Raw genomic sequence first — 458899 nt, forward strand, 5'->3', positions numbered from 1 at the left:
CCGCACGCCGATCGGCCGTTTCGGCGGTTCCCTGTCGTCGGTTCGCGCCGACGACCTTGGGGCCGTTCCGCTCAAGGCGCTGATGGAGCGTAACGCTTCCGTCGACTGGGCCGCCATCGATGATGTCGTCTTTGGCTGCGCCAACCAAGCCGGCGAGGACAATCGCAACGTCGCCCGCATGTCGCTGCTGCTGGCCGGCTTGCCGCAGGAGGTGTCGGGCACGACGATCAATCGGCTCTGCGGTTCGGGCATGGACGCGCTGATTGCCGCTGCCCGCGCCATCAAGGCCGGCGAAGCCGAGTTGATGATTGCTGGCGGCGTCGAGAGCATGAGCCGCGCGCCCTTCGTCATGCCCAAGGCCGACAGCGCCTTCTCGCGCCATGCCGAGATCCACGACACCACCATTGGTTGGCGCTTCGTCAATCCGCTGATGAAGAAGCAGTACGGCGTCGATTCGATGCCCGAGACCGGCGAGAACGTGGCCGAGGATTTTGCGATCTCCCGCGCCGATCAGGATGCTTTTGCGGTGCGCAGCCAGAACAAGGCGGTTGCGGCCCAGGAGAGTGGCCGTCTCGGCAAGGAGATCACGCCGGTGACCATTGCGCAGCGCAAGGGCGATGCCATCGTCGTTTCAAAGGACGAGCATCCGCGTGCCGGCACCACCATCGAGACACTTGCCAAGCTGCCGACGCCATTTCGCCAAGGTGGCACGGTCACGGCCGGCAACGCTTCGGGCGTCAATGACGGTGCCGCGGCCCTTATCGTCGCCTCGGAAGCGGCGGTGAGGAAGTATGGCCTGACGCCGATCGCGCGGGTACTTGGCGGTGCGGCTGCCGGTGTTGCACCGCGCATCATGGGCATCGGACCGGCACCGGCGACGAAGAAGCTGTGCGCCCGTCTCGGCATTCAGCCTTCCGATTTCGACGTCATCGAACTCAACGAGGCATTCGCCTCCCAGGGCATTGCCGTGCTGCGCGAACTCGGCATCGCCGAGGATGCGGCGCATGTGAACCCGAATGGCGGGGCCATTGCACTGGGCCATCCGCTTGGCATGTCGGGCGCCCGCATCGCCGGCACCGCGGCGCTGGAGATCGGCCTGCGCGGCGGCAAGCTCGCGCTTGCCACCATGTGCATCGGCGTCGGGCAAGGCATCGCGGTCGCGCTCGAGCGCGCCTGAACTTCAGCCCTCGCAGCCAAAGTGAAAACGCCCGGCATCGCCGGGGCGTCAGATTGATTACAAACCCCTCGTTTCTTGGCAGCAGTCAAAATCGAGGGGTTTTGATTCTGGTTTGTTCACGATCTGAATCTGTGACGTTCCGTGAATCTTGGGTGCTTTAGGTGTGCCAGGGGTTTGTCAGCAGTCTGACGCCCGGCATTGCCGGGCGTTTTGTTGCGGTCAGCCGATCAGGCTGTACAGGAAGCGCAGGCTGATCAGCAGCAGGAAGATGCCAAAAGCGACCTCGAGCTTGCGCTTGGAAAGCGCGTGCGCCAGCCGCGCGCCCAAAGGCGCGGTCATCACGCTGGTCGGCACGAACAGGATCAGGCCGACGAGCGAGACATAGCCGAGCGACAGCGGAAATTGCAGCGCGGCGACATCGGGATATTCGGCGGCACGCGGCCAACCGGCGTAGATGTAGCCCAGCGCGCCGGGAATCGAGATCAGCACGCCGAGGCCGGAAGACGTCGCCACCGCCTGGTGGATCGGCCGGCCGTAGAACGTCATGAACAGGTTGGAGAGCTGGCCGCCGCCGATGCCCATCAGGCTCGACAGCACGCCGATGACCCAGCCATAGATGTTCATGATCAGCTTGCCCGGCATGTCGAGGCCGAGGCGCCACGAATCCTTGCCGAACAGAAGCCGGATCGCCGAAATGCCGGCGACGACCACGAACACGGCCTTGAACAGGTCGGCGGGCGCATAACGCGCAATCACGCTGCCCATGGCGACACCGATGATGACGGGGATCGCCCATTGTTTGAGGATCGCCATGTCGACGGCGCCTTTTGCGCGATGCGCATTGAACGAGCGGATCGAGGTCGGGATGATGATCGCAAGCGAGGTGCCGACGCAGAGCGGCATGCGCACCTCCTCCGGCACGCCGACGGCCTGGAACAGTTCGTACAGCACCGGCACGATGACGGTGCCGCCGCCGACACCGAAGACGCCGGCGAGCAGGCCGGTGACGGCGCCTGCGCCGAGAAGGGCTACGGCGAGCCAGATGATTTCAAACGTCGATATGCCGGCCATGTCGGGGAAACTCTTGCAACGGTGGTGGCGCAAGCGAGCCCTCGGGCGGGACCACTGCCCGGCTCTCGCTTACGATTGACGCGGCGACATATGACACGAAGCACCAGCCCAGTCTCCCCCTGAAGGCAGGGCCAGGGGCGGATCCGATTTTCAACCAAAACAACGCAACTGTTTCGCGCAAAACCACCTGGATGGGTAGTTGCCTGGTGAGTGTTGTATCCGTATGAATATAACGAATCCCTGGCCCGCGATGGGCTGGACCAGATGGTGGAGGAAATTCAGATGTTCACGCGTAGGACCTTTGGGGTGCGGCTTACCGCGATGGCTGGTGGTCTTGCCGCGGTGCTCGCGCTCGGCCTGCCGGCAGCACGCGCCGATGGCGACGTCGTGGTGTTTGCGGCGGCCAGCCTCAAGAACGCGCTCGATGCCGTCGACACCGCCTGGAAGGCCGAGGGCGGCAAGTCCGCGACCGCCTCCTACGCGGCAAGCTCGGCGCTGGCCAAACAGATCGAACAGGGCGCCCCGGCCGATGTGTTCATTTCCGCTGACCTGGAATGGATGAAATATCTCGCCGACAAGAAGCTCATCAAGGATGGCTCCGAGGTGAAGCTGCTCGGCAACCGCATCGTGCTGGTGGCGCCGAAGGATTCGGCGGCCAAGGCCGATATCGCGGCGAATTTTGACCTCGCCGGGCTGCTTGGCGAAGGCCGCCTCGCCATGGGCGACGTCAAGGCTGTACCCGCCGGCAAGTATGGCAAGGCAGCGCTTGAGAAGCTCGGCGTTTGGGGCTCGGTCGAGGGCAAGATCGCCCAAGCCGAAAACGTGCGCGCCGCCCTCAAATTGGTGTCGACCGGTGAAGCGCCGCTCGGCATCGTCTACCAGACCGACGCGACCGCCGAGCCGGGCGTCAAGATCGTCGGCATTTTCCCGGAAGACTCGCATCCCTCCATCGTCTATCCGGTTGGCGTGACGGCGGGCTCGAAGAGCGCAGACGCGGAAGCGTATGTGAAATATCTTCAGTCCGCCAAGGCCAGGGAGCTTTTCGAAGCGCAGGGTTTCACTATGCTGACGCCCGTCGCTTCCAACTAAAGGCATTCAGACTGACGCATGACATGGCTGGACCTCACTCCTGACGAATGGAATGCGGTCCACCTGTCGATCAAGGTCGGACTGTGGGCGATGGTTGCCAGCCTGCCTTTCGGCATCGCCATCGCCCTGTTGCTGGCGCGCGGCAATTTCTGGGGCAAGTCGCTGCTCAACGGCGTCGTCCACTTGCCGCTCGTGCTGCCTCCCGTCGTCACCGGCTACCTGCTGCTTTTGAGCTTCGGCCGGCGCGGCCCCATTGGCTCATTCCTCGACGAGTATTTCGGTATTGTCTTTTCGTTTCGCTGGACCGGTGCGGCACTTGCCTGCGCGATCATGGGCTTCCCGTTGATGGTGCGGGCGATCCGTCTGTCCATCGAGGCCGTCGACCGTCGTCTCGAGTCGGCGGCCGGTACGCTTGGCGCGAGCCCGCTCTGGGTGTTTGCGACCGTGACGCTGCCGCTGATCCTGCCCGGTGTCGTTGCCGGCATGATCCTGTCGTTTGCCAAGGCGATGGGGGAGTTCGGTGCCACCATCACCTTCGTTTCCAACATTCCCGGCGAGACCCAGACGCTGCCGTCGGCGATCTACACCTTCACGCAAGTCCCCGGCGGCGACGCAGGGGCTATGCGGTTGACGCTGATCTCGATCGCCATTTCGATGATCGCGCTCGTCGTCTCCGAAATCTTCGCCCGCCGCATCGGTCAACGCCTGGATGCTGGATGATGCTCTCGATTGATGTCCGCCATCGCCTCGGCGCCTTGAACCTCGAAGCCAGATTCCAAAGTGCCGGCCGTCTGACCGCCTTGTTTGGGCCGTCAGGGTCGGGCAAGACCTCGCTCATCAACATCGTTGCCGGTCTGATCCGCCCCGACAGCGGACGCATCGACATTGACGGGCGGACGCTGGTCGACACCGCACAGCACAGCTTCGTGCCCGCCCACAAGCGCCGTGTCGGCTTCGTCTTCCAGGATGCGCGGCTGTTTCCGCACCTCAACGTGCGTTCGAACCTGCTCTACGGCCGCTGGTTCACGCCGCAGGCCGAGCGTTATGCCGAGTTCGACCGGGTCGTCGAAATGCTTGGCATCGGTCATCTGCTGGCGCGGCGTCCAGCATTGCTGTCGGGTGGTGAAAAGCAGCGTGTCGCCATCGGCCGGGCACTGCTGGCCAGTCCGAAATTGTTGCTGATGGATGAGCCGCTGGCCTCGCTCGACGATGCCCGTAAGTCTGAGATCATGCCCTATCTCGAACGTTTGCGCGATGAGACCAGGATTCCGATCGTCTATGTCAGTCATTCCATTGCTGAGGTCGCGCGGCTTGCCACCGACATCGTCGTTATGGCGGAAGGCAAGGTCGTGGCGTCAGGGCCGACGATCGGGATCATGCAGCGTCTCGACCTGTTGCCGCCGGAAGAGGTGGGCGAGGGCGGTGCGGTGCTCGACATGACGGTCCTGCACCATGACGAAAGCTTCGGCATGACGGTGCTTGGCACCGCGGCAGGCGAAATGCGCGTGCCCCGCATCGCAAGGCCCGAGGGTGCAGCGGTGCGTGTCCGCATCCGCGCCCGCGACGTGATGATCGCGACCGAGCGGCCGAAGGGTCTCAGCGCGCTCAACATTTTGCCGGGGCGTATCGCCGAGATCAGCAAGGTCGACGGCACCCAGGTCGATCTCAAGCTCGACTGCCATGGCGACCTGCTGGTTTCGCGCATCACCCGCCAGTCCTTCGAGGCGCTGCATCTTGCTGTCGGGCGCGAGGTGTTTGCCGTCATCAAGACCGTTGCTTTCGACAGCGCCAATCTTTCTCCGGGGGCGCCGCTCGTGCTAACCAGCGACTGACTGGAGCGAGCCGATGCCATCTCTGACCTTGCGACTGTATCTCGACCCTAAGGGCCGTCTCGGTCCAGGCAAAGTCGAACTGCTCGAGCAGATCGCCGCCACCGGCTCGATCTCGGCTGCGGCGCGCGCCATGGAGATGTCCTACAAGCGTGCCTGGGACCTTGTCGAAGAGATGAAGGATATGTTCGGCAAGCCGCTCGTGGCGGCCAAGACGGGCGGCAAGCATGGCGGCGGTGCGGAGCTTACGCCTGTCGGCGAAGAGGTCGTGCGCCGGTTCCGCGACATGGAGCGCGCGGTCCACGAGGCGGCAGCGCCTTACGTCAAGGCGCTGCAGGACGAAGCCGACGCGAGGTGACTATTTGCCGAGTTCGATCGAGCGCAGCCGGGCCGCTTCAACGGCTTCGGTGAGCAGGTTCTTGAGGCGGTCCTCACCCATCAGCACGCTCAGCGCAGCCGCCGTCGTGCCGTTCGGGCTCGTCACCTGGCGGCGCAATACACCTGGGTCTTCTCGGCTTTCGGCTGCCAGGCTCGCTGCGCCATAGACCGTCTGCATGGCAAGAAGGGCTGCCGTCTTCGGTGGCAGGCCGGCGTTTTCGGCTGCTGCCGTCAGGCACTCGATGAAATGGAAGATGTAGGCTGGGCCTGACCCGGAAACGGCTGTCACCGCATCCATCAATCCTTCGTCGGCGATGGTGGCGACTTCGCCGCTTGCCGACAGGAGGTCGCCGACGGTCTCTTTGGCTTCTTCCGTGACGTATTCGTTGGTATAGAGCACCATCATGCCCTTGCCGATGGCCGCCGGTGTATTGGGCATGCAGCGCGCGATCGGCGTATGGCTGCCGAGGATGTCGGCGAAGGTCGCGACAGGCGTGCCAGCGGCGACGGAGACGAAAGTTGCCTTGCCGTTGCCGAAACGGCGATAGCCAGATGTGACCTCGCGGATAACCTGCGGCTTGACGGCAATGACCACGATCCCGGGATCCGCATCGGCGGGAATGCCACCGACTTCCGAAGCGACGCGGCTGCCGAGATCTGCGGCGCGGGCGCGAAGCTCCGCATTGGGCTCGACGACGAACGTCTCCTCTGGCGCGAGCTTGCCCGAATTGAGCCAGCCCGTGAGCATGGCGTAGCCCATGTTGCCGCAGCCGGCGAGGATCAGTCTGATGGTCATGCAAAGCCTCCGAACACAACTGACATAGACCGTCTTGGAGGCTTGCGGAAGGGCCAAGCGCTTGGGCGAGCAAGCGCGTTTGTCAGCCGGTGTTCTTGTGGATAACCATGCGCGAAACCATCCTCAGCCCCAGGACGCCGAGGACGAAGAACATCCAGACCGGGTCGATGCGGCGGAAGAAGAAGCTTTCGAGAAAGGCGTTGAGCGCGGTAAACAGCACCACCATCATGAAGAAATCGCCGAGGAAGACGTTTTCCTTGTAGAGCGGGATGCGCAGGTAGTCGCGCAGCGGCGCGATCAGGAAGACATAGACGGCGACGGCAAGTGCGGGCAGGCCCATCGTCACCGCGATGTCGATGTAGCCGTTGTGGCCATGCACGATGAAACGGATGTCCCAGCCCTGGTCGAAGGCGTGGCCGATGCCTGTCACCAGCGGCGTGCGCCAGAAGCTTTCGTAACCGTATCCGAACCAGGGCTTCTGCGCGATCATTTCGCCGGCAAAGGCCCAGACGGTCGTGCGCCCGGTATAGGTGAGCTCGGGGAAATAGTGCGCGGCCAGTAGTTTCAGCGGCTCGATGAAGACGATGCCCAGCGTCGCCAATGCCGTGCCGATGACGGCCAGCGCAAACAGCACCGGTGTGCCAAGCCGCATGCCGACCACTCCGGGCAGCAGCACCAGCATGATCGACAATGGCACCAGCCCGGCCGTTGTCTTCGACCCGGTATGGATCATGAAGAACATCGACATGGCCAGCAGGATGTAGCCCGACCAGCGCCAGTGCCTTCGGATCAGATAGATGCCGGCGAAGCTGAAGCAGGCCATGACGGGCGCTGCGATGTTCTTGTGGCTGAAGGCGCCGCGCCACAGGCCGGAATGCTCGGGTTCGAAGCCATCGGCCCCGTGGATCGCCACGCTGGGGTAGAGGATGACACCGGCATAGCTCAGCCCGACGACCAAGAAGCCGGCGACGACCAGCACCGTCGAGAACGAATCGCCATCGCGCGGCAATGCGAGAACGGTTGCCATGGCGATGATGCCGATGAGCGTGAAGCTTGCCGCCCGGAATGCGGCACTTGGGTCGGCCGCTTCACCGACGGAGATCAGGAAAAAGCACAGCAGCACGATCCAGGGCAGCCCGGCTATGGCGCGAAGCCGGCCCGGATTGGCCATGGTCGCCAGCGAAAAGATGGCGAAGGCGCCAAGCGAACCGAAGCCGAGCTGGTTGACGATGTCGCCGCCCTCGACCGCGCCGGCGCCTGCCGGCTGGAACGGCCTGAACGAGACGATGACGATGGTCAGCACCATCGTCGCGATCGCCGTGACGATGCCCGATGTGGTGAACGCCGCCGTCAGCGGCGCTGCGTCAGTTCTTCTCAGGCTGGCGATATTGCTCATTGGCATAACCAAACTCGGCCATCACACGGCCAAGTGCCACATGGATCGGGTAGACGGCGACCGACGGCGAGCCTGTCTCGACGAGGCGCTTCAGCGCACGCAATGGCGAGGTGCCAAGCAGCGCCAGGCTTTTCAGCAAGACGCGGGTGTTGGCGAACGGCGTACCGGCATGTTTTTTCTTGGCGACGAGCGTCGAGATGACGCCGTTGCGCAAGCCGCGCGCACGAATCCAGTCGGCCTCGGTGCGCCGGGCCGGAACCGTCTCGAACAGTTTCGCTTCCGCGCACCAGCCGAGCTTGAAGCCCTTCTGTGCAGAGCGGCTCAGGAAATCCGAATCGCCGCCGCCCATAAAATTGAAGCGCAGGTCGAGGAAGGGCGGGCCCATGGCCAGAAGAACGTTGCGGCTGACCAGCAGGTTGCCGGAGGAATACAGCGCGCCAACCTGGCCGGTGGCGGAGTAGGGTGGTGCGAACACCGGATGCGTCGCCCAGACCTGATGGGCGGGATCGGCAAAAACAGGCACCTGCGGCCCACCGACGATGTCGACGCCAAGGCGTTCGGCAGCCAGGCATATGGTTTCCAACCAGAAGGGATCGGCCAGTTCGTCGTCGTCGATGACCAGAAGCCGGGTGAAATTCGGAAAGCGCAGCAGGGCGGTGTGCCAGCCGGCATTGTAGGCGCTGCAGTTGCCGCGTTCATGCGCGACGATGACCAGCCCGGTCATCGCACCGCTTTCAAACAGCGGCAGGGCGGCGTGTTTGCCTTCATTGCCTTCGTCGTCATTCTCCATGACGATGACAGCGAATCTGCGCGCGGTTTTTTGCCTTGCCAACGAATCAAGCGTTGCGAGCAATTGCTGAGGTCGGCGAAAGGTCGGCAGCGTCACCACCACCTCGACGTCGTCCACCGACAGTGCGGGCGAGCTGCCGGCAATGGTCACGGACTTGAGCGGAGGTAGAGCATTCATGAAAAGCCGCCGGTTATCGATGCCTCTTCGCTATCATGGGCGCCATAACGGTCAGTTAAACAAGCGATGAGCGAACGGCCGATTGGCGGACAGGTTCCACAAGCGGCTGAAATTGCTTAATGAAGACTTCACCGCGCTTTGTTAGGGCATAGGCAGGAACTTGTTGTGATGCATCTGCTGTTTGCCACATCCATCGTGCCTGACGGAGCACTGTCTTCGGGCTACGAGATCGCCAATCAGGCGATCATCGATGCGCTGCGCCGCGCCGGCGTTCGCGTGACCGTGCTTGGCTTCGGTTGGCCCGGCAAGCCGCCGTCCGATCCCGAAAACACCATTCTGCTCGGTTCGCTCGACGTGCGCACCGATGCGGCACCCTTGCCGCGTAAGCTTGCCTGGCTGGCAAGTGCGGTCGCGTCCGGGCTGACATTCGCCTCGGCCAAGCTGCGTATCGTCTCGGATGAAACGGTACGCCAGGCGATCGAGGCGGCGGGGCCGTTCGACGGCTACATCCTCAATTCGGTGCAGATGGCCGCTGCGTTCGAAAGCATCTTTCGGGACCGGCCCTCGATCTTCGTTGCGCATAATGTCGAGTTTCGCTCGGCCACCGAGAACTCACGCGCCGCCAATGGCGCTTTCCAGCGCCTGCTGTTTCGCCGCGAGGCCAAACTGCTCGAAGTCATCGAAAAGCGTCTGTGCCGCAATGCGAGCTTTGTCTTCACCCTGGCCGAAGAGGACCGCGCCGAGTTGGGCGTTGCTTCTGATACGCGTTCGGTGGCGCTGCCGCTGGTCACCCGCTCGGTGCTTTCAGCCAGCCACGGCAAGCGCACCATCGACTGCGACGCGGCGCTGATCGGTACCTGGACCTGGGAGCCGAACCGCATCGGCCTCGACTGGTTCCTCGGCAAGGTCGTACCGCACCTGCGCAACGATTTCCGCATCCATATCGCGGGCAGTGTTCCAACTGGCGTGTCATCGCCTCATCCTGGCGTCAGCTTTGTCGGCCGCGTGCCCGATGCCCAGGCCTTCGTGCGTGGTGCCGCCGTCATCCCGCTTGTCAGCACGTCGGGCAGCGGCGTCCAGCTCAAGACCATCGAGACGTTCGAACAGGGCCTGCCGTCGGTGGCAACCGCGCATTCGCTGCGCGGCATCGCCTACAAGCCAGCCAATTGCACCATGACCGACGATCCCGTAGCCTTCGCCAGGGCGCTTGAACGAACCGTCGATCAGAAGACCGCTGATGTCGACGGTTCGGACTTCCATCGCCGGCAGATCGGCGCTCTCGACCAGGCGGTGGCACTCGGCCTCGCCAGGCTTGGTGCGAGCGCACACGAGGTGGCGGCGTGAGCATGACGATTTCAAAAGCAGCCCCACCCTACCGCAGCATTCTCGGCATCCCGGTCGCCAGCTTGCGGCGCGACGAGGCGATCTCGCTGCTGTCGCGGATGATCAGGGACAGGACCTTCACCAAGGTCAGCTTCCTAAATGCCCACAACGCCAACATCGCTTGTTCCGACAAGGATTTTGCCGCGGTCCTCAACGATTTCCTGGTGCTGGCCGACGGCATCGGCGTCGATATCGCCGCACGCTGGCTCTATGGCGCGCCCTTTCCCGACAATCTCAATGGCACCGATTTCGTGCCCGACCTGTTGAAGGCCAGCGACAAGCCGCTGACCGTGGCCCTGCTCGGCGCCAAACGCGCCAATGCCGAGCGGGCGGCCGCGCGCCTGAGTCAGATTGCCCCTCAGCACAAGATCGTGGTGGTTCACGACGGGTTCTTCACGGCCAAGGAGGAGCCTGGGATCGTCGCTGCCATCGGCAGCCTGCGCCCCGACATCCTGCTGGTCGCGATGGGCGTGCCGCGCCAGGAGATGTGGATCGCGCGGCACATGCGCCCTGAACATTGCACGCTGCCGATCGCCGTCGGCGCGCTGCTCGATTTCCTCAGCGGATCGGTCCCGCGCGCGCCGGCGTGGATGCGCCGGCTGCGCCTTGAGTGGCTGTTCCGCCTGCTTATCGAGCCGGGCCGGCTGTGGCGGCGCTATGTCGTCGGCAATCCGCTGTTCCTGTTTCGCGTGCTGCGCCAGAAGCTCGGCGGGGGAGAGCGCTCTTGAACGCCAAGGCCATGTCTTCGGCTCCCGATGCGGCGCTGATCACGGCGAGTTACGCCGCCGATTTCGAACGCTGCCGCCTGCTGTGCGAGACCGTCGACCGCCATGTCGCCGGTGCCTCGCATCATTACCTGCTGGTCGAGCACCGCGACGTGGCGCTGTTTCGGCAACTCGAAGGCAAGCGCCGCACCGTCATCGACGAGCGGGAACTGCTGCCGTCCTGGCTGCGCGACATTCCCGACCCGACGAGCCTGTTCAAGCGCCGCGTCTGGCTGAGCCTCAAGGCGCCGCCTTTGCGCGGCTGGCACGTACAGCAATTGCGACGCATGGCCATCGCCGAAAGGATCGAGCAGGAAACGCTTGTTTATGTCGATTCCGACGTGGCTTTCCTCAGGTCTTTCGATTGCGCCCGGTTTTGGCGGGACGGCGAGCTCAGGCTGTTCCGGCGTGATGGCGCCTTGCTGAAATCAGGCCACGACAACCATCGTACCTGGTCGGCCAACGCGGCGGCCGTGCTCGGCATCGCCGCGCCCGAAATTTCGCCGCACGACTACATCTCGACGCTGATCGCCTGGCGCCGGTCGTCGGTGCGCGACATGCTCGCCCGCATCGAACAGGTGAGCGGGCGGCATTGGGTCGAGGCGGTGTGCGCGCGGCGCAAGTTTTCCGAATGCATGATCTATGGCCGCTTCGTCGACGAGGTCGCCAATGGTGCCGGACACTATGTCGGCTCGGAAGAGTTCTGCCGCGTCCACTGGACCGGCACGCCACTCACCGACGCGCAGTTCGAGGCCTTCGTCGCCGCCATGTCACCCGAGCAGGTGGCGATCGGCATGCAGTCGTTCATTGGCACCGATCTCGGTCGCATCCGCCGGCTTGTCGCCGCCTGAGGCCTAAAAGCAATTCCAGGAAAGGTGCGCAGCGGTTTTCCCTAGGAATTGCGTAAAACCAAGAGAAAGAGAGACACCGCAATTCGGAGGAGCGCGGTATGTCTCTAGATTGCCCTGGCCGGCCGTCGCAGCGCCGAATAGGTGACGATGGCCGAGGCCAGATAGAGCAGCGTGAACATTCCATTCAGCATCCACACCAGCGTTGCGGTGTCGGCGACGCGCATCAAAAGCAGCGACAGCAGCGCTGCCTTGAGACCTGCCAGCATGGCGAGATTGGCGGCTCGGATCAACGTCTGGCCGCGCGCGAACAACAGCTCGGCGTGATACTCGACGAGATTGCGCAGCGCCGGCACGAACAAGGCGAGCCCGACCAGCGGAGCAGCTTCCGAAACATTGCGGCCGAGGAAATTGGGATAGAAATACAGCACCACGGCGAGGAACAGCAGGGCCGATGTCGAGATCACAAGTATCCCGGCCTCGATGCCGACCTTGACCTTCAGCCTGGCCAGCATCTCGGGCATCCGCATCATGCGCTGGACCAGCATCATCGAGAAGGTGCGGATCGGAATGGCCGTCAGGTCGACCAGACGCATGACGATGGCGTAGATGCCGGCGAGATGCGGCCCGCCGATGGCCAGTACCAGCAGCTTGTCGAACTCCATTTGCAGATAAAACAGCACTTCGGCGCCAGCTACATAGAGCGAGTCCGAGAGCCGCCGCCAGTATAGATGAGGTGTCAGCCGGAGCCGTTGGCGTGGGTAGAAAAATCCGAAGGCCAGGGCCAGGGAAACGAGATTCGAAGCGATGTAGAAACCGGCCCAGGCTTCGACCGTGTGGCTCGGCCAGAAGATGAACAGGGCGGCGGCGGCGGCCTTGATCGCAGCTGTCAGGATCGCCAGCACCGCGGCGCGGCCGAAGCGGCCGAGGCCATTGTTGACGATCATCGCCACTTCGACCGGCCGCCACAACAGCGCCTCGGCGAAGATGACCGCGGCAAAGATTGCGGCGGGCATGGCGGTCGAAAAAAACAGGAACCAGGTCAGCGCCGAGGCGGCAATGAGCACTGGAAGCGACAGCGCGGCAAGCATCAGGAAGCCTGCGGTGTAACTGCCGATCAGCCGTGGCCGGATCGTTGCCGTGCGGTAGAGCGCCGAGATGAAACCGAAGGCCAGCGTGCGCGACAGCATGACGCCGGCGGCGGAGGCGGTGGCGAACAGGCCGAAATCGGCAATCGAGAGCGTATTGGCGAGCGCGATGAAATAGATCAGCGAAAAGACCAGCCGCCCCATGGAGCCACTGATCGCTGAAATGTAGTCGCGAAGGATCGTTTGCCGCTGCGCGACGAAACTGCCGATCCGGTGGCGCAACGGCGTGCGCGGTATGTCGTTCGCCTTGGTCATGATCCAGTTGAACGATAAAACTCAAAGCTTAATGTGCCGTTCTGCGACGGAGCTCTATATACTGCCGTAAAGCAGGAATTAACGTTTTGTTACCCATGTCTGTTTAGCGTGGGTTAACGACCGGACAGGTGATCCGGACTAGACTTTTGGAAGTTGCCGAACCATGGCCGAATCTGGAAACCGCGAGGACTGGAGGCGCAAGCGCTCGTTGCTTGCGCTGGACCGGGACGAGGCTGTTCCGAAGCCGCGAGGCTCATCGCTGCTGTCGATGTCGACGGAAGAGGATGGCGACCAGGAGGATTTCCAGGATCCCGCGACGCGCCATCGCATGGCGCGCTTCCGGCGCGAGGCCGAACGTGCGGCGCGCGAGCAACTGGCCGAAAAGCCATCCGAACCAGAGGCAAGGCCGGTTGACGAACGGCCGGCGCAAGCTGCGCCAGATGTACAGGACGCCCGACCGGCACCACCTCCGTCTTCGATGATCGGCAAATGGCGCGACAGGACGCGCAGCTCATCCGCCCAGGCGGAGCCGGTTGTTGCCGTGGCTCAGACTGCCGCACAGACCGCACCCCCGGCGCCTTTAGACGAGCCGGATGACCACGACGACGTCCGCTGGAAGCCGCTGATCGATCCGATGGCGGTCATCGGCGGCATTACCCGTTCGAAGCTTCTGATCGCCTCGACGACTCTCGCCGGCGCGCTGCTTGGCGTCGCCCTCGCGCTTTCGACGCCCAAGAAGTACGAAGCCTGGACCGAGATGATCGTCGATCCGCGCAATCTGAGGCTTTCGGACAAGGAACTGACCGTCGGCGACCTGCCGTCGGACGCGACGCTGGCCGTGGTCGAAACCCAGGTGCGCGTGCTGACCTCCGGCTCGGTGCTGGTCAAGGTGGTCGACAAGCTCAATCTGGCTGAAGATCCGGAATTCAACGGAACAGCCGGCGGCGGCTTCAGCGTCGGTGGTTTCATTCGTTCGTTGATCTCCGCCAACAACAACGCCGCGAGCGATGACCCCGGCCGGCGCCATTCGCTGGCAGCGGAGCACCTCTATGAGGCGTTGACCATCCAAAGGGACGTCAACACCTTCGTCATCTCGATCGGGGCGAAGACGGAGGATCCCGAAAAATCTGCGCTCATCGCCAACACGATGACCCAGGTCTTCATGCAGACCTTCGGCGAGCTGCAGGCCGGCACGGCCGGACGCGCAACTGATGAGCTTACTGGCCGCCTCGACGAATTACGCAAGTCGGTCGAAACAGCCGAGCGCAAGGTCGAGGCCTTCAAGTCGGAAAACGAACTGATCAACCCGCAAGGCAGGCTGATCACCGACGACGAGATCCAGCGCGTCAACGACCAGCTGACGGCGGCGCGGGCACGCACGCTCGAACTCAACGCGCGCGCCGCCTCGACCCGCGACCTCGGTGTCGATTCGGTGCTGGCCGGCGCCTTGCCCGAAGCGGTCGGCTCGCCGGCAATCACTGAACTCCGCGCTCAGTATGCGGCCCTGACCCAGGAAGCAGACCGGGCTGCGGTCAGGCTTGGCCCACGCCATCCCGAGCGGCTTGCCGTCGAAGCACAGCTCGGTGGCGCACGCGAACGGATCGCCAACGAACTGCGCCGGGTGGCCGGTTCCATCCAGGTCGAACTCAAGCGTGCCGTGCAGACGGAGCAGGAGCTTGCGGCGCGCCTTGCCCAGCTCAAGGTTCGCCAGGCCGATGTCGGCGGCGAAATGGTCACGCTGCGCGAACTCGAACGCGACGTGACCGCCAAGCGTGCCGTCTATGAATCGTTCCTGCTCCGGGCGCGTGAGACTGGCGAGCAGAAGGACATCAATTCGGGCAATGTGACCATCATCTCGCCGGCATCGCCGCCGCTGCAGTCGACAGGTCCGTCGCGGGCGATGATTTCGCTGGGTGGCATGCTGCTCGGCTTTGCCTCGGGCGTCGGCATCGGCGCCTTGCGCGGGGCACTTCAAAGCCTGCGCGAAACGGCCAGGCGGCGCAGCCGCTCGAAGTCAGGCACACGTCGCGAGCAGGCACCGGCGAACAACCGGCCGGACATGCGCGCCGAAACGCCCGCTGCAAGGACCAACGAAGCCTCGGTGATGCCATCTGTCGCCGCCGTCGACCCGATCATGAATGCCCAGCAGCCGCCGCAGTCCTGGCAGGCGCAGCCGATGCAGCAGCAACCTGGTTACCAGGTGCCGCAAAGCGGCTTCGAACCATCTTATGCGCCTCAGCCGCAGTCCGGCTATGCCGCGCCGCAACCGGACCACGCAGCGCCTTATCCGTATCGCCCTGCCTATCGGCAGCGCCCGCCGGACTACTACGCAACGCCGCCGGCGCCACCCCAGGCCGAGTCGCCTGCGCCGCAGAGCCAGATCGACGAGATCAGTGAAAGCCTGCGCGAGGTTCGCAAGGAGTTGAACCAGCTCAGGGAGCGGCGCTCGCGCCGCTACTTCTGAAATTCTTCCAGGCGGTTTCGAGTTTACGGCACCGGACGCCGCAATGGCGAGGTTGCGGGTCGAAAATTTGATGACAATGCCGCCCGAAGCATGCCGCAGACGGAGTAAGCCATGGCTGAGATCATTGACGGAAAGAGTGTCGCAGCCGAGGTCGTCGAAGGCGTCAAGAAATCCGCGGCCACGCTTGCCGCGCATGGCGTGAAGCCGGGACTGGCGGTGGTCATCGTCGGCGAGGATCCGGCGAGCCAGGTCTATGTCGCCAACAAGTCGCGCACCGCCAAGGAGTGCGGTTTCCATTCGGTCCAACACACGCTTGCCGCCGAGACCTCCGAGGTCGAACTGGTCGCGTTGGTCAAAGCGCTCAATGCCGATGCCGCGATCCACGGCATTCTCGTCCAGCTGCCGCTGCCGGGCCATATCGATGCCGGCAAGATCATCCAGACGATCGCGCCCGACAAGGATGTCGACGGCTTCCACTTCATCAATGTCGGTAAGCTTGCCACCGGCGAGCTCGACACAGCACTGGTGCCTTGCACGCCGTTCGGCTCGATGCTCCTGATCGAACGCAAGCACGGCAAGGACCTGTCGGGTCTCAGTGCCGTCGTCGTCGGCCGTTCGAACATCGTTGGCAAGCCGATGGCCAACCTGTTGCTCGCCGCCAACGCCACGGTCACTATCGCCCACAGCCGCACCAGGGATTTGCCGGCACTGTGCCGGACCGCCGACATTCTGGTCGCAGCGGTCGGGCGGCCGGAAATGGTGAAGGGCGACTGGGTCAAGCCAGGTGCGACCGTCATCGACGTCGGCATCAACCGCATCCCGGCACCTGAAAAGGGCGACGGCAAGTCCAGGCTGGTCGGCGATGTCGACTTCGCCTCGGCCGCGACAAATGCCGGTGCCATCACGCCGGTTCCTGGTGGCGTCGGGCCGATGACAATCGCCATGCTGATGGCCAACACACTGGTGTCGGCCTATCGCCACGCCGGCCTCGAACAGCCAGGCTTTTGAATGACCGCGGCGTTGTTGAAACCGGCGCCGCTTCCTTGCTCATATCGGCCCGTTCTGTAGATTTGGTCGCGATGTCAGAGCCCCACCCCGAAGGCCGCCAGTTCGCTTTCCTGCTGGTCGACAAGTTCTCGATGTTCTCGCTGGTTGCCGCTATCGACACGTGTCGGTCGGCCAACCGCCTGCTCGGCCGCGATGTCTATGGCTGGACGACGGTATCGGCCGATGGCGAGGCGGTCATCGCCTCCAATGGGCTGCCGCTCAAGGTCGACTATTCGGTTGCCGACGTGCCGGCTGTCGACATCATGTTCGTCTGCGTCGGCGTCGCCACCGAATTTCCCGGCAAGAGCAAGGTGCTCGGCGCGCTCCGCTCCTGGGGACGGCGAGGGGCGGCCCTGGGTGCGCTTTCGGTCGGCTCCTATCTGTTGGCCGAAGCCGGCCAGCTCGACGGCTATCGCTGCACGATCCACTGGGAGAACCGTGCCGGCTTCATGGAGAAATTTCCCGATATCGAGTGCACTAACAACGTCTTCGAGATCGACCGCAAGCGCTACACCTGTGCCGGCGTCACCACCTCGATCGACCTGATGCTCGAGATCATCAAGCGCGACTTCGGCGCCAACCTCGCCAATGAGGTTGCCAACCAGTTCCAGCATGAGCGCATCCGTTCGGCCGGCGACCGCCAGCGTGTTGGGCCCGAGCGCGATCTCACCGGCAAGTCGGACAAGCTCAAGCGCATTGTCGAACTGATGGCCGACCATCTCGACGAACCCTTGTCGGCGGTGCAACTGGCCAAGACCGCCGGGCTGTCCGTCCGCCAGGTCGAGCGGCTGTTCCTGCGCCACCTCAACGTCACGCCGGGGCGCTACTACATGCGGCTCAGGCTTGAGCGTGCCCGTGAACTGCTGCGCCAGACCAATATGCCGATCCTCGACGTGGCGATCGCCACCGGCTTCACCTCGCACTCTTATTTCGCCCAGAGCTACCGGTTGCAGTTCGGCCGCCCGCCGAGCGAAGAACGCCGCACCACCTATTGATCGGCCTCAGGGTTGTCAGCCCAAGGGGCGTTGTTTAGCTTCGCTGCAATCAAACCTGAATCGGCGAGGGGTAGCATGAAGGCGATTACACGAGGCATCCTGGCGTCCGTCCTCATGCTTTCAGGATTGGCATCGGCTCATGCCGCCGACCGCGCCATCATCGTGCTCGATGCGTCCGGCTCGATGTGGGGCCAGATCGACGGCAAGCCCAAGCTGGAGATCGCCCGCGAAGCGCTGCGCTCGGTGCTGACCACCATTTCAGCCGACACCGAACTCGGGCTGATGGCCTATGGCCATCGCGAAAAGGGCAGTTGTTCGGATATCGAGCTGGTGGTGCCGCCGGCGTCCGGCTCGGCATCTGCCATCACCGCTGCCGCCGACAGCATGAAGTTCCTCGGCAAGACGCCATTGTCCGCCGCAGTCAAGCAGGCCGCCGAAGATCTCAAATACACCGAGGACAAGGCGACAGTCATTCTCATCACCGACGGGCTCGAGACCTGCAACGCCGATCCTTGCGCGCTGGGCAAGGAACTCGAACAGTCGGGCGTCGATTTCACCGCCCATGTCGTCGGTTTCGGGCTCACTGCCGAAGAAGGCAAGCAGGTCGCCTGCCTGGCCGAAAACACCGGCGGCAAGTACATCCAGGCGACCGACGCCAAGGGCCTGGAAGATGCCCTTGTGCAGACGGTTGCAGCGCCCGCACCCGCGCCGGCGCCCGAACCAGCACCCGTGCCGGAACCGGCCAAGTCCGAGTTCAACTTCATCCCCGAACTGACGCTGGCCGAAGGCGGAGCCCCGCTGAAGGACGCCGGCAACGCCTGGGAAATCTACAAGGCCAATGCCGACGGCTCCAAGGGCGAGCGCCTTACCACAGAATACAACAACTACAAGGGATCGCTGGAAGCCGGCGCCTACGTCATCCGCGCGACTCTCGGCGAAGCGGCCGTCGAACAGCCGCTCAAGGTCGAGGCGGGCCAGGCCTACACGCCGCTTTTCGTCCTCAATGCCGGCACGCTTGTCATCAGGCCGCGCCCCAGCGAAGGCGCCGACATCGTCGATGGCGCCGCTGTCGTGATCGATTTCCCAGGTAGCGATCACCCCGCGACCTACTACGGCCAGACCAAGGTCGTTCTTCCCGCAGGCGAGCAGAAGGTAAAGGTCACCATCGGCCAGGGCGAGGCCAATGAGACGATCCAGCTTGCCGCTGGCCAGACCGTCGAGAAGGACGTCATCGTCGGTGTCGGTCATGCGGTGGTCAACGCGCTATACGCGGCAGGCGGCGAAAAGGTCGATGCGTCCGGGCTCGACGTGAGGGTCTTCAAGGCTAAAAAGAAGATCGACGGCAGCCGCGAACAGGTGACCCACGCCTTCGGACCCGATTCCAAATTCGACCTTCCAGCCGGCGATTACGTCGCTGTCGTCAAGATGGACCAGGTCGAGGCCGAGCAACCCTTCAATGTCAGGGTCGGCGAGCGTGGCGACGTGACTGCGATCCTCGACGCTGGCGTTTTGGCCATTAGCGCACCGGGCGCCAAGACGATCAGGGTGTTTGCCGCCAAGAAGGATATCCAGGGTAACCGCAAGGAATTCGGTTACGAATACAAGGATACCCACCAGACGACCTTGCCCGCTGGCGACTATGTCGTCGAGGCTGATCGCGAGGACAATGGCGGCAAGAAGGAAGGGGCTGCGACCGTCAAGGCCGGCGAGCGCAGCGAGCTAACGATCCAATAGGCTGGAGCGCAGCGAGCTAACGATCCAATAGGCTGGAGCGCAGCGAGCTAACGATCCAATAGGCTGGAGCGCAGCGAGCTAACGATCCAATAGGCTGGAGCGCAGCGAACTTACGATCCAGTAGGCTGGAGCGCAGCGAACTTACGATCCAGTAGGCTTGCAAGCTGCGGCAGGCGCGGCTATCTAAGGCGCGCAACTCGAACGACAAAGGAGGGCTGCGTGTACACGTTTTTTCGTCACCACCGTCAGCGCGGCCCTGTCCACGCCCTGCAAATGCGTTTGCAGGGCTGACCTCGGACGAAGCGCCAACCGCATCGGCCCAAAAATCGGCTTCGATTTTGGAACCTACGATGCGGGATCAATCCAGCGTATCTCTCTCCCGGTCTGCCCTTGGTGGTGATGCGGTGCCGAGCCTTGGGCTCGCCCGCATCTGGACAACTCACCGGACCTGGTTCCCCACGGCATCTCGCAACAGCGGATGCGGGCGAAGGTCCGGCCAGACCAGAGAACTGACATGGCTTTGATCAATCTGAGGTCGCTCGGCGTAACGCTCGGGGCTTCGCTCTTTTCCAATCTCAACCTTTCCATCGAACCGGGCGACAGGCTCGGCATCGTCGCCGCCAATGGCCGCGGCAAGTCCACGCTGCTGCGCTCGATCACGGGTGCCTTCGAGCCGACGACGGGCGACATCACCCGGGCACGTGGCTTGCGCGTCGGCCATGTTGAGCAGGACGTACCAGTCAGCCTGGTCGACATGGCATTCCATGACGCGGTTCTCGCCGCACTTCCGGCGGATCAGGCCGAAAGCGAAAGCTGGCGCGTCGACATTGTGCTCGACGAGCTCGATGTGCCAGAAGAGATGCGCCAGCGGCCATTGTCGAAGCTGAGCGGCGGTTGGCAGCGGCTGGCAATGCTCGCCCGCGTCTGGGTGACCGAGCCCGACATGCTGTTGCTCGACGAACCGACCAACCATCTCGACCTTGCGCGCATAGCCCAGCTCGAAAACTGGCTGAACGCGCTGCCGCGCGACGTGCCGGTGGTGATTTGCAGCCACGATCGCGCTTTCCTCGATGCGGTGACCAACCGGACGCTTTTCCTCAGACCTGAGAACTCGCAGGTCTTTTCTCTGCCTTACTCCAGCGCGCGGGCAGCACTCGATGAGATCGATGCCTCGGAAGCGCGTCGCTTCGAAAAGGACATGAAGACGGCGCAGCAATTGCGGCGACAGGCGGCCAAGCTCAACAACATCGGCATCAATTCAGGCAGCGACTTGCTGGTGGTGAAGACCAAGCAGCTGAAAGAGCGAGCCGAGCGGCTGGAGGATGCGGCGCGGCCTGCCCATCAGGAACGTTCAGCCGGCGCCATCAGGCTCGGCAACCGCGGCACGCACGCCAAGGTGCTGGTCACCTTCGACGATGCCGATGTCACCACGCCTGATGGAACGCTGCTGTTCCGCACCGGCAAACAATGGCTCCGCCAGGGCGATCGCATCGTCCTGCTCGGCCGCAATGGCACTGGCAAGACGCGGCTGGTCAACATGGTCAGGCAGGCCATCGGCGCGCCGGAAAACGCCAGGGACGTGGTCAAGGCGACGCCCTCGCTTGTGCTGGGCTATGGCGACCAGGGCCTGTCCGATCTCAAGGACAGCGACGCGCCGCTGTCGATGCTGACGCGCCGCTTCGCGCTTGGCGAGCAGCGCGCCCGCACCTTGCTTGCCGGGGCCGGCCTGACTGTCGAGATGCAGGGCAATCCGATCGGCCGCCTCTCGAGTGGCCAGAAGGCACGGCTTGGCATGCTGGTATTGCGGCTGACCAACCCCAACTTCTACCTGCTCGACGAGCCGACCAACCATCTCGACATCGACGGGCAGGAGGCATTGGAGGACGAACTGCTGAAGCACGAGGCGAGCTGCCTGCTCGTCTCGCACGACCGCAGCTTCGTCCGTGGCGTCGGCAACCGCTTCTGGCTGATCGACAAGAAGCGCCTGGTCGAGGTGGAAAGCCCGGAAGGCTTCTTCACTGATGTGGCGAAGAACGGCGCTTAGCCCCAAGGCACTAGACGGGGCCTGCCAGAGCTTCGGCTTCGGCAGGCCTGATCGACCGTGCTATCGTTTGCATGACGATAATTCAGGAGACTGTCATGCGCTTGAGCCTCACTGCAATCGGCCTCGCTGCCGCGACCACTGCGGCAATGGCTTCGACCGTGACGCTGGAGCTGCCGGGCGATGCAAAGGTCGAGCACAACTTGATCGCCTACAAGTGCGTCGATCAGGCCGTGAAGGCCGAATACATCAACGCTGGCGACAATTCGCTCGCCGTGCTCACGATCGGCGATCAGACGGTCGTGGCCGTAACCGTTCTTAGCGCCAGCGGCGCCAGATATGCCGGTCAGCAGTTTATTTGGTGGACCAAGGGCGACAACGCCGATCTCTACGACCTGACCAAGGGCGAGGACGCGCCGGCGACGTTGTCATGCGAGGCGGTGAAGTAGCGAGAGGCTCGACCTCGGGGTAGAGCCTCAGAGCTTCGAGCGGGCTAGGCCGTGCCGAATGCACTTGCGCCGTGGTCGGCGCGACCGGCCATCTGGCGGAAGCCGGCGAACAGTTCGCGGCCCATGCCGTGCTCGTTGCCGGACAGGTCGCAGACCGGCTCAGGACGCAGTGCCAGATCGCCGGCGGGAACCAGAACCTCCAGCGTGCCGGCCTCGGCGTCGAGCCTGACGATGTCGCCGTCATGGACGCGACCGATCGGCCCGCCTTCGAGCGCTTCGGGGGTGACGTGGATCGCCGCCGGCACCTTGCCCGAGGCGCCCGACATGCGGCCGTCGGTGACGAGCGCCACCTTGTGGCCGCGGTCCTGCAGGATGCCGAGCACGGTGGTCAGCTTGTGCAGTTCTGGCATGCCATTAGCCTTGGGGCCCTGGAAGCGGATGACGGCGATGAAATCGCGGTCGAGCAGGCCGGCCTTGAAGGCGTCGTTGAGGCCCTGCTGGCTATCGAACACCAAAGCCGGCGCCTCGATGATGCGGCGCTCGGGCTTGACCGCCGAGGTCTTGATGATGGCATGGCCGAGATTGCCGCCGAGAACCTTCAGACCACCGCTTGGCTGGAACGCCTTTGCAGCAGGTGCCAGCACCTTCTCGTCGCCGCTGACCTTGGGTGCGGCTTCGCGCACCACCGAGCCGTCGGCGCCGAGCTTGGCTTCGACAGCATAAGGCCGCAGGCCTTCGCCCCACACGGTCTGCACGTCTTCATGCAGCAGGCCTTCGTCGAGCAGTTCGCGGATCAGGAAGCCCATGCCGCCCGCAGCCTGGAAGTGGTTCACGTCGGAAAGTCCGTTCGGATAGACGCGGGCGAGCAGCGGCACGACGTCTGACAGGTCGGAGATGTCCTGCCAGGTCAGGCGGATGCCGGCGGCTGCCGCCATGGCGATCAGGTGGATGGTGTGGTTGGTCGACCCACCGGTCGCGTGCAGGCCGACGACGCCATTGACCACCGAGCGTTCGTCGATCATGCGGCCGACCGGTGTGTAGGCGTTGCCGAGATGGGTGATCGCCAGCGCCCGCCTGGTCGCCTCGCGGGTCAGCGCGTCGCGCAGCGGGGTGCCCGGATTGACGAAAGATGCGCCCGGCGTGTGCAGGCCCATGATCTCCATCAGCATCTGGTTCGAGTTGGCGGTGCCGTAGAAGGTGCAGGTGCCCGGGCCATGGTAGGACTTGGACTCGGCCTCCAGCAACTCGGCGCGACCGACCTTGCCCTCGGCATAGAGTTGGCGGATCTTTGCCTTCTCGTCATTGGGTAGGCCCGAGGTCATCGGGCCGGCCGGCACGAACACCGCCGGCAGGTGGCCAAAGGTCAGCGCCGCGATCACCAGGCCCGGCACGATCTTGTCGCAGACGCCGAGATAAACGGCGGCGTCGAACATGTTGTGGCTGAGCCCGATGGCAGCCGACATGGCAATCACGTCGCGCGAAAACAGCGACAGCTCCATGCCCGGCTGCCCTTGCGTGACACCGTCGCACATCGCCGGCACGCCGCCCGCCACCTGGGCGATGCCGCCGGCTTCGCGCGCCGCATCCTTGATCAGTTGCGGATAGGTTTCGAACGGCTGATGCGCCGACAGCATGTCGTTGTAGGAGGTGATGATGCCGAGATTGGCGACCTTGTCGCCGCCGAGCGCCACCTTTTCCGACGGGCTGCACACGGCAAAGCCATGGGCGAGGTTGCCGCAGGACAGCACGCCGCGGTTGGCGGTCTTGCCGGCAGCGCCGGCCACGCGGCCGAGATAGATCTCGCGGCTGACCTTCGAGCGTTCGCGAATGCGCTCGGTGATGGCTTGGATGTCGTTCCTGGCTGTCATGGCCTCAGTCCTTTCAACGCGGTGCCCGAACCGGGAGGAGCTTCGGGCTGGCATGGACCGGCAGACGGCGCGATTGCGCCGGACCATGCACGATTTCGGCATTCGCGGCGCCGCAGCCCCTCAGGGGGGGGCACGGCGCGGCCGGGCTCCGATCAGGGCGCCCAGTAGATCTCGGCAGCGCGCGGCGCCCGGTCGATCACGGTGCGGATCGGCAGCGGCTCTTCGGCTGCCAGTGCCGCCTCGATGACGTTGCGCTTCTCAGCACCTTCGATGTGGATGACGACAAGCCCGGCATTGACCAGCGCAGGAAGCGTCAGCGTCAGCCTCGGCTCGCCGGCGGTCTGTGCATGCACCGGCATGACGATCCGGGTCGAAGCCGGGTCGAGCAGGACGTCGAGGCTCTGCGCATCGGGGAAGAACGAAGCGGTGTGGCCATCGCCACCCATGCCGAGGATCGCCGCATCGAGCGGCCAGGGCAGGGTCTTCAGCGCGGAGTCCGCAAGGTGTGCGCCGTCCTCGACAGTCGTTGCCTCATGGAACAGTGGCGCGAAACGGGCGGCGGACGCTGCGTTCTGCAGCAAGTTGGCCTTGGCAAGCGATGCGTTGGAACGCGACGAGGTCTCGGGAACGAAACGCTCGTCGACCAGTGTCACCGTGACTTTGCCCCAGTCGAGCTCTTCGCGCGACAAGGCTGCGAAGAACCGGCCGGGCGTCGAGCCACCGGAAACGGCCAGGAACGCTTCGCCGCGCCGCGAGATCGCCGTGCGCAGGACTTCGGCGACAACATCCGCCAGCGAAGCCGCCAACGCGTCGCGCGTCTCAAACTCGTTCCAGTGGGGCGCAATGCCAGCCATGGCGCTCAATTGCTCTCGTGCCAGGTGCGGCCGTCACGCTCGATCAGCGCGATCGAGGCGGAAGGTCCCCAGGTGCCGGCGGTGTAGCCCTGGGCTTCCTGGCGGCTGCCTTCCCAGGCATGCTGGATCGGGTCGATCCACTTCCATGCCGCCTCGACCTCGTCGCGGCGCATGAACAGCGTCTGGTTGCCACGCACGACATCCATGATCAGCCGTTCATAGGCATCTGGGGCGCGTCCGTCGAAGGACTGCGCAAAGCTCATGTCGAGCGGGATCTGGCGTAGGCGCATGCCGCCCGGACCCGGATCCTTGATCATGATGAACTGCTTGACGCCCTCGTCGGGCTGCAGGCGGATGACCAGCTGGTTGTTGAAGATCGGCCCGGCGCTTTCGCCGAAGATCGAGTGCGGGATCGGCTTGAACTCGATGACGATTTCGGAAACGCGCGATGCCAGCCGCTTGCCGGTGCGCAGGTAGAACGGCACGCCGGCCCAGCGCCAGTTGGCGATTTCGGCCTTGATGGCGACGAAGGTTTCGGTGTTGCTCTCGGCGCCTAGCTCCTCGACGTAGCCCTTGACCGGCCCGCCGGCCGATGCACCGGCGCGATACTGGCCGCGCACCGTCTGCTTGGGCGCCTCATTGCCGTTGACGCGCTTAAGCGCGTTGAGAACCTTGAGCTTTTCGTCGCGCACCGCATTGGCCTCCATCGAGGCCGGGGCCTCCATGGCGACGAGGCAAAGCAGCTGCAGCATGTGGTTCTGCACCATGTCGCGCAGCGCACCCGCCTTGTCGTAATAGGTGACGCGGTCTTCCAGGCCGACTGTTTCGGCCACCGTGATCTGCACGTGGTCGATATGCGCCGAGTTCCACAGCGGCTCGTAGAGCGCGTTGGCGAAGCGCAGCGCCATCAGGTTCTGCACCGTCTCCTTGCCGAGATAGTGGTCGATGCGGAAGATCTGGTGCTCGCCGAAATCGTCGCCGATGATGTCGTTCAGCGCCCGGGCCGACTCAAGGTCACGGCCGATCGGCTTTTCCACCACGATGCGCGAATCCGGGGTGACCAGCTTGTTTGCCTTGAGGTGGTCGGAGATGTCGCCGAACAGGCTGGGCGCCACCGCGAGATAGAAGACGCGGATGCGCTTGCTGTCGGCAAGCGACTTCTTGAGTTCGGCGAAACCGTCGCCAGACTTGGCATCGACCGTGACGTAGCTCAGCCTGTCGAGGAAGGTCGCAAGTTCCTTTTCCTCGATGTACTCAGGCTTCACGTGATCCGAGATCGCCTTCTTGGCGAAGGCCCGGAATTCCTTGTCGTCCATCTTGGTGCGCGATGCGCCGATGATGCGGGTCGGCTCGGAAAACTGGTGGTCGCGCTGGCGGTGATAGAGTGCTGGCAGCAGCTTGCGCTCCGACAGATCGCCGGTGCCCCCGAAAATGATGAAGTCGAAGGGTTCGACGGGGATGATCTGGCTGGTCATGTTCTATCCGTTTTCAAGACGGTCGCGATGTCGACGCCTGATATAATCTAATCGATTTAAAAGTTCTAGCCCAAAAGCCAGCGCCACGGTGTCACAGCTACAACACGCTGTTACAGGTACAAGTTGACAGTGGGCCAGCTGAGAGGGCTTGTCGATAGTGTCGGGCGCAGAGTCAGGGAGGCCGGAGTGCAAGGGTCGCAAGTACTGGAAGTATCTTACGGCCAGATCAGCGTATTCGACGCGGCGACGTCGACACCATTCAGCCTGTGGGAAGATCGACATGTCCATCAGGGGTTCACCTGGCGCGAAGGCGCCGTGGGTTTCAGAACCATGGCTGAGAATGGCCCCTTTCACGTGACGCTGACGGAGGGTTCAACCGGCGTGTCCGAAAGCAGCGTGCTGCTTGTCGATGTTCCGTTTCTCAGTCGGAGCGGCAAGGTGGTGGTCGCAAGCGTTGCCGATGAGTTCGAGGTACGAATTGCCGCTGGTTCCTATCAACTGCGATACGGCTGCAGCGCCGACCACCGGATCGTTCTCGACTGGACGCAGTGTATCAAGCCTGTGTTCAGGGTGACCAGATCTGATCGGCCGATCCCGAACGACAGCGACTTGTTGCTCGTGGCGCACCCCGCTTTGTAATGCACCGGCACTACCCCAAAGCTCTACCTGCCAGCTCTACCTGATAGGCTCCAGCAGGGCGTCGATCGTGTCGTTGCGGTCGGCAAGCGCCGGCCCGGCCGAGAGACTTTCCGGTCCGCCTGCCACGATGGCAGGAGGCGCGGGGCAAACCGGCGGGACGGGAATCGTGCCGTCGTTGAACGGTGCCTCGCGGGCGGTGACCGTCGCGCACATGCGTTCGATGCCGGCCTGCAGTTGCAGCGAGTAGTCGAGCGGCCGCGCGAGCACCGCCGTTTGCGTGCCGAAGTAGCGTGACTCACCGTCGAACACACCGCCGGCGAAGACGTCGCGAAAATACTCCAGCAGTCGGCGTTGGTAATCGATCGGCGTTGCCGGTTGCCGTGGCAGGTTGCCGAAATCGTCGCTGCGCGGATATTGCGCCGAACCGTGGCAGGACACGCACGAGCTGATCTGGTTGTCGGCCGGCCCGTTGACGCGCCCGCCCCAGCCAAGCTCCTTGCGCGCCGCCCAGCCGTAGATCTTGCCTTCGAGCGTTTCGTTGAGCACGTTCTGGCGCAATTGCCCCGGCGGCGGCACGAAGCGGTCGTTGCCCCAGCTCAAGCCGACCGGCACCAGCTTTTTCCATGGGTCGGTGCCGGGTTCGGTGCCCTGATAGACGAAGGTGCCGAACACCCATCCGGTCTGCAGCGAGCGCGGATCGCGCACGGCTATGTCGATCTGGTAGAGGCGCAGCTTGCCGATGCGGTTGGGAGCTCTGCCGATGTCGCCGTCCCATTCGGGCGCGCCGGCGACATAGGCGATGTCGGCTGCCGTGGCGGTGGTGAACAGCAGTTTGAACGACGTCGTGCCGACGGGAAAGTAGATGTCGTCGATCCTGGGGCTGCACGGATCGCTCCACACTTTGGCGAAGGTCGTGGCCCCGAGCGCGTTGTAGAAGCCGACTGCCCAGGTGTCGAAAGACTTGGTCACACCTTCGGCCAGCTGTTCCGGATCGGTCGCGCGCTCCTTGGTCAGACCGTGCAGGAACTCCCGTCCCGAATTGCCCGGATGCATCCACAGCGCATGGTACCAGTTGCGCACATTGTTGTTGGCGACGTTAAAGTCGACGGCGATATTACCTTCGAGCGAATAGTCGAGCACCGCCTGGATGTAGGCGCGCCAATCCTGGGTGAAGTCGATCGACAGGAAGGCCGGAGGCAGCTCGCTGGTGCTTGCGGGGAAGTCGAAACGGCCCTTGAAGCCTTGCGCCTCGGCGAATCCAGGCGGTATTCCGCGCTTCTGGTTGTAGCTCGGCACGACGCAGGCAGCATGCGCTGCTTGCTGGAAGCTGAAGATCAAACCTGCGTTTATTGAAAACAATGCAAATAAGAAACGAAGTTTCATGTTTGCGTCCCCCACCCAGAGGCAGGCAATTACTTTAGGATTATTTCAAGAATGCCGCAAGTCGGGCGCCTGCCAGACCTCGCTTGTCTGTTGCTGGCGGACGCGTTTATCCTTTTCGATAAGGGGCTGGTGACAGGATTCGATTCGAAGGGACGTAACGTGGCGGACAGGCTGAAGGACAAGGTCGCGATCATCACCGGCGGTGCTGCCGGTTTCGGCGAGGGCATGGCCAGGCGTTTTGCCGAAGAGGGCGCCAAGATCGTCGTCGCCGATCTGAATGCCAGGGAAGCCGAGCGGGTTGCATCCGAGATCGGCAACGGCGCAATCGCAGTCACCACCGACGTGTCGCAACGCGTCGAATTCGACGAGCTGGTCTATGCCGCCAAGAGCGCTTTTGGCCGCATCGACATCATGGTCAACAATGCCGGCTACACCCATCGCAACGGCGACCTCGTCGATGTCGAGGAAGATGTCTTCGACCTGATCACCGCCGTCAACATGAAGGCGATCTACCACGCCGCCCGCGCCGTGGTGCCGATCATGGAGCGCCAAGGCGGCGGTTCGATCCTGACCACCGCTTCCACCGCTGGCCTTAGGCCGCGTCCTGGGCTGACCTGGTACAACGCCTCCAAGGGCTGGGCGATCACCGCCACCAAGTCGATGGCGGTGGAACTGGCGCCGAAGAACATCCGCGTCAACTGCCTGTGCCCGGTCGCCGGTGAGACCGGGATGCTGGAAAAGTTCATGGGCAAGGACACGCCGGAAATCCGCGAGAAGTTCAAGGCTTCGATCCCGCTCGGCCGCTTCTCAACACCCCTCGACATCGCCAACGCCGCTCTGTTCCTCGTCTCTGACGAAGCCTCGCTGATCACCGGCGTTGCCATGGAAGTCGACGGCGGGCGCTGCATTTGAGCGCTTCTGCCGCGAGGTAACCGCGCGTTCGACCTGAAATTGTGGTCGCAAAGCTTGACCGACGCTGCCTGAACCCTATTCCAATGGCTCAAAACCAACGGGAAACGCCATGCACAGGGTTGCGATCAGCGGTACCGGCATCTTCACGCCGGAGGAAATCATCACCAACGCCGAGTTGGTGGCCTCCTACAACGAGTATGCCCACCGCCAGAACAAGCTGCACGCCGACGCCATCGAAGCCGGCGAGCGCGAGCCGATGGCGATGTCGTCGGAAGAGTTCATCGTCAAGGCATCCGGCATCGAGCGCCGCCATGTCGTCTCGAAGTTCGGCATTCTCGATCCGGGCATCATGCACCCTGTGCTGCCCGAGCGCACTGAGGACGAACTGTCGCTGATGGCAGAGATCTCGGTCAAGGCGGCCGATGAGGCGCTGAAGAAGGCAGGCCTGACTGCCGCCGACATCGACGCCGTCATCTGTGCTGCCTCCAACCACGAGCGCGCCTATCCGGCGGTTGCCATAGAGGTGCAGCAGGCGCTCGGCATCAAGGGATTTGCCTTCGACATGAACGTCGCCTGTTCCTCGGCGACCTTCGGCATCCAGCTTGCCGCTGACATGATCCGCACCGGCTCGGCCCGCGCCATCCTGATGGTCAATCCCGAGATCACCTCCGGCCACCAGGAATGGCGCGACCGCGACTGCCACTTCATCTTTGGTGATGTCTGCACCGCCGTCGTGCTGCAGCGCGCCGACGAGGTGAAGGCGGACAACGCCTACGAGGTGCTGGCGACGCGTTGCCTGACCGAGTTCTCCAACAACATCCGCAACAACAACGGCTTCCTGCGCCGCACCCGCGAGGGCCACATGGCTGATCGGCGCGACATGCAGTTCCACCAGGAGGGTCGCAAGGTCTTCAAGCAGGTGGTGCCGATGGTTGCAGAACTGATGCTCTCCCATCTCGCCGAACAAGGCATCGCGCCGGCGGATCTGTCGCGGCTGTGGCTGCACCAGGCCAACAAGGGCATGAACGACCTGATCGGCTCGCGCGTGCTTGGCCGCGAGCCGACCCGCGAAGAGCAGCCCAACGTGCTGCAGGACTACGCCAACACCTCGTCGGCTGGCTCGATCATCGCGTTCTCGAAATTCTCCAACGACCTGCCATCAGGCTGCCTCGGCGTGATCTGCTCTTTCGGTGCCGGTTACTCCGCCGGCAGCGTCATCGTCAGGAAGCTCTAGGCTTCTCCACAAAGCCTCTCGACCACCCGGTTGGCCATGCGTTCGCAGCGCCAGCCGTTGAACGGAAACTGTCTTTTCGATGGCGGTTCGCATCAGCCGGCGCGCCCTGAACAGCGACGTCTCGCTGTCTCGGGCTTGAGCCCGGAAATCGTCGTGTCGCGCAACGCGCCGCGTCTCGCCTTTTCGTCCTGCAATGTAGATGCAATCTTGGCAGCGTAGCTGCCCAGGAACATCATTCACAACCTGGGATCAGACATGTCTCTCAGCACTGCACGCCGCGTTGTCGGCACACTCGCTGTCGCCGCCGCCATCTTCCTGGCCGGCTGCCAGTCGGACGTCATGAAGGGCTATATCGGCCAGCCGCTGGAGTCGGTCATCATCGACTACGGCCCGCCCACGTCGGTGATCGAACTTGGCCGCGGCCAGCGCGCCTATCAGTGGAGCAAGATTTCGACAAACGCCGTTGCCGGCACGACGAGCGGCGAGTACCGCGACACCAGGCGCGGCACGCGTTATGAGGAGATGACGACTCCGGGCTATGTCGAGGAGCAGGAATGCTTCTACACGTTCTACGCCACCCGGTCCGAAGGTCGCTGGTACATCACCAATTTCCGCAAGCCGAAGCTGGAATGCGAGTAGCGGCATAAAGGTCCTGCCGTCCCGGTGGCTGGCCATGCCGCCACCGGTTTCGGCCCTGGCCTGAGGTCTGATCGAGGGAATACGTGCATGCGCATTTTGCTGCTCGAGGACGAGCCGGAGATGGCTTCGGTGCTGAAGTCGGCGCTGGCACGTCGCAATGTCATCGTCGATCACGTCGCCACGCTCGCTGATGCCGAAGCGGCGGCCGAGTTCGGGCCTTACGATGCCATCGTTCTCGATCGCCGCGTGCCGGATGGCGAAGGCCTCGACCTGATCCCCAAGCTGAGGGCGCTGCGTGTCGACGCGCCCGTCCTGATGTTGACCGCGCTCAGTGGTCTCAATGACCGTGTCGCCGGTCTCGATGCCGGCGCCGACGACTATCTGGTCAAGCCGTTTGCCGTTGAAGAGCTGATGGCGCGCCTGCGCGCGCTGCACCGCCGCCCGGTTGCGCTACGGTCCGAGCAGACAGTGATTGGCCGTCTCACCTACGATTTCCACCATCGTGAGGCGAGCGTCGGCGACAAGCCGCTGGAACTGCTGCGGCGCGAGCAGCTGGCGCTGGAAGCACTGCTCCGCCGGCCCGGCCGCACGGTCCTGCGCGCCACGCTCGAAGAATCTGTCTACGCCATGGACGACGAGATCGGTTCCAACGCGCTCGATTCCCATGTCTCGCGCCTGCGTCGCAAACTCGACGATGTCGCTGCAGGGGTCGAGATCAGGGCGATCCGCAATCTCGGCTATCTCTTGCGCGCCGTGGCATGAAGAAGTTGCGTCCCACTTCGCTGCAATGGCAGCTCGTGCGCAGGCTGATCCTGCTGCAAGCCGCGACCTTGTTCACCTTCGTCGGTCTCATCTGGCTGGTGCTGTTCCTGCTCGAGCCGCGCCTGCTCAGCGACAACGAAACCGCCGTGGAGGCTGTATCCGGCGCCGTTGCCAGGGATGCCAGTGGCAACCTCTCCTTGCGCGACACCAAGGAGATGCACGAGGCGCGGAAGAATTATCCCAATCTCTGGTTGGTCGTTCGTGACGAGGCGGGCAAGACCTTGCGACTGGGTGAGGTCCCGGACGCCTATGCCGGGGAAGACCTTAGAATTCCGTGGGGCGTCGAGTACGCATTCCTGCGTTTCCCGGTTTATGACGTTCGGCCTGATTCTATCCTGGCCAATCGGCAAACCGCCGCGGGAGCGGTACAAATCCTTACGTCGACAATTCTGTCCCGCACGGAGACGAACGGCGTCGACGTCACATTCCAGGTCAGTCTCGACGGAACCCGTAACGCCGATGGACAGATCGAGTGGATGAAGATCGGTCCCACGGTTGCGCTGATCATCGTGGCGTTTCTCGCGCCTTTCTTCATCGTCATGGGGGGCACGACCCTCGTCGCCACGCCGACGGTGGTCCGCCGCTCGCTTGCCGGTCTTGTCGCGACCGCCACGCAGGCCGGCCGGATCGACATCGACAATCGTGGCGTGCAACTGCCGACCGCCAACGTGCCGGGCGAGGTCGCGCCGCTGGTCCAGGCCTTCAACAACGCGCTTTCCCGTCTCGGCCAGGGCTACGACCAGCGCAATCGGTTTCTGACCGATGCCGCCCACGAATTGCGCACGCCGATCGCAATCCTGCGCACCCGCGCCGAACTTTTGCGCGAGGACCCCGAAAGCGCGCGCTTGCTAAAGGACATCGAGCGCTTGTCGCATCTGGCGCAGCAACTGCTCGACCGTCAGGTGCTCGACCAGTCGGCAGGCGCGCGCGAAATCGTCGACCTTGTCGAATTTGCACGCCATCTCGCCGCCGACTTCGCGCCGCTGGCGCTGTCTGCCGGCTACGACTTTTCCTTCGAGCCGGCGGCTTCGATCGTGCTGGTCAACATCCAGCCGTCGCAGATCCAGCAGGCCGTCACCAATCTGCTGCGCAACGCCATCGACCACGGCGGCGGCGAGGGCATCATTTCGGTCGTGGTGGACGCCAAGGGCGGGCTGGAAATCCACGACGAAGGCCCTGGTATTCCCGACGACGAACATGAGCGTGTCTTCCAGCCGTTTTATCGCTTGCGCCCGCGCAACAGCGGTGCCGGTCTCGGGCTCAACCTTGCTCGCGAGATCGCCCGGCTGCATGGCGGCAGCATCGAAATCCTGGTTGGTCAGTGGCGCGGTGCCCGCATCAGGCTGCAACTGCCGCTGCTGCAAGGGCAAGCGGGGTTTCTCGGCGCGAAATCCGATCTGGCAAGGCAAGGCAGTTGAGCACGTCGACGAGCCGCCCAAGACGGCGACACGGCTCAGATTGGGCTTTGCCTTGACCTCGGCGGTCGGCTTGTCTTGCGCCTCGCTCCATCACAGGTCGCTGGTGGCGCATTCTTCGAACAAGCGCTGGCGCTATATCCTGTCCCTCAGCGCAAACCAGTTGAGGGCGAGGAACAAAAGCGGCGTGCGGAAGCGCCGGCCGCCGGGGAAGGGCGGGATCTTCAACTCTTCGATCAACTTGAGACGGTCGCGGTTGCCGGCCACCGTCTCGGCATAGAGCTTGCCGAAGAAATTCGACAGCATGACGCCGTGGCCGGAATAGCCGCCCATCGAAATGACGTTGGGCATCACCTCGCGTACGAACGGCTTGCGCGGCACGGTGATGCCGACATAGCCGCCCCAGCCATGGGTGATCTCGACATCCCTCAGCGCGGGGTAGATCTCGGTGATCTGCTTGCGGATGTGGATGTGGATGTCCTTGGGATCGTTGACGCCATAGATCTCGCGCCCGCCGAACAAAAGCCGTCCGTCCCTCGACTTGCGGAAGTAGCGCACGACGAAGCGGGAGTCGTCGACCGACTCGCCGCCGGGGATGACGTTCGAATCCGCGCCCAGCGGCACGGTGGCGCCGATGAACGAGCCGATCGGCATGATGTGGGAAGCACTCACCGGCTCCAGCTTGCCGCCATAGGCGTTGACCGCGATCAGGCATTTCTGCGCGGTGATGGTGCCGCGCGGCGTCGTCACCACGACCTTGCCGCCCTGCGAGGTGATGCCGGTTGATTGCGTGTTTTCGAAGATGTAGGCGCCGGCGGCGGCCGCCACGCGCGCGGTGCCGATCACCAGCTTGAGCGGATGGATATGGCCGGTACCGGTGTCGCGCGTGCCGCCGTAATAATGCGTCGAGCCGAGACGCTCTGCTGTCTCTTGCGCGTCCATGAAGCTGACATGCGGATAGTTGAAGCGGCTGGCCATGATTTCGGCATGGGCCTTGTAGTCGTCGACATAACGCGGCTTGTGCGCCACCGACATCTGGCCCGGCATGTAGTCGATGTCGATGCCATTGGCGGCGGTGAACTCGAGCAGGTGTGCCTTGGCGTCCTCGGCCAGGTCGAACAGCGCCTTGGCACGGGTGAAGCCAAGCTCGCCTTCAAGCTCTTCGGCCCAGGCGCGCTGGCCGGTGCCGAGTTGGCCGCCATTGCGCCCCGAGGCACCGTCGCCGAAGCGATGCGCCTCGATCAACACGACATTGGTGCCGGCTTTGGCGAGATGCGTCGCCGCCGACAGCCCGGTGAAGCCGCCGCCGATGATGACGACGTCGGTCTGCCTGTCACCGTCAAGGGCCGGATAGTCCGGGCGGGTGCCGGCAGTGTCTTCGTACCAGGAAAGGCCGGGAGAGATAGGGGAGAGGTAGGGCATGATGCGGAGAGGTCTCCGGTAATCTTCGAGCAGCTGGCGGCGAATGGTGAGCAGTGAGCAGTGAGAAGCGCGAGGCCTCTCTATTCGCTACTCACTATTCCCTATTCGCCCGTTTAAACGTTGAGCAGCAAATACTCCCGCTCCCACGGACTGATCACTTCCATGAAGGTCTCGAACTCCGCCCGCTTGATCGCCGCGTAGGTGGTCGCAAACGATTGCCCCAGCAGCGACGTCAGCTCTTTGTCGCCCTCAAACAGGTCGACTGCTTCGAGCAGGCCGCGCGGCAGGTCGATCTCGTCCTCGTTGGCGGTCGTCAGCACAGGCGCTTCCGCCGGCAGCTTGTTTTTGAGGCCGATCAGTCCGCAGGCAAGCGATGCCGCCAGTGCCAGATAAGGATTGGCATCCGACGAGGGGATGCGGTTTTCGACACGGCGGCCGCCCGGATCGGAACGCGGTACACGGAAGGCCGTGGTGCGGTTGTCGTAGCCCCATTTGTTGTTGACCGGAGCCGAGGCTGCCTGCGTCAGCCGGCGATACGAGTTCACATATGGTGCAAACATCACCAGCGCGTTCGGCACGTGCTTTTGCATGCCGCCGATGAAGTGGAAGAACGCATCGGTTTCCGAGCCGTCCGCGGCCGCAAAGATGTTGTGGCCGGTCTTCTTGTCGATGATCGACTGGTGGATATGCATCGCCGAACCCGGCTGGCCCTGGATCGGCTTGGCCATGAAGGTGGCGTAGATGTCGTGTTTCAGCGCTGCCTCGCGGATGGTGCGTTTAAACAGGAACACTTGGTCGGCGAGTTCGATCGGGTCGCCGTGGCGCAGGTTGATCTCGAGCTGGCCGGCACCTTCCTCGTGGATCAGTGTGTCGATCTCCAGGCCCTGCGCCTCGGAGAAGTGGTAGATGTCGTCGATGAGTTCATCGAACTCGTTGACGCCGGCGATCGAATAGCCGGCACCGCCGCCGATGGGACGGCCCGAGCGGCCGACTGGCGGGGTCAGCGGATAATCCGGGTCGGGGTTCTTGCGCACGAGGTAGAATTCGATTTCGGGCGCGACAACGGGCTTGAGGCCGAGCTTGTCGTAGGCCGCCACCACGCGCTTCAGCACGTTGCGCGGGGTGAACTCGACATTGCGCCCGTCCTGGTGGACGAGGTCGCAGATCACTTGAGCGGTTGGATCGTCCTCCCAGGGCACCACCGACAGCGTCGACAGATCAGGCACCAGCTTCAGGTCGCCGTCGTCCTCGGGATATTCGAAGCCATTACCGTCTTCGGGATAGCCGCCGGAGATCGTCATCATGAACGGTGCCGACGGCAGCGCCAGCGCGGTGTTGGAGGTGAACTTGCTCGACGGCATCATCTTGCCGCGGGCGACACCGGCCTGGTCAGGCGTGATGCACTCTATGTCTTCGATGCCCCGCCATTCCAGCCATTCGGAGGCTTCCTTCCAGTTCTTCACCCCACGCTTGTTCTTCACGAATGCAGGCGTGCGGGCGCGAGCCCCCCGAGTGGTCGGACGGACTTCCTTCTTGGCAGGCGGCATCATTCACCAGATTGTCGTTGCAGATTGTTGAGTATAGCCGTGCCCCTCGAAGGAAGAAAAGGGGGGGCTGACAAGCGATTCTGATGGCTTGCGGGCGTCAAATTGCTGGTTTTGGCCCAGTTTCTGAACTAGACGAGCGCAATGACCTCCATCTCGACCCACCTTTCCACCATCGGATTCGATGCCGACGACACGCTGTGGCAGAACGAACAGTTCTTCCGCCTGACGGAAAAGCATTTCGCCGAATTGCTTGCCGATCATGGCGAGGAACAGCAGCTGATGTCGCGCCTGCTCGAGGCCGAAAAGCGCAACCTCGGCACCTACGGTTTCGGCATCAAGGGTTTTACCCTGTCGATGATCGAGACCGCGATCGAGGTGACGGATGGCCGGGTGCCAGCTTCGGTGATCGAAAAGATCCTGGCGGCCGGCCGCGAGATGCTAAGCCATCCGATCGAGACCCTGCCGCATGTCCACGGCACGCTCGAAGCGCTCGCTGGCCGCTATCGCCTGGTGCTGATCACCAAGGGCGACCTGTTCGACCAGGAGCGCAAGCTGGCGCAGTCGGGCCTCGGCGATTTCTTCAATGCCGTCGAGATCGTCAGCGACAAGTCGCGGCCGACCTACGAGCGCATCTTCGCCCGCCATGGCGACGGGCCGGCGCGCAGCATGATGATCGGCAATTCGCTCAAGTCCGACGTCGTGCCGGCGATCGAAGCCGGCAGCTGGGGCGTCTACATCCCCCACGACCTGACCTGGGCCTACGAGCATGTCGACGAACCGACCTCAGCCGAGCGCTTCCGCAAGCTCCAGCATCTCGGCGAGCTGTCGGAGCTGCTGAAGGCCCTCGGCTGACGCTCAGCAGCGGCCCAGCAATTTTTCGACGACGGGCTGCAGCCGCTCCGGTGTGATCGGCTTGGCGACGACGATGTCGACCGCGCTCGACAGCGACAGGCTCTCGGGCGTGCCGGCGCGGTTGGACAAAAGGATCACCGACGGCAGGTTGCTGCCAGAGGCCAGTCGCAGCGACAGGATCGACTGCATCAGCCCATCGCAATCCTTGTTGTCGCTGCCGCCATCGAGGATGATCGTGCCTGGCGCCATAATACGCAGCATCGCCATTGCGGTGTCGGGCGCTTCCGAGATCGTCTTGAGCCCGGAGCGTTCGACGATCTTGGCCACGACGACCCTGTTGATCGGCGAGCGGCCGACGACAAGCACTCGAGTAAGATCCGCGACGTGGCGATCGGGAGTGCGCGCACTCTCATCCGGACCGCCGTCCGAATCTGGGTCTTTCCATTTCATTGGCTTAGCCGACAGCTGAGGGGCGTCTGTTCAATGCGTGGTTGCGTTCGGTTCCTTACGTTCGCGTCAACTGCCGGAAGTGTCAAGTAATACGCTGGAAACGGCATTCGACTTTAGTCGTAGACGATAGAATTTCGACAGTTGAACGTAGCCTTGAGCAGTGCCGCAAAAAACAAACCCCGCCCGCAGCAGGGGCTGCGGACGGGGTCCGTGGGGGCAGAGGGAATGCTTGTCAGCCGTGCGGCTGCTGGGTCACGATGACCGGGATCAGCAGGTCGCCCCAGTTGCCGTCACCGCCATGGTGGCGGGCCGAGCGGACCAGTTCCACCGACACGCCGGCCTCGACTGCCTTCATGACCGACTGGTTGAGGCGGTGCAGGTCGTTGGCGACGATACGGATCACGGCCTGCTGGTCGGCGCTCATGGTCGTCGCCTGTTCTTCGGCTCGTTCCTTGACACGGGTACGCGGTGCCATTGTGGTTCTCCTCGGTGGTTGCCTTTGCCCTTGCGGGCGTTGCCTCTGGCGGTGCCCGGAGGCCTTGTGCCTCCGGGGTAGCTTGAGCCAGGCCTATTCGGCGGCCGGGCGGAACTGTTCGTGTTCGGTCGATTCGTGCATCGCGGTCGTCGACGACTTGCCGCCTGATATCGCCATCGACACGGCATCGAAGTAGCCGGTGCCAACTTCGCGCTGGTGCTTGGTCGCGGTGTAGCCGTTCACTTCGGCTGCGAATTCCGCTTCCTGCAGCTCCGAATATGCCGCCATCTGGCGATCCTTGTAGCCGCGGGCCAGCTCGAACATGCCGAAGTTGAGCTGGTGGAAGCCAGCCAGCGTGATGAACTGGAACTTGTAGCCCATCGCGCCCAGCTCGCGCTGGAACTTGGCGATCGTCGCGTCGTCGAGGTTCTTCTTCCAGTTGAACGACGGCGAGCAGTTGTAGGCCAGCTTCTTACCCGGGTGCGCCTTGTGCACGGCCTCGGCGAACTTCTTCGCCTGGGCGAGGTCAGGCTTGCCGGTTTCCATCCAGATCAGGTCGCAGAACGGTGCGTAGGCGATGGCGCGGGCAATGCAGGGCTCGATGCCGTTGCGCACCTGGTAGAAGCCTTCCACGGTCCGGCCGGCGTCATAGTCGACGAAAGGCTGGTCGCGCTCATCGATGTCGGACGTCAAGAGCTTGGCGGCTTCAGCGTCGGTACGGGCGACGATCAGCGTCGAGGTGCCCATCACGTCGGCGGCGAGACGCGCGGCGTTCAGGTTGCGGATATGCGCCGCGGTCGGGATCAGCACCTTGCCACCGAGATGGCCGCACTTCTTTTCCGAGGCGAGCTGGTCCTCGAAGTGGACGCCGGCGGCACCTGCCTCGATGAAGGCCTTCATGATTTCGAAGGCGTTAAGCGGGCCGCCGAAGCCGGCTTCGGCGTCAGCCACGATCGGGGCGAACCAGGTGTCGACCGACAGGCCCTTGCCTTCCGAGGTCTCGATCTGGTCGGCGCGCTGCAGCGTGCGGTTGATGCGCTTGACCAGCTCAGGTGCGGCATTGGCCGGGTAGAGCGACTGGTCGGGATACATCGCCGAGGCAGTGTTGGCGTCGGCCGCAACCTGCCAGCCCGAGAGGTAGATCGCCTTCAGGCCGGCGCGGACCTGCTGCATCGCCTGGTTGCCGGACATGGCGCCGAGCGCGTTGACGAAGTTCTCCTCGTGGATGAGCTTCCACAGGCGGTTGGCTCCCATTTCGGCCAGGGTCTGCTTGATCTGGACGGAGCCGCGGAGCCGCTTCACGTCCTCCGGGGAATAGGGGCGCTCGATGTTATCGAAGCGGCCTTCCGGGGCTGAAGGGACGAGGTTGTAAAAATCAGTCATTGTCGACTCCGTCTGGTCACTTGGTTCTGGGGGCGGTCGCCGCGTCTTGGGTTTGTTGCGGCAATTTCTATGTGACTTGTTTGACATTGCAGCGCCGAAGCAGCCAGAAAATTCAACAAATTGCGGCTCATATTAGGGAAAACCTGTATTGTGTTTGACAGATGGCGGCTGTAAAATTGTAAAAAATGTAAAAGGTCGGGTAGGGCAAAACCCCTACTTTCGTTGTAAAAATGGTGTAAAAGCCGATGGCCGAGCAGAAAATCTTCGCCGGGCCGCGCATCAGGCGCATCCGCAACCAGAAGGGCCTGACCCAGACGGCGATGGCCGAGGGGCTCGGCATTTCGCCGTCTTATCTCAACCTCATCGAGCGCAACCAGCGCCCGCTCACGGTGCAACTCATCCTCAAGCTGGCCTCGGTCTACAAGGTCGACCCGGACGAGCTGCAGGGCGAGGCGAGGGGCTCGATCGCAGCCCTTCGCGAGGTCTTCGCCGATCCGCTGCTGTCAGGCGAATTGCCGGGCGATCAGGAACTGGTTGAGATCGCCGAAGCCGCACCCAATGCCGCCTCGGCGGTGATCAAGCTGTTCCGCGCCTACCGCGAGCAAGCAGAACGCCTGTCCGATCTGACCGAACTGCTGGCCCGGGAAGGCCACACCACCGCCCTGTCGGGCGCGCGCCTGCCGATCGACGAGGTGCACGAGGTGTTCGAGCGCCGGCCCAACCATTTTACGTCGCTGGAGGAAGAGGCTGAGGCGTTCACCACATTGCTCGATCCCGGCGACGATCTGTTCGGCGCGCTGAAAGGCTGGCTCAGGCGTGAGCATGGCATCGTCGTCAAGGTGCTGCCGGTCGCCACCATGCCTAACTGGCGCCGCCGCTACGACCGCCATTCGCAGCGGCTGTTCCTGTCCGAACGCCTGTCGCCGTTCGACCAACTGCGCGAAGTGGCGATGGAGGCGAGCCTGATCCGCATGCAGGTCGCGGTCGCGGCCGAGATCCAGGCGCTGAAGCTGACCTCGGACGAAGCGCGTCGGCTCGCCCGCTTCGAGCTCGGCCGCTACGCCGCGCACGCACTGATGATGCCTTACCAGGCGTTCCATTCGGCTGCCCAGCGCGCCCGCTACGATGTCGATGTGCTGCGTTCGCGTTTCGGCGTGTCGTTCGAACAGGCGGCGAACCGGCTGACCATGCTGCAGCGCCAGGGCACCTCGGCGGTGCCGTTTTTCATGCTTGAGGTCGACAACGCCGGCAACCGCTTCCGCAAGGCCGGCGCGCAAGGCTTCCCACAAAGCCGCTTCGGCGGTGGTTGCCCCAAGCTGCCGGTGCATGCTGCTTTCACCCAGCCAGGCCAGATCTTCGTCGAAGCTGTTGAGATGCCCGATGGCGCCGAGTTCCTGTGCGTCGCGCGTACACTTGAAGGACCACAAGGCGCATTCAGCGAGCGTCCCAGGCGAACTGCGATCCTGCTCGGCTGCGACATCGCCTTTCGCGACGAAATCGTCTACGGCGCAGCCCTTCCGGCCCTCGCCGTCGGCGCCAAGCCAGGCACAGTGACCGCCACGCCGGTCGGCCCGGCCTGCCGGCTGTGCGAGCGCTCGGGCTGCCTGTCGCGTGCCGAACCACCGATCACCAGGCCGCTTGGGCTCGACGAGATGGTGACCGGCCTGTCAGCCTTCGATTTTCAGTAAGCGGATCAGGCGCTCAGCTTGCCAAGCGCTCCCTCGTCGTCTTGCCAGGCGCCTGTCTGGGCGAGGGCATGCGCGGTGGATGAGTCCACCGGGCGACCATAGAGGAAGCCCTGCGCTTCGTCGCAGCGCCGGTCCTTGAGGAAGGCTGCCTGGAAATCGGTTTCGACGCCTTCGGCCAGCACCGGGATCGACAGCTTGTGGCCGAGTTCGATCACCGTTTCGATGACGCTGGTCGCCTGCGCCTGCCGGCCCAGCGCATTGAGGAAGCTGCGATCGACCTTGATCTTGTCGAAGGGGAAAGAAAACAGCGTCGACAGCGACGAATAGCCGGTACCGAAATCGTCCATGGCAACGCGGACACCCAGCGCCTTGATCTTGCGCAGCACGAGCAGCGCCTGGCCGGGATTGTCGATCAGCATGGTCTCGGTGATCTCGATCTCAAGCCGTGTCGGCTCAAGGCCCGTCTCATCAAGGATTTCGGTCAGCCGTTCGGCGAAATTGGGCCGCATCAGCTGTACTGGCGAGACGTTGACGGCAACGCCTATGGGTGCCGGCCATTGCGTTGCCTCTTGGCAGGCCTGAATCAACACCCAGTCGCCGATCTCGACGATGATGCCGGTCTGCTCGGCGACGGGAATGAACTCGGCTGGCGAAACCTCGCCAAGTGCGCTGCTGTTCCAGCGCAGCAGCGCCTCAAAACCGAGCAGTTCGCGCTGCTTCATCGAAATCTGCGGCTGGAACACCAGGCGCAGCGCACCGTCGGCAATGGCGCTGCGCAGGCTGATGGCGATCTGGCCGCGGCGGCGGCCGTCCTCGTCGGCGTCGGCGTCATACCAGCACCAACTGCCGTCCTGCAGCTTCTTGGATCGGTACATGGCAAGGTCGGCGCGCGTCGTCAGTTCGTCGACGCTGTCGCCATCCTTCGGATAGACCGAAATGCCGATGCTGGCGCTGGTCGAAAAGCGCCCCTTGCCCAGTTCGTTGGGACGCGAGAAGGCGTCGCTGATGCGGGCCGCGAACTCCTCGACCTCGTTCTCGCGGGTGAACGGCTTGACGGCAATGAACTCGTCGCCGCCGATGCGGGCAAAGAACTCGCCGTCGATCAACGCGGTCCGCAGGCGCGCGGTCGTCTGGATCAGCACGGCATCGCCCGCCGCATGGCCGTAAACGTCGTTGATTTCCTTGAAGCGGTTGAGGTCGATGGCAATGATTGCCAGCGACGTTCCACCCGCCTGCTTCAACCGCAGCGGAAGTTCGTCGCGGACCGCGGCGCGGTTGGGCAGGCCGGTCAGCGGATCGTGCATGGCAAGGTGCTTGAAATGCGCGACGGCATCCTGCTGGCCTTGCTCTTCGGCAAGGTGGGTGACGGCGCCGAGCACCACCACAAGCACGGTAACCACAGTCACGAGGATTGCCAGCACGCTGTCGGACATGAGCTGGCCGGGGACGAACACCCGCGGGTCAGGCGTGATCTGCACCGCACCCATGGCGGTGAAGTGCATCATGCCGATCCCCAGGATGAGGGCGGCCATGCCGGCATGCTGGCTGTGGCGGGTCGTCCCCCGCGCCACGCGGTTGGTCGCGAGCATGCCGAGTGCCGCGCCGGCGAGGATCGAAAAGGCAACGAAGGCCGGGTCGTAGGTAATCGTTCCGGCAACCACGAAGCCGCGCATGCCGGTAAAATGCATCAGTGCGATGCCGGCGCCGATGATGGCGCCGCCGGCTTCGATCATCCAGCCGCGCTCGCGGCTCGCGGCGATCAGGAAGCCGGCCATCGATGTGGTGATCGCAAAGGCTAGCGACAGTACGGTGAAGTTCGGTTCGAAACCGTGTTCGACATTGGGGAGAAAGCCGAGCATCGCCAGGAAATGTGTCGTCCAGATCGTCATGCCGCCGGCGACGCCGGCCATGAATATGAACGCCGCGTGCTTGGCGCGCCTGACATTGCGAGCGCGGGCAAACAGACGCATCGATACCACGCAGCCCAGCGCGCAGATGGTCAAGGCTGCTGCGACAAAGCGGTAGTCATGTTCGGTGACGAGGCAGTTGAGTACGGTCAGCATGATCGGTTCCTTGCGCGTCGGCCGAAAATTGGGTCGTGTTCGGAATGTCGACGCGCAGATTCAAGATTTTGAACTGGCCTTATCAGGGGCAAACCTTGCCGATCCGTTTCCTTACGTCGGGGCAGAGAGCGCTGGTTGATGTGCCAGGTAATTGAACGTCGCGCGCTTCGCCACCATGTGCTCTCCCGAACTGGGACATGACCCAGTATTTGGAGAGGTGGCGATGAGTAGTTCTGGTGGTGGGCATAAGTGGAGGCGATGGCTGAAACGCGGAACGATCGCGATCGCGGCATTGATGATCGTCGTTGTTTTGCCACTGACTTTCATTCTGTATCCGGTGTTCAAGCCATATCCGGAGGTAACCCCACCCACTGGCGATTCCCTGGCTGAGAAGAACGCGCAGGATTTGGCACATCTTCGCAATATGCATCTGATCGAGCGAAGCTTTGACGCTCAAACCAGCAAGACGTTTGTCCACGCGGTCGACGAACTTGCCGCCCGCGCCTCCGACCTTGATCGGCCCGCACTGGCGATGGCCGCAGCCAAGGCGGTCGCCCTTGCCCGAAACGGCCACACCAATGTTCTCGGCCTTGCCGGCGGACTAGGCTTCAACGCTGTCCCGCTGCGCTTCGGCTGGTTTGCCGACGGTCTTTTCGTTGTCCGCACGACGTCAGAGCATCGTGATCTTCTGGGCGCGCAAATCCTGACCTTGAATGGCCGGTCGCCCGAAGAACTGGTCGCAGCGTTGCGCCCATATGTCGGCGGCACCGACACATACGCCCGGGAACTGTCGCCGAATTTCATGATTTCGCCGGAACTGCTTCATGCGGCCAAGCTGGCGGGCAAGCCGGATGAAAGCGAGTTCCGTTTTCGCAAGGCTGATGGCTCCGAAGTCGAGCGCACGCTTGGCGTATTGCCAGGCAAAGGCGAGCCTACGACCAGAACCGTGTGGCCAAGGCGGGACCTCAGCCCGATTGCTCCCGACAAGAGCGACGCCGCGTGGGCCCATGTCCTCGACGGTGTCGAGACACCACCTTACCTGTCGCGCCCCGACCAGAATTTCTGGCATGCCTACCTCGAAGCTGACGATATCCTCTACGTGCAGCTCAATCGGTTCCGCGATCAGGAGCCGGTTCTGATGTCCGACTATCTCTCGGAATTGCTTGCCGAAGCCGGCAAGCGCAAAGTCAGGCACGCTGTCGTCGATCTCAGGTTCAGCCCAGGCGGCAACTACATGCTTGGCACCGACTTTTCACGTATGCTGCCGGACGTTGTGCCCAGCGGCCGCATCTTCATCCTGACCAGCGGCAATACGTTTTCGGCGGCGATCAGCATTGCGTCGCGGCTGAAGTACTACGCCGGTGAGCGTGCCGTGCTGGTCGGTGAGGAAATGGGCGACGCCGGCCAGATGTGGGGCGAGGGCGGCACGACTGTCATGCCCAACTCCAGGATCGCGTTCCGATACACCACCGCTTATCACGACTGGGAAAACGGCTGCCGGCTGTCGCAGGTAACCACCTGCTTTCTGCCGAACTATTTCTATGGCACTGCGGCGGGCTCCCTGCTGCCCACGGTTCCAGTCGCCCAGACCTTCGCCAGTTACGCCGCCGGCGATGATGTCGTTCTGTCGCAAGTGCTGAAGCTGGCGAAACAGCACAAGTAGGAGCAAAGGCAGGCCTCTGCTAGCCGCGAAAGTCCGCCTTTTTTGTCCTGTCGGTCCTTGCGGGCAGGACTGCCACCGCACCGCCAAGAACCGCGATGCAGCCCACGACAAGTCCGGTGTAGAGGTATGTGTTGGCAAAGCCGAATGCCGCGATCATCGGCTGGCTGACGAAGGGCGAGATGAAGTGGCCAGCGAAAATGCTGGCCGTCATGCCGCCGGCAACGCGTCCGCGCATGTCGGGCGCGGCGGCTGCCATTGCGGCTGCTGCGATGTTGGGCATGATCATTCCGAGGCCCAGGCCGACCACCCCGGCGGCAAACAGGACGGTGACCAGAGAATTCGCCAGCCCGAGCAGGATGTAGCCTGTCGCCATCAGGCCGAAGGCGAGCCCGAACACGCCGATCACGCCAAGCCTGGCGCGCAGGCTGGCGTATGCCAGGGCGGCAATGGCTCCGATCAGGTTGCCGAGCCCGATGGCGAGGCCCGCCAATGTCGGCGACCCGATGCCCATGGCGTTGAGATGGAACGGCAGCTGGGTAGGCAGCAGGTAGAATGCGACGCTGTTGAACACGGCCGCGATGTAAACGGCAAAGACGGCAAGCCACGCTGTGCGGGCCGAGGCCTGCGAGGCCACGCTCATTGTCGACAGGCGGCTGCGCACCGGCTCGTCGATGAACGCAATGATCGCCGGGATCAGCAGCAGGGACAGCCCGTAGACGGCGAAGGGCGCGCGCCAATGCAATTCGGCGAGCATGCCGCCGCCAGTCAGGAAGATCAGTCCCCCAAAGCCGACGAATGCCGACTGGTAGCCCATGAAGCGGTCGCGCGCGGGACCGCTGAAATAGTCGCCGACAAGCGCTGTCGCCGTCGTCATGACGCCGGCGACAGCAACGCCGAGCAGCGCGCGCCCGACGAGCAGCCCGGGCAGGCTGTCGGCCAGCAGTCCCGACATGCCGCCCAGCCCGTAGAGCAGGGCGGCAACGATCAGCAGCGGCCGGCGACCGAAGCGGTCGGCAAGCCCGCCGGCGAACGGTGCACAAATGACGATGGACAGCGCCGGCAGCGTCAGCACGAGCCGTGTCAGGATCTCGACGTTAGGACTGCCGGCGAAATGGCTCTCGATCGCCGGCAGCGACGGCGAGATGGTCGCGCCCGCCATGATCGTCAGTGTGCTGATCAGAAGCAGCGTCGTGTTGCGGCCGGCATGCCGGTCGGGCGTGGCCAATACTTCCGCGGCCTGAACCTGTTGCAGCGCGCTCATGCCGCCACCTCGAGGTAAGGCGTGTTGGTTCGTGCCTCGCGCAGGTTGAGCGCCCACCATTGCAGCCTTGCGAGCAGCGCCGACATCGCCTTGCGCGAGTCGCGCGGGTCCATCAGCGTGCCGTTGCGGTCGAACTTGCTCCAGGCGCTGGCAAAACTCACCGTGTCGCGGATCGCCACGACATGCAGCTCGGCGAACACCAGGCGCAACTGCTCTATGGCCCGCAACCCGCCAGAAATACCGCCATACGACACGAAGGCCATCGGCTTGGCCTGCCATTGGATGTTGTGGGCGTCGATCAGCGCCTTGAGGTCGGCGGTGTAGCCGTGATTGTACTCGGGCGTCACCACCAGGAAGGCATCGGCATCATCGAGGCGGCGGGCGACGTCGGTGCGGTTCCTGGCAAGGTCGCGTGGGTCGACGAAGTCGATGGCAAACTGCTGATGCCCCGTCACCTCGGCCGCGACCCAATTGACGACGGTATCGCAGAAACGGCCCTCGCGGGCACTGCCATAGATGATGGCGAGCTTGATTCTCTGGGGCATTTCGGGTGGCTCCAAGTTGTTTTTCGTGTTGGAGCCGCTTCTGTAGAACCTCAACTAATATTGAGGTCAAGCGGAAAATCGCGCGTGGTGAAATTGTCTGCGTCGACACAGCCGCCAGTGATCGTCTGCAGCGGGCGCGGTTTGCCACAACGATCGCCATGGGCTGGACCTCGCCGGATCTGGCCCGATGAGGTAGCGAATTGGACCGTTTCAAGTCGTTTTGAGCATATCCAGCCACCCCCAAGGTCATCGATACTGAGGCCATGACAGACCCGGCAGTCCCGCTAGCCAATGCCATCGCTCCGCAGGTTTCGCGGCGGGACGAGCGTTTCGGCATAGCATTGGTGTTCCTGTCGGCGCTGATGTGGAGCCTGGGCGGCGCCATCGGGCGCTTCATCGAGATCGACGACATCTGGACGGTGGTGTTCTGGCGCTCGTTCTGGGCGGCCGCCTTCCTTCTGTCCTTCATGGCCTGGCGCGATGGCTGGCGCGGAACGCTGCAATTGTTCCGCGGCATGGGACTGCCCGGGTTGCTGGTGGCGATCTGCTTCGCCACGGCTTCGACATCGTTCGTCGTTGCCCTTGCCTACACCACCGTCGCCAATGTGCTGTTGATGCAGGCCGGCGTGCCTTTGCTGGCGGCGCTGTTTGCCTGGGTGCTGTTTCGCGAGCGGGTGGCGCTGTCGACATGGGCGGCGATCGTGGCGGTGATCGTGGGCGTGGCGATCATGGTCTCCGAGTCGCTGACCGGTCAGGTGTCGCCGATCGGCGACGGCCTCGCCTTGCTGATTGCGGTGGTCTTTTCGGTCGCCACCGTCATCACCCGGCGCTTCTCGCATGTGCGCATGACGCCGGCCACCTGCCTCGGCACGATGATTGCGGCCGCTTTTGCCGCCTCCCAGGCCTCGGCTTTTGCGGTCTCGCCGCGCGACATGGGGTTCCTGTTTGCGTTCGGCGTCGTCAATCTCGGGCTTGGCCTCGCCTTCTTTGCAACCGGGGCAAGATTGATCCCCGCAGCCGTTGCCGCCCTGATCGGTACGTTCGAGCCGATGCTGGGACCGATCTGGGTGTGGCTGGTGCATGCCGAAGTGCCGTCGGTCCGCACCATCGCTGGAGGTGCTGTCATTTTTGCAGCTTTGCTTGTGCATTTGGCACTCGAATTCAGGCGTCAGGCGCAACCGCAAAGACCGGGTGTCACCGGCATGCCGATGCCGGATTGAGCAATCGATTGTTTACCATTGACAATACTACCGTCCGGCGGGCAGGCTGAGCCCGAGGGTAACAACAATACAGGCGTATCTTGCCAGGTTCCACTGCCGGGGCTTCGGTGTCCGCAGATGTAAATCGCCGTACCGTTTGCGCCGAGCCGCGAGCCGGCGGGAGCGCGCTACCTTCATCACTCGATTTTTGTACAGGACCAGGATGTGCCGGGACGGGCGCGTCCGCAAAAGGAGACTGCCATGAACCGTAGAGCGCTCTGGCTGACCGCCGCGTCAGCCCTAATCGCCGTGTTTACGATCCCCGCCAGCGCCCAGGAGCGCGTCGTCAACGTCTACAACTGGTCTGACTACATCGACTCCACGATCATCGAAGACTTCACCAAGGAGACCGGCATCAAGGTCGTCTACGACGTCTACGATTCCAACGAAATCCTCGAAACCAAGCTGCTCGCCGGCGGTAGCGGCTATGATGTCGTGGTGCCGACGGCCAGCCCGTTCCTGGCGCGCCAGATCCAGGCCGGCGTCTACCAGAAGCTCGACAAGTCCAAGCTGCCCAATTTGGCAAACGTCTGGGACGTGGTGAGTTCGCGTACCGCCGCCTACGATCCGGGCAATGAATACTCGGTCAATTACATGTGGGGCACGGTCGGCATCGGCTACAATCAAAAGAAGATCAAGGAAGCGCTCGGCATCGACAGGATCGACAGCTGGGACGTGGTCTTCAAGCCGGAACAGCTGGCCAAGCTTGCTGATTGCGGCGTCTACCTGCTCGATTCTCCAACCGACATTCTGCCGACCACGCTGAACTATCTCGGTCTCAAGCCGCAGTCGACCGAACTGGGCGATCTCTCCAAGGCGGAAGAGGCATTGCTCGCGGTTCGGCCGTCGATCCGCAAGTTCCATTCGTCGGAATATATCAACGCGCTCGCCAATGGTGACATCTGCCTGGCCGTCGGCTGGTCGGGCGACATCTTCCAGGCGCGCGACCGTGCCGCCGAGGCGGACCAGGGCGTCGTCGTCGACTACGTCATCCCCAAGGAAGGTGCGGAGATGTGGTTCGACCAGATGGCGATCCCGGCCGATGCCCAGCACGTTGCCGAGGCGCATGAGTTCATCAACTACATGATGAAGCCGGAAGTGACGGCCAAAGCCTCGAACTACATTTTCTACGCCAACGGCAACAAGGCGTCGCAGCAGTTCATCGACAAGGAGATCTCGGGCGATCCGGCGATCTATCCGGATGAAGCAACGCTCGCCAAGCTCTTCACCGTGCCGCCCTATGATCCCAAGACCCAGCGCATCGTCACCCGCAGCTGGACCAAGATCGTCACGGGACAATAACTTCAGGCAGACGAGCCCGGCGCCATCGGCGCCGGGTTTCGCATCAGGGGCAGGTGGGAGTGGGACATGAAATCGCTCGGCAATATCCGCAGGGAGTTTGCGCCCTGGAACAAGCCAGACGCCAAGCCCTACATTCAATTCAAGGACGTCACCAAACGGTTCGGTGACTTCACCGCCGTCAACAATCTGTCGCTGTCGATCTACGAGCGCGAATTCTTCGCGCTGCTCGGCGCCTCGGGCTGCGGAAAGTCGACGCTGCTGCGCATGCTCGCCGGCTTCGAGGAGCCGACTTCCGGCCAGATCCTGCTCGACGGCCAGGACCTGCGCGGCATCCCGCCCTACCGGCGGCCGGTCAACATGATGTTCCAGTCCTACGCGCTGTTCCCGCACATGACGGTCGAGCAGAACATTGCCTTCGGCCTCAAGCAGGACGGCATGCCCAAGGCCGAGATCGATCAGCGCGTCGCCGACATGCTCAAGCTGGTCAAGCTTGGCCAGTTCGCCAAGCGCAAGCCACACCAGCTGTCGGGCGGCCAACGCCAGCGCGTCGCACTCGCACGGGCGGTCGCCAAGCGACCCAAGGTCTTGCTGCTCGACGAGCCGCTCGGCGCGCTCGACAAGAAGCTGCGCGAGGAAACCCAGTTCGAACTGATGGACCTGCAGCAGACGCTCGGCCTGACCTTCGTGGTGGTGACCCACGACCAGGAAGAGGCCATGACCATGGCCGACCGCATCGCCATTCTCGACAAGGGCGAAGTGATGCAGGTGGCAACACCTGCCGAGGTCTATGAGGCGCCGGGCTCGCGCTTCGTTGCCGACTTCGTTGGCAATATCAACATGTTCGAAGGCAAGGTCGCCGACCGCGACGGCACGGGCGCTACCATCGCCAGTGCCAATGGCGTCACCATCCGCACCGCCAATGCCGGCGACGCTGCAGCCGGCAGCGAGGTCGCCTTCGCCATCCGGCCCGAGAAGATCAAGGTCTCGTCGAAGAAGCCGGAAAGCGGCGACAATGTCATGGAAGGCGAGATCTACGACATCGCCTATCTCGGCGACATGACCATTTTCCACGTCCAGCTCGGCAACGGCCAGGTGGTCAAGGCGAGCTCGCTCAATGCGACGCGCGCCACCGAAGATCCGTTGAGCTGGGACGACAAGGCCTGGATCTCCTTCCGGAACGACGCCGGCGTCGTTCTGACGCGATAGGTGGGGAGATGAAACACCCGCTCTCAGCCATCACCGACCGCCTCGTCATCGCCGTTCCTTATCTCTGGCTGCTGGTTTTCTTCCTCATCCCGTTCTTCATCGTCTTCAAGATATCGCTGTCGACGACGGCGATCGCAATGCCGCCCTACACGCCGACACTTGGCCTTGCCGACGGCTTTTCAGGGCTGTTGTCGCAAATCAGCGAGCTCAGCTTCGACAACTATCTCTGGCTGACGCAGGACGCGCTCTACTTCAACGCTTATGTCTCGAGCGCCATCATTGCCGGCATCTCGACGTTTCTGGCGCTGCTTGTCGGTTACCCCATCGCCTACGGCATGGCGCGGGCGCCGGCGACGATCCGGCCAACGCTTCTGATGCTGGTGATCCTGCCGTTCTGGACCAGCTTCCTGATCCGCGTCTACGCCTGGATCGGCATCCTCAAGCCCGAAGGGCTGCTCAACCAGCTGCTGCTGGCCACCGGCATCATCGACCAGCCGCTGGTGATCCTCAACACGCATTCGGCGATCTTCATCGGCATCGTCTATTCCTACCTGCCATTCATGATCCTGCCGCTCTATTCGGCGCTGGAGAAGATGGACTATTCGCTGATCGAGGCAGCACAGGATCTCGGTTGCCCGCCGGCCTCCGCGTTCTGGAAGATCACCTTCCCGCTGTCGCTGCCTGGCGTCATCGCCGGCTGCCTGCTGGTGTTCATCCCGGCCGTCGGCGAGTTCGTCATCCCCGACCTGCTCGGCGGCTCGCAGACGCTGATGATCGGCAAGACGTTGTGGAACGAGTTCTTCGCCAATCGCGACTGGCCGGTCTCGTCGGCGGTGGCGGTCATCCTGCTTCTGCTGCTCGTCGTGCCGATCATGTTCTTTCAGCAGGCGCAGGCACGCGCCCAGGAACAGGGGCGCTGAGATGAACTCGAGCTGGAGCCGCTTCAACATCACGGCCATCGTTCTGGGCTTTGCCTTCCTCTATCTGCCCATCGTCTTGCTGGTCATCTTCTCCTTCAACGAATCGAAGCTCGTCACCGTCTGGGGCGGCTTCTCGACCAAATGGTACGTCTCGCTGTTCAACAATCAGGGCCTGATGGACGCGGCGTGGGTGACGATCCGCGTCGGCCTGATCTCGGCGACGATGGCGACCGTGCTCGGCACGCTCGCGGCACTGGCGCTGACCCGCTACACCCGGTTCCGGGGCAGGGTACTGTTTTCCGGCATGGTGTTTGCGCCGCTGGTCATGCCGGAGGTCATCACCGGCCTGTCGCTGCTTTTGCTGTTCGTCGCCGTAGGCCTCGACCGCGGCTTCTTCACCCTGACGCTTGCGCACATCACCTTTTCGATGTGCTTTGTTGCCGTCGTGGTGCAATCGCGTCTGGTCACCTTCGACCGTTCGCTTGAGGAAGCGGCGATGGATTTGGGGGCGCCACCGGTGAAGACCTTCTTCCAGATCACGCTGCCGGTCATCCTGCCGGCGATCATTTCCGGCTGGATGCTGGCTTTCACACTCTCCATCGACGACCTGGTGATTTCGAGCTTCACCTCGGGCCCGGGTGCAACCACCTTGCCGATGAAGATCTACAGCCAGGTCCGTCTCGGCGTGACACCCGAGATCAATGCCGCCTGTACAATCCTGATCGCCATCGTGGCTGTCGGTGTCATCGCCGCCTCGCTGGTCAACAAGCGCCGCGAGGTCCAGCGTCTGCGTGACGAGCAGGCAGCACAGCGGGGGTGATCTGGCGCGTCGGGTCCGTCGCCAGCAACGGCGCCGACAAGTGGCGCGGATGGAGATGAAAAGGTCCTGGAGCGGCCGAAAAGGCCAGAGTTTCCAAGGATATGCCACTAGATAAGCAAAAGTCGCCATGATAGCGTCGTGGCGATTGTTTCAAGGAGTAGGGTTGATGACGCGTTTTCTGGCTACAGCTGCAGCTTTGTCTTTCGTCGCATTGGCCGCTACGGCCTGTAACACCCCACAGGAACGCGCCGTTGGCGGCGGTGCAGTAGGTGCCGTAGGCGGCGCCCTCGTCGGCCAGGCCATCGGTGGCAACACCGGCGCGACCGTTGCAGGTGCCGTCATCGGCGGCCTTGCCGGCGCGATGATCGGCGCAGGCACCGCACCTGGCGAATGCCGCTACCACCAGTACGACAACCGTGGTCGGCCGATGTACGACCGCTACGGCAAGCCGGTGACCTATCTGGCTCCCTGCCAGTAAGCACCTCCGCCTTCGCGGCCAATTTCGTCCCTCGGGACAGCAAAACGGCGCGCTTCTGATGAAGCGCGCCGTTTTGCGTCTTCGGTGTAGCCGCTTGGCCGAGTTCCGTCTGCGCCGCCTAGCGGTGGTCCAGTTCGCGCAGATAGTCCGCAATGGCCTTGGCCGTTGCCTCCGCCGCTGGCCGAGACACCTGCGATAGCCCCATGTGGTCGCTGGCAATCAGCAGCAGATAGTCGGTTGCCTTCTTCACCGGCCAGCCATCCCGAAGCCCTGACGCGGCTTCGATCAGGTAGCTATCGTATTCATCGGCGAAAGGCTCGTTGCGCCAGTCCGCACCGAGGGTGAGCAGGCCGATAGGGTCCCAGGCCGACCAGCCGATGTCACGCAGCCTTGAAAGGGCCAGGGCTTTCCAATCGGGCATGACGGCCACCTGCGTTCGCGACCGATGTCAGCCGCAGAACGCGCGGACGATCTTGCCGGTCGCAGGGTCGGTTTCAACAGTGACACGCTCCTGTCGGAAATCCATCGTCGCGGGATCGCCCGGCTTGTGCTGTCGCACAATGGTCGCGCCGGTAAGGCGCTTCACCTCGTCGTCGGCGATCCGGTCCTTGCCGGCTATTGATTCTGCGGCAGTGCCATCGCAGATTCCTGATGTCGGTTGGCCCACGGCAGGCTCGTTCTGGCATCCAGCGAGGACGATCATCGTCGTGGCAACGCCGGCAGCAAGGCGCAGGTCGATCATGGGTAGGCCTTTGATTCGCAACTTTGGCAGACGATCAGGCCGGAATGCGGCTGCAGTATGCGCAAGGCCATGCTGCCTGTGATCGATGCTTGATGCTGTCTTGGGGGGAAGGAATGGTACGGTTGGGTGGGCTCGAACCACCGACCTCCGGATCCACAATCCGGCGCTCTAACCAACTGAGCTACAACCGCGTACCTGTTGGTGCGGCGTCAATACGGACTCTTCGGACGCATTTCAAGAGCTTTGCGCATATTCCACTGCGGCGATTTGCGCGGCCTGTGGGAACTCGTTGAAATCCGGCGCTTCGGCATCGCAAAAAAAGAAAAAGGCCGGCGGGAGGAGGTGCCGGCCTTTTCCTTTATGTGACCAGCGGGAGGAGGTGCTGGCCGCTTCGCCCGGCAGGCAGAGGGAGGAGGAACCACCCGCCGGGTATCTTGTTCACTTTTGATTGGTGTAGGATCCTTTCCGAAAATCGAAGTCGATTTTCGGGGTCATGCACTAAGCGGCCTTGAGGTCTTTCAGCGCCTTTTCGAAAGCGGTCTTGACCGGCTTCGAAACGTCTTCGGCGGCCTTCGAGGCAACGGCCTGGAATTCCTTGGCCTGCTCGACGGTCTGCTCGACGCGGCTGCGCAGGTAGGAGGTCTGCAGCTCAACGATCTCGGAGAGCGTCTTGGCGCCGGCGAGAGCTTCGAGGTGCGAGAAACCGGCCTCGGCATTGGTGCGGAGCGCGGCGATCGCCTTGAGCGACAGCTCGTTGGTCACGCTGCGGGCGGTCTCGTAGCTGGTCTCGATGGTCTTCTGGGCTTCTTCGGCACCGGTCTTGAGCTTGGTGTAAGCTTCCTTGGACTGCTCGACGCCCTTTTCGGCGAAGACGCGGAACTGGTCGGTGGCCTTGGAAACGTCGAAGCTCGGCATTTCAATGTTGTCTGCGAATTCTGCGGTCTTGGTCTTGGACATTGTCTCACCCTGTGGACTGGACGGGGTGGTGTCACCCGTCTCGTTTATTCGCATGTCTCATATAGGCCATTCGATTGTGCATTGCAATATCTATGTTGCAGTGCACCATTTCCAGGCTGGTGCGGGTTAACCACGTGACGAGAATAATCTCGCTCTATGACACCTGTTTGCTAGACCTTGGCGATGACGGCTTTTATTAACAAAGCGTTAATTGTGAGAATGCGTGCCTTGCGGGACATGTGAATGCCGTCAGCAGCTTATTCCTTTATCGACGTCGCGGTCGTCGATCGTGTCCGCCAGCGTTTCGCTGCCGGCGACGCTATCGTCGTGCTGTCCGTCGATCTCGAGGACGTGTTCTGGGCCAATGGCCCCGGCGCTGCCGTACTCGGCTATGACGACATCGATGCGGTGATCGGCGCGCCGTCGCGCCTGGGGCCGATTGCCCGGCGCCAGATCGAAGCGACATCGGGTTTTCCCGGAATCGGCCGCGACCGCTCCATCATGGTGCGCGTGGCATCGGGCCTGACCAGCAGCGCCGTTGCTTTTGTCGCCAGTTCGGTGCGGATGCCGGATGGCGCGCCCGCGGTCATGCTCGCTGTGCCTGCTGCATCGCGCGGAGCCAGAGACATCGCTGCCAACGCCATCAGCGGCTTCACCGAGCTGGGGCATTTCCTGGCTTTCCTCGACGCCCATGGCGAGGTCGAGGCGGCAACTGACGGCTTTGACGCGCTCGGCATCGCGCCTTCGACGCTGGCCGGACTGGTTTCAGCGGTCGGGCGCGAGCGCGACCGCATCATCAAACGGGCAATCCCCGCGACGGGCGGCTATCTGCCGGCCGGAGTGGCGCGGCTGACCGATGAACCGGCACGGCACCTGCTTGTCGTCGTCGACGAACGCCTCGAGGTCATGGAAGACGCCGCGGCCGGCGAGGACCTGCCCGACGCAAGCGCCTTGCGCGCGGATGTTTTGCATGGCGAGCCGAAAGGCAGCCAGGTGCCGGCGCCAGCTATGGCGCTGCCGCAGGACCATGCCGAGCACGACCACTGGTATTTCAGCCCCGAGGAACGCGAAAGCCAGGCCGGCGCCACCGTTCGCGCCATGGCCGAAAGGGCGGCTGCGGCGCAGGTCGAAGCCGAAAGCACCGAAACTGACTTCATCGAAGCATCTGTCGCCGACGAACCGGCTTCCCAGCCGGAGCCGGTCGACGAATCGGCTGACGTTTCGCAGCCCTTGGGCGAGCCCGTCGCTGCCGTCGAAGCGCCAGTGGCCGCTCATCCCGCGCCATCGCAGCCGGCGCCACCCAAATCCGCGCCTGACCGTTCGGCAGCACCGGTCCGCTTTGTCTGGCGCACTGACGCAGAAGGCCGCTTCAGCGCCATCTCGCCGGAATTCGCGGCCGTGGTCGGCGACCATGCGGCTGATGTCGTCGGCCGCCGCTTCCAGGATGTTTCCACCACATTCGAACTCGACCCCTCGGGCGAGATCGCAGGTCTTCTGCAGCGCCGCGACACCTGGTCCGGCCGCTCTGTGCTCTGGCCCGTCGCCGGCACCGACAGGCGCATCCCGGTCGACCTCGCTGCATTGCCGGTCTATGGCCGCGACCGCAGCTTCGAGGGTTTTCGCGGCTTTGGCGTGGCCCGCCCCGGCGAGGCGGTCATCGACCACGAGCGCATCGGACTGGCACTGGTTCCCAACGACAAACATCCCGAACACGTCGAACCGCAGGCTGGCGCAGGCGAAGGGCCGGCTGCCGCCGAACCCGCCGCCATCGAACCAGTTGCCGCCGATCCGGTAGCAGTCGAGCCCGTCGTGACATCGCCCGAAGCCGGCAAGGCGCAGGTCAGCCAGAAGGAGGTCGCAGAGCCTCGTCCTGTTGATCCTGCGCTGGCTTCTGACTTGAAGAGCGCTGACGACCCCTTCGCGGGCGAAGTGCCGGCCCTGGAGATCGACCGCAGGCATGATCGGCGCTATTCCGACAAGGTGATCCGCCTGGCCGAACATCGGCTGGCAACGCCGGAAGAGGCCGCTAACGGCAAGGGCCTTTCCTCCACCGAGCGCAGCGCCTTCCGCGAGATCGGCGAGAAGCTGAAGCGGGCACACGAGATCGTAGCGGCAAGGCAGCAGGCAGCTGCTGCAGAGGCCGACGAGACGCCGGAAGCGGAGAAGTCCGCTGCGGATAAGCCCGTTGCGGAGACGAATGGCGAGGCGGCGTCGGCGGAGATTGCCGGCTATTCGGAAGCCGCGGCCGCGGAAACCGCCGAGCACGAGCCGGTGGCTGCAGACGCCTCTGAGCATGCGCCTGTGGCTGCAGAGCCGGACGCGCATCGGTCAACGGACGCCCCAGAGGCGGCGGCGATTGACGTGGCCCTGCCGGCGCCCGTCGAGCAGCCTCCGGTCGAGAGCGCCGAAATCGTGTCGCTGTCGTCAGTGCGACCGGTCGAACCGATTGTCGAACAGGTTGAAATCGAACGCGACCAGCCGGAAAAGCCACCTTTGCGCGCCGAAGACGTCATTCCGTCCTTCGCCGCCGGGCGCGACACGCCTGTCGATGCACCTATCCTGGAGCAGTTGCCGGTGCCGGTGCTGATCCATGCCGGCGATGTGCTGCATTACGCCAATGCCGAGTTCCTCGTCCTGACCGGCTACGGCTCGGTCGGCGAATTGGCGCGGGCAGGCGGCCTCGATGCCTTGTTCGCCGAGAGCTATGGCGACGAGCCCGGTTCGGACCACGACCTGAAACTGAAGACCCGCGATGGCGAGGAGTTTCCCATCGAGGCGGTGCTGCGCTCGGTGCCGTGGCAGGACGGCAAGGCGCTGATGCTGGTCGTCCGCCGCATCAGTGCCGACGACGATGTCGAGAGCGCCGTCGAACAGGTGGCCGAACTCGAAGAGCGTCTCGCCGAGATGCGCACGATCATCGACACTGCCACCGACGGCGTGGTGCTGATCGATCGCGATGGCGCCATCCGGTCGATCAGCCGTCCGGCCGAGGCGCTGTTCGGCTTCGACAGCGACGAGGTCACCGGCAAGCCGTTCTATTCGCTGTTCGCGATCGAGAGCCAGCGTGCCGCGCGTGACTATCTGGTCGGGCTTTCCGAACATGGCGTGGCCAGCGTGCTCAACGATGGCCGCGAGGTCATCGGCCGCGAGTCGCAGGGCCGCTTCATTCCGCTGTTCATGACCATCGGCCGCCTGCCCAACGACAGCGGCTTCTGCGCCGTGGTCCGCGACATCACCCAGTGGAAGCGTGCCGAGGAGGAGTTGACCCAGGCACGCACCTTGGCCGAGCGGTCGTCGTCGCAGAAGACCGACTTTCTCGCCCGTATCAGCCACGAGATCCGCACGCCGCTCAACGCCATCATTGGTTTTTCCGAGCTTATGGTCGACGAGAAGTTCGGCCCGGTCGCCAATGACCGCTACCGCGACTATCTGCGCGATATCAACCGCTCCGGCAATCACGTGCTGTCGCTGGTCAACGACCTGCTCGACATCTCCAAGATCGAGGCCGGACAGCAGGAGATGGACTACGAGGCGGTGTCGCTCAACGACACGCTGGCCGAGACCGTCGCGATGATGCAGCCGCAGGCCAATCGCGAGCGCGTCATCATCCGCTCGAGCTTTGCCTCGCGCCTGCCCGAGATCGTCGCCGACAGGCGCAGCATCCGCCAGATAGCGCTCAACGTCCTGTCCAATGCCGTGCGCTACACCCAGGCCGGCGGTCAGGTGATCGTCTCGACCTCCTACGAGACCTCGGGCGACATCGTCATGCGGGTGCGCGACACCGGCATTGGCATGAGCCAGGCCGAGATCGAGCAGGCGCTCAAGCCTTTCAAGCAGATCAACTCGCTGAAGCGCTCGCGTGGCGATGGCACCGGTCTTGGACTGCCGCTGACCAAGGCCATGGTCGAGGCCAATCGCGCCCGTTTTGCCATCGCATCGACGCCCGGCGAGGGTACGCTTGTCGAGGTCACTTTCCCCTCGACACGGGTCCTTGCCGAGTAGTTGGTTGTTAGCAAGGTGCGACATTTCCGCACATTTTCGTGAACAATCCATGCGACTGTTAGAAATTGTCGAACAAGCCATTGAATCCGGTACGAAATACTCCAGTTTAGAAATATTCTAAACTATTGATATGACTGGCCTTTAAACTTGACCGTATGAGTCACGATGACCATAGGGGAGACAGCCTCGAAATCGAGGCTGCCATATGTTCCTCGAGGGAATTTGCCCCCTTTGGCCAGGAGAGAAAAATGAAGTTTGGAAACGCCAGGTCGGCTCTCGCCGGCGGTGCCCTTGCGATTGCGGCGCTGTTCACCACGTCGGCGCTCGCCGACGGTGTCGTCAACATCTACACCTATCGCCAGCCGGATCTGATCAAGCCCGTTCTCGATGCCTTCACCGCCGAGACCGGCGTCAAGACCGAGGTTCTGTTCCTCGACAAGGGTCTTGAGGAGCGCATTCTGGCCGAAGGCGCCAATTCGCCTGCCGACGTCATCATGACCGTCGACATCGCCCGCCTGACCTCCGCCCAGTCCAAGGGCGTGACCCAGCCGGTGGTCGACGAGGAGGTCAACAAGCTGCTGCCGGCCGAATACCGCGATCCGGAAGGCAACTGGTTCGGCGTCACCAAGCGCGCCCGCGTAATCTATGCCTCGAAGGATCGGGTCAAGGACACCGCCATCACCTATGCCGACCTCGCCGATCCCAAGTGGAAGGGCAAGATCTGCATGCGTTCGGGCCAGCACGACTACAACCTCGCGCTGTTCTCGGCTGCGATCGCCCATTGGGGCTCGGAAAAGACCGAAGAGTGGATGAAGGGCCTCAAGGCCAATCTCGCCAAGAAGCCTGATGGCGGCGACCGTCCGCAGGCTGGCGCGATTGCTGCCGGCGAATGCGACATCGCCATCGGCAACACCTACTATGTCGGCCTGATGCGCAACAACGAGAAGGATCCGAAGGAAAAGGAATGGGGCAACGCCATCAACGTGCTGTTCCCGACCTTCGAGAACGGCCTGACCCACGTCAACATCTCGGGTGCCGCGCTCGCCAAGAACGCGCCGAACCGTGACAACGCCGTCAAGCTGATCCGCTTCCTGGCCAGCCACAAGGCGCAGCAGGTCTACGCCGAGAAGAACTACGAATATCCAGTCGAGCCGGGCCTGGAGCCGTCCGAGACGGTCAAGGCATTCGGCGAGCTGAAGGCGGACACGCTGCCGCTGGTCGACATCGCCAAGGGCCGCAAGGCCGCGTCAGAGATGGTCGACCGCGTCGGTCTCGACGACGGCCCGAGCAGCTGATAATCGGGTACATGAACTGAGGAAGAGCCGGGCCGGGCGATCGGTCCGGCTTTTCTGCATTGGCGCATCGGCCCGAGTATCGGCATCGATCTTCGGACAGCATGATGCGTAGGCACAAAGGACGGGAAGTGCCCTTGCCGACGACAGGCGGAGCAGGTTCGGGGGTTGCAGACGTGGCGTCAGCCGCGAACGCCCGCGCCTTGCCGGTCAAGCGCCTGCGCCATCCGCTTATCGGCACGTTGGCGCTAGCCGTCGGCGTCATCGTCATCCTGCCGGTGCTGTCTCTTGCTTTCGTTGCTCTTTCCGGCACTGGCGAGGACTGGCCGCATCTGATCGCCAACGTGCTGCCGGGCGCTGTCAGCACGACCCTGGCGCTGCTGGCCATGGTCGCGGCACTCACCTCGGTTGCCGGCGTCGCCTGCGCCTGGGCCGTTGTCGCCTATGATTTCCCATTCCGCCGCATCCTGTCCTGGGCGCTGGTGTTGCCGCTGGCCGTGCCGCCCTATCTCGCGGCCTATGCTTTCGGCGAGTTCTTCCATTACCAGGGGCCGGTGCAGGGTCTGGTGCGGGAGATTTTCGGCTTTCAGACGATCCGCGACTACTGGTTTCCCGACATTCGCTCGACCTGGGGAACGGCCTTCGTGCTGGCCTCAGTGCTCTACCCTTATGTCTATCTCACCACCCGCATCGTCTTCCTGATGCAGGGCCGCAACATTGCCGACGTCGCGCGCACGCTCGGCGCCTCGCCGGCGCGCGTGTTCTGGCGCGTGCTTCTGCCTGTGGCGCGGCCAGCCATTGTTGCCGGCGTTGCCCTGGTATTGATGGAGACGATCAACGACATTGGTGCGGCCGAGTATTTTGGCGTCCGCACGCTGACGGTTGCCGTCTACACCACCTGGCTCAACCGCGGCAGCCTGGAGGGCGGCGCCCAGATCGCGCTCCTGATGCTGGTGCTCGTCCTGCTTCTGCTCGTCGCCGAGCAATGGGCGCGCCGGCGCCAGCGCTTCCATTCCGGGCGCGGCACCCATCTGAAGGTCCACCCGCCGCGCACAGCGCTCAAGGGCTGGAGGCGCGTCGCCTTGCCAGCTGCCGTGTCGCTGCCGATACTCAGCGGCTTTGGCGTGCCGATCACCATCTTTGGCCAGTATGCCTCGCGCCGGCTCGAGCAGTTCGTCTCGCCCGATGTCGCCAGCGCATTCCTCAACAGCCTGATGACCGCGTCGCTGACGGCGACGCTGACCGTCGTCATCGCGCTGTTCCTGCTCAATGCCCAACGCCTGTCCAAGGGCCGTGTTATGGCAGCCACCGTGCGGCTTGCCTCGGTCGGTTACGCCCTTCCCGGTGGCATTCTCGGCCTCGGGCTATTGTTCGTGCTGGCGCGCTTCGACAATTCGCTCGATGCTTTCGCCCGCGCCTGGCTCGGCTTTTCGACCGGGCTTTTGCTCACCGGCTCGGCCGCGGCGGTAATCATCGCCTGTACCATCCGTTTCGTTGCCCTGGCCGAGGGTGCTGTCCGCTCCGGGATGGAAAAGCTGCCCGGCAGCCTCGACGAGGCGGCCCGCAGCCTGGGCAAGACGCCGGCGCAAAGCGCCACCAGCGTATTGCTGCCATTGCTCAAGCCAGCGATCCTGACAGCCGCGGTCCTGGTCTTCGTCGACACCGTCAAGGAACTGTCGGCGACCATCCTGCTCAGGCCCTTTGGCTTCAGCACGCTCGCGACCCATGTCTACGAAAATGCCTCGCGCGGTGTGCCGGAAGAGGGCGCGGTGGCGGCAATTGTCATCATCGTCACGGCGATGGTGCCGGTGGTGCTGCTTTCCGGCGCGCTGGTGCGGGATGCCGAGGCGTCGCTCTAAGTTCTTTTTAGAACAAGCTAAAGAAAAAGGCGCCGCTGGGGCGCCTTGAAGGTAGATGCTGTTTCAACGGGGACTTGAGCTGAACTGGCGATCCTCAGCGACGAGGAAAGGGATTTCTCCCTCAAGTTGATAATGACTATCGGGGTCGAAACTTAACAACACCTTACCCAGGTGGTGAAAAATTTACGAAAGTGTACCACTCCTGAAGTCTAGGTAAATTTGGTGGTTACCCTTCGTTAAGCATACCCGGTTTCAGCTCCTGAGTTGCTCGATGTCGCTATAGAGTTCGAGCGCCTCCGGGTTGGCGAGCGCTTCCTTGTTCTTGACCGGACGGCCATGGACGATGTCGCGCACGGCAAGCTCGGTGATCTTGCCCGACTTGGTGCGCGGAATGTCGGTCACAGCAACGATCTTGGCCGGCACGTGGCGCGGACTGGCGCCGGTGCGGATCTTTGTCCGGATGCGCTTTTCCAGGCTCTCGTCGAGGGTGACGTCGGGCGCGAGGCGGACGAACAGAACGACGCGCACGTCGTCGTCCCAGTCCTGGCCGATGCAGATCGCCTCGGCGATCTCGGGCATCTGCTCGACCTGGTTGTAGATCTCGGCGGTGCCGATGCGCACGCCGCCGGGGTTCAACGTCGCGTCCGAGCGGCCATGGATGATCATGCCGCCATGGGCTGTCCATTCGGCGAAGTCACCATGGCACCAGATATTGTCGAAACGCTCGAAATAGGCGGCGTGGTACTTCTTGCCGTCGGGATCGTTCCAGAAGCCGATCGGCATCGCCGGGAAGGCCTTGGCGCAGACGAGCTCGCCCTTCTCCTGGCGTACCGGCTTGCCGTCATCGTTCCAGACATCGACGGCGAGGCCGAGGCCCGCGCCCTGGATCTCACCGGTCCAGACGGGTTCGGTCGGCACGCCGAGCACGAAGCACGAGACGATGTCGGTGCCACCCGAGATCGAGGCCAGGTGGATATCCTTCTTGATGCCGTCATAGACGAAGGCAAAACCTTCCGGCGACAGCGGCGAGCCGGTTGACGAGATGGTACGGACCGCAGACAGGTCGTGGCTGTCGATGGGCCGCAGGCCGGCCTTGCGCACCGAATCGATGAACTTCGCCGAAGTGCCGAAATAGGTCATCTTCTCGGCATCGGCGAAGTCGAACAGCACGTTGCCGTTAGGATGGAACGGTGAGCCGTCATAGAGCAGGAGTGTCGCCTCCGAGGCGAGGCCCGAGACCAGCCAGTTCCACATCATCCAGCCGCAGGTGGTGAAGTAGAAGAAGCGGTCGCCCGGCTCGAGACCGGCATGCAGGCGCTGCTCCTTGAGATGCTGGATCAGCGTGCCGCCGGCGGAATGCACGATGCACTTGGGAATTCCGGTCGTGCCCGACGAAAACAGGATGTAGAGCGGATGCGAAAAGGGCAGGGCCTCGAACGTCACCGCCTTGGCCGAAAACGGCGCAAGCGCGTCATCGAGCGCCTCGGCCTTGCCGATAGTCGCGGCAACGTCTTGCGCGGTGCCGAGATAGTCGACGACCAGCACTTTGGCCACGCTGCCAAGCTTGTCGGCAACGGCTGATATCTTCTGCCCGACCTCGATGTGCTTGCCGCCATACCAGTAGCCGTCGGGAGCGATGAACAGCTTCGGCTCGATCTGGCCGAAGCGGTCGAGCACGCCCTGTTCGCCGAAATCGGGCGAGCATGACGACCATACGGCACCGATCGAAGCTGTCGCCAGCATCGCTGCAACCGTCTCCGGCATGTTCGGCATCATCGCAGCGATCCGGTCGCCCTGTTTGACGCCAAGCGAAACGAACAGCTGCTGCAGCTGCGATACCAGTGCAGCAAGCTCGTCCCAAGTAACCCGGCGCTCGACCTTGTCCTCACCACGGAAGACGATGGCCTCGCCGCTGCCCGAGCCGCGCAACAGGTTCTGCGCGAAGTTCAGCCTGGCATCGGGGAAAAATTGCGCGCCCGGCATCTTGTCGCCGTCGATGAGCCCGCGTCCGCCCTTGTCGCCGATGACGCCGCAGAAATCCCAGACCAGGTCCCAGAACGCCTCGCGCTCGGCGATCGACCAGCCGTGCAACTCGGCATAGCTCGAAAACGACCGCCCCGCGCGCTCGCCAGCCGCAGCCATGAACGCCGTGAGAGGCGCTTGCGCCACCTGCGTTGACGAGGGCATCCAAAGCGGCTTTTCGACAGTCATTGGCATCTCTCCCAGAACGCGCATGGTTATGCATGTCGCACTGCAGCAGATCAAGGAAATGTCGATTAGCGCCATTGCGCTGTGCGCAAACGTCATCGCATGGCCACAAAGACTTGAAATGCCGCGTTACTCGGTTACACCCGATAGCCACAACGGCGCAGCACGGGCGGCACAAGGGCAACATGCCATCACCACTGTTCAGGCGCAGCATCTGGGCGATCACAGGACTCATCGTCCTGATCGCCGTTACGGTTGCCGCAGTGCCGTTCATTGCTTCCACCCAGATCGTCAAGGATCGCATCGCCTTCGAGATGAGCGCGTGGAGCGGCTTCCGCGTATCAATCGAGGGCACGCCCGACATCGAGATCTGGCCGGTGTTCCGCGCTACCCTGACTGAGGTGACGCTGACCGATTGGGATGACGAGCAGGGTTCGCCTGTCATCGAGGCGGAACGTGTCGAGATCGAACTGTCCGCGCTCTCGGCGCTCAGCGGCAATGTCGATTTCTCTGACGCGCATTTCATCCGGCCGACGCTGCGCCTGAAGCGCCTTGCCGATGGCGGCGTGGAGATGCCGCATTCGAGCGGCGGGCGTCTCAGCCGCGCCATCGAGCGCGCCCGTGCCACGGTGGCGTCGAACCCTGCCGAGCCCGACCTCAGCGCACTGCCCACCGACGAGTTCGGTGCCGTCGAATTCATCGACGGTCGGGTCGTTGCAGTCTCCGACGAGGGCGAGGACGAGATTCTGACCGATCTCACCGGCAAGGCCAGCCTGCCGGCACTGAACAAGGCCGGCACGCTGACCGCCACCGGTGTCTGGCATGGCGAGCAGGTGGCGCTTGAACTGTCGTCGCCGCGGCCGATGATGCTGTTTGCAGGCGGCACGGCACCGGTCGTCGCTTCGCTGAAATCGGCGCCTGTCGAGGCCTCGTTCGACGGCAGCATCGACATGGGCTCTGACGCGCATATCGATGGCCAAGCCAAGATCGTGTCGCCGTCTTTCCGCCGCATGCTGGAATGGTCCAGGCCGGGCATCCTGCCGGGCAGCCCGGTCGGCTCGATTTCGCTCGCCTCCAAGGTCAGCGGCAACCTGTCCCGCCTGAAGATCGAGAACGCGCAGGTCACGCTCGACGGCAATCCCGGCATGGGCATTCTCGACCTGTCGCTGGATGGCATGGTGCCGTCGATTTCGGGCACGCTCGCTTTCGACACGCTCGACCTGATGACGTTCGCGTCGTCCTTCGCGCCGATGGCGCCAACAAACAATGTGGCCACGACCGAGATCGACACCAGCTTTTCCGACCGTATCAATCTCGACCTCCGGCTGTCGGCGACCAAGGCGACGGCCGGTTCGATCGCGCTCGCCGAGGTCGCAGCGACGGCTCAGGTCAAGGGCGGCCTGGCGGCGTTCGACATCTCCGACGCCGAGGCCTTCGGCGGTAACGTTCAGGCCAGCATCCGCTTCGACCGCAAGCCCGGCGGCACACAGGCCGAGATGAGGCTCCTGGCGTCTGACATCGACGGCGGCGCCTTTGGCGCAGCGGCAGGCATGAGCCACATCGTGCCGATCGGTCGTGGCACCGTTTCGGTGATCCTCCAGGGGCCCGGCCTGAACTGGAATACGCTGCTGGAGAATGCCAACGGGTCGATCGCCGCCACGTTCGGCGTCGGCGCCATTGCCGGGCTCGACCTGCAGGCCTTCATGAAACGGGCCACCGAGCGCGGTTTCTTCTCGCTCGACGAAGTCTCGGGTGGCACGCTGCCGGTCGACGGCGTCGAGTTCAAGGCGACGATCTCCAACGGTGTCGCCAAGATCGACAAGGCGGAGGCGCGTACGCCGACAAGCCGCATCTGGCTGACCGGCATCGTGCCTTATGTCGGGCGTGGGCTTGCTCTTTCGGGCGCGATCGAAGCCAAGGAGATCACCGCCTCCACCTCAACGACGACATCGCCGGTAGCTCCGGCAGTGCCGCCGACGGCGTTCTTCGTTGGAGGCTCGTGGAGCGCACCGTTCATTTCGCCGCTGGTGGCGCCGTTCATCTCGTCGCCCACGGGCGACTGAACCCCAATTCACCTAGAACAGGCTGCCCTGATTGCCGGGTTCCTTGACCTTGGCTACGGGCTTGGCCACAGGCTTCGGCCTGGGCTCGCCAGTTGCGGCGATCATGTTGTCGTCGGTGGCGATCGCATTCGTCATGCCGTCGGCGAACTCGATCGACAGCGCGGCACCCTTGGCCACTTCGGCGGCTCGCTTGAGCACAGTGCCGTCGGCGTCGCGGACAAGCGCGAAACCGCGCGCCAGAACCGCCTTGTGCGACAGCGTCGCCATCAACCGGTCGGCTTGCGAGAGGCTCGTCCTCGCTCGCTCAAGCCTACGTCCGACCGCAAGCGTAGCGCGGCGCTCCAATGCCGTGAGCTGTTGGCCATAGGCATCCTGGCGGCGGACAAGCGGTTCCGGCGACAGCCGTCCCTTGGTGCGGTCGAAACGGAGGCGTTTTTCACGCACCATCGCCCGCAGGGCGGCGTCGGCACGCAACATGTCGCGGTCGAGGTGGCGCCGCGTCTCGCCGATCCGCCGCGACAGCGTTGCCGGCGACAGACGCACGGCCGACAGCCGGGCGCGCTTGCGCTCGGTGGCAACGGTCAATGCCCGGCCGAGCCGGGTCGTCGCATCGTCGAAACGCCGGCGCGGCAGCGCCAGCAACTGGTCCGGGGTGGGCAGGGCGCGCGCCGCTGCCCGCACCGCCTGGCTGCGCCTGTCGATCAACCGCGATACCGCGCCGCGCAGACGCGCGCCAAGATTGGCAAGCACGGCTTCAAGCTCGGCTTTGACAGGCACGGCGAGCTCGGCGGCACCCGTCGGCGTCGGCGCGCGCCGGTCGGCGGCAAGGTCGATCAGCGTCCAGTCGGTTTCGTGGCCGACGGCTGAAATGACCGGAATATGCGATGCCGCGACCGCGCGGATCAGAGCCTCGTCATTGAAGCCCCAGAGGTCCTCAAGGCTGCCGCCCCCACGCGCCACGATCAGAAGGTCGGGGCGGCGAATTGGGCCGAGCTCAGGCAGTTCGTTGAAACCGTTGACCGCCGCGGCAACTTCCGACCCCGACGTCTCGCCCTGGACGCGCACCGGCCAGACCAGCACGTGCAGTGGGAAGCGGTCCTTGATGCGGTGGATGATGTCGCGGATGACCGCACCGGTCGGCGAAGTCACCACGCCAATCACCAGCGGCATGAACGGCAGCAATTGTTTGCGGCTGTCGTCGAACAGGCCCTCGGCGGCGAGCCTGCGCTTACGCTCCTCGAGCAGCGCCATCAACGCGCCGGCGCCGGCGGGCTCCAGGCTGTCGATGACGATCTGGTACTTCGACGAGCCGGGATAGGTGGTCAGCTTGCCGGTGGCGATGACCTCCATCCCTTCTTCGGGACGGAATTTCAGCCGGCTCATCGTGCCTTTCCACACCACCGCTTCAATGCGGGCGCGGTCGTCCTTCAGCGAGAAATAGGCATGGCCGGACGAATGCGGCCCGCGATAGCCCGAGATTTCGCCGCGCACGCGCACATTGCCGAACACGTCCTCGACGGTGCGCTTCAGCGCGCCGGAGATTTCACTGACGGTGTATTCGGCAGCGTTGGTACGTGATTCGGTGGCAAGTTCGTTCATGGCGCGATTGAGGGCCGCATGGCCCTCCTCGTCAAGCTTTGCCGCTCAGTCGCAGCCTACCATCCCGGCATGATGTGGCTCGGCTTGAGCCGCCGGCCGCGTGCTGCCGCAAGGGCTGCGAAATCGAACGTCCCGCTCTCTTCGGACAGCGGCACCGAGATGTTGTCGAGGCTCTCCGAGATATGCCGCGCCAGCGCATCGACGATCTCCGGTCGGCTGGAATGGCCACGCAAGATGCCTATCTTGCAGTCAGGCAGGGCGCTGAAGCCGTCGGCGTCGCCAAGCACGCGCATGCCCGGCCGAAGCGCGCATTCGGGCAACACCGAAACGGCGAGGCCGGCCAGAACGGCGGCGGTGATGACGTTGGCCGACCAACTGGTGAACAGCACGCGGTACTCGCGGCCGCTGGCGTCGAGCAGTTCAGTCGCCATCTGCCGCCACTGGCAGGTCGGGCGGCCGAAGGCCATCGGCAGGATCGTTTCCTCATGCACCATGTGGCTGGCCGACGACACCCAAAGCAGGGGTTCGTTGCGCACGATCTCGCTCGGCCGGGTATCCTCGCACTGGGTCACCAGCGCGATGTCGAGATTGCCGCGACGGATCTGGTCGGCGAGATTGACGGTGGGTTCGCACAGCACCGAGAGCTCGACGCGCGGGTTGGAGCGCGAGAACCGCGCCATGATCTCGGGCAGGAAGCGGTCGGCATAATCGTCAGGCACGCCGATGCGGACAGTGCCCTCCAGCGCCTTGTCGTCGAAGGCGGCCAGCGTCTCGCGGTTGAGGTGCAGCAGGCGCCGGGCGTAGGTCAAAAGACGCTCGCCTTCCTCGGTCAGCTTGTTCATCCGCCCTTCCTTTTCGAAGAGCGCCTTGCCGATGCGGTCCTCGAGACGGCGCATCTGCATCGACACCGCCGACTGCGTGCGGTGCACCTCGTCGGCGGCGCGGGTGAAGCTGCCGGTGTCGACGATGGAGATGAAGGTATGGAGCTGGTCAAGATCGAGCGGAGCGGCCATCGACGTTTCCATCATGAACATTGATGGTAAAGATTAGAAACATTCGTTGGATTAATCAATACGCCAATGGCAATCTCGCATTGTCCACATGAGGCATGTGAATCGGAACCGGTGCGGCGGCTAAAGGAGCGTCGACCGGAACGGGACCCGTTTGTCCCCGATCTGAGAGGAGATCGTCATGACCACGCTCGACCATTGCACTGAGACGACGCATTCCGCGGCTCGGCCGGTGAATGCGATGCGTATCGTCAACTATACCGCCGATCTCTTCCGTGCCTGGAAAAATCGCCGCGCCTTCTACCGCCTTGGCGAATTGACCGACACCGAGCTCGCCGACGTAGGTCTCACCCGTGGCGACCTGTGCGTCGCAGTCGACCTGCCGTTCGCCACCGACCCGACCGCGCGCCTTCGCTCGATCAGGCAAATGCGCAGCGAAAATGTCGAGGCCATGGCTCGCCGCGTCGCCTAGCGAAATCTGCTTTTGCAGGCTCCCCACTCCCAGCCGGTCCCCGCCGGCCTCGCCTGCACGCTGCCCGGTCCTCCCAAGGACCGGGCTTTTTCGTATCAGGGAGATGCTCACGCGCATCCGATGCGCCGAGATGCCATTCTTAGGCTGTCGCGGCGAGGATGAGACCGCCAACGACGGCGAAGTTGATGATAAATGCCGACCGCAATCCTTGTCTCTCCGCACCTGAGTAACGCCAGAAGTTGAGCGCCGTCAGTGTTGCGGCGATGGTGAACAGGATCAGGGCTATCGCCGCGTAAGCACGCATCACGCCAACCGCCAGGCACAGGCCGGCGATGATTTCGACGATCGAGCCCAAGCCAAGCAGAACTGGCGCGGCGGGAAACCCCTTTTCTGTCAAATGGCCAGTGACTGATCGGAAATTCCAGAAATGCTCGACCCCAGCCCAGACGAACACGCCGCCGAGCAGGATGAAGCCAAGGCTTTCGGCTATCGTTGCCATCTCAGTTCGCCGACCACACCGCCAGTTCGTAGCCGTCAGGATCTTCGAAGTGGAAACGCCGCCCGCCTGGAAACGCGAACACTGGCTTGACGATGCTTGCGCCCGCGGCCTCCAGGCGGCTTTGTGTGGCGGCGAGATCGTCGGCATAAAGGATCACCAGCGGTCCGCCGGTTTTCACCGCGCCGCCGGTCGTAAGTCCTCCGGTCATGCGGCCGTCGGTGAACTCGCAATAGGTCGGACCGAAGTCGGTGAAGCTCCATCCGAAGGCCTTGCCGTAGAATTCACGCGAACGCGTGATGTCGCTGACGTTGAATTCGATATTGTCGATCCGTCGGTCGTTGCCGCTTGTACCCATGGCTAATCTCCTGCGTTTCGTGGGACAGCCCGCCGATACCGACTGGAGCGGTGGAATTCTTGAACGAAACGGCCATTCAGCCATTGATCTGGCGCACGACGCTTCCTGCGGTCATACCGCAAAGCGTCTGGATTTCGCGACCGAGATGGGCCTGGTCGGCATAGCCGGCCTCGTAAGCCAAGCCTGCCATGCGCCGCTCGCCCTGCGAGCGCACCAGGGAAAGAAAACTCTGGAAACGCAGGATGCGGTCCAGCGTCTTTGGTCCATATCCGAAATAGTCGTGGCTGCGGCGCCTCAGCGTGCGCTCGCTGATTTCAAGGCGATCCACCAGTGACGAAATCCTGCCGCCGACTTCGTCCGCCCCTGATGCCATCGCGGCAAAGATTTCACTGGCGTCTCGCGCCGGACGTTCCAGTTCCGGAAGCTGCGTGAGGAGCTGTTGCTGCAGCACGGCAGCCTGTCGTTCGATGGTTTGGGCCTCGCCGACCCGTTCACACAGTTCGTCGGCAACAGTCTGCCCCCAGAGGTCGGCGAGATCAACCGACTGGCCGACGATCGCGCTCATGGGAGCACGGAGCCAGCGGAGTGCCGCGCCCGGCCGAAAGCGCATGCCGAGCACTGTCGTTCCGCCACGCAACACGGGACTGGCGGCAACGATGTCAGGTCCGACGACGACCAACCGCTCGTCCTTCCACAACAGGTCGACGCAGCCGTCCGGCACCACCGCGACCGGCCCGACATGATCGCTGGGGATCGCATTGGTCCACACGCATTGGAAATGCGCGTCGAGGCCCTGCGTCGGCGCATATTCGTCGTAGTGCCCGAGGCAATTGGCCAGGACCGGCACCGTCGATCTGTTGCTGCCAGCCGCTGAAGTCTCAGGCGAGGTTCGCATCAACCGTCAGGCCTTGTTGCAGGTCAGCGATACCTGTCCATGCCTTTGCTGAACTGTTCGAAGATCGACTCGACGCCCTTCTGGTAGTCGTCGCGCTGTTGGCTGCCGGTCTCGAACATCTTGCCGAACAGGTCGTCATAGGGATTCTTCGGCCGGCCGCTCGGGTTGGCTTGTGGTTGCGGCTGGCGCGCTTGTGGCTGCGGTACCGGCTGGGCGCGACCGCCGCCAAGCATCTCTTCGAAGATCTTGCCGAGCGGGTTGTCGCCATAGGGGTTTTGCTGCGGCGCCTGCTGGCGCGGCGATGGTTGCGGCTGCGCCTGGCCGCCGCCAAACATGTCCTTGAGCACCTTGCCGAAAGGGTTGTCGAAAGGATCGGGCGCCTGGGTCTGCTGCGGCGCCTGCCGGGGCTGCTGGCCGCCGCCCATCATCCCACCACCTTGCCGCATCATCTGCTCGATGATCTCGCCGAGTGGGTTATTGCTGCCGCCCATGCCGCTCGCCGCCTGCATCTGCCCGGTCGACTGCTTGAACAGCCCGCCCATGATCATCGAGGCGATCACCGGCAGCATCTGCTTGAGCACGTCCTGGCCGATGCCGGTGGCTTGCGCCGCCTGGCCGGCAACCGCCCGCGACAGGTCCTTCGAGCCGAACAGGTGGCCGAGGATACCGTTGCCTTCGTCGACGCCCTGGGGCGAGAAGGCGCGGCTGGCGTCCTCGAAATACTTGGCGTGCTGGCCGCTCGCCATCGCCTGCAGAAAGGAGCCGACGCCATAGGGGTCGGAGGCATTGCGCTTCAGCCCTTGGCTGAACGCCGGCATCAGTGCTTCGATCGCCGATTGTGTCTGCTGCTGACTCAGCCCGAACTGGCGCGACAGCGCTTCCATGCCGTTGCCGTTCTGGGCATTGGCCAGCATCTCGAACAGTGGCAGCATTTTTTCCTCCTGCCTGTGTGATCTAGATCAGAAACGTCCGGACTGTGTCCCTTAGGTCATCGCTAAACGTCCAAAGAGCAGCAGCTAGCAGTATGATTATCGTGGTGGTCGTAGCGGTCAGGGCAATGGCCGCCACGCCTTGCACGATTACACTAAGGTCTTTGAATCGGAATTCAAACCTATTCATTAAGCTCTCCCTCGATAGCAGCACGAAGATTCGGGCTGGTTGGTTCAAGATGAGGGTGATTAACGAGCGTCAATTGCCAGCGTCCCCCTGACAATGTCAGGGGGACGACTATAGGACTGATATAATTGAGGTATTTATGCGTGGCTACCTGATGCCGAGAATCGGCTGCACGGATAATCGCGCGTCAATTGCCAAAAAATGCGGTTTCGCCGCCTAGTAGGCGTATTCCAGGAACGCCGGTTCGATCGAACCACCCCAGCGCGTGTTGTAGGCGTTGAGCATTTCCTCGGCACTCGTCGTGCCGCGCGCGATGACCTCGTCGAGCGTGTTGAGGAAGCCGGCCTCGTCGAACCCTTCGCGGTTCTTGCGGCCACGGTTGACCAGTCCCTGGCGGGAGATGGTCAACACTTCGCGGCCGATCTCGCGCAGCGTGGTGTTACGGAACGATGCCGCAATGCCTTGTTCTGGCACGGCGTCGCGCATTGCCAGCACTTCGGCGTAGGTCCAGTCCCGGGTGAACTCTTCGGCGGCGTCGAGGGCTGCCGGATCATAGAGCAGTCCGACCCAGAAGGCCGGCAGGGCGCAGATGCGGCGCCATGGTCCACCGTCGGCGCCGCGCATTTCGAGGAAACGCTTGAGGCGCACGTCCGGGAACAGCGTCGACAGGTGGTTGGCCCAGTCGCCCATCGTCGGCATGCCTTGGGGAATCTCGTTGCGCGCAGCACCTGCCATGAACTGACGGAAGGTGATGTGCGTCATATCGCGGTACTGCTCGTCACGGATGACGAAATACATCGGCACGTCGAGCGCCCATTCGACATAGTCGGCAAAGCCGAATTGCGGCGAGAAACAGAATTCGAGCAGGCCCGAACGTTGGTTGTCGGTATCGCGCCAGATGTCGCCACGCCAACTCTGCATGCCGTTGGGGCGGCCGTCGGTAAAGGGCGAATTGGCGAACAGCGCCGTGGACAGCGGCTGCAGCTTGAGCGAGACCTGCATCTTGCGGCGCATATCGGCTTCACTCTCGAAGTCGAGATTAACCTGGATGGTGCAGGTCCGGTACATCATGTCGAGGCCCTTAGTGCCGACCTTGGGCATGTAGGCGGTCATGATGTCGTAGCGCGACTTCGGCATGCGCGGCGTCTCGGGAAGCGTCCACTTCGGGCTGCCTCCCAGGCCGAGGAAGCGGATGCCAAGCGGTTCGGCGATCTCGCGCAGCTGTGCCAGATGCGCATTGCCCTCGCGACAGGTCTGGTGGATCGTTTCGAGCGGCGCGCCGGAAAGCTCGAACTGCCCCCCGGGCTCGAGCGAGATCGCACCCTGGCCGGTCGGCTCGACCAGCCCGATGATACGTCCGGCATCGATGATCGGATCCCAGCCAAGCGTCTTCTGCATGCCTTCGAGCAGCGCGCGGATGCCGCGATCGCCGCCATAGGGAACCGGTGCGTTGCCATCGACATAGAACGGGAATTTCTCGTGCTCGGTGCCGATCCGCCACTTGTCGCGCGGCTTGTTGCCGGCTGCGAGATAGTCGACGAGTTCGTCCATCCCTTCGATAGGCCGGAAATCGGTGGTGTCGCGCGCCATATATGCTTCTCCTGAAGGCGGAAGGACCGCGGGCGCTTGATGGACGATCCAGCGCTCGCCGATCAAGCGAAAAATCCTGAGCCTTCGTCAACAGGAATTGATCGTTTCGGGTGCCGATAGTGAAATGTTGATGCTTGGAATTGTCCCGTTGCGGACTGCACGTCCCAAATCCAAGGTTTTTGCGACCGGTTTACGCTAGCGCCGCTTTCACCAGCGTCGCTGCAGCTTCGCCGGCCGTTTCCATATAGGAGGGGTCGCGGTTGAGCAGCACGACGGCGAAACAGCCGTCCAGCAACAGAATGATCTGACGTGCCAAAAGCTCCGGCGAGCGGACGCCCTCGGCGGCGAAGGCGCTGGCTAGCCAAGCCTCGACCCGCTTCTTGTGCGCGATGCCGGTCTTGATCGCCGGGTGTCCGGGCATGGTGGCCAGTTCGGCTGCCGTGCGCAGATAGCCGCAGCCCTTCCATCTGGGATGCCGTGCGGATTTGGCCAGTTGCCAGAAGATCATCCGAATTTTCTGATCTATCCCGCCCTCGGCCTCGTCGAACCAGCGCTGGAACAGCCCCAGGTTGGGCTGGTCGCGGCCGTCGAGATAGGCTGCTATCAGCTCGTCCTTGCTCTGGAAGTGATAATAGAGCGTGCGCTTGGTAAGCCCCGCCTTTTCGGCCACGGCATCGACGCTGACAGCGCGGATGCCCTCGCCATAGAACAGCTTCGAGGCCGCATCGATGATGCGCTCGCGGGTCGGCTTCCCTGAGGTTTTCATTGCCGAAGTATACTGACTAGTGAGTGTAATTGGAAAGCCGAATTGGCTAGCGCTCGAGGCGGAAAGCGAGTGTGCACCATGTCGATTGCAGTTTTGGTGAGTGAGCCCAGAGCCATCGAGGTCGTGTGTGCCGATGGCGTTGTGCTGCGCGGCCACATCTGGCCGCATGCGCGTGGCGAAAAGACCGGGACCGTCATCGTCAATCCGGCCACTGGCGTGCTTGCCAGCTACTATCATCGCTATGCCATGTTTCTCGCCGGTCGCGGCTTCGACGTCGTCACCTATGATTATCGCGGTATCGGCGCTTCGCGGACGGTTCGCCTGCGCGGTTGTGGCCATCGCTGGCGCGACTGGGGCGAACGCGATTTCGAGGCGGTGCTGCGTCTGGCCAGACGCCTCGATCCGGCCGCGCCCTTGATGGTGGTGGGGCACAGCATCGGCGGCGTCTTGCCCGGCCTGGCGGAGTCCGCCACCGGCATCGCCCGCATGCTCACCGTTGGCGCGCAGTTTGCCTATTGGCGCGATTATGCCGCCGCCCGCCGCCCGAGGCTGCTTCTCAAATGGCATGTGGCGATGCCCGTCATCACCGCCCTCTGTGGCTACTTTCCTGGAAAGCGGCTCGGCTGGCTGGAGGATTTGCCCAAGGGGGTCGCCAACGAGTGGAGCTTTCGTGGCGCGCGCATCGAGTTGAGCCACCCCGAGGCGGAACGGGGCGATGTCCTGCGTCGCTTTGCTGCGGTTACGGCGCCCATCCTGGCCGTCGGCGTTGCCGATGACGAAATCGGCACGCCACAGGCCGTTCGCCGTGCGCTCGGCTACTACACCGGTTCGAACACGACACAGCTATTGCTCTCGCCTGGAGATTTCGACCGGCCGGCGATCGGCCATTTCGGCCTGTTCCACAGCCGACACGCGCCCGACTTCTGGCTCGATACGCTGTTGTGGCTGCGCGACGGCATCAACCCGTGGCCAGGCAAGGTGCTCAGCTGATTACCAGTCGCCGATGACAGCCTGGATGACGGCAAGGGCCGCCACTGCCGCCGTGTCGGCGCGCAGGATGCGTGGCCCCAGCGGAATGGCGGTCACGTAAGGCAGGGCGCGCAGCATGCGACGTTCGTCGTCGGAGAAACCGCCCTCAGGCCCGACCAGCAGGGCGAGCTTGCGCTCCTTGATGCCCTGCAAGGCTGCCATCGGATTGTTGGTCGAGGCGTCCTCGTCGCAGAAGATCAGCCGCCGTTCCTTGTCCCAGCCGGCGAGAAGGTGCTCCAGCTTCACTGTCTCGCGCACCTCGGGAATGGCCAGGATGCCGCATTGCTCGGCGGCTTCCACGGCGTTCCCCCGCAGCCGGTCGATCCCAGGCTTCATCTGCGTGTGCTGGGTGATGACGGGCACCAAAGTTCCTGCGCCCATCTCGACGGCCTTCTGCACGAGGTAGTCGAGCCGTCCGACCTTGAGCGGTGCAAAGCAATAGACGAGGTCGGGATGAATGGGCTGCGGCCGTTGCAGGTCGACAACCTCGAGCCGCACCGCCTTCTTGGTCTTGCCCGCGATCCTTGCGGACCACTCGCCGTCGCGGCCATTGAACAGCAGGACTTCCGCGCCTTCGCCGAGGCGAAGCACATGGGCGAGATAGTGGCTCTGCTGCGGATCGGCATCGAAGGTCGCGCCGGAAGCGAGGTCATCAGGCACGAACAGCCGTTGCATCTTGTAGTTTGCGCGCATGGCCGAGCAATGCGGCAGGCCGCGCCAGCGGTCAAGGGACAGCTTCGGCCGAAAGCCGCTCGGCGCTTGGATGCCATTCCGGCGCATAGCCCTGGTGCAGCACTGCAAGTGTCGTCGCCGGCGTGACAATGCACATGTCGGTGTCGGCAATGTCGTCGAAGCCGAGTGCCGCATCGTAGCCCGCGAAGCTCCAGCGCAGTGCCTTGCCGCTGCGCACGGCATAGTCGGAAGCACCATCCGAAAACATCGCCCCATCAGGCAGCAGGTGCAGTCCGTGCCGGTCCAGTTCGACCGGCTGGCCGCCCGAAGCCAGCCGCTCCCGGTGCAGCCGGGCGTCGATCTCGTCGACATTCGTATGCTCCTTGCCGAAGGCGCCGGCATAGGCCGCCGCAAAAGCCTTGGCGCGATGGCGCCGGCAATAGAAGCAGGGGCGGTGCCCGGCGGCCAGTGCCGTCACTTCGTCCAGGAAGAACAATTCGGTCCAGCCGGTCTTGTTTCCGGGACGGTTGCGCCCCATCGGCACGCGGCGCACGCCCTTGAATTCGAGCGCGCAGGTGATCCACGCCTTGGTCGCCCAGCGCCGGTTGAGCAAGGTCCGGGTCTCAGGGTCGTGGATGATGCCGCGATTGCCGGTGAAGCTGCCGCGCTCCGATGTGGCGTGAATTTCGCCGAAAGGGTCGACCCGGTTCTGCAGTGGCATAGCCGATCCTTCTTGGCTGCGGTGCAAGCCGCATGATAGGGCTCGCCGCAACTTTGTCACCGCCGGAAAGGCCGAGATGCGCGTCCTCGTTGTCCAGAATTATGAAGGCACCGGCCTTGGTCAGCTCGGCAATGCCCTTGCCGAAGTCGAGGCGGTGATCGACCAGTGCAATGCCCATCTCGGCGATGCCTTGCCGGCAAACGCCGATAGCCATGACGCGATGATCATGCTTGGCGGCGGCCAGAGTGCCCGCGACGATGCGCATTCGCCCTACTTTCCCGAATTGCTGGAGTTGGCGCGCGACTTCGTCGAACGGGACAAGGCGGTGCTCGGCATCTGCCTCGGCGGCCAGCTCCTGGCGCGCGCCTTCGGTGGCCACAACCGCGTTGGCGGCTCGACCGAATTTGGTTGGCACGGCATTACCTTGACCGATGAGGCCCAGGACGATCTCGTCTTCAGCGACCTGCCCCAGCGCTTTCCGATCTTCCAGTGGCATGACGACACCTTCACCTTGCCCGAGGATGCGGTGAGGCTGGCCGGCAGTTCGGTCACCGGCAACCAGGCGTTCCGCGTCGGTCGCGCCGGCTATGGCATCCAATTCCATTTCGAGGCCGACCGGAGGCTGGTGCGCCAGTGGAACGAGGCCTTTGCCGAGACGATCTCAAGGCGCCATCCCGACTGGCCTGAACGGCATGAAGTCGAAGCCGCCCGCGACGGCCCCGAAGCCGATGCGGTGGGCCTGACGCTGGCCCGTGCCTGGGTAGCCGCCATCTGACGGCGACAGCCGCTGTTCAGTGACATTTTTGGCACGTCGAAAATAATCCGCTGTGCATAGTCATCTGCCGGCTGGATTGTGCCGGCAAGCCTTTCTAAAGACAGCCTTGCGCTAGCTGGCGATGGTATCGCGAATGAACCATCTCTGAGTGCAGTGCGACACAAGCCCGATACAGAACCACCCTAGAAGCACGGCCGTGATGCCGCGCGACCGCGGTGCAGCTTAAACTTTTCGGAAACTTATTCGTAACTCCGTTCGTGCAGGATGCAGGAAGCTCAACCTGAGATGACTCCCTTGAAAGCAGCGCTTCTGTCCTTCGCCATGCTGTCGGCCATCGTGCTCGGCGGCTTCGGGATTTATGCCGCGGATGCCGCGGCCGACCATCATGCGGTCGACGGCTACGGCGTCACCGCAGCCGCCCGCTAATTCCAGGAATTCTTACCGACATCAGCCGTTTTTCCGCGCCGTCGATGACGAGCGCGGTCAATTCGCCTGAATGGAACACGCCGGTGTCGACATTGACACGGTTGGCCAGCACCTCGGGCTCCGCCTGCGGTGTGTGCCCGTGCACGACGACCTTCGGGTGCAGCCCGGGATAACGCAGGAATTCGTTGCGGATCCAGATCAGATCCTCCGGATCCTGCCGTTCGAGGGCAACGCCTGGACGAATGCCGGCGTGACAGAAGAAGAAATCGCCGAACGACGCCGAGCGGGGCAGGGCGCGCAGGAAGCTCAGATGGCTGTCCGGCACGGCCGCCGCTAGCTCGCAATGGCTGTGTCTCAGGCTGTCGGCATCCTCCATCCTCAGATCGATACCGTAGGAAAGTGCAGTCTCGCGCCCACCATGCCGCGCAAACAGGCTGTCGGGGTCGGGCTGGGCGAGAAAATCGAGAAAGCCGACGTCGTGATTTCCCGCCAGCACGATGTTGCGCCGATCGCGCGCCACGGCAGCGATCAGGAGCGCGATCACGCCCGCACTGTCGGGGCCTCTGTCGACGAGGTCGCCGAGGTGAACGATGCGCCAGTCTGCGGGCTTGTCGCGCGCAATTTCTTCGGCGATGCGCGCATGCATGTCGCGCAGCAGGTCGAGATGGCCGTGAATGTCACCAATGGCATAGATACGGATGCCCTCGGGACCCCGGGCGTCGAGATAGTGCATTCCAGTCACGGCTTCCGGCCCGTTTCAGCGCTGTCGGTACGCTGCCTGAGCCTGAGGCGTGAGATGCGCTGCCAGTCGCCGCTGCGTTCCGCCTCGGCCATGGCACGCTCCAGATAGGTGATGTGGTCCATCGCCGCCTTGCGCGCCGCGGTGGGATCTCCCGCCACGACCGCGCGATGGATGGCCTTGTGCTGCTCGAGCAGCACGTCGCGCGTGCCGCTGACGGTGAACACCACCAGCCGGTTGGTGAACACGCCGTCCGACAGAAGCTTGTAGCACGAGCGCAGCGTGTGCAGCAGGATGATGTTGTGGGCGCATTCGCCGACCGCATGATGGAACTCGACGTCGATCGCCGCTTCTTCCGTGGGGTCGGCGCGGGCATGCGCCGCCTCCATCCGCGTCACGATGCCGTCGAGCAAGGCGAGGTCTTCAGTCGTCGCCCGCTGCGCCGCATATTCCGCCGCCAGCCCCTCGATCTCGCGGCGGTATTCGAGATAGTCGGCTGCCGCCTTGCGGTGGTTGACGATCAGCTCCATCACCGGCTTGGAAAACACCTCGCCGATCACGTCCGCCACATGGGTCCCGCCGCCATGGCGCGTCACCATCAGTCCGCGCGCTTCCAGCGTCTTCAGCGCATCGCGCAGGATCGGCCGGGACACGTCGAACTGCTTGGCCATCTCGCGTTCGCCTGGCAGCCTGTCGCCGGCGCGCAGCACGCCTTCGAGGATCAGGCTCTCGATCTGCTGCACCACCTCATCCGCGGTGCGCGAATGCTCGATCCTGGAAAATATGTCGCTCAAGGGTGCTGTCCGGAACCTCTGTCCTGGCCACAAGGATAGGAGCGCGGCCCCCGACTGGTCAAATTATTTATCCAGTCCGGCAGTATCCGCGACAGCCGTTTGTGAGGCACACTATCAGCCCCCGCTAAAGTTGGCGTTTGCCTGTTGCGGCAAACTTACCTAGAGGCAGCAAGGTCTGGCATCGAGGGACCCTACGTGACAGCCGAGCCGTCCTCATTGGAATTTCTGCCGCGTTCGACCGGCAGCGTCATGGGCTTTCCGGCCCATGAGGGACGTCCCGGTGCGCTTGGCGAGGTGCATTCGCGGCCCCATCCGCTCGTCGACAGCCCGCGCGTGCTGGTCCAGCTTTCCTTCATGACCGAGGGCGGATCGGCCGTCGACCAGGCCGTGCTCTCCGAACTTTCACGCCGCCTCGGCATCGCCGCGCCCGATCGCCAGGCCCGCCATCACGCCATGAAGTGGGGGCAGGGCTCGCTGAGCTGGGAGCGCCACACCGAGTTTTCGACCTATCTGTGGGAAGGTCCGCTCAGCGAAAGCAGTCGTTCGCAGGAGGCCTCGCCCTTCGGCAACGGCTTCAGCCCGCCCGGCACTGTCATTTCGGGAATCAGGCTCGAAATCCGCAAGTGGACGCCGGCGAACGAGAAGCTGATCGCCGGCTTCGACCCGACCAGCCTGTGCTACTCGATCGTCGAAAATGGCGCTGCCGCCATCGTCACCGACTTCCGGCAGGACGGTGATGGGCTGACGCGCATCCTCGTCCTCGATCGCGGCCTGACGCCGGCGCGGACCGGCGCTTTGTCGCAGCGGTTGATCGACATCGAGACCTATCGCACGCTCGCCATGCTCGGCCTGCCCATGGCACTGTCGCTGTCCAGCCGTGTCCGCCGCATCGAGGACCGGCTCGCCCAGGCGACGCGCGAAATGAAGGCGACGGAGACCCGAGACAGCCAGGCGCTGCTTGCCGACCTCACCGAGCTTGCCGCCGAACTTGAGGCCGACGCCGCCTCCAGCCTCTACCGCTTCGGCGCCAGCAAGGCTTATGACGGCATCGTCCGCGAACGCCTCGAAGCGCTCGAAGAGGAGGTTGTCGCCGGCTACGACACCTGGGCCGGTTTCCTCAAGCGCCGCGTCGCGCCCGCCATGCGCACCTGTCGTTCGGTCGAGGAGCGCCAGGCCAACCTGTCGCGTAAACTCACCCGCGCCACCACGCTGCTCCGCACCTGGGTAGACGTCGAGGTCGAAAAGCAGAACCGCGACCTGCTGGCCTCGATGAACAACCGGGCCCGGCTGCAGCTGCGCCTACAGCAGACCGTCGAAGGGCTGTCGGTTGCAGCCGTGTCCTATTATGTCGTCGGCCTGATCGGCTATGTCGCCAAGGGCGCCTCGACGGTGGATCATTTCTTCGCCCCCGAGGTCGTCACCGCGGCCTCGGTGCCGCTGGCGATCCTGCTTGTGTGGTGGGGCGTGCGCCGCGTACGGCGCGCCCACGAAGAGCCGAAGGCCTTGGCTGGCGAGTAGCCGGCGCACCTTCCAGCGTCTGGAAAGCAGCGGCAGATTGACGCTGCCGAAGCCGTGCGCCGCCCCGCTGCGGCGATCGACCTTCGTTCGGTTTGCAAGCGTTGGCGCCAACTGGTAAAAGCTTTTTACCACTTGTCGACCGAAGGTGACCGATGTCCGGCATATCGATGCCCAAGCCCGATGCGGCAACGCTTGCCCGCCGCGCCGAGATCGTCGCCGACATGCGCATCATCGTGCCGGGCGAAGGCGTGGTCGATACGGTCAACGAGATGCGGGCCTTCGAAAGCGACGGCCTCACCGCCTACCGCCAACTGCCGCTGGTCGTGGTGTTGCCCGAGACGGTCGCCCAGGTCTCGCGCCTGCTCAAATACTGCAACGACCGCAACATCCGCGTCGTGCCGCGCGGTTCGGGAACGTCGCTCTCCGGCGGCGCGTTGCCGCTTGAGGATGCCGTTCTGGTCGTCATGAGCCGCTTCAACCGCATCATCGAAATCGACTATCCCAACCGCACCGTCACCGCCCAGCCCGGTGTCACCAATCTCGGTATCACCCATGCGGTCGAGCAGGACGGCTTCTATTACGCGCCCGATCCCTCGTCGCAGATCGCCTGCTCGATCGGCGGCAATGTCGCCGAGAATTCCGGCGGCGTGCATTGCCTGAAATACGGCCTGACGGCCAACAATGTGCTCGGCATCGAAATGGTGCTGATGAATGGCGAGGTCGTGCGCCTCGGTGGCAAGCATCTCGACGCCGAGGGCTACGACCTGCTCGGCGTCATGATCGGCTCGGAAGGGCTGCTCGGCGTCGTCACCGAGGTCACCGTCCGCATCCTCAAGAAGCCGGAAACGGCGCGCGCGCTGCTGATCGGCTTCCCGACCAGCGAGCAGGGCGGCCAGTGCGTCGCCGATATCATCGGCACCGGCATCATTCCCGGCGGCATGGAGATGATGGACCGCCCGGCGATCCACGCCGCCGAGGATTTTGTCCATGCCGGCTACCCCCTGGAATGCGAGGCGCTGCTGATCGTCGAGCTGGATGGTCCCGCCGTCGAGGTCGATCACCTGATCGGGCTTGTCGAGGCGATCGCCAACCGCAACGGCGCGACCACCTGCCGCGTCTCGCAGTCCGAGCAGGAGCGGCTGACCTTCTGGGCCGGGCGCAAGGCGGCATTCCCCGCTGTCGGCCGCATCTCGCCCGACTATTACTGCATGGACGGCACCATCCCGCGCAAGGAGCTGCCGCGCGTGCTGTCAGGCATGCGCGCGCTGTCGGAGCAGTATGGCCTCGGCGTTGCCAACGTCTTCCACGCCGGCGACGGCAATCTCCACCCGCTGATCCTCTACGATGCCAACAAGCCGGGCGAACTCGAAAAGGCCGAGGCTTTCGGCGCCGACATCTTGCGTCTTTGCGTCAAGGTCGGCGGTGTGTTGACCGGCGAGCACGGCGTCGGCGTCGAAAAGCGGGACCTGATGCCGGAGATGTTCAACGACATCGACCTCGACCAGCAGATGCGGGTCAAATGCGCCTTCGATCCCAACCACCTGCTCAACCCCGGCAAGGTGTTCCCGCAGCTGCGCCGCTGCGCCGAACTTGGCCGCATGCATGTCCACCGCGGCCAAGTGGCCTTCCCCGACATTCCGAGGTTCTGATGCTGCTGAAGCAGGCTACCCTCGACGGTATCAAACGTGGCGACATCACGCTCGCCTTCCGCCGCTGGCAGCGGCCGACGGTCAAGGCGGGCACCGGGCTGCGCACGGCCATCGGCGTGGTCCGGGTTGGTGCGGTCGAGGTGGTCGACGAAGCCAAGCTCTCCGAGATTGACGCCCACGCCGCCGGCTACGCTGACCATGCAGCACTGGTCGCCGACCTTCGTGCCGGCGCCGACCGCACGCTCTATCGCATCAGCTTCGGCGGCGTCGAGATTGACGCGCGACTGACGCTGCGCGAGGCCGAACTCAGCGATGCCGACTGGCATGCGCTCGCCGCCCGCTTCGCCAAATGGGACAGCACTTCGCCCGGCTATTTCCCCTCCATTCTGCGTTTGATCGGGCAGAACCCCGAGGTGGCGGCAACAACGCTTGCCGAACGCCTCGGCGTCGAGAAGCTGAAGTTCAAGCAGGACGTACGCAAGCTCAAGGAACTCGGCCTGACCGAAAGCCTCGACATTGGCTACCGCCTGTCGCCCCGCGGCGCTGTTGCCCTCGAAAAGCTTCGGGAGCACCGGCTTTGAGCACCGTCACCCCCACCACGTCAGACGAAGTCCTTGCCGCTGTCCAATGGGCACTGGCCGAGGAAGCGCCGCTGGAAATCGTCGGCCATGGCTCCAAGCGCGGCATCGGCCGGCCACTACAGGCCGAGCACACGATCGACTTGTCGAAGCTGACAGGCGTCACGCTCTACGAACCGGCCGAACTGGTGCTGTCGGCCAGGTCGGGCACGCCGCTGGCCGAAATCGAAAAGCTGCTCGCCGACAATGACCAGCGGCTTGATTTCGAGCCGATGGACTACGGCCCGCTGCTCGGCGAGGCGCCGGGGCGCGGCACCATCGGTGGCACGCTCGCCGCCAATCTTGCCGGTCCGCGCCGGCTCAAGGCGGGTGCCGCACGCGACCACATCCTCGGCATCCATGCCGTGTCGGGGCGCGGCGAGGCCTTCAAGTCGGGCGGGCGCGTGGTCAAGAATGTCACCGGCTACGACCTGTCCAAGGTCATGGCGGGTTCCTGGGGTACGCTGGCCGTGACGACCGATGTCACCTTCAAGGTGCTGCCGGCGGCCGAGACGGAGACGACGCTGATCATTCGCGGCCTGCTCGACGACAACGCGACCGCGGCGATGTCGATTGCCATGGGCTCCAGCGCCGAGGTGTCGTCTGCGGCACACCTGCCCGAGCGTATGGCCGGCCGCGTGCTCGACGGCAAGCTCGGCGGCGACCCCGCCACCTTGCTGCGTGTCGAAGGTTTTGGTCCGTCGGTCGCCTACCGCCTCGGCCAGCTCAGGCAGATGCTTGGCAATGCCGGCCCTCTCGAGGAGGTCGCCGAGGAAGCGTCGCGCACGTTGTGGCGTGACGTGCGCGATGTCAGACCGTTTTCTGACGGCAGCGACAAGCCGGTCTGGCGCATTTCCATGCCGCCGGCCAACGCGCACCACATGGTGCTGGCGCTGCGCATGCAGGCGGCCGCCGACGCCTTCTACGACTGGCAGGGCGGCCTGGTCTGGCTGCGCATGGAAGGCGAGCCGGAAGCCGAGTTGCTGCGTGCCCTGATCCGCAAGTTCGGCGGCGGTCATGCCACGCTGGTCCGTGCCGCGCCCGCCTGGCGTGCTGCAGTCCCGGTCTTCGAGCCTCAGCCGACTGCACTGGCAGCACTTTCGGCCCGTATCAAGGCCGAGTTCGACCCCAAGGCCATCCTCAATCCCGGCCGGATGGTGCATTCGCCGGACTCTGCTACCTTGGCAAGTGCAGCAGAGGGAGCCATGTCATGAGCGAAACACCGCCGAATTTCACCCCGCGTCAGACCGACCGCTGGCTCGATCCGGGCCCGACCAACGTCCAGGTGATCTACATCCTCTATCTCGCCGGCCTGGTCATCGGCATCAGCGGCATCGTCGGCATTATCCTGGCCTACATGAACCGCGGCAAGGCGGGTGGTTTCGTCGAGACCCACTACACCTGGCTCATCCGCACCTTCTGGATCGGCCTGCTCTACGCGCTGGCGTCCTTCGTGCTGATGCTGGTGTTCATCGGCTTCATCCTGATGTTTGCGGTCGCCGTCTGGTTCATCGTCCGTTGCATCATCGGCCTGCAGGCGCTGGGACGCGGCGAGCCGATCAAGAACCCCGAGAGCTGGCTGATCTAGCCACCGAAAGAGTGTCGTAACGCCGTGCAGACCAATTTTACCATCGCCCAGCTCGCCGATCCGCATGTCGCGGAATCCGAGAAGATCCTGCGCAAATGCGTGCATTGCGGCTTCTGCACGGCGACATGCCCGACCTATGTGACGCTCGGCAACGAGCTGGATTCGCCGCGCGGCCGCATCTACCTGATCAAGGACATGCTGGAGAACGGCCGCCCGGCCGACAAGGAGATCGTCACCCACATCGACCGCTGCCTGTCCTGCCTTGCCTGCATGACGACGTGCCCGTCGGGCGTGAACTACATGCATCTCGTCGACCACGCCCGCGCCCATATCGAAAAGACCTACAAGCGCCCGCTGATGAACCGCCTGACACGCGGCGTGCTGGCTGCCGTGCTGCCATATCCCGCGCGGTTCCGCGCGGCGCTGAAACTGGCCCGCCTTGGCCGGCCTTTCGCCAATGCCTTCGATGCCGTGCCTGCACTGAAGCCATTTGCAGCAATGCTCAGGCTGGCGCCGGCAACTGTTCCCGCCGCATCGGCGACGGCTTCGCCTGGCACCCATGTTGCGAAGGGCAAGAAAAATGGCCGTGTCGCCATCCTCACCGGCTGCGCCCAGCCGGTGCTCGAACCCGGCATCAACGAAGCGACGGTGTCACTGCTCAACCGGCTCGGCATCGAGGTGGTGGTGCCCAAAGGCGAGGGCTGCTGCGGTGCGTTGGTCCATCACATGGGCCGCGAGGATGCAGCCCTTGATCAGGCGCGGCAGAACGTTGACGCCTGGACGCGCGAGATCGAGCAAGGCGGGCTCGACGCCATCGTCATCACCGCATCGGGTTGCGGCACCACTATCAAGGACTACGGCTTCATGTTGCGGCTCGATCCTGCTTACGCGGATAAAGCCGCGCGGGTCTCGGCACTGGCCAAGGACATCACCGAGTATCTGGTTACACTCGATCTGCCCGAACCGCAGCGCAAACCCGGACTGACGGTCGCATATCACTCGGCCTGCTCGATGCAGCATGGCCAGAAGATCACCCGCCAGCCCAAGGATTTGCTGGCCCGTGCCGGCTTTATCGTTAGGGAACCGCGCGAAGGCCATCTCTGCTGCGGCTCGGCCGGCACCTACAACATCATGCAGCCGGAGATTTCGGCGCGCCTGCGCGAGCGCAAAGTCAAGAACATCGAGGCCACGGGTGCCGCGCTCGTCGCCACCGGCAATATAGGCTGCATCACCCAGATCGCCTCGGCGGCAAACATTCCGGTGATCCATACGATCAAGCTGCTCGACTGGGCCTATGGCGGCGAAAAACCGGCCGGGCTGCCCGCCGCGCCGCTGCTTGCGGCCGAGTGAGCGCAGGCCAGTTCGCCGGCAGTAAATCGAAGCTATTACCTCTGAGGTCATTGAAGCTGCGCGCGGCTCTGGCATTTTCCAGCTCATGCAGTCGGCGCCTTGCCGGACAAATGCAGAGGAAAATGGCAATGAGCGTCACCTACGTCATCGGCTTCACCGTCCGTCCGGAACAGCGCACGCGCTTTCTCACGCTGCTCAACGGCGTGCTGGACGCAATGCGCCATGAGCCGATGTTCGTCAGCGCGACGCTGCATGGCGACCCCGCCGATACCAACCATTTCCTGCTGCACGAAACCTGGGCCGATCACCAGGACGTGCTCGACGTGCAGCTCAAGCGGCCCTATCGCGAGGAATGGCACGCCGCGCTCGACGAGCTGCTGGCCGCCCCGCGCGATATCTCGATGTGGCAACCGATGCGCAGCGACTACAACCAGAGTTGACCATGGCCTCGACCGTTCGGGATTGAACTTGGCGGGTGGAACGTGCGAAGGCTTCGTGCGTTGCAGCAATTCGAAGAACGCAGTGGAAGCCTTTATGTCGACATTCACCCGCCGCAGGTTGCTGGCCCTGGCCGCAACTGGCGCAGCATCGGCCGTCCTGTCCGCATGCTCGACGACGCGCAGCGAACGGGTGGCTTATGAACCGGCGTTTCCCGCTGCACCCCCGCCGCCGACCATGCGCAACGACCCGTCATTCGCCGACCCGCAAATGATGTATGCCCCGGTCAACGACAACGGCTATGACATTCCGGGTGTGCCGTTCAAGAAGATCGATCCGCAATATTACCGCCAGGTCGTGACCGATCCGACCGGCGAGGCACCAGGCACGGTGGTCATCGATACGGCAGGCCATTTTCTCTATGTCGTCGCCGACAATGGCGAGGCAATCCGCTATGGCGTAGGCCTTGGCCGGGCCGGCTTCGAATGGGCCGGTCGCGGCGTCATCGAGTGGAAGCAGACCTGGCCGCGCTGGTTCCCGCCTAACGAGATGATCGACCGCCAGCCCGAGCTGGAAAAGTACCGTGCCCGCCAGATCCCCGGCAAGAACGAATGGGAAGGCGGCATGCAGCCCGGCGTGCAGAACCCGCTTGGCGCGCGCGCCCTCTACATCTTCCAGGACGGCAAGGACACGCTGTTCCGCCTGCACGGCTCGCCCGAATGGGCATCGATCGGCAAGTCGGTGTCATCGGGCTGTGTCCGCCTGATCAACCAGGACGTCATCGACCTCTACGAGCGCGTGCCTGACGGTTCTCCGATCGTCGTTACCAACGGGCTGCAGATGATCGCCAATCCGGTAACGCCCCAGGTGCAGCAAGGCACCTGGCGGCTCTAGCAATCGGCAGGGCAGGGTGCCGGTGCGAACCGGCGCAGGCCCTATTCGGCAGCCAGCGTCGCTTCGGCCGTTCCGAACGTCGCGCGATAGACCGCGCGCTGGCGGTTGAGCGCCACCATGGTGTTGCGCAACAGGATCGCCACCGTCACCGGGCCGACCCCGCCCGGCACCGGCGTGATCCACGACGCCACTTCCTTGACGCTTTCGGTGTCGACGTCGCCGACGATGCGGCTCGAACCGTCCGGCAGGGTCTCGGCATTGATGCCGATGTCGATCACCGCGGCCCCCGGCTTGACCATGTCGGCCTTGATCAGCCTCGGCTTGCCGACAGCGACGAACAGCGCGTCGGCGCGGCGTGCATGCGCTGCCAGCGAGCGTGTCATGTGGTGGCACACGGTCACCGTCGCGCCCTCGCTCATCAGCAGGAAGGCGATCGGCTTGCCGACGATCTCCGAGTGCCCGACCACCACCACCTCGAGGCCTTTGAGGTCGAGCCCGGTGGCCCTCAGCAGTTCGACCGAGGCGGCAGCTGTGCATGGCGCGAGGTCGAGTTGGTTGTAGACGATGTTGCCGATCGAGGCCGGATGCATGCCTTCGACGTCCTTGAGCGGATGTACCGCTGCCTGGATCGCCTTGATCGGGATGTGCGCCGGTACCGGCCGCTGGATGATGATGCCGGTGATGCGCGGGTCAGCGTTCATGCCGTGGATCGCCGCTTCCAGTTCACCGGCCGTCAGCTCCGCCGGAAAACGCCGTTCCTCGAAGTCGATGCCGGCCAGCTCCGCCTTGGCGCGCTGGTTGCGGACGTAGACGTCCACGGCAGCGACGTCCCCGACGGTGATCGAAACGAGCTTGGGGCGAAATCCTTCGTCGGTCGCCTGCTGCGCGGCGGCGCGGACTTCAGCGATGATGCGGGCGGCCACGGGGCCGCCTTTGAGATAGCGGTTGTCGTCGAGCGGCGGCATTGGTCTTCCTTCGCAGGTCATCGGCTTGGGATCACCCCGGATACTGCGGCAAGCCGGCGATGAAAAGGCCCGATCGGATCAATTTTCATCCATGTTAAACATTTTTTCCTGAAATGTTGCCGCGGAGTGAGACTTTTGGTCGGCCTGCCGCACGACGCGAAAAGGGCAGCACGGTCTTCCGCCGTGCTGCCCTTTTGCTTGGGAGCCTGGTCTTGCGACCGGCTCCGCCCCCGTATCAGGTGTTATCTGACCACGACGTTAGTGCCGACAGCGACCCGCTCGTAAAGGTCCATGACGTCTTCATTGCGCATGCGGATGCAGCCCGACGACACCGCCCCGCCAATGGTCCAGGGCTGGTTGGTGCCGTGGATGCGGTACAGCGTCGAGCCGAGATAAAGCGCGCGCGCGCCGAGCGGGTTTTCCGGGCCGCCGGTCATCATTGCCGGCAGCACGCGGCCCTTGGCGCGTTCGCGCGCGATCATCTCAGCCGGCGGGCGCCACTCCGGCCATTCGCGCTTCGACGTCACCTTGTGCGTTCCCGACCACTCGAAGCCCGGCTTGCCGGTGCCAACGCCGTAGCGCCGTGCCTGGCCGTTGGCCTCAACGAGGTAGAGGAAGTTCTCGGTCGTATCGATGACGATGGTGCCTGCCTTCTCGCCGCCATCATAGGCGACCGTCTGCGGCAGGTAGATCGGGTTGATCTGCGGTTTGACCGAGCGCTTCTCCGGCGCGCGCAGCGCGGCCGTCTGCACTCCGTCGGGCCGGACCTTCTGGCGCTGGGCGGTGCGTGGTGCGCTACGTGGCGCCGTCGGCCTGGCCTGCGCCTGGGCCGGTTGCTGGCGCCGCTGCTGCCTGGGCATCACTTGGCCCGGGTTGCGGCCAAGCTGCAGCACCCACGGAGCGGAAAGGTCGGGGCTCACCACGACAGGCGGACGCTCGGCGTAACGGTCATAGGCGAAGGCCGGTGCGGCCAACTCGGCCAGCATGGCAACGGATGCCAGAAGGATCAGAGGTGTTTTCATGGACGTACTCTCAACTCGATCGTCGCCACGGGGCAGAAGACAATTCGTGCCCCGGTTCGGGATCATGTTGTCCAGGCGTTCCCACCGAAACGTGAATCGGGTTGCTTAAAATGCGAGATTGTCAGGAAACCTTTTGGTGTGGTTACCGGCCGGTTCAGGAGTCTGGTAAAGCACAGGTAAATCAGCGCCATTACAGCGCCGCGCGTCCTCTTGGACACGCAAAGGACGCTGTAACGCTTTCGGGTCGGTGCATGATCCTTTTCCGAAAATCGGCCTTCGATTTTCGCGGTCATGCACTGGACTGTTAACGAACGGGTTCGACATGGAAGAAAAAAAGACGGGTTTGATGGTCGGCGCGGATGGGGCGGCGCGCTGCTTCTGGCCGGGGGCGTTGCCGGATTATCTGCATTACCACGACAATGAATGGGGACGACCGGTCGCCAACGACACCAGGCTGTTCGAAAAGATCTGCCTTGAAGGCTTCCAGTCCGGTCTGTCGTGGCTGACGATCCTGCGCAAGCGCGACAATTTCCGCGAGGCCTTTTCGGGCTTCGATTTCGACAAGGTCGCCGAATATGGCGAGGCCGACATCGAACGCCTGCTCGGCAATCCCGGCATCGTCCGCCATCGTGGCAAGATCGTCTCGACCATCAACAACGCCAAGCGTGCCCGCGAACTCGCCGACGAGGCCGGTTCGCTTGCGGCGTGGTTCTGGAAGTTCGAGCCCGGCGCTGACGAGCGGCCTAAGGTGGTCGACTACCCGACATTGATCGCCAACCCGACGACGCCAACCTCGACGCGGATCTCCAAGGAGCTGAAGAAGCGCGGCTGGAGCTTCGTCGGCCCGACCACCGTCTATGCCTTCATGCAGGCGATGGGGCTGGTCAACGACCACATCGAAGGCTGCATGTGCCGCGGCAAGATCGAGGCCGAGCGCAAGGCGTTCAAGCGGCCGGGGTGAGTGCGCTTGCTTTCTTCCGCAAGGGCGAAAGGAATTTAGCGCTCATACCGTCCCTTATGTCCGCTGCCGGCGATGTCCCAGACCAGCGACCGACCTGACACCGTCAGCAGCAGCCCGCCGAAACCGCGGTCGTCGGGCGTGTGGCGCCGCGACGCTGAGCTGCGGCCGGCCGGAATGACCTCCACCGTCGCGCCGCGCTTGACCCAGCAGCCCTTGCCGTACTGGTCGTTGGCGCCATAGGCGAGCATGAATTCGAAGCTGCCGTTCGGCTTCAGCAGCAACTCGGACCCAACTTCCATGACACCGTTGAGATAATAGTGCCCGGCGAGCTTGGCATCGCCGGGCGAACATGCCTGGGCCGTGGCAAGTCCGGCCGCGAGCGACAGCGCACTGAGCGCTGCGGTTGAAACGATCCGTGGCATGGCAGTGCCCTTTCGTGGCCGACTGAGGCCCTATGCGGAAAACATCAGGCCGGCTGCGATCGCACCGACGGCGGCGAGCGCCGGATAGAGCACCAATGCCACCGCAAGCAGCGTATCCCCGAACGGTGACGCCAGTCTTTGGGCGGCATCTTCCGGCCGCGCCTGGGGTGTCTGGGCTGTGGTCTCGTCGAGTTCTGCTGCGATCGTCGGCATCGTGTTCGTCCTGGCATTCAATGCTGCGCCTTGTCGCTTCAAGCTGTATCGGCACGATGTCGGTCAAATTGTGGAAATGTTTCGGCTTCCTCGTGCTGTGCCAAACGCTTGCCGCTCCATCCCATTTCGGTTACGACACGCCGCGCCGTGATCGCGGCCAAAATTTCTGGAAAACAGCGGAATTCTCGCCATGGCCGACAAATCGGAAAAGATGAAAGCGCGACTGCCGCGCGGCTTCGTCGACCGCAGCGCGGACGACATCCGGATCGTCGAGAAGATGATGGCGAAAATCCGCGAGGTCTACGAGCTCTATGGCTTCGAGCCTGTCGACCAGCCACTGATCGAATACACCGACGCGCTCGGCAAATTCCTGCCCGATCAGGACCGCCCCAACGAAGGCGTCTTCTCCTTCCAGGACGACGACGAGCAGTGGCTGTCGCTGCGCTACGACCTGACCGCGCCGATGGCGCGCTTTGTCGCCGAAAACTATGAGAAGCTGCCCAAGCCCTACCGCAGCTATCGCTCCGGCTGGGTGTTCCGCAATGAGAAGCCCGGTCCCGGCCGCTTCCGCCAGTTCATGCAGTTCGACGCCGATACCGTCGGCACGCCAGGCGTCGCAGCCGATGCCGAGATGACCATGATGATGGCCGATGTGATGGAAGCGCTCGGCATCAAGCGCGGCGACTACGTCATCCGCGTCAACAACCGCAAGGTGCTCGACGGCGTGCTCGAGGCCATCGGCCTCGGCGGCGACGACAACGGCAATCGCCGGCTGACCGTCTTGCGCGCCATCGACAAGCTCGACAAGTTCGGCCCCGAAGGTGTGCGCCTGCTGCTCGGCAAGGGCCGCTGGGACGGTGGTGCGGAAGGCGAGGGCGACTTCACCAAGGGTGCTGGCCTGGACGAAGCCGCCATCGCCACCGTCATTGCCTTTACCGAGGCAGGCGCGGCCGATGCTGCAACCACTGCCGAGAACCTGCGCGCCATCGTCGCCGGCAATGCCAGGGGCACCGAAGGCGTCGAAGAGCTCGCCCAGATCGGCGCGCTTGCTGCCGCCGCGGGCTATGACGACGGCCGCGTCAAGGTCGACCCCTCCGTTGTCCGTGGCCTGGAATATTACACCGGTCCGGTCTTCGAGGCCGAGCTCTTGGCCGAGATCCCCAATGACGACGGCCAGGTCGTGCGTTTCGGTTCGGTCGGCGGTGGCGGACGCTATGACGGTCTCGTCTCGCGCTTCCGCGGCGAGCCGGTGCCGGCAACCGGCTTCTCCATCGGCGTATCGCGCCTGATGACCGCGCTCAAGAATCTCGGCAAGCTCGATACATCAGACGTTGTCGCGCCTGTTGTCGTGCTGGTCATGGACAAGGACACCGAAAGCCTCGGCCGCTACCAGAAGATGGTTGCCGAACTGCGTCGCGCCGGCGTGCGCGCCGAAATGTATCTCGGCGGCGCCGGCATGAAGGCTCAGATCAAATATGCCGACCGCAGGGGCTCGGGAGTCGTCATCATCCAGGGCGGCGATGAACGTGCCAAGGGCGAAATTCAGATCAAGGACCTGATCGAAGGCGCGCGCATGTCGGCTGGCATCACCGACAATGCCGAGTGGCGCGCCGCGCGTCCGGCCCAGATCACCGTGCCGGAAGCCGACCTCGTGACCGAAGCGAAGAAGATCCTGGCCGCGCAGGCGGAAGAGCGGGCGAAACAGTAGTTCGATGAACACGCGCTACCCGGCCATCGCGTCCGATATCCTCAAGCTCTTCGCCGCGCGCGGGGCAGATGCTGTCGACGTGCCGGTGCTGCAGCCGGCCGATCCGTTCCTGGATATGGCCGGCGAGGACCTGCGCCGGCGCATCTTCCTGACCGAAAGCGAAACCGGCGCTTCGCTGTGCCTGCGGCCCGAATTCACCATTCCGGTCTGCCTCGACCACATCCACACCCAGTCCGGCACGCCACGCCGCTATTCCTATCTCGGCGAGGTCTTCCGCCAGCGCCGCGAGGGCGGCAACGAGTTCTTCCAGGCCGGCGTCGAGGATCTCGGCGATACCAATACGGCCGCCGCCGACGCGCGCTCGGTGGCCGATGCCCATGCGCTGCTGTCGCTGTGCCTGCCTGGCCGCGAACTGACCGTCACCGTCGGTGATCAGGCGATCTTCGAGGCGGTGCTGGCAGCGCTTGGCCTACCGCGCGGCTGGCGTATGCGCCTTGCCCGCGCTTTCGGCTCGGCTGAGCTCCTGGCCGCCGCCCTCGGCGATCTCGCCGCACCGACGCGCAGCTCGGCTCTTGCCGAGCCCGCCGCGTCGCTCGTCGCCAATGGCGATCACGACGCGCTTGCCGCCCACATTGCCACTGGCATGGAACAGGCCGGTCTTTCGCCTTCTGCCGGCCGTACGCCCAACGACATCGCCCGCCGCCTGATCGAAAAGGCCGAGCTGCGCAGCGTTCGTTTGTCCAGCGATGCCTTCGAGGCGCTCGAGCGCTTTTTGGCCATCGACGTCGTGCTCGACGAGGCACCGGCCGCGCTGAAGGAGTTTGCCGCCGGCGCCGGGCTCACGCTGGGTGCAGCTCTCGACAATTTCGCCGCCCGCGCCAAAGCCATATCAGACCACGGGCTCACAGCCGCTTCCGTCCGCTACGACGCCGCTTTCGGTCGCCCGCTCGACTATTACACCGGCCTGGTGTTCGAGATTTCCGGCCCCGACGCCGACCGGCCACTCGCCGGCGGTGGCCGCTATGACCGCCTGCTGACACTGCTCGGCGCCGCCAAGCCCATCCCCGGCGTCGGCTTCTCCGTCTGGCTCGACCGCATCGAAGCCTTGAGGGAGGCGCGCTGATGGCCATCTCGATTGCACTTCCCTCCAAGGGTCGGCTCAAGGAGCAGGCGCTCGAGGTGCTGGCCAAGGCCGGCTTTACCGTCAATCTGCCCGACGATGACCGCCGCTATCGCGCCTCGATCGAGGGCAGGGCGGACATCGAAATCGCCTTCCTGTCTGCTTCCGAGATCTCAGGCGAGATAGGCCAGGGCAATGTCGACCTCGGTATAACAGGCGAAGACCTGATCCGCGAAAACCTCGCCGACTGGGAGCGCAAGGCCGCGATATCAGCCCGCCTCGGCTTCGGCCATGCCGACGTCGTCGTTGCCGTGCCCGACATCTGGCTCGACGTCGACACCATGGCCGATCTCGACGATGTCGCCGCCGATTTCCGGCAGCGCCACGGCCGCCGCCTGCGCATCGCCACCAAATACTGGCGCCTTACCCAGCAGTTCTTCTCCCAGATGCACGGCATCCAGGTCTACCGCATCGTCGAAAGCCTCGGTGCCACCGAAGGCGCGCCTGCTGCGGGTTCGGCCGATGTGATCGTCGACATCACCTCGACCGGCTCGACGCTGCGCGCCAACCACCTGAAGATCCTGTCCGATGGCGTCATCCTGCGCTCGCAGGCCTGCCTGGTGCAGTCGCTGAAAGTTCGCGATGCCGCCGATGAGGCAACACTGGCCGAGTTCAATGCCGCAATAGCGGCTGCAGTCCACGGATAATCCGCGCCAGCTCCAGGCACTCATTGTGCCGGGGGCTGTTGCGGCGCCAGGCCAGGCAGATGCGGCGCTCCGGAACCGGTTCGGCAAACGGCACGACCTTGAGGTCGCGCTGGTCGCGGGCCGGTCCCGCCGCCATCTCCGGTATCAGCGTCACGCCCAGCCCATGTGCCACCATCTGCAACAGCGTGGTCAGGCTGGTCGCGCCGTAATTGGCCATCGCCACCGGCTTGACGCTGCCACACACGGCGAGCGCCTGTTCGCGCAGGCAATGGCCTTCCTCCAGCAGCATCAGCCGTTCCAGCGCCGGGCTTTCCGGCGGCACCGGCGGTGAGATGAAGTCGGGGTCGTTGGCGGGCACCGCCAGATAGAAGCGGTCGGAAAACAGCTCCTCAGCGGTCAGGCCGGGATAGTCGAGCGGCAGGGCGGCGACGAAGGCATCGATCCGGCCATTGATCGCGTCTTCGACAAGCGCACCGGTGATTGCCTCGCGCAGCTCCAGCCTGAGCATGGGATATTCGCGCTTCAGCGCCGGCAGCACGTGCGGCAGCAGGTAAGGCGCAACTGTCGGGATGATGCCGAGCCGCAGGCGTCCCTCCATTGCCAGCCTGCCGCGGCGGGCCATCGTCTCGACCTCGTGGATTTCAGCCAGGATGCTTTCGATGCGCGGCTGTATCGTCAGCGCATCCTCGGTCAGCCGCACCGCTTTGCCGCCGCGCTCGAACAGGGCGCAGCCGAGCCTTTGCTCCATTTCCGCGATCTGGGCCGACAGTGCCGGCTGGCTCACGCCCGCGAACTCGGCGGCGCGCCCGAAATGCAGTGTCTGCGCCAGCGCCGAGAAATATTCCATCTGTCGGATCGTGAGGCGTATCATAACCGTAGGCTATCAAAGTTCTTAGAAAAGGCAATTTGGCTTTATCGGAACTGCGTCCTACACTGGAATTATTCCAATCAGTTGGTATACAGTATTCCATCTGTTGCCTAAAACAGTCTAGCCAGTTCTGTCCATGAGGGAGGCGCAAGCCATGACAAAGCCGACGATCATCACGAGCCTTGGTGCGCTGGCGCCAGACCCCAACGATACGATCGGAGCCGTCGCGCGCGGCTCGGTCCTGGCATAGCAGCGCCGTCAAAGGCTGGCCGACAGGCCGCAAGCAAAAATCACAGAAAGACGTTCGGAGAGATCGAGATGGATACCAAGACTGAGACGAGCGCGGGCAAGTGCCCTGTCGCGCACAAGCCCACCGGTACCGGTAATCGCGACTGGTGGCCGAACCAGCTGGACCTCGGCGTCCTGCATCAGCATTCCAGCCTGTCCGATCCGATGGGCGAGGCGTTCGACTATGCCAAGGAATTCGAGAGCCTCGACCTCGACGCTGTCATCGCCGACCTCAAGGTGCTGATGACGGATTCACAGGACTGGTGGCCAGCCGACTTCGGCCATTATGGCCCGCTCTTCATCCGCATGGCTTGGCACAGCGCCGGCACCTACCGTATCGGCGACGGCCGCGGTGGCGCCGGAGCCGGCCAGCAGCGTTTCGCCCCGCTCAACAGCTGGCCGGACAACGTCAACCTCGACAAGGCCCGCCGCCTGCTATGGCCGATCAAGCAGAAATACGGCCGCAGGATCTCCTGGGCCGACCTGATGATTTTGACTGGCAACGTCGCGCTCGAAACGATGGGCTTCAAGACCTTTGGCTTTGCCGGCGGCCGTGCCGACGTCTGGGAACCCGAGCAGGACATCTACTGGGGCAAGGAAGGCAAGTGGCTGGCCGACGAGCGCTACAGCGGCGACCGCGAACTCGAAGGACCGCTGGCGGCCGTCCAGATGGGCCTGATCTACGTCAATCCGGAAGGCCCGAACGGCAATCCCGACCCGCTCGCGGCAGCCCGCGACATCCGCGACACCTTCGCCCGCATGGCGATGAACGACGAGGAAACCGTGGCGCTGATCGCCGGCGGCCATACCTTCGGCAAGACCCATGGCGCGGCTGACGCTGCGAATGTCGGCGCCGAGCCGGAGGCGGCCGACCTCGAACTGCAGGGCCTCGGCTGGCACAACAGCTATGGCACCGGCAAGGGCGGCGACGCCATCGGTTCGGGTCTGGAAGTGACCTGGACCACGACGCCGACCAAGTGGGGCAACAACTTCTTCTGGAACCTGTTCGGCTACGACTGGGAGCTGACCAAGAGCCCGGCCGGCGCGCATCAGTGGACGCCCAAGCACGGCATGGGCGCCGGCACCGTGCCGGATGCGCATGACGCCTCCAAGCGCCACGCGCCGGCCATGCTGACCACCGATCTCGCGCTGCGCTTTGACCCGGCCTATGAGAAGGTCTCGCGCCGCTTCTTCGAGAACCCGGACCAGTTCGCCGACGCCTTCGCCCGCGCCTGGTTCAAGCTGACCCATCGCGACATGGGTCCGCTCGCCCGCTATCGTGGCCCGCTGGTGCCGAAAGAAGAGCTGATCTGGCAGGATCCGATCCCCGCCGTCGACCACATTCTGGTCGAGGAACAGGACATCGCGGCCCTCAAGGCCAAAATTCTCGGCTCGGGCCTGACCGTGTCGCAGCTGGTCTCGACCGCCTGGGCCTCGGCCTCGACGTTCCGTGGCTCGGATATGCGCGGCGGTGCCAATGGCGCGCGCATCCGCCTTGCCCCGCAGAAGAACTGGGCCGTCAACCAGCCGGCACAGCTGGCCTCGGTGCTGGAAAAGCTCGAAGCGATCCAAAAGGAGTTCAACGCTTCGCAGACGGGCAACAAGAAGGTGTCGCTCGCCGACATCATCGTGCTCGGCGGCGCTGCCGCGATCGAAAAGGCAGCCCAGGACGCCGGCAACGACGTCAAGGTGCCCTTCGAGCCCGGTCGCATGGACGCCTCGCAGGAACAGACCGATGTCGACTCATTTGCCCCGCTCGAGCCGACCGCCGACGGTTTCCGCAATTATATCGGCGGCAGGCAGCGCCTGAGCGCGGAGGAGAACCTGATCGACCGGGCGCAGCTTCTGAAGCTGACGGCGCCGGAACTGACGGTGCTCGTCGGTGGCCTGCGTGTGCTCGGCGCCAATGCCGGCGATGCAACTCATGGCGTCTTCACCGGCCGTCCTGGCACGCTCTCCAACGACTTCTTCGTCAACCTGCTCGACATGGGCACGGAGTGGAAGGCGACTTCGGAGGCCAAGGAGGTGTTCGAAGGCCGCGACCGCAAGACCGGTGAGGTCAAGTGGACTGCAACCCGCGTCGACCTGCTCTTCGGCTCGCACTCGCAACTGCGCGCGTTGGCCGAGGTCTATGGCTCGTCCGATGCCGGACCGAAGTTCGCCGGGGCCTTCGTGGCGGCATGGAACAAGGTGATGAACGCCGACCGCTTCGCGTAAACAGGCGAAACCGATCGAGTAAGGCAGGTGCGGAGCGATCCGCGCCTGTTTCATTTTGTGCCGCGTCTGTTTGAGGGAAGTTTTTGCCCTGGCAAGGCCGCCGGGCGCTTGTGCATTCCGCCGCTGCTGTTTAGCTAGACCTGATACGGGTCAACCGAAAGCGGATCACCGAACATGCGACTTGGCGGAAGACTGGCTGCGGCCATTGAAGTTCTCGACGATATCGATAGGCGGCACAGGCCCGCTGCGGATGCACTGAAGGATTGGGGACTGTCCCACCGTTTTGCAGGCGCCGGCGACCGCGCCGCGATCGGCAACATCGTTTACGACGCGCTACGCCGCAAGCGTTCCGCCGGCTGGCTTGTCGGCGACGAGACCTCGCGCGCGCTCGGCTTCGGCGCTTTGCTGCTCGAATGGGATCAGTCCGCTGAAGCCCTCAACCGGACGCTTGACGGTGACAAGTTCGCGCCCGAGCCGCTGAGCGCTGCCGAACTGGCGACGATCGCCAGCCACAAGCTCGACGAGGCGCCCAATGCCGTTCGCGCCGATTGCCCCGACTGGTGCGCGCCGCTGCTCGAGCGCGCCTTTGGCGAGGAGTGGGTGGCGGAGGGTGCCGCCCTTGCCGCCCGTCCGCCGCTCGACATCCGCGCCAACACGCTGAAGGCCGACCGCGCCCGCGTCATCGGCGAACTCGAAGGCACCCAGGCGGCGCCAACCGCTCTTGCTCCGCACGGCGTTCGCATTCCTCCCATCGATGGCAGCGGCCGCCACCCCAACGTTCAGGCCGAGCCGGCATTTCAGAAGGGCTGGTTCGAGATCCAGGACGAGGGCTCGCAGCTCGCGGCCGAACTGGCGGGCGCGTTGCCCGGCATGCAGGTTCTCGACTATTGCGCCGGTGCTGGCGGCAAGACACTGGCGCTGTCGGCGGCGATGGAAAATCGCGGCCAGATATTCGCCCACGATTCGGAAAAGTCGCGGCTCGCGCCGATGTTCGACCGCCTGCGCCGCTCCGACAACCGCAACGTCCAGGTGGTGTCAAAGCCGTCCGAGCTCTCCGGGCTTGCCGGCCATATGGATCTCGTGCTGATCGACGCGCCCTGCACCGGCAGCGGCACCTGGCGCCGCCGGCCCGACGCCAAGTGGCGGCTGACACAGCGCCAGCTCGATGTCCGCAAGGCCGAGCAGTCGGCCATTCTTGACGCCGCCAGCACTTATGTGAAGCCGGGCGGGCTCGTGGTCTACATCACCTGTTCGGTGTTCGACGAAGAGAATGCCGACCAGGTCGCAGCGTTCGTCGAGCGCGACGGGCGTTTCGCGACCGTCGACCACCAGGCACTTTGGACAAGGCATTTTCCGGGCCGCGCCGATGCGGTGCGTTTCGGCGCTGAGGGCCTGTCGCTGACCCCGGCGCGCAGCGGCACCGACGGCTTCTACTTCGCCGCCATGCGCCGCGCCTGATCTGGGTAACACACGTCGCTTCGTCCTGTGGCGGAGCGAAATGTGCAACCAGTTCGATGCTCTAGCGTTCTGCGCCTCGGGTGCGCAGTGCTGGAGGTCGGATGAACAGATATGTCGCCTTGCTTGGTTTCATCGTCGTCGTGCTCGGCGGGGGCTCGCTCATCGGCTATCTGACGTTGCCGGGCGAATGGTATGCCGGGCTCGCCAAGCCGTTCTTCAATCCGCCAAACTGGGTTTTCGGCCCCGTCTGGTCGGTGCTTTACATTCTGGTCGCGGTTGCCGGCTGGCGCATCTGGTTGCGCGATCAGCACGGAATTGCCATGCGGCTATGGATTGCCCAGCTGGTGTTCAATTTCCTGTGGTCGCCGACTTTCTTCGGTCTGCAGCAGATCGGCCTTGCCCTGTTGGTCATCGTGGCATTGCTTGCCGCCATCTTCGGCTTCATGGCAACGGCCGCGAAATCGGATCGCGTCGCTGCCTGGCTGTTTGCGCCCTATGCCGCCTGGGTTGCCTTTGCCAGCTTGCTCAACGCCTCGCTCTGGTGGCTCAACTGATTTCGTTTTGCAGTGCAGCATTTCCGATTGCCAGCTTTTGCCGGCTTTGCGATAAGCAAGGCCAAGAGGACATCCGATATGGCAGCCAAGATCGTACCTGCGGCCGACTATGACGAGCGCGTCAGGTCGTCCTTCGCACGCCAGAGCGCAATGCGCACCATCGGCGCCGAACTGACCCTGGTCACCCCCGGCATCGTCGAGATCGAGATGCCCTATTCAGGCGAGCTCACCCAGCAGCATGGCTTCCTGCATGCCGGTGTTATTTCGACGGCGCTCGATTCGGCCTGCGGCTATGCAGCCTTTTCGTTGATGCCCGAAAATTCCAGCGTGCTGACCATCGAGTTCAAGGTCAATCTGCTGGCACCCGGCAAGGGCGAACGCTTCCTGTTTCGCGGCTCGGTCACCAAGCCCGGCCGCACCATCGTCGTTGCCGACGGCCAGGCCTATGCCATTGCTGCCGACGGCGAGGCCAAGCTGATCGCCACCATGACCGGAACGATGATGGCCGTTGCCGGTCGCGATGGCATCGAGGGCTGAACCATGCCGATTACCCAGTTCGCCGGTCGCAACGTGCTGTTCGTCATGGCCGTCGATGCCGAATACGGCCCGCACCTGCAAAAGCTGTTCGTGCCGCTGATGACCGGCGTCGGCCCTGTCGAATCCGGCATCAGGGTCGGTGCCGAACTGGCGCAGCGCGCCGCCGGCAACGCGCTACCCGACCTTGTCGTCTGCCTCGGCTCGGCCGGCAGCCGCAGGCTCGAGCAGGCCGAGGTCTACCAGGCCGTGTCGGTTGCCTACCGCGACATGGACGCTTCGGCGCTTGGCTTCGAGAAGGGCACCACGCCGTTTCTCGATTTGCCGGCGACCGTGCCGCTGCCGCTGCGCATACCGGGGGTGAAGCAGGCAAGCCTGTCGACCGGCGGCACCATCATTTCGGGTGCTGCCTACGATGCCATCCCGGAAGACATGGTCGACATGGAGACCTTCGCCGTGCTCCGCGCCTGCCAGATGTTCTCAGTGCCGCTCATCGGTCTGCGCGGTATCTCCGATGGCGCCAGCGACATTCATCACGTCGACGACTGGACCGAATATCTCCATCTCGTCGACGAAAAACTGGCCCATGCCGTGCACCTGCTGGGCCAGGCGATCCAGGGCGGCGAACTGAAACTCTAGTTCGCCGCGCGCGGCAGGCCCTTGGCGTTGCCGAACAGGACGCCGAGCAGCTTCACCTTCACGTCGCGATCCAAGTTGATGTAGGTCACGGCTCCCGCCTCGTGGTCGAGCGCCCAGCGGCCTGTCACGCCATTCTCCCAGTCGACGACATAGCCGCCATCGGCGAGCTTCCACACGCCTCTTCTGCTTTCGCCGTCTTCGAGCAGCATGTGCGCCACGTCGCCGGTCTCGAAATAGACATAGGCCTCCTTGCCATTGCGATCGAGCACATGCGTCGTACCAGGCACCAGCACCGACAGGGCCGATTGATCGAGAATTGCCATTGTCGTCTCCGTTGGTTATCAAGATAGTCAAGTAACTTGACGTTATGCGCGAATGGAAAAATGGTCAAGCAGCTTGACGAAAATATCGATCCCGCGTTGCCCGACCATGTCGGCTGGCGCCTTTGGCAGGCAAGCCGTGCCTGGCAGGCCGAGTTCGCCGAGGCGATGCGTGCCGCCGGTCACGGCTGGTTCAGCGAAAGCCGCGCCGGCCTGCTCGGCCACATCCCGCGCCGTGGCATTCGCCAGGCGACATTGATCGAGCGCGTGGGCATCTCCAAGCAGGCGATACAGCAGCTGCTCGATGGGCTTGAAACCGAAGGTGTCATCGCACGCTTGCCTGACCCGGAGGACAAGCGCGGCAAGCTTGTGCACTACACCCAGCGCGGCCTCACCGCACTTGGCGACGGCGACCGCATCAAGCTCGAGATCGAGCGCGGCTACCGCGACCGGCTGGGGCAGGGACCGTTCGAGACCCTGATGGCGGCATTGCGTGGCCTCGCCGAACGGCAGGCCAGGTGACACGGTGGCCGGCTGGCGCCGCATTGCATCCCGTACTTGTCACCCATGCAATCGAGACCATTGCACAGAACCGATTCTTTCATTAAACGCCCGCCATGAAGAACGCTGAACATCCCGACACCGTCCTCATCATCGACTTCGGCAGCCAGGTGACGCAGTTGATTGCGCGTCGCGTCCGCGAAGCCGGCGTCTATTCCGAGATCGTGCCTTTCCAGTTGGCGGCTGACGCCTTCAAGCGGATCAACCCGAAAGCGGTGATCCTCTCCGGCAGCCCGCATTCGACTGTCGACATCGGCAGCCCGCGCGCCCCTGACGCGATCTTTGAAGCTGGCATCCCGGTGCTTGGCATCTGCTATGGCGAGCAGACCATGTGCGCCCAACTCGGCGGCAAGGTCGAGGCCGGTCACCACCGCGAATTCGGCCGCGCCTATCTCGAGATCGAAGACGACAGCGCGCTGTTCGACGGCGTCTGGGCCAAGGGCACCCGCCATCAGGTGTGGATGAGCCATGGCGACCGCGTCACTGCCATTCCCGCAGGCTTCCGCGTCATCGGCACCTCGACGGGCGCCCCCTACGCTGCCATCGCCGATGAGAGCCGCAACTTCTACGCCGTGCAGTTCCACCCCGAGGTCGTGCACACGCCCGACGGCGCCAAGCTGCTGCGCAACTTCGTTCACAAGATCGCCGGCATCGAGAGCGACTGGACCATGCGCGCCTATCGCGAGCATGCCGTCGAGGCGATCCGTAAGCAGGTCGGCGACAAGAAGGTCATCTGCGCCCTTTCGGGCGGCGTCGACTCCTCGGTCGCGGCCCTCTTGATTCATGAGGCCGTCGGCGACCAGCTAACCTGCATCCTGGTCGACCACGGCCTGATGCGGAAGAACGAGGCGGCCGACGTCGTCGCCATGTTCCGCGAGCACTACAACCTGCCGCTGATCCTCGTCGACGCCGCCGATCGCTTCATCGGCGCGCTCGAAGGCGAGGCCGACCCGGAAACCAAGCGCAAGACCATCGGGCGCCTGTTCATCGAAGTGTTCGAGGAAGAAGCGAAAAAGCTCGGCGGCGCCGACTTCCTCGCCCAGGGCACGCTCTATCCCGATGTCATCGAGAGCGTCTCCTTCACCGGCGGCCCTTCTGTTACCATCAAGTCGCACCACAATGTCGGCGGTCTGCCCGACCGTATGAACATGAAGCTCGTCGAGCCGCTGCGCGAGCTGTTCAAGGACGAGGTCCGCGTGCTTGGCAAGGAGCTCGGCCTGCCCGACAGCTTCATCGGCCGCCATCCGTTCCCCGGACCGGGCCTCGCCATCCGCTGCCCGGGCGGCGTCACCCGCGAAAAGCTCGACATCCTGCGCCAGGCCGACGCGATCTATCTCGACGAGATCCGCAAGGCCGGCCTCTACGACGCCATCTGGCAGGCCTTTGCCGTGCTGTTGCCGGTCCAGACCGTCGGCGTCATGGGCGACGGCCGAACCTACGAATTCGTCTGCGCGCTCCGCGCCGTGACCTCGGTCGACGGCATGACCGCCGACTTCTACCACTACGACATGAACTTCCTCGGCCAGGCCGCCACCCGCATCATCAACGAAGTCCGCGGCATCAACCGCGTCGTCTACGACGTCACCTCGAAGCCGCCAGGCACCATCGAGTGGGAGTGAGGGGACGACGGCAATAGCGTAGTTTCGACGGCGAATTCCGCCGTCGCGCAATGTCTTTACATCGCTCATTCCGTTGACCTGGCGTTCTCCAGCTCTGCCTGGCTAGTTCGATCTGTCTCCATCTTCGAGATGATGTAAAGTCGCCTTAAGAGGCGGGAGTGCTCTTGCGTAGAACAGCGTGCACAAAGGCGGGTCTGCTTTGCGTCTTATCTCGGTCGATTAGGCCGCCTTCGCGATGTCCTGCAAGCTGCGATCACCTTGTTGCAGGTTTCGACCCCGGCGTGGTTGGTTGATCTTGTGGGCATCGAAACGCACCAGTAGGGCGGCCTCCGCCTGTCGTGTTCTTGGTCGGGCTGGCGCGACGGCCAAGTTCCAACTGGCTGGGAATCTGAATGATCGCAGCCGACAAATGGCGCGCCTCACAGCTTATGGACTGTCCGCACCCACCGATTTCGCATGTGTCTTGGGACCTGGACCTCGCATGTAGTACAGTTCCGGCCTATATCGGTCTTGCCGAATGCCGATTGCCTCAAGCGCTTGGGAGAGCTTCTTCCGTGGACCAGTCCTTCCATTCTTGAGCGACGTGCGACGTGCTGGCGCCATGCTGGTGTTTCCCTTCGTATCAGACGGCCCGGGTTCATCGACATCACTGTCACCACCGAGCCTCAGTCCGCTCGCAGGGTCGAAAAAGTGCAGTCTCGAATAGTCCGGCGCAATGCGCACTGTCTCACCGGGCACTGTCGTCAGTCTTTCGCGGGCCAGCAAGGTCATCCGTGTACCACCCGCGTCGAGCAGAACGGTTGTCTCGGAGCCTGTTTGTTCCACGACCAGTACGGTTGCCTCGATTCCTGAGGTATCTATGCTCAGATGCTCTGGTCGAACGCCGAGAATAACCGCGCCATCCCCAGCCATAGGACTTATGTCAGTGTCATGGCCGAGAAGACCGTTGCCGCTGACGAACCGACGCTTTTTGATGGTTCCGCCAATGAAGTTCATGGATGGCGAGCCAATGAAACCGGCAACAAACATGTTGCGCGGCCGGTCGTACAATTCGAGCGGGCTCCCTTGCTGCTCGACCAGCCCATCGCGCATGACGACGATCTTGTCGGCCATTGTCATCGCCTCAACCTGGTCGTGCGTAACATACACCGTGGTCGTTTTGAGCCGCTGATGCAGTGCCTTGATCTCGGCGCGCATGCTGACGCGCAGCTTGGCATCGAGGTTGGAAAGCGGCTCGTCGAACAGGAACACCTGTGGATCCCGTACGATGGCGCGGCCCATGGCGACGCGTTGCCGCTGACCGCCTGACAATTGTTTAGGCAAGCGGTCGAGTAAAGGCCTAAGATCGAGGATTTCAGCCGCTCGGCTAACACGCTGCGCAATCTCATCGGCAGGCAAGCCGGCCAATTTCAGGGAGAACCCCATGTTCTTGGCAACCGTCATATGCGGATACAGCGCATAGCTCTGGAACACCATGGCGACATCCCGCTGCTTTGGCGGGACATTGTTGACCACGCGCCCGCCAATGCCGATTTCGCCCGAGGAAATGCCTTCCAGCCCGGCAATCATGCGCAGCAAGGTCGACTTTCCGCAACCTGACGGGCCCACCAGCGCCACAAATTCGGAATTTTCCACCTGCACGTCGACGCCGCGCAAAACCTCAACCGCGCCATAGGACTTGCGTACGTTCTCGATCGTTACCCCGGCCATCAACCTGTTTCCTTCGTATTTGGCGCAACCGGCTGGGTCGCCGCGTCGCAGATACTAATTTCAATCTGAAACGTGGCCGTTTCGCCGGGTTTCAGCGTGCAGGTGGTTTCGTTAGAACCGTCAGCGGCCTTGGCCGCATTGCAAGGTTCGATCGACAGGACGCCACATCGCGGTCGCAGGTCGCGCCAGAGCTGAAGATAGGGCAGCGTCTTGGCGTCGAATCTGAAAGAAATGCACCGTGTGCCGTCTGCTACCGGTGTCTCGACGACGCATTCGGACGTTGTCATGGCCGACACCTTGCGGATCGTGGCCGGTGCAGGTTCCGAGCCATCCGGCATGGTCAATCTGTCGAGCACTGTTGCGCTATCATGCATCACGGTGGAGCCGTCCACGATGCCCGGATAACCAAGATTGAAATGGTAGAGGATCACGAGGTTCTGCGGCGTCGGCCCGATGTTATCGACGCTGTCGATGAGGCGCATCACACCTCCGCCGATGGGCGCCTCGATGCGGCGGCGCAGGCGGAATGTTTCAGCACCATACCGCCACTGCATAATCTCGCCCTCGCAAAACAGCACGGGTTCCTTGGCGTCCCAATTCTCGCCGTAGTTCAGCAGGCGCGCCGGCGTGTGCGGCAGGTGGCCATGCAGCGGCAGGCCGTTGACGGGCTGCCGGATGTGATCAAGCCCACAGGTAACCAGGAACCCGCCAAAGCTGCGGTTGAAGCCAAAGCCTGCGTCGCCCTCGGGCGCATGCAGGCTCGCTGCGCGGAACCCGGCCGGGCTTTGCCAGCTGAGCTGCTCGCCCTTCCAGTGCAGCGTCCCGATGTCGAGCGACCTGTCGGCGATCACCCAGAAATCGAGGCCGCCGCCGGTTGAGAACGCCAGTGCCCGCACGCCGCGCTCCGGCCCGTCGTCCAGTGTAATGCGCCGCACGCTGGCGAGTTGGCGAAGGTCGCCGACGAGTGGACGCAGTTCGGCGGCGTTCTTCATGTCGCTGCTGCGGCCGGATGTCTGGGCTCATCAAGCCCAAGCCGGATGAAGGATTCTTCCGGTGCGCCGTTGGCGGCCATCAATTTCGCCATCATGTCAGTCAACTCCCGCTCCTTGTCGGCATCGGACAACGGGTGTTCCTGGCCGGGATCGACCGAGAGATCGTAGAGGCGCGTCTCGGATTCCAGCAGGGCTCCGGGACCGTAATTATTGTACATCGGCGAGCGTTCGATCACCGGCACCTTGAGCAGGTTCGCACCCTTGGTGAAGTCGAGCGGCGGCGACAGTTGCGCACCGGCCAGTTCCTCGGGCGAAAACGGCGAGAAGATGTGGGTGGGCATCAGCGTGTATTGAAAGAGGTCCTGGCCAGCCAGATTTTCGGGGAACCGGTGGTAGGTGTAGCGGCCGTCGGCGACATTCACAGCGCCGCCGAAATAACCGAACAGCGCGCCCTCGCGTCTTGCTGTGCCGTCAGCCATCTGGCACAGCGAGAAGCCCTCGTTTTCCGTTGGCGGGGTAGCGCCGAACAGATCAAGAAAGGTCGCGGCGAGGTCGATCGATTGGGTCAAGGCCTCAGACCTCGCCCCGGCCAAGTCCGGGCTGCGAGGATCGTGCAGGAAGAGCGGGATGTGTGCGACTTCCTCGTAGAGGTTCATCCGGTTCTTGGCCCAGAAATCGTGCTCGCCGAGCAGGAAACCATGATCGGTCGTGACCACCAGCGCGGTGTCTGTCCACAGCTCGTGCCGGTCGAAGTAATCGAGCAGTTCGCCCAGGAGATGGTCGCACATGGCCACGACCGCATAATAGTTAGCCCGGAGCTCCTCGCATTCTTCTGGCAGCTCCTCGACCCGACCATAGCGGGGCCAGTCGCGGATCGGCCCTTTCCAGCCGGTGTCGAACTTTTCCTTGAAACGCGCCGGCGCGGTGAACGGCTCGTGCGGGTCAAAGGTCTCGATCTGCAACAGCCAGTTGTCGGCGTCGCGGTTGCGGTCGAGGAAATCGAACCCTTCGGCGAAGCAACGTACGGAAGGAAAGTCGTTTTCCTCCTTTATGAACTCGCGGTTGATTATGTTCTGGCCGAAATAGGAGCGACGTCCCTCGCTGAACTGGCGCGCATGGTACATCTCGCGCAGCCGCTCCCAGTGCGGCTGCACCATCGCCTTCCAGCGGTCGCCTTCCTGTCCGCGGACAAATTCGTAGCTGTCGTAACGGTTGTGATATGTCGCGCCGCCGTCTTCCCAATAATGGAAATGATCGGTCACCAGATGGCTGTAGGTGCCGGTTTGCTGGTGCAGGATTTCCGGAAACGCGTTGTCGAAAGGTTCCAGCGGCCCCCAACTGCGGTGCAGGAAAGTGAGCCGTCCGGTCAGCATGTCGCGCCGTGCCGGCATGCAAGGCAGGCTGCCGACGTAATGCTTGTCGAAGGTCACGCTCCGCGCCGCCAGCCGGTCGAAATTCGGCGTCGGGATGCGCGTGCCGCCATAGGCGCCCAGCATGCCGCGGTTTAGAGAGTCGAAGAGGACAAAAACGGCTTTCATGATCGGGTTCGCCTATTTCACCGCGCCCTGGGTCAGGCCCTTGACGATGTAGCGTTGGGCAACCAACAGCACGATCAGCGCCGGCAGCATGGCGAGAGCAGCGCTGGCCGCCATCTGGGTGTACTGAATCTCGAAATCCTGAGCGAACTTGGCGATCGCCACTGGCACGGTGGCGGTTTGTTTCATGGTCAGCGTCAGCGCCACCGCGAACTCGTTCCAGGAGAAGATGAACGTCAGGATCGAGGTCGCTGCGACACCTGGCGTGATCAGTGGAAGGATGACGTGCCACAGCACGCGCGGCGTGCTGGCACCGTCCATGATGGCGGCTTCCTCAAGTTCCTTTGGCACCTCGCGCACGAACACGGCCATCAGCCAGATCGCCATTGGCAGGTTGAGCGTCGCGTGTGCCAGGATCAAGCCGGTGAATGTGTTTTCGAGGCCGACCGTGCGCGCCATGGAAAACCAGGCGCTGGCCAGCGCAACCGGCGGGATCATGTGGAAGATCATCGTCCATGCCAGGAAGATGTGCGCCACCCATGAGGGCCAGCGCAGGCGGTTGAGCGAGAAGGCGCAGAGCGTCGCGACGACTACGCACAGGATGGTGCTGAGCACTCCGACGATGATGGAATTGCGATAGTTGAGCAGGAAATCTGAGGTCTTGGACCACAGCACTTCCGAAAAATTGCTCCAGACCGGAGTGAACAAGACCTCGCCCATCAGTAGCGAAATCTGGGTGCGGAACCCGGCAGCGACCGTCCAAACGATCGGCGCGATGACGATCGCGGCGCAGATTGCAAGCACGATATGAAGCGGGACGGGTGACCTGGTGCGGCCGTTCATGATGTCGCTCCCGTACGGCGGCGCGCGGAAAGGGCTATGACCAGCAACAATGCGACGAGGAAGATCACCGCGACCGACATTGCCGAGCCATAGCCGGCTTTGTCTTCGGTGAAGAAGCGCTGGTAGAGCGTGAAGCTCAGCACTTCGGTGGACGTTCCGGGTCCTCCGCTGGTCAGCAGATAGACCTCGTCGAACACCTTGAAGGCCAGCACCAGCCGGAAGGCGAAGGTGACGATGATCGTCGGGATCATCAGGGGCAAGGTGATGTACCAGAGTTCCTGCCAGGCGCTGGCACCATCCATCTTGGCAGCCTCGAAGACGTCCTGCGGCAGGGTTTCCAGCCCCGCCAGGAACAGCAGGAAGCAAAATGGCGTCCAGTGCCAGATATCGACGATGATGACCGACAAAAGCGCAGTTTCGGAACTGCCCAGCCAATCGTGCGGCATCAGGCCGACAAGGCCGAGCGCCTTGTTGATCAGGCCGAAGTCGAAATTGAGCATCAACTTCCAGATGGCGCCGATGACGATGCCGGGGATGAGGATCGGCAGGATAAAGATGGCGCGGTAGAACACGCGGCCATGGGTGATCTTGCTGACTGCCAGCGCCATGGCGAAACCCAGCACCATCTGCCCGGCGACCGCGGCAAAGGCAAAGACCAGCGTATTCCACAAGCCTGCGCTGAACAGTTGATCTGAAAACAGGGCCTCGTAGTGGGTCAGCCCTGCCCAGGTACGCGTCGGTTTTCCATCCGCCCAGGTGACGTTCTGGAAGCTGGTGAGAAACAGGTTGGCGATCGGTAGCACGGTCAGCGCCACCATCATCGCCAGGGCAGGCCCGAAGGTCAGCCAGCGCCACAGGCGCTGGCCGTCACCCTCCATGACTTTGTGGCTGTCGCGCACGCCAGGTCGGGCGGGCGTGAGGGAGGCTTGGGAGGCAGTCATGGAAATGCCCTTCGATTACTTGATCGGATCGAGTTTTCCGGTCTTGTAGGAGTGGCCGGCCATGATCTTCTCGATCTCGTCCGACATCCCGTTCAGGGCGTCGGCGCTGGGAACCTCTCCGGCGACGGCGCGGTTCAGGCCCACTTCCAGGACCGCGATGACCTCGCTGGCCTCCGGGAACTGGTAGATGTTGACCGCGTGCGGCAATGCTTCCGCAAGCGGCTTCATCCAGCGATACTTGCGCTCCTCGGCGATCGGCTCCTTGTAGACTGCCGCGTTGACCGGGATGCCACCGGCCTTGGCGGTCTCGAGCTGAGCCGCCTTGGTCTGGAACCAGCGAAGGAACTCCACGGCAGCACGCTTACGGTCGTCGGGCACGTTCTTGGAAATGCCGGCAAGCCAATGGCCGAGGCCTGGCGCGGTCGGCAGTCCCGGTGCGGAGGGCGGCGGCGCCCATTCGACCTTGTCGACGATCGCCGATTTGTTGGGATCGTCCATCTGCGACCAGGCTGCGATGACCATCATGATATGGGCCGAGTGGCCGGTGACCATGGCCTGGATGACCTCGGCCTGGTCGGAAGCGGCGGTCTTCGGGTGGCCGGCCTCCTTGGCAAGGCGAATGTAGTAATCCAGGGCCTCCTTGCCCTCGGTCGAATTCAGCGTCACGGAATAGTCGCCCGCCGACTGGTCTTTGAAGATACCGCCTCCCATGCCGTAGAGATACGGATAGAAGTCGTAGGCGACGGTGTGCGGACCGCGCGCGCCACGCTGGACGATGCCGTACATCTCTGGCGGGTTGTGGAGTTTCCGAGCGTTTGCTTCCAGTTCAGCGAAGGTTTTGGGCGCCGACAGGCCGGCTTCCTTGTAAAGGTCGCCGCGGTAGTAAAGCATAGGGATCAGCGGCGAGACCGGGATCGACATGAGCTTGCCGTCATTGGTCACCGACTTCTTCTCAGCGTTGTAATAGATGGTGTCGCCAAGCGTGTAGACGTCCGGGTCAAGCTTGAACCCGGGGTCGATGTCGGTGATCGCCTCGACGAAACCGCCGGCATACATCTCGGTGAACCAACCGGAGTTCATGATCAGGACGTCGTATTGGCCTTCGCTGGCGCGCACCGAGTTGCGTTGCTTCTCCAGTGAGCCGGCAAATGGATTGACGTCGAGCTCGACCTTGTTGCCTGTCTCGGCTTCATAGGCCTCGACCGTCTTGCGGAAGCTCTCGAACCAGGGCGACTGGTTGATGACGACCGTGATGGGCGCCACGCTTGCCGCATGGAGCGGCCGGATCGCACCCGGGATTATCGTGCCCAGGCCGGCCGCGCCGATGCCTTTTAGGATGGTTCGTCTTGGAATGGTGAAAGTCATTTTATTCTCCCATTGCGTTTGACATTACGATTTGGTTTGGCGTGGCAATCAAGAAATGCGCCTGCTTGAGATTGCTGATCTTGCGTCAGCCTGCTCCAATCCCAGCCTCATTCGCAGAAAATCGGGCTAGCCCAGTTCCATTGCCCGTTGGCCTGCCGCATTCGCGCGTAGACCCAATCGCCCTTGCGAAGCGGTTCGATCGATAGAGGCCCATGCCATTGCCATTGATGCGGACGCGGTAACGGATGCAGCCGGAAGGCAGGGCTGTCGATAGGCCCGAGATTGCCGGAGAGCGCGCCGGCCAGCAGACGCTCCGCCGTAACCTTGAACGTCTGTCCGTCGACGGTAAGGACAAATGATGCGTCCGGCAGGATGCGCACCCGCGCCGCGATCGCCTGCATCGAGGCGGTCGTGTTGTTTGGATTGGCGATCGAACGCACGGCGAAATCGATCCGGTTGCCGTCGAGTTCGACACGGTTGTCGTCTTGTGCGTCGCCTTCGCCTTCCAGCGGAGAGACGACCTCGGCGCCGCGCAGCCGCGGCTCGACCGACAGGATCTCGCCGCCGATCAGTTCGAGCGAACCCTGCCAATCGTGAAACTTGCCGCGCGCGCCCCATCCGAGTTCAAGCACGACAATCGTTTCGATGCTCCCGTTGGCAACGGAGAGCGGCGACGGTTGCAAATCCGGCGTGACGCGGCTCACCACGTCGCCGTTGCGGATGATGTCGATATAATCGATGGCGCCGCCTGCCACCGCTTCCAGCTCCAGCGCCGCATTGCCGCCGGGTGCGAGAATGCCGCCCTGTGTCGCGTCGCCAATCGCGAAGAAGAGGTGGCTGGCGTCGCCGGTCAGCGCGTTGGTGCGCCGCTGGTGGATCGCCTGCCACAACGCATCACGGGAGTTTTCCGGTGCGTAGACCGCCGAGCGGCCGTGGCCATAGGAACCGGGGTAGCCGCTGTGGTGATCCGTGTTGCCGAGGAAACCGAACTTGTGACCGAGGTTGAGCCCGTGACGGACTGTTGATTGGCCATCGCTCGGACCCATCGAGTGCAGGAAAGGCCGATCCATGACGGACGTTTCCGAGCAGCCATGCATGGAAATGATCTCCAGCACCGGAGACAGGTCTTCGATGAAACTCTGCCAATTGATCCCGCGCGCGCCGAGCCGGTAGCCAATGTGATGCGGGAAGGCGAAGGCGCGATTGCTGAAGGCTGCGCGCAGTTTGTGCTGCAGTTCCTGCGGGGTGTCGGCCTTGATCAGATCCTGCCGCTGCAGATCGCGGTAAACGATCGTGTAATCGCCATGGGCGAAGGAATGGATCTCGTATCCGGGGAACACGGTGAATTCACCCGGCGCGTCGGCAGCCGCCAGTATGTCGAAATGCGCGTCCCACACTCTTTCGAGCTTGGCGAATCCCTTTACATGAAAGTCGACGATGTGCGCGACACTCGGGTCGTTGACCGGCATGTCAGGCCAATAAGCGTGCCCCGTGACGGATACGAAATCGAGTTGCCGGCGGGCCCGGCGAAGGGCCTGCTCGAGGCTGCCGTGCCCATAGGAGATGTCGCAGTGATTGTGGACATCGCCGTAATAAGGCCGCAAGCCGTGACGCGTGGCCAGGGGGGACAGCCTCCCGGGGAGACGCTCGCCGATCATGACGATTGAACCCGAAAAAATACCTTTCGCGGCGGTAGTCCTGGAAGAGCCAACATCTGCAAACCCGCTGTATTGAGGTACAATATGTATTGTACCGTATCATGTGCATTTCGGGACGCAAGTGCTGATTTTGGCGCGAGGGGAATTCGTTACGCACCTAGGACGCTGGAGATGGTCACTCAGGGGAAGTGGTGCTGCTGCGGATCACTTGAGAGCAACCGAGATAGATGATCTGCGGCGGCAATTCGGGTGAGTTTAGCCGGCGGTGGATGGTTTTTACCAATTGTTGGGCGCCCTCGAGATACGAGCTTCCAGCCATCGACATGGAGCCGAAATGCTCAGTCGGCACGTCATGATGGCCAAGGATGAACACGCTTAGTTTGTCCGGGTAGCTGATTCCCAATTCGTCCAGGCAGCGCCCGATGCCAAGCGCATCCGATATGCCCAGGGTAATCATGGCCGTGAAAGGGAGACGATGGTCCTCGTCTAGCAGACCCTCGAGAGCTCCCTTGAGGGCCAACTCGACACTCTGTGTCGGATGAAGCACGCCGCGCAGGGTGATTGGGCCAAAATGCCGAGCATTATCGGGTGCCCTCCGGCCAATGCGCTCAAAGGCGCGGCGAACACTGAGAATCGGTTGGGCCATCGTGTCCAGGGAAGCCAAAGCGATCGAGCGATGGCCAAGCTCATGCAGGTGGTCCAATGCCATATCCAGCGCCTCTTCCCAGTCTGTTCCTACACGATCGAGATCGACTCCTGAGACACTGTGACCGTCAACTACCAGTGCTCTCGCCTTGTCCTGCAATAGGTGGAGCAGCCTGATAGGGATGTTTTCGTAATGCGATTGCAGGACGACTGCGTCGAAATCGGGAATAGAGGAGAGCATATCCAGAAGATGGCTGGTGTTGTGATAGGAGATCTGGACAACCTTGCTGCCGGAGCGCGACATCTCATCGACGATATAGTTCTGAACCAGCACGCAGCGCTCGTTGAGGCTGGCATTGGCCAATATGAGCAAACTATCGAGGTGCTCATCAGGTGGCCGTACGATGCGGCGTTCTTCTTGTGATTTTGTCACATATGTCCCGCGACCGACCTGCGACGTCAGCAGACCTGCTTCTCGGAGACGGGTGAGCGCATCCTGGACAGTGGCTTGGCTGACGCGAAATGTCTTCATCAGCTCGCGCACAGTGGGCAACCTGGCGCCGTCGTCGAGCTGCGATATCTGTTCCTGCAGTGCCGTAAGGACCACGTTCATCGGCAATCGCTTCTCCTGTCTGGCGCGTCCTTGATTGTCGCAGGATCCATTTCAGTCGAATACATTTTGAACCCCTTTGCGCAGTCCAAACTTGCGTATCAAGACTACTCTGGCCCTTCAAGTGCCACAGGCCGAACGGCGACGATTGTATCGTATCAGATACAAATTGCACTTTACAATTTGAATTGCGCTAATATACTCGGCGAAATAATGTCCTCCGACCGGGCGCTATCCCGCCGGCGAGGGGTTTTGGGGAGGTGCTCGTGCTTGATCACGACAATCTTGCACGATGTGCACTTCGTCGCAGCGAAGCGCCTGTCGCCAAGCGGACGACGTCCCCATTTCTTCAGTTTATCGCCATCAACAGTGTGGGGAAAACCTTTGCTGCTCGCACTGGCAGCAGCATTTCAGTTCTCGACTGCGTTGATTTGACGATTGCTGAAAATGAGTTCGTGTCGTTTGTCGGCCGCAGCGGCTGCGGCAAGACCACGCTTCTCAACATCATCGCCGGTCTGGAAGACGCCACGCAAGGGCAGATTACAATTGCGGGCCGGCCAGTGACCGGACCGGGGCAGGGGCAAGGCGTCGTATTCCAGCAGCACGCCCTTTTCCCCTGGCTCACAGCTGTCGACAATGTTGCGTTCGGCTTCCGCAAGTCGGGGCTGAACAAGACAGACCGCCGCCAAAAGGCGATGGACCTCCTTACCCTTGTCGGGCTTGAAGCGGCAGCATCCAAGTATCCGCGCGAAATGTCCGGCGGCATGCAGCAGCGCGTCTCCATTGCCCGGGCGTTGGCTCTCGATCCACAGATTCTGCTGATGGACGAGCCGTTCGGGGCGTTGGACGAACTGACCCGCATCGAGTTGCAGCACGAGCTGCTCCGCATTTGGGAAGCGCAGCGCAAGACTGTGGTCTTCGTTACCCATTCGATCAATGAAGCACTGATGCTGTCGGACCGGATTGTGCTGCTCGCCCCCAATCCTGGACGCATCAAACGTGTATTCGATGTCGATCTGCCGCGCCCGCGCTCGCGCACCGAGCCGCGCTTCAACGCACTTTACGAAGAAATCTGGGATGAGCTGTCGACATGATGCGCCGGTTCCCCCAAATTGCCCCGCCGTTGATTGCACTGGCGATCCTGCTCGTCGCCTGGGAATTGGGCGTCCGTTATGGCTTTCTCAAGCCGTATCAGTTTCCGCCGGTCAGCCGCATCGCGTCGGGTTTTGTCGAGTTGTCCACGATCGGCTTTCCGACTGGCGTGTCAATCTGGTCGCACACGCTCACTACGCTCGTACGCGTTCTTCTCGGCTACGTCGGCGCGCTCGCACTGGCGATCCCATTGGGCGTCGTCATCGGCAGCTTTCAGGTGCTCGACAAGTTGACCGCGCCGCTGGTTGTGTTCTGCCGTTCGGTGGCGACGCTCAGCCTTCTGCCGCTCGTCATCGTCTGGTTCGGCGCCGGCGAACTGACCAAGGTTTTTCTGATTGGCTACGGCTGTTTCTGGGTGATGCTCTCCAACGTCATCGCCGGTGTTCGCTACGTCGATCCCGTTCTGGTTCGTGCTGCCCGCACATTCGGTTTGCATGGCGGCGAGCTGTTTCGTCGCGTCGTCTTGCCAGCGGCGCTGCCGCGCATCTTTGCCGGCGCGCGCATGGCGCTCGGCGTCGGCTTCATGGTCATCGTCGGCGCCGAGATGATCGGCACGATCGAGGGCCTCGGCGCGCTGATTATGGAAGCCCGCACTTTCTACCGCAGCGAGATCACCATCATTGGCATGCTGATCATTGGGGTTATCGGCTTCGCAATCTCGGCCGGCCTCACCGCGTTGGAGCGGCTCCTGCTTCCATGGGCCGGCAACCTGGACGCGGTGCGGCGATGAGCGAAATTTTGAAAACCTTGCGTTCGAACGATCTTGCATTGGGCCTGATCGGCGCTGTAGCCGCGGTCGGCGTGTGGGAGATCTGTGCCAGAACCGGTGTGGTCGACCCTACGCTGTTTCCAAGTCCGTCTCTGGCTATTTCCGCAGCGGCCCAGAGGCTGACGGCCGAGACTTTGGCCGACAATCTGATGTGGAGTCTCTTCCGCGTCTTCTCAGGCTTTATTCTCGGAGCGCTCGCAGGTGCTGCGATCGGCATAGCCGCAGGGTGGTATCGCGGCTTTGGCACGATCGTACGGCCACTCATCGAACTGCTGCGGCCGATCCCGCCGCTCGCCTGGATTCCGCTGGCCATCATCTGGTTCGGACTGGGCGAGCCCTCGAAGCTTTTCATCATCTTCCTTGGCGCGTTTTTCCCGGTTGTCACCGCCGCCTACCAGGGCATGCGCAGCATTGACCCAGTGTTGCTCCGCGCGGCCCAGACGCTTGGCCTCGACGGCCTGCCACTCCTGCTTTGGGTCGCAGTGCCGGCGACCGCGCCGGACCTCGCCACCGGCGTACGCATTGGCTGGGGTTTGAGTTTCGGCGTGCTCGTCGCGGCCGAACTGATCGCGGCAGACCGTGGCCTTGGCTACATGATCATCAACGAGCGCAACACCGGCGGCTCCGTCGGCGTCATCATCGTCGGCATCCTGCTGATCGGCGCGCTGAACCTTTTGACCGACGCAGCAATTGGCGCCGCGATCAAACGATGGGTCGGGCGCTGGCATGGCGCCTGAACGGCCCGGTTTCGCATAACAACAATGGGAGAATTCAACATGTGTAGCATCCTCCGTCTCATAAGAACCACCGCGGTGATCACCACGCTGTCCATCGCCGGCGTCTCGCAAGTCGCCGCACAAGCGGTTGAGACCGACACTCTCAATATCAGCATCGGGCCGGACTTGCCGTTCCTGGTTCATATCGTTGCAAAGGAAAAGGGTTTCTTCGCCGAGGCCGGCTTCAAGAACGTCGAGTTCAAGACCTTTGCCTCGGGCAATCTTGCAGGAGAAGCCCTGCTGGCCGACCAGATCCAGCTCTGGACACCCGGCAACCTGCCTCCGGTTTCCATGGCGCATAACGGGGTGCCGGTCGTGGTGCTCGGCACCAACGCCGTCAGTCACGGGCTCGAGAAGATCGTCGTGCGTGCCGATGCCGGGGTCGAAAATCCGGAAGACCTCTACAAAACAAAGCTTGGCTTGCTGGTCAGCTCGACCTCGGGCGCTCTGCTTACCAACCTTGCCAAGCACTATGGCCTCGACGCGACCAAGATCCAGACGGTGAATCTTGCGCCGCCGGAAGCCATGGCCGCCATGGCCAACAACGAGGTTCAGGGCATCATTTTCTGGGAGCCGTTCCCGTATCGCGCGGTCAAGGAGCAGGCGGCCAAGATCGTTCACACCGGCACCAAGAGTTTCTTTGCCAAAAACAATGGCGAGGATGTGCCGGTGTCCAACAACCGCACAGTCTGGGTGGCGTCGCAGGATTGGGTGAAGGCCAATCCGAATGCGGCGAACGCGCTGGTCAAAAGCTTGCTCAAGGCGCAGGCCTATGTCGCCGATCCGGCGCACAAGGACGAAGTGCTGAAAATATACTCGGATGTCCAGAAGCAGCCAATTGAGATGAACCAGGCGCTGATCGACAACTATATTTTCACTCCGAAAGTCGATCAGGCCTATGTCGATGATATGGCCGCCATCGCCGACTATCTGCAGGCGACCAATCGCATCCAGGGTGAGAAGAAGGACATCCTTACCTACACCTACACGGAGCCGATGAAGGCCTTCGACCCTGCCCTGGTGCAGATCGAGGGTCAGTGGAAGCCTTAACATCGCCCAGCCGGAGCGTTGGCATCGCCGGCGCTCCGATCTCAATCCCCGGAACAATCCCATGCCACGCGTGACCCCCAAGAGTGTCTCCGTCGCCATCATCGGCGCCGGGTTCATATCCGACTACCACGTCAACGGCCTGCGCGCCGCGGGCGGCTCTGACATCGTAGCGCTGGTCGGGCGCCGGCCGGAGACGACGGCGCGCAAGGCCGAGGCTCTTGGCATCGGTCGAATTGAGACGGATTACCGCGGGGTGCTGGACGATCGCTCCATCGATGCCGTCGTTGTCGCCTCACCGGACGATACGCACGAGCGGATCGCCGTCGACTCGCTGCAGGCCGGCAAGCATGTGCTGTTGCAGAAGCCGATGGCTCTGGACAGCGCGCAATGCCGCGCGATCATCCAAGCCGACACGCTCGCAGGCCGCCGCCTGACGGTCAGTTTCATGCATCGCTATTTCCCCGAAGTGCGCTGGCTTCGCGATCTTCTTGCCGCCGGCACGCTGGGTGAGGTGCATTCCGTGCGCATCCGCAATGCGACACCTGGCGCCGACTGGGGCGACTGGTTCTTCACGCCGGGCAATGTCTCGGGCGGTGTCGTCATGCAGCTTGGCGTGCACGGCATCGATCTGTGCCGCCATCTGTTTGGATCGATCGCCAGTGTCGGCGCGGAGATGATGACGGCCCGGCCTGAACGGCGCCTGGCGGACGGACGGAAGGTCCACTCGCAACTGGAAGATAACGTCTTTGCCACCTACCGCTTTGCTAATGGCATCCAGGCCAGCCACGAGATGAGCTACAGCGAGCTGCAGGGTTGCGACCGTTTCAGGCTGGAACTCTATGCCGAGAACGGCACGGTGTGGTTGCGCACCGAGCGCGGGCTGGCGGCTCTGTATGCACCGGCCGTGACGGGCAAGGCAGAGTGGGTCGTGCCGCCCTTCAACGACGAGGCATTCGGCGAGGCACACCATCGTCATTGGTTGTCCATCGTCCGCGGCGACACACCGCCGGACGACACCGCGCTTGCCGGATTGCAATCGGTCACGATCGCCGAAGCGATCTATGCCGCCGCGCGCAGTGGCCAGAGAACACTCGCCGAGACGGAGGCCGAACGGTGAAGCTCAAAATCGCGGTGTTGGGTACCGAGCACTATCACGCAAACTTCTGGACGCGGGCCCTTCTCCAGAGCCCCGACGCCGTAGTGTCCGGCGTTTGGGATACCGACCCGGCGAGAGCTTCGGCATTTGCCGGCGAGCACGGCGTTGAAGCCAATGCCGACCTAGCCGGGTTGATTTCCGCCAGCGACGCGGTCGCCATCTGTTCGGCGACCGTCGATCATCTCGCGCTGGTCGAAGCTGCCGCTGCGCGAGGCAAGCCGGTGTTGTGCGAAAAACCGCTCGGCATCGACCGTGCCCAGGGTGAGGCGATCGCCGCTGTCGTCAAGCGTGCCGGGATCCGCTTTATGCAGAGTTTTCCCAAGCGCTTCGATCCGGCCAATCATGAGATCAAGACGCTTCTGGACAGGCAGGCATTGGGCAAAGTCACGCTATGCCGCGTACGGCACGGCCACAGCCATGGCTTCACGGAGGCATTCAAGTCGGCATGGTTCGTCGATCCGGCGCGCTCCGGTGGCGGCACCTTGCTCGATGAAGGCGTCCACGCCGCCGACTTCCTGCGCTGGATGTTCGGAGAGCCGGAATCGGCCTTCGCGAGCCTATCGTCCGCGACCCTTGGGCTGCCCGTGGAAGACACGGCGGTCGCCACGTTCCGCTACGCCGACGGCATGATCGCCGAAGTGACGACGAGTTGGTGTTTCGCCGCAGCAGACACTTCGATCGAGATTTACGGGACTGAAGGCTCCATCCTGCTTTCCGGCGTCGATATCGCCTCGCGCCCGACGCGCGAAACGGATTTCTTGCGGGTCTTTCGCCGCGGCGACGGTGGCGGAAGCTGGACCGCCTCGGATGTCGTGCCGCATTTCAAGACCGGCGTCTTCCACGAGCATGTCGCCTGGGCCTTCGTGAAGGCTCTGAAAGAACAGTCGCCGATGCCGGTGACCATCGAGGATGGTCTGCGCGCCTTCGCCATCATCGAAGCCGCCTACCGCGCCGCAGCGAGCGGTCGTGTCGAAGCCATCCGGCCGAGCTGAGGATTCTGTCATGCCCTCCCAAATGCAAACCGAAGTTCACCAGATACCGGCCGCCGTCGAGCGCCAGCTGCATGAAATCGGCCCCCGATATCGCGAGATCGGCCAGCGCCTCAATAGGCAAGATTTCACAATGGCGATTTCCAATGCGCGCGGTACGTCCGACCATGCCGCGACCTACCTGAAATATCTCCTTGAAACACGGCGGGGAACGCCCGTCGCTTCGGTTGGACCGTCGGTTGCCTCGGTCTACGGCAGCAGATTGCGGCTGCACGGACAGCTTTGCGTTACAATTTCCCAGTCCGGCGCCAGCCGGGACCTGATCATGCTTCAGGAGGCAGCAGCCAATGCCGGTGCTGCGACGCTCGCCATTGTCAACGATGTCACCTCGCCAGTGGCTCACCAGGCCAGCCTGCTGGCGCCGATGCACGCCGGCCCGGAACTGGCCGTCGCCGCAACCAAGACCTATGTCGCCTCGCTTGTGGCCATTGCCTCGATCGTAGCGGCTTTGGACGAGGACGCTGGCCTCGCAGACGCCATTGAGCGACTTCCCGAAGCGCTGGCCGGTGCGCTTGCCCGGGACTGGTCCGTCGCGGTCGACGCATTGGCCAAAGCGGAGTCGGTGTTTACCATTTCGCGGGGTCCGGCTCTGACGATTGCCGCCGAAGCGGCGCTGAAACTCAAGGAAACGTGCCGCCTTCATGCGGAGGCCTACAGCGCCGCCGAAGTCCGTCACGGACCGATCGCTCTGGCAGCGCCGCGGTTTTGCGCGTTGGTCTTTGCCACTCGCGACGAGGGACGAGCCAGCATTCTTGAGGCCGCAAGCGCTCTGCGGTGCGGCGGCGCAACCGTGGTGGTTTGCGATAGCGCCGTGGGTGCCGATCTGCCATCTGTAGCCGCGCCGCACCTTCTGCTCGACCCGATCTGCCAGGCGGTCAGCTTCTATCAGTGTGTCTCCGCTCTGGCGCAGGTGCGCGGCCTCGATGCGGATCGGCCCGCGCACCTTTCCAAAGTGACGGTGACCGTATGACGGCTCTCGTATGCGATCTTGGCGGCACCAATGCCCGGCTGGGGCTGGTTGAGGACGGCCTGCTTCTGCCGAACACGGTGGCAAGCCTCGCCAACGACGCTTTCACCGATTTTCCTTCACTCCTCGGCAGCTATCTCGTGAGCCTGCAGAAACCGGACCTAGAGTCCATTTGTATTGCGCTGGCGGCGGTCCCGACACCCGAAGGCGCGCGTCTGACCAATCGCGACTGGGATATCAGGCGCGACGACGTCGCCGCCGCGGGCGGCGTTTCCAACGTGCATTTCCTCAATGACTTCGAGGCTCTCGCCCTGTCACTGAGGCAAGCCGATCAGCACGAATTGCAGGTTCTGTATCAAGGCACCAAGTCATCGCGCCTCGGACCCAGATTGGTCCTTGGTGCCGGGACCGGCTTCAATGCTGCAGTCTGCTTTCCATCACGCATTGGCCAGGCTTCAATTGTCTCGGCGGCCGAGTGCGGGCACATGACCCTGCCTATCGAAGGAGAAGAAGAACTCTCGCTCCAGGCACATCTGGCAGCCGGGCGAGGGCGTGCTTCCGTGGAACGTGCGCTGTCAGGCAACGGACTGGTCGAGATTTACAACTGGTGTTGCAGGAGCAATGGTCGCAATCTCCGCTTTCACAAGGCAGCCGAAATTTCCGCTGAGGCCGCCTCCCACGGTGACCCAGATTGTCAGCAGGCAGCCGACTTGCTCCTACGGTTGCTGGGGCGCGTGTCCGGCGACTTGGCGTTGGCCTTTCTTCCGACCGGCGGCATTTTCCTTTCCGGCGGGGTTACAAGGTCGCTAGCGCCACTGATGCGAGCAACCTCCTCCACCTTCCAGACCGCGTTTCGATCGAAGGGAAGGCAATCGAGCTTCATGGAACGCTTTCCCATCTCATTGTTGCTGGACGACCGTGCTGCCTTGGCGGGCTGCGCTGAGTGGTTAAGGTCTACGGGTGCTGCCGGCTCGTCAGCACGTTTAGCTCGCGACGATGAAGCTACTTAATCTCTCCGTCAACGAAAGACGGCTGATCGAGCTTATCACCGCAGATAAGCCTGTGGCGCGCGTCGACCTGGCGCGCCGATCCGGAATGACCGGGGCTGCGGTGACTCGACTTGTCGCTCGACTTTCCGACCTCGAGCTTCTGACGGAAAAGGCGGATCGAGCAGGGGCGCAAGGGCAGCCCAGACGTTTGTTGAGTTTGCGAACGGACAGGTTTGTGTCCGCAGGCATAACCTTCACCGCATTCTTCATGAAGATCGTCGTGGTCAACCTTGCTGGCAAGACCCGCGCCTCGCGTCTGGTTGACATCAAAACAAGCAACGCAAAATCGATTGCACAAGCAGCGAAATTGGCCGTGGAGGCCATGCTGACTGAAATCGGCGCTTCGAAGCGGCATTTGCTGGGAATTGGCTGCGCGGTACCCGCCAACTTTGCAACGATGTCGCAAATGGCGAAAGTTTCTCCCATATTTGTAGCACTCGACAGCGGTGAAGCTGAAAACGCCTTTCAGACCATCTTTGAAGCGCCTGTCGCCTTTGAGAGCAATGGTACGGCTGCCGCTCTTGGAGAATACGTTTTTAGTGAACGTGGTAATCGGCCCGATCCGATGTACCTCATCCACATCGGCGACGACGTTGAAGGCGGCTTTGTCATCAACGGCCGCCCCTACCGCGGGGCAAATGGCAACGCCTGTCAGCCGGGGGTTCTGTACTCGATCGACGGGCCACGCCCATCGGGTGAGGACCTTCTTGGATGCCTGGGGAAGGCGGGATACCGCATCGCCGACTTCGCGGAACTCGGAAATATGCCGGAAGAAGCGCAGTCAGTCGCTGCCGCATGGACTGAACGTGCGGGACGGCAACTGCGGCAAACAGTGCGGATGGTAACTGCTATGTTCGACCCGGCCCTGATCATCGTCGGTGGCAAGTTGCCCGACGACATTACCCGTGGCCTGGTCGCCGCCATCACAAACAAGTCAGTCCCAGGCTCATCGATCGGCGTGGGGGACGCACCGATAGAAGTTTCATGTCTGGGGGCTCGCGGGGAAGCGGTTGGCGCGGCCGCCACGGCTTTTTTCGATGCACTCTTTTCCGGCGCGGTCGCGGACAACGCGAGCCCGTATCTTAATGGCCGAAGGAGTAAGTCGACAAACGACGCTAGCAACGGCAGATAGGGGCCGCGCGCTTTGAACGCGCGACCTTTTAAGCAAAGGGCTACTTGCCACCCCAAGCAGCCGGATAGTCCGGCAGCTTCTCGCAGCCACACATGGCGTGGTGCAGCGGCGGCATCTTGTCATTGACATACTGGTCGAGGTTTTCGGCGGTGATGGCCGGCTGTGGCATCACCCATTCCGGGCCCGGCACGGGGTCGCCCCGCAACACCTTAACGGCGGCGATGATCGGCGTACGCCACTGATAGGTCGGGTACGTAGGCGCAATGGCCTTGAAGCCTTCGGCCTTCCACTTCTGTAGAAAGTCCTGCTGGTCTTCGCCGGTGATGATCGGTAGCGGCTTGCCTGCATCCTCGAAGGCCTCCAGCGCTGCAACGGCGGTTGCACCGGCGTCCATCCAGATTGCGTCAAGACTGCCCTTCGCCAGATAGTCCTCCACGATCGATTTGGTCTTGGCGTTGTCACCCTCGGTGAATTCCTCGCCTATGACGTTAAGGCCCTTTTCCTTGAAGATGCGCTTGGCTGCCGAAGCACGTGTCTCGAGCACGTCGACACCGGGGATGATGCGCAGCAGCAACACGTTGGCGCCAGCCGGCGCATTGGCTGCCACGAATTCACCTGCCTGGATGCCGAACCCATACCCGCCGACGGGATGAATGAAGGTTACCGGGCACTTGGTATTGACGCCACGGTCGAACACGATGACCGGCAGTACGCCGCAGGCCTTTTCGACAGCTGGCGTCAGTGCCGCGGTGGTGTTCGGCGAGACGATCAGCACCGAGCATTTGCCGCCATTGAGCAGGTCGTCGATGTCAGCAATCTGCTTGTCGTCTGAGCCTTCAGCGTCGACATGGATCAGCTCTTTGATCTCAGGGTGCAGCTTCACCTCGGCCTGCATGTTCGTCCAGCCCGTGACACGCCAGGCATTGTTCACGCCTGCGTTGGAAAAGCAGACCGTGTAGGGGCCGTCCTTCTTGAACTTGGCGGTGTCGACGATGGCGTCACCGTAATACTGCACCCACGGCTCGCCTTCAGGGCCATTGGCCTTGGCTGTCAGTTGCTGGCGCTGCTTGTCGAACTCGACCGGGTCGTCGAAGTTCAGCTGCTGGGCCTGCGCCGTGCTGGCGAGCAAGGCTGCTGCAAGTGTGGCGGTAATCAAACGTCTCATGTCCCACTCCCTTTGTTGATCGTTGCAATTCCTCCCGCCGGCTGGCACCGGCGAAATTTCATGTGCCGGTCCGGTTGCGTCGATAGGTGGCGAGCACGACGGCGGCTATCAGGATCACTCCTTGCACCACATCGCGGGTCGGTTTCGGCAGACCGACGAAATTCAACAATGTGAAGATCGCCGTCAGCGTCAGCGCGCCGGCGATCGAGGCTGGCACTGAACCGCGTCCGCCCAGCAATTGCGCGCCGCCAATGACGGTCGCGGTGATCGCTTGCAACTCGTAACCGATGCCGACATCGGTGGAGACGCCAGCAAAGCCGCCGAGAAGTATTCCGGCAGTGACGGCGCTAAAAGCGGACACCATGAAGGCGAGAACGCGTACACGCTCGACCGGGACACCGGACATCTTTGCGGCGCGCGGATTATCGCCGATCGCATGTAGCATCCGGCCAAAGTTGGTACGGTGCATCAACCAGTAGAAAGTGGCGCCGACCATGACAAGCGCGATCAGCGCCACCGGGAGGAACTGAATGAGTGGAACGCCTTGGATGTTAACGCGGCCGAAATAGCGGAAGGTCTCGGGAAGATAGCCGCGCGGCGAGCCGCTCGACCACATGAAGGCCACGCCGTTCAGCGTGATCATCATGCCGAGCGTTGCGATCAGCGACGGTACGCGCAGATAGCTGACCACCAACCCGTTGATCAGGCCCACGAGCGCGCCGATGACGTACATGACCAGGATCACCCACCAGGTCGCGTCGGCATTGTTGTTGAGCAGCATGGAGGAGCCGACCACCGTCAGCGTGATCAACGACCCCACCGAAAGATCGAAGCCGCCGGAGACAATGACGTAGATCTGCCCGGCTGCGAGGATCGCCAGGGGTGCTGCGCGCTTGAGGAAATTCATGTAGCCGGTCGGCTCGACAAAGCTTGGGTTGGAGACCGCGATCGCGACGATCAGCACGGCCAGCACAAAATAGACCGGATTGATCTGCTGCAGGCGGCGGCGCGCCGGCGCTATGTTACGCATGGAGGCAGGCTGGGTCATGCTGCCATCCTCTTCGAACGCACAGCATAGAAGGCGACCGCGGCGACGATGATGATGCCACGCATCACCTGCTTGGCGAATGCGTCGACGCCGGCGAGATTGAAGATCGAGTCGATCAACGAGAAGATGATGACGCCGGCGACTGTGCCCCAGATGCCGCCCTTGCCGCCGGAAAGGATGGTACCGCCGATGACGACCACCGCGATCGATTCAAGGTCGTAGGCACCTTCCGCGCCGATCCACGGCGAGCCCGATTTCAACCGGCTCGCCAAATAGAGCCCGGCAAGAGCCGCGTACAGACTACAGATGACGTGACTTGCAATGACGATGCGTGCCGTCTTGATGCCGGCCGCACGCGCTGTATCGCGATTGCCGCCGACGGAATAGACGTTGGAGCCAAAGCGGGTAAAGCGCAGCACAAGCCAGGCCAGCAAGGTCAGCATGACCAGTACCAGCAGGCTGATCGGCAACCCAAGAAGATTGCCGTAGGCGAATATTTGAAACTCGTCCGGCACTGAACCCTTGAAGCTGCCGTAGAACGAGGCGAGGCAACCCTGGATGACCAGCGACATGCCGAGTGTCGCGATCAGCGGATTGACTTCCAGCTTGGTGATCAGCAGCCCATTCAGCGTGCCGACCACTGCGCCCAGCGCCAGCGCGGCAAATGCGGCCGGCAGCATCATCGCCGGGTTGCCGTCCATGATTGCGGAGGAAACGACAGCTGAGGCGGAAATGAGATGCGCTACGGACAGGTCGATCGATCCGACAAGAATAGCGAAGGTCTGCCCCACAGCAGTCATGCCGAGCGCGATGGAGCGATTGAGAATCGAAACCGCTGCCTCCGGCGTCAGGAACCGGGTCTGGCCAAGGCCCAGCGCCATCGCGATATAGATCAGCAGCGCAATGCCGAGCAGCAACGCCGGGGCGTAGCGCTCTAGCCTCCAGGCTGCTCTGTATCGGGCAAACGAGCTCATGCGGCCCCCACCTTCTCGCCGGTCGCGGCAAGCATAATCTGGGCTTCGGTGGCACCGCGCGCGAATTCGCCTGCCAGTTCACCCAAGCGCATGACCAGCACTCGATCCGCCGTGCCGAGCACTTCAGGCAAATCAGATGACACCATCATGATCGCCGCGCCCTTGCGGGCGAGTTCGCGCATGAGGTGATAGATGCCCGCTTTGGCGTTTACATCGATGCCGCGCGTCGGCTCGATAAAAATCAGCAGCTTCGGATCGAGCGACAGCCAGCGGGCCACGATCGTCTTCTGCTGGTTGCCGCCCGACAGCGACTTGATCTCTTGCGAGAAGTTGCCAGCCCGCACGTCGACCTGCCGCAGGAGAGCGTCCATCGACGTAGTTGAGGCAAAGCGTGTCGCCTTGTCGTGGCCGGCGAGGTTGGACAGCGCACGCGCTGTCAGCATGCCGTTGTCGGAAACCGACTGCATCAGTACTAGCGCCTCGCCCTTGCGGTCGCCCGGCAACAAGCCGACGCCGGCGCGGATTGCCTCACGCGGGCTCTGAAAACGGGCTGACTGACCAGCCAGCGTGACCTCGCCTTTAGTGAAAGGTGCTGCCCCGAATAGCGCCCTTGCAAGCGCGACGCGGCCAGCGCCCTGAAGTCCTGCAAAGCCGACGATTTCGCCGGCCTTGATGTCGAAGGATATGTTCTTGAGCTGGTCGTTTCCGGCGTTGCGCACTGACAGGACCAACGCGCCGATTTCCTGCGCCGTTGCGGGCTCCGCATAATAGTCGCCGATGTCGCGGCCGACCATGGCGTGCACGATCGTATCGGGCGTCGGCACATGGTCGTAGCTCGCCGCGGTCCAGCCGTCCTTGAGCACGGTCACGCGGTCCGCCAGCTTGGTAATCTCGCGCATGCGGTGGGTGATGTAGACGATCGCTGTGCCGCGTTTCTTCAGCATTTCCACCAGCGCGAACAAGGCTTCGCATTCGGTTTCGTTGAGCGCGGCCGTCGGTTCGTCCATGACGATCACCTTGGCATCCAGCGACACCGCCTTGGCGATTTCAACCAGCTGCTGGCTTGCGACATCAAGGTCGGCCACCAGGGCATCCGGTTCGATGTGTTGCGCCTCGCCGAACAACGCCACCACGCGGCGCGCCTCCGTCTCCATGGCGCGGCGATCTACGATGCCGCACCGGGTCGGTTCGCGACCGAGAAAGATGTTTTCCGCCACGGTTCGTTCCGGCAACAACGAGAACTCCTGGTAGATAACTGAGATGCCGGCTTCGATCGCGTCGAGTGGATGTTTGAAATGCCGCTCCTTGCCGGCGACGACAATCGCTCCGTCATTCGGCAGGTAAACGCCGGAGAGAACCTTCATCAGCGTCGACTTACCAGCGCCGTTCTCGCCGGCAAGTGCGTGCACTTCGCCGGGATAGGCGGCGAAGCTGACCCCGCACAGGGCCTTAACGCCTGGGAAACTCTTGGTGATGCCGCGCATCTCGATGATGGGAAGCTGCGTCATGCCGCCGCCCAGGTCTTGCGGATAAAGGTGGCACTTTCGGCAAACAGCGTGTCCAAATCGGGGAACAGCGGACGCCAGACCCGTGTGGCCGCGGCGATCGCCGGGAGCCCTGCGCCGAAAGCTTCCAGCGTCAGCCAGCCATCGTAGCCCGTCGCCTTCAGCGCCTTGAACATGGTCGGGAAATCGATATGCCCCCGTCCCGGGATGCCGCGGTCGTTCTCCGATACGTGGAAGACGCCGATATCGTTGCCGATCAGAGTTATCGCAAGCTCGGGATTGCGCTCCTCTATGTTGGCATGGAACGTATCGTACATGATCTTGAATGCCGGATGATCAACGCGGCTCACATAGGCGCGCGCCTGTTCCATCGTGTTCAGGAAATACGTCTCGAAGCGGTTGAGATGCTCGAGCGACAAATAGACGCCGTTCGCCTGCGCCCGTTCGGCAAGCCTGTGATGCGCGTCGGCGCCGTATTTCAGCTCGTCCTCGGTCGGACCTGAGCCCGTGAAACAGCCGATCGGCGCATGGAATGGACCGCCCATGCTTTCCGCCCCAAGTGCAATGGCGCAGTCCAATGCCCAATCAAGATGCGTGATGCCCCGCGCCCGTACATCCGCATCAGAACTCACCGGACTGGCGTCCTGCGTTGGCACGATCGACGTTGTCGCGCGGGCAATGCCGATTCTCTCCAGTTCGCGGCCCAGTCTTTCGTAGTGGGCGACATCACCCTGCAAAACGGGCACCTCGACACCATCGTAGCCGAGGTCACGCAATTGCTCGATCCGGCCGAGATGCTTATCTTCGACCAGATCCGTCAGGCAAAGCAGGTTGATGCCGAGTTTCATTGCCGCTTAGCTTGCCTTGATGCCAAGCTCGGTACAGGTGGCGCGAATCCAGCTCAGCGACTTTTCAATCATCGGACCGGATGCGCCCTCGCATTCGAGACTGAGGACTCCGGTGTAGCCATGATCGCGCAGCATGCCGAGACAGGTTCTAATGTTATCGGCATTGACGCCGTCACCGGATGCGCAATGGCTCACCGCGATGCCGGTCTGGCCGCCGCGCACCGCTTCCGCCAGCGAGGCGGAGACGTCCTTGACGTGTACGTGGCTCACCTTGTCGATGAATTTCGCCAGAAACTCGGTCGGCTCCTGCCCGGCGATGTAAGTGTTGCCCGTGTCCATATTCATGCGCAGCCACTTTGAGTCGACGAAGGCCAGCATCTCCTCCATGAATTTCGGCTTGGTAGTGAAGTGGCCGTGCGGCTCGATATTGACGATGATCTCGTGCGCCTCGGCGACCTCGATGATTTTCTTGTAGCTCTTCTTCATCAGAGCCATCGATTCAGTTTCGGTCATACCCTCGGGCATGTGTAGGCCGTCGGTGGTGTCGACACAGGGACTGCCGGCCTGGGCCGCCCAGGCAATCGATTTCAACACATAAGGAACACCGCGCATCGGGCCATCCTCGCCCGACAGCGGGTAGGCGGCGTCTACCTGGCTGAAGCGGACGCCGTAGTCGTCCATCTTGCGACGCAGCAGCGCGGGATCTTCATAGAGCGCCACATGCGGCTGGTATCCGAGGCCGTGCAGCCAGCTCACGCCATCGATGAGGCCGCATTCGATGTAGTGCACATCGTTGTCACTGGCCCATTTCAGGCATTTTTCGAACGACCAGAACGCAGAGTTGAACGCGTCCGTGTGGAATCCAATCCGCACCGGCAAATCCTCCCAATAACTCCCCATGCCATTGACTTACAATGGCAATCACCAGCGCACCTCGGTTCGTGCTTGATGATGGCGCAGCATTGCGCAATAAAAGGTGTGCCGCGTTCGATCTAGAACAGTGGTAAATTTTAAACGCTGGAGGATCGATGGAATCTGACAGGAATGCGCGCGCCGCGGCGCGGCCAGCGGTTTTCCGTGAACCCGGTGCACTCCTCTATGCAGGCAATTGTCAGGACCTCCTCAAGGCTTCGATGGCCGGCAAGGTCACGCTGAACGCCTGGACCCGCCGTGGCTATCCTGGCATCGACCTCGGGAACGCGCTGCCGCAGGTCTGTTCCGTGGGCGGCTGGGACGCGACGCACCCGCAGGACTGGGGTCTGCGCGAACATTGCAATGAAGGCGTCAAGATCGCCTTCGTTGCGCGCGGCTCGCTGACGATCACGATGGACGGCAAGAAAACGATGCTGACGGAGGGCCGGATGTTCGTTGTCCGACCATGGCAGTTGCACGCGCTTGGCGATCCGGATGTCGGAGCCAGTCATATCGTCTGGGTACTGCTGGACATGGGCGTGCGCAGGCCGCATGAAACCTGGCAATGGCCCGATTGGATCGGCTGGCCGGAACGCGACCGCAAACGGCTGACCGAACTGCTGTCCAAAAACGAGCAGCTTTCCTATACCGCGACGCGTGATGTGGCGCGCAGCTTCATGGACATTGCAGATCTGGTCGCGACCCAGGATATCGAAAGCCATGAGGCGCGGTTGCGCCTGGTCATCTCGATGATGCTTCTGCAGTTTCGCGAGATGCTCGAGAGTCAGTCCCCGGTGCTCGACCTCGCACTGGCAAGCTCCAAGCGCACCGTCGAGATTTTCCTGAAGCGCTTGCTCCATGCGCTCGACGACGACTGGACACTGGAGAACATGGCGGCGGAATGCAACTTGTCGCGGACGCAGTTCACGCAGCATTGCCTGGCGCTGACCAACATGACGCCGGTGCGCTATCTGCAGATGATCCGGCTGGACGCGGCCCGCAACCAGCTTGAGGCGGGCAAGAAATCGGTCACCAACATCGCCTTCGATTGCGGCTTCTCATCCAGCCAGTATTTTGCCACCTGCTACAAGAAGCGTTTTGGCCACTCACCGATGGAGACGCCGCGCGAACAGGAACTGCTGGCAGGGTAGCGCCTCCTTGAGGTCGGAACCATTCTCTGCAGTTGGCGTCGATTTCAGAGGAGGTGGCCAAGCAGATTCGATTGCCGCAACCGCCGCAAAGCTACGTTTGGCGTTGTAGTGATTGATGCACACACCTAACCGTGTGCTTGTGGGAGACCTGTTGTTAGACCGTCTGAAATCCATCTCGTCGCGAATCCCGAGCTGCTTCGATCCGCTGCTGTATTAGCACCACCAGCGCCAGCTTCCAGTTTTCGGGGCGGCTTTCGCGTCGCCCCGAGGGCCTTATGATTCAATCCAGAAGTCGTCGAAGCGACTCGACCAGTTTTGGGAGGGAGACTTCAGGTTCTTCACTCTCGACGAATGTGCGAGCGCACGGCTCTGCCTTCGGATGCTCGAAGCTCAGCTCATGGTCGTGAAGGCGCAGATCCTCGAGAACGATCGCAGGGTCCGGGCGAGTGCACGTGAGACGGGGCTTGGTCGTAGATTGATGGAGATACTGCCGAGCTTCTCTTTGCCCCCGCTTGAGTTCTGCTTCGGCACAAGCCCGACCCAAGTCGATAGGCAGCCAGCGTCTGCCTCTCAAATCGTTTCGTTTCCGAACCGCCGTATCGTTCGCTTGCTCTGCGTCAAGTCGGATCCGCAGATCAGATGATACGCTGGCATCGGTTGTCAGAGAGAGGTGCCTACGCTCCGTCTCGCGCGCAAACTCGATAAAGTGTTGGCCACTCACCGGGCGCAGAAAAAAGGAAGGGATATGGCAGCAACTCCGGGCAGCGATCTACCAATGGATCTAAAGCTTGCGGACGGCATCCCGCGTCGCGGGGGTCGGTGGTTCCGCAAAAGATATTTGCTCGTCCTGCTGATACCCGTCTTCATGTTCTTGGGCGGCGTCCTAGGTATGTATTTCCAGCCCGTACCTATCCAGAAGTTCTATGAGATTACCGGGCTGACGCCGGGTGCGGGATCCGCCTCGCCAATCGCGCTCCCTCCCAATATCGAGTTGCCGGCGCATTTGGCCGAAACGATGCTGCCCTCCGACGTCGTGGGGCTCGCCCGCGTGATGCCGCGCGGTGACGTCTCGATCGTTGCAGCGCCCTACGGGGCCGGAGATGCCAGGCTTTCCGAACTGCTTGTCGGTGTCGGCGATTGGGTCGACCGGGGCACGCCACTGGCGCGCCTGGACAACTACGACGCACTCGAAAGCGCCGTTCTTCTCGCTGAGGCAAATCTGGCGGTACGTCAGGCTGCGCTTCTTCAGACCCGCAGCACCGTCTTGTCGAGCCGCGACGAGGCGCAGGCGACGCTCGACCAGGCTCGCTCCAATCTACGCGAAGCCAAAGCCAATCTCGATCGCACCGGGAAGCTCGCTGATAGCGGGGTTGCGACCGGCGCTACGCTCGATACGGCGCGCGCGGCCGTCCAGGATGCCGCGCTCAGCGTGACGCGTGCCGAGGCAACGCTCGCCCGCTTCTCCTCGGTTAACCTCGACGAGCAGCCAGACGTAGTTGTCGCTGGCCGCAACGTTGCTGCCGCCGAGGCCGATCTTGCCAGGGTGAAGCTCGACACGCAGCGGGCGGTCGTTGTCGCGCCTATTGCAGGAACAATCCTCGACATTCACGCGACGCCGGGGCAGCGACCACCGACGGAAGGGATCATGGAGATGGGCGACACCAGCCAAATGATGGCGGAGGTCGAGATCTATCAGGACCGGATCGCCAGCGTGCGAGCCGGCCAGCCGGTGGAACTGGTCGCCAGCGCGCTAGGGCGGACGTTGCTGGGAACGGTGGAAAGCGTCGGGCTGACCGTTGGCCGACAGGGGCTCATCTCCGACGATGCAGCCGCGAACACGGATGCGAGGGTCATTCGCATCCTCGTGGCTCTTGACACCTCGTCGACGAAGCTGGCTTCGGGCTACACCAACCTTGAGGTTATTGCCCGCATCGACACGTCGGCGGCGACACGGGCCGCACGATGAGCCGCCTGCTGCAACGCCTCTTCGGGCGGCTCCCTATCGGCTGGTTGCAGTTGACCCACAATCGCACCCGCTTCGCGGCAGCGATCGCGGGCGTCGCCTTCGCCAACGTACTGGTCTTCGTCCAGCTCGGTATAATGAACTCGATGGCCGTTGCGACGCTCAGACCGTATGAGTTTTTTCGGGCCGACATCATCATTTCGGCGGCCGACGCCAATGCGATCGCGGACGGAGGTAACGTTGCCCGTCAGTGGATGCTGCAGGCGCTGGCAAATCCGGACGTCATCGAAGGCATGGGCCTCTTTGTCGCCAATGTGCCCTGGGACCGCGGACAGACGGACATCAGCCTCACCACATTCGGGATAGATCCGTTCAAGCAGGACTTCATCTCGCCCAAGATTACGGCCGACCTGAACCTGCTGCAGGTGAACGACGCGGCGATCCTGGACAGGCTCGCGCGCGGAATTACGCGAGACGAAGCTGTCGCCATCCGGCCGCAGACGCCGCTCTCCTTCGAGACTGACGGCCGCACCATCAAGGCCTACAACACGTTTTCCGGCGGTGGAGGGTTCGGCGGTGACGGCTACATGCTGGTCTCCGACCAGACCTTCCTGTCGCTGTTTCCCGCGCGAAGCTCGGCCGCGCCCGATCACATCCTCCTGCGCACGAGACCCGGAACATCAGTGGACGAAGTGTCGGAACACCTGCGTGGCCAGATCTCGGATTCCTCGCTGCGCATCCGCAGCTATGCAGACGCGATGGCCGAGGATTTGCGATACCAGCAGACGCGACGTCCAACCGGAGTGATATTCGGGTTCGGCGTCTTTATCGGCATACTGGTTGGCCTGATTATCATCTATCAGGTACTCTCCACCGATGTGGCGGACCACTTGCGGGAATACGCGACCTTCAAAGCCATGGGATATGGCTCGCGTTTTTTTCTGGGCATCGTATTCGAGGAAGCGTTGGTCCTCGGTGTCTTCGGCTTCATCCCCGGCCTGATAGTCGGCACAACGATACTGACTGTAATGGCAAAGGTGACGACGCTGCCGTTATCGATGACGCTCGCTATGGCAGCTTCTGTCTTCGTCGGCACTATCGCAGTTTCGTCTCTGTCGGGAGCGATCGCCACCAGACGCGTCGCTGCCGCAGATCCGGCGGACCTCTTCTGATCATGGAAACGCCAGATCGCGACGTCATCGAAGTCCGCGGGCTCAACCACTGGTTCGGCATAGGCGATGCCCGCAAGCAGGCGCTCTACGATCTCAATTTCGCGATCGAAGCTGGAAGCTTTACCGTGCTCATGGGGCCATCCGGCTCCGGCAAGACGACGGTGCTTACCCTGCTCGGTTGTCTTCGCGGCGTGCAGGACGGATCTGTGCGCCTGCTCGGGGAGCAGCTGAACGGTGCCCGTGAAACCACGCTGATGACGCTGAGACGGCACCTTGGGTTCATTTTTCAAGCGCACAATCTGCATGAGAGCCTGACGGCCTTGCAGAACGTGATCATGGGTATTCAGGTTCATGGTGATGTTTCGGATGAACTCGCACACACGGCAGCGACGCATGTACTTAAACTCGTTGGCCTTGCCGATCGAATAAACTATCTGCCCGCCAACCTCTCGGGCGGGCAGAAGCAACGCGTGGCTGTTGCCCGCGCACTCGTTGGCAACCCAGCACTCGTGCTGGCTGACGAGCCCACCGCCGCGCTCGACGGCGACAGTGCATCCGAAGTCGTGGATCTCCTCAAGCGCCTCGGCAGCACCCGCGGCACGACCACTCTCCTTGTCACCCACGACAACCGGATACTCGAACGCGCAGACCGTATCCTTGTGCTAGAGGATGGTCGAATTGTCTCTGATACGGCACCACAATAGCGCACAGCGGGACCGCAGAAACTACACCACGCCTGATGCTTTTGGCGCGCTACGCGGGCCTCCGCAACTGCCCTCCGGTTTATCGTGCCGCTGATGTGCGTGCTTCTTCTCAACTGCCATGGTCTTCAACGACCTGGTTCGGTTGCCCCAGCTCGATGGCGACAGGTTCGTCGTGCTTACGGCGCAACGTCCTTTTTGTCAGGAGCAGTGCGGCGAAGCTCGCCCACTTCCGATCGCAAGATCAGGAATTGTGCGGTTGTTTGAGTGTGCTTGGTCAGAAATGCTCTCCGGACTTGAACGGGCCGATTCGAGTTCCAGCGGCGATCAGATAGGCCGTCGACCAACCAATTAGAAGAAATCCGTTCACGCCCTCAAGAGCTGCCAGCACGCGCCATGCGTGAGCAGGCACAATGTCGCCATAACCAACCGTAGAAAACGTAATGGTCGAAAAATACAGGGCGGTTTCGAAGTCCTCAAAGATATCAAGCAACCAGTAAAGGCCGGCCCAAAGCCAGACCTCAATGGTGATGACGGCGAAGAGCCCCATCACCACGCTGATCATCGCGACTATGCGGCTGCGGCGCCCGTGCATGCGAAACCGGGCGACAAGGTATCGCATCGCATGCGTGACGACGATCAGACCAAAGGTGTGGACCAGGACCGTTAGGCTTATGACGATTGTGCCGATGAGCAGATTGAGGATCATGCGCGCAACAATAGCCATTCAGAAGTCTTGGTCCTTGTGCGAGATCAATCTTTGTGCCGGCGCAGGCCTGAATGTTTCCACCCAATCTTGCTGCTCGCTAGCACCTGACTTGCGGGCTGAGCCTGCGTGACTTTTGTCAAATGTAGCGATTTCCTATGCAATTTTTGACACATGTCAAAGCACTGTTGTCTTGAGGCGGGGCATTGTCTCCTCAACAAGGAGCACGCCAATGAGCTTCAACACCATGATGCTTCAACTCGATATCGATAGTCCCGTCGGTCCTCGTGTCGCTTTCGCGTAGTCGATCGCCCTGAAGTTCGATGCGGACCTCATAGGCTTTTGCGCGGCTGAGCCGCGGTATGTGATGCCGGTGGGCGATAGCGACATGGCAATCGCGGACGAGATGCGGCGCCAGGCTGATGAGATTGAAGACAACCTCATCAAGGTCAAGGAGGACTTCTTCCGTCAGGTGGATGGCGACCGTCGCATTACATGGCGAGGCGAGCTTGGTAACCCCACCCAAATGTTAGCGTTCAACGCGCGCGCCGCAGACTTGATTATCCTGAACTGCCCAAGGCCTGGGTCGACGAACGGCTGCCGCACTGTAGATCATGGAACTCTACTTCTCTCCGTCGGCAGGCCAGTGCTACTGGCACCTCTCGACTTCCAACCGGTCAAGGCAGAGGGAGTCCTGATCGCCTGGAAGGACACGCGCGAGGCCCGTCGCGCAGTTGTCGATGCCTTGCCGTTTTTGTCTTCTGCGTCTCGGGTGCGTGTCGCAACCCTTGAAAGCAACGATCTTGCAGCGGCTCGGCAGAGCGCCGACGACGTGGTCAATTACTTGGGTCGGCACGGCATAAGGGCAACCGCAGATGCCATCGATATCGGGGGAGCGGATGAGTCCGAGGCTTTGGTGCAAATTGCCACGGAGATCGGGGCCGATTTGATCGTTTCGGGCGCGTATGGTCACAGTCGTATCAGGGAATGGGCCTTCGGTGGGGTCACTCGCTCCCTGCTTCGGTGCTCCTCGATAAGCCGATTGATGTCAAATTGAGCACGCCATCCAGGTGCAATGATGCCCGACTTTGAACTGGTTTCGATGTCTCCGCGGCCATACGCTTATGTCTCCAGGAGTTGCACTCTTCCGCAGATCTCCGGCGCGATGGCCGCGAGTTTCGAGGCCCTGAGCGAAGCCCTCTCGAAAGCCAGGGTGCTGCCAGCGGGACCGCCTTTGGCCCACTATCGCGAGATTGGTGACGGCAAGGTAACCTTCGATGCGGGCTTTCCCATAAGCGAGGACCAGTTTCTGGCTTTGCGTGGATCAGGATTGGGGCTCGGAGCGACTGCCGCTGGACAGGCAATCAAGGCGTTGCATATCGGTGCATACGAGCGCCTGTCCGACACCTACGCTGCGGTGCTCGACGAAATGCGCACGCGGGGTCTCGACGCAACCGACGACATGTGGGAGTCGTATTTGAGCCCACCGGGCACGCCTCCAAACGAGACTGCGACCGAAGTGCTTTGGCCTGTGCGAGGCACAGCCTGACAGACACGATATTGACCGGGCCGCGCTACTACAACATCCGCCTAGGCAACATCAAGGTTTTCAACAATCTGCTGACCATCAAAGGCGAAAAGACCGAAGAGAAAGAAAAAAGAAGAAGGATTATTTTCTCTCTGAACGTCGTTATGGCGCCTTTCAACGTTCTTTTCAGCTCCCGCAGGGCGTCGACGCCGAGAAGATCGAGGCGACTTTTGCGAAAGGTATCTTGACGGTGAAGCTGCCGAAGACAGCAGAGGCTCAGGAAGCCGAGAAGACGATCGCGGTCAAGGCCGGCTAACCAATACGCCTCAGGGTCGATGCCAGCCGGGCACTGACCCTTTGCGCAGGGGCTGGATTGGGATCGAGCGCTTGTCGTCAAAAGACAGCATGGCGCGACTAGGGCCCGATCCGTCGGCAAGCGTTGCTGCGCTTCGCGACCTTGGTCTGTCTGACGAGGAGATCGCGAGATACTTCGTGACGACGCCGCAGGAAATACAGTCCTTAGTCCAGCGCGCCCATAGCCGAAGGTCGGGTGCCGCTTTCCTTCCGGGCCGTCCGAAAACTGATCCAGATCGGACTGACGACATGAATCCGACGCGGCCAATCGCGGATTGATCTTGCTCAATGAAGCCTGGTCATGAAGAGCGCATTGTTCCTTTGATGCGCAAGGAGTGAAGACGATGAGCCACGCTTCAAGTTCGAGTTTCTCTCATGCCGCCCAACAGGCTCAGCAATGGGCAAATGAGTTGGCAGCTGATCTTGGTTGGCCTGAGCACCGAGCTCATCGGCTGTTGAAAGCTGTATTGCCGACGTTGCGCGACTGGCTGTCGCCCGAAGAGTCAGCGGACCTTTCATCGCAACTGCCAGAGCTGATCCGAGGGATGTATTTCGAGGGATGGAACCCGGCCACATCGCCGGCCGCGGAGCGTGAAAAGCGCGAATTCGTTATGCGGGTTACTGAAACCTTTGGCCACGATTCGAGCATTAATCTTGATGAGGCGATCGGTGCTGTTTTCAGTCTTCTGGATCGACACCTTTCGCATGGAGAGATCGTTCAGGTCAGGAATTCGATGCGCAAGTCGCTGCGGCGATTGTGGCCGGAATGACAGTCGATGTTCCGCGATAGACAGGAAGCAGGCGAAAAACTTGGGCGCGAATTGCAGGCCAGCCAGCTCCGCAAGCCTGTAGTTCTGGCACTTCCCCGTGGGGGCTTGCCCGTAGCTGCGGCAGTTGCAAAGGCACTTGATGCACCTCTCGACATTCTCATAGTTCGCAAGGTTGGAGCCCCAGGGAACCCTGAACTGGCGGTAGCGGCAATTGTGGATGGTGACCCGCCAGACGTGGTCATCAATCGAGAGATCGTTGAAGCGTATTCGCTCAGTGATGACGAACTGGCAGCTCTGATCAACATGGAGCGTCCCGAATTGCAACGGCGAAGGCAACTCTATCGCGGCTCCACTGGACCGCGATCTCTCGCTGGTAGGACGGCGGTTCTTGTCGATGACGGTGCAGCAACGGGAACGACGATGAAGGTGGCATTGCGCGCGATCAAGCGTCGAGGCCCGCTGCAGACCATAGTGGCAATTCCCGTCGCGCCGTCTGATGCGCTCGCCACCATCGAACAAGAAGCGGACAACGTCGTCTGCCTGAGCAAGCCAGGCCGCTTTCTGGCGCTTGGGCACCATTACCTCAGCTTTCCGCAGTTGACGGATGATGACGCGATTGAGGTTCTCAGGTGTGCGGCCGAGGAGCGAAAGCTCCGGCATCCGTCCAAATGAGATCAGCTTTGGAACACGCTTGACGGCTTATGGCCCTCTTTTGTCTTGCGAGATTGCTCCAGATCAATGCTGCGCCTCATCGCAGCGATCAATGTAGGTCAGTTGCGGGGCGGTTTGGCTGCCTGGTGCAAAAGCTCTTTTCCTAAGGAGACGCAGAATGAAAACTCAGGTTTTTCTTCCGTTGGCGACATTTCCCGACGCGAACACGGACGCTGTGACCGTCAACGCTGTCGCCATTGCAGCGCAACTTCACGCCGATCTGCACGCCCTTGCACTCCATGCGAGAATTCCGCCAGTTTCGAGCCCACTTTCACGCATCCTGTTGGATCTTCCAGCACGCATCCGAGAAGCGGAGACCTTGAGCCTGCAAGCCGGTGGGCGGCTCCTTGCCAAAGTTGTCGATGAGGGCGCGAGACAGGATGTTGCTGTCACTACCGCATCCGAGGCCGTCCTCCTTGCCGCACAGGGCGACGTCGCCACGGAACAGGCCCGCTATTTCGACATCTGTGTCGTAGGCTGGGAAACGGACAACCAGACCTCTCGCATGATTGCAGAGGCGGTTATCTTCGGTTCTGGCAAGCCGACGGTCCTGCTGCCTGACTCGGCAAGTGCTGCCAGGATAGAGCATGTTTCGATCGCCTGGGATGGCAGTCGAGTGGCCGCCCGCGCAGTTGCCGATGCGCTGCCGTTTCTAGCGCATGCCTCAAGGATTCACGTCCTTGCCATTGTCGACGAAAAGCCCCTGATGGCCGTGGACGGCGCCGAGAGGTTGGCGGCTTTGTTGAGAAAGCGTGGCTTGAACGCTGATGCACTGGATATCAAAGCGGAAGACTGTCCGATCGCAGTCACGCTGCAGGAGCGAGCGATCGAATTGGGTGCGGACTTGCTCGTGATGGGCGGATATGGCCATTCGCGCGTCAGGGATTTCGTACTTGGCGGCGCGACAGAGGGTGTTCTCTCGGATCTCCGCCTCCCGATATTGATGTCGCACTAGCTCGCACGAGGGGCTGCGATGCCCAAGGGTACTGGTGTGCTCTTGCCGTTGTGCAGCCTTGGCTCGGGCTACACTTCTGGTTTAGCTGGCTTGCGCGCTGACGACACCGATATTGACGTGGATCAACGCATCGCGGTGAACATGGGCGATAAATGACGGCCTCAACACCCGGGCGCATACAACAAGCCACGGAGGCGTAGCATGAGACTGGTGATATCGCTGGGCGGTAACGCACTCCTGCGCAAGGGGCAGGCGATCACCGCCGAGAACCAACGCGAAAATGCATCCCAAGCGGCAATGTGGCTCGCGCCGGTGGCGCGCGCCCACCACGTGTTGGTCACTCACGGCAGTGGCCCCCAACTGGCGATGCTTGCGCAGCAATCCTTTTCGTACAGCGTTGCCGAGCCTACGCGGCTCGATTTGCTCTGTGCACAGGCCGGGGGCGAAACAGGCTATCTGCTCGCCCGCGAATTGCGCAATCGCCTTGGTGGCGACCGCTCGGTGGTCGCCCAGATGGCCCAGGTACTTGTCAATCCTGACGATGAGGCCTTCAGAAGTCCCACGAAACCGATAGGACCGTTTTATGAGCGGATCCACGCTCACCAGTTGCGCCAGCAGCGCGGTTGGGATTTTTCGGAGTTCAATGGAGAGTATCGCCGGGTGGCGGCAGTGCCGCATCTGCAGGCGACAATCGAAGCCCACGCCTCGGAGTTGATGCTGGAGTCCGGGTCTACGGTCGTGATCTGCGGTCCTGTTCCAGTTGCCGAGCTGCCAACAGGGGGGCTGTCCGGCGTAGAGGCGTTGCCTGATAAGGATGAGTTTGCATCCCTGCTAGCGCTCGAACTCAACGCCGACGCCTTGCTGCTTCTGACCGACGTGCTTTCGGTCGCCATCGACTATGGCAAACCCGAGCAGCGTCATGTTCGACAGGCTACTCCCGCGATGCTTCGCGCAACATCCTTCGATGCCGGTTCAATAGGACCGAAAATAGAGGCAGCGTGCGCCTTTGTTAAATCGTCTGGGAAATGGGCTGCGATCGGCTCGCTCTCGAATGTCGAACGCATCTTGTCAGGCGATGCCGGGACACGTGTGGTCCCAACCATGGCTGGCGCGATTGAACTGTGGCCACGCTGAGCCACGCATTGATCGGGAGATCATGTCATGTGGGTTCGTGAACTTTCGACGTTGGATTGCACCAATGTTCTAACTCGTAGTCACTTTGGGCATCTTGGATGCGCAAAGGATGGGCGACCATATGTCGTGCCTTTCTATTTTTGCTACGCCGACAGCCGACTTTATGCGTTCTCGATGCCAGGACAGAAGGTCGATTACATGCGGGCCAATCCGTGTGTGTGCGTCCTTGTCGAGGAGAGGGGCGAGGGGCGGGAATGGAGGAGCGTGCTGGTCAATGGCCGCTTCGAGGAACTGAAGGATGACACGCCCCAGCACAAAGCTGCTCGAGAACATGCCTGGACGCTGCTGAGCAAACACGTAAATTGGTGGGAACCGGGTGGCCTGAAACCGTTTGAGCGTCCTGTCACCGACCACTCCTTGCATCTCTTCTTTCGCATCGGTGTGGAGCAGATTTCTGGTCGCGAAGCGAAGGAAGACGGCATGCCTTGAAGCTGCCTCCGGATCGAGCAGGGATGACGCATGGCGCGTAATGACGCGGTTCACTCCACAGCTGACCTTGAACAAATACTCGCGGCATGACTTGGGTTGTCCAGATCGTTCAGGCCCTGTTTGGGGGCAAGGGTCCGCATCGCGTCGTATTGCGACAGAAACACCTGCCCCGTCAGCGCATCGAGGAAATGGGATCTTTTCAATCGGTCCATCACCGGGCCTTTCACTTCTGACAGATGCAGCTTCACATCCATCGTCCTCAGGCGATGGTTAATCGCCTCCAGGCTTTCCAGTGCGCTCAGATCGATCTCGTTGATGGCAGAGCACATCAGCACCACGTTTGTGATCGGGGAATCGGTGGCGACGCGATCGGCGACGTAATCCTCGAGAAAACGAGCGTTGGCGAAGTAGAGGCTCTCGTCGATGCGGATGGTGAGAAGGGTCGGATCGGTAAGGACGGTGTGGCGGTGGATGTTGCGGAAATGCTGGGTGCCCGGAACAAGGCCAACCTCTGCAATATGAGGACGCGAGGATTTGTAGAGGTGCAGTGCGATGGATAGCACCACTCCAGTTGATACGCCGGTCTCTACGCCCATCATGAGGGTCAGCGCGATGGTCGCGGCCACAGCGACGAAATCTGCCTTCGAATAGGTCCAACTGCGCTCCAAGATCGAGAAATCGACCAAAGAAAGCACCGCCACGATGATCGTCGCGGCCAAGGCGGCCGTCGGGAGGAAGTAAATCAGCGGGGTTAGGGCGATGGCCGCGACGGCCAATCCTATGGCGGTAAAGGCGCCGGCGGCGGGCGTCTCGGCCCCTGCATCGAAGTTTACAACCGAACGAGCGAAGCCACCCGTCACCGGGTATCCTCCCGTGAAAGCCGCCCCGATATTGGCGGCGCCCAGACCGATCAGTTCCTGGTCGGGGTCTATCCGCTGTCGCCTCTTGGCGGCTAACGTCTGCGCGACGGAGACGGATTCCACGAATCCGATGACCGAAATCAACAACGCGGGAAGCAGCAGAAGTCCGATCAGGTTGGTGGAAAATGAGGGCAGCGTTAGCGGCGGCAGTCCCTGTGGCACGACACCAACGATTTGCACGCCCTTTGCATCCAGTCCGAGGCCCCAGACCGCGACCGTTGTCACGACCACCGCAAGCACCGGACCGGCCTTGGTCACCATATCCGCCAGGCGCGGGCCGAGGCCGAGGTGGCGCAGCATCGGTTTCAAACCCTTGCGGACCCAGAACAGAAACCCGGTGGCACCAATCCCGATCAGCAGGGTGATCCAATTCGTTGCAATGAGGTTCTCGGCCAGCGAAACCACCATTTCGGGTAGAGTGTCGCCGCCTGCTCTGACGCCCAGAATATGCTTGATCTGGCTGGTTGCGATGAGGATGCCGGATGCAGTGATAAAGCCCGCAATGACGGGATGTGACAGGAAGTTGGCGAGAAACCCCAGCCTCAAGAGACCCATCGCCAGCAGGATTGCCCCAGACAGTCCAGCCAGGGTCAGGGCGGCCACGGCATAGCCCATGGTCCCCTGTTCGGCGACATTGCCGATGGCAGCGGCGGTCATCAGCGACACTACCGCCACGGGTCCCACCGCCAACGCCCTGCTGGTACCGAAGATCGCGTAAAGCATGATTGGCGTGATCGAGGCATAGAGCCCGGCTTCCGGCGGCAATCCCGCCAGAAGCGCATAGGCCAGCGACTGAGGGATCAGCATGATCGTCACGATCACCGACGCCAGCAGGTCGCCCGTCAGGGCGTGCCGATCATAGGTCCGGCCCCATTGCAGGATCGGAAGATAGCGGGCGAGCGATGTGGCGGACATGGGACGAGACTTTTTGTGGTTCTTCATGGTCTATGAGAGGCAGCTTCAGTGCGTCTGCAGAACGGGGCAGACCGATGGGTGGTCATCCCCGGATTGCGGCGAAGAGGCTCTGCGCCCGTGCGCCCGTGCGGCAATAGGCCAGAACCTTGCCTTGAGCCGTGGTCACGGCGGTGTCGAAAGCGACGACGTCATACCTGGTTGCTTGACCTGGCGTGACCGGAATGTGGAGCGCCTCGAGCCCTGCCGCCTGGGCGGCAGCTTTGATCTCGGCAAAGTTGGGCTGGCCTGCATCCTCATGATCGGGGCGGTTGCAGATCACTGTGGTAAAGCCTGCGGCCTTCAGTTCGGCGAGCTGCACAGGTGCAATCTGCGGGCTGACCGCGAAATCCGGCGTGATGTGTTTGATGTCTTGCATTTTCGTTGTCCTTGAATGGAGGTCAGAGCTCAAAGCCCGTTGATGGGCACTTTCAGCATTGGCCGGCCGTCCTTGTCGGTCGGCACCTCGCCCGCGCGCATGTTCACCTGGAGCGACGGGATGATGAGTTTTGGCATCGCCAGCGTTGCATCGCGTTCGGTGCGCAAATTCACGAACTGCTCCTTCGTGGCTCCTTTGCCGACATGGATGTTGTGTTCTTTTTCCGCGGCCACCGTGGTTTGCCACTGGATGTCGCGGCCATTGGGGCCGTAGTCGTGGCACATGAACAGGCGCGTCTCGTTTGGCAAAGCCAGAACCTTCTGGATGCTATCGTAAAGGGTGGCGGCATCGCCGCCGGGGAAATCGGCACGTGCCGATCCGCCATCGGGCATGAACAGGGTATCTCCCACGAAAGCCGCGTCGCCCATGATATGGACCATGCATGCCGGCGTATGGCCGGGGGTGTAGATTGCCACCGCCTCCATGTTGCCGATCTTGTAGGTGTCGCCGTCCTCGAATAGGGCGTCGAACTGGCTGCCGTCGCGCTGCAACTCGGTGCCTTCGTTGAAAATCTTGCCGAACGTGTCCTGCACGACCATGATCTTGTCGCCGATGCCGATCTTGCCGCCGAGAGCGCTCTGAATGTAGGGCGCGGCGGAAAGGTGGTCGGCATGCACATGCGTCTCGATGATCCACTCCAGCTTCAGGCCGTGCTTGCGGATGTAGTCGATGATGGCGTCGGCATGGTCATAAGTGATCCGGCCCGCCGCATAGTCGATGTCCATGACGGAATCGATCACGGCACATGCGCTCGAGGATGGGTCATTCACCACATAGCTGATGGTATTGGTTGCCGGGTCGAAGAACGCTTCGACCTTTGGCTTGACGGACATGTTGATCGGATAGTCTGTCACGACGGTCTCCTTTGTGGTTCAGGTTTCACGGCGCAGCACGCGGGCTGCGCGCGCCGCTCAGGGCCATTAGGCCCTTGGCGCCAAAGATGCAGGCGATCAGCGCCGGCACGAAGGCGACGACCTCGATCCGGCCAGTTCCCAGGGCGGGGAGCGCGGCCCCGGGCAGAACCAGGCGATGCTCCAGCCCACGCCGAACACGGCCGAGCCGACGAGCGCGGCAGCAGCGTTCTGCGCCTCGCCGACCTCAATGCGAAGCGCGCGGTCTATGAATCTTACATTGGCAATCATTGTCAGTGATCTCCTGAGAACAGCACGTGCTTATGCTCTTTCGACTTGCCGTTCAGTGACGATGTCACCAAGTGGAAGAAAAAAGACCTACAGGCTGACTGACAGGTTTGCGGATGGGGCCCGTCCGGGCGCTGGAAAATGTGTGATGTCGGATGGCTCCCTTACAAATGGGGGAACAGGCAACACCTTAATCTGTTGATGATTACTGTTTCGCGAGCGCTCCGATCCGCAAAATCGAGACTTGAACATCGAAAGCTGGATGCCGGTGCTTCATGTCGCCGGGTCTCAGGATGTGCCACCTGAGTTCTCGGAGAAAAAGCTCTTGCACTCACGCCCGGTGCACGGATGACTGTGTCAGAGTGCGTGAACGTTCACCTGGAACATCGCCACCTCGCCGAACTGGCGGGCAACTCATAAGCTTGTCACGGCAGGCAGTATTTCTGTGCTGTGGCATGGAAAGCAACCCTGGGGGCAGATCTATCCCGCATCGAGGGCGGCAAGTCTTTCTAATCCGGCAATATCTACCAAATCGATCGTCCCGCGCGATTGACGGATCCAGCCCCGTCGCTGAAACTCGCCTAACTGGCGCGAGACAACCTCGCGCGCGGTGCCCAGTTCGGCTGCCATCTGCTGATGCGTGGCTTTGATCTGTCGTGCGCCGCGCTCCAGATCGATCAGCTTCTGCGCAAGCCGGATATCGACGCGCTGGAACGCGATGTCTTCGATGACCTGAAACAGATCGGTGATCCTTCTGGAATAGGCGGTGAATATGAAATTGCGAAAAGCGACCGACTGCGAGACCAACTCATCGAAGACCGCGCGCGGGATGGCCACCGCGCGCACATCGGTTTCGGCGATGCCCTGGGCGGAATAGTCTTCGTGGGCCAACAGGCAGGCGGTAGTCAGCACGCAGCTTTGTCCAGCCTCGACCCGATACAGAACTATCTCGCGGCCACCTTCGGAGACCTGCTGCACCCGCACTCTGCCTTCCAGCAGCAGAAGCAGGTTCTCTGGTGACTTGCCGGGACCGAAGATCACAGTACCTTTCGGGACCGCTATCACGGCGCTCTTGCGGGTCAGCGCGTCGCGTACGGCTGGCTCAAGACGGGACAAGCCCGGAAATTGCGTGATCCAGTCAGGCAAAAGGGTCGCTCTCCCACTATTACGGTGATCCGCAAGGTAGCTGAAACCGAACTCGATCATAGCGCACCCCAACAGATCGGAATGTAAGATGACTAATTTGCCGATCCTGATGTGTAGCTTCCGCTCGCCACGCGGATTGCCTCCATCGGTCTATCCACGCAATGCCTTATCTGGAAAACTGGGATCGTCTTCCAGCCAACCGCTTGGGGGTAAGCTTAGAGCGAGTCTGGACTAGCTGGCCATTTAGTGCGCCATGAATACGGGCATCGAAAGGTCATTGAGTATCGACTTGGTAACGCCGCCGAACAACCTTTCGCGCAGGCGCGAATGGCCGTAGGCACCCATCACAACGAGGTCTGCCGACATATCCGCGGCATGTCGCTTCAGCACCTCAGCAACGCTCTGGCCCGAACTTGGGAGCCGCTCGACCATGACTTTCGCGCCGTGACGGGCAAGATAAGTCGCGACGTCGGCGCCGGGTTCGGCACCTTGGTGGCTTTCTCCTTCGACAGGATCGACAAGAATCAGGCGCACATCATCAGCGGCCGTCAGCATGTGGATTGCCTCACGAACGGCGCGGGAGGCTTCGACGCGCGAATCCCAGGCAATCATCACCTTCCTTGGTTGCAGGGTTGGCTTCGATCCTTCAGGAACCAGCAGCATTGGTTTGCCCGACGAAAAAAGGGCGCCTTCAATGGTCTTGTCTTTGAGGGTGCCGTCCGACAGTAGTTCCGGTCCAATGAGGGTCAGGTCGGCGTAGCGGGCCCGCCGACCGATGATTTCATCGGCCCAGCCGATTTCGGCATAGGCGTTGGTAATGTCGGCGGATATCGCGGAGCTGGCTAGCAGGTGCGAAACCGCGGCGGTCCGTTTTTCGAGCTGTTCGAGGTCGGCGCGACGTTCTTCCATCCAGGTATCGGAGATCGGAGCCGCGTAGTCGCCAATCGGTGGCGGGGCGGCGAGTGCCACCGCAAGCACAGATAGGTGAGCGCCGACTTCTTCACACAGCTTGGTCGCCAGCTTGATGTCGTTGTCGCCGCGATGCGTACCGGTGACCGTTAGAATTGTCTTGAAGGGCATAGCTTGGTTCCTCTCGCCTGATGGGAAACTTGAGCAGCAATCGATATCGCCAACGGCGGGGACATTCCTTGCGCTGCGTCAAATCGTGGAGGGTGTCTCACGACAGGTTTGACGGGGATCAAAGATTGGCCAGGTCGATCAGCTAGGCTTTGTCCCTATTCGCGGGGAGCCGAAATGAATCGTTTGATCGCAACCTCCATCTTTCTGGCAACAAGCTCAGGGCCAATCGCCGCCCAAGAGATGGGCTACGGCGAAAGTGAGTTCATCAATTCATGCGCGCCCTGTCATGGCGTGCGCGGGAAGGGTGATGGACGTCTGGCTACGGAGCTGCAGACGGCCCCTTCCGACTTGTCTCTGCTCTCGGAGCGAAACGGCGATGAGTTTCCCTATCAACTGGTGATCGCGATAATTGACGGTCGCCACATCGTGCCAGGGCATGGCGAGCGCGAAATGCCCGTATGGGGACGCCAATTCCTCGACAGCGACCAAAGCACCTTTGGTGCGACAGGCGGAGAAGCTGTGACCCAGGAGAGAATTCACCAGCTCGCAGAATACATACAGACACAGCAAAGATAGGGGCTGCCTCGCAGGGCGACGCTCGATAGCACTCGACCGATGGGAAATCGCGATGCTCACCGAAGATCAGACAGCCGCAGTCGTCTTCTTGTTGAATGCGGCGACGCATCGTGACGCCAACAAAGTGGAACTGATTGAGACGCATATTCCCACGTCTTTCTTGTTGGAGAGCGCGCCTTCAAGATGAAGCGAGCGGTCAAGCTCCGCTATGCGGATTTTTCGACGGCAGACCTTCGGCTCGCTGCCTGCAAGCTGGAGGTCGCGCGTAATTCAATGATTGGGCCGGGCCTCTATCTTGCTACGCGGCGCTTGACGCGTACGCCCTAACGGCCAGCTGGAGTTCGATGGACCTGGCCGGGTTGATCCTTCCCAAGGCGGTTCGGTGGTTGCCGATGCCGTCCTTGATCGCCGGTCGGACAGGCAAGGGATCGAGCGTAGTGCCAGCGAAAGGCATTTACCCTTCGTCGGCTTCTGGCTTGAGGCTGACCCGGCTTTGCTTTGGCAGCGGGTGAGCGAACGAAAGGGAGGGCCATCGGACGCGACCATTGATGTATTGTCACGGCAGTTGCGACGCCATGACGATGATGTCAGTTGGGTGAAACTTGATGCTGCCCGTGTTCCTGCCCGGATCGCTGCAGATATTTTAGCTTTCAGCCCGCACCAACCGGGTTAGCTGCAAGCACTTGAGGCGACTTCAGCATGAGTGTCGCGACACAGAGGCCGTAGTCCTCTGCGACGTGTTTAATGGCAAACCCGAATTCCCTGCAAATGGCCAGCATTTTCCGGTTCTCGCTGAGGACAATGCCTTCGATCTTGGCGATACCATCGGCACGTGCGTAGTCGATGATCTGGCGTAGCAGTTCCCAGCCGAGGCCCTTGCCCTGTAAGTCCGTCCGGACGAGCAGCGCATATTCGGCCACGGCGTGGTCAGGGTCGCATGAGAGGCGACTGATGCCTGCGAGCTTGCCACTGGCGGCCTCGATCGCAACGAATGCCATTTCTCGTTCGTAGTCGAGTTGTGTCAGCCGTTTCAGCATCTGGTCGGGAAAGTTCTTGCGCGGCCCGAGAAATCGGAACCTGAGGTCTTCCTGCGAGACTTGAGCGAGGAACGGTGGATAGAGACTGAAGTCAGTCGGTTTGATGGGTCTGATGGAATATTCCATCCCATTGAAGTCAACACTCCGCTCCCAGTTTGCTGGGTAGGGACGAATGACGAGATCGGCGTTGGGGCTCGGTTCTTCGACCTTCGCCGGATCGATTTGGATGCGGGCGTCCAAGGCCATCGCCCCGTCCGCGTCGACCAGGACAGGGTTGATGTCCAATGATGTGATGCACCGAAAATCGACGACCAGTTGCGAAATGCTATTCAACGCCGCCAACAGTGCGGCGCGGTTGGCTGGCTCGCGATTGCGGAAGCCGGCCAACAGGCGGCCGGCACGCGTACTGTCGATCATATCTCCAGCCAGAACATCATCCAGAGGCGGTAGCGCCATCGCGGTGTCGTTCAACACTTCAACTGCAACCCCTCCCGTGCCGAACAGCATGACGGGCCCGAATATCGGGTCGCGGTTCATGCCCAAGATCAGTTCATGGGCCTGCCTTCTTATGATCATAGGCTGCACTGAATAGCCGTCCACCGAGGCACCCGGCATGGCCTTACGGACACGCTGGTAGATGGCCTCAGCGGCATTTTCGGCCGCAGCAGAAGACCCGATATCAAGCACAACGCCGCCGATATCCGACTTGTGCGAAATGTCCTTGGACAGAAGCTTCACAACGACCTTTTCTGCGGTCAAGAGCATGGTGGCCGCTGCCTGACCAACTTCGGACGGGGAGTTGGCCACCACTGTCTTTGGCGTCGGTATCCTGTAGGCCCCGATCACCGTCTTGGCCTCGGGTTCGGTCAGCATGGACCGCCCTTCCTTGGCAACTTGACGGAACACCGAACGCGCAAGATCTCGATCCGCGTTGAAAGCGTCGTCGTGGGTTGAGGGCACTCGCATGAGCGCGGCTTGGGCCCGGGACCAGTCGCCGAGATAACAAACTGCTCGTGCTGCCTCAGCTGTCGTCTCGAAACTGGCGATGCCTGCGTTCTGCAGTATGTCTCTCCCGGCTTTTGCGGTGTTTTCGCCAAGCCAGCACGTGAGCACCGGTTTGCCATTTATCTTGCCGTCATGCGCAATGGCGGCGACGGCTGCGGCAGCTTCGGTCGCCGACGCGAGTCCCGTGGGACAGTTCAGAACCATCAGGGCGTCCGTGCCGGCATCGTCCGCCACGGCCTGGATGGCGTCGGTGTATCGACTTGGAGGCGCGTCGCCGATGATGTCGACCGGATTTGCCCGCGACCACGTTGAAGGCAGACAAACATTCAGCCTGTCGAAAGTCGCAGACGACAGTTCGGCCAGGTCGCACCCCCGATCCAACAGTTCGTCGAGCGCGAGTACTCCAGCGCCGCCGCCATTCGTCACGATGCCTACGCGGCTTTGCTGCAGTGGGGCAAAGTGGGCCATGGTCTCGGCTGCATCGAAGAGTTCCAGCAGGCCTTCGACACGGAGCACCCCGGCGCGCCTGAAAGCTGCGCTGACAGCGCGATCACCCCCAGCAAGCGCGCCTGTATGCGTAGCGGCAGCCTTGGCGGCCTGTTCATGCCGTCCAGATTTTATGGCGATCACGGGTTTGAGGCGCGCTGCGGCGCGCGCCGCCGCCATGAACTTTCGCGGGTTCGGGATCGTCTCGAGATACATGAGGATGGCGTGCGTAGCAGGGTCGCCAGCAAGCATGTCGAGATAATCTCCGACGTCGACGTCGGCCATTTCCCCCAAGGAGACTACGTGTGAAAAGCCGACATTGTTGTCCAGCGCCCAATCCACCAACGCGGTCACGACGGCCCCGGACTGTGAAAGCAGCGCAATCCCGCCAGATCGTGCCGGCTTGTGTGCGAAGCTGGCATTAAGCTTGAGCGACGGGATCATCAACCCGAGCGTGTTCGGTCCAATTATCCGGAAAAGATTTGGCTCGGCTGCATCGAGCATGGCTTGCTTGAGCCCGTTTTCAGCGGTGAGACCCGCTGTAATCACGACTGCCGCCTTGCCCCCCTTGTTGCCGAGTTCGCGAATGATGGCTGGAACGGTGGCTGGGGGGGTGACGATGACACTGAGGTCCGGAATGCCTGGAAGGTCTTGTGCTTGGCGGTAACAAGGCCTGCCGACGATTTCCCGATATTTTGGATTGACGGGCCATATCTCCCCTTCATAGCCGCCTTGGGCGATGTTTTCGATGACAACGCGCCCGACAGATCCCTGTCGTGTCGAAGCACCAAAGACAGCCACTGATTTGGGGTGTACTGCGAATTCAAGATTCCGGATGGTCAAGACGCCTGTCCTCCTGTTGTCACCATAGGCCCATGCGTGCGGAGATGCTTTGCTTCAAATCAACTCCAGCGGTTAGCTCGATGAGATTGACCTGCGTCAAGGCAACAGAGTTGCCGATGTGGTCGACTGAGCTAACACGGGAGGAACTTGTGATGAAGCACCTGATCAGATTGTCACTGGGCGCCGCGATCGCAATTGCTGCGATGGCTGGTGGCACGTTCGCGCAAATGCACGGCCCCTTGATGTTCCAAGGGCACGAGATGATGTCGGCCGACGACATGACCAAGATGATTGACAGGATGCACAATGCGAAGACCGAAGCGGAATGTGGCGCGATCCGAGCCGAGCATTGGCAGTTGATGCAGAAACGGGCAGAGGAAATGGGGATCAAGCTCCCGACGGAACACAAATGGGAAAACATGCCGCTCGGATGTGGTCCTGGCATGATGGGCGGCAGCGGGGTCCCCGGTACCCAAAACAATGATTCAACGGCCAAGTGAGCTTGTCGCATTCGCGTTTCGTCGCCGGGGAGGGCGGCCAGAGCCGGAGGAATGCCGTGAACGAACCGCTGCTCCGGAAATCTTTGCTTGGAATTGCTGTCGCCGGCTTGGCGGCTGGGCTTGCCGGCGTGTTGGGAGTCCAGCTTCCGCTTCCATCTGAAAGTGTATGGGCGCTGGCCACCTTGCCGGTAATCGCCGCGCTAGCGGTGTCCATCTTCCGCGATGTATTTGCTGGTCGCCTTGGCGTTGACGCGATCGCATTGCTTTCGATGACAGCGGCACTGTTGTTCGACGAAGCCTTGGCCGCTGTTGTCGTGGCGATCATGTATACGGGCGGCAACGTGCTCGAGGACTATGCACGGGGGCGCGCCGAGCGTGATCTGAAGGCGCTGACTGATAGGTCACCCCGGATTGCGCATCGCAGGTCCGGGGAACGTTTTGAGAGCATTCCGGTCGAACAGGTCTCAGTCGACGACGAGCTCATGGTACGAGCTGGTGAGGTGCTGCCCGTCGATGGTGTGCTGCTCGACGACGCCAGAATTGACGAGTCTGCGATAACCGGCGAGCCGTTTCCAATGGTCTGCAAGCGCGGCGATGTGTTGCGCAGTGGGACAGTAAATGCAGGTGAGATGTTTCACATGCGTGCGTCCGCGCTGGCAGGCCAAAGTACCTATGCCGGCATCGTAAGAATGGTCGAGGCGGCTCAGACAGCCAGGGCTCCGTTCATTCGCATGGCGGATCGTTTTGCATTGATATTGCTACCGCTGACACTGATGGTGGCGGCCCTTGCCTGGTACGCCTCGAGCGATCCCATCCGGGCACTTGCGGTTCTTGTGGTTGCGACACCTTGTCCGCTCATCCTGGCTGCACCGATCGCATTTATTGCCGGGGTATCACGTGCGGCTCGGCACGGCATTTTGATGAAAGGAAGCACCGCCCTGGAGGCTCTCGCCAAAGCCCGGACGGCAGTTTTCGACAAGACTGGCACGCTGACTTACGGCGGAGCTCAACTCGTGGAGATGGAAGTCGCGCCGGGACGTGACAGCGACGAGCTTTTCGGGTTGTTGGCCTCTTTGGAACAGGCCTCCCATCACGTCCTGGCCGATGCAATCGTTGCTCTCGCCAAAAACAGGGGCCTCAACCTGTTTCGGCCTGAACGGGTTGTCGAGTATCGCGGATCGGGCCTCAAGGGGATTGTGTGTGGTGTGAGTGTATCCGCAGGCTCTCAATCGCTCATCCTTGCCGGCCGTGACTTGCCTGCATGGGCTGAAAGGATCGTCGCCCGTTACAAAGGCCAGCCAGCGTTGGCCGTCTATGTCGCAGTCGACGAGCGGCTGGTTGCCATCCTTGTCCTGGGAGACGGGCTGCGTGCCGACGCGGTCGACGCCTTGTCACGGCTCAGGCGCGCGGGGATCACCCGCAGCCTGATGCTTACGGGGGATGATGCCGAGACCGCCAATCGGATCGGTGGGACACTCGGTTTTGACCGGATCGTTGCGGATGCGTCGCCGGCCGACAAGGTTAGGCTTATCAAAGCAGAAACCCTTGCGGCGCCGACAATGATGGTTGGCGATGGCATCAATGATGCCCCGGCGTTGGCCACCGCGACGGTGGGTATTGCGATGGGCGCCCGAGGTGCCACTGCTTCATCCGAAGCCGCTGACGTCATTGTGTTGACCGATCACTTGGGGCCTGTCGCTGATGCTGTTGCTATTGCACATCGGACAACGACCATCGCAAAGCAGAGCATAGTTGTGGGGCTGGCACTGTCTGGCGCGGCGATGATCGCGGCAGCATTCGGCTTGATCACACCTGTCGCAGGCGCTCTTCTGCAAGAGGGAATTGATGTGGCCGTAATCCTGAATGCGCTGCGCGCCCTTGGTGGCGACCAAATTCTAAAGGCGAGGTACGGGTAGATTTGCAGGCGGAGCCGGTCGGAATGTGCCCGGTCCAGTGACCAAGCCGTTGACAAGACGATGACCCAATGGCCACTCAAGCGCTTGTCCGTTTCAGTGTACTGAGGAGCGCATAGATGATGGACGAGATCATTGCCCGTCTCGGCCTTGCGCTCGCTATCGGCCTTCTGGTTGGCCTTGAACGAGGTTGGCAGGAAAGAAACGCACCAGATCGAAGCCGGACCGCGGGCATTCGCACTTTCGGAATCTCGGGGCTGTTGGGCGGTGTCCTCGCAGCCCTGGCCCAGGCATTCAACACGCCATCAATGCTTGTTGCAGGTTTCCTCGGGTTTACTGTGGTCCTTGCTTGGTACAAGGCGCGCGAGGCAGTTCACGATGAAGATTTCAGCGTCACGGGAGTGGTCGCTGGGCTGGCAGTTTTTGCACTCGGGGCGCTGGCGGTGGCTGGTGACTATCGTGCCGCGGCAGCGGGCGGCGCCGCATTGGCAGCGGTGCTGGCCAGTCGCGAATTGCTGCATGGTCTTCTGCGGCGGCTGACTTGGGTGGAACTCCGTTCGGCTCTTATCCTTGCGGTCATGACGACGGTCGTTCTGCCCCTATTGCCGGATAGGACAGTCGATCCTTGGGGTGGGTTCAATCCGCGCGAGGTCTGGATCTTCACTGTCTTGATCGCTGCGATCTCATACGCGGGTTATGTCGCGGTGCGCGTGTTCGGTCCGACGCGGGGACTGTTGGTAAGTGCAGTGACTGGAGCGGTTGTTTCGTCCACCGCTGTCACTGTCGCGCTGGCGCGTTCGGCCACCGCTGTCAGCGGTGTATCGTCGCTTGCAGGAGCAGCTTGCCTTGCGGCCCTGGTTTCGATCGTTCGCGTGATGGTTATCGTGCTTATGTTGGAGCCAGCTGTTGCAGTAGGTGCGGCACCAGTGGCGCTCACTGCAGCTTCGGTTTTCGCGGTTGGCGGGCTGTTCCTTCTGTCGCGAGTTGGCGACCGTAAGGTCGCCGAAGCCCCCATGCGCAATCCCTTCGAACTTGGTCCTTTGCTTGTATTTGCCGCCTTTTTCGCTGTTGCCTCGGTGTTAAGTGCCTTGCTCGCCGGCTTCGTCGGCAGCAGTGGTGTGCTCGCGGTCTCGGTCGTTTCAGCGCTTTTCGATGTCGATATCGCGGTCCTGAGTGCGCTTCGCCTGGCTAAGGACGTTGCTTCCACCCAGGTCGCCACGCTGGCCGTACTGCTCGCACTTGCAGTGAACGCGATTGGACGTCTCGGATTGGCGATGATTTCCGGTCCGTTTCGGTTTTCGGCGCCCCTGCTTGTAGTGACCGCCATCGCGTTCGTATTCGGCATCGCCGGCCTGACGTTGGGGGCTGCGTTCTAGCAGGATTGCAACAGTCGATTTGACGCGGATCAAGGCCATTTGCAGGCCATAGGCTATTTCAGGGCAAAGAAAGGACTTTGCCATGACGTCTTTGAAAGATCTCACGCCCAATTTTCGCAACGTTCGGCTGCTGCTCGCACGCGAAAAGGGTCATCCCGGTGGAGAACAGGACGTCGGCTACGACCTGCTGATCCCTCTGGATGGTGAAAGCCGGATCGATGCTGCCGACTGGAAGAAACACCAAACGGTCTGCCGCGTCAGAAAATTCAGTGCAGATATGGAGGACCGCATCGGATTGCTCAGGCGCAAGCCGGGGGGACAATGGTTCTTTGACTTTTCCGAAGGCGACAAGGATGACGAGATCGGATTTCGCCTGGGAGAGGAACGGTTCGCTGTTGGCGAATATGTCTCTGTCGGCCCCAAGGGGGCAATACACACCTATCAGATCGCGAGGGTGGAGCGACCCTGATCCGCGCACAGTTGCTATGGTCCTTCGACGCGCCGCGATGTAACGTCAAGCGCAACGTGTGACCAGCCGATCACGAATTGGACCCCGGCCATGGCAGCATTGAGACAAGGTCGTGGTTGAAGCCGCAAGCTTGAAGCCACTGCGCAGCTACGTTTTCCCGCTCCGTTACCATGGGAAGGCATCCTATCTTCTTGCGGTGGCGGTGGTCGGCGCCGCCCTGCTCCTTCGTCTGGGGCTGCAGGGTGCCCTTGCAGATCGCGTGATCTTTACGTTGTTCGTTCCGGCGATCCTCGCCGCCTCCATAGCCGGCGGTATCGGGCCTGGGCTGCTGGCTGTCGTCATGTCGTTGTCTGCAGCTTTATACATCGGCGGCCTTCAGCTTACGGGCGACACGGATGTTCTCGTTTTCGTGGTGTTTGCGCTGGTCGGGCTGGCAATTGTTGGAATGGGCAATCTCTTGCATCGCGCCTGGAGTGCCGTCGAGGAGACAAAACGCACGCTCGATGAGCGCGAAGCTCACTTGAGGTCAATCTTGGACACAGTGCTCGATGCAACCATCGTCATCGAGAAGGACGGCACAATAGTTTCCTTCAACGCGGCAGCCATCCGGCAATTCGGCTATCAGGAGGATGAGGTCAGGGGGCAAAACGTGCGCATGCTCATGCCCGAACCTTATAGGAACGGTCATGATGGCTACATTCAACGCTATCTGACCACTGGCGAGAAGCGCATCATCGGTGTCGACCGTGTTGTGGTTGGCCGCCGCAAGGACGGTTCGACGTTTCCTATGAAACTTGCTGTCGGCGAAATGAAGTCTGGTAACAAGACATATTTTACCGGGTTTGTCCGCGATTTGACGGAGCGTGAGGAGTCTGCGACGCGATTGCAGGAAATCCAGGACGAATTGGCCAGGCTCTCCCGGCTCAACGAGCTTGGGGAGATGGCTTCGACACTTGCGCATGAACTCAATCAACCTTTGTCGGTGATTGCAAACTACGCCCAAGGATCCATGCGCATGCTGCGCGAAAGCCCGCAGAAGGCAGCATCCCACTTGCCAGAAGCTCTTGAGGAGATCTCGACGCAATCGCTTCGGGCGGGCGAGATCATCCGTCATCTCCGCGAATTCGTGATGCGCGGCGAGACAGAAAAGGCTCCCCAGGACATCCGAAAGCTCGTCGAGGAGGCTGGAGCGCTAGCCCTTATGGGATCGAGAGAACGCGGCGTTCGATCGGTTTTCGACTTCGCGCCTGGTGCGGGTATGGTGATGGTCGATGCGATCCAGATTCAGCAGGTTCTTACAAATCTCATGCGCAACGCCATGGAGGCAATGCGCGACAGCGAGGTACGTCTTCTCTCCGTGCGAACATTTCTTGGAGAGCCAGGTGAAGTCGCCGTTGAGGTGTCCGACACTGGGCCAGGAATTCCCGATGAAGTCGCAGCCCGTCTGTTCAAACCCTTTGTCACCACCAAGCCAAGCGGAATGGGCATCGGTCTGTCGATTGCTAAGCGCATCGTCGAAGCCCATGCTGGCATCATAAGCATGAGAAGAAACGCTCACGGGGGCGTGACTTTCCGATTTACGTTGCCTGCTTATGACGAGGGGGGAGCCAATGGACAAGGGTGACTACGTCGTTCATCTCGTCGACGACGAGGAACCTGTCAGAAAGTCATTGGTGTTCTTGCTGACAATGGCTGGATACACTGTACGACAACATGAATCTGCAACGGCGTTCCTGTCCGTCGCCTCAACAATAAACAATGGATGTCTGGTGACCGATCTGCGTATGCCAGACCTGGATGGGATCGAACTGCTTCGGCGCCTTCGCCAACTGCCTTCGTCCATTCCAACCATTGTAATTACTGGACACGGGGACGTCCCGCTGGCGGTTGAAGCGATGAAGGCCGGTGCGCTCGATTTTATCGAGAAGCCATTCAAGGAAGAAATTCTGGCCGCTGCGATTGATCGCGCGGCCGCCAGCCTTGGCAAAGTCGCAGTCCATGAAGACATTTCCGCCATTCGAGCTCGGGCCGCCTCCTTGAGCGAGCGGGAGCGTGAGGTGTTTTCGGCCGTTGTCGCGGGGCTCCCAAACAAGACAATCGCTTACGATCTTGACATCAGCCCGCGTACGGTTGAGGTCCATCGGGCCAACGTGATGTCCAAGATGGAAGCCAAAAGCCTGCCCGACCTCGTCCGAATGGCGCTCGAGGCTGGGCTGGACTCAAGTAAAGAGCATCAGACTGGATGACGGCTACGTACTCTCCCGTAGGGACATAACCGAATTTTCCAGCTGTCCGAATTGCGCGATAGATCTCTCGACACTGGCTTCCGGGAGAGCGCCATGACCCTACACAGCAGAGCAGATTTCTTGACCGGCGCCGAATTGGACGACGGGTGCCCGCTTGTTCACACGCCCGCATTCTCATTTGGCGCAGCAATGCCGTCTGCGTTTCATGCGGCCGGTTCGGAGATCTTTTCGCAAGGGAGCGAAGCTCGCTCACTCTACATCGTGAAGTTCGGATGCGTACGAATCTATCGCCTGCTGGCAGACGGTAGGCGCCAGATTTCGGCGTTCCACTTGCCAGGCGAGGTCTTCGGATTTGAAGCAGACGATCGGCATCATTTCTTTGCCGAGGCGGTAGGGGCTACCTGCACACTTTCCATCAGGGTTTCGGCAACCACCGAACTGTCACGGGAACTTCTGCCGCTGGCGTTGCGGGGGCTGGTACGGGCACAAGAGCATCTTCTGGTGCTGGGACGCCAAAATGCGCCGGAACGGGTCGCGGCATTTCTGGTAGATATGTTCGAGCGTCAAGGTGGTCTTGACCGGCTCGAATTGCCGATGTCGCGCACTGACATCGCCGACTATCTCGGCCTCTCGCTTGAGACCGTTTCGCGTGTCTTCACCAAGCTCAGGGAGCGTGGGATCATCCGTTTGTTGTCCCTGCGTACAGTCGAGATTGCGAAATGGCGGTCGCTCGCAGAGATGTGCGAATAGCGAAAGGCGCGGATTTGCGTAGTCTGGCCTCGTATCACGCGCCTTGTTGTCATGCTGATCGGTCGGGCGTTTCCTGACCCGCAATGAGCTGTTGGAGCCGGTCAAGAAACGGTCTCAGGCCGGTGATGATCTTGAGCTGCGCGTTGGGCACTGCAAACCACTCAGCGCGATCCCTCTGGGAAGTATTGCTTTGTCCCGTGGTGGCCATTCCATCTCGAACAGATTGCTCCGTAGTTCGGCGGGTTCGAAATCTCCTTGCGGGGCGACGGCTGTCACCATCTTCCCACTCGGCTGGCGCTGGGTGCCAAGCGGAATAAGCTCACCTGTAGGCTGGCAGCCTGTCTCTTCGAGGAACTCTCGCCTGGTGGCTGCATCGGGCTCCTCGACGTCGGCATTTTCGCCCTTGGGTATCGACCAAGCCCCAAGATCGCGCTTGCTCCAAAATGGCCCGCCAGGATGGATCAGGAGTACCTGCAGCTCCGCCGCAGTGCGCCTAAACATCAGGATGCCCGCGCTTTTCTTCGTCATGCCGACGCTTGCCGATTGAGCTGATACTGCTGACGATATCGATCTCATATTTGATCCCGGTCAAGGTTTGCCACGGGATATCGGCGAAGCTGGGCTGCCAATTGGACTGCCTGTTGCGTACGCCTCACGGAGCATCAAGGAAATGATCCCACGTCTACGGTTCCATGGAGCGGCCCATGCAGTGACGGGTTCCTGCTATGAGCTCGAAGTTGGAGGTGGTCGAATCCTGATCGATTGCGGATTGTTTCAAGGGTCGAAGTCCGAACGAGAACTCAACTATGGCGATTTTCCCTTTGATCCAGCCAAGATCGACGCCGTGGTGCTGACGCATGCTCACATCGACCACAGCGGCCTGCTTCCCAAACTCATGAAGCACGGCTTTTCCGGCCCTATCCACGCTACGCGCGCGACAATCGATCTCTGTTCGGTGATGCTGCCGGACTGTGCGCATATTCAGCAGATGGAAGTCGAGCATTTGAACAGGCGCAACGCCCAGCGCGGCCGTGCCGCCGTGGCTCCGATCTACAGCACAGACGATGCCGCGAAGTGCATGACGCTGTTCCATGCGAGAGAGTACGGAGAATGGTTCAAGGTCGCGAATGGTATTCGGGTCCGGTTCTGGAACGCTGGCCATCTGCTGGGCTCAGCATCAGTGGAGATCGAAGTCGAGGATGCGGCAAGGCCGCTCAGGCTTTTGTTTTCTGGAGACATTGGCCCCGCTCACAAGCTTTTGCAGCCCGATCCGGAAGCTCCGGCCGATGTCGACTATCTGATCTGTGAATCCACCTATGGAGACCGCGAGCGAGGCGAAATCACCCCTGACAGGCGCCGATCCTTGCTGCTGCACGAGGTGCGTGGCGCGCTCGAGGCTAATGGGCCGCTGATCATCCCGTCATTTGCGGTCGAACGGACCCAGGAGCTTCTTGTCGACCTGTTCTACCTGATGCGCGAAGGAGCTATTCCTAAAGCTGACATCTTCGTGGATTCTCCGCTTGCCACGCGCGCCAGCACGATTTTCGAGCGGCACGCCGGCGAGATTCAGGAAGGCGACGTGCTGAGACAGGCTCTCAACTCGCGCGAAGTGCGCTTCACGGAAACCGTGGAGCAAAGCAAGGCCATCAACCGTCTGAGGGGCTTTTACGTCGTAATCGCCGCTAGCGGCATGTGTGACGCCGGACGTATCCGCCATCATCTCAAGGCCAACATATGGCGCAGGAATGCGACCGTCATGCTTGCCGGATTTCAGGCACAGGGAACCCTGGGGCGAATCCTCGTCGACGGTGCCGATCGGATTCGCATCCAGGGGGAGGAATTCCAGGTCAAGGCTCGGATACGGCAACTGGATTTGTATTCGGGACACGCTGATGCGAGCGAGCTCGATGACTGGGTGCGTCAACGCCTGCCGATCCACAAGGGCGTCTTCCTGACCCATGGCGAGGCATCTGGCTTGTCGGGATTGAAGTCGCGTGTGTCCGCCTTTGTTTCTGCCAACCGGATTATCTTGCCGGAACTTGATGATGCCTTCGATCTGGGACCGATGGGCGCGCACCAGATCGACCTCAATGAGCCGAAGCGACTGCTGCCGGGGAAAGTGGCACGCCTGGATTGGCACAACGACCTTTCGCAGTTGCTGTTGGATGTGAGCGAGGCGGTAGGCCAGCAAGCCGACGAGCGCGGACGTGCCGCAGTAATTCGACGTCTTCGGCACGCGCTGGGCTCAGCTAAGCAGAACTAGGCGGAAGCTGCTTCCGATGGCCCGGTTGCGCTCTCCAGCGTCAGGTGGACCTGCCTGGCAATAGCCATCTCCTCATTGGTGGCAACCACCCGAACTTCCACTTTGCTGTCGGAATCGCTGAGCACGTCATGGCTCTTTGACGGATCAAGCTTGACGCCCAGCCAGTCGAGGCGGCGGCAGATCGCGTTGCGTACCTGCGCGGCATGCTCGCCAATCCCTCCGGTGAACACCAAAAGCTCGATTCCTCCAAGCGTATTGGCCAGCGCCGCGATGGCGCGTGATACGCTGAAGGCAAACAAGTCAATCGCCGCAGCGGCCCGCGGATCGCTGCTTGCGAGCAGAACGCGCATGTCCGCCGAAATTCCGGACACCCCGAGCAGGCCCGAGCGGCGGTAAAGCAGGGTCTCTACTTCGTCGATTGATAGACCGCAGGTTTTCTGCAGATAGAGAATTATGCCCGGATCGACAGCACCCGAGCGGGTGGCCATCATCACGCCGTCGAGCGCGGTGAACCCCATGGTCGTATCCTGGCATTTGCCGTCGACCATCGCACACAGGCTGCAGCCGCTGCCCAGATGCGCAACCACCGTCTTTTTCGCGGGCAGCTCGGGTGAAATTCGTCCCAGCTGATGGGCAATGAACTCGTAAGACAGGCCGTGAAAACCGTAGCGCTTTATCCCCATCTCTTCATACTCGCGCGGAATGGCATAGCGGCTGACGGGTGGAGCGAGCGTGCTGTGAAAAGCTGTGTCGAAACAGCCGATCTGCATCAGCCCAGGCCGCAACTCCGACAGCGCCCTGACCGGACCCAGGCTTGCGGGCTGATGCAAGGGCGCAATGGGTGTGAGTTTATCGAGCGCATCGACAACCTCGCTCGTCAGATGAACGGGCGAAATGAAACGACTGCCGCCATGCACGATACGATGCCCGACTGCAACAATTTGCTCGCTGCCGAGCCGCGTGTCGAGAAAGTTCAAAAGCTCCTGCAACAACGCACCGGTTGATTGGCCCGGAAGGCGCAACGGCGCGTCGGCAAGAAGGCGTCCTGCAGCGTCTTGCGCCGAAAAGCGCGGCGTAACGGCCAGGCCGTCGAACAGGCCCCGCATCAGCGGCTCAACCTTGCGTTTCGTCGCAGCTTTGAACACGCCGAACTTGAGGCTGGACGAGCCGGCGTTGAGAGCCAGAACGATCATGCTTTCTGATCCTTGTCCCACCATCCGACGGTCGCTTGCAGACCCGACTTGCCGGCGCTAGTGCCGCCACGCCCAGTCCCGCACCTCGGGCATGTCTTCCCCGTACTCGCGCACGAACAGCCAATGTTCGGCCAGCTTGTCCTCGAAGCTGCGGCGAGTTTTCGCCGCATCGGGCCCTGGGTTGCCGATCCTGTCAATGGCCTCGATGGCGAGGTGATAGCGGTCCAGCTCGTTGAGCACCGCCATGTCGAAGGGCGTGGTGGTCGTACCTTCTTCCTTGAAACCACGAACATGGAAATTGTTGTGGTTGTTACGCCGATAGGTGAGCCGGTGGATGAGGTAGGGATAGCCATGATAGGCAAAGATCACCGGCCTGTCGCGCGTGAACAAGGCGTCGAATACGTCGTCGGCCAAACCGTGCGGATGCTGGCTGTCCGGCTGCAGCGTCATCAGGTCGACGACGTTGACGACGCGGATCCGCAACTGGGGAAGGGCGCTTCGCAGCAGGTCCACCGCTGCAAGCGTTTCCAGTGTCGGCACGTCTCCTGCGCAGGCCATGACCACATCGGGTTCGCCATCACCTCGCTCCGTGCCTGCCCATTGCCAAATGCCGGCTCCGGCCTCGCAATGGGCAATGGCGTCGGTGATGTTCAGCCATTGCAGTTGCGGTTGCTTGCCGGCAACGATCACGTTGACGCGGTTATATGTGCGTAGGCAGTGATCCGTGACCCACAGCAGCGTGTTCGCATCCGGGGGCAGATAGATGCGCACGATGTCGGCTTTCTTGTTGGCGACCAGATCGACGAAGCCCGGATCCTGATGGCTGAAGCCGTTATGGTCCTGCCGCCACACATGCGAGGTCAAAAGGTAGTTCAGCGAAGCGACCGGCAGCCGCCAAGCCAGCTCGCGCGAAACTTTGAGCCATTTGGCGTGCTGGTTGAACATTGAGTCAACGATGTGGATGAACGCTTCGTAGCAGGAAAAGAAGCCGTGCCTACCGGTCAGAAGATAGCCCTCCAGCCAACCCTGGCAAAGGTTCTCGCTGAGCACTTCCATCACCCGGCCGTCATGGGCCAGGTGTTCGTCGTATGGCTCGATGCCTTCCATCCAGACGCGGTCGGTGACCGCAAAGACGTCATCGAGACGGTTGGAGGCGGTTTCATCCGGGCCCATCAGCCTGAAATTGCGTGCCTCGGCATTCAGCGTCATTACCTGTCGGAGCAGACGCCCCATGGCACGCGTAGCTTCCGACTTGATGGCGCCCGGGGCCGTGACCTCAACCGCAAGCGAACGAAAGTCCGGAAGCACGAGGTCACGCCTGAGCAATCCACCATTGGCGTGTGGGTTGGCACCCATCCGGCGCTTGCCTTTTGGCGCCAGCGCTTGCAGTTCTGCGTACAGCCGACCTTGTTCGTCGAAAAGTTCTTCGGGTCGGTAGCTGCGCATCCAATCCTCGAGCAGTTTGAGGTGACTTGCGTCGTTTCGCGGATCGGAGATCGGCACCTGGTGCGCACGCCAGAAGCCTTCGACTTTCTTGCCATCAACCTCCTTTGGGCCGGTCCAGCCCTTGGGGCTACGCAAGACGATCATTGGCCATTGTGGTCGATCGGTATTGCCCACGCTGCGCGCCCTTGCCTGGATCTCGGTGATCCGTTTCAGTGCGAAATCGAGCGTTTCCGCCATCTGCCTGTGCATCTCTTCGGGTTCGTCGCCTTCGACGAAAAGAGGCTCGTGGCCGTAGCCGCGGAGAAGGCTTTCCAGTTCCACCTTCTCTATCCGCGCCAGGATGGTCGGGTTGGCGATCTTGTAGCCATTGAGGTGCAGGATCGGCAGCACGGCGCCGTCATGGGCGGGGTTCAGGAACTTGTTCGAATGCCACGAAGCCGCCAGCGTGCCGGTTTCGGCCTCGCCGTCGCCGATGACGCAGGCGATGACAAGATCGGGATTGTCGAAAGCAGCACCGTAAGCGTGGACGAGCGCATAACCGAGCTCGCCGCCCTCATGAATGGAGCCGGGCGTCTCGGGGGCTGCGTGGCTGGGAATACCGCCGGGAAAGGAGAACTGGCGGAAAAGCTTGCGCACGCCGTCGAGATCGCTGCTGATCTCTGGATAGATCTCGCTGTAGCTGCCCTCGAGATAGGTGTTGGCGACCATGCCTGGCCCACCGTGACCGGGACCGCAGACATAGATCATGTCCAGGTCGCGCATCCGGATAAGTCGATTTAGATGGGCATAGATGAAGTTGAGGCCGGGTGTCGTACCCCAGTGACCGAGCAGCCTGGACTTGACATGCTCGGGCTTCAGCGGCTCGCGCAGCAAAGGATTGTCGAGAAGGTAGATCTGGCCGACCGAAAGATAATTCGCTGCCTGCCAGTAGCGGTGGAGCAGCGCAATTTCCCCATGCTCGATGGCGTGCGCCCGATCGTTGTCGTCAAGCCTTCCCATGCGCATTTCCTTCCACGGTCATCAGAACTTGGCAATCACTAAGGAAGAATAGGGCGCTCCCCGCCTTGAGCCAGGTCAAAGAGCGTCCTTGGAATCCTACTCGACAGGGAGGCACCTTCACATTTCTTTACACTTCCCCGTCACTCGAGAAACGTTGGTCATCCAGTCTGGCGTTATCGCGGCTGCAAGTGCCGCCTAACCAAGGAAGCGATCATGGACAACGACAAGCAGAATATGCAGCCCTCATCGGCTCCGAACACCGCAACTGGGTCGCGTGGCTGGGGACGGCACATCGTCATCGGCGGCCTCGCTGCCGCAGCAGTTGCCGGCATTGGACTTGCTGTGGCCAACAGTGGCGAGTTCGGAGATGGGCACGGAATGCTGCATTTTGGCCAGGGGCACCAGATGATGGATGCTTCGATGGGCCGAGGTGGCTTCTCGGAGCGCCGGATGGAGCATATGATGGAAGATATCGATGCCACACCGGAACAGTCGAAGAAGCTGAGGGAGCTCTTGGGTTCTGCCCGAGATGAGATCGCTCCGATGCTCGACGACTTCAGGGACACGCGCAACGCCGCTGCCGACATTCTGGGCGCGCCGACTATCGACCGGTCTGCGATCGAAACGTTGCGCAGTGAGCGCGTTGCCGCGATCGATGCCGCCTCGCGGAAAATGACGGCCACTCTGGTCGATGCAGCAGAAATCCTGACGCCAGAACAAAGGGCTAAGATGTTGGAGCGTTTCAAGGCGCGCGGAGATCACGGCCGGTGGTAGGATTTCAACTGCAAGGTTGAAATCCGGAGAGTCTCATGGCGGAACAGGTGCTGATCATCGATGACGACACACGCCTGTCCGCCATGATCGCGGACTATCTCTCGGGAAATGGCTACGCTGTGCACACCGCTGCAACCGGGTATGCCGGCCTCGCCGATGTGCAACGGCGTTCGCCAGACGCGGTAATTCTCGACGTCATGCTGCCCGACCTGGACGGCTTCGAGGCCTGCCGCCGCATGCGCGCCGTATCTGACGTGGCCATTCTTATGCTCACGGCGAAGGGGGACGAGACGGACCGGATTATCGGGCTGGAGTTGGGTGCAGACGACTACTTGCCAAAGCCGTTTAATCCGCGCGAACTGCTTGCACGACTCAAGGCTATCCTGCGGCGGCGCCGTGGCGGCGATCTGGCCGCATCACGCATCCTTAGGTCCGGGCGGCTTGAGATAGATCCCGGTTCTCGCTCAGTCCGTATCGATGGCCGCGATTGTCCGATGACCAGCTATCAATTCGATCTTCTCGTTACATTGGCGGAGAATGCCGGACGGGTGCTGTCGCGCGAGCAACTGATGGACCTTGTCAAAGGCGAAGAGCTCGAAGCGTTCGATCGCTCGATCGATGTGCATATTTCTCGGATCAGGGCGGCAATCGAGGATGATCCCAAACACCCGCGTCGCATCGTTACCGTGCGCGGCGCCGGCTATGTTTTCGCTCGCTTTCAGGACGATCAGAAATAAGTCGGGGCGAAATTGTGGTGCGCAACAGCCTTTTCCTCAAGATCTACCTCACGCTGCTGGCGAGCTTGGCCGTAGTCGCATTCACGAGTGCGTTTTTTGTCCGGCTGGGGCAGGACGAACTGGACCGGGGATGGGGCGGCCGGCGTGACAAATTCATCGCCACAATGTTACCCGTGACCGACGATCCGGCTATGCTCAAGATCACGCTTGATAGGCTTGCGGACGCCTTCGCAGCCGACTTGGCGCTGTACAACCCGCACGACCAATTGATTGCCAGTGCCGGAGAACCATTCAAACTCGACGCGCCCGGCTCGCTTCAGTCACATGATGGTAAACGGCCGTTTGCAATTCGACTGGCGGATGGACGTTCGATACAGGCCCGCATGCCCCTGGGGCCGGGTGGACGAAACCCACTTGGCTATCTGGCAGTCATCGCCGGTGTTATCGGCCTTGCAGCCTATCCTGTGGTTCGCCATCTGACGCGGCGGTTGGAGCGTCTGCGCCGTGGCGTGGAAATTTGGGGGGCTGGCGAGCTTGGAACGCGGGTTGCGGCGAGTGGCAGCGATGAAGTCGCAGCAGTCGCGCGGAGTTTCAACGTTGCGGCCGATCGCATCGAACGTCTAGTCGATGCGCATCGATCCCTGCTCGCGAATGCCAGCCATGAACTGCGTTCGCCGTTGGCAAGGCTTCGCATGGCCATAGATCTCTACGAGCGTTCGGCCGATCAGGCAACGAAGCGAGAGATCGTGCAAAGCCTCTCGGAACTCGACGGTCTGGTCGAGGAAATTCTGTTGGCCAGCCGGCTCGACCATGTCCAAACACTGGACCATGTGGAAGCCGTCGACATGCTTGCACTTACAGCCGAAGAAGGCGCGCGCAACGACGTTGCGGTCACCGGCTCGACCGCCATGATCTCGGGCGATGTGCGGTTGCTGAGGCGCCTGGTTCGCAATCTGATGCAGAATGCGTTGTGCCATGGGGCCCCGCCGGTGATCGCCGAGGTCGAGACCGATGGGGCAATCGTGCGCCTGTGCGTCAAAGACCACGGCGAGGGCATTCCAGATGGCGAGGGCACACGGGTCTTTGAACCGTTCTACCGTCCGACGGGACGAAGCGAGAGCAAGGGCGGTTGGGGGCTTGGACTATCCTTGGTCCGCCAGATCGCTACTCACCACCGAGGGTCCGTACGCTATGAAAGGGTGCCGGAGGGTGGGGCCTGTTTCATCGTGGAATTCCCTGCGTCGAGTGTGGCGCAGCCAATCGCAAGACCAGCGCCGACGAGCGGTTGATCTGTCCCGTCAGCCCCGAACTTCCAGTGCTTAGCGCATCAACTGGGATGTCTTGTGCATCGAAATAGGTGCGGTCCCTTGTCTGAATGACACGCTCACTCATTGCGTTTCCCAAGCTGCGTCGACTGGCAACATGGCGTTCGCTGCTGGCTGGGACATTTGGCGCGGTATCAGTCGGTCGCTTGACAAGGATCAATGTCCAACTGGTGAGGAGGCCGTATATCACAGGCGTTCGGCGGCGCTGAAACAACGGTTTGTAGCGTGTGCGAGGGCATCACAGCGGGAGGAATGCATGGCGCATGTTGTCGTTCTCGGTGCCGGGCTTGGCGGCACGATCATGGCCTATGAGCTTCGCAAAGGTCTTGGGAAAGAACACAGGGTTTCGGTTGTTTCCAATGGAGACCGCTATTCGTTCGTACCTTCCAACCCTTGGGTTGCGGTCGGCTGGCGCGATAGGGAATCGATCGAAGTCGACCTTGCACCGGTGTTCGCACGCCACGACATCGCGCTGCATCCACAAGGCGCCAAGCGCCTGAAACCGGCAGAGCGTCGCATCGAACTCAACGACGGATCTTCTGTTACCTATGACTATCTGGTGATTGCCACGGGTCCCGAACTGGCTTTCGATGAGATCGACGGGCTTGGACCTGACCACAACTCGCAGTCCATCTGTCACATCGACCATGCCCTCAAGACAAAGACGGCGTTCGATGCGTTGGTCGACAATCCAGGTCCAGTGGTCGTCGGCGCTGTGCAGGGCGCTTCGTGCTTCGGTCCCGCCTACGAATTTGCATTCATCCTCGAGAAGGCGCTGCGCAAGGCCAAGGTTCGCGATCGGGTGCCGATGACCTTCGTCACCTCGGAGCCGTATATTGGTCACCTTGGCTTGGACGGTGTCGGCGACACCAAAGGGCTTCTCGAAAGTGAGCTGCGCCAGCATCACATCAAGTGGATCTGCAATGCCAAGGTTGACCGAGTCGAGCCGGGAAAGATGTCCGTCTCGGAAATCGCCGACGACGGGTCCTTGAAGAAGGCGCATGAACTCCCGCAAGTATTTTCAATGATGCTTCCGGCGTTTCGCGGTGTTGCGGCCGTATATGGCATCGAAGGCCTAACCAATGCTCGCGGCTTCATTGTCGTCGACAAGCATCAGCGCAGCACCGCCTACCCGGATATTTTCGCAATCGGTGTGTGCGTTGCCATCGCGCCTCTCGGAAAGACCCCGGTCCCGACCGGCGTTCCAAAAACGGGCTTTATGATCGAATCCATGGTGACTGCTGCAGCCCGGAACATTGACCGACTGGTTACAGGCGCCGAGCCGGATGCCCAAGCAACATGGAACGCGGTTTGCCTGGCCGACCTGGGCGATTCCGGCGTTGCTTTCGTCGCTCAGCCGCAGATCCCGCCGCGCAATGTCAATTGGTCGTCCTCCGGCAAATGGGTTCATACGGCGAAGGTCGGCTTCGAGAGGTATTTCCTGCACAAGGTCCGGACAGGCAAGGCCGAGCCGTTTTACGAGCGTCTCGCCTTGCAGGTGATGGGTGTCGACAAGCTGAAGGAAATCAAGATCGATGACGGCGCGGCTACGCCGCATGTCTAAGTGCTTGATGCTTTGCCGAGCAGGACATGCGGCGGCACGTTCCGGCTCCCTATCCAAAAGTCACGCCTTTCCCAGACAGATGGAGATTACCAATGACGCTTGACCGTTCCGTTCTCGCATTTGCCGGCTTCATGGTGCTGCTTTCGGTGGTGCTCACGATTTGGGTTTCGCCCTTGTTCGTTTGGCTCACGGTCTTTGTTGGCCTGAATCTGGTGCAATCCGCGTTCACTGGATTCTGCCCGGCAGCGGCCGTCTTCAAGATGCTCGGCGTCAAGCCGGGCCGCGCCTTTTAAGGTTCGCCGAAATGCGCACGTTCCTATTGGTCGCCGGGCTGCTCGCGTGTGGACCGGCATTGGCTGGAACCCTGACGCTCGCTCCCACGCCGGTGATCGAGTGGAAGGCGGTCTATGGTCGGGTCGAGGCACGCGATACGATTCCTGCGCGTGCCCGCATTGGTGGGGTAATCGTCGAACTCAATGTGAGTGAGGGCGATAACATAAAGGCCGGGCAGAAGATCGCCACGGTGCGCGATGACAAAATCGCCTTTCAGATTGCAGCGATCGACGCGCAACTTCGCGCGCTTGAAGCGCAACTTGTCACGGCAAGATCCGAATTGGCCCGCGGGCAGACCCTGGTCGAAAGGGGCGTGATGACCGCGCAGCGTCTCGACCAGCTTCGGACCTATGCGGATGTTACACAAAACCAACTGGCTGCAAGCGAGGCGCAACGATCGGTCATCGTTCAGCAAGGCGCTGAGGGAGAAGTATTCGCGCCCGGCGAAGGCCGCGTGCTGACCGTGCCGGTGACACGGGGCGCCGTCATCATGGCCGGCGAAGTGGTGGCCACGATAGGCGGTGGCGGCGTTTTCCTGCGCCTGGCGATGCCTGAACGCCATGCCCCGCTGCTGAAAGAGGGGGCCTCGATCCGTATCAATACGAACGGCGCGGACTCGACCGGCCGTCTCGCAAAGATTTACCCACAGATCGAGAATGGCCGCGTTCTCGCCGACGTCGAGGTCGAAAAGCTGGAAACGGCTTTTATCGGTGCCCGTGTACTCGTCGAGGTTCCGGTTGGCGAGCGCTCGGCACTGCTCGTGCCGGCCGCATCCCTTGAAGCCCGGTCGGGGATCGATTTTATCCGTGTCATGGTTGGTGACGTCGAGATTGATCGGGCAATTGTGCTGGGCGAGCGGATCGCAGGTTCTGACGGGGACTACGTCGAGGTCCTGACTGGACTCTCCGTCGGCGATGTCGTGATCACGCCATGAAGCTCCCGACGAATTTTGGTATTGCGGGGGGCTTAACGCGAGCCTTCATCGCCTCGCCACTGACGCCGCTGTTCCTGGTCGCGGCCTTCGCGTTCGGACTCATCGCTCTGTTGACACTTCCACGTGAGGAAGAGCCGCAGATTTCGGTTCCGATGGTTGATATCCTTGTTCGCGCTGACGGCCTGAAGGCCGATGATGCCGTCAAGCTTGTCACCGAACCGTTGGAAATGATCGTCAAAGGAATAGATGGCGTGGAGCACGTCTATTCGCAAACTGGCGACGATCAAGTGATGGTAACTGCACGTTTCATCGTTGGAACTTCATCCGACGCCGCAGTGTTGCGTGTCCATGACAAGGTTCGCGCGAATTTGGACCGCATTCCGTTCGGCGTCCCCGAACCGCGCATCGTCGGCCGCGGCATTGACGATGTTGCGATCGTCACGCTGACGCTTTCGCCGAACCCAAATATGGCCGATCGCATAACGGCGAACGATTTGACGCGCATCGCACGCGAATTGCGCACCGAGATTGCCAAGATCGACGACGTCGGGCTGACTTATCTTGTCGGCGAAACGGGAGAGATCATACGGGTGGCGCCGCGTCCCGAAAAGCTCGCTCTCTACGGCGTCACACTGCAGCAGCTTGCAGCGAAGGTTTCCGGAGCTAACAAGGCTATTCCTGCTGGGTGGGCTAGGGACGATGGTGAGCAGATCGCCGTCATTGCGGGCGAGACGCTGAGTTCACCAAACCAGATCGGCAATCTGTTGGTTACGACGCGTGATAACCGTCCAGTCTATGTCCGTGACGTGGCCGACGTTGCCTTCGCAACCGACACGGGGGAAATTCTGGTATCGACGGTCTTACGATCGAAAAATGGAGTTTCGCGCGTTCCTTCGGTCACGCTGGCCATTGCCAAACGTGCCGGTTCGAATGCAGTGACAGTTGCGGAATCGATCCTGCACCGGGTCGAAATGCTAAAAGGAAGCCTCATCTCGGGCGAGGTGTCGGTCGAAGTCACACGCAATTATGGCGAGACCGCCAACGAAAAGGCGAACGAGCTACTTTATCACCTCGGGCTCGCCACGATCTCGATCATCCTTCTTGTCTGGCTGGCCATTGGGTGGCGTGAAGCCGTGGTCGTCGCTGTAGTTATTCCCGTAACGATCCTGCTTACCCTCTTCGCTTCGTGGTGGATGGGCTATACGCTCAACCGCATATCGCTTTTTGCCCTCATCTTTTCGATCGGCATTCTCGTTGACGACGCCATCGTCGTCATCGAAAACATCGCGCGCCACTGGGGCATGGGCGACGGCCGCGAACGCAAGGAAGCTGCAATTGAGGCGGTTGCGGAGGTTGGCAATCCGACCATCGTTGCCACACTTACGGTCGTCGCTGCGCTTCTGCCGATGCTTTTCGTATCGGGGATGATGGGACCCTATATGAGCCCGATCCCTGCAAATGCGTCGGCAGCGATGATCTTTTCGTTCTTCGTGGCTGTCACGGTAACACCTTGGTTGATGCTCAGGATTGCCGGTACGGCAACCCCGATCAGTCACCATCAGGGCCATGGCGGGCTGTTTGGCCGCACCTATGCCGCCGTGGCGCGTCCGATCCTGTCGTCGAAAATCGCAAGCTGGTCGTTTCTGCTCGCAGTCGGCATTCTTACCCTCGGTTCCCTTGCGTTGTTTTACACCAGGGATGTGACCGTCAAGCTGCTTCCCTTCGACAATAAGTCAGAGCTATCGGTCACGATCGACCTGCCCGAGGGCTCCTCCGTCGAAGCAACCGACGGGGTTGCGCAGGAGGTTGCGCGCATAGTTCTGGCCCTGGAGGAGGTGATGTCGGTCCAGACGCATGCCGGGGCTGCGGCACCTTTCAATTTCAACGGCCTGGTGCGCCATTCCTTCTATCGGACGGAGCCGCAACAGGGCGATGTCGCAATAAACCTTCTGCCCAAAGCGGAACGCATCCGCTCCAGCCATCAGATCGCGCTCGAGATTCGAGAGCGCATCAAGGTCGTTTCCATGCCGTTGGGCGCCAGCCTAAAGGTTGTCGAGCCGCCGCCTGGACCACCCGTCATGGCAACGCTTCTCGCAGAAGTCTACGGACCCGATGGCGAGACCCGCCGAAAAGTCGCGGAGAAGGTCGAGATGGCCTTTCGGTCGGTTCCATTCATCGTCGACATCGACAATTCCTACGGGCAGCCCGCGCGTCGCCTGCGTATGCGGATTTCAACCGACGACGCCGAGTTCTTCCATGTCGAAGAGAGCGACGTCTTCGACACGATCGCAATCCTCAACGGCGGCACGACGGTCGGCTATTCCCATCGCGGAGGCGGCCGGCAGCCAATCCCCATCCGCATCGAGCGGCCGAAGGGCGATAGGGTTGTCGACGAGCAGTTCTTGGCGACGCCGCTTCCAGCCAACGTACTGCCGGGTGATCGCGGCGTTGTCGAACTCGGCGACGTTGTGCGGGTCGCCGAAGAGCGTGCGTCGTTTCCGGTATTCAGGCACAATGGCCGCGCCGCCGAAATGGTAACGGCTGAACTCGCCGGAACGTTCGAAGCCCCTCTTTACGGCATGCTTGCGGTGCGCGAGGCCATCGACGCGCAGGACTGGACGGGGCTTCCGAAGCCCGTCATCTCGCTGCATGGCCAACCGCAGGATGAGGGTTCTTCGACGCTCCTTTGGGATGGCGAATGGGAGGTTACCTGGGTGACCTTCCGCGACATGGGCGCAGCATTTGTGGTCGCGCTGCTTGGCATATACATATTGGTCGTTGCGCAGTTCGGCTCCTTCAAGCTGCCGCTTGTGATCCTGACACCGATACCGCTGACCTTCATCGGCATACTAGGTGGCCATTGGCTGCTTTCCGCACCATTCTCGGCGCCCTCCATGATCGGATTCATAGCGCTCGCTGGCATAATCGTGCGTAATTCAATCTTGCTTGTCGATTTTATTCGTCATGCCAACACCGGCGAACTGCCTCTGACCGAGATACTGATTGAAGCTGGTTCAATTCGTTTCAAGCCGATTCTCCTCACCGCGCTCGCGGCGATGATTGGCGCGGCGGTAATTCTGTCGGATCCGATCTTCCAAGGGCTCGCGATCTCGCTGCTGTTCGGTCTCGCTTCATCGACCTTGCTCACGGTGCTCGTCATTCCGGCGATCTACAGGGTGCTAAGGACGTAGGTGAGAACTCAACGAATGACCCGTGCAAGTCCCACCGAAAAAACTCCAGCAGACATGCAAGGTCGGGAAGGGCAATGCGCATCCGCTTGAACAAGATGCCGGGCCGCCTGGCAAATTTGATCCTACTGGCTGCGTTCGTCACCGCACTTGTTGCCAGTGGGTTCTTCGCCATTCGCCTAACGGTCCATACGATCTACTGGTCATCGCACCGCGAGGAGCCGATCGAACCATGGATGACAGTGGGCTACGTGGCCCACTCCTACAATCTGGAGCCGAAAGCGTTGTTCAGTGCGCTTAATCTTCCGATTGGCGTTTCGGACAGGCGGACCCTTGGCGACATGGCATCGGCCAAGGGCGTTTCGTTTGAGACGCTCAAGTTCACCATCGAAGCGAGCATACGCAGGAGCCGCCAGCAATTGAACGGCGAACTGTCCGATAGAATGAGCGGCAGCTAGTCCCATGAGCGACGCGGCGATGACTTTTCTGTCGAATTATGGAGCCTTTGCGTTGTTTGGCATCCTTGCTCTTGGAAGTCTCGGTGTGCCGCTTCCCTCATCGCTCGTCCTGCTGATGGCGGGTTCGCTGGTGGCGCGCGGCCAATTGGATTTGGTCTCGATCTTCGCGTGGGGGATTGCTGGCGCGGTGTTGGGTGATCAGGCGGGCTACCTGATTGGCCGCTTGGGGAGCGAGGGACTGGCCGAAAGGCTAGCCGAGAGGTTACATATGGCCGCCACCCTTGACCGTGCGCGGACAGCAACTATCCAATGGGGGGCTATCAGCGTCTTCCTTAGCAGGTGGCTGTTTAGCCCGCTCGGTCCGGGAATTAACATTGTTGCTGGTATGATGGCCTATCCTTGGTCGCGCTTTACCGTCTGGGGTGTCTTCGGCGAAGCTGTCTGGGTGTTCCAATATGTTGGGTTGGGAATACTCTTCAGTCGAAGCATTTTGGGCGTTGCCGACATTCTCGGCGATTTGACCTGGTTCCTTGTGTTTGCCGTATTTGCCGTTTTGTTTGGCGTCAAGATTCTTTATGAAAGGCGAATTGGCTCGGCTCCGTTGCAGTCGCATTAGCTTCTTCGGAGTTGGTGAGATATCCTTCGTCGAAATACCACGTTCGAGCCCGGTGCCTATCGGATTCCCGGTGGCGACCTCCGGCACGCTCTGTTGCTCAGTGCAACGCGCGCACAAACAACCGATGGACCGAGAACCGGATGAGCGGCGCCGAACTCCGGCACCCGGACGGCGCATCCTTCCGCACAAGAAACACCATTAGCCTGGAACCGCCTCATTGATCTTGCCACCGCAAGGTGGATACGATGGTTCATCGGCGCTGCCATATCGAGATCGTGCGTCACGGTCACGTCGGATTTGCCGTCGTCGCGGAACGAAACGTTCAGGCCTTCGAAGCCTGCGAGTTCTTCGAGATCGCCGAGACGGATGCGCGCCAGGTGATCCGCGAGACGGCGCAGCGCGGTCGGCTGTCGGTGCTGTGAGCGATAAAAAACCTAGTTAGATCAATGATCTAACTGGGGATCAAGCAATCGAGTGGGAGTGACGGATACAAACGGCGGCAATCGCGTAATTTCGGCGGCGAAATCCGCCGGCGCGCAATGTCATTGCATAGCTCATTCCGCTGACCTGGCGTTCTCCATCGACGCCTTGCTAGTCCGATCTGCTTCCATCTTCGAGTTTATGTAAAGTTGCCTTAAGGGACGGGATCGCCTTGGCGTCGAACGGCGCGCGTGCGGGGCAACATAGGCGTGAAGATGATCGAGAGGGCGACGGGTAGGACCGCCACGGTAACGTTCCTGATCGTATTTGACACCGCAGATACGTCGGCGCCATCGCTGTCGTGATTGTGATGGCGCCGCAGCCTTGGGAGGCTTTAGAGGTAGATCGGGTTCGACCAGGCCAACTTGCCGTCCTCGTCGATAACCACCACCCGGCACCAGTCGCCCGCAAATTTTTCCCATGGCAGGCGGGCCGAGGTCATGCCTGTTCCGGACGCTTTTTCGTTCCTGGATGCACGTCCGACCAGCGAAATCTGAAAGCAAGGCGAGGTGTCGATCGTAATGAAATCGTCATCGACGGCGACATTGTTGATCTCCGGCCCCTGGCTGGAATAGTACCGGCCAAGCTTCAGCGCTTCGACCAAAGCGTCGGGTTCATTCTGTTCGGCCTTGACCATGACCCAACCGCCGAATGCGTCGCGGTTCTGGTCTTCTCCGGCTACCCAATGAGCGTCGTCGCAGGCGAGGGCATTGATGCGCCTGCCGGTGTTCAGGATGTCGTCGAGATAGTAGGATCCGCCGCCACGGCCGTTAAGAATCTGGCTGGTGTGATTGTAGACCTCCACAGCATGGGCGCCAGGGATTGACGCCGCGTCACCAGCCGTCAGCGCATACCATTCGGGATGCGGAATGGCGACGAACGCGCCGGCATCCAGACAGCGTTGTGCCAGCTCCGGGCCTGTCTCATTTGCCGTGTTGGGCGGAAAATCGGCTGGCAGACCGACCGCCAGAATATGCCACTTTTCTCCTTGCTCGGTTGCCGGGGCATGGCACTCCGCACCCAGGATGGTGGTAAAATTGTTGGTGCGGAACGGGCGCGTGTCGGCGATGGGGTAATCGTAATGCGGCATGAAATGATCTGAGAGACAGATGAAGTCGTAGCCGCGCTCGCGATAACGCGTGCAGACTTCTTTCGGGTCCAGCTTTCCATCGGAGAGCGTCGAATGGGTGTGCAGGTTGCCCCGGTAGAAGTTTCCGGGAGCTGCGAAGGCCTCAACTGACATGCTTTACGGTCCTTTGCGCCGCTTGTGCGGACGCGGTTGAAAATGCATCGAGAAGTTTTCGCGTGTAGGGCGATTTCGGGTTGGTGAGGATGGTGCCGGTGTCGGCGTAGTCGCGCACCTGGCCCTTTTCCAGAACCAGGATCTGATCCGACATTTCAGCGACCACTGGCAGGTCGTGCGAGATGAACAGGTAGGCTGTGTTGTGCTCCTGCTGCAGCCGCTTCATCTGCTTCAGCACCTGCGCCTGCACCGTGACATCAAGGGCTGAGGTGATTTCGTCGCACAAGACAAGGTCGGGCTTGCAGGCGAAGGCGCGAGCGATCGCCACGCGCTGCTGTTGCCCGCCTGAGAGTTGGCGCGGCGAGCGTGCAAGCAGGCTTGCGTCGAGGTCGAGTTCCTGAAGCAGTTCAACGACCCGGTCGCGGCTGGCCGCGCGGGACATGCCGAAGAATATCTGCAACGGCCGCGCAATGATCTGCTCGACCGTGTGCTGCGGATTGAGCGAGGAGGCGGGATCCTGGAAAATCATTTGGACGCGCCTGCGCAGGTCGCGATCGCGGCTGGTCGCCAAGCCCGTGAGTTGCTTGCCTTCGAAGAGGATTTTGCCGCCATTGCCGTCGACCAACCCGGCGACAAGGCCAGCGAGCGTCGACTTGCCGCTGCCGGATTCGCCGACCACGCCGAGCGTCGAGCCAGGGGTGATCGACAAAGAGATGTCGTCAAGCGTCCGGCTCGGTGCCGGGCCTGGGAAAAGCCGGCGCAGCAATTTTGAGCCGCCACCTCCATAGGTGAAGTCGAGATCACGAACCGACAGCACCGGTGCGTCGACGGCGACCTTCAGCGGCGCCGACTTGGCGTCCGATCTCAGTTTTGGAATGGCTGCGATCAGCGAGCGGGCATACTCGGTTTTCGGCTGCGTAAAGACCTCGAGCGTGGGACCATCTTCAAGTACCTTGCCCTTCTGCATCACCAGCACGCGCTCGCACATGCGCGCCACGACGTTCAGGTCGTGGCTGACATAGATCAATGTTGTGCCGGTGCGCTTCTGCAGGCGGCTGACCAGGTCGAGCACCTGCGTTTCCACTGTCTTGTCGAGCGCGGTGGTCGGCTCATCCAGGATGATCAGTTCGGGCTCGGCAACGAGTGCTGCCGCGATCACCACGCGCTGGCGCTGGCCGCCCGACAGCTGGTGGGGATAGCGCTTGAAGATCGCGGCCGGGTCGGGAAGCTCCATTGCCGCCAGCAGTTCCAGCGCCTTGTCGCGGGGCGTCAACGAACCTGCGGCATTGTGCTGGCGGATCAGTTCGACCATGTGCTGGCCGATCGTGCGGTGCGGCGTCAGCGACGATAGCGGGTTCTGCGGCACCATCGCCGCCTTTCGGCCGCGGAACTGCAGCAGCTGAGCAGCATCGAGCGACAGGATGTCGGTGCCTGACACCAACACGCTTCCTCCGGCGATGCGAGCGCCTGGACGCGTGTAGGCGAGGAACGCGCGCGCCAGCGAAGACTTGCCGCAGCCGCTTTCACCGACGATGCCGAGCGTCTCGCCCTTGCCGATGGAAAAGCTGATGTCGTCGACGGCAGCCAGTTCGGTGCCCGGTCCGGTCTTGTAGACCAGCCTGAGGTTGCGAACGTCGATGTGCGGTATCTGGGTCATGTCAGCCGAGCTCCGCCGTTGCGATGCCGAAAGCGCGCGACAAGCCGTCGACCATGAAGTTGACGCCGATGATCAGGCTGGACAGCATGATCGCCGGCAGCAGCAGGAACCACGGATCGGTGAAGACGACGCCCATGGCCTCCTGCACCATCAGGCCCCAGTCCGGCGTCGGCTGGCTGATGCCAAGTCCAAGAAACGACAGGCCGCTGATGCGCAGCACGGCAGACGAGATGCGCACGGCCAGCTCGACACCCAAAAGGCCGATCAGGTTTGGGAAAATCTCGCGCAGCATTACAGCCAACCGGGTTTCGCCGCGTAACTCCGCGGCGCGTACGAAATCCAGCGTCGACAGGCTTATCGTCTTGGCGCGCACGACACGTACGACGCCCCAGGTGTAGACAACGGCGACGACGGGGATCAGCGCACTGACGTCCTTGCCTAGCGCCAGCGTCAGGATGGCGATCAAGATGAGGTCGGGGATGGACATCATCGAATCGACGATGCGCATGACGATCTCGTCGGTACGGCCGCCGATGTAGCCGGCGACGACGCCCAGAATGGTGCCGACAAAGAGCGAGATCGCGACGCCGAGAAAAGACACCATCAGCGCGATGCGGCCACCGGCCACCACGCGGCTGAAATAGTCGCGTCCGATCTGGTCGGTGCCCATCAGGAATTCCCAGGACGGGCGCTGCAGCGGTGCGCCGACAAGTGCGCTGGTGTCGTAGGGCGCGATGATCGGCGCCAGCAGAGCCATCAGGAGATGCGCGACGACCAGGATGATCCCGATCAGCGTCGCGGGTTCCGAAAGCGCGCGGCGCAGGCGCGGCGAGCCGAACAGGTCGCTAAGACGACGCCTCCTCGTGTCGATCAATATGTTAGCCATTGGATGACCTCGTGCGTACGCGCGGGTCCAGCGCCAGGATCGCCAGGTCGGCAATGAGGTTGGCGAAGACGACGGCAAGGGCGGCCAGGAAGGCGATGGCCTGGATGGTTGGGATTTCGCGTTGTGAAAGCGCGCGCAGCAGTTCGCCGCCGGCACCGGGAAACTTGAAGACCGCTTCCACCACCACCGACGTCGCCAGCAGACCGGCAACGAAATAGGCGGTAGCGTTGAGCATTGGGATCAGGGCGGAGGGCAGCGCATGGATGACGCTGATTCGCCACTGCGGAATTCCGGCCAGCCTGGCACGCTCGACATAATCACTGTTCAGCGCCTCGACCATACCGGCGCGCAGGAGCCGGAACTGATAGGCTGCGCCATGTACGCACAAGGCGATGACCGGAACGATCGCCGCAGCCAGGATCGTCAGCTTAGGTGCGTTGGTGGGCGCGAAGATCACGGCTGGCACCAGGCCCAGCCAGACCGCGAAGACAATGACGAAGACGTTGCTGACGACGAAATCGGGCATCGAATAAGTGAACAGCGTCGTCGTGCTGATCGCGTTGTCGAGGCGACCGCCGGGCTTCAGGCTGGCCAGCACGCCGAGCGCGATGACCAGCGCCAGCATGACGACGAGTGCGAGGCCGGCCATGATCGCCGAATTGACGATGGGGTGGAAGATGCGCGTCGCCACGGACTCCTTCTTCATGATCGTGGTGCCGAAATCGAATGTCATGAGCTGGTGCCAGACTTCGAGAAACCGAACCGGGATGGACCGGTCCATGCCCAATTCGCTGCGCATCTGGGCCAGTTGCTCAGGCGAGTAGAACTGCAATTCTTCCGCCGGGATGGAGGCGGTAAGTGCGTCGCCTGGGAGAACTTCGGTGCCGAGAAACACGATCAGTGCGGTGAAGCTCAGGATGAAGAAGGCCATGAACAGCCGTCTTCCGATCATTCTCGCGATGCTTGCCAACATTGCTCCGCCTCCCGCGCAAGTGATGTCAATTCAGGAGCTGGGGTGACCCAGCTCCTGAGCCTGGTTGCGAATCTCTCAGCTCTCGATCCATACGTCGTCGAAGCGGCTGGACCAGTTTTGGGAATGCGACTTCAGGTTCTGAACCCCTGGCGCGTGCGCCAGCATGTTGCGGCGTCCGCCAAGTACGATAGCCGGCGTGTCCGACTGCAGGATCTTCTGAAGCTCCTGGTACATGCCGATCCGCTTTTCCTCGTTCGGCTCGGCGATGGTTTCAGCGTAGAGCTTGGCGTAGGCGTCGGCCTTCTCGCCCGTCCACGCACCTTTCTCGACGTCGTTTGCCACCATGCGCCCGAGGTTGATCGCGGGATTGCGCGGCCCGACCACACCAGCCGAAGGGCGTCCATAAGGCGGGTTCACGCCCTTCACATAGGCATCAAACCCGTCGGTCGGCATTTCGCGGATATCCATGTTGATGCCGGCCTTCTTCAGCGATTCCACCACGATCGCCATGATGCGAGGCATTTCCGGGAAGGATGGCGAGAAGACGATCGGCGGCAGGTCGATGCCGTTAGGATGACCGGCTTCCGCCAAGAGCTTCTTTGCCGTCGCAATGTCGAAGGCCTTGTCGCGCGGTACAAATTCACGGTTCAGACCCGACATCTGGGTGTCGTTGCCGACCCAGCTTCCGGGATCGTTGTAAACGATCGTATTGATGGCTTCGCGGTCGATGCTCAGGCTCATGGCAAGGCGCACGCGCGGGTCATTCCAGGCGATGTCTAGGTTCTTCGGCATCGAGATCAGGAATTGATCGCCGCCCTTGGACTTGTGCACGATACCGCCCGCACCTTCGAATTGCGCGGCCGTCGTCGGGTCGATGTTGAAGACTGCGTTGAACTGGCCGGAGCGGAAGCCGTTGATCGCTGTCTGCGAATTGACGACATATCCCTCCAACTCGTCGATGAAAGGGCGGCCTTTCATCCAGTAGTTTTCATTACGTACTGCCTGGAAGCCGCGGCGGTTGTCGACCGAGACAAGCTTGAAGGGGCCGGTGCCGATGCCATCCGTGAGGATCAGGTCGGGTGCCGCTGCCGGAGCGATCGCCAGGCGATACTCGGCAAGCGCGTATGGCCATTCGGCATAGGGCGCGTTCAGGATGAAACGAACGCCATACTTGCCTTGGGCCTCGACCTTTTCGAACCACTTGGTGATGAAGCTGCTGCCCTTCTGGGCGATATGGGCGTTGAACGAGGCGACGACGTCTTCGCTAGTCATCTCCTTGCCGTTGTGGAACATCACGCCTTCGCGCAGCTTGAAGTCCCAGACTTTCAGCGTGCCATCGGATGGCGCCCAGCTCTCGGCCAGTTCACCCTGGACATTGTAGTCGTGGTCGATCCACACCAGGCTGTTCCAGATCGAGCGGGTCAGCAGGTCGATCCAGTAGTAGGGGTGCTTGCCGTTGTCGGAACTGCCCACCGCCCAATTCGGATAGGTCTGGCCATAGATCAGCTTGCCGCCCGTCTTCGGATTGGAACCGGCAGGCAGGGCGGCCCAGGCCGGCAGCCCGTCCACGGTCTGTGCTGCCGCCGAACCGGTGATGAATGGCTGAACGCCAAACGCCGAAACACCGAGTCCGAGAAGCTGCAGAAATTCTCTCTTCGTAATGGCCATTGTTCCTACACCTTCGCGTTCTTGCGGGGCGAAATGCCCGGCAAGTGACAACCTTTTTTGGGATTTCGCTACCAGCCCTTCCGAGCGGACAGCGCCAATTAGGGGACGATTACAACACGAGAGTGACAGTCGGCCTTGCAGGAGTCTAATCTGATATATCAATGAAGCCATTGATCAGATCAATGGTTCGGCAAAATTCATTGAGGAAACAAAATATCAAGTCCGACGCGGCCAACAGAAGATCGTGACGATGCAAGGGGCGGCTGCAAAACAAAAACAGCAGGACCCGTGCAATACGGGCCTGCTGCCAAGCTACGAGGGAGCGCAGATTTTACCAGGGCAAAGAGAATGTCTTGACGTTGGTGAAGCTTTTCATGGCTTCGATGACGCCTTCCTTGTAGCCGTTGCCGGAGTCCTTGATCCCGCCAAAAGGCGACATCTCGATGCGGTATCCCGGGACTTCCCAGATATTCACCGTGCCGACCTGCAGGCCGGCGATGTATTTCTGCATGCGCCGGAAGTCGTTGGTGCACACACCTGACGACAGGCCGAAGGCGGTCGAGTTGGACAGCGCGATCAGCTCGTCGTCATTGTCGGGCGCGCGCACGATCGGGATGATCGGACCGAAGGTCTCTTCCATCACCAGCTCAGAGGTATGCGGCACGCGGTCGACGACGATCGGCGGCAACAGCGCGCCCTTTCGGCCTGGGTCGTAGAGCACTTCGGCACCTTGTTCGGCGGCCATGTAGACGCGCTTTTCAAAGAGTGCGGCAGCCTTCTCGTGCACCACGGTGCCGAGATCGGTACTGCGGTCCATCGGGTCGCCGAACCTGATCTTCCTGGCCCGCTCCAGCACCATCGGCACGAAACGGTCGGCAACACTTTCCTGGCACAGGATGCGCTTGACCGCGGTGCAGCGCTGGCCCGAGTTCTTGGTGGCGCCAGCGACCGCCAGATCGGCTGCCTTGGCGAGATCGTCGTCGGAGAGGTCGTTGAGGATGATCAGAGGATCGTTGCCGCCGAGCTCCAGCACCTGACGCTTGTAGCCGGCGGTGCGGGCAATCAGCTTGCCCACCGGCACACCGCCGGTGAAGGTGATCAGCTCGATATTCTCGTTGGTGATCATCTCGGCGCCGATGTCGGCGGGCATGCCCGTCACGACAGACAGCATTTCCGGCGGCAGGCCGGCCTCATAGAGGATGTCGGCGAGGATCAGCGCCGTCATCGGCGTCAATTCAGTCGGCTTGACCACGACGCAGTTGTTGGTGGCGATTGCGGGTGCCACCTTGTGCGAGACCATGTTGAGCGGATGGTTGAACGGTGTGATTGCCGAGATCGCTTTCAACGGCTCACGCGTGGTGAAGATTTTCCGCGCCTTGCCATGCGGCGTGAGATCGCAGGAGAAGATCTGGCCGTCGTCCTGGATGCACATCTGCGCCGACAGCGTGAATACGTCGTAGGCGCGGCCAACCTCGTACAAGGAGTCGGCCTTGGAGATGCCGAGCTCCAACGTGATGATGTCGGAGATCTCTTCCTTGCGCGCGGCAAGGGCTTCGGCCGTGCGGAACAGGATCTGCTGACGCTCGTAGCGCGTCAGCTTCGGCTTGTAGTTGGCCGCGATCTCGAAGGCCTGGCGGGCGTGCTCGGCCCGCCCCGCCGGCACCGTGCCGATCACCGCATCGGTGTAGGGGTAGTGGACGTTGACGACGCCATCGGCATCGACCTTGCGTCCGGCGATGCGCATCGGCTCATGACGCACCTTGAACGTTGTTTCAGCCTTGACCATCACAGGTCCTCCCTCAGGCCAGTGCCGCCGCCATGGCGGCATAATAGAACGCATCGAAGTTGCGCAGAACCGGCTCGTTGGGCAGCGACGGCAGCTTGCGGTTGACGATGAACGGTACCGCCTGCTCGGTCAGGCCGCCATGCGAGCGCAGTGGCTCGTTGAGCGCTGCCAGATCATGGCGATGCTCGCTGGTGCCGATGGTCTTGTTTTCAGTGGACACCAAAACGATGTCGCCGATGCGGTCAAAGGGCAATTCGAAGCGCTCGCAGGCGGTGGCGTTGTCGATGACCACGTCGATGCCTTCGATGGACGCAAGGCGCTTCATGATGCCGGCCTGGTCAGCACCTTCGGGCAGGTAGGCGGTGGCAAACGAGCCGAGCGCGCCGTGATGGACGACATAAGGATCGGTGATCGGCAGGATGACGCGCGCTGCGTCCTTGCCGAGCCACTCGTCGAGCAGGTCCTGGACATAGACCACGTCAGGGGTGCCGTCGGCCTTGTGCTTGGGCTTCATGCCATGGTCGGCGGTGATGACGATGGCAGCACCGAGCGCGTCGAGTTCGCCGAGATACTTGTCGAACATCTCGTAGAAGGCGTTGGCCTGCGGCACGCCGGGCGCATATTTGTGCTGCACGTAGTCGGTCGTGGTCAGGTACATCACGTCAGGCTTGAATTCCTTCAGCAGCTTGACGCCGGCGGCAAATACGAACTCCGACAGTTCGGCCGAATAGACCTCCGGCACCGGCTTGCCGAGCCAGGCCGAGGCATTGTCGATGCCGTGCTCGGCCTTGGTCGAGACGTCCGACTTTTCCGACGAAAAGCAGATGGCGCGGCCTTCGTCGAACTTCAGGCCGCTGCCGAGCAGGGCGCGCAGCTTGTCCTTGGCGGTGACCACGGCAACGCGTGCGCCGGCATCGTAGAAGGCCTGGAAGACGGTCGGCGCGCGCAGGAAGCGCGGGTCGTTCATCATCACTTCCTTGCCGGTCTCGCGCTCATAGAGATAGTTGCCGCAGATGCCATGCACCGCCGGCGGCCGGCCGGTGGCGATCGACAGATTGTTGGGGTTGGTGAAGCTCGGGATGACGCTGTGGGCGGTGCGCTCGGTGCCCTTGGCGCGGATCTTTACCAGGTTCGGCATCAGGTCCGCCTTGATCGCCTCGTCGAGATAGGCCGGCTCGCAGCCGTCGAGGCAGATGGCAATTGCCGGCACGCGCGGCCATTCATAGTTGCGGCCGTTGGCGCTGACGTTGATCGTGGTCATCTTGTTCATGGGGAGAGGTCCTTGGGCTTGGAGCAATCCGATTGCCGGTGGTATGCGCCGCCTCGGATATCGGTCGTCTCTTCTGTGCCGCAACTCAATCTATTTGCCAAATCGCAATTATGAATTCGATCGATAGGCCATATCTATGGCTAGATTGCCTTGGCCAAGCGGCTTTCCAACAGATCGCCGCTTGCGGTCAGAATGGGGTAGGCGACCGTAACCAGCAGTGAATTGATCTCTTTCAGGCCGCGGGCGATTTCGAGATGCATCCCGCTCGTTTCAATGCTTTCCGGCGTTCCGGACTGCAGCCGCTTCAAATGCTGGCCATGCGTATGGCGGTGCAGGTCGCGCATTCTTTGCTTTTCGACGACCAACTGCCGTGCGGACAGCTGGTCCTGCGAAATGAGAACGTTGAGGGCAAGGTGCATGTTTTCGATCAAGCGCTCGTGCAGGTCGGCCAGTTCCTTCCAGCCCTCGTCGGAGAAGCGCCAGTTCTTGTCGGCGCGCTCTTCGGCGAGGACCAGCAGGTTCTTGGCTATCACGTCGCCGGCATGCTCGAGATTGATAGCCAGATCGGTCAACTCGATGCTGCGGCGCGCTTCCTCAACCGTCATCTGGCCGCGGTTCACCTCGGCAAGATAGAGCTTGATGTCGGTGTGGGCCTGGTTGAGCGCTTCATCCAAGGCGCGGACGCGAGCGATCTCGCTGCGGCTGCCGGCGCGCAGGAGGTCCATGACAGGCCGCACCATGGTTTCCAGCAATTCGCCCATGCGCAGCAGTTCGCGCGTGGCGCTGGCGAGCGCGAGGCGCGGTGTCGCGATGACGGAACGATCGAGCGCGCTGACGCGATGGCTCAAGGGGGCGCCGGTGGCTTCAGCCTGCGTATCGGGCACTAGGTGACGGGTGACTATCGCCATGGCTGATATGAAAGGCAGGCTCGCTGCGACCAGACCGACGTTGAACAAGAGATGGAAATTGACCAGCGCCGTGCCTGGCCCGGACCCCAGCATGTCGATCGAAAATCCGCTTGTTTCGAGCGCAACAAGAGCAAGAAGGGCACCCATCGCGCGGAAGATCAGATTGCCGACCGGGATCCGCTGCGCCACGGCAGGCATGCCACGTGAAAGCCAGAAGGCAATGAGGCCGCCACCGAGATTGCAGCCGAGCACGAGCGGCACACCGGCCTCCAGCGGCACGAGGCCCTGAGCGGCAAAAGCCGTAACCATCAGGACAGCGGCGACGCTCGAATGCACCACCCAGGTGAAAAAGGCCCCGACGAGAAAAGCGGTGATGTAGTCGTCAGCCAGGTAAGCCGACATCGATGGCAGCATGGCGCCGCTGCGCAACGGACCCGTTGCCGTGCCAATCAGCTGCAGCGACAAAAGGACGAAGCCGACGCCAAGGATCATCCGTCCGGTTTCGCGAAGCCTCTCGCTCGACAGCTTCAGGTGCATCACGCCGCCAGCAAACAGGCAGACCGGTACCAGCCAACCGAGATCGAACGACAGGATGCGCACGACAACCGCCGAGCCGAGGTCCGCACCAAGCAGCAACGCAAGCCCGGTCGGTAGCGCGAGAACCCCGCTCGCCGCGAAACCACAGGCAAGCATCGCGACGGCGGTTGAGCTTTGCAGCATCACGGCCATCGCCGTGCCGCCTGCCGCGGCTTTGATCTGGCCGCGCCTGGCTTCTCCCAGCATGGTTCGCAGCGTGTCGCCGTGGGCGCGCTCCATACCGGTGCGCACCATATGCACGGCAAAAAGCAGGAGCATGGTTGCGCCGGCCAGATGAAGCAGGATTAGGGAAAAGTGCATGGGTGTCCCTTCGTCGACTAAACAAAGGGTCAGGTTTCAGGGTGTATTCGTCAACTCGATAGTTTCAATAGATCCATAGTGCACGTCTATGGATGGATCACCCCTGGGGATGCAGGACAGACGTCATGAAAGCCTCGATCTTGGGCGAGTGCTGGCGTTCCTGCAGGCATGCAAGCCGATACTCCGTCTGGATCGTTGCGTCCGCGATGCGGATCGTCTCGAGGCGAGGGTGCGCAACAAATTCGAAGTCCGCGACGACACCGATGCCCAGACCACGCTCCACGGCTTTCCAGACGCCCTCGCGGCTGCCGATCTCGAGCAACGGCTTTATCGGGACTCCGGCCTTTTCGGCGGCCTGTTCAAAGGCACGGCGGGTGGTCGATCCCGTTTCGCGCAGGATGAGCGGCTGGTCTGCCAGTTCGGCCATCGTGATGCTCTCGCGGCCATGCCAGGCATGATCCGAATTTACGAACACGACCACTTCATGTGTGCTGAAGGGAACCGAGTAGATACGCGGATCATCGACGACATGCGCGAGGATTGCGACGTCGGATTCGAGCTCGAGAATCCTTTGCAGTGTCTGGTCCGAGTTGCCCAAGAGCATGCTGACCTTGATCGACGGGTACTTCGTCAGGAAGCGCGCCACCATCTCCGTGGCATGGAACGGTCCAACCGCCGCTACGCGCAACTGGCCTGTCGTCAGCCGCCCGCTGCTGAGCAGCAATTCCTCGGCCTCGTCCTGCAAGCTCATGATGCGCCGGCTGATGTCGAAGAGTGCGGCACCTGTCTCCGTCAGTTCGACGCGGCGCCCGCGGCGCACCAGCAATTCGACGCCATAGCGATCCTCCAACTCCTTCACCTGCGTTGTGACGGTTGGCTGGCTGATGTGAAGGGCGTTGGCTGCGGCCGTGAAACCTCGGTTTTCAGCGACAGCATGAAACGAACGGAGGTGGGTAAATACTATAGCCATAGTCTATGATTAGCGACAAGGATTTGTATTAGTCAATGGATCGGCCCTCCGCCACACTTCTCCTGCCATCAGTTCAAGACAGGAATTACAACCGTGTGGTCATACAGCAATCCAGTCGACATCCGTTTTGGCCGGGGCAGTTTTTCCAGGCTTTCCGACGCGATCGGCGGCCGCAGATACGCTCTGGTCACCTACGGAGATCCATATTTCCGGGGCCTCGTAGCCGAGCTCGAAGCCAAGGCGGGCAGCCCATCCCTGATCATCGACGATATCGCGCCCAATCCCGACATTGCTCTTCTCGAGATGCAGACCACGCGCTTTGCCAAGCTGGCTGTGCAACCTGAAGTCGTCGTCGCGCTCGGCGGAGGGTCAGTCATCGACTCGGCCAAAGTTTTTGCCGCGGCACTCGGAGATTTCGCGACGGTAGACGCCTATCTCAAGAAGCGGGCCGGTGCCGAGACGATCAAGCCCTGGCCGCTGATTGCGGTTCCGACAACCGCTGGCACCGGAAGCGAAGTCACGTGCTGGGGAACCGTTTGGGACAATGTCGGCGGGGTGAAGTTCTCGCTGGCCCACCCGGGCCTCTATCCCCAGTTCTCGATCGTCGATCCCGATCTGATGATTGGCAAGCCGCGCGAACTGACGATCCAGACCGGACTTGACGCGCTATCGCATGCACTGGAAAGCCTGTGGAACCGGAACTCCAATCCCGTTTCCATGGCACATGCGGTCATGGCGGCCCGCGGCGTGCTCTCGACCTTGCCGCTTCTTGCCAACGACCTTCGCAATGCCGATCTCCGTGAGCGGATGGCTCGCGCAGCGACGCTTGCCGGATTTGCCTTCTCAAACACCAAGACGGCGATCGCGCATTCGCTGTCTTATCCGATCACCTTGCGCCACGGCGTCCCGCACGGCATCGCCTGCTCCTTCTCCTTGCCAATGATCATCCGCAGCGTTGCGGGAGAGGGTGGCATCTGTGCGGAAGGACTGAACGCGATATTTGGTAGGGATGCCGACGGCGCGGCCGACCAACTCATGGCGTTCCTGGCCAAGCTCGGGGTCGCCACCAACCATCACCACTACGGTATCGAAGATGGCGAATGGCGCGAGTTGATCGACCTCGCCTTCGATGGCGAGCGTGGACAGAACTTCATCGGCGGCAAGGACAACCTGCTGAAGGCAGCCGGTCTAGGCAAGGAGAAACGCCAAGCAGTCGCATGATTGAAGCGCTGCAGCGGGAGGACGCTGCGGTATCACCGTTTTTTTGGGAGGAAAACATGAGTGCTCTGAAATATACGTTCGCCGGCCTGATGACTGCCGGGGCAGTCGTCGCCTATGCGAGTTCGGGACTGGCGCAGGAGTGCAAGAACCCGGACCAGCTGGTCTTTTCGATCATCCCGACCGAGGAGACCACCCAGGAACTCGACATCTACAAGCCATTGCTGGACAAGCTGAAGGAAAAGACCGGCAAGCCTGTCGAGTTCTTTATGCCGACGTCTTACGCCTCGGTGATCGAGGGCATGGTCAATGGCTGGGTCCAGATCGGTGTCCACGGACCCAACTCCTACGTGCTGGCCAAGGAAAAGGATCCGGCCCTCGAGGTGTTCGCGACCTACACCAAGCTCAAGGGCCATTTCCAGGAGGAAGGTCCGGGCTATCGCGCGGTGCTGGTTTCCAGGGCGGATTCCAAGTTCGACAGCATCGAGAGCCTGAAGGGCAGCGTCGTTGGGCTTGCCGATCCGGCTAGTACCTCCGGCAATCTCTTCCCGCGGATCGTGTTCGGTGACTTGGTTGGGGTAGGTCCCGAACTCGAGAAGTATTTTTCGAAGGTCGTTTATACAGGTGGCCACGATCAATCGGCGCTCGCCGTCAAGGAGGGGCGCGTCGACGACGCCTTCGTCGCCACCCATCGTCTCGACAACGTCATCGATCGCGGCCTCGCCAAGCCGGAGGACTACAGGGTGATCTGGACGTCCAGCCTCATTCCCCAGGACCCGATGGTCTATCGTGGCGATCTCTGCGAGCCGCTGAAGGCGGCAATCCGCGAAGCCTTTCTGACCCTGCACGAGAATGCGAATTCGAAGCCGTTTTTCGATGGCATCAAGTCGACCAAGTTCGTACCCATGAAAGACAGTGACTACGATATTATCCGCAAGCTCGTCGCGGCTGAGAAGGCGGCGGGCCAGTGAGACACGAAAAGATCATAGTCGAAGGCCGCGCGCAGCGCGGCCTTCCTGCCAAGGCGGCGGATAACATGTCGATTCTCGAGGTTCGCAATCTCAAGGTCAGCTATTCGACCGGAGGCCCTCAGATCCTCAAGGGTATCGACTTCGAGGTCGGCGGCGATGATTTCTGCGCGGTCATCGGACCGAGCGGCGCCGGCAAGTCGACCTTGATCCGGTGCATCAACAGGCTCGTCGAGCCAACAGAAGGCGATATCATCCTGTTCGGGCAATCTGTCTGCCCACTCAAGAGCGGCGATCTGCGCCGCTTGCGCCGGCGCATCGGCATGATCTTCCAGGAATTCAACCTGGTGAACCGCATGTCGGTGATGGACAACGTCTTGTCTGGCCGCCTCGGCTACACCGGTGCCTTCCGCAGTTTCTTCAAAGCGTTTCCGCGAGAAGACATCGATCGGGCGCTGGACCTTTTGGAGCGTGTCGGCCTGCAGGACCATGTCGACAAGCGCGCCGACGCCTTGTCAGGCGGCCAGCGCCAGCGTGTCGGCATTGCCCGTGCCTTGATGCAGAGGCCGGAGATCCTGCTTCTTGACGAACCGACTTCGGCCCTCGACCCGAAGATCTCGCGCGACGTCATGGGGTTGATCCGCGAATTGGCGGCCGAGTTCAATATCCCGGTGCTGTGCAACATCCACGATGTGCAACTGGCGCTCGAAACCTGCAACCGCATCATCGGCATGCAGGACGGCTACAAGAAGTTCGATGGCCCCGCCAAGGGCATGCGCAAGCAGGATCTCGACGAAATCTACGCTATGGAAGTGCTGTGATGAGCATCACCGCCGCGCCAGTCTCCGCCCACGGGTTCGATGCCTATCTCGCCCACAAGCGCCGCCGGCGCATCAACAACTGGTTGCTTGTTGCGTGCAGCGTCGCGTTGCTTGCCTGGTGTTTCTGGGACACCATCATGTTCGACACCGACTGGCAACGCATGGGCGGAGCGCTCGGTATTGGCGGCACGCTTGAGCGCTTCCTTCTGATCGACTGGTCGCTTCTGCCCAAGCTCCTGGTGCCGGCGCTCGAAACGCTGATGATGGCGACGCTAGGCACTATTTTGGGCTGCGTCTTTTCGCTGCCCGTCGCCTGGTTCGGAGCGGCCAATGTTACTCCGAGCAAGTATTTCTTCTATCCGCTCGGCCGCTTCCTGATGGTGCTCAGCCGTTCGATCCACGAGATCATCTGGGCCCTGCTGTTCGTCGGCGCCGTCGGCCTTGGCGCGCTACCCGGCATCCTGGCAGTCGCGATGCGCTCGGTAGGCTTCATCTCGAAGATAACGGCCGAGGCGATCGAGAACATCGATCCAAAGCCAGTCGAGGCGATCCGCGCAGTCGGCGGCAATCAGTTCCAGGTCATGTACTACGGCATCGTGCCGCAGATCCTGCCGGTGATTATCGGGACGATCATCTTCGAGTGGGACATCAACATTCGCCGCTCGGCAATCATGGGCCTGGTCGGGGCAGGGGGGCTTGGTCTGGTCTTCTTCCGCCAGATGGCAATGTTCAATTATGGCGGCGTCACACTGGTGGTGCTGGCGGTCCTCGTGCTGATCGCCATCGGCGAAGTCATCTCCCACTACGCCCGCAAAGCCGTGATCTGAGGACGCGATGATGCAAATAACCACCACCGCTACCCACTCGATGCCGGCCGTAAAGCGCAAATGGTCACGCTACCGTCACCCTGAGTCGACGATCCGGTTCGCCGTCATCCTGGCGATCCTCGCCTTCCTCGGTTACTCGATCGCCTACCTCAATATTGACCTGTCGCGCATTCTCGGCGCTTTCCCCAGGCTCGTCGAAATCCTCGCGACCCGCTATTTTCCCCCTGACTTGAACTACGTCTCCGACGCGGACTTCCTGCGCTCGGTCCTGCGCACGCTGGAAATGTCATTGCTCGGCGGCTTTTTCGGCGTTGTCTGTTCGATCCCGCTTGCCTGGCTGGCCGCGCGCAACATCACCGTCAGCAAGCGAATTGCCTATCCGTTCGGGCGCTTTGCCATCATGAGCAGCCGCTCCATCCACGAGACGATCTGGACTATCCTCTTCGTCACCGTCCTGGGATTTGGCATGTTGGCGGGCACGTTGGCGCTGACTGTTTTCTGCGTCGGATTTGCCGGAAAGCTTTTTTCGGATGAGTTGGAGGCAATCGACATGGGGCCGGTCGAGGCGATGCGCTCGGTCGGCGCCAATCCTCTTCAGGTTTTCCAATACGCGGTTCTTCCGCAAGTGCGCGTCGCCTTCACCGGGATCGCAATCTACACATGGGATGTGGCTTTCCGAGCTGCGACCGTGGTCGGGTTCTTCGGTGGCGGTGGCATGGGCTGGTATCTGAAGCGCACGACGCAACAGATGGAGAGCACGCGTGTTGCCGCCATACTTCTGCTGATTATCGGTCTCGTGCTCCTGGCCGAGTTGGGCTCTGGATGGCTGCGCAAGCGCATCGGAAAGATGCGGTAGTCGGCATTTGCGTTGACGCCCGGCAGCGCGCCGGGCGCTTCCGTGCGGCTGCTCTGTACGGCGTCCAAGCGGTATGCCGTCGCAGGGTTACAGTCCTGCCAGGTCCGCCTTGACCACTTGAACAGGCGTTGCGCCGTCCGCTCATCACATGTCGACGGGTTGTAGACGGCGGTGAGGGGAGCGCCGTCAATCCGCACGCTCGGGGTCAACGAAGCGCCCCTGGCGGATCAGGTCCGAGCGAAGGTTCTCCGGGCCGACGATCATTCCGGCTCCGGCAAGTACGGCTTCCAGGGCAACATAAAATGAGAATGGTAGTGACGGTTGACGTTGGTATCCAGCCCGGCCGCGGCCAGCCAAGGGTCGAGTTCGTCATCACGCGACCGGGCGACGAGGAAGGTTTCTTCGGCCAGTGCCCCAACCCCATGCCGTAGAGCATTTTCGGCGCGTTCAGGTGCTGCGAGCAGCGTACGTGTTTCCATGCCTACGGGGTGGCATGACGGATCACCGCCTCAAGGGCGGCGAGGGTGCGGAGAGAGGGAAGATGTGGTGCGCCAGCGATGGTTGTCGCGCTGTGCGCGCGCTCGACATATGCTTGAAGCGCCGCGTTGACGCCAAGGCGACGATGCCTTGGCCGTTGCGCCGTTGGCTGCGGCTGCTTATCTCTGCCAGGCCATGTCCGACCAAGATGCCGAAAGCTCCACAGCTGAACCATCGCCCGTAAGAGGCGATCTCCGTGCTGCCTACAAGACCGACATCGTCGTCATCGGCGCCGGCCAGGCAGGCCTTTCCACGGCCTACAACCTGAGCAAACTCGGCCTTCAGCCCGGGCGCAACTTCATCATCCTCGACAAGTCGCCCGAGGCCGGGGGCGCCTGGCAATATCGCTGGCCGTCGCTGACGCTGTCGACCGTCAACCGCATCCACGACCTGCCCGGCATGCAGTTCGCCGACGTCGTCGAGGAGGGCGCGAACGAGGTCCGGGCGTCGGTTGCCGTGCCGAAATACTTCGCCGCCTATGAGCGCAAATTCGACTTGCCGGTCTACCGTCCAGTGACGGTCAAGGTCATCTGTGACCGCGGCGCGCGGCTGCGCGTCGAAACCGACCGCGAGACCTTTTCCGTCCGCGGCATCGTCAATGCCACCGGCACCTGGGAAACGCCGGTCATCCCAACCTATCCTGGCGCCGAGCGCTTCAAGGGGCGCCAGCTGCACACCCGCGACTACCGCAATGCCGAGGAGTTCGCCGGCCAGCATGTCGTCATCGTCGGCGGCGGCATTTCGGCGCTGCAGCTGCTTGATGAGATCTCGCGCGTCGCTTCCACGACCTGGGTCACGCGCCGCGAGCCGCAGTTCCGCGACGGTCCGTTCACACCGGACGACGGCCGCGCCGCTGTCGCCATCGTCGAGGACAGGGTCAGGCGCGGTCTCATTCCCGGTTCGGTCGTGTCGGTCACCGGCATCCCGTGGACGCCGGCGCTCAAGGCTGCCCGTGAACGTGGCGTGCTCAACCGCCTGCCGATGTTCAGCGAGATCACCGAGCACGGAGTGCGCTGGCCCAACGGCACCGAGCAGCGCGCCGACGTCATCTTGTGGAACACCGGCTTCCGCAGTTCGCTCGACCACCTGGCGCCGCTGCAGATCCGCGAGGAGGGCGGCGGCATCGTTATGGCCGGAAAGCTGGCGACACAGGTTTCAAGGGATCCGCGCATCCACCTTGTCGGCTACGGCCCGTCGGCCTCGACCATCGGCGCCAACAGGGCGGGTGGGGCCGCCGCGCGCGAACTGGCGGCATATCTCGGGCTCGCCTGACGGGCTCTTGCCTGCCAACATGGCGCATTCCATTTGTTTTTTCTTCTGTTGACCTCAATTGCGCTTGAGGTTCTATGGATCGTGTCGGCTCGTAAAATGGAAAGGCCGACATGGACTTCGATCTTGAACAGCCGGCTGCCGTGGCCGGCAACGCGGCGGCTGCCGTCGCACCGAAACCCACAGGCTGGGGCGATCTCTTCAGCGGCAAGCATGGCATCTACACATTCGCGCTTGCTGGCGGCGTCACGCTGCACGCCATCAACATCTACATTGCAACGACGGCCATGCCGTCGGTCGTCGCCGACATCGGCGGACTCGATTTCTATGCCTGGGCAACGACCCTGTTCGTGGTCGCCTCGATCCTCGGCTCGGCGCTGACGGCAAAGCTGCTCAACGGAAGAGGGCCACGCGGGGCCTATGTACTCGCCACGTTGATCTTCGCGCTGGGCGCGCTGACCTGCGCGATCGCACCCAGCATGCCGGTCATGCTCGTCGGCCGTGCCATCCAGGGTCTCGGAGGCGGCTTCCTGTTCGCGCTCGCCTATGCCCTGACGCGCATCGTCCTGCCCGAACACCTCTGGGCCCGCGCCATCGGGCTCGTGTCGGCGATGTTCGGCATCGCCACGCTCGTCGGTCCTGCCATTGGCGGCATCTTTGCAGAGTATGGTGCCTGGCGCCTGGCGTTCTCGTCGCTGTTACCCTTCTCGGTTGCCTTCGCCGTCCTCGCCTACATGACTTTGCCTGGGAAAAGCTGGGACTCCACCGAGCGCGTCGCCGTTCCCTATCTGCAGCTTGCCTTGCTCACGGCGGCTGTGCTTGCGGTTTCCGCCGGCAGCCTGTCATCCGAGATTGCGTGGAACCTGACCGGACTCGGCGCGGGCCTCGCCATGATCGCGCTGATCGCTGGCGTCGAGGCGCGTGCCGAAGCGCGTCTGCTGCCCAGAAGAGCCTTCAACGTCTCTACGCCGCTGGGCGCGCTCTATCTCACCATCGCCCTGCTGATGCTGGCGATACAGCCTGAGATCTTCGTGCCCTACTTGTTGCAGAACCTGCACGCCCAGCCGCCGCTCTGGGCAGGCTATCTTGCAGCGATCATGTCCATCGGCTGGAGCCTGGCGTCGTTCCTGAGCTCGCGCTGGCAGGCTCATGGCGATCGCCTCATCGTCCTTGGTCCTGTTCTCGTGCTCGCCGGCCTGCTGCTGTTTGCGCTGTTCATGCCTATCAACGGCGCCGGCGACTGGTCGCTGCTCCTGCCGATCGGCTTTGGCCTGCTGCTCGTCGGCTTCGGCATCGGCGTTACCTGGCCGGGGCTCGTCACCCGCATCTTCCAGAGTGCCCCGCCCACCGAGCAGGATCTCGCCGCCGGCGGCATGACGACAGTGCAACTGTTCTTCATGGCCTTGGGCACCGCCTGCGCCGGCATGGTTGCCAACTTCGCGGGCATCGCCGATCCGGGCGGGACAGACGGTGCTGCCAACGCCGCCGTCTGGTTGGGGGTGATCTTCGCAACCGCTCCCGCGCTCTGCGTGCTGGTAGCATTTCGCGTCGTGCGCCTGACGGGAAGGAGGGGCTGACAATGCCGATATCTATCGGAGCGATCCTCGGCAGCACTACCTTCGATATCCTGGCGCGCGTGCTTCTCGTCTTCGTGTTGTGGACAAGCGGACTGGCCAGCATGTTGCGGCGCGCGACCTGGCGCTGACCCGGTCGCTGCCGGCGGAAGTTAGGCTTCCGCCGGCGCTCAAGCCTGGTCGATGAGCACCTGTTCCAGCCCGGATTCGGGTGCCGAGCAGATGCACAGGATCGTCGCCTCGCCGGCGCCGACCGAGACGTAGCCGTGGCCCATGGTCGAATCGATGTAGACGCCGTCACCGGCGCCAAGCCGCGTCGGCGCGTAGTGATCGGTGTGGATTTCGATCTCGCCGTCGATCACATAGGCGAACTCCTCGCCGACGTGACGGACCAGTGGGCCGAATTCCTCGAGCGTGCGGGCATGGATCCTGGCGATGATCGGCACCATGCGCTTGTTGATCAGGTCGGTACACAGGTAGCTGTAATCGTAGTTCCGCGTTGCCAACTGCAGCGTGTTGGCGCCTGAGACGACCGAGCGCCTTGTCCGCTCCGCGCCCTTGGCCGGCTCGAAATTCAGCAACTCCGTGACGGGAACATCCAGCCCGGTGCAGATCTGCAGGATCTTGTCATAGGTCAGCGACATCAGGTCGTTTTCGACCTTTGACAGTGTCGACAGGGCGAGGCCCGTGCGTTCGCTGACCTCCTGCAATTTCAACCCATGGCGCTGGCGCATGGCGCGCAAGCATTCGCTCAGTCGCGGCTGGTGGGTCACGTGGTCTCCGGTCCTGACGGCTGTCATTTTCTGAAAATGGCAAGTATTTAGCGTTTACGCAAACGACTTGACGTATGCAAAAAGAAATCTTACCGATTGCATCACAAAAAGGCGGGAACGGCAAAAACTTTGATTTCGCAGGGGCATTCCTGCGCTGCGGGACGCTGCCAGCGGACTGCCACGGCCACTGCGGGAGGGCAGGACCATGCGTTGCGACAACCACGTTCACGGCACGGCATCGAGGCCAGGCGGATCGGGCTGCGGCAACGTCTCTCCACGCACATCCGGCGCAGTGCTGCGCACCGCCGGCAATCCGACAACTGGAAGGGAGTGATCGGTATGACCAAGGCACCGGCCGATTTTGCCGCGCGCATCGATGCGCTGTTTCAGGATTTCACCGGCCCCGACAGCCCCGGCGCCGTCGTCGCGGTCACGGAGAACGGCCGCGAGATATTCGCCAACACCTACGGTCTGGCCAACATCAACAATTCGGTTCCGATGGATCGCAAGACCATCATCCGCATCGGCTCGCAGACCAAGCAGTTCACCGTCCTGCTGATCTTGATGCTGGAGGCCGAAGGCAAGCTCAGCCTGTCGGACGAGGTGCAGAAGCACCTGCCATACGTGCCGCGCCTCGAGCAGCCGGTGACGCTCGAGCATCTGGCGTCCAACACGTCGGGCTTCCGCGACCATCTCGAAGCGATGATCTTCGCTGGCCTGTCGATCTTCACGCCGTCCGACCGCCAGACCGGCCGCGATGTCATCACCCGTCAGGATGCGCTGAATTTCAGGCCCGGCAGCGCCATGACCTACTGCAATGCCGGCTTCTTTATGCTGTCGGAGATCATCGAGCAGATCGAGGGCGCGACCTTCAACGAGGTGCTGCGCAAGCGCATCACCGGCCCGCTCGGCATGGACGACACCTCGCTGCTGATCCGCGACGGCGCTGCGATGAAGCGGCTCGCCGCGCACTACACCAGGCGCACCGAGGGCTGGGCCAATCTCAACTGGGGTCTCGATCTCGGTGGCGAGGGCGGCATGATCTCGACGCTCGACGACATGATCGTCTGGCAGCAGAACCTGTTCGACCCCAAGGTCGGCACGCCCGAAATGTACGAGCGCATGGCAACCGCTTGCGTCTTCGACAATGGCGCCACCGGCTTCTACGGCCTTGGCCTCGTCACCGATGTCTATCGCGGCCGCCGCGCTGTCGGTCATGGCGGCACGGTCGCTGGCGGCAAGTCGGAATCGACCCGTTTCGTCGACGACGGTTTTGGTGTCGTCATCATCGCCAACAACGACCAGGTCGCCTCCTTTGCGCTCGGCCGCCGCATCGCCGACATCTACTTCGGCGACGCGTCCCCGGCGCCGATCGCACTCGCCCCCGGCCGCTACCGCCAGGAGGACGGCCCAGATGTCTTCGAGATCGTCGCCAAGGACGGCGTACTGACCTTCCTCAATGCCGGTGGCGTCGGCGGCTTCGACTTCGGCCATCAGGGCGGTGCCAAGCCCGAGCGCGCGATCACCGACCTGGTGCTGAGCCCGCGCGCCGACGGCAAGGTCGACGGTGTCTTCTGCGGCACTCCGCGCCTTTACGCGCCGCTTCAGGCCGATGCCACTGCAGCGCGGCCGCTGGCCGGGCGCTACGTCAACAAGGCTCAGGACCTCGAGGTCGAGGTCACGGGCGATGCGCAGAAGGGCGAGTTCCGCCTGCGCTCGGCACTGGGTGCGATAAGCGCGCCCATCGTCGCTGCCGATGCCGACCTGTGGTTCCTGCTGCAGCCCGGCACCGACATGCGTCCGGGCCTGCCTTGGAACGCGACGCTGGCGGTGACCGCCGACGGCTTCGAGATGAACTCCGACCGCATCAAGAAACTGGCTTTCAAGCGAGCCTGACCAACCATCTTACGGCGAGGTCCACCATGTCCCTACGTAATCTCACGCCCGAACAGTTCGACGCGCTGACCCGCGCCTATTTCAAGCAGGCGACGCTGTCGCGCCGCGGCTTCCTCGGCGGTGCCGCTGCACTTGCGGCTGCCGTAACGCTCGGCATGCCCGGCAAGGCCTTTGCCCAGCAGACCGGCGGCACGCTGCGCGTCGGCCGCTCGGAAGAGCCCGACACGCTCGATCCTCAAAAGACCACCCTGTCGGTGTCCTCGACCACCAACGACATGATCTACGAGCCGATGGCGCGCGCCGGCTACGACGGCGAGGTTCTGCCGGGTCTCGCCGAGAGCTGGGCTTTCAGCAACGAAAACAAGACCCTGACCTTCAAGCTCAAGCCGGATGTCAAGTTCCATGACGGCACACCTTGTGACGCCGAGGCGGTGGCCTGGACCGTCGCACGCCATCTGGCACCCGAAGCCGCGTCGCCGAGCGCCTTTTTCCTTGGCCCTCTGGAACGCGCCGAAGCCATCGATCCGCTGACGGTCGCCTACCACTTCAAGGAGCCCTTCGTCGCGGTCTGGGTCGGCCTGACGCTCGGTTACTCCGCGCCGCTCTCTCGCGCTGCCGTCGAAGCGGCGGGCGACCAGTATGGACGCAATCCGGTTGGTGCCGGTCCGTTCAAGTTCGTGTCATGGTCGACCGACCGCGGCATGCGGCTGGAGCGCAACGAAGGCTATGCTCCGGTTGCAGCACCCGCGCGCATCGATGCGGTTGAGTTGTTCCATTATCCCGAGGATTCGACCCGTATCGCCGCTTTCGAAACGGGCGAAATCAATGCCATGTATGGCGGTGCCTCGGTGCCGCTCGACAGCATTCGCCGCCTGCGCGGCAACCCCGACGCGATCATGATCGAGCGCCCGGCCCAGATGATGCGCGCGCTGGTGTTCAACCAGAAGCGCCCGCCTTTCGACAATCCGAAGGTGCGCCAGGCTTTCGCGCATGCCGTCGACCAGAAGCGGCTGATCGCCTTTGCGCTCGACGGTTTTGCCGTCCCGGCGACGTCGCCGATCGCCAGCTCCATCGCGGGCTATTCGCCCAAGACGGCCGAGCTCTCCTACGGCTACGACCCGGAGAAGGCCAAGGCGCTGCTGGCCGAGGCCGGACTTGCCCAGGGCCTCAAGGCCAGGCTTGTCGCCAGCGACACCCCTGTCATCCGCCGCACGGCCGAGGTGATCCAGGCTCAGTTGCGTGAGATCGGGGTCGAGCTGGTCATCGAAACCTTGCCGATTGCGCAATGGGCAGCTCTCACCGCGCAGGGCGGGCAGCACATGGTGATCTCCACCTACTCATACACCGATGCCGACATCGTCTACCCGGTGCTGCACACCAAGGGTGCGCTCAACCGGGCCTTCCACGAAAATGCCGAACTCGACGGCATGATCGCCGAACAGCGCGTCACGTCGGATCCGGCGGCAAGGCAGGCTATCCTCGACAAGATCCAGGCCAAGGTCGTCACCGAGGCCTACTGGAAACCGCTGTTCGAGCCGCTCAATTTCGCCGTCGTTGCCAAGGACGTCGTCGACGCCCGCATGAATCCCGGCGGCGAGTTGCGCGTCGACCATCTCGGCATGGCCTCGTGACCCGCGTCGATTGATGCTGAGGCTGGTCGTATCGAGGCTGCTCTATGCGGCCGTCATCCTGCTTGGGGTCATCCTTGTGGTGGCCTCGCTGGTCAAGCTCGTGCCGGGCGATCCGGTCGACGTGATTGCCGCCGGCAATCCCGGTATGAGCGTCCAGGATATGGACATGCTGCGCGAGCGGATGGGGCTGACGCGCTCCGTGCCCGAGCAGTTCGTCGCTTATCTCGGCGGCGCCATCAAGGGCGACCTCGGCAGCTCGATCCGCCAGGGCGTTCCGGTCACCAGTCTGATTGCCGAGCGTCTGCCGGCGACCGGCGAACTCGCTTTCTGGACGCTCATCCTCGCCTTCGCGATCGCCATCCCGCTTGGCATCGTCACAGCGCTCAAGCGCGACAGCTGGCTCGATTATGCCGGCACTTTCGTCGCCGTGCTCGGCGTGTCGATGCCGGGCTTCCTGCTCGCCGTGCTGATGATCCTGTGGTTTTCGATCGAGCTGCGCTGGTTACCCGCCTCGGGCTATCGTGGATCGGCGTTGGCCAGCATTGGCCGCGCCGTCGCCGAGCGCGACATCGGCATCTTCTGGAACGCCTTCCGCTATTTCATCCTCCCGTCGATCTCGCTCGCCTTCGTGCTCGTCGCCGTCAATGCGCGGCTGATCCGCTCGGCCATGCTTGAGGTACTGCAGCAGGACTACATAACCTTCGCCACCGCCAAGGGCGCGCCGCGTCTCACCATCATCCTACGCCATGCGCTGCGCAACGCGTTGCTGCCGATCGTCACCCTTGCCGGCCTGCAGATGGGGGCACTGCTGTCGGGAACAGTCGTCATCGAGACGGTGTTCGCCTGGCCTGGCATCGGCCGGCTCGCCGTCGATTCGATCCAGGTCCGCGATTATCCGATCATCCAGGCGGTGGTGCTGGTGTCGGCGGCACTATTCATCTCGCTGAACCTGATCGTCGACATCCTTTACCGCTTCATCGACCCGAGGGTGCGCAATGACTGAGGCCGTGATCGTGCCTGCCGCCACAAAGGCGAGCGGCGAGCGCCGCTTTCTCGGTGCCCTCGGCCGCAGCGCCAAGGGGCTGACCGGACTGTTCCTCATCGCCATCGTCGTGCTGTGCGCGATCTTCGCGACAGGCCTCGCTCCGCACGACCATGCCCAGCAGGTCATTGAATGGCGTTATGCCCCTGTTGTCTGGCAGGATGGCGGCAGCACCACCAACCTGCTCGGCGGCGACAACATGGGCCGTGATATACTGAGCCGCACCATCATGGGCGCGCAGGTCTCGATCCAGGTGGCGCTGATCGTGGTGTCCATAGCCCTTGTCGTCGGCTCGACGCTTGGCGCCTTGGCTGGTTATTTCGGCGGCTTCGTAGATACCATCATCATGCGCATCGTTGATTTCCAGCTCGCCTTTCCGTTCCTGCTCCTGGCGCTGATATTCATGGCGGTTCTGGGGGCTGGTTTCGCCACACTCGTCATGGCGCTGGCCTTTGCCCTGTGGATCAACTTCGCTCGCATCGTACGCAGCGAAACCATGCGCATCCGCACCCTCGATTATGTCGATGCGGCGATCACCATGGGCGTGTCGCAGATGCGCATCATTTTCACCCACGTTCTGCCAAATGTGCTGCCGGCGGTGCTTGTTGTCGCCACTCTCGACATCGCGCTGGTCATCATCTCCGAGGCAGCTTTGTCCTTTCTCGGTCTCGGCGTCCAGCCGCCGACAGCATCCTGGGGCGTCATGATCTCGGAAGGCCGCGACTTTCTCTACGAGCAGCCATGGATCGTCATTGCGCCTGGCATCGCCGTGCTGATCTCCTCGGTCGGCATCAACCTGTTCGGCGATTTCCTGCGCGACTATTTCGATCCCCGGCTGGAGAGGATGTGACCATGACGGCTTCCGCCTTGTTGTCAGTCCGCGACCTGACGGTCGACTACCCCAGCCGCCACGGCCCGGTCCGCGCGGTCAACGGTGTCAGCTTTTCCGTGGCACCCGGCTCGGTGCTTGGCGTCGTCGGCGAAAGCGGCTCCGGAAAGTCCTCGGTCGGCTATGCGCTGATGGGGTTGACCGATGCATCGCGCGCCACCTTGGGCGGTGCGGTCACCTTCGAGGGTCGCAACCTGCTTGGCCTGTCCAACCGCGACTGGCGCAAGTTGCGCGGCAACCGCATCGCCATGGTGTTCCAGGATGCGATGGCGACGCTGAACCCGGTCATGCGCGTCGGCGACCAGATCGGCGAAGTGTTCCGTTTCCACCGCCCCGACATGTCGCGCAAGGCGATCCGCGCCGCGAGCCTCGACCTGCTCGAACGTGTCGGCATCCAGGAAGCCTCACGCCGCATCGACGCCTATCCGCATCAATTATCGGGTGGCATGCGCCAGCGCGTGGTCATCGCCGCGGCGATCGCGCTCAAGCCGGCCCTGCTGATAGCTGATGAGCCGACAACCGCGCTCGACGTCACCGTACAGGCGCAGATCCTGCATCTGATGCAGGAGCTGAGCCGCGAGCAGGGCATGGCGATGATCCTGGTCAGCCACGACCTCGATGTCGTCGGCGATGTCTGCGAGGACGTCGTGGTGATGAAGGACGGCGTTATCGTCGAAGCCGGCCATGTCGACGACGTGCTGAGCCGTCCCAGGCATGCCTACACGCTGCAATTGCTCAACGCGCGGCCGAGCTTCGGCGCCGGTCACATGCACGGTGAGGTGAGCCATGGCTGATGACGCTTTGCTCGAAGTGCGCGGGCTGGTCCGCCATTTCACCTTGTCGGGCCGGCTGTTTGAGAAGCCGCGCCAGCTCACCGCCGTCAACGACGTCAGCTTCACCATCAGGCGCGGCCAAGCCTTCGGTCTCGTCGGCGAAAGCGGTTCGGGCAAGTCGACGATCGGCCGCATCATCGCGCGGCTGACCGAGCCGAGCGCCGGTTCTGTGAGCTTCGACGGCGTCGATTGGCTCGCTCTGCGCGGCAAGGCGCTGCGCGACAAGCGCCGCGATATCCAGATGGTGTTCCAGAGTCCCTATGCCTCGCTCGATCCGCGCTGGCGGGTGCGCGACATCCTGGCCGAACCGCTGAAATCCTATACCGATCTCAAGGGCACCGGCTTGGCGACGCGCGCGGCCGAACTGATGCAGCAGGTCGGCCTCAACCCGGACTGGCTCGACCGTTTCCCGCACCAGTTTTCCGGCGGCCAGCGCCAGCGCATCGCAATCGCCCGTGCTCTGGCATCGGGCCCGAAGCTCTTGATCGCCGACGAGCCGGTGTCGGCGCTCGACGTCTCCAGCCAGGCGCAGGTGCTGCAGCTGTTGCGCAACATCTGCACCGAACAAGGCCTGGCGATGCTGTTCATCTCGCATGACCTGTCGGTCGTCGATCATCTGTGCCAGCGTGTCGGCGTGTTGAACCGGGGCGTGCTGGAGGAGGTCGGCCCGACGTCAGAAATTTTCCGCTCGCCAAAATCCGACTATACCCGCCGGCTCATCGACGCCGTCCCGGGCAAGAAGCGTCGCGCCGCCGAAAGGGTCGTCCATGCATGACATCGTGATCAAGGGCGGGCGCGTCGTCGATCCCGAGACCGGCCGTGACGAAATGGCCGACATCGCCATTTCGGGCGACAGGATCGCTGCCATCGGTGCCAATCTTGGACCTGCGCACAAGGTTATCGACGCAACCGGCCTGATCGTTGCGCCCGGCTTCATCGACCTGCATGCGCACGGCCAGTCCGTGCCTGCTGACCGCATGCAGGCCTTCGATGGCGTCACCACCGCGCTCGAACTCGAGGTCGGCGCCTTGCCGGTCGGTGGCTGGTATGAGGCGCAGGCAAAGACCGCGCGTCTGCTCAACTACGGCACCGCCTCTGCCTGGGTCTTCGCCCGCAAGGCGGTGATGATCGGGCTGGAACTTAAGCCAGGCGAAGCGCCGATATCAGTCATGGGGCGTGGCTTCGACGACCCGCGCTGGTCGACCGATGCCGCCACCGAAGCACAAGCCTCCGAGATCGTCGCGCTGACCCGCAAGGGTATCGACGAAGGAGCGCTCGGCATCGGTATTCCCGCCGGCTACGCGCCCGGCGCCGGCGCCAAGGAAATGAGCCTTATCTGCGATCTGGCGGCCGAGACCGACACGCCGACCTATACCCACATCGCGCAGATGTCGAACATTGATCCCAAGAGTTCGATCGAGGCCTATGTCACCCTCATTGGGCTGGCCGGTGCGACCGGCGCGCACATGCACATTTGCCACCTCAACTCGACAAGCCTGCAGGACGTCGAGCGCGCGGCAGCGATCATTGCCAAGGCGCAGGCGCAAGGACTCAGGATCACCACCGAAGCCTATCCCTATGGCACCGGCTCGACAGTGGTCAGTGCCGGCTTCTTCGTCGATCCGGCGTTTTCAGCCCGCACCGGTACCGGTTACGACGCGATCGAGCTTGTCACCACGCATCGCCGCCTCGACGGCATCGACGACCTCAAGCAGGTCAGGCAGGCCGATCCCTCGGCGCTGGTGCTCTGGCACTTCCTCGACACCGAGGACAATCCGCGCCACCGCGCGCTGCTCGACGTCTCCGTCACCTATCCGGGCGGTGCCATCGCCTCCGATGCGATGCCGTGGAGCCAACCCGATGGCACGCCTTACGAAGGTGACGAATGGCCGCTCGGACCTGACAAGACGGCGCACCCGCGTTCGTCTGGCACCTTCACCCGCTTCCTGCGCCAATGGGTGCGCGAGCGCGACGCCATCCCGCTTGTCGAGGCGATCGCCAAATGCACTGTGATACCGGCCCGGATCGTCGAGAGCTGCGCACCGCTGTTCCGTCGCAAGGGCCGGCTGCAGCCGGGTTGTGATGCCGACATCGTCGTCTTCGATCTCGCCACCATCGCCGACCGTGCCACCTTCGCCGAAATGAACCTGCCGGCCGAAGGCATGCGCCACGTGCTGGTCAACGGCCAGGCGGTAATCACTGACGGTGTCCTCGACAGTGCGGCGGCACCCGGACGTCCGATCAGGCGGGGTGACGCGTGAGCGTTCCTGTCCTCGTCGTCACCGGCTTTCTTGGTGCTGGCAAGACGACCTTCATCAACCAGTTGCTGCAGCGATCCGAAGGCCGCCGCATCAGTGCCATCGTCAACGACTTCGGTGCCATCAACATCGACGCCGAGCTGATTGCCGACGCTGCCGACAGCGTCGTCGGGCTGAAGAACGGCTGCATCTGCTGTTCGCTGCAAGGCGACCTGCTGCGGACGCTCAAGCTCGTGCTGTCCCAGGCCGTCAAGCCTGACCACATCGTCATTGAAGCATCAGGCGTCGCCGACCCCAGGGGCATCACCGAAACACTGATGGACCCGATCCTGTGGCACGACATTCGCCTCGATGCCGTTGTCGCCGTCGTCGATGCCGATGAGGTCGCTTTCAACCCCGCCCGCTTGCGCGACGAGTTGTGGCGCGCTCAGGTCGAGGCCGCCGACTTCATCGCCTTGTCCAAGACCCGGCTGAGCGAAAGCTCGGGTGAGGCGCTCCGGGCCGAACTCGTCTGGCTCAATAAGACTCTTGTCTTCGAGACCGATGGCGAAGCCATGCCGATCGAAGCACTGCTCGTCAGCGACAGGCCTCAAGCCCAGCCAGGCCAGGCCAAGCTCGGCGCCTCGCGCTTCACGTCGATCGAATGGTTATCGGAAGGCCCTGTTTGTCTTGACCGCTTCCAGGCGGCTATCGACCGCCTCGCACCGAAGCTCATCCGCGCCAAGGGCATCGTAAATTTCATCGAGCGGCCGGGACAGAGCTTCCTGCTGCAACTGGTCGGCCGGCGCGCCACCTTGCGCCCGTTTCCGAAGTTCGAACCCGATTGTCGCCTCGTTTTGATCGGTGAAGCCAGCGTCATCGACAGCGAGACGGCGCATGCCGGCCTCGCCGAAATCTCTACCTCATAACCCGCAAGCGGAGTTGTCCCATCATGCGTGTGTTCAGTGCCGTTCTTGCGACCGAGACCAATACATTCTCGCCCATCCCGACCGGCTTGACCGCCTTCGTCGAGGGCGGCGACTACTTTCCCGCCGGCCAGCATCCCGATCACATGACGCTTTATGGCGGCCAGCTGTGGGCGGCGCGCGAACGTGGCCGCCGCGAGGGCTGGACCCTCTTCGAAGGCCTGAGCGCATCGGCCGAACCCGGCGGTACGACGACGCGCCACGCCTATGAGACTTTGCGCGACCAGTTGCTAGACGATCTCCGCGCCGTCCTGCCGGTCGACATGGTGCTGATGTCACTACACGGCGCCATGGTCGCCGACGGCTATGACGATTGCGAAGGCGACATCCTCGCCCGCATCCGCGCGATCGTCGGCCCCGATACGGTCGTTGGTTGCGAGCTCGACCCGCACTGCCACATGACTTCAGAGATGATCGACAATGTCGACATCCTGCTGACCTACAAGGAATACCCCCACACCGACGTCTATGAATGCGGCGTCCAGCTTGTCGACCTCTGCCATCGCATCGCCACCGGCCAGATCAAGCCGACGGCGGCCCTCGTCGACACCGGCATGGTCACCTTCATCCGCACCACCACCGAACCCGGGCTCTCGATCATCAACGGCATCCGCGCCATGGAGCGGAAGGATAAGGTGCTGTCGGTGTCGATCGCGCAAGGTTTCCCCTGGGCCGACGTGCCCGAGATGGGAACGCGCGTCGTTGTCTACACCGACGACAACCAGGACCTGGCGCAGTCGCTGGCGCAACGGCTGGCCAACGATCTTTACGTCATGCGCGCCGAGATCGTGCCACCGATGCCCGGTATCGACGAGGCGCTCGATCAGGCCCTTGTTGCACCAGCCGGCACGGTCGTCATCGCCGACACCGCCGACAATGCCGGCGGCGGTGCCGCCAGCGACTCGACCTTCTTCCTCGCCCGCATGATCGAGCGCGGCATCTCCGACGCCGTTATCGGCCCGCTGTGGGACCCGATCGCCGTGCGCCTGGTCTTCGAAGCGGGCGAGGGCGCCGTGCTGCCGCTGCGCGTCGGCGGCAAGGTCGGCCCGCGCTCGGGCAATCCGGTCGACGTCACTTGCAGGGTCGTGGCGCTCAAGCGCAGCCTCGTCATGACCGGCCTCGGCGGCGTTCCTTCGCCGATGGGCGATTGCGCTTTGGTCGACTGCGGCGGCGTCCAGGTGCTTTTGGCCTCCGAACGGTCGCAGGCGATCGACACCGACCTGTTCACCGGCATCGGCTGCGACTTGACGGAGAAACGGATCGTGGTGGTCAAGTCGACCCAGCACTTCCGCGCTTCCTACGAGAAGATCGCGTCGGCGGTCATCTATGCCGCGACAGAGGGCACCGTCACCTCAAACCTCGCCAGCCTGCCCTATACCAGGATCAAGCTGCCGAAATGGCCGGTGACCGCATAGGTTCAAACTGACACCGGTTCTCCTTAGGCTGCCGGCGATTGTTGCCGGCTGGCAGTCGAAGGCCAGGCGCTCCTAGCTCCGCTGCAATTTCTCATAGCGTTTGGCCAGCCTGTCCCGCTTCAGCTTCGACAGCCGCTGGATCCAGAAGATGCCGTCCAGCTGGTCGATCTCGTGCTGGTGGCAGACGGCGAGCAGACCTTCCGCTTCTTCGGTGCGTTCGGCACCGTCGAGGTCCCGGTAGGCGATGCGGACCTGCGCATGGCGCCTGATCTCGTCGGTCATGCCCGGCATCGAGACACTGCCTTCGGTGTGCATGATCGTTTCCTCCGATGCCCAGAGGATCCGTGGATTGACATAGGCCCGTGCGCTCTCTGGGCCTTCGAGCTGCAGCACGACGAGCCGCCTGGAGACGCCGACATGCGGCGCGGTGATGCCGATGCCGGGTGCCGCGCGCATGGTGTCGAGCAGGTCGGTCGCGAGTTCGCGCAGGCCTTGGTCAAAGACGGATACAGGCTCTGCGGCCAGCCGTAGGCGCGGGTCGGGAAATTTCACGATTGCTCGGATCGTCACGCCTGTTCTCCGCCTCGCGTCGCAGCCTGCCGGTCGCATACAGCCAAAGTCACCGCCCTTCCAGCGTCGTGTGCCCGGCCAGCAGTGCGCCGTCGGGCCTACTCCCGCCGTTCGATGTCCCGGCGCAGCACGATCAGCGTCGTCAGGTCCTGCACGCTGGGATGCGTGGCGATGATGTCGCGCAGCGTGTTCAACCGGTCGATCGAGGGCACTTCGACCTCGACCATCAGGTCGAGCTGGCCGGTGACCGACGACACCCGCCGCACCTCCGAGTAGCGCGCCAGCTGGTCGAGCACGCCGATCGACGGCGTCGACACCAGCGTCACCATCAGGAAAGCCGAGACCAGGTTGGTGTCCATCTGGCCGATATCGGCGCGATAGCCGCGGATGACGCCGCTCTTTTCCAGCGCCGCGACGCGTTCGCTGGTGGCACTTCGCGACAGCCCGATGCGCCCGGCCAGCGTCTTCAACGGTATGCGCGCCTCCTTCGACAGTATGCCCAGAATGTCCCTGTCCTTGGCGTCGAGTTCCTTCATCGCCGGGTTCCGATCCGTGCCGTTAAAGTGCCGGTCCATGCAGTCATAGTGCCGGTGTAACCGACGCTTTGCCGGATGCCCGATTTTTCGGCCCGTGCCAAGCTCCAAAGACAGCAATTCCGGATAGAACATGACCGACGTGACCCATCCCGCGCCCACATTCTCCTTTGGCGAAGCCGCCGAGCTGGCTTCGGGCCGGTTCGGTGTCGGTGGTCGCGTGGCAAGCCTCGACAGCGAGCGCGACCAGAACTTCAAGCTTTCGGCCGATGACGGCTCGCAGTGGATCCTCAAGGTCGTCAACGCCAGCGAGCCTGCCTCCGAGAGCGCGTTCCAGGTGGCATTGCTCGATCATCTCGCGCGCACCAGCCCCGGCGTCGCCGCCCCCCGCCTCAAGGTTTCGCAAGACGGCACGCCGCTGGCCGAAGCGACAAATGCCGCCGGCGAGCGCCACGCGCTGCGGCTGGTGTCGTGGCTGCCCGGCCTGCCCTTGGCCCAGGCGGCGCGGACCCCGGCACTTCTCGAAAACCTTGGCCGTGCCCTTGGCCGGCTCGACAGCGCGCTGCAGGGCTTCATCCACCCCGGCGCGTTGCGTTCGTTCGACTGGGACATCCGCCAGGCCGGTGCGGCACGCCAGCGCCTGCACCATGTCCCCGATGTCGCGGATCGTGCGCTGCTGCGCGGCCTGCTCGATCATTTCGACGCCGCGGTCGCGCCGCGTCTGTCCGGCTTGCGCGCCCAGGTCATCCACAACGACGCCAATGACTGGAATGTCCTTGTCGACGAAGACAACCACGAGCGCATCGCCGGCATTATCGATTTCGGCGACGCGCTCTATTCACCTCTGATCGCCGAGGTGGCGGTCGCCTGCGCCTACTCCATTCTCGACGTCGAGGACCCGATCGGTGCCGCTGCAAACCTGGCCGCCGGCTTTCACGCCGAGTATCCGCTGCACGAAGACGAGCTCGACGTCCTGTTCGACCTCATCGCCATGCGCCTGGTCATCTCGGTCACGCTGTCGGCGCAGCGCAAGGAAAAGACCGGCGACAATCCCTATCTCGCCATCTCCGAGGCGCCGGCCTGGCGGCTGCTGCGCCGTCTCGGCGCGATGAACCGGCGCTTCGCCACCGCCATTCTGCGCCACGCCTGCGGTTTCGACGCGGTATCAGGCGCCCGGGCTGTAACCGCCTGGATCGAGGCCAACAGGAAGAGCTTTGCGCCTGTCCTCGAGCGGCATCCGGCGACGCTTGCCAAGGCACTGGTGCCCTATGGCGATGCGGCCCATCCGATGACCGTCACCTCGGCCGGCCAGCAGCCCGACAAGGCCACCGCCTGGTGGGACGCCTGGTGCGCCGAACACGGCATCGAGCTCGGCATCGGCCCATGGGGCGAGGCGCGCACGGTCTATACCTCCGATATCTTCTGGTCGCGTTTTGTCGAAGGCGCGCGCCGGGTCCACCATCTAGGCCTCGACCTGTTCATGCCGGCAGGCACCAAGGTTTTCACCCCGCTCGCCGGAACCGTCAAAAGCGTCGAGATCGAGGAGGACCCGCTCGGCTATGGCTGCCTCATCGCGCTCCTGCACGAGCCCGAGGACTGCCCGCCTTTTGTCACGCTCTGGGGCCACATGGCGCATGAGGCGATGGCGCGCTTGCAGCCGGGCGAGAGACTCGAAGCCGGCGCGCTCGTCGGTGAAATGGGCGCACCCGCCGAAAACGGCGGCTGGGCCCCGCATTTGCATTTCCAGATCTCGGCAGACCCCGAACTTGCCGCCCGCGACATCCTCGGCGTCGGCGAGGCGCGCTATCTTGATGTCTGGCGCGAGCTATTCCCGGATGCGGCGACGCTTGCCGGCATCCCGCCCGAGACCTTCGTCCAGACCGGCCGCACACGTCCCGAGATCGTCGCCGCACGCAAGGCGTCGCTGCTGCCCAACCTGTCGATCTCCTATTCCGAGCCGATCAAGTTCGTCCGCGGCGAGGGTGCCTGGCTAATCGACGACCGCGGCCGCGCTTATCTCGACTGCTTCAACAATGTCTGCCACCTCGGCCACGCCCACCCCGACATCGTCGAGGCCATTGCCCGCCAGGCGGCGAAACTCAACACCAACACGCGCTACCTGCACGATGCCATCGTCACCTACGCCGAACGGCTGACGGCGACCTTGCCGGAGGGCCTTTCGGTCGCCTCCTTCGCTTGCTCCGGCAGCGAGGCCAATTCGCTCGCGCTGCGCATGTCGCGCACATTGACCGGTAGCAACGACGCGTTGGTGCTCGACTGGGCCTATCACGGCACCACCCAGGAGCTGATCGATCTCAGCCCCTACAAATATAAGCGCAAGGGCGGTAAGGGCAGGCCGGCCCATGTCTTCGAGGCCGCCATCCCCGACAGCTACCGCGCGCCGGCCGACTGGCCCGTCGAGGAGCATGCCTGGCGTTTCGCCGAAAGTATCGCCGAGCAGATCGAGGCGATGCGCAAGGCGGGCCGCGCGCCGGCCTTCTTCATCGCCGAATCCATCCCCAGTGTCGCCGGCCAGGTCTTTCTCCCTGAGGGCTACTTGAAAGAAGTCTACGCCATGGTGCGCGCCGCTGGCGGCTTCTGCATCGCCGACGAGGTTCAGGTCGGCTTCGGCCGCGTCGGCAGCCACTGGTGGGCTTTCGAAACGCAGGGCGTCGTCCCCGACATCGTCACGATGGGCAAGCCCATCGGCAACGGCCACCCCATGTCGGCGCTGGTCACCACGCGCGAGATCGCCGACCGCTTCAACAACGGCATGGAGTATTTCAATACCTTCGGTGGCAATCCGGTGTCATGTGCTGCCGGCCTGGCCGTGCTCGACGTCATCGAGCGCGACGGCTTGCGCGACAACGCCGCCGAGATCGGCGCTTACCTCGTCACCCGCTTCAGGGAGATGCAGGCGCGCTATGAGGTCATTGGCGATGTCAGGGGCCAAGGCCTGTTCCTCGGCATCGAGCTCGTCAGCGACCGCAAGACCAAGGCGCCGGCAACAGCATTCGCCCGCAAGGTCAATGACGGCGCCAGGGCGCGCGGCGTTCTGATCGGCACCGAGGGACCGCACGACAATGTGCTCAAGATGCGTCCGCCGATGATCTTCAGCCGGGCCGATGCCGATCATCTGGTTGGCGTGCTTGAGGAGACCTTCGCCGCGGCATCAGCCGAAGGCGCGTAGCAGACCCGCGCGACGACCTCGCGCGGAGGGAATTAACGACAGTGGAATTCACCAACTTCCGGCGTCCATGCGCCGGCGGCAGAAAGAGGCTTTGCCTCGAAACACCAGGGAGGAAGTCATGAGGAAAATCTGCGCTACGGCGCTTCTGCTCGGCTCGGCAGCCATCGCCATGCCGGCTGCGGCCGACACGTTCGACATCGTCAAGCAGCGCGACAAGGTGACCTGCGGCGTCAGCCAGGGCGTCGCCGGCTTCTCTGCGCCCGACGATGCCGGCAAGTGGTCCGGCTTCGATATCGATTTCTGCCGCGCCATCGCGGCCGCCGTACTCGGCGATCCGGAGAAAGTCAGCTACGTCCCGCTCTCGACCAAGGAGCGCTTCACCGCGTTACAGTCGGGCAGCGTCGACGTGCTGTCGCGCCAGACCACCTGGACGCTGTCACGCGACTCGAGCCTCGGCATCCGTTTCGTCGGCACCGCCTATTATGACGGCCAGGGCTTCATGGTGCGCAAGGAGCTTGGCGTCGACAGCGCCCTCAAGCTCGACGGCGCCACCGTCTGCACCGAGCAGGGCACGACCACCGAACAGAACGTCGCCGACTATTTCGGCGCCCACAAGATGAAGTACGAGCCGGTCGTCATCGATTCCGCCGACGGTATCATCAAGGCCTTCGACGGCGGCCGCTGCGATGTCTACACCACCGACGCCTCCGCACTTTACGCGCAGCGCCTCAAGCTCACCGATCCCGCCGGCTATGTCGTCCTGCCCGAGATCATCTCCAAGGAGCCGCTCGGGCCCGCCGTCCGCCAGGGCGACGACAAGTGGTTCAACATCGTCCGCTGGACCTTGTTCGCGCTGCTCGAGGCTGAAGAACTCGGCATCACCAAGGACAATGCCGAAGCCGGCCTGACGTCGGAAAACCCTGCTATCAAGCGCTTCCTCGGCGCCGAAGGCGACAGCGGCCAGCAGCTCGGCCTCGATCCGCGCTGGAGCTACAACATCATCTCCAAGGTCGGCAATTTCGGCGAGATCTTCGAGCATAATCTCGGCCAGTCGAGCGAACTCAAGATCGACCGCGGCATCAACGCGCTGTGGAATGCCGGCGGCCTGATGTACGCCCCGCCGGTGCGCTAAAGCAATCTCGGGGGTCGCGCCCTGGCGCGGCCCCCTTCTCTTGCCGGGGCTTCCAAGTCGCGCCGCATCTGCCTATGCTGGCAGCGCCTATCTCGGGAGACTGCCTTTGTTTGCCCCCTTCATGTCTCGAAACTCACCGGCTGCGGCGGTAGAGCGCTGAGGGCGTTTGCTCCTGGCACCTAGGCACCCCCTCATCTATCGCTCGGCCTATGCGCGCCCGCCGCGGGCGCATTGCATGATGTCGAGAAGAAAATGATCATCGAAGCAACTGCCCATGATTTTGACGCGCTGCTGGAAGGCACTGCGCCCCGAAACCTGCGCCCCGTCGCCGATAGCGCCATTGCGTCGCCCGACGTGCTGCGCATGCTGGCCGATCTCGCCGGCAACATCCGTGCCATGTTCGCGCCCGCGGCGTGGCTGATCGTCGAGGACGGTGAGCTTGTCGGGCTCTGCTCGGTCGTGAGGCCATCCAGCGACGGCGAGATCCACATCGGCTATGGCGTCGCGCCGAGCCGGCAGGGCAGGGGTGCTACCACGCGCGCCATCGCTGACCTGCTCGCATGGGCCCGTGCCGATCCGCGTGTCCAGCTGGTGTCGGCCGAAACCGGCGTTGACAATATCGCGTCGCAGCGCGTTCTCGAACGCAACGGCTTTGTCCAAACCGGCGAACGCGTCGACGAAGAGGACGGCCAGCTGATCTGCTGGCAGGCGATTACCGCCTGAACGCTGGTCAATGCCGGGACGGGGTCGCGCCTTGGCGCGGCCCCGACTATGCTGCACCGCAAAGATTCCCGACGTTTCCTGTCGGGCCGCAGCAGAAGGTGCGTTGATGAGCATTGCCGACCGCGTCCGCGTCAAGGATGTCACAGTCCTGTCCGATGACCGGTACTTGCTGAAGAAGACGGTATTCGAATACCGTCGCAATGATGGCGAATGGCAGGTCCAGAGCCGCGAGACCTACGATCGCGGCAACGGCGCCACCATCCTGCTCTATGATCCCGCGCGCCGCACCGTCGTGCTCGTCAAGCAGTTCCGCTACCCGGCTTTCGTCAGCGGCTACGACGATTTTCTCATCGAAACGCCGGCCGGCCTGCTCGACAATGCCAGCCCCGAAGAGCGCATCAGGGCCGAAACCGAGGAGGAGACCGGATTCCGCGTCCGTGACGTGCGCCGTGTCTTCGAAGCTTTCATGAGCCCCGGTGCCGTCACCGAGCGGATCTATTTCTTCGTCGGCCGCTACGAACCCGGCGACCGCATCTCCGAAGGCGGCGGCCATGAAGGCGAGGGCGAGGACATCGAAGTGCTCGAAGTCGACATCGACGAAGCGCTGGCCATGGTCGCCGACGGCCGCATCTGCGACGCCAAGACCATCATGCTGCTGCAGTACGCAGCACTGCACCTGCTGCGCTGAGCCGAGAGGAGAGGTAGGGCTTTGGGGGCTGCGGGCGGTCTGGCGCCCGCTCCTGTACACGCCGACGCGCCCAGGTTTCCCAGTTCGCCCCGAGAGTAGTCGTGGCTCCTGCAAGCCGTACGCTCATCCGCGCCGACAGCCCGTCCGAGACAGCTGTCGAGAAGGAAAGCTCAAGCCATTCCCGCCTTCCGTGCCCAGGTGCTGCTCCCACGATAGCGAAATCGTTCGCCCTGTACTGGCGGTATTGCACGCATGAGAACGCAAGCTTAATATGTTCTTGCTTTGTTCAATATCGAGAGAAGCGCATGTCGGAACAGCTGCGGTTCGATTTTGGAACGACTTCGCTTGGCACGCGGCCGCCGTCTCGAGGGCGCACGCCCGTAGGAAAGCCTGACATGCTAATGTTCCGATTGTATCCGGGGCAGGACGTACCAATTGCGTCGGCAGTGTGTCGTACCCGCCGTGCCTACGGTCTGACGGCAAAGCCCTATGATGCGGACCAACGGCATGTCTCGCTGCTGTCGATCGGCAGCTATGAGGGCGTGACGCTGCAGCTGATTGGGGATGCTGCGGCCGCGGCGTCGCAGGTAAGGTCGCCGGCTTTCGACCTTGCGTTCGACCGCATCGTCAGTTTCCGCAACGGACGGCCGAAACCGTTGGTGATGCTGTGCGGTGAGGGCGCCAACAAAGTGGTCGAACTGGTGAATAGGATTGCCAAGGCCCTGAATGGTTTCGGCTTCGGAGTTCGTCTTCGCTCTGGTTTCGTGCCTCATTGCACGGTGCTCCGGGACGACAGGCTTGTCCCGGAAGTCAGTCTCGACCGGCCGATCATTTCCAGTATGCGGGAGTTCAGTCTGGAGCACAGCACAAACGGCGGCCGTCTGCGTCTGCGGATCGGCCGCTGGCCTCTGCTTGGCTGATCTCAGCTTGCCGGCAGCGGCTGGCGCGCGTTGCGCCAGAATTCCTGCGGCTCTTCCAGCAGATGTGTCAGCCCGACGCGCTCGAAGGCAAGCGCTGCCTGTTCGGCGGCGTCTGCCAGGATGTCGTCAGCGTCAAGATGATCGGTCTTGCGTCCACGCATCAGCACTTTGCCGTTGACGATGACGGTGTCGACGTCGGCGGCGTTGGCGAAATGGGCGATGCGCGTCACCGGCATCACCGGAGGATAGAGATGCGGCTTGCGCATGTCGACAAGAACGATGTCGGCCTTCTTGCCCGTTTCCAGTGACCCGAGTTCGCTTTCCAGTCCGAGTGCTCGGGCGGCATCGATCGTCGCCATCTCGATGGTCTTGCCGGGCGGCAGATAGGCCGGGTCGCGGAAGTGGCGGCGGTGGTAGTGCATGCACTGCGCCATGTGGCGGAACATGTCATAGCCGCGGTCGGGTGCTGCGGCGTCCGAGCCGAGGCAGACATTGATGCCGGCCTCGATCAGCTCCGGTACCGGGCAGCGGCCATAGACCGACATGATGGCGCTCGGATTATGGATGATCGACGCGCCCGTCTCCTTGAGCGCGGCAAAATCTTCCTCGGTGAGGTCGACGCTGTGACCCAGAAGCGCGAACTCACCGAGGACACCAAGATCGCGCGCCAGCGCGATCGAACCGTCGCGGTGGCCGTCCTGGGTGAACAGCACGTTCTTGCGACGGCGCAAATCCATCACCGCTTCGCCCATCGCAACGACCTGCTGGCGGGCGTCGGCATCGGCCACCTGCGTGGCGTAGTAGACCGGCATGACCAGGCACACGCCGGTGCCGCGGTTAAGCAGGTCGTTCCAGCGGTCGATCAGGGTCTCGCTGACTTCGAGCTGGCGCTCGAACGACACGGTCACGTCCCTGGACTGTCCGGTCTCCGAAAACTGGCGATAGGTTTTGGGGAAGGGCGGCCGGCCCGGTCCCACCGCCATGAAGGTGCGCAGGCCGGATTCGGCCGTCGCTCCGCTGTGCGCGTCGCCGAAGGTCGGATCGTCGGTGCGGTAGATGTCGGCGCCGCCACCGAGCAGCGTCATACCAGTGGTGATGCCGCCGCGCAGCCTTTCGAGCTGGGTCATGCGCGCTTCGGCGCGCCAGAAGGCCGGCGTCGAACCGCGCGCATAAATCTCTTCGCAGGCCTCGAACCAGGTGTCGACGCCGGCGCCCGCATTGCGCACCAGCCCGTGGCCGGCATGCGAGTGGCTGTCGATCAGACCCGGCATCGCCACCATGCCGGTACCGTCGATGATCTCCCTGGCACCGGTCGGTTCGGCGTCGCCTTCGTTGCCGATGGCGCTGATGCGGTCACCGCTGATCGCTATCCAGGCGCGCTCGATCACCCGCCGTTTCGGGTCGACGGTAATCGCTGTCACGTTGCGAACGAGGATGTCTGCCATGGCGTCTGCCTTCCAAATGTCGTCCGGGCATGACCCCGAAGCCGTGGATCACGCTTTGATGGGGCACTAGAGCCCCAATATGTCTTCCAGGTCACGTGCGACCACGCGGTCGCTTTCGAGGTCGAGCTGGTTTTCGATGTGGGCGAGGTGGTGGTGCATCACGGCCAGCGCCTTCTTGGCGTCGCGCGCGGTGATGCTCTGGACGATCGCCGCATGTTCGTCGGGGCCGCAGCTCTGGATTTCCTTCTGCTGGTACATCGCCATGATAAGCGACGTACGAGAAACCAGGTCGCGCAGCAGCGAGGCGAGGATCTGCGACCGCGCCAGCTCGGCGATCAGCATGTGGAAGGAGCCCGACAGGCGGATGGCGCCGGCGACGTCACCGCTGAGGTGCGCCCTGCGCTCCTGGTCGACATGTTCGCCAAGCCTGGCGATGCCGTCCGGGTCGATCGTCGCGCATAGCCGCTCGACAAGGCGCTCCTCGATGGTGCGGCGGGCGAAGAAGACGTCACGGGCTTCTTCGATCGACGGTTTGGATACAAAAGCGCCACGATTTGGAACCAATGTGATCAGGCCGTCTCGCGCCAAGTTCTGAAGAACCTGCCGAATGCGTGCCCGGCTGGCGGAAAAGATATCGGAGAGCTGCTCTTCCTTGAGCCGTGTTCCCGGACCGACCTGGCGCTCCGCGATGGCATTCCAGATCTTTTCGTAGATTTCCTGATCGGTCGCGTGTCGATTGCCGGCCTCAATGTCCATGCAGCCCTCCTCCCAGTGGGCCCAGACATCCAGCCCTCAACCCTATTGAATCTCAATTCGCCTATAAGTCAACAAATTTGTCGACAATGATTGTTGACAATAATTGGATACGATGTCAGCGTGAAGTGGATGGAGCCTAGAGGCGCCCTGCAATATGAAGGCGCGGGTCCACTGTTCTGAAACGGGAGGAGTTACATGAGGAAGTTCCTGCTCGCGGCCACCGCCGCGGCCTTGGTCCAGCTTGGCCTGATGGGCAATGCGAGTGCCGCCGAACTGCGCTACGCCGCTGCCGGCGACATTTACGGGCTCGACCCGGATTCGATGACCGACAGCTTCTCGAACAATTTCCTGTCCCACATCTACGAGCCGCTCGTCCGCTACAACAAGGAGCTGAAGATCGAGCCGGCGCTGGCCCTGTCCTGGGAAGTCGTCAAGCCCGACGTCGTCCGCTTCAAGCTGCGCCAGGGCGTCAAGTTCCATGACGGTGCCGATTTCGGTGCCGACGACGTCGTCATGTCGCTGATGCGCGCCGTCGACGAAAACTCGCCGATCAAGGGCAACCTGCCGGCGCTGAAATCGGTCGAGAAGATCGACGACTACACCGTCGACCTGCACCTTGCCGGCCCGACGCCGCTGCTCAACAACTACCTCACCAACATTGCCGTCTTCGACGCCGGCTGGCTGGAGAACAACAACGCGGTCAAGCCGATCAATGCCGAGCTCGGCCAGGAAGGCTACACCTCGACCCACGCCAACGGCACCGGTCCGTTCAAGCTCGAAAGCCGCCGCCCCGACGCCCAGACCGTGCTGGTCGCCAATGAAGGCTGGTGGGACAAGCCGCAGCACAACCTGACCAAGATCATCTTCACCCCGATCGCCTCCGACGCCACCCGCGTCGCGGCACTTCTATCGGGCGAGGTCGACATCATCACCCCGTCGCCGCTGCAGGATGCCAAGCGCATCGCCGCCAATCCGGGCACCAAGGTGCTGGAGAACCCGGGCCTGCGCACGATCATGATGAACTTCAACATGCGCGACAAGCTCGTCGACGGCAATGTCGAGGGCAATCCGTTCAAGGACGCGCGTGTCCGCAAGGCGGTCTACCAGGCCATCAACATGGATCTGGTCCGCGACAAGATCATGCGCGGCAAGTCGCGCGTCTCCGGCATGCAGATCGCGCCTGAGGTGCCTGGCTTCGACGCCAAGCTCAACGAGCGTTTCCCCTACGATCCGGCTGCCGCCAAGGCGCTGCTGACCGAGGCCGGTTATCCCGACGGCTTCCAGTTCAACATGAACTGTCCCAACGATGCCTACGTCAACGACGAGGAAGTCTGCCAGGCGATGACGGCGATGCTGGCCCAGGTCGGCCTCAACGCCAAGCTGGTCACCGAGGCCCGCACGCTGCACTTCAAGAAGGCGCAGGAAGGCCAGACCGACATGTTCATGATCGGTTGGGCGACGCTGCCGATGCTCGATGGTTTCTCTGTGCTGTCGGCCATGCTGCACTCGCCCGAAGAGAAGCTCGGCACCTGGAACCCCGGCGGCTACACGAACGCCAAGGTCGACGAGCTGGTCAAGAAGATCGACGTCGAGCTCGACGAAACCAAGCGCCGCGAAATGATGGTCGAAGCCTTCGCCATCACCGAGCAGGAAGTCGCCTGGCTGCCGCTGCACCAGCAGCCGCTGTCCTGGGCGGTGCGTGACAATGTCGAGGTCGTCCAGACCGCCGACGATCTGCTCCGCCTCTGGTACGTCAACGTCAAGTAACTCGAACCGGGTCCCTGTCCGCCTAGGGCAGGGGCCTTTCGCTACCGGCAAGCCCGCCGCAACGAAGCGGGCCCACCTCCAAGGGAGTTGCGACGATGTTCGTATTCCTCGTCCGCCGTCTGCTGCAGGCCGTTATGGTCATGCTCGCCGTGGCGTTCATCGCCTTCCTGATGTTCCGCTATCTCGGCGATCCGGTGAACAACATCGTCTCCCAGGATGCGACCCAGCAGCAGCGCGAAGAGGTGCGTCAGCGCCTGGGCCTCGATGATCCGATGGCCATCCAGTACGGCCGTTTCGTCATCAATGCCGCCAAGGGCGACTTCGGCGTTTCCTATCGCAACAGCCGTCCGGTCAGCGCACTGCTCGCCGAACGCCTCCCGGCCACCGCCGAACTGGTTCTGGTCGCCGCCCTGCTGTCGCTGGTGCTCGGCATTCCGCTCGGCATCTACACCGCGCTGAAGCCGCGAGGGGTGCTCAGCCAGGGGCTGCAGATCATGTCGCTGATCGGCATTTCGCTGCCTACCTTCGTCACCGGCATCCTGCTCATCCTCGTCTTCTCGGTCTGGCTCGGCTGGCTGCCGTCCTTCGGCCGTGGCGACGTCATCGACATCGGCTGGTGGTCGACCGGTTTCCTCACCGCCTCCGGCCTCAAGGCGCTGATCCTGCCATCCTTCATGCTTTGCCTGTTCCAGCTGACGCTGATCATGCGGCTGGTCCGCGCCGAGATGCTGGAGGTGCTGCGCGCCGACTACATCAAGTTCGCCAAGGCACGCGGCCTCAAGAACCGCGCCATCCATTTCCGCCATGCGCTCAAGAACACGCTGATCCCCGTCGTCACCATCTTCGGGCTTCAGCTCGGCGGCCTCATCGCCTTCGCCATCATCACCGAGACGGTGTTCCAGTGGCCAGGCATGGGCGCGTTGTTCATCCAGGCCGTCAACTTCACCGACGTGCCGGTCATGGCGGCCTATCTCGTCATGGTCTCGCTGATCTTCGTCATCATCAACACCAGCGTCGACCTTCTCTACAACGTCATCGATCCGCGCCTTCGCACCGATCCGACCCGGGCATCCGGGAAGGGCGCCTGACGGGAACCCATGACCATGAGTGACACTTCCTTTGCCGGGCGTCTGCGCAGCTTCGCCGACAGCGACCTGTTCTACTCGTTCCGCCGTTCGAAAACGACGGTCATCGCCGCTGCCGCGCTTGCGCTGCTGTTTTTCGGGGCGATCTTCGCGCCTGTCATCGCGCCCTTCGACCCGTTCGACATCGCTCATCTCAACCTGCTCGACAGCGAATTACCGCCGGCCTGGATGGAAGGTTCCAACTCGGCCTACTGGCTCGGCACCGACACCCAGGCGCGAGACGTGCTGTCGTCGATCCTCTACGGCCTGCGCATCTCGCTCTTCGTCGGCTTCGCCTCGGTCATCCTCGCTGCCGTGCTCGGCGTCTTCCTCGGCCTGGTCGGCGGCTTCGTCGGCGGTATCGTCGACGCCGTCATCATGCGGGTCGCCGACGTCCTGCTGAGCTTCCCGGCGATCCTGGTTGCGCTGCTCATCAACGGTGTCATGCGTGGCATCCTCCCCGCCAACCAGCACGAGAGCGCGGCCATCCTCGTTCTCGTGCTGGCCATCGGGCTCACCAACTGGGTGCAATATGCCCGCACCGTGCGCGGCTCGACGCTGGTCGAGCGCCAGCGCGAATACGTCCAGGCAGCCCGCACCATCGGTGTCGGCCGGCTGCGCATCATGCTCACCCACATCCTGCCCAACGTACTCGGCCCGGTGCTGGTCATCGCCACCATCAATCTCGGCATGGCGGTGCTGACGGAAGCGACGCTGTCCTTCCTCGGTGTCGGCATGCCGGCGACCCAGCCCTCGCTCGGCACGCTCATCCGCGTCGGCAACGAGTACCTGTTCTCCGGCATCTGGTGGGTCGTCATCTTCCCGTCGGCAACGCTCGCCGTGCTGGTCCTCGCCGTCAACCTGATCGGCGACTGGCTGCGCGACGCCCTCAATCCGAAGCTGAGGTAAGGCCATGGCCCTGCTCGAAGTCGAAAACCTGAAAGTCGAGTTCCCCACCCGCAAGGGCGTTCTCACCGCCGTCGACAATGTCTCGTTCAACGTTGAACAGGGCGAAATCCTCGGCGTGGTCGGCGAATCCGGCGCCGGCAAGTCGATGACCGGTGCTGCCGTCATCGGCCTGCTCGAGCCGCCCGGCCGCATCGGCGGCGGCCAGATCCGTCTCGACGGCAAGCGCATCGACAACCTGTCGCCCGACGAGATGCGCAAGATCCGCGGCCGCCACATCGGCGCGATCTTCCAGGACCCGCTGACCAGCCTCAACCCGCTGTTCACCGTCGGCGAGCAGCTTGTCGAGACGATCCGCACGCATCTGCCGATGTCGGCGGCGGACGCCAAGAAGCGCGCCATCGGCTGGCTCGCCGAAGTCGGCATCCCCGCACCCGACCGGCGCTTCGACCAGTATCCGCACCAGTTCTCGGGCGGTATGCGCCAGCGCGTGGTCATCGCCTTGGCATTGTGCGCCGAGCCGAGACTGATCATCGCTGACGAGCCGACGACAGCACTCGACGTCTCGGTGCAGGCGCAGATCATCGCGCTGCTCAAGCGGGTCTGCCGCGAGCGCAATGCGGCCGCGATCCTCGTCACTCACGACATGGGCGTCATCGCAGAAACCGCCGACCGGGTCGCGGTGATGTATGCCGGGCGCCTCGCCGAGATCGGCCCTGTGGCGCACGTGCTGCAGAAGCCGAGCCATCCCTACACGGCCGGCCTGATGGGCTCGATCCCGCGCGTCGGGCCACGGCCCAAGCGGCTGATCCAGATCGAAGGCTCGATGCCACGTCTGACCGACATCCCCAGCGGCTGCGCCTTCAACCCGCGCTGCCCCAAGGTCTTTGCCGAATGCCACCGCATCAGGCCCGAACTGCGCCCGGTCGCCGACGGTGCTGCCGCCTGCCTGCTCTATGAAGGGGTGACGCAATGAACGCCGCACCGATCAAGCTCAAGAGCCGCGAAGCTCCGCTGCTTCAGGTCAAGGGCCTCAAGAAGCACTTCGCCATGTCGAAGCCCTTCCTCAACCGCCTGCTCGAAGGTGGCGAGCAGCAGACGGTCAAGGCCGTTGACGGTCTCGACCTCGACATACCGCGCGGCCAGACGCTCAGCCTCGTTGGCGAATCCGGTTGCGGCAAATCGACGGTTGCCCGCCTGATCATGGGCCTGTCCAGTCCCTCAGGCGGCTCCATCCTGTTTGATGGCGCCGACATCTCGCGCGCCCCGGCCGGCCAGCCGGCTGATATCAGGCGCCGCATGCAGATGATCTTCCAGGATCCCTATGCCAGCCTCAATCCGCGCTGGCGCGTCGCCGACATCATCGCCGAACCGCTGCGCACCTATGGCATGTGCGCCTCGCGCCAGGAGCAGCGTCGCGAGGTCGACCGCCTGCTCGAATTCGTCGGTCTCAACGCCAAGGACGGCGACAAGTTTCCGCACGAATTTTCCGGCGGCCAGCGCCAGCGCATCTCGATCGCCCGCGCGATTTCCACCAAGCCGGAGTTCCTGGTTTGCGACGAGCCGACCTCGGCGCTTGACGTCTCGGTCCAGGCGCAGATCCTCAACCTGATGCGCGAGATGCAGCGCGAGCTCGGCCTGACCTACCTGTTCATCAGCCATGATCTGGCGGTGGTGAACTTCATGTCGGACTGGATCGGCGTCATGTATCTCGGTCGCCTCGTCGAGGTTTCGCCCGCAGCCGAGCTGTTCGCCAACCCGCAACATCCCTATACAAGACTGCTGCTCGACACGATCCCCGACCTGGAAATGTCGAAGCGCGACCGCCAGCCGGCCGCCGGCGAGGTGCCCAACCCGATCAACCCACCGCCGGGCTGCCACTTCCGTCCGCGCTGCGCGCTCGCCAATGAGCGTTGCCGGCGTGAGGCGCCGGTGCTTCGCGTGTATGATGGTGGCGTCAGCGCCTCTTGCCATGCGGTCGAGGAAGGGCGTGCAAACGAGCCGATCACGGTGCAGGCAAGTGCCGCGCAGTCGCTGCGGGCTGCGGTCTGAGGGAGAAGAAATGGATTTCGATTTCGCCGAGCTGCCCGAAAACGACCGCTACCGGCTGCTATGCAGCTTCGTCGGGCCGCGGCCCATAGCGCTCGTCACCACCATCGACGAGCACGGCTGCAACAATGCCGCGCCGATGAGCTTCTTCAACGTCTTTTCACACGAACCGCCGCTGCTCATCCTGGGCATGCAGACCCGTCCCGACGGCACCGCCAAGGATACCGTCGCCAACATCCGCCGCTCCGGCGAGTTTGTCGTCCACATGGTCGACATGGGGATCGCCAACGAGATGATCGTCACCGGCATCAACTTCCCCAGCGACGTCGACGAGATCGAGTTCGCCGGCCTGACCAGCACGCCCTCGGTCAAGGTCACGGCCCCCCGCATCGAGGAATCGCCCTGCGCCATGGAGTGCAAGGTGTCGCAGATTCTCGACTACGGCCGCCGCACCATCGTCATCGGCGAGGTCGTGCAGATGTATGTCCGCGACGAATGCCTCGACGAGCGTGGCCGCTATGTCCGGCCGGAAGTCTACCAGCCGATCGCGCGGCTGCATGCCGACAACTACATCGTCGCTGCCGACCAGTTCGTGCTCAAGCGCCCGGCCGAGCTTCTCCATCACGAGGAAGCGGCCGGCTATGCCGTGAAGCCACAGAAGGTCGCCGGCTGACCCAGACAAGGCGCCGGACGCCCGCGCCCGGCATCACCGAAATCTACCCAACCCACCGCAAGGCGTAGCCCCCGACGACCTTGCACGGAAAGGGCGCTGTCCGCGCATGACCCCGACAGTCGTGTGCAACAAAGGACGGCGCCCTTTTTGTTTGCCGCGGGCATGACGGTCAGCGTCAGTCTTCCGCCGCAGCGCCGATGTTTTCGCTGAGCGCGCGCAGCACGCGTGTCGCGCTTTCGATGTCGGCGTCGTCGACACCTGTCAGCACCAGGGCGCGCAGTTCCGCAACGTCGGCGAACATGCTGTCGGCCTCGCGCCGTGCCGTCGGCGTCAGGAAGATGCGCTTGGTGCGTCGGTCGCCGTCGGTGGTGCAGCGCACCACCAGCCCCTTTTTTTCCAGCCCGTCGATGAGGCCCACCAGCGAGGGCTGCTCGATCTGCATCTGCTCGGCGAGCTCGGCTTGCGTCTTGCCCTCGCATTTGGCGACCTGCATCATCAGCCGGGCGCGCGCCAGCGTCAGCCCGCGCTCCTTGACCCGGGCGTCGAACATCGTCCTGAGCTTGCGGTTGACCTTCAGCAACTCGTCGAAAAAGGCGCTCTTCAGTTCAACGCTGCTGCTCATGTCGCTCCCCATTTTGTTCTTTTGAATATTATTAGATACCTATGTAATTCACGGCAATATCTCCGGCAAGACGCATCCACTAGTCCCTTCGGACGAGGTCGCGGCCACGATGTCGGCAGGTAATGTCCGTTCGCGCGCCGGGATGAAGCGGCGCAGCCAGGGGACGAGGAGGTGGGGCATGGTCCTGCGCAATCTGGCAAAGCTCGACCTCAATCTGCTGCACGTCTTCGAGGCGGTCTACAGCGAGGCCAGCATCACCCGAGCCGCCGAGACGCTTGGCGTAACCCAGCCGGCGGTTTCCAACAGCCTGGCGCGCCTGCGTGACATTTTCGGCGATCAGCTGTTCGTGCGTGCACGGCAAGGCATTGCGCCGACCCCGCTTGCCGAAACGCTGATCGGCCCGGTCAGGGAGGCGCTGACCGCGCTCGACCGCACGCTCGCCCGGCACGAGCGCTTCGATCCGCTCGCCTCCGAGCGTATCCTATCGTTCAGCATGAGCGACTATGCCGAAGCGATCGTGCTCGGGCCATTCGTCGGCGAGTTGAACCGGCTCGGCTCGACGCTCATTGTTCGCAACCGCTTCCTCGCCGAGCGCGACCTGTTTCCCGGGCTGGCGTCAGGCGAGATCGACTTCGCTGTCGAGTCGCATCCACTTGCCGAGGAGGGTTTCGGCCAGCGGCTGCTGTTCAGCGACGAGTTCGTTTGCGTCATGCGCAAGGATCATCTGGCTCTCGCTCAGCCGTTGACGCTCGAGCGCTATCTCGCGCTGAAGCACCTTCACATTTCCAACCGTCCGCGCGTCGCCAATCTTGTCGATGGCGCACTCGCCCGGCTGAAGCTGAAACGGCAGGTGGCGGTGCATCTCGAACATTGCCTGGCGGCTGCTGCCATCCTGTCGCGCAGCGATCTATGCCTGACCATCCCCACCTCCTTTGTCCGCCATTTCCTGGCTGCCGACGCGTTCGTGGCGGTGCCGCGCCCGTTTCGCATGCCGCCGCTGCAGACCTGGCTCTACTGGCACCCCTCGTCGGAGGGCAGCCCCACTCATGACTGGGTCAGGCAAGTGCTCGACGATTGTTTCCCGCGGCCCGAGGTCGGCCAGGATCATTTCGGCTGATGTCGGTCATTCGGAATGGCAATTTGCCCGGCCCGACACCGCCGGCCTATAACCGTCTCCAACACCTGAGATCGAAGAAAAGTCGCTGGGGCGCGGTCGCGAGACCGCCGCCGGGAGGATGGCGCATGCGTGTTGCCGGGCGGGTAGAAGACATCGTCGAACGCGGCCTGTGCACCGGCTGCGGCGCCTGCGCAAGCCTGCTCGGCAACGATGCGCTCGGCATGGACCTTTCCCCTGACGGGTTCATGCGGCCGCGCCGCCGACGCCGGCTGAAGGACACCGAACAGGTCACGGTCATGCAGGTCTGCACGGGAAACCGGCTGTCAGGGCCAGCGCCCGAGGATGCCGCCGCTCCGCACCCGATCTTCGGGCCGATCCTGCATCTGGCCAGGGGCCACGCCACCGACCCGGAGATCCGCTTTAGAAGCGCCACCGGCGGCGTGCTGACGGCGCTCGCGCTCTATCTCGTCGAAAGCGGTGAGGTCGACGGCATCCTCCAGGTCGGCGTTTCCAGCGACAACCCGTTGCTCAACGATGTCAGCTTCAACACCAGTCGCGAGCAGATCGTCGCCTCGTCCGGCTCGCGCTACGGGCCGACGGCACCGCTCAGGGACATCATGGCCATGCTCGACAGCGGCCGGCGCTTCGCCTTCATCGGCAAGCCCTGCGACATCGCCACATTGCGCAACCTGGCCCGGGTCGACGCGCGCGTCGACAGGCAGATCCCCTACATGCTGGCGATGTTCTGCGGCGGCAACCCCAGCATTTCAGCCACCTACAACATCGTCAGGCGCTTCGGTGAAGACCACCGCGACGTCGACGAGTTCCGCTATCGCGGCCATGGCTGGCCGGGCCCGACCTATGTCCGCACGCGCCAGGGCAAGGAGCACCGCCAGAGCTACGACGAGACCTGGTTCTCGAACCTCACCTACGAGCTGATGTTTCGCTGCAAGATCTGCGCCGACGGTACAGGCGAGCATGCCGATGTCGTCGCCGGCGATTGCTGGGTGATGGAGAACGGCAAGCCAAGCCATCGCGAGGCCGGTGACGGCTGGAACATGCACATCGCCCGCACCGTGCGCGGCACGCAGTTGATCGAGGATGCGGTCGTTGCCGGCTACCTCCACGAGGAGCCGTTTTCGGTCGCCGAGCTGGAAGCCATGCACGACGACCATGGCCTCAAGAAGCGTTCGGTCTTTTGGCGGCTTACGGCCCTAGCCCTGACGGCCCAGCCGTTTCCCGACCATGGCGCGCTGCGGGTGGTGCAGGCCGGCCTTGCTGCCAGCTGGCGCGAACGCTGGGCGGCCTTCCGCGGCACACTCGCGCGATCGCTCAAGCGCCGCAACCGCGAGAGCCCTGTTACCTCGGGCACCTTCGCCCCTGACACCACGACAAGCTGAAAACACCGATCCAAGGAGGAAACCATGTCTGTCGATCATCTCCGCGCCAAGCTCTCCGGCTCAGGCCCCGCGCTGTTTTTCCCCGACCCCGAGGTTCCGGCGATCTTCAATTTCGACCAGGGACTTGCCGCGCCCGAGACCTTCCCGACCGAGGATCTGGTCCGTCTCGCTCGCAAGGCGCTCGACGAGCACGGCGCCAAGGTGCTCGACTATTTCGACCCGGCAACCGGCTATGAGGAGCTGGTCTATGGCTTCAAGGGCCTGCGCAAGGAGCTATCGGACCGCATAGAACGCACCCAGGGCAAGCAGCTCGGCACGCTTGGCGTCATCCTGACCTCGGGCTCGGTGCAGGGTATCGCGCTTGCCGCCAACGGTTACGTCAATCCGGGTGACGTTGTCGTTGCCGAGGCCGCGTCCTTCCCTTATGCGCTGCGCTTCATGCAGATGGCTGGCGGTGACCTGCGCACGGTTGCGGTCGACGACCATGGCATGGATATCGACGCGCTCGAAGTCCTGCTGAACAAGGTCAGGGCCGAGGGCAAGAAGGTCAAGGTCGTCTACACCATCCCGACCTTCCAGACCCCGACCTGCACCGAGATGTCGGCGCCGCGCCGGCGCCAGCTGCTTAAGCTCGCGAGCGAGCACGACTTCCTCATCATCGAGGACAATGTCTATGGCGACCTGCGTTTTGCCGGGGAGGAGCTGCCGACCTTGCTCAGCCTCGACACCGACGACCGCGTCATCCAGTGCGGCAGCTTCTCCAAGATCGTCGCACCGGCGCTGCGTCTTGGCTGGATCGCCGGTCCGGCTGCGGCTATCGAACCCATCGCTGCCGTTCGCCAGGATCTCGGTGTCGGCCAGTGGCACGCCCGCGTCATGACCTCCTACATATCGGAAGGTCTGCTCGACGAGCACATCGCCGAGGTCAACAAGGTCTACAAGAGCAAGGCCGAAACGGCGGCGCGCGCCGTGCGCGATCATTGCGGCAACTATGTCACCTTCCGCATGCCACAGGGCTCGTTCTACCTCTGGCTCGAGATTGACGAACGCGTCGACTGGCAGCGCGCCGCCGAGCTGTCGGCCAAACAAGGCATCTTCTTCCGTCCAGGCGAGCGCTTCATGGGTGAGAGCGACGGCCGCCAGTTCCTGCGCCTGGCCTACAGCCATGTCAGCGAGGACATCATCGAGCGCGGCATCAAAAAGCTTGGCGAAATCCTCAGCGCCTGCGCCAGGGTTGCGGCATGAGGAATCCGGCTCGCACGATCGCGGGGGGATTCGTCTATCCCGAATGCCCCCGCTGGCATGACGGGCAGCTGTGGTTTGCTGACCAGCATGACGGCCTCGTCCACGTGCTGGATAGCGACGGCACCAGGCGCGACAGCTTCGCCGTGCCGGGCGGTCCATCCGGCATGGGCTGGCTGCCCGATGGCGACCTGCTTGTCGTCTCGATGAACGATCGCAAGCTGTTCCGACGCAGCCGCGACGGCAAACTCACGCTCCATGCCGATCTCGCCGGCGTCCACCCGTTCCATTCCAACGACATGGTCGTCGATGACGAAGGCCGCGCCTATGTCGGCAATATCGGCTTCGACTTCTATGCCGGCCAGCCGCCGGCGCCGACGGTGCTGGCCATGGTCGCGCCGGATGGCGGCGTCTACATTGTCGCCGATGGCCTGATGTGTCCCAACGGCGCTGTCATTTCGCTCGACGGCCGCACCTTGATCATCGCCGAGTCGATGGCCGCGCGTCTCACCGCCTTCGACATCGGCACGGATGGCCATCTCGCCAATCGACGGCTGTTCGCGGCGGTCGACGGCCACGTGCCCGACGGCATCTGCCTCGACGCCGACGGGCATGTCTGGGCGGCATCGCCCTATGAAAAGACGGTGCTGCGGATCAGCCCGGCGGGCGAGATCGTCGATCGGGTCGTCATCTCTGACGCCAGCCCCTACGCCTGCATGCTCGGCGGCCCCGATGGCCGCGACCTCTTCATCTGCGTTGCCCCGCACCACGCTCCCGAGGTCACGACGAAACTCAGGGGAGGGCGGATCGACATTGTCCGCGCCCCCGCACCGGGAGCCGGACGGCCATGAGCGAAGCCTCCAGCGTCGAACGCTTCAATCCGCCCGGCATGGCTTTTTCCGGCATGAGCCAGGCCGTCGGCTGCGGCGATTTCGTGCTCGTCTCCGGGCAGGTTGCGCTCAGGGACGGGCGGATCGTCTGCACCGGCGATCCGGCCGGGCAAACCGAGCAGGTGTTCCGCAACATCGAGGCGGTGCTGACTGAGGCTGGTCTCACACGTGCCCATGTCGTATCGCTGCGCTGTTTCCTGACCAGCCCGGATGCCTATCAGGCCTATGCCTCGGTCAAGAACCGAATCTTCGCCGACAACCCGCCGGCGGCGAGCGCGATGGTCGTCACAGCACTCGTCCTGCCCGAGATCATGGTCGAGGTCGAGGCGGTCGCCTGGCGCCACGCGCTTGCCAAACCGGGCGTGGTGTAGAACCTAGCCGCTACCTGAAATTGGCCGAGTCGGGTCCGCCCGGCCGGCCGCGCGCTTGCGGAGGCCTAGCCTTGTCCATCACCATGTACGGCATCAAGAACTGCGACACGATCAAGAAGGCCCGTACCTGGCTCGAAGGCCACGGCGTCGCCTACGACTTCCACGATTACAAGGCCGTTGGCATCGACCGCACAAGCCTGGAGGCCTGGGTCAAGGAGTTCGGCTGGGAAACCGTGCTCAACCGCGCCGGCACCACCTTCAAGAAGCTGCCCGATGCGGACAAGGAAGGCCTCGACGCCGACAAGGCGATCGCCTTGATGCTCGCCCAACCCTCGATGATCAAGCGTCCGATGCTCGACCTCGGCAGCCGCCGCATCGTCGGCTTCAAGCCGGAAGCCTACGAGGCCGCATTCCCGGGCTAAATGGCCCGGGCTGACAATGCCGGGTGACGCGCCTGGCTATCCGGCCCTTGTACCGAACCGAGCCATCGTCGTCGCCACCTCCTCGCGTAGCCAACTTGAGAAGTCGCGCACCTTGCGGCCCGGCCGCTCCAGCTTCGAGCTGACCAGATAGTAGCCGAGCCCGCTGGCTACCGTGATGCCGAACGGCGCCACCAGCCGGCCATCGGCCAGCGCGTCGGCCGACAGCAACTGCCAGGCCAGCGCCACGCCCTGTCCGGCGACCGCCGCGTCGATGCCAAGGATCGGATCAGTGAAGGAAGGCCCTGCCGGCTGCACCGGAAACGGCCTTTGCAAGCCGGCCGCCTCGAACCAGCGCTCCCAGCTGATCATCGTGCTCTCGTCGGCGATGACGGGCAGATGCGCGAGATCGGCAGGCTGCTTGAGCTTCGCTGCCAGTGCCGGCGCGCAGACCGGAAACACCTCCTGCGCCAGTAGCAGCTCTGCCCGCACACCAGGCCATGTGCCGTCGCCCATACGGATCGCCAGGTCGACGTCGGAGTGGTCGAGATCGACCAGCCCGGTCGAGGCGTCGATCCTGAGCTTGATCTTGGCATGGCGCTGGTTGAAGCGGCTGAGCCGCTGCACCAGGAAGCGCGAGGCAAAGGCCGGTGCCACCGACACCACCAGCACATTCGAGGCTGTCTCGTCAGCCAGCGCCACCGCGCGCCCCAGTTCCTGGAAGCCGCTGGTCAGCCGGGCGCAGAACTCCGCCCCGAAGGCGGTCAGCGCAAGTCCCGCGCCGGTGCGCTGGAAGACAGCGCGACCCAGTTGCGCCTCGGTGCGGGCGATCTGCTGGCTCACCGCGCTGGCCGAGACGCCAAGTTCCGCTGCCGCCTTGACCAGCGAGCCGCAGCGCGCGACGCTCTCCACCGCGCGGAGCCCGTTCAGATGCACGCGATTGAGTGCCTGACTTGAGATTTTCTAAACTCCGTCCGCGACATTCTTGATTGTAGAGCAAGCGTTTGTAGCGAAAATAGTGCGAAAGGATCAATACTTCAGGAGAAGTCAGATGAAGATTTTCTCAAGCCTTTCCAACCTGCTCCAGGGCCAACGCGACAGCCGCGGCATCGACACGGAGCGTTTCCTCGGCTGGCTGCGCGATCCGCTTTCCCATCCCGACATCGAGCGCATGGATGCGCGCGAGCTCGGCGACCTGCCGCTGGGCCGCGGTTTCAGGCCGGCTCTCCCGGTGCCGGGCGAAGGAAGCTGCAGGGCTTAGAGGCATGGTCCCGAAAGGCGGTTTCCGTTTTTCGGCAACGATCATGCTCAGGCAACAGGCATGATCCCAGGTGATCATGCCTGGATGAAAAGCAGAATGATGGCGTGGCCAAGCACGTCGAGCGCCGCCGCCGCCAGTGTCGCCACGCTCAGCCCGAAGCCGATCGCGCGCTGCCATTGCGCCGCCCGTTCATGGGTGAAATGCCAGGCATGAACCACGCGGCCGAAGGTGAAGGCCGCGCCCAGCACATGGATCGCCACCGCCGGCGCGCCAAGCGCCGCCGCGAATCCCAACAGCACCAGCATGACAGGAATGTTCTCGATGGCGTTGGCGTGGCCACGCATCGCGCGGCCGAGATGAGCAACACCGCCGTCGCCGATCAGCACCATGTGCCTGCGCCTGACCAGTGCCGTCGCCAGCGTCAGCCACATGAGGATCAGGGCGTTGAGCGCAGCGTAAAGCGCTGCTGCTGCGTATGCTGGCTGGTCCATCTCGTTCCCCGCAGTCTCTAAATGACCAAACTGTAATATTCCGGTGCGGAAAATCGCCACGATCCGGCCCGCATTGCCATAGCCGGCCGCCGCAGGGGATTCCCTTGTGCCACGAAGTGTGACTTCATGCGGCCAACTGGCAATGCCCCGTCTCCGAAAGGAACCCGGAACCGTGTTCATATCCTTCTTCCCGCAGCCGAAGCTGTTCTTTTCCTCGGCTGCGTTGTGGAGCCTGGCGCTCGTTCTCTTCTGGTTCTTCGGGGGCGCGCAACTGGGCGCCTTGGTCGGCCTGCCGCCGGCGGCCCCAGGCACGCCGCCGATCATCGGTATCACGGTGTTCCTGTCGGCGCCGTTCATGTGGTTCTACATCTATTATGTCGTCGGCGTTCTGCTCTTCTATGCCTTCTGGCGCTGGTATTCGCCCCATCCATGGCAGCGCTGGTCGATCCTCGTCACCTCGGTCATCCTGTTCCTGATCTATTTCAACGTTCAGGTCAGCGTCGCTGTGAACAACTGGTACGGCCCCTTCTTCGACTACGTGCAGGGGCTGATGGGCGGCACCGCCGAGTCGACCAACGCCGAGTTCTACGCCGGCGCCGCCAGCTTCGCCTGGCTGGCGCTGATCGGCATGAACGTCTCGGTCGTCAACGCCTATGTGGTGCAGCACTGGATCTTCCGCTGGCGCACCGCAATGAACGACTACTTCATGGAGAACTGGAGCAAGCTGCGCCACATCGAAGGTGCCTCGCAGCGTATCCAGGAAGACACCATGCGCTTCGCCCAGATCATGGAGGATCTGGGTTCCAGCTTCGTGGCGTCGATCATGACGCTGATCGCCTTCCTGCCTGTTCTCATCGAGCTTCAGAAGCACATCACCGAACTGCCGATCATAGGCGTCGTCCCGCAGCCTCTCATCCTGGCCGCGATCGGCTGGTGCTTGCTCGGCACGCTGTCGGTCATGCTGGCTGGTGTGAAGCTGCCGGGCCTGCAGTTCCGCAACCAGCGCGTCGAGGCTGCCTACCGTAAGGAGTTGGTCTATGGCGAGGATCACGCCGATCGCGCTCAGCCCGCGACCACCACCGAGCTTTTCACCAATGTGCGCAAGAACTATTTCCGGCTCTATGCGCACTACATCTACTTCAACGTCGTCCGCTACACCTACCTGCAGGCCGACAACATTTTCTCCTTCATCATCCTCGGGCCGTCGATCGTCGCGCACAAGATCACGCTTGGTCCGATGAACCAGATCTCCAACGCCTTCGGACGTGTCACGGGATCGCTGCAGTTCCTGCTCAATTCCTGGTCAACCATCGTCGAGCTGCAGTCGGTGCACAAGCGCCTGCGCGCCTTCGAGGCCACGCTGTCGGGCGAACCGCTGCCCGACATTGACCAGCGCTACCTCGAACGCGAAAAGGGCGGCTTGAAGCCGGAAGACCAGCCGGTGACGTGATAACGTCAACGTTTAAGCACCTCGTGAGCGAGTGACACGAGCGGAGAGTGTCGGGAAGCCATGCCGCGAAGGCAGCGACACCAGATGCGGTGCAGGATTTGCGCGCTAGCTGGTGGGCCGCCGCCTCAACCGGCCAGGTTGCCTGCCCGAAAGTCGCCGCTCACCCGCCGGTCTGCACCGGCGCCTCATTGCGCCGCGCCACATAGTCGGCATAGCTGATACATTCGACATCCGATTTCACGCACACCTCACCGGCGAAGCGCTCCAGCGCGCGCCAGTAGGCGCCATCGTTCATCAGCGTGAAGTGGAAGCCGATCTGCAACGCAACGCGTCCGCCCGCATATTGGGTGTCGAAGGCCTTGCGGAACGCGCCATAGGCGCGGCTTTCGTACTTTGCCGCCTCTTCAGGCTTGTCGACGCCGCCGGAGTGGCGGACGAACAGATTGTAGTCCATCGCGATGATGCGCCGCTCCGACGGCCCTTCGGGAATCTGCGGCAGGGCAAAATCCAGCATGGTGCCGTTGAGTCTGGGTTCTTCCGGCCCGTGTGACACGCCGCTGGCATTGTAGGCAAAACCCTTGTCGCGCAGCGTCGCCGTCAGCCCCTTGCTGTCGGAGAGATAGGGCGCGCGAAATCCCTTCACCGACGCCGCGATGCTGGCCCAGCCCTCGGGTTCGGGCGAAATGCCGTTGATCTTGTAGGCATCGCGCATGATCGTCGAAAACGCGTCGAACTCCTTGGTCCACTCGGCCTTGCTCCACTTGCCGCCGTCGAAATGGCCGCAGGCGTGGCTGGCGATGTCGTGGCCCTCGGCGGCGGCGAGATTGATCTGCCCAAGGCGGTCGACGACTTCCTTCTTGGTCATGGCGAAGCCGACATTAGACTTGCCGGCCGACCGTCCCGGCGCCTGGTAGCTGCCACGCGTCTCGCGCGACAACAGGAACACGCAAGACAGGAAATAGGTGAAGCGCGCGCCCGTGCGCGCCGCAAGCTCGCGGCTGCGCTTCCATTGCGCCAGGTCATGGGCGCCGTCGAACGAAATCAGCACGATCTGCGGCTTCTTGACGTCCTCGACCTTGGGAGCAGGCCCAGCTATCGCCGGCAGTGCAGCCAGGGACGCGGACAACAAGACACTAAGACGGAACGCTTTGGACATCTGACCGGATCTGAACACTATTTCTTGAGCTGGGGCGAAAGTGGCTTCGCTGCGCGATAGGCCGCAAATGTGGCACGGATGCGTTTGCGGTGGAATGCGGCATGCAGCGCCCGGTGGCAGGGCACCGGCCACCACAAGGAGGGAGATCACGCCTTCATCCGCGCCGAGGCCAATCACCGCCCTCTTTGCTTCCTCGCGCCAACGCTGCAGGGGCGAGCGCCGCCGGCGATGCGACTAATCTCCCTCCTTGTGGGGGAGATGGCCGGCAGGCCAGAGGGGGCGAAGGATCACAACGCCAAAGGTTTGCTTCGTAGGGCACCACCGCGGCGATGCGAGAACTTGCCCTCCCACCGAATTTCCGCCCCGCCCCCTTCCATGACGGCAAAATTCCGCTAAAACGCAGGCTCAAACGGCCCCCGAGGGGCAAAGGTGATTGGATAGTATGTCGGACGACAGTTTCTTTCGTGAGGTCAACGAGGAAATTCGCCAGGACAAGGCGAAGGCCCTGTGGGACAGTTATGGCCCCGCAGCCATCGTCATCGCCGTGCTGGTCGTCATCGGCACCGGCCTGTTCGTGGCCTGGGAATATTGGGTCGAGACCAAGGCCAACAGCTCCGGCGACCAGTTTTCGCAGGCGCTGACGCTCGCCAATTCCGGCAAGGCCGACGAAGCGCTTGCCGCATTCGATGCGCTCGAAAAGGACGGCTACGGTGCCTATCCGTTGCTCGCCCGTATGCGTGCCGCCACCGTCCAGGCCGACAAGGGAGACTTCAAGGCCGCCATCGCCGGCTTCGACGAAGTGGCCGCCGACAGCTCGATCCCCAACGTCATTCGCGACGTCGCCCGCCTGCGCGCGGCACTGCTGCTTGTCGACAATGGCTCCTACGCCGATGTCTCGGCTCGCGTCGAAGCGCTGACCAACGACACCAACCCGCTGCGCCACTCGGCCCGCGAGGCCCTCGGCCTCGCCGCCTGGAAGGAAGGCAAGCTCCCCGACGCGCTCAAGCTGTTCGAGCAGATTTCCTCCGACGAAGGCGCGCCGCGCAATGCGCGTCAACGCTCCAACCTCCTGGCCGAACTGATCCGCGGTTCCGGCAACGCGTCGTGATGCGGGCCCGATGGCATTCAAGATCGCGATAATCGGCCGGCCCAACGTCGGCAAATCCACCCTTTTCAACCGCCTGGTTGGAAAGAAGATCGCCCTTGTCGACGACACGCCCGGCGTGACGCGCGACCGCCGGGTCCATGCGGCGAAGCTCTACGATCTCGTCTTCGACGTCATTGACACCGCGGGCTTCGAGGACGCGGCCGCAGCGACCTTGCAGGGCCGCATGCGGGCGCAGACAGAGATCGCCATCAAGGAAGCCGATCTCATCTTCTTCATGGTCGACGCCAAGGCAGGCTTGACCCCTGACGACCGCACCTTCGTCGAGATCGTTCGACGTTCCGGCAAGCCGGTGGTGCTCGTCGCCAACAAGTCCGAGGCGCGTGGCGCATCGAGTGGCGCGCTCGAAGCCTGGGAACTCGGCATCGGCGAGCCGGTGCAGATTTCGGCAGAACATGGCCAAGGCATGCCTGACCTGCGCGACGCCGTTGTCGAAGCTCTCGGCAAGGAGCGCGTCTTCGAAGATGACGAGGACGAAGCAGACGACATCGCTGAAAGCGACGTGCTGATCGGCGAGGACATCGCCGATCCCGACGCCGAGGACGTCCATGCCTATGACGAGACCAAGCCGCTGCGCATCGCTGTCGTTGGTCGGCCCAATGCCGGCAAGTCGACGCTGATCAATGCGCTGATCGGCGAGGAGCGCCTGCTCACCGGGCCCGAAGCCGGCATCACCCGCGATTCGATTTCGGTCGACTGGGACTGGCAGGGCCGCAGCATCAAGATGTTTGATACTGCCGGCATGCGCCGCAAGGCGAAGGTGCAGGAAAAGCTCGAGAAGATGTCGGTGCAGGACGGCCTGCGCGCCATCCGCTTCGCCGAGATCGTCATCATCGTGCTCGATGCAACGATCCCGTTCGAGAAACAGGACCTGCAGATCGCCGACCTGATCATTCGCGAGGGCAGGGCGCCGGTCATCGCCTTCAACAAGTGGGACCTCATCGACAATCCGCAGGAAGCGCTGGCCGAACTGCGCGAGAAGACCGAACGGCTGTTGCCGCAGGCGCGTGGCCTGCAGGCAGTGCCGATGTCGGCGGAGACTGGCCGCGGGCTGGAAAAGCTGATGGACGCGGTGATGAAGACCCACCGGGTCTGGAACAGCCGCGTCTCGACGGGCAAGCTCAACCGCTGGCTCGAAGGCATCCTCGCCCATCATCCGCCGCCCGCCGTCGCTGGCCGCCGGCTCAAGATCAAGTACATCACCCAGGCCAAGACAAGGCCGCCTGGCTTCGTTCTGTCCTGCTCGCGCCCCGATGCGATGCCGCAGTCCTATGTGCGTTATCTCGTCAACAACCTGCGCGAATCCTTCGACATGCCCGGCGTGCCGATCCGCATGGCGCTGCGCACCTCCGACAATCCGTTTGCCGGCCGCGCCAAGAAAAAGAAATGAAACATCGAAGGGCTCGCCACATGCGGGCCCTTTTTGCATTGCGCCAACGTTGCGTCCGTTAACGCTCCATCAAGGTTAATGCATCATTTTCCTCTCCAGTAGGGTGTGTTGCGTCCTGGAGAGTTTCAGTGCATCGAGGTGTTGTGAAGCGGCGGTTTGCTGCTGCCCGCGAGGGAAGACGTTCGTTCCTGGCGCCGGCCGTCGTCGGCCTCGGCATCTGGCTCGGCTTTCCCACCGTGGCTGCCTATCAGGACATGACCAGCCTCGTCTCAGGCCTCGAAGGCCAGAACACCCGCTGGAGCTCCTACGTCGAGAAGGCCGCGGCAGGCTCGGTGCACGCCGGCGAAATGCCTTTCGTCGACGGCATCATCACCGGCCCGATTTCGGGTTCAGGCGTCAAGATCGCCGGCGTCGGCACCGTCTCGTTCCGCGGCAAGAAATTCGGCTCCTCCGACCTGCCCGATGAGGACCGCATCGTCCGCGTCGACAAGAAAAGCCGCCTCGCCAACATCTCCAGGGTCAACCCGCCGAAGAACTTCACCGCCGGCTCGGTGTTCGAGCGTACCAGTTCGCTCTTGCGCCCCGCTCTCGACAGCGGCCTCAAGCTGACTTTCGCCAAGCCCGACATCAAGGGCAAGGAAGTCGAGATCGCCGCCGCCTTCCACGTCAAGGAAACCAAGACGCGTACGCCTGGCGTGCCGGCGATGCTGGCGTCGCTGGTCAACAACGACAATGCCGACGTGCTGGCCACCGCCTATGCGCCGGCCGAGCCCGACTATGCCAAGGCTTCGCCATTCGAGGCGCTGTTGCGCAGCGACGACCAGAGCAGCGGCCGCTTCATCCCGCCGATGGGCAAGGGCGACCACTGGTGGCTGGCCAATCCGCTACCGGCGAGCGTGTTCTCCAAGGCCGAGCAGGCCTGCCTCGCCAGCGGCATCTACTTCGAGGCGCGCGGCGAATCGCTGCGCGGCCAGGCGGCTGTCGCCCAGGTCATCCTCAACCGCGTCCGCAACCCGGCCTATCCTGGCACCATCTGCGGCGTCGTCTACCAGAACGATGGCTGGTTCAACCGCTGCCAGTTCTCGTTTGCCTGCGACGGCATCAAGGACCGCGTCACCAGCCCCTCGCACTACAAGACCGCGCAGGAAGTCGCCATGGCGGTGACGGCCGGCAAAATCTTCATCCCGGAGGTCGGCTCGTCGACCCACTACTATGCCAACTACGTCAATCCCGGCTGGGCGCGCGGCATGAAGAAGATGACCAAGATCGGCCTGCATATCTTCTACCGTACCTATGGCGGCGGCTGGAGCTGATCGCATCCGGGCGGGCTTGCGGAGTCGGCCAACCGCCAGATTGCGCGCGGATTCGGCGGGCGATCGCGGAGCGGAGCCACGGGCAGGATGTCGCACTTCGGCAACTAGCTGATTTTCTTACATAAAATACTTAGTTAGATGGGCCTCCCCGTGGCTTGACGGGCAGGGGCCCTCTAACTATGTTGCCGGCGACTTTGAAGCGGACGAACGGATACGCTCGGACCGGGTGGGAGTTTGCAATGGCCAAGCCTTCGGGCCCAGGCGGAAACGGAAACACCCGGCCTGAAAATCGAGCCGAAAACGATCACCGCGACGACGAACTCGAGCGCCGTCGGCAACAGCTTGAAGCAACGCTTGCGACAAGACGCCAGACTGCCCGCGAGGGGGAAAAGAGTGCAGGTTCGAATGGTGTGACCGGCTACGGCCAGGCACTCAAGCTGTCCAGCGAGTTCATCGCGGGGATCGCGGTTGGTGTCGGACTGGGCTGGATCATCGATCGGATGGCAGGCACGTCGCCTTGGGGCTTGATCGTGTTTCTGCTGCTCGGTTTCGGTGCCGGGGTGCTCAATGTCCTGCGCTCGGCAGGAATGGTTACTGATGCCGGTATCCGGTCGCCCGATAAGCGCCCTGACGAACCGGAAAAGAAATAGCAGTGCCGCAAGGCGCAATTTAGGCGAAGGGGGGCCAGCGTGGCCAACGATCCAATTCATCAGTTTCAGATCTCGAAATTGATCCCGATCGAGATCGGTGGCCTCGACTTCTCCTTCACCAATTCGTCCGCCTTCATGGTTGCGACGGTGATCGTCGCCAGCGCCTTCCTGTTCCTGACGACGTCGAGCCGCGGCCTGGTGCCGAGCCGCCTGCAGTCGGTTTCGGAGATGTCTTACGAATTTGTCGCCTCGATGCTACGAGACGCGGCGGGTTCCCAGGGTATGCGCTTCTTCCCACTGGTGTTTTCGCTGTTCATGTTCGTGCTCGTCGCCAACCTGATCGGCCTGTTCCCCTACTTCTTCACCGTCACCAGCCATCTCATCGTCACCTTCGCCCTGGCACTGCTGGTCATCGGTACGGTCATCGTCTACGGCTTCATGAAGCATGGCTTCGGGTTCCTGAAGCTCTTCGTGCCGCACGGCGTGCCTGGCATCCTGGTGCCGCTGGTCGTGCTGATCGAAGTGATCTCGTTCCTGTCGCGTCCGATCAGCCTTTCGGTTCGTTTGTTCGCCAACATGCTGGCCGGTCACATCACGCTCAAGGTTTTCGCAGGTTTCGTCACTTCGCTCAGCGCATTCGGCGCTGTCGGCGTCGTCGGCTCGATCCTGCCGCTGTTCATGACGGTCGCGATCACCGGCTTGGAAGTCCTGGTCGCGTTCCTGCAAGCCTACGTGTTTGCGGTGCTGACCTGCATGTACCTCAACGACGCCCTGCACCCGGGCCACTAAGAATTCGACGGCGGCTGCCGCCGTCTTGGATAACCGCAACTAAATTTCGATCCACAAGGAGTTGGACAATGGAAGTTGAAGCAGCAAAGGCAATCGGCGCCGGCATCGCTTGTCTCGGCATGGGCGGCGCAGGCATCGGCCTGGGCACCATTTTCGGTAACTACCTGTCGGGCGCCCTGCGCAACCCGTCGGCAGCTGACGGCCAGTTCGGCCGCCTGATTTTCGGCTTCGCCGTTACCGAAGCTCTGGGCATTTTCTCGCTCCTCGTCGCTCTGCTGCTGCTCTTCGCATAAGAGCCGCGCAAGCGAGTTGACCGGCCGCGTGTCGCGGCCGGTGGGATGACAGGGGAAAGAGATGTTTGTCACGCCGGGTTACGCCGAGGAAGTCGCACCTGCGGCCGGGGAACCACATACCGACGCCGGTACTGCAGCGCACACGGAAACGGGTGCGGAGCATGGCGGTGGAGGCTTGTTTCCGCCTTTCGATACGTCGAACTATCCGTCGCAGCTGTTGTGGCTCGCGATCACTTTCGGCCTGTTCTATCTCTTCCTGAAGAATGTCGTGCTGCCGCGTGTCGGCGGCATCCTTGAGGTGCGCCGCGACCGCATCGCCGGGGACCTCGACCAGGCTGCCCGGATGAAGTCCGAGGCGGATGCGGCGGTTGCCGCATACGAACAGGAGCTTGCCGAGGCCAAGGCCAAGGCAAACGCCATCGGCCAGGAAGCACGCGACGAAGCCAAGGCGGAAGCCGAAGCCAAGCGCAAGGAAATCGAAGCCGGGCTCGACCAGAAGCTCACCGCTGCCGAAGCCCGCATTGCTACCATCAAGGCCAACGCCATGAAGGAAGTGGGAACCATCGCCGAGGACACCGCTGCTGCGATTGTCCAGGCACTGGGTACCGGCAAGGTCGACAAAGCTGACATCGCCGCCGCCGTCAAGGCAGCGGGCAAGTAGGAGAGGGGCCATGGACGCAACATTCTGGGCCACAGTCGCTCTCGTCATTTTCGTCGGCGTCGTCCTGTACCTGAAGGTGCCGGGCATGCTCTCGAAGTCGCTCGACGAACGCGCCGAACGCATTCGCGCCGAACTCGAAGATGCACGCAAGCTTCGTGAAGAAGCCCAGCAGCTGCTCGCCGAGTATCAGCGCAAGCGCAAGGAAGCGGAAAAGGAAGCCGCCGACATCGTCGAAGTGGCCAAGCGCGAAGCCGGCCTTCTCGCCGAAGAAGCTCACAAGAAGACCGAAGAGTATGTTGCTCGCCGGACTGCACTTGCCGAGCTGAAGATCGGCCAGGCGGAACGCGACGCAGTCAACGAAGTTCGCGCCAACGCTGTCGACCTTGCGGTCGAGGCAGCTCGCCAGATCTTCGCCGGCAAGGCCGACGCCAAGACCAACGCCGACCTGTTCAAGGGCTCGGTGCAGGAACTGAAGGCCAAGCTCAACTAAAACGGGCAGCCAAGCAGATTTGAAAAAAGCCGCTGGAACTTCCGGCGGCTTTTTTGTTTGCAGGTCTGCCAAGGGCGACTGTCTTTCGTTTGGCAGGAGCCGCTCCGGCGCGGCTTGCACATTGCCGCAGGCGCTGCTAGCCGGGTCACATGACCCAGATCGTCGAAATCGGTAAGTCCCGGGTGCTCCGTTTCAGCCAGAACGGTCCGGTGCTGGGCACGCCTGCTGACGCCAATGACTTCATCAGCGAGGCATGGTCGAACGAGGCGGACTTCCTCGCTATCCCCGTGGACAGGCTCGGGCCGGATTTTCTCAAGCTCAGCAGCGGCGTTGCCGGCGAGGTGTTCCAGAAATTCGTAAACTACGGTCTTGGGTGCGCCGTCGTCGGTGACATCACGCAGGCGCTCAATGGCAGCGGCGCACTTCGCGACTTCGTTCGCGAAACGAACAAGGGCAAGTCGATCTGGTTTGTTTCGGATTTCGACGAACTTGTGAGCAGGTTTTGAGAAGCCGTCACTTCGGGGCGAGCAGCGCCAGCGCGCGTCTTCGCTGTCGGGTCAGTCCCTGAACGGGGCGAAGGAAATGCGGTGCAGGCGCAGCGAAGCACCGTGCTCGACGATCGCCGCCCGGTGGCGGGCGGTCGCATAGCCCATATGGACTTCGAAGCCGTAGCGATTGTCGTTGGAGCCGCAGACCGACATCATGCGGTCGCGCGTGACCTTGGCAACGATCGAGGCAGCGGCGATGGATTGCGAGCGCTGGTCGCCCTTGACCAGAGCGCGGCAGGTGCAGGCGAGACCAGGCGGCACGTCGCGGCCGTCGGCAAGGGCCGACTTGGCCGTTATCGGCAGGCCTGCCAGCGCGCGGCGCATCGCTTCCAGGCTTGCCTTGCGGATATCGCTGCGGTCGATGCTGTCGGCCGAGACAGACGCCACGGCGACGCCCAGCGCCTTGTGCAGCACCTCGTCGAACAGCGCATCGCGTTGCGCGGCTGTCAGGCGTTTGGAATCGTCCAGCCCTGAAGGGATGTTGGCGGGGTCGAGCACAACGGCGGCAGCGACGACCGGGCCGGCGAGCGGCCCGCGCCCGGCTTCGTCGAGACCCGCGCATGGCCACAGGTCACCTGATATCGCTTTCGTTTCGAAGGCGAAGTCTGGCTTGTCGATGAATTCAAAGAGGGGCGGAGAATCGGAACGCGGGCGAGCCATAGTGCGGCGATGCTCGCATCGGCCCCGATTCTCCGCAAGTCCTTCCCGACCGATTAGGGCGGCGGTTCGGGAAGGCACCGTCAACTGGCCACGGGGAGAGGCCGGACGGGAACTCTTGCACTGGACGGACGACGGTTGTCCGCCCAGAGGTTCAAAGCAGCGTCAGCTGCAACTGGTCCTTGGGACCGGCTTCGAAAAGGTCGGTCCTGAGCGGCGTGCGCACCGAATTGAGGCCGAGGCGCTGAGCGGCAATCTCGAAACGGCGGCCGATCTGCCACGCATAAGGGCCTTTGCCCTTCATGCGTTTGCCCCATTCCGAATCGTAGTCCTTGCCGTCGCGCATCGAGCGGATCAGCGACAGCACGTGGCGATAGCTGTCGGGGTAATGGCGCAGCAGCCAGTCCTTGAAGATCGGGCTGACTTCCAGCGGCAGGCGCAGGATGACGTAGCCGGCACTGGTGGCACCTGCGGCTTTCGCCGAGTCGAGGATGCGCTCGATCTCCTGGTCGGTGAGGCCGGGGATGATCGGCGCCACCATCACCGACACCGGGATGCCGGCATCGGAGAGCTGCCTGATCGCTTCCAGCCGCTTGGTCGGGGTCGCGGCACGCGGCTCCATGGTGCGCGCCAGCATGCGGTCGAGCGTGGTCACCGAAAGCGCCACCTTGGCCAGGCCCTTTTCGGCCATGCGGCTGAGGATGTCGATGTCGCGCGTAACCAAGGCCGACTTGGTGACGATGCCGACGGGGTGATTACGTGCTTCCAGCACCTCGAGCACCTCGCGCATGATGCGCCAATGCTTCTCGATCGGCTGGTAGGGGTCTGTGTTGGTGCCGATTGCGATCGTGCGCGGTTGGTAGCCGTCCTTGGACAGTTCTCGGTCGAGCAGCCGTGCCGCGTCAGGCTTGGCGAACAGCTTGGATTCGAAATCGAGCCCGGCCGACAAGCCCATATAGCTGTGGGTGGGACGGGCGAAGCAATAGACGCAGCCATGCTCGCAGCCGCGATAGGGATTGATCGAACGGTCGAAGGAGATGTCGGGCGATTCGTTGCGGGTGATGATGGTGCGCGGCTTTTCGACCTGAACCTCGGTCTTGAATGGCGGCAGCTCCTCGATGGTGCTCCAGCCGTCGTCGAAGACATGGCGGCTGACCGGCTCGTAACGCCCCGAAGGGTTGACGCCGGCACCGCGGCCGCGCCTGCGCTCATGGTTGATGCGCAGGCCGCTTTCCTCGATCATGGCATTGGCCATTCCCGCCCCGCCACCCTTGAAAGCGGCAATATCGGCCCGTGCGATGAGTTCCATTTCACTGTCTCCCGAAGGAAAAGAGGCCGCCCGTCGATTCGTTCGGCATGAAACTATTCCTATTTCCGAAAATAGAACAAAGCAAGAACTTTGTTGTTCTGGCGGCGAGGCTGGCGCTTCTGCCGGCTTTCCGATATGCGGCTAGATATGTTGAGCGTTCTGATCGAGACCAGGGACGACGAGGAGGGACTGGCGCGCACGCTGGCCTCGCTGGTCGGTGGCGCCGTCGAGGGCGTGGTGCGCGAAGTGATCGTCTGCGACTTAGGCTCGACCGACCAGACGCACTATGTTGCCGAACATGCCGGCTGCGCCTATCTCGCCAAGGGCGGCATCCAGGCGGGCATCGCGCAGGCGAAGAGTGACTGGCTGCTTTTGATCGAGCCTGGAGCGCGGCTCGCCGAGGGCTGGACTGAGGATGCGGTGCGCCACATGAGCCGGCTGACGATTGCGGCGCGCTTCACCCGTTCGCGGGCCAGCAACCGGCCGTTCTGGGAACGGGTGACGTCAAGGCCGCGCGCGCTGGAGCAGGGGCTGGTCATCACCAGGAAGCAGGCTGCGGTTCTGGGCCGCAACGGGGCGGACGCCGAAGGCATTGCGCGCGGGCTTGCCATGAAGACGCTCGACGCCGAAATCGTCGTCGCGCAGCATTAGGTTCAGGCTGGCTTGGTGCCGCCGCGCCTCAGATGCTCGTCGAGCCGGGGCATGATCTCAACGAAATTGCACGGCATGTGGCGGTAGTCGAGCTGCGCCTTGAGGATGCTGTCCCAGGCGTCGCGGCAGGCGCCTGGCGATCCCGGCAGAACGAAGACGAAGGTGGCGTTGAGCACGCCCCCGGTGGCGCGCGACTGGATCGTCGAGGTGCCGATCTTGTCGTAGGAGATGCGATGGAAGACCGCCGAGAAGCCGTCCATGCGCTTTTCGAAAATCGGCTCCAGCGCGTCCGGCGTGACGTCGCGCCCGGTGAAGCCGGTGCCGCCCGTGGTGATGATCACGTCGATCTCGGGATCGAGCGACCATGCGGTCACCTGGTCGCGGATCTTTTCCTTGTCGTCGATGACGATCTCACGCGCCTTGAGCACGTGGCCGGCGTCAGTGATGCGGTCGGCCAGCGTCTGGCCCGACTTGTCGTCGGCCAGCGTGCGGCTGTCGGAGACGGTGAGCACCGCGATGCGTACGGGAACGAAGGGGCGGGGCTCGCTTGCCATCTTGGGGCTCCTAGGTCCGTGTCATGGTGGCGGCGCTGAACCAACTGGGATGTTCGCTCGAGATTGCTGCTGCAGCACGCGCCGCCGTCGCCGCACTGTCGAAGATGCCGAAGCAGGTGGCGCCTGACCCGGACATGCGGGCGAAGGATGCACCCGAGCGGCGAAGGGCAGCCATCACCGCGGCGATCGAGGGTTCGATCGAGATTGCAGCCGGCTCCAGGTCGTTGCGGCTGGTGGCCAGCCAGTCGAGCACGGTGTCGGCGCTGTCGAGCGGTGCGAGTGCCGGATTGTCGCGCGAGGCCAGCGCCCGGAATACCTTTGGCGTCTCGACGGCGATGCCCGGATTGACCAGCACTACCGGCAGGGCAGGGAAATGGCTGACCGGATCGAGCTCCTCGCCGATGCCGCGGGCAATGAGCGGTTGGCCGGCGAGGCACATCGGCAGGTCGGCGCCAAGTGGCAAAGCGAGGCTCGCTAGGGCCGTCTTGTCGCAGTCGATGCGCCAGAGGCGGCTCAGCGCGCGCAAGGCGGCGGCCGCATCGCTCGAACCGCCGCCGATGCCGGAGGCGACCGGCAGGTTCTTTTCGAGCGCGATCGCAACCGGCTGGACAGCGTGTTCTGGGTAGGCGGCACGCAGCGCGTCGCGCGCCTTGAGCACCAGATTGCCACCGTCGCGCGGCACATCGCCGGCGAATGGACCATCGACGACGAAGCTGTCATTCGCTGCCACTGCAACCGTGATGCGGTCACCGAGCTCGGCGAACACGACAAGGCTTTCGAGCAAATGATAGCCGTCGGCGCGACGGCCGGTGACATGAAGCGCCAGATTGATCTTGGCCGGGGCGAGTTCGGCGAGCGGCACGCTGTTGATGGTCACGGGCTGGGCGTCATTCTTTCTCGAGCCGGTATTCGCCGGTCTCGGGATCCTTGACGAGGGTTCCATTGGCCCCGGTCTGGCGCTGCTTTTCGTTGCGGCGCACCTTGGCCGTCACCCGCTCGGCTTCCTTGATGAAGGAGCGGTAGCCGATATAGCCAACCACGCCGACAAGCGCGAAAAAGATGAGCTGCGGCATTTCAATTCTCCTCCCTGCGATTGCCGGACGTTTCCGGCCAGCCAGGGCCTTTCCCGGATGATAATCCGCCGTTTCGGCTTTTTCAAAGGCCGAAACGGCTCCACAATGCGCGTTCTTCCGCCGCATCCACCAGGCCGGAGGCGGCAGCACCCACGACCTCGGGCGTCAAGCCGAAGGCCGAGGAGCCGAGACCGAGGCGGCGGCCGAACAGGCCGCGCGGTGCGGTGATCAGCTTGAGTTCGGCCTTGGCACCGTAGCGGTCCTTGAGCACCGTGCGCATGTCGCCGAGCGAATCGATGAGCCCGAGTTCGAGGCCCTTTTTGCCCGACCAGAACAAGCCGGTGAACAGGTCCGGGTCGTCCTTGAGCTTGCCGCGGCGGCGCTCCTTGACCATGTCGATGAAGGTCTCGTGCACTTCGAGCTGCAGCTTCTTTAGTCGCTCGACGTCTTCAGCCTTCTCCGGCTGGAACGGATCGAGCGTCGCCTTGTTGGCGCCGGCGGTGTAGACGCGGCGCTCGACGCCGATCTTCTTGATCAGGTCGGTGAAGCCGAAGGATGCTGACACCACGCCGATCGAACCGACGATGGAGGAGGGGTCGGCGATGATCTCGTCGCCGGCAATCGCGATCATGTAGCCGCCCGAGGCAGCGACATCCTCGACGAAGACCAGCACCTTCTTGTTCTTTTCAGTGGCGAGGTCGCGGATGCGCTTGTAGATCAGCCGCGACTGCACCGGCGAACCGCCGGGCGAATTGATCGAGATGGCAACGACCGGCGCGCTCGAAATCGAGAATGCCTTTTCGATCACCCCGGCGGTGGCAGCCAGCGAAAGGGTTGGCCGGAACTGGCTGCCGCCCGACATGATCGCGCCTTGCAGCCTGATGACCGGGATGACGACTTCGCCACCACGCATGGATTTCGGCAGCAAGCGGCGGAACAGGTTCTTCACTTGGTCTCTCCGGTCTCTGGTCATGCGGGATGTATGCATTCCTGCGACAACCGCAATGCTCAAGCGTTGTTCAATCGCCGAAAAGCGAAGAGCGGCCGTTGCTTATGTCGTCGGCGCGTTGTGAGAGCCTGTCACTGGCATCGCGCAGGGTCAGCGGTGGGCACAGCGCCAATGGCGCGCGCGAGGCCCGCACCGCCCGAATGATGACGCGGATCGCAGCGGCGTCGGCGCGCGGATGCACCGGCACGATCTCGGCCTTGCCGAAGCGGCCGTCGAGGGCGGCAAGGATGGCGGCGAGCTGCTCCGGCCGTGCGATGATGGCCAAGCCACCGCGCGGCTTGACCACGGCGGCGGCACTCCTGATCCAGCTTTCGAACAGCCCGTCGTCCATGACATGCGCCTGCCGCTTCAACGCATCTGGTGTCGGCCGGTGATGTGACGGATTGAAGGGCGGGTTCATGATGACGAAGTCCAGCGAGGCGTCGGCAAGTCCGGCTTCGGCACGCGCCTTGCCGGACAGGCCAACGTCGGCGACGAGCACCGAGGCGCGGCCGCGCAGCGATGCATTTCCGGGATGGGCGAGCGTGGCCGTGGCGAAGCGCGCCATTTCGGGCGTGAGCTCGACCAAAAGCACCTTGGCCTGCTTGCAGCGCGAGGCGACCGCCAGCCCGGCGGCACCGGCGCCAGCGCCGAAATCGGCGAGCCGGCCGGCAAATGTCGATGGCACGGCGGCCGCCAGCATCAGCGCGTCCATGCCGGCGCGGTGGCCGGTGTCGCTGGGCTGTACCAGCCAGAACGCGCCGCGATGGAACGCATCCACCGTATGCGGCGGCAGTTCCGTGTCTTCGGCGGATGTCGGTCCGGCTGTCACTTCTGGCGGATTTCGTGCTCGATGCCGGCGTCGGTCAGCAACTGACGCGCTTCGTCGGCGTCGTCTTCGTCGATCATGACGCGGCGCGGCAGGATACCGAGCGAACCGTCGAGCACGCTCATGTTCTGGTCTGCGATGAAACAGCCGATGCCGGCGTCGCGCAGCAGCGACTCGACGAAGGAAATGATGACGGCGTCGTTGGTGCGGATGAGTTCGATCATGCGGCGAAATTCGCAGTTTGGGGCGGCGAAGTAAACGCCACGTGTTGCACCGCGCCAATTCGCCACTTGCGGGCACGGTGCATGCCGCCCTAGAATCGACTAAGAGCTACGCGCGCGACCACGCGCCTGTGTAATTTGGGAGTGTTGGCCTTGGGTGTCGTTCTCAACATCGAGAAGGGAAAGCGGGACGCCGCGTCGATCAAGGACCTGATCGACCTGACGTCCGCCGACATGGGGCGGGTCAACGAGTTGATCCTGTCGAAGGCCGGCTCCGACGTCGAGATGATCCCGGAGGTGGCCAACCACCTGATCTCTTCTGGAGGCAAGCGCCTGCGGCCGATGCTGACCCTCGCAGCCGCCCAGATGTTTGGCTACACCGGTGAAAACCACGTCAGGCTTGCCACCTCGGTCGAGTTTATGCACACGGCGACGCTGCTGCATGACGATGTCGTCGACGAGAGCGACCTGCGCCGCGGCAAGAAGACGGCGCGCACCATCTGGGGCAACCAGGCGAGCGTGCTTGTCGGCGATTTCCTGCTCGGCCAAGCGTTCCGCATGATGGTCGAGGTCGGTTCGCTGGAAGCGCTCGACATCCTGTCGTCGGCTGCCTCGATCATCGCCGAGGGCGAGGTGATGCAGCTTGCCGCCGCCAAGAACCTCGAAACCACCGAGGACGAACATTTCGCTGTCATCAAGGCAAAGACCGCGGCGCTGTTTTCGGCTGCCGCCGAAGTCGGCCCCGTCATCGCCGGCGCTTCCAAGAACGACAAGGCTGCGCTCCGCTCCTACGGCATGAATCTCGGCCTGGCGTTCCAGCTCATCGACGATGCGCTCGACTACGGTGGTTCGAGCAAGGACCTCGGCAAGAATGTCGGCGACGACTTCCGCGAGGGCAAGGTCACGCTGCCCGTAATCCTGAGCTATCGCCGCGGCACAGCTGCCGAACGCGCCTTCTGGAAGAGTGCGATCGAGGACGGCGCGACCGACGATGCGGCACTCGAAAAGGCTGTCGGCCTGATGGTCCGTCATGGCGCCATTGCCGACACGATCGGCCGTGCCAGCCATTTCGGCGAGATCGCCCGCGATGCCTTGGCACCGCTTGAGCAGACGCCGCAGAAATCGGCCCTCGTCGACGTCATCGATTTCTGCATCAGCCGCGTCGTTTGAGGCGGGAATTTGCCTGCCGCCCGATCGGCCTTGTGAATTCGTTGAGCCGGTTGTCGTATTGTGAAGCCGGTGCGGATTGAAGCGCGACCCCAAAAAGGCCATGCTTGGCCCCGACAAGCGGTTGCGACCCGGCCACATCGTGGCTGGATGACCGTAGGACCTTGGTAGGAAGGATTTTCATGCGGCAGCGACGCGCGATCTGGCTGTTGGGCCTAGCGGCTCTGGCGGGCTTCACCGCCCTGACCCAGCCTGGATATGCCAAACAGCTCACCGAACCGGTCGAGATCAGTTCGTTTTCAGGCGCTTATCTGGCGGCACGCACCGCCGAAGCCGACGATGATCTGGACAGCGCCATCGCCTATTACAAGCGCGCCCTGGCCTTCGATCCCGAAGACGCCGCCCTGCAGCAGAGCCTGATGCTGGCGCTCATCGCGCAAGGCCGTTTCGATGAATCGTTGCCTTATGCCCAGATGCTGAAGACAGTTCCCGACGTGGAGCGCTTCTCGCGTCTGGCGCTGGCCGTCGATACGTTCCGCAAGAAGGATTACGAAGGCGCAGAGAAATGGCTCAAGCTTGCTCTTGAGTCCGATCTCGACCGTCTGATCACCGCCGTCATGACCGCCTGGGCCCAGCAGGGCGAAGGTCGTGGCAATGATGGGCTGCAGTTCCTCGACAAGCTCGAAGGGCCTGAATGGTATGAACTGTTCAAGACCTATCACAGCGCCCTGATCGCCGAGACCGCCGGCCAGAAGGACAAGGCCGACGAGATTTATCGCGCCACCATCGACAATCTCGGCGCCGGCAGTGCCGCACCCGAGACCTGGATGCGCGCGGCCGAGGCTTATGCCGGCTTCCTGGCACGCTCGGGCAAGAAGACCGAAGCGCTGGCCATTCTCGATCGCGCCGAGGAGTTTGCACCCGCCAAGCTGCCGATTTCAGCCCTGCGCGACAAGATCACCAAGGGCGAGAAGATCCCGCCGCTGGTGGCCAACCCGCAGGATGGCGCAGCTGAGGTCCTTCTCAACCTGTCGACTGCGCTGAATCGCGGTGGTGGCGAACCCTTCGTCAGGCTGTACCTGCAATATGCGCTGGCACTGAAGCCGGAGAGTGACGAGTTGCTGGTGCAACTCGCAGCTATTGCCGAGCAGCAGCAGAACGGCGAAGAGGCGATCGAGCTTTACCGCCGCGTACCGGCAACCTCGCCGCTCAAGCGGCTGTCGGAACTGCAACTCGGCCTCAACCTGGCCGACCTCAAGCGCCATGAAGAGGCGATCAAGCATCTGAAGGCACTTGTCGAGGCCAATCCGGACGACATGCGCGGTTATCTCGCGCTTGGCGGTGTCTATGCCTCGACCGACAATTACCGCGCCTCAGCCGATGTCTATGACAAGGCAGTCGGTGTGCTGAAGACGCCGACCAACGCCAACTGGAACGTCTTCTACCAGCGCGGCATCGCTTATGAGCGGCTGAAGGAATGGCCCAAGGCCGAGCCCAACTTCCGCGAGGCGCTGAAGCTGTTCCCCAACCAGCCGCAAGTGCTGAACTACCTAGGTTATTCCTGGGTCGACATGAACATGAATCTCGAGGAAGGCCTCGGGATGATCAAGCAGGCGGCAGACCTTCGCCCGAGCGACGGCTACATCATCGATTCGCTCGGCTGGGCCTACTACCGCCTCGGCAAGTTCGACGATGCCGTGCGCGAGCTCGAGCGTGCCGTGTCGCTCAAGCCTGATGACGCCGTGCTCAACGACCATCTCGGCGACGCCTACTGGCGCGTCGGGCGCAAGCTGGAAGCGACCTTCCAGTGGAGCCATGCGCGCGACATGAAGCCGGAGCCGAAGATCCTGGCCGACGTCGAGCAGAAGCTTGCCAAGGGCCTGCCGGAACTGCCGGGCAAGCCGACCGCGCTCGAAGCTCCGGTCAAGCCGATCGTGGTCAAGCCGGCTGTGCCTGCGCCGGCCAGCCAGAAGAAGAGCGAACTGGAAACACCAGTGGCGGAACCCGCTGCCCAGGTGATCCCCGCCGCCTACAAGGTGCAGCGTGGACAGTCGCTGTGGTCGATCGCCAATGACGTGCTCGGCAATGGCGACCGCTACCGTGAAATCCTCGATCTCAATCCGCAACTGCGTGGCGATCCCGCGCGGCTGGCACCGGGCCAGGAACTTCAGCTGCCGGGCAAGTGAGCCGCATCGGGCGGCGGTCTTTGCACCGCAGCTTGACCCTAACAATAGGGCGGAATAGGACGGGGCCTTCTCTGGCCCCGTTTTCTTGCGGGGCGCGCCAATGATCGAGCTTCGCCCGTGACCGACCAGATGCCCGCCCACATGCACCCCAGCCGCTCTTTCCAGGGGCTGATCCTGACGCTGCACAGCTATTGGGCGGCGCATGGTTGCGTCATCCTGCAGCCTTACGACATGGAAGTGGGCGCGGGCACCTTCCACCCGGCAACAACATTGCGCGCGCTTGGGCCCAAGCGCTGGAACGCTGCCTATGTCCAGCCTTCGCGCCGCCCCAAGGACGGCCGCTACGGCGAAAACCCCAACCGGCTACAGCACTATTACCAGTACCAGGTGATCCTGAAGCCGAACCCGTCCAACCTCCAGGAGCTCTATCTCGGCTCGCTCAAGGCGATCGGCATCGATCCGCTGGTCCATGACATCCGCTTCGTCGAGGACGATTGGGAAAGCCCGACGCTGGGTGCCTGGGGCCTTGGCTGGGAGTGCTGGTGTGACGGCATGGAAGTGTCGCAATTCACCTATTTCCAGCAGGTCTGCGGCATCGAATGCGCGCCCGTGGCCGGCGAGCTGACCTACGGTCTCGAACGCCTGGCGATGTATGTGCAGGGCGTCGACAACGTCTATGACCTCAACTTCAACGGCCTCGAAGGCGACGACAAGGTCACCTATGGCGAGGTCTTCCTGCAGGCCGAGCAGGAATATTCCAGGCACAATTTCGAGCATGCCAACACGGCGATGCTGCTCAAGCATTTCGAGGATGCCGAAGCCGAGTGCAAGGCGCTGCTCGCTGCCGGCGCGCCGGCGGAGAGCGGCAATCTTGCCCAGCACAAGATGGTGTTTCCAGCCTATGACCAGTGCATCAAGGCGAGCCACGTCTTCAACCTGCTCGATGCGCGCGGCGTGATCTCGGTCACCGAACGCCAGAGCTACATCCTGCGCGTCCGCAACCTGTCCAAGGCCTGCGGCGAGGCGTTCCTTTTGACGGAAGCGGGTGGCCTTGCGGCTTGAGCTATTTTACCTCCCCCTCGATGGGGAAGGTCGCCGCGAAGCGGCGGGTGGGGGTGATGAGGAGGAGGGCCCGGTGCCCAAACTCGATCGTTTCCGACTTGCGTCAGCGCGCCGTCTTCGCTCGGCAATGACCGACGAGGAGCGGATCTGTGGAAACACCTTTGGCGGATTCCTGTCGAAGGGACGCATTTCCGCAGGCAAGCCTGCTTAGGCATCTATTTCCCTGACTTCATCTCGCATAGCTTGAAGCTGATCATTGAGGTCGACGGCGCTCATCATGGTTTGGATGATCAAAGGCAGTATGATCAAACGCGGACCTTATGGCTCGAGAGCCAAGGATATCGGGTCCTTCGCTTCTGGAATCATGAAGTGAAACAGGAGCTGGAAGCAGTTCTGGACGCCAACTTTACGGTTGTCGATGAGCGTCGCAGAGATCTGGCGAACGACGCTCCCTGACTAGAAAAAACACCCCACCCCGGCGCTACGCGCCGACCCTCCCCATCAAGGGGAGGGTAAGGGCGCCGCTTCGTCCTTCGCGTGGTGAAAAGAAAGATCGAATTCGTCGCTTCGCTATGCTGGGGCGATCATGCCCAGTCCTGCCGGAAGCTGTGCATGGGCGGCCTGGCCGTCGATCGTCTGCAATGCCTTGCGTACGCCCGGCATCCTGAATTCGGCCGGTGCCGCCACATGCATGGCAAGCAGGGCGCTGAGGCTGAGGATCTGGAGCAGGGCGGAGGTGGTTTTCATCGTCGTTCGGCCAATAGGTGTCTGTCTGAGCGTGGGTCGCTCCAGCGCGGCATCCGGTTCATGGAAATCTTCATCCCAAGGACGAATTGATCGACCGATGTCCGACAGGCGGATGGAATTTTGCCGAACGCGTGCGGGAAGGTGACAGCGGGCGGCTGAGTTGCTATGCCGCGCGGACCATTTCCGCGTGAGCCCGTCCGATGCCCGATCTGCTTTTAGAGTTGCGTTCCGAAGAAATCCCCGCGCGCATGCAGCGCAAGGCGGCGGGCGACCTCAGGAAGATGCTGACCGACGGTCTTGTCGAGGCGGGTCTGACCTACGAGGCGGCGCGCGAGTACTGGACGCCACGCCGGCTGACGCTCGACATCAGGGGGCTGACCGCCCGCTCCAAGGATGTCCACGAGGACCGCAAGGGACCAAGCACCAAGGCGCCCGAGGCAGCGATCCAGGGCTTCCTGCGCAGCGCCGGCCTGAACTCGATTGCCGAGGCGCATGTCCACAGTGATCCCAAGAAGGGTGATTTCTACGTCGCCCATATCTCCAAGCCCGGCCGTTCGGCGGAAGATATCATCGCCGAGCTGGTGCCGGCGATCGTCAAGAGCTTCCCCTGGCCCAAGTCGATGCGCTGGGGCCCGGCTTCGGCGAAGCCCGGCAGCCTGCGCTGGGTGCGTCCGCTGCAATCGATCGTCTGTACCTTCGGCCCCGAGACCGAGGAGCCTGTGGTTGTCGACTTCGAAGTCGACGGCATCCGCTCCGGCAACGTCACGTACGGCCATCGCTTTCACGCACCCGAGGCGATCACGGTGCGCCGCTTCGACGACTACGCGTCCAAGCTCGAGGCGGCCAAGGTCGTCATCGACGCCGAGCGGCGCAAGGAGATGATTTCCGCCGACGCACGCAATCTCGCCTTCGCCAACGGCCTCGAACTCGTCGAGGACGAGGGGCTGCTGGAAGAGGTATCGGGCCTCGTCGAATGGCCGGTCGTGCTGATGGGCACGTTCGAGGACACGTTCCTCAACATTCCGTCCGAGGTCATCCGCCTGACCATCCGAGCCAATCAGAAGTGCTTCGTCACGCGCCCGCAAGGCAGCGAGGACGCGCTCTCCAATCATTTCATCCTGACCTCGAACATCGAGGCCAAGGACGGTGGCAAGGAAATCGCCCACGGCAATGGCAAGGTCGTGCGCGCGCGCCTGTCGGATGCGCTCTACTTCTGGAACACCGACCAGGGCGACCTGCCTGACCTCGACACGTTGAAGCGGTCGGCCGAAGCCTTCGGTCTCGACCTCAAGAAGCCGCTCGACCAGCGTATGGCCCGCCTCGATCATCTCGGCGTGACCTTCCATGCCAAGCTCGGAACGCAAGGACAGCGCGTCCAGCGCATCCGCGGGCTCGCCCGCGAGATCGCGCCGCTTGTCGGCGCCGAGCCGAAACTGGCCGACCGCGCTGCTGTGCTCGCCAAGGCCGATCTGCAGACCGAGGTCGTCGGCGAGTTCCCCGAACTGCAAGGCGCCATGGGCCGCAAATATGCGCTGCTGCAGGGCGAGAGCCCGTCGGTGGCGGCCGCGCTCGAGGAGCACTACAAGCCGCAGGGTCCGTCCGACCGCGTGCCGGCCGATCCGGTTTCGGTGTCGGTGGCGCTCGCCGACAAGCTCGACACCCTCGTCGGCTTCTGGACCATCGACGAGAAGCCGACGGGTTCGAAGGACCCGTATGCGTTGCGCCGCGCTGCACTCGGCATCGTCAGGATCATCCTTTCGGCGCGTGGCCGTTTGCCGCTACAGACGTTGTTCGACGCAGCACTACGGCAGTTGGAGGAAGCCTCAGTGCAGCGCAAGCTTGCTGCCTTCGAGGCATCGCAGGCAGCGATCGACAGCGGCGATGTCGACGGCGAACAGGATGTCGACAATGCGCTCGCTGCCTATGAGGCGGAGTTGCGCAAGGAAACCATCGACCGTGCCGCCCCGCTCAAGGCCGACCTGATCGCCTTCTTCCACGATCGCCTCAAGGTCTATCTGCGCGAGCTCGGCGCCCGCCACGATCTGATCGACGCTGTCATCACGCCCGAGGCCGACGATCTTCTGACCATTACCCGCCGTGTAGAGGCACTCGGCAAGTTCCTCGACACCGAGGATGGCAAGAACCTGCTCGCCGGCACCAAGCGCGCGGCCAACATTCTGGCCGCCGAGGAGAAGAAGGGGACTGCCGTTGCAGACGCCGTCGACCCGGCCCTGTTTAGCGAGGAAGCCGAAAAAGCACTGTTTGCGCCGGTGAATCAGGCTGTCAGCGAAGCCGGCCAAGCAGTTCGCAATGAAGACTTTTCGGCCGCCATGCGCGCGCTTAGCGTGTTGCGTGAACCTGTTGATTCATTCTTCGAGAAAGTCCTCGTTAATGACGAGGATGTCGCCGTGCGCGCCAACCGCCTGGCGCTGCTGGCACGCATCCGTGCAGCGACCGACCAGGTCGCCGACTTCTCCAAGATCGCGGGATAATACAGGGCGGCGCGAAGCCGCCCGACTCACGTGTCAGTCGAGCAGGCGGACCTTGACGCTCTGCCTGTAGACCTGGACCTCGATCAGCGGCTCGCCGCGTAGGATCGCGCTGCGGGTCGAATTGTTCATCGCGCCCGGCTTGTTCAGCAACTGCTCGAAGCGGGCGCGCTTGGCATTGGTGGTGAACCAGTCGTCGATGTCGTCTTCCTCGTCGGTCTGGATGTGCCTATGCACATTGGCGCGATCCTGCCGCACGACTTGGGCAGCACTACCGAGGGCGTAGCCATCGCTCGCCTGGTGATCCTTCTCCGAGATGCGCGCGACATAGGTGCCGAGCAGCTGGTCGGCTTGTACAGCACTGGTGCCCAGGAGAAACGCGGCGGCGAGCCCCACCGCAATGGTGCGAACAGTCTTCATGGATCAACCCCTTGCCCAGCGTAGGTGGCAAGGCGCTACACGGCTCGTCATACTGCCGCAACGGTGCACGCCGCCTCAAGTGCGGTCAAACGGCCTATTCAGTTGGCGCAACTGCCTGGGCCGGTTCGCCGACAGTGCCGTCGCTCGACGCCGGCAGCGGCGTCTGGCCCTCGGCAGCAGTCTGCGGCGCCGGCGCGGCGTCGGGAGATGCAGGCGCAATGGAAGCCGGTTCCGGTGATGCGCTGCCGACTTCGCCGCCGCGGATGACCATCAACTCGGGGCCCATCTTGTGGTTGATGCTTGCGGGCTTGGTCTCGATCGCCGCGACCTTGCCGGTGTCGACCGAGGGAGCGCCGATCTCGACGATCGACCTTGTGGCCGACTTCGGCGCGTCGACGGCGACCGAGGACGGGCTGACCGCTTTGCCTTCGACAATGACGATCGAAGACGCGTGAACCGAAGCGGACGCGGTAATGCCGGCAACAAGAAACGCAGCAAGCAGGCGCATTTGGCCCCCAGAGTTGAATCAATCTTGTAGCGCAATGTAACTGACGCGCGGTTGCAACCGGCTTGCGAAGATGCAGTGCATTTTAGGCAATGCCCGGATTCTTGGGCGTTAGACTTGTCGCATCGTGCCGCGCGCGGTAGGGACCGGGCATGCAACTGGAAGCTATGACGTGGCGGAACTGATCGCAGCGGACAAGGCGATGGACGCGGCACTGGCACTGCTTGGTGCCGGCGAAGTCGTCGCCATTCCGACCGAGACCGTCTATGGCCTCGCCGGCGACGCCACCAATGGTGAGGCCGTTGCCCGCATCTTCGAGGCCAAGGGCCGTCCGCGCTTCAACCCGCTGATCGCCCATGTCGCCGACATGGCCATGGCCGAGCGCATCGGCGTGTTCGACCCGCTGTCGCGCAAGCTTGCGGAAAAGTTCTGGCCAGGGCCGCTGACGCTGGTCGTGCCCCTGCGTCCGGGGGCAGGCATCCACCCGCTGGTGACGGCCGGGCTCGACACCATCGCCTTGCGCATGCCCAAGGGTTTTGGCGGCACCTTGATCGCCAGGCTCGGCCGGCCGCTGGCGGCACCAAGCGCCAACAGCTCGGGCAAGATCAGCTCGACGAGTGGTGAGGCGGTGGCCAATGACCTCGGCGCGCGCATCCCGCTGGTCGTCGACGGCGGCGCAACGCCGGTTGGTCTCGAGTCGACGATCGTCAAGGTCGAGGATGGCAAGGTGCGGCTGCTCCGTCCCGGCGGTGTTCCGGCAGGCGACATCGAAGCTGTCTGCGCCGCGCCGCTGCTGCGCGGCATGACCGCCGGCGTCGAAGCGCCCGGCATGCTTGCTTCGCATTATGCGCCCGGTGCCCAGATGCGCCTGAACGCGGAAAGTGTCTGGGCAGGCGAGGCACTGCTGGGTTTCGGTCCGCGCCGCGCCGAAGGCTGGCAGCAGGCGCGCGCCTTCCTCAATCTGTCCGATAGGGGCGACCTGCGCGAAGCGGCAACAAATCTCTTCGCGCATCTTCAATCGCTCGACCGCAGCGGTGCCGCGTTGATTGCTGTCGAGCCGATACCGTCCGACGAGCTCGGCGAAGCCATCAACGACAGGCTGGCGCGCGCCGCGGCCCCCCGTGACAATCCTCACATCTGAACTTAGCTTCCGTCACATGACCCAGAATCTTCCCGGCCTCGATCCAGCGCTTGCCGAGCGCTTTGCTGCCATCGTCGGCGCGCGTTACGCGGTGCGCGCGGAAAGCGACATCGAGCCGTATGTGCATGAACCGCGAGGCCTGTTCACTGGCGCGACTTCGCTGGTGCTGCGCCCGGGCAGTGTCGAGGAAGTGAGCGCGATCATGAAGCTTGCCACCGAGACGCGGACACCGATCGTGCCGCAAGGCGGCAATACCGGCCTCGTCGGCGGACAGGTACCCGACCGGTCTGGCGGCCAGATCGTGCTGTCGCTGTCGCGCCTTAACCGCATTCGCGAGATCGACCCGGTCTCCAACACGGTGATCGCCGAAGCCGGCGTCGTGCTCGATGTGCTGCACAAGGCAGCCGACGAGGTCGACCGGCTGTACCCCTTGTCGCTGGCGTCGCAGGGTTCCTGCCAGATCGGCGGCAACCTGTCGTCGAATGCCGGCGGCACTGGCGTGGTTGCCTATGGCAACGCGCGCGAACTCTGCCTCGGCGTCGAGGTCGTGTTGCCCACGGGTGAGGTACTCGACGACCTGCGCAAGCTCAAGAAAGACAACACCGGCTACGACCTCAAGAACCTGTTCGTTGGCGCCGAGGGCACGCTTGGCGTCATTACGGCGGCGGTGCTGAAGCTCTATCCCAAGCCCAAGGGCCGCGAAGTGGCCTGGGTCGGCCTGTCGTCGCCCGCGGCAGCCCTGGCACTGTTCGACCGCGCCCAGGACCTTGCTGGCAGCGCGTTGACGGCGTTCGAACTGATCGGGCATTTGCCGATGGAATTCGCCATCCGCCACATTCTCGACGCCCGGCCGCCGCTGGAAGGCGACTGGCCGTGGCAGGTGCTGATGGAAATCTCGTCCGGGCGCTCGGCCGAAGACGCACGCATGCTGATCGAGGACATTCTTTCGGCGGGCTTCGAAGCCGAGCAGGTCGGCGATGCGGTCATTGCCGCGAGCGTCGGCCAGGCCAACGAGTTCTGGCGCTTGCGCGAGATGCTGCCGGAAACACAGAAGGTCGAAGGTGCTTCGATCAAGCACGACATCTCGGTGCCGATCGCCAGCATTCCCGATTTCATCGCACAGGGCGCGGTCGCCGTGGCGAGCGTCTGCCCCGAGGCGCGCGTGGTTTGCTTCGGCCACATGGGCGACGGCAACTTGCACTACAACGTCTCGCAACCGGTCGGCATGGCGAGCGACGCGTTCCTCGCGCTCTACCGCGACATGAACAAGGCGGTGCACGACGTCGTGCGCTCCATGAACGGTTCGATCTCGGCCGAGCATGGCATCGGCCAGCTCAAGCGCGACGAACTGATTGCCACAGCACCACCCATCGCCATCGACCTGATGCGCCGGGTCAAGGCGGCCTTTGATCCTGCCGGCATCATGAACCCCGGCAAGATGATTTGAACGTCTGTGGTTGTATTCCGATAACCATCGCCGAGATCAGCAAAATTTAACCGACTTTCTTAAGCGGGGCGGTAAGGTCATCCCGCTAGTGTGCTTCCTAACGAGACCGGGAAAACTGGTCCGGAGAGACCGGAAACCGGCTCTCAGGAGATAACAGGAAGGCACAACATGAACACCGGACTGAAGCCAGTCTGGGCGGGACGCAACATGCGCCTCGACCCGTTCCGCTTGCCGCAGATGGTCAGCTACGCGACGCGTGACGACCTTGGCGACGTCACCTTCACCATCGACCATCGCGGCGCGGTGATCCGCCGCCTGCTGGCGCTCAGTGGGCTGCCGGCGACGATCGCGCTGCCGGCGCGCGCTTTCCGTGGCGTCGCGGCTCGTGCGATGGAGGACGAAGGCTTCAATGTCACCGTGACGCTGGAGCTTCTGCACAACGATCCAATGCTTTCGGTGCCGCTGCTTGTTGCTGACGATCTCGACGACGTCGCCGCCGATTGGCGCGCCTGGGCCGACTATTACAGCTTGCCGATGCTGCTGATCGAGGCGGACGGCGTGGCTCGCACACTCGAGGAGTCGCTGGGTGCAGCAATCAAGACAATGCCGGCACAGGACCGGCGCAAGGGCCGGGTGTCGCGGATGCGCAGGCCACGTTTCCTGGCCCGCCGCAAGTCCGGCACGCTTGGTGTCCGCCTTGTCATCGACGGCGAAGAGATCATCGCCCGGGCGTGACGAAATCTAGATCAGCGGCTTCAGCGCCACCCAGGCGCCGCCGCAGATCAGGCCGATGAAGATGATCCAGCCGACCTGGCCGTTCGACCTGAACAGCCTGAGGCACTGGTCGGGATTGTCGATGTCCAGCGTGGCTATCTGGCGCGCCATGTGCGCGCCGGCGGCAACGAGGCCGGCGAGCGCCGGCATTGGCACCTGCGCCATTGCAAAGGCCGTCGCAAACAGCATCAGCGCCCCGGCATAAAGCCCGACCAGCCATGATTTGGTGTTTTCGCCGAAGAAGCGCGCCGTCGACTTAACGCCGACAAGTGCGTCGTCTTCCTTGTCCTGGTGGGCGTAGATCGTGTCATAGCCGATCACCCACATGATAGAACCGAAATAGAGCAGCAAGGCCGGGCCGTCGATGTCGCCGAACTCGGCCGCCCAGCCCATCAGTGCACCCCAGGAAAAAGCGAGGCCAAGCACGAACTGCGGCCAGTTGGTGATGCGCTTCATGAACGGGTAGATCGCAACGATCGCCAGCGACGAAATGCCGAGCAGAACGGCGAAGCTGTTGAACTGCAAAAGCACGACCAGCCCGACCAGCGCCTGAAGCACCAGGAACACCCACGCCTGGCGGCGGCTGACCTGGCCGGAGGGCAGAGGGCGCGAGCGCGTGCGCTCGACCTGGGCGTCGATGCCTTCGTCGACGATGTCGTTGTAGGTGCAGCCGGCGCCGCGCATGGCGATAGCGCCCAATAGAAACAACCCCAGGAACCAGGGCGAAGGCAGCAGCGACATCAGGCTGTCGCCGGGTCGCGCATAGGCGCTCGCAGCCATCGCCGTCGACCACCAACACGGCCACAACAGCAGCACCCAGCCGATCGGCCGGTCCCAGCGCGCAAGCTGGGCATATGGCCATAGGCCGCGCGGCAAGGCGCGATAGACCCAGTGACCAGATGGCGCGTCGGCGACCCGGCCCTGGCCGGCTTTCGATTGGATTTGTTCCATGCCAGGGGAGTGCCAGCGAGCCGCGCGGGCGTCAAGCGGTCGATTTGTCCGCGATTACCAGCACTGAACCTTGACCCGGAGAGCCATGCGCCATACCGGGTGCGCGAGACGGGATTGCAGAAGAGGGATGCGCCGCATGAATGTTCTCCTGATAGGCTCCGGCGGCCGCGAACATGCGCTGGCCTGGAAGCTTGCGGCGTCGCCGATGTTGACCAAGCTTTATGCCGCGCCCGGCAATCCCGGCATCGCGCAGGAAGCCGAACTGGTGGCGCTCGACATTGCCGACCATGCCGCGGTCGCAGCCTTCTGCAAGGACAAGGGCATCGACCTCGTCGTTGTCGGCCCTGAGGGGCCGCTGGTTGTCGGTATCGGCGACGACCTCCGCGCGACCGGCATTCGGGTCTTCGGCCCTTCCGGCAAGGCCGCCCAGCTCGAGGGTTCGAAGGGCTTCACCAAGGATCTTTGCGCCCGCTACGGCATTCCGACCGCTGCCTATGGTCGTTTCGACAACGCTGCCGGCGCCCGCGCCTATGTCGAAAAGACGGGCGCGCCGATCGTCATCAAGGCCGACGGCCTCGCCGCCGGCAAGGGCGTGACGGTGGCGATGACGCTTGATGAAGCGCTGGAAGCTGTCGACGCCTGTTTTGAAGGCGCATTTGGCGGTGCTGGCGCTTCGGTCGTCGTCGAGGAATTCATGACCGGCGAGGAGGCGAGCTTCTTTTGCCTCTGCGACGGCAAGACGGCATTGCCGTTCGGCACGGCGCAGGACCACAAGCGCGTCGGCGATGGCGACGTCGGGCCGAACACCGGCGGCATGGGCGCCTATTCGCCGGCACCGGTCATGACGCCCGAGCTCATCGATCAGACGATGCGCGAGATCATCGAGCCGACGATGCGCGGCATGACCGAAATGGGCGCGCCGTTCTCGGGCGTGCTGTTTGCCGGCCTGATGCTGACCGATCAGGGACCGAAGCTGATCGAATACAACACCCGCTTCGGCGACCCCGAATGCCAGGTGCTGATGATGCGGCTGAAGGAAGACCTTCTCGTGCTGCTCAATGCTGCCGCCGATGGCCAGTTGGCGCATGTCTCGGCGCGCTGGCGTGACGAGGCGGCGTTGACGGTGGTGATGGCAGCCGCGGGCTATCCCGGCATGCCGCAAAAGGGCTCGGTGATCTCAGGCATCGACAAGTCCGAAGCCGCGTGCGCCCAGGTCTTTCACGCCGGCACGGCCGTCAGCGATGGCAAGATCGTCGCCAATGGCGGGCGCGTGCTGAATGTCACGGCTACGGGCCGCAATGTCAGCGAAGCGCAACACAAAGCCTATGCGGCCGTCGACATGCTCGATTGGCCGGAAGGGTTTTGCCGCCGCGACATCGGCTGGCGTGCGGTTGAACGCGAGCAGCAGTAGTCCGCATCAGGTCTTCAGGGCCACGGGCTAGCGCTGGGCGCGATCGGCCTCGGTGGAAGCGGTTGCGACCGGATCGAGCCTTGCTGCGTCGCGGTTGGCGATCCGCATCATCTGGTCGCGCCTGAGTGCCACGAACTCGGCCATCCCGTCGACATAGCGGCTGGCCGGTGCCTTGATCCCCGGCACAGCGCCGAGCACGGCGTTGTTCCAGCTCGCCTGCAGCGTTGCGGCAAGCTTGTCGAAGTGCACCGGATAGGCAACCGATGCATAGGTGATCCGGCTTTCGCCCTTCAGGCCGTCATCCCTGGCGATCGGCACCGGAACGTTGACCATGAACTGGTCGGTCGACTCGATCAACTGGCCGAACGGCCAGATCTTGCGCAAGCCGGCGGCGTCCATCGGTGCGACATTGACGTCGATGTCGTTGGGCGTGCCGGCGACGCGGTAGGGGCAGCGGCTCTTGCCGCAATTGGCCTGCGCCGAGAACTGCCATAGCGAATAGCCCCGCCAGTTGCCTTTCGGGAAGTGGATGCCGATCTCGGGCTTGTAGCGCGCATACCATAACGGCAGCCGCGACAGCAGGCGGTAACGGTAGCGGTTGTCGGCGATGTGTCTTGAGGTCGTGCCATTGGTGTAGAGGATCGGGTAGCGGCCGGTGCGCAGGAAGATGTGGCGCACGAACAGTTCGGCGTCTTCGAGCGACATCCATTTCGTCGGGTCGTTTTCCTCGATGTCGATGGCCATCAGGTCATCGGGGCCGGGTTCGGCGAATTCGAGAAAGTTCTCGGCCTGCTCGATCGGATTGCCGGGACGGGCGAGGTGATAAGCGCCCCATTTGAGGCCGAGCGCCTTGGCGACGACCTTGCGGGTGTGAAACAGCTCGCGGGCGACAGCATGGCGTTTCCAAAGTGCCTTGCACAGCCTGTAGGCCGTTTCCTCGCCGGAGCAGGAGTAGGGCGGGGCCAACCCGTCGGAAGCCTTGTTGATGAAGCCGACGATGCGTTTGTCGCCGGACAACTTCTGCCAGTCGATTGAGTTGTATTCGTAGGCGTCGATGACGAGCGCCCGGTCGGCCTTCTTCCATGGTTCGGAGAAATCGGAGGCCAAGGCCGGCGTGGCGAGGTGAAATGCCCAAGCGGCGGTCAGCGCTGCGAGCGCGAGGCGGTGAAATATAGACGCCAGTCCCCTCAAAAGGCGATCCTCGGTGATCGATATCCGATCGTGGACCGCCATGGTTAAGGAAATGCTGATGCGTCTCCACCGCCTTCAGGTTGAAAGCGAGCCCTTTTGCTGCCGATTGGGACCTTATTCGAACGGATCCGGGGCGGGTTCGGTCGGCAGCGTGCCTTCGGCCTTGCGCTTGCGGTAGTGGGCAACAGAGCATTTCGGCGAACACAGGATGCCGCGATCGGTCCAGTAGGCCGCGCCATCCTCGATCTTGCCGCCGTGATAGCAGAAGCCTTCGGAGCGGTAGGGCAGGCCGCATTCGATGCAGCAGAAGGCGTCGGGGCGGGCGAGCATTTCTAGTCCTCGTTGATTTCGTTGTTCTGCCAAGCCGGGGCTTGGGTGCAAAGGGCCGCCAAATAGTTGACGTTTACGTAAAAAGTCACTTCCCCTCGGAGAAGGAAGTTGGCTAGTGTGCGTGCCAGGCGGTGGTGAGGCCGCAACAGCAGATCGTCAGCAGGAGGAAGCGTCATGTACCGCGCCCCGGTGGAAGAAATTGCCTTTGCGTTGAAACATGTCGCGGGCCTCAGGGCAGCACTCGACGCCGGCACCTTCGGCGACCTCGGCGAGGATCTTGTCGACGCCATCCTTGAAGAGGCAGGGCGCTTCGCCAGTGAAGAGGTGGCGCCGCTCTACAAGGTTGGCGACCGTACCGGTGCGCGGCTTAGTGATGCGGCAGTGACGATGCCGCCCGGCTGGAAGGAGCTTTACAAGCATTGGGTCGAAGGTGGCTGGAACAGCCTGAACGGCCCCGAGGAGTTTGGCGGCCAAGCCCTGCCGACGATGCTGGGCGTGGCGACGCTGGAGATGTGGAATTCGGCCTCGATGGCCTTCGGCATCGGGCCGACGCTGTCGATGGGCGCGGTCGAGGCGCTGGAAAAGCATGCTTCGGAGGATTTGAAGTCTGCCTATCTGGCCAAGCTCGTTTCCGGCGAGTGGATGGGCACGATGAATCTGACCGAACCGCAGGCCGGTTCGGACCTGGCCGCGTTGCGCACCCGCGCCGAGCGGGCAGGCGACGGCACCTACCGCATCTTCGGCCAGAAGATCTTTATCACCTATGGCGAGCACGACCTGACCGACAACATCGTGCATCTGGTGCTGGCGCGTTTGCCCGATGCGCCGGCCGGAACGCGCGGCATCTCTCTGTTTCTGGTGCCGAAGTTCCTGCTCAACGAGGATGGCACGCCGGGCGCGCGCAATGACGTGTTCTGCTCCGGCATCGAGGAAAAGCTTGGCATCCATGCCTCGCCGACCTGCACGATGATCTACGGCGACGGTTTCGCCAAGGGCCGCGAACCGGGCGCTGTCGGTTGGCTGATCGGCGAGGAAAACCGCGGGCTCGCCTGCATGTTCACGATGATGAACAATGCCCGACTGCTGGTTGGCATCCAGGGCGTGGCGGTTGCCGAGACCGCGTTCCAGAAGGCGCTGGCCTATGCCAATGAGCGGCGCCAGGGCAAGGCGTCGTCCTACAAGGGCGAAGGCATGGCGCCGATCGTCCATCACCCCGACGTCCAGCGCAATTTGCTGACGATGAAGGCACTGACCCAGGCGGCGCGGGCCATCGCCTATTCCTGTGCCCATGCCATCGACATGGCGCGCGTGTCGACGGGTGCGGACAAGGCTCATTGGCAGGACCGCGCCAATCTGCTGACGCCGCTGGCCAAGGCATTTTCCACCGATGTCGGCGTCGATGTCGCCTCGCTCGGTGTGCAGATCCATGGCGGCATGGGCTTCATCGAGGAGACCGGTGCGGCAGCGCTTCTGCGCGATGCCCGCATCGCGCCGATCTATGAGGGCACCAACGGCATCCAGGCCATCGACCTCGTCACCCGCAAGTTGCCGCTCGGCAATGGCGAGCATGTCTTCGGCTACATCGGCGAGCTCGCTGGCGTAGCCATAGCTGTCGCTGCGATGAACAGCGAAGCCTATGGTCGCACGGCGCTCATTCTCGAACAGGCGCTCGACGATCTCCAGGGTGTCACGCGACATCTCCAGATGCAGCTTGGCGACGGCCGAACGGACGATGCACTGGCCGGGGCGACGCCGTATCTCAGGCTGTTTTCGCTGGTCGCCGGCGGCGCCTGCCTGGCGCGCGCGGCACTTGCCGACGGCGACGAGCGGCGCATCGCGCTGTGTCGGTTCTTTGCCGAAAACCTGCTTGGCGAGACGGCAGCACTCAAGGACCGCATCATCGGGGGCACGGCAAGCCTTGCCGCAGCCGCCACAGCACTGATCTCGGCGTGATATTTGGGACGAGGGACTGACGTGACCGACCACATTCTCATCGAGCGGCAAGGCGCCGTGCAGATTATCCGGATGAACCGTCCGGATAAGAAGAACGCCATTACCCGTGCCATGTATGCCGAAATGGCGGCAGCACTGGTCGCCGGCGACAAGGCCCCCGAGGTGCGCTGCCATGTTTTCCTCGGCGTTCCCGGCGCGTTCTCGTCGGGCAATGACCTTGCCGACTTCATGGTGATCGCGTCAGGTGGCGAAGGCGGCGGCGAGGTGTGGGATTTCCTGCTCGCTTTGGCCAGTACCGAAAAGCCTGTCGTTTCGGGTGTCGACGGCATTGCGGTCGGCATCGGTACGACCATCAACCTGCATTGCGACCTGACCTTCGCCACGCCGCGCACCGTGTTCCGCACGCCCTTCGTCGATCTCGGGCTGGTGCCCGAGGCAGGCTCCAGCCTGATTGCGCCACAACTGCTTGGCCTGCAGAGCGCCTTTGCTCTGCTCGGTCTGGGCGAGGGCTTCCCGGCCGAAAGGGCGCTTGCTGCAGGGCTGATCTACAAGGTCGTCGCGGAAGAAGAGTTGGAGGTGGCGACACTCGCCGCCGCCGGCGAGATTGCGGCCAAGCCGCCGGAAGCGCTGAAGATCGCGCGGGACCTGATGCGCGGCGACCGGACCGCGCTCGTCGAACGCATCAAGGAAGAGGGGGCGCATTTCCGTGCCCGTCTCAAGTCCGATGAAGCGCGCGCGGCACTCGTCGCCTTCATGACCCGCAAGAAGGGCTGAAGGCCGTTTCAGGGGGAAAGATGTCGGACCCGGTTGTCACGGCCAGTGCGCTTCTGGTGAACGAGAGCGGACAGGTGCTGTTTGGCCTGCGTGCCGACTGGAAGAAGGCATGGCCCGGCCACTGGGATGCGATCGGCGGCCGTGTCGAACCTGATGAAACGCCCGAGGATGCCATGAAGCGCGAGGTGCGCGAGGAAACCGGCGTCACGCCGACGGAATTCCTGTGGCTGGATTGCGTGCCCGAGCGGCGGCCCGATGTCTATGGCGATGCCTTGCACCACGTCTATGCGGTGACCGCATGGACAGGCGGTGTGCCCGAAAACGTCTGTGACGAGCATGCTGAAATCAGGTGGTTCGCGCCGGAAGAACTGGGCGCGCTGACGAACCTGGCCGACATCGACTATGTGCGCCTCGCCGGGGCCGCCACAAGACAGCGGCAAGCGGTGGTCAGCGGCGGCTAAGCGCCGCCGCTACGCAGGTCACGGATAGAGCCGGTCCTTGTCCCAGCCGCCATCGGCAGCGCGAGAGAAGACGACGCGGTCGTGCAGGCGGAAGGGACGGTCGTGCCAGAATTCGATCTGGCTTGGCACAATGCGGAAGCCCGACCAGTGCGGCGGGCGCGGAATTTCGCCGATGACGTGCCGGGCGGTGTATTCCGCGACCGCCTTTTCCAGCGCGAAGCGACTTTCCAGCGGGCGCGACTGCTTTGATGCCCAGGCGCCGATGCGGCTGCCACGCGGACGTGAGGCAAAATACTCATCCGCCTCGGCATCTGTAACGATCTCGACGGGACCGCGCACACGAACCTGGCGGCGCAGCGATTTCCAGTGGAAACACATCGCCGCTTTCATGGTTGCGAGGATTTCGCGGCCCTTGGCGCTTTCGAAATTGGTGTAGAAGACGAAGCCATGTTCGTCGAATCCCTTGAGCAGCACCATGCGCACGTCTGGCAGGCCGTCAGTGTCGACGGTCGCCAGCGCCAATGCTGTCGGATCGTTCGGCTCGCTGGCCGTGGCGTCCTTCAGCCACGAGGCAAAGAGCTGGAAAGGCTCAGCAGCCTCCGTGAAGTCACCCGTTGTTAACTCTGTGTCCGTCATAGCTTTTACTCGACCTGCCAATTACGACCGGGAGAATGCCTATTGTCGCGCTTCGCGCAAGCCTTTGAGGGCCATTGCCTCCCACAATTCGGGTTCCGATCCTTCAAGGTGGTGCTGCTGCTTGGACTGACGACGATCAGCGCATGCGGTGCCGGCGGCTTCAGCCTCGAAAAGGCGGAGGTCGACCGCAGCCTCGTCACCAGCAAGGTCCCCGACGACGTGAACCGGACCACCGATGCGATTCGCCAGTCCGACGAGACGACGATCCGCAACGCGGTCTCGTCTGCCGACGTTGCCGAGTTGAAAGGTCAGGCGATCCCCTGGGCCAATGCCGAAACCGGCTCGCGCGGGGCGATCTCGGCGCTGGTCGAGAGCAATGAACGTGGCGTATTGTGCCGGGAATTTGCCGTTTCGCGCGAAAGTTTCGACGGCGTCAGCCTGTTCAAGGGCGAGGTCTGCGCCGCCGGTTCCGGAGCGTGGCAAATGCTGTCTTTCACGCCGGCCTGACAGTTGCGGCTTTCCGCCTCTGGAATTTCTTCCTAGCCAGGCGCATATAGGGATGGACCAACCCTTTTCTCAGTTGTGGAACGACATATGCGCGACCCCTATGAGGTGCTGGGCGTTGCCAAGAGCGCCTCGGCCAAGGACATAAAGGCGGCTTACCGCAAGCTCGCCAAGAAGCACCATCCGGACCAGAATCCGGACGATCCGAAGGCGAAGGAACGCTTTGCCGCAGCCAATCAGGCCTACGAGATTCTTGGCGACGAGAAAAAGAAGGTGGCTTTCGACCATGGCGAAATCGACGCCGAGGGCAAGGCGCGCTTCCACGGTTTCGAAGGCGGGGCTGGCGGCGACCCGTTTGGCGGCTTCCGCCGCCAGCAGGGAGGTCCCGGTGGATCGCGCTTCGAGTTCCGCTCCGGAGGCCCGGGCGGTGCATCCTTTGAAGCCGGCGACATCTTCAGCCAGATTTTCGGCGATTCGTTTGGCCAGCGCGGCGGCCCTGGCGCTGCAGCCGGCGCCGGCATGGGCGGTGGCCCAGGTTCCCAGCGCGCCCAACCGGGCGGCGACATCAATGTCACGCTCGATGTGACCATCGAGGAGGCTGCGACCGCACCGAAGGTGACGGCGATGTTCCCCGATGGCCGCAAGATGGCGGTGAAACTGCCTGAATATGTCGAGGACGGCCAGACGATCAGACTCAAGGGGCAAGGCGAGCAGGGCCATGGCGGTGCCGGCGACGCGCTGGTCAAGATCAGGTTCCGCCGCCATCCGCGCTACCGTGTCGAGGGCAGGGACCTGCATGTCGACCTGCCGGTGAGCCTCAAGGAGGCGGTGCTTGGCGCCAAGGCGGCGGTGGAAACGCCGACCGGCCGGCTGGCGGTGAAAGTTCCCGAGTGGTCGAGTTCGGACAAGGTTCTGCGCCTCAAGGGCCGTGGCCTGCCCGAAAAGGCAGGTGGCCACGGCGACCTTTACGTCCATGTCCGCGTCATGCTGCCTGAAGGCGGCGACGCGGCGCTTGAGGCGTTGCTGCGCCAGTCCGACAGCTGAAAGCAGGCCGCCACGACGTGCCGGCCTTGATATGTCGGCGTATCAACGCTTGAAGGCGCAGATTGCCTATGCGATAGGCTCTCCAAAACAATTCATGCATTGGAGTGCGCTCATATGGCGGGTGGACAGGGCCTGATGGCCGGCAAGCGCGGCCTTATTCTCGGCGTCGCCAACAACAGATCGATTGCCTGGGGCATAGCCAAGGCTTGCGCCGATCAGGGCGCTGAGCTCGCCTTCACCTATCAGGGCGACGCCCTGAAGAAGCGTGTCGAGCCGCTGGCAGCTGAAATCGGCGCTCTTGTCTGCGGGCATTGCGACGTCACCGACATGGCGACCATCGATGCCTGCTTCGAGACGCTGGAAAAGAAGTGGGGCAAGCTCGACTTCGTCGTCCACGCCATCGGCTTTTCCGACAAGGACGAACTGACCGGCCGCTACGTCGACACCAGCCATGGCAATTTCCTGCGCACCATGGACATCTCGGTCTATTCCTTCACGGCTGTCGCTCAGCGCGCCGAGAAGCTGATGACCGATGGCGGCTCGATGCTGACCATGACCTACTATGGCGCCGAAAAAGTGATGCCGAACTACAACGTCATGGGCGTTGCCAAGGCGGCACTCGAGGCAAGCGTGAAGTATCTCGCCGTCGACCTTGGTCCCAAGGCGATCCGCGTCAATGCGATCTCGGCTGGCCCGATCAAGACGCTTGCAGCGTCCGGCATCGACGACTTCCGCTACATCCTGAAGTGGAACGAGTACAACGCACCGCTGCGCCGCACGGTTTCGATCGAGGAGGTCGGCGATTCCGCGCTCTACTTCCTGTCGCACCTGTCGCGCGGCGTCACCGGCGAAGTGCATCACGTCGATTCCGGCTACCATGTCGTCGGCATGAAGGCCGTCGATGCGCCCGACATCGCCGCCGTGAAGGACTGATCCTTCCCGCGCAGCATCGCCATGACCCCGCTCCTCTATGTCGTGCGCCATGGTCAGACGCCATGGAACGCCGAGCAGCGTCTGCAGGGGCAGGCCGACATCGACATTAATAAGGTCGGGCGCGAGCAGGCCGACCGCAACGGCCGTAGGCTAGCCGAGCTCATTTCCGATCCTGAAGCTTTCGATTTCGTGGCTAGCCCGATGCGACGCACCCGCGAGACGATGGAGCGGGCGCGCGCAGCGATGGGGCTCGATCCCATGGCCTACCGAACAGACCCGCGCCTTGTCGAAGTCAATTTCGGCGACTGGCAGGGTTTTACCTTCGCCGAGCTCGAGGCGCGCGCGCCGGGTGCCAGCACGGCACGCCAACACGACAAGTGGGATTTCGTTCCGCCCGGCGAGGATGCCGAGAGCTACGAGATGCTGGCCTGTCGCATCCGCCCATGGCTCGTCGAAACCAGCCGGCCGACGGTCTGCGTCACCCATGGCGGCGTGATGCGCGCCATTTTCCGCTTGGTGGAAGACCTGCCCAAAAGCAAAGCCGCGGCCCTGGAGATCCCCCAAGACCGCGTGCTGAGAGTGGATCGTGGTCGCCTCGACTGGCTGTAGCCGTCGGCGCGATTCCCGGAATTACTGCGGCAGTTCCATGTCGGTGATCAGGTTCTCGCCCTCGACCACGTCATAAGCGAGCAGGATTTCCATCCCCGGCTTGATGTTCTCGACATCGAACTCGCCCGGCAGCTTGTAGGACTTGCCGTTGGAAAGCGTGATGGTGGCCTTGTCCTTGTCAACCGACTTGACCTGGCCTTCGGCTTCGGCAGCGAGCGCAGCGCCAGACATCATGAGCACGGCGGCAACGGCGCCAATAAGGGTACGCATTGTCGTCCTCTTTTTTCTGCGCCCCGCAAGGCGAGGCAAAAACATTAACGAGCGGTTGGAAGGAAGCAGAAACCAACCGAATGTGTCAAAACTAAAACTGCTGCGATCACGCTTTGACCACTGTTAATGCACCCAATTGACCGTGCCGAGCCCATGCCGATGCGCAATTGATGCCCGCCGTTGGAGGGTTCGGGGCCGAAAAGCAATTTTACTTTTCAGGGGCATGCGTTAGAACGCGGCCATATCTGGAAAGGCCCGCCTGCATGTCGCACAACACCTTCGGCCATCTCTTTCGCGTCACCACTTGGGGTGAGAGCCATGGGCCGGCGCTTGGCTGCGTTGTCGACGGCTGCCCGCCCGGCATTCGCTTCACGCTGAAGGACATCCAGGACGAACTCGACAAACGCAAGCCCGGCCAGTCGCGTTTCGTCACTCAGCGCCGCGAGCCCGACGAGGTCAAGGTGCTGTCGGGTGTGATCGCGGACGAGGATGGCGAGACCCTCATTTCGACGGGCACGCCGATCTCGATGCTGATCGAGAATGTCGACCAGCGCTCGAAGGACTATGGCGAGATCGCGCGGCAGTATCGTCCGGGCCATGCCGACTACGCCTATGACGTCAAATATGGCCTGCGCGATCATCGTGGCGGTGGACGCTCTTCGGCGCGCGAGACGGCGGCGCGCGTCGCTGCCGGTGCCATTGCCCGCAAGATCGTGCCGGGATTGGTGGTGCGTGGCGCGCTGGTGTCGATGGGCACCAAGTCGATCGACCGCGCCAACTGGGACTGGGACTTCATCGGCAGCGTCGAAAATCCATTCTTCACGCCCGATGCTGCCTCCGTCCAGGTCTTTGCCGACTATCTCGACGGCATCCGCAAATCGGGCTCGTCGGTTGGTGCGGTCATCGAGATCGTCGCCGAAGGCGTGCCGGCAGGCCTTGGCGCGCCGATCTATGCCAAGCTCGACCAGGACATCGCCTCCAACCTGATGTCTATCAACGCCGTCAAGGGCGTCGAGATCGGCAACGGCTTCGAGGCCGCGCGTATCACGGGCGAAGAGAATGCCGACGAGATGCGCATGGGCAATGACGGCCAGCCGATATTCCTGTCCAACAATGCCGGCGGCATATTGGGCGGCATCTCGACCGGACAGGACGTGATCGCCCGTTTCGCCGTCAAGCCGACGTCGTCGATCCTGACGCCGCGCAAGTCGATCGACAAGGACGGCAAGGACGTCGACGTCATGACCAAGGGGCGCCACGATCCGTGCGTCGGCATCCGCGCCGTGCCGATCGGCGAGGCGATGGTTGCCTGCGCGATCGCCGACCATTATCTGCGCCACCGCGGACAGACGGGAAGGATCTAGGGGAGGCAGTAGGGCAATTCGCCCTGCATGCAAAAAAGGCCTACTGCCTAGCTGCCCTAATGCCCTAATCTGCTCCAGAACAAACACACGCACCGAGTGACCACGCCATGCCATACGACCAGAAGAAAGTTGTCGAAGCGCTGCGCGCCTTCGAGCGCGGCGAGATCGTGGTCGTCATGGACGATGACGGACGCGAGAACGAAGGCGACCTGATCGTCGCCGCCGTCCATTGCACGGCCGAGAAGATGGCCTTCATCGTGCGCCACACCTCGGGCATCGTCTGCACGCCGATGCTCAAGGAAGACGCCAGGCGCCTCAACCTGGCGCCGATGGTCGCCGACAACGATTCCGCCCACACCACCGCCTTCACCGTCAGCGTCGACTTCAAGCACGGGACCTCGACCGGCATCTCGGCCGAGGATCGCACGCTGACCGTGCGCAACCTTGCCAACGGCAATGTCGGTGGCTCGGACTTCGTACGCCCGGGCCACATCTTTCCGCTGATCGCGCGCGAGGGCGGCGTGCTGATGCGCTCGGGCCATACCGAGGCCGCGGTCGACCTGTGCAAGCTCGCCGGCCTGCCGCCGGTGGGCGTGATCTCTGAACTGGTCAATGACGACGGCACGGTCATGCGCGGCCCGCAGGTCGCTGCCTTCGCCGAGAAGAACGGTCTCCAGCAGGTTTCGGTCGCCGATCTCATCGCCTATCGCCAGCGCCAGGAGACGCTGATCCAGCGCGTTGACAGCTTCGACATCGACACGCCTGCCGGCAAGGCCAAGGCCATCACCTACACGCTGCCCTGGGATGTCATGCATCATCTCGCCATCGTCTTCGGCGATATCCGCGACGGCGAAGAAGTGCCGGTGCGCCTGCACACCGAAGATGTGGTGACCGACGTGTTCGGCACCAGCAACCGCCTCGGCGACATCATGAAGACCTTCGGCGACTGCAAGCGCGGCGTCATCGTCTACCTGCGCGAGGGCTCGGTCGGCGTGTCCAATCTCGGCCGCAATCGCCCGGTTGCGGAGCGCGAGGATCACGAAGAGGCGCGCCGTCGCGAGGACGAGTGGCGCCAGATCGGCCTTGGCGCGCAAATCCTCAAGGATCTCGGCATCTCGTCGATCAACCTGGTCGCCTCGCGCGAGCGCCATTATGTCGGTCTCGAAGGCTTCGGCATCCGCATCGCCAAGACCGAGATTCGCTGATTTCGGCTCAGCGCAACGGGGGTGACTGGCCCGCCCTCGGGGTGATTGACATCCGCAGGCTGCGGCGCATCCTCCTGTCCATCTCTTAGGGAGAGTCGGGTATGTGGGATTTCAGCATAGGCCAGAGCCTGGCGATCATGGCACGCACCTGGCCGTTCATCGTGCTGCGCATGGTCGTCTATTTCGGCATCACGCTTGCCTACATCGTGGCGATGGGAGCGGGCGCAGGCGTCGGCTACGGCGTCGGCCATATCGCGACGGACCCTGAAGGGCCGGTTTCATTCGCCGTATGGGGTGGCATCGCGGGCTTAGGCGTGGTGTCGGTCGCGGTCTACTGGATCCGCGAATACATCCTCTACATCGTCAAGGCCGGGCACATCGCCGTGATGGTCCATCTGATCGACGGGCGCGACATACCGGGCGGCCAGAACCAGATTTCCTATGCCCGCGAGGTCGTCACCGAGCGCTTCACCGAAGCGAGCGTGCTGTTCGTGCTCGACCAACTGGTGAAGGGCGTTATCCGCACCATCACCGGACTGATCGGCGGCATCGCGGCTTTCCTGCCGATCCCTGGCCTTGACGGGCTGGTACGGTTCCTCAACACCATCGTCCGCATGTCGCTGACCTATGTCGACGAGATCATTCTCGGCTATAACATTCGCATCGGTAGTAACTCGCCCTGGCAGAGCGCGCGGCAGGGCGTCGTGCTTTATGCCCAGAACGGCTCGACCATGATCAAGAACGCGGTCTGGCTGTCGCTGGTCGTCTGGGCCGTGTCGCTGTTCATCTTCCTGTTCATGCTGGCGCCCGCCGGTGCCATTCTCTACTTCATGCCGGGCGAAATGGGCGGCTGGGCTTTCGTGCTGGCGATCGTCTTTGCCTGGGCGTTCAAGTCGGCGCTAATCGAACCCTTTGCGGTGGCGTCGCTGATGCAGGTCTACTTCAAGGTCATCGAAGGCCAGGTGCCCAATCCGGAATGGGACAGGAAGCTGGAAGAGGCGTCGTCGAAGTTCCGGGAGCTCAAGGAAAAGGCTTTTGGGTCAGGCGAAGCGTCGCGCTGGGACGGGTCTGCAAAGAACGTCTGAACGTTAAAGGCACGGCCCGCTGGGTGCGCGCCGTGCCGTGACCCATTTACTCAGCCGGAGCCGGGACGAGGCTCGATGTCGACCGCCGGAAGGTACCTTGCCCGACAAGGGCGACGACAAGGGCAATGAAGCCGGCGAGCATCGAAACGAAAAAGCCGCTGGTCGGACCGAGATTGTCGATGAACCAGCCCGATGCCGAGGATCCTGCCGCCATGCCGATGCCGATGCCGGTGATCGCCCAGGTCATGCCTTCAGTGAGCTTGGACGATGGAACGATCTTTTCCACCAGCGCCATCGAGATGATGATGGTCGGCGACACCGCGACGCCGGCGACGAACAGCACCACGGCCAGTGTCTGGACGCTGCCGACGATCATCAGCGGCAAGGTGGTCAAGGCTGCCAAGGCAATTGCCAGGAGCAACTGGCGCGGCAAGGCAAGCTTGAACTTCAGCGCGCCGAAGGCGAGACCGGCGACAAGCGAGCCGGCGGCATAAGCCGACAGCGCAAAACCGGCGGAGGCCTTGTCGCCCTGGGCTTCGGCGAAAGCGACCGCGGTCACTTCGGCGGTGCCGAAAATGGCGCCGATGGCGATCAGCGTCAGCACCAGAACCTGCATCGAGCCGAGCCAGATGACCGACTTGCCGCCCGATTTGTCCTGGGCGTGGACCGGCGGCTCCGTCGACTTCTGGGCGGCAAAGAGGAAATTGCCGACCGCGAGAAGCGTCGTGGCGACAAGCGGGCCTGCTTCTGGAAACAGGCCGACGCTGAGACCGATGGCGACGATCGGACCGGTCATGAAGATGACCTCGTCGACGACGGATTCGAAGGCAAACGCCGTGTGCAGCTTCGGCGAGCCACGGTAGATATGTGTCCAGCGTGCGCGCACGAAGGCGCTCATGCTCGGCATGGTGCCGGCAAGCACGGCAAACAGGAACAGCGTCCAGTTTGGCGCGCCGTAGCGGGTTGCGAGCATCAGGCTGCTCAGCGCCGCAACCGCGACGATGGTGCCGGGGATGAGGATGCGGCGTTGACCGTAGCGGTCGACGAGGCGCGACACCTGAGGCGCGATCAAAGCGTTGGAAAACGCAAATGTTGCTGCTACCGCACCGGCGAGCCAATACTCGCCATGGGTTTCCGACAGCATCGTGACGATGCCGAGCGTGATCATCGCCAGCGGCAGCCGTGCGATGAAGCCTGTGGCGGAGAACGCCTTGGCGCCGGGCGCCTTGAAGATTTCTTTGTAGGGATTACGCATTGGGGTCACCGGGAGGGCAGATATCTGAAATTTCATATACAGTCGAGCCGCCTGAAGAGGCGGCTCGTTGGCACAGATGGGAGAGGCTTTGACTGGGGATATGCTGCCTCATTCCGCGGCTTGTGGTGTCGCTTGCGGCAACTCGACTTCGTCCTCGCCGGCGAGTGCTTTCTGACCGAGAAGGACGACGAGTAGGGAAATCGTGCCCGCGGCCACCGACACCCAGAAGCCGTTCTGCGCGCCGAAATTGTCGACCACCCAGCCCGCCACGAAGGCACCCAGCGCCATGCCGATGCCGATGCCGGTCATCACCCAGGTGATGCCTTCGGTCAGCATGGCTTCCGGCACCCGCCGCTCGATCAGGCCAAAGGCCATGATGAAGGTGGGCGAGATCGCAACGCCGCTGACGAAGATGGCAAGCGCCAGCAGCGGCACCGTGTCGGCGACCAACAGGGGCAGCGTGGTCAGCGCGACTATGGCGATCGACATGGCAAGCAGGCGCTGCTTCGGTGCCTTGACGTTCAGCGCGCCGACGATCAGGCCGACAATGAGCGAGCCCGCGGCATAGACGCCGATGACGAGGCTAGCCGCGGTGGGCTGGCCGAGTTCTTTGGTGATCGCCACGGCGCTGACCTCGGCAGTGGCGAAGATCGCACCGACGAAGATGAGCGCCAGCGTGATGATCTGAACCGGGCGCAGTGCGATCGCCGAACCGACACTTGCAAGTTCCGGCGCCCTCACCTTGGGCTCGCTCGACCGCTGCAGCAGGAAAGCTGCCATGCCGACGGCCAAGAACAGCGTGCTGACCAGCATGCCCGCTTCCGGGAACAATGCGACGCTCAGGCCGACCGAAAGCGAGGCACCGGCAATGTAGACCATTTCGTCGGCGACGGATTCAAATGCAAAGGCGGTGTTGAGTTCGGGGCGGTCGCGGAAGATCTCGGTCCAGCGGGCCCGGACCATGGCCGGCATGCTGGGCATGGCGGCGGCGATGAAGGCCGAGACGAACAGGGTCCAGGCCGGCCAGTCCAAATGGGTCGCAATGAGCAACGCAGCAAAGGCCAGGACGGAGATGACAGTCGTGGGGAGGGCCACTGATGTCTGGCCGAGCCTGTCGATCCGGCGCGAGATCTGTGGGGCGGCGAAGGCGTTTGTCAAAGCGAAAGTGGCGGAGACGGCACCGGCCAGCCAATATTCGCCGCGCGTCTGGGACAGCATCGCGACGATGCCGATAGGAGCCATGGCTATCGGCAGGCGAGCAATGAATGCCGCTGCTGCAAAGCCTTTGGTTCCGGGAACTCTGAATATATCAGCATAAGGATTGTGCATCGGAGCACTCCTGGAATTTCGAGGGCGCGCCACTTACATACGTGACGTATGTCAATGACATAATTGCATACGTTGCGTATGTCAATTACCGTGGACGTTATGTTGAGAAAAATATACGTGCCGTATGTGAGCGACGGTGCGACAAGGAAAAGGCGATGAAGACGGCACACAAACCCCGAAGCGAGATGATTGCCGAAACGCGCGCCAAGCTGATCGCAGCCGCGCGCCGGGCATTTGCGACGACGGGCTATGCAAACGCATCGATGGACGATTTTACCGCCGAGGCCGGGCTGACGCGCGGTGCGCTGTACCACCACTTCGGCGACAAGAAGGGGTTGTTCGAGGCTGTGCTCGCCCAGATCGATCAAGAGATGTTGTCGCGCCTCAATGAGATCTCGACCAAGGCCGAGACGCGTTGGCAAGGCTTTCTCGACGAGAACATCGCTTACATTGAAATGGCGCTCGAGCCGGAAATCCAGCGCATCGTCCTGCGTGATGGTTCGGCGGTGCTCGGTGATCCGGCGCAATGGCCCAACGCCAATGCCTGTATTTCGGCCATCACGGCGAACCTCGTCGCGCTGAAGGCGGAGGGACTTGTCCGCGACATCGATCCGGAAGCGATGGCGCGACTGATCAGCGGCGCCTCATTGTATGCCGCGCAGTGGATCGCAAATTCCGACGACCCCGGCGCGACGTCGATAAAGGCGGTGAAGGCGTTTCGCGCGCTGATGGAAGGCCTGCTTGTGGCCGGCAAGTCCGCCAACTGATCTTTTCCGCCGCAACTGGACATACCGGTGCCGCGATCCTCGGTTCCTCCTGCCGACCCGGCCATGGGCCTGGTTCGTCAGCGGCTGCCGTTTTCCCCAGGGCTTTGACAGCTATGCGTGGTCTGGCCGGCCATTGCTGATAAGGTGCGGCGATGACCACGCGGCTCTACACGCATCCGATCTACCTCGAACACCTGACGACCGCAGGGCATCCCGAGCGGCCCGACAGGCTGCGCGCCATCGAACGCGCGCTCGACGACGAGGCATTCGAAATGCTCGATCGCGCCGAAGCGCCGATGGGTGACGAGCGCACGATTCTCTACGCGCACCCCGAGGGTTTTGTCGAAAGTGTCCGTCGGCAGGTGCCGGTGCAAGGGTTCGCCAGGATTGACGGCGACACTACGCTCAGCCCGAAAAGCTGGCAGGCGGCGCTCACCGCCATCGGTGCGGCCAATGCCGCCGTCGACGATGTCTTCTCCGGCAAGGCCGGCAATGTGTTCGTCGCCTCGCGCCCGCCCGGGCACCATGCCGAAAAGACAACGGCGATGGGCTTTTGCCTGTTCAACAATGCGGCGATTGCGGCACGTCACGCCCAGCGCGGCCATGGCGCCGAGCGCGTGGCGATCGTCGATTGGGACGTGCATCACGGCAACGGCACCCAGGACATCTTCTGGGACGACCCGACCGTGCTCTACTGCTCGACGCACCAGATGCCACTGTTTCCCGGCACGGGCGCGAAAAGCGAGACGGGCGTCGGCAACATTGTCAACGCGCCGCTTGCGCCCGACACCGGAAGCGACCATTTCCGCGAGGCGTTCCGTTCGCGCGTACTGCCCGCGCTCGACAGATTCGCGCCTGACCTGATCATTATTTCGGCCGGTTTCGACGCCCACCATCGCGACCCGCTGGCCGAGATCAACCTCACCGAAGCCGATTTCGACTGGGCGACCGGGCAATTGATGGACAGTGCCGCGCGCCATTCATCAAATCGTCTGGTCAGCCTGCTCGAGGGCGGCTACGACCTGCACGGGCTGGCCTTTTCCGTCGCCGCCCACGTTTCTCGCCTCATGAAAGGATGATCCATGGCCGCTGAGCCCAATGACGAAATCAAGGCGATGAGCTTCGAGCAGGCGCTCGCTGCGCTGGAAAAGATTGTCGACGATCTCGAGCGCGGCGACGTGCCGCTCGACCAGTCGATCAAGATCTACGAACGCGGCGAAGCATTGAAGGCGCATTGCGACCGGCTGCTGAAGGCGGCCGAAGACAAGGTCGAGAAGATCCGCCTGTCGCGCGACGGCAAGCCGATGGGCACGGAGCCGCTCGACGGGGAGTGACCGAAATCGCAGTCAGTCTGCGGCGCGATCGCCGTCGCGGGCTGCATAATCGCTGGGCCGCGCCGCATAGAAGCGTTCCGGCGGTGTCCAGCGGTCCGGTATCTGGGCCTCGCCCCAACGGGCGAGTTCCTGCACAACAGGAATGAGCGCAGCACCCTTGGCGGTCAGCGCGTAGGCGCCACGGATCGAACCCTGGCGTGGCTGCGATTGCCGGATGAGACCGGCATCTTCCAGCCGGCGCAGCCTTTCGGCCAAGATGTTGGTCGAGATTTTCTCCGGCGTCGACAGCAGATCCGAGTAGCTCGTCGCCCCCACCACCATCGACCTGACAATGACGAGCGACCACTTGTCGCCGACGATGTCGAGCGCCGAGGCGATGGGGCATGCGGAGCGGAATTGTGTCATCGAGGTAATGTGGATTTTTAACTTGCAAAATGCAAGCGAGAAGTGGTTAGGTCGACCGACGAGGTCCAGTAGGGGAGAAAGAGGCCATGCTGCCGATCACATCGACCACCGCCGCGCTGGCGGCCGTGGTGCTGGTTTGCCTGAGCATCGCGGTCAGCCTGCGCCGCAAGAAGGTGGGCATCAAGATCGGCTACAGCGAAGACACCGCCCTGATGCGGCGTATCCGCGCCCAGGGCAATTTCATCGAATATGTCCCGCTCGCCCTGATCCTCCTCGCGCTGGCGGAATATCGTCAGGCGCCGGCTGCGATGCTATGGGCCATCGCCTGTCTGCTGATTGCCGGCCGCAGCCTGCATTTCGTCGGGATCATGACTGGCAAGACGCCCCTGAGCGCGCCCGGCATGATCGGAACCTATGGCGCCTTGCTCATCGGCGCCGCTGCCCTGATGTTCGGGTGAGCCGGGGGTAGCCGAATGGCTTGACCTTGCGGCATGTTGCGCCCAGTTATGAGGCACCCACACGGTTGAAACCCGGAGCAGGCTATGTGCCGCAACATCAAGACATTGTTCAATTTCGACCCGCCAGCGACGCATGACGAAATCCATGACGCAGCACTGCAGTTCGTCCGCAAGCTGAGCGGTGCGAACAAGCCCTCGAAGAAGAACGAAGAGGCTTTCAACCGCGCGGTCGACACGATCGCCGATGCAGCACACGAGATGCTGCATGCGATGGAAACGCACCAGCATCCGCGCAATCGCGACGAAGAAGCCGCCAAGGCAAAGGCGCGTTCGGCGCTGAGATTTGCCTGAGTAGGGCAGCACTGGTGACAGCCGCGCTGCAATCACTCTAGGATGTGACCATGAGCTTCTTTCCAGCCGAAGACCCGACCCCGGGCGATGCCTTTTCCTGTGACCAGCTCGAACTGATGGTCATTCCCAATGCCAAGGATATCGACGGCTTTCAGGTGCGCCGTGCATTGCCGACGGCAAAGCGCCGCCTGGTCGGGCCGTTCATCTTCTTCGACCGCATGGGCCCGGCGATCCTGCGAGCCGGCCACGCGCTGGATGTGCGTCCGCATCCGCATATCGGGCTTGCGACGGTCACCTATCTGTTCGACGGCAAGATCCGGCACCGGGATTCGCTCGGCACCGAGATGGTCATCGCACCCGGCGACGTGAACCTGATGACCGCCGGGCGCGGCATCGTCCATTCCGAACGCACGCCCGAAGAGCTGCGCGGCGCGCCGATGTCGGTGTCGGGGCTGCAGACCTGGCTGGCCCTGCCTGACGGCAAGGAGGAGGTCGCGCCGCTGTTCGAGAACACGGCGAGCGCCGAATTGCCCGAGTTTTCGGCCGATGGCGTCAGCGGGCGGCTCATTATCGGCGATTTCAAGGGCTTGCGCTCGCCCGTGCGGGCGGCTTCTGACACGCTCTACGCCGATATTTCGCTTGCGCCCGGTGCAAGGATAAAAATCCCGGCCGACGCCGAGGAGCGCGCCATCTATACGCTGGGCGGCGAGATCGACATTCTTGGCGATCGCTTCCCGATCGAGCGGTTGCTGGTGTTCAAGCCCGGCGACGAAATCGTCGTGTCGTCCGAGACCGGGGCGCATTTCATGCTGTTCGGCGGTGCCTCGCTCGGCTCCAAGCGCTACATCTGGTGGAACTTCGTCTCGTCGTCGCGGGAACGCATCGAGCAGGCGAAGAACGAGTGGAAGACCGGCCGTTTCGACATCGTGCCTGGTGACGAGGAGGAGTTCATCCCGTTGCCAGAGGGCTGACGGGCGCGTCTCCGGCCGGCCCCCGCGTCACCGCCACGCATTTACTTTCCAAGCATGCGGTCGTATCTGCCGGGTGGTTAACCGAGTTAGTGCGGATTGATGAACGCGAAACCTGAAACGCCCCTGCTGGACAAGGTCCGCGTGCCGTCCGACCTGCGCACGCTCGATGAAGCCCAGCTGCCGCAACTGGCAAGCGAACTGCGTGCCGAGCTGATCGACGTGGTGTCGCAGACCGGCGGCCACCTTGGCGCGGGCCTCGGCGTCGTCGAACTGACGGTCGCTCTGCATTATGTCTTTGATACGCCCGACGACCGCATCATCTGGGATGTCGGCCACCAGGCCTATCCACACAAAATCCTGACCGGCCGTCGCGACCGCATGCGCACGCTACGCCAGGAAGGCGGGCTCTCCGGCTTCACCAAGCGCTCGGAGAGCGAGTACGATCCGTTTGGCGCCGCGCACTCCTCGACATCCATTTCCGCCGGCCTCGGCATGGCCGTGGCGCGCGATCTCGATGGCGGCCGAAACAACGTCATCGCGGTCATCGGCGATGGCGCCATGTCGGCCGGCATGGCCTATGAGGCGATGAACAATGCCGGTGCGCTCGACGCCCGCCTGATCGTCATCCTCAACGACAACGATATGTCGATCGCCCCGCCAGCGGGCGCGATGAGCGCCTATCTGGCGCGCCTTGCGTCGGGGCGCACCTATGCCGGCGTGCGCGAGCTCGGCAAGAAGCTGACGTCTTATCTCGGCCGGCGCGTCGACCGGGCGATCACCCGCGCCGTCGAGCACGCGCGCGGCTTCGTCACCGGCGGCACGCTGTTTGAGGAGATGGGCTTCTTCCATATCGGCCCCATCGACGGCCATAACCTCGAGCATCTCGTGCCGGTGCTGAAGAATGTCCGCGACAACGGCACCGGCCCGGTGTTGATCCATATCGTTACCCAGAAGGGCAAGGGCTATGCCCCGGCCGAAGCGGCGGCCGACAAGTATCACGGCGTCAACAAGTTCGACGTGATCACCGGCGCCCAGGCCAAGGCGCCCGCCAACGCGCCGGCTTACACCAAGGTGTTCGCCGAAAGCCTGATGCAGGAGGCGCGCAATGACGACAAGATCGTTGCCGTCACCGCCGCCATGCCATCGGGCACCGGCCTCGACCTGTTCGGCGAGGCATTTCCGTCGCGCACCTTTGACGTCGGCATCGCCGAGCAGCATGCGGTGACCTTCGCCGCGGGCCTGGCGACCGAAGGCTACAAGCCGTTCGTCGCGATCTATTCGACCTTCCTGCAGCGCGCCTATGACCAGGTCGTGCATGACGTCGCCATCCAGAACCTGCCGGTGCGCTTTCCCATCGACCGCGCTGGCTTTGTCGGCGCCGACGGCGCCACCCATTGTGGTGCCTTCGACACCGCCTATCTCGCATCGCTGCCCGGATTCGTGGTCATGGCGGCGGCCGACGAGGCGGAGTTGCGCCATATGGTGCGCACCGCCGCCCAATATGACGATGGTCCGATCTCCTTTCGCTATCCCCGCGGCAACGGCGTTGGCGTCGACATGCCGGAGCGTGGACAGGTGCTCGAGATCGGCAAGGGCAGGATTGTGTGCGAGGGCACCAAGGTAGCGTTGCTGTCCTTCGGCACGCGGTTGAAGGACTGCCTGCTTGCCGCCGAGGAACTCGGTGCTGCAGGCCTGTCGACGACTGTCGCCGACGCCCGTTTCGCCAAGCCGCTGGACGAGGACCTGATCCGTCGCCTGGCACGCTCGCACGAGGTGCTCGTGATGGTCGAGGAAGGCTCGGTCGGCGGCTTCACCAGTCAGGTGCTCGACTTCCTCGCCCGCAACGGCCTGCTCGACAACGGCCTCAAGGTGCGCCCGCTGACCATGCCGGACAGCTTCGTCGACCACGCCAGCCCCGACAAGATGCATGCCGATGCCGGGCTTGATTCCGGTGGCATCGTGCGTGCCGTCTTCGCAGCACTCGGCAAGTCGGCCCAGGTGGTTCGCGCCTGACATAATCGCGCGAACGCTTGCCTTGCAGGCGCGCATTCGCCATTGAAAGCCATGGAAATCTCAAGGCAAGCCAGCGCATCGGCCCGAAAGTCGAAATCGACTTTCGGAAAGCACGATGCGCAGATTCAAGAAGCTGGAGCGCCATTGCACGTCAAGGCGGACGCGCAGCGCTCCGGTGCCAGCCTGCGGCTCGACGAATTGCTCGTCAGCCGCGGCTTCTTTGCCAGCCGCTCGCGTGCCCGCGACGCAGTGGCGCGCGGGGCCGTGACCGTCGATGGCCAGCCGGCGAAGAAGCCGGGCCAGACGGTGACGAAGACTGCCGAAATCGCTGTCGACGACCCGGCGCAAGCCTATGTCTCGCGCGCCGCGCTCAAGCTGATCGCCGGGCTCGACCATTTCGGCTTCGATCCGGCCGGAACAACGGCGCTGGATATTGGTGCTTCGACCGGCGGCTTCACGCAGGTCCTGCTCGAACGCGGTGCAGCGCATGTCGTGGCGATCGATGTCGGCCACGGCCAGATGGGCGAGCGGCTGAAATCCGATCCGAGCGTGACCTGCTTGGAAGGGCTCAATGCCCGCAACCTGACGTCGGAAGATCTTGGCGGCCGGACGCCCGACTTCGTGGTCTCGGATGTCAGTTTCATCTCGCTCAGGCTGGCATTGCCCAATGCACTCCAACTGGCTGCCTCAGGTGCCAGGGCAGTGTTGCTGGTCAAGCCGCAGTTCGAGGCCGGACGCGAGGCGATCGGCAAGGGCGGCCTGCTCAAGAATGCCGACGACGGCCCGCGTGTCACTGAGGAACTGCGGGCGTGGCTCGACGCCGTTCCGGGCTGGCGTGCGCTCGGCATCTGCCCGTCGCCGCTCGAAGGTGGTGACGGAAATCGTGAATACCTGCTCGGTGGAGTGAAAGACCAATGACGTCACGTTTCGAAATTGCGCGGCTGGGCGCGCATGGCGACGGCGTCGTCGATGCCAATGGCGGGCATATCTTCATCCCGTTCGCGCTGCCGGGCGAAACGGTGACCGCCGCGCGCGACAAGGATCGCGCCCAGCTGATTTCGGTGATCGAGCCGTCGCCGCAGCGCATCGATGCGGCCTGCAGGCATTTCACCGAATGCGGCGGCTGTGCCATCCAGCATCTGGAAGACGGCGCTTATCGCGAGTGGAAGCGCGGGCTGGTGGCTCATGCACTGAAGGCGAGGGGCATCGACGTCCCGGTCGGCGAACTGGTTGCTTGCCCGCAGCACAGCCGCCGCCGTGCAGCCTTCACGGCACGCAACACCGAGACCGGGCTTCATCTCGGCTACAACAAGGCGTTTTCGCACACCCTCGTCGATATCGAGGAGTGCCCGGTGCTGCTGCCCTCGATCGTCGAGGCGGCCGGCATCCTGCGTCACCTTGCCGGGATCATCGCCAACACGTCGAAGCCGTTCAGGTTCCTGGTCACGGCGACCGAGGCGGGTTTTGATATCGCTGCCTCCGACTGCGGCAAGCCGACCGAGGCGATCCGCCGTGCGGCAACCGATTTCGTCATCAAATCCAGGATCGCTAGGCTTTCCATCGACGGCGAGATCATCGTCGAGCCGGTCAAGCCAATGCTGACCTTCGGCAATGCGACGGTGACACCGCCGCCCGGCGCCTTCGTCCAGGCCGTGGCCGAGGCCGAACTGGCGATGGCAACACTCGTCGCTGGGCACATGCGCAAGGCCAAGAAGGTCGCCGACCTGTTTTCGGGCTGCGGCACCTTCGCGCTCAGGCTCGCGGCAAACTCGGAGCTTCATGCCGTGGAGGGCGATGGCCCGGCATTGGCAGCGCTTGATCGCGGCTTCCGTTTCGCCAACGGCCTAAAACGCGTCACCATCGAGCGCCGCGATCTCGACCGGCGGCCGCTGACCTTCAAGGAATTGAACGCCTTCGACGGCATCGTCTTCGACCCGCCGCGTGCCGGCGCCGAGGACCAGTGCAAGCAGATCGCCCGGTCGGATGTGCCTTATGTGGCGGCGGTGTCGTGCAATCCGGCGACGCTGGCACGCGACCTGCGCATCCTGATCGATGGTGGCTATACGCTGAAGGCCGTCACGCCGATCGACCAGTTCCTCTGGTCGCACCATGTCGAGGCGGTGGCGCTGCTGGAAAAGCCGAAGAAGCGGCGGTAATTCGGGCCGCGTTCGATCCTGCTATTTAAGGCCGACCGGCGGCGATCGGCGTCTATCGGCCAGCCAGAAGATGCTCGACGAATTCAGGCACGATCTCGGTGGCGCGGCCATGGATGGCCTGCTCGAAGAGGCCGCAACCTTCCGACGGTTCGAGATTGAGTTCGATCGTGCGGGCGCCGGCGTAGCGCGCCTGCTCGACGAAACCGGCGGCGGGATAGACATTGCCGCTGGTGCCGACGGAGACAAAGAGGTCGCAACTCGCCAGCGCCTCTTCGATCTCGTCCATCCGGTAGGGCATCTCGCCGAACCAGACCACATCTGGACGCAACTGGCCGATCTCCTGGCATGACGGGCAGCGCGAGGCGCGCGACATGGCGCTGTGCCAGGGATGTCTTGAGCCGCAATGGGCGCACAAGGCCTTGTTCAGCTCACCATGCATATGGGTGAGCCGCAGCGATCCGGCCCGCTCGTGCAGGTCGTCGATGTTCTGCGTGACGAGCAGGAATTTGCCTGGGAAGGCGCGTTCGAGCCTGGCCAACGCTACGTGCGCGGCATTTGGCGCGACCTCGGCAAGGCCGCTCCGGCGCTGGTTGTAGAACTCGTGAACCAGCTCCGGGTCACGGGTGAAGCCTTCCGGCGTCGCAACGTCGCGATAGTCCACCTTTGCCCAGATGCCGTCCTTGTCGCGAAAGGTGTCGACGCCTGATTCGGCCGAGATGCCGGCGCCAGTGAGCACGACGATCGAGGTGGGACGGTATATCGACATTCGTTTGACGGTGACTGCCAGTCCTAGACCCGCGTGCCGCCGACCGTCATCTGGTTCATCCTGAGATGTGGCTGCCCGACGCCGACCGGCACGCCCTGACCTGCCTTGCCGCACATGCCGATGCCGGTGTCGAGCTTCATGTCGTTGCCGACCATGCTGACGCGATGCATCGCATCGGGGCCGTTGCCGATCAGCATCGCGCCCTTGATCGGCTGGGTCACCTTGCCGTCCTCGATCATGTAGGCCTCCGTGCAGCCGAACACGAACTTGCCCGAGGTGATGTCGACCTGGCCGCCGCCGAAGGACACGGCATAAATGCCGTTCTTGACCGAGGCGATGATCTCTTCCGGCGTCTTGTCGCCCGAGGTCATGTAGGTGTTGGTCATGCGCGGCATCGGCTGGTGCGCGTAGGATTCGCGGCGGCCGTTGCCGGTCGCCTTCATGCCCATCAGGCGCGCGTTCTGGCGGTCCTGCATGTAGCCGACAAGCTTGCCGCCCTCGATCAGCACGTTGCGGGCGCTGGGCGTGCCTTCGTCGTCGACGGTGATCGAGCCGCGGCGCTCGGCGATGGTGCCGTCATCGACGACGGTGACGCCCTTGGCGGCGACCTGCTGGCCGAGCAGGCCAGCGAAGGCCGATGTCTTCTTGCGGTTGAAGTCGCCTTCGAGGCCGTGGCCGACGGCTTCATGCAGCATCACGCCCGGCCAGCCGGAAGACAGCACGATGTCGAAGGTGCCGGCAGGGGCGGGGATGGCTTCGAGATTGACCAGTGCCTGGCGCAATGCCTCGGTCGCGGCATTCTTCCAGCTCTCGTCGGTCAGGAACTCGTCAAAGCTCTTGCGGCCGCCGGCACCGTAGGAGCCGCTTTCCTGGCGGTCGCCGTCGCCGACGATCACCGAGACGTTCATGCGCACCAGCGGACGGATGTCGCGCACGACCTGGCCGTCGCCGCGCAGGATCTCGACATGCTGCCACGACGAGGCGAGCGATGCCGTCACCTGGCGGACGCGCGGGTCCTTGTCACGCAGCCATGCGTCGATTTCCTGCAGCAGCTTGGCCTTGGCCTCGAACGAGGGCGACGAGATCGGGTTCTCTTCGCCATAAAGATGCGTGTTGGTGCGGGCAGGGGCGGCAGCGAGCGTGCCGGAATATCCGCCCTTGACGGCCGAGACAGCATCGGAGGCGCGCAGCAATGCCTGTTCCGACAGGTCGCTCGAATGGGCATAGCCGGTCGCTTCGCCGGCAACGGCGCGCAGGCCAAAACCCTGGTCGGTGTTGAAGCTCGCGGTCTTCAGCCGACCGTTGTCGAACATCAGCGCTTCGCCCTCGCGATATTCGAGGAAGAGCTCGCCATCGTCGGCGCCCTCGATCGTCCCGGCGACGATCTTGCGCACGCGGTCTTCGGTGATGTCGAACTGGCTGAGAAGGCTGGTCATGGCGCGTCGCCTCATATGCAAGGTGAATATGTTCACCCCGATGTAGGCGACGCGAAGCCTCCGGACAATGTCTCCGGCGTCGAAGCCTTACGGCAGCGCGGCGAAACCTTCACCGAAGCCGTTGAGGTCGACCGGGATGCCGATGCCTTCCTCGGGCGTCTGGAAGACGATGAAGGTCGCCGATTTGCCCGATTTCAGCGTGTCGAGCAGCGTCTTGTCGAGGATCACCTCGGCGTAGCAGCCGTCCTGGAAGCAGCGCACGAAGTAGGCGCGTCCGATGTCCTTCTGGTCGACATTGAGGCCAAGGCCGTTAGGGAGCAGCACGCCGAGCGGCGCCAGCACGCGCAGGATCTCGGCCTTGTTGTCGGCGGTACGCAGGATGACCACCGAAAGCCCCATCTCAGGGCGGTCCTCGGCGATGACGTTCTGCATCATCACGCATTGTTCGTTGGTGGCGCCCGCAGGCGTGTCGCAGATGATCGACCATGCGCCATGGGTGGACTTGACCGTGCCGCTCTGCTGCGCGCCGGCTTGCATGGGAACCACGCAGGCGGCGGCGACAAGCATCTTCGCCACGGTTTTCAAAAGCCCAGACTTCATGACGGCTCCATTGCGAATCACGACAATTTCGGTCGTGGAGGCAGCAAGTAAATAACAAGACGGCGCCTTCGCCATCCTGCAATATCAGGTTTTCCAGACATTCGAAGCCAATTTGGCCCGAATTGCGACGCCTTTTGAGGGCATAGCAGCGCAAGCAGGGCGGTTGCCCTTCCGCCTGCGCGTTCTTCACCTAGCGCCAAACGCGTCGCGGCGCCAGCCTCTGCGCCTGCGCGCAAAAATGCCGCACGGGTTAAGCCTCTGCTTCCTTGCGGTTATAAAGAGAGTATGGTTTGAACCTCCGAACGTCTCTGGGATTCCCGTCCCGGAGCGGCACGATGTCCTTGCGGCTACGCCCGCATGGAAATGGGAGATACAGAGGGCGATGAGAAAGATCTTTGCTAGCGCCGTCGCGGCGACTGCTTCCCTTGCCAGCGTCGCGGCCTATGCGGCACAGCCGACGCCTTGGCAGGCCACCTTCCAGCCGGCCGCGACCGGCATCATGGAACAGATCACCTGGTTCGAGCGCTATACGCTGTGGTTCATCGTTCCGATCACGCTGTTCGTTCTGTTCCTGCTGGCCTATTGCATCTGGCGGTTCCGTGCGAGCGCCAACCCGGTGCCTTCACGTACCAGCCATAACACGCTGATCGAGGTCATCTGGACCGTCGGTCCGGTTGTCATCCTGCTGTTCCTGGCCATTCCGTCGTTCCAACTCCTCACGGCGCAGTATTCGCCGCCGGAAGATGCGAAGCTGACGATCAAGGCGACCGCCAACCAGTGGAACTGGGACTACGAGTACCAGAACGCCGAGCCGCTCTCCTTCAACTCGGCCATGCTCGCCGAGGCTGACCGCGCTGCGGCTGGCAAGGAAGATAAGGCAGCGTATCCACGTCTTCTCGCTGTCGACAATGAAGTGGTTGTTCCGATCAACACGCTGGTTCGCGTGCTCGTCACCGCCAGCGACGTCATCCACGCCTTCGCCATGCCGGCCTTTGGCGTGAAGACGGACGCGGTGCCGGGCCGTATCAACGAGATCTGGTTCAAGGCTGAGAAGGAAGGCCTCTACTACGGCCAGTGCTCCGAGCTTTGCGGCAAGGATCATGCCTACATGCCGATCGCAATCCGCGTCGTCTCCGACGCACAGTACAATACGTGGCTGGCTGCCGCGAAGTCCGACCTGCCGGGTGCCAACAAGGCGCTGATGGCCGAGACGGACGGTGCGGCCAAGGTCGCGGCCGCTGGCAACTGAGCCAGCGGTAGATAGGGATCAGGGAACGGAGCGGAACATGGCAGGCGCTGCAGCTCACGACCATCATGACCACAAGCCGAAGGGCTGGGTTCGGTGGGTGTACTCGACCAACCACAAGGATATTGGAACGCTCTACCTGATCTTCGCGATCATGGCAGGCTGCATCGGCGGCTTCCTGTCCGTCATGATGCGCTGGGAGCTCGCTGAGCCGGGCATCCAGATCTTCCACGGCCTGGCCTCGATGGTCTACGGCGTTGAAGGCGACTCGGCGATCGACGCCGGCAAGAGCATGTTCAATGCGTTCACCACGGCGCACGGCCTGGTCATGATCTTCTTCATGGTCATGCCGGCGCTGATCGGCGGCTTTGCCAACTGGATGGTTCCGATCATGATCGGCGCGCCTGACATGGCGTTCCCGCGCATGAACAACATCTCGTTCTGGCTGCTTCCGCCTGCCTTCCTCCTGCTGATCCTCTCGGCCTTCATGCCGAGCGCGCCCGGTGCCCACGGCGTCGGCGGCGGCTGGACGATCTATCCGCCACTTTCGACTTCGGGCCAGCCTGGCCCGGCCATGGATCTGGCGATCCTGTCGCTGCACATTGCCGGTGCGTCGTCGATCCTCGGCGCGATCAACTTCATTACCACCATCTTCAACATGCGCGCCCCGGGCATGACGCTGCACAAGATGCCGCTGTTTGCCTGGTCGGTGCTGATCACCGCCTTCCTGCTGCTGCTTTCGCTGCCGGTCCTGGCTGGTGGCATCACCATGCTGCTGACCGACCGCAACTTCGGCACGACCTTCTTCGCGCCTGAGGGCGGTGGCGACCCGATCCTGTTCCAGCACCTGTTCTGGTTCTTCGGTCACCCGGAAGTGTACATCCTGATCCTGCCGGGCTTCGGCATCGTCAGCCACATCGTGTCGACCTTCTCGCGCAAGCCGATCTTCGGCTACCTCGGCATGGCCTATGCCATGGTCGCCATCGGTGCCGTCGGATTCGTCGTGTGGGCTCACCACATGTACACCACCGGCCTGTCGCTCGACACGCAGCGCTACTTCGTGTTCGCCACGATGGTCATTGCGGTTCCGACGGGTGTGAAGATCTTCTCGTGGATCGCCACCATGTGGGGCGGCTCGATTTCGATGAAGACGCCCATGATCTGGGCGATCGGCTTCATCTTCCTGTTCACCGTCGGTGGCGTCACCGGCGTGCAGCTGGCCAATGCCGGTCTCGACCGTTCGCTGCACGACACCTACTACGTCGTGGCGCACTTCCACTACGTGCTGTCGCTGGGTGCCGTGTTCGCGATCTTCGCGGCATGGTACTACTGGTTCCCGAAGATGACCGGCTACATGTACTCGGCGGCGATCGCCAACACCCACTTCTGGGTGACGTTCGTCGGCGTGAATCTGATCTTCTTCCCGCAGCACTTCCTCGGCCTTGCCGGCATGCCGCGCCGCTACATCGACTATCCGGATGCCTATGCCGGCTGGAACGCGGTGTCGTCCTACGGTTCGTACATCTCCGCCATCGGCGTGCTGATCTTCCTGTTTGGTGTTTTCGAAGCCTTCTCCAAGAAGCGCGTCGCCGGTGCCAACCCCTGGGGCGATGGTGCGACCACGCTCGAATGGCAGCTGCCTTCGCCGCCGCCTTTCCACCAGTGGGAACAGCTGCCGAAGATCAAGTAAGGCACTGACTGAACTACGAAGCCGCCGGCCTGACCGGCGGCTTCGGCCAAACGGAACGACTGGACGTAAGTACGCATGGCCCTTGTCCACAACCGGTTTGACGATCAAACCATCCGCATGTCGGAAGCGACGGCGGGCGATTTCTTCGCCCTGCTGAAGCCGCGCGTCATGTCGCTGGTGGTCTTCACCGCCTTTGTCGGCATGGTTGCCGCCCCTGTTACCATCAACCCGTTCCTCGCTGTGGTTGCGATCCTTGCGATCGCCATCGGTGCGGGTGCATCGGGTGCGCTCAACATGTGGTATGACGCCGACATCGATGCCGTCATGACCCGTACGGCCAGCCGCCCGGTGCCGTCAGGCAAGGTGACGCCGCATGAGGCGCTGACCTTCGGCCTCGTGCTCTCCGCCCTTTCGGTGATGACGCTCGGCGTCCTCGTCAACTGGCTGTCGGCAGCACTACTTGCCTTCACCATTTTCTTTTACGCCGTCATCTACACGATGTGGCTCAAGCGCTGGACGCCGCAGAACATCGTTATCGGTGGCGCGGCCGGGGCGCTGCCGCCGATGATCGGCTGGGCCGCCGTGACCGGCTCGGTCAGCTTCGAGAGCGTCGTGCTCTTCCTCATAACGTTCCTGTGGACGCCGCCCCACTTCTGGGCACTTGCGCTGTTCAAGTCGCAGGACTACGAGCGCGCCGGCATTCCGATGATGCCGAACGTCGCCGGCGAAGCTTCGACGCGGCGCCAGATCTTTGCCTATTCGCTGCTGCTCGCGCCTGTTGGCGTGGCGCCCTGGCTGCTCGGCTACACCACCATCGGCTATGGCGTGGTTTCGCTGGCGCTCGGCATCGGCTTCGTCTGGTATGCCTGGAAGGTTCTCCAGATGCCCGACAGCGACCGCGTGATGAAGCCTGCCAAGCAGCTCTTCGCCTATTCGCTGCTTTATCTGTTCGTGATCTTTGCGGCTTACCTGGCCGACAGCGTCATCGAGCGTGTCTTTGCGCTTGGAGGTGCATGATGTCGGACAAGGATCTGGTGACGCTGACCGAAAAGCAGAAAAAGGCGCGTCGCAGCCGCAACGTCGCCATCGGCCTGGCCCTGGCGGCGCTGGTCATCATCTTCTATCTCGCGACGATCGCGAAGTTCGGCCCCGGCATCCTGGATCGGCCGCTATGAGCAATGGTGTGACCAACCACAAGCAGGCTGCCGACCCCAGGAAGCAGAGCTCCAACCGGATGGTTGCGGGCATGTGCGTCGCCTTTGTCGGTGGCATGGTCGGCATGGCCTACGCCGCGGTGCCGCTCTACGCCATGTTCTGCCAGATCACCGGCTATGGCGGCACGACGCAGCGCGTCGAGCAATATTCCGACAAGATCCTCGATCGCGAAATCACCGTGCGCTTCGACGCCAATGTGTCGGGTGGCCTGCCGTGGGACTTCAAGCCCGTGGCCCGCGACGTCCAGATCAAGATCGGCGAGACGAAGCAGATCCACTATACGGCGACGAACGTCTTCGACAACCCGACCCAGGGCCGTGCGACGTTCAACGTCACACCGGAGATTGCCGGCGCCTACTTCAACAAGGTCGAGTGCTTCTGCTTCACCGACACGACACTGAAGCCGGGCGAAACGCTCGACATGCCGGTGGTGTTCTTCGTCGATCCGGAAATCGTCAACGTGCCTGAAATGAAGGACGTCAAGACGATCACGCTGTCTTATACCTTCTTCCCCATTGCCGGGGAAAAGCCTGTTGCTGTCGCGCCCAAGGGTGACGGCGAAGCGAAAAATGTTAATTCCGACGGAAAAGCCGGGGGCTGATATGGCAGACGCGCACGCGAAACCACAACACGACTATCACATCATCGATCCCAGCCCGTGGCCGTTCCTTGCCTCGATGGGCGCGCTGATCATGGCTTTCGGCGGCGTCGCCTGGATGCAGCACCTCAAGGGCGGCAGCTTCCCGGTCTTCGGCTACAACATGGCCGACGCCAACTACTGGATCTTCCTGATCGGCCTGCTGATCGTTCTCTACACCATGTTCGGCTGGTGGTCGGATACGATCAAGGAAGGCAACGAGGGTCATCATACCCGCGTCGTCTCCCTGCACCTGCGCTACGGCATGATCATGTTCATCGCCTCCGAGGTGATGTTCTTTGTTGCCTGGTTCTGGGCCTTCTTTGACGCGGCACTGTTTCCGAACGAAGTGCACCAGGTGATGCGCGCCGAGTTTACCGGCGGTGTCTGGCCTCCGAAGGGCATCGAGATCCTCGATCCTTTCCACTTGCCGCTCTACAACACGATCATCCTGCTGCTCTCGGGCACGGCGGTGACCTGGGCGCACCACGCCCTGCTGCACAACGACCGCAAGGGCCTGATCAACGGCCTCGCACTGACGGTGGGCCTCGGCATCCTGTTCTCGTTCGTGCAGGCCTACGAGTACATCCACGCTCCGTTCGCCTTCAAGGACTCGATCTACGGCGCGACCTTCTTCATGGCGACGGGCTTCCACGGCTTCCACGTCATCGTCGGCACGATCTTCCTGCTGGTGTGCCTGTTCCGCGCCATGGCCGGCGGCTTCACGCCCAAGCAGCATTTCGGCTTCGAGGCGGCTGCCTGGTATTGGCACTTCGTCGACGTGGTGTGGCTGTTCCTGTTCACCGCGATCTACATCTGGGGTTCGGTAGGCGGCACCATCGCTGCTGGCCACTGACCGATCCGGTTGCTGATGCAAGGCGGTCGCGGCAACGCGACCGCCTTCTCTTTTTGGGCGCTTTCTTGCAGCAAGCCTGCACCATGCAGACCAGTCGCTTCGTTGTTCCGATTCTTGCGATTCTCTCTTCCGCCGGTGGCGTGCGCGCCGAACCCGTCGACCTCGTGCGGGTCGACAAGTCGGAGCGCCGCCTGGAACTGCTCTTCGGCGACAAGGTGGTTCGCAGCTACGCCATGGCGCTGGGAGCGAACCCGGTGGGGCACAAAGGCAGGGAAGGCGACGAGCGCACGCCCGAAGGCCGCTACGTGCTCGATTGGCGCCATCCTGAAAGCGGCTACTACAGGTCGGTCCACATCTCCTATCCCAATGCCGATGATGTCGCTGCGGCAAAGAGGGCAGGTGTCGAACCGGGCGGAATGATTATGATCCACGGTCAGCCCGGTGCATGACTTCCGAAAATCGAATTCGATTTTCGGAAGTCATGCACCGATTCAGAATGCTACAGCGTCCTTTGCGCGTCCAAAGGACGCGCGGCGCTGTAGTGGATACGGCTGGTGGTCCTGGCTGATGCAGATGTTCGACTGGACGAACGGCTGCATCGCCGTTACCGACGAGAACATGGCGGAGATCTGGAAGATGGTCGCAAACGGCACTCCCATCGAGATAAATCCATGAGCGATGACCAGGCGATCTGGCCGCCGGTCGAGCCGATCGCGGCCGGACTGAAGGGGCGCTGTCCGCGCTGTGGCGAAGGCAGGCTGTTTTGCAACTTCCTGTCTGTCGGCAAGCAGTGCGGCGTCTGCCGGCTCGACTATTCCTTTGCCGACGCCGGTGACGGCCCGGCGGTGTTCGTCATCCTGATCATCGGCTTTGTCGTGGTCGGGCTTGCGCTATGGCTCGAGGTCAATTTCGGGCCTCCGCTGTGGCTCCATCTGTTGTTGTGGATTCCGTTGACCGTGGTTCTCAGCCTCGGCTCGCTGCGCCTCATCAAGGGCGTTCTGATAACGCTGCAGTACCGCAACAAGGCAGCCGAAGGGCGTTTGGACAAGGGCGAATGATCCAGGAAAAGACCATGACGGCCCCGGCGCGCCGTTCCGGCCAATTGTTGATGCTCGTGCTCGGCACCATTGCCTTTGCGCTGCTGATTGCGCTTGGCAGCTGGCAGGTCCAGCGTCTCTACTGGAAAGAGGAACTGGTCGCCCAGATCGCCGAGCGCACGAAGTCCCAGCCGTTGCCCCTGGCGGAAATGGAAGTGAAGTACCGCGCCACCGGCGATGTCGACTATTGGCCGGTCACGCTGTCGGGCACGTTCGTACATGCAGGCGAACGCCACTTCCTGGCGACATGGGAAGGCCAGTCGGGCTTCTACGTCTATACGCCGCTGAAGCTGGACGACGGCCGCTTCGCGCTGGTGAACCGCGGCTTCGTTCCCTACGATCTCAAGGACGCTGCCAAGCGGCCGGCCAGCCAGATAGCGGGGCCGGTCAGCATCGTCGGGCTGGCCCGCAATCCACTGGAGGGCAAGCCGGGCTCGCTGGTGCCCGACAACGACCTGGTCAAGAACGTCTTCTACTGGAAGGACCGGGATGCCATGGCGGCAAGTGCGGGGCTGCCTGCGGGTGCTGCCGTGCTGCCGTTCTTCATCGATGCCGACAAGACGCCAAATCCCGGTGGCCTGCCGGTCGGTGGCGTGACCATGGTCGACATGCCCAACAACCACCTGCAATACGCGGTGACATGGTATGGCCTCGCGGCAGCACTGCTGGGTGTCATGGGCGTATGGCTGCTGCGCCGGCCCGAAGGCAAATGACTGCCCGTGCATGATCCCGGAATTCGGGATCATGCACAATTTCAGAGTGCTACAGCGTCCTTTGCGCGTCAAAGAAGACGCGCGGCGCTGTAGCCTCCCTTGACAGCAAGGGGGCACAGACATCATTTCGGCACCTGAACGAAGAAGCGGATTAGATGCTCCAGACCATTGCCAAACCGCCCCTGACGATCAGGCTCTGCCAGCCGCGCGGCTTTTGCGCAGGGGTCGACCGGGCGATCCAGATCGTCGTGCTTGCGCTGAAAAAATACGGCGCGCCGGTCTATGTCCGCCATGAGATCGTGCACAACCGCTACGTCGTCGAAGGGCTGCAGAACCTGGGTGCAGTGTTCATCGAGGAACTGAGCGAGATTCCCGCGGATCATATCGACGCGCCGGTGGTGTTTTCCGCCCATGGTGTGCCGAAGTCGGTGCCGGCGGATGCCGTGGCACGCAATCTCTTTTATCTCGACGCGACCTGCCCGCTGGTGTCCAAAGTGCACAAGCAGGCGATGCGCCACCAGCGCAAGGGACGTCACGTGCTGCTGATCGGTCACGCCGGCCACCCCGAGGTGATCGGGACTATGGGCCAGCTGGACGATGGCGCAGTGACGCTGATCGAGACCGAAGCTGACGTGAAGAATTTCACGCCGGCCGATCCCGAAGCACTCGGATTCGTCACCCAGACCACGCTTTCGGTCGAGGACACCGCAGGCATCCTGAAGGCGCTGCAGGAGAAGTTTCCGGCATTGCAGGCGCCAGCCGCCGAATCGATCTGCTACGCCACGACCAACCGCCAGGATGCGGTGAAGGAGACGGCGCCGGGGTCGGACCTCTATCTGGTCGTCGGGGCGCCGAACTCGTCCAATTCCCGGCGACTTGTCGAAGTCGCCGAGCGGGCAGGGGCCAAGATGTCGCTGCTGGTTCAGCGCGCGTCGGAGATCCCGTGGAGCGACATTGGCGGCATCGCTACGCTAGGCCTGTCGGCGGGCGCTTCGGCACCGGAGATCATCGTCGACGAGATCATCAACGCGTTCCGCGAGCGCTTCGAGGTGAACGTGGAACTCGCCATCACGGCGACCGAGACGGAGGAGTTTCCGGTGATGCGGGTATTGCGCGACGTCGAGCTGACGCCAGCCGACATGGCCTTCGTCAACGGAAACGGCTGATGGCTGTCTATACCGATGTCGGCGAGGGTGAGCTCGAAGCGTTCCTGCGCAACTATCCGGTGGGCGAGCTGTTGTCCTACAAGGGCATTGCCGAGGGTACCGAGAACACCAATTTCCTGCTGCACACCACGACAGGGTCGTACATCCTGACGCTGTATGAGAAGCGGGTCGAGAAGTCGGACCTGCCCTTCTTTCTCGGCCTGATGCAGCATCTCGCCCACAAGGGCCTGTCTTGCCCGCTGCCGGTCGACGGCAAGGACGGCAATGTCATCGGCACGCTAGCCGGCCGGCCCGCCGTCATCATCACCTTCCTCGAAGGCATGTGGCTGCGCCGGCCCCAGGTCGTGCATTGCCGCGAGGTCGGCAGGGCGCTGGCCGAGTTGCACATTGCCGGCCAGGATTTCGCGATGACGCGGCCGAACTCGCTCGCCATCGACGGCTGGCGCAAGCTGTGGGATGCCGCCCATCCGCGCGCCGACGAAGTCGAGCCGGGCCTCGCCCGAGAGGTCGACGCCGATTTTGCCGAATTCGAGAAGAGCTGGCCGAAGGGCTTGCCATCAGGCGTCATCCACGCCGACCTGTTCCCGGACAATGTGTTTTTCCTCGGTGACAAGCTGTCGGGCCTGATCGACTTCTATTTCGCCTGCAATGACGCCTATGCCTACGACCTTGCCACCTGCCTCAACGCCTGGTGCTTTGAGAAGGACTTTTCCTTCAACCTGACCAAGGGCACCGCACTGCTGGACGGCTACCAGAGCGTCCGCCCGCTAAGCGACGACGAGAAGGCAGCGCTGCCGATCCTGGCGCGTGGTTCGGCGCTGCGCTTCATGCTGACGCGGCTCTATGACTGGCTGACGGTGCCGGATGGCGGGCTGGTGATGAAGCGCGATCCGTCGGAATACATTCGCCGCATGCGCTTCCATCGGACGATCAAGTCCGCCCAGGAATACGGACTGAAATGAAGCAAGTTGAAATTTTCACCGATGGCGCCTGCTCGGGCAATCCGGGTCCGGGTGGCTGGGGCGCGCTCATGCGCTACAAGGCCAAGGTCAAGGAGCTGTCGGGCGGCGAGGCGGAGACCACCAACAACCGTATGGAGTTGCTGGCTGCGATATCTGCGCTGAACTCCCTCAAGGAGCCGTGCGAGATCGACCTGCACACCGACAGCAAATACGTCATGGATGGGATCTCGAAATGGATCCACGGTTGGAAGAAGAACGGCTGGAAGACCGCCGACAAGAAGCCGGTCAAGAACGGCGAGCTGTGGCAGGCGCTGGACGAGGCCAATAGGCGTCACAAGGTCAAGTGGCACTGGGTCAAGGGCCATGCCGGCCATCCCGAGAACGAACGCGCCGACGAGCTCGCGCGTGAGGGCATGGCGCCGTTCAAGAGTGGCCGCAAGGCATAGGCCCGGCATTCTGGCAGGCTCGAGTGTGGCGTGCCGCCGCAAGGCAGCACGCCCGTTTCAGTCTCAGAACTGTGTCAGTTTCAGAGCTGTTCGAGAATGCGGGCAGCGCCCGAATCGATGGCCTGGCCGGGTGCGCCCTCGAGGTTGAGCTGGGCAACCTTGCCGTCTTCGACGATCATCGAATAACGCTTCGAGCGCAGGCCCATGCCGGCGGCCGAGAGATCGGTGTCGAGGCCGATGGCGCGGGCGAAGTCGCCGCTGCCGTCGGCGAGGAACTGCACCTTGCCTTCACCGCCGCTGAACCGCGCCCAGGCGCCCATGACGTGGACGTCGTTGACCGAGACCACGGCAATCGTGTCGACGCCGCGCGCGATGATGGCGTCATGGTTTTCGACATAGCCGGGCAGGTGATTGTTGCTGCAGGTCGGCGTGAAGGCACCCGGCACCGCAAACAGCACGACCTTTTTGCCAGCAAAAATCTCTTCGGAGCTGACGCTCTTGGCGCCATCGGCGGTCATCGTCTTGAACGTGGCCGCAGGCAACTTGTCGCCGATCGAAATAGTCATGAATTTCCTCGTAAGCGTAGTGTTCGAGTTGAAATCGGAAGGACGCGGCAATCACCTAGCGCAGATGTCGCCCGCGTCCAATGGCCAGCTGCATATAGGATGCTGGACAGCCCTTGCTCAGGGATAGGGCAAAAATCCTTCGACCGCGCCAGCTGCACCCGTCAACGTGTAAGGTAGCCCCTTGCCTGAGGGTTTTGCATCGGGGCGTTCGAGCATCTTGATCGTGAACACCGCCTTGCCGCCTTCGACGTGCCGCTCGGGGGTGCCGAAGACGTAGCCGTCCACGCCAGCGACGAAAACGTCCAGGGCGTCAGCGGGCCCGGGTGCGGTCGCCAGGATCGAGACGTGCTCGCTTTCGCCCGGTTCCAGCGTGGCCCCGAAATCCGGCTGTGCAGCACCAGGAAGGGCAGCCAGGGCCGCCTTCACCAGGATGGCATCGCCCGGATTGTCGGGATCGGCGGCAGGATCGACTTCGAGCTTGGCCTGTACCGGCACGCAGATCGTTTCGCAGACGCCGAGGAACACGTTGGCGGTGATCGTCGCCGGATCGCCAGGGGCCGTGACTGTGAAGCTGACGGGCAAGCGCACGGAATGATCGTAGCCGGCCCATTTGGAGTAACCATCGTCATGCCGCCGCGGAGCAGGGTAAGAGAACTCCGCGCCAGAAACGTTGCGGCTCGCCGAAATGTCGATCTGTGGCGGCACGCCGGAATTGCCGGGATCGCGCCAGTAGGTCTTCCAGCCGCGCTTGAGCTCGATGTCGAGCGCGCCCTGGAGCTTGCCTGAAGCATCAGGTGCTCCAGAGGTGACGAGGCGGAAGCGGCCGCCTTCGGCCTCGAACCAGGCTGACGAGGAAGCGTGGGCGGGGGCAGCGGCGAAGAGGGCTGCGCCGAGGCAGATCGCGGAACAAAACGCAATTTTCATGGCGGTGATTTGATAGGCTCCCGCTGCGTCCGCAACAGGGGGCGCCAACACATCGCATCATTTTTGCGTGACGTTGCCTGTCAAAAGATGAACGCGCCGCGCCGTGCGCCATCTTTCAAGACGGCAGGAAACGCGATACCTTCAAGCCATGGACCTCATACGCCAGAAAAAGGGCGCCTCGCAGCGCGGTTTTCTCGACGATCAGTTCCTCATCGCCATGCCGGGGATGAAGGACGACAGGTTCTCGCGCGCCGTCATCTACATCTGCGCCCATAGCGACGAAGGCGCCATGGGCCTGATCATCAACCAGGTCCAGCCGCTGCTGTTTTCCGATTTGCTGGTGCAACTCGGCATTCTCGACGAGCAGGAGGCGATCCGGCTGCCGATGAAGGCCAAGGACTTCATCGTCCGCAACGGCGGGCCGGTCGACCGCAGCCGCGGCTTCGTGCTGCACAGCGACGACTACAAGGTCGAATCCTCGCTGCCGGTATCGGAAGAGATCTGCCTGACCGCGACTGTCGACATCCTGCGCGCGATCTCCGCCGGGCGCGGGCCGCGTCATGCACTGATGGCGCTGGGCTATTCCGGCTGGGGTGCGGGCCAGCTCGAAAGCGAGATCGCCGAAAATGGCTGGCTGACCTGCCCGGCGACGTCGGAGCTTCTGTTCGATACCGACATTGATCGCAAGTACGACCGCATCCTGGCGACGCTCGGTATCGATCTCGCGCGCCTCAGCAGCGCTGCCGGTCACGCCTGAGCAAGCGGATACTGCTCTTTCAGCATCTTCAGGGCCTGGTCGCCGGGAACCGGCGCGCCGAACATGAAGCTCTGGACATACTCGCAGCCCATCTGCCGCAATTCGAGCGCGTCGCTCTCATCGGAGATGCCTTCGGCGACGACCGATAGCCCGAGTTCGTGCGCCATGTTGACCATCGACTTGAGCAGCACCGCGCGCTTGGGCGAGGTATCGTCGACGAAGCTCTTGTCGATCTTGATAGTGTCGAATGGGAAGCGGGTGAGGTAGGCGAGCGACGAATAGCCGGTGCCGAAATCGTCGAGCGACAGGCCGATGCCAAGCTGCTTGAGCTTGGTCAGCACGTGGTTGGTCTGCTCGGGATTGTCCATGACCAGCGACTCGGTGAGTTCCAGGCGGAAGCAGCGCGGCTTGAGATTTGCCCGCGCGATGACCGAGCGGACGTCGCTGACGAGGTCGCGCCTGATGAGCTGGCGGCTCGACAGATTGACCGACACCGACAGCGGCGCATCGCTGATCTGCTTTTGCCATTCGGCGAGGTCTTCGGCGGCGCGCTGCATGGCGAACAGGCCCAGCTGGACGATCAGGCCACAGCCTTCGGCAACCGGGATGAAATCACCAGGCGGGATCATGCCGCGGCGCGGGTGATCCCACCTGAGCAGCGCCTCGAAGCCGGCGACGCTGCCGTCTTCCAACCGCACGATCGGCTGGTAGGCCAGCGTGAATTCCTTGCGCTCGATGGCGCGGCGGAGGTCGGATTCGAGCTGAAGGCGATCGGTGCCGACAGTACGGAAGGCAGGGCGAAACGGCTCGATGCGGTCGCCGCCGAAACGCTTGGCCTGGTGCATGGCAAGCTCGGCGTCCTTGACCATGTCCTCGGCCGTGGCCTGCGCGGTGGTCCAGGTGATCAGGCCCACTGAAGCGGTCAGCACGATCTCGCGCTTGGCAAAGGTGATCGGCGCCTTGATCGCCTGCTTGATGGCGTCGGCAACGGCAGCGATGCGCGACGGATCCTGTTCCGACAGCAGCATCAGGGCGAACTGGTCGCCGGCGAAGCGTGACAGCGAATCCTTGGGCTTAAGCAGGCGGTGCAGGCGGCGTGCGATGGTCAGCAGGATTGTGTCGCCAGCCGAAATGCCGAGGCCGTCATTGACCAGCTTGAAGCGGTCGATGTCGATGACGAACACCGACGGTCGCACCTTCTCTTCGGTGCGGGCGATCGAGATGATTGCCTCGAGCCGGTTCATGAACAGTTCGCGGTTGGGCAAGCCGGTCAAATTGTCATGCACGGCGTCGTGCAGCAGTCGCTCTTCGGATTTCTTCTGCTCGGTGACGTCGACCATGGTGCCGACACAGCGGATCACTTCGCCGTCCGAGCCGATCACCGGCCGCGCCTTGAGCGAGAACCAGTGATAGTGGCCGTCAGCACCGCGCAGGCGGAAGCTTTGCGAGACGCGGCCGCGGCGATGCTCCAGCACGACGTCGAGGGTGGTGCGGAAGGTGTCGCGATCGTCGGAATGCAGCACCGGCAGCCAGTTGCGGGCAGCACCGCCCAGGCTGTTGGGCGCGAGGCCGAGCTGTATCGAGACGTCGGGGCGGGTGACGACGCGGTCGCGCAGCACGTCCCAGTCCCAGACGATGTCGCCGGAACCCGAGATCGCCAGCGCCTGCCGCTCCATGTCGCTGAACAGGCCCTGATGCGCGCCGCCGCCGGCGAAAGCATGCTGCATCACGGTGAAGCCGATCAGAAGGATGATCAGGATCAGGCCGCCGCCGAGTGCGGGCTGGACGATGTCGTTGTCGAGGATGCCTGTTATCGCCATCCACGAGCCGCTGAGCCAGATCAGCACCATCGCCCAACTGGGCACCAGCATTATGGCGCGGTCGTAGCCGCGGATGCTGAGGTAGACGATCAGGCCAAGGCCGGTAAGGGCGGTGGCTGCGAAGGAAATACGAGCGATGCCAGCGGCGACGGCCGGGTCGATGATGGCGACGCCGGCGATGAGCAGCAGGCCGATGACCCAGACGAAGGCGCCGTAGCTGAAATGGCCGTGCCAGCGGTTGAGGTTGAGATAGGCGAACAGGAACACCACGAAGGTGCCGGCGAGCGCCACCTCCGTGCCCGCTCGCCATATCTGCTCATTGCCGGGGGAGACCTCGATGACCTTGTTGAGGAAGCCGAAGTCGACGCAGATATAGGCCAGAACCGCCCAGGCGAGCGCTGCGGTGGCTGGGAACATCGACGTTCCCTTGACCACGAACAGGATGGTCAAGAACAGCGCCAGCAGGCCGGCAATGCCGATGACGATGCCGCGGAACAGCGTGTAGGAGTTGACCGTGTCCTTGTAGGCTTCGGGTTCCCACAGATAGACCTGCGGCAGCTTGGGGGAAGCGAGCTCGGCGATAAAGGTCACCACCGAGTTCGGGTTGAGCGTGATCAGGAACACGTCGGCGTCGGGGCTGGCCTGGCGGTCGAGCGTGAAGCCTTCGCTCGGCGTGATGGCGGCGATGCGGCTCGAGCCGAGATCGGGCCAGAACAGGCCGGAACCGACGAGGCGGAAATGCGGTGCAACGATCAGGCGGTCGATGACCTGGTCGGTGGTATTGGCAAGCGCGAAGACGGCCCAATCGCCCGTCGAGCGGCGCTTGTCGTTGGCTTCGACTTCGATGCGGCGCACGATGCCGTCGATACCCGGTGCTGTCGAAACCTGAAAGTTCTCGCCCTGATTCCGGTAGATCTCGACGGCGCCTGTGAGATTGAGCGCGACGTCGTCACGGGAGATCTTGATCGGCTCCACGGCCAGGGCCTGCGACACCGCGCAGACGCTCGCGACAATGGAAACGATGAGCGCAAACAGCGGCGCCAACAGGAAATGCTTCGACAAGTTCAGGCCTTCATGGTGACAGCTTGCGGGTCGTCCGCAATCAGTGCGTAGAGGTAGTGGTCATGCCATTCGCCGTTGATCCTGAGGTAGGATCGCAAAAGTCCTTCGCGCCGGAATCCGGCTTTTTCAAGCACGCGTACGGAGCGTGCATTGTCGGGGATACAGGCAGCCTCGATCCGGTGCAACCGAAGCGTATCGAAGGCGTGCCGCACCACCAACTTGAGGGCATCGACCATCAGGCCCTGGCCTGCGTATCGCTCGCCGATCCAGTAGCCGATGTGCCCGGTCTGGGCGACGCCATAGCGTATGTTGCCGAGCGTGATGCCGCCGACGAGCTTGCCGGTCGAATTCTGGTAGATGAAGAAGGCGGCCGCCGTGCCCTGGATGAATTCATCCTGGTAGCGCGCGAGGCGGATGCGCCAGGCCGAGCGGTCGAGCTCGTCGGGTGCCCAGCGCGGCTCCCAGGGTTCGAGGAACGAACGGCTTTCAGCGCGCAGCGCCACCCACTCGTGGTAGTCGCGCCAGTTTGGCAGGCGCAGGTTGACGCGTTCGCCTCTTAGTGCCGGGGTATCGCGGCGAAAAAGCGAGAGCGAGAACATGCGTGCAAATGCTGCTCAGACAGCGAGCTTGCGGGCGGTTGCCTGTGCGCCCGGCAACGAGTCCAGGATTGATTCGTAGGGCGCAAGCGTGCCGATGGGGCCAACGGCGGTAATCGTCGGGCGCGTCGAAAACAAGCGCGACGACAGGTCGGTCAGACGGTCGACGGTAAGCGCCGACAGACGTTCCATCAGCTCTTCCTTGGCGATGGGACGGCCAAACAGCAGCAACTGGCGCGCGATCTGCGAAGCACGGCTGGAGCAGCTCTCGGCCGACATGATCAGGCCGGCACGATATTGCGCACGGGCGCGGTCCAGCTCTTCGAGCAGGATGCTCTCGCCGGTCCGCTGCAGTTCGTTGATGATCACAGGGATCAGCTCGGCGATGTCGCTCTGGCCGGTGGCGGCATGGATGCCGAAGATGCCGGTGTCGGAAAAACCCCAATGGAAGGCATAGACCGAGTAGCACAGGCCGCGCTTCTCGCGCACTTCCTGGAACAGTCGCGACGACATGCCGCCGCCGAGAATCATCGACAGGACCTGCGAGGCGTAGAAGTCGCGCACATGATAGGCGCGGCCTTCGAAGCCGAGCACGATCTGCGCGTCCATCAGGTCGCGGTCCTCGCGGAAGTCGCCGCCGACATATTGCGCGTACTGCGGAATGGCGCTTTCGGCCTTGGAGCGGAAATTGCCGAGGCGTTTTTCGACGTGCCGGACGAAATCGTCATGCTTGACGTCGCCGGCAGCCACCACGACCATCCGCTCGGCGCCGTACTGGCGCTGCATGAAGTCGTGCAAATTGGCCGAGGTGAACGATTGCACGGTCTCGGGCGTGCCGAGAATCGAGCGGCCAATCGTCTGGTGACGGAAGGCGGTCTCGGTGAAGCGGTCGAAGACGATGTCGTCGGGGGTATCATGCGCCGCGCCGATCTCCTGCAGGATCACATGCTGCTCGCGCTCGAGTTCGTTGGGGTCGAACTCGGAATCCTGGAGAATGTCGGAAAGGATGTCGACTGCCAGCGGCACGTCGTCGGCCAGCACGCGGGCGTAAAAGGAGGTCGTTTCGACCGACGTGGCGGCGTTGATCTCGCCGCCGACATTTTCGATCTGAGAGGCGATCTGGAAGGCAGTCCGGTTCTTGGTGCCCTTGAAGGCCATGTGTTCGAGCAGATGGGCCATGCCATGCTCGTCGTCGCGCTCGTTGCGCGCGCCGGACTTGACCCATGTGCCGAGAGCGACTGTCTCTACGCTTGGAAGTGTTTCAGTGGCCACTGTCAGGCCGTTCGACAGACGGCTTACCTCAACACCCATATTACGCGTACTCCCTAATCCGCCACTCGTGTGCGGCGGCTAATGTAATCTTCCACCATTTTTATCTCTGATGGAAGTACCGTGAACTTTTCCTTACGTTCCATCAGCCCCGACAGCCATTTTGGCAAAGCCGGCTCGATGCCGCTGGCTGCGAGTACCGCCGCGGGGAACTTTGCCGGGTGCGCGGTGGCCAGCACGACCATTGGTACATCGCTTTTGGGCAGGCTGGATGCGACATGCATGGCAGTCGCGGTGTGCGGGTCGAGCAGGTAGCCGCTCTTTTCGAGCGTCGCACGGATGGTCGCTGCGGTATCAGCCATGTCGGCGCGTCCCGCACCGAATTCGCCGCGGATGGCGGCAAGCGACTGCGCTTCGATGGTGAAGGCGCCGGACTGCTTGAGGCTCGCCATGTAGCGGCGCACCACCGTGGCATCGCGGTTGGAGACCTCGAACAGCAGGCGTTCGAAGTTGGACGAGACCTGGATGTCCATCGACGGCGAGGTGGTAGCCACCACGCCGGTCTGGCGGTATTCGCCGCTCTTCAGCGTGCGGTCGAGAATGTCGTTGTCGTTGGTGGCAATGACAAGCTGGTCGATCGGCAACCCCATCTTCTTGGCGGCATAGCCGGCGAAGATGTCGCCGAAATTACCGGTCGGCACAGTGAAGGAAACCTGCCGGTCCGGCGCGCCGAGCGAGATGGCGGACGAGAAATAATAGACGATCTGGGCCATGATGCGAGCCCAGTTGATCGAGTTCACGCCCGACAGCTGGACGCGGTCGCGGAAGCCGTGGTCGTTGAACATGTCCTTCACCAAGCCCTGGCAGTCGTCGAAATTTCCTTCGATCGACAGCGCATGGACATTGGCGGCATCAGACGTCGTCATCTGGCGCTGCTGCACCGCCGAGACGCGACCATGCGGGAACAGGATGAAGATGTCGGTACGTTCGCGCCCGGCAAACGCTTCGATGGCTGCGCCGCCGGTATCGCCCGAGGTGGCACCGACGATGGTTGCACGCTGGCCGCGTTCGGCAAGCACATGGTCCATCAGCCGCGCCAGCAGCTGCATGGCAACGTCCTTGAAGGCGAGCGTGGGGCCGTGGAACAGTTCGAGCACGAAGCTGTTGGCGCCGGTCTGGATCAGCGGGCACACCGCGTCATGGCGGAACGAGGCATAGGCCTCACGCACCAGGCGCTCGAACACGTCCTGCTTGATTTCGCCGCCAAGGAACGGGGTCAGCAGTTTGATCGCGAGATTGGGATAGCTCAGGCCGCGCATGGCCCGGATTTCGGCGGCGCTGAAAGTCGGCCACTGTGCCGGCAGGTAGAGGCCGCCATCGCGCGCGAGGCCGGCAAGTACAGCATCAGAAAATCCGAGCGTGGGCGCTTCCCCACGGGTGCTCACATAGTGCATATCTATCCAATCCAAGGCTATGCGACCTGCTGCCTGTCGGCAGGACGGGAAAACTGCGCTCCGTCAGTCGCATTTTTGCCGCGCGGTTGATATAGAACGACTGCTTTGCGAGAGGGAAGTGCAGTTCATGGTGTTTCGTTTGATCGACGGCCGTTTTCTGACGGCTTTGGCGACCGCCGGCTTTATGCTCGCCGTCACAGGCTGCCAATCAGGCGGCAGCGGCGGCTTTTTTAGCCCTCCCGCCCCGAAGGATCCCAAGGTGATCGCGGCCGAAGAGGGCAAGATCCTGGCCAGCGAGTTGCTTGCCTACTGCCCTAACATCACGTTGCGTGACGGCACTGCCTTCTTCAACAGCTATGCCAAGGGCGGCCAGGACGACCCTGCCAAGCTCGTCCACCAGTCGGCCATCACCGACGTTACGCGCAGCTGCACCCGCGCTGACGGCACCATGACCATCAAGGTTGGTGTCGCCGGCAAGGTCGTGGTCGGTCCCGCAGGCGGTGCCGGTGCGATCACCATGCCGATCCGGGTTGCCGTGACCCGCGGCGAAGAGGTGCTCTACTCCGAACTGCACAAGAACGCCGTGCAGGTGAGCGATCCTTCGACGGCGACCCAGTGGGTGTTCACCGTGCCGAACATCAACATCCCCAACCCGACGGCGCGCGACATCGTGATCTATGTCGGCTACGACGAAGGTCCGGCCAAGAAGCCCGCAAAGCCGTAAGGCGTAAGCCTGACGACCGCGTCGGCCGTGAAAAAGCCTGGAGCGTCCGTGTCCAAATAAGGACGCCGGTCGCGCCAGGCATGCGCCGTCAACATCTGCTGCTTCAGGCGGCGTTCCGCCCCTGTCGTTCCCTGACCAGTGTCGCGACAAGCGCGTCGACCTCGGCTTCGGCCTTTTCGATCGACGCCTCTAGCCTGGCGTCGGCAAATTCGTCGAACTCGATTGCCACCGACCTGATGTCGGTGATGCCGACATAGTTGAAGGCGGTCGAGATGCTGGCCTCGACGTGGTTGAGCGCCTCGATCCTGCCGCCCTTGCCATAACCATGGTCGCCACGCGACGACAGGATAACGAGTGTCTTGTTGGCGCTGGCGAGCAACGGCCAGTAGGGATCGCCGGCGCGCGACCGGTCGAAGCCGAAGGTGCGGCCGACCCGCACGATGTTGTCGATCCACGCCTTGAATTGTGCCGGTGGCGCGAAATTGTACATCGGCACGCCGGCAACGATGATGTCGGCCGCAAGCAACTCGTCGATCAAGGAATCGCTTTCGGCAAGCGTCTCGGTCATCCACGGCAGGCGCTGCTCCGGCTTGGTGAACGCGGCGTGGATCCAGTTGCCGGTCACCGGCTGTGGCGGCTGCTGGCCGACGTCGCGATAGACGATGTTTTCATCGCCGCCATATGCAGCTCGCCATGCCCGCGCAAAACGCTCACCCAGGCGCCGGCTGTGCGATCCGAACGGGTTCTCAGCTGAAGAATGCGGGCGAGCGCTGGCGTCGATATGCAGGATCTTGGTCATTTCATGGGTTCCCATAAGATAGAATAGCTCATCTGATTGCGCGCGGCGCGTTGACGTGCTGCTTGCGTTCCATTTGAAAATAATGGGTGATATGTTGCGTGGCGAAATCGAATTCATCATGTAACAGATGAGGTAGGATCATGCGTCGCCAACTGCCTCCGCTTGCGACGCTGCGTGCCTTCGAGGCCGCCGCCCGTCATGCGAGCTTCAAGCAGGCTGCCGAGGAGCTGGGGGTTACGCCAACCGCCATCAGCCACCAGATCAGGCTGCTGGAGGAAACGCTGGCCTTGCGGCTGTTCGATCGCCGCACACGGCAAGTGGTGCTGACGCGCGAGGGGAGGGAGCTCTACCCGGTGCTGCGCGACGGGTTCGATTCTTTCGCCGAAGCGCTCGACCGTGTCTCGGAACGCCGCCGCAGCGTGGTCACGCTGTCGGCCACCACCTCATTTACTGCACGCTGGCTGGTGCCGCGGGTGGCGTCGTTTCGCGAGCGCTATCCAACTGTCGACCTCAGCCTGCATGCGTCGGACGATCCCGTCGATTTTCGCAGCGGTATCGCCGACGCGGCCGTGCGCTATGGCCGTGGGCCTTATCCGGATCTTAGCTCGACCTGGCTGATGGCCAACCGCTTTGCGCCGGTATGCAGTGCCCGCCTTGGCCTGAAGGCGCTGGATGACATGCGCCACGTCACGCTGCTTCATTCACGCTGGAGGCACCCGAACGCCGACACGCCGACGTGGCGGCGCTGGTTCGATGCGGCTGGGGTTGCAGGTGTCGAGGCCGATGCCGGCATCAGCTTCAACGATGACGGTCATGCGGTGCAGGCGGCCGTAGCCGGGCAAGGGGTGGCGCTGCTCAGCCTCGTGCTCGTCGCCGATGACCTGGCGTCGGGCGTGCTGGTCCAGCCGTTCGGGCCGACCATCGACGGCTACGATTTCCACCTCGTCCATCCCAGGACGCCGCGGCTGGAGGTGCGCATGTTGAGCGAGTGGCTGCTCGATGCGCTGTCTCAGGAGCGTTGACTGGCTCAATGACGCTCAGCTGTCCTTGTGACGCTGGTAATAGCGCGCGACGCGCATGCGGTTGCCGCAGCGCGCCGCCGCGCACCAGCGACGGCGGTTGCTCGCCGGCAGAAACAGCATCGTGCAATCCTCGGCTTCGCACTTGCGGATGGTCCTGACGCCCGGGTCGGTCAGCACAAACGCCACGGCTTCGGCCAGATGCGCGGCCAGATCGGCGATCACCGAGCCCGTGCGCCTGGGCTCGGCCGCCATTGACGATCCGCCCCACCGAAGCTCGAGATGAACCGGGGCTGCCGAAAGCGTCTGGTTGAGCTCGCGCAGACTGGTGTCTGACGGCGCCTTGCCATGCCGGACTTGGTCTACTAGCTGGCTCGCACATTCGCGCAGCGAGCGAATGAGGGCGAGGTCGGCTTGCGTGACCTTTGCGAGCGCATCTCCGCCAAACTCGCCCAGCCGCTCGACTTCCAGCGCCACCCATGCCCGCAAGCTATCAGGCGTTGCCAGATGGTCGATGCTGTCGGCCCCGCTGCGCGCCCGTGTGTTGATCAGGTCCAGCCCCAGGAGCTCGCCGGTGAGCGGGATGATGTCGGCGTTCATACTAACTCCTAAGGTTGCCATTGACACATTACACGTTTGGATGAATGTTGTAATGCATAATTCTACATTTAAGGCATGTGAAATGACAATCCTGGCTTTTCCCCGCATTGTCCATCGTTATCTCGACGTCGATGGCGTCAGCATCTTTTACCGTGAGTCGATCCCGGTCGAGGCCGGCCCTGACGCGCCCGTACTGCTATTGCTGCACGGCTTCCCCTCGGCTTCGCATCAGTTCCGCCGCCTGATCGACGCGATCGGCAACCGCTACCGGGTCATCGCACCTGATTATCCGGGGTTTGGCCACAGCGAAGTGCCGTTGCCAGCAAGCGCGGGCGGAAACTTTGCCTACACGTTCGACCAGCTCGCCGACACGATGGAAGGGTTTGTCAAAGGATTGGGCCTGGACCGCTTCGTCTCCTATCTCTTCGATTTCGGTGCGCCTGTCGGTTTCCGTCTGGCGACGCGGCATCCCGAATGGTTCGCCGGCCTGATCATCCAGAACGGCAATGCGTACGAAGAGGGCCTGTCCGACGGCGCCCGCGATTTCATCGCACTCAGGCCCGAGCAGCCGGATGCAGAGCAGACGATACGCGACCTGCTGACGCTTTCGGGCACGCGCTTCCAGTATGAAACCGGCATCGGACAGCAGGAACTATTGGCACCTGATGGCTGGACGCTCGACCAGCATTTCCTCGATCAACCCGGCCGCAAGCAGCCGCAGGTCGACCTGGCGTTCGACTACCACAGCAACGTCGCACGCTACAGCGAATGGCAGGCCTGGTTGCGGCAGCATCGGCCAAGGACGCTGATCGTGTGGGGTAAGGACGATCCGTTCTTTCCGGAACCAGGCGCGCATGCCTATCTCCGCGACCTGCCGGAAGCGGAGTTGCACCTGCTCGAGACCGGGCACTTCGCGCTTGAAGAGAAACTGCCCGAAATCGTGCCGCTGATCGCCGACTTTGTCGATCGGACGTGGCACGCGCCAGGCAGGTAAATCCTGTCGGCCGCGTGCGTCAGGCGTGCTCAGACCACATACCGAGTGCTTCGAGCACGCCGCCAAGGTCGGCCCAGCGGCGAATCACCGTTTCGGCACCTGCTTCGGTCAGCATGTCGGCATGGCCGGGGTAGCTGTGCGCGCCGCCGGTGAAGCCGATGACGCGCATGCCGGCGGAAACCGCCCCTGCGATGCCGTGCACCGAATCCTCGATGACGAAGGTCTTGGCCGGATCGGCACCGTAGGTGCTTGCGGCGTGCAGGAAGACGTCTGGCGACGGCTTTGGCTTCTTGCTCGGGGTTTCCAGTGCCGAAAAGATGCGGCCCTTGAACAGTGGCAGGATGCGCGTGCGCTCGAGCATCATCTCGATGCGCTCGCTGGTCGAATTGGAGCAGATGCAGCGCGGTGCGGTGACGGCTGCGACAGCTTCATGCACGCCGTCGATGGCGCGCACATCCGTCTTCAGCTTGCGGTCGACAAGTTCCTCGGCATGGCTGATCAGCGAGGCCTGGAAGGGGATCGCCGCCTTCTCCTCGATCTTCAGCATGATGTCCTTGAAGGTCAGCCCGGCATAGCTCTCGGCGATTTCCTCGGCTGATATCTCGAAGCCGGCCGCGGTCAGCAGCTCTGCTTCGACGCGGGCGGCGATGATTTCGGAATCGACGAGCACGCCGTCGCAATCGAATATCACTAGGTCTGGCTGGGTCATGGCAGTCCGGGAAGCTGGGGCGCCGAGGGCGCGCGGTCGGAAAAGTTCAAGGCGCGGCGATTACACCATTCTGGCCCGATCCGCAAATTAGAACGCCCGCTTCATCAATTGTTTACGCTGATCGGTAACCATAACGGCGAGTAAATAGTAACGCGTCATCCCGGGTATCAGAATGTCAGCAGTGCGTCCTCTCGACCAGCTTTCCCGCACGCCCAAGCCGTCCGAATGGCTCGACACCATCATCAAGGGCGACTGCGTGGCGGCACTCGACAAGTTGCCGGCCAATTCTGTCGACGTCATCTTCGCCGACCCACCTTACAACCTGCAGCTCGACGGCGATCTGCATCGTCCTGACCAGTCGAAGGTCGACGCTGTCGACGATCACTGGGACCAGTTCGAAAGCTTCGCCGCCTATGACGCCTTCACCCGCGCCTGGTTGCTTGCTGCCCGCCGCGTGCTCAAGCCCAGTGGCACGATCTGGGTCATTGGCTCTTACCACAACATCTTCCGCGTCGGCGCGACGATGCAGGATCTCGGCTTCTGGATCCTCAATGATGTCGTGTGGCGCAAGACCAACCCGATGCCGAACTTCCGCGGCCGCCGTTTCCAGAACGCCCATGAGACGATGATCTGGGCCTCGCGCGACCAGAAGGGCAAGAACTACACCTTCAACTACGACGCGCTGAAGGCCTCGAACGACGACGTCCAGATGCGCTCGGACTGGCTGTTTCCGATCTGCACTGGCGGCGAACGCCTGAAGGACGACGACGGCAACAAGCTGCACCCGACGCAGAAGCCGGAAGCACTGCTGGCCCGTATCATGATGGCTTCGACCAAGCCTGGCGATGTGGTGCTGGATCCGTTCTTCGGCTCGGGCACGACGGGCGCGGTGGCCAAGCGTCTCGGCCGCCATTTCGTCGGCATCGAGCGTGAACAGGCCTACATCGACGCCGCCAATGAGCGCATCGCTTCGGTGCGTACGCTCGACGGCCCGTCGCTGACCGTGCTTACCGGCAAGCGAGCCGAGCCGCGTGTTGCTTTCGGCAGCCTGCTCGACATGGGCCTGCTGGCACCCGGTGCAACGCTCTATGATGCGAAGAAGCGCTGGGCGGCAAAGGTTCGCGCCGACGGTACGCTGGCAATCGGCGACATCGCCGGCTCGATCCATCGTGTTGGTGCGTCGGTGCAAGGGCTCGACGCCTGCAACGGCTGGACCTTCTGGCACTATGAGCGTGCCGGTGGCCTGACCCAGATCGACGAACTGCGCCGCATCGTGCGCGTCGGCATGGAGAAGGCGGGAGCCTGAAGCTTCACCCGCGCCGGACTATCCGGCGCGAGCGTGCAGGCATCATTGGTCGCCGGTTCTGGACCTTCAGCGACCGCGCCGCGCCTGCCATAGAGATCGAATTCCGGCAGCCAAATTAGCCAGTCCGGGTTCGTCGATCGGCCGGTTTCCAGTCACCGTCCGATCCCGAGACGCTCGAGGTCCGCCTCGAGCGTTTTCGCATTTGTGAACAGCACGGCGTGCCAGCCAGCGGCGATGGCGCCGTCGACATTCTTCTGGCTGTCGTCGATGAACAGCGAAGCCTTCGGGTCGATACCGAAGGCGGCGACGTGATGGTCGTAGATGCGGCGGTCGGGCTTGATCAGGCCGATGTCGCCCGAAACCGTGACACCGCGTGGCTTTTCGAGGAACGGAAAGCGCTCGCGTGCCTCGCGGAACGTGTCAGAGGCCCAGTTGGTCAGCATGGTGACATCATGGCCGGCTTCGACCAGCCCTTCCATCAGGGCGACGCTGTCGTCATAAGCGTGCGGCACCATATCGTGCCAATTCTGCCTGAAGGCGCGGATGCTGTTTTCATGCGCGGGGAAGTCGGCGATCAGCAGCGCCTCGGCCTCTTCCCAGGTGCGGCCGCGATCCTGCTCGATGTTCCACTCGCTGGTGCAGACATTGTCGAAGAACCAGCGGCGTTCGACCGGGTCGGGGATGATGCGGCTGAAGGGGATATCAGGATCGTAATGGATCAGGACCTTGCCGATATCGTAGACGATGTGGCGGATTTCGCTCATGGTTTCGCTAAAGTCCTCGTTTCGTTGCGCCCGGTATGGCAGCTTCGATGACTTTTTTCATGACGCTTGGCAAGGCTTCGCCGGCGAGGTCGGCGGCCGCTGACCAGAAGTGGCCGTCTGGCGCCTGAACCGAGGTCGCTTCGGCGCGAAACACGTCGAGATCAAGGGTAAAATGGGTGAAAACGTGGGTGATGGTACCCGCGCGCTGCCAGTTCGCGGCGAACGGCGCGCTGTCGACACCGGTTGCACCATCGACGCGCGCGGTCCAGTCGGTGGTCGGCACCTCGGTCATGCCGCCGAGCAGGCCCTTGCCCGGGCGCTTGCGCAGCAGCACCGCACCATCGCTCCTGACGGCGACGAAGGCAGCTCCGCGCCGCCGCGGCCGCTCGGCCTTGGCCGGCTTGACGGGATAGAATTCGGGATCGCCCGAGACGACGGCACTGCAGTCAGCACGCAACGGGCACAGCATGCAGCGCGGGCGCCGCGGCGTGCAGATGGTGGCGCCGAGATCCATCATCGCCTGGGCGAAATCGCCGGGTCGTGCCGCAGCCAGCATGCGCTCGACATGGGCGCGGATCTCTACCTTGGCCTGGGGCAGGGGCGTTGCGATGGAAAACAGGCGCGTGACCACACGCTCGACATTGCCGTCGATCACCGCAGCCGGACGGTTGAAGGCGATCGAGGTTATTGCGGCGGCCGTATAGGGTCCGATGCCAGGCAAAGCGCGTAGCCCGTCTTCGTTGTCGGGAAATCGGCTCCCTGGCAGGCGTGCCACTGTCTCGGCGCAGACCTTGAGATTGCGGGCGCGAGAATAATAACCGAGCCCGGCCCAGGCCTTCATGACGTCTTCGGTCTCGGCGGCGGCCAGTGCGGCGACATCGGGCCACTTGTCGAGGAACGCGCGGAAATAGGGTTTTACCGCTTCGACCGTGGTCTGCTGCAGCATGATTTCCGACAGCCAGACACGATACGGGTCAGGGCGGATGCCGCGCTTCAGCTCGCTTGGCGGCGTACGCCACGGCAACTCGCGATGATGAACATCGTACCATTCGAGCAGCAGTGTCGCGATCCTGCCGTCCACATCGGTGGCGAGCTTGCGGCTGTCGGTTGGGGATGCCATTGATGAACTGGACTGCCTTCGGCGTTGCGTGTCGACAGGGGTGTTTCTGGAGAACGACATGGCAGGGAAAAGGTGGACGGGCAATCCCGTTCCGGTCAGCGATCTGGCAAACGCTATACTCGATCCCGTCCTGCGCAAGCGCACCGGCATCTCCGTCGGACTTGTCCAGTCATGGGAAGAGATCGTTGGGCCGCGCCTGGCCCACAACACCCGCCCGGAGAAGATCCAGTGGCCGCGGCGCATGCATGAGGATGATCCATTCGAGCCGGCCGTGCTGATCGTCGCATGCTCGGGGCCGGCGGCACTTCATCTCCAACACGAGACCGGCGAGATCATCGGTCGGGTCAATTCTTATCTCGGCTTCAACGCCATCGGCCGCATCCGCATCGTGCAGAAACCGGTGTCGAACACGGCCGCCAAGCCGCGTCCGCGGCTGCGCAAGCTGACCGATGCGGAGCAGGGCAAGCTTACCGGTGCGGTAAGATTCATCGAAGACGAAGGACTGAAGGCATCGCTCGAAAAGCTGGGCGCGAGCATTCTGGGCAGCCGAAAGTAGAAAATGCCGGCTTTCTCGCGCTTTCGTGATTGAAAGTGCGGCAAATTGCGATTGGTTTGGGGACAGCCATGCCTTAATTCGCGCCAACTATCGCTTTCACGTAACCGCACATTGCAAAATCCAACCATCGTCAGGTGATTCGTATGCTTCGTTCGATTTCTCGCAGGACCGCACTTACCGGGCTGGCTGCCGTTTCGGCTGCTGCGCTGCTTTCCGCTTGCAGCGATTCCGGCGAGCAGGCCAACGCAGCAACGCCCAAGCCTGCCGAGCCGGCGACCCCGGCCGCAACACCTGCCGCTCCGGCAACGCCCGTCCAGGCGGTGAAGGTGCCAGAGGCACAGGGCACGGTCGACATGGCCAAGCTGGTTGAAGCCGGCAGCCTGCCCGACATGATCATCGGCAAGGCCGATGCGCCCGTCACCATCGTCGAATACGCCTCGATGACCTGCCCGCACTGCGCTCATTTCCATGAGACGACGCTGCCGGCGCTGAAGACCAAGTACATCGACACCGGCAAGGCGCGGCTGATCTACCGCGAGTTCCCCTTCGATCCGCTGGCCGAGGCAGGCTTCATGCTTGCGCGCTGCTCGAAGGATAACTACTTCCCGATGGTCGACGTGCTGTTCAAGCAGCAGCAGAGCTGGGCCGGTTCGCAGAACCCCAAGGACGCGCTGCTGCAGATCTCCAAGCTTGCCGGCTTTACACAGGAGTCGTTCGAGGCCTGCTTGACTGACCAGAAGCTTCTGGACGATATCAGGGCTGTGCGTGCCCGCGGCGAGAACGATTTCAAGGTCGACTCGACGCCGACCTTCTTCATCAACGGGAAAGTCTACAAGGGGGCAATGACGATTGAGGAAATGTCGGCGGTTATCGACGGCATGCTCTGACAGGCTCATAGCACCGAGGCAACGCAGCTTCGGTGCACCCTTCCGTGCGGACTGGCGCGAATGAAGTTTTCGCGCCTCCGCCTTCTCGGTTTCAAATCCTTTGTCGAGCCCGGCGAGTTCGTCATCGAACGCGGGCTCACCGGCATTGTCGGGCCGAACGGCTGCGGCAAGTCAAATCTTGTCGAGGCGTTGCGCTGGGTGATGGGCGAAAGCTCATACAAGAACATGCGGGCTTCCGGCATGGACGACGTCATCTTCTCCGGTTCCGGCACGCGCCCGGCGCGCAATACCGCAGAAGTGACGCTGTTCCTCGACAACACCGACCGCACGGCGCCTGCCTCGTTCAACGATGCTGACGAATTGCAGGTGTCGCGCCGTATCGAGCGCGAGGCGGGTTCGGTCTATCGCATCAACGGCAAGGAAGCGCGCGCCAAGGACGTGCAGCTTTTGTTCGCCGACCAGTCGACCGGCGCGCGTTCGCCGTCGATGGTGGGGCAGGGCCGCATCGGCGAGCTGATCCAGGCTAAACCGCAGGCGCGCCGCGCATTGCTTGAAGAAGCGGCCGGTATTTCCGGCCTGCACACGCGCCGCCACGAGGCTGAGCTTCGCCTGCGCGCCGCCGAGCAGAATCTCGAACGCCTCGACGACGTTGTCGGCGAGCTGGAAAGCCAGATCGAAAGCTTGAAGCGCCAGGCCCGCCAGGCATCGCGCTTCAAGAACCTGTCGGCAGATATCCGCAAGGCGGAAGCCACGCTGCTGCATCTGCGCTGGACGCTGGCCAAGGCGCAGGAAGGCGAGGCGCAATCAGCACTTGCGACTGCCACAGCCCTTGTCGGCGACCGTGCCGCAGCCCAGATGGCGGCGGCCAGGGACCAGGGCATCGGCGCCCACAAGCTGCCAGAGATGCGCGATACCGCGGCTGCTGCGGCTGCGACCTTCCAGCGGCTTTCCATCGCCCGTTCGCAGCTTGAGGAAGAAGCGGGCCGCATCAATTCACGCCAGAGCGAACTCGATCGGCGCCTGCAGCAGCTCGATGCTGACATCGCGCGTGAACAGCGCATGATCGGCGACAACGCCGCGATCCTGTCGCGCCTCGATGCCGAGGAAAAGTCGCTCAACGACGAAAATGCCGGCGCGACCGACCGCGAGACGCATACGCGCGCGGCCTTCGAAGAGGCGATGGCGACGCTGGCACTGACCGAGGCCGAGCTTGGCCGCCTGACCGCCGAGCGCGCCGAGGCGGCCGCCGGGCGCACCCAGGCCGAGCGGGCCATGCGTGACGCTGCCGAGCGCCGCGACCGCTTCGCTCGCCAGCTCAGCGAGCTCGACCGCGAGGCCGGCGAGATTGCGGCGCGGATTTCCGCGCTGGCCGATCCGGCGGAAAAGCAGATGCTCGCCGAAGCCGCCCAGGAAGCGCTTGAAGAAGCCGAGGTCGCTGCTACCGAGGCCGAGCGTTCGGTCACCGAGGCGCGGCAGGCCGAGGCTTCGTCACGTACGCCGCTGCAGGAAGCCAAGGCCGAGCTCGCGGGCATCGAGACCGAAGCGCGCACGCTGGCCAAGATCATCAACGCCGCGTCGGGCGATCTTTTCCCGGCGGTTCTGGAGCAGATCGGCGTCGAGCGCGGGTTCGAAACAGCACTGGGGGCTGCCCTCGGCGATGATCTCGAAGCAGCGCTCGACCGAGCCGCACCGGTGCATTGGAGCGATGCCAAGGTAGTTGCCACTGACCCGAAGCTGCCCGAAGGCGTACGCAGCCTCGCCGAAGTTGTTCGTGCTCCGCACCAGCTGGCGCGCCGTCTTGCACAGATCGGGGTTGTCGATGCCACGGACGCCGCAAGGCTGCAGCCGCTGCTGGCGCCGGGCCAAAGGCTGGTGAGCAAGCAGGGCGGGCTGTGGCGCTGGGATGGGCTGACCGCAAGCGCCGACGCTCCGACTGCCGCAGCACAGCGCCTTGCCCAGAAGAACCGGCTTGCCGAACTCGATGCCGAGGCGGTCCAGGCGACACTTTTGGTGCGCTCCGCCGAAGAGGCCCTGGCGCGCGCCGAAAATGCCGTCCGCGAAAACACCGAAGCCGAGCGCCAGGCACGTCAGGCATGGCGCGACGCGCAGCACCGTGTCGGTGCGGCACGCGATGCGTTGGCCCAGGCCGAAAAGGCGGCCGGTGAGTTGACCAGCCGCCGTGCTGCGCTGGATGAGGCACGCGCCCGTGTCGCCGACGCACATGAGGAAGCGCAGGCCGGCTACGTCGAAGCCGAGGACATGCTTGGCTCGGCGCCTGATCTCGCCGACCTTCAGCTGCGGCTCGAACAGCTTTCCGGTGCCGTGGCGCGCGATCGCTCGGCGGTTGCCGACGCCCGCGCCGTGCATGACGGCCTCAACCGCGAGGCCGAGGCCAGGGTGCGTCGCCTGACGGCCATCGCAGCCGAACGCCAGAGCTGGGTGCTGCGTGCCGAAAGTGCCGCCGAACAGGTTGAAGCGCTTGCCGAACGGCGCGAGGAAGCCGCTGCCGAACGCGAAGTGCTGGCCGAAGCCCCTGATGAGCTCGACGCTCGCCGCCGGGCGCTGATGTCGCAGCTCACCCAGGCCGAGGCGCTACGCAAGGAAGCGTCCGATCGTCTCCAGGATGCGGAGAACAAGCAGTCGGTTCTCGACAAGGCAGCAACCGCGGCCATCCAGGGACTGGCCGAAGCGCGCGAAGCCCGCGCGCGCGCCGAGGAGCGCCTGACCGCCGCCGACGAACGCCGTCGCGAGGTCGAAGCGCGCATCCAGGAGGTGCTGGCCACGCCGCCGCATCTCGTCATCCGCCACACCGGCCTCGAAGCCGACGACCCGATGCCCGATCCCGCCGAGATCGAACGGACGCTGGAACGCCTCAAGATCGAGCGCGAGCGGCTCGGTGCGGTCAACCTGCGCGCTGAAGAAGAGCAGAAGGAATTGTCCGACCGCCTCGAGGCGATCGTCTCCGAGCGCGAGGACATCATTGAAGCGATCCGCAAGCTGCGCCAAGGCATCCAGGGGCTGAACCGCGAGGGTCGCGAGCGCCTGCTGGCAGCCTTCGACCTGGTCAATGGCCATTTCAAGCGGTTGTTCACTCATCTGTTCGGTGGCGGCACCGCCGAGCTTCAGCTGATCGAGTCGGAAGATCCGCTCGAAGCCGGTCTCGAAATTCTGGCCCGGCCGCCCGGCAAGAAGCCGCAGACCATGACGCTGCTTTCTGGCGGCGAGCAGGCATTGACTGCCATGGCGCTGATCTTTGCAGTGTTCCTGACCAATCCGGCACCGATCTGCGTGCTCGACGAAGTCGATGCGCCGCTCGACGACCACAATGTCGAGCGCTTCTGCAACCTGATGGATGAGATGGCGGCGTCGACCGAGACGCGTTTCGTCGTCATCACCCACAACCCGATCACCATGGCTCGCATGAACCGCCTGTTTGGCGTCACCATGGCCGAGCAGGGCGTGAGCCAGTTGGTGTCTGTCGATCTCCAGGTCGCCGAATCCCTGCGCGAAGCAAGCTGATCCCGAACTGCGCTACTTGAGCTTGAGGCTGTAGTGTTTGCGGTGGCGCCGGTAGTTGATCTGGCGTAGCGCGGTCTGGCCGAGTGCCTTGATCGACACCGTCCAATGCCGCCTCAGCTTGATCTCGTTGCGGTCGGCCTCGATCAGGCTGCCGCCGAGTTCCGCGCTGACGTCGGTCACGAGGTTGGGCTTGACCGACAGCACGCGCAGCTTTAGCTCCCAGAAGAACTTTATGTCTTCGTCGATCTGGCGATAGATTGTCGGGCGGCTCAGCAGGCTTTCGGCGCCGCGCCGCGTGATCAGGTAGCCGACCATGCCGGCTGTCGGGCTGCCATGCGATACGATGGCGATGTCAGCGACTTCGACGGAGCCGACGACCGGCCGATCCTGGAAATCGAAGAGCTTGAGGATATCCCATTCGACCGGCGCCTGTTGCAGCGCAGCTATACGCGCGGCAAAGTCGGCTGGCTCGAGCAGCCGGAAGTCGTCTTCAAGGATGAGAGCCATTGGCTCGTCGGTATCCAGGAAGGCGCGCATTGCCTTGCGATGGCTGGCATAGGCCGCCACTTCCGCAGGCGCCAACGGGCGTTTTGAACGCTTGCGGTTCTGCTTGGGATCGTAAAGATCAATAGTTTCAGTGCATTGAGGGGTAAGGCCTTCGACGAACGCGAAGGGCCACGAAAGCGCTGAAAGCTGTGCGTGCGCCGATTTGCGACGGGGCCCAGCTTCGGCATCGACTGTCACGACGAGCGTGACCGGTAACGACGAAGTCATGTAGAGGCTCGCTTATATGCGTGTACCGCTAAACTACGCGCAACCATTGGGCAACATGGCCACGCGTTCGAATGCACCGATATTTTGTGCGGTGGTTGAATCTCACAAACTCGGCGCAACGTATAGTAGGAAAATGGCGCATATCGCAAAAGCCGCGCCCGGGGGACAGGGCCGGGCCTAAGTGGAGGCCGCTTCGGCGAGCAGGTAGGTAAGCGCCATATTGCGCTCGTCATCATGCAAAATGTCCATGTCGAAGAGCTTCATGCTGCGCAGCCCTTCTATCACCAGGAACGCCACCATCAGCTTGGCGGTATCTGTTGTTTCCGACTTCAGCCGGTCGAGCAGCTGACGCTTGAAGTCCCTGACAGGATTGAGAAAATCGGGATCTTCGGCAAGCGCGGCGAGCACCCCGGCCGCTGACGGCTGCTTTTGTTCGCACTCCCGCGCCGACAGTTCAATGTAGGCCGTCAGACTATTTTTGGTAGTATCGCCGCGCTTTGCCGCCTCTGCCGCCAGCGCATCCTCGAAGCTCTTGAGGTAGTCCTGCACCAGCGCCTGCATCAGCTTGGCCTTGGTTGGGAAATTGTACAGCAGGCCGCCCTTCGATACACCCGCGCGTTGGGCCACCGCGTCAAGCGACAGGTTGCCCGGGCCGACGATGTCGGCAAGTTCGCTGGCTGCGGCGAGGATTTTGTCGCGAGAGCTTGGTCTATGGCCCGACATTGTGGTGTCTCCTTGGGATCACATTATCGTGGATTGACAATACCGTCCAGACGGTACAGTAAGCCCGCCGCTCTTGGGTTTTCCAAGAAACCGGTCCAATGTGCATCGCGGCCTTCCGGATGCCGATTCCTTACCGATTGGGGATCTCCTTTGAAAAAGCGTCTCTTCATCGCTCTCGTGCTGCTTGTACTCGTTTGCGGCGGCATCGTCGGGTTCAACATCTTCCGCGACAATGCGATCCAGCAGTTCTTCGCCAACATGCCGGTCGCGTCGGTGACGGTGGCGACCGCCAAGGTCGATCCCGCTCCCTGGACGCCAGGCATTGAAACGATCGGCACGGTCAATGCCTCGCAGGGCGTCGACCTGACGGTCGAGCAGGCAGGCATCATCAAGGACATCAATTTTGTCGCCAACCAGCGCGTCAAGCAAGGCGATGTGCTGATCCAGCTCGACGATACGGTCCAGCAGGCGGATCTGGCGGCGTCCAAGACGCAGGCGGCACTCGACCAGCAGTCGCTCGACCGCGCCATCGAACTGCAACGCCGCGGCGTGGGTTCGGAAGTCGCGCTCGACGCGGCCCGCGCAACGGCATCGACGTCGGCCTCACAGGTGCAGAAGCTGCAGGCGGTGCTCGACCAGAAGCAGCTGCGCGCGCCGTTCAACGGTACAATAGGTATTCCCAAGGTCGACGACGGCCAGTATCTTGCCCCCGGCACCATCGTTGCCACGCTGCAGGATCTCGACACCATGCGTGCCGACTTCTCCGTACCGGAGCAGCAGCTTGGTCTTTTGAAGATGACCCAGCCGGTGGCCTTTGGCGTGACCGCCGACGACATGGCTTTCAAGGGAAATGTCGTCGGTATCGATCCGAAGGTCGACCCGCAGAGCCGGCTGGTTTCGGTCCGCGCCGAGATCACCAATCCTGAAGGCAAGCTGAGCCCCGGCCAGTTCGTGCGCGTGCGTGTCGAGCTGCCCAGGGAGGACGGCGTGCTGGCCGTGCCGCAGACCGCGTTGACCACCAGCCTCTACGGCGACTATGTCTATGTCGTGCGCCCCGCCGAGGCCAAGCCAGAAGCCGCAGGTGCCGCTGCAGCCGCTCCGGCTGAGGCATCGGCAACGCCAGCCCAGCCGAAGGCCGAACCGGCACTTGTCGTCAACCAGGTCTTCGTCAAGGTCGGCCGCCGTTCGGAAGGCCGTGTCGAGATCATCGAAGGCGTCAAGGCCGGAGACGAACTGGTCATCGCCGGCCAGAACAGGTTGACCAACGGCACCCCAGTCAAGGTCGACAACACGGTTTCGCCAACGACCTCCGCTGATGCCAAGGCGGCCGCAAAATGAGTTTCTCAGACATCTTCATCCGCCGCCCCGTCCTGTCGACGGTGGTCGCCTTCATGATCCTGCTCCTGGGTTTCCAGGGGCTGTTCAACCTGTCGGTCCGGCAATACCCCGAAGTCGAGGAGACGGTGATCACCATCTCCACCGTCTATCCCGGTGCCAGCGCCGACCTGATCCAGGGCTTCATCACAGCACCTATCGCGGCTGCGGTGGCAACGACCGAAAACATCGATTACGTGACGTCGCAGAGCCGGCCGTCGTCGAGCACGGTGACCGTGCAGATGGAACTCGGCTCCAACCCCGATACCGCGCTGACCGAGGTCATGTCCAAGGTCCAGCAGGTGCGCGGCCAGTTGCCGAGCGATGCCAAGGACCCGACCATCGTCAAGGGAACGGGCATGCAGTTCGCCATCATGTACCTGGCGATGCAGAACCCGAACATGAGCTCGGAAGAGCTGACCGAATACATTGAACGCGTCATCCGTCCGCGCATGTCGACCATCGAGGGCGTTGCCGAGGTCCAGGTCCTGGGCGCCGCCAACTATTCGATGCGCGTCTGGGTCGATCCGGTGAAGCTTGCCGCGCGCGGTCTTACCGCCGCTGAAGTGTTGCAGGCGATCAACGCCTCCAACTTCCTGTCGGCGCCGGGCAAGACCAAGAACGAATACGTCGCCTATTCGATCACCATGAAGTCGACGCTGCAGACGCCGGAGGCATTTGGTGAACTGCCGCTCAAGTCGGACAACGGCAACGTCGTCAGGCTGCGCGATGTCGCGCATGTCGAACTCGCCGCCGAAAGCACCGATACGGTCGTCAACTTCAACGGCGAGCCGGGCACTTTCATCGGCATCTTCCCCACACCGTCGGCAAACCCGCTCAACACGGCGGCCGCCGTCATCGACGAGCTGCCGGCGATCAGCGCCAGCCTGCCCCAGGGCATGACCATCACCATGGTCTATGACTCGACCGAGACGATCAGCGCATCGATCGAGGAGGTGTTCAAGACCATCGCCGAAGCCGTGGCCATCGTCATCGTCGTCATCCTGCTGTTCCTGGGCTCGTTCCGGTCGGTGCTGATGCCGGTGGTGACGATCCCGCTGTCGCTCATCGGCGTCTGTTTCATCCTGTTGATGATGGGCTATTCGATCAACCTGCTGTCGCTGCTGGCCATGGTGCTGGCGATCGGCCTGGTCGTCGACGATGCCATTGTGGTGGTGGAAAACATCCATCGCCATATCGAGGACGGCATGTCGCCGATGCAGGCGGCATTCAAGGGCATGCGCGAGATCTTCGGGCCGGTGGTCGCCATGACCATCACGCTCGCGGCCGTGTTCGCCCCGCTGATGTTCACCGGCGGCCTGACCGGGTCCCTGTTCCGCGAGTTCGCGGTCACACTTGCGGGTGCCGTCATTCTCTCCGGCTTCATCGCGGTCACGATCACGCCGATGATGTCGGCGCGCATGCTCAAGGCCGGCAACCACAGCCGTTTCGCGCAGGCCGTCGACCGTACTTTCGAGCGCATCGCCAACCGCTACGAGCGGCTGGTGGCAGGCTCGCTGAAGTATCGGCCGGTGACGTTGTTGATCGTCATCGCGCTTGTCTCCGTGACTGGCTTCATGTTCCTCAAGACGTCGAACGAACTGGCGCCCGAAGAGGACTCTGGTGCGTTGTTCGCGCTGGTAACGGCGCCGCGCTACGCGACGACGGAATATACAAGCATGTACACCGACCAGATCCGCGACCTGACCAAGGATCTGCCCGAGCTCAAGACCAGTTTCTCGATCGTCGGCATGGGCGGCGGCACCAATTCGGGCTTCTCCGTCTGGGTGCTCAAGGACTGGGCCGATCGTACGCGGTCGCAAAAGGAGATCCAGGCCGACATCCAGGCACGCCTGTCCAAGGTCAGCGGTGTGGAAGCTCTGGTCTTTGCACCGCCGTCGCTGCCGGGTGCCGGTGGTGGCCTGCCGATCTCGTTGGTCATCCAGTCGACTGGCGATCCGAGCCAGGTCTTCGAGGTGGCCGAGCAGATCAAGCAGAAGGCACAGGCCTCCGGACGCTTCATCGTCGTACAGAACTCGCTGTCCTTCGACGCGCCGCAGGTGACGGTTACCATCGACCGCGATCGCGCGGCAGCGCTCAACCTGTCGGTGCGGGATATCGGCACGACGCTGAGCCTGCTTGTCGGCGGTGGTTCGATTGCCGAGTTCGATCGCGATTCAAACAGCTACGACATCATCATGCAGGTGCCGGAAGAGTATCGGAACAACCCGGAGAAGCTCGGCGAGTTCTTCGTCCGCAGCGTCAACGGCCAGATGGTGCCCTTGTCGGCGGTGGTGACGATCAAGACCAACTCGTCGCCGGCCTCGATCGACCAGTTCAACCAGCTCAATTCGGCGACGATCGCGGCATTGCCTGTGCCCGGCGTCACCACTGGCGACGGCCTGAAGGTGATCGAAGACATTGCCCGGCCGTTGCTGCCGGCCGGCTTCTTTGTCGACTATTCCGGCCAGTCGCGCCTGGAGAGCGAGCAGGGCAGCACGATCCTGATCGCCTTCGGCCTGGCTATCGTCGTGATCTACCTGGTGCTGGCGGCGCAGTTCGAGAGCTTCCGCGATCCGTTCATCATCATGATGTCGGTGCCGCTGTCGATCTTCGGCGCCATCGTGCCGCTTAATCTCGGCCTGGGTACGCTCAACATTTACACCCAGGTCGGTCTGATCACACTGATAGGACTGATTACCAAGCACGGCATCCTGCTGGTCGAATTCGCCAACCAGCAACGCGAGGAGCACGGGCTGTCACGCAGCGAAGCGATCATCGCTTCGGCCAAGGTTCGCCTGCGGCCGATCCTGATGACGACGGCGGCGATGGCGCTGGGCGTCGTGCCACTGATCATCGCCTCGGGCGCAGGCGCTGCGGCACGCTACTCGATGGGCTTGGTGATCTTCTGCGGCGTGATCGTCGGCACGATCTTCACGCTGTTCGTGGTGCCGATGTTCTACACCTTCATCTCGCGCAAGGACCTGGCGGCTCACGTCGAAGAACCCGACGCCGCGCAGATGGCGGAACCCGCTCATCACTGAACGGGCGATGTGAAATGAAAAAGGCCCCGGAGCGATCCGGGGCCTTTTGCTTTGGCAGGTTGCGGGCCGGCATCCGCATTTTTGCATTGCACAATGATGGCCGGCGCGCAAAGAAGAGGGCATGAAGACCGCCGCGCTCAGCGTCCTCGTCATCGACGAAAACCGCATCCGCGCCTCGATCATCGAGGCGGGTTTGCGTGAGGCCGGGCATGATCACGTCACGCTGGTCCACGACGTGGCGGGAATTGGACGGCGCATTGCCGAGATCAATCCCGATGTCATCGTCATCGATCTCGAAAACCCCAATCGCGACATGCTGGAAAACATGTTCCAGCTTTCGCGCGCGGTGAAGCGGCCGATCGCGATGTTCGTCGACCGTTCCGACAGCGCTTCGATCGAGGCGGCCGTCGATGCCGGCGTCTCCGCCTATGTCGTCGACGGGCTGAAGCGCGAGCGGGTCAAGCCGATCCTCGATATGGCCGTCAGCCGCTTCAACGCATTTTCACGCCTGGCGCGCGAACTCGAGGAGGCGCGTAGCGAACTCGAGGACCGCAAGGTCGTCGACCGTGCCAAGGGCATCCTGATGAAGTCGCGCGGCATCTCCGAGGCGGAGGCCTATGCGCTGATGCGCAAGGCGGCGATGAACCAGAACCGCAAACTGTCGGAGATTGCGCAGAGCCTGGTGACCGCTGCCGGGCTGTTGGGAGACGATGCATGAGCGATGCCCGTTTCGAGATTTCAGCCGGCTTCCTGCCATTGCTCGACAGCGCCCTTCTGGTGATGGCCAGGGAGAAGGGGTTCGCTGCGGCCGAAGGCATTGATCTTACCCTGGTGCGCGAAACCTCCTGGGCCAACATCCGCGACCGGCTGGCCGTCGGGCATTTCCAAGTGGCGCACATGCTGGCACCGATGCCGATCGCCTGCAATCTCGGCCTGACGCCGCTCGCGGCCACCACCGTCGTGCCGATGGCGCTGGGCCTCGGCGGCAACGCCGTCACCGTTTCCAACGCACTGTGGCACGACATGGCAGCCCATGGCGCGAGCGACGATCTTTCGCCGCGCGCAACTGGGGATGCGCTGAGGGCCGTGGTGGCTGAGCGGGCACTTGGCCACGCCTCGCCGCTGCGCCTTGGCGTGGTTCATCCGCATTCGGGCCACAACTACGAATTGCGCTACTGGCTTGCCGCCTGCGGCATCGACCCCGACCGCGACGTCGAGATCGTCATCCTGCCGCCGCCGTTGATGGCCGATGCGCTGGGCTCGGGGTCCCTCGACGGCTATTGCGCCGGCGAGCCGTGGAATACCGCCGCCGTCATGCTCGGCCATGGCCGCATCGCAACAGTCAAAGCCAAGATCTGGCGCTCCAGCCCGGAAAAGGTGCTGGGGGCCGATGCGCGCTGGAGCGACGCCAATCCCGAGGCGCTGTCCGCGCTGCTTCGCGCCATTCATCATGCGGCGCATTGGTGCGCGGTGCCAGGCAATCACACCGAGCTTGCAGGCATCATGGCAGCACCTACCTATGTCGGGCGCCCGGCGGAATGGATGCTGCCCGCACTTTCGGGGCATCTCGGGACGGTAGAAAACAGTCTTGTCGATGTCGAAGACTTCTTTGTTCCCCAGGCAAAGGCCGCGACCTTTCCGTGGAAGAGCCATGCGTTGTGGTTCTACAGCCAGATGGTGCGTTGGGGGCAGGCCGGGCACTCCCCCAACAATGCCTCGATTGCCCGCGAGACCTATCGGCCCGACCTCTACCGTACCGCGCTCAAGCCGTTGGGCGCGGCCTTGCCGGGCGCCAACGCCAAGGTCGAAGGCGCGCTTGCAGCGCCGACGCCGGTCGGCTCGGCCGGCGCCAGCCTGGTGCTCGGGCCCGATGGCTTCTTTGATGGCAGCCTGTTCGATCCGGACGAGCTCGACGGCTACATCGCTTCCCAGAGAAGCGCGACCGTCTGACCGGTTGTCAATTTTTGTGCATTGCACACAAAATGGGCAGGCGCTGCTGCCGAATGATTATCCATTGATCGCTGGCACATCGCGGCCGAAAACCGCCCAGCAAACATAAGCATCTGAAAATGAATGGAAACGCCGCAACCTTCCAAACTGGCACGGTTTGTGCATTGCAATAGGCGAGGCCGAGAGGCCAGACATATCGGCGTCCAATGACGGGCGTCCCAGGCAAAGCTGCCGACCAGATGACCGCGATCCCGGATGTACGGACGCGCGACCCTGGTCGGCAGCTTTTTTTGTTTTCGCGATCCAGATCAGCGCGGCGCCTCCCACGCCGCCCAACGGAGCCGACAATGACCGCAACCATCCCAGCCGCGCCCAGCCAGGACAATGCTCCGGCGCGGGCGCTTGCCATCTCCACCCTCGCATTCACCGTCTGCTTCGCCGTGTGGACGATCTTTTCGATCATCGGCGTGCGTATCAAGCAGGAGCTCGGCCTCTCCGAAACCCAGTTCGGGCTGCTGATCGGCACCCCGATCCTGACAGGTTCGCTGGTGCGCATCGTGCTCGGCGTCTGGACCGACCGTTTCGGCGGACGCCTTGTCTACACTGCAACCATGCTGGCTGCGGCCATCGCCACCTTCCTGCTCGCCTTCGCCCAGACCTACACACAGATGCTGATCGCCGCCCTTGGCGTCGGTCTAGCCGGCGGCTCCTTCGCCGTTGGCGTCGCTTATGTCTCGCGCTTCTTCCCGGCGGGCAAACAGGGCACAGCCCTTGGCATCTTCGGCGTCGGCAATGTCGGTGCCGCGGTGACCAAGTTCCTGGCACCCTTCGTCATGCTTGCCGGAGGCTGGCAGGAGGTGGCGCTGATCTGGGCCGCCTGCCTCGGCTTCATGGCCTTCGTCTTCTGGTTCGGCAGCGAAGATGATCCTGTCATCCGCCAGCGCCGCATCCACGGCGGGCAGCCGAAGAGCTTCTGGGCCGAGTTTGCACCGCTCAGGAATGTCCAGGTCTGGCGCTTCGGCCTCTATTACTTCTTCTCTTTCGGCGCCTTCGTCGCGCTGGCGCTGTGGCTGCCGCGCTATCTCATCGGCGTCTACGGCTTCGACATCGCCACCGCCGGCATGATCGGTGCCGCCTATTCGATCCCGGCCAGCATCTTCCGCGCCTATGGCGGCGTGCTGTCCGACCGGGTTGGCGCCCGCACGGTGATGTACTGGACCTTCGGCGTGTCGGCGATCGCCACGCTGGTTCTGTCGCTGCCGACTGCCGACTATGTCGTCCACGGCATCAGCGGGCCGATGTCGTTCCACTTCGAAGTCGGGCCGGTCGCCTTCATGGTCGTCGCCTTCGTGCTTGGCTTCTTCATGAGCCTGGGCAAGGCAGCCGTCTACAAGCACATCCCGGCCTACTATCCCGAAAATGTCGGCGCCGTCGGCGGCCTGGTCGGCATGATCGGCGGGCTCGGCGGCTTCATCCTGCCCATCGCTTTCGGCGCGCTCAACGACCTCACCGGCCTGTGGTCGAGCTGCTTCATGCTGCTGTTTGCCCTCGTCGTCGCCTCGCTGGTCTGGATGCATCTGTCGATCAGAAAGATCTCGCGCGAAGGCGCCGACGAACCGCTGACTTTCGCCACCCAGTGAAACGGACAAGGACCAATGTCATGACCGAGAGACTTGTCATCATCGGCAACGGCATGGCCCCCGGGCGCATGCTGGAGCACCTGCTGGAGGCGGCACCCGACCGCTACCAGGTCACCATCTTCAACGCCGAGCCGCGCGTGAACTACGACCGCATCATGCTGTCGCCGGTCCTGTCGGGCGAGAAGGGTTATGAAGAAATCATCATCCATGGCGACGGCTGGTACATCAAGCACGGCATCATGCTGTACAAGGGCCACAGGATCGTCGCCATCGATCGCGCGGCCAAGACCGTCACGTCAGATCATGGCGTGACCGAGCCTTACGACAAGCTGGTCATAGCCACCGGCTCGGTACCGTTCATCATTCCGGTGCCCGGCAACGACATGGCCGGCGTGCTGAGCTACCGCGACCTCGACGACGTCAACTCCATGCTGCTCGCGGCGCAGTCGCGCGCCAAGGCGGTCGTCATCGGCGGCGGTCTGCTCGGCCTCGAAGCTGCCGCCGGCCTGCAGTCGCGCGGCATGGACGTCACCGTGCTGCACGTCATGTCGACGCTGATGGAGCGCCAACTCGACCCGGCCGCCGGCTACCTCTTGCAGAAGGCTGTCGAGGCGCGCGGCATCAAGGTCATCACTAAGGCCAACACCAAGGCCATCGTCGGTAATGGCAAGGTCGAGGGCGTCGAACTCGCCGACGGCACCATCATTGCGGCAAACCTGGTCGTCATGGCGGTCGGTATCCGGCCGAATGCGGCGATCGCCAGGGATGCCGGTATCGAGACCAATCGCGGCATCGTCGTCGACCACGGCATGAGCACCTCCGATCCAGACGTCATGGCGCTCGGCGAATGCGCCGAAGTCGGCGGCCAGGTCTACGGGCTTGTCGCGCCGCTCTACGAAATGGCCCGTGTTGCCGCCAGCCATCTCGCCGGCGAGGAGGGAGCCAGATTCGTCCACTCCGACACGCCGACAAAGCTCAAGGTCACTGGCATCGATCTCTATTCGCTCGGTGATTTCGCCGACGGTGACGACCGCGAGGAGATCGTGCTGCGCGACGCCGCGGCCGGCATCTACAAGCGCCTGGTTCTCAAGGACAACCGCCTCATCGGTACCGTGCTTTATGGCGAGACTGGCGACGGCGCCTGGTTCAACGATCTCAAAAAGAAGCAGACCGACATCTCGGAGATGCGCGACACGCTGATCTTCGGTCAGGCCTATCAGGGAGGATCGCCGCTGGACCCTATGGCGGCCGTTGCAGCACTGGCGGATGATGCGGAAATCTGCGGCTGCAACGGCGTCTGCAAGGGCAAGATCACCGGCACCATCACCTCCAAGGGATTGACGTCGCTCGACGACGTGCGCGCTCATACCAAAGCCTCCGCCTCCTGCGGCTCGTGCACCGGGCTTGTGGAGCAGCTGATGTCGCTGACCCTCGGCGACAGCTACAACCCCACCGCCGTGCAGCCGATGTGCAAATGCACCGACTTTGGCCACGACGACGTGCGCCGGCTGATCAAGGCCAAGGGGCTGAAGACCATCCCCGAAGTCATGCAGGAGCTGCAGTGGAAGACCTCCTGCGGCTGCGCCAAATGCCGGCCCGCGCTCAACTACTACCTCGTCTGCGACTGGCCCGACGAATATGCCGACGACTACCAGTCGCGCTTTATCAACGAGCGTGTCCACGCCAACATCCAGAAGGACGGCACCTATTCGGTGGTGCCGCGCATGTGGGGCGGGGTGACCAATGCCAACGAACTGCGCGCCATCGCCGACGTCGTCGACAAGTTCGAAATCCCACTGGTGAAGGTCACCGGTGGCCAGCGCATCGACATGCTTGGCATCAGGAAGGAGGACCTTCCTGCGGTCTGGTCCGATCTCGGCAAGGCCGGATTCGTTTCGGGCCATGCCTATGCCAAGGGCCTGCGCACGGTGAAGACCTGCGTCGGCTCGGACTGGTGCCGCTTTGGCACGCAGGATTCGACCGGGCTTGGCATCCGCATCGAAAAGTTCATGTGGGGCTCGTGGACGCCGGCCAAGCTCAAGATGGCGGTGTCGGGCTGCCCGCGCAATTGCGCCGAGGCGACCTGCAAGGACGTTGGCGTGATCTGCGTCGACAGTGGCTTCGAGATCCACTTCGCCGGTGCAGCCGGCCTCGACATCAAGGGTACCGAGGTGCTCGGCCTGGTCAAATCAGAAGACGAGGCGCTCGAGGTCATCATCGCGCTGACGCAGATGTATCGGGAACAGGGCCGCTATCTCGAACGTATCTACAAATGGGCCAAGCGTGTCGGGGTGGCCGAGATCAAGCGCCAGATTCTCGACGATGCCGACAAGCGGACGGCTTACTACGACCGCTTCGTCTTCAGCCAGAAGTTTGCCCAGGTCGACCCATGGTCGGAGCGCGTCTCCGGCAAGGACAAGCACGAGTTCCGGCCGATGGCTTCGGTCGGTTTCGCGGAGGCTGCGGAATGAGCGAGATGGACTGGATCGCGATCGGAACGTTGGACGACATACCCGTGCGCGGCGCGCGCTGCGTGACCACGCCCCAGGGCAAGATTGGCGTGTTCCGTACCGCCGAAGACCAGGTTTTCGCCATCGAGGATCACTGCCCGCACAAGGGCGGGCCGCTGAGCCAGGGCATCGTGCATGGTGCTGCGGTGACATGCCCACTGCACAATTGGGTGTTTTCGCTGGAAACGGGCAGGGCGCAGGGTGCTGACGAAGGTTCGGTCAGAACCATCCCGCTCAAGGTCGAGGAAGGGCGGCTGTTCATCGCCCTCGACGTCCTGGCTTCGAAGGCTGCCTGATCATGACGGATGCACGCGAGGTGAGGACCGCCTGTCCCTATTGCGGGGTGGGTTGCGGCGTGCAGGCGCGGGTCGCTGCGGACGGCACTGTGTCCGTGCGCGGCGACCCCGGCCATCCCGCCAATTCGGGCAAGCTGTGCTCCAAGGGGTCGGCGCTCGGCGAAACGCTCGGCCTTGACGGACGCGTGCTCCATCCCGAGATCGCCGGGCGCCGCGCCGGCTGGGACGCAGCGCTCGATCTGGTGGCCAGGCGGTTCTCCGAGACGATAGCCCGACACGGGCCGGATTCGGTCGCCTTCTACGTCTCGGGGCAACTGCTGACTGAGGACTATTACGTCGCCAACAAGCTGATGAAGGGTTTCATCGGCTCGGCCAACATCGACACCAATTCGCGGCTGTGCATGGCCTCCAGTGTCGCCGGCCACAAGCGCGCCTTCGGCGAAGACATCGTGCCTGGTGTCTACGAGGATTTCGAACAGGCCGACCTCGTCGTGCTGGTTGGTTCCAACACCGCCTGGTGCCACCCGATCCTCTACCAGCGCCTGCTCGCCACCCGGGCCGAACGCGGAACGAAGATCGTGGTCGTCGATCCGCGCCGCACCGCAACGGCAGCGGAATGCGACCTGCACCTGCAGCTCAAGCCGGGAACGGACGTGATGCTGTTCAATGGCCTTGTGGCGCATCTCGCGCGCTGCGGCGCCGTTGATTCAGCCTATGTCGCCGCGCATACGACCGGCTTCGACGCGGCGCTCAGCCTTGCTGCAGCTGATGCACCCTCTCTGAAGCGGGTCGCTGAAACCTGCGATCTCGACGCTGCCGACATTGCCGCCTTCTACGACTGGTTCGCGGCGACGGAACGAACCGTCACCGTCTACAGCCAGGGCGTCAACCAGTCGGCCCACGGCACCGACAAGGTCAACGCCATCATCAACTGCCATCTTGCGACGGGACGCATCGGCAGGCCGGGCATGGGGCCGTTTTCGGTCACCGGTCAGCCCAACGCCATGGGTGGCAGGGAGGTCGGCGGCCTTGCCAACCAGCTTGCCGCGCATATGGGTTTCGACGATCCGTCGGCCCCGGACCGGGTTGGCCGCTTCTGGCATGCGCCTGATATCGCCCGTAGGCCGGGCCTCAAGGCCGTCGACATGTTCGAGGCGGCAAGCGACGGGCGCATCAAGGCGCTCTGGGTCATGGGCACCAACCCCGCCGTCAGCATGCCGGATGCCGGCAAGGTGCGCGCGGCCTTGAAGGCGTGCGACTTCGTGGTGGTGTCGGATGTCACCCGTACCGACACCAGCCATTTCGCCGACGTGCTGCTGCCTGCCGCGGCCTGGGGCGAAAAGGACGGCACCGTCACCAATTCCGAGCGCCTGATATCGCGCCAGAAATCGTTCCTGCCATTGCCGGGGGAGGTCCGTCCCGACTGGTGGATCGTATCAGAGGCCGCCCGGCGCATGGGTTTCGCCGAGGCCTTCGACTACGCTGAACCGGCCGCGATCTTTCGCGAGCATGCCGCGCTTTCGGCTTTCGAAAACGAGGGCGCGCGCCTGTTCGACATCGGCGGCCTCACCGACCTTACCGACGCCGAATACGATGCCCTTGCGCCACTGCACTGGCCGTTTCCCGCAGGCGCTACGGGCCGTACTCAGCGGTTGCTGGGTGACGGCAGGTTTCCCACTGCCGACGGCCGCGCCCGCTTCTTGCCGGTCCGCCAGGAAGGCGCTGCACTACCGGTCGATGCGGCCTATCCGCTTGTGCTCAACACGGGACGGTTGCGTGACCAGTGGCACACCATGACCCGTACGGGACGTGTGCCAAGGCTGATGGCCAACGCGCCCGAGCCGGCGGTCGAGCTGAACCCCGTCGATGCAGCCGCACTCGGGATCGCCGACGGCGACCTGGTCCGCATCGAAAGCCGCTATGGCGGCGCTCGCGCCAAGGCTGCCGCCAGCCCCGGCCAGCGGCGCGGCGAGGCCTTCCTGCCGATGCATTGGAGCGGGCGCTTTGCCGCCAATTCGGCAGCCGGGTCTCTGTCGGCGCCGATCACCGATCCCTTCTCCGGACAGCCGGAACTCAAGCATGTCCCTGTGCGGATCTCGCGCGAGCCTGTCTTATGGGCCGGTGTGTTGATGACGCGCCGCGACATCAGGCCGACTGGCTTCGTCCATTGGAGCCGCGCCGCCGTTGCCGGCGGATGGGTCTACGAACTGTCCGGCACCGAGCCGCCCGAACAGGGCTTCCTGCTCGCCCGCCGCCTGGTCGACGTGGTGCCCGCCGACCAGTTGCTCGAATACACCGACCGCCGGACCTCGACCTTCCGTGCCGCGGCTACCGACAGCGAGGGCAAGCTCGCCGAGGCGCTATTGGTTGCGCCGCGCGGCCTGCTGCCCGAGCGCGACTGGCTGCTGTCGCTGCTCGCCACGGGTGAGCCGCTGTCGCCGCTCGACCGCCGCGCGCTGCTGTCGGGGCGTGCGCCGACGCCGGTGCCTTCGGTCGGCCGCATCGTCTGTTCGTGCTTCAGTGTCGGGGTGAATCAGCTTGCTGCGGCGATCTCGGCCGGCAACGCCAGCCTCGACGAGATAGGCGTGGTGTTGAAGGCCGGCACCAACTGCGGCTCCTGCCGCTCGGAGATCAGGGCGATGCTCGAGGCGTCACGCCTTGTGGCGGCGGAGTGAGCCCGGCCGCAGAAATGGACGTGCCGATCCCTGTTACCGTACCTTGAGCGCCGCCACCGCTGCTTCGCTGCGGTGGATGTGGTCGTTGGCGTCGTCCTCGCGCTGGACGAGCAGGATGAACAACAGATCGGTGAGCGCAAGTTGCGCGTCGCGGGCGGTGATCGACGACGAGCGGACGTTGTCTTCGTCGCTGACGGAATGAAGCACGATATCCGAAATGGCGCTCAAGGGATTGTCCCTGAGCGAGGAGATGACAACGACTGTTGCGCCACGCTGCTTGGCGAGTTCGGCGATGCGGACGGTCTCTATGCTCGTGCCCGAATGCGAGAATGCGAGCATCACGTCCCGCGTCCCCAGCGACGCGGCGCTGGCCAACTGAACATGGCTGTCGCTGTCATGCAGCACGTTGCGGCCGAGCTTCATCAGCTTGATGGCGAAGTCACGGGCGACGAGCGATGAAGCGCTGACGCCGGCGAGGTGGATGCGCTCGGCCCGGTCGAGCAGGTCGAGAACCCGCTCCATGGTCTGCTCGCTGTTGACCGACATCGTCTGCTGCATGGCCGCAAGCTTGCCGGCCACCAGCTTCTGCTGCACGGCGACATAGCCGTCGGCACGGTCGATGCTGCCGTGGACCATGCCGGGCGGCGCCTGCCATTGTTGGGCTTTGGCCTCGCTGACCGCGAGCTTCAGCTGCTGGTAGCTCGGATAGCCGAGCTTCTGCGCGAACTTGACCACGCTGGACTGGCTGCGGCCGGTCTGTTCGCCAAGCGCCACCGACGACAGGCGCAGCATTTCATCCGGATTGTCGACGATGAACTGGCCGATCTGTCGATCTGCCGGAGCCATGGTGTCGAGCGTCGCAATGATTTTCGTGAGAACCGACATGAAGCTCCTCGGGGCCCTTCATCATGCTGAAATCAGGGAATAGAATATTCCAATCCAGGTTGACAGGGAAGAATAATCCGATCAACTCTCTTGTCAGTTCGGCCGTTTCGACCGGCTGCTGAACGGGTTCTTGAACATGGACAAATTGCGCATTGTCGGCGGGCAGAGGCTCCAGGGTGCGGTCGCCATATCAGGCGCCAAGAATGCCGCCCTGCCGCAAATTGCTGCATCGCTGCTGAGCCCTGAACCTCTTGAACTGACCAACTTGCCTGCGGTCAGCGACGTCGAGAACATGCTCGGTGTCATTGCCCAGCATGGAGCGGAGATCAGCCGCCAGGGCCGATCCGTGCGTGTCGACGCAAGTAAAGCCTCTTCGCGGGAAACCAGCTACGACACGGTACGCAAGATGCGCGCAACTGTGCTGGTGCTGGGGCCACTGCTCGCCCGCTTCGGCAAGGCGCAGGTATCTCTGCCCGGCGGCTGCGCCATCGGCGCGCGGCCTGTCGATATGCACATCAAGGCACTCGGACAGTTGGGCGCCGACATCGGCATCCAGGGCGGCTCGATCGTTGCTTCCGCGCCTGGCGGTCTGACGGGAACGCGCATCGTGCTCGGCTCGCCTTCCGTCGGTGCGACCGAAACTGCGATGATGGCGGCCACCGCGGCAAAGGGCGAGACCGAGATCGTCAACGCCGCCCGCGAGCCCGAGGTGATGGACCTCGCCGCCTGCCTTAGTGCCATGGGCGCAAATATCGAAGGGGCGGGGACGCACCGCATTCTCGTCCAGGGCGATACCTTTTGGCGCGCGGCCGCGCACCATACGATTCCCGACCGCATCGAGGCCGGAACCTATGCGATTGCGGCAGCGATATCAGGCGGCCAGCTCGAACTGACCAACGCGCGGCTCGAGCACATGGCGTCCGTCGTTCAGGTACTGGAAGCGGCGGGAGTCAGCGTCTGGCCGGGAGACCGGGGGCTTATCGTCTCGCGCGACGGCCCGTTGACGCCGGTCGACATTACGACGGAACCCTATCCCGGATTTCCGACCGATCTGCAGGCGCAATTCATGGCATTGATGTGCTGTGCGCCGGGCGCGTCGCTGCTGCGCGAGACGGTGTTCGAGAACCGCTTCATGCATGTACCGGAGCTCGTTCGCCTCGGCGCCAACATCACGCTTCAAGGCACGTCCGCACTGGTGCGCGGCGGCACGCCGCTGCGTGGGGCGCAGGTCATGGCCACCGACCTGCGCGCCTCGGTGTCGCTGGTGCTTGCAGCACTGGTCGCCGAGGGTGAGAGCATCGTCAATCGCGTCTACCATCTCGATCGGGGTTACGAGAGCCTCGACCGCAAGCTCCGAATGTGCGGGGCGACCATCGAGCGGCTACCCGGATGAGCTCCGCCACGGTCTCCCAATTCTATCTCGGCGTCGATGGCGGCGGCACGGGCTGCCGTGCCCGCATCGTCGATGAAGCCGGCGATGTGCTCGGCCAGGGCCTTTCCGGTCCCGCGACCACGAGGCTGGGCATCGACGTTGCCTGGGCGTCGATTGCCCGCGCCTATGGCGCGGCCGTCGAAGAGGCTGGCTTTGGCGCTACCGAACTGGCACGCACCTTCGCTGGCATCGGTCTTGCCGGGATCGGCCGCAAGGGCGCGCTGGAGGCACTCCAGGCAATCGCGCACCCCTTCGCCGCCATCGGCTTCACCAGCGACGGCATGGGCGCCTGCCTAGGTGCTCATTCGGGCAAGGACGGCGCCATCGTCATTGCCGGCACCGGCTCGATCGGACTGGGCTTCGTCGAGGGGCGGGACCTCAGGGTCGGCGGCTACGGCTTTCCCATTTCGGATGAAGGCAGTGGCGCCGATCTCGGCCTGAAGGCGGTGCAGCTTGCGCTGCGCGCCAACGATGGCCGCCATGATCGCTCCGCTCTGCTCAGCGAGGTCATGCAGCGTTTCCACAACGAACCGATGGAAGCGGTGGCCTGGATGGACCGGGCAACCGCCACCGACTACGCCGCGCTGGCACCGACCGTCATGCGCCATGCCGACCAGGGCGACGCCGCTGGACGCCGCATCGTGCAATCGGCGGCCGAGCAGATCGACACCATTGTGCGTACTTTGTTCGACAAGGGCGCGCCGCGCGTGACCCTGCTCGGTGGCCTGGCAAGCCCGCTGGAGCCCTGGCTTGCGCCCGACGTTCGCCGCCGCCTCAAGCCGGCTGATGGTGACGCCGTTTCCGGCGCGATCATCCTCGCCAGGCGGCTCGACCTGTCGAATATCTCAAAGGAATAATCCATTCCAAATCTTGTTGACAGTAGGAATATTGCATTCTAGAAAGTTAATGAAGGCTCAGGAGAACCGGCTCCACGAGGCTCTTGCGTTTTGAGAACCGGGCAGGTGGCGACAAGTGTCAGAACAAGCCTTGATTTCGGAGCTGGGGCGATTGGTGTCCGAAGAGCGGAACCCGCGGACCATGGATATCGACCTGTTGCCGACGATCGACGTCCTCAGGAAGATCAACGACGAAGACAAGCTTGTCGCGCACGCGGTCGAGAAGGTGATCCCCGAGATTGCCGCCACCGTCGATCGCATCACCGTTGCCTTTCGGCAAGGCGGGCGCCTGATCTACATGGGGGCGGGCACCAGCGGCCGGATTGGCGTGCTTGACGCTTCCGAATGCCCCCCGACATTCCGCGTGCCGCCGACAATGGTCGTCGGCCTCATCGCTGGCGGCTACAGCGCGCTGCTGAAGGCAACGGAAGGCGCGGAGGACAGCCAGTCCAAGGGTGCCGAGGCACTGGCCGAAATCGACCTGACGGCCAAGGACGTCGTCGTCGGCATCGCCGCGAGCGGGCGCACGCCCTACGTCATTGGTGGCCTCAACTACGCCAGGAAGATCGGTGCGACCGCGGTGGCACTGTCGTGCAATCCCCAGTCGTCGATCGCCGCCATTGCCGACATTGCGATTTCGCCCGTTGTCGGTCCCGAAGCGCTGACCGGTTCGACCCGCATGAAGTCAGGCACGGCCGAAAAGCTGGTCCTCAATATGCTGACCACAGCCAGCATGATCGGCATCGGCAAGAGCTACGAGAACCTGATGGTCGACCTGAAGGCGTCGAACAAGAAGCTCGTGGCAAGGGCTGCGCGCATCGTCATGCAGGCCGCCGAATGCACGCTGGAGGAAGCGCAGGCAGCGCTTGCCCAGACCGATAACGACGTGAAGCTGGCAATCCTCATCGTTTTGACGGGGATGAACCTCGCAGATGCTCAGTTTGCACTGGAAGGGTCGAAAGGCTTCTTGCGAAAAGCGATCCAGGACGCGAGGCCCGCGTCGATGTGATGCTGGGCGGCCACGATGCCGCTCAGGGAGATGAGATAACGGGAGGATGAAAATGACCAGCAAGTTCAAATATTTCCTTGGGGCAACGACGGCTGTGATGATCGGCCTGTCGGCGGTTGCCGGCCATGCCGACGCGGCGACGCTACGCATGGCCTGGGCGCAGGACGCCACCGGGCTCGATCCGCACAAGCAGACGGCGTTCTCGTCGCTGCGCCTGCTCGAGCTGATCTATGAGCCGCTCGTGCGCCTCGACGCCGACCTCAAGATCATTCCGGGCGTCGCCACCGCGTGGGAGTTCTCCACCGACGGCAAGCAACTGACCTTCAAGCTCGACCCCAAGGCCAAGTTCCAGAACGGTGCCGCCGTGACTTCCGCCGACGTCAAGGCATCGTTCGAGCGCATCCTCGACGAGAAGACCGGTGCCGCCAACCGCGCTAACTATCTCTCCATCGAGAGTATCGAGGCGCCCGATGCCGGTACCGTCGTGTTCAAGCTGAAGCAGCCCGACGCGCCGATCCTGACCGCCATGACCGACACCAATTCGTCGATCGTCCCGGCAAGCGAGATCGCCGCCGGCACAATCGGCACCCAGGCGGTCGGCTCAGGTCCGTTCAAGCTCGAGAAGTGGGACCCCAACTCCAAGGCCGCGCTCGTCGCCAACAAGGACTGGGCCGGTGGCGCGACTGGTGTTGACGGCATCGAGATCAGCGTGCTGCCTGACGAAACCGCGATCCTGGCTGCCATGCGCACCGGGCAGATCGATTTCGCGCTGCTCAACGATCCGCTGATCGCGACACTGGTGCCCAACGAGCCCAAGCTCCAGCTCAACCGCGCGCCTCTGCTCGCCTATCACGTGCTTCAGCTCAACCCGGCGCGCAAGCCGATGAACGAGCTTGCCGTGCGTCAGGCCATCTCCTGCGCCGTCGACCGCAAGGCGGTACTCGACACGGCATCCCTCGGCGAAGGCCAGGTGACCGGGCCGATTACCGCACCGTTCTTCGCTTCCGATCCGAATTCGCTGTTCTGCTACAAGCAGGATGTCGAGAAGGCCAAGAAGCTTATGGCCGATGCCGGTTTTGCCGATGGCTTCAGCGCCACCGTGATCGCTGCCACCGGCGAGCCGCCGACGGCTGCCGCCGAAGCCCAGGTGCTGCAGTCGCAACTGGCCGAGATCGGCGTCAAGCTCGACATCAAGATGATGGAGCTCAACGTCTATGTCGACACCTGGCTGAAGGGCGACTTCGACATGGCGGTGGCGCTGAATGGCGGCCGTCCCGACCCCTACACCATGTACAACCGCTACTGGACCAAGAACGGCAACCTGCAGAAGGTTTCCAACTTCGCCGACGATACGCTCGACAAGCTGCTTCAGGACGGCCGCGCCGAGACCGATCCGGAAAAGCGCAAGGTAATCTTCGCTGAGTTCGACAAGCAACTCGCCGAAAAAGCGCCGTGGATCTGGCTCTACACCGGCTATGGCTACACCGCCCAGCAAAAGAACGTGCAGGGTTTCGTGCCGATGCCGACCGGCTCGCTGGTCAGTCTCGGCAAGGTCACCATCCAGTAGCAACTGCGTTTTGGGCGGCGGGCATCTCCCTGTCGCCGCCCGAAGGCGGTCGCCGTTGAGCCGATGGCGACCGCCCTTGAATCCGCGACCGGCCTTTGCCGGTCCAGCCCGGGAACCGCAACGGCTCCCCAACTCCAGATGGTCCTTACGCCATGAGTTACGTGATACGTCGCCTGCGGGCCTTTCCCCTGGTGCTGATCGGCGTCTCGATCATCGTCTTCATCGCCATTCGGCTGGTGCCGGGCGATTCCATCACCGCTATGCTGGGAACCGAGGCCGGACTTCTGACGCCGCAGCAGCGGGATTCGCTGGCCATCTATTTCGGCATCGACCAACCCTGGCCGGTCCAGTACTGGCGCTGGTTCACCGGCCTGTTCAGCGGCGACCTCGGCATATCGGTGACCTACGGCAAGCCGGTGCTGTCAGTCATCCTCGAACGCTTTCCGCTGACGCTTGAACTGGCACTTCTGGCCATGCTGATCGCGCTGTCGATCGGCGTTCCGGCCGGCATCTTCGCCGCCACCCGCAACGAGCGTCCCGCCGATCTCGGCGTTCGCATCGCCGCCATGATCGGCCAGTCGACGCCGAGCTTCGTCGTCGGCCTCGTCATCATCTACATCTTGTCGGCCGGCTTCGGCGTGCTGCCCACCATGGGGGCGTTCACCCCGTTCTGGCAGGATCCGTTGCAGAATCTCGGCCAGATGATCCTGCCGGCTATCACGCTCGGCTGTGCCTTCGCCTCTTCGGTCACCCGCGTCACCCGCTCGGCCATGCTCGACGTTTTGAGCGACGACTATGTGCGCACGGCACGCTCCAAGGGTGCGTCCGAGCGCAGCGTGGTCTGGCGTCACGCCTTGCCCAATGCGCTTGTACCCGTGGTCACGCTGAGCGGCATCGAGTTCGGCTACTTGCTCGGCGGCGCCGTCATCGTCGAACAGATCTACGCCTTGCCTGGCCTCGGCCGCATGGTGCTGGAAGCCATCCTGCAGCGCGACTACGCGCTGGTGCAGGGCGCGGTGCTGTTCATTGCCCTCAACTTCATGATCGTCAATCTGCTCGTCGACCTCGCTTATGCCGCGCTCGACCCCCGTATTCGCCTGGAGGGCCGTTGATGCGCGTCGTGAAGGCCATTTTTTCGCATCCGAGCGGCCGCATCGGCGGCGCCATCGTGCTGGTCTATCTGCTCGTCGCCTTGCTGGGCGCGGTGGGCCTTACCCCGCACGACCCGCTGATGCAGTACCGCATCGACCGCCTGCATGCGCCGACGTCCTCCTACTGGATGGGCACCGACTTGTTCGGCCGCGACGTGATGAGCCGTCTGATGAAGGGCATCGGCCAGTCCTTCACCGTGGCGTTCTTCTCCGTCGCGCTCGCCACGCTCGCCGGCACGGTGCTCGGGCTCACGGCCGCCTGGTACGGCAAGGGCTGGGATACGGTGATGATGCGCTTCATGGACGTGCTGCTGGCATTCCCGGCGATCCTGCTGGCGCTGCTGATCGTGACCATCGTCGGCCCCGGCACCTGGACCAGCGTGGCGGCCATCAGCATCGTCTACACGCCGATCTTCACACGCGTGGTGCGCGGACCCGCGCTGTCGCTGAAGTCGCGCGATTTCGTCGACGCCGCCCGCACCTTCGGCTCGAGCCGTTCCTACATCCTGACCCGCCACCTGCTGCTCAATCTGGTGGCGCCGCTGACCGTCCAGGTCACGCTGGCGCTGGCCTGGGCGCTGCTGACCGAGGCCGGCTTGAGCTTCCTCGGCCTCGGCACCCAGCCGCCGGCGTCGTCGCTTGGCTTGATGCTGAGCGACGCCCGCAACCTGATGGAGCAGGCGCCATGGCTGCTGGCCTTCCCGGCCGTCGCCATCATGTTTTCGATCCTCGGCTTCAACCTTCTCGGCGATGCGCTGCGCGACATCCTCGACCCCAAGACGAGGAGGGCGTGACGATGGCCACTGAGATGAAGCCGATCCTTTCGGTCCGCGACCTGCATGTCAGTTTCGGCCCGGCAGCCAGCGCCAAGGAAGTCGTGCATGGCGTGAGCTTCGACCTCGGCGTCGGCGAGGTGCTGGCGATCGTCGGCGAAAGCGGCTCGGGCAAGTCGGTGACCGCGCTGTCCAGCAACCGGCTGATCGACTATGCTGGCGGCCGCATCACCAGCGGCAAGATCGAACTGCTGCGCGCCGATGGCAGCGTCCTGGATGTCACCAGCGCCGGCAAGCAGGAGCTGACAGGCATTCGCGGCGCCGAGATCGGCGTGATCTTCCAGGAACCGATGACGTCGCTCAATCCGGTGCTGACCATCGGCACCCAGATCGAAGAGTCGTTCCGCCTGCATCGCGGCCTGACCGGCGCGCAGGCACGGGTCGCGGCGCGGGATGCGCTCGAGCGGGTGCGCATTCCCGATGCCGAGCGGCGGCTCAAGGCAACGCCGAACGAGCTCTCGGGTGGCATGCTGCAGCGCGTGATGATCGCCATGGCGCTGGCCTGCAATCCGCGCCTGTTGATTGCCGACGAGCCGACGACGGCACTCGATGTCACCGTGCAGGCGCAGATCATGGCGCTGCTGGCCGAGCTCAAGCGCGAAACCGGCATGTCGATGATCTTCATCAGCCACGACATCGGCCTCGTCGCCGGCATCGCCGACCGCGTGCTGGTGATGCAGGACGGCAAGGTGGTCGAGCAGGGCGAACTCAGCCAGATTCTCGACAAGCCGCAACACCCCTACACCCAGCATCTGCTGCACGCGGTGCCGCATTTCTCCAGCGGCACAGCCGCGAGAACGGACGGAGCGCGCACGATAGCGCCGCTGCCCAGGCCGACGCTCGAGGTCGACGACCTCGTCGTGCGTTATCCGCTGAAGGGCGGCTGGTTCAGCAAGCCGGTCGGCGCGGTGCACGCCGTCGACGGCGTCGCCTTCGACCTGATGCCGGGGGAGACGCTGGCGATCGTCGGCGAAAGCGGTTCGGGCAAGTCGACCACGGCACGCGCCGTACTCGGCCTCGTCTCTCCGACGCGCGGGGCGTTTTCGGTGGAAGCCCAGGCCGCGCGACCCGGCCAGAGCCGGCTGCCGGTGCAGATGGTGTTCCAGAACCCCTACGCCTCGCTCAATCCGCGTCTCAATGTCGAGCAGATCCTGGCCGAACCGGTGATCGCTACCGGCACGCCCATCGACAAAGCGGTTCGCGACAGGATGGTAGCGCTGCTCAAGCGCGTCGGCCTGCCCGAGGACAGTCTTGCCCGCTATCCGCATCAGTTCTCCGGCGGCCAGCGCCAGCGCCTGTGCATTGCGCGCGCGCTCATGCTCAATCCGTCGGTCGTGGTGCTCGACGAGGCGGTATCGGCGCTCGACGTCTCGGTCCAGGCCCGCGTGCTCGAGCTGTTGGTCGATCTGCAGCACGAATACGGTCTCGCTTATCTGTTCATCTCGCACGACATGGCAGTGGTCGAGCGCATCGCGCACCGTGTCGCGGTGATGTATGCCGGACAAATCGTCGAGATCGGCGATGCGAAATCGGTGCTGTCGGACCCGCAGCATCCCTATACCAGGAAGCTGATCGCCGCCGTGCCCACCATCGACCGTCGCAACCAGCATTTCGAGCTCGACACCCGCCAGGTACCGTCGCTGGTGCGCCCGGTCGGGTTTGAACCGCCTGTGGCCAACTGGCTGCAGTGCGGCGAGGACCACAAGGTGCGGGCCGAAGTCTGAAAGGGAAACGACGATGGCCACCGGGGATCTAGCCCAGCTTCACGAACGCGCCTTCGCCCCGCTCGCGCAGGCCGTGGAGGCCGGCCGTATCCCAGGCGGCGTGCTTGCTATCGTCGACAGGGACGGTAACAGGACCAGCCGGGTCCTTGGCCTTGCGCAGCGCGTTCCGTCCGAGCGTCCCATGCGCGAAGACAACTGGTTCGATCTGGCATCGCTGACCAAGGTCATCTTCACCACCCCGCGTATCCTGGCGCTGGCCGAGGCGGGCACCATCGACCTCGACGCGCCTTTGACGTCTGTCCTGCCTGATCTGCGCCAGTACGACGCCGATGCCTGGGAGAGGCAGGTCACCTTCCGCCAATGCCTTGGCCACCAGACACCATTCCCGGCGGTCGAGCCGATCTACACCTATGGCCGCGACCCTGACCTGCTGCGGACCTTCATCATGCAGCGCGAATGGCGAAAGCTCGCCGAGCCGGTCTATTCGGACATCAACTTCATCCTGCTCGGCTTTACTATGGAGCGGCTGTCGGGCAGGTGGATCCGCGACATGGATGCCGGCCCGGGTTTTGCTTTTTCAGCCGAACCTGATCAGTCGGCAGCGACCGAGGACTGCCCCTGGCGACACCGGGTGCTGTCGGGCGAAGTCCATGACGACAATTGCTCGGCGCTTCAGGGAGCAGGCCATGCAGGCCTGTTCGGCACGGTGGCTTCCATTCTTGATTTCGCCCAGGGGCTGCTCGACGGTACCGGCGCATCGGGCGATGCGATCGCGCTGATGCGCACGCCGCTGTCTGATAAACGCACCCATGGCTGGGAGCATTCCTATGCCAGCTGGTCGGGTGGCGACCGCTGCAGCGCAGGCACGATCGGCCATACCGGATTTACCGGCACGGGCCTGTGGATCGATTTCGACGCCGGCCGCGCCTGGACGCTGCTCACCAACCGCATCCACCCGACCCGGCATTTCGACAGCGGCATAACAGATCTTCGCCGCCGGGTCGGCGACATCATCAACGGAGCTTGAACATGCAACCCATCTGGTCGGTCGGGCTGATGACCGGAACCGTGCTCGACGGCAACATCGACGTCGCGCTGCTCAAGACCGACGGCGAGCGCATCGAGGCGTTCGGTCCCTACGCGCTCGTGCCGTACGAAGTTTCCCTCCGGCCGATGCTGGAGCAGGCGCAGGCTGAAGCGCGGGTCTGGAATTTCGAGGGGCCGGAACCGGCGATCTTCGCGATCGCCGAAGAGGCGCTGACCCGCGCGCAATCCGCCGCGGTTCGCCAGGTCGTCGAGAGTGCCGGCATGGCAATGGCCGATATCGGCGTCGTCGGCTTCCATGGCCAGACCGTGCTGCATCGTGGCCCGCAGAAGGGTGGCCTGCGCGGCGAGACCCGCCAGCTTGGCGATGGCGCGCTGATGCAGTCGATCCTTGGCACCAAGGTCGTCTACGACTTCCGCACCGCCGACATCCGCGCCGGCGGACAGGGCGCGCCGCTGGCGGCCGCTTATCACGCAGCACTTCTCGGCACGGCCGGTACGAGCGGCGACAGCGCCATCCTCAATCTCGGCGGCGTCGGCAATGTCACCTGGTGGGACGGCAAGTCCGATCTTGTTGCTTTCGACACGGGCCCGGCCAATGCGCCGATCAACGATTTCGTCAAGGCGAGGGGCCTGGGCGAGATGGACAAGGGTGGAGCGCTTGCTGCCGCCGGCACTGTCGATGAGGCGCGGCTCGTGCGCCTGCTCCAACACCCCTATCTCTCGGCGGCCTATCCCAAGTCGCTCGACCGCTTCGACTTCACCGCCGCGATGGCCGATGGGTTGAACAATGAGGATGGCGCAGCAACGCTGACCGCCTTCAGCGCGTCCTGCGTCGGCAAGGCGCTCGACCTTCTGCCGCAGCGTCCGACAAAACTCTTTGTTTCCGGCGGCGGCCGTCACAACCCGACCTTCATGGCAATGTTGCGCCAGCGCGCGGGCGTCGACGCGGTGTCGGCCGACACGATTGGCTGGCGCGGCGATGCCGTGGAAGCCGAGTGCTTCGCGTTCCTCGCGGCACGTGTCCTGCGTGGTATGCCGATCAGCTTCCCGAGCACGACAGGCGTGCCGCAGCCAATGACTGGCGGCCGCATCGCGGGCTGACCGCACGCGCGCCAAGCAATCACTGCGTCGTCGGAGCGGCGGAGCGGATGCCGCCGCCAGATCCTGTCAGTCAGCTCCTGTCACTCTGTGGGGGTGCAGCGACTTCGCCAAGAAAGTCCGCGTCCGGCCCCGGGGGAAATCGGGCAACTCGCCGAAGGGCTTGTAGCCCTGGCGCTGGTAGACCTTCAGCGCCGTGGGGTTGAACGTGTCGATGTAAGCGCCGTGGCAACCGCGCTTGGCGGCCTCATCCTCCGCAGCCTGCATCATGCGTGAGGCCATGTTCTGGCCGCGCAGGCTGTCGTCCACCCAAAGCCACTGTATGTAGAGCCATCCCCAGGCGGTGTAGCCGGATATGCCGGCGCGGAGCTGCTCGCTCTCGTCGCGCACGGCAACGATCAGCGCCTGCTTTTCCGCCGGGCCGACGTCCTCGGTGTTGAAGGCGGTGAGGTGCTCGCCAATGATCGCGAGCTCGTCGGAGGACGGCTCGTCGAGGATGGTGATCGTGTGATTCATCGCGGGGATCCAGTGTCGGATCCTTCTAGCAGGAATCTTCTGCGGCGAAGCGCGCATTGGCCACCGACAAAGACAAAAATCCGGTGCGCCAGGGTGGCGCGACGCCCGACCCATGGGCCGGGCGTCGGCCGGTCATGGCCTACTGCATCTGGGCATAGGTCGGCTTTCCGTCGTCGCCCTTCTTCCATTCGTAGATGACATAGTCCGGGCGCGTGATGTCGCCCTTGGCGTCATAGCCGATGTCGCCGATCGCCGTCGGCCAGGGCCCGTTTGCCTTCATCGTCTCGGCGACCTTTTGGGCGTCGTCGGCCGATCCCGTCTTGGCAATGGCGCCGGCGATGATCTGAACGGCGGCGTAGGAGTACAGCGTGTAGGCTTCCGGCTCAAAACCCTTGGCCCGGAAGTTCTCGACGAGATCCTTCGCCGCCGAGTTCTTGCGCGGGTCGGGCGAGAACGTGTTCAACGTGCCGATCACCGCGTCGCCGGCGATCGAAGCAAGTTCATTCGACACCATACCGTCGCCCGAAAACAGGATAGCCTTCAGGCCCTGGTCGGCCGACTGGCGCATGATCAGGCCGGCCTCGGTGTGCAGGCCGCCGAAGTAGATCAGCGTCACGCCGGCTTCCTTCAGCTTGCCGATGAGGGCCGAGAAATCCTTGTCGCCGATGTTGATGCCTTCATACATCACCTCGTTGACGCCGGTTTCGTTGAGCACTTTCTTGGCGACGTCGACCAGGCCCTGGCCATAGGGGCTCTTGTCGTGGATCATCGCGATTTTGGCGTCCTTGAAGTTGGCCGCGATGTAGTCGCCGGCGACCTTGCCTTGCTGGTCGTCGCGTCCGCAGGTGCGGAACGTGTTCCACAGACCGCGCTCGGTGTATTGCGGGTTGGTCGAAGCTGGTGAAATCTCCAGCACGCCATTTTCGGCATAGACCTCGGATGCGGGGATCGACACGCCCGAGTTGAAGTGGCCGACGACATATTTGACGCCGTCCGCGACGAACTTGTTGGCAACCGAGATGCCTTGCTTCGGATCGGAAACGTCGTCCCCGACCTGGATGCTGATTTTCTGGCCGAGCACGCCGCCGGCTGCGTTGATGTCGGCGGCCGCCTGTTCTGCGCCCTTCTGGAATTGCGCGCCGAAGGCGGCGTTCGGGCCGGTGATCGGTCCGGCGACGCCGATCAGGATGTCGGCCCAGGCGCTGCCGCTGAACAGGCCGAGAGCGGCCAAGGCTACAGAATGCAAGAGCAACTTCTTCATGAATTGGACTCCCATTAGCATGTGGGCTTGGTTGTTGCTTGGTGCGCGCCCACCGGTCGCACCAAGTTTGGAATTCCGCCTCTGCCGATGTCGGCGACACCGGGCGTTCAGACTGTTTGGGTGGCCGCCCCGCTCATCTCGGTCCCCGATCGAAAGTGGCATCGCTCACGCCGCGCTGCCGCAAGCTGCTGCGGGCGACCTTTTCCGTCGGTGTTCTGGGAAGTGGCGTGTCGGTGATTTCGATGTAGCGCGGCACCATGTGGCGGGGCGCAAGAGCCACAAAGTGATCGATCAAATCAGTGGGCTCGAGCGCCGAACCGGGCCTGCGTTGGGCCACGACCATGATGTCTTCTTCGGTCAGCTCCGAGGGAACTCCAAAGGCTGCACTTTCCACAATGTCTGGGTGTTTCTCGGCGACCGTCTCCACCTCATAGGCGGAAATGTTCTCGCCTCGGCGCCGGATGGCCTCATTGAGGCGATGCTTGAAGTAGAGCCAACCGTCTTCGTCCATGAAGCCGGCGTCGCCGGAGTGATACCAGAGGTTCCTGAGCGTCTGGACGGTCTTTGCCTCGGCGCGATAGTAGCCGGAAAACATGCTCCAGCTCTTGACCGGTCGCGCAACGATCTCGCCGACGCTGCCGGGCGGCAGCGGTCTGTCGGCTTCGTCGACGATCGCCACTTCCCAATCCGGATGCGCCCGGCCGCAGGAACCCGGTCGGGTATCGTCGACCGTGTCCAGCGTCACGAAGCTGGTTTCGGTTTGTCCGTATCCGGTGACAAGCCGCATGTCGAAGCGGCGTTCGAAGGCCTCCTTGTCTGCTACCATCGGAATGCACTGGCAGACTCTGACGGGATTGCTGGCGTCGTTCTGCAACGGCGGGGCGCGCATCAGGATGACGGCCATCGCGCCGAGCAGATTGGTCGCGCTCGCGCCGCTGGAACGGATTTGGCCCCAGAATCTCGACGCACTGAAGCTTTCGACAAGCGTCGTTTTCGTGCCGTAGATCAAAGGCAGGAGCACGCCGAACATCTGGGCGTCGGTGTGAAACAGCGGCAGGGCCGAGAAATAGCTGTCGTCGCTTGTGTAACCCAGGTTGGATGCCATCGCCGCGGTCCAGGAGTAGCAATGATGGTGGGACATCAGTGCGCCCTTGGCCGGACCTGTGGTGCCTGAGGTGTACAGGATCGCCATCGGGTCGGAGTAGTGGACGTCGACCAGGTCGAAGCCCAGTTGCGGCGCCAGGCATTCATCGAAGCTGACGATGCGGCCGATCCTGATACCCGCCGCCCGCGCCTCGGCAGGATCTGTTCCGACAAGGATCAGCGTCCGCAGGCAGGGCAGGCTGTCCTGCACCTTCGCGAGCTCGGCCAGCGTGCTGGCATCGACAACCAGCACCTCCGCCCCGCAATTGTTCAGGTTGTGGCAAAGCAGGTCGCCCTTCAGCCCGGGATTGGTCGGCACCTCGATCGCTCCAAGGCTCGATGTCGCGAACCACAGCGCGATGAGCTCGAAGCAGTTGGGCAGCAGCATCGCCACGCGGTCCGAGCGGCTCACGCCCAGCTGGCGCAGGCCGCGAGCCAACTGGCTCGAAATGTGAAGCATGTCCTCGAAACTTGCGCTGCGCCCGCAGACCTCAATGAATGGCTTGCTGCCGAACCGCTCGGCCTGCCGCAACAGGATCCGCGGCAGCACCCGGTTTTCCAGGTCGTCGTCGCGCTTGCCCGGGATGTAGGCAGGAGATGAGACGCTGCGAAGTGTCATGGCGCGTTCAGAACCTTTTTGCCCGGGCCTGGGCCTCGGCGGACAGGAAGCCGCTGACCGTCGCCCTGGTCTCGAGCGCCATCGCGGCGTCGAGCGACGAGTGGAAGCCTTCGTTGATGGCGTGCTTGATGTCGGCGACCGCGTCCTCGGGGCGCTCCGCGATCGTGAGCGCCAGCTTGCTTGCCTCGTCGAGCAGGTCGGCCTCGGCGAAGAGCTTCCAGGCGATGCCGACCTCGAGCGCTTTGGCCGCGTCGTGGCGTTCGCCGAGGATCATCAGTTCCTTGGCGACCTGCGGTCCGGCCTGCTTGGTCAGCAGCGCCGTCACGCCTCCGGTGACGAACAGCCCGTATCCGACCTCTGGGAAGAACCATCTGGTGGTGTCGGCAAACAGCCGGAAGTCGCAGTTGACGACCCATTCGAGCGCACCGCCGACGCACCAGCCATGCACCGCGGCAATGACGATCTTCCGCGACTGCATGATCTGCAGCGTGATGCCCTGGATGGACTCGACCCAGGCCTGTGTCGCCGCCACCGAGGTGGTCTGCGCGTCGAGATCCCTGAGGTCGTCTCCGGAGCAGAAGGCGCGGCCCTCGCCATGCAGGATGATGACGCGGGTGGCTTTTCTGGTCTCCGCCGCGGCCAGCGCCGCCGACAGCTCGTCGACGAGATCGCTATTCATGGCGTTGAGCCGCTCCGGCCGGTTCAACCTGATCCAGGAGATGGCGCCGTCGTCCGTCGAAATGACTGCGGATGTCATGTTGGGCTCCTCAAACGATCATGGGTTCGGCGTAGGAGCCCCAGACGTCGCGCAGGGCGCTGCAGATCTCGCCAAGCGTCGCTCTCGCCTTCACTAGCTCGATTGTCTTCGGCAGCAGGTTGATGTCGTCGGACCGGGCCTGCTCGGCGAGCTCTCCCAGCAGCTGTTGCACGCGCCCGTTGTCCCTGTTTGCGCGCACCGCGTTCAGGCGCTCGATCTGCAGCTGGGTGCACTGGTCGTCATAGGGATGGATGTGGACCTCGGCCGAACCGCTGGTGTCGTCGACATGGCGGTTGACGCCGACCGATATCTTCTCGCCGCTATCGATCTTCTTGAAGGTGGCGTAGGCGGAGTCGGCCAGCTTCTGCTGGAACCAGCCTTCCTCGACGAGCTTGATGGCGCCGCCGCGCTCCTTGACCTCGTCCAGCACCTTCCAGATTTCGTTCTCCATGTCACGCGTCAGGCGTTCGACGAAGTAGGAGCCGCCAAGCGGATCGATCACCGACGTCACGTTGATTTCGTCGCGAATGATCTGCTGGGTCCGGATGGCCAGCTTCATCGCCTCCTCGGTCGGGATGGCGAAGGCCTCATCGAGGCCATTGGTGTGCATGCTCTGGCAGCCGCCGAGCACCGCGCCCAACGCCTGGATAGCGGTGCGCATCAGGTTGTTGTGATGCTCGACCTTGGTCAGGCTCATCGCCGCCGTCTGCACATGCACGCGCAGGCGCATCGATTCCGGCTTCCTGGCGTGGAACTGCTCGGACATGATCTTGGCGTAGACGCGCCGGGCTGCCCTGAACTTGCAGATCTGTTCGAAGAAGTCCTGGTGGCTGATGAAGAAGAACGACAGCCTGGGCGCGAAATCGTCGATGTCCATGCCGGCGTCGATGACCTCCTCGCAATAGGCGATGGTGAAGGCCATGATGAACGCGATCTCCTGGAGCGCGTTGCCGCCGACGTCGGACAGGTGGTAGCCGCTGAGACTGATCGGATTGAGCTTCGGCGTCGTCTTGGCGCTGTGCATGATCAGGTCGCGCAGCAGTCTGACGGCGGGCCGTACCGGGTAGATCCACTCCTTCTGGGCGACATATTCCTTCAGCGGATCGGCCTGTAGCGTGCCGGTCAGCTTGTGCAGGTCGTAGCCGCGCTTTTCCGCGGCAGCGACGAACATCGCGTAGATCACCCAGGCCGAGGGATTGATGGTCAGCGAGACTGAAATCTTCTCAAGGTCGATCCCGTCGAACAGCCGGTCGATGTCGTCCACCGTGTCGATCGCCACGCCGACACGTCCGACTTCGCCGAATGCCATCGGATCGTCGGAATCCAGGCCGAGCAGTGTCGGCAGGTCGAAATCGGTCGAAAGCCCGGTCTGGCCGGTCTGGATCATGTATTTGTAGCGCTGGTTGGTGGCTTCGGGATTGCCGAAGCCGGCAACTTGCCGGATGGTCCACGGACGCCCGCGATACATCGTCGGATAGGCACCCCGGGTGAAGGGATATGCGCCCGGAAATCCCAGATCGCTGGCCGGGATGCCGGCGATGTCGGCTGCGGTGTAGATCCGCTTCAGCGCTATGCCGCACTCCGTTTCATAGACCGGTTTCTCCTCCGGCCTGCTTTGCAATGCGGCCGCGAGTTCGTTTTCTTCCCACTCGACTTGTTTTTCCCTGATGTCGTCGATCGCCTGCGCTGAAAACAGTGTCATTTCACCTGCACCTCATTCTCCCAACCCAGCAGCAGGCAGGCGGCCACGGATGGATCCATGGCCCGGTCCACCACTGCCTGAACGTGGGTCTCGAGTTCCGTGACGTCGCGCTTGAACCTGTCCTGAAACAGCTGCCTGGCGGTGCCGAGTATCCGTGTCCGGCCAATGTTGCGCTCACGGTCGTGCAACTCGCCGCTGTCCCTGAGATGGTCCCAATGCCTTGATATGGCGTCCTTCAGCTCGCTGATGTGTTCGCCCGAAACCGAACTGACCGGCAGAACCGGCGCCTGCCAGTCCGAGCCTGGCCTGCCTGGTCCGAGGGTCATCATGCCGCGCAGTGCCGCCACCGCTGCCGGTGCGTCCGGCCTGTCGCACTTGCTGACGGCGTGGATGTCGGCTATTTCGAGAATGCCCGCCTTGATCGCCTGGATGTCATCGCCAAGCCCGGGTGCGGACAGCACCACGATGGTGTGGGCGGCGGTCACCACTTCCACTTCGTCCTGCCCGACGCCGACCGTCTCGATGATGATCGGCGAGTATCCCGCCGCATCGAGGACATCGACGGCCTGCAGCGTTGCGCGTGCAAGGCCGCCGAGATGTCCACGCGTCGCCATGCTGCGGACGAAGGCCTGGCTGGACTGGGCGGCGTCGCTCATCCGCACCCGGTCGCCAAGGATTGCACCCCCGGAAAACGGGCTGCTCGGATCGACGGCAATCACGCCGACCTTTTGCCCGTCTGACGCGAAGGCCTTGATGAGGGCGGCGACGAGCGTCGACTTGCCTGCACCGGGAACGCCGGTGATGCCGACGACATGCGCCTTGCCGGTGTGCCTGTAGATCTCCGACAGCGCTTCCGATGCTTCGGCATAGCCGGCCTCGGCCCGAGAGATCATCCGGGCTACCGCCAGGACGCTGCCTGAAAGCACATCGGGAACCAGTTCGGCCGAAGCCACATAGGCTGCACGCCTGGCCGGCCTGGAGGGAGCGAACGCTGTCATATCCGGCCGCGTTCCGCGATCAGTTTCCTGATCGTCGTGACGATCAGGTCGCTCCTGGCTTCCTGCGGGACGATGGCGTCGACGCCGCTGTCCGACAGGGCTGCATAGTCGTGCTCGGGAATGACGCCGCCGGCGACCACGAAGATGTGTTCGGCCTTCTTTTCCCTGAGGCAACGCCCGAGTTCCTGGAACAATGGCAGGTGCGAGCCCGACAGCAGGCTGACCCCGATGACGTCGACGTCTTCCTGGATCGCAGCACTTACGACATCGTTGGGAGACTTGTAGAGCCCGGTATAGACGACCTCCATGCCGGCATCGCGCAGGATGCGGGCCACGACCTTGGCGCCCCGGTCATGGCCGTCGAGGCCGAGCTTGGCGACAAGCACCCGGATGGGCGAACTCACGTCAATCCCAGCCCTGGCGCCGTCGCCCTGGCTGTTGTTGCTGCTATCGGTCATTTCTGGAGTGCCTTTCACTCTGCAGCGATGCTGGAGCCGCCCGTGCTCCCGGCAAGCCCGGCGTCGATCGAGTCCGCGATGATGCTCAGGCCAAGATCGAGTTCCGCCTCGGAGATCGTCAGGGGCGGGGCGATGCGGAACACGCCGCCCATGCCGGGAAGCTTGACGATGTTCATGCTCAGGCCGCGACGGAACGCCTCCGCAGCGATCCTGGCGCCAAGCTCATGGTCGGGATCCCTGTTCTTGCCGCTCTTGACGATCTCGACGCCGAGCATCAGGCCGCGACCACGCACGTCGCCGATACATTCGTAGCGCTGCTTGAGCAGCGACAGGCCGTCGAAAAGCCTGGCGCCCAGATGCTGGGCCCGCTCGACGAGCTTTTCATCCTCCACCACGTCGAGCACCGCCAGGCCGACGGCCGCCGGCAACGGGTCGGACACATGGGTGGTGTAGAACAGGAAACCCTTGGCGTGTGCCGCCTCTTCAATTTCGGCTGATGTCATGACTGCCGAAAGCGGCAGGCCAGCGCCGATTGTCTTGGACAGGGTCAGAATGTCAGGGGTGACGCCGTCGCGCTGGAAGGCGAACATGGTTCCCGTTCGGCCGATGCCGGTCTGCGCCTCGTCGAGGATCAGCAGCATGCCGCGCTCGTGACATTTCTGCTTGAGCGCTGCGAGATAGCCTTGGGGCAGTTCCAGCATGCCGCCGCTGGAAAGGATCGGCTCGGCGACGAAGGCTGCCAGGCTTCCCGTCGACTGGCTGTCGACCAGATTGAATGCGTCGTCGAGCTCGGTGCGCCAGTCCAAAGTGCCATCGGCGTGCTTGAAGCGCGGGCGGAAGCTGTTCGGTGCCGGTATGGCAAGCGATCCGACGGAGGCGGGCCCATATCCCTTGCGGCCTGCGCTGTAGGTCGCCGAAGCGGCGGCACCTGTCATGCCGTGCCAGCTCTTGGAGAAGGCAACGATCTCGTGCTTGCCGGTGACCAGCTTGGCCATGCGGATCGCTGCTTCATTTGATTCAGCACCCGTCGACAGCAGCAGCGACCGGTCGAGGCCGGGCGCCAGCCCGGCCAGGCGCTCGGCCAACTCGACAACCGGGCGGGACAGCATGCCACTGAACAGATGCGCGACCTTTTCGACCTGCCGGCTGACCGTCGATACGATCCTGGGATGGGCATGGCCGAGCAGGGCACTCATCTGGCCGGAGGTGAAGTCGAGGATCGGCCTGTCGTCCGCGTCATAGACGAACGAGCCGGCGGCCCGCTCGATGATCGCCGGCTCGAAGCTGCCGCCATAGCGAATGAGATGGTTGCTCGCCGCAGTCCAAAAATCGCGATCCTGGTTTTTCGACATCTCGCAGCCCTCAATGGTTGGCAAAACGATAGGGGCTGGCCGGAATGCAGTAAAATTGATAATGCTTTGATCCAGATATCAGGAAAGTTGATATGCAGACGTCGCTGGATCTAAGACTGATGGCCACGTTCGTTCGGGCTGCCCAACTGGGGACGCTGAGTGCGACCGCCGTGCAGGTGGGGCGGACGCAATCGGCGGTGACCATGCAGATCCAAAGGCTCGAGGATGTGCTCGGCCAGAGCCTGTTTCATCGCAGCGGCAGCGGCGTCAGCCTGACCGCGAGCGGGGTGCGATTCCTGGCTTATGCCGAGCGTATCCTCAAGCTGCACGACGAGGCTGTGTCGGCGCTCTCCGACAAGGGCCTGCACGGGTCGATCATTTTCGGCAGCCCTGAAGACTATCTGATTGCCTTCTTTCCCACGATCCTGAAAACCTTCGGCAGCCTCTATCCCGATGTCGAGATCAAGGTCGTCTCGGCGCCGACCGTCGAGCTGCGCGGCCTGCTCAATTCGCGCCAGGTCGACCTGGCGCTGGTCTCGACCCCCAATGCCACCGATTCCGCCGATGTCGTGCGGCCGGAACCGCTGGTCTGGGTAGGAAGCAAGCCGACGCTCGAACAGCACGATTTCGGCGAGACGATTCCGATGGCATTGCCGGCCTCGAACGCGATGGACCACAGGGCCGCCTGCGATGCCATGGCTCGTGCCGGGCTGCGCTACAAGATCTCCCACGCCTCCAACAGCCTGGCCGGCCTGATTGCCGTCGCGCGTTCGGGCCTGGCGATCAGCGTCATGACCAAGGAGGCGGTCCCGTCGGACCTCCACATCCTCAACGCGCCGCTGCCGCCGCTTTCGACCCTTGGCATGCTGATCGCATACGCCGACACCGAACGCTCGCCCGCAGTCGAAGCCTTCGCCGATCATATCCGACGGGTTTTGCCAACGCTTTGAAAAAGTCACTCTGCCAAATGTCTGGCGTTACGACCATCTGCGGTCGGCAAGAGCTTGATCTGAGATGGTTTCGAGCGATCTGGGAGCGATGGCTGGGGCGCCAGGATTCGAACCTGGGAATGTCGGTACCAAAAACCGATGCCTTACCGCTTGGCGACGCCCCAACATGCCGCAGCAGCAAACAACAAGCCGCAGCGAGTCAATCGACAGCCGCCTTATATGCAGCGCGCGGCAAAAGTACAATCGCGCCGTTGCCGCTTTCCGCATCATCTTGGGGCAGGTTGCATCGGGCCTGATTTGCGGAACTCGCATTCGCAAACGCGAGCCGATGATTGACTGACTTGATAGGCGACGCTTGAGGCGATCACTCGCCCCAGACGGCGAGTTCGTTGCCGGCTGGATCGACGAAGTGGAAGCGACGGCCGCCGGGGAAGGAGAAAATCGGCTTGACGATGGTGCCGCCGGCTTCTTCGACCGCCGCAGCCGTCTCTTCCAGCGCTTCGGAGTAGAGAATCGGCAGCGGTTTTGCCGGCATTTCGGCCTGGAACCCGCCGTCGAGCCCTTCCGCGAAGGCTGAGTAATCAGGGCCGTAGTCGGTGAAGGTCCAGCCAAAGGCTGCGCTGTAGAAGGATTTCACATGGTCGAGCGTGCCGCCAACGGCAGCCAGTTCGATGTAGTCGAGCTTGCCGGTCTTGCGCATGGTCGTCTCCGTAAGATTGTTCTTGATATGTTCTATATCGTGGGGCGGCGGCCCGCAAGGCGGTCCAGGGCATTACCCCATAAATCGATTGTAGGACATTCCGTGGCGGAACAGCGCCTTGCCTTTCGCAGCGCAGCATCCTATCGCTCGCCCCAGAAGCGGACGGAGGCCACCGTCTCGCTCCACACTCAGTCGGCGAGGAGAAGGCATGACCAAGTGGGTTTACAGTTTTGGCGACGGTGCAGCCGAGGGGCGCGCGAGCGACCGCGACCTGCTCGGTGGCAAGGGGGCGAACCTCGCCGAGATGTGCAGTCTCGGCCTGCCGGTACCGCCCGGTTTCACCATCACCACCGCGGCCTGCAACTGGTTTTATGCCAATGGCCGCGCCTATCCCGATACACTTGAGTCTGATGTCCGCGCCGCTCTAGACCATGTCGGGTCGATTACCGGCCGCCGCTTTGGCGACCCAGAAAGCCTGCTGCTCGTCTCGGTGCGTTCCGGCGCCCGGGCCTCGATGCCTGGCATGATGGACACGGTGCTCAATCTCGGCCTCAACGACGTCACCGTCGAGGCACTCGCCACGGATGCCGGTGATGCGCGTTTTGCCTATGACAGCTACCGCCGCTTCATCACCATGTATTCCGACGTGGTGCTGGGTCTCGACCATGAGGTCTTCGAAGAACTGCTCGAGGACGAAAAGGGCCGTCTCGGCTATGAACTCGACACCGAGTTCACGGCCGCCCAGTGGCAGGACGTCATCAAGCTCTACAAGGCCAAGGTCGAGGAAGAACTCGGCCGCTCCTTCCCGCAGGATCCGCACGAGCAGCTGTGGGGCGCCATCGGCGCGGTGTTCCAGAGCTGGATGAACCATCGCGCCATCACCTATCGCCGCCTGCACGACATTCCCGAGAGCTGGGGCACGGCGGTCAACGTTCAGGCCATGGTGTTCGGCAACATGGGCGAGACATCGGCAACTGGTGTTGCCTTCACGCGCAACCCCTCGACCGGCGAGAAGATGCTCTATGGCGAGTTCCTGGTGAACGCGCAGGGTGAGGACGTTGTCGCCGGCATCCGCACGCCGCAGAACATCACCGAAGCAGCCCGCATCGCCGCAGGCTCCGACAAGCCCTCGCTGCAAAAGCTGATGCCCGAGGCGTTCAACACCTTCGTGGCGATCTCCAATCGCCTCGAACAGCATTACCGTGACATGCAGGACCTCGAATTCACCATCGAGCGTGGCAAGCTGTGGATGCTGCAGACCCGTTCGGGCAAGCGCACCGCCAAGGCAGCTCTCAAGATCGCTGCCGAGATGGCCGGCGAAGGTCTGATTACCAAGGATGAGGCGATCTGCCGGATCGACCCGTCAGCACTCGACCAGCTGCTGCACCCGACGATCGATCCCAAGGCGCAGCGCGAGGTCATCGCCGTCGGCCTGCCGGCCTCGCCCGGTGCCGCCACCGGCGAGATCGTGTTCTCGTCCGACGAGGCAGAGGAGCTGAAGTCCGCCGGCCGCAAGGTCATCCTGGTGCGTATCGAGACCAGCCCCGAGGACATCCATGGCATGCATGCCTCCGAAGGCATCCTGACGACGCGCGGCGGCATGACCAGCCACGCGGCGGTGGTTGCCCGCGGCATGGGCAAGCCTTGCGTTTCAGGCGCGGGATCGCTGCGCGTCGACTATCGTGCCGGCACGCTGATCACCATGGGCCGCACCTTCCGCAAGGGCGACATCATCACTATCGACGGCTCCAACGGCCAGGTGCTGAAGGGTTCGGTGCCGATGCTGCAGCCGGAACTTTCCGGAGACTTTGCCGCGATCATGGAATGGGCTGATGCGGCGCGCCGCATGAAGGTGCGCACCAATGCCGAAACGCCGGCGGATGCGCGCATGGCGCGTTCCTTCGGTGCCGAAGGCATCGGCTTGTGCCGGACCGAGCACATGTTCTTCGATGGCGACCGCATCGTTGCCATGCGCGAGATGATCCTCGCCGACAGCGAAAAGGACAGGCGTACAGCCCTCGACAAGCTATTGCCGATGCAGCGTTCTGATTTCATCGAGCTGTTCGAAATCATGGCCGGCCTGCCGGTGACGATCCGCTTGCTCGATCCGCCGCTGCATGAGTTCCTGCCCAAGACCGAGGAAGAGATCGCCGAGGTCGCCGCTGCGATGAACGTGTCGGCCGACAAGCTGCGCCAGCGCACCGAAGCGCTGCACGAGTTCAACCCGATGCTTGGCCATCGTGGCTGCCGTCTTGCCGTCTCCTATCCTGAGATCGCCGAGATGCAGGCACGCGCCATCTTCGAGGCGGCGATCGAGGCCGGCAAGAAGACCGGCAGCCCCGTGGTGCCCGAGATCATGGTACCGCTCGTCGGCCTGATGAAGGAACTTGACTTCGTCAAGGCGCGCATCGACCAGGTTGCGCAGAGCGTGATGCAGGAAACGGGCGTGAACATCGATTATCTCGTCGGCACGATGATCGAGCTGCCGCGCGCTGCCATTCGCGCCCATGTCATTGCCGAGGCGGCCGAATTCTTCTCCTTCGGCACCAACGACCTGACGCAGACCACCTTCGGCATCTCGCGTGACGATGCGGCGTCCTTCCTCGAGACCTATCGCCAGAAGGGCATCATCGAGCAGGACCCGTTCGTCTCGCTCGACGTCGACGGTGTCGGCGAACTGGTCAAGATCGCTGCCGAAAAGGGCAGGGCGACGCGACCTGAGATCAAGCTCGGCATCTGTGGCGAGCATGGCGGCGACCCGGCGTCGATCCATTTCTGCGAAAGCGTCGGGCTCGACTATGTCTCGTGCTCGCCGTTCCGCGTGCCGATCGCCAGGCTCGCCGCCGCGCAGTCTGCGGTGAAGGCGAAGCGCTAGCGCGCTCCAAGGCAATTAGATCGGTCATACCCACTTTGCAAATTGGGTATGACCGGCAGACCGGATCGCGTGACTTTGCCAAGCAGGCTGCCGATTTCGGGTTACTGATTTCGTTATGGGTTGATGGCTTCACGCGTTGATGGCTTCACGCCGCTTGGCTCCGTTGCTTGGTAGCAACTCCTGTCGGGCATCGTCTCCAGCGCGCCTGGCACGTAAGCCAAATAGCCGTCACGGTCATCTTCGCGCCAAAGTTCGAGCGCCAGTGGCGGCGGTTCCAGACTGCAATTCTCGGAAATTCGCATGCGCATGCTCGGCAGGTTTTTGGTTGGCGTCGGTCTCGCGGCGCTGGTGAGCTCTTCAGCCTCGGCGGCACTTCTCGAGCCCCGATTGCATCTCAGGCCCTCCACCGAAGCACCCCCGCGCGTGGCAGTGACACTCGACGCTTGCGGCGGCAAGACCGACGCCCGCATACTCTCTGCACTCGTCGACAACAAGATACCGGCGACGATCTTCGTCACCGGCAAGTGGCTGAAGCGCAACGCCGAGGCGCTCGCCATCATGAGGGCGCATCCCGACCTGTTCGAACTGGAAAATCATGGCGCCGAGCATGTCCCGGCGGTCGACACGCCGCGCAGCATCTACGGGCTGAAAAGTGCGGGCAGTATCGAGGCGGTGCAGGCCGAGGTGGTGGCTGGAGCGTTGGCGTTGACCGATCGTGGCGAGCCGGCACCGAAATGGTTTCGCGGCGCGACCGCGCAATACAGCCAGTCGTCGATTGCCTTGATCCGTAGCCTCGGCTTCAGGATTGCCGGCTATTCGATCAATGGCGATGGCGGCTCGCTACTCGGCGCGCGCGAGACCGAACGGCGTGTTTCCTCAGCCAAGGATGGCGACGTCATCATCGCGCACATCAACCAGCCCACCCACGCCGCCGGTGGCGGGCTGGTCAAAGGGCTGCTGGTACTCAAGGCAAAGGGCTACGCCTTCGTGCGGCTGGACGATGTCGAAGATGACGGCACGGACGACACGACGAACTGATGCTGCCGTGTCGCAGCTTCAGGCCGCGGCGCGGAAGGCCTCGACCACGCCGACATAGGCTTCGGCGAGTTTGGCCAACGGGCTGTTGCTGCGGCTGGCCGATTCGACCTTGAGCTTGCCACCGGTGACAGGCAGCGAGAGCAGCAGGAACTGACGCCTGGCACCGTCGCCGATGGATGCGGCGGCGACATGCCTGTCCTCGCCAGCCTCGTCGAGACGCATCTTGAAAAGCAGGATACCGCCTACAGCCTCGAGCGCATCGTCGACCATGTGGGCGAACTCGGAATCCGAGACGCTGCCTGGAGCAATGGAGGGCGCCGCAATCGTGGCGGCGGCAGTTTCCTCTATGGCCGGCGCTTCGGCCGTCAGCTCTTCGGGCGCAAGCACCAGGGTGGCACCATCGTCTGCCGATGGCACTTCGGCATCACGCGAAGTGTCGGTCGCCACCACAGCTGTGGCAGCTTCTGCCTCCGCAGCCGCGTCAGGTCCGTCGGACAACTCGTCGGCGGAAAGCTCGACATCGACGGTCTCTTCAGCGACAGGCTCGGATGCGGCCACGACTACGGTTTCATCGGTGTCGGAAACGTCGGTGGTGTCGCCAGTCGACTCGTCTTCGGCCGCGATCAGGTCCTGCTCGACCGTTTCAGCCTCCGGCTCCTGCGATGACGCTTCGTGCTGCGGCAGGGCTTCGTCCTCCGCGCGGGGATGCGTATCCATGTGATCCCTCACAATATCTTACCAATCCCGCCAGCCGGTAACAAAGGTTAACCGGGACCGTGGCCGCAATATGGCCGTTGGCATTTTGCCGGCTTGGCTTCCCCTGGGTCAGGCTGGACAATCCCTGCATTGCGCCCAAAATGACCTGACAAGATCTGGGAGGATCCACATGCTCGGACTGATGCAGGAGTGGCCGCTGCTGTGCCACAAGATCATTGACCATGCCGCTCGGCAGCATCCGAACCGGGAGATCGTGTCGCGGTCGATCGAGGGGCCTATAGTCCGCACCAACTATCTCGAGTTGCGCACACGCTCGCTCCAGGTAGCCCAGCGGCTCGAGCGCGACGGCTACAAGCTCGGCGATCGCATCGCCACGCTTGCCTGGAACTCAGCGCGCCACATGGAGGCCTGGTACGGCACCATGGGCATGGGTGCTGTCTACCACACGCTCAATCCACGCCTTTTCCCCGAGCAGCTCGTCTGGATCATGAACCACGCGCAGGACCAGGCGCTGTTCGTCGACCTGACCTTCATGCCACTGGTCGAAAAGATCGCGCCGCTGGTGCCTTCGCTCAAGTGCATCATCGTCTTGACCGATGCCGCGCACTTGCCGCCGACGGCACTGCCGAATGTCGTCGCCTACGAAGAGTGGCTGGCGGAGGCCGACGGTGACTACGCCTGGAAAGCGCTCGCCGAAGATGCCGCAGCCGGCATGTGCTACACTTCTGGCACCACAGGCGACCCCAAAGGTGTCGTCTACAGTCACCGCTCCAACGTGCTCCATGCGATGATCGCGGTGATGCCAGACGCCATGGGCATTTCGGTGCGTGATGTCGTCCTGCCTGTCGTGCCGATGTTCCACGCCAATGCCTGGGGGCTTGCGCAAAGCGTGCCGATGGTGGGCGCCAAGCTGGTCATGCCAGGTGGCAAGATGGATGGCGCGTCGATCTACGAACTGCTCGATAGCGAACGTGTCACCTTCACCGCGGCCGTGCCGACCGTCTGGCTGATGTTGCTGCAGCACCTGGAGGAAACCGGCAAGAACCTGCCGCATCTCAACAAGGTGGTGATCGGCGGATCGGCCTGCCCGCGGATGGTGACGGAGAAGTTCGAGCGCAACTATGGTGTCGAGGTCATTCATGCCTGGGGCATGACGGAAATGTCGCCGCTCGGCACGTTGTGCACCATCAAGCCCGAATATGACGACCTCGAGGGCGACGCCCGACTGAACATCCAGCAGAAGCAGGGCTACACGCCGTTCGGCGTCGAGATGAAGATTACCGACGACGACAACAAGGAGCTGCCCTGGGATGGCAAGACGTTTGGCCGCCTCAAGGTGCGCGGCCCGGCGGTGTCGGGTTCGTATTTCGGCGGCGCCAGCGCCGAGCAGTTCGATGACGACGAGTGGTTCGACACCGGCGATGTCGCCCATGTCGACGAACATGGCTACATGCAGATCACCGACCGTTCCAAGGACGTCATCAAGTCGGGCGGCGAGTGGATTTCCTCGATCGAACTCGAAAACCTGGCGGTCGGACATCCCGATGTCCAGGAAGCGGCGGTGATCGGGGTCAGGCACTCGCGCTGGGAAGAGCGCCCGCTGATGGTGATCGTGCGCAAGCAAGGCAAGGAGCCCGAAAAGTCCGACATACTGGCGTTCCTTGACGGCAAGGTCGCCAAGTGGTGGATGCCCGACGATATCGCCTTCGTCGACGAGATCCCCCATACGGCGACCGGCAAGATCCTGAAGACGGCGCTGCGCGAGAGGTTCAAGGATTATCGCCTGCCGACGGACACGGCCGCGTAAGCAACTTCATGTGCGGGAAGGGGGCACAAGCCGCCTTTCCGCTTCAACCGCCGCAGGAAACCCTCTAGTTTGGCCTGGCAGCGACTTCCGCCGTGGGGACGGCGTGCTGCCATGTCTGCTGGGTTGGTAACGGGGTTCCATGGCTGAGATCCAGACGAGATATCATGAACTGCGCACCACGCGTTCGGCGGGGCTGTCGCGCGGCATGGCGTCGTTTTCGGCAGTTCTGCTGATCACCGCGGTTCTCGGCCATCGCCGCGGCCTGGTCGACACAACGGCCTTTTTCTGGGTGCTCGGCATCGTGGCACTGCTTGCCGCTTTCGCGTTGCTGCTGTCCGGCTTTGCCTTTTCGCGGCTGTGGAAGTTCGGCGATCGCGGCGGGCACGACCTGACCTTCGGTGCCCTGCTGGGATTGGCGGTGCTCGCGCCGTTCGGCTTCGTTGCCTATCAGATCGCCACCTTGCCCATGCTGCGGGACCTCTCGACCGATGTCGACGATCCGCCGGCGCTGACTGCAGCGGCCTCGCTGCGCACGCCCGCCATGAACAGGCTGGAAATCCCATCGGTTGGCGAGCGCACCCTGCAGACCCAGTCCTATCCGCTGGTTGCCGGCCGGCGCTACGACCTGTCGCTCGACCAGGTGCTGCAAAGTGTCTCGACCGTGCTGGCCCGTCAGGGTTGGGAGATCGTGGTGCAGCCGCCGGCCGCCGACAAGGCCGCGGGCGAAGTCGACATCGAAGCTGTCGCGCGGACCTTCATCCTCGCCTTGCCCTCCGACGTGGCGATCCGGCTGGTGGATGATGGCGATTCGACATTCGTCGACATGCGTTCTGCCTCGCGCTACGGGCGGCACGACCTCGGCGAAAACGCGGGGCGGATTACCGGTTTCCTTGCTGAGCTTGATCAGGAAATTGCCAACCAAGCCGGAACCGCGACGACGGCGACGCCCGAGCCGTAGCTTACGTCGCCGGCGAATAGACGCTGTCGATCGCCGGGGCCTCGTTGCTGACGGCCTCGCCGCGTCCGACAAGGTCCTCGAGATGGGCGAGCACTGAAAGCCCGGCTGCGCCATAGAGCCTGGGATCGGTGTTGCGGTAGATGGCGCGCACGATATCGGGAATTGACCTGTCGCCTGCCACCAGGCGTTCGAGGATTGCGGCTTCGCGCATCTGGCGGTGGCCTTTCAGGCCGCGCACGAATGCCTGTGGCGAAACGACCGGGCCGCCATGGCCGGGCAGATAGGTGCGGTCGTCGCGCGCGATGAGCTTGTCGAGCGACGCCATGTAATCCGACATCGCGCCATCAGGCGGCGCCACGATTGAAGTCGACCAGGCCATGACATGGTCGGCGGAGAACAGGATGCCGCTGCCTTCAAGCGCGAAGGCGGCATGGTTCGCTGCGTGGCCCGGGGTCAACACCGCACCCATGCGCCAGCCGTCGCCATCGACGACCTGGCCGTCGGCGATAATGAGGTCAGGCATGAAGTCGGTGTCGCTGCTCGCATCGAGCGGGGCGACTTCGCCGATGCGTAATGGGCGTGCCGAGCGGTGCGGTCCTTCGGCAACAGTCACCGCACCGGTCAGCGCTTTCAGGCGGGCTGCAAGCGGCGAGTGGTCACGATGGGTGTGGCTGACGAAAATATGGCTGACCGGACGGCCTGCAATGGCGCGAACAAGCGCTTGGAGATGCGTGTCGTCGTCTGGTCCCGGATCGAGCACCGCCAGTGTGTCCGTGCCGATGATGTAGCTGTTGGTGCCGTGGAAGGTGAACGCGCTTGGATTGTTGGCGGTAATCCGCACAACGCCGTCAGCGACAGCAACAGTCTGGCCGTAGGCGGGGTCGAAGCTTGTGTCGAAATCGAGAGACATGGCCAGCCGATATCTGTGGGTTCGAGATGCCCTGGGCAAATTCGTTTGCCGCTTAGCATGGAAGACAATATAGGGAAAACCATGACTACAGCGCCGCGCGTCCACGCGCAAAGGACGCTGTAGAGGTTTAGATCGATGCATGATCCCTAGCGAAAATCGATCTCGATTTTCGGGGGGGCATGCAAAGCGTGCCTCGGCGCGCATACCACAAGGGGATTTACATGGCCGCTGCAACCAGTTCCACCGCGCTCATCTCCGCGGCATTGCCTGAAAAGGGCGCGACGCGCCTGGCGACCCAGCTCTTGCTGGCCGTTGCGGGCTCGCTGCTGCTCATCGCTTCGGCCAAGACCAAGGTCGTGCTCGGACCGGTCGACATGTCGCTGCAGACGCTGGCCGTGCTCGGCATCGGCGCGGCCTATGGCCTGCGACTCGGCGTGGCGACGCTGCTGCTCTACATGGCGCAGGGCGCCATGGGCTATCCGGTGTTCCAGAGCACGCCTGAAAAGGGCATCGGCCTCGCTTATATGCTTGGCTCGACCGGCGGCTATCTGCTTGGCTTCGTTGCCATGGCGGCAATCGTCGGCTGGGCCGTCGACCGCGGCTGGGGCCGCAGCATCGTCAAGATGCTTGGCGCGATGCTGGTCGCTGAAGTCGTGATGATGGCACTCGGTTTCTCCTGGCTCTCGCTGCTGATCGGCGCCGAGAAGTCCTGGCAGTTCGGCGTCGTGCCGTTCATCGTGCCTGACCTGATCAAGGTGGCGCTGGCGACAGCAGTCGTTCCGGCCATCTGGGCGCTGCTGCCCAAGAAGGGCTGATCGCTTCAATCGGGCGGTGGATTTGCCGAGCGATGGATCTGCTTGGCGATGGATTAATGGGCGCCCCGGCCTTAGAAAGGCCGGGGCGTCTTGCATTTGAAGAGCAGTGAATTCATGACCGTTCTCGTCACCGGCACGGCCGGCTTCATCGGTTTCCATGTCGCCAAGCGGCTGCTTGCTGAAGGCTTTGAAGTCGTCGGCTTCGACAGCGTCACCGACTACTACGATACGTCATTGAAGCGGGGGCGGCTGGAGATACTCGCTGAACATGGCGATTTCCGCTTCATCCAGGCCGATTTGGCCGATGCGGCCGCGGTCAAATCTGCGTTCGAATGTCGGCCGGAAACAGTGATCAACCTCGCGGCACAGGCCGGCGTGCGTTATTCGCTCGACAATCCGCAAGCCTATGTCGACGCCAACGTCACCGGCTTCCTCAACATCCTCGAGAATTGCCGTGCAACGACGCCGAAGCACCTGATCTATGCCTCGTCGAGTTCGGTCTATGGCGGCAACAAGAAGCAGCCCTATTCGCCACGCGACGGCGTCGACCATCCGGTCAGCCTTTACGCCGCCACCAAGAAGGCCAACGAGCTGATGGCGCACACCTACAGCCATCTGTTTGGCGTGCCGGCGACCGGCCTGCGCTTCTTCACGGTCTACGGGCCGCTGGGCCGGCCTGACATGGCCTACTACAAGTTCACCCGCGCCATCTTCGCCGGCGAGACCATCGACATCTACAACAATGGCGATATGTACCGAGACTTCACCTACATCGACGACATCGTCGAAGGCATCGTACGCCTGATCGACCTGCCGCCGAAGGCCGATCCCGGCTACGACATCGCCGCCGGTGGCGCCTCGGGCAGCTGGGCGCCGCACCGCGTCATGAACATCGGCAATCGCCGCAAGGAGCATCTGATGGAGATGATCCGCATTCTCGAGCGCGCGACCGGCCGCGAGGCGGTGAAGAACTTCATGCCGCTGCAGCCGGGCGACGTGCTCAGCACCTGGGCCGACGTCAGCGACCTTGAAGCACTTATCGGCGAGCTTCCGCACACGCCGATCGAGGACGGGCTTGTCCGCTTCGTCGACTGGTACGGCAGGTACCACCGCGTCCAGTAACGAGGCGACGGCTCAGGCATATTGACCTCTTGTGGTGATGCTGTCTGCCGCGTCGGAAATGGCGTGGCAGAACGGCACTGTCCATTGTTCGAACCGACCACAGCAGGCCTCCCTGCCGCCGCCAAAGTGGTGCCTCTTCCCAAGCACAAATTTCGCGTCAAGAGCAGGGGCGTGACCGCGCCATGGAATTGCATTCCAGAAGACGTGAAAGACGGGCAAAAAACTGACTGTGCTGGCGGCGCATTTTGGTCGTCGGCTGCTTGCGACACAGCTAATTTGTGAGACACTGCAGCCAATCGGTCGTTTCGGCTCAAAAACCGCGGCCAAGGAACGATTTCCGAAGGCTTTTCAATGCTTGCCAGATTGACTCACCTGGACCGTCTCGAGGCGGAGGCGATCCACATCTTCCGTGAGGTCGCCGCCACTTTCACCAAGCCCGTGATGCTCTATTCCGTGGGAAAGGACTCCTCGGTGCTGCTGCATCTGGCAATGAAGGCCTTCTATCCCGCCAAGCCGCCATTCCCGTTCCTCCATGTCGACACGACGTGGAAGTTCCGCGAAATGATCGAGTTTCGCGACACCATGGCGCGTGAGCTCGGCTTCGACCTGCTCGTCCACGTCAATCCGGATGGTGTCCGCGACAACATCAATCCGTTCGACCATGGCTCAAACACCCATACCCATGTGATGAAGACCGTTGGCCTGCGCCAGGCGCTCGACAAATACGGCTTCGACGCAGCCTTCGGCGGCGCCCGCCGCGACGAGGAGAAGTCGCGCGCCAAGGAACGCATCTTCTCCTTTCGCAACGCCCAGCATGCCTGGGATCCGAAGAACCAGCGCCCGGAAATGTGGAAGATCTTCAACACCCGCGTCGCCCAGGGTGAATCGATCCGCGTCTTCCCGCTGTCCAATTGGACCGAGCTCGATATCTGGCAATACATCCTGCAGGAAAACATCCCCATCGTGCCGCTCTATTTCGCCAAGCATCGGCCGGTGGTCGAGCGCGACGGCATGCTGATCCTGCGCGATGACGACCGCATGAAGCTCAAGCCGGGCGAGGTGGTGGAAAACAAGCTCGTGCGTTTCCGCACGCTGGGCTGCTACCCGCTGACTGGTGCCATCGAATCCGACGCCGACAGTCTTGAGGGCATCGTCAGCGAGATGCTGACCGCCCGCACGTCCGAGCGGCAGGGACGCCTCATCGACCGCGACGAAGCCGGATCGATGGAAAAGAAGAAGCGCGAAGGGTATTTCTGAGAATGCGCCACGCCATGGCCACCAAGATTGAGGCCGCCGAAAGCGTCCGCGAGTACCTCGCCGGCCAGGAGCAGAAATCGCTCCTGCGCTTTCTGACCTGCGGCTCGGTCGATGACGGCAAGTCGACGCTGATCGGCCGTCTTCTGTCCGATACCAAGCAGATCTTCGAGGACCAGCTCGCCGCACTCGAGCGCGACTCGCGCAAGCACGGCACGACGGGCGAGGACGTCGATTTCGCGCTTCTGGTCGACGGGCTGGAGGCCGAGCGCGAGCAGGGCATCACCATCGATGTCGCCTACCGTTTCTTCGCCACGCCCAAGCGCAAGTTCATCGTTGCCGACACCCCCGGCCATGAGCAGTACACCCGCAACATGGCGACTGGCGCCTCGACGGCCGATCTCGCCATTGTTCTTGTCGACGCACGCCAGGGCGTGCTGCGTCAGACGCGGCGGCATTCGATCATCGCCTCGCTGCTCGGCATCAGGAACATCGTCGTTGCGATCAACAAGATCGACCTGGTCGGCTTCGATCAGGGCGTCTTCGAACGCATCACGGCTGAATATGCGACCTTTGCCGAAAGCCTCGGCTTCAAGTCGATCGTGCCGATCCCGATGTCGGCGCGCTTCGGCGACAACGTCACGCGGCGTTCGGACAAGATGGGCTGGTACTCCGGCCCGACCCTCATCGAGCACCTCGAGACCGTGGTGGTCGAAGAAGAGGCGGTCGCACAGCCGTTCCGCTTCCCGGTGCAATATGTCAATCGGCCCAATCTGGACTTCCGCGGCTTTGCCGGCACCGTCGCTTCGGGGTCGATCTCGCAGGGCGACGAGGTCATCGTCGCAAAATCGGGCAAGCCTTCCACGGTCAAGCGCATCGTCGCCCATGGCGGCGATCTGCGCAGCGCGGTCGCTGGCCAGGCGGTCACGCTTGTTCTCGACGACGAAGTCGAGATTTCACGCGGCAACGTGCTGGTGACGCCGGATGCCCGTCCGCATGTCGCCGATCAGTTCGCCGCCAATGTCGTCTGGTTCGACGAAGCGGCACTGCTGCCGGGCCGCTCCTATATCCTGCGCACCGAGACGGACCAGGCGAGCGCAACGGTCACGGACCTCCAGTACCGCGTCAACGTCAACGATTTCGCCCATGAAGCGGCGAGGGCGCTTGAGATGAACGAGGTCGGCGTTTGCAACATCTCGACCCAGTCGCCGGTGGCGTTCGACAATTTCGCCGACAACCGCACGACCGGCGCCTTCATTCTGATTGATCGCATCACCAACGCCACCGTTGGTGCCGGCATGATCCTGAACCCACTGCGCCGGGCCGGGAACATTCACTGGCAGTCGCTCGACGTGACCCGCAAGGCGCGTGCTGAACTGAAGAACCAGCGCCCCTCGGTGCTGTGGTTCACCGGCCTGTCCGGTTCGGGAAAGTCCACCGTCGCCAACATGCTGGAAAAGAAGCTGCACGCGGCCGGCCGCCACACCTACATCCTCGACGGCGACAACGTTCGCCACGGCCTCAACCGCGACCTCGGCTTTACCGACGAGGATCGCGTCGAAAACATCCGTCGCGTGGCCGAAGTCGCCAAGCTGATGGCCGATGCCGGCCTGATCGTCATCGTTTCCTTCATCTCGCCTTTCCGCGCCGAGCGGCGCATGGCGCGCGAACTGATGGGGCAGGGCGAGTTCGTCGAGGTCTTCGTCGATACGCCTTTCGAGGAATGCGCCAAGCGCGATCCGAAGGGGCTGTATGCTCGTGCGCTCGCCGGCGCGATAAAGAACTTCACCGGTGTCGATTCGCCCTATGAAACGCCGGAGAATCCTGAGATTCATCTCCAGACACTCGGCAAGACCCCTGAAGAGATGGTCGAGACCGTCGAGACCTGGCTGAATGGGCGAGACATTGCAGAGCATCAATATGACGACGGTGGCGGCATCTGACGAAGCCATACTCGCACTGTTCGAACGCTTGGCGGTCGAAGCCGGGCAGGCGATCATGGAGGTCTACAATTCGGAGATCACGGTGACGGACAAGGCGGATGCCTCGCCCGTCACGCAGGCCGACAGGGCTGCGGAGAAGATCATCCTCGAAGGATTGCGAACAGCCTTTCCCGAGGTGCCTTGCGTTGCCGAGGAAGAGACTTCCGAAGGCGTCATCGCGCCGGATCTCGGGCGCGCGTTCTTCGTCATCGATCCGCTCGATGGAACCAAGGAATTCGTCAAGCGCCGCACCGACTTCACCGTCAACATCGCGCTGGTTCGTGACGGAGCTCCCGAAATCGGCGTCGTCTACGCACCCTGTACTGGCCGCTTCTTTGCCGGCAGGCCGGGAAAGGCCGAAGCTTATGAGATCACCGAAGGCAAGGCTTCCGGGCGCCGCCAGATCCACGTGCGCGATGGACGCGAGCCGCTGACCATCGTTGCCAGCCGTTCGCACCTGACCCCGGAGACGGAAGCCTTCATCAAACGGGTTCATGCCGCCGAGATCGTCTCGGTCGGGTCGTCGTTGAAGTTCTGCCTGCTCGCCTCGGGCGAGGCTGATATCTATCCACGCTTCGGCAGGACGATGGAGTGGGATACGGCGGCGGGTGATGCAGTGCTGCGCGCCGCGGGTGGAATCACGCACACGCTCGATGGCGAGCCGCTGCTCTATGGCAAGCGCAACCAGGCCAACGATGCGGATTTTGCCAATCCGCATTTCGTGTCGAGCGGCCGGATCATCGACCCGGCCTTCATGTACTGAACTGAAAGTGGTGCCTACTCGGCCGCGATCTTGGCCGAGTTGGAGCCGACATAGTTGCGGATCGTCGAAATGATCCGGTCCTGGTCGGCTTCGCTGAGATAGGGGTGCATCGGCAGGCACAGGATGGTGCCCGGCACCGCATCCGAAACCGGCAGACCGCCCGTCACGAGCGGATAGTCGCGATAAGCGACCTGCACATGCAGCGGCTTGACGTAGTAGATGACAGACGGAATGCCCTCAGCCTGCAGATGTGCCTTCAGTCCGTCGCGGTCGGCGGTCTCGATGGCATATTGTGCCCAGGCCGAGCGGCCGCCTTCTGGCGCGCGCGAGGCCTTCACCACATCGCCGAGGCCATCGGCATAACGCTTGGCGACGCGCGCACGCGCCTCCATCTCGTCTTCCAGGATGGCCAGCTTTTCGATCAGGATCGCCGCCTGCAGCGTATCGAGGCGCGAGTTCAGGCCGACATGGATATTGTCGTACTGGGTTTCGCCCTTGCCGTGGAAGGCGAAGGAACGCAGCTTCTGAGCGAACTCGTCGTCATTGGTGAACATCGCGCCGCCGTCGCCGTAGCAGCCGAGCGGCTTGGCCGGGTAGAAGCTGGTGGCCGCGACATGGCCATAGGCGCCGCACATCTTGCCGTCCTGCGAGCCGCCGATCGACTGGGCGGCATCTTCGATCACCAGCAGGTTCTCACGCTTGGCGATGGCGTCGATGGCTGCATAGTCAGCCGCGATGCCGAACAGGTCGACCGGGATGATCGCCTTCGGCTTCAGGCGGCCTTCGGCCTTGATCATGGCGATCGCGGCTTCGAGGCTTTCGATCGAGATGTTGTAGGTGTCCGGCTCGATGTCGACGAACACCGGCTCGGCCTTGGCAAGCGCCACCACTTCGGCGGTCGCTGCGAAGGTGAAGCTCGGCACGAACACCGCATCACCCGGGCCAATGCCGGAGGCGAGCAGCGGCAGCAGAAGTGCGTCGGTGCCGTTGGCGCAGGCAACCACATGCTTGACGCCGACATACTTGGCGAGCTGGTTCTCGAATTCGGTGACTTCCGGACCGAGGATATAGCGTCCTTCGTCGACAACCTTGTCGATAGCCGCCTTCAGACGGTCGCGGATTCGTTCGCGCTGTGCGCCGAGATCGATGAACTGCATTCTGGCCCCAAAACCCAATCGTTTCTTCGCGCCGCTGATAGCAGAGTTGCCGGGGGCGAAAAAGCCGAGCACCCTGCGGCATGCATGGCGCGCCGGCAGTTCTTGTTACTTTCGGTTGCAGCATTTTCGCGCCGAAAATGGCGGAAAACAGGGTTTTCTCTACCGATGCGGCTAAGCCGGCTTGGCGATGCGAAACATAAAGTGATCGATGAAACCGCCGGAAAACGGCTGATTCAAGCCAGTTCGCGCCGCCAGGGCGGGTTTGCTCCGGCCCTCGACACTGTGACGGCCGCAGCCCGCGCACCGAGCAAAAGGGCCGTTTCGATGGCTGATTCCGAAAGCGCAGAGATAGCAGTCTTGGTCAGGGCATTTTGTTCGTGCAGCGAGGCCAGGACGCCGGCGTTGAACGTATCGCCCGCACCGACAGTGTCGACCACGCTCACCCGTTCAGGCGTCACCGAAACTTTGTGCTGGGTACTGTAGGCGGTTGCACCCTTGCTGCCCTTGGTCACGATCACCAGCTTCGGGCCCTTGCCCAGCCAGTCGGCCGCGGTTTCGTCATGGCTGCCTGTTTCGCCGAACCAGGCCAGGTCCTCGTCCGAAAGCTTGACGATGTCGGCCATGGCAAGCATGCGGCGCATGCGTCCAAGGTGCGCCTGCTTGTCCTGAATGAACCCCGGCCGGATGTTGGGGTCGAACATCATAACGCGCTGTTGGTGCTCGCGCTTCATCAGCGCCTCATAGGCCGAGCCGCAGGGTTCGGGGATGAGGCTGATTGCGCCGAACAGCATGGCATCGATGTCGTTGCCGAGTGTCGGCAAGTCGGCCTCGGTGAGCATGCGGCCGGCGGTGTTTTCGTCATAGAAGGTGTAGGTGGCGTGGCCGTTGTCGAGCCGGACGAAGGCCAGCGTCGTCGGGCGACCCGAGAGATTGGCATAGCGCGAGCCGACATTGCTCGCCGCCAGCACGTCGCGGACCTGCTGGCCAAACAGATCGGACGACAGGCCGGAGAAGAATTCCGTTGGTATCCCCAGACGACCAAGCGCGATCGCCGAGTTGAAGATAGCGCCGCCGGCATAGGGGGCAAAGGCAGGTTCGCCATCAGGACTTTGCCGTGGCAGCATATCGATGAGCGCTTCGCCGCAGCACAGGATCATGGCTTGCCGGTTCCCTTTGGATAGATGACGCCCTTGCGGACGATGACATTGGCGTAGAGCCTTGGCTCGCTGGTGGCAATGATGGTGTGGGCCGCCTTGACGCGGCTGTAGAAGGCATCGCCGGCGAGCGGCACGACCGTGAAGCCGGGCGCGCGATAAGCGCAGACCTCGTCGATTTCGGCATGGACCGTATCGGACACGGCGGGATCGCCCTTGACCGAGGAGCGGAAAATCGCCTGCGGCACAAAATCGTCGAGCGGCAGCACCTGCAGTACGGCGTCCAGCACCGGGATCAGGTCGAGCCCGTCGGCGCGGACGACGCGGCGTCCATGCTCGAGCGCAGGATAGTTGCCGTCGACGATGGCGATCTCGTCGCCATGGCCCATCGCGCGCAACGTGGACAGCAGGTCCGGCCCAAGCAAGGGAGGGATGTTGATGAGCACGATCAGACCCCTCTCGACGGTGCGGTCGAGCCGATGAGGAAGCGCTCGGACAGCGGCAGGCTGGCTCCGCCCATCGCGCGCGCATGGATGCCTACTGTGCCTTCGCGGACAAACGGAATACGCAGGCCCTCGATGTCGATCTTGCCGATCGCTGTTTGCACGGCTTCGACCAGACGGGCACGGATCGCGGGCGGCATCCATCCATCGATAACAGCGCATTCGAAATCGATGACCGAGGCCGACGCCACGATGGCGTAGGCGAGCGCGTCCGAGGCGGTCGCAATCCAGCTGTCGAGATCGGATCCGAGATCGTGCCATTCCTCGGGCGAGGTCCAGAGATAGGGCGCCTCGATGCCTCTGGCGTTCAGCGATTTTTCGAGCACGGCGAGTGAGGCGACGTCGATGAGCTGGGTCGGCCTGCCGCCCGGGCCCGGCACCGGCATCGAGCCGAGAGCGCCGGCATTGCCGGTCGGCCCGCTATAGAGCCTGCCGTTGAGCACCACGCCGCCGCCGGCAAAGGCGCCTATGTAGAAATAGACGAAGTCGCGTAAGCCGCCGATGTCGCCGAACACCAGTTCGGCGCCGCAGGCCGAGGTGGCATCGTTTTGCAGATAAACTGGGAAGGAAAACAGTGCTTGCAAATCGGCACGGATGTCGTGGTTGCGCCACTCGTCCATGATTTCGCGCGGCGCGCCCGCCGTGTCGACCCAGTTCCAGAGCTCGAAGGGCATGGCGACACCCAGCCCGGCGATCCGCTTGTCCTGATCGCGTGTCAGGCTGGCGCGCATCTGGGCAATGCCGGATCTTACGAATTCGATGGTGTCGCGAGGCGTCGGGTAACCATAGGAGTTCTGCAACATCGCCCGCGTCTTGCCGAGAAAGTCGATGAGCACCAGCTCGGCGCTGCGCCGGCCGACCTTGAGGCCGATGAAGAGGGCGCCTTCCGGATTCAGGGCCATGGGAATGGAAGGCTGGCCGATCTTGCCGCGGATCGGCTCCTGGCGCAGCAAAAGCCCCTCGACCTCAAGTTCGCGCATGATGACGGAGACGGTCTGGGCCGACAGGCCAGTCATCCGTGCGATGTCGGATTTGGCCAACGCGCCACTCTGCCGCACCAGCGACAGCACCAGCCGCTCGTTGTGATCACGCATGCCGCTCTGGTTGGTGCCGCGCAACTGCTGGCTTTCCCCAGCCTCTGGCGAGCCGTGCCTTGAACTCCCGGCCTCCACCGGCTTCCTCCCGTCATTCAGCGGTCTTCCCAGAAGATCCGTTCAGCGGTTTTCTCTGAAGATCCGCAATTTTCTTTTGGGACAGAATGCGGGTCGACCGCAATCCTGTCAATAATAAATAAGAGTGATTTAATTATTGACAGACGATGCCGATTGGTGTTTCGTCAGGGCCGGATACTCGACTGGGAAGAGTGCATGAGTGTCCGGAACGACACCCGCTGACCGGGGTCGCATGGTTTGGTTTTGGGAGGAGTACCCGATGAAATTTTCAGTTCTGAAGACGACTGTCTTTGGTGCGGCCGTTGCCGCACTTGCAAGCATTGCAGCACCTGCATCGGCCGCCGATGTCGGCGCATGCCTGATCACGAAGACCGACACCAATCCCTTCTTCGTCAAGATGAAGGAAGGCGCGACTGCCAAGGCGACTGAACTCGGCGTGACGCTGAAGAGCTATGCCGGCAAGATCGACGGCGACAGTGAAAGCCAGGTCGCGGCGATCGAGACCTGCATCGCCGATGGCGCCAAGGGCATCCTGATCACCGCTTCCGACACCAAGGGCATCGTGCCGGCGGTCAAGAAGGCGCGCGACGCAGGCATCCTGGTCATAGCCCTGGACACCCCGCTCGAGCCGGCCGATTCGGCCGACGCCACCTTCGCCACCGACAATTTGCTTGCCGGCAAGCTGATCGGCCAGTGGGCTGCAGCGACCCTTGGTGACAAGGCCAAGGACGCCAAGATTGCCTTCCTCGACCTGACGCCGTCGCAACCGACGGTCGACGTGCTGCGTGACCAGGGCTTCATGATGGGCTTCGGCATCGACGTGAAGGATGCCAACAAGATCGGCGACGAGGACGATGCGCGCATCGTCGGCCATGACGTCACCAACGGCAATGAAGAAGGTGGCCGCAAGGCGATGGAGAACCTGCTCCAGAAGGATCCCGGCATCACCGTCGTGCACACCATCAACGAGCCTGCCGCTGCCGGCGCCTATGAGGCGCTCAAGGCTGTCGGCATGGAGAAGAACGTGCTCATCGTTTCCGTCGACGGCGGCTGCCCGGGCGTCAAGAATGTCCAGGACGGCGTCATCGGCGCAACCTCGCAGCAATACCCGCTGATGATGGCGGCACTCGGCATCGAGGCGATCAAGAAGTTCGCCGATAGCGGCGAGAAGCCCAAGCCGACGGAAGGCAAGGACTTCTTCGACACCGGCGTTTCGCTGGTGACCGACAAGCCGGCCACGGGTGTGGAATCGATCGACGTCAAGACCGGCCTGGAAAAGTGCTGGGGTTGATCTGACCGCCTGACGGCGTGACACTCCTTGCAGACGAAGGGCGGCCCCTTGGTCGCCCTTCCTACAAGGGGGATGTGAAATCCCTGATGGGAGGAAATCGACATGACTGACGCTTCGGCAGATGCCAGGCGGCCGCAGGAGTTCGAGAAGGTTCTCTCGGCCAGCGACACCTCAGTGGCTAGCTTCGACACGCATACGCGGTCTCCAATCGAGAAGATCCAGCATTTCCTGCATTCCAATCCGGCCGCGGTGCCGCTGATCGTGCTGGTTGTCTCGGTCGCGCTTTTCGGCGTGATCATCGGCGGCAAGTTCTTCTCGGCCTTCTCGATGACGCTGATCCTGCAGCAAGTGGCCATCACTGGCATCATCGGCGCGGCCCAGACCCTGGTCATCCTGACCGCCGGCATCGACCTTTCGGTCGGCGCCATCATGGTGCTGTCGTCGGTGGTGATGGGACAGTTCACGTTCCGCTATGGTCTGCCGCCGTCGCTCGCGGTCGTTTGCGGGTTCGCCGTCGGCGCGTTGTGTGGCTGGATCAACGGTGTGCTGGTCTCCTACATGAAGCTGCCACCTTTCATCGTCACGCTCGGCACGTGGCAGATCGTGCTGGCGACGAATTTCCTCTATTCGGCCAACGAGACGATCCGTTCCCAGGATATCGAGGCGCAGGCACCGATCCTGAAATTCTTCGGCGAGAACTTCCGTCTCGGCAATGCTGTGTTCACCTATGGCGTCGTCGCCATGGTGCTGCTCGTGGCGGTCCTGTGGTACATCCTGAACCACACCGCCTGGGGCCGGCATGTCTACGCCATCGGTGACGATCCCGAGGCGGCCCAGCTTTCCGGCGTGCGCGTAAGCAGGGTGCTGATCTCAGTCTATGTCATCTCGGGCCTGATCTGCGCTCTCGGTGGATGGATGCTGATCGGGCGCATCGGCTCGGTGTCGCCGACGGCCGGCCAGTTCGCCAACATCGAATCCATTACCGCGGTGGTGATCGGCGGTATCTCGCTGTTCGGCGGACGTGGCTCGATCCTCGGCATGCTGTTTGGCGCGCTGATCGTCGGCGTCTTCCAGCTTGGCCTCCGCCTCATCGGCACCGATCCGCAGTGGACCTATCTGCTGATCGGCACCCTCATCATCATCGCGGTCGCAATCGACCAGTGGATCAGAAAGGTTGCAGGCTGATGGCTACCGAACCTCTTCTCACCGCGCGCGGTCTGGTCAAGCGATATGGCCGCGTCACCGCCCTCGATCAGGCCGATTTCGACCTCTATCCGGGCGAAATCCTGGCTGTGATCGGCGACAACGGCGCCGGCAAGTCGTCGCTCATCAAGGCGATTTCGGGAGCCATCACCCCTGACGAAGGCGAAATCCGCCTCGAAGGCAAGGTGGTGAACTTCAAGGCGCCGATGGAGGCACGCGACGCCGGCATCGAGACTGTCTACCAGAACCTCGCTCTGTCGCCGGCGCTGTCGATCGCCGACAACATGTTCCTCGGCCGCGAAATCCGGAAGCCCGGCATCATGGGCAACTGGTTCCGCATGCTCGACCGGGGCGCAATGGAGAGGCGGGCCCGCGAAAAGCTGACCGAACTTGGCCTGATGACCATCCAGAACATCAGCCAGGCGGTCGAGACCCTCTCGGGCGGCCAGCGACAGGGCGTGGCGGTGGCGCGTGCCGCGGCGTTCGGCTCGAAGGTCGTGATCATGGACGAGCCGACGGCGGCACTTGGTGTCAAGGAATCGCGTCGCGTGCTCGAACTGATCCTCGACGTGAAGCGCCGTGGCCTGCCGATCGTGCTGATCTCGCACAACATGCCGCATGTCTTCGAGGTCGCCGACCGGATCCATATCCACCGCCTCGGCCGCAGGCTGACGGTCATCGATCCGAAGGAATACACCATGTCGGATGCAGTGGCCTTCATGACCGGAGCCAAGGCACCGCCGGAGGCTGCAATCGCTGCATGACCGGCCGGCACAACTTAAGTCTCCGCGTCGCCGGATGTTGACGCGGAGATTTAAATCGATTGAGATCGCATTTGGAATGGCTAACATGAGTACGGGAGGACTGGTGTCGGCAAGGGAGGTAAGTGAACGGTGGCCGAACAACATGCGAGAGGCGAGATGACCCGCGCAGTGACCCCGAAAATCCCCAAGCCACCCCTTGGCGACACGAGCCCCGAGGCACTGGCTGCCGAAATCCTGAGTGCGCTGAAGTACCGGCTCGGCAAGGACGCCACGGTAGCCACTGACCATGATTGGCTGACCGCATCGATCAAGGTGGTGCGCGACCGCATCGTCGACGAGTGGATCTCCTCGACCAAGGAGGCCTACGACCAGAGCGCCAAGCGGGTTTATTACCTCTCGCTGGAGTTCCTGATCGGCCGGCTGATGCGCGATGCCTTCTCCAATCTCGGCCTGATGGACGCGATGCGTGAAGCGCTTGCCTCGCTCGGCGTCGAGTTCGATATCATTGCCAAGCTGGAGCCTGATGCAGCACTCGGCAATGGCGGTCTCGGCCGGCTCGCCGCCTGCTTCATGGAAAGCATGGCGACCGTCGACATTCCGGCCCACGGCTACGGCATCCGCTATGCCAACGGCATGTTCCGCCAGGAAATCCATGACGGCTGGCAGGTCGAACTACCCGAAACCTGGCTCGAACACGGCAATCCCTGGGAATTCGAGCGCCGCGAGCGCGCTTTCGAGGTCGGCTTCGGCGGTTCCGTCGAATCCGTCACTGCGCCGGATGGCCGGCTTGAACGGCATGTCTGGAAACCCACCGACCGCGTGCTGGCCGTCGCCTACGACACCCCGGTGGTCGGCTGGCGTGGCGCGCGGGTCAATACGCTGCGGCTGTGGTCGGGCATGCCGCTCGACCCGATCCTGCTCGACAAGTTCAATGCCGGCGACCACATCGGTGCGCTTGCCGAAAGCAACAAGGCCGATGCGCTGTCGCGGGTGCTTTACCCCGCCGACTCCCACAAGGCCGGCCAGGAACTGCGGCTGCGGCAGGAATACTTCTTCTCGACTGCCTCGCTGCAGGACATCCTGCAGCGCCACATCAGCAAATATGGCGATCTGCAGTCATTGCCCGACAAGGCGGCGATCCACCTCAACGATACTCATCCCGCAGTCGCCGTTCCCGAACTGATGCGCCTGCTGATGGACGTCCATGGCATGGACTTCGACACGTCCTGGGACATCACCAAGCGGACCTTTGCCTATACCAACCACACGCTGCTACCCGAGGCGCTTGAAAGCTGGCCGGTGCCGCTGTTCGAGCGGCTTTTGCCGCGCCACATGCAGATCGTCTATGCGATCAACGCCGAAGTGCTGCTGGAGGCCCGGGGAACCGGGCGTTTCAGCGGTGAGCAGATCAGCCGCATTTCGCTGATCCAGGAAAATGGCGAGCGCCGCGTTCGCATGGGCAATCTTGCCTTTGCCGGTTCGCACAGCGTCAACGGCGTCTCGGCGCTGCATACCGAGCTGATGAAGGAAACGGTATTTGCCGACCTGCACAGCCTCTATCCCGACCGCATCAACAACAAGACCAACGGCATCACGCCGCGGCGCTGGCTGATCCAGTGCAATCCTGGTTTGACCGGCCTGGCGCGCGAAGCCATCGGCGACCGCTTCCTCGACGACATCGAGGCGATCCGCGAGCTCGACGGTTTTGCCGGCGATGCCGCGTTCCGCGACAAGTTCGCTGCCGTCAAGCGCGCCAACAAGGTGCGGCTGTCGAACCTCGTGGCCGAGCGGCTGGGCATCAAGGTCGATCCGTCGGCGCTGTTCGACATCCAGATCAAGCGCATCCACGAATACAAGCGCCAGCTTCTGAACATCATCGAGGCGGTGGCGCTCTACGACCAGATTCGCTCGCACCCCGAACGCGAATGGATGCCGCGGGTGAAGTTCTTCGGCGGCAAGGCCGCACCCAGCTACCACAACGCCAAGCTGATCATCAAACTGGCCAACGACGTCGCCAGGGTGATCAACAGTGATCCCTCCGTGCGCGGGCTGCTGAAGGTCGTCTTCATTCCCAACTACAATGTCAGCGCGGCCGAAATCCTGATGCCGGCAGCCGACCTTTCGGAACAGATTTCGACGGCAGGCATGGAAGCGTCGGGCACTGGCAATATGAAGTTCGCGCTCAACGGTGCACTCACCATCGGCACGCTCGACGGCGCCAATGTCGAGATCAAGGAACATGTCGGCGACGACAACATCTTCATCTTCGGCCTGACCACCGCAGAGGTCGAGCAGCGTCGCAGCGGCGGTTATCAGCCTGCTGCGGTGATCGACGGCTCACCCGAGCTCAAGCAGGCGGTGGCCGCGATTTCCTCAGGCGTGTTTTCGCCCGACGATCCCGGCCGGTATCGCGAACTGATGGACGGGCTGTATCAGCACGACTGGTTCATGGTCGCCGCCGATTTCGATTCTTATGCCGCAGCGCAGCGGCGGGTTGACGATGTCTGGCGCGACAGTCCGGACTGGTACGCGCGTGCCATTCGCAATGTGGCACGCGTCGGCTGGTTCTCTTCCGACCGCACCATCCGCCAATATGCCAAAGAAATCTGGAACGTACCGGCCTGATGTGATTGCATGAACTGACCTCGCCAAAGCAACCCTGGGAGGGGACACCGAAACATGCTGAAGCCCGGCGCGGCCGCCGAAACGAAACCGGAGCTCGACAGAGCCACGGATGGCGATATCGAGGCGATCGCGAATGGCACACATGGCGATCCGTTCGCGGTGCTGGGGCTCCAGCAGTCGGGCAAGGGCTTCCTAGCGCGTTGCTTCGTGCCGCATGCCGAGACGGTGACCGCCCATACGCTTGAGGGAAAGGTTTGCGGCGAGCTTGTGCGCCGCAACGATAACGGCTTCTTCGAAGGCAAGCTCACCATCCGCAAGCGCCAGCCGCTACGCTACCATGCCCGCAATTCAGGCGGCGAGTGGTGGCTCACCGACCCTTACAGCTTCGGCCCGGTGCTAGGGCCGATGGACGACTACTTCATTGGGGAAGGCTCGCATCTCCGGCTGTTCGACAAGATGGGTGCGCATCTGATTTCGCACGAGGGCGTCGATGGCGTCCATTTCGCGGTCTGGGCGCCCAATGCGCATCGCGTCTCGGTGGTTGGTGATTTCAACGACTGGGACGGCCGCCGCCACCCGATGCGGCTGCGCCAGGATACCGGTATCTGGGAAATCTTCGTGCCGGATATCGGTCCGGGTCGCCCCTACAAATTCGAACTGATCGGCGCCCGCGGCGTACGCCTGCCGCTCAAGGCCGACCCCTATGCCATCCGCTCGGAATTCAGGCCGGCGACGGCATCGGTCACCGACCGGCCGCCGGCTCGTGAATGGGGCGACGACAAGCATCGCGCGCATTGGCGAGCCGCCGACCATCGGCGCGAACCGATCAGCATCTACGAGGTGCATGCCGGTTCATGGCAATTGCGCGACGATGGCACCTTCCTGTCGTGGGATGAAATGGCCGACCGGCTGATCCCCTACACGGCGGAGATGGGCTTCACCCATATCGAGTTCCTGCCGATCTCCGAGCATCCGTACGATCCGTCCTGGGGTTATCAGACGACCGGGCTTTATGCGCCGTCGGCCCGGTTCGGCGACCCCGATGGTTTCGCTAGATTTGTCGACGGGGCTCACCGGGCCGGCATCAGCGTGATCCTCGATTGGGTGCCAGCGCATTTTCCTGTCGACGAGCATGGGCTTGCGCATTTCGACGGCACGGCACTTTACGAACATGCCGACCCGCGCCAGGGTTTCCACCCCGACTGGAACACCGCGATCTACAATTTCGGCCGGCGCGAGGTCGTGTCCTTCCTCGTCAACAACGCGCTGTTTTGGGCCGAGAAGTACCATGTCGATGGCCTGCGCGTGGATGCGGTGGCGTCGATGCTCTACCTCGACTACTCGCGCAAGGAAGGCGAGTGGATCCCTAACGAGTTCGGCGGCCGCGAGAACCTGGAGTCGGTGCGTTTCCTGCAGAAGATGAATGCTGCCGTCTATGGAGCGCATCCCGGCGTGATGACGATCGCCGAGGAATCGACCTCGTGGCCCAAGGTGTCGCAGCCGGTGCATGAGGGCGGGCTCGGTTTCGGCTTCAAGTGGAACATGGGCTTCATGCACGACACGCTGGAGTACTTGGCCAAGGAGCCGGTCCACCGCAAGCATCACCACGGCGAGATAACCTTCGGGTTGCTCTACGCCTTCAGCGAGAATTTCGTCCTGCCGCTGTCGCATGACGAGGTGGTGCACGGCAAAGGCACGCTGCTCGGCAAGATGCCCGGCGACGACTGGCAGAAGTTTGCGACGCTGCGCGCCTATTACGGCTTCATGTGGGGCTACCCTGGCAAGAAGCTGCTGTTCATGGGCCAGGAGTTCGCCCAGCGTTCGGAATGGAGTGAGGCGAGGGCTCTGGACTGGAACCTGCTCGACTATGCCCCGCATCGTGGTGTCAAACAGTTGGTGCGCGACCTCAACTATCTCTACCGCTCACGCCCGGCTCTGCATGCACGCGACTGCGAGCCGGAAGGCTTCGAGTGGCTGATCGCCGACGATGCGGCGAATTCGGTCTTTGCCTGGCAACGCAAGGCACCTGGCGGCGCGCCGATCGCAGTCATTTCAAGCTTCACGCCGGTTCTGCGCGACAATTACCGCGTGCCGTTGCCGCAAGCCGGCACCTGGCGGGAAATCTTCAACTCCGACGCGCTCGAATATGGCGGGTCGGGCAAGGGCAACAGCGGCGTGGTCACCGCACGGCCGACGGATGGAGGAGGAGCAGCAGCGACGCTGCTTCTGCCGCCGCTGGCGACGATCATGCTTGAGTTTGTGGCGGACTGAGCAGGGAGGATGGCATGGAACTGAAGAGAAACCAGCCGCTGGCGCGCGATGCCATGGCCTATGTGCTGGCCGGCGGTCGCGGCAGCCGGCTCAAGGAACTGACCGACCGGCGCGCCAAGCCCGCGGTCTATTTCGGCGGCAAGACCCGCATCATCGATTTTGCGCTTTCGAACGCGCTGAATTCCGGCATTCGCCGCCTCGGCGTCGCCACCCAATACAAGGCGCATTCGCTGATCCGCCACCTGCAGCGGGGCTGGAACTTCTTGAGGCCGGAGCGAAACGAGAGTTTCGACATCCTGCCGGCGAGCCAGCGCGTGTCGGAGACGCAGTGGTATGAAGGCACCGCCGACGCGGTCTACCAGAACATCGACATCATCGAGGCCTATGGCCCCGAATACATGGTCATCCTTGCCGGCGATCACATCTACAAGATGGACTACGAATTGATGCTGCGGCAGCACGTCGACGCAGGTGCTGATGTGACCGTTGGCTGCCTCGAAGTGCCGCGCATGGAAGCGACCGGCTTCGGTGTCATGCATGTCGACAAGAAGGACAACATCATTTCCTTCATCGAAAAGCCGGCCGATCCGCCCGGCATTCCCGACAAGCCCGACTATGCGCTGGCGTCGATGGGCATCTACGTCTTCAAGACCAAGTTCCTGATGGAACAGTTGCGGCGCGACGCCAACGAACCGGAATCAAGCCGCGATTTTGGTAAGGACATCATTCCCTACATCGTCCAGCACGGCAAAGCCGTGGCGCATCGCTTCGCCAAGTCTTGTGTGCGCTCGAGCATGGAAGGCGAGGCTTACTGGCGCGACGTCGGCACGGTCGATGCCTACTGGGAAGCCAATATCGACCTGACCGACGTGACGCCCGAGCTCGACCTCTATGATCGCGACTGGCCGATCTGGACCTACTCCGAGCTGACCCCGCCGGCCAAATTCGTCCATGACGAGGACGGCCGGCGCGGCTCGGCCATTTCCTCGCTGGTCTCGGGCGATTGCATCGTCTCAGGCGCCTCGCTCAAGCGCAGCCTGATCTTCACCGGTGCACGCATCAATTCCTTCTCGACGCTCGAGGACGTGGTGATGCTGCCGGCCTGCTATGTCGGTCGCAACGCGCGCCTCAAAAGGGTTGTCATCGACCATGGTGTAAAGATACCCGAGGGACTGGTGGTCGGCGAGGATCCGGTGCTGGATGCCAAGCGTTTCCGCGTCTCGGAGAAGGGCATCTGCCTGATCACCCAGGACATGATCAACAGGCTGGAGTTGTAACTGGTGCAGGTGCTTTCGGTCACGCCCGAGATTTTTCCGCTGATCAAGACCGGCGGATTGGCCGACGTGACCGGCGCCCTTCCGGTGGCGTTGAATGCGCTCGGCGTCAGGACGCGCAGCCTGGTTCCCGGTTATCCCGTCGTGATGGGGGCGCTGAAGAAGAAAAAGGCGCTTCATCAGTACACGGCGCTGCAAGGCGGCAAGGCAGCGCTTCATGCCGCCGAGATCGGCGACCTCGACATGCTGGTGCTAGACGCACCGCATTTGTTCGATCGGCCCGGCGGACCATATGGCGATGCCACGGGCGCTGACTGGCAAGACAACTGGCGGCGCTTTGCAGCACTTGGCCGTGTTGGCGCCGACATTGCAGCGGGCGCGCTCAAGGACTACAGGCCCGACATCGTCCATGCCCATGACTGGCAATCGGCGATGACGCTGGCCTACATGCGCTACGGCGAGGCGGCAAAGGTGCCGTCTGTGATGACGGTGCACAACCTGGCTTTCCAGGGGCAGTTCGGCGCCAGTATCTTCTCTGGTCTGGGCCTGCCGCAGCAGGCGATGGCGCTTGACGGTATCGAGTATTACGGCGGCGTCGGCTTCCTCAAGGCCGGGCTGCAGGCGGCGTGGGCGATCACCACCGTCAGCCCGACCTACGCCCAGGAAATCCGGACACCGGCCTTCGGCATGGGCCTCGACGGCTTGATCAACCTGCGCGCGGCCGCCCTGCATGGCATCGTCAACGGCATCGACGTTGACATCTGGAACCCGGATGCTGATGCTCACCTCGCCGCGGGCTATTCGGCAAAAGCCCTGAAGGCGCGCAAGGCCAACAAACGTGCGATCGAAGAGCGCATGACGCTCGATCGCGACGATGGCCCGATCTATTGCGTCGTCAGCCGCCTGACCTGGCAAAAGGGCATCGACATCCTGGCCTCGATCATCGATCCCGTGATTGCTTCCGGCGCGCGGCTGGCGATCCTTGGCTCCGGTGACGCCGGGCTGGAAGGTGCGCTGCTCGCCGCAGCTGCGCGCCATCGCGGCCGTGTCGGCGTCGTCATCGGCTATGACGAAGGGCTGTCGCATCTGCTCCAGGGCGGTGCAGACGGCATCCTGATCCCGTCCCGGTTCGAGCCTTGCGGCCTGACCCAGCTCTACGGACTGCGCTATGGTTGCGTGCCGATCGTCGCGCGCACCGGCGGACTGGCGGATACCGTCATCGACGCCAATGAGGCTGCGGTGTCGGCAGGTGTCGCCACCGGTTTTCAGTTCGCGCCGGAGAATGCCGGCGATTTTCATCACGCCATCCTCCGGGCCAACGCGCTTTACGGCGATCCGGCAGCCTGGGCGTCTTTGCAGCGGCAAGGCATGAAGGCAGACGTGTCGTGGGACAGGAGCGCCCAGAAATATGCCGCACTTTACCGCATGCTTCTCTCGAAAAGGGATGCCTGAATGATTCGCAATGTCTCCACCACGCCTTACAACGACCAGAAGCCCGGCACCTCGGGCCTGCGCAAGAAGGTGCCTGTTTTCCAGCAGCCGAACTATGCCGAGAACTTCATCCAGTCGGTGTTCGATTCGCTTGAAGGTTTTGCCGGCAAGACGCTGGTGGTTGGCGGTGACGGCCGCTTCTACAATCGCGAGGTGATCCAGAAGGTCATCGCCATGGCGGTGGCCAATGGTTTCGGTCGCGTGGTGGTGGGGCAGGGCGGCATCCTGTCGACCCCGGCGGCCTCGAACCTGATCCGCAAGCGCAAGGCCTTTGGCGGGCTCATCCTGTCGGCCAGCCACAATCCCGGCGGCCCGCATGAGGATTTCGGCATCAAGTACAACGCCGAAAACGGCGGCCCGGCGCCGGAGAAAATGACCGACGCGATCTATGCCCGCAGCAAGATCATTTCGGCCTACAAGATCGCCGATGTCGGCGCGGTCGATCTCGACAGGCTCGGCACATCAGATGTCGGCGGCATGAAGGTCGAGGTCGTCGATCCCGTTGCCGACTACGCCGCCTTGATGGAAACGCTGTTCGACTTCGATGCGCTGCGCACATTGTTCAAGTCGGGCTTCCGCATGCGCTTCGATGCCATGCATGCTGTAACAGGGCCCTATGCCAAGGAAATCCTGGAGCGCCGACTGGGTGCTGCCGGCGGAACCGCGCGCAATTTCGTGCCCCTCGAGGATTTCGGCGGGCATCATCCGGACCCTAACCTTGTCCATGCCAAGGAACTCTATGACGAGATGATGGGGCCGAACGCTCCGGACTTTGGTGCTGCTTCCGACGGCGACGGCGACCGTAACCTGATCATCGGCCGCGGTATCTTCATCACGCCGTCGGATTCGCTGGCAATGCTCGCCGCCAACGCGCATCTCGCGCCGGGCTACAAGGCCGGCCTCAAGGGCATCGCACGCTCGATGCCGACAAGCGGTGCTGCTGATCGCGTCGCCGAAAAGCTGGGCATCGGCATCTACGAGACGCCGACCGGCTGGAAGTTCTTCGGCAACCTGCTCGACGCTGGCATGGCGACGATCTGCGGCGAAGAAAGTGCCGGCACCGGTTCCGACCACGTCCGCGAGAAGGACGGGCTTTGGGCGGTGCTGCTGTGGCTCAATATTCTCGCCGAGCGCGGCGAGAGCGCCAAGGAGATCGTTACCAAGCATTGGGCGACCTACGGCCAGAACTATTATTCGCGCCACGATTACGAAGAGGTCGAGACCGACAAGGCCAATGCGCTGGTTGATGCCCTGCGGGCAAAGCTTGCCTCGCTGCCGGGAACCAGCGTGCAAGGCATGAAGATCGCCAGCGCTGACGACTTCGCCTACAACGACCCCGTCGACGGCTCGGTCAGCAAGAACCAGGGCATCCGCGTGCTGTTCGAGGGTGGCTCGCGTGTCGTCTTCCGCCTGTCGGGCACCGGAACGTCGGGCGCCACTTTGCGCGTCTATATCGAGCGCTACGAAGCCGATCCGTCACGGCACGGACACGACACCCAGGCAGCGCTTGCCGATCTGATCCTGGCAGCCGACGACATCGCCGGCATCCGGAGCCATACCGGCCGCGACAAGCCGACTGTCATCACCTGATGCCCATGGAACGGGCGGCTGCATATCGGCCGCGGTTCGGCGCGACCGTCACCGACAGCGGCATCCGGTTTGCCGTCTGGTCCGGTGCCGCCGAACGCATGTGGGTGTCGATCTTCGACGACGACGGCAAGGCCGAGACAGACCGGCTGGAGCTCCAGCGCGAAGGCCAAGGCGTCTTCGCGCTGTCGGTCCCGGACTTGGGGGAGGGAGCCCGTTACGGCCTTCGCGCCGACGGGGCGTATGCGCCCGACGATGGCTTGTGGTTCGATCCCGACAAGCTGCTGGTCGATCCTTACGCACTGAGGATCGACCGCCCTTACCGCTACGATGCCAGGCTCATTGAGCCACGCGGGCATGGCGGGGATACCGCCGGGCTGATGTCCAAGGCCGTGGCGGTGACGCTGCCGATCGTGCCGCACGCAGCACCTGTCTTCAGGCCGGGCAGGCTGATCTACGAGGTGCCGGTCCGCGCCTTTACCATGCGCCATCCCGGTGTGCCGAGCCGCATGCGTGGCACGATCAGGGCGCTCGCCGAGCCGGTGATTATCGAACACCTCCAGAAGCTGGGGGTGTCCGCGGTCGAGTTGATGCCGGTGACGGCGACCATGGATGAGCGCCATTTGCCGCGCCTCGGTCTCACCAATGCCTGGGGTTACAATCCGGTGAGCTTCATGGCGCTCGACCCGCGCCTGGCGCCGGGCGGCATGGCCGACCTGCGCGAGACGACGGCGGCGCTGCATGCCGCAGGCATCGGCGTCATTCTCGACCTGGTTTTCAATCATACCGCCGAGAGCGACGAATTCGGCCCGACCTTGTCGCTGCGAGGGCTGGATAATCGAGCCTACTACCGTGAGGCCGTTGCCGATCCCGGCCGCTACGCCAACGATACCGGAACCGGCAACACGCTGGCCTGCGACCACCCGGTGGCTCGGGAACTCGTCCTCGACAGCTTGAGACATTTCATCGTCCACGCTGGCGTCGATGGCTTCCGCTTCGATCTCGCGCCGGTGTTGGGGAGGGTCGATGGCGTGTTCAGCGCCGACGCTCCCTTGTTGCAGTCGATGCGGCAGGACCCTGTGATTGGCGACCGGGTTCTGATCGCGGAACCCTGGGATATCGGCCACAACGGCTATCGGCTGGGTGGCTTTCCCAAGGAATTCCTCGAATGGAACGACCGCTATCGCGACGATGTCAGGCGCTTCTGGCGCGGCGACCGTGGCATGATCGGCGCGCTGGCAACGAGGCTGGCGGGGTCGTCCGACACCTTCGGCGGCGGCGCGCAAACGCGGACAGTGAACTTCATTGCCGCGCATGATGGCATGACGGTCGCTGACCTCGTTCGCTATGAGCGCAAGCACAACGAAGCCAACGGCGAACATAATCACGACGGCCACAACGAAAACTTCTCCTGGAACAACGGCGTCGAGGGCGAGAGCGGCGATCCCGAAATCGCTGCCGAACGCGATCGCGACATACGTGCCTTGCTGGCGACGCTGTTTGCTTCGCGTGGCACGATCATGCTGACCGCGGGCGACGAGTTCGGCCGGACCCAGCACGGCAATAACAATGCCTACGCCCAGGACAACGAACTGACCTGGCTCGACTGGACCGAACGTGACGTTGCGCTGGAGGACTTTGTCGCTGCGCTTGGCCGGCTGAGGCGAGAGGTTCCGGCGCTGGCGGAACTGGTGTTCCTTCGCGGTGCGGCCATCGATGGCTCGCAGGTTCCCGACATCGAGTGGCTGACCGAGACCGGTCGACGAATGGGCGACGCCAACTGGCATGAACCCGACCGCCACCGCCTGACAATGCTGCTGAGCAACGGCGACGTCGAGGGCGGCCGGGTTGCCGTCATGTTCAATGGCGCGCGGCGGGATGTTCATTTTGCGCTGCCGGCGCGCTCGACCTTCTATTGGCACCCGGCAATGGATGGGGCTCATCCGGGTGGCGGGCGCTTCGCCGTGCCAGCGCGCAGTGTTTCATTTGCGATCGAACGGCCTTTGGCCGACAGCCAGGGAGATCAGCCATGACGCAGCAAGCCGGACCTGGTGCCGACTGGTGGCGCGGGTGCGTCATCTATCAGGTCTATCCGCGCTCGTTCCAGGACAGCACCGGTGACGGCAGCGGCGATCTTGCCGGCATTGTCAGGCGCCTGCCGCATATTGCGTCGCTGGGTGTGGACGCGGTGTGGCTGTCGCCATTCTTCAAGTCGCCGATGGCCGACATGGGCTACGATGTCTCCGATTACTGCGCCGTCGATCCGATGTTCGGCACCCTTGCCGACTTCGACGCGATGATATCGGAGGCACACCGGCTCGGGCTGAAGATCATCATCGACCAGGTGTTGTCGCACTCTTCCGACAAGCATCCCTGGTTTGTCGAAAGCCGTGCCAGCCGCGATAATCCCAAGGCGGACTGGTATGTATGGGCGCAGCCCAAGCCCGATGGCACCGCTCCGAACAACTGGCTGTCGATCTTCGGCGGTCCCGGCTGGGAGTGGGATTCGACGCGCAAGCAGTACTACCAGCACAACTTCCTTGCTTCGCAGCCGGATCTCAATTTTCACAATCCTCAGGTGCAGGACGCGCTTTTGGAGACTGTGCGTTTCTGGCTCGATCGTGGCGTCGATGGCTTCCGGCTGGACACGGTGAACTTCTACGTCCACGACAAGTGGCTGCGCGACAACCCGCCTTTGCCCAAGAGCATTGCCGGCGAGAACGAGGAACCCAATCCTTACGAGTACCAGGACCATCTGTTCGACAAGACGCGGCCGGAAAACATCGCCTTTCTCGAGCGTTTTCGTGCGCTGCTCGACGAATATGGCAATCGCAGTTCGGTGGGCGAGGTCGGGGATGGCGAGCGCTCGCTGCAGACGGTGGCGGCCTACACGTCGGGCGGCGACAAGCTGCACATGTGCTACACGTTCGACCTGCTTGGACCGAAATTCTCCGCCGCTCACGTCCACAAATGCATCGCCGATTTCGAAGCGGCAGTGACGGATGGCTGGGTCTGCTGGGCATTCTCCAACCACGACGTGATCCGCCATGTGACACGCTGGACGAGGCCCGGCGGCGACCCGGAAGCGGTGGCCAAGTTCTCCATTGCCTTGCTTGCCTGTCTGCGCGGTTCGATCTGCATCTACCAGGGCGAGGAGCTTGGCCTGGAGGAGGCCGAAATCGCCTTCGAAGACCTCCGCGACCCCTACGGCATCCGCTTCTGGCCGGGCTACAAGGGCCGCGACGGCTGCCGCACGCCGATGGTGTGGGAGGCCCAGGCAGAGCAGGGTGGTTTCTCCGACGGCAAGCCCTGGCTGCCGATTTCAGCCGCCCATCGCGCGCTCGCGGTCGACCGCCAGCAGCGCGACCCGGAATCAGTTCTGTGTCGTTACAGGGCGGTTCTTGAGGCCCGCAGGATGCTTCCGGCACTTATCCACGGCTCGATCATGCTGCTCGAAACCGAGGGCGATGTGCTTGCTTTCCTGCGTGAGGAGGGGGACGAACGGCTGCTCTGCATCTTCAACTTTTCCGAGAAAGCCGCCTCATTGCCAGTTCCGGCAAGGTTTGGCGGGCTGATCCCTGTCCCGTTTCCCGGAGCTGCGGGTGAAGTCGGAAAAGACCGTATCATCTTGGCGCCACTTGATTACTTTATCGGCCGCTTTGTTTGAAGTCGCTCAAGTTGACTTTAGGTGAGCACGAGTCGTGTTGAAAATAAAAATTGTCGTGTCTAGTGTCAGCCACCGCTGGCGGTAGGGAGCTGCCGGCTCGCTCAACGAAACCGGAAAGATCCGGCATTCGGGCGCTAACCAGGCGAGGCCGTGTTTACGGGGAACACGCCTATTTGGGAGAAGTACACATGCTGAAGAACATGCTGAAAGCGACAGTGTTCGCCACGACGCTTGCGCTGTCTGCTGGAGCGTTGTCCGTTCCGGCTTTTGCGGAGGTCGTCTTTAATCGCGGCAATTCGGCCGATCCGGAATCGCTTGATCCGCACAAGACATCGACTGTCTATGAAGCTCACATCCTGCGCGACCTGTTCGAAGGTCTGGTGATGCAGGACAAGGATGCCGAAGTCATTCCAGGCGCAGCCGAGAGCTGGACCGTTTCCGATGACGGCACTGTCTACACCTTCAAGCTTCGCCAGGGCGCTACTTGGTCGGATGGCAGCCCGGTTACCGCCGAAGACTTCGTCTACTCCTTCCGTCGCCTCGAGGATCCGGCCACCGGCGCCGAATATGCTTCGATGCTTTATGTCGTGAAGAACGGCGAAGAAGTGAACACCGGCAAGGTCAAGCCCGAGGAACTCGGCGTCAAGGCCGTCGATGCCAACACCTTCGAAGTGACCCTCAAGGCGCCGACCCCATACTTCCTCGAAATGCTAACGCACCAGTCGACTTACCCGGTCAACAAGGCCGCCATCGACAAGCTCGGCGCCGACTGGATCAAGCCGGGCAACCTGGTTTCCAACGGCGCGTTCACGCTCGCTGAATTCATCCCGAACGATCACATCAAGCTCGTCAAGAACCCCAAGTTCCATGACGCCGCCAATGTGAAGCTCGATGCCGTCAACTACTTCCCGACGGAAGACCGCTCGACCGCCATCAAGCGCTTCGAGGCCGGCGAACTCGACTCCAACGACGACATCCCGACCGAGCAGATGGCTGACCTGAAGGCCAAGTTCGGCGAGCAGCTACGCATCGGCGCCTATCTCGGCACCTATTACTACGCCATCAAGACGGACAAGGCTCCGTGGGACAATGTCGAGCTGCGCAATGCAGTGTCGATGGCAATCGATCGTGACTTCCTGGCCGAGAAGGTCTGGCAGAACTCGATGATCCCCGGCTATTCGATGGTGCCGCCCGGTGTCGAAGGCTACACTTCGGCACTGGCGACCTTCGCCGACAAGTCGCAGATCGACCGCGAGGATGAAGCCAAAAAGGTCCTTGAGAAGCTCGGCTACGGTCCCGACAAGCCGCTGAAGATGGAGATCCGCTACAACACGTCGGAGAACCACAAGAACACGGCAGTCGCGATCCAGGAACAGCTCAAGCCGCTTGGCATCGAGGTGACCCTGCTCAACACCGACACCAAGACCCACTACGGACATCTCGAGCAGAAGGGTGACTTCGACGTCGCTCGTGCTGGCTGGATCGCCGACTACAAGGATCCGGAAAGCTTCCTCGGTATCTCGCGCAAAGCCTCGGGCAACAACTACTCCAACTACGACAGCCCGAAGTTTGAAGAGGCGATGAACAAGGCAGCCGCCGCTGGTGGCAAGCCGGAAGAGCGCCTGAAGGAAATGGCTGCTGCGGAACGCATCCTGATCGATGATGTCGGCCAGATCCCGCTGCTCTACTACAGCTACAAGAACCTCGTTTCGCCCAAGATCAAGGGCTTCGACGAGAACGTCATGGACGTTCATCCTTCGCGCTTCGTCAGCAAGGACTAGTCCCGGCTCTTCCGTCGCCCCCTGAAAACGGGGGCGACGGTCCCGGCTAACCTGCGAAGGCGTGGTAGCTATGTTTCTCTATGTATTCCGGCGGCTTCTGACCGCCATACCGACGATGTTCGTCATCGTCACGCTGGCCTTTTTCCTGATCCGCGTCGCACCTGGCGGCCCATTCAATCAGGAGCGCGGTCTCAGTCCCGAGATCAAGGCCAATCTTGAAGCCCAATTCGGTCTTAACGATCCGATCTGGCTGCAATACTTCAACTATCTCAAGAACCTGCTGCACGGCAATTTCGGGCCCAGCTACAACTTGCCCGACTTCACCGTCACCGAGCTGTTCGCCAACGGCCTGCCGATCTCGGTTCAGCTTGGCCTGTCGGCTCTCGCGCTGGCGCTTGCCGTCGGAACGGTGCTTGGCATCGTTGCGGCTCTCAACCAGAACAAGCTTGGCGACTATTCGGTGATCGCGCTTGCCACTGCAGGCAGCACGATTCCGACCTTCGTCATCGCGCCCGTCATCCAGCTGCTTTTCGGCCTGACCTGGAAGCTGCTGCCGATCGGTGGCTGGGGGGACGGTGCTTGGATCAACAAGATCGGCCCGATCCTGACGCTGTCATTGCCGCAGATCGCTATCGTAGCGCGCCTGATGCGCGGTTCGATGATCGAGTCGCTACGTTCCAATCACATCCGCACGGCGCGTGCGCTTGGCCTGTCCGACTGGTCGGTGGTGGTCAAGCATGCACTGAGGGGCGCAGTGCTACCCATCGTGTCGTATGCCGGTCCGGCGGCGGCGGCATTGCTGACCGGCTCGATCATCGTCGAGACCATCTTCGCCATCCCCGGAATTGGCCGCTACTTCGTCGATGCGGCACTCAACCGTGACTACACACTCGTCATGGGCACCGTGGTGGTCATCGCGATCTTCACGATCGCCTTCAACCTGATCGTCGATATTCTCTATGCCTTCTTCGATCCGAGGGTGCGCTATGACTGATACAGCCATGACCGCGCCTGTCGTCGGGCGATCGCTATGGGCTGATGCCTGGGCACGCCTCAAGGCCAACAAGGCCGCGATGTTCAGCCTGTTCTACCTGATCGCGATGGCGACCGTCTGTATCGTTGGCCCGTTCTTCGTGCCGCATCAGTACACGACGATCTATGCCGATTATGTCAGGACGCCGCCAAGTCTCTCGGCCTATCCAAAGCCCGAGATGATCGAAACCGCCATGACCGACGCCGTCAAGCGCATGCGTGTCGACGTCAAGGAATGGCGCCAGGAAGGTGAGCGGGTGTTCATCACCGTGACGTCGAGCAAGCCGCTCGACGAGCGCAACATCCGCTATCTCGACCGCTCCGATACGTTCGACAATGGCAAGCTCGAGAGCACGTCCGCCGACGGGCTGACGGCGGTGATGAGCGCCACGATCAAGCAGCAGTACTTCCTGTTCGGCACCGACAATACCGGCCGTGACCTGCTGTCTCGAACGCTGATGGCTGGCCGCATCTCGCTGGCGATCGGCCTTCTGGCCGGCATCGTCGCCGTGGTTATCGGGGTGGTCTACGGCGCCACCGCCGGCTTCATGGGCGGCAAGACCGACGAGGTGATGATGCGCATCGTCGATGTGCTCTACTCACTTCCCTTCATCTTCTTCGTCATCATGCTGGTCGTCTTCTTCGGGCGAAACTTCGTGCTGATGTTCTTGGCGGTGGGGGCGGTTTTGTGGCTCGACATGGCGCGCATCGTGCGTGGCCAGGCCTTGTCGATCCGCCGGCAAGAATATGTGCAGGCGGCGGAAGCGCTCGGCGTCAGGTCGCGCGGCATCGTCCAGCGCCACGTCATCCCCAACCTGCTCGGGCCGGTGGTCATCTACATGACCCTGCTGGTGCCGCAGGTCATCATCCTGGAGAGCTTCCTGTCGTTCCTGGGGCTTGGCGTGCAGGAGCCGATGACGAGTTGGGGCGTGCTTATCTCAGTCGGAGCCAAGAACATTGGCACTGCCAACTGGCTGCTGCTGTTCCCGGCTTTCTTCCTGGTCTCGACGCTGTTTGCGCTGAATTTCATCGGCGACGGACTGCGTGACGCTCTCGATCCGAAGGACAGGTGAGATGGCTGGAGAAACAATCCTTTCGGTCAAGGACCTGCGCGTCCGCTTCCGCACGCTCGACGGCGTGGTGGAAGCGGTGAAGGGCATCAACCTTCACGTCGATGCCGGCGAGACGGTTGCCGTAGTAGGTGAATCCGGCTCCGGCAAGAGCCAGACGATGATGGCGGCGATGAGCCTGCTGGCCTCCAACGGCGAGGCGTCAGGTGTTGTCGACTATCGTGGCAAGAACCTGCTGACACTGGGCAAATCGGAACTCAACAAAGTCCGTGGCCGCAAGATCAGCATGATCTTCCAGGAACCGATGACGTCGCTCGACCCGCTCTACACCATCGGCAACCAACTGATGGAACCAATCCGCAAGCATCGCGGGTTGAGTGGTGCGGAAGCGCGGGCGGAAGCACTCAGGCTGCTCGAACTGGTCAAGATTCCCGACCCCGAGCGCCGCCTGAAGTCATATCCGCACGAGATGTCGGGCGGCCAGCGCCAACGCGTGATGATCGCCATGGCGCTTGCCAACGACCCCGACATCCTGATCGCCGACGAGCCGACTACCGCGCTTGACGTCACCATCCAGGCGCAGATCCTGATGCTGCTTGCCGAACTGCAGCGCAAGCTCGGCATGGCGATCGTCTTCATCACTCATGACCTCGGCATTGTCCGGCGCTTTGCCGACCGTGTCTATGTCATGCGCTACGGCGAGGTGGTGGAGGAGGGCAAGGCCGACGAGCTGTTTGCCAGCCCACAGCACGACTACACCAAGATGCTGCTGGCAGCCGAGCCGACCGGTCGCAAAGCCGCGCCCGCCGACACCGCGCCGATCCTTCTTGAGGGGCGCAATGTCGAGGTGGAGTTCAGGATCGGGGGCGGCTTCTTGGCTGGCCCGCCGATGCTGCTGCGTGCGGTCGACCGCATTTCGGTGACGCTCAAGCAATGTCAGACCATCGGCATTGTCGGCGAGTCAGGATCGGGCAAGTCGACACTGGGCCGTGCGCTGCTCAGGCTCCTGCCTAGCCAGGGCATGATCCGCTTTGGTGACAAGGACCTGTCAAAGGCCGATCGCGCCGAAATGCGCCCGCTGCGCCGGGAACTTCAGCTGGTGTTCCAGGATCCGTTCGGTTCGCTCTCGCCGCGCATGACGGTGGGCCAGATCATCACCGAAGGCCTGCTCGTGCACGAGCCGTCGCTCTCGACCAAGGAACGCGACAAGCGCGCAGTCGAGGCGCTGCTCGAGGTCGGCCTCTCGCCCGAGACACGCAACCGCTATCCGCACGAGTTCTCGGGTGGCCAGCGCCAGCGCATCGCGATCGCGCGCGCGATGATCCTCAAGCCGAAGGTGGTCGTGCTCGACGAGCCGACCTCGGCGCTTGATCGGTCGGTGCAAAAGCAGATCGTCGAACTGTTGCGCAAGCTGCAGGCCGACCACGATCTGTCCTACCTGTTCATCAGCCACGATCTGGCAGTCGTGCGCGCCATGTCGGACTACATCATCGTGATGAAGCAGGGAAAGATCGTCGAGGAGGGGCCGACGGAGGAGATCTTCGGCGCGCCTCGCGAAGCCTACACCAAGACCTTGATGGCGGCGGCAATCGACGAGACAAAGTTCCGCCAGTCGGCCTGACGGCTTCGTCCTGGCTACAGCCTGCTGAAAATGACGACAGGCCCGGAGATGCGCATCTCCGGGCCTGTCCGTTTCAGAGCACGAGAACGGAACGGCCGCAGTTTACGCCATGAACCCGGACATCGGCCTCGCCGACCTTCACGCCGACCAGCGAAAGGACGTTGTAAAGCAGGCCGTCGATGGGGGCCGTAACCCCCGACAGCAAACCGACGATAGCGGTTTTGACGGCAGCGTCGGTCGGCACGAACAGTCCCAGGCCGAGGCCCAACACCTTGAGCTCGATGTCGAGCGTCAGCCCGCTCAGCAGTGAGGCGGTTAGTGATTGCGTCAGGTTGCGTGTCGACACCGACTTGATGGTGCGGGCGTCGATGTCGCTCTTGTTGAACGTGAGGTTCGACGGCGTCATGTTGCCGATCCTCACATTGGCGGCACCCTTAACGTCGACAGTCAGCACATTGAGGCCGACCGGATTGAGTTTGACCAGCTGCGCGGGCTGTACCGCCGGTCTTTTTGTGAACACCTTGAGCTCCGCCGGGTCGATGTCTCCGAGCCAGATTTCCGCGACCCCTGGCTGGGCAGCGACAGTCACGATTGCACTTGCTGGCTTGCCGGTGGGGCAGGAGACGCTCTTGAGTTGGGCTTCGGCATAGGCCAGTTCGACATACAGCGGCACGCGGATCGATCCGCCGAGCACGCTGTCGACCAGCCCGCCGGAGCCGCCGACAGTGACGACGAGTTGCAACCTGGTCTGTGCCGTACGCACGATCTTGCCTGGTTCGCCCACCGCAAACCAACTGTAGCCTTGCGGCGGTTCGCCGATGGCAACGTTCAGTTTGACGCCGAGCAGGCCCGGCACGCCGGCGCCAAGGTCGACGGCGACCTGGTTCTTGCCGTTGGCGATCGCGGCTGCGGCGCTCAACAGTTCCATGATGCCGACATTGGCGTCCAGCCCGGCGGGACCGCGGCCTGTGGCCAGTTTGCCGATCGCACCGAGGTCGATGTAGTTCTTGAGCGGCACCTTGAGCGTAGCCGGGATATGAGAGCCCAGGAGCTTGTTCAGCGCAATGTCGGCGTCCCTGTCCTTGTTGACCGTCGCCAGGGCCGACAATATCTGCTCGACGCTCGCCTCGGCCTGCAGCACGTCGTTGTAGGTGCCCGCCGTCAGGTTCAGTCCGGTCTTCAGGGCGTCGATGAACTGCAGCGCATTGACGTCGGCCGCAAGCAGCGCATTGTAGTCCATCACGTTGAGCGAAAGCGTCGTGCCCAGCAAACCGCCGAGCACACTGTTGAGCAGGCCGCCATTCAGGCTGGCAAGCCTGGAGCCGACGGAGAATGCAGCCTCGGCCGGTGCCGTAGCGACCGCGGTCGTAACGATCTTCCGGTCACCCATCAACGCGTTGGCAAAATAGGTTGTGCCGTCCTTCGAGTAGGTGACACGCACCGCATTGGGCGGTGTTGCGCCGACGACAAAGCGCGTGGCGGCTGCGACCGTCGGGTCAGCGGCGTAGCGCCCCTTTTCGACAAGCACCCGCTGATACCCGACAGCGAGCGTTTGAGGGGTGGAGCCGTCGACCAGGACCACATTATTCTGTCGATTGGTGGTGAACACCTTCAGCACTGCAGCATCGGCCTTGGCTATGTTGGCAGCAGCATAGATCGCGGCAAGGTCGGTGACCGATTGCGCTTCGCGGCGCTCGACATAGAGCGAACCTTCATCGACCGCCAAGGCGGCGGCAGCCAGCCCGATCGGCAGCGACAGTGCGAACATGGTTGCCATGTTGCCTTTTCGCGAGGTTCGAAAACTAGATAACTTGCTGAGAGTTGCCGCAAACATTCAGATGCCCCCCACCCGAATAGTCGATGTACGCTTGATGGTCTGTTCCGGCATTGGAAGCATCGGAAGCAGGTTCCATATCGGAAGTTGGCGCGCGTCATAGCTCAATGAGACAACGAACTGTTCGCTGTCGTTGTGGTTGTCTTTGACGTCGACCGTCAGTTTTGTCTTGTCGATAAGAACGTAGCCGTCAGCGTTGAGATCGATGTATCTCTGCGCGAGAGTCTTGCGCTCAGTCTCGTTAAGCCCGCCGATGGCTGTTCGGGCTGCGTCGGCTGCCATCTGCTGGACAGAATGCAGGGCGCCGAAATAAATGCCGTAAGCAATCATCCCAAAGACAAGAAGGATGAAGACCGGTGCGACAATTGCAAACTCTATTGCCGATGTGCCGGAACTTGAATGAAGGAAGCGGCTGGTATCAGGTGGTCGTCCGCGAAGTAGGCTCCTTTGCCATCTGCCAAGTCCGATCCGCTCGGTAAAGGGCCTGGATCCGTCGGCACCCAGCTTGTGACGTTGTCGGCGCACACGCCTGGCCCCTGACGTCTTGTGTGCCGCAAGGGCCGAAATTCCACGAAAATATTGTTTGTATGCAAAGTAATTATGCTCAGTCATATGCCACCTGTTTGGCGATTGCCAAGATCTTCGGCCTCGATGATCAGAGATAAGCAAGATCATCCTCAGAGTGGTCTCAGAAGATTATCGATTTGCTAATATGCCGCTTCGATGTGGCGAATGATCAAGAATGGCTCAATGCAGATGCTAAAATCCGCTTAAAATATCAGCGAATTGTATGAGGTGTGTCATGCATTGTTAGATTCGATGCGCAGGCGGACAGCCCATTCGTCACTTGTAGACAGGTGGCGCGCAACTCTCGATTGTCATCTTGTAAGTTGTGCTCGCTAATCTCGGAGATGTTGTCCAAGTCAGGCGAGAATGCTGGCGTTACCGCTTCAATTTGCGGAGCGCAAGAAAGGCCAGCGCCTGCCGCCAAGTCATAAGGAATTGTGATTTCGGGATTTTTCTGGTCGGAGTGGCAGGATTCGAACCTGCGACCCCATCGTCCCGAACGATGTGCGCTACCAGGCTGCGCTACACTCCGTGACCAGTGGGCGGGCTTATAGCTGCCGCTTCTGGTTCCTGCAAGCGCCAAAGGTTCGACTGGCACAATTTTTCGCAAGTGAGTAATCTTGTTGTGCTTTTAAGCCTTTTTGCTGCCGTGGCGGTAGGGGACAGTGCCCCGATCTTGCGGTATTTGATCCCGAACAGAATCTACGCGCTGCCATGGCGCCGGAGTGCAGTCGTGAATTTCAAGCCAGTCGCCCAAGCTTCTCCCAATACCTTCGAATTCGAAACGCGCGCACTGGTCAAGCCGACCGGTTTTCGCGAATACGATGCGCGCTGGTGGTTCGGTCATCCGAATTCGCCCAAGGAGCCAGAACTCAACCTGATTGGCGTTCAGGCGCTGGGCATGGGCATTGGCACGCTGATCCGTCGGCTTGGGGCAGGGCCTGACATCGTTGTCGGCCACGATTTCCGCTCCTACTCGATGTCGATCAAGCTGGCGCTGGTCTCGGGGCTGTTAGCCGCGGGCGCACGCGTCAAGGATATCGGCCTCGCGCTGTCGCCGATGGCCTATTTCGCCCAGTTCGCGCTCGACACATCGTCGGTTGCCATGGTGACTGCCTCGCACAACGAGAACGGCTGGACCGGCGTGAAGATGGGCGCGCAGCGGCCGCTGACGTTCGGGCCAGACGAGATGTCGGCGCTGAAGGAAATCGTGCTCAACGGCGAATTCGACCTGATCGGCAGCGGTTCCTACGAGTTTGTTGCCGATTTCCGCAAGGCCTACATCGACGACCTCGTGGCCGGTAAACGCATCACTCGCAAGCTCAAGGTGGTCGCCGCCTGCGGCAATGGCACCGCAGGGGCCTTCGCGCCGGAAGCGTTGGAGCGCATCGGCTGCGAGGTCATCCCGCTCGACGTCGAGCTCGACCATTCGTTCCCGCGCTACAATCCGAACCCCGAGGACATGCAGATGCTGCATGCCATCCGCGACAAGGTGCTGGAAACCGGCGCGGATGTCGGTCTCGGTTTCGACGGCGACGGCGACCGCTGTGGTGTTGTCGATAACGAAGGCAATGAGATTTTCGCCGACAAGGTAGGCGTGATGCTGGCACGCGACATCTCCGCGCTCTATCCCAACTCGACCTTCGTCGTCGACGTGAAGTCCACCGGCTTGTTCAACACCGACGCGGTGCTTGCCGGCAACGGCGCAAAGACCGACTACTGGAAGACCGGGCACTCCTATCTCAAGCGACGCGTCGCCGAACTGGGTGCGATTGCCGGCTTCGAGAAATCGGGCCACTTCTTCTTCAATCCGCCGATTGGCCGCGGCTATGACGACGGTATCGTCACCGCCATCGCCGTCTGCCAGATGCTCGACCGCAGCCCCGGCAAGTCGATGGCTGATCTCTATCGCGCTCTTCCGCTGACCTATGGCACGCCGACCATGTCGCCGCATTGCGACGACGAGCTGAAATATGGCGTCGTTGACAAGGTCGTTGCCGACTTCGAGGCGATGAAGCGTAATGGCGAGACCTTTGCCGGCCAGAAGATCATCGACCTGGTGACCGTCAATGGCGTACGCGTCGTTGCCGAGGATGGCACATGGGGGCTGGTGCGGGCATCATCCAACAAGCCGGAACTGGTCGTGGTGGTCGAAAGCCCGGTGTCTTCGGAACGCCGGCGTGAGATGTTCGAAGGCGTGGATGCGGTCTTGAGACGCAATCCGTCGGTTGGCGCCTACAACCAGACCTTTTGAGGAGCGGGCATGGCCGACAGGATCGTCAGTTTCGTCATGAGTGGTGGCGTCGGATCGCGGCTGTGGCCGTTGTCCCGCGAAGACAACCCCAAGCAGTTCCATGATCTGTCCGGCGACGGCTCGATGCTGGTCAAGACGCTGAAGCGACTTGCCGCGCGTGACGAAGGCGAAACCCCGATCTACCTGATCGCATCAGAGCGCCATGCCGAGCGGGTGCGGGCCGATCTGGCGGCGATCGATCTTGCCGGCGGAGGCGCGATTTTCGAGCCCACGGGCCGCAATACCGCCGCCGCCGTGGCAATCGCCGCGCTGCAGACGATCAAGGCCTATGGCGACGGCATCGTGCTTGTCGTGCCGTCCGACCATGAGATTTCAACGCAGCGTCAGTTCTGGGACACGGTCGAGCGCGGCGTGCCTGCGGCTAACGCCGGGCGCCTTGTCGTGTTCGGCATCAAGCCGGCGACGCCGGAGACCGGCTACGGCTACATCGAGGTTGGTGGAGAACGCGGTGAAGTGGCCGACGTCACCCGCTTTGTCGAAAAGCCTGACCTTGCCACTGCCGAAGCCTACCTCGCGGCTGGCAACTTCTTCTGGAACGCCGGCATCTTCCTGTTTAAGGCGAGTGCAATGCGTGATGCCTTCCTCAAGCATCAGCCTGAGATCTGGCAGAAAGCAGAAGCCGCATTCAAGGCCGCGACCAGCGACCTCTCCGGCGTCTACATGCCCATCGATCTCTATCAGGACATCCCGTCCAACTCGATCGACTATGCCATCATGGAGCGCGTCAGCGGCATCGCCATGGTGCCGGCGAGCTTCCGCTGGAACGACCTTGGTTCCTGGCAGTCGCTGCTCGACGTCAGCCCATCGGACAAGAACGGCAACGTCATCGTCGGCGACGTCGTTGCCATCGATTGTGAGAACTCCTACCTGCGCGGCGAGGGGCGCTTGCTTTCGGCCATCGGGCTCAAGGATGTCGCCATCGTCTCGACCTCGGACGCGACTTTTGTTGCGCCGGTCAGTCATAGCCAGAACGTCAAGAGGATCGTCGAGCAGCTCGAAAAAAGCGGTCGCCTCGAGACCAAATTCACGCCGGCGCATGGTCGTGTGATCGCCAACGGCGCGTGGCGCCGACGCGTGCAGCATTGGCTGATGGAAGAGACGCTGCCGCTGTGGTCAACTGTCGGCGTCGACGAACAGTTTGGTGGCTTCTATGAGGCCCTGGGCTTTGACGCAAGGCCGCTGGCCAAGCCCAAACGCATGCGCACCATGGCGCGTCAGGTCTATGCCTTCGCGGTGGCCAAGCAACGTGGCTGGGACGGTAAAGCCGACCAATTGATCGACCACGGCATTCGTTTCATGGCCGACAAGGGGCGCACCGACCGTGGCGGCTGGGTGCGTACGCTCAACCCGGACGGCAGTGTCCTGGACCCGATCGAAGACGCATATGACCACGCCTGCGTGTTGCTGGCGCTGGCCCATGCCCATCGTTCGGGCAACGCCGAAGCGCTGGGGCTGGCCACCGAAACATTCGCTTTCCTCGACAAGCACCTCGAGGACGAGCGCATGACCGGCTTCATGGAAAGCCCTGACGGCGAGGGCGTGCGCCGGTCCAACCCGCACATGCATCTGCTGGAGGCGTTTCTCGCCTGGCACGCGGTGACGGGCGACCGCGCCTATCTCAGGCGGGCCGCGCGCATCATCGACCTGTTCCGCAGCCACTTCTTCGAAGTCGACAGTTGGACGCTGGGCGAATTTTTCGACCGCGACTGGCATCCCGCCCCTGGCGACAAAGGCCAGTGGACCGAACCGGGCCATCATTTCGAGTGGGCGTCTCTGCTGGTCGATTTCGCCGACAAGAGCGGCCAGAAGGACTTGGTAGCCTTCGGCCGCAAGCTCTACGCCTCGGCGGTGGCCAACGGCCTCAACCGTGCGACGGGGCTAGCCTATGGTGCGGTGTCGCGGCAGGGGCTGCCACTCGACAACATTTCGCGCAGCTGGCCGCAAACAGAGGCGATCAAGGCGGCCGTGGCGCTCGACGGCAGCGGCGGGCCGGACCTCAAGCCGGAGATCGAAGCACGCGTTGGCCGCCTGTTTCGCTGGCACATCGACCCGGCGCCACAAGGCCTGTGGATCGACCAGATCGACGAGCGCGGCCGCTCGTTGGCCAAGGAAGTGCCGGCCAGCATCTTCTACCATCTGGTGACCGCACTGACGCAGTATCTCGACAAGACCGAGGACGTCGCTCACTAGCGCGAGTTCAACATAAAGCCGGCCAAGTGGCCAGCTTTTGCTTGTGGCGATGCCCGATCAGTAAGGGCTCGCGACGTCGCCGGTCTCGACATAGACCGTTTTCAGCTGCGAATAGTGTGAAAGCGCGGCGATCGAGTTTTCACGGCCGATGCCTGACTGCCTGGCGCCGCCGAAGGGAATTTCGACAGGCGTCAGATTGTAGGCGTTGATCCAGCAGGTGCCGGCCTTGAGTTCGCCGATGACGCGGTGGCCGCGCACAATGTCCTTGGTGAACACGCCGGCGGCGAGGCCGAATTCGGTGTCGTTGGCGCGGGCGATCACTTCGTCCTCGCTGTCGAAGGACAGCACGCTCATGACCGGGCCGAAGATTTCCTCGCGGGCGATGCGCATGTTGTCGGTGACGCCGGTGAAGACGGTCGGCTCGACGAAGAAACCACCTTCGAAGCCCTGCAAGGAGGGCACGCCGCCGCCGGTCCGCAACGTTGCACCTTCGGCTTGGCCGACAGCGATGTAGTCGGTGACCTTTTCGTGCTGGGACTTGTTGACGAGGGGCCCCATCTGGGTATCTGGGTCGAGTGGGTCGCCGATGCGGATGGTCTTGGTGCGTTCTACCAATCGTTCGACGAAGCGGTCGTGCAGGCCCTTTTGGACAAAGACCCGGGTGCCGTTGGAGCAGACCTGACCGGTCGAATAGAAGTTACCGAGCATCGCACCGCCGACCGCATTTTCGAGGTCTGCGTCGTCGAAGACGATGATCGGCGACTTGCCTCCGAGTTCCATTGTCGCATGCTTCATGTGCGAGCCGGCGAGCGAGAGCACCTTTTTGCCCGTCGGCACCGAGCCGGTGAGCGAGATCTTGTCGACGACGGGATGCGAGGCAAGGGCAGCGCCGACGTCGCCATAACCCTGGACGACGTTGAACAGCCCGTCCGGCAGACCGGCCTCGGTGTAAATCTCGGCCAGCGCCAGCGCCGACAGCGGCGTATTCTCCGAGGGCTTGAACACCATGGCGTTGCCCATGGCGAGTGCGGGCGCCGACTTCCAGCCGGCGATCTGGATGGGATAGTTCCAGGCGCCGATGCCGACGCAGACGCCGAGCGCCTCGCGCTTGGTGTAGGCGAAGGGGCCGCCGAGATCGACATAGTCGCCATTGAAAGCAGCGACCGCACCAGCGAAGAACTCAAGGCAGTCGGCGGCGGAGGCCGCGTCGGCGACAAGCGTCTCCTGGATCGCCTTGCCGGTGTCCAGCGTTTCCAGCCGGGACAGCTCTTCGTTGCGGGCACGCAGGATGTCCGAGGCGCGGCGCAGGATGCGGCCGCGCTCGACCGGCTTCAGCCGCGCCCAGGCGGGCTGGGCTTCGCGTGCGGCCTCGACGGCCAGCTCGACGATGTTGGCTGTGGCCGAGTGCAGCGAGGCGATCGCTTCGCCTGTCGCCGGATAGATGACCGGGATCGATGCTCCACGCTCGTCGTCGATGTAGCGGCCGTTGACATAATGCGAGGCTTTGGGCTGGGCGCGCATGCGTTTGCTCCAGTTGTATTTTCGAGATCCGGGCGAGGGCCGGATGATGCTCTAGCGCATCGGCCCGAAAATCGGAATCGATTTTCGGAAAGCACGATGCGCAGGTTCATTAAGTTAGAGCGTCATTTGTTCGTCCATTCGCACGCACGGCGCTCTATCTGTCGGAGACCTGCCAGCGCGGATTGATCCACGGCTCCTGGTTGGACGGTGCAAGTGGCGTCCGGCCAAGGATGTGGTCGGCGGCCTTTTCGCCGGTCATGATCGACGGTCCGTTGAGGTTGCCGTTTGTTACGCGCGGGAAGATCGAGGAGTCGGCGACCCGGAGGCTGTCGACGCCGATCACCCGGCACTCCGGATCGACGACACTTGTCGGGTCGTCGGCGCGGCCGATCCGGCAGGTGCCACAAGGGTGGTAGGCGCTCTCCGAATGCTCGCGGATGAAGGCGTCGAGCTGTTCGTCAGACTGAACCTTGGAGCCGGGAGAAATCTCTTGGCCTCGGAACGGGTCAAAGGCCTGTTGGGCGAAAATCTCGCGAGTGAGGCGGATGCAGTGGCGGAAGTCTTCCCAGTCGTCGGGATGGGACATGTAGTTGAAGCGGATCTCCGGCTTGGCCCAGGGATCGCTCGACCGCAAAGTGATCGCGCCGCGCGACTTCGACCGCATCGGTCCGACATGGGCCTGGAAGCCATGCGACTTGGCCGCAGCCTTGCCGTCGTAGCGCACGGCTGCCGGCAGGAAATGGAACTGGATGTCGGGGTAGTCGACGCCGGCTTTGGAGCGCACGAAGGCCGCTGCCTCGAAATGGTTGGTGGCGCCGAGGCCGGTCTTGAACAGCAGCCATTCGGCACCGATCAGCGCCTTGGAGAACGGGTTGAAGACCGAGTGCAGGGTGATCGGCTGGGTCGCCTCCTGCTGGATATAGAGCTCCATGTGGTCCTGGAGATTCTGGCCGACGCCGCGCCGGTCGGCAACGACTGATATGCCATGCTTCTTCAGGTGCTCGGCAGGGCCGATGCCCGACAGCATCAGCAGCTTCGGCGAGTTGATCGAGGACGCAGCGATGATCACCTCACGTCGTGCCTTAACGACCTGAATCTTCCTGCGAGCTTCGATCTCGACACCAACCGCGCGTTGATTCTCGATCACCACGCGACGCGCGAAGCCATTGACGACGCGGACATTTCCGCGTTTCAGCGCCGGGCGCAGATAGGCGTTGGCCACCGACCAGCGGCGCCCGCCATGGATGGTTTGTTCCATGGCGCCAAAACCTTCCTGCTTGGAGCCGTTGTAGTCGTTGGTCAGTTCGAAACCGGCCTGCCGGCCGGCATCGACGAAGGCCTGGTAGAGCGGGTTCTTGCGTGGGCCGCGCTGGACGTTGAGCGGACCCGAAGTGCCGCGCCAGCCATCCTCGCCGCCGTTCGAATGCTCCATGCGCTTGAAGTAGGGCAGCACGTCGGCATAACCCCAGCCGGTGGCGCCCTGTTCGGCCCAGTGATCGAAGTCATGAGCGTGGCCGCGGACATAGACCATGCCGTTGATCGAGGACGAGCCGCCGAGCACTTTTCCGCGCGGCGTTGCCAGCACACGACCACCGAGATACGGCTCGGGCTCGCTGGAATAGCCCCAGTCGTAACGGCTCATGTTGAGCGGGATCGACAGCGCCGATGGCATCTGGATCAGCGGGCCGAAATCGGTGCCGCCATACTCGATGACGATGACGGAGTGCTTGCCGTCCTCCGACAGGCGGTAGGCCATGGCCGAGCCGGCCGAGCCGGAGCCGACGATTACGAAATCTGCTTCAAGCATTGTTCACATGAACCAAAAAGTCGGCGAGCGAGACGTTGCCGCCGGTTGCGACGACGAGCACGGTCTTGCCGGCCACGTCGACTTTTCCTTCCAGAAGTGCCGCCAGCGACGAGGCGCCCGACGGCTCGAGCACGAGCTTCAGGCGTTCGAACGCGACGGTCATCGCGCGGCGCACGGATGCGTCGTCGACAGTCAGCGCGTGCACATTTGTCGTCGTGACCGCGGCAAAAGGCGCTTCGCCCGGCCGTCGCGCCATCAGGCCGTCGCAGATCGATTTCTCAGCCAGCGGCACGGCCGAGACCGCGCCATTGGCAAGCGAGGTGCCCAGGCCGTTAAAGCCTTCAGGCTCCACGGCAAAGACCTGCGTCGACGGCGAGAGATGATGGAATGCGAGCGATACGCCGCCGATGAGCCCGCCGCCTCCGACGGGGCAGAGCACGATGTCGGCCACTGCACCCTTTGCCGCCAACTGGTCGAGCGCTTCGAGGCCGGCACCAGCCTGGCCGGCGACGATCTCGGGATCGTCGAACGGGTGGAGCAGGACAAGCCCTTCGGTCTCGGAGATGTCGCGCGCCTTGGCGGCGGCGACTTCCTCGCGGGCGCGGTCGCCATGGTCGGTCAGGACCACGCGGGCGCCATAGGCCTTTGTCGCTTCGCGCTTGGCGGCGGGTGCGTCTATGGGCATGACGATGGTGACGGGAACACTGAGCGACTGGCCGGCGGCGGCGAGGCCCTGGGCGAAGTTGCCGGAGGAGAAGGCGACCACGCCGCGCTTCGCTTCATCGGCCGATAACTGCTTCAGGCGCCAATAGGCGCCACGTGCCTTGAACGAGCCCGACCATTGCAGCGACTCGGCCTTGACGAAGACGCGTGCCGCGCCGGTCTCGCGAGCGAGCACCGCGGATTCGAGCAGCGGGGTGAGCTGTGTCGCTTTCGACGTCTCTGCATAGGCTTGTCGCAATCGATCCAGGCTTGGAACGGTGGTGCTCATCATTCGCCTCTCGGAAAACGTTTGCTCTCTTCGAGCACATTGAGGTCCATGTGGTTGCGCATGTAGCGCTCGGACGCCTTTTGCAGCGGCTGGAAATCCCACGGGTAATAGGCGCCGTTGCGCAGGGCAGGGTAGATCACCCAGCGGCGCGCCTGGCTCTCGCGCACTGCCGCGTCGAAGGCCGCCATGTCCCAGCGCGCACGGACCCTGGCCATGAAGCCGGCCACCAACTCGGCGTGAGCAGGGTCTGTGGCGAGGTTGCGGAACTCTTGGGGATCGGATTCCAGATCAAACAGTTGCGGCGGGTCGATCTCGCAGTGCACGAACTTGAAGCGGCCGTCGCGGATGGCGACCAGCGGCGCATAGGAGCCTTCGGCGGCGTATTCCATGAGCACCGGGGCGGTGCGCTGCTCGCCGTTGATCAGCGGGACGAGCGACTGGCCGTCGGTCCACGGCATGATGGCCGCAAGGTCGATGCCGGCGAGATCGCACAGCGTCGGCAAGACATCGAGATTGGACGTCGGCGCTTCGATCAGGCCGGCCGGCAGGCCTTTGCCTGCGACCATCAGCGGCACGCGCGCCGAGCCCTCGTAGAAGCACATCTTGAACCACAGGCCGCGCTCGCCGAGCATGTCGCCATGATCGGAGCAGAACAGGATGACCGTGTCGTTGCGCATACGCGTGCGCTCGAGCACCGAAAGCAACTCGCCGACCTTGTCGTCGACATAGGAAATGTTGGCGAAGTAGCCGCGACGCGAGCGCCGCACCTGCTCCGGTGTGATGTCGAAGCTCGCGTAATCGCTGGCGAGGTAGAGGCGTTGCGAATGCGGGTCCTGCTGGTCTTCAGCGATGAAGCCAACCTGGGGATCAAGCGCAGGGCAGTCCTCGTAGAGGTCCCAATACTGGCGCCGCGCAACATAGGGGTCATGCGGGTGGGTGAAGGAAACGGTGAGGCACCAGGGGCGTCGCTCGACCTGATCGGAGACGCGGGCGAAGTCGTAGAGCTTCTGGGTCGCCAGGAAGGCAACCTCGTCGTCATACTCCATCTGGTTGGAAATCTCGGCGGTACCGGCGCCAGTGACCGAGCCGAGATTGTGATACCACCAGTCGATGCGTTCGCCGGGCTTGCGATAGTCCGGCGTCCAGCCGAAGTCGGCGGGGTAGATGTCGGTCGTCAACCGCTCCTCGAAACCGTGCATCTGGTCCGGGCCGACGAAATGCATCTTGCCTGACAGCACGGTGTGGTAGCCGGCGGCGCGCAGGTGATGCGCGAAGGTCGGGACCGACGAGGCGAACTCGGCGGCGTTGTCGTAGACGCCGGTGCGCGACGGCAGTTGCCCCGACATGAAGGCGGCACGGCCAGGCGCGCAAAGTGGCGAGGCGGTGTAGTTGTTACGGAAGCGCGCCGAACGCATGGCCAGTGCTTTGAGATGCGGGGCATGCAGGAACTCGGCCGGACCGTCAGGAAAGAACGTGCCCGCCAACTGGTCGACCATGACGATGAGGATGTTCGGCTTGCCGGTCATGACGCGCATCCCGCCAGCGAGAGCTTGGTTTCCAGATAGTCCTCGACCAGCGCTATGGCCGATGCGGCATTGGGGATGCCCTCGCGCAGCGCGCGACGAATGTAGAGCCCGTCGATCAGCGCGGCTGTCGCTTCGGCGACGTGTTCGGCCTCATGGCGTGGCAGAAGCTGCGTCAGGCCGCTCATCAGATTCGACTGCAGGCGATGAGCATAGATCCGCAGCAGGCGGCGCAGGGCCGGCGACTTTTGTGCCTCGACATAAAAGGCGAGCCAGGCAGCGATGGTTGCGGCGCGGAACTGCTTGTCGGAGAAATTGACCGAGATGACAGCCGAAACGCGCGCCCGCGGTGTGGCTGCAACGCGCAATGCCGCAGTCGTGTCGATGAGCAGTTCGGACAAGAGATGCCGCATGGTGGCGGCGAGCAACTCGTCCTTGGCGCCGAAATAGTGGTGGGCAAGGGCGGAAGACACGCCGGCGCGGCCTGCGATCTCCGACATGGTCACATCAAGGCTGCCGCGCTCGCCGATCGCCGAGATCGTCGCGTCGATCAGCGCCTTGCGGCGCAGTGGCTCCATTCCGACCTTCGGCATTCAACCAACCTCCGAGGCTCAGACTATTTTTAATTGACGCATCAATCAATAAAAACTCCGCCGCGGAATACCCCATTTCCGACGTTGAACGACATTGAAACTGCCTGAGATTTGTTCAATATTGAACTGAATAGAGACGTTGGATTCACCCCTGAAATGGCGCAACATGCGCCCTGCGATTGGAGGCAGTGATGACCGCATGCATCGTTGGCTGGGCGCATTCGCGCTTCGGCAAGCTTGAAGGCGAAACGCTGGAAAGCCTGATCACCAAGGTTGCCAGCGAGGCGCTCGAGCATGCCGGCATCGGTGCCGACGAGGTCGACGAGATCGTGCTCGGCCATTTCAATGCCGGCTTCTCCGCCCAGGATTTCACCGCAAGCCTCGTCTTGCAGGCCGACGACCGTCTACGCTTCAAGCCGGCGACGCGTGTCGAAAACGCCTGCGCCACGGGTTCGGCTGCTGTGCGCCAGGGCATTCGCGCCGTCAACGCCGGATCCCGGATCGTGCTGGTGGTTGGCGCCGAACAGATGACGACGACGCCGGGACCAGAAATCGGCAAGAACCTGCTCAAGGCATCGTATCTGCCGGAGGATGGTGACACGCCCGCAGGGTTCGCCGGCGTGTTCGGCAAGATCGCCCAGGCCTACTTCCAGCGCTATGGCGACCAGTCGGACGCATTGGCGATGATCGCGGCGAAGAACCACAAGAACGGCGTCGACAACCCCTATGCCCAGATGCGCAAGGATTTCGGCTTCGACTTCTGCCGCCAGGAGAGCGAGAAGAACCCGTTCGTCGCTGGACCGCTGAAGCGTACGGACTGTTCGCTGGTTTCGGATGGCGCCGTGGCGCTCGTCCTGACCGACAGCACGACGGCATTGCGCATGCGCCGCGCCGTTGCCTTCCGCGCCAACGAGCACGTCCAGGATTTCCTGCCGATGTCGAAGCGCGACATCCTGCAGTTCGAAGGCTGCGAGGTGGCCTGGAATCAGGCGTTGAAGTCGGCAGGCGTTACCCTCGACGATTTGTCTTTCGTTGAAACCCATGACTGCTTCACCATCGCCGAACTGATCGAATATGAGGCGATGGGGCTTGCGCCGCGCGGCGAAGGTGCCCGGATCGCGATGGAAGGCATCACCGCCAAGGACGGCCGTCTGCCGGTCAATCCTTCTGGCGGACTGAAGTCGAAGGGGCACCCCATCGGGGCTACCGGCGTGTCGATGCACGTGCTGACCGCGATGCAACTGACCGGCGAGGCTGGCGGCATCCAGGTCAAGGACGCCAAGCTCGGCGGCATCTTCAACATGGGCGGGGCTGCGGTCGCCAACTACGTGTCGATCCTGGACCGCATCAGATGAGGCATTCGGCCGTCGTCATCGGCGGTGCGTCGGGCATCGGCCTTGCTGTGGCCGAGCGCCTGATATCAGATGGATGGTCGGTGGCGATGATTGATGGCGATGCGGCAGCACTTGCCGCTGCGGCGGACGTCATCGACAATGACGATGTCGTCTTCATCGAAGCCGATCCGACCGACGAAGACAATGTCGCCGAAGCTTTTGACCAGGTGGTGGACAGCCTCGGCCTCATTGGCGGGCTGGTTGCCGTAGCTGGCTTCGACCGCCATGCAAGTGCTGAAGACACCAGCGCTGAAATGTTGCGCGAAGCGCTCGACGTCAACCTCGTTGGACCGTTCATCGCAGCACGTGCCGCACTTGAGCGGATGGGTGCTTCCTTGTCGATCGTCAATGTCGGTTCGGTCGCTGGCCTGCGCGCGCATCGCGGCAGGCTCGCCGTTGCTGCCTCGCAGGCCGGGCTGAAGCTGATGGCCGAGGTACTGGCGCTGGAGGTTGGCAATCGCGGTGTTCGTGTCAACGCCGTTGCCGCCGGGCCGACAGAGATCGAAGCAGGTGGCAATGGCGGCGGGGTAGCACCTCGCCTGATGCCGCAGGGACGTTATGCTGAGCCCGAGGAGATAGCCGCTGCGGTTGCCTTCCTGCTCTCCCCGGAAGCGAGTTATGTCAACGGTCATACACTTGCAGTGGATGGCGGATTCCTTGCCGCCGCGCTATCGGGTGACAGGGCATGATGCTGCATTGCTAGCGTTACCGGTGGCATGCCCGGGAAATTCGTCCGCAAGCGTATGAAGGCTCGTAATCAATGACAAATCCGGTTCTTGTCGAGGTGCTGCGCGGCGACCTCGTTGAAAGCGTACATCGTGGCGCAGTGGCCGTTGTTGACGGCGATGGCAAGCAGGTCTGGGCTACAGGTGACACGCAGCAGGCGGTGTTTCCACGCTCGGCGGTCAAGGCGATCCAGGCACTGCCTTTTGTCGAAAGTGGCGCTGCCGACGCCTATGGCTTTGGCGAACGCGAGCTGGCGCTGGCCTGCTCCTCGCATTCGGGCGAGGTCGCGCATGCCGAACTCGCCAACGCCATGCTCGCCAAGGCCGGCCTGAACGTCGATGCGCTCGAATGTGGCGCGCACTGGCCTTCCAACCATGCCGCCACGATCGCCCTGGCGCGCCATGGTGCGTCGCCAAGCGCGCTGCACAACAATTGTTCGGGCAAGCATTCCGCTTTCGTCTGCACCTGCCGCCATCTTGGCATCGCGCATCAGGGCTATGTCAGGCCCGAACATCGCTTCCAGGAGATGGTTCGGGAGACGATGGAAGCGGTAACAGAAGCCGCGCACAACGAGGCCAATCGCGGCACGGACGGTTGTTCGATCCCGACTTTCGCCGTGCCACTGCAAAACCTTGCTCTGGGGTTTGCGCGAATGGTCACCGGCAACGGTCTCGGTGCGGAAAGGGCAAGGGCAGCGCGCCGGCTGATGTCGGCCTGCATGGCCGAGCCTTTTCTGGTCGCTGGAACCGACAGGGCCGATACGGAGTTGATGCAGACTGCACCCGGACGAATCTTCGTCAAGGTTGGCGCCGAAGGCGTTTTCTGCGCGGCTGTGCCTGAACTCGGGCTCGGCATTGCGCTGAAATGCGACGATGGAGCGGGCAGGGCGGCCGAGGTGATGATCGCGGCGGTCCTGGCCAAGCTTGTGGCTGATGACGAAGTGCTGGCGGGCGGCATGATCAAGGCTGCCAATCCTGTGCTCAAGAACTGGAACGGCATCGAAGTTGCGTCGCTTCGGCCCAGCGCTGCATTCGGCTGAGGGCGCAATGAGCGGGTCAGCCTGGCTGGCTTGTTATCCATGCAGCGAACACCTAGGTTCGGTTGATGAGCAGAGCTTTTACCCGCGAAGACGATAGCGAAAACGTAATCGCCGACATCGGCGAGCGCCCGGTCAGCGCGTCGCGAAACCTGGTTACGGAGCAGGGGCTGGCCCACATCGAAGCCCAGCTTGCGGGCCTGCGCGAGGATTTGGCAAAGGCCGAGGCCGATGCCGATCGCGAGCGCATCGCGACTGTGTCGCGCGACCTGCGCTATTGGCAATCACGCCGCGAAACCGCTGAAGTTTCCATCCCCGAGCCCGACAGCACCGTTGTCCGGTTCGGCATGAAGGTTGTCGTTGAGGACGATAATGGCAAGCGCAATGTCTGGCAGATCGTCGGCGAAGACGAAGCTGACGCTGCCAAGGGACGCATTTCCCACTCCTCGCCCATGGCGATTGCGCTGTTTGGCAAATCCGTTGGCGATCTAGCCTCGGTCAACGGCCATGAATGGGAAATCGTCGAACTCAGCAGCTAGGCTTCGACCGAAACCTATGATCGCGGAAGAAGGTGGTCGCACCGGCTCCATCGCCTGTAGCGATACCCATGACGTACAATAGAACGCATCGTCGTCCGCAGCCCGCCCGGAAACATTCATCGCCAGGAACCGGCCCGCAGCGACGATCCAAGACAAGTCGGACGGCGTGCGGTCTCGCGTGAACGGCTCGTCAGGCGCGTGGGCGGTTACTGGTCGGCAAGTTCATTTCATTTGGGCGACCGCCATTGTCGCACCGCAAAGCCGCTACTATACCTTTCGTGAGACTGCTGATGCGGTCGTGACAGAGCATTGCCGGAGAGTCAGCCTATGGCGCAGGACGACAGCATTTTCATTGGTGCCAGCCGCAAGCCGGACGATAGCTATCAACGACCGGAAGAGTTGCTGTTGAAATACGGCAATCGCCATGGCCTGGTCACCGGCGCCACCGGCACCGGCAAGACGGTAACGCTGCAGATCCTCGCCGAAGGTTTTTCGAACGCTGGCGTTCCGGTGTTCTGCGCAGACATCAAGGGCGACCTGTCCGGCATCGCGATGATGGGCGAGGCCAAGGATTTTCTGACGGCGCGCGCCCAAGCGATCAAGCTCGATCCATATGAGTTCCAGGAATTTCCCGTCATCTTCTGGGATCTGTTCGGCGAACAAGGTCACCCCATCCGCGCGACGGTCTCGGAAATGGGCCCGCTGCTGCTGTCGCGGCTGATGAACCTGACGGAGGCGCAGGAAGGCGTGCTCAACATCGCCTTCCGTATCGCCGATGAAGAGGGGCTTCTGCTTCTCGACATGAAGGATCTGCAATCGCTGCTGGCCAACATCGCCGAGCGTGCCGAAGAAATCGGCGCCCGCTACGGCAACGTCACAAGGCCCTCGGTCGGCGCGATCCAGCGCTCGCTGCTGGTGCTCGAACAGCAGGGCGGCAACCACTTCTTTGGCGAGCCGGCGCTGAAGATCGCCGACATCATGCGCACGACGCGTGATGGCCGCGGCGCGATCAACGTGCTTGCCGCCGACAAGCTGATGATGAACCCGCGGCTCTACGCGACCTTCCTGCTCTGGCTGCTGTCGGAGCTGTTCGAGGTGCTGCCCGAGGTCGGCGATCCAGACAAGCCGAAGCTGGTGTTCTTCTTCGATGAAGCACACCTGTTGTTCGACGAGGCGCCGAAGATCGTTGTCGACCGAGTCGAACAGGTCGTACGCTTGATCCGTTCGAAGGGCGTCGGCGTCTATTTCGTCACTCAGAACCCGCTCGACGTTCCCGAAACCGTGCTGGCCCAGCTTGGCAACCGTGTCCAGCATGCGCTGCGCGCCTACACGCCGCGCGAACAGAAGGCGGTAAAGACTGCCGCCGATACCTTCCGCCCCAACCCTGACTTCAATTGCGCCACCGCGATCACCCAGCTTGGCACCGGCGAGGCGCTGGTCTCGACACTCGAAGTCAAGGGCGTTCCGTCGATGGTGCAGCGGACGCTGATCCGTCCGCCGGCATCGCGGCTTGGTCCGATCACGCCGCAGGAGCGCAAGAAGCTGATCAACGAGAGCCCTGTCGCTGGCCAGTATGATCAGACTGTCGATCGCGAATCGGCATTTGAGATGCTGCAGAAGAAGGCGCTCGACGCGCAAAAAGCCCAGGAGGAAGCACAGCAGGTAAATACCGGTGGCGGTAGCGGCTGGACCATTCCGGGCTTTGGCAATGACGCGCCGTCTTCTTCGGGTGGCCGCAACACCGGAAATGCGCCGAGACCGCGTACATCAAACAGGCAGACCGTGACCGAAGCGGCACTGAAGTCTGTGGTGCGCTCCGTGGGTTCGTCGGTCGGTCGTGCGCTGGTGCGCGGAATTCTAGGTAGTCTGAAGAAGGGCTTCTGACCCGCCGGTTCTCCGACAGACCAATGAAAAACGGCGCGTCGATGACGCGCCGTTTTTCATTGGTGAAGAAGCCTGGGTGACGAAGCCTTGGGTCAGGCCATGCCGAGGCCGTTGGTGACCAGGATCGGCGTCTTGGAAGGCACGCGGTCGTACAGATCCATGATGTCCTGGTTCATCAGGCGCACGCAGCCCGACGACACCGACTTGCCGATCGTCCACCATTCCGGCGAACCGTGGACGCGGTAGAGCGTGTCCTCGTTGTTCTGGAAGATATAGAGGGCACGGGCGCCAAGCGGGTTGTTCAGCCCGGGAGCCATGCCGCCATTGCGGACGCTGTACTTCTCTAGCTTCGGATCGCGGCCGATCATGTCGTCCGGTGGCGTCCACTTCGGCCACTTGCGCTTCCACTGGATCACGGCACGGCCAGACCAGGCAAAGCCGGCGCGGCCCAAGCCGACGCCATAGCGGATCGCCTCGCCGTTCTCGCGGACTAGGTAGAGGAAGTGCGTCGAGGTGTCGACGACGAGCGTGCCGGGACGTTCGCCGGTCGGGTCGGCCACGACCTGGCGAAGGAACTGGGGCTTCACCTTCTTGATCGGAATGCCGGGAACCTCATAGCCTTCGTCGCTGACCGGGCCATACATGCTGACATAGTCGCCAAGGACCGGGTCGATGGTTGGCGTCGGCGGCACGATCTCAGGCGCTTGAGCGAACTGGCCGCCTCCGCTGACCGTCGAGCAGGCCGAAAGCGCTGCCGTGGCAGCACCTGCGGCCGCCAGGTTGAGAAAGCCGCGCCTCGAGAGGGGGCGGGATGAATCAATGAATGTGGGCATGGCTGCGATCTAGGATTCCAGTTCGAAAGAAATGGTGAATTTAAGGGAAGCGGTCGGCGTCCCCTTAACGCTCACGGAGATAGGCGGGTCAAAATCTGACCTAAGGGTGGACAAAGCATGGCAACGATGTGACGCGCCAATCACTGTTGCGTTATGGCAACATCGCTGACCTATGGTTAGCTAACCAATTGTAACTAAACCTTCCAGCGACGGCAGGATCAACGAGGGCGGGAGATCTCGGTACTCGTCTGGCTGGTCGGCGCGGTTGATCCAGACGGTGCGGCAGCCGAACTTTGCGGCCCCCGCAATGTCCCAGCGATTGGACGACTGGAACGAAATTGCCTCGGGATAGAGGCGCCAGTTGCTGGCCACCAGGTCATACACTGACTGGTCCGTCTTGAAACGGCGGACGCTGTCGACAGAGAACACCTCGTCCAAAATGAGATCGAGCCCGGCCGAACGTACGGCAGCTTCCAGCATCGCTGGCGAACCGTTGGACAGGATGGCAAGCCGCGCGCCATTGTCTTTCAGGTTGCGCAGGACGGCGGGAACCTCAGGGTAGCAGTCGAGCTTCCAGTAGGCGTCGAGCAACTTGCTGCGCAGCGCCGGATCGACTGAGGCAACCTTGCTGAAGGCGAAGTCGAGCGCCTGCTCGGTGAGTTGCCAGAAATCGAGATAGGCACCCATCAAGGTGCGGACCCAGGAATATTCGAGCTGCTTGGCGCGCCAGATCTCCGACAGGAGCTGGCCATCCGGACCGATGTCGGCGGCGTGGCGGCGAACGGCCGCGTGGACGTCGAACAGCGTGCCATAGGCATCGAATATGTAGGCGGCGTGGCGCATGTCAGTGGTTTTCCGACGGCTTCGTGTCGAGTGCAAGCGCAACCAGCATCTGGCTCCAATATTTCGGCCTCGTGCTGGTTGACGGGGCCCGCCAAAGCCTTTTCGATGCCGGCCACCAACAAGATGCGACGGGAACGAAATCATGACGCTCGCAGCGGCTGCACAATCCACGACCTGGACCTTTGTCGACGGCGACTGGCACGAGGGTAATGTCGCGCTCATTGGCCCGCGCAGCCACGCCATGTGGCTTGGTTCCAGCGTGTTCGACGGTGGCCGCTGGTTCGAGGGCGTGGCGCCCGACCTTGAAGCCCATTCGCGCCGCGTCAATTCCTCCGCCATTGCGCTTGGCCTGAAGCCGTCGATGAGCCCCGAGCAGATTGTCGGGCTGACCTGGGATGGGCTCAAGAAATTCGACGGCAAGACGGCAGTCTACATCAGGCCGATGTATTGGGCCGAGCATGGCGGCTACATGGGGGTTCCGGCCGACCCTGCGTCGACACGGTTCTGCCTGTGCCTCTACGAATCACCAATGCTGCCGCCGACGGGATTTTCGATCGGCCTGTCGCCATTTCGCCGTCCGAGCATGGAAACGATGCCGACAAACGCCAAGGCGGGTTGCCTCTATCCAAACAACGGCCGCGCCATCCTCGACGCCAAGATGCGCGGCTTCGACAACGCGCTGGTGCTCGACATGCTGGGCAACGTTGCCGAGACCGGATCGTCCAACATCTTCCTTGTCAAGAACGGCCAGGTTTTCACGCCGGCACCGAATGGAACTTTTCTCTCCGGAATCACCCGCAGCCGCACAATGTCGTTGCTTGCCGACCGCGGCTATGCGGTCGTCGAAAAGACCTTGTCGGTGCGCGAATTCCTCGAAGCCGACGAGATATTCTCGACAGGCAACCACTCCAAGGTCGTTCCGGTGACGCGCATCGAAGATCGAAATCTGCAGCCGGGACCGGTAGCAAAAAAGTCGCGCGAGCTATATTGGGAGTGGGCTCACTCTACCGGCAAGGCCTGAGTGCAGCGAAGAAAAACAGTGCCTCTCATCTGTTTCCAAGACGATGACGACCTATCTGTAGACGGCATAGTCATGCCGCGAAATTGCCAGCAAGGGAGTATGATCCATGGCTTTTGAATTGCCCGAATTGCCCTACGACTACGAGGCGCTGCAGCCCTTCATGTCGAAGGAGACGCTTGAGTACCATCACGACAAGCATCACAAGGCTTACGTCGACAACGGCAACAAGCTGGCTGCCGAAGCAGGCATGGACAAGCTGTCGCTGGAAGAGGTTGTGAAGCAGTCGTTCGGCAAGAATGCCGGCCTGTTCAACAATGCAGCGCAGCACTACAACCACGTCCACTTCTGGAAATGGATGAAGAAGGGCGGCGGCGGCAATAAGCTGCCTGGCGCGCTGCAGAAGGCTGTCGATGCCGACCTCGGCGGCTACGACAAGTTCAAGGCAGACCTGATCGCTGCCGGCACGACCCAGTTCGGCTCGGGCTGGGCCTGGCTGTCGGTCAAGGATGGCAAGCTCGCCATCTCCAAGACCCCGAACGGCGAGAACCCGCTGGTTCACGGCGCGACCCCGATCCTCGGCGTCGACGTCTGGGAGCATTCCTATTACATCGACTATCGCAACGCCCGCCCGAAGTACCTCGAGGCGTTCGTCGACAGCCTGATCAACTGGGATTACGTGCTCGAGCTTTACGAAAAGGCCTGAGCCTAATCTCGGTTCATATGTCGCGAACGAAAACCCCGGCCTTGGCCGGGGTTTTTGCGTTTGGGTGACAATGTTTGAAAAAGACTAACAGTCACGGAAGCGTGAAGAGAATTTCTGGACGAATTCGGCCAGTTTCGCCGTTGGCCCTAGGCAGCATTCGCAACCCAGAGAGGACCTGATGAAGAAAATTGTGTTTGCCATTGCAGCGCTCGCGCTCGCTACCACCGCAGCATTCGCCGATGTGATTGCTGATCGCCAGGCGGTGATGAAGGAGAATGCAAAGCAAGTCGGCACACTTGTGAAAATGGTGAAGGGCGAAGCGCCATTCGACGCGGCTGCGGTTGTCGCGGCCCTGACGGCTCTTAATGACAACGTCCAGAAGATCGATGTTGCGGCATCGTTCCCCGCCGGCAGCGACCAGGGCGACACGACCGCTTCGCCCAAGATCTGGGAGGATCTCGCCGGGTTCCAGGCGGAAGTCGACAAGTTCAAGGCCGCAACGGCAGCCGCGGTCGCAAGTCCGGCTGCGGATATCGACGCACTGAAGGCGCAGGTCGGTACGATCGGCCAGACCTGCGGCACCTGCCACGAGGCTTTCCGTGTGAAGAAGGGCTGACCCCCTGGGGATGGCCGTTTTCAGGAAACTCGCAGTTGCGGCTCTGGCGCTTGGCGGCGCCGGGGCCGCAATTTTCTGGTGGCTGACGGTACCCGAAAAGCTGGGGCCGGAGGCCTTGGCTGCATTGGGAGCCGGTGACACTGCTCGCGGGCAGCGCATCTTCGATGCCGGCGGTTGCGCCTCGTGCCATGCCAAACCGAAATCCGAAGGCGACGCGCGCCTGCAACTTGTGGGCGGCGTCGAGCTCAAGACGCCATTCGGCAATTTCGTGGCGCCGAACATTTCTTCCGATCCCAATGACGGCATCGGCGGCTGGTCGCTCGAAGACTTCGCCAATGCGATGCTGAAAGGCGTTTCGCGCGAAGGACAGCACCTGTATCCGGCATTTCCCTACGCCTCCTACGCCCGCATGAAACCCGCTGACGTTGCCGATCTCTATGCCTTCATGAAGACGATTCCGGCCATGCAGGGCAGGGCGCCCGATCACGACCTGGCTTTCCCCTTCAACATCCGGCGCGGGCTGGGGCTGTGGAAGCAGCTCTATCTCAGCAATGCGCCAGTGGTGGCGTTTGCCGAGGGCACGCCCGAGAAGGTGCTGCACGGGCAGGGTCTGGTCGAAGGTGCCGGCCATTGCGGCGAATGCCATACGCCGCGCAGCCTTGCGGGCGGCTCCGAGAAAGGCCAGTGGCTGGCCGGTGCCAAAGCCGCCGAAGGCGACGGTGTCGTGCCCAACATCACACCCGAAGGCAAAGGCATCAACGGCTGGTCCGAAGGCGACATCGCCGGTTATCTCGAAACCGGGTTCACGCCCGAGTTCGATTCAGTCGGCGGCACGATGGTCGAGGTGCAGAAGAACATGGCCAGGCTGACCGCCGAGGACCGCGAGGCGATCGCCGCCTATCTCAAGGCGATCCCGCCGCACCCCAACGGGTATCCGGCGCAGGCGCCGAAGCCTGCCGGCTGAACGAGCCGGCGGCCAGAGGCCGGCGCAGGCGCCGAAGCCTGCCGGCTGAACGAGCCGGCGGCCAGAGGCCGGCGCAGGCGCCGAAGCCTGCCGGCTGAACGAGCCGGCGGCCAGAGGCCGGCGGTCACATTTCAATGGCTAGACACGCCCGACCACCTTCAGCGCGAAGGCATAGTTGAAGGCAACTTCCTCCAGCCGCGAGAAGCGGCCTGAGGCGCCGGCATGGCCTGAATCCATGTTGATCTTGAACAATACCGGACTGTTGCCCGACTTGCGCTCGCGCAGCCGCGCCGCCCACTTGGCCGGCTCCCAGTAGGTGACGCGCGGATCGGTAAGGCCCGCGACCGCCAGGATCGGCGGATAGTCGATGGCCGCGACATTGTCGTAAGGCGAATAGGCGGCGATGGTCCTGTAGTCGTCCTCCGAGGCGATCGGATTGCCCCATTCGGGCCATTCCGGCGGCGTCAGCGGCAAGGTGTCGTCGAGCATGGTGGTCAGCACGTCGACGAAGGGCACTTCGGCGAGGATGCCGGCGAAGGCCTCTGGCGCCATGTTGGCAACAGCACCCATCAGCATGCCGCCGGCCGAGCCACCCTGGGCGACGATGCGGTCGTGCGCGGTGTAGCGCTCGGCCACGAGGTGGTGGGCGCAAGCGACGAAATCGGTGAAGGTGTTGGTCTTGGTCGCGCGCTTGCCGTCGTCGTACCAGGCGTAACCCTTGTCCTTGCCGCCACGGACATGGGCTATGGCATAGACGAAGCCGCGATCGACCAGCGACAGGCAGTTGGTGTTGAACGAGGCCGGGATCGTCATGCCGTAGGAGCCGTAGCCGTAGAGCAGGCACGGCGCCGTGCCATCCAAGGGCGTGTCGCGGTGATGAATCAGCGAGATCGGCACCAGTTCGCCGTCTGGGGCAGGGGCCATGAGGCGACGGGTCACGTAATCGTCGGCGTTGTGGCCGGAAGGCACTTCCTGGGTTTTCAGCAGAACTCGTTCGCGCGTCCGCATGTTGTAGTCAAACAGCTGCGACGGGGTGGTCATCGACGAATAGGAAAAGCGTATCGTGTCGGTGTCGTATTCGTAAGAACCCGACAGGCCGAGCGAAAACGCCTCTTCGGGGAAGGAGATGTGGTGCTCGGCTCCTGTGGCGCGCTCGTGCACGACGATGCGCGGCAGCCCTTCCTTGCGCTCCAGACGAACCATGAAGTCCTTGAAGCCGATCACCGACAGAATGAGGCGGCCCGGCTCATGAGCGACGAGCTCCTTCCAGTTGGCACGCACAGGATCGCTGACCGGTGCGGTCATGATCTTGAAATCCTTGGCGCCGTCCGCGTTGGTCAGCACGAAGAAGATGTCGCCGCCTTCTTCGAGGTCGTATTGCAGGCCGATCTCGCGCGCCGCCACCAGTTTGGGTGCCGCCAGCGGATCGGTGGCCGGGAACAGGCGGTACTCGGATGTCTCATGGTCGCTGATCGAGATCATGATCCATTCGTTGGAGCGCGTGCCGCCGACATTCATGAAGAAGCCGGGGTCGGTCTCCTCGTAGATCAGCCGGTCGGACGCAGCGTCGCTGCCGAGCGCGTGGTAGAGGACCTTTGAGGGGCGGTGATTGGGGTCGAGGCGGGTGTAGAAGAAGCCGGCATTGGCGGCGTCCCAGACGCCCGAACCACCGGTATCCCCAACGACGTCGGTCAGATCGGTGCCATCAGACAATTCACGAACACGCAGCGTGTAGAACTCCGAGCCCTTGTCGTCGAAGCCCCAGATCAGGCGGGCATGGTCGGATGAGTGGTCGAGCCCGCCGAGACGGAAGTAGGCATGGCCCTCGGCTTCCTTGTCACCATCCAGGATGATCTCCTCGGCACCGCCTTCGCTGGGGATACGGAAGTAGCGTGGCTGCTCGCCGCCCTTCTTGAACGACGAACCATAGGCAAAGGGGCCATCCTTCATCGGCACCGAGGAATCGTCCTCCTTGATGCGGCCCTTCATTTCGGCAAACAACGCCTTCCTGAGCTCGGCTGTGTCGGCCATCAGTTCGGCCTGATAGCTATTCTCCGCTTCGAGATGGCTGCGGATATCAGGATCGAGCACGCTCGGATCACGGAACACCTCCTGCCAGTTGTCGGCGCGCAGCCACGCGTATTCGTCGACGCGCGTGATGCCGTGGCGCGTGTCGGAGACGGGGCGGCGCTCGGGCGAGGGCGCGGTGATATCGGCGAAAATGGCAGGTCTGGTCATTAGGTCTCGCATGGGATGAATCTTGAATGGCGAATGAACACGCCGATCAGGGCGGGTTCAAGGGCTGAGTTGCATTGTTCGTCAACGTTCCAATTGACCGGTCCTGCCGGAGGGAGATGAACATGTTCTTGAAAGCTACCGCGGCACTTGTTGTTGCCTCGACTGTCGGGCTGCTGGCCGGCCAATCCCACGCGGCGGCGTTTGCTGCCTGGCAGGTGGCCGATGTTCCGTTTGGCGACACGCTGAACATCCGCAAGTATCCTTCCAACGGCTCGCAGAAGCAGGCTGCCTATCCCAATGGGATGGTGCTGCAGATGACCGGCAAATGCACCGGCGGTGTCGATCTTTTGAACATTTCGCACCTGCCTGAATGGAAGCAGGAGCAGCGGGTTCGCTATCGCTGGTGCCAGGTCTGGCATGACCCTGCCCAGAACGGACATTTCGTGACCGGCTGGGTCTACGGCAAGTACATCACGCCGTATTGACCGCATATTGACGGCCTACCCGCTCTTGCGGGGCTGCTGAAAGCGACGCTTGTCGTTGACAAGGTCCGTTCAGGGTTGCCCCCACGTGGCAGGGAGTCTATGCCCTAGCAGTAATAACGTGAGACACTAAGAGGGCCTGCGCGCTGACCTTCCTTATCCTCATGCTGCCATTTGTCGGCGCGCTTTTTGCCCCGCTCCTGACCCGCGTGATGAAACACAATGCCGGCTGGTTGCTTGCTGCGGTTCCATTGCTTGTGTTCGTGCACTTCGCCGGAATGCTCGGTACGGTGGGCTCCGGTGCTGCTGTTTCAGCCGGGTTTGACTGGGCGCCAAGCCTCGGTCTGCGTTTTTCATGGTATCTCGACGGCCTGTCCTTGACCTTTGCGCTGCTGATCTCGGGCATCGGTACGCTGATCGTCATCTATTCCGGCGGCTATCTCAAAGGGCACCCGCACCAGGGGCGGTTTTTCTCGTTCATCCTGCTGTTCATGGGCGCGATGCTGGGACTGGTGGTCTCGGACTCCTTCCTGATGCTGTTCGTCTACTGGGAACTGACGTCGATAACGTCGTTCCTGTTGATCGGCTTCGATCATGGCCGTGAGGCCTCGCGCCGCGCGGCATTGCAGGCGCTGCTGGTAACCGGCCTTGGCGGGCTTTCGCTGCTCGCCGGCCTGCTGGTGATCGCGCAGGCGACCGGGACGACCGAGCTTTCGTCGCTGCTTGGCTCCGGCGATGCCTTGCGTAACAGTCCGCTTTATCTCGTTGCCCTCGTGCTGGTGCTGGGTAGTGCTTTCACCAAGTCGGCGCAGTTTCCGTTCCACTTCTGGCTGCCCAATGCCATGGAGGCACCGACACCGGTTTCGGCCTATCTGCATTCGGCGACCATGGTGAAAGCCGGCGTCTATCTGGTGATGCGCCTCAATCCAGTGATGGGCGACACGGTAGCGTGGGAAACGATCCTGCCGTTGTTCGGCGGTGTCACGCTGGCTGTCGGTACGCTGCTCGCTGTCAGGCAGACCGATCTCAAGCTGATGCTTGCCTACACCACCGTCGCCTCGCTTGGGCTGCTGGTAATGCTGACCGGCCTTGGTTCCGACAAGGCGATCGAAGCGGCGGCCCTGTACCTGATCGCGCATTCGATGTTCAAGGGCGCGCTGTTCATGGTTGCCGGCCTGATCGATCATGAGACGGGCACGCGCGACATCACCGGCTTGCGCGGTCTGCGCAAGGCCATGCCGATCACCTTCGTTGCAGCGATGCTTGCGGCACTTTCGATGGGCGGACTGCCGTTGTTCTTCGGCTTCCTCGCCAAGGAAGAGATCTACGCCACGCTTGGTTCGCCCGAAGGCTGGCAGGCCGCGTTGCTGATCGTTGCTATCTGCGGCAATGCGCTGATGTTTGCCATCGGTTTTGCGGTGGCGCTTCGGCCTTTCATGGGCGATGCCACCAAGACGCCGAAGGCGGCGCATGAAGGACCGATATCACTGTGGCTGGGGCCCGTCGTGCTCGGGGCAGCCGGACTTGCCGCGGCCCTTGCCTCGCCGATCGCGCACCGGTTGTTCTCTTCGCCGACCGCTAGCGCTGTCGCCGGAAGTCCTATCGAGGTCACGATCTCGACGATTCCGCATCTGGGCGTGCCGCTCGTCCTTTCAGGTCTGACGGTTGCGCTGGGCATTGTAGCCTATCTCGGGCTCGACAGGCTACGCGCAGCAATGGCCGGCGTGCTCCGGGCAATTGGCTGGGGCCCGGATCAGGGCTTCGACCAGGTGTTGCGCGGCCTGCTGCGCCTCGCAACCGGCCTGACGCGCATCATCCACAATGGCCGTCTCGACATCTATATGACCGTCACCTTCATCGCAGTGGCAGCGACGCTTCTGCTGCCGATGGTGCTGTTCGATGAATTGCCTGCGATGCCTTATGTGCCGGCATTGCGGTTCTACGAATGGGGCGTTCTGGCGATTGCCGTGATTGGTGTCGCTGCGGTGGTTCATGCGCGCAGCAGGCTGACGGCGATTGTCTCACTGGGCATCCAGGGCTTTGCGGTCGCCTTGCTCTACATGCTGTTTGGCGCGCCTGACCTGTCGTTCACCCAGTTCATGGTCGAAACGCTGTCCGTTGTGATCCTGGCGTTGGTGATGACGCGGCTCAGGCTTGCGCCGACCGATCACCGGCCGCTCCGGCAAAAGCTGCTTGATATGGCGATTGCAGGAGCGTGCGGCATTGGCTTTGCTTTGCTGCTGCTGAAAGTAACGCAGATGCCGTTCGATGACCGGCTGTCGCAGTTCTTCAATACCTATTCCAAAACGATCGCCCATGGCCGCAACGTCGTGAATGTCATCATCGTCGACTTCCGCGGCCTCGATACGTTGGGTGAGATCGCCGTGGTGATGGTGACCGGCCTGGCGATACTGGCATTGGTGCGCATCCGTTCAAAGAAGACGGAAGTGCGCCCGACCGTGGCCGAAGAGGCGTAGCATGCAGACGCTGATCTTCAGGACCGCGACCCCGTTTCTCACCTGCCTGATGCTGATGTTTTCGGTGTTCGTGCTGTTGCGCGGACACAACGAACCGGGCGGAGGGTTCACCGGCGGCCTTATCGCGGCGTCCGCCTTTGCCATTCACGGCATCGCTTTTGGCGTGCCGGTCGTGCGGCGCGCGCTTTACTTTCACCCCATGGCGATTGCCGGCTTCGGGCTGTTTGCCTCCGCCGTTGCCGGGCTGCCGTCGCTGCTGTTTGGCATGCCATTCCTGACCGGTTTGTGGAGCGCGCCAAGCTTCTTCGGCATCAGCGTCGACCTGTCGACGGTCATGGTCTTCGACATCGGCGTCTATCTGGTTGTGGTCGGATCGTTCACCTCGATCGCGCTCGCCCTTGAAGACCGGGAGCACGATTGATGGAAGCCGTCTTCGCAATTCTGGTCGGCCTGTTCTTCGCTGCCGGCATTTACCTGATGCTGTCGCGGCACATCATCCGCATCCTGCTCGGCGTCGTCTTGTTCGGCAACGCCGTCAATCTGCTGATCTTCACCAATGGCCGTATCATGCGCGAGGTGCCGCCGATCATCGCCGAAGGCCTTGATGTACCGGCAACTGCCGTGGCCAACCCATTGCCACAGGCGCTGATCCTGACGGCAATCGTCATCTCGTTTTCGTTCTTTGCTTTCCTGCTGGTGCTTGCCTATCGCGCCTACCAGGAGATCGGCACCGACGACACCGATGGCATGCGTGTTGCCGAACCGGCTGACGACGGCCTGCCGCCGATGGGGTACTGAGCGAATGGCCGTACAAGGCGAGGTCGTCGACAAGACCGCAGCGATGATTGCCGGGCCGGTTGCCGCGGCCGACTGGCTGGTCATCGCACCGGTATTGCTGCCGATCGTTGCGGGTGCGGTGCTGCTGATGATCCGGCACAACATTCGTTGGCATGCGTTGCTGGCACTCGTCGTGCACGCGGCCATGGTAGGCACGAACGGGCTTTTGCTGCAGCGTGTGCTGGCCGAAGGCCCGGTATCCATGACGATGGGAAGCTGGCTGCCGCCTTTCGGCATCTCGTTCACCGCTGATGCGCTGGGCGCTGCTTTCTCGCTGACGGCTTCGGTTGTCGCACTCGTCTGCTGCGCCTATTCGGTGCGCGACATCGACGCGGCCGGCCGGCGCTACGGCTTTTATCCGTTCCTGATGCTGATGATGGCCGGCGTCAGCGGCGCTTTCCTGACCGGCGACATGTTCAACCTCTATGTCTGGTTCGAGGTCTTCCTGATCTCGTCCTTCGGCCTGCTCATCCTTGGATCGGAAAAGGCCCAGATCGATGGCGCCACCAAATATGCGATCCTCAACCTTGTCGGCACGACGCTGTTTCTGATCGCCACTGGCTATCTCTACGGAACCTTCGGCACACTGAACATGGCGGACCTTGCCACCAAGGCAGGGCAGATCGGCGAAGCCGCCCCGCTGATGACGCTGGCAACGCTTTATCTGCTGGCTTTCAGCATGAAAGCGGCGGCGTTTCCGCTCAATTTCTGGCTGCCTGCGTCGTATCACACGCCGCCTGTCATCACCGGCGCGCTGTTCGGCGGGTTGCTGACCAAGGTTGGCATCTACGCTTTGCTGAGGTCGCTGGTGATGATCTTCGCCGCCGAACGGTTGGTGCTGGCGGGCGTCATCGGCTGGGTGGCGGTGGCAACCATGCTGATCGGTGCGCTCGGCGCCCTGGCGCAATCCGACATCCGCAGGATCGCCGGGTTCCTGGTCATTTCGGGCGTCGGCATCATGCTCGCAGGCATCGCGCTCGGCAGCAATGGCGGGCTGTCAGGGGCAATATTCTACGCGCTGCATTCTATGCTTGCATTGTCCGCCCTCTATTTGCTTGGCGGTTTGATGCGCCAGCGTGGCGGCAGCTTTTCGCTTCACAGCCTGTCGGGGCTTTACGGTGCGAGTCCCTTCCTTGCTGCGCTCGCTTTCATCATCTCGTTGGCCGTCGCCGGCCTGCCGCCCGGCTCGGGGCTGTGGCCGAAGGTGATGCTGGTTCGGGCGGCACTCGACGTCGGCGCTTGGCAGATCGCGGCTGCGATCCTGCTGAGTGGCTTCTTGGCGACCATCGCGCTCGGCCGTGTATTCATCCTGGCTTTCTGGCGTGAGCGGGCCGGCGACAAGGCAACGACAGCTGGGGTGATGTCGGTATCGGGTTGCTGTGCTCTTGTGGTCCTTGTCTTGGCGATGCTTGCGATGGGAGTTTTGCCGGAGACCTTCATTCGGCTCTCGACGACAGCGGCAAGCGGATTGCTCGATGCTTCGGCCTATGTGCATGCAGTCTTTCCAGTAGGAAGTGGATCATGATCCCGTTCCGCAACGAATTGATACTGGCACTGGTCTGGGTCGCCATCTCGGGAAGCTACTCGATCCCCAATCTGGCCTTTGGATTTGTTATCGGCTGGATCGTCCTGTTCCTGGTGCGCGAGCAGCTACAGACAACCAAGGTTGTCATACGCCCCATAGCGTTGCTGTTGCTCATAGCCTTGTTCATCAAGGAGCTTGTTCTCTCAGCCTTCAAGGTAGCGAAGCTGGTGCTGTCGCCACGCATGGACATCAAGCCCGGCATCTTCGCCTATCCCTTGAAGGTCGACCGGGATTTCGAGATCACATTGCTTGCCAATCTGATCACGCTGACGCCTGGCACATTGTCGGTCGACGTTTCTGATGACCGTCGCACTCTGTTCGTACACGGAATGGATTGTTCGGATCCCGACCAGGCGCGCCGCGACATCAGCCAAGGGTTCGAACGTAGAATACTGGAGGCATTCAGGTGATGTCTGGAGCTGCTTTCCTCAACATCTGCGCGACCTTTGCGCTTGGCGTTCTCACCATCTCGTTTCTGCTGGTGGTGGTGCGCGTCCTCAAGGGGCCGTCATTGCCGGACCGGATCCTGGCGCTCGACATGCTTGTTGCCGTTGCCATCGGCTTTATTGCCGTGCTCGGGCTGCGTTCTGGCGTCACGTTGTATGTCGATGTCGCCATTGCGCTCGGTCTTGTTGGCTTCCTGGCCACCGTTGCTTTTGCTCGTTTTGTGATGAGCGGCGGTGTCGACGCCATTAAAGAAGAGGCCGAGGAGGATAGGCCATGATCGACGGTATCGGCGACTATCTGGCCGGAGCTCTCATTGTGGTCGGCGCGTTGTTTGCACTGACTGCGTCTTTTGGGTTGTTGCGCCTTCCTGATGTCTATACGCGCATGCACGCAGCCTCGAAGGCCGGAACTTTGGGATCTTGTCTGATGTTAATTGCGCTTGCCGTGCATATTGGCGAGTTCGCTACAACGTTACGCGCGCTGGCGGGTGTCGTCTTCTTTCTGTTGACCGCGCCGATCTCCGCCCATTTGCTTGCCAAGGCGGCATACTCAGCGGGTTATCGCATGTGGCGAGGCTCTGTGAGCGACGATTTGGCTGAAACGGTGACGGCGCCAAAGAAGAACGGCCTGGTTGGGACTGAACGTTGACAATGACCCTGCGGGACAACTTTCAGCGTTGTCCAACTTGATCTCACACGATAACGATACCGTATCAAAAAGGTTCATTTGTTAGAGGTGTGTTGAAATCATTGTTATTGTAGTTCACAAAGAATAGTGAATTGACTTGTTCTGTCGACAGGCTCATTAAAGTGATGGAGTGCGAGTCGCAAAGGCAATTTGCGATACAAGAACGCACCGCATCCCGGTCGCAACATCGGGCAAAAAAACATCCAGTCACATTGGGGCCTAAGCATATGGATACTTCCGAAACGCCTGCAACCAACAACGACACCCTGATTGAGTTGACCGCCGACGTGGTGGCCGCATATGTCAGCAACAATCCAGTTCCGGTGGGAGAACTTCCGGGCCTGATCGCAGATGTCCACGCAGCCCTTGGCCGCGTTGGCAACGTCGCCGAGACGCCGCCTGCCGACAAGCAGAAGCCGGCCGTCAATCCCAAGCGCTCGGTGCACGACGACTACATCATCTGCCTTGAAGACGGTAAGAAGTTCAAATCGCTTAAGCGTCACCTGATGACGCACTACAACATGACCCCCGACCAGTATCGCGAGAAGTGGGGCCTTGACGCCAGCTATCCGATGGTGGCGCCCAACTACGCGGCTGCGCGCTCGCAGCTCGCCAAGAAGATGGGCTTGGGCCGCAAGCGCAAAGGCAAGTAAAGCCCTTCGAAAGATTTTCAGCTTGCGGCGCCTTCGGGCGCCGCATTGCGTTTGGGCCCGAGACGGCGCGGCCGCAGCGACAGCCTTGCCAGCTGGCCGGGAACACGCCTTCATCCGATCTCGCACCTCTTGAGCGCGATGTGGCGATTGAGGTCGTAGCTCCAGTGGCGATTGATGTCTCTGAGCCGCTCGCGTTCGATTGCCCGCTCGAGCCGCTTCCGCAGGGCCAATGTCGGTGCCGGCTCTTCCAGCGATGCAGTCGAAAGTTCGATCCCGCAGCAAAGCTGCGGGGCTGCTCTTTGCCTGGCATCGGTGAACTCCGTCAGCTTGTTTCTTTTGAACGCTGCGATTTCCCTGAAAAATCCCGCATCGCGATCCTGCCTGGTCTGACTCAGATCGGGCAATGATGCGGAAGGTTTTCAGGGTTGGCACACCTGGCGTGCTGGCGCGGCACTACAATCCGGGTGGTGGCGTTTGCCGCGACCGTAAGGTGCTGCATTGGGGGGTGGAGCACTATCCCCCAGATTGGGCTGACCGGTGGCTCAGGCGATCTGGCGGAGCGCTGCCTCGGCGTCGCGCTTGATGCGCTTGACCATGGAGCGCAGGCCGTTTGCGCGTTGGGGCGACAGATGCTCGTTGAGACCGAGAGTCTTCAAGGTCGCCTCCGCATCGATAGCCATGATCTCGCTGGCGCGATGGCCCGAAAACAGCGCAAGCATAATGGCAACGAGCCCGCGCACGATATGGGCGTCGGAATACCCCTCGAAACGGATGACCGGGTCGGCGCCGTCGCCTAGGTGGGTAACGAGCCAGACCTGGCTGACGCAGCCTTGCACCTTGTTGATGTCGGTCTGGGCGCATTCCGGAAAGGACGGAAGCGCTTCACCCAGCTCGATGACATAGCGATAGCGGTCCTCCCATTCGTCGAGGAATGAGAAGTCGTCGCGGATGGTGTCTATCGAAGCCGTCATGATGCCTTGGATATAGTCGCAGCACCGCCGGCCGTCACGAAAAAAGAAAGGCACCGCAGGTGCCAGAGGCGGACGACCTGCGGTGGGGCCTGCGCATGGGGCCGAGCCATAGTTTGGCTGACCCTATGCGCTGAACCAAAAGCGTTGGCGACCCTGTCGCGACCAAGCGCGGACGTGGGCTTGCCTGGTGGCGGGGATCAGTTGGCCGGGGCCACGGGTTTTGCGGTGGGAACGCCGGGGGGAGCTTCCGGTACGCTGCCGGTCTGCGTTGCCGTGTCAGGCTGGCCGAACTGCTGGTCGAGCGCTTGATAGGCGAGGCGTGCGCTTTCGCGGGCTCTTACGCCAATGGTCTGCATCGCGGCCTTGCCCGTCTCGCAAACGTCCGGCTTGCGCTCGCAAATGCCGGCGAGGTCGCCGACGGCTTCGCGTGCGGCAAAAATGGCCTGCAACGGGCTCACGCTGTTCTCGCCATTGGGCCCGGTGCCGAGCGGCAGCAGGAGCAGGACGAGCGAGAACCAGAATGCGGTCCTGATGAGAAAGCCCATGGTGTGCCTCTTGTGGTCTGGCGGGCCATCTTTGCGGCCTCACCTCGTGTTGAGCCGACAATGACATGAAGGAACAAAGGAGCGATTGCTGCAAATGGTGGCATTTTGCGAAGGCTTTTCACCAAAGTTTAACGGACTGGCCCGGCCTGCGGGCTTGTTCGCATAAGCAATGTCTCATGAGACTCGTAAGCAATTGATTTAAATTGAAAAACTGCAGGAGGGAGTGCTTGAGGCAGATTCGCAAGCGCCAAGTCGGCAAATAACCCCCTGTTTACCATGGCGAGAACTGTTCTCGAATGTAGGCGCCATGATCCCGATATTCGCCGCGTGACCGGGTTTCGATCGGCCAGCTTTATCCCTTCATTAAAGGCTCGGTGCGAGTTTGGGACAACTACAGAAGAGCCGCAGAGCGAGCCACGGAAGAGTGCGTAGCGTTGAGTTTTGTCATGACCAGATACGGTGAGTTTTCCGGCGCGATGGCCGGCGGCTGCGACCGGCTGGTCCATCCGTCGGCCGACGGCTGCGAGCGTTCGCGCCAGCGGCGGCTTGTCGGTCTGTTGCTGGCCGCTCCCTTTCTGGTTGCCGGGGCGGGCGTGTTTTTGGTCTCGGCCAATCTCGGCGCAGCCTCGACCTTCGCTGTCATTTTCGCCGCCTTCAGCCTGAGCTGGCTCGCCGCATTGCTGATTGCTGCTACCGGCAAGGCTGGACAGATCGGCGTGACTTCGCTTGTCGTGGCAACCGCCGCGATCGCTGCGATCGTTGCCGCTGCCGGCGGATTGACGTCGCCGGCTACATTGCTGGTCGCGGCACTTCCGCTGGAGGCGTTGTGGGTCTGGCGGACGCGCAAGGCGGCAAAGCTTGGAGCAATCGCAGCCGTTATTGCCGTGTTGGCTCAAGGTCTTCTCGGGTCGATGCCCTTTGCCGAAGTCGCTGCGGTATCCGCATGGCACTGGCTTCTGCCGGTTGCTTGGCTTGCCACTTTCGCTGCTCGTGCTGGCGCATTTCTGGATCGCCGCGTCGAACAGCAAGACGCGCCGGCCGACATGCTGGAAAAGGTGCTCAAGGCGGTTGTGCTGCGCGTGGCCCACAATGGCGACGTGACCGACGTGTCCGATCAGGCACGGACCATGCTCAGGCTGCAGCCGGAACTTTTGCTGGGAACCGCTCTGTTCGATCGCATCCATGTTGCGGATCGTGTCGGCTACCTCTGCGCGCTGGCAGACATGCGCGACGGCGCTCAGCTGCGCGAGGTTGAGCTACGCTTGCGCCTGCCGAGGCAGAACGAGGGTGACGCCGGCGACAACTTCCGGCCGTTCGTGCTCGAGTTGATGAAGGCCGAAGGCCAGGGGTTTGTCGCGGTCGTGCGCAGCAATGACACGGTCGCCGATCTGCGCGAGCAACTGGCCACGGCTGCCGATGCGGTGAGGAGTGCTGAGCTTGCAAAGAGCAATTTCCTGGCAGCCGTCAGCCATGAGTTGCGGACGCCGCTGAATGCGATCATCGGCTTTTCCGACATGCTGCTGCACGAGATGTTCGGTGGTTTCAAGGAGCCGCGCCAGAAGGAATATGTCGGCATCGTCCGTGATTCCGGCCAGCACTTGCTCGACGTGGTGAATTCGATCCTTGACGTCACCAAGATCGAATCCGGCTGCTATGCGATCACCCCCGAGCCATTCAAGTTCCGCGACGCCGTTGATATGTGCGCCTCGATGCTGGCGCTGCAGGCGCAGGCCAAGTCGCTTGACCTGGCGGTCGAAGTGGCCGCCGGCACGGGCGAGGTCAAGGCCGACCGCCGCGCCGTACAGCAGATGCTGATCAACCTCGTGTCCAATGCGGTCAAATTCACGCCTGACGGCGGCAGGGTCGAGATTGGCGCCAAGCGCCTCGGTTCGCGTCTGCATTTCTGGGTATCCGACACGGGCATCGGCATCGCCCAGGACGACCTGTCGCGGTTGGGCACGCCCTTCACGCAGATCCAGAATGACTATACCCGCCGCTTCGAAGGCACCGGCCTCGGGCTATCGCTGGTCAAGGGGCTGGTTTCCCTGCACGACGGCACGATGTCGATCGAGAGCGCGCCGGGCGAAGGAACGACTGTCACCATCAGCCTACCTGTCGAGGGACCGACCTACCGGCCCGAGCCCGCGAAGGGCGAACTGATGCGGCTTCCTGCTGGCAGGAACAAGGAGATGCGCAGTGGCCCGCTCCGCAAAGCAAGCTAAACGGCAGGTCATTGAGGAGCGCAGCCCGCTGCAGGACGGTGTCCTGGCGCTAGGCGGACTAATTGCACGCAACCCGGTGCTGGTGGGCGGATCGACGGCATTCATGGTGGCGCTGTTTTATGTCTCGGCGAATGCGCTGTGGTATCAGCCCTACGCGCACAAAGGCGCGTTCTTCTCGACCCGCGAGGCGGTCGAATTTCCCGACATGAACGAAAACGCGCCCGAAACGACGATCAAGATCGAGCGGCCGCAGGAAGCCGTGGAGGTCGTCAGGCCGCAAGGCGATCCGCGCATCGAACGGGTGCAGGGCATCCTGAAGGACCTGGCGTTCTACGACGGCACGGTTGACGGGCTGAACGGACCGGCAACGCGCGGCGCCATCCAGGCCTATCAGAAGAAGGTCGGCATGGCGGCGACCGGCGAAATTGACGCACAGCTGCTCGATCAGCTTGGCGCGGCCGACACCACTGCCGGCATAGCGCCACGGCCGACGCCGCGTGAGCAGGCGGTGCCTGCTGTGGCGCCGAAGGCGGCACCGTCGCCGACGCCGGCGCGTGCCGAACCCGCATCGGACGCCGACATCAGCGCGCGGATCATGAAGATCCAGGCCGGGTTGAAGGCGTTCGGCAACGATGGCATCGAGATCGACGGCGTTCCCGGTGCCAGGACCAAGTCAGCAATTCGCGAATTCCAGGCTCTGTTCGGCCTGCCGGAAACGGGCGAGCCCGACCCGGGCGTTTACGTCAAGATGCGTGAGATCGGCCTGACCAACTGAACCCGGCATGGATTGGCCTGTGCGCATGAACGCCAAGCCGCTATAGAGGCCTCGTCGAAAACTGCGATCGGGCCGGTCCTATGCGTCTAACCACTGACTTCTGGGTGTCGGCCCTGCTGCGTCGCGTCTTCGGCGAGGGTGGTTTTGGAGCGATACTCAATCGGGGAGCGCTCGAGGCCGGCGCGGTCTTCATTCTTACCCGCGATCGTTTCGGCCGCTCGAACCTCTACGGGCCGGCACCACAGACCAGCTACGACATGGCGCGCCCGGGAGAGCGTCAGTTCAGCCTGCTTGAAAGCGACGACGATGGCACCGCGATCGAAAAGCGGCTCGAACGCGAGCGGCGCTTTGATCCTGACATCTGGGTGGTCGAGATCGAGCCCGGCAAGACCGAAATCGTCGATCTGGTTTCGATTACGACGCCTTGAGCTGGTCGCTTTTGGCAGCGGAAGACCGCGGCCTCGGCTGAAGACGCTCGGCATTGCTGCGAATGCGGGCACCGACCGACGCAGCCTTCCAGTCGCGAACACGATCAAGCGCTACGTCGCGATGCAGTGCGCGATAGCGTTCCAGGAACAGCCTGACCGCTTCCGCGTGGGCGAATTGACCGGGCAGGATGCTGGCCGCGAGCAGGAATGCCTGTTCCTCAGTGAGGTCGAGGGCCTTGAGCGCGTCGATGAGCGAGGAGTAACCTGACTTCTCGGTGATCGAGCGAGCGGCATGCAGATCGATCTCCAGCGCGTCGGCGAGCGCCGTCTGGAAGAAGGTGTCATTGCCTGTCAGCGCCGTCGCCTTGAGTTTGTCGTAGGATGGCGCACGCTCCTCGTCCGCCACGGTCTGGCGGGGTGCGGCCGGCGTCATCATCGCGCGCAGCTTGCGACGGACATTCTCGGCGAGCTGGCCGGGAACGGGATCATTGGACACGTCGGGCGCGACCGTCACGGTCGCTTGCGATGCGACTGTTGCCGGCTCGTCCTGCTTGGCGCCTTCAGGATAAACCAGGCGCGGGCGCTCAAGCACCCGGATCAGGTCGGCGATGGTCTTGTGCAGGTTCGGGCGGCGGGCGATGGCGCGCGCGTGCGGCAGGCCGTGGCGGCCGATCAATGAGATGAGGGTGACGTCGGACAGGATCGGCGAACGGACAAGCAGCGGGGCTGCAATGTCGACGGGTTCGTCGCAGAGTTTGCGGACCAGACCGAACGGGGCGTATTCGCTTTCTGAAAGTGCTGCGGCGACGTACCGGCGGGCTTCCACCGATACCTTGTCGAACAGCGGCAGTGTGAGGTCTTCCAGTTGGCCGATCTCGCGGCGCGAAGGCCGGGGCAGAGCGCAGAATGCCGACACCGCCGCCCGGAACAGCCGTTCTGGCTTTCCGGTTTCGCGTCCAATGGCAATTTGCCTGAAGTCCGATGCTGACACGAACGGGTACGCCTGACAAAAACTCGACACTGCCTCGGAAGCGGTCGAACGCGGATACGTCTTGGCTTCCTAAGGTGAACATAAACTTAGCGAGGATTTGTTAGCGCACTGTTAACTTTGGCGTTAAGGAATACGTTTGTTACCAATTGGTTACGGCGATTTTCTATCGCGTGTCGTCAGAGACGCATGGTGATCGTTTCGGCATCGGCAATGCTGCTGCTTTCACGCGCTTCTAACGGCACTCGGCTATCAAGGTGGTGTCAAGGACGCAGTGGCAACGCCAAGAGTTGAATCAAATCTTTGGCAGTAACGGACTGTTAACCTCTCTGCTGGCCTTATCGAGGCGGAGGCGTTGCGTGCTTACTCCGGTCGAACCGAGAGGGAAATCGCGAACCATGGGCAGCGTTGTGTCATTCATGCCGCGTCGTGCGGCCATCCGCCGGTCTCCCCGGACAGCGGAAACTTCGGCATCCATCATCATCTTTCCAGGCGTGCGCTACGAGCGAACCAAGGGCGCGGCTTCGAGTGCTGGCGATCTGCGAAACGATGCGCCCCGCCGCAACGATCCGCTGCCGCGTCACTGACGGCGACTGGCGGATTGCGAGGCTTGGATTGCACGCCTGATTGGGCGTGGGCTACTGGATGTCGCAGTTGATGCCGTCGAGGAAGCGGTCGACCGTCGGCTTCCAGCTGTCGTCGGGAACGAAGGCGCGGACGACGACGATGCCTTCATCGATAGGCGTTTCGACAAAAATCGATTTCTCGAACTCGGTTGGAAGTTCCTTGCGCAGGTCGATCATCTGCGCCGGCGTGAGCACGACGAAATCGAGATTGCCGTCGGTCGCGGTGCGGTCGTTGAAGCTGTAGATGTTCTGCCCGCTCCGGTCATAGACCGAGGCCGACCAGTAGGGCACCTTGCCTGCGTTGTCGATGCGGACGACGCCTTCGGTGAGATCGAAGCGGCAGGCGGCTTCAAAGAAGGATGGATCTAGCGCCTTCACCACCGGCGTGCCGCCTATCTCCTGGTCGAGGCGGACAACCTTGTTGGGCCCGGCCACCATGGCCAAGCGCGACCAGGCATCGCGCTCGGAGAAACTGGGTACCAGAAGCAGAATAACGATGTGGGCGATGCCCGCGCCGATCAGGCCGATCGCCAGGGCATGAAGCAGCCTACGCATTGCACTGAACCCTGACGATGCGCGGCATTTCGATGCCGGACAGGCCGGTACTGCTGGCTATGGGTGTGTCGTAGAAGGTCAATACGAGGTTCATGGCGCCGACGCCGCCGACGGCAAGCCAGTTGCCCGGTTCCGGCCGCGCGCCGACCAAAACGCTGATGGAATTGTCAGCTTGGCGCAGCACCTCCAGCGAATGCATCGACGCATCGCGGCGTATCCCCGACTTGAGCGCAATGTGTGCCCTGTCAGTCGCATAAAGCGTCCAGAACCTGGCAACCGGCAGTGATCCTTCAACGCGATAGTTGCATTCGCTCTTCAAGGTGACGCCAGTGGAGTCACGATCGGCGACAAAGCTGAGGCCCTCGGCGCGGCCAAGAGCGAGAACGCCGTCGCGCGCGACGCGTGCCTTTGAGTAGGGATCGGCTTCCGGAGTGCCGATATCGGGAAATGCGGTCCACGGACCTACCGATACGGCACCGATGCCCTCTTGTGAGTTCAGCACCATGCCGACGCTGGCGGCACCGCCGCCGACGGCGACGGCGAGGGCGAGAACTATCAGGAGCGATTGTTTCAGCATGAGCCGCCGGAGAATGGAGTTGGCGGAGAAATATCCTGCCCTTTGACAGGAAGGCAAGCCGGCAGCGGCTGCAACCGGTGGGTGAACATGTGCTGGCCTGATCTTTGCCCCGATCTTTGCGTTGTCACAGCGCCGACAGCGTCTCAGGTTCGGGCGGCGCGGCGATCGCCGGCGCCTTGTGGAAGACGTCGGCGATATCGCGCAGGGCGCGCGTTGTCGTGCTGGAAAGGACCGGAGGACGATCGGAGTTGTCCACGGCCTGCTGGGTGCCATTCTTGACGGCTTCCTCAGCCTTGGCGATTGCTGCCGGATCGACGAACGGGGCCTTGATGCCAGGGATCGGCTTCAGATCGATGTTCTGGTGGGCGTAGGCCATGAAGCGCTGCCACACCATGGCCGGCAGCGAGCCGCCGGTCATGTTGTTGGTGGTCGAGAAGTCGTCGTTACCGAGCCACACAGCGGCGGTGTAGTTGCCGGTAAAGCCAATGTACCAGGCGTCACGATAGGACTGCGTGGTTCCCGTCTTGCCGGCGGAGCGGATGTTGGGGAGGGCCGCCTTGCGCGCCGTGCCGGCCTCGGGGATCTGCACCATGATCGAGTTCATCGAGGCGACCGCCTGCTCGGACAAAACGCGGTGGGGCGGTGGCGCATCCTTGCTGTAGTCGTAGATGAGTTGGCCTGAATGGGTGACGAGTTGGGTGATGCCATGACGGGTGCCGACCATGCCGTCCTGGGCCAGCACGCTGTAGCCGGTCGCCTGATCCATCACCGTCAAGCCGGATGTGCCGAGCACCATCGTCTTGTGTGAACTGACCGGAGATTCGACGCCCATCGCCTCGGCCATCGCCTTGATCGGCGGGATGGAAAGGTGATCTTTGGCCAGCCGCACGGGCACGGTGTTGATCGACTTGATCAATGCGGTCGAGAGCGTCATGCGGCCGGAATAGCCACGGGTATAGTTCTTCGGCGACCAGGCACCCCAACTGATCGGCCCATCGGAGATGACCGATTCAGGGGTGAAGCCATTCTCCATGGCGGTGGCATAGACATATGGCTTGAACGACGAGCCGGTCTGGCGCTGTGCCCTGGTGGCGCGGTTGAACTGGCTGGCACCATAGTCGCGGCCGCCGACGATGGCGCGGACAGCCCCGTTCGTCTCGATGACGACCACCGCACCTTCGGTGACGTGATATTCCTTGCCGAACTGGCGCAGGTGGAACTCGACCGACTCTTCGGCCGCTTTCTGGATATTCATATCGATGGTGGTGCGGGCGACCAGCGAGTGGATGCCGGACTTCGCCGCGATCTTCTTGACCTCGTCGAAGGCCCAGTCGAGGAAGTAGTCTGGGCTCTTGCGGTCACCGCGGTCGACGATGTCGGCGGGACGCAGCCGTGCTGACAGCACCTGGCCCTCGGTCATGAAGCCTGCCTGCACGAGGTTGCTGAGCACGACGTTGGCGCGGGCACGTGCGGCCGGAAGATTGATGTGGGGGGCATATTTGGTCGGTGCCTTGAACAGGCCGGCGAGCATCGCGGCCTCTGCAAGGTTGAGATCCTTGACCTGCTTGCCGAAATAGAAGTCGGCTGCCGCCGCAATGCCGAACGTGCCGCCACCCATATAGGCGCGGTCGAGGTAGAGCTGCAGGATCTCTTTCTTCGACAGGTTCGATTCGAGCCAGATCGACAGGAACGCTTCCTTGACCTTGCGCTCGACAGTGCGCTCGTTGGTGAGGAACAGGTTCTTGGCCAACTGCTGGGTGAGGCTCGAACCGCCCTGGACGACCGAGTTGGCCCGCACATTTTCCGACATGGCGCGTATCAGGCCAAGGAAATCGATGCCGTAGTGCTCGAAGAAACGCCGGTCTTCGGTTGCCAGCACGGCCTTGATGACGTGGTCGGGCATTTCGTCGACCGGAACCGAGTCGCGCTGGATGATGCCGCGCTGGCCGATCTCGTTGCCGTAGCGGTCCAGGAAGGTGACAGCGAAGTCGTCCTGGTTGCGCCAGTTGCCCGTGGTTTCCTGGAAGGCCGGCATGGCGAGCGCCAGCATCACCACCGAACCGCCGGCAGCCATGGTGAAGGATTCGCTCAGGACCTCGATGACACCGCGGCGCCAGCCTTTGACGCGGAAGCGGCGGAAGAAGATGGTGGAGCTCTCCCAGAACTGCTGTGCCCGGAAGCGCAGTTCATAGAGCGATGAGTCGAGCCAGGCATCAAACGCCAGCAGGCCGGCCGCGATGCGGCCCCTCTTCTTGCGTGGTGGGATGGGATTTTCCATTCGAGACGAGCCCGGCACGTGACTGCAGCCTACACCAAAACACTTTTGCTGGCGAATTCAGGGCACGCGTCCCTCGGCCCAGCTTCGACTTGTCCCCGATTTTTGTTGCCGCGACAAGAGCTAGTTGGACACACTTTGGCGATTAGAATTTTGCCTTGCACTAGGAATATATTCTTGGTAGCGTGACTGTGCTTCGATAGTATCTGGCTATCGTCAAGGAAGTGTAGCCGACAGCGCCGCACGGACAGGCAACCCCCTGAGATCATGAACATGGAGATTTCATTGGTCGTGTAAGCGAACGAGCGATGGCAGGCCTTGCGCGCGATTTTTAGAGGCGGCGGGCAGCTTGCCGGCGTGCCTGTCTACGGCATCGACAATTCGGCGTTGACCGATACGTTGCTGCAGGCGATCACTACGCTTTCTGGGCTGATTGCAATCTTCGGTCGAGTGACGGCCAAGCAGCGGATCGGCAACAACTAGCGGGCTTGCGATGAGGGGTGTTTGCGTGAATTCATTGTTCATTCCACGTTCAGCACTGCTGTATTAGAAATCCTGTCATGAAAACGCTTCGCTCCATATTCCGGCCTGCCATGACTGGGCTTTGCGCGGCTGGCCTGCTTGCCACTTCGGCGGCAGCAGCGCCCTTGCCCTCCGCGGAAGGTGGCGAGTTCATGGTGGCGGCTGCGGATTGCTATTCGATTGGCCAACAGGTGGCCGACCAGCACGGCGGCACATTGGCGCGGGCGTCCGAATCCAATCAGGGCGGACAGTCGGTCTGCGTGATCGTGGTGCTGGTGCCCGCCAAGGATGGCCAGCGTCCGCGTCGTGTCGAGGTTGTCGTGCCGGCCAACTAGCCTGGATTTCCCGCAAGTCCGGAATCGCCTATATCTCCGTCATCTTTCCACTGGTCGCAAAAACGCATGCGCATACTCGTCGTCGAAGATGACAAGGATCTGAACCGCCAGATATCAGAGGCGCTGGCCGACGCCGGCTATGTCGTCGACAAGGCCTTTGACGGCGAGGAAGGGCATTTCCTCGGCGATACCGAACCATATGACGCCATCGTGCTCGACATCGGCCTGCCGCAGATGGACGGAATCAGTGTCGTCGAACGCTGGCGTCGCGAAGGCCGCAAGATGCCGGTGCTGATGCTGACGGCGCGCGACCGCTGGAGCGACAAGGTTGCCGGCATCGATGCCGGCGCCGACGATTACGTGACCAAGCCGTTCCATATCGAAGAAGTGCTGGCGCGGGTGAGGGCGCTGATCCGCCGCTCTGCCGGTCACGCATCGTCTGAACTGTCCTGCGGGCCGCTGCGACTCGATACCAAGGCCTCCAAGGCCGACGTCAACGGTGTGCCGCTGAAGCTGACCTCGCACGAGTTCCGCCTGCTGGCCTATCTCATGCACCACATGGGTGAGGTGGTATCCCGCACGGAACTGGTCGAGCATCTCTACGACCAGGATTTCGACAGGGATTCCAACACCATCGAGGTGTTTGTCGGTCGTCTTCGCAAAAAGATGGGCATCGACATGATCGAAACCGTCCGCGGTATGGGTTACCGCATGCGCGAGCCGGAGGCGTAAGGCGGAAAAGCTGGACAAACGACTGGGGCGCTGGAAGCGTTACGCGCTGGGGCTCGGACCACGGTCGCTGGCGTTTCGCGTCATCGCGTTTTCGACGCTTTGGGCGATCCTCGCCTTTGCCTTGATCTTCACCGTCATCAGTTCGCTCTACCGCCAGACCAGCGAACGCGGTTTCGACAGCCTGTTGTCGGCGCACCTGTTCAACCTGATTGGCTCGGTCGGTGTGTCGGACAGCGGAACGCTGACCGGCGGGCCCGATCTGGGCGACCTTCGCTTCTCCGAGCCTGAATCGGGCTGGTACTGGTCTGTCGAACCGGTCTCCAAGGGCCTTGTCGGGCAACTCAGGTCATCGTCGATGACCGAGCCGGTCGCATCGGCGGGTGTCGAAGACGTGCCGTTCAACGACGAGTTCCAGCGTCACTATCGGGTAGCCGGCATCGGCGGCGAGGAACTCGAGGTCTTCGAGACCGAATTCGTGCTCGATTCGCAAAATCGCATCGCGCGGTTTCGCGTCATGGGCAACCGCACCGAACTCGAAGATGAGATCAGCGGTTTCGAATGGCGCCTGTTCACCTATCTCTCGCTGTTCGGCATCGGCATGATCGCAATCAATGCGATCGCCATCCTGCTTGGCCTGCAACCGCTGGCGCGCGTGCGCAATGCGCTGGCCATGGTGCGCGAGGGCACCGCACAGCGCCTGACCGGCCGTTTTCCGGCCGAAATCCAGCCGCTTGCCAACGAAACCAATGCGCTGATCGAAAACAATCGCCGCATCGTCGAGCGGTCGCGAACCCAGGTCGGCAACCTGGCGCATTCGCTGAAAACACCACTGGCGGTCATGCTGAACGAGGGACGCGCATTGGGCGGGCCCAAGGGGCAGCTCATTGCCGATCATGCGACGGCGATGCAGAAGCAGATCGACCACTACCTGCAGCGCGCGCGGGTGGCGGCGCAACGCGAAAGCGTGGTCTACCGTACCCCTGTCGGGCCGCTGCTGCAGCGCATGGTGCGGGTGATGGAAAAGCTGTCGCGCGGTGCGACGTTCTCGCTGAACTTGCCGGCGACCGAGGTGGTATTCGCGGGCGAACGCGAAGATCTCGAAGAGGTCGTCGGCAATCTGCTCGAAAACGCGATGAAATGGGCGCACAGTGCCGTGAAGGTTTCTGTCGAGACGGCGGCGCCGGTGGCAGAGGAGCCACCCCGGTTTTCGATCCTGATCGAAGATGACGGGCCGGGAATTCCGGAGGACAAGGCGCGCGAGGCGTTGCAGCGAGGCAAGCGCCTCGATGAGACCAAGCCGGGTACCGGCCTTGGGCTCGCCATCGTCGCCGATCTGGTGAAGGAGTATGGCGGCACGCTTCGACTTGAGCGCTCGACCATGGGGGGATTGAAGGCCGCCGTGGAGTTGCGCGGCGTGCAATAGCGACAGCTGGAGAAATGGCTGGCCGAATCGGCCCCATTTCGGCCAAAGATGCAATCTAACGCGGCGCCAAGCCCTTGTAAGCGGACGCAAATTCGGGACCGGTGATGAGCAAGAGACTTCAAGTGGCACTGGTTGCGGGACTGCTAGCCGGCTCAGGCTGCACGACCACTGGCCTGGGCAGCGGCAGCGGCGTTGTACCATCGCTTGGCGGTGGCGACGACGGCGCCTCGAGCGGTAAGGTTGCTGCGCGCATCATCAATGCCATGGATGGTGGACTGATCGGCGGCTCGATCGGCGGCGGCTTGAACGATGGCGACCGGCGCAAGGCGCTGGAAGCCGAGTATCGTGCGCTCGAATATGGCCAGGGCGGACAGGCCGTTGCCTGGAAGGGCGAAGGCCGTTCCGGCGAAGTCGTTGCCGCGCAGCCATATCGTGTCGGCTCCCAGGATTGCCGCCAGTATTCGCAGACCGTCTTCACCACGGGAACACCGCTGGTTGCGCGTGGAACGGCCTGCCGTAATGCAGATGGAAGCTGGACGCCGCTGACGTAGATACTCACGCGTTGTTGCTTTGGCAAAGACGCCTGAACCGTCAATAAGCCGCAGCACGGAGATGTTGGCAGCCTGGTGGCTGCTGGCTATTTAGGTGACATGCTGTTCTGGGTCATAGCCGCCGTTCTGACGCTTGGTGCGAGCCTTGCGGTCTTGTTGCCGCTCACGCGACGAGCCGAGGGCGAAGCTGACGCCAGCCATGACCTGGAAGTCTATCGCGATCAGCTTGGAGAAGTCGACCGTGATGCGGCACGCGGATTGATTGCCCCCTCCGACGCTGAGCTAGCGCGCGCCGAGATCGCGCGCCGCATCATCAAGCTTGATGCGGAGAGTGCACGGCAATCCAAAAAGACATCCCAGCTTGCGCCACGCCAGGTAGGCGTCCTTGCCGTGCTTGCAGTTCCGCTGCTGAGCTGGGGCATCTATGCCGCGATCGGCTCGCCGAGCGTTCCCTCACAGCCACTGAGCGCGCGCTTGTCGCAAAAGCCGGCGGACAGTTCCGTCGACGAACTGATCGCTCGTGCCGAGGCGCATCTCGTTGCAAACCCTTCCGACGGCCGCGGCTGGGACGTGCTGGCGCCCGTCTATCTCAGGATCGGGCGCGCCAACGACGCCGTCACCGCCTATCGCAACGCAATCCGCATCCTCGGCTCGACGACTGCACGCCAGGCCGGCCTCGGCGAAGCCATCGCCGGTTCAGCGGGCGGGATCGTTACATCTGACGCACGCGTCGCCTTCGAAGCCGCGCTGAAGCTTGAGCCCGCTGATCCCAAGGCCCGTTACTTCCTGGCGCTGGCGTTTGCCCAGGAAGGCAAGATTGCCGACGCGGCTACAGCCTGGCGGTTGTTGGCCGAAAGCCTGCCTGTCGACTCGCCCTGGCGTGCGGCAACGGATCAGGCGATAGCCCAGGCCGAGGCGCGCGCGGCGCCGTCCAAGGAGACGGCTGGCGCGCCGGCTCCAAGCCAGGATGATATCGATGCTGCTGCTTCCATGTCGTCGGGCGACCGAACGGCAATGATCGAGGGCATGGTGGCGACGCTTGACGAGAAGCTGCGGCAGAACCCGCGCGATCCGGAAGGCTGGCTGCGGCTGGTGCGTTCATATCAGGTGCTCGGCAAGACCGACCTGGCGCAGGCTGCGCTTGGCCGCGCCTACGCCGCACTCGGCCGCGACAGCGAGGACGGGCGCAAGCTGACGGAACTTGCTGGGTCGCTTGGCCTGAAGGTCACGGAGTAGACGATGACGCGCAAGCAAAAGCGGCTTTCGGTGATAGCTGGCGCGCTGGCCTTTCTGGGGGCTGCAACCGCGCTGACCTTCTATGCGCTCGGCCAGAAGGCTTCCTATTTCTACATGCCTGCGGATCTGCAGACCGCGACCCTGCAGCCCGGCCAGCGCATTCGCCTCGGCGGCCTGGTCGAAGGCGGCAGCATCGTGCGCGGGCAGGGCACCCAGGTCGAATTCAGCGTCACCGATTCCGAGAAGACGGTGAAAGTGCGCTATACCGGCATCCTGCCCGACCTGTTTCGCGAAGGCCAGGGCGTGATCACCGAGGGCAGCTTCGGGCCTGACAACGAGTTCATCGCCGACAGTGTGCTGGCCAAGCATGACGAGAATTACATGCCCAAGGAAGTCGCCGACAGCCTGAAGGCGAAGGGCGTATGGCAGGAAACCACCCAATGAATGGCGGGCAGCGCTGATGGTTGAGACAGGTCACTTCGCGCTAATCCTTGCGCTCGTCCTGTCGCTGGTCCAGTCTTTGGTGCCGCTCTACGGCGCGCACAAGGGTGACGCTAGGCTGATGGCGGTCGGCGGGCCGGTCACCGTCACCGGCTTTGCCATGATCGCGCTGTCCTTCGCCGCGCTGACGGTGGCCTATGTTCAGTCGGATTTCTCGGTCACCAATGTCTGGGAAAATTCCCACTCGCTGCAGCCGCTGATCTACAAGTTCACCGGAACATGGGGAAACCACGAGGGCTCGATGCTTCTGTGGGTGCTGATCCTCAGCTTTTTCGGCGCCCTGGTCGCGGCGTTCGGCGGAAATCTGCCGGCTACCTTGCGTGCCAACGTGCTTGCCGTCCAGGGCTGGATCGGCACGGCCTTCCTGCTTTTCATCCTGATCACCTCGAACCCGTTTGCCCGCCTTGTGCCGGCACCGATCGAGGGCAAGGACCTCAATCCGATCCTCCAGGACATTGGCCTCGCCGTCCATCCGCCGCTGCTCTATCTCGGTTACGTCGGCTTTTCGGTCTGCTTCTCCTTTGCTGTGGCGGCCCTGATCGAGGGGCGCATCGACGCGGCCTGGGCACGCTGGGTGCGGCCATGGACGCTTGCCGCCTGGGTGTTTCTCACCGGTGGCATCGCCATGGGCTCGTACTGGGCCTACTACGAGCTTGGCTGGGGCGGATTCTGGTTCTGGGATCCGGTCGAAAACGCATCGTTCATGCCCTGGCTTTCAGGCACTGCACTGCTCCATTCGGCCATCGTCATGGAAAAGCGCTCGGCGCTGAAGATCTGGACGCTACTGCTCGCAATCCTGACGTTTTCGCTGTCCTTGCTCGGCACATTCCTCGTGCGTTCGGGCGTGCTGACCTCGGTCCATTCCTTCGCCAGCGATCCGAGCCGCGGCGTGTTCATCCTGTGCATCCTGACGCTGTTCATCGGCGGCTCGCTGGCGCTGTTTGCGTTGCGGGCGTCGTCGCTGACCGCAGGTGGCATCTTCCACCCGATCTCGCGCGAAGGCGCGCTGGTGCTCAACAACTTGTTCCTGACCACCGCGACGGCGACAGTGCTGATCGGCACGCTCTATCCGCTGATAGTCGAAGCGATGTTCGGCGACAAGATTTCCGTCGGCGAGCCCTTCTTCAACCTCACCTTTGGCCCGTTGATGATTCCGCTGCTTGTGGTCGTGCCGTTCGGGCCGCTGCTGGCCTGGAAGCGCGGCGACGTCTTTGCAGTCGCGCAGCGGCTGATGTTTGCCTTTGGCGCGGCCCTGCTGGCGGTGTTGGTGACCTATCTGTTCATCGATGGTGCCTCGGTGTTCGCCGCACTCGGTGCGGGTCTTGCGGCCTGGCTCGTGCTTGGCGCGCTCACCGATCTCGCGCTCAAGGCCGGCATCGGCAACGTAGCGCCTGACGTGGCGCTGCGCCGCTTCCTTGGCCTGCCGCGCTCGGTCTTCGGTACGGCCATAGCCCATCTCGGTCTTGGGTTGACGCTGCTCGGCATCGTTGGGGTGCTGTCTTTTGAAAAGGAAGCGATCCTGGTCATGAAGCCGGGGCAGGTGATGGAAATCTCCGGCCATAGCCTTCGCTTCGACGGGCTTACCCCCGTGCGCGGGCCGAACTTCACCGAGGAGCAGGGGAATTTCTCCCTGCTCGACGCCGGCGGGCAGCCAAGCGCAGTGATCATGTCGTCCAAGCGCTTCTATCCGGTACGCCAAATGCCGACGACGGAAGCCGGCATCAAGACGATGTGGCTCAGCCAGCTCTACATCTCGCTCGGCGATGAGGCCGGCGACGGCTCGGTGGTGGTGCGTGTCTGGTGGAAGCCGCTGGTCACGCTGATATGGGGCGGATCGCTGGTGATGATGCTGGGTGGTTTCGTGTCGCTGCTCGACCGCCGCCTGCGGGTCGGCGCGCCGGCGCGGCGCAAGTCTGCGCAAGCAAAGACAAGTCCGGTCACGCCATGAAGACGAAACTGCTGGCAATTGCAGGTTTTGTCGCTGCTTCTCTCTTCGCGGGCGCCGCCTTTGCGGTGAAGCCGAGCGAAATGCTCGCCGATCCGAAACTCGAAGCCCGCGCCCGTCTTCTGTCGGAAGAGCTGCGCTGCATGGTCTGCCAGAACCAGTCCATCGACGAGTCCGATGCAGAACTGGCTGGCGATCTGCGCGTGCTGTTGCGCGAACGGCTGCTTGCCGGCGACAGCGACGAGCAGGTGATGGACTACATCGTTTCGCGCTATGGCGAGTTCGTGCTGCTCAAGCCGCAGTTCAACCTGCGCAACGCCCTGCTGTGGGGCACACCAGTGCTGCTGTTGCTCGGCGGCGGTATCTTCGTTTTCCTGTCCGCTCGCGCACGGCGCAGGCAGGAGCCAGCCGCCTTGAGCAAGGACGAGCAGGAAGCGCTCGAGGCGATCCTGCGCAAAGACGCCTGAACAACACCAACATTACGAAAGTTTCATGCATCGGAAATGGTGCCGTAATGTGAGCCTCTCTATCTCTTGATCCAACGGATGCGAATCCAAGGCATCCCGTTCAAGAGGATCAGAGACAATGAGCACCAACTCCCTTTCGCGTTCGCGCAAGCGTCTCATGGCTGCCGCCGCATCTGTCGCCCTGGCCGGCGCGATCGGTCTCGGCGCCGTCACCAGCGGAACCGCCCCTGTCTATGCCGAGGCCGTGCGTGTCGAAGCGCCCCAGGCACCGGGCTTCGCCGACGTCGTCGAGCATGTGTCGCCGGCAGTCGTCAGCGTGCAGGTCAAGGCAAGGATCGACCCGGCCGCCGATCGCGGCATGTCGCCCTTCTCCGACCAGCAGGGCTTCGACAATCTCCCCGACAATCATCCGCTGAAGCGCTTCTTCCGCCAGTTTGGCCAGGACGGCTATGGCGACCAGAATCGCAACCCGCGCTTCAACCGCCGCGACGGCAACCAGAAGCCTCGGCCGGTGGCCCAGGGGTCTGGGTTCTTCATCTCCGAGGACGGCTACCTCGTCACCAACAACCACGTTGTCTCAGACGGAACCGCCTATACGGTGGTAACAGACGACGGCAAGGAACATGACGCCAAGCTGATCGGCACCGATCCGCGCACCGACCTCGCCGTGCTTAAGGTCGATGCCCCCACCAAGTTCACCTATGTCGGTTTCGCCGATGATGCCAAGGTTCGCGTTGGCGACTGGGTCGTCGCCGTCGGCAACCCCTTCGGCCTCGGCGGAACGGTCACTGCCGGCATCGTCTCGGCGCGTGGCCGCGACATCGGTGCGGGTCCTTATGATGATTTCCTGCAGATCGACGCGGCGGTGAACCGCGGCAACTCGGGTGGCCCGGCCTTCAACCTGAATGGCGAAGTCGTCGGCATCAACACCGCGATATTCTCGCCGTCGGGCGGCAATGTCGGCATCGCCTTTGCCATTCCTGCCTCGACCGCCAAGCAGGTGGTCCAGGACCTGATGAAGAGCGGCAGCGTGCAGCGCGGCTGGCTTGGCGTAGAAATCCAGCCTGTTACAGCCGATGTTGCGGAGTCGCTCGGCCTCAAGAGCGAAAAGGGCGCGCTTGTGGCGAGCGCTCAGGACAGCGGCCCGGCCAAGAAGGCGGGCATCGCTGCCGGCGACATCATCACCGGTGTCAATGGCCAGGATGTGGGCTCGCCGAAGGAGCTGTCGCGTCTGATTGCCGGCATCACTCCGGGCAAATCGGTCGACATCACCGTCTGGCGCAACGGCAAGGCTGAAACCTTGAAGGTTGACCTTGGCGAGATTCCCGGCGGCGACAAGATCGCGTCGGCAGACCAGCCCGCGTCCCCCGCCGAGCCGAGCACGCTGGCCAATCTCGGCCTGACCGTGACCCGTTCCGAGGACGGCAAGGGCCTCGTCATCACCGATGTAGATCCCTCCAGCGATGCCGCTGATCGCGGCATCCAGGCAGGCGACGTGATCACCACGGTGAATGCCGTCGAGGTCCAGTCTGCTGCCGACGTCACCAAGGCGCTCGACCAAGCGGAGAAGGCGGGCCGCAAGGCCGTCCTGTTCCAGATCAGCCGCGATGACTCCAACCGGTTCGTCGCCCTGCCGCTCAACCAGGGTTGACCGTTCGCTCCCGTCGGGTGGCTTCATCACCCCCAGCCGCACGGCGGGAGCTTACGGCGCCGGATAGTTTGTCAGTCTTCGATTCCGGCTCCGGTGGCAGCGGGCTCCCATCGCTCGCTGCCACTTCCACGTTGGGAGCAAACCACATGTCGCCTCTGACATCCCACAAAATCGCGTATAACGACGGCATGAAGATTCTCGTCATCGAAGATGACCGCGAGGCCGCCGACTACATGCAGAAGGCATTCGCGGAGGCCGGTCATACCGCCCATGTCGCGGGCGACGGCGATTCAGGTTTCGCGCTTGCCGATGCTGCCGAGTACGATGTCCTGGTTGTTGACCGCATGCTGCCAAGACGCGATGGTCTTTCGGTGATTGCCGGCCTGCGCTCGCGCGGCAATACAACGCCGGTTCTCATCTTGTCGGCACTCGGCGAGGTCGACGACCGGGTCACCGGCCTGCGTGCCGGCGGTGACGACTATCTCACCAAGCCCTATGCCTTCTCCGAACTGCTCGCACGCGTCGAAGTGCTCAACCGGCGCGCGCCGGCGCGCGAATCCGAGATGCTCTACCGGGTCGGCGATCTCGAAATCGACCGGCTGTCGCACACGGTGCGCCGCGCCTCGCAGGAGATCGTGCTGCAGCCGCGCGAATATCGCCTGCTCGAATATCTGATGCGCCACGCCGGCCAGGTGGTGACGCGCACCATGCTGCTCGAAAACGTCTGGGATTACCATTTCGATCCCCAGACAAACGTCATTGACGTCCACATTTCCCGGCTGCGCGGCAAGATCGAAAAGGGCTTCGAAAAGCCGATCTTGCACACCATCCGTGGCGCCGGCTACATGCTCAAGGCGGGCTGATGGCATTCAGGCTGCCGGCCATCATGAAAACCACTGCGGCGCGCCTTTCGGCGCTCTACTTGCTGCTTTTTACGCTGTGCGCGTTGCTTCTGGTCTTCTACATGACGTCGCTTTCGGCGCGCATGCTGCTGGCGCAGACCCAGGAAACCATCAACGAAGAGGTTCAGGGCCTTGCCCGCGGCTATCAGCGCGGCGGCATCCCGGTCCTCGTGCGGGTGGTCGAACAGCGCTCGCGCCAGCCCGGTGCCAACCTCTACCTGCTCGCCGATCCCAACGGCCAGATCCTGTCGGGCAATGTCGAGAGCATTCAGCCTGGTGTGCTGCAACGCGAGGGCTGGACGGAGCTGCCGTTTTCCTACGAGCGCTATGGCGAGGCTTCCGGCAGGCGCGGTGCGCCGGCCGCCAGTGAGCAGGCCGAGACGGAAGCGCGCACCGAGGTCGGGCACAACGCAATCGCGGTGGTGCTGCGCCTGCCCAACCAGATGATCCTCATGGTCGGTCGCGACCTCGGCGAACCGGAGCGTTTCCGTAGTGTCATCCAGCGGTCGCTGATGCTGGCGCTTGCCATGATGGGCTTTGGCGGCCTGTTGATCTGGTACTTCGTCGGCCGCCGCGCCTTGAAACACATCGACAGCGTGTCGGTGGCCAGCCGGCGCATCATGGCCGGCGACCTCAGCGGTCGCCTGCCGGTCACTGGCGCAGGCGACGAATTCGACCGGCTTTCCGAAAACCTCAACATCATGCTCGCCCGCATCGCCCACCTCAATGATGGGCTGAAGCAGGTCTCAGACAACATCGCGCATGATCTCAAGACACCGCTGACGCGCCTGCGCAACCGCGCCGAGGCGGCGTTGTCGGGCAAGAAGACCGGCGCCGACTACCGTGAGGCGCTGGAAGGCACGATTGCCGAATCCGACCAGCTCATCCGCACCTTCAACGCGATCCTGATGATCTCGCGGCTCGAGGCCGGCTACTCCGCCGAATCGACAGACAAGGTCGATCTCGCTGCCGTCGTCCACGACGTCGTCGAGCTTTACGAGCCCGTCGCCGAGGAACTCGGCGTCGGCTTCGAGGCGACCGTCGCCGGTCCTGTCGTCGTCAACGGCAACCGTGAGCTGATAGCTCAGGCGCTTTCGAACATCATCGACAACGCGATCAAATATTCCGCCGGTTCGGTCGAAAAGCCTCATGTCGGCGTCACCTTGCAGCGCGAGGGCGACGAAATCCGGCTCCAGGTATCGGACAACGGCCTGGGCATATCAGACGAAGGCGATCGGGCGCGCGCCACCGAGCGCTTCGTGCGGCTCGAAAAGAGCCGTTCGCAGCCGGGTTCCGGCCTCGGGCTCAGCCTCGCCAAGGCCGTGATGACGTTTCACAACGGCCGACTTGATCTTCTGCCCGGCAATCCCGGATTATCGGTCCTGATGGGTTTCCCCGGATCGAAGGACGAATAGATGAAAACTGTGGCCGCCAGGAAGAATGCGACCGAGTGGCGTCTGGAGCCCACGGCCAATGTCTCGCCGCTCGATCCGGAGCGTGCGCGGCGCGAGCTTGCCGAGCTTGCCGTGGTCGCCAAGGAGGAGGGGCTCGATCGCCTCGCCGCATTCCTCAAGGCCAAGGGGCCGGCGCAGGACTTCCTTGCCGCCGTCTTCGATCTCTCGGAGTTCATGCGCCACAGCGCACGGCGCCAGCCGGAAGTGCTCGAAAGACTGTTCGACCAGACCATCGAGGAGCGGCTTCAGGCGATTGGCGAGTCCATTGCCGCCGCCCCGCGCGAGCAAGGCGTCGTCGAGAATACGCTGATGATGCGTTTGCGCAGGTTGAAGGCCGAGGCGCATTTTCTCATTGCACTTGCCGATCTCTCCGGCGCGGCGAATGCATCGGACAGTGTGCGCCGGCTGAGCGACCTGGCCGACCAATGCACCAGTGCGGCGGTGAATTTCCTGCTCAGGGACGCGCACGACCAGGGCAAGCTCAAGCTGCCCGATCCCGAGAACCCGACCGTCGGTTCCGGCTGGATACTGCTCGGCATGGGCAAGCTCGGCGCGCATGAGCTGAACTTCTCCTCCGACATCGACCTGGTCGTGTTCTTCGATCCCGAGGCACCGGCGATCCCAGACCCTTATGAAGCAACGGAGCTGTTCGCCCGGCTGACGCGGCGGCTTGTCCGCATCATGCAGGACCGGACCGAACATGGGTACGTCTTCCGCACAGACCTGCGGCTGCGTCCCGATCCGGGCTCGACGCCGTTGGCGATCCCGATCCTCGCGGCACTGCACTATTACGAAAGCCGCGGCCAGAACTGGGAACGGGCCGCGATGATCAAGGCGCGCCCGGTGGCCGGCGATATCGCCGCCGGCGAGGCTTTCCTGAAGGAGCTCCAGCCTTATGTCTGGCGCAAATACATGGACTACGCGGCGATTGCCGACGTCCACTCGATCAAGCGCCAGATCCACGCCCACAAGGGCCATGGCGAGGTTGCGGTCAAGGGCCACAACGTCAAGCTCGGCCGTGGCGGTATCCGCGAGATCGAGTTTTTCGTCCAGACACAGCAACTGATTGCCGGCGGCAGGTTCCCCGAGCTGCGCGGCCGGGCAACCGTGCCGATGCTGACCCAGCTTGCCCTGCGCGGCTGGATCACCGGTGAGGCACGCGACGCGCTTGAACGGCAATACTGGTTCCTGCGCAGTGTCGAGCATGCCATCCAGATGGTCGCCGACGAGCAGACCCACATTCTGCCGGAAGACGATGAAGGTCTCCAGCGCATTGCCCATATGCTCGGCTTTGCCGACGCCGAAGCCTTCGCCAAGACATTCCGCGCCTCGCTGCAGGAGGTCGAGCGTCACTATGCGGCGCTGTTTGAGGCAGCGCCCGAGCTGTCATCAGGCGTCGGAAATTTGGTCTTTACCGGCGACGTCGACGATCCCGACACGCTGCATACGCTGCACCAGCTCGGCTTCCAGCGCCCCTCCGATATCTGCCGCGTCATCCGCAGCTGGCATTTCGGCCGCTACCGCGCCACGCAATCAGCCGAGGCGCGCGAGCGCCTGACCGAACTGACGCCGGCACTGCTCGAAGCCTTCGGCAAGACCCGCCGCGCCGACGAGGCGTTGATGCGTTTCGACGAGTTCCTCGCCGGTCTGCCTGCCGGGATTCAGCTGTTTTCGCTGCTCCAGTCCAATCCGGCGCTGCTCAAGCTTCTAGCCACCATCATGGGGGCTGCGCCGCGCCTTGCCGGCATCATCACGCGCCGGCCGCATGTCTTTGACGGTTTGCTCGACCCCGCTTTGCTGTCGGAGTTGCCCGACCGCGCCTACCTTGCCGCTCGTCTTGCGGCCTTCCTCGAAAACACCAGGCTCTACGAGGAGGTGCTCGACCGGCTGCGCATCTTCGCCGCCGAACAGAAATTCCTCATCGGCGTGCGTCTGCTTGCCGGTGCGATCGACCCGGCGCGCGCCGGCAAGGCCTTTTCCGATCTCGCCGATCTGACGGTCGGGGCGGCGCTCGAGGCCGTCGAGGCCGAGTTTGCCCGCCGGCACGGCAAGGTCGCGGGCGGCAGGGTCGCGATCCTCGGCATGGGCAAGCTTGGCAGCCGCGAGCTGACCGCCGGCTCCGATGTCGACCTGATCCTGCTTTACGACCACGACGAAAACGCCGAGGAATCAGATGGCGAGAAGCCGATGGCGCCCTCGCACTATTTCTCGCGCATGACCCAGCGGCTGATCGCGGCGGTCTCGGCACCCACCGCCGAAGGCGTACTTTACGAACTCGATCTCAGGCTGCGCCCGTCTGGCAACAAGGGGCCGGTCGCGACCCATATCGACTCGTTCCGCAAATATCAGCGCGGCGAAGCCTGGACGTGGGAACACATGGCATTGACCCGCGCCCGTCCGATCGCCGGCGATGCTTCGCTCTGCACCGAGGTCGAGGCCGAGGTCTTGGCGATCATCGCCCTGCCGCGCGATGCCGAAAAGGTTGTGACCGAGGCGCGCGACATGCGCCAGATGATCGAAGACGAGAAGCCGCCACACGACCTGTGGGACATCAAGCTGGTTCCAGGCGGGCTGATCGATCTGGAGTTCATCGCTCAGGTGGCGGTGTTGACCAGCAGGATCGAAGGGCAGGGGCATGCGACAGGCACCGCCGACACGCTGCACCGCCTGGCGCCAGAATTCGCCGATGCGCAGGCGCGCCAGGATCTTGTCGACGCCTACACGCTCTATTCGGCCATCACACAAATGACGAGGCTGTGTCTCACCGGCGCATTTGAGCGGAATGATGTTCCGCCGGGACTGTCGGATTTGCTGCTTGCGGCAACCGATCTTCCCGATTTCGCCGTGCTCGAGGCGCATCTTAAGGAGACGTCGCAAAAGGTCAGGTTCCACTTTGACCATTTGCTCCGTGCGAAGCGCAAGTGAGGCGATGGGACGCCGTATTTGAGCTTCGATCAGCATCGGGGGTGTCGATGCAACAGGAGAAACCCCATGAACACGTCAACCAGGATCGCCATCGCCTTTCTCGCCCTCGCGGGCACGGCCGGAACTTCCGCTTTTGCCGCGAACGGGCAAGGGCCACGCGGTCAGAACATGAAGCCGCAGATGCGCTTCGAACGCGCCGACGCCGACAAGAGCGGCGATGTTACCTTCGAGGAGTTCACCGCGGCCATGAACACCCGGCTTCTGGACGCCGATGGAAACACCGACGGCAAGATCACCGTTGCAGAGGTGGCCGACCAGATCCAGCGCATGCGCGCCGAACGCATGGCCGAGCGTCTCATCAAGCGTTTCGACGCCAATGGTGACGGCGAACTGACCAAGGCGGAGGTAGAATCCCGCCAGAAGAAGCTGTTCGCGCTGCTCGACCGCAACGACGACGGCAAGATCGTCAAGGAAGAGATGCCGAACCGTCATTGGCGTGGCGGCGACGGCAAGCGTTAGCCACCTGACCTCGAAAGCCTCCCGAAGATCAGCTCTCCGGGAGGCTTTTGTTTTGTCCGGACATGACCTCGCGCAACCTTGCCGCAATGCAGCTGGCTCTTGCTCGCCTCCGACAAAGGAGTGCCGCCATGAGCTGTTGCCATGGCGCGGGACCTCCGCCGACGGCGGCTATTCGACCGTCGGCGACCTTTGGCGCTTCGCCGAGGCGCTGCAGCCCGGTAAGCTCGTCTCGAAACGATGCTCGACCAGGCGATCAGCACCCAGTTCCAGATGTTCGGATTTGGCTTTGTCGTTGCCGGGGAGGGCAACTGGAAAGGCTTTGGCCATAATGGCGGCGCGCCGGGCATGAGCGGCGACCTGCATGTCTTCCCAAGGCTGGGCTACGTGCTGGTGTCGCTTTCGAACCTCGATCCGCCTGCCAGCACGCGGTCGCTGGAGTTCATCGAGGCACGGCTGCCGGAAGCGCCTTGATGTTCAGGCGGCCTTGGCCAGGCGCTCGACCTTCTTCACCGGAATGCGCACCGACACGATGGTGCCGACACCTTCGGTCGAGCGGATCTTCAACGCGCCACCATGCAGTTCGGCCAGAGAGCGCGAGATGGCGAGGCCGAGGCCAGAGCCGGCATGGTTTTTGGAAAACTGGTTCTGCACCTGCTCGAACGGCCGGCCAAGCTTGCCAAGCGCGTCCTTGGGGATGCCGCAGCCATTGTCTTCGATCGACAGCGTCAGCGCGCCCGATGCATTGCGCGCCCGCACCGAAATGCGTCCGCCTTCGCCGGTGAACTTCACCGCGTTGGACAACAGGTTGATGACGATCTGCTTGACCGCGCGACGGTCGGCGAACAATGTCATGAAGTCGGCGATCTGCGTCTCCACCGTGATCGACTTCTGCGCCGCCTGCAGCGAAACCACTCTGACTGTCTCGCGGATCAGTGGGCAGAGGTCGATCTCCTCGCGGTCCATCGAGAACTGGCCGGCCTCGATCTTCGACATGTCGAGGATGTCGTTGATGACGCCCAAAAGGTACTTGCCGCTGGAGTTGATGTCGCGGGCATACTCCTCGTAGCGCGGCGAACCCATCGGGCCGAACAGGCGACCTTCCATCAGCTCGGAGAAGCCGATCACCGCATTGAGAGGGGTGCGCAGCTCGTGCGACATGTTGGCGAGGAACTCCGACTTCGCCCGGTTGGCAGCCTCGGCGCGCTCGGTTTCCTTCATGTATTTGCGGTTGAGTTCGACCAGCTCGTGCGAGCGTTCTTCCTCCGAGCGCCGCGCCAGGCTGAGATCGTGGATCGTCGCCATCAGCCGGCGCTCGCTCTCCATCAGCTTGTCCTGGTGCTGCTTGATCTGGGTGATGTCGGAGCCGACCGACACCATGCCGCCGTCGCGCGTGGTCAGTTCGTTGACCTGCAGCCAGCGGCCGTCCGCCAGCTGGCGCTCGTAGGTCGCACCGCCGCGGGGGCCGTTGGCATTGGCCAGCCGCCGCTCGGAGGCGAAGGCGACCATGCGCTCTTCGATCTCCTCGCGCGCCGTGCCTGGCAGCACGTCACGGTCGGCGAGCCCATTGTCGTGCTGGTACTTCGAATTGCACATCACCAAGCGTCCATTGGCATCCCACAGTACGAAGGACTCGGTGATGTTTTCGATCGCCGCCCGGAGCCGCTGGTCGGCGGCTTCCGAGCGCAGGGCGAGGTGGCGCTGCTCGGTGATGTCGACGGCAATGCCGGTCATCTGGATCTCGGGTGCTTCCGGATCCACCACCTGGGCGCGGGCGCGCATCCAGACCCAGCGGCCGTCGGCGTGGCGCATGCGGAACACCCGGTCGATATGGTCGACCTCGCGCGTGATCACCTGGTTGGCCAACTCGAACAGGTCGCCGTCTTCAGGGTGGATGATGCGGGCGACCTCGCCGAACGACAGCATCGCCTCGCAGGCCTCGTAGCCGAGCAGTTCATACATCGAGCGCGACCAGTACATCTTGCCGCGCACCATGTCCCAGTCCCACAGCCCGCACTTGCCGCGCACCAGCGCCAGGTCGATGCGTTCATGCGCCTGCAGATAGATGCCGTCGGCGGCCTGGGCGCGTGCCGCCTGGCTGAAATAGGCAAAGAGGATGACAATCAGCATGCCGGCGGTCATCACGAACAGGGCGACGTTGAGCGACACGGTTTTGCGCCATTCGGCGAACACCGCGTCTAGCGGCACTATGGCAGCCGCGGCCGCGCGCTTGTCATCGGTTATGCTTATGGCCGCCAGCCAGTCCTTGCCGCCGATACGCACCTCCATCACGCCGGCGCGCTCGCCGAACATGAACAGTGGTTGCCCGCCCGAGACGATGCCGTCGAGCGCCTGTCCTTCCCAGCCCGTGGATTGCGGGCTGACCGCAACGATGCGGAAGTTCTGGTCGGTCAGCGCAATGACGTGGCTGCGGCTCAGCGTGCCTTGCTGGCTGGTACGTTCGAGCAGGTCCTGGCTTGCGGCGGCAAGCGGCCGCTCGGCAGTGGCGCCGATCATCAGTGCATTGACCAGTTCGCCGGCCGAGAGTGCCAGGATCGCCTTGGCGTTGCGCTCGACATCGTCGCGCTGCGCCATCAGTGACAGGAAACGCGTGCCGGCGACCACAATCAGGAAGATGACGATCAGCGTCGGGATCGAACGGCGGAGCAGGGGCTCGGCGGCCAGCAGCCGACGGTATGCGGGTTCGGCGATGAGACGTGCATTGCCCGACAGACCAGCGCTGCGCGCCTGCCTGCGACGGCCAAAAGCAGTCTCATCGGGCGCGCCCCACGCGTCCGCCTTGGCCATAAATGGCTCCCCAAATCCCGTTTCCTGGTAGGTCGATCCGGCATACGCCGAACATCCGAATCGTCACTAAAGAATCAAAGCTGATTCGCCTTGTCCAGTGGGGCGGACGAAAAAGATTAAAGTTCGGCTAAAAGTCTGCCTATTCGGCTGCGGCGTATCGCGCGTCATGCAAAAGCGGCAGTGCCCTGCATTTCAGGTGCTGCCGCCTATTGGATGACATGTCGTGGCCGGGTCAGGCCGGCTCGATCAGGCCAGCGTGCGTTCGATGATGTCGCGCAGGTCGGCAGACAGGCCTTCCTTGGCCTGCATCGTCAGCAACGCATCACGCGCCTTGGCCTGGCGTTTCGGCTCAAGCGACCGCCACGACCGGAGTGCGGTGGCGAGCCGTGCCGCGACTTGCGGATTCCGCTTTTCCACCGTCAGCACCGTCTCGGTGAAGAAGGTGTAGCCGGCGCCATCGGCGCGATGGAAGCCGGTCTGGTTGGCGCTGGCAAAGCCGCCGATCAGCGAACGCACCCGGTTGGGGTTGGCGATCGAGAAGGCCGGGTGCTCGGTCAGCGCCCGCACCGCATCCACCGCTCCCGTTCCTGGCGCCGTCGCCTGGATCATGAACCACTTGTCCATGACCAGCGGGTCGCTGCGGTAACGCTTGTCGAATTCGGCGAGCGCGGCCTTCGCTTCTTCGCTTCCGGCATGGCGATGCGCCAGAACGGCAAGGGCCGCGGCGCGGTCGGTCATGTTGGTGGCAGAAGCGAAATGCGCTGCCGCGCGCTGCGCACCATCAGGCAGCATCGCGAGATAGTCGAGCAGCGTGTTGCGCAGCGCCCTCCGTCCGGCACTCGCGGCATCAGGCGAGAACGGCCCGGACATCAGCAAATCGTCGTAAAGCTGCGCAAAGACTCCGCCATTGGCCTCAGCGATGGAGCGCGCCAGTGCCTCGCGCCCGGCGAAGATGGCGTCGGGGTCGATGTTCTTGCCGATCTCGCGGGCAACATCGGCTTCGCCAGGCAGGGCGAGCGCCAGTGCGCGGAACGCATGCTCGAGCGTGGCGTCGACGGCAATGCGTCCGGTCAGTCGCGTCAGATCAGTGCCGAATGCCGGCTGCTTGCCGCCGAGGATGTTCCTGAACGCCGCGATGATGGCGTCGGTCAAAAGCGTGTTGAAAGCCTGCCAGCGCGAGAATGCGTCGCTGTCATGGGAGGCAAGGAAGATCTGGTCTTCCGGCCGCTGCTCGATGCTCAGCGTGATCGGGGCGGAGAAGCCGCGATTGAGCGACAGCACCGGCCGCTCAGTGACGCCTGAGAACGTCACCACATGCTTGCGCTTGCGGACGTGGATCACGCCGTCCTCGACAGTCGCGCCCTCGGCGCCTTCGAACCCCATGTCCTTGCCGTCCGCACCGACAAGGCCGAAGGCGAGCGGGATGTGCATCAGCCGCTTGCGGCTTTCCGACGGCGTCGGCGGCACCGACTGCTCGACCTCGATGATGAATTCGGCGGTCGCGGGGCTGTGCCGTGTCGTCACGCTCAGATTGGGCGTTCCGGCCTGATGGTACCAGAGCGCGAATTGCGACAGGTCGCGGTCCGAAACCTCCTCGAACACCTTGACGAAATCCTCGATTGTCGCGGCATCACCGTCATGGCGCTCGAGATACAGATCCATGCCACGTCGGAACGTCTCCGCGCCCAGGATGGTGCGGATCATGCGCACCACCTCCGAACCCTTTTCGTAGACGGTCGGCGTGTAGAAGTTGTTGATCTCGCGATAGCGCCTGGGGCGGACCGGATGGGCAAGCGGCCCCTGGTCCTCGGGGAACTGATGCGCTCGCAACGTGCGCACCTCGGCGATACGCTTGACCGGCCGCGAACGCTGGTCGGCGGAGAATTCATGGTCGCGGAAAACCGTCAGCCCTTCCTTGAGGCAGAGCTGGAACCAGTCGCGGCAAGTGATTCTGTTGCCAGTCCAATTGTGGAAATACTCATGCGCGATGATCGCCTCGATATTGGCAAAATCGGCATCCGTCGCGGTCTCTTCATCAGCAAGCACGTACTTGTCGTTGAAGATGTTGAGACCTTTGTTCTCCATCGCCCCCATGTTGAAATCGGACACCGCGACGATGTTGAACACGTCGAGGTCGTATTCGCAGCCGAACACCTCCTCGTCCCACTTCATCGAACGGCGTAGCGAGTCCATGGCGTAGCCGGCCTGGTTTTCCTTGCCATGCTCGACATAGATCCCCAGTTCCACCTCCTTGCCCGAGGCGGTGACGAAACGGTCCTTGATGCAGCCGAGATCGCCGGCGACCAGTG

General features: G+C 62.8%; 420 protein-coding genes, 3 tRNA genes and 4 pseudogenes (1 of these 427 cut by a window edge). 272 read left to right on the top strand and 155 right to left on the bottom strand.

The features are described 5' to 3' along the window. Positions 1-1177 (top strand): 3-oxoadipyl-CoA thiolase (pcaF, locus tag IHE39_RS00005; RefSeq protein WP_192565076.1); only part of this gene is annotated, 1177 nt, incomplete at its 5' end. A 219-nt stretch (positions 1178-1396) separates the two neighbouring features. On the opposite strand, the gene IHE39_RS00010 is transcribed toward pcaF, so the two are convergent. Further along, entirely contained in the window at positions 1397-2248 is an 852-nt protein-coding gene (locus tag IHE39_RS00010; protein ID WP_184771489.1) for a sulfite exporter TauE/SafE family protein, read from the bottom strand. Between the two features lie 282 nt (positions 2249-2530). Between IHE39_RS00010 and modA the strand changes: the two genes are divergently transcribed. Genes modA through IHE39_RS00030 form a run of 4 tightly spaced genes read left to right on the top strand, consistent with a single transcriptional unit; the run spans position 2531 to position 5524 of the window. Then, on the top strand, positions 2531-3337 hold the full coding sequence (modA, locus tag IHE39_RS00015; RefSeq protein WP_192565077.1) for a molybdate ABC transporter substrate-binding protein: 807 nt from the start codon (positions 2531-2533) through the stop codon (positions 3335-3337). Between the two features lie 18 nt (positions 3338-3355). Continuing rightward, the gene (gene modB / locus IHE39_RS00020; protein WP_192565078.1) at positions 3356-4057 is read left to right on the top strand and encodes a molybdate ABC transporter permease subunit; all 702 of its coding nucleotides are present in this window, start codon (positions 3356-3358) and stop codon (positions 4055-4057) included. Then, positions 4054-5169 carry a molybdenum ABC transporter ATP-binding protein gene (modC, locus tag IHE39_RS00025; RefSeq protein ID WP_192565079.1) on the top strand — a complete coding sequence of 372 codons (1116 nt, stop codon included), beginning with the start codon at positions 4054-4056 and terminating at the stop codon, positions 5167-5169. The genes modB and modC overlap by 4 nt, the downstream gene beginning before the upstream one ends. Positions 5170-5182: 13 nt before the next feature. Then, complete coding sequence (locus IHE39_RS00030; protein WP_192565080.1) at positions 5183-5524, top strand: winged helix-turn-helix domain-containing protein; 342 nt, start codon at positions 5183-5185, stop codon at positions 5522-5524. Here IHE39_RS00030 and proC read toward each other — a convergent pair whose 3' ends face one another. From proC to IHE39_RS00045, 3 genes are all read right to left on the bottom strand, one after another. After that, entirely contained in the window at positions 5525-6340 is an 816-nt protein-coding gene (proC, locus tag IHE39_RS00035; protein ID WP_192565081.1) for a pyrroline-5-carboxylate reductase, read from the bottom strand. 82 nt (positions 6341-6422) lie between these two features. Further along, positions 6423-7736 (bottom strand): O-antigen ligase family protein, encoded by a 1314-nt coding sequence (locus IHE39_RS00040; RefSeq protein ID WP_192565082.1) that lies wholly within the window; start codon positions 7734-7736, stop codon positions 6423-6425. Beyond that, positions 7705-8703 (bottom strand): glycosyltransferase family 2 protein, encoded by a 999-nt coding sequence (locus IHE39_RS00045; RefSeq protein WP_192565083.1) that lies wholly within the window; start codon positions 8701-8703, stop codon positions 7705-7707. Before IHE39_RS00045 ends, IHE39_RS00040 begins: the two co-directional genes overlap by 32 nt. A gap of 168 nt (positions 8704-8871) precedes the next feature. On the opposite strand from IHE39_RS00045, the gene IHE39_RS00050 reads away from it, so the two are divergent. From IHE39_RS00050 to IHE39_RS00060, 3 genes are read left to right on the top strand one after another with little or no spacing between them, the layout of a single operon-like run. Further along, positions 8872-10047, top strand: coding sequence for a glycosyltransferase (locus IHE39_RS00050; protein ID WP_192565084.1), 1176 nt, complete (start codon positions 8872-8874; stop codon positions 10045-10047). Positions 10048-10049: 2 nt separating this feature from the next. Beyond that, complete coding sequence (locus IHE39_RS00055; protein WP_192565085.1) at positions 10050-10814, top strand: WecB/TagA/CpsF family glycosyltransferase; 765 nt, start codon at positions 10050-10052, stop codon at positions 10812-10814. Between the two features lie 11 nt (positions 10815-10825). Next, on the top strand, positions 10826-11701 hold the full coding sequence (locus tag IHE39_RS00060) for a DUF6492 family protein (RefSeq protein ID WP_192565997.1): 876 nt from the start codon (positions 10826-10828) through the stop codon (positions 11699-11701). 104 nt (positions 11702-11805) lie between these two features. On the opposite strand, the gene IHE39_RS00065 is transcribed toward IHE39_RS00060, so the two are convergent. After that, positions 11806-13101 (bottom strand): lipopolysaccharide biosynthesis protein, encoded by a 1296-nt coding sequence (locus IHE39_RS00065; RefSeq protein ID WP_192565086.1) that lies wholly within the window; start codon positions 13099-13101, stop codon positions 11806-11808. Positions 13102-13264: 163 nt separating this feature from the next. Here IHE39_RS00065 and IHE39_RS00070 point away from each other — a divergent pair, with 163 nt between their 5' ends. The 6 genes from IHE39_RS00070 (at position 13265) to IHE39_RS00095 (ending at position 21831) form a co-directional block, all read left to right on the top strand. After that, entirely contained in the window at positions 13265-15565 is a 2301-nt protein-coding gene (locus IHE39_RS00070) for a GumC family protein (RefSeq protein ID WP_192565087.1), read from the top strand. A gap of 111 nt (positions 15566-15676) precedes the next feature. Continuing rightward, positions 15677-16573: a bifunctional methylenetetrahydrofolate dehydrogenase/methenyltetrahydrofolate cyclohydrolase FolD gene (gene folD / locus IHE39_RS00075; RefSeq protein ID WP_184771420.1), complete on the top strand. Its 897-nt coding sequence runs from the start codon at positions 15677-15679 to the stop codon at positions 16571-16573. Positions 16574-16644: 71 nt separating this feature from the next. Beyond that, entirely contained in the window at positions 16645-17607 is a 963-nt protein-coding gene (locus IHE39_RS00080; RefSeq protein ID WP_067967057.1) for a GlxA family transcriptional regulator, read from the top strand. A 75-nt stretch (positions 17608-17682) separates the two neighbouring features. Then, entirely contained in the window at positions 17683-19341 is a 1659-nt protein-coding gene (locus IHE39_RS00085; protein ID WP_192565088.1) for a vWA domain-containing protein, read from the top strand. 514 nt (positions 19342-19855) lie between these two features. Further along, entirely contained in the window at positions 19856-21385 is a 1530-nt protein-coding gene (locus IHE39_RS00090; RefSeq protein ID WP_192565089.1) for an ABC-F family ATP-binding cassette domain-containing protein, read from the top strand. A gap of 95 nt (positions 21386-21480) precedes the next feature. Beyond that, positions 21481-21831 (top strand): MliC family protein, encoded by a 351-nt coding sequence (locus tag IHE39_RS00095; protein ID WP_192565090.1) that lies wholly within the window; start codon positions 21481-21483, stop codon positions 21829-21831. Between the two features lie 44 nt (positions 21832-21875). Here IHE39_RS00095 and edd read toward each other — a convergent pair whose 3' ends face one another. The 3 genes from edd to zwf all read right to left on the bottom strand — a co-directional run bounded on the left by edd (position 21876) and on the right by zwf (position 26028). Next, on the bottom strand, positions 21876-23699 hold the full coding sequence (gene edd / locus IHE39_RS00100; protein WP_192565091.1) for a phosphogluconate dehydratase: 1824 nt from the start codon (positions 23697-23699) through the stop codon (positions 21876-21878). Between the two features lie 152 nt (positions 23700-23851). Beyond that, on the bottom strand, positions 23852-24553 hold the full coding sequence (gene pgl, locus IHE39_RS00105; RefSeq protein ID WP_192565998.1) for a 6-phosphogluconolactonase: 702 nt from the start codon (positions 24551-24553) through the stop codon (positions 23852-23854). A gap of 5 nt (positions 24554-24558) precedes the next feature. After that, entirely contained in the window at positions 24559-26028 is a 1470-nt protein-coding gene (zwf, locus tag IHE39_RS00110) for a glucose-6-phosphate dehydrogenase (protein ID WP_192565092.1), read from the bottom strand. A gap of 186 nt (positions 26029-26214) precedes the next feature. Between zwf and comJ the strand changes: the two genes are divergently transcribed. After that, positions 26215-26667, top strand: a complete 453-nt coding sequence (gene comJ / locus IHE39_RS00115; RefSeq protein ID WP_192565093.1) for a competence protein ComJ — start codon at positions 26215-26217, stop codon at positions 26665-26667. 36 nt (positions 26668-26703) lie between these two features. Here the strand turns inward: comJ and IHE39_RS00120 are convergent, their stop codons facing one another. Further along, positions 26704-28050, bottom strand: a complete 1347-nt coding sequence (locus tag IHE39_RS00120) for a hypothetical protein (RefSeq protein WP_192565094.1) — start codon at positions 28048-28050, stop codon at positions 26704-26706. A gap of 159 nt (positions 28051-28209) precedes the next feature. On the opposite strand from IHE39_RS00120, the gene IHE39_RS00125 reads away from it, so the two are divergent. From IHE39_RS00125 to IHE39_RS00145, 5 genes are all read left to right on the top strand, one after another. Further along, the gene (locus IHE39_RS00125) at positions 28210-28962 is read left to right on the top strand and encodes an SDR family oxidoreductase (protein ID WP_491844514.1); all 753 of its coding nucleotides are present in this window, start codon (positions 28210-28212) and stop codon (positions 28960-28962) included. Positions 28963-29071: 109 nt separating this feature from the next. Further along, a complete protein-coding gene (locus IHE39_RS00130; RefSeq protein ID WP_192565096.1) occupies positions 29072-30196 on the top strand; it encodes a beta-ketoacyl-ACP synthase III in 1125 nt (374 codons plus the stop codon). Between the two features lie 255 nt (positions 30197-30451). Further along, on the top strand, positions 30452-30835 hold the full coding sequence (locus tag IHE39_RS00135) for a hypothetical protein (RefSeq protein WP_184771400.1): 384 nt from the start codon (positions 30452-30454) through the stop codon (positions 30833-30835). An 87-nt stretch (positions 30836-30922) separates the two neighbouring features. Further along, the gene (locus IHE39_RS00140; RefSeq protein ID WP_184771398.1) at positions 30923-31597 is read left to right on the top strand and encodes a response regulator; all 675 of its coding nucleotides are present in this window, start codon (positions 30923-30925) and stop codon (positions 31595-31597) included. Further along, positions 31594-33075 (top strand): sensor histidine kinase, encoded by a 1482-nt coding sequence (locus IHE39_RS00145; RefSeq protein WP_192565097.1) that lies wholly within the window; start codon positions 31594-31596, stop codon positions 33073-33075. Before IHE39_RS00140 ends, IHE39_RS00145 begins: the two co-directional genes overlap by 4 nt. 132 nt (positions 33076-33207) lie before the next feature. Here IHE39_RS00145 and IHE39_RS00150 read toward each other — a convergent pair whose 3' ends face one another. Further along, the gene (locus IHE39_RS00150) at positions 33208-34494 is read right to left on the bottom strand and encodes an NAD(P)/FAD-dependent oxidoreductase (RefSeq protein WP_192565098.1); all 1287 of its coding nucleotides are present in this window, start codon (positions 34492-34494) and stop codon (positions 33208-33210) included. 113 nt (positions 34495-34607) lie between these two features. After that, the gene (locus IHE39_RS00155; protein ID WP_184771392.1) at positions 34608-36044 is read right to left on the bottom strand and encodes a glutamine synthetase family protein; all 1437 of its coding nucleotides are present in this window, start codon (positions 36042-36044) and stop codon (positions 34608-34610) included. 138 nt (positions 36045-36182) lie between these two features. Here IHE39_RS00155 and IHE39_RS00160 point away from each other — a divergent pair, with 138 nt between their 5' ends. Then, complete coding sequence (locus IHE39_RS00160) at positions 36183-36893, top strand: HAD family hydrolase (RefSeq protein ID WP_192565099.1); 711 nt, start codon at positions 36183-36185, stop codon at positions 36891-36893. A 3-nt stretch (positions 36894-36896) separates the two neighbouring features. Here IHE39_RS00160 and IHE39_RS00165 read toward each other — a convergent pair whose 3' ends face one another. The 3 genes from IHE39_RS00165 to aceA all read right to left on the bottom strand — a co-directional run bounded on the left by IHE39_RS00165 (position 36897) and on the right by aceA (position 39201). After that, positions 36897-37259 carry a response regulator gene (locus tag IHE39_RS00165; protein WP_343070035.1) on the bottom strand — a complete coding sequence of 121 codons (363 nt, stop codon included), beginning with the start codon at positions 37257-37259 and terminating at the stop codon, positions 36897-36899. 316 nt (positions 37260-37575) lie between these two features. After that, positions 37576-37818: an SMc00767 family acetate metabolism repressor gene (locus tag IHE39_RS00170; protein WP_067965227.1), complete on the bottom strand. Its 243-nt coding sequence runs from the start codon at positions 37816-37818 to the stop codon at positions 37576-37578. Between the two features lie 93 nt (positions 37819-37911). Then, positions 37912-39201: an isocitrate lyase gene (aceA, locus tag IHE39_RS00175; RefSeq protein ID WP_184771386.1), complete on the bottom strand. Its 1290-nt coding sequence runs from the start codon at positions 39199-39201 to the stop codon at positions 37912-37914. A gap of 245 nt (positions 39202-39446) precedes the next feature. On the opposite strand from aceA, the gene IHE39_RS00180 reads away from it, so the two are divergent. Continuing rightward, positions 39447-40889, top strand: coding sequence for a helix-turn-helix domain-containing protein (locus IHE39_RS00180; RefSeq protein ID WP_184771384.1), 1443 nt, complete (start codon positions 39447-39449; stop codon positions 40887-40889). A 5-nt stretch (positions 40890-40894) separates the two neighbouring features. Here IHE39_RS00180 and IHE39_RS00185 read toward each other — a convergent pair whose 3' ends face one another. Then, complete coding sequence (locus tag IHE39_RS00185; protein WP_192565101.1) at positions 40895-42952, bottom strand: putative bifunctional diguanylate cyclase/phosphodiesterase; 2058 nt, start codon at positions 42950-42952, stop codon at positions 40895-40897. Positions 42953-43247: 295 nt separating this feature from the next. Here IHE39_RS00185 and IHE39_RS00190 point away from each other — a divergent pair, with 295 nt between their 5' ends. Then, entirely contained in the window at positions 43248-44615 is a 1368-nt protein-coding gene (locus IHE39_RS00190; protein ID WP_192565102.1) for a hypothetical protein, read from the top strand. A 19-nt stretch (positions 44616-44634) separates the two neighbouring features. Here the strand turns inward: IHE39_RS00190 and IHE39_RS00195 are convergent, their stop codons facing one another. Together IHE39_RS00195 and IHE39_RS00200 are read right to left on the bottom strand one after the other, a co-directional pair. Then, positions 44635-45876: an MFS transporter gene (locus tag IHE39_RS00195; protein ID WP_192565103.1), complete on the bottom strand. Its 1242-nt coding sequence runs from the start codon at positions 45874-45876 to the stop codon at positions 44635-44637. Next, the gene (locus IHE39_RS00200) at positions 45873-46421 is read right to left on the bottom strand and encodes an NADPH-dependent FMN reductase (protein WP_192565104.1); all 549 of its coding nucleotides are present in this window, start codon (positions 46419-46421) and stop codon (positions 45873-45875) included. Before IHE39_RS00200 ends, IHE39_RS00195 begins: the two co-directional genes overlap by 4 nt. Before the next feature lie 263 nt (positions 46422-46684). Between IHE39_RS00200 and IHE39_RS00205 the strand changes: the two genes are divergently transcribed. The 6 genes from IHE39_RS00205 (at position 46685) to IHE39_RS00230 (ending at position 52406) form a co-directional block, all read left to right on the top strand. Further along, positions 46685-47641 (top strand): DMT family transporter, encoded by a 957-nt coding sequence (locus IHE39_RS00205; protein ID WP_184771375.1) that lies wholly within the window; start codon positions 46685-46687, stop codon positions 47639-47641. Between the two features lie 240 nt (positions 47642-47881). Then, positions 47882-48982: a polyamine ABC transporter substrate-binding protein gene (locus IHE39_RS00210; RefSeq protein WP_184771373.1), complete on the top strand. Its 1101-nt coding sequence runs from the start codon at positions 47882-47884 to the stop codon at positions 48980-48982. Between the two features lie 66 nt (positions 48983-49048). After that, positions 49049-50188 carry an ABC transporter ATP-binding protein gene (locus IHE39_RS00215; protein WP_192565105.1) on the top strand — a complete coding sequence of 380 codons (1140 nt, stop codon included), beginning with the start codon at positions 49049-49051 and terminating at the stop codon, positions 50186-50188. Positions 50189-50196: 8 nt separating this feature from the next. After that, complete coding sequence (locus tag IHE39_RS00220) at positions 50197-51108, top strand: ABC transporter permease subunit (RefSeq protein ID WP_184771369.1); 912 nt, start codon at positions 50197-50199, stop codon at positions 51106-51108. Between the two features lies 1 nt (position 51109). Further along, a complete protein-coding gene (locus IHE39_RS00225) occupies positions 51110-51928 on the top strand; it encodes an ABC transporter permease (RefSeq protein ID WP_184771367.1) in 819 nt (272 codons plus the stop codon). Between the two features lie 166 nt (positions 51929-52094). Further along, positions 52095-52406, top strand: coding sequence for a YMGG-like glycine zipper-containing protein (locus IHE39_RS00230; protein WP_067965203.1), 312 nt, complete (start codon positions 52095-52097; stop codon positions 52404-52406). Between the two features lie 118 nt (positions 52407-52524). Here the strand turns inward: IHE39_RS00230 and IHE39_RS00235 are convergent, their stop codons facing one another. From IHE39_RS00235 to IHE39_RS00250, 4 genes are all read right to left on the bottom strand, one after another. Further along, entirely contained in the window at positions 52525-52827 is a 303-nt protein-coding gene (locus IHE39_RS00235) for a hypothetical protein (RefSeq protein ID WP_192565106.1), read from the bottom strand. Between the two features lie 27 nt (positions 52828-52854). Then, positions 52855-53148, bottom strand: coding sequence for an I78 family peptidase inhibitor (locus IHE39_RS00240; RefSeq protein WP_192565107.1), 294 nt, complete (start codon positions 53146-53148; stop codon positions 52855-52857). A 114-nt stretch (positions 53149-53262) separates the two neighbouring features. Beyond that, positions 53263-53339: transfer RNA gene (locus IHE39_RS00245), tRNA-His, on the bottom strand. A 307-nt stretch (positions 53340-53646) separates the two neighbouring features. Next, entirely contained in the window at positions 53647-54105 is a 459-nt protein-coding gene (locus tag IHE39_RS00250; protein WP_184771363.1) for a phasin, read from the bottom strand. Between the two features lie 243 nt (positions 54106-54348). On the opposite strand from IHE39_RS00250, the gene IHE39_RS00255 reads away from it, so the two are divergent. From IHE39_RS00255 to IHE39_RS00265, 3 genes are all read left to right on the top strand, one after another. Then, positions 54349-58107, top strand: a complete 3759-nt coding sequence (locus IHE39_RS00255) for a PAS domain S-box protein (protein ID WP_192565108.1) — start codon at positions 54349-54351, stop codon at positions 58105-58107. A gap of 248 nt (positions 58108-58355) precedes the next feature. Beyond that, positions 58356-59402: a Fe(3+) ABC transporter substrate-binding protein gene (locus IHE39_RS00260; RefSeq protein WP_192565109.1), complete on the top strand. Its 1047-nt coding sequence runs from the start codon at positions 58356-58358 to the stop codon at positions 59400-59402. 101 nt (positions 59403-59503) lie between these two features. Beyond that, positions 59504-61258, top strand: a complete 1755-nt coding sequence (locus tag IHE39_RS00265) for an ABC transporter permease (protein WP_434781268.1) — start codon at positions 59504-59506, stop codon at positions 61256-61258. A gap of 252 nt (positions 61259-61510) precedes the next feature. On the opposite strand, the gene IHE39_RS00270 is transcribed toward IHE39_RS00265, so the two are convergent. Next, positions 61511-63469: an acetoacetate--CoA ligase gene (locus IHE39_RS00270; RefSeq protein WP_192565111.1), complete on the bottom strand. Its 1959-nt coding sequence runs from the start codon at positions 63467-63469 to the stop codon at positions 61511-61513. 182 nt (positions 63470-63651) lie between these two features. Between IHE39_RS00270 and IHE39_RS00275 the strand changes: the two genes are divergently transcribed. Continuing rightward, entirely contained in the window at positions 63652-65529 is a 1878-nt protein-coding gene (locus tag IHE39_RS00275) for an AsmA family protein (protein ID WP_192565112.1), read from the top strand. A 12-nt stretch (positions 65530-65541) separates the two neighbouring features. Here IHE39_RS00275 and xseA read toward each other — a convergent pair whose 3' ends face one another. Both xseA and IHE39_RS00285 read right to left on the bottom strand, forming a co-directional pair. Further along, positions 65542-67128 carry an exodeoxyribonuclease VII large subunit gene (gene xseA, locus IHE39_RS00280; protein WP_192565113.1) on the bottom strand — a complete coding sequence of 529 codons (1587 nt, stop codon included), beginning with the start codon at positions 67126-67128 and terminating at the stop codon, positions 65542-65544. Positions 67129-67184: 56 nt separating this feature from the next. After that, the gene (locus IHE39_RS00285) at positions 67185-68141 is read right to left on the bottom strand and encodes a LysR substrate-binding domain-containing protein (protein ID WP_184771349.1); all 957 of its coding nucleotides are present in this window, start codon (positions 68139-68141) and stop codon (positions 67185-67187) included. 178 nt (positions 68142-68319) lie between these two features. On the opposite strand from IHE39_RS00285, the gene IHE39_RS00290 reads away from it, so the two are divergent. Then, the gene (locus tag IHE39_RS00290; protein ID WP_192565114.1) at positions 68320-68610 is read left to right on the top strand and encodes a DUF1127 domain-containing protein; all 291 of its coding nucleotides are present in this window, start codon (positions 68320-68322) and stop codon (positions 68608-68610) included. Positions 68611-68749: 139 nt separating this feature from the next. Here the strand turns inward: IHE39_RS00290 and IHE39_RS00295 are convergent, their stop codons facing one another. The 6 genes from IHE39_RS00295 to IHE39_RS00320 form a co-directional block, all read right to left on the bottom strand. Beyond that, positions 68750-69109, bottom strand: a complete 360-nt coding sequence (locus IHE39_RS00295) for a DoxX family protein (RefSeq protein ID WP_184771345.1) — start codon at positions 69107-69109, stop codon at positions 68750-68752. 1 nt (position 69110) lies between these two features. Beyond that, positions 69111-69464, bottom strand: a complete 354-nt coding sequence (locus IHE39_RS00300; RefSeq protein WP_192565115.1) for a VOC family protein — start codon at positions 69462-69464, stop codon at positions 69111-69113. A 76-nt stretch (positions 69465-69540) separates the two neighbouring features. After that, complete coding sequence (locus tag IHE39_RS00305) at positions 69541-70359, bottom strand: helix-turn-helix domain-containing protein (RefSeq protein WP_192565116.1); 819 nt, start codon at positions 70357-70359, stop codon at positions 69541-69543. A gap of 23 nt (positions 70360-70382) precedes the next feature. Next, a complete protein-coding gene (locus tag IHE39_RS00310; RefSeq protein ID WP_192565117.1) occupies positions 70383-71291 on the bottom strand; it encodes a DUF937 domain-containing protein in 909 nt (302 codons plus the stop codon). Positions 71292-71691: 400 nt separating this feature from the next. Next, positions 71692-73065, bottom strand: a complete 1374-nt coding sequence (locus IHE39_RS00315) for a glutamate--cysteine ligase (protein ID WP_192565118.1) — start codon at positions 73063-73065, stop codon at positions 71692-71694. A gap of 190 nt (positions 73066-73255) precedes the next feature. Then, positions 73256-73831, bottom strand: a complete 576-nt coding sequence (locus IHE39_RS00320) for a TetR/AcrR family transcriptional regulator (protein ID WP_192565119.1) — start codon at positions 73829-73831, stop codon at positions 73256-73258. 78 nt (positions 73832-73909) lie between these two features. Between IHE39_RS00320 and IHE39_RS00325 the strand changes: the two genes are divergently transcribed. After that, positions 73910-74821 carry an alpha/beta hydrolase family protein gene (locus IHE39_RS00325; RefSeq protein ID WP_192565120.1) on the top strand — a complete coding sequence of 304 codons (912 nt, stop codon included), beginning with the start codon at positions 73910-73912 and terminating at the stop codon, positions 74819-74821. Here IHE39_RS00325 and IHE39_RS00330 read toward each other — a convergent pair whose 3' ends face one another. Beyond that, complete coding sequence (locus IHE39_RS00330) at positions 74822-75553, bottom strand: 16S rRNA (uracil(1498)-N(3))-methyltransferase (protein ID WP_192565121.1); 732 nt, start codon at positions 75551-75553, stop codon at positions 74822-74824. It abuts the gene before it with no gap. A gap of 31 nt (positions 75554-75584) precedes the next feature. Next, positions 75585-76253 (bottom strand): hypothetical protein, encoded by a 669-nt coding sequence (locus IHE39_RS00335; protein ID WP_192565122.1) that lies wholly within the window; start codon positions 76251-76253, stop codon positions 75585-75587. A gap of 76 nt (positions 76254-76329) precedes the next feature. On the opposite strand from IHE39_RS00335, the gene IHE39_RS00340 reads away from it, so the two are divergent. Then, positions 76330-77028, top strand: coding sequence for a type 1 glutamine amidotransferase (locus IHE39_RS00340; RefSeq protein ID WP_192565123.1), 699 nt, complete (start codon positions 76330-76332; stop codon positions 77026-77028). Between the two features lie 285 nt (positions 77029-77313). Beyond that, on the top strand, positions 77314-77454 hold the full coding sequence (locus IHE39_RS00345) for a hypothetical protein (RefSeq protein ID WP_165915765.1): 141 nt from the start codon (positions 77314-77316) through the stop codon (positions 77452-77454). On the opposite strand, the gene IHE39_RS00350 is transcribed toward IHE39_RS00345, so the two are convergent. Then, positions 77435-78187, bottom strand: coding sequence for a metallophosphoesterase family protein (locus tag IHE39_RS00350; protein WP_192565124.1), 753 nt, complete (start codon positions 78185-78187; stop codon positions 77435-77437). The two genes, IHE39_RS00345 and IHE39_RS00350, sit on opposite strands and share 20 nt — an antisense overlap. 5 nt (positions 78188-78192) lie before the next feature. Next, a complete protein-coding gene (locus IHE39_RS00355; RefSeq protein WP_192565125.1) occupies positions 78193-78987 on the bottom strand; it encodes an FCD domain-containing protein in 795 nt (264 codons plus the stop codon). 249 nt (positions 78988-79236) lie between these two features. On the opposite strand from IHE39_RS00355, the gene IHE39_RS00360 reads away from it, so the two are divergent. From IHE39_RS00360 to IHE39_RS00395, 8 genes are all read left to right on the top strand, one after another. Next, positions 79237-80505, top strand: a complete 1269-nt coding sequence (locus IHE39_RS00360) for a DUF3422 family protein (protein ID WP_210327477.1) — start codon at positions 79237-79239, stop codon at positions 80503-80505. A 152-nt stretch (positions 80506-80657) separates the two neighbouring features. After that, positions 80658-82154 (top strand): FAD-linked oxidase C-terminal domain-containing protein, encoded by a 1497-nt coding sequence (locus IHE39_RS00365; protein ID WP_192565127.1) that lies wholly within the window; start codon positions 80658-80660, stop codon positions 82152-82154. Beyond that, positions 82154-82735 carry a helix-turn-helix domain-containing protein gene (locus IHE39_RS00370; protein WP_192565128.1) on the top strand — a complete coding sequence of 194 codons (582 nt, stop codon included), beginning with the start codon at positions 82154-82156 and terminating at the stop codon, positions 82733-82735. Before IHE39_RS00365 ends, IHE39_RS00370 begins: the two co-directional genes overlap by 1 nt. Next, positions 82732-83985, top strand: coding sequence for a glycolate oxidase subunit GlcE (gene glcE / locus IHE39_RS00375; protein ID WP_192565129.1), 1254 nt, complete (start codon positions 82732-82734; stop codon positions 83983-83985). Before IHE39_RS00370 ends, glcE begins: the two co-directional genes overlap by 4 nt. After that, positions 83982-84359, top strand: a complete 378-nt coding sequence (locus IHE39_RS00380) for a DUF4870 family protein (protein WP_192565130.1) — start codon at positions 83982-83984, stop codon at positions 84357-84359. The genes glcE and IHE39_RS00380 overlap by 4 nt, the downstream gene beginning before the upstream one ends. Positions 84360-84383: 24 nt before the next feature. Beyond that, positions 84384-85709 carry a glycolate oxidase subunit GlcF gene (gene glcF / locus IHE39_RS00385; RefSeq protein WP_184771309.1) on the top strand — a complete coding sequence of 442 codons (1326 nt, stop codon included), beginning with the start codon at positions 84384-84386 and terminating at the stop codon, positions 85707-85709. Positions 85710-85837: 128 nt separating this feature from the next. Further along, on the top strand, positions 85838-86149 hold the full coding sequence (locus IHE39_RS00390; RefSeq protein WP_184771307.1) for a putative quinol monooxygenase: 312 nt from the start codon (positions 85838-85840) through the stop codon (positions 86147-86149). Between the two features lie 94 nt (positions 86150-86243). Continuing rightward, a complete protein-coding gene (locus IHE39_RS00395) occupies positions 86244-87041 on the top strand; it encodes a L,D-transpeptidase (protein WP_192565131.1) in 798 nt (265 codons plus the stop codon). 41 nt (positions 87042-87082) lie between these two features. Here the strand turns inward: IHE39_RS00395 and IHE39_RS00400 are convergent, their stop codons facing one another. Further along, entirely contained in the window at positions 87083-88006 is a 924-nt protein-coding gene (locus IHE39_RS00400; protein WP_184771303.1) for a bifunctional 5,10-methylenetetrahydrofolate dehydrogenase/5,10-methenyltetrahydrofolate cyclohydrolase, read from the bottom strand. Positions 88007-88248: 242 nt separating this feature from the next. After that, positions 88249-89028: a L,D-transpeptidase gene (locus tag IHE39_RS00405; protein ID WP_192565132.1), complete on the bottom strand. Its 780-nt coding sequence runs from the start codon at positions 89026-89028 to the stop codon at positions 88249-88251. A gap of 322 nt (positions 89029-89350) precedes the next feature. Between IHE39_RS00405 and IHE39_RS00410 the strand changes: the two genes are divergently transcribed. After that, a complete protein-coding gene (locus IHE39_RS00410; protein ID WP_192565133.1) occupies positions 89351-89989 on the top strand; it encodes a DNA-3-methyladenine glycosylase I in 639 nt (212 codons plus the stop codon). Between the two features lie 35 nt (positions 89990-90024). Here IHE39_RS00410 and IHE39_RS00415 read toward each other — a convergent pair whose 3' ends face one another. Continuing rightward, a complete protein-coding gene (locus IHE39_RS00415) occupies positions 90025-90411 on the bottom strand; it encodes a hypothetical protein (RefSeq protein ID WP_184771297.1) in 387 nt (128 codons plus the stop codon). A 30-nt stretch (positions 90412-90441) separates the two neighbouring features. After that, positions 90442-90624 carry a hypothetical protein gene (locus IHE39_RS00420; RefSeq protein WP_192565134.1) on the bottom strand — a complete coding sequence of 61 codons (183 nt, stop codon included), beginning with the start codon at positions 90622-90624 and terminating at the stop codon, positions 90442-90444. A gap of 190 nt (positions 90625-90814) precedes the next feature. Here IHE39_RS00420 and hisS point away from each other — a divergent pair, with 190 nt between their 5' ends. Genes hisS through hisG form a run of 3 tightly spaced genes read left to right on the top strand, consistent with a single transcriptional unit; the run spans position 90815 to position 94159 of the window. Then, positions 90815-92332 carry a histidine--tRNA ligase gene (gene hisS, locus IHE39_RS00425; protein ID WP_192565135.1) on the top strand — a complete coding sequence of 506 codons (1518 nt, stop codon included), beginning with the start codon at positions 90815-90817 and terminating at the stop codon, positions 92330-92332. A 4-nt stretch (positions 92333-92336) separates the two neighbouring features. Continuing rightward, entirely contained in the window at positions 92337-93455 is a 1119-nt protein-coding gene (locus IHE39_RS00430; protein ID WP_192565136.1) for an ATP phosphoribosyltransferase regulatory subunit, read from the top strand. Further along, positions 93455-94159 carry an ATP phosphoribosyltransferase gene (hisG, locus tag IHE39_RS00435; RefSeq protein ID WP_184771288.1) on the top strand — a complete coding sequence of 235 codons (705 nt, stop codon included), beginning with the start codon at positions 93455-93457 and terminating at the stop codon, positions 94157-94159. Before IHE39_RS00430 ends, hisG begins: the two co-directional genes overlap by 1 nt. Here hisG and IHE39_RS00440 read toward each other — a convergent pair. Then, positions 94125-95030: a hydrogen peroxide-inducible genes activator gene (locus IHE39_RS00440; protein WP_192565137.1), complete on the bottom strand. Its 906-nt coding sequence runs from the start codon at positions 95028-95030 to the stop codon at positions 94125-94127. The genes hisG and IHE39_RS00440 overlap by 35 nt on opposite strands. Before the next feature lie 315 nt (positions 95031-95345). Here IHE39_RS00440 and katG point away from each other — a divergent pair, with 315 nt between their 5' ends. From katG to IHE39_RS00465, 5 genes are all read left to right on the top strand, one after another. After that, positions 95346-97532 carry a catalase/peroxidase HPI gene (gene katG / locus IHE39_RS00445; RefSeq protein ID WP_192565138.1) on the top strand — a complete coding sequence of 729 codons (2187 nt, stop codon included), beginning with the start codon at positions 95346-95348 and terminating at the stop codon, positions 97530-97532. A 174-nt stretch (positions 97533-97706) separates the two neighbouring features. Next, positions 97707-98990 carry an RsmB/NOP family class I SAM-dependent RNA methyltransferase gene (locus tag IHE39_RS00450; RefSeq protein WP_192565139.1) on the top strand — a complete coding sequence of 428 codons (1284 nt, stop codon included), beginning with the start codon at positions 97707-97709 and terminating at the stop codon, positions 98988-98990. Between the two features lie 101 nt (positions 98991-99091). Next, positions 99092-99544, top strand: coding sequence for a TspO/MBR family protein (locus tag IHE39_RS00455; protein ID WP_184771281.1), 453 nt, complete (start codon positions 99092-99094; stop codon positions 99542-99544). Between the two features lie 78 nt (positions 99545-99622). Beyond that, complete coding sequence (locus tag IHE39_RS00460) at positions 99623-100081, top strand: PaaI family thioesterase (RefSeq protein ID WP_184771279.1); 459 nt, start codon at positions 99623-99625, stop codon at positions 100079-100081. 3 nt (positions 100082-100084) lie between these two features. Then, complete coding sequence (locus tag IHE39_RS00465) at positions 100085-100717, top strand: 5'-methylthioadenosine/S-adenosylhomocysteine nucleosidase (protein WP_192565140.1); 633 nt, start codon at positions 100085-100087, stop codon at positions 100715-100717. On the opposite strand, the gene IHE39_RS00470 is transcribed toward IHE39_RS00465, so the two are convergent. Further along, positions 100714-101040 carry a hypothetical protein gene (locus IHE39_RS00470; RefSeq protein ID WP_192565141.1) on the bottom strand — a complete coding sequence of 109 codons (327 nt, stop codon included), beginning with the start codon at positions 101038-101040 and terminating at the stop codon, positions 100714-100716. The genes IHE39_RS00465 and IHE39_RS00470 overlap by 4 nt on opposite strands. 60 nt (positions 101041-101100) lie before the next feature. Here IHE39_RS00470 and IHE39_RS00475 point away from each other — a divergent pair, with 60 nt between their 5' ends. Together IHE39_RS00475 and guaA are read left to right on the top strand one after the other, a co-directional pair. Next, entirely contained in the window at positions 101101-101559 is a 459-nt protein-coding gene (locus tag IHE39_RS00475) for a MarR family winged helix-turn-helix transcriptional regulator (RefSeq protein WP_192565142.1), read from the top strand. Positions 101560-101654: 95 nt separating this feature from the next. Then, positions 101655-103217 (top strand): glutamine-hydrolyzing GMP synthase, encoded by a 1563-nt coding sequence (gene guaA, locus IHE39_RS00480; RefSeq protein WP_192565143.1) that lies wholly within the window; start codon positions 101655-101657, stop codon positions 103215-103217. 660 nt (positions 103218-103877) lie between these two features. Here the strand turns inward: guaA and IHE39_RS00485 are convergent. The 8 genes and pseudogenes from IHE39_RS00485 to IHE39_RS00520 form a co-directional block, all read right to left on the bottom strand. Beyond that, a pseudogene (locus tag IHE39_RS00485) lies at positions 103878-104927 on the bottom strand (ABC transporter ATP-binding protein); the annotation flags it as partial. Then, positions 104927-105919 (bottom strand): DUF4432 family protein, encoded by a 993-nt coding sequence (locus IHE39_RS00490; protein WP_192565145.1) that lies wholly within the window; start codon positions 105917-105919, stop codon positions 104927-104929. The gene IHE39_RS00490 and the pseudogene IHE39_RS00485, both read right to left, overlap by 1 nt. Further along, the gene (locus tag IHE39_RS00495; protein ID WP_192565146.1) at positions 105916-107457 is read right to left on the bottom strand and encodes a sulfatase; all 1542 of its coding nucleotides are present in this window, start codon (positions 107455-107457) and stop codon (positions 105916-105918) included. Before IHE39_RS00495 ends, IHE39_RS00490 begins: the two co-directional genes overlap by 4 nt. A gap of 12 nt (positions 107458-107469) precedes the next feature. Continuing rightward, complete coding sequence (locus tag IHE39_RS00500) at positions 107470-108297, bottom strand: carbohydrate ABC transporter permease (RefSeq protein WP_184773535.1); 828 nt, start codon at positions 108295-108297, stop codon at positions 107470-107472. Next, positions 108294-109238, bottom strand: a complete 945-nt coding sequence (locus IHE39_RS00505) for a carbohydrate ABC transporter permease (protein ID WP_210327453.1) — start codon at positions 109236-109238, stop codon at positions 108294-108296. Before IHE39_RS00505 ends, IHE39_RS00500 begins: the two co-directional genes overlap by 4 nt. 15 nt (positions 109239-109253) lie before the next feature. Continuing rightward, on the bottom strand, positions 109254-110603 hold the full coding sequence (locus tag IHE39_RS00510; RefSeq protein WP_192565147.1) for an extracellular solute-binding protein: 1350 nt from the start codon (positions 110601-110603) through the stop codon (positions 109254-109256). Between the two features lie 107 nt (positions 110604-110710). Next, a complete protein-coding gene (locus IHE39_RS00515; RefSeq protein ID WP_210327454.1) occupies positions 110711-112261 on the bottom strand; it encodes a CehA/McbA family metallohydrolase domain-containing protein in 1551 nt (516 codons plus the stop codon). Positions 112262-112436: 175 nt separating this feature from the next. Beyond that, positions 112437-113519, bottom strand: coding sequence for a GntR family transcriptional regulator (locus IHE39_RS00520; protein ID WP_192565148.1), 1083 nt, complete (start codon positions 113517-113519; stop codon positions 112437-112439). A gap of 263 nt (positions 113520-113782) precedes the next feature. Between IHE39_RS00520 and IHE39_RS00525 the strand changes: the two genes are divergently transcribed. The 9 genes from IHE39_RS00525 (at position 113783) to IHE39_RS00565 (ending at position 122616) form a co-directional block, all read left to right on the top strand. Next, positions 113783-114610, top strand: a complete 828-nt coding sequence (locus tag IHE39_RS00525) for an ATP-binding cassette domain-containing protein (protein WP_192565149.1) — start codon at positions 113783-113785, stop codon at positions 114608-114610. Next, positions 114607-115398 (top strand): ABC transporter permease, encoded by a 792-nt coding sequence (locus tag IHE39_RS00530; protein ID WP_192565150.1) that lies wholly within the window; start codon positions 114607-114609, stop codon positions 115396-115398. The genes IHE39_RS00525 and IHE39_RS00530 overlap by 4 nt, the downstream gene beginning before the upstream one ends. Then, a complete protein-coding gene (locus IHE39_RS00535; protein ID WP_192565151.1) occupies positions 115395-116174 on the top strand; it encodes an ABC transporter permease in 780 nt (259 codons plus the stop codon). Before IHE39_RS00530 ends, IHE39_RS00535 begins: the two co-directional genes overlap by 4 nt. 39 nt (positions 116175-116213) lie before the next feature. Then, complete coding sequence (locus IHE39_RS00540; protein WP_192565152.1) at positions 116214-117263, top strand: ABC transporter substrate-binding protein; 1050 nt, start codon at positions 116214-116216, stop codon at positions 117261-117263. Between the two features lie 61 nt (positions 117264-117324). After that, positions 117325-118380: a Gfo/Idh/MocA family protein gene (locus IHE39_RS00545; RefSeq protein ID WP_192565153.1), complete on the top strand. Its 1056-nt coding sequence runs from the start codon at positions 117325-117327 to the stop codon at positions 118378-118380. Beyond that, entirely contained in the window at positions 118377-119411 is a 1035-nt protein-coding gene (locus IHE39_RS00550) for a Gfo/Idh/MocA family protein (protein WP_192565154.1), read from the top strand. Before IHE39_RS00545 ends, IHE39_RS00550 begins: the two co-directional genes overlap by 4 nt. Next, the gene (locus IHE39_RS00555) at positions 119386-120438 is read left to right on the top strand and encodes an SIS domain-containing protein (protein WP_343070037.1); all 1053 of its coding nucleotides are present in this window, start codon (positions 119386-119388) and stop codon (positions 120436-120438) included. Before IHE39_RS00550 ends, IHE39_RS00555 begins: the two co-directional genes overlap by 26 nt. After that, positions 120435-121445: a glucokinase gene (locus IHE39_RS00560; RefSeq protein WP_192565155.1), complete on the top strand. Its 1011-nt coding sequence runs from the start codon at positions 120435-120437 to the stop codon at positions 121443-121445. Before IHE39_RS00555 ends, IHE39_RS00560 begins: the two co-directional genes overlap by 4 nt. Beyond that, on the top strand, positions 121432-122616 hold the full coding sequence (locus IHE39_RS00565; protein ID WP_192565156.1) for an ROK family transcriptional regulator: 1185 nt from the start codon (positions 121432-121434) through the stop codon (positions 122614-122616). The genes IHE39_RS00560 and IHE39_RS00565 overlap by 14 nt, the downstream gene beginning before the upstream one ends. Before the next feature lie 40 nt (positions 122617-122656). Here the strand turns inward: IHE39_RS00565 and IHE39_RS00570 are convergent, their stop codons facing one another. Genes IHE39_RS00570 through IHE39_RS00595 form a run of 6 tightly spaced genes read right to left on the bottom strand, consistent with a single transcriptional unit; the run spans position 122657 to position 129029 of the window. Next, positions 122657-123781 carry a substrate-binding domain-containing protein gene (locus IHE39_RS00570; RefSeq protein WP_192565157.1) on the bottom strand — a complete coding sequence of 375 codons (1125 nt, stop codon included), beginning with the start codon at positions 123779-123781 and terminating at the stop codon, positions 122657-122659. Between the two features lie 58 nt (positions 123782-123839). Next, positions 123840-124829 (bottom strand): ABC transporter permease, encoded by a 990-nt coding sequence (locus IHE39_RS00575; protein ID WP_210327455.1) that lies wholly within the window; start codon positions 124827-124829, stop codon positions 123840-123842. Then, entirely contained in the window at positions 124826-125803 is a 978-nt protein-coding gene (locus tag IHE39_RS00580) for an ABC transporter permease (protein WP_192565158.1), read from the bottom strand. Before IHE39_RS00580 ends, IHE39_RS00575 begins: the two co-directional genes overlap by 4 nt. Then, a complete protein-coding gene (locus tag IHE39_RS00585) occupies positions 125800-127311 on the bottom strand; it encodes a sugar ABC transporter ATP-binding protein (protein WP_192565159.1) in 1512 nt (503 codons plus the stop codon). Before IHE39_RS00585 ends, IHE39_RS00580 begins: the two co-directional genes overlap by 4 nt. After that, on the bottom strand, positions 127308-128156 hold the full coding sequence (locus IHE39_RS00590; RefSeq protein ID WP_184773485.1) for a sugar phosphate isomerase/epimerase family protein: 849 nt from the start codon (positions 128154-128156) through the stop codon (positions 127308-127310). Before IHE39_RS00590 ends, IHE39_RS00585 begins: the two co-directional genes overlap by 4 nt. Before the next feature lie 6 nt (positions 128157-128162). After that, positions 128163-129029 (bottom strand): TIM barrel protein, encoded by an 867-nt coding sequence (locus tag IHE39_RS00595; protein WP_192565160.1) that lies wholly within the window; start codon positions 129027-129029, stop codon positions 128163-128165. 155 nt (positions 129030-129184) lie between these two features. On the opposite strand from IHE39_RS00595, the gene IHE39_RS00600 reads away from it, so the two are divergent. Continuing rightward, positions 129185-130219 carry an AraC family transcriptional regulator gene (locus tag IHE39_RS00600; RefSeq protein ID WP_192565161.1) on the top strand — a complete coding sequence of 345 codons (1035 nt, stop codon included), beginning with the start codon at positions 129185-129187 and terminating at the stop codon, positions 130217-130219. Positions 130220-130609: 390 nt separating this feature from the next. On the opposite strand, the gene IHE39_RS31035 is transcribed toward IHE39_RS00600, so the two are convergent. Continuing rightward, positions 130610-130750 (bottom strand): hypothetical protein, encoded by a 141-nt coding sequence (locus tag IHE39_RS31035; protein WP_343070038.1) that lies wholly within the window; start codon positions 130748-130750, stop codon positions 130610-130612. Positions 130751-130964: 214 nt separating this feature from the next. On the opposite strand from IHE39_RS31035, the gene IHE39_RS00610 reads away from it, so the two are divergent. From IHE39_RS00610 to IHE39_RS00620, 3 genes are read left to right on the top strand one after another with little or no spacing between them, the layout of a single operon-like run. Continuing rightward, positions 130965-132185 (top strand): HlyD family efflux transporter periplasmic adaptor subunit, encoded by a 1221-nt coding sequence (locus IHE39_RS00610; RefSeq protein WP_192565162.1) that lies wholly within the window; start codon positions 130965-130967, stop codon positions 132183-132185. Then, on the top strand, positions 132182-133354 hold the full coding sequence (locus IHE39_RS00615; RefSeq protein WP_192565163.1) for an FtsX-like permease family protein: 1173 nt from the start codon (positions 132182-132184) through the stop codon (positions 133352-133354). Before IHE39_RS00610 ends, IHE39_RS00615 begins: the two co-directional genes overlap by 4 nt. A 2-nt stretch (positions 133355-133356) precedes the next feature. After that, the gene (locus IHE39_RS00620; protein WP_192565164.1) at positions 133357-134058 is read left to right on the top strand and encodes an ATP-binding cassette domain-containing protein; all 702 of its coding nucleotides are present in this window, start codon (positions 133357-133359) and stop codon (positions 134056-134058) included. Between the two features lie 274 nt (positions 134059-134332). On the opposite strand, the gene IHE39_RS00625 is transcribed toward IHE39_RS00620, so the two are convergent. Next, positions 134333-134782 (bottom strand): ion channel, encoded by a 450-nt coding sequence (locus IHE39_RS00625; protein WP_246485351.1) that lies wholly within the window; start codon positions 134780-134782, stop codon positions 134333-134335. Positions 134783-135149: 367 nt separating this feature from the next. Here IHE39_RS00625 and IHE39_RS00630 point away from each other — a divergent pair, with 367 nt between their 5' ends. The 9 genes and pseudogenes from IHE39_RS00630 to IHE39_RS00670 all read left to right on the top strand — a co-directional run bounded on the left by IHE39_RS00630 (position 135150) and on the right by IHE39_RS00670 (position 140702). Then, a complete protein-coding gene (locus IHE39_RS00630; protein ID WP_246485352.1) occupies positions 135150-135818 on the top strand; it encodes a universal stress protein in 669 nt (222 codons plus the stop codon). 21 nt (positions 135819-135839) lie between these two features. Beyond that, complete coding sequence (locus tag IHE39_RS00635) at positions 135840-136310, top strand: GyrI-like domain-containing protein (protein WP_192565165.1); 471 nt, start codon at positions 135840-135842, stop codon at positions 136308-136310. Between the two features lie 50 nt (positions 136311-136360). Next, positions 136361-136605: pseudogene (locus IHE39_RS00640) on the top strand (Hsp20/alpha crystallin family protein); the annotation flags it as partial. Positions 136606-136987: 382 nt separating this feature from the next. Beyond that, positions 136988-137413, top strand: coding sequence for a DUF2267 domain-containing protein (locus IHE39_RS00645; protein ID WP_055977459.1), 426 nt, complete (start codon positions 136988-136990; stop codon positions 137411-137413). A 6-nt stretch (positions 137414-137419) separates the two neighbouring features. After that, on the top strand, positions 137420-138085 hold the full coding sequence (locus tag IHE39_RS00650; RefSeq protein ID WP_192565166.1) for a phosphoribosyltransferase: 666 nt from the start codon (positions 137420-137422) through the stop codon (positions 138083-138085). Positions 138086-138242: 157 nt separating this feature from the next. Beyond that, positions 138243-139079, top strand: a complete 837-nt coding sequence (locus IHE39_RS00655) for a universal stress protein (RefSeq protein WP_192565167.1) — start codon at positions 138243-138245, stop codon at positions 139077-139079. An 18-nt stretch (positions 139080-139097) separates the two neighbouring features. Beyond that, the gene (locus tag IHE39_RS00660; protein WP_192565168.1) at positions 139098-139235 is read left to right on the top strand and encodes a hypothetical protein; all 138 of its coding nucleotides are present in this window, start codon (positions 139098-139100) and stop codon (positions 139233-139235) included. Between the two features lie 45 nt (positions 139236-139280). Continuing rightward, complete coding sequence (locus IHE39_RS00665; protein WP_192565169.1) at positions 139281-140213, top strand: amino acid kinase family protein; 933 nt, start codon at positions 139281-139283, stop codon at positions 140211-140213. 27 nt (positions 140214-140240) lie between these two features. After that, positions 140241-140702, top strand: coding sequence for a pyridoxamine 5'-phosphate oxidase family protein (locus IHE39_RS00670; protein WP_192565170.1), 462 nt, complete (start codon positions 140241-140243; stop codon positions 140700-140702). A gap of 50 nt (positions 140703-140752) precedes the next feature. Here IHE39_RS00670 and IHE39_RS00675 read toward each other — a convergent pair whose 3' ends face one another. The 6 genes from IHE39_RS00675 to IHE39_RS00700 all read right to left on the bottom strand — a co-directional run bounded on the left by IHE39_RS00675 (position 140753) and on the right by IHE39_RS00700 (position 146377). After that, positions 140753-142564 (bottom strand): SulP family inorganic anion transporter, encoded by a 1812-nt coding sequence (locus IHE39_RS00675; RefSeq protein WP_434781269.1) that lies wholly within the window; start codon positions 142562-142564, stop codon positions 140753-140755. A 55-nt stretch (positions 142565-142619) separates the two neighbouring features. Then, positions 142620-142952, bottom strand: a complete 333-nt coding sequence (locus IHE39_RS00680) for a protein tyrosine phosphatase family protein (protein WP_184773465.1) — start codon at positions 142950-142952, stop codon at positions 142620-142622. A 29-nt stretch (positions 142953-142981) separates the two neighbouring features. Next, positions 142982-143845: an MBL fold metallo-hydrolase gene (locus IHE39_RS00685; RefSeq protein WP_210327479.1), complete on the bottom strand. Its 864-nt coding sequence runs from the start codon at positions 143843-143845 to the stop codon at positions 142982-142984. Positions 143846-143962: 117 nt separating this feature from the next. Next, positions 143963-144154 carry a hypothetical protein gene (locus tag IHE39_RS30390; protein WP_210327456.1) on the bottom strand — a complete coding sequence of 64 codons (192 nt, stop codon included), beginning with the start codon at positions 144152-144154 and terminating at the stop codon, positions 143963-143965. Positions 144155-144631: 477 nt separating this feature from the next. Beyond that, a complete protein-coding gene (locus IHE39_RS00695) occupies positions 144632-145357 on the bottom strand; it encodes a Crp/Fnr family transcriptional regulator (RefSeq protein ID WP_192565172.1) in 726 nt (241 codons plus the stop codon). A 183-nt stretch (positions 145358-145540) separates the two neighbouring features. Continuing rightward, positions 145541-146377: a universal stress protein gene (locus IHE39_RS00700; protein WP_192565173.1), complete on the bottom strand. Its 837-nt coding sequence runs from the start codon at positions 146375-146377 to the stop codon at positions 145541-145543. 174 nt (positions 146378-146551) lie between these two features. On the opposite strand from IHE39_RS00700, the gene IHE39_RS00705 reads away from it, so the two are divergent. The 3 genes from IHE39_RS00705 to IHE39_RS30490 all read left to right on the top strand — a co-directional run bounded on the left by IHE39_RS00705 (position 146552) and on the right by IHE39_RS30490 (position 147626). After that, entirely contained in the window at positions 146552-146953 is a 402-nt protein-coding gene (locus tag IHE39_RS00705) for a c-type cytochrome (protein WP_192565174.1), read from the top strand. A gap of 52 nt (positions 146954-147005) precedes the next feature. Beyond that, entirely contained in the window at positions 147006-147140 is a 135-nt protein-coding gene (locus tag IHE39_RS30860) for a hypothetical protein (protein WP_281399343.1), read from the top strand. Between the two features lie 195 nt (positions 147141-147335). Next, positions 147336-147626 (top strand): P-loop nucleotide/nucleoside kinase family protein, encoded by a 291-nt coding sequence (locus IHE39_RS30490; protein ID WP_246485353.1) that lies wholly within the window; start codon positions 147336-147338, stop codon positions 147624-147626. Here the strand turns inward: IHE39_RS30490 and IHE39_RS00715 are convergent. Then, a complete protein-coding gene (locus IHE39_RS00715) occupies positions 147604-150324 on the bottom strand; it encodes a bifunctional acetate--CoA ligase family protein/GNAT family N-acetyltransferase (protein ID WP_192565175.1) in 2721 nt (906 codons plus the stop codon). The genes IHE39_RS30490 and IHE39_RS00715 overlap by 23 nt on opposite strands. Before the next feature lie 152 nt (positions 150325-150476). Between IHE39_RS00715 and IHE39_RS00720 the strand changes: the two genes are divergently transcribed. The 7 genes from IHE39_RS00720 to IHE39_RS00750 all read left to right on the top strand — a co-directional run bounded on the left by IHE39_RS00720 (position 150477) and on the right by IHE39_RS00750 (position 157578). After that, positions 150477-150824 carry a hypothetical protein gene (locus IHE39_RS00720; RefSeq protein ID WP_192565176.1) on the top strand — a complete coding sequence of 116 codons (348 nt, stop codon included), beginning with the start codon at positions 150477-150479 and terminating at the stop codon, positions 150822-150824. A 56-nt stretch (positions 150825-150880) separates the two neighbouring features. Further along, a complete protein-coding gene (locus tag IHE39_RS00725) occupies positions 150881-152740 on the top strand; it encodes a heavy metal translocating P-type ATPase (protein WP_192565177.1) in 1860 nt (619 codons plus the stop codon). A 119-nt stretch (positions 152741-152859) separates the two neighbouring features. Continuing rightward, complete coding sequence (locus IHE39_RS00730; protein ID WP_192566003.1) at positions 152860-154113, top strand: MgtC/SapB family protein; 1254 nt, start codon at positions 152860-152862, stop codon at positions 154111-154113. Between the two features lie 82 nt (positions 154114-154195). Continuing rightward, positions 154196-154582 carry a hypothetical protein gene (locus IHE39_RS00735; protein WP_184773612.1) on the top strand — a complete coding sequence of 129 codons (387 nt, stop codon included), beginning with the start codon at positions 154196-154198 and terminating at the stop codon, positions 154580-154582. Positions 154583-154694: 112 nt separating this feature from the next. After that, positions 154695-156206, top strand: coding sequence for a PAS domain S-box protein (locus IHE39_RS00740; protein WP_192565178.1), 1512 nt, complete (start codon positions 154695-154697; stop codon positions 156204-156206). Further along, positions 156193-156828: a response regulator FixJ gene (fixJ, locus tag IHE39_RS00745; RefSeq protein WP_192565179.1), complete on the top strand. Its 636-nt coding sequence runs from the start codon at positions 156193-156195 to the stop codon at positions 156826-156828. The genes IHE39_RS00740 and fixJ overlap by 14 nt, the downstream gene beginning before the upstream one ends. A gap of 93 nt (positions 156829-156921) precedes the next feature. Further along, positions 156922-157578: a helix-turn-helix domain-containing protein gene (locus tag IHE39_RS00750; protein WP_246471395.1), complete on the top strand. Its 657-nt coding sequence runs from the start codon at positions 156922-156924 to the stop codon at positions 157576-157578. A gap of 49 nt (positions 157579-157627) precedes the next feature. Here the strand turns inward: IHE39_RS00750 and IHE39_RS00755 are convergent. Further along, positions 157628-158106 (bottom strand): annotated as a pseudogene (locus tag IHE39_RS00755) (NUDIX hydrolase). A gap of 142 nt (positions 158107-158248) precedes the next feature. Between IHE39_RS00755 and IHE39_RS00760 the strand changes: the two are divergent. Beyond that, a complete protein-coding gene (locus tag IHE39_RS00760) occupies positions 158249-159841 on the top strand; it encodes an MBL fold metallo-hydrolase (protein ID WP_192565180.1) in 1593 nt (530 codons plus the stop codon). Here the strand turns inward: IHE39_RS00760 and IHE39_RS00765 are convergent. Together IHE39_RS00765 and IHE39_RS00770 are read right to left on the bottom strand one after the other, a co-directional pair. Further along, positions 159838-161034 (bottom strand): acetate/propionate family kinase, encoded by a 1197-nt coding sequence (locus IHE39_RS00765; protein WP_192565181.1) that lies wholly within the window; start codon positions 161032-161034, stop codon positions 159838-159840. The genes IHE39_RS00760 and IHE39_RS00765 overlap by 4 nt on opposite strands. 57 nt (positions 161035-161091) lie before the next feature. After that, on the bottom strand, positions 161092-163479 hold the full coding sequence (locus IHE39_RS00770; RefSeq protein ID WP_246485354.1) for a phosphoketolase family protein: 2388 nt from the start codon (positions 163477-163479) through the stop codon (positions 161092-161094). Positions 163480-163692: 213 nt separating this feature from the next. Here IHE39_RS00770 and IHE39_RS00775 point away from each other — a divergent pair, with 213 nt between their 5' ends. The 10 genes from IHE39_RS00775 (at position 163693) to IHE39_RS00820 (ending at position 173830) form a co-directional block, all read left to right on the top strand. Beyond that, on the top strand, positions 163693-164253 hold the full coding sequence (locus IHE39_RS00775) for a Spy/CpxP family protein refolding chaperone (protein ID WP_192565183.1): 561 nt from the start codon (positions 163693-163695) through the stop codon (positions 164251-164253). A gap of 35 nt (positions 164254-164288) precedes the next feature. Further along, complete coding sequence (locus IHE39_RS00780) at positions 164289-164990, top strand: response regulator (RefSeq protein ID WP_184773436.1); 702 nt, start codon at positions 164289-164291, stop codon at positions 164988-164990. A 17-nt stretch (positions 164991-165007) separates the two neighbouring features. Beyond that, entirely contained in the window at positions 165008-166279 is a 1272-nt protein-coding gene (locus IHE39_RS00785) for an ATP-binding protein (protein ID WP_192565184.1), read from the top strand. 292 nt (positions 166280-166571) lie between these two features. Continuing rightward, entirely contained in the window at positions 166572-167879 is a 1308-nt protein-coding gene (locus IHE39_RS00790) for an NAD(P)/FAD-dependent oxidoreductase (protein WP_192565185.1), read from the top strand. 92 nt (positions 167880-167971) lie between these two features. Next, positions 167972-168172 carry a YgaP family membrane protein gene (locus tag IHE39_RS00795; RefSeq protein ID WP_192565186.1) on the top strand — a complete coding sequence of 67 codons (201 nt, stop codon included), beginning with the start codon at positions 167972-167974 and terminating at the stop codon, positions 168170-168172. An 11-nt stretch (positions 168173-168183) separates the two neighbouring features. Beyond that, positions 168184-169146 (top strand): efflux RND transporter periplasmic adaptor subunit, encoded by a 963-nt coding sequence (locus IHE39_RS00800; protein ID WP_192565187.1) that lies wholly within the window; start codon positions 168184-168186, stop codon positions 169144-169146. Further along, positions 169143-172337 (top strand): efflux RND transporter permease subunit, encoded by a 3195-nt coding sequence (locus IHE39_RS00805; protein WP_192565188.1) that lies wholly within the window; start codon positions 169143-169145, stop codon positions 172335-172337. Before IHE39_RS00800 ends, IHE39_RS00805 begins: the two co-directional genes overlap by 4 nt. Positions 172338-172411: 74 nt before the next feature. Beyond that, a complete protein-coding gene (locus IHE39_RS00810) occupies positions 172412-172792 on the top strand; it encodes a hypothetical protein (RefSeq protein WP_192565189.1) in 381 nt (126 codons plus the stop codon). Between the two features lie 4 nt (positions 172793-172796). Further along, positions 172797-173408, top strand: a complete 612-nt coding sequence (locus IHE39_RS00815) for a DedA family protein (protein ID WP_192565190.1) — start codon at positions 172797-172799, stop codon at positions 173406-173408. Between the two features lie 245 nt (positions 173409-173653). Next, complete coding sequence (locus tag IHE39_RS00820) at positions 173654-173830, top strand: hypothetical protein (RefSeq protein ID WP_192565191.1); 177 nt, start codon at positions 173654-173656, stop codon at positions 173828-173830. A 392-nt stretch (positions 173831-174222) separates the two neighbouring features. Here the strand turns inward: IHE39_RS00820 and IHE39_RS00825 are convergent, their stop codons facing one another. The 9 genes from IHE39_RS00825 to IHE39_RS00865 form a co-directional block, all read right to left on the bottom strand. After that, entirely contained in the window at positions 174223-175131 is a 909-nt protein-coding gene (locus IHE39_RS00825; protein WP_192565192.1) for a CehA/McbA family metallohydrolase domain-containing protein, read from the bottom strand. Next, positions 175121-176788: a dipeptide ABC transporter ATP-binding protein gene (locus IHE39_RS00830; RefSeq protein ID WP_192565193.1), complete on the bottom strand. Its 1668-nt coding sequence runs from the start codon at positions 176786-176788 to the stop codon at positions 175121-175123. Before IHE39_RS00830 ends, IHE39_RS00825 begins: the two co-directional genes overlap by 11 nt. A 1-nt stretch (position 176789) precedes the next feature. Further along, a complete protein-coding gene (locus IHE39_RS00835) occupies positions 176790-177674 on the bottom strand; it encodes an ABC transporter permease (protein WP_192565194.1) in 885 nt (294 codons plus the stop codon). Continuing rightward, positions 177667-178626 carry an ABC transporter permease gene (locus tag IHE39_RS00840; RefSeq protein WP_192565195.1) on the bottom strand — a complete coding sequence of 320 codons (960 nt, stop codon included), beginning with the start codon at positions 178624-178626 and terminating at the stop codon, positions 177667-177669. Before IHE39_RS00840 ends, IHE39_RS00835 begins: the two co-directional genes overlap by 8 nt. A gap of 96 nt (positions 178627-178722) precedes the next feature. Further along, positions 178723-180315 (bottom strand): ABC transporter substrate-binding protein, encoded by a 1593-nt coding sequence (locus tag IHE39_RS00845; protein ID WP_192565196.1) that lies wholly within the window; start codon positions 180313-180315, stop codon positions 178723-178725. A gap of 331 nt (positions 180316-180646) precedes the next feature. Then, positions 180647-182101, bottom strand: coding sequence for a phosphonoacetaldehyde dehydrogenase (gene phnY / locus IHE39_RS00850; protein WP_184773420.1), 1455 nt, complete (start codon positions 182099-182101; stop codon positions 180647-180649). Positions 182102-182114: 13 nt separating this feature from the next. Next, positions 182115-183371 carry a phosphonoacetate hydrolase gene (phnA, locus tag IHE39_RS00855; RefSeq protein ID WP_192565197.1) on the bottom strand — a complete coding sequence of 419 codons (1257 nt, stop codon included), beginning with the start codon at positions 183369-183371 and terminating at the stop codon, positions 182115-182117. Positions 183372-183511: 140 nt separating this feature from the next. After that, complete coding sequence (locus IHE39_RS00860) at positions 183512-185176, bottom strand: Na/Pi cotransporter family protein (protein ID WP_192565198.1); 1665 nt, start codon at positions 185174-185176, stop codon at positions 183512-183514. 97 nt (positions 185177-185273) lie between these two features. Then, positions 185274-186146, bottom strand: a complete 873-nt coding sequence (locus IHE39_RS00865) for a LysR substrate-binding domain-containing protein (RefSeq protein ID WP_192565199.1) — start codon at positions 186144-186146, stop codon at positions 185274-185276. 93 nt (positions 186147-186239) lie between these two features. Between IHE39_RS00865 and psrA the strand changes: the two genes are divergently transcribed. From psrA to IHE39_RS30865, 8 genes are all read left to right on the top strand, one after another. After that, on the top strand, positions 186240-187367 hold the full coding sequence (gene psrA, locus IHE39_RS00870; protein ID WP_343070040.1) for an iron-containing alcohol dehydrogenase PsrA: 1128 nt from the start codon (positions 186240-186242) through the stop codon (positions 187365-187367). A gap of 56 nt (positions 187368-187423) precedes the next feature. Next, positions 187424-188335, top strand: coding sequence for a phosphate/phosphite/phosphonate ABC transporter substrate-binding protein (locus IHE39_RS00875; RefSeq protein ID WP_192565200.1), 912 nt, complete (start codon positions 187424-187426; stop codon positions 188333-188335). Positions 188336-188400: 65 nt separating this feature from the next. After that, positions 188401-189153, top strand: a complete 753-nt coding sequence (gene phnC / locus IHE39_RS00880) for a phosphonate ABC transporter ATP-binding protein (protein WP_184769549.1) — start codon at positions 188401-188403, stop codon at positions 189151-189153. Continuing rightward, positions 189153-189980 (top strand): phosphonate ABC transporter, permease protein PhnE, encoded by an 828-nt coding sequence (gene phnE / locus IHE39_RS00885; RefSeq protein WP_184769517.1) that lies wholly within the window; start codon positions 189153-189155, stop codon positions 189978-189980. The genes phnC and phnE (IHE39_RS00885) overlap by 1 nt, the downstream gene beginning before the upstream one ends. A 7-nt stretch (positions 189981-189987) precedes the next feature. Then, positions 189988-190836 (top strand): phosphonate ABC transporter, permease protein PhnE, encoded by an 849-nt coding sequence (gene phnE / locus IHE39_RS00890; RefSeq protein WP_210327458.1) that lies wholly within the window; start codon positions 189988-189990, stop codon positions 190834-190836. Between the two features lie 627 nt (positions 190837-191463). Then, positions 191464-192645 (top strand): NAD(P)-binding domain-containing protein, encoded by a 1182-nt coding sequence (locus tag IHE39_RS00895; protein ID WP_434781270.1) that lies wholly within the window; start codon positions 191464-191466, stop codon positions 192643-192645. 110 nt (positions 192646-192755) lie between these two features. Then, positions 192756-194219 carry an MFS transporter gene (locus IHE39_RS00900; RefSeq protein ID WP_192565201.1) on the top strand — a complete coding sequence of 488 codons (1464 nt, stop codon included), beginning with the start codon at positions 192756-192758 and terminating at the stop codon, positions 194217-194219. A gap of 2 nt (positions 194220-194221) precedes the next feature. After that, on the top strand, positions 194222-194347 hold the full coding sequence (locus tag IHE39_RS30865; protein WP_281399344.1) for a hypothetical protein: 126 nt from the start codon (positions 194222-194224) through the stop codon (positions 194345-194347). A 39-nt stretch (positions 194348-194386) separates the two neighbouring features. Here IHE39_RS30865 and IHE39_RS00905 read toward each other — a convergent pair whose 3' ends face one another. Continuing rightward, entirely contained in the window at positions 194387-194989 is a 603-nt protein-coding gene (locus IHE39_RS00905) for a helix-turn-helix domain-containing protein (protein ID WP_343070042.1), read from the bottom strand. A 339-nt stretch (positions 194990-195328) separates the two neighbouring features. Between IHE39_RS00905 and IHE39_RS00910 the strand changes: the two genes are divergently transcribed. Genes IHE39_RS00910 through IHE39_RS00950 form a run of 9 tightly spaced genes read left to right on the top strand, consistent with a single transcriptional unit; the run spans position 195329 to position 205918 of the window. After that, on the top strand, positions 195329-196885 hold the full coding sequence (locus IHE39_RS00910; protein ID WP_192565203.1) for a serine hydrolase domain-containing protein: 1557 nt from the start codon (positions 195329-195331) through the stop codon (positions 196883-196885). A 26-nt stretch (positions 196886-196911) separates the two neighbouring features. After that, positions 196912-198516: an ABC transporter substrate-binding protein gene (locus tag IHE39_RS00915; RefSeq protein ID WP_192565204.1), complete on the top strand. Its 1605-nt coding sequence runs from the start codon at positions 196912-196914 to the stop codon at positions 198514-198516. A gap of 13 nt (positions 198517-198529) precedes the next feature. Beyond that, the gene (locus IHE39_RS00920) at positions 198530-199519 is read left to right on the top strand and encodes an ABC transporter permease (protein ID WP_192565205.1); all 990 of its coding nucleotides are present in this window, start codon (positions 198530-198532) and stop codon (positions 199517-199519) included. Next, a complete protein-coding gene (locus tag IHE39_RS00925) occupies positions 199512-200408 on the top strand; it encodes an ABC transporter permease (RefSeq protein WP_192565206.1) in 897 nt (298 codons plus the stop codon). Before IHE39_RS00920 ends, IHE39_RS00925 begins: the two co-directional genes overlap by 8 nt. Positions 200409-200410: 2 nt before the next feature. Beyond that, positions 200411-201241, top strand: coding sequence for an ABC transporter ATP-binding protein (locus IHE39_RS30495; RefSeq protein ID WP_192565207.1), 831 nt, complete (start codon positions 200411-200413; stop codon positions 201239-201241). Then, positions 201234-202055: an ATP-binding cassette domain-containing protein gene (locus IHE39_RS30500; protein WP_184769507.1), complete on the top strand. Its 822-nt coding sequence runs from the start codon at positions 201234-201236 to the stop codon at positions 202053-202055. Before IHE39_RS30495 ends, IHE39_RS30500 begins: the two co-directional genes overlap by 8 nt. Continuing rightward, positions 202048-203541 carry an amidohydrolase family protein gene (locus IHE39_RS00940; RefSeq protein ID WP_192565208.1) on the top strand — a complete coding sequence of 498 codons (1494 nt, stop codon included), beginning with the start codon at positions 202048-202050 and terminating at the stop codon, positions 203539-203541. The genes IHE39_RS30500 and IHE39_RS00940 overlap by 8 nt, the downstream gene beginning before the upstream one ends. Next, entirely contained in the window at positions 203538-204446 is a 909-nt protein-coding gene (locus IHE39_RS31040) for a GTP-binding protein (RefSeq protein ID WP_192565209.1), read from the top strand. The genes IHE39_RS00940 and IHE39_RS31040 overlap by 4 nt, the downstream gene beginning before the upstream one ends. Before the next feature lie 23 nt (positions 204447-204469). Then, positions 204470-205918, top strand: a complete 1449-nt coding sequence (locus tag IHE39_RS00950) for a M81 family metallopeptidase (RefSeq protein ID WP_192565210.1) — start codon at positions 204470-204472, stop codon at positions 205916-205918. Positions 205919-205990: 72 nt separating this feature from the next. Here IHE39_RS00950 and IHE39_RS00955 read toward each other — a convergent pair whose 3' ends face one another. Together IHE39_RS00955 and IHE39_RS00960 are read right to left on the bottom strand one after the other, a co-directional pair. Next, entirely contained in the window at positions 205991-206488 is a 498-nt protein-coding gene (locus tag IHE39_RS00955; protein WP_343070043.1) for a peptide deformylase, read from the bottom strand. Between the two features lie 98 nt (positions 206489-206586). Further along, on the bottom strand, positions 206587-207024 hold the full coding sequence (locus IHE39_RS00960) for an Lrp/AsnC family transcriptional regulator (RefSeq protein ID WP_184769502.1): 438 nt from the start codon (positions 207022-207024) through the stop codon (positions 206587-206589). Between the two features lie 130 nt (positions 207025-207154). Here IHE39_RS00960 and IHE39_RS00965 point away from each other — a divergent pair, with 130 nt between their 5' ends. From IHE39_RS00965 to IHE39_RS00985, 5 genes are all read left to right on the top strand, one after another. Next, entirely contained in the window at positions 207155-210211 is a 3057-nt protein-coding gene (locus tag IHE39_RS00965; protein WP_192565212.1) for an aminotransferase class III-fold pyridoxal phosphate-dependent enzyme, read from the top strand. Positions 210212-210329: 118 nt separating this feature from the next. Then, the gene (locus IHE39_RS00970; protein ID WP_192565213.1) at positions 210330-211343 is read left to right on the top strand and encodes an amino acid ABC transporter substrate-binding protein; all 1014 of its coding nucleotides are present in this window, start codon (positions 210330-210332) and stop codon (positions 211341-211343) included. A 252-nt stretch (positions 211344-211595) separates the two neighbouring features. Then, positions 211596-212066 carry a GNAT family N-acetyltransferase gene (locus tag IHE39_RS00975; protein WP_434781271.1) on the top strand — a complete coding sequence of 157 codons (471 nt, stop codon included), beginning with the start codon at positions 211596-211598 and terminating at the stop codon, positions 212064-212066. A gap of 106 nt (positions 212067-212172) precedes the next feature. Continuing rightward, positions 212173-212754 (top strand): NUDIX domain-containing protein, encoded by a 582-nt coding sequence (locus IHE39_RS00980; RefSeq protein ID WP_192565215.1) that lies wholly within the window; start codon positions 212173-212175, stop codon positions 212752-212754. Between the two features lie 305 nt (positions 212755-213059). Further along, positions 213060-213674: a 2'-5' RNA ligase family protein gene (locus IHE39_RS00985; RefSeq protein ID WP_192565216.1), complete on the top strand. Its 615-nt coding sequence runs from the start codon at positions 213060-213062 to the stop codon at positions 213672-213674. Between the two features lie 2 nt (positions 213675-213676). Here IHE39_RS00985 and IHE39_RS00990 read toward each other — a convergent pair whose 3' ends face one another. Both IHE39_RS00990 and IHE39_RS00995 read right to left on the bottom strand, forming a co-directional pair. After that, on the bottom strand, positions 213677-215119 hold the full coding sequence (locus tag IHE39_RS00990) for an amidohydrolase family protein (protein WP_192565217.1): 1443 nt from the start codon (positions 215117-215119) through the stop codon (positions 213677-213679). Positions 215120-215185: 66 nt separating this feature from the next. Further along, a complete protein-coding gene (locus IHE39_RS00995) occupies positions 215186-215875 on the bottom strand; it encodes a GntR family transcriptional regulator (protein WP_192565218.1) in 690 nt (229 codons plus the stop codon). 195 nt (positions 215876-216070) lie between these two features. On the opposite strand from IHE39_RS00995, the gene IHE39_RS01000 reads away from it, so the two are divergent. The 6 genes from IHE39_RS01000 (at position 216071) to IHE39_RS01025 (ending at position 222394) form a co-directional block, all read left to right on the top strand. Beyond that, positions 216071-217642 (top strand): ABC transporter substrate-binding protein, encoded by a 1572-nt coding sequence (locus IHE39_RS01000; RefSeq protein WP_184769494.1) that lies wholly within the window; start codon positions 216071-216073, stop codon positions 217640-217642. A 95-nt stretch (positions 217643-217737) separates the two neighbouring features. Next, positions 217738-218730 carry an ABC transporter permease gene (locus IHE39_RS01005; protein ID WP_192565219.1) on the top strand — a complete coding sequence of 331 codons (993 nt, stop codon included), beginning with the start codon at positions 217738-217740 and terminating at the stop codon, positions 218728-218730. Between the two features lie 9 nt (positions 218731-218739). Further along, the gene (locus tag IHE39_RS01010; RefSeq protein WP_184769492.1) at positions 218740-219675 is read left to right on the top strand and encodes an ABC transporter permease; all 936 of its coding nucleotides are present in this window, start codon (positions 218740-218742) and stop codon (positions 219673-219675) included. Between the two features lie 4 nt (positions 219676-219679). Then, positions 219680-220648: an ABC transporter ATP-binding protein gene (locus tag IHE39_RS01015; protein WP_192565220.1), complete on the top strand. Its 969-nt coding sequence runs from the start codon at positions 219680-219682 to the stop codon at positions 220646-220648. Further along, the gene (locus IHE39_RS01020) at positions 220645-221724 is read left to right on the top strand and encodes an ABC transporter ATP-binding protein (protein ID WP_192565221.1); all 1080 of its coding nucleotides are present in this window, start codon (positions 220645-220647) and stop codon (positions 221722-221724) included. Before IHE39_RS01015 ends, IHE39_RS01020 begins: the two co-directional genes overlap by 4 nt. A 10-nt stretch (positions 221725-221734) precedes the next feature. Then, positions 221735-222394 (top strand): flavin reductase family protein, encoded by a 660-nt coding sequence (locus IHE39_RS01025; RefSeq protein WP_192565222.1) that lies wholly within the window; start codon positions 221735-221737, stop codon positions 222392-222394. Between the two features lie 175 nt (positions 222395-222569). Here the strand turns inward: IHE39_RS01025 and IHE39_RS01030 are convergent, their stop codons facing one another. Next, complete coding sequence (locus tag IHE39_RS01030; protein ID WP_184769488.1) at positions 222570-223016, bottom strand: MarR family winged helix-turn-helix transcriptional regulator; 447 nt, start codon at positions 223014-223016, stop codon at positions 222570-222572. Between the two features lie 178 nt (positions 223017-223194). Here IHE39_RS01030 and IHE39_RS01035 point away from each other — a divergent pair, with 178 nt between their 5' ends. The 6 genes from IHE39_RS01035 (at position 223195) to IHE39_RS01060 (ending at position 228458) form a co-directional block, all read left to right on the top strand. After that, positions 223195-224133 (top strand): LysR family transcriptional regulator, encoded by a 939-nt coding sequence (locus tag IHE39_RS01035; RefSeq protein ID WP_192565223.1) that lies wholly within the window; start codon positions 223195-223197, stop codon positions 224131-224133. Positions 224134-224258: 125 nt separating this feature from the next. Beyond that, the gene (locus IHE39_RS01040; protein WP_192565224.1) at positions 224259-225533 is read left to right on the top strand and encodes a Coenzyme F420 hydrogenase/dehydrogenase, beta subunit C-terminal domain; all 1275 of its coding nucleotides are present in this window, start codon (positions 224259-224261) and stop codon (positions 225531-225533) included. Between the two features lie 24 nt (positions 225534-225557). Then, positions 225558-226778, top strand: a complete 1221-nt coding sequence (locus IHE39_RS01045) for an aminotransferase-like domain-containing protein (RefSeq protein ID WP_192565225.1) — start codon at positions 225558-225560, stop codon at positions 226776-226778. Next, positions 226775-227626 (top strand): SMP-30/gluconolactonase/LRE family protein, encoded by an 852-nt coding sequence (locus IHE39_RS01050; protein ID WP_192565226.1) that lies wholly within the window; start codon positions 226775-226777, stop codon positions 227624-227626. Before IHE39_RS01045 ends, IHE39_RS01050 begins: the two co-directional genes overlap by 4 nt. Next, a complete protein-coding gene (locus IHE39_RS01055; protein WP_192565227.1) occupies positions 227623-228036 on the top strand; it encodes a RidA family protein in 414 nt (137 codons plus the stop codon). The genes IHE39_RS01050 and IHE39_RS01055 overlap by 4 nt, the downstream gene beginning before the upstream one ends. Before the next feature lie 71 nt (positions 228037-228107). Beyond that, on the top strand, positions 228108-228458 hold the full coding sequence (locus tag IHE39_RS01060; RefSeq protein WP_192565228.1) for an ArsC family reductase: 351 nt from the start codon (positions 228108-228110) through the stop codon (positions 228456-228458). A 36-nt stretch (positions 228459-228494) separates the two neighbouring features. Here the strand turns inward: IHE39_RS01060 and IHE39_RS01065 are convergent, their stop codons facing one another. Continuing rightward, positions 228495-229391, bottom strand: coding sequence for a LysR substrate-binding domain-containing protein (locus tag IHE39_RS01065; RefSeq protein WP_192565229.1), 897 nt, complete (start codon positions 229389-229391; stop codon positions 228495-228497). A 115-nt stretch (positions 229392-229506) separates the two neighbouring features. On the opposite strand from IHE39_RS01065, the gene IHE39_RS01070 reads away from it, so the two are divergent. After that, the gene (locus tag IHE39_RS01070; RefSeq protein ID WP_184769480.1) at positions 229507-229716 is read left to right on the top strand and encodes a hypothetical protein; all 210 of its coding nucleotides are present in this window, start codon (positions 229507-229509) and stop codon (positions 229714-229716) included. Between the two features lie 74 nt (positions 229717-229790). Here the strand turns inward: IHE39_RS01070 and IHE39_RS01075 are convergent, their stop codons facing one another. Then, positions 229791-230207, bottom strand: a complete 417-nt coding sequence (locus tag IHE39_RS01075) for an MAPEG family protein (protein ID WP_192565230.1) — start codon at positions 230205-230207, stop codon at positions 229791-229793. Positions 230208-230379: 172 nt separating this feature from the next. On the opposite strand from IHE39_RS01075, the gene sbmA reads away from it, so the two are divergent. Next, on the top strand, positions 230380-231657 hold the full coding sequence (gene sbmA, locus IHE39_RS01080; protein ID WP_192565231.1) for a peptide antibiotic transporter SbmA: 1278 nt from the start codon (positions 230380-230382) through the stop codon (positions 231655-231657). Between the two features lie 160 nt (positions 231658-231817). On the opposite strand, the gene IHE39_RS01085 is transcribed toward sbmA, so the two are convergent. Beyond that, positions 231818-232813, bottom strand: a complete 996-nt coding sequence (locus IHE39_RS01085; protein WP_192565232.1) for a polysaccharide deacetylase family protein — start codon at positions 232811-232813, stop codon at positions 231818-231820. Between the two features lie 442 nt (positions 232814-233255). Here IHE39_RS01085 and IHE39_RS01090 point away from each other — a divergent pair, with 442 nt between their 5' ends. From IHE39_RS01090 to IHE39_RS01130, 9 genes are all read left to right on the top strand, one after another. Beyond that, positions 233256-233921, top strand: a complete 666-nt coding sequence (locus IHE39_RS01090) for a tetratricopeptide repeat protein (RefSeq protein ID WP_184769476.1) — start codon at positions 233256-233258, stop codon at positions 233919-233921. A 10-nt stretch (positions 233922-233931) separates the two neighbouring features. Continuing rightward, complete coding sequence (der, locus tag IHE39_RS01095) at positions 233932-235368, top strand: ribosome biogenesis GTPase Der (RefSeq protein ID WP_184769475.1); 1437 nt, start codon at positions 233932-233934, stop codon at positions 235366-235368. Between the two features lie 128 nt (positions 235369-235496). Further along, positions 235497-236681 (top strand): cell wall hydrolase, encoded by a 1185-nt coding sequence (locus IHE39_RS01100; RefSeq protein WP_192565233.1) that lies wholly within the window; start codon positions 235497-235499, stop codon positions 236679-236681. Positions 236682-236920: 239 nt separating this feature from the next. Further along, the gene (locus IHE39_RS01105; RefSeq protein WP_184769473.1) at positions 236921-237331 is read left to right on the top strand and encodes an AtpZ/AtpI family protein; all 411 of its coding nucleotides are present in this window, start codon (positions 236921-236923) and stop codon (positions 237329-237331) included. 39 nt (positions 237332-237370) lie between these two features. Continuing rightward, entirely contained in the window at positions 237371-238120 is a 750-nt protein-coding gene (locus IHE39_RS01110; RefSeq protein WP_184769472.1) for a F0F1 ATP synthase subunit A, read from the top strand. Positions 238121-238188: 68 nt separating this feature from the next. Then, positions 238189-238413, top strand: a complete 225-nt coding sequence (locus IHE39_RS01115) for a F0F1 ATP synthase subunit C (RefSeq protein ID WP_182575428.1) — start codon at positions 238189-238191, stop codon at positions 238411-238413. A 61-nt stretch (positions 238414-238474) separates the two neighbouring features. After that, positions 238475-239074, top strand: a complete 600-nt coding sequence (locus IHE39_RS01120; RefSeq protein WP_184769471.1) for a F0F1 ATP synthase subunit B — start codon at positions 238475-238477, stop codon at positions 239072-239074. Between the two features lie 10 nt (positions 239075-239084). Continuing rightward, a complete protein-coding gene (locus IHE39_RS01125; RefSeq protein ID WP_184769470.1) occupies positions 239085-239564 on the top strand; it encodes a F0F1 ATP synthase subunit B in 480 nt (159 codons plus the stop codon). Between the two features lie 149 nt (positions 239565-239713). Beyond that, positions 239714-240070 (top strand): DUF4180 domain-containing protein, encoded by a 357-nt coding sequence (locus tag IHE39_RS01130; protein ID WP_192565234.1) that lies wholly within the window; start codon positions 239714-239716, stop codon positions 240068-240070. 51 nt (positions 240071-240121) lie between these two features. Here IHE39_RS01130 and rnhB read toward each other — a convergent pair whose 3' ends face one another. After that, on the bottom strand, positions 240122-240772 hold the full coding sequence (gene rnhB, locus IHE39_RS01135; protein WP_184769468.1) for a ribonuclease HII: 651 nt from the start codon (positions 240770-240772) through the stop codon (positions 240122-240124). Positions 240773-240923: 151 nt separating this feature from the next. Further along, positions 240924-242078 carry a PA0069 family radical SAM protein gene (locus IHE39_RS01140; RefSeq protein WP_192565235.1) on the bottom strand — a complete coding sequence of 385 codons (1155 nt, stop codon included), beginning with the start codon at positions 242076-242078 and terminating at the stop codon, positions 240924-240926. 147 nt (positions 242079-242225) lie between these two features. Here IHE39_RS01140 and IHE39_RS01145 point away from each other — a divergent pair, with 147 nt between their 5' ends. Next, positions 242226-242729, top strand: a complete 504-nt coding sequence (locus tag IHE39_RS01145) for a glycosyltransferase (protein ID WP_192565236.1) — start codon at positions 242226-242228, stop codon at positions 242727-242729. A 2-nt stretch (positions 242730-242731) separates the two neighbouring features. Here IHE39_RS01145 and moaB read toward each other — a convergent pair whose 3' ends face one another. The 6 genes from moaB to IHE39_RS01175 all read right to left on the bottom strand — a co-directional run bounded on the left by moaB (position 242732) and on the right by IHE39_RS01175 (position 246397). After that, a complete protein-coding gene (gene moaB / locus IHE39_RS01150) occupies positions 242732-243283 on the bottom strand; it encodes a molybdenum cofactor biosynthesis protein B (RefSeq protein ID WP_192565237.1) in 552 nt (183 codons plus the stop codon). A gap of 10 nt (positions 243284-243293) precedes the next feature. After that, complete coding sequence (locus IHE39_RS01155; protein WP_343070045.1) at positions 243294-244160, bottom strand: 4-(cytidine 5'-diphospho)-2-C-methyl-D-erythritol kinase; 867 nt, start codon at positions 244158-244160, stop codon at positions 243294-243296. 10 nt (positions 244161-244170) lie between these two features. Then, on the bottom strand, positions 244171-244356 hold the full coding sequence (locus IHE39_RS01160; RefSeq protein ID WP_184769463.1) for a hypothetical protein: 186 nt from the start codon (positions 244354-244356) through the stop codon (positions 244171-244173). Positions 244357-244438: 82 nt separating this feature from the next. Continuing rightward, positions 244439-245305: a S49 family peptidase gene (locus IHE39_RS01165; RefSeq protein ID WP_192565239.1), complete on the bottom strand. Its 867-nt coding sequence runs from the start codon at positions 245303-245305 to the stop codon at positions 244439-244441. 70 nt (positions 245306-245375) lie between these two features. Continuing rightward, positions 245376-246176: a tRNA1(Val) (adenine(37)-N6)-methyltransferase gene (locus IHE39_RS01170; protein ID WP_343070046.1), complete on the bottom strand. Its 801-nt coding sequence runs from the start codon at positions 246174-246176 to the stop codon at positions 245376-245378. Next, entirely contained in the window at positions 246173-246397 is a 225-nt protein-coding gene (locus IHE39_RS01175) for a putative signal transducing protein (protein WP_184769461.1), read from the bottom strand. The genes IHE39_RS01170 and IHE39_RS01175 overlap by 4 nt, the downstream gene beginning before the upstream one ends. A 150-nt stretch (positions 246398-246547) precedes the next feature. Here IHE39_RS01175 and IHE39_RS01180 point away from each other — a divergent pair, with 150 nt between their 5' ends. From IHE39_RS01180 to IHE39_RS31120, 4 genes are all read left to right on the top strand, one after another. Beyond that, complete coding sequence (locus tag IHE39_RS01180) at positions 246548-247564, top strand: polyprenyl synthetase family protein (protein WP_184769460.1); 1017 nt, start codon at positions 246548-246550, stop codon at positions 247562-247564. 179 nt (positions 247565-247743) lie between these two features. Continuing rightward, the gene (locus IHE39_RS01185) at positions 247744-249747 is read left to right on the top strand and encodes a tetratricopeptide repeat protein (RefSeq protein ID WP_192565240.1); all 2004 of its coding nucleotides are present in this window, start codon (positions 247744-247746) and stop codon (positions 249745-249747) included. A 117-nt stretch (positions 249748-249864) separates the two neighbouring features. Continuing rightward, the gene (locus tag IHE39_RS01190) at positions 249865-250809 is read left to right on the top strand and encodes a glycine--tRNA ligase subunit alpha (RefSeq protein WP_192565241.1); all 945 of its coding nucleotides are present in this window, start codon (positions 249865-249867) and stop codon (positions 250807-250809) included. A 168-nt stretch (positions 250810-250977) separates the two neighbouring features. Then, entirely contained in the window at positions 250978-251265 is a 288-nt protein-coding gene (locus tag IHE39_RS31120; RefSeq protein ID WP_353527908.1) for an endonuclease domain-containing protein, read from the top strand. Positions 251266-251379: 114 nt separating this feature from the next. Here IHE39_RS31120 and IHE39_RS01200 read toward each other — a convergent pair whose 3' ends face one another. Further along, positions 251380-251556 carry a hypothetical protein gene (locus IHE39_RS01200; protein WP_192565242.1) on the bottom strand — a complete coding sequence of 59 codons (177 nt, stop codon included), beginning with the start codon at positions 251554-251556 and terminating at the stop codon, positions 251380-251382. 200 nt (positions 251557-251756) lie between these two features. Between IHE39_RS01200 and glyS the strand changes: the two genes are divergently transcribed. Then, positions 251757-254048 carry a glycine--tRNA ligase subunit beta gene (gene glyS / locus IHE39_RS01205; RefSeq protein WP_192565243.1) on the top strand — a complete coding sequence of 764 codons (2292 nt, stop codon included), beginning with the start codon at positions 251757-251759 and terminating at the stop codon, positions 254046-254048. A 33-nt stretch (positions 254049-254081) separates the two neighbouring features. On the opposite strand, the gene IHE39_RS01210 is transcribed toward glyS, so the two are convergent. Together IHE39_RS01210 and IHE39_RS01215 are read right to left on the bottom strand one after the other, a co-directional pair. Then, positions 254082-254465, bottom strand: a complete 384-nt coding sequence (locus tag IHE39_RS01210; protein WP_192565244.1) for a hypothetical protein — start codon at positions 254463-254465, stop codon at positions 254082-254084. A gap of 94 nt (positions 254466-254559) precedes the next feature. Continuing rightward, complete coding sequence (locus tag IHE39_RS01215) at positions 254560-254973, bottom strand: hypothetical protein (RefSeq protein ID WP_192565245.1); 414 nt, start codon at positions 254971-254973, stop codon at positions 254560-254562. Between the two features lie 199 nt (positions 254974-255172). On the opposite strand from IHE39_RS01215, the gene IHE39_RS01220 reads away from it, so the two are divergent. From IHE39_RS01220 to IHE39_RS01230, 3 genes are all read left to right on the top strand, one after another. Beyond that, on the top strand, positions 255173-256111 hold the full coding sequence (locus IHE39_RS01220) for an L-threonylcarbamoyladenylate synthase (RefSeq protein ID WP_192566009.1): 939 nt from the start codon (positions 255173-255175) through the stop codon (positions 256109-256111). A 16-nt stretch (positions 256112-256127) separates the two neighbouring features. Next, the gene (locus tag IHE39_RS01225; protein ID WP_192565246.1) at positions 256128-257558 is read left to right on the top strand and encodes an FAD-binding oxidoreductase; all 1431 of its coding nucleotides are present in this window, start codon (positions 256128-256130) and stop codon (positions 257556-257558) included. Between the two features lie 168 nt (positions 257559-257726). Continuing rightward, on the top strand, positions 257727-258293 hold the full coding sequence (locus IHE39_RS01230) for a DUF6101 family protein (protein WP_192565247.1): 567 nt from the start codon (positions 257727-257729) through the stop codon (positions 258291-258293). Positions 258294-258299: 6 nt separating this feature from the next. Here the strand turns inward: IHE39_RS01230 and ubiA are convergent, their stop codons facing one another. Beyond that, positions 258300-259283 (bottom strand): 4-hydroxybenzoate octaprenyltransferase, encoded by a 984-nt coding sequence (gene ubiA, locus IHE39_RS01235; protein WP_184769451.1) that lies wholly within the window; start codon positions 259281-259283, stop codon positions 258300-258302. 136 nt (positions 259284-259419) lie between these two features. On the opposite strand from ubiA, the gene purD reads away from it, so the two are divergent. Further along, complete coding sequence (gene purD / locus IHE39_RS01240) at positions 259420-260694, top strand: phosphoribosylamine--glycine ligase (RefSeq protein ID WP_192565248.1); 1275 nt, start codon at positions 259420-259422, stop codon at positions 260692-260694. Positions 260695-260721: 27 nt separating this feature from the next. Here purD and IHE39_RS01245 read toward each other — a convergent pair whose 3' ends face one another. Together IHE39_RS01245 and IHE39_RS01250 are read right to left on the bottom strand one after the other, a co-directional pair. Next, a complete protein-coding gene (locus IHE39_RS01245) occupies positions 260722-261927 on the bottom strand; it encodes a glycoside hydrolase family 25 protein (RefSeq protein ID WP_192565249.1) in 1206 nt (401 codons plus the stop codon). Positions 261928-261999: 72 nt separating this feature from the next. Beyond that, the gene (locus IHE39_RS01250; protein WP_184769448.1) at positions 262000-262215 is read right to left on the bottom strand and encodes a hypothetical protein; all 216 of its coding nucleotides are present in this window, start codon (positions 262213-262215) and stop codon (positions 262000-262002) included. A gap of 174 nt (positions 262216-262389) precedes the next feature. Between IHE39_RS01250 and IHE39_RS01255 the strand changes: the two genes are divergently transcribed. From IHE39_RS01255 to IHE39_RS01265, 3 genes are read left to right on the top strand one after another with little or no spacing between them, the layout of a single operon-like run. Beyond that, positions 262390-264168: an acyl-CoA dehydrogenase family protein gene (locus tag IHE39_RS01255; protein ID WP_184769447.1), complete on the top strand. Its 1779-nt coding sequence runs from the start codon at positions 262390-262392 to the stop codon at positions 264166-264168. Positions 264169-264189: 21 nt separating this feature from the next. Continuing rightward, a complete protein-coding gene (locus tag IHE39_RS01260; protein ID WP_192565250.1) occupies positions 264190-264942 on the top strand; it encodes a crotonase/enoyl-CoA hydratase family protein in 753 nt (250 codons plus the stop codon). A 20-nt stretch (positions 264943-264962) separates the two neighbouring features. Further along, entirely contained in the window at positions 264963-265403 is a 441-nt protein-coding gene (locus IHE39_RS01265) for an NUDIX hydrolase (protein WP_192565251.1), read from the top strand. A gap of 18 nt (positions 265404-265421) precedes the next feature. Here IHE39_RS01265 and pdxH read toward each other — a convergent pair whose 3' ends face one another. Then, positions 265422-266039 (bottom strand): pyridoxamine 5'-phosphate oxidase, encoded by a 618-nt coding sequence (gene pdxH, locus IHE39_RS01270; protein ID WP_192565252.1) that lies wholly within the window; start codon positions 266037-266039, stop codon positions 265422-265424. Positions 266040-266081: 42 nt separating this feature from the next. On the opposite strand from pdxH, the gene IHE39_RS01275 reads away from it, so the two are divergent. The 4 genes from IHE39_RS01275 to IHE39_RS01290 all read left to right on the top strand — a co-directional run bounded on the left by IHE39_RS01275 (position 266082) and on the right by IHE39_RS01290 (position 269129). Beyond that, positions 266082-266546 carry an RT0821/Lpp0805 family surface protein gene (locus IHE39_RS01275; protein WP_246485355.1) on the top strand — a complete coding sequence of 155 codons (465 nt, stop codon included), beginning with the start codon at positions 266082-266084 and terminating at the stop codon, positions 266544-266546. Between the two features lie 87 nt (positions 266547-266633). Beyond that, positions 266634-267587, top strand: coding sequence for a DnaJ C-terminal domain-containing protein (locus IHE39_RS01280; RefSeq protein WP_192565253.1), 954 nt, complete (start codon positions 266634-266636; stop codon positions 267585-267587). A gap of 114 nt (positions 267588-267701) precedes the next feature. Next, positions 267702-268520, top strand: coding sequence for an enoyl-ACP reductase FabI (gene fabI / locus IHE39_RS01285; protein WP_192565254.1), 819 nt, complete (start codon positions 267702-267704; stop codon positions 268518-268520). Between the two features lie 21 nt (positions 268521-268541). Next, positions 268542-269129 carry a histidine phosphatase family protein gene (locus IHE39_RS01290; protein WP_192565255.1) on the top strand — a complete coding sequence of 196 codons (588 nt, stop codon included), beginning with the start codon at positions 268542-268544 and terminating at the stop codon, positions 269127-269129. A gap of 21 nt (positions 269130-269150) precedes the next feature. Here IHE39_RS01290 and IHE39_RS01295 read toward each other — a convergent pair whose 3' ends face one another. Beyond that, on the bottom strand, positions 269151-269399 hold the full coding sequence (locus tag IHE39_RS01295; protein ID WP_184769441.1) for a DUF1344 domain-containing protein: 249 nt from the start codon (positions 269397-269399) through the stop codon (positions 269151-269153). A 263-nt stretch (positions 269400-269662) separates the two neighbouring features. Here IHE39_RS01295 and aroC point away from each other — a divergent pair, with 263 nt between their 5' ends. The 3 genes from aroC (at position 269663) to IHE39_RS01310 (ending at position 273053) form a co-directional block, all read left to right on the top strand. Beyond that, complete coding sequence (gene aroC / locus IHE39_RS01300) at positions 269663-270763, top strand: chorismate synthase (protein WP_192565256.1); 1101 nt, start codon at positions 269663-269665, stop codon at positions 270761-270763. Positions 270764-270870: 107 nt separating this feature from the next. Continuing rightward, on the top strand, positions 270871-271968 hold the full coding sequence (gene ribB / locus IHE39_RS01305) for a 3,4-dihydroxy-2-butanone-4-phosphate synthase (RefSeq protein ID WP_184769439.1): 1098 nt from the start codon (positions 270871-270873) through the stop codon (positions 271966-271968). 101 nt (positions 271969-272069) lie between these two features. Further along, positions 272070-273053: a hypothetical protein gene (locus tag IHE39_RS01310; protein WP_192565257.1), complete on the top strand. Its 984-nt coding sequence runs from the start codon at positions 272070-272072 to the stop codon at positions 273051-273053. Positions 273054-273099: 46 nt separating this feature from the next. Here IHE39_RS01310 and IHE39_RS01315 read toward each other — a convergent pair whose 3' ends face one another. Together IHE39_RS01315 and IHE39_RS01320 are read right to left on the bottom strand one after the other, a co-directional pair. Then, positions 273100-274308, bottom strand: a complete 1209-nt coding sequence (locus tag IHE39_RS01315; protein WP_192565258.1) for an MFS transporter — start codon at positions 274306-274308, stop codon at positions 273100-273102. A 108-nt stretch (positions 274309-274416) separates the two neighbouring features. Beyond that, positions 274417-275637 carry an MFS transporter gene (locus tag IHE39_RS01320; RefSeq protein WP_192565259.1) on the bottom strand — a complete coding sequence of 407 codons (1221 nt, stop codon included), beginning with the start codon at positions 275635-275637 and terminating at the stop codon, positions 274417-274419. A 185-nt stretch (positions 275638-275822) separates the two neighbouring features. On the opposite strand from IHE39_RS01320, the gene IHE39_RS01325 reads away from it, so the two are divergent. The 3 genes from IHE39_RS01325 to IHE39_RS01335 all read left to right on the top strand — a co-directional run bounded on the left by IHE39_RS01325 (position 275823) and on the right by IHE39_RS01335 (position 277738). Beyond that, a complete protein-coding gene (locus IHE39_RS01325) occupies positions 275823-276404 on the top strand; it encodes a TetR/AcrR family transcriptional regulator (protein WP_192566011.1) in 582 nt (193 codons plus the stop codon). 152 nt (positions 276405-276556) lie between these two features. Beyond that, positions 276557-277483 carry a histone deacetylase family protein gene (locus IHE39_RS01330; RefSeq protein WP_184769435.1) on the top strand — a complete coding sequence of 309 codons (927 nt, stop codon included), beginning with the start codon at positions 276557-276559 and terminating at the stop codon, positions 277481-277483. Positions 277484-277486: 3 nt separating this feature from the next. Next, a complete protein-coding gene (locus IHE39_RS01335) occupies positions 277487-277738 on the top strand; it encodes an exodeoxyribonuclease VII small subunit (RefSeq protein WP_184769434.1) in 252 nt (83 codons plus the stop codon). 12 nt (positions 277739-277750) lie between these two features. On the opposite strand, the gene IHE39_RS01340 is transcribed toward IHE39_RS01335, so the two are convergent. Continuing rightward, positions 277751-278143 (bottom strand): winged helix-turn-helix transcriptional regulator, encoded by a 393-nt coding sequence (locus IHE39_RS01340; protein ID WP_184769433.1) that lies wholly within the window; start codon positions 278141-278143, stop codon positions 277751-277753. A gap of 86 nt (positions 278144-278229) precedes the next feature. Here IHE39_RS01340 and IHE39_RS01345 point away from each other — a divergent pair, with 86 nt between their 5' ends. The 6 genes from IHE39_RS01345 (at position 278230) to IHE39_RS01370 (ending at position 284092) form a co-directional block, all read left to right on the top strand. Beyond that, the gene (locus IHE39_RS01345; protein ID WP_192565260.1) at positions 278230-278601 is read left to right on the top strand and encodes an MAPEG family protein; all 372 of its coding nucleotides are present in this window, start codon (positions 278230-278232) and stop codon (positions 278599-278601) included. An 84-nt stretch (positions 278602-278685) separates the two neighbouring features. Continuing rightward, on the top strand, positions 278686-278952 hold the full coding sequence (locus tag IHE39_RS01350; protein WP_192565261.1) for a DUF2277 domain-containing protein: 267 nt from the start codon (positions 278686-278688) through the stop codon (positions 278950-278952). A 50-nt stretch (positions 278953-279002) separates the two neighbouring features. Further along, the gene (locus IHE39_RS01355; RefSeq protein WP_184769430.1) at positions 279003-279923 is read left to right on the top strand and encodes a pirin family protein; all 921 of its coding nucleotides are present in this window, start codon (positions 279003-279005) and stop codon (positions 279921-279923) included. Positions 279924-280022: 99 nt separating this feature from the next. Next, entirely contained in the window at positions 280023-281936 is a 1914-nt protein-coding gene (dxs, locus tag IHE39_RS01360; RefSeq protein ID WP_192565262.1) for a 1-deoxy-D-xylulose-5-phosphate synthase, read from the top strand. 144 nt (positions 281937-282080) lie between these two features. Then, positions 282081-282854 (top strand): TlyA family RNA methyltransferase, encoded by a 774-nt coding sequence (locus tag IHE39_RS01365; protein WP_246485356.1) that lies wholly within the window; start codon positions 282081-282083, stop codon positions 282852-282854. Next, positions 282851-284092 (top strand): class I SAM-dependent RNA methyltransferase, encoded by a 1242-nt coding sequence (locus IHE39_RS01370; RefSeq protein WP_184769427.1) that lies wholly within the window; start codon positions 282851-282853, stop codon positions 284090-284092. The genes IHE39_RS01365 and IHE39_RS01370 overlap by 4 nt, the downstream gene beginning before the upstream one ends. A 52-nt stretch (positions 284093-284144) precedes the next feature. On the opposite strand, the gene IHE39_RS01375 is transcribed toward IHE39_RS01370, so the two are convergent. The 3 genes from IHE39_RS01375 to IHE39_RS01385 form a co-directional block, all read right to left on the bottom strand. After that, complete coding sequence (locus tag IHE39_RS01375) at positions 284145-284858, bottom strand: NAD-dependent deacylase (protein ID WP_184769426.1); 714 nt, start codon at positions 284856-284858, stop codon at positions 284145-284147. A 23-nt stretch (positions 284859-284881) separates the two neighbouring features. Further along, positions 284882-286294: a metalloprotease TldD gene (gene tldD / locus IHE39_RS01380; RefSeq protein WP_192565264.1), complete on the bottom strand. Its 1413-nt coding sequence runs from the start codon at positions 286292-286294 to the stop codon at positions 284882-284884. A gap of 87 nt (positions 286295-286381) precedes the next feature. After that, positions 286382-286861: an invasion associated locus B family protein gene (locus IHE39_RS01385; RefSeq protein WP_246470736.1), complete on the bottom strand. Its 480-nt coding sequence runs from the start codon at positions 286859-286861 to the stop codon at positions 286382-286384. Between the two features lie 415 nt (positions 286862-287276). On the opposite strand from IHE39_RS01385, the gene coxB reads away from it, so the two are divergent. From coxB to rnhA, 12 genes and pseudogenes are all read left to right on the top strand, one after another. Beyond that, the gene (gene coxB, locus IHE39_RS01390) at positions 287277-288143 is read left to right on the top strand and encodes a cytochrome c oxidase subunit II (protein WP_184769423.1); all 867 of its coding nucleotides are present in this window, start codon (positions 287277-287279) and stop codon (positions 288141-288143) included. A 37-nt stretch (positions 288144-288180) separates the two neighbouring features. After that, the gene (ctaD, locus tag IHE39_RS01395; protein WP_192565265.1) at positions 288181-289830 is read left to right on the top strand and encodes a cytochrome c oxidase subunit I; all 1650 of its coding nucleotides are present in this window, start codon (positions 288181-288183) and stop codon (positions 289828-289830) included. 75 nt (positions 289831-289905) lie between these two features. Next, positions 289906-290847, top strand: coding sequence for a heme o synthase (locus tag IHE39_RS01400; protein ID WP_192565266.1), 942 nt, complete (start codon positions 289906-289908; stop codon positions 290845-290847). Next, positions 290847-291005: a cytochrome c oxidase system small membrane protein gene (locus IHE39_RS01405; RefSeq protein ID WP_192565267.1), complete on the top strand. Its 159-nt coding sequence runs from the start codon at positions 290847-290849 to the stop codon at positions 291003-291005. The genes IHE39_RS01400 and IHE39_RS01405 overlap by 1 nt, the downstream gene beginning before the upstream one ends. Beyond that, the gene (locus IHE39_RS01410) at positions 291002-291646 is read left to right on the top strand and encodes a cytochrome c oxidase assembly protein (RefSeq protein WP_192565268.1); all 645 of its coding nucleotides are present in this window, start codon (positions 291002-291004) and stop codon (positions 291644-291646) included. Before IHE39_RS01405 ends, IHE39_RS01410 begins: the two co-directional genes overlap by 4 nt. Position 291647: 1 nt before the next feature. Further along, entirely contained in the window at positions 291648-292538 is an 891-nt protein-coding gene (locus tag IHE39_RS01415; protein ID WP_184769418.1) for a cytochrome c oxidase subunit 3, read from the top strand. 83 nt (positions 292539-292621) lie between these two features. Further along, positions 292622-293213, top strand: a pseudogene (locus IHE39_RS30505) (L,D-transpeptidase family protein). Further along, the gene (locus IHE39_RS01430) at positions 293210-293596 is read left to right on the top strand and encodes a DUF983 domain-containing protein (RefSeq protein ID WP_192565271.1); all 387 of its coding nucleotides are present in this window, start codon (positions 293210-293212) and stop codon (positions 293594-293596) included. Before IHE39_RS30505 ends, IHE39_RS01430 begins: the two are co-directional and overlap by 4 nt. Before the next feature lie 14 nt (positions 293597-293610). After that, positions 293611-294348 carry an SURF1 family protein gene (locus IHE39_RS01435; protein WP_192565272.1) on the top strand — a complete coding sequence of 246 codons (738 nt, stop codon included), beginning with the start codon at positions 293611-293613 and terminating at the stop codon, positions 294346-294348. A gap of 155 nt (positions 294349-294503) precedes the next feature. Beyond that, positions 294504-295514 carry a 4-hydroxy-3-methylbut-2-enyl diphosphate reductase gene (gene ispH / locus IHE39_RS01440; protein ID WP_192565273.1) on the top strand — a complete coding sequence of 337 codons (1011 nt, stop codon included), beginning with the start codon at positions 294504-294506 and terminating at the stop codon, positions 295512-295514. Beyond that, the gene (locus IHE39_RS01445) at positions 295514-296476 is read left to right on the top strand and encodes a homoserine kinase (RefSeq protein ID WP_184769413.1); all 963 of its coding nucleotides are present in this window, start codon (positions 295514-295516) and stop codon (positions 296474-296476) included. Before ispH ends, IHE39_RS01445 begins: the two co-directional genes overlap by 1 nt. Beyond that, positions 296473-296922 (top strand): ribonuclease HI, encoded by a 450-nt coding sequence (gene rnhA / locus IHE39_RS01450; protein WP_067964568.1) that lies wholly within the window; start codon positions 296473-296475, stop codon positions 296920-296922. The genes IHE39_RS01445 and rnhA overlap by 4 nt, the downstream gene beginning before the upstream one ends. 80 nt (positions 296923-297002) lie before the next feature. Here rnhA and IHE39_RS01455 read toward each other — a convergent pair whose 3' ends face one another. Further along, complete coding sequence (locus IHE39_RS01455; RefSeq protein WP_184769412.1) at positions 297003-297488, bottom strand: peroxiredoxin; 486 nt, start codon at positions 297486-297488, stop codon at positions 297003-297005. Between the two features lie 117 nt (positions 297489-297605). Continuing rightward, entirely contained in the window at positions 297606-298412 is an 807-nt protein-coding gene (locus IHE39_RS01460; protein ID WP_192565274.1) for a protein-disulfide reductase DsbD domain-containing protein, read from the bottom strand. 148 nt (positions 298413-298560) lie between these two features. On the opposite strand from IHE39_RS01460, the gene IHE39_RS01465 reads away from it, so the two are divergent. Then, on the top strand, positions 298561-299169 hold the full coding sequence (locus tag IHE39_RS01465; RefSeq protein ID WP_192565275.1) for a YqgE/AlgH family protein: 609 nt from the start codon (positions 298561-298563) through the stop codon (positions 299167-299169). Here IHE39_RS01465 and IHE39_RS01470 read toward each other — a convergent pair. From IHE39_RS01470 to thrC, 4 genes are read right to left on the bottom strand one after another with little or no spacing between them, the layout of a single operon-like run. Beyond that, complete coding sequence (locus IHE39_RS01470; protein WP_184769410.1) at positions 299160-302051, bottom strand: EAL domain-containing protein; 2892 nt, start codon at positions 302049-302051, stop codon at positions 299160-299162. The two genes, IHE39_RS01465 and IHE39_RS01470, sit on opposite strands and share 10 nt — an antisense overlap. A gap of 2 nt (positions 302052-302053) precedes the next feature. Continuing rightward, on the bottom strand, positions 302054-302650 hold the full coding sequence (locus IHE39_RS01475; protein ID WP_115733090.1) for a GNAT family N-acetyltransferase: 597 nt from the start codon (positions 302648-302650) through the stop codon (positions 302054-302056). A 15-nt stretch (positions 302651-302665) separates the two neighbouring features. Beyond that, positions 302666-303958, bottom strand: a complete 1293-nt coding sequence (locus tag IHE39_RS01480) for a M16 family metallopeptidase (RefSeq protein ID WP_192565276.1) — start codon at positions 303956-303958, stop codon at positions 302666-302668. Positions 303959-303972: 14 nt separating this feature from the next. Continuing rightward, entirely contained in the window at positions 303973-305370 is a 1398-nt protein-coding gene (gene thrC, locus IHE39_RS01485) for a threonine synthase (protein ID WP_192565277.1), read from the bottom strand. 127 nt (positions 305371-305497) lie between these two features. Here thrC and IHE39_RS01490 point away from each other — a divergent pair, with 127 nt between their 5' ends. Beyond that, positions 305498-306094 (top strand): hypothetical protein, encoded by a 597-nt coding sequence (locus IHE39_RS01490; protein ID WP_192565278.1) that lies wholly within the window; start codon positions 305498-305500, stop codon positions 306092-306094. Positions 306095-306197: 103 nt separating this feature from the next. On the opposite strand, the gene IHE39_RS01495 is transcribed toward IHE39_RS01490, so the two are convergent. Continuing rightward, positions 306198-306893: an FMN-dependent NADH-azoreductase gene (locus IHE39_RS01495; protein WP_192565279.1), complete on the bottom strand. Its 696-nt coding sequence runs from the start codon at positions 306891-306893 to the stop codon at positions 306198-306200. 140 nt (positions 306894-307033) lie between these two features. On the opposite strand from IHE39_RS01495, the gene IHE39_RS01500 reads away from it, so the two are divergent. Next, complete coding sequence (locus IHE39_RS01500; protein WP_115733086.1) at positions 307034-307915, top strand: LysR substrate-binding domain-containing protein; 882 nt, start codon at positions 307034-307036, stop codon at positions 307913-307915. 15 nt (positions 307916-307930) lie between these two features. On the opposite strand, the gene IHE39_RS01505 is transcribed toward IHE39_RS01500, so the two are convergent. Further along, a complete protein-coding gene (locus IHE39_RS01505; protein WP_192565280.1) occupies positions 307931-308512 on the bottom strand; it encodes a CGNR zinc finger domain-containing protein in 582 nt (193 codons plus the stop codon). Here IHE39_RS01505 and IHE39_RS01510 point away from each other — a divergent pair. Continuing rightward, positions 308496-309506 (top strand): alpha/beta fold hydrolase, encoded by a 1011-nt coding sequence (locus IHE39_RS01510; protein ID WP_246485401.1) that lies wholly within the window; start codon positions 308496-308498, stop codon positions 309504-309506. The two genes, IHE39_RS01505 and IHE39_RS01510, sit on opposite strands and share 17 nt — an antisense overlap. A gap of 19 nt (positions 309507-309525) precedes the next feature. Here IHE39_RS01510 and IHE39_RS01515 read toward each other — a convergent pair whose 3' ends face one another. After that, the gene (locus IHE39_RS01515) at positions 309526-310215 is read right to left on the bottom strand and encodes an HAD family hydrolase (RefSeq protein ID WP_192565281.1); all 690 of its coding nucleotides are present in this window, start codon (positions 310213-310215) and stop codon (positions 309526-309528) included. Between the two features lie 172 nt (positions 310216-310387). On the opposite strand from IHE39_RS01515, the gene IHE39_RS01520 reads away from it, so the two are divergent. Beyond that, positions 310388-311521: a site-specific DNA-methyltransferase gene (locus IHE39_RS01520; RefSeq protein ID WP_192565282.1), complete on the top strand. Its 1134-nt coding sequence runs from the start codon at positions 310388-310390 to the stop codon at positions 311519-311521. A 152-nt stretch (positions 311522-311673) separates the two neighbouring features. Here IHE39_RS01520 and IHE39_RS01525 read toward each other — a convergent pair whose 3' ends face one another. Both IHE39_RS01525 and mutY read right to left on the bottom strand, forming a co-directional pair. After that, on the bottom strand, positions 311674-312285 hold the full coding sequence (locus IHE39_RS01525) for an HAD family hydrolase (protein ID WP_192565283.1): 612 nt from the start codon (positions 312283-312285) through the stop codon (positions 311674-311676). A 7-nt stretch (positions 312286-312292) separates the two neighbouring features. Continuing rightward, positions 312293-313405 (bottom strand): A/G-specific adenine glycosylase, encoded by a 1113-nt coding sequence (gene mutY / locus IHE39_RS01530; protein ID WP_192565284.1) that lies wholly within the window; start codon positions 313403-313405, stop codon positions 312293-312295. A gap of 58 nt (positions 313406-313463) precedes the next feature. Here mutY and IHE39_RS01535 point away from each other — a divergent pair, with 58 nt between their 5' ends. The 3 genes from IHE39_RS01535 to smc all read left to right on the top strand — a co-directional run bounded on the left by IHE39_RS01535 (position 313464) and on the right by smc (position 318367). Next, a complete protein-coding gene (locus IHE39_RS01535; RefSeq protein WP_192565285.1) occupies positions 313464-313961 on the top strand; it encodes a DUF721 domain-containing protein in 498 nt (165 codons plus the stop codon). Positions 313962-314104: 143 nt separating this feature from the next. Continuing rightward, entirely contained in the window at positions 314105-314848 is a 744-nt protein-coding gene (locus IHE39_RS01540) for a DsbA family protein (RefSeq protein WP_192565286.1), read from the top strand. A gap of 60 nt (positions 314849-314908) precedes the next feature. Continuing rightward, on the top strand, positions 314909-318367 hold the full coding sequence (gene smc, locus IHE39_RS01545; RefSeq protein ID WP_192565287.1) for a chromosome segregation protein SMC: 3459 nt from the start codon (positions 314909-314911) through the stop codon (positions 318365-318367). 12 nt (positions 318368-318379) lie between these two features. Here the strand turns inward: smc and IHE39_RS01550 are convergent, their stop codons facing one another. Continuing rightward, positions 318380-319141, bottom strand: a complete 762-nt coding sequence (locus IHE39_RS01550; protein WP_192565288.1) for a glycosyltransferase family 25 protein — start codon at positions 319139-319141, stop codon at positions 318380-318382. A 177-nt stretch (positions 319142-319318) separates the two neighbouring features. Continuing rightward, positions 319319-319864, bottom strand: a complete 546-nt coding sequence (locus tag IHE39_RS01555; protein WP_184769393.1) for a TetR/AcrR family transcriptional regulator — start codon at positions 319862-319864, stop codon at positions 319319-319321. A 150-nt stretch (positions 319865-320014) separates the two neighbouring features. On the opposite strand from IHE39_RS01555, the gene IHE39_RS01560 reads away from it, so the two are divergent. From IHE39_RS01560 to IHE39_RS01595, 8 genes are all read left to right on the top strand, one after another. Further along, positions 320015-321202, top strand: coding sequence for an efflux RND transporter periplasmic adaptor subunit (locus IHE39_RS01560; RefSeq protein ID WP_246485357.1), 1188 nt, complete (start codon positions 320015-320017; stop codon positions 321200-321202). Then, positions 321199-324282, top strand: a complete 3084-nt coding sequence (locus IHE39_RS01565) for an efflux RND transporter permease subunit (RefSeq protein ID WP_192565290.1) — start codon at positions 321199-321201, stop codon at positions 324280-324282. Before IHE39_RS01560 ends, IHE39_RS01565 begins: the two co-directional genes overlap by 4 nt. 121 nt (positions 324283-324403) lie before the next feature. After that, entirely contained in the window at positions 324404-325000 is a 597-nt protein-coding gene (locus IHE39_RS01570; protein WP_184769390.1) for an ANTAR domain-containing response regulator, read from the top strand. After that, a complete protein-coding gene (locus IHE39_RS01575; RefSeq protein WP_192565291.1) occupies positions 324997-326232 on the top strand; it encodes a CmpA/NrtA family ABC transporter substrate-binding protein in 1236 nt (411 codons plus the stop codon). Before IHE39_RS01570 ends, IHE39_RS01575 begins: the two co-directional genes overlap by 4 nt. A gap of 347 nt (positions 326233-326579) precedes the next feature. Beyond that, a complete protein-coding gene (locus IHE39_RS01580) occupies positions 326580-327872 on the top strand; it encodes an MFS transporter (protein ID WP_192565292.1) in 1293 nt (430 codons plus the stop codon). Between the two features lie 20 nt (positions 327873-327892). Next, positions 327893-330343, top strand: a complete 2451-nt coding sequence (nirB, locus tag IHE39_RS01585; protein WP_192565293.1) for a nitrite reductase large subunit NirB — start codon at positions 327893-327895, stop codon at positions 330341-330343. A 5-nt stretch (positions 330344-330348) separates the two neighbouring features. Continuing rightward, the gene (gene nirD, locus IHE39_RS01590) at positions 330349-330678 is read left to right on the top strand and encodes a nitrite reductase small subunit NirD (RefSeq protein ID WP_184769543.1); all 330 of its coding nucleotides are present in this window, start codon (positions 330349-330351) and stop codon (positions 330676-330678) included. Between the two features lie 2 nt (positions 330679-330680). Continuing rightward, positions 330681-333353: a nitrate reductase gene (locus IHE39_RS01595; protein ID WP_192565294.1), complete on the top strand. Its 2673-nt coding sequence runs from the start codon at positions 330681-330683 to the stop codon at positions 333351-333353. 33 nt (positions 333354-333386) lie between these two features. Here the strand turns inward: IHE39_RS01595 and IHE39_RS01600 are convergent, their stop codons facing one another. Then, positions 333387-334238 carry a MurR/RpiR family transcriptional regulator gene (locus tag IHE39_RS01600; protein WP_192565295.1) on the bottom strand — a complete coding sequence of 284 codons (852 nt, stop codon included), beginning with the start codon at positions 334236-334238 and terminating at the stop codon, positions 333387-333389. 136 nt (positions 334239-334374) lie between these two features. Here IHE39_RS01600 and murA point away from each other — a divergent pair, with 136 nt between their 5' ends. From murA to IHE39_RS01645, 9 genes are all read left to right on the top strand, one after another. Next, positions 334375-335631, top strand: a complete 1257-nt coding sequence (gene murA / locus IHE39_RS01605; protein ID WP_184769384.1) for a UDP-N-acetylglucosamine 1-carboxyvinyltransferase — start codon at positions 334375-334377, stop codon at positions 335629-335631. After that, on the top strand, positions 335628-336527 hold the full coding sequence (locus tag IHE39_RS01610; RefSeq protein WP_184769383.1) for a glucosamine kinase nucleotide-binding domain-containing protein: 900 nt from the start codon (positions 335628-335630) through the stop codon (positions 336525-336527). Before murA ends, IHE39_RS01610 begins: the two co-directional genes overlap by 4 nt. 115 nt (positions 336528-336642) lie before the next feature. Next, entirely contained in the window at positions 336643-337575 is a 933-nt protein-coding gene (gene murQ, locus IHE39_RS01615; RefSeq protein ID WP_192565296.1) for an N-acetylmuramic acid 6-phosphate etherase, read from the top strand. Positions 337576-337627: 52 nt separating this feature from the next. Continuing rightward, positions 337628-339142, top strand: a complete 1515-nt coding sequence (locus tag IHE39_RS01620; RefSeq protein ID WP_184769381.1) for an ABC transporter substrate-binding protein — start codon at positions 337628-337630, stop codon at positions 339140-339142. Between the two features lie 152 nt (positions 339143-339294). Continuing rightward, entirely contained in the window at positions 339295-340254 is a 960-nt protein-coding gene (locus tag IHE39_RS01625) for an ABC transporter permease (RefSeq protein WP_067964503.1), read from the top strand. Beyond that, a complete protein-coding gene (locus IHE39_RS01630) occupies positions 340254-341087 on the top strand; it encodes an ABC transporter permease (RefSeq protein WP_192565297.1) in 834 nt (277 codons plus the stop codon). The genes IHE39_RS01625 and IHE39_RS01630 overlap by 1 nt, the downstream gene beginning before the upstream one ends. Positions 341088-341101: 14 nt before the next feature. Continuing rightward, complete coding sequence (locus tag IHE39_RS01635; protein WP_192566013.1) at positions 341102-342850, top strand: ABC transporter ATP-binding protein; 1749 nt, start codon at positions 341102-341104, stop codon at positions 342848-342850. Positions 342851-342863: 13 nt separating this feature from the next. Then, positions 342864-343877, top strand: coding sequence for a serine hydrolase domain-containing protein (locus IHE39_RS01640; RefSeq protein WP_192565298.1), 1014 nt, complete (start codon positions 342864-342866; stop codon positions 343875-343877). Between the two features lie 2 nt (positions 343878-343879). Then, complete coding sequence (locus IHE39_RS01645) at positions 343880-344998, top strand: anhydro-N-acetylmuramic acid kinase (protein ID WP_192565299.1); 1119 nt, start codon at positions 343880-343882, stop codon at positions 344996-344998. A gap of 66 nt (positions 344999-345064) precedes the next feature. Here the strand turns inward: IHE39_RS01645 and IHE39_RS01650 are convergent, their stop codons facing one another. The 8 genes from IHE39_RS01650 to IHE39_RS01685 form a co-directional block, all read right to left on the bottom strand. Beyond that, positions 345065-345511, bottom strand: coding sequence for a GNAT family N-acetyltransferase (locus tag IHE39_RS01650; protein ID WP_192565300.1), 447 nt, complete (start codon positions 345509-345511; stop codon positions 345065-345067). A 139-nt stretch (positions 345512-345650) separates the two neighbouring features. Further along, a complete protein-coding gene (locus IHE39_RS01655) occupies positions 345651-346772 on the bottom strand; it encodes a branched-chain amino acid ABC transporter substrate-binding protein (RefSeq protein WP_192565301.1) in 1122 nt (373 codons plus the stop codon). 133 nt (positions 346773-346905) lie between these two features. Further along, positions 346906-348534 (bottom strand): AMP-binding protein, encoded by a 1629-nt coding sequence (locus IHE39_RS01660; RefSeq protein ID WP_192565302.1) that lies wholly within the window; start codon positions 348532-348534, stop codon positions 346906-346908. A gap of 7 nt (positions 348535-348541) precedes the next feature. Further along, positions 348542-349291 carry an enoyl-CoA hydratase/isomerase family protein gene (locus tag IHE39_RS01665; protein ID WP_192565303.1) on the bottom strand — a complete coding sequence of 250 codons (750 nt, stop codon included), beginning with the start codon at positions 349289-349291 and terminating at the stop codon, positions 348542-348544. A gap of 10 nt (positions 349292-349301) precedes the next feature. Then, positions 349302-350993: a methylmalonyl-CoA mutase family protein gene (locus IHE39_RS01670; RefSeq protein ID WP_192565304.1), complete on the bottom strand. Its 1692-nt coding sequence runs from the start codon at positions 350991-350993 to the stop codon at positions 349302-349304. Continuing rightward, positions 350990-351991, bottom strand: a complete 1002-nt coding sequence (meaB, locus tag IHE39_RS01675; RefSeq protein ID WP_192565305.1) for a methylmalonyl Co-A mutase-associated GTPase MeaB — start codon at positions 351989-351991, stop codon at positions 350990-350992. Before meaB ends, IHE39_RS01670 begins: the two co-directional genes overlap by 4 nt. After that, positions 351988-352449: a cobalamin B12-binding domain-containing protein gene (locus tag IHE39_RS01680; RefSeq protein WP_184769370.1), complete on the bottom strand. Its 462-nt coding sequence runs from the start codon at positions 352447-352449 to the stop codon at positions 351988-351990. The genes meaB and IHE39_RS01680 overlap by 4 nt, the downstream gene beginning before the upstream one ends. A gap of 14 nt (positions 352450-352463) precedes the next feature. Continuing rightward, positions 352464-353801 carry an aspartate aminotransferase family protein gene (locus tag IHE39_RS01685; RefSeq protein ID WP_192565306.1) on the bottom strand — a complete coding sequence of 446 codons (1338 nt, stop codon included), beginning with the start codon at positions 353799-353801 and terminating at the stop codon, positions 352464-352466. Between the two features lie 92 nt (positions 353802-353893). Between IHE39_RS01685 and IHE39_RS01690 the strand changes: the two genes are divergently transcribed. Further along, positions 353894-354751: a LysR family transcriptional regulator gene (locus IHE39_RS01690; protein ID WP_192565307.1), complete on the top strand. Its 858-nt coding sequence runs from the start codon at positions 353894-353896 to the stop codon at positions 354749-354751. Positions 354752-354840: 89 nt separating this feature from the next. On the opposite strand, the gene IHE39_RS01695 is transcribed toward IHE39_RS01690, so the two are convergent. Continuing rightward, positions 354841-354915 (bottom strand) — tRNA-Gln (locus IHE39_RS01695). 200 nt (positions 354916-355115) lie between these two features. Beyond that, positions 355116-355451 carry a VOC family protein gene (locus IHE39_RS01700; protein WP_192565308.1) on the bottom strand — a complete coding sequence of 112 codons (336 nt, stop codon included), beginning with the start codon at positions 355449-355451 and terminating at the stop codon, positions 355116-355118. Between the two features lie 208 nt (positions 355452-355659). Here IHE39_RS01700 and ppdK point away from each other — a divergent pair, with 208 nt between their 5' ends. Both ppdK and IHE39_RS01710 read left to right on the top strand, forming a co-directional pair. Beyond that, positions 355660-358326: a pyruvate, phosphate dikinase gene (gene ppdK, locus IHE39_RS01705; protein ID WP_192565309.1), complete on the top strand. Its 2667-nt coding sequence runs from the start codon at positions 355660-355662 to the stop codon at positions 358324-358326. Between the two features lie 300 nt (positions 358327-358626). Beyond that, positions 358627-359364, top strand: a complete 738-nt coding sequence (locus IHE39_RS01710; protein WP_192565310.1) for a polysaccharide deacetylase family protein — start codon at positions 358627-358629, stop codon at positions 359362-359364. Between the two features lie 18 nt (positions 359365-359382). On the opposite strand, the gene IHE39_RS30510 is transcribed toward IHE39_RS01710, so the two are convergent. After that, a complete protein-coding gene (locus IHE39_RS30510; protein WP_246485358.1) occupies positions 359383-360081 on the bottom strand; it encodes a hypothetical protein in 699 nt (232 codons plus the stop codon). A gap of 169 nt (positions 360082-360250) precedes the next feature. Between IHE39_RS30510 and IHE39_RS01720 the strand changes: the two genes are divergently transcribed. Both IHE39_RS01720 and IHE39_RS01725 read left to right on the top strand, forming a co-directional pair. Next, positions 360251-361888 carry a fatty-acid--CoA ligase gene (locus IHE39_RS01720; RefSeq protein WP_192565311.1) on the top strand — a complete coding sequence of 546 codons (1638 nt, stop codon included), beginning with the start codon at positions 360251-360253 and terminating at the stop codon, positions 361886-361888. Positions 361889-362027: 139 nt separating this feature from the next. Next, positions 362028-362846 carry a DUF1499 domain-containing protein gene (locus IHE39_RS01725; RefSeq protein ID WP_246470706.1) on the top strand — a complete coding sequence of 273 codons (819 nt, stop codon included), beginning with the start codon at positions 362028-362030 and terminating at the stop codon, positions 362844-362846. Between the two features lies 1 nt (position 362847). On the opposite strand, the gene IHE39_RS01730 is transcribed toward IHE39_RS01725, so the two are convergent. Further along, a complete protein-coding gene (locus tag IHE39_RS01730; RefSeq protein WP_184769363.1) occupies positions 362848-363756 on the bottom strand; it encodes an MBL fold metallo-hydrolase in 909 nt (302 codons plus the stop codon). A 221-nt stretch (positions 363757-363977) separates the two neighbouring features. Between IHE39_RS01730 and IHE39_RS01735 the strand changes: the two genes are divergently transcribed. The 5 genes from IHE39_RS01735 to cysQ all read left to right on the top strand — a co-directional run bounded on the left by IHE39_RS01735 (position 363978) and on the right by cysQ (position 369692). Continuing rightward, positions 363978-364571: a biotin transporter BioY gene (locus IHE39_RS01735; RefSeq protein WP_184769362.1), complete on the top strand. Its 594-nt coding sequence runs from the start codon at positions 363978-363980 to the stop codon at positions 364569-364571. 114 nt (positions 364572-364685) lie between these two features. Next, the gene (locus tag IHE39_RS01740) at positions 364686-365693 is read left to right on the top strand and encodes an NAD-dependent epimerase (protein WP_192565312.1); all 1008 of its coding nucleotides are present in this window, start codon (positions 364686-364688) and stop codon (positions 365691-365693) included. Positions 365694-366044: 351 nt separating this feature from the next. Then, positions 366045-366950: a sulfate adenylyltransferase subunit CysD gene (cysD, locus tag IHE39_RS01745; protein WP_192565313.1), complete on the top strand. Its 906-nt coding sequence runs from the start codon at positions 366045-366047 to the stop codon at positions 366948-366950. A 2-nt stretch (positions 366951-366952) separates the two neighbouring features. Then, positions 366953-368890, top strand: a complete 1938-nt coding sequence (cysN, locus tag IHE39_RS01750) for a sulfate adenylyltransferase subunit CysN (RefSeq protein ID WP_192565314.1) — start codon at positions 366953-366955, stop codon at positions 368888-368890. Next, positions 368841-369692 carry a 3'(2'),5'-bisphosphate nucleotidase CysQ gene (gene cysQ, locus IHE39_RS01755; protein WP_192565315.1) on the top strand — a complete coding sequence of 284 codons (852 nt, stop codon included), beginning with the start codon at positions 368841-368843 and terminating at the stop codon, positions 369690-369692. The genes cysN and cysQ overlap by 50 nt, the downstream gene beginning before the upstream one ends. Positions 369693-369706: 14 nt before the next feature. Here cysQ and IHE39_RS01760 read toward each other — a convergent pair whose 3' ends face one another. The 4 genes from IHE39_RS01760 to IHE39_RS01775 form a co-directional block, all read right to left on the bottom strand. After that, positions 369707-370849 carry a DegT/DnrJ/EryC1/StrS family aminotransferase gene (locus IHE39_RS01760; protein ID WP_192565316.1) on the bottom strand — a complete coding sequence of 381 codons (1143 nt, stop codon included), beginning with the start codon at positions 370847-370849 and terminating at the stop codon, positions 369707-369709. Positions 370850-371082: 233 nt separating this feature from the next. After that, entirely contained in the window at positions 371083-372006 is a 924-nt protein-coding gene (locus tag IHE39_RS01765; RefSeq protein WP_192565317.1) for a carbohydrate kinase family protein, read from the bottom strand. Continuing rightward, positions 372003-372449 (bottom strand): RbsD/FucU domain-containing protein, encoded by a 447-nt coding sequence (locus tag IHE39_RS01770; RefSeq protein ID WP_192565318.1) that lies wholly within the window; start codon positions 372447-372449, stop codon positions 372003-372005. Before IHE39_RS01770 ends, IHE39_RS01765 begins: the two co-directional genes overlap by 4 nt. A 2-nt stretch (positions 372450-372451) precedes the next feature. After that, positions 372452-373600: an ROK family transcriptional regulator gene (locus tag IHE39_RS01775; protein WP_246485359.1), complete on the bottom strand. Its 1149-nt coding sequence runs from the start codon at positions 373598-373600 to the stop codon at positions 372452-372454. Between the two features lie 337 nt (positions 373601-373937). Here IHE39_RS01775 and IHE39_RS01780 point away from each other — a divergent pair, with 337 nt between their 5' ends. From IHE39_RS01780 to IHE39_RS01845, 14 genes are all read left to right on the top strand, one after another. Continuing rightward, positions 373938-374969: a sugar ABC transporter substrate-binding protein gene (locus IHE39_RS01780; protein ID WP_165915789.1), complete on the top strand. Its 1032-nt coding sequence runs from the start codon at positions 373938-373940 to the stop codon at positions 374967-374969. A 102-nt stretch (positions 374970-375071) separates the two neighbouring features. Further along, positions 375072-376154: an ABC transporter permease gene (locus IHE39_RS01785; protein ID WP_184769353.1), complete on the top strand. Its 1083-nt coding sequence runs from the start codon at positions 375072-375074 to the stop codon at positions 376152-376154. Continuing rightward, positions 376154-376936: an ATP-binding cassette domain-containing protein gene (locus IHE39_RS01790; protein ID WP_184769352.1), complete on the top strand. Its 783-nt coding sequence runs from the start codon at positions 376154-376156 to the stop codon at positions 376934-376936. Before IHE39_RS01785 ends, IHE39_RS01790 begins: the two co-directional genes overlap by 1 nt. 156 nt (positions 376937-377092) lie before the next feature. Beyond that, complete coding sequence (locus IHE39_RS01795) at positions 377093-379561, top strand: glycogen/starch/alpha-glucan phosphorylase (protein ID WP_192565320.1); 2469 nt, start codon at positions 377093-377095, stop codon at positions 379559-379561. A gap of 54 nt (positions 379562-379615) precedes the next feature. Continuing rightward, a complete protein-coding gene (gene glgB / locus IHE39_RS01800; protein WP_192565321.1) occupies positions 379616-381832 on the top strand; it encodes a 1,4-alpha-glucan branching protein GlgB in 2217 nt (738 codons plus the stop codon). A gap of 14 nt (positions 381833-381846) precedes the next feature. Continuing rightward, positions 381847-383109, top strand: coding sequence for a glucose-1-phosphate adenylyltransferase (gene glgC, locus IHE39_RS01805; RefSeq protein WP_184769349.1), 1263 nt, complete (start codon positions 381847-381849; stop codon positions 383107-383109). Between the two features lie 3 nt (positions 383110-383112). Continuing rightward, on the top strand, positions 383113-384558 hold the full coding sequence (gene glgA / locus IHE39_RS01810) for a glycogen synthase GlgA (RefSeq protein ID WP_192565322.1): 1446 nt from the start codon (positions 383113-383115) through the stop codon (positions 384556-384558). After that, on the top strand, positions 384559-386187 hold the full coding sequence (locus IHE39_RS01815) for an alpha-D-glucose phosphate-specific phosphoglucomutase (protein ID WP_192565323.1): 1629 nt from the start codon (positions 384559-384561) through the stop codon (positions 386185-386187). It begins immediately after the preceding gene. Beyond that, positions 386187-388217: a glycogen debranching protein GlgX gene (gene glgX, locus IHE39_RS01820; RefSeq protein ID WP_246485360.1), complete on the top strand. Its 2031-nt coding sequence runs from the start codon at positions 386187-386189 to the stop codon at positions 388215-388217. The genes IHE39_RS01815 and glgX overlap by 1 nt, the downstream gene beginning before the upstream one ends. Continuing rightward, on the top strand, positions 388214-389851 hold the full coding sequence (gene bglA / locus IHE39_RS01825) for a beta-galactosidase BglA (RefSeq protein WP_192565324.1): 1638 nt from the start codon (positions 388214-388216) through the stop codon (positions 389849-389851). The genes glgX and bglA overlap by 4 nt, the downstream gene beginning before the upstream one ends. A gap of 188 nt (positions 389852-390039) precedes the next feature. Next, the gene (locus IHE39_RS01830) at positions 390040-391632 is read left to right on the top strand and encodes a peptide ABC transporter substrate-binding protein (protein WP_192565325.1); all 1593 of its coding nucleotides are present in this window, start codon (positions 390040-390042) and stop codon (positions 391630-391632) included. A gap of 70 nt (positions 391633-391702) precedes the next feature. After that, positions 391703-392626, top strand: coding sequence for an ABC transporter permease subunit (locus IHE39_RS01835; protein WP_184769343.1), 924 nt, complete (start codon positions 391703-391705; stop codon positions 392624-392626). Then, positions 392619-393737 carry an ABC transporter permease gene (locus tag IHE39_RS01840; RefSeq protein ID WP_192565326.1) on the top strand — a complete coding sequence of 373 codons (1119 nt, stop codon included), beginning with the start codon at positions 392619-392621 and terminating at the stop codon, positions 393735-393737. Before IHE39_RS01835 ends, IHE39_RS01840 begins: the two co-directional genes overlap by 8 nt. A gap of 1 nt (position 393738) precedes the next feature. Beyond that, positions 393739-395355 carry an ABC transporter ATP-binding protein gene (locus IHE39_RS01845; protein ID WP_184769341.1) on the top strand — a complete coding sequence of 539 codons (1617 nt, stop codon included), beginning with the start codon at positions 393739-393741 and terminating at the stop codon, positions 395353-395355. 73 nt (positions 395356-395428) lie between these two features. Here the strand turns inward: IHE39_RS01845 and IHE39_RS01850 are convergent, their stop codons facing one another. From IHE39_RS01850 to IHE39_RS01860, 3 genes are all read right to left on the bottom strand, one after another. Further along, the gene (locus IHE39_RS01850; RefSeq protein ID WP_246485361.1) at positions 395429-397132 is read right to left on the bottom strand and encodes a pilus assembly protein TadG-related protein; all 1704 of its coding nucleotides are present in this window, start codon (positions 397130-397132) and stop codon (positions 395429-395431) included. Between the two features lie 57 nt (positions 397133-397189). Next, the gene (locus tag IHE39_RS01855; RefSeq protein WP_246470704.1) at positions 397190-397801 is read right to left on the bottom strand and encodes a TadE/TadG family type IV pilus assembly protein; all 612 of its coding nucleotides are present in this window, start codon (positions 397799-397801) and stop codon (positions 397190-397192) included. Positions 397802-398211: 410 nt separating this feature from the next. Then, positions 398212-398288, bottom strand: a tRNA-Pro gene (locus tag IHE39_RS01860). A gap of 201 nt (positions 398289-398489) precedes the next feature. Between IHE39_RS01860 and IHE39_RS01865 the strand changes: the two genes are divergently transcribed. Next, a complete protein-coding gene (locus IHE39_RS01865; RefSeq protein ID WP_192565328.1) occupies positions 398490-400010 on the top strand; it encodes a phosphohexomutase domain-containing protein in 1521 nt (506 codons plus the stop codon). A 9-nt stretch (positions 400011-400019) separates the two neighbouring features. Further along, positions 400020-402260, top strand: coding sequence for a mannose-1-phosphate guanylyltransferase/mannose-6-phosphate isomerase (locus IHE39_RS01870; RefSeq protein ID WP_192565329.1), 2241 nt, complete (start codon positions 400020-400022; stop codon positions 402258-402260). Between the two features lie 57 nt (positions 402261-402317). Here the strand turns inward: IHE39_RS01870 and betB are convergent, their stop codons facing one another. From betB to betI, 5 genes are all read right to left on the bottom strand, one after another. After that, positions 402318-403781 (bottom strand): betaine-aldehyde dehydrogenase, encoded by a 1464-nt coding sequence (gene betB, locus IHE39_RS01875; protein ID WP_192565330.1) that lies wholly within the window; start codon positions 403779-403781, stop codon positions 402318-402320. A 154-nt stretch (positions 403782-403935) separates the two neighbouring features. Then, positions 403936-405588: a choline dehydrogenase gene (gene betA, locus IHE39_RS01880; protein ID WP_192565331.1), complete on the bottom strand. Its 1653-nt coding sequence runs from the start codon at positions 405586-405588 to the stop codon at positions 403936-403938. After that, positions 405581-406582, bottom strand: a complete 1002-nt coding sequence (locus tag IHE39_RS01885) for a threonine/serine dehydratase family protein (RefSeq protein ID WP_192565332.1) — start codon at positions 406580-406582, stop codon at positions 405581-405583. The genes betA and IHE39_RS01885 overlap by 8 nt, the downstream gene beginning before the upstream one ends. Further along, on the bottom strand, positions 406579-408105 hold the full coding sequence (gene betC / locus IHE39_RS01890) for a choline-sulfatase (RefSeq protein ID WP_192565333.1): 1527 nt from the start codon (positions 408103-408105) through the stop codon (positions 406579-406581). Before betC ends, IHE39_RS01885 begins: the two co-directional genes overlap by 4 nt. Then, positions 408102-408695 (bottom strand): transcriptional regulator BetI, encoded by a 594-nt coding sequence (gene betI / locus IHE39_RS01895; RefSeq protein ID WP_192565334.1) that lies wholly within the window; start codon positions 408693-408695, stop codon positions 408102-408104. The genes betC and betI overlap by 4 nt, the downstream gene beginning before the upstream one ends. 191 nt (positions 408696-408886) lie before the next feature. Between betI and IHE39_RS01900 the strand changes: the two genes are divergently transcribed. The 5 genes from IHE39_RS01900 (at position 408887) to IHE39_RS01920 (ending at position 414274) form a co-directional block, all read left to right on the top strand. Further along, positions 408887-410050, top strand: a complete 1164-nt coding sequence (locus IHE39_RS01900) for an acetyl-CoA acetyltransferase (RefSeq protein WP_192565335.1) — start codon at positions 408887-408889, stop codon at positions 410048-410050. Continuing rightward, the gene (locus IHE39_RS01905; RefSeq protein ID WP_192565336.1) at positions 410047-410778 is read left to right on the top strand and encodes an SDR family NAD(P)-dependent oxidoreductase; all 732 of its coding nucleotides are present in this window, start codon (positions 410047-410049) and stop codon (positions 410776-410778) included. Before IHE39_RS01900 ends, IHE39_RS01905 begins: the two co-directional genes overlap by 4 nt. A 71-nt stretch (positions 410779-410849) precedes the next feature. Continuing rightward, complete coding sequence (locus IHE39_RS01910) at positions 410850-411854, top strand: asparaginase (RefSeq protein WP_184769330.1); 1005 nt, start codon at positions 410850-410852, stop codon at positions 411852-411854. Positions 411855-411919: 65 nt separating this feature from the next. Then, complete coding sequence (locus IHE39_RS01915; RefSeq protein ID WP_192565337.1) at positions 411920-412390, top strand: GreA/GreB family elongation factor; 471 nt, start codon at positions 411920-411922, stop codon at positions 412388-412390. A 327-nt stretch (positions 412391-412717) separates the two neighbouring features. Further along, positions 412718-414274: a helicase HerA-like C-terminal domain-containing protein gene (locus IHE39_RS01920; protein ID WP_192565338.1), complete on the top strand. Its 1557-nt coding sequence runs from the start codon at positions 412718-412720 to the stop codon at positions 414272-414274. A 92-nt stretch (positions 414275-414366) separates the two neighbouring features. On the opposite strand, the gene IHE39_RS01925 is transcribed toward IHE39_RS01920, so the two are convergent. Together IHE39_RS01925 and IHE39_RS01930 are read right to left on the bottom strand one after the other, a co-directional pair. Continuing rightward, positions 414367-415107 (bottom strand): L,D-transpeptidase, encoded by a 741-nt coding sequence (locus IHE39_RS01925; protein ID WP_192565339.1) that lies wholly within the window; start codon positions 415105-415107, stop codon positions 414367-414369. A gap of 180 nt (positions 415108-415287) precedes the next feature. Next, complete coding sequence (locus IHE39_RS01930) at positions 415288-415950, bottom strand: haloacid dehalogenase type II (RefSeq protein WP_184769326.1); 663 nt, start codon at positions 415948-415950, stop codon at positions 415288-415290. 142 nt (positions 415951-416092) lie between these two features. Here IHE39_RS01930 and IHE39_RS01935 point away from each other — a divergent pair, with 142 nt between their 5' ends. The 4 genes from IHE39_RS01935 (at position 416093) to IHE39_RS01950 (ending at position 419254) form a co-directional block, all read left to right on the top strand. Next, positions 416093-416971, top strand: a complete 879-nt coding sequence (locus IHE39_RS01935; RefSeq protein WP_192565340.1) for a branched-chain amino acid aminotransferase — start codon at positions 416093-416095, stop codon at positions 416969-416971. Between the two features lie 106 nt (positions 416972-417077). Further along, positions 417078-417674 (top strand): superoxide dismutase, encoded by a 597-nt coding sequence (locus IHE39_RS01940; protein WP_184769324.1) that lies wholly within the window; start codon positions 417078-417080, stop codon positions 417672-417674. Between the two features lie 178 nt (positions 417675-417852). After that, a complete protein-coding gene (locus IHE39_RS01945) occupies positions 417853-418290 on the top strand; it encodes a c-type cytochrome (protein ID WP_192565341.1) in 438 nt (145 codons plus the stop codon). Between the two features lie 10 nt (positions 418291-418300). Continuing rightward, positions 418301-419254 (top strand): cytochrome c, encoded by a 954-nt coding sequence (locus tag IHE39_RS01950; protein WP_192565342.1) that lies wholly within the window; start codon positions 418301-418303, stop codon positions 419252-419254. A gap of 138 nt (positions 419255-419392) precedes the next feature. On the opposite strand, the gene IHE39_RS01955 is transcribed toward IHE39_RS01950, so the two are convergent. Continuing rightward, positions 419393-421492 (bottom strand): S9 family peptidase, encoded by a 2100-nt coding sequence (locus IHE39_RS01955; RefSeq protein WP_192565343.1) that lies wholly within the window; start codon positions 421490-421492, stop codon positions 419393-419395. 116 nt (positions 421493-421608) lie between these two features. On the opposite strand from IHE39_RS01955, the gene IHE39_RS01960 reads away from it, so the two are divergent. From IHE39_RS01960 to IHE39_RS02000, 9 genes are all read left to right on the top strand, one after another. Continuing rightward, positions 421609-421977 (top strand): SH3 domain-containing protein, encoded by a 369-nt coding sequence (locus IHE39_RS01960; RefSeq protein WP_184769320.1) that lies wholly within the window; start codon positions 421609-421611, stop codon positions 421975-421977. Positions 421978-422132: 155 nt separating this feature from the next. Then, a complete protein-coding gene (locus IHE39_RS01965) occupies positions 422133-424451 on the top strand; it encodes a putative monovalent cation/H+ antiporter subunit A (protein WP_343070064.1) in 2319 nt (772 codons plus the stop codon). A gap of 1 nt (position 424452) precedes the next feature. Beyond that, positions 424453-424872: a Na+/H+ antiporter subunit B gene (locus IHE39_RS01970; RefSeq protein ID WP_184769318.1), complete on the top strand. Its 420-nt coding sequence runs from the start codon at positions 424453-424455 to the stop codon at positions 424870-424872. Then, positions 424872-425249, top strand: a complete 378-nt coding sequence (locus IHE39_RS01975; RefSeq protein WP_184769317.1) for a Na+/H+ antiporter subunit C — start codon at positions 424872-424874, stop codon at positions 425247-425249. Before IHE39_RS01970 ends, IHE39_RS01975 begins: the two co-directional genes overlap by 1 nt. Before the next feature lie 4 nt (positions 425250-425253). Next, positions 425254-426813, top strand: coding sequence for a Na+/H+ antiporter subunit D (locus IHE39_RS01980; RefSeq protein ID WP_192565345.1), 1560 nt, complete (start codon positions 425254-425256; stop codon positions 426811-426813). Continuing rightward, positions 426810-427283 (top strand): Na+/H+ antiporter subunit E, encoded by a 474-nt coding sequence (locus IHE39_RS01985; protein ID WP_192565346.1) that lies wholly within the window; start codon positions 426810-426812, stop codon positions 427281-427283. The genes IHE39_RS01980 and IHE39_RS01985 overlap by 4 nt, the downstream gene beginning before the upstream one ends. Further along, a complete protein-coding gene (locus IHE39_RS01990; protein ID WP_192565347.1) occupies positions 427283-427597 on the top strand; it encodes a cation:proton antiporter in 315 nt (104 codons plus the stop codon). The genes IHE39_RS01985 and IHE39_RS01990 overlap by 1 nt, the downstream gene beginning before the upstream one ends. Beyond that, complete coding sequence (gene mnhG / locus IHE39_RS01995) at positions 427594-427968, top strand: monovalent cation/H(+) antiporter subunit G (RefSeq protein WP_192565348.1); 375 nt, start codon at positions 427594-427596, stop codon at positions 427966-427968. The genes IHE39_RS01990 and mnhG overlap by 4 nt, the downstream gene beginning before the upstream one ends. 266 nt (positions 427969-428234) lie before the next feature. Beyond that, positions 428235-428660, top strand: a complete 426-nt coding sequence (locus tag IHE39_RS02000) for a Ros/MucR family transcriptional regulator (protein WP_184769313.1) — start codon at positions 428235-428237, stop codon at positions 428658-428660. A 542-nt stretch (positions 428661-429202) separates the two neighbouring features. On the opposite strand, the gene IHE39_RS02005 is transcribed toward IHE39_RS02000, so the two are convergent. Both IHE39_RS02005 and IHE39_RS02010 read right to left on the bottom strand, forming a co-directional pair. Further along, positions 429203-429631: a SufE family protein gene (locus IHE39_RS02005; RefSeq protein ID WP_192565349.1), complete on the bottom strand. Its 429-nt coding sequence runs from the start codon at positions 429629-429631 to the stop codon at positions 429203-429205. A 197-nt stretch (positions 429632-429828) separates the two neighbouring features. Further along, positions 429829-430176 carry a DUF5330 domain-containing protein gene (locus IHE39_RS02010; protein ID WP_184769311.1) on the bottom strand — a complete coding sequence of 116 codons (348 nt, stop codon included), beginning with the start codon at positions 430174-430176 and terminating at the stop codon, positions 429829-429831. A 446-nt stretch (positions 430177-430622) separates the two neighbouring features. Between IHE39_RS02010 and IHE39_RS02015 the strand changes: the two genes are divergently transcribed. The 3 genes from IHE39_RS02015 to IHE39_RS02025 all read left to right on the top strand — a co-directional run bounded on the left by IHE39_RS02015 (position 430623) and on the right by IHE39_RS02025 (position 433601). Beyond that, positions 430623-432398, top strand: coding sequence for a sensor histidine kinase (locus IHE39_RS02015; RefSeq protein ID WP_246485362.1), 1776 nt, complete (start codon positions 430623-430625; stop codon positions 432396-432398). Then, positions 432373-433173 carry a peptidoglycan-binding protein gene (locus IHE39_RS02020; RefSeq protein ID WP_192565350.1) on the top strand — a complete coding sequence of 267 codons (801 nt, stop codon included), beginning with the start codon at positions 432373-432375 and terminating at the stop codon, positions 433171-433173. The genes IHE39_RS02015 and IHE39_RS02020 overlap by 26 nt, the downstream gene beginning before the upstream one ends. An 80-nt stretch (positions 433174-433253) precedes the next feature. Continuing rightward, positions 433254-433601 carry a DUF1491 family protein gene (locus tag IHE39_RS02025; RefSeq protein ID WP_184769309.1) on the top strand — a complete coding sequence of 116 codons (348 nt, stop codon included), beginning with the start codon at positions 433254-433256 and terminating at the stop codon, positions 433599-433601. Here the strand turns inward: IHE39_RS02025 and IHE39_RS02030 are convergent. The 4 genes from IHE39_RS02030 to IHE39_RS02045 form a co-directional block, all read right to left on the bottom strand. Beyond that, positions 433588-434592 carry a DUF2336 domain-containing protein gene (locus IHE39_RS02030; RefSeq protein ID WP_192565351.1) on the bottom strand — a complete coding sequence of 335 codons (1005 nt, stop codon included), beginning with the start codon at positions 434590-434592 and terminating at the stop codon, positions 433588-433590. The genes IHE39_RS02025 and IHE39_RS02030 overlap by 14 nt on opposite strands. A 635-nt stretch (positions 434593-435227) precedes the next feature. Next, the gene (locus IHE39_RS02035; protein ID WP_192565352.1) at positions 435228-435770 is read right to left on the bottom strand and encodes a DUF1254 domain-containing protein; all 543 of its coding nucleotides are present in this window, start codon (positions 435768-435770) and stop codon (positions 435228-435230) included. After that, a complete protein-coding gene (locus IHE39_RS02040) occupies positions 435763-436347 on the bottom strand; it encodes a DUF1214 domain-containing protein (RefSeq protein ID WP_192565353.1) in 585 nt (194 codons plus the stop codon). Before IHE39_RS02040 ends, IHE39_RS02035 begins: the two co-directional genes overlap by 8 nt. 124 nt (positions 436348-436471) lie before the next feature. Continuing rightward, positions 436472-438625, bottom strand: coding sequence for a transglycosylase domain-containing protein (locus IHE39_RS02045; RefSeq protein ID WP_192565354.1), 2154 nt, complete (start codon positions 438623-438625; stop codon positions 436472-436474). 315 nt (positions 438626-438940) lie between these two features. Between IHE39_RS02045 and IHE39_RS02050 the strand changes: the two genes are divergently transcribed. From IHE39_RS02050 to IHE39_RS02120, 15 genes are all read left to right on the top strand, one after another. Then, positions 438941-439105: a hypothetical protein gene (locus tag IHE39_RS02050; protein ID WP_184769304.1), complete on the top strand. Its 165-nt coding sequence runs from the start codon at positions 438941-438943 to the stop codon at positions 439103-439105. Positions 439106-439182: 77 nt separating this feature from the next. After that, positions 439183-439479: a hypothetical protein gene (locus IHE39_RS02055; RefSeq protein ID WP_192565355.1), complete on the top strand. Its 297-nt coding sequence runs from the start codon at positions 439183-439185 to the stop codon at positions 439477-439479. Positions 439480-439545: 66 nt separating this feature from the next. Then, the gene (locus IHE39_RS02060; protein ID WP_184769302.1) at positions 439546-440211 is read left to right on the top strand and encodes a response regulator transcription factor; all 666 of its coding nucleotides are present in this window, start codon (positions 439546-439548) and stop codon (positions 440209-440211) included. 46 nt (positions 440212-440257) lie between these two features. Continuing rightward, positions 440258-441634, top strand: coding sequence for an ATP-binding protein (locus IHE39_RS02065; protein WP_434781289.1), 1377 nt, complete (start codon positions 440258-440260; stop codon positions 441632-441634). A gap of 104 nt (positions 441635-441738) precedes the next feature. Next, positions 441739-442185 carry an RT0821/Lpp0805 family surface protein gene (locus IHE39_RS02070; protein ID WP_184769301.1) on the top strand — a complete coding sequence of 149 codons (447 nt, stop codon included), beginning with the start codon at positions 441739-441741 and terminating at the stop codon, positions 442183-442185. Positions 442186-442284: 99 nt separating this feature from the next. Beyond that, entirely contained in the window at positions 442285-443421 is a 1137-nt protein-coding gene (gene ccmI, locus IHE39_RS02075; RefSeq protein WP_192566016.1) for a c-type cytochrome biogenesis protein CcmI, read from the top strand. 3 nt (positions 443422-443424) lie between these two features. Then, a complete protein-coding gene (gene ccmE / locus IHE39_RS02080) occupies positions 443425-443865 on the top strand; it encodes a cytochrome c maturation protein CcmE (protein ID WP_184769300.1) in 441 nt (146 codons plus the stop codon). A 16-nt stretch (positions 443866-443881) separates the two neighbouring features. Continuing rightward, on the top strand, positions 443882-445870 hold the full coding sequence (locus tag IHE39_RS02085) for a heme lyase CcmF/NrfE family subunit (protein ID WP_192565356.1): 1989 nt from the start codon (positions 443882-443884) through the stop codon (positions 445868-445870). Next, complete coding sequence (locus tag IHE39_RS02090; protein WP_192565357.1) at positions 445867-446334, top strand: cytochrome c-type biogenesis protein; 468 nt, start codon at positions 445867-445869, stop codon at positions 446332-446334. Before IHE39_RS02085 ends, IHE39_RS02090 begins: the two co-directional genes overlap by 4 nt. A gap of 118 nt (positions 446335-446452) precedes the next feature. Next, positions 446453-447985, top strand: a complete 1533-nt coding sequence (locus IHE39_RS02095) for a Do family serine endopeptidase (RefSeq protein ID WP_184769297.1) — start codon at positions 446453-446455, stop codon at positions 447983-447985. 188 nt (positions 447986-448173) lie between these two features. Beyond that, positions 448174-448848, top strand: coding sequence for a response regulator transcription factor (locus IHE39_RS02100; RefSeq protein WP_192566017.1), 675 nt, complete (start codon positions 448174-448176; stop codon positions 448846-448848). Continuing rightward, positions 448848-450302, top strand: coding sequence for a sensor histidine kinase (locus IHE39_RS02105; protein ID WP_184769296.1), 1455 nt, complete (start codon positions 448848-448850; stop codon positions 450300-450302). Before IHE39_RS02100 ends, IHE39_RS02105 begins: the two co-directional genes overlap by 1 nt. After that, positions 450303-453266: a bifunctional [glutamine synthetase] adenylyltransferase/[glutamine synthetase]-adenylyl-L-tyrosine phosphorylase gene (locus tag IHE39_RS02110; protein ID WP_192565358.1), complete on the top strand. Its 2964-nt coding sequence runs from the start codon at positions 450303-450305 to the stop codon at positions 453264-453266. A gap of 66 nt (positions 453267-453332) precedes the next feature. Continuing rightward, positions 453333-453785 (top strand): EF-hand domain-containing protein, encoded by a 453-nt coding sequence (locus IHE39_RS02115; protein WP_184769294.1) that lies wholly within the window; start codon positions 453333-453335, stop codon positions 453783-453785. Positions 453786-454022: 237 nt separating this feature from the next. Then, the gene (locus IHE39_RS02120; RefSeq protein ID WP_184769293.1) at positions 454023-454256 is read left to right on the top strand and encodes a hypothetical protein; all 234 of its coding nucleotides are present in this window, start codon (positions 454023-454025) and stop codon (positions 454254-454256) included. A gap of 3 nt (positions 454257-454259) precedes the next feature. Here the strand turns inward: IHE39_RS02120 and IHE39_RS02125 are convergent, their stop codons facing one another. Beyond that, positions 454260-456590: a PAS domain-containing sensor histidine kinase gene (locus IHE39_RS02125; protein WP_192565359.1), complete on the bottom strand. Its 2331-nt coding sequence runs from the start codon at positions 456588-456590 to the stop codon at positions 454260-454262. 246 nt (positions 456591-456836) lie between these two features. Continuing rightward, positions 456837-458899 carry the 3' portion of an aminopeptidase N gene (pepN, locus tag IHE39_RS02130; RefSeq protein WP_184769291.1) on the bottom strand. 583 nt of this gene lie beyond the right edge of the window, so the window shows 2063 of its 2646 coding nt (coding positions 584-2646); its start codon lies beyond the right edge, outside the window; the stop codon is at positions 456837-456839.

This window comes from Aminobacter carboxidus, from assembly GCF_014863355.1.
GTDB lineage: Bacteria > Pseudomonadota > Alphaproteobacteria > Rhizobiales > Rhizobiaceae > Aminobacter > Aminobacter carboxidus.

Coding starts and splice junctions, on each gene's coding strand:
- IHE39_RS00010 (WP_184771489.1), bottom strand. CDS start 2,248: ATGGCCGGCATATCGACGTTTGAAATCATCTGGCTCGCCGTAGCCCTT.
- modA (WP_192565077.1), top strand. CDS start 2,531: ATGTTCACGCGTAGGACCTTTGGGGTGCGGCTTACCGCGATGGCTGGT.
- modB (WP_192565078.1), top strand. CDS start 3,356: ATGACATGGCTGGACCTCACTCCTGACGAATGGAATGCGGTCCACCTG.
- modC (WP_192565079.1), top strand. CDS start 4,054: ATGATGCTCTCGATTGATGTCCGCCATCGCCTCGGCGCCTTGAACCTC.
- IHE39_RS00030 (WP_192565080.1), top strand. CDS start 5,183: ATGCCATCTCTGACCTTGCGACTGTATCTCGACCCTAAGGGCCGTCTC.
- proC (WP_192565081.1), bottom strand. CDS start 6,340: ATGACCATCAGACTGATCCTCGCCGGCTGCGGCAACATGGGCTACGCC.
- IHE39_RS00040 (WP_192565082.1), bottom strand. CDS start 7,736: ATGAGCAATATCGCCAGCCTGAGAAGAACTGACGCAGCGCCGCTGACG.
- IHE39_RS00045 (WP_192565083.1), bottom strand. CDS start 8,703: ATGAATGCTCTACCTCCGCTCAAGTCCGTGACCATTGCCGGCAGCTCG.
- IHE39_RS00050 (WP_192565084.1), top strand. CDS start 8,872: ATGCATCTGCTGTTTGCCACATCCATCGTGCCTGACGGAGCACTGTCT.
- IHE39_RS00055 (WP_192565085.1), top strand. CDS start 10,050: ATGACGATTTCAAAAGCAGCCCCACCCTACCGCAGCATTCTCGGCATC.
- IHE39_RS00060 (WP_192565997.1), top strand. CDS start 10,826: ATGTCTTCGGCTCCCGATGCGGCGCTGATCACGGCGAGTTACGCCGCC.
- IHE39_RS00065 (WP_192565086.1), bottom strand. CDS start 13,101: ATGACCAAGGCGAACGACATACCGCGCACGCCGTTGCGCCACCGGATC.
- IHE39_RS00070 (WP_192565087.1), top strand. CDS start 13,265: ATGGCCGAATCTGGAAACCGCGAGGACTGGAGGCGCAAGCGCTCGTTG.
- folD (WP_184771420.1), top strand. CDS start 15,677: ATGGCTGAGATCATTGACGGAAAGAGTGTCGCAGCCGAGGTCGTCGAA.
- IHE39_RS00080 (WP_067967057.1), top strand. CDS start 16,645: ATGTCAGAGCCCCACCCCGAAGGCCGCCAGTTCGCTTTCCTGCTGGTC.
- IHE39_RS00085 (WP_192565088.1), top strand. CDS start 17,683: ATGAAGGCGATTACACGAGGCATCCTGGCGTCCGTCCTCATGCTTTCA.
- IHE39_RS00090 (WP_192565089.1), top strand. CDS start 19,856: ATGGCTTTGATCAATCTGAGGTCGCTCGGCGTAACGCTCGGGGCTTCG.
- IHE39_RS00095 (WP_192565090.1), top strand. CDS start 21,481: ATGCGCTTGAGCCTCACTGCAATCGGCCTCGCTGCCGCGACCACTGCG.
- edd (WP_192565091.1), bottom strand. CDS start 23,699: ATGACAGCCAGGAACGACATCCAAGCCATCACCGAGCGCATTCGCGAA.
- pgl (WP_192565998.1), bottom strand. CDS start 24,553: ATGGCTGGCATTGCGCCCCACTGGAACGAGTTTGAGACGCGCGACGCG.
- zwf (WP_192565092.1), bottom strand. CDS start 26,028: ATGACCAGCCAGATCATCCCCGTCGAACCCTTCGACTTCATCATTTTC.
- IHE39_RS00120 (WP_192565094.1), bottom strand. CDS start 28,050: ATGAAACTTCGTTTCTTATTTGCATTGTTTTCAATAAACGCAGGTTTG.
- IHE39_RS00130 (WP_192565096.1), top strand. CDS start 29,072: ATGCACAGGGTTGCGATCAGCGGTACCGGCATCTTCACGCCGGAGGAA.
- IHE39_RS00135 (WP_184771400.1), top strand. CDS start 30,452: ATGTCTCTCAGCACTGCACGCCGCGTTGTCGGCACACTCGCTGTCGCC.
- IHE39_RS00140 (WP_184771398.1), top strand. CDS start 30,923: ATGCGCATTTTGCTGCTCGAGGACGAGCCGGAGATGGCTTCGGTGCTG.
- IHE39_RS00145 (WP_192565097.1), top strand. CDS start 31,594: ATGAAGAAGTTGCGTCCCACTTCGCTGCAATGGCAGCTCGTGCGCAGG.
- IHE39_RS00150 (WP_192565098.1), bottom strand. CDS start 34,494: ATGCCCTACCTCTCCCCTATCTCTCCCGGCCTTTCCTGGTACGAAGAC.
- IHE39_RS00155 (WP_184771392.1), bottom strand. CDS start 36,044: ATGATGCCGCCTGCCAAGAAGGAAGTCCGTCCGACCACTCGGGGGGCT.
- IHE39_RS00160 (WP_192565099.1), top strand. CDS start 36,183: ATGACCTCCATCTCGACCCACCTTTCCACCATCGGATTCGATGCCGAC.
- IHE39_RS00170 (WP_067965227.1), bottom strand. CDS start 37,818: ATGGCACCGCGTACCCGTGTCAAGGAACGAGCCGAAGAACAGGCGACG.
- aceA (WP_184771386.1), bottom strand. CDS start 39,201: ATGACTGATTTTTACAACCTCGTCCCTTCAGCCCCGGAAGGCCGCTTC.
- IHE39_RS00180 (WP_184771384.1), top strand. CDS start 39,447: ATGGCCGAGCAGAAAATCTTCGCCGGGCCGCGCATCAGGCGCATCCGC.
- IHE39_RS00185 (WP_192565101.1), bottom strand. CDS start 42,952: ATGCTGACCGTACTCAACTGCCTCGTCACCGAACATGACTACCGCTTT.
- IHE39_RS00190 (WP_192565102.1), top strand. CDS start 43,248: ATGATCGTCGTTGTTTTGCCACTGACTTTCATTCTGTATCCGGTGTTC.
- IHE39_RS00195 (WP_192565103.1), bottom strand. CDS start 45,876: ATGAGCGCGCTGCAACAGGTTCAGGCCGCGGAAGTATTGGCCACGCCC.
- IHE39_RS00200 (WP_192565104.1), bottom strand. CDS start 46,421: ATGCCCCAGAGAATCAAGCTCGCCATCATCTATGGCAGTGCCCGCGAG.
- IHE39_RS00205 (WP_184771375.1), top strand. CDS start 46,685: ATGACAGACCCGGCAGTCCCGCTAGCCAATGCCATCGCTCCGCAGGTT.
- IHE39_RS00210 (WP_184771373.1), top strand. CDS start 47,882: ATGAACCGTAGAGCGCTCTGGCTGACCGCCGCGTCAGCCCTAATCGCC.
- IHE39_RS00215 (WP_192565105.1), top strand. CDS start 49,049: ATGAAATCGCTCGGCAATATCCGCAGGGAGTTTGCGCCCTGGAACAAG.
- IHE39_RS00220 (WP_184771369.1), top strand. CDS start 50,197: ATGAAACACCCGCTCTCAGCCATCACCGACCGCCTCGTCATCGCCGTT.
- IHE39_RS00225 (WP_184771367.1), top strand. CDS start 51,110: ATGAACTCGAGCTGGAGCCGCTTCAACATCACGGCCATCGTTCTGGGC.
- IHE39_RS00230 (WP_067965203.1), top strand. CDS start 52,095: ATGACGCGTTTTCTGGCTACAGCTGCAGCTTTGTCTTTCGTCGCATTG.
- IHE39_RS00235 (WP_192565106.1), bottom strand. CDS start 52,827: ATGCCCGATTGGAAAGCCCTGGCCCTTTCAAGGCTGCGTGACATCGGC.
- IHE39_RS00240 (WP_192565107.1), bottom strand. CDS start 53,148: ATGATCGACCTGCGCCTTGCTGCCGGCGTTGCCACGACGATGATCGTC.
- IHE39_RS00250 (WP_184771363.1), bottom strand. CDS start 54,105: ATGTCCAAGACCAAGACCGCAGAATTCGCAGACAACATTGAAATGCCG.
- IHE39_RS00255 (WP_192565108.1), top strand. CDS start 54,349: ATGCCGTCAGCAGCTTATTCCTTTATCGACGTCGCGGTCGTCGATCGT.
- IHE39_RS00260 (WP_192565109.1), top strand. CDS start 58,356: ATGAAGTTTGGAAACGCCAGGTCGGCTCTCGCCGGCGGTGCCCTTGCG.
- IHE39_RS00265 (WP_434781268.1), top strand. CDS start 59,504: ATGATGCGTAGGCACAAAGGACGGGAAGTGCCCTTGCCGACGACAGGC.
- IHE39_RS00270 (WP_192565111.1), bottom strand. CDS start 63,469: ATGACTGTCGAAAAGCCGCTTTGGATGCCCTCGTCAACGCAGGTGGCG.
- IHE39_RS00275 (WP_192565112.1), top strand. CDS start 63,652: ATGCCATCACCACTGTTCAGGCGCAGCATCTGGGCGATCACAGGACTC.
- xseA (WP_192565113.1), bottom strand. CDS start 67,128: ATGAACGAACTTGCCACCGAATCACGTACCAACGCTGCCGAATACACC.
- IHE39_RS00285 (WP_184771349.1), bottom strand. CDS start 68,141: ATGGCCGCTCCGCTCGATCTTGACCAGCTCCATACCTTCATCTCCATC.
- IHE39_RS00290 (WP_192565114.1), top strand. CDS start 68,320: ATGACCACGCTCGACCATTGCACTGAGACGACGCATTCCGCGGCTCGG.
- IHE39_RS00295 (WP_184771345.1), bottom strand. CDS start 69,109: ATGGCAACGATAGCCGAAAGCCTTGGCTTCATCCTGCTCGGCGGCGTG.
- IHE39_RS00300 (WP_192565115.1), bottom strand. CDS start 69,464: ATGGGTACAAGCGGCAACGACCGACGGATCGACAATATCGAATTCAAC.
- IHE39_RS00305 (WP_192565116.1), bottom strand. CDS start 70,359: ATGCGAACCTCGCCTGAGACTTCAGCGGCTGGCAGCAACAGATCGACG.
- IHE39_RS00310 (WP_192565117.1), bottom strand. CDS start 71,291: ATGCTGCCACTGTTCGAGATGCTGGCCAATGCCCAGAACGGCAACGGC.
- IHE39_RS00315 (WP_192565118.1), bottom strand. CDS start 73,065: ATGGCGCGCGACACCACCGATTTCCGGCCTATCGAAGGGATGGACGAA.
- IHE39_RS00320 (WP_192565119.1), bottom strand. CDS start 73,831: ATGAAAACCTCAGGGAAGCCGACCCGCGAGCGCATCATCGATGCGGCC.
- IHE39_RS00325 (WP_192565120.1), top strand. CDS start 73,910: ATGTCGATTGCAGTTTTGGTGAGTGAGCCCAGAGCCATCGAGGTCGTG.
- IHE39_RS00330 (WP_192565121.1), bottom strand. CDS start 75,553: ATGCGCGCAAACTACAAGATGCAACGGCTGTTCGTGCCTGATGACCTC.
- IHE39_RS00335 (WP_192565122.1), bottom strand. CDS start 76,253: ATGCCACTGCAGAACCGGGTCGACCCTTTCGGCGAAATTCACGCCACA.
- IHE39_RS00340 (WP_192565123.1), top strand. CDS start 76,330: ATGCGCGTCCTCGTTGTCCAGAATTATGAAGGCACCGGCCTTGGTCAG.
- IHE39_RS00345 (WP_165915765.1), top strand. CDS start 77,314: ATGACTCCCTTGAAAGCAGCGCTTCTGTCCTTCGCCATGCTGTCGGCC.
- IHE39_RS00350 (WP_192565124.1), bottom strand. CDS start 78,187: ATGCACTATCTCGACGCCCGGGGTCCCGAGGGCATCCGTATCTATGCC.
- IHE39_RS00360 (WP_210327477.1), top strand. CDS start 79,237: ATGGGCTTTCCGGCCCATGAGGGACGTCCCGGTGCGCTTGGCGAGGTG.
- IHE39_RS00365 (WP_192565127.1), top strand. CDS start 80,658: ATGTCCGGCATATCGATGCCCAAGCCCGATGCGGCAACGCTTGCCCGC.
- IHE39_RS00370 (WP_192565128.1), top strand. CDS start 82,154: ATGCTGCTGAAGCAGGCTACCCTCGACGGTATCAAACGTGGCGACATC.
- IHE39_RS00380 (WP_192565130.1), top strand. CDS start 83,982: ATGAGCGAAACACCGCCGAATTTCACCCCGCGTCAGACCGACCGCTGG.
- IHE39_RS00390 (WP_184771307.1), top strand. CDS start 85,838: ATGAGCGTCACCTACGTCATCGGCTTCACCGTCCGTCCGGAACAGCGC.
- IHE39_RS00395 (WP_192565131.1), top strand. CDS start 86,244: ATGTCGACATTCACCCGCCGCAGGTTGCTGGCCCTGGCCGCAACTGGC.
- IHE39_RS00400 (WP_184771303.1), bottom strand. CDS start 88,006: ATGCCGCCGCTCGACGACAACCGCTATCTCAAAGGCGGCCCCGTGGCC.
- IHE39_RS00405 (WP_192565132.1), bottom strand. CDS start 89,028: ATGAAAACACCTCTGATCCTTCTGGCATCCGTTGCCATGCTGGCCGAG.
- IHE39_RS00410 (WP_192565133.1), top strand. CDS start 89,351: ATGGAAGAAAAAAAGACGGGTTTGATGGTCGGCGCGGATGGGGCGGCG.
- IHE39_RS00415 (WP_184771297.1), bottom strand. CDS start 90,411: ATGCCACGGATCGTTTCAACCGCAGCGCTCAGTGCGCTGTCGCTCGCG.
- IHE39_RS00420 (WP_192565134.1), bottom strand. CDS start 90,624: ATGCCGACGATCGCAGCAGAACTCGACGAGACCACAGCCCAGACACCC.
- hisS (WP_192565135.1), top strand. CDS start 90,815: ATGGCCGACAAATCGGAAAAGATGAAAGCGCGACTGCCGCGCGGCTTC.
- IHE39_RS00430 (WP_192565136.1), top strand. CDS start 92,337: ATGAACACGCGCTACCCGGCCATCGCGTCCGATATCCTCAAGCTCTTC.
- hisG (WP_184771288.1), top strand. CDS start 93,455: ATGGCCATCTCGATTGCACTTCCCTCCAAGGGTCGGCTCAAGGAGCAG.
- IHE39_RS00440 (WP_192565137.1), bottom strand. CDS start 95,030: ATGATACGCCTCACGATCCGACAGATGGAATATTTCTCGGCGCTGGCG.
- katG (WP_192565138.1), top strand. CDS start 95,346: ATGGATACCAAGACTGAGACGAGCGCGGGCAAGTGCCCTGTCGCGCAC.
- IHE39_RS00450 (WP_192565139.1), top strand. CDS start 97,707: ATGCGACTTGGCGGAAGACTGGCTGCGGCCATTGAAGTTCTCGACGAT.
- IHE39_RS00455 (WP_184771281.1), top strand. CDS start 99,092: ATGAACAGATATGTCGCCTTGCTTGGTTTCATCGTCGTCGTGCTCGGC.
- IHE39_RS00460 (WP_184771279.1), top strand. CDS start 99,623: ATGGCAGCCAAGATCGTACCTGCGGCCGACTATGACGAGCGCGTCAGG.
- IHE39_RS00465 (WP_192565140.1), top strand. CDS start 100,085: ATGCCGATTACCCAGTTCGCCGGTCGCAACGTGCTGTTCGTCATGGCC.
- IHE39_RS00470 (WP_192565141.1), bottom strand. CDS start 101,040: ATGGCAATTCTCGATCAATCGGCCCTGTCGGTGCTGGTGCCTGGTACG.
- IHE39_RS00475 (WP_192565142.1), top strand. CDS start 101,101: ATGGTCAAGCAGCTTGACGAAAATATCGATCCCGCGTTGCCCGACCAT.
- guaA (WP_192565143.1), top strand. CDS start 101,655: ATGAAGAACGCTGAACATCCCGACACCGTCCTCATCATCGACTTCGGC.
- IHE39_RS00490 (WP_192565145.1), bottom strand. CDS start 105,919: ATGAAGAACGCCGCCGAACTGCGTCCACTCGTCGGCGACCTTCGCCAA.
- IHE39_RS00495 (WP_192565146.1), bottom strand. CDS start 107,457: ATGAAAGCCGTTTTTGTCCTCTTCGACTCTCTAAACCGCGGCATGCTG.
- IHE39_RS00500 (WP_184773535.1), bottom strand. CDS start 108,297: ATGAACGGCCGCACCAGGTCACCCGTCCCGCTTCATATCGTGCTTGCA.
- IHE39_RS00505 (WP_210327453.1), bottom strand. CDS start 109,238: ATGACTGCCTCCCAAGCCTCCCTCACGCCCGCCCGACCTGGCGTGCGC.
- IHE39_RS00510 (WP_192565147.1), bottom strand. CDS start 110,603: ATGACTTTCACCATTCCAAGACGAACCATCCTAAAAGGCATCGGCGCG.
- IHE39_RS00515 (WP_210327454.1), bottom strand. CDS start 112,261: ATGATCGGCGAGCGTCTCCCCGGGAGGCTGTCCCCCCTGGCCACGCGT.
- IHE39_RS00520 (WP_192565148.1), bottom strand. CDS start 113,519: ATGAACGTGGTCCTTACGGCACTGCAGGAACAGATATCGCAGCTCGAC.
- IHE39_RS00530 (WP_192565150.1), top strand. CDS start 114,607: ATGATGCGCCGGTTCCCCCAAATTGCCCCGCCGTTGATTGCACTGGCG.
- IHE39_RS00535 (WP_192565151.1), top strand. CDS start 115,395: ATGAGCGAAATTTTGAAAACCTTGCGTTCGAACGATCTTGCATTGGGC.
- IHE39_RS00540 (WP_192565152.1), top strand. CDS start 116,214: ATGTGTAGCATCCTCCGTCTCATAAGAACCACCGCGGTGATCACCACG.
- IHE39_RS00545 (WP_192565153.1), top strand. CDS start 117,325: ATGCCACGCGTGACCCCCAAGAGTGTCTCCGTCGCCATCATCGGCGCC.
- IHE39_RS00560 (WP_192565155.1), top strand. CDS start 120,435: ATGACGGCTCTCGTATGCGATCTTGGCGGCACCAATGCCCGGCTGGGG.
- IHE39_RS00565 (WP_192565156.1), top strand. CDS start 121,432: ATGAAGCTACTTAATCTCTCCGTCAACGAAAGACGGCTGATCGAGCTT.
- IHE39_RS00570 (WP_192565157.1), bottom strand. CDS start 123,781: ATGAGACGTTTGATTACCGCCACACTTGCAGCAGCCTTGCTCGCCAGC.
- IHE39_RS00575 (WP_210327455.1), bottom strand. CDS start 124,829: ATGACCCAGCCTGCCTCCATGCGTAACATAGCGCCGGCGCGCCGCCGC.
- IHE39_RS00580 (WP_192565158.1), bottom strand. CDS start 125,803: ATGAGCTCGTTTGCCCGATACAGAGCAGCCTGGAGGCTAGAGCGCTAC.
- IHE39_RS00585 (WP_192565159.1), bottom strand. CDS start 127,311: ATGACGCAGCTTCCCATCATCGAGATGCGCGGCATCACCAAGAGTTTC.
- IHE39_RS00590 (WP_184773485.1), bottom strand. CDS start 128,156: ATGAAACTCGGCATCAACCTGCTTTGCCTGACGGATCTGGTCGAAGAT.
- IHE39_RS00600 (WP_192565161.1), top strand. CDS start 129,185: ATGGAATCTGACAGGAATGCGCGCGCCGCGGCGCGGCCAGCGGTTTTC.
- IHE39_RS00610 (WP_192565162.1), top strand. CDS start 130,965: ATGGCAGCAACTCCGGGCAGCGATCTACCAATGGATCTAAAGCTTGCG.
- IHE39_RS00615 (WP_192565163.1), top strand. CDS start 132,182: ATGAGCCGCCTGCTGCAACGCCTCTTCGGGCGGCTCCCTATCGGCTGG.
- IHE39_RS00620 (WP_192565164.1), top strand. CDS start 133,357: ATGGAAACGCCAGATCGCGACGTCATCGAAGTCCGCGGGCTCAACCAC.
- IHE39_RS00625 (WP_246485351.1), bottom strand. CDS start 134,782: ATGGCTATTGTTGCGCGCATGATCCTCAATCTGCTCATCGGCACAATC.
- IHE39_RS00630 (WP_246485352.1), top strand. CDS start 135,150: ATGGCAATCGCGGACGAGATGCGGCGCCAGGCTGATGAGATTGAAGAC.
- IHE39_RS00635 (WP_192565165.1), top strand. CDS start 135,840: ATGCCCGACTTTGAACTGGTTTCGATGTCTCCGCGGCCATACGCTTAT.
- IHE39_RS00645 (WP_055977459.1), top strand. CDS start 136,988: ATGAGCCACGCTTCAAGTTCGAGTTTCTCTCATGCCGCCCAACAGGCT.
- IHE39_RS00650 (WP_192565166.1), top strand. CDS start 137,420: ATGTTCCGCGATAGACAGGAAGCAGGCGAAAAACTTGGGCGCGAATTG.
- IHE39_RS00655 (WP_192565167.1), top strand. CDS start 138,243: ATGAAAACTCAGGTTTTTCTTCCGTTGGCGACATTTCCCGACGCGAAC.
- IHE39_RS00660 (WP_192565168.1), top strand. CDS start 139,098: ATGCCCAAGGGTACTGGTGTGCTCTTGCCGTTGTGCAGCCTTGGCTCG.
- IHE39_RS00665 (WP_192565169.1), top strand. CDS start 139,281: ATGAGACTGGTGATATCGCTGGGCGGTAACGCACTCCTGCGCAAGGGG.
- IHE39_RS00670 (WP_192565170.1), top strand. CDS start 140,241: ATGTGGGTTCGTGAACTTTCGACGTTGGATTGCACCAATGTTCTAACT.
- IHE39_RS00675 (WP_434781269.1), bottom strand. CDS start 142,564: ATGAAGAACCACAAAAAGTCTCGTCCCATGTCCGCCACATCGCTCGCC.
- IHE39_RS00680 (WP_184773465.1), bottom strand. CDS start 142,952: ATGCAAGACATCAAACACATCACGCCGGATTTCGCGGTCAGCCCGCAG.
- IHE39_RS00685 (WP_210327479.1), bottom strand. CDS start 143,845: ATGTCCGTCAAGCCAAAGGTCGAAGCGTTCTTCGACCCGGCAACCAAT.
- IHE39_RS30390 (WP_210327456.1), bottom strand. CDS start 144,154: ATGATTGCCAATGTAAGATTCATAGACCGCGCGCTTCGCATTGAGGTC.
- IHE39_RS00695 (WP_192565172.1), bottom strand. CDS start 145,357: ATGATCGAGTTCGGTTTCAGCTACCTTGCGGATCACCGTAATAGTGGG.
- IHE39_RS00700 (WP_192565173.1), bottom strand. CDS start 146,377: ATGCCCTTCAAGACAATTCTAACGGTCACCGGTACGCATCGCGGCGAC.
- IHE39_RS00705 (WP_192565174.1), top strand. CDS start 146,552: ATGAATCGTTTGATCGCAACCTCCATCTTTCTGGCAACAAGCTCAGGG.
- IHE39_RS30860 (WP_281399343.1), top strand. CDS start 147,006: ATGCTCACCGAAGATCAGACAGCCGCAGTCGTCTTCTTGTTGAATGCG.
- IHE39_RS00720 (WP_192565176.1), top strand. CDS start 150,477: ATGAAGCACCTGATCAGATTGTCACTGGGCGCCGCGATCGCAATTGCT.
- IHE39_RS00730 (WP_192566003.1), top strand. CDS start 152,860: ATGGACGAGATCATTGCCCGTCTCGGCCTTGCGCTCGCTATCGGCCTT.
- IHE39_RS00735 (WP_184773612.1), top strand. CDS start 154,196: ATGACGTCTTTGAAAGATCTCACGCCCAATTTTCGCAACGTTCGGCTG.
- fixJ (WP_192565179.1), top strand. CDS start 156,193: ATGGACAAGGGTGACTACGTCGTTCATCTCGTCGACGACGAGGAACCT.
- IHE39_RS00750 (WP_246471395.1), top strand. CDS start 156,922: ATGACCCTACACAGCAGAGCAGATTTCTTGACCGGCGCCGAATTGGAC.
- IHE39_RS00760 (WP_192565180.1), top strand. CDS start 158,249: ATGATCCCACGTCTACGGTTCCATGGAGCGGCCCATGCAGTGACGGGT.
- IHE39_RS00765 (WP_192565181.1), bottom strand. CDS start 161,034: ATGATCGTTCTGGCTCTCAACGCCGGCTCGTCCAGCCTCAAGTTCGGC.
- IHE39_RS00770 (WP_246485354.1), bottom strand. CDS start 163,479: ATGGGAAGGCTTGACGACAACGATCGGGCGCACGCCATCGAGCATGGG.
- IHE39_RS00775 (WP_192565183.1), top strand. CDS start 163,693: ATGGACAACGACAAGCAGAATATGCAGCCCTCATCGGCTCCGAACACC.
- IHE39_RS00780 (WP_184773436.1), top strand. CDS start 164,289: ATGGCGGAACAGGTGCTGATCATCGATGACGACACACGCCTGTCCGCC.
- IHE39_RS00790 (WP_192565185.1), top strand. CDS start 166,572: ATGGCGCATGTTGTCGTTCTCGGTGCCGGGCTTGGCGGCACGATCATG.
- IHE39_RS00795 (WP_192565186.1), top strand. CDS start 167,972: ATGACGCTTGACCGTTCCGTTCTCGCATTTGCCGGCTTCATGGTGCTG.
- IHE39_RS00800 (WP_192565187.1), top strand. CDS start 168,184: ATGCGCACGTTCCTATTGGTCGCCGGGCTGCTCGCGTGTGGACCGGCA.
- IHE39_RS00805 (WP_192565188.1), top strand. CDS start 169,143: ATGAAGCTCCCGACGAATTTTGGTATTGCGGGGGGCTTAACGCGAGCC.
- IHE39_RS00810 (WP_192565189.1), top strand. CDS start 172,412: ATGCGCATCCGCTTGAACAAGATGCCGGGCCGCCTGGCAAATTTGATC.
- IHE39_RS00815 (WP_192565190.1), top strand. CDS start 172,797: ATGAGCGACGCGGCGATGACTTTTCTGTCGAATTATGGAGCCTTTGCG.
- IHE39_RS00820 (WP_192565191.1), top strand. CDS start 173,654: ATGGTTCATCGGCGCTGCCATATCGAGATCGTGCGTCACGGTCACGTC.
- IHE39_RS00825 (WP_192565192.1), bottom strand. CDS start 175,131: ATGTCAGTTGAGGCCTTCGCAGCTCCCGGAAACTTCTACCGGGGCAAC.
- IHE39_RS00830 (WP_192565193.1), bottom strand. CDS start 176,788: ATGACCCAGATACCGCACATCGACGTTCGCAACCTCAGGCTGGTCTAC.
- IHE39_RS00835 (WP_192565194.1), bottom strand. CDS start 177,674: ATGGCTAACATATTGATCGACACGAGGAGGCGTCGTCTTAGCGACCTG.
- IHE39_RS00840 (WP_192565195.1), bottom strand. CDS start 178,626: ATGATCGGAAGACGGCTGTTCATGGCCTTCTTCATCCTGAGCTTCACC.
- IHE39_RS00845 (WP_192565196.1), bottom strand. CDS start 180,315: ATGGCCATTACGAAGAGAGAATTTCTGCAGCTTCTCGGACTCGGTGTT.
- phnY (WP_184773420.1), bottom strand. CDS start 182,101: ATGGTCAAGGCTGAAACAACGTTCAAGGTGCGTCATGAGCCGATGCGC.
- phnA (WP_192565197.1), bottom strand. CDS start 183,371: ATGAACAAGATGACCACGATCAACGTCAGCGCCAACGGCCGCAACTAT.
- IHE39_RS00860 (WP_192565198.1), bottom strand. CDS start 185,176: ATGCACTTTTCCCTAATCCTGCTTCATCTGGCCGGCGCAACCATGCTC.
- IHE39_RS00865 (WP_192565199.1), bottom strand. CDS start 186,146: ATGGCTATAGTATTTACCCACCTCCGTTCGTTTCATGCTGTCGCTGAA.
- IHE39_RS00875 (WP_192565200.1), top strand. CDS start 187,424: ATGAGTGCTCTGAAATATACGTTCGCCGGCCTGATGACTGCCGGGGCA.
- phnC (WP_184769549.1), top strand. CDS start 188,401: ATGTCGATTCTCGAGGTTCGCAATCTCAAGGTCAGCTATTCGACCGGA.
- phnE (WP_184769517.1), top strand. CDS start 189,153: ATGAGCATCACCGCCGCGCCAGTCTCCGCCCACGGGTTCGATGCCTAT.
- phnE (WP_210327458.1), top strand. CDS start 189,988: ATGATGCAAATAACCACCACCGCTACCCACTCGATGCCGGCCGTAAAG.
- IHE39_RS00900 (WP_192565201.1), top strand. CDS start 192,756: ATGGACTTCGATCTTGAACAGCCGGCTGCCGTGGCCGGCAACGCGGCG.
- IHE39_RS30865 (WP_281399344.1), top strand. CDS start 194,222: ATGCCGATATCTATCGGAGCGATCCTCGGCAGCACTACCTTCGATATC.
- IHE39_RS00910 (WP_192565203.1), top strand. CDS start 195,329: ATGACCAAGGCACCGGCCGATTTTGCCGCGCGCATCGATGCGCTGTTT.
- IHE39_RS00915 (WP_192565204.1), top strand. CDS start 196,912: ATGTCCCTACGTAATCTCACGCCCGAACAGTTCGACGCGCTGACCCGC.
- IHE39_RS00920 (WP_192565205.1), top strand. CDS start 198,530: ATGCTGAGGCTGGTCGTATCGAGGCTGCTCTATGCGGCCGTCATCCTG.
- IHE39_RS00925 (WP_192565206.1), top strand. CDS start 199,512: ATGACTGAGGCCGTGATCGTGCCTGCCGCCACAAAGGCGAGCGGCGAG.
- IHE39_RS30495 (WP_192565207.1), top strand. CDS start 200,411: ATGACGGCTTCCGCCTTGTTGTCAGTCCGCGACCTGACGGTCGACTAC.
- IHE39_RS30500 (WP_184769507.1), top strand. CDS start 201,234: ATGGCTGATGACGCTTTGCTCGAAGTGCGCGGGCTGGTCCGCCATTTC.
- IHE39_RS00940 (WP_192565208.1), top strand. CDS start 202,048: ATGCATGACATCGTGATCAAGGGCGGGCGCGTCGTCGATCCCGAGACC.
- IHE39_RS00950 (WP_192565210.1), top strand. CDS start 204,470: ATGCGTGTGTTCAGTGCCGTTCTTGCGACCGAGACCAATACATTCTCG.
- IHE39_RS00960 (WP_184769502.1), bottom strand. CDS start 207,024: ATGAAGGAACTCGACGCCAAGGACAGGGACATTCTGGGCATACTGTCG.
- IHE39_RS00965 (WP_192565212.1), top strand. CDS start 207,155: ATGACCGACGTGACCCATCCCGCGCCCACATTCTCCTTTGGCGAAGCC.
- IHE39_RS00970 (WP_192565213.1), top strand. CDS start 210,330: ATGAGGAAAATCTGCGCTACGGCGCTTCTGCTCGGCTCGGCAGCCATC.
- IHE39_RS00975 (WP_434781271.1), top strand. CDS start 211,596: ATGATCATCGAAGCAACTGCCCATGATTTTGACGCGCTGCTGGAAGGC.
- IHE39_RS00980 (WP_192565215.1), top strand. CDS start 212,173: ATGAGCATTGCCGACCGCGTCCGCGTCAAGGATGTCACAGTCCTGTCC.
- IHE39_RS00985 (WP_192565216.1), top strand. CDS start 213,060: ATGTCGGAACAGCTGCGGTTCGATTTTGGAACGACTTCGCTTGGCACG.
- IHE39_RS00990 (WP_192565217.1), bottom strand. CDS start 215,119: ATGGCAGACATCCTCGTTCGCAACGTGACAGCGATTACCGTCGACCCG.
- IHE39_RS00995 (WP_192565218.1), bottom strand. CDS start 215,875: ATGGACATTGAGGCCGGCAATCGACACGCGACCGATCAGGAAATCTAC.
- IHE39_RS01000 (WP_184769494.1), top strand. CDS start 216,071: ATGAGGAAGTTCCTGCTCGCGGCCACCGCCGCGGCCTTGGTCCAGCTT.
- IHE39_RS01005 (WP_192565219.1), top strand. CDS start 217,738: ATGTTCGTATTCCTCGTCCGCCGTCTGCTGCAGGCCGTTATGGTCATG.
- IHE39_RS01010 (WP_184769492.1), top strand. CDS start 218,740: ATGACCATGAGTGACACTTCCTTTGCCGGGCGTCTGCGCAGCTTCGCC.
- IHE39_RS01015 (WP_192565220.1), top strand. CDS start 219,680: ATGGCCCTGCTCGAAGTCGAAAACCTGAAAGTCGAGTTCCCCACCCGC.
- IHE39_RS01020 (WP_192565221.1), top strand. CDS start 220,645: ATGAACGCCGCACCGATCAAGCTCAAGAGCCGCGAAGCTCCGCTGCTT.
- IHE39_RS01025 (WP_192565222.1), top strand. CDS start 221,735: ATGGATTTCGATTTCGCCGAGCTGCCCGAAAACGACCGCTACCGGCTG.
- IHE39_RS01030 (WP_184769488.1), bottom strand. CDS start 223,016: ATGAGCAGCAGCGTTGAACTGAAGAGCGCCTTTTTCGACGAGTTGCTG.
- IHE39_RS01035 (WP_192565223.1), top strand. CDS start 223,195: ATGGTCCTGCGCAATCTGGCAAAGCTCGACCTCAATCTGCTGCACGTC.
- IHE39_RS01040 (WP_192565224.1), top strand. CDS start 224,259: ATGCGTGTTGCCGGGCGGGTAGAAGACATCGTCGAACGCGGCCTGTGC.
- IHE39_RS01045 (WP_192565225.1), top strand. CDS start 225,558: ATGTCTGTCGATCATCTCCGCGCCAAGCTCTCCGGCTCAGGCCCCGCG.
- IHE39_RS01050 (WP_192565226.1), top strand. CDS start 226,775: ATGAGGAATCCGGCTCGCACGATCGCGGGGGGATTCGTCTATCCCGAA.
- IHE39_RS01055 (WP_192565227.1), top strand. CDS start 227,623: ATGAGCGAAGCCTCCAGCGTCGAACGCTTCAATCCGCCCGGCATGGCT.
- IHE39_RS01070 (WP_184769480.1), top strand. CDS start 229,507: ATGAAGATTTTCTCAAGCCTTTCCAACCTGCTCCAGGGCCAACGCGAC.
- IHE39_RS01075 (WP_192565230.1), bottom strand. CDS start 230,207: ATGGACCAGCCAGCATACGCAGCAGCAGCGCTTTACGCTGCGCTCAAC.
- IHE39_RS01085 (WP_192565232.1), bottom strand. CDS start 232,813: ATGTCCAAAGCGTTCCGTCTTAGTGTCTTGTTGTCCGCGTCCCTGGCT.
- IHE39_RS01090 (WP_184769476.1), top strand. CDS start 233,256: ATGTCGGACGACAGTTTCTTTCGTGAGGTCAACGAGGAAATTCGCCAG.
- der (WP_184769475.1), top strand. CDS start 233,932: ATGGCATTCAAGATCGCGATAATCGGCCGGCCCAACGTCGGCAAATCC.
- IHE39_RS01105 (WP_184769473.1), top strand. CDS start 236,921: ATGGCCAAGCCTTCGGGCCCAGGCGGAAACGGAAACACCCGGCCTGAA.
- IHE39_RS01115 (WP_182575428.1), top strand. CDS start 238,189: ATGGAAGTTGAAGCAGCAAAGGCAATCGGCGCCGGCATCGCTTGTCTC.
- IHE39_RS01120 (WP_184769471.1), top strand. CDS start 238,475: ATGTTTGTCACGCCGGGTTACGCCGAGGAAGTCGCACCTGCGGCCGGG.
- IHE39_RS01125 (WP_184769470.1), top strand. CDS start 239,085: ATGGACGCAACATTCTGGGCCACAGTCGCTCTCGTCATTTTCGTCGGC.
- IHE39_RS01130 (WP_192565234.1), top strand. CDS start 239,714: ATGACCCAGATCGTCGAAATCGGTAAGTCCCGGGTGCTCCGTTTCAGC.
- rnhB (WP_184769468.1), bottom strand. CDS start 240,772: ATGGCTCGCCCGCGTTCCGATTCTCCGCCCCTCTTTGAATTCATCGAC.
- IHE39_RS01140 (WP_192565235.1), bottom strand. CDS start 242,078: ATGGAACTCATCGCACGGGCCGATATTGCCGCTTTCAAGGGTGGCGGG.
- IHE39_RS01145 (WP_192565236.1), top strand. CDS start 242,226: ATGTTGAGCGTTCTGATCGAGACCAGGGACGACGAGGAGGGACTGGCG.
- moaB (WP_192565237.1), bottom strand. CDS start 243,283: ATGGCAAGCGAGCCCCGCCCCTTCGTTCCCGTACGCATCGCGGTGCTC.
- IHE39_RS01160 (WP_184769463.1), bottom strand. CDS start 244,356: ATGCCGCAGCTCATCTTTTTCGCGCTTGTCGGCGTGGTTGGCTATATC.
- IHE39_RS01175 (WP_184769461.1), bottom strand. CDS start 246,397: ATGATCGAACTCATCCGCACCAACGACGCCGTCATCATTTCCTTCGTC.
- IHE39_RS01185 (WP_192565240.1), top strand. CDS start 247,744: ATGCGGCAGCGACGCGCGATCTGGCTGTTGGGCCTAGCGGCTCTGGCG.
- IHE39_RS01200 (WP_192565242.1), bottom strand. CDS start 251,556: ATGAAAACCACCTCCGCCCTGCTCCAGATCCTCAGCCTCAGCGCCCTG.
- glyS (WP_192565243.1), top strand. CDS start 251,757: ATGCCCGATCTGCTTTTAGAGTTGCGTTCCGAAGAAATCCCCGCGCGC.
- IHE39_RS01210 (WP_192565244.1), bottom strand. CDS start 254,465: ATGAAGACTGTTCGCACCATTGCGGTGGGGCTCGCCGCCGCGTTTCTC.
- IHE39_RS01215 (WP_192565245.1), bottom strand. CDS start 254,973: ATGCGCCTGCTTGCTGCGTTTCTTGTTGCCGGCATTACCGCGTCCGCT.
- IHE39_RS01220 (WP_192566009.1), top strand. CDS start 255,173: ATGGACGCGGCACTGGCACTGCTTGGTGCCGGCGAAGTCGTCGCCATT.
- IHE39_RS01225 (WP_192565246.1), top strand. CDS start 256,128: ATGACCCAGAATCTTCCCGGCCTCGATCCAGCGCTTGCCGAGCGCTTT.
- IHE39_RS01230 (WP_192565247.1), top strand. CDS start 257,727: ATGAACACCGGACTGAAGCCAGTCTGGGCGGGACGCAACATGCGCCTC.
- ubiA (WP_184769451.1), bottom strand. CDS start 259,283: ATGGAACAAATCCAATCGAAAGCCGGCCAGGGCCGGGTCGCCGACGCG.
- purD (WP_192565248.1), top strand. CDS start 259,420: ATGAATGTTCTCCTGATAGGCTCCGGCGGCCGCGAACATGCGCTGGCC.
- IHE39_RS01245 (WP_192565249.1), bottom strand. CDS start 261,927: ATGGCGGTCCACGATCGGATATCGATCACCGAGGATCGCCTTTTGAGG.
- IHE39_RS01250 (WP_184769448.1), bottom strand. CDS start 262,215: ATGCTCGCCCGCCCCGACGCCTTCTGCTGCATCGAATGCGGCCTGCCC.
- IHE39_RS01255 (WP_184769447.1), top strand. CDS start 262,390: ATGTACCGCGCCCCGGTGGAAGAAATTGCCTTTGCGTTGAAACATGTC.
- IHE39_RS01265 (WP_192565251.1), top strand. CDS start 264,963: ATGTCGGACCCGGTTGTCACGGCCAGTGCGCTTCTGGTGAACGAGAGC.
- pdxH (WP_192565252.1), bottom strand. CDS start 266,039: ATGACGGACACAGAGTTAACAACGGGTGACTTCACGGAGGCTGCTGAG.
- IHE39_RS01280 (WP_192565253.1), top strand. CDS start 266,634: ATGCGCGACCCCTATGAGGTGCTGGGCGTTGCCAAGAGCGCCTCGGCC.
- fabI (WP_192565254.1), top strand. CDS start 267,702: ATGGCGGGTGGACAGGGCCTGATGGCCGGCAAGCGCGGCCTTATTCTC.
- IHE39_RS01290 (WP_192565255.1), top strand. CDS start 268,542: ATGACCCCGCTCCTCTATGTCGTGCGCCATGGTCAGACGCCATGGAAC.
- IHE39_RS01295 (WP_184769441.1), bottom strand. CDS start 269,399: ATGCGTACCCTTATTGGCGCCGTTGCCGCCGTGCTCATGATGTCTGGC.
- aroC (WP_192565256.1), top strand. CDS start 269,663: ATGTCGCACAACACCTTCGGCCATCTCTTTCGCGTCACCACTTGGGGT.
- ribB (WP_184769439.1), top strand. CDS start 270,871: ATGCCATACGACCAGAAGAAAGTTGTCGAAGCGCTGCGCGCCTTCGAG.
- IHE39_RS01310 (WP_192565257.1), top strand. CDS start 272,070: ATGTGGGATTTCAGCATAGGCCAGAGCCTGGCGATCATGGCACGCACC.
- IHE39_RS01315 (WP_192565258.1), bottom strand. CDS start 274,308: ATGCGTAATCCCTACAAAGAAATCTTCAAGGCGCCCGGCGCCAAGGCG.
- IHE39_RS01320 (WP_192565259.1), bottom strand. CDS start 275,637: ATGCACAATCCTTATGCTGATATATTCAGAGTTCCCGGAACCAAAGGC.
- IHE39_RS01325 (WP_192566011.1), top strand. CDS start 275,823: ATGATTGCCGAAACGCGCGCCAAGCTGATCGCAGCCGCGCGCCGGGCA.
- IHE39_RS01330 (WP_184769435.1), top strand. CDS start 276,557: ATGACCACGCGGCTCTACACGCATCCGATCTACCTCGAACACCTGACG.
- IHE39_RS01335 (WP_184769434.1), top strand. CDS start 277,487: ATGGCCGCTGAGCCCAATGACGAAATCAAGGCGATGAGCTTCGAGCAG.
- IHE39_RS01340 (WP_184769433.1), bottom strand. CDS start 278,143: ATGACACAATTCCGCTCCGCATGCCCCATCGCCTCGGCGCTCGACATC.
- IHE39_RS01345 (WP_192565260.1), top strand. CDS start 278,230: ATGCTGCCGATCACATCGACCACCGCCGCGCTGGCGGCCGTGGTGCTG.
- IHE39_RS01350 (WP_192565261.1), top strand. CDS start 278,686: ATGTGCCGCAACATCAAGACATTGTTCAATTTCGACCCGCCAGCGACG.
- IHE39_RS01355 (WP_184769430.1), top strand. CDS start 279,003: ATGAGCTTCTTTCCAGCCGAAGACCCGACCCCGGGCGATGCCTTTTCC.
- dxs (WP_192565262.1), top strand. CDS start 280,023: ATGAACGCGAAACCTGAAACGCCCCTGCTGGACAAGGTCCGCGTGCCG.
- IHE39_RS01370 (WP_184769427.1), top strand. CDS start 282,851: ATGACGTCACGTTTCGAAATTGCGCGGCTGGGCGCGCATGGCGACGGC.
- IHE39_RS01375 (WP_184769426.1), bottom strand. CDS start 284,858: ATGTCGATATACCGTCCCACCTCGATCGTCGTGCTCACTGGCGCCGGC.
- tldD (WP_192565264.1), bottom strand. CDS start 286,294: ATGACCAGCCTTCTCAGCCAGTTCGACATCACCGAAGACCGCGTGCGC.
- IHE39_RS01385 (WP_246470736.1), bottom strand. CDS start 286,861: ATGCTTGTCGCCGCCGCCTGCGTGGTTCCCATGCAAGCCGGCGCGCAG.
- coxB (WP_184769423.1), top strand. CDS start 287,277: ATGAGAAAGATCTTTGCTAGCGCCGTCGCGGCGACTGCTTCCCTTGCC.
- ctaD (WP_192565265.1), top strand. CDS start 288,181: ATGGCAGGCGCTGCAGCTCACGACCATCATGACCACAAGCCGAAGGGC.
- IHE39_RS01400 (WP_192565266.1), top strand. CDS start 289,906: ATGGCCCTTGTCCACAACCGGTTTGACGATCAAACCATCCGCATGTCG.
- IHE39_RS01405 (WP_192565267.1), top strand. CDS start 290,847: ATGTCGGACAAGGATCTGGTGACGCTGACCGAAAAGCAGAAAAAGGCG.
- IHE39_RS01410 (WP_192565268.1), top strand. CDS start 291,002: ATGAGCAATGGTGTGACCAACCACAAGCAGGCTGCCGACCCCAGGAAG.
- IHE39_RS01415 (WP_184769418.1), top strand. CDS start 291,648: ATGGCAGACGCGCACGCGAAACCACAACACGACTATCACATCATCGAT.
- IHE39_RS01430 (WP_192565271.1), top strand. CDS start 293,210: ATGAGCGATGACCAGGCGATCTGGCCGCCGGTCGAGCCGATCGCGGCC.
- IHE39_RS01435 (WP_192565272.1), top strand. CDS start 293,611: ATGACGGCCCCGGCGCGCCGTTCCGGCCAATTGTTGATGCTCGTGCTC.
- ispH (WP_192565273.1), top strand. CDS start 294,504: ATGCTCCAGACCATTGCCAAACCGCCCCTGACGATCAGGCTCTGCCAG.
- IHE39_RS01445 (WP_184769413.1), top strand. CDS start 295,514: ATGGCTGTCTATACCGATGTCGGCGAGGGTGAGCTCGAAGCGTTCCTG.
- rnhA (WP_067964568.1), top strand. CDS start 296,473: ATGAAGCAAGTTGAAATTTTCACCGATGGCGCCTGCTCGGGCAATCCG.
- IHE39_RS01455 (WP_184769412.1), bottom strand. CDS start 297,488: ATGACTATTTCGATCGGCGACAAGTTGCCTGCGGCCACGTTCAAGACG.
- IHE39_RS01460 (WP_192565274.1), bottom strand. CDS start 298,412: ATGAAAATTGCGTTTTGTTCCGCGATCTGCCTCGGCGCAGCCCTCTTC.
- IHE39_RS01465 (WP_192565275.1), top strand. CDS start 298,561: ATGGACCTCATACGCCAGAAAAAGGGCGCCTCGCAGCGCGGTTTTCTC.
- IHE39_RS01475 (WP_115733090.1), bottom strand. CDS start 302,650: ATGTTCTCGCTCTCGCTTTTTCGCCGCGATACCCCGGCACTAAGAGGC.
- IHE39_RS01480 (WP_192565276.1), bottom strand. CDS start 303,958: ATGGGTGTTGAGGTAAGCCGTCTGTCGAACGGCCTGACAGTGGCCACT.
- thrC (WP_192565277.1), bottom strand. CDS start 305,370: ATGCACTATGTGAGCACCCGTGGGGAAGCGCCCACGCTCGGATTTTCT.
- IHE39_RS01490 (WP_192565278.1), top strand. CDS start 305,498: ATGGTGTTTCGTTTGATCGACGGCCGTTTTCTGACGGCTTTGGCGACC.
- IHE39_RS01495 (WP_192565279.1), bottom strand. CDS start 306,893: ATGACCAAGATCCTGCATATCGACGCCAGCGCTCGCCCGCATTCTTCA.
- IHE39_RS01500 (WP_115733086.1), top strand. CDS start 307,034: ATGCGTCGCCAACTGCCTCCGCTTGCGACGCTGCGTGCCTTCGAGGCC.
- IHE39_RS01510 (WP_246485401.1), top strand. CDS start 308,496: ATGATGTCGGCGTTCATACTAACTCCTAAGGTTGCCATTGACACATTA.
- IHE39_RS01505 (WP_192565280.1), bottom strand. CDS start 308,512: ATGAACGCCGACATCATCCCGCTCACCGGCGAGCTCCTGGGGCTGGAC.
- IHE39_RS01515 (WP_192565281.1), bottom strand. CDS start 310,215: ATGACCCAGCCAGACCTAGTGATATTCGATTGCGACGGCGTGCTCGTC.
- IHE39_RS01520 (WP_192565282.1), top strand. CDS start 310,388: ATGTCAGCAGTGCGTCCTCTCGACCAGCTTTCCCGCACGCCCAAGCCG.
- IHE39_RS01525 (WP_192565283.1), bottom strand. CDS start 312,285: ATGAGCGAAATCCGCCACATCGTCTACGATATCGGCAAGGTCCTGATC.
- mutY (WP_192565284.1), bottom strand. CDS start 313,405: ATGGCATCCCCAACCGACAGCCGCAAGCTCGCCACCGATGTGGACGGC.
- IHE39_RS01535 (WP_192565285.1), top strand. CDS start 313,464: ATGGCAGGGAAAAGGTGGACGGGCAATCCCGTTCCGGTCAGCGATCTG.
- IHE39_RS01540 (WP_192565286.1), top strand. CDS start 314,105: ATGCTTCGTTCGATTTCTCGCAGGACCGCACTTACCGGGCTGGCTGCC.
- smc (WP_192565287.1), top strand. CDS start 314,909: ATGAAGTTTTCGCGCCTCCGCCTTCTCGGTTTCAAATCCTTTGTCGAG.
- IHE39_RS01550 (WP_192565288.1), bottom strand. CDS start 319,141: ATGACTTCGTCGTTACCGGTCACGCTCGTCGTGACAGTCGATGCCGAA.
- IHE39_RS01555 (WP_184769393.1), bottom strand. CDS start 319,864: ATGTCGGGCCATAGACCAAGCTCTCGCGACAAAATCCTCGCCGCAGCC.
- IHE39_RS01565 (WP_192565290.1), top strand. CDS start 321,199: ATGAGTTTCTCAGACATCTTCATCCGCCGCCCCGTCCTGTCGACGGTG.
- IHE39_RS01570 (WP_184769390.1), top strand. CDS start 324,404: ATGAAGACCGCCGCGCTCAGCGTCCTCGTCATCGACGAAAACCGCATC.
- IHE39_RS01575 (WP_192565291.1), top strand. CDS start 324,997: ATGAGCGATGCCCGTTTCGAGATTTCAGCCGGCTTCCTGCCATTGCTC.
- IHE39_RS01580 (WP_192565292.1), top strand. CDS start 326,580: ATGACCGCAACCATCCCAGCCGCGCCCAGCCAGGACAATGCTCCGGCG.
- nirB (WP_192565293.1), top strand. CDS start 327,893: ATGACCGAGAGACTTGTCATCATCGGCAACGGCATGGCCCCCGGGCGC.
- nirD (WP_184769543.1), top strand. CDS start 330,349: ATGGACTGGATCGCGATCGGAACGTTGGACGACATACCCGTGCGCGGC.
- IHE39_RS01595 (WP_192565294.1), top strand. CDS start 330,681: ATGACGGATGCACGCGAGGTGAGGACCGCCTGTCCCTATTGCGGGGTG.
- IHE39_RS01600 (WP_192565295.1), bottom strand. CDS start 334,238: ATGTCGGTTCTCACGAAAATCATTGCGACGCTCGACACCATGGCTCCG.
- murA (WP_184769384.1), top strand. CDS start 334,375: ATGGACAAATTGCGCATTGTCGGCGGGCAGAGGCTCCAGGGTGCGGTC.
- IHE39_RS01610 (WP_184769383.1), top strand. CDS start 335,628: ATGAGCTCCGCCACGGTCTCCCAATTCTATCTCGGCGTCGATGGCGGC.
- IHE39_RS01620 (WP_184769381.1), top strand. CDS start 337,628: ATGACCAGCAAGTTCAAATATTTCCTTGGGGCAACGACGGCTGTGATG.
- IHE39_RS01625 (WP_067964503.1), top strand. CDS start 339,295: ATGAGTTACGTGATACGTCGCCTGCGGGCCTTTCCCCTGGTGCTGATC.
- IHE39_RS01630 (WP_192565297.1), top strand. CDS start 340,254: ATGCGCGTCGTGAAGGCCATTTTTTCGCATCCGAGCGGCCGCATCGGC.
- IHE39_RS01635 (WP_192566013.1), top strand. CDS start 341,102: ATGAAGCCGATCCTTTCGGTCCGCGACCTGCATGTCAGTTTCGGCCCG.
- IHE39_RS01640 (WP_192565298.1), top strand. CDS start 342,864: ATGGCCACCGGGGATCTAGCCCAGCTTCACGAACGCGCCTTCGCCCCG.
- IHE39_RS01645 (WP_192565299.1), top strand. CDS start 343,880: ATGCAACCCATCTGGTCGGTCGGGCTGATGACCGGAACCGTGCTCGAC.
- IHE39_RS01650 (WP_192565300.1), bottom strand. CDS start 345,511: ATGAATCACACGATCACCATCCTCGACGAGCCGTCCTCCGACGAGCTC.
- IHE39_RS01655 (WP_192565301.1), bottom strand. CDS start 346,772: ATGAAGAAGTTGCTCTTGCATTCTGTAGCCTTGGCCGCTCTCGGCCTG.
- IHE39_RS01660 (WP_192565302.1), bottom strand. CDS start 348,534: ATGACACTTCGCAGCGTCTCATCTCCTGCCTACATCCCGGGCAAGCGC.
- IHE39_RS01665 (WP_192565303.1), bottom strand. CDS start 349,291: ATGACATCCGCAGTCATTTCGACGGACGACGGCGCCATCTCCTGGATC.
- IHE39_RS01670 (WP_192565304.1), bottom strand. CDS start 350,993: ATGACACTGTTTTCAGCGCAGGCGATCGACGACATCAGGGAAAAACAA.
- meaB (WP_192565305.1), bottom strand. CDS start 351,991: ATGACAGCGTTCGCTCCCTCCAGGCCGGCCAGGCGTGCAGCCTATGTG.
- IHE39_RS01680 (WP_184769370.1), bottom strand. CDS start 352,449: ATGACCGATAGCAGCAACAACAGCCAGGGCGACGGCGCCAGGGCTGGG.
- IHE39_RS01685 (WP_192565306.1), bottom strand. CDS start 353,801: ATGTCGAAAAACCAGGATCGCGATTTTTGGACTGCGGCGAGCAACCAT.
- IHE39_RS01690 (WP_192565307.1), top strand. CDS start 353,894: ATGCAGACGTCGCTGGATCTAAGACTGATGGCCACGTTCGTTCGGGCT.
- IHE39_RS01700 (WP_192565308.1), bottom strand. CDS start 355,451: ATGCGCAAGACCGGCAAGCTCGACTACATCGAACTGGCTGCCGTTGGC.
- ppdK (WP_192565309.1), top strand. CDS start 355,660: ATGACCAAGTGGGTTTACAGTTTTGGCGACGGTGCAGCCGAGGGGCGC.
- IHE39_RS01710 (WP_192565310.1), top strand. CDS start 358,627: ATGCGCATGCTCGGCAGGTTTTTGGTTGGCGTCGGTCTCGCGGCGCTG.
- IHE39_RS30510 (WP_246485358.1), bottom strand. CDS start 360,081: ATGGATACGCATCCCCGCGCGGAGGACGAAGCCCTGCCGCAGCACGAA.
- IHE39_RS01720 (WP_192565311.1), top strand. CDS start 360,251: ATGCTCGGACTGATGCAGGAGTGGCCGCTGCTGTGCCACAAGATCATT.
- IHE39_RS01725 (WP_246470706.1), top strand. CDS start 362,028: ATGGCTGAGATCCAGACGAGATATCATGAACTGCGCACCACGCGTTCG.
- IHE39_RS01730 (WP_184769363.1), bottom strand. CDS start 363,756: ATGTCTCTCGATTTCGACACAAGCTTCGACCCCGCCTACGGCCAGACT.
- IHE39_RS01735 (WP_184769362.1), top strand. CDS start 363,978: ATGGCCGCTGCAACCAGTTCCACCGCGCTCATCTCCGCGGCATTGCCT.
- IHE39_RS01740 (WP_192565312.1), top strand. CDS start 364,686: ATGACCGTTCTCGTCACCGGCACGGCCGGCTTCATCGGTTTCCATGTC.
- cysD (WP_192565313.1), top strand. CDS start 366,045: ATGCTTGCCAGATTGACTCACCTGGACCGTCTCGAGGCGGAGGCGATC.
- cysN (WP_192565314.1), top strand. CDS start 366,953: ATGCGCCACGCCATGGCCACCAAGATTGAGGCCGCCGAAAGCGTCCGC.
- cysQ (WP_192565315.1), top strand. CDS start 368,841: ATGGGCGAGACATTGCAGAGCATCAATATGACGACGGTGGCGGCATCT.
- IHE39_RS01760 (WP_192565316.1), bottom strand. CDS start 370,849: ATGCAGTTCATCGATCTCGGCGCACAGCGCGAACGAATCCGCGACCGT.
- IHE39_RS01765 (WP_192565317.1), bottom strand. CDS start 372,006: ATGATCCTGTGCTGCGGCGAAGCGCTCATCGATATGCTGCCACGGCAA.
- IHE39_RS01775 (WP_246485359.1), bottom strand. CDS start 373,600: ATGCGTGATCACAACGAGCGGCTGGTGCTGTCGCTGGTGCGGCAGAGT.
- IHE39_RS01780 (WP_165915789.1), top strand. CDS start 373,938: ATGAAATTTTCAGTTCTGAAGACGACTGTCTTTGGTGCGGCCGTTGCC.
- IHE39_RS01785 (WP_184769353.1), top strand. CDS start 375,072: ATGACTGACGCTTCGGCAGATGCCAGGCGGCCGCAGGAGTTCGAGAAG.
- IHE39_RS01790 (WP_184769352.1), top strand. CDS start 376,154: ATGGCTACCGAACCTCTTCTCACCGCGCGCGGTCTGGTCAAGCGATAT.
- IHE39_RS01795 (WP_192565320.1), top strand. CDS start 377,093: ATGACCCGCGCAGTGACCCCGAAAATCCCCAAGCCACCCCTTGGCGAC.
- glgB (WP_192565321.1), top strand. CDS start 379,616: ATGCTGAAGCCCGGCGCGGCCGCCGAAACGAAACCGGAGCTCGACAGA.
- glgC (WP_184769349.1), top strand. CDS start 381,847: ATGGAACTGAAGAGAAACCAGCCGCTGGCGCGCGATGCCATGGCCTAT.
- IHE39_RS01815 (WP_192565323.1), top strand. CDS start 384,559: ATGATTCGCAATGTCTCCACCACGCCTTACAACGACCAGAAGCCCGGC.
- glgX (WP_246485360.1), top strand. CDS start 386,187: ATGCCCATGGAACGGGCGGCTGCATATCGGCCGCGGTTCGGCGCGACC.
- bglA (WP_192565324.1), top strand. CDS start 388,214: ATGACGCAGCAAGCCGGACCTGGTGCCGACTGGTGGCGCGGGTGCGTC.
- IHE39_RS01830 (WP_192565325.1), top strand. CDS start 390,040: ATGCTGAAGAACATGCTGAAAGCGACAGTGTTCGCCACGACGCTTGCG.
- IHE39_RS01835 (WP_184769343.1), top strand. CDS start 391,703: ATGTTTCTCTATGTATTCCGGCGGCTTCTGACCGCCATACCGACGATG.
- IHE39_RS01840 (WP_192565326.1), top strand. CDS start 392,619: ATGACTGATACAGCCATGACCGCGCCTGTCGTCGGGCGATCGCTATGG.
- IHE39_RS01845 (WP_184769341.1), top strand. CDS start 393,739: ATGGCTGGAGAAACAATCCTTTCGGTCAAGGACCTGCGCGTCCGCTTC.
- IHE39_RS01850 (WP_246485361.1), bottom strand. CDS start 397,132: ATGGCAACCATGTTCGCACTGTCGCTGCCGATCGGGCTGGCTGCCGCC.
- IHE39_RS01855 (WP_246470704.1), bottom strand. CDS start 397,801: ATGACTGAGCATAATTACTTTGCATACAAACAATATTTTCGTGGAATT.
- IHE39_RS01870 (WP_192565329.1), top strand. CDS start 400,020: ATGGCCGACAGGATCGTCAGTTTCGTCATGAGTGGTGGCGTCGGATCG.
- betB (WP_192565330.1), bottom strand. CDS start 403,781: ATGCGCGCCCAGCCCAAAGCCTCGCATTATGTCAACGGCCGCTACATC.
- betA (WP_192565331.1), bottom strand. CDS start 405,588: ATGCTTGAAGCAGATTTCGTAATCGTCGGCTCCGGCTCGGCCGGCTCG.
- IHE39_RS01885 (WP_192565332.1), bottom strand. CDS start 406,582: ATGATGAGCACCACCGTTCCAAGCCTGGATCGATTGCGACAAGCCTAT.
- betC (WP_192565333.1), bottom strand. CDS start 408,105: ATGACCGGCAAGCCGAACATCCTCATCGTCATGGTCGACCAGTTGGCG.
- betI (WP_192565334.1), bottom strand. CDS start 408,695: ATGCCGAAGGTCGGAATGGAGCCACTGCGCCGCAAGGCGCTGATCGAC.
- IHE39_RS01900 (WP_192565335.1), top strand. CDS start 408,887: ATGACCGCATGCATCGTTGGCTGGGCGCATTCGCGCTTCGGCAAGCTT.
- IHE39_RS01905 (WP_192565336.1), top strand. CDS start 410,047: ATGAGGCATTCGGCCGTCGTCATCGGCGGTGCGTCGGGCATCGGCCTT.
- IHE39_RS01910 (WP_184769330.1), top strand. CDS start 410,850: ATGACAAATCCGGTTCTTGTCGAGGTGCTGCGCGGCGACCTCGTTGAA.
- IHE39_RS01915 (WP_192565337.1), top strand. CDS start 411,920: ATGAGCAGAGCTTTTACCCGCGAAGACGATAGCGAAAACGTAATCGCC.
- IHE39_RS01920 (WP_192565338.1), top strand. CDS start 412,718: ATGGCGCAGGACGACAGCATTTTCATTGGTGCCAGCCGCAAGCCGGAC.
- IHE39_RS01925 (WP_192565339.1), bottom strand. CDS start 415,107: ATGCCCACATTCATTGATTCATCCCGCCCCCTCTCGAGGCGCGGCTTT.
- IHE39_RS01930 (WP_184769326.1), bottom strand. CDS start 415,950: ATGCGCCACGCCGCCTACATATTCGATGCCTATGGCACGCTGTTCGAC.
- IHE39_RS01935 (WP_192565340.1), top strand. CDS start 416,093: ATGACGCTCGCAGCGGCTGCACAATCCACGACCTGGACCTTTGTCGAC.
- IHE39_RS01940 (WP_184769324.1), top strand. CDS start 417,078: ATGGCTTTTGAATTGCCCGAATTGCCCTACGACTACGAGGCGCTGCAG.
- IHE39_RS01945 (WP_192565341.1), top strand. CDS start 417,853: ATGAAGAAAATTGTGTTTGCCATTGCAGCGCTCGCGCTCGCTACCACC.
- IHE39_RS01950 (WP_192565342.1), top strand. CDS start 418,301: ATGGCCGTTTTCAGGAAACTCGCAGTTGCGGCTCTGGCGCTTGGCGGC.
- IHE39_RS01955 (WP_192565343.1), bottom strand. CDS start 421,492: ATGACCAGACCTGCCATTTTCGCCGATATCACCGCGCCCTCGCCCGAG.
- IHE39_RS01960 (WP_184769320.1), top strand. CDS start 421,609: ATGAACATGTTCTTGAAAGCTACCGCGGCACTTGTTGTTGCCTCGACT.
- IHE39_RS01970 (WP_184769318.1), top strand. CDS start 424,453: ATGCAGACGCTGATCTTCAGGACCGCGACCCCGTTTCTCACCTGCCTG.
- IHE39_RS01975 (WP_184769317.1), top strand. CDS start 424,872: ATGGAAGCCGTCTTCGCAATTCTGGTCGGCCTGTTCTTCGCTGCCGGC.
- IHE39_RS01980 (WP_192565345.1), top strand. CDS start 425,254: ATGGCCGTACAAGGCGAGGTCGTCGACAAGACCGCAGCGATGATTGCC.
- IHE39_RS01985 (WP_192565346.1), top strand. CDS start 426,810: ATGATCCCGTTCCGCAACGAATTGATACTGGCACTGGTCTGGGTCGCC.
- IHE39_RS01990 (WP_192565347.1), top strand. CDS start 427,283: ATGTCTGGAGCTGCTTTCCTCAACATCTGCGCGACCTTTGCGCTTGGC.
- mnhG (WP_192565348.1), top strand. CDS start 427,594: ATGATCGACGGTATCGGCGACTATCTGGCCGGAGCTCTCATTGTGGTC.
- IHE39_RS02000 (WP_184769313.1), top strand. CDS start 428,235: ATGGATACTTCCGAAACGCCTGCAACCAACAACGACACCCTGATTGAG.
- IHE39_RS02005 (WP_192565349.1), bottom strand. CDS start 429,631: ATGACGGCTTCGATAGACACCATCCGCGACGACTTCTCATTCCTCGAC.
- IHE39_RS02010 (WP_184769311.1), bottom strand. CDS start 430,176: ATGGGCTTTCTCATCAGGACCGCATTCTGGTTCTCGCTCGTCCTGCTC.
- IHE39_RS02015 (WP_246485362.1), top strand. CDS start 430,623: ATGACCAGATACGGTGAGTTTTCCGGCGCGATGGCCGGCGGCTGCGAC.
- IHE39_RS02025 (WP_184769309.1), top strand. CDS start 433,254: ATGCGTCTAACCACTGACTTCTGGGTGTCGGCCCTGCTGCGTCGCGTC.
- IHE39_RS02035 (WP_192565352.1), bottom strand. CDS start 435,770: ATGCGTAGGCTGCTTCATGCCCTGGCGATCGGCCTGATCGGCGCGGGC.
- IHE39_RS02040 (WP_192565353.1), bottom strand. CDS start 436,347: ATGCTGAAACAATCGCTCCTGATAGTTCTCGCCCTCGCCGTCGCCGTC.
- IHE39_RS02045 (WP_192565354.1), bottom strand. CDS start 438,625: ATGGAAAATCCCATCCCACCACGCAAGAAGAGGGGCCGCATCGCGGCC.
- IHE39_RS02055 (WP_192565355.1), top strand. CDS start 439,183: ATGAAAACGCTTCGCTCCATATTCCGGCCTGCCATGACTGGGCTTTGC.
- IHE39_RS02060 (WP_184769302.1), top strand. CDS start 439,546: ATGCGCATACTCGTCGTCGAAGATGACAAGGATCTGAACCGCCAGATA.
- IHE39_RS02070 (WP_184769301.1), top strand. CDS start 441,739: ATGAGCAAGAGACTTCAAGTGGCACTGGTTGCGGGACTGCTAGCCGGC.
- ccmI (WP_192566016.1), top strand. CDS start 442,285: ATGCTGTTCTGGGTCATAGCCGCCGTTCTGACGCTTGGTGCGAGCCTT.
- ccmE (WP_184769300.1), top strand. CDS start 443,425: ATGACGCGCAAGCAAAAGCGGCTTTCGGTGATAGCTGGCGCGCTGGCC.
- IHE39_RS02085 (WP_192565356.1), top strand. CDS start 443,882: ATGGTTGAGACAGGTCACTTCGCGCTAATCCTTGCGCTCGTCCTGTCG.
- IHE39_RS02090 (WP_192565357.1), top strand. CDS start 445,867: ATGAAGACGAAACTGCTGGCAATTGCAGGTTTTGTCGCTGCTTCTCTC.
- IHE39_RS02095 (WP_184769297.1), top strand. CDS start 446,453: ATGAGCACCAACTCCCTTTCGCGTTCGCGCAAGCGTCTCATGGCTGCC.
- IHE39_RS02100 (WP_192566017.1), top strand. CDS start 448,174: ATGAAGATTCTCGTCATCGAAGATGACCGCGAGGCCGCCGACTACATG.
- IHE39_RS02105 (WP_184769296.1), top strand. CDS start 448,848: ATGGCATTCAGGCTGCCGGCCATCATGAAAACCACTGCGGCGCGCCTT.
- IHE39_RS02110 (WP_192565358.1), top strand. CDS start 450,303: ATGAAAACTGTGGCCGCCAGGAAGAATGCGACCGAGTGGCGTCTGGAG.
- IHE39_RS02115 (WP_184769294.1), top strand. CDS start 453,333: ATGAACACGTCAACCAGGATCGCCATCGCCTTTCTCGCCCTCGCGGGC.
- IHE39_RS02120 (WP_184769293.1), top strand. CDS start 454,023: ATGCTCGACCAGGCGATCAGCACCCAGTTCCAGATGTTCGGATTTGGC.
- IHE39_RS02125 (WP_192565359.1), bottom strand. CDS start 456,590: ATGGCCAAGGCGGACGCGTGGGGCGCGCCCGATGAGACTGCTTTTGGC.